General features: G+C 59.6%; 410 protein-coding genes, 5 tRNA genes, 1 other RNA gene and 60 pseudogenes (2 of these 476 only partly in view). 167 read left to right on the top strand and 309 right to left on the bottom strand.

Translation table 11 applies throughout. The features are described 5' to 3' along the window. Positions 1 to 53: the end of a DUF2207 family protein gene (locus tag G7066_RS07805; RefSeq protein WP_166330232.1), read on the top strand. 751 nt of this gene lie to the left of the window's left edge; the window shows 53 of its 804 coding nt (coding positions 752-804); its start codon lies off the left edge, out of view; its stop codon occupies positions 51 to 53. On the opposite strand, the gene G7066_RS07810 is transcribed toward G7066_RS07805, so the two are convergent. From G7066_RS07810 to lepA, 12 genes and pseudogenes are all read right to left on the bottom strand, one after another. Continuing rightward, a complete protein-coding gene (locus G7066_RS07810) occupies positions 50 to 424 on the bottom strand; it encodes a DUF5684 domain-containing protein (protein WP_166330234.1) in 375 nt (124 codons plus the stop codon). The genes G7066_RS07805 and G7066_RS07810 overlap by 4 nt on opposite strands. Positions 425 to 484: 60 nt before the next feature. After that, positions 485 to 1396 carry a GTPase Era gene (gene era, locus G7066_RS07815; RefSeq protein ID WP_166330236.1) on the bottom strand — a complete coding sequence of 304 codons (912 nt, stop codon included), beginning with the start codon at positions 1394 to 1396 and terminating at the stop codon, positions 485 to 487. Next, on the bottom strand, positions 1393 to 2730 hold the full coding sequence (locus tag G7066_RS07820) for a hemolysin family protein (protein ID WP_244302817.1): 1338 nt from the start codon (positions 2728 to 2730) through the stop codon (positions 1393 to 1395). Before G7066_RS07820 ends, era begins: the two co-directional genes overlap by 4 nt. Further along, the gene (gene ybeY / locus G7066_RS07825) at positions 2727 to 3188 is read right to left on the bottom strand and encodes an rRNA maturation RNase YbeY (protein WP_166330238.1); all 462 of its coding nucleotides are present in this window, start codon (positions 3186 to 3188) and stop codon (positions 2727 to 2729) included. Before ybeY ends, G7066_RS07820 begins: the two co-directional genes overlap by 4 nt. Continuing rightward, a complete protein-coding gene (locus tag G7066_RS07830) occupies positions 3185 to 4210 on the bottom strand; it encodes a PhoH family protein (RefSeq protein WP_166330240.1) in 1026 nt (341 codons plus the stop codon). The genes ybeY and G7066_RS07830 overlap by 4 nt, the downstream gene beginning before the upstream one ends. After that, positions 4191 to 4541: an HIT domain-containing protein gene (locus tag G7066_RS07835; protein ID WP_166330242.1), complete on the bottom strand. Its 351-nt coding sequence runs from the start codon at positions 4539 to 4541 to the stop codon at positions 4191 to 4193. Before G7066_RS07835 ends, G7066_RS07830 begins: the two co-directional genes overlap by 20 nt. A gap of 46 nt (positions 4542 to 4587) precedes the next feature. After that, entirely contained in the window at positions 4588 to 5337 is a 750-nt protein-coding gene (locus G7066_RS07840; protein WP_166330244.1) for a 16S rRNA (uracil(1498)-N(3))-methyltransferase, read from the bottom strand. Positions 5338 to 5343: 6 nt separating this feature from the next. Continuing rightward, complete coding sequence (dnaJ, locus tag G7066_RS07845; protein ID WP_166330247.1) at positions 5344 to 6444, bottom strand: molecular chaperone DnaJ; 1101 nt, start codon at positions 6442 to 6444, stop codon at positions 5344 to 5346. Positions 6445 to 6503: 59 nt separating this feature from the next. Then, positions 6504 to 7540, bottom strand: a pseudogene (gene hrcA, locus G7066_RS07850) (heat-inducible transcriptional repressor HrcA). Positions 7541 to 7644: 104 nt separating this feature from the next. Next, positions 7645 to 8866, bottom strand: a pseudogene (gene hemW / locus G7066_RS07855) (radical SAM family heme chaperone HemW). Positions 8867 to 8944: 78 nt separating this feature from the next. Next, a complete protein-coding gene (locus tag G7066_RS07860; protein ID WP_166330249.1) occupies positions 8945 to 9514 on the bottom strand; it encodes a DUF1990 family protein in 570 nt (189 codons plus the stop codon). Further along, a pseudogene (gene lepA, locus G7066_RS07865) lies at positions 9511 to 11363 on the bottom strand (translation elongation factor 4). The gene G7066_RS07860 and the pseudogene lepA overlap by 4 nt, the downstream one beginning before the upstream one ends. A gap of 375 nt (positions 11364 to 11738) precedes the next feature. On the opposite strand from lepA, the gene rpsT reads away from it, so the two are divergent. Next, the gene (gene rpsT, locus G7066_RS07870; RefSeq protein WP_166288121.1) at positions 11739 to 11999 is read left to right on the top strand and encodes a 30S ribosomal protein S20; all 261 of its coding nucleotides are present in this window, start codon (positions 11739 to 11741) and stop codon (positions 11997 to 11999) included. Positions 12000 to 12077: 78 nt separating this feature from the next. On the opposite strand, the gene holA is transcribed toward rpsT, so the two are convergent. The 5 genes and pseudogenes from holA to G7066_RS07900 all read right to left on the bottom strand — a co-directional run bounded on the left by holA (position 12078) and on the right by G7066_RS07900 (position 20651). Next, entirely contained in the window at positions 12078 to 13085 is a 1008-nt protein-coding gene (holA, locus tag G7066_RS07875; protein ID WP_166330251.1) for a DNA polymerase III subunit delta, read from the bottom strand. A 9-nt stretch (positions 13086 to 13094) separates the two neighbouring features. Beyond that, positions 13095 to 15332: a ComEC/Rec2 family competence protein gene (locus G7066_RS07880; protein ID WP_244302818.1), complete on the bottom strand. Its 2238-nt coding sequence runs from the start codon at positions 15330 to 15332 to the stop codon at positions 13095 to 13097. Between the two features lie 239 nt (positions 15333 to 15571). Then, positions 15572 to 16474: a ComEA family DNA-binding protein gene (locus G7066_RS07885; protein WP_166330253.1), complete on the bottom strand. Its 903-nt coding sequence runs from the start codon at positions 16472 to 16474 to the stop codon at positions 15572 to 15574. A 103-nt stretch (positions 16475 to 16577) separates the two neighbouring features. Continuing rightward, positions 16578 to 19100, bottom strand: a complete 2523-nt coding sequence (leuS, locus tag G7066_RS07890; protein WP_166330255.1) for a leucine--tRNA ligase — start codon at positions 19098 to 19100, stop codon at positions 16578 to 16580. 85 nt (positions 19101 to 19185) lie between these two features. Continuing rightward, positions 19186 to 20651 (bottom strand): annotated as a pseudogene (locus tag G7066_RS07900) (anthranilate synthase component I family protein). Here G7066_RS07900 and G7066_RS07905 point away from each other — a divergent pair. Together G7066_RS07905 and G7066_RS07910 are read left to right on the top strand one after the other, a co-directional pair. Further along, entirely contained in the window at positions 20635 to 21267 is a 633-nt protein-coding gene (locus G7066_RS07905; protein WP_166330261.1) for a maleylpyruvate isomerase N-terminal domain-containing protein, read from the top strand. The pseudogene G7066_RS07900 and the gene G7066_RS07905 sit on opposite strands and share 17 nt — an antisense overlap. Beyond that, positions 21264 to 22001 (top strand): aminotransferase class IV, encoded by a 738-nt coding sequence (locus G7066_RS07910; RefSeq protein ID WP_166330263.1) that lies wholly within the window; start codon positions 21264 to 21266, stop codon positions 21999 to 22001. Before G7066_RS07905 ends, G7066_RS07910 begins: the two co-directional genes overlap by 4 nt. Here the strand turns inward: G7066_RS07910 and cydC are convergent. From cydC to G7066_RS07930, 4 genes are all read right to left on the bottom strand, one after another. Continuing rightward, a complete protein-coding gene (cydC, locus tag G7066_RS07915; protein WP_166330265.1) occupies positions 21967 to 23670 on the bottom strand; it encodes a thiol reductant ABC exporter subunit CydC in 1704 nt (567 codons plus the stop codon). The genes G7066_RS07910 and cydC overlap by 35 nt on opposite strands. Further along, positions 23667 to 25307 (bottom strand): thiol reductant ABC exporter subunit CydD, encoded by a 1641-nt coding sequence (cydD, locus tag G7066_RS07920; protein ID WP_166330267.1) that lies wholly within the window; start codon positions 25305 to 25307, stop codon positions 23667 to 23669. Before cydD ends, cydC begins: the two co-directional genes overlap by 4 nt. 78 nt (positions 25308 to 25385) lie before the next feature. Next, positions 25386 to 26414, bottom strand: coding sequence for a cytochrome d ubiquinol oxidase subunit II (gene cydB / locus G7066_RS07925; RefSeq protein WP_166330269.1), 1029 nt, complete (start codon positions 26412 to 26414; stop codon positions 25386 to 25388). Between the two features lie 12 nt (positions 26415 to 26426). Beyond that, positions 26427 to 27887: a cytochrome ubiquinol oxidase subunit I gene (locus G7066_RS07930; protein ID WP_166330271.1), complete on the bottom strand. Its 1461-nt coding sequence runs from the start codon at positions 27885 to 27887 to the stop codon at positions 26427 to 26429. 244 nt (positions 27888 to 28131) lie between these two features. On the opposite strand from G7066_RS07930, the gene G7066_RS07935 reads away from it, so the two are divergent. Together G7066_RS07935 and G7066_RS07940 are read left to right on the top strand one after the other, a co-directional pair. Next, positions 28132 to 29181, top strand: coding sequence for an App1 family protein (locus G7066_RS07935; RefSeq protein WP_166330274.1), 1050 nt, complete (start codon positions 28132 to 28134; stop codon positions 29179 to 29181). Then, positions 29178 to 30245, top strand: coding sequence for an FUSC family protein (locus G7066_RS07940; RefSeq protein WP_166330276.1), 1068 nt, complete (start codon positions 29178 to 29180; stop codon positions 30243 to 30245). Before G7066_RS07935 ends, G7066_RS07940 begins: the two co-directional genes overlap by 4 nt. 13 nt (positions 30246 to 30258) lie before the next feature. On the opposite strand, the gene G7066_RS07945 is transcribed toward G7066_RS07940, so the two are convergent. The 18 genes and pseudogenes from G7066_RS07945 to G7066_RS08030 all read right to left on the bottom strand — a co-directional run bounded on the left by G7066_RS07945 (position 30259) and on the right by G7066_RS08030 (position 45176). Beyond that, positions 30259 to 30816 (bottom strand): YceI family protein, encoded by a 558-nt coding sequence (locus G7066_RS07945; protein ID WP_166330278.1) that lies wholly within the window; start codon positions 30814 to 30816, stop codon positions 30259 to 30261. Between the two features lie 769 nt (positions 30817 to 31585). Next, a complete protein-coding gene (locus G7066_RS07950; RefSeq protein WP_166330280.1) occupies positions 31586 to 31795 on the bottom strand; it encodes a hypothetical protein in 210 nt (69 codons plus the stop codon). A 55-nt stretch (positions 31796 to 31850) separates the two neighbouring features. Then, positions 31851 to 32489, bottom strand: a complete 639-nt coding sequence (locus G7066_RS07955) for a hypothetical protein (protein ID WP_166330282.1) — start codon at positions 32487 to 32489, stop codon at positions 31851 to 31853. A 176-nt stretch (positions 32490 to 32665) separates the two neighbouring features. Continuing rightward, positions 32666 to 33181 (bottom strand): hypothetical protein, encoded by a 516-nt coding sequence (locus tag G7066_RS07960; protein ID WP_166330284.1) that lies wholly within the window; start codon positions 33179 to 33181, stop codon positions 32666 to 32668. 370 nt (positions 33182 to 33551) lie between these two features. Then, positions 33552 to 34712 carry an S-layer homology domain-containing protein gene (locus tag G7066_RS07965; RefSeq protein ID WP_244303386.1) on the bottom strand — a complete coding sequence of 387 codons (1161 nt, stop codon included), beginning with the start codon at positions 34710 to 34712 and terminating at the stop codon, positions 33552 to 33554. Beyond that, positions 34661 to 35497 carry a hypothetical protein gene (locus tag G7066_RS07970; protein ID WP_166330288.1) on the bottom strand — a complete coding sequence of 279 codons (837 nt, stop codon included), beginning with the start codon at positions 35495 to 35497 and terminating at the stop codon, positions 34661 to 34663. The genes G7066_RS07965 and G7066_RS07970 overlap by 52 nt, the downstream gene beginning before the upstream one ends. 140 nt (positions 35498 to 35637) lie before the next feature. After that, positions 35638 to 36314 (bottom strand): annotated as a pseudogene (locus G7066_RS17845) (type 1 glutamine amidotransferase). A 44-nt stretch (positions 36315 to 36358) separates the two neighbouring features. Further along, entirely contained in the window at positions 36359 to 37690 is a 1332-nt protein-coding gene (locus G7066_RS07980) for a Mur ligase family protein (RefSeq protein WP_166330290.1), read from the bottom strand. A 38-nt stretch (positions 37691 to 37728) separates the two neighbouring features. Next, positions 37729 to 38471, bottom strand: a pseudogene (trmD, locus tag G7066_RS07985) (tRNA (guanosine(37)-N1)-methyltransferase TrmD). Further along, entirely contained in the window at positions 38468 to 39052 is a 585-nt protein-coding gene (rimM, locus tag G7066_RS07990; RefSeq protein ID WP_166330292.1) for a ribosome maturation factor RimM, read from the bottom strand. Before rimM ends, trmD begins: the two are co-directional and overlap by 4 nt. Next, entirely contained in the window at positions 39052 to 39327 is a 276-nt protein-coding gene (locus G7066_RS07995; protein ID WP_166330294.1) for an RNA-binding protein, read from the bottom strand. Before G7066_RS07995 ends, rimM begins: the two co-directional genes overlap by 1 nt. 5 nt (positions 39328 to 39332) lie before the next feature. Beyond that, entirely contained in the window at positions 39333 to 39776 is a 444-nt protein-coding gene (rpsP, locus tag G7066_RS08000; protein WP_166330296.1) for a 30S ribosomal protein S16, read from the bottom strand. A gap of 327 nt (positions 39777 to 40103) precedes the next feature. Further along, complete coding sequence (ffh, locus tag G7066_RS08005; protein ID WP_166330298.1) at positions 40104 to 41660, bottom strand: signal recognition particle protein; 1557 nt, start codon at positions 41658 to 41660, stop codon at positions 40104 to 40106. A 21-nt stretch (positions 41661 to 41681) separates the two neighbouring features. Continuing rightward, on the bottom strand, positions 41682 to 42557 hold the full coding sequence (ftsY, locus tag G7066_RS08010; protein ID WP_166330300.1) for a signal recognition particle-docking protein FtsY: 876 nt from the start codon (positions 42555 to 42557) through the stop codon (positions 41682 to 41684). A 9-nt stretch (positions 42558 to 42566) separates the two neighbouring features. After that, a complete protein-coding gene (locus G7066_RS08015; protein ID WP_205881401.1) occupies positions 42567 to 43082 on the bottom strand; it encodes a hypothetical protein in 516 nt (171 codons plus the stop codon). Positions 43083 to 43420: 338 nt separating this feature from the next. Beyond that, the gene (locus tag G7066_RS08020; RefSeq protein WP_166330304.1) at positions 43421 to 44554 is read right to left on the bottom strand and encodes a hypothetical protein; all 1134 of its coding nucleotides are present in this window, start codon (positions 44552 to 44554) and stop codon (positions 43421 to 43423) included. Next, positions 44551 to 44847, bottom strand: coding sequence for a hypothetical protein (locus tag G7066_RS08025; RefSeq protein WP_166330306.1), 297 nt, complete (start codon positions 44845 to 44847; stop codon positions 44551 to 44553). Before G7066_RS08025 ends, G7066_RS08020 begins: the two co-directional genes overlap by 4 nt. Next, positions 44844 to 45176, bottom strand: a complete 333-nt coding sequence (locus G7066_RS08030; RefSeq protein ID WP_244302819.1) for an SAV_915 family protein — start codon at positions 45174 to 45176, stop codon at positions 44844 to 44846. The genes G7066_RS08025 and G7066_RS08030 overlap by 4 nt, the downstream gene beginning before the upstream one ends. A 366-nt stretch (positions 45177 to 45542) precedes the next feature. On the opposite strand from G7066_RS08030, the gene G7066_RS08035 reads away from it, so the two are divergent. The 5 genes and pseudogenes from G7066_RS08035 (at position 45543) to G7066_RS08050 (ending at position 49634) form a co-directional block, all read left to right on the top strand. Continuing rightward, entirely contained in the window at positions 45543 to 46754 is a 1212-nt protein-coding gene (locus G7066_RS08035; protein ID WP_244302820.1) for a branched-chain amino acid ABC transporter permease, read from the top strand. Beyond that, a complete protein-coding gene (locus tag G7066_RS15990) occupies positions 46751 to 46891 on the top strand; it encodes a hypothetical protein (RefSeq protein WP_244302821.1) in 141 nt (46 codons plus the stop codon). The genes G7066_RS08035 and G7066_RS15990 overlap by 4 nt, the downstream gene beginning before the upstream one ends. An 8-nt stretch (positions 46892 to 46899) precedes the next feature. Then, the gene (locus tag G7066_RS08040) at positions 46900 to 47895 is read left to right on the top strand and encodes a branched-chain amino acid ABC transporter permease (RefSeq protein ID WP_166330308.1); all 996 of its coding nucleotides are present in this window, start codon (positions 46900 to 46902) and stop codon (positions 47893 to 47895) included. Further along, positions 47888 to 48882, top strand: a pseudogene (locus tag G7066_RS08045) (ABC transporter ATP-binding protein). The gene G7066_RS08040 and the pseudogene G7066_RS08045 overlap by 8 nt, the downstream one beginning before the upstream one ends. Further along, positions 48879 to 49634 carry an ABC transporter ATP-binding protein gene (locus tag G7066_RS08050; protein ID WP_166330310.1) on the top strand — a complete coding sequence of 252 codons (756 nt, stop codon included), beginning with the start codon at positions 48879 to 48881 and terminating at the stop codon, positions 49632 to 49634. Before G7066_RS08045 ends, G7066_RS08050 begins: the two are co-directional and overlap by 4 nt. Here G7066_RS08050 and G7066_RS08055 read toward each other — a convergent pair. From G7066_RS08055 to smc, 9 genes are all read right to left on the bottom strand, one after another. After that, the gene (locus tag G7066_RS08055) at positions 49631 to 50386 is read right to left on the bottom strand and encodes a TSUP family transporter (RefSeq protein WP_166331981.1); all 756 of its coding nucleotides are present in this window, start codon (positions 50384 to 50386) and stop codon (positions 49631 to 49633) included. The genes G7066_RS08050 and G7066_RS08055 overlap by 4 nt on opposite strands. A gap of 113 nt (positions 50387 to 50499) precedes the next feature. Continuing rightward, a complete protein-coding gene (locus G7066_RS08060; RefSeq protein ID WP_341873780.1) occupies positions 50500 to 51378 on the bottom strand; it encodes an amino acid ABC transporter permease in 879 nt (292 codons plus the stop codon). Positions 51379 to 51418: 40 nt separating this feature from the next. Further along, on the bottom strand, positions 51419 to 52075 hold the full coding sequence (locus G7066_RS08065) for an amino acid ABC transporter permease (protein ID WP_166330312.1): 657 nt from the start codon (positions 52073 to 52075) through the stop codon (positions 51419 to 51421). Positions 52076 to 52135: 60 nt separating this feature from the next. Continuing rightward, positions 52136 to 53041: a glutamate ABC transporter substrate-binding protein gene (locus tag G7066_RS08070; RefSeq protein ID WP_166330314.1), complete on the bottom strand. Its 906-nt coding sequence runs from the start codon at positions 53039 to 53041 to the stop codon at positions 52136 to 52138. 53 nt (positions 53042 to 53094) lie between these two features. Then, positions 53095 to 53841 (bottom strand): amino acid ABC transporter ATP-binding protein, encoded by a 747-nt coding sequence (locus G7066_RS08075; RefSeq protein ID WP_166330316.1) that lies wholly within the window; start codon positions 53839 to 53841, stop codon positions 53095 to 53097. A gap of 210 nt (positions 53842 to 54051) precedes the next feature. Further along, positions 54052 to 56445 carry a TAXI family TRAP transporter solute-binding subunit gene (locus G7066_RS15995; protein WP_244302823.1) on the bottom strand — a complete coding sequence of 798 codons (2394 nt, stop codon included), beginning with the start codon at positions 56443 to 56445 and terminating at the stop codon, positions 54052 to 54054. 2 nt (positions 56446 to 56447) lie between these two features. Next, positions 56448 to 57119: a response regulator transcription factor gene (locus G7066_RS08090; RefSeq protein ID WP_166330318.1), complete on the bottom strand. Its 672-nt coding sequence runs from the start codon at positions 57117 to 57119 to the stop codon at positions 56448 to 56450. A 98-nt stretch (positions 57120 to 57217) separates the two neighbouring features. Continuing rightward, entirely contained in the window at positions 57218 to 58483 is a 1266-nt protein-coding gene (locus G7066_RS08095) for an ABC transporter substrate-binding protein (RefSeq protein ID WP_166330320.1), read from the bottom strand. A 158-nt stretch (positions 58484 to 58641) separates the two neighbouring features. Continuing rightward, positions 58642 to 62169, bottom strand: a complete 3528-nt coding sequence (gene smc, locus G7066_RS08100; RefSeq protein WP_166330322.1) for a chromosome segregation protein SMC — start codon at positions 62167 to 62169, stop codon at positions 58642 to 58644. A gap of 107 nt (positions 62170 to 62276) precedes the next feature. Here smc and G7066_RS08105 point away from each other — a divergent pair, with 107 nt between their 5' ends. From G7066_RS08105 to G7066_RS08115, 3 genes are read left to right on the top strand one after another with little or no spacing between them, the layout of a single operon-like run. Then, positions 62277 to 62792: a GNAT family N-acetyltransferase gene (locus tag G7066_RS08105; RefSeq protein ID WP_166330324.1), complete on the top strand. Its 516-nt coding sequence runs from the start codon at positions 62277 to 62279 to the stop codon at positions 62790 to 62792. Between the two features lie 46 nt (positions 62793 to 62838). Beyond that, positions 62839 to 63135 carry a type II toxin-antitoxin system Phd/YefM family antitoxin gene (locus G7066_RS08110; protein ID WP_205881402.1) on the top strand — a complete coding sequence of 99 codons (297 nt, stop codon included), beginning with the start codon at positions 62839 to 62841 and terminating at the stop codon, positions 63133 to 63135. Then, a complete protein-coding gene (locus G7066_RS08115; protein WP_166330328.1) occupies positions 63119 to 63394 on the top strand; it encodes a type II toxin-antitoxin system RelE family toxin in 276 nt (91 codons plus the stop codon). The genes G7066_RS08110 and G7066_RS08115 overlap by 17 nt, the downstream gene beginning before the upstream one ends. Before the next feature lies 1 nt (position 63395). Here the strand turns inward: G7066_RS08115 and G7066_RS08120 are convergent, their stop codons facing one another. From G7066_RS08120 to G7066_RS08145, 6 genes are all read right to left on the bottom strand, one after another. Further along, positions 63396 to 63791, bottom strand: a complete 396-nt coding sequence (locus G7066_RS08120; RefSeq protein ID WP_166330330.1) for a DUF4260 family protein — start codon at positions 63789 to 63791, stop codon at positions 63396 to 63398. A 46-nt stretch (positions 63792 to 63837) separates the two neighbouring features. Next, positions 63838 to 64287 (bottom strand): MepB family protein, encoded by a 450-nt coding sequence (locus G7066_RS08125; protein WP_166330332.1) that lies wholly within the window; start codon positions 64285 to 64287, stop codon positions 63838 to 63840. 24 nt (positions 64288 to 64311) lie between these two features. Further along, entirely contained in the window at positions 64312 to 64989 is a 678-nt protein-coding gene (locus tag G7066_RS08130) for an ArsR/SmtB family transcription factor (RefSeq protein WP_166330334.1), read from the bottom strand. Beyond that, on the bottom strand, positions 64986 to 65345 hold the full coding sequence (locus G7066_RS08135; RefSeq protein ID WP_166330336.1) for an amino acid-binding ACT domain-containing protein: 360 nt from the start codon (positions 65343 to 65345) through the stop codon (positions 64986 to 64988). The genes G7066_RS08130 and G7066_RS08135 overlap by 4 nt, the downstream gene beginning before the upstream one ends. Beyond that, positions 65342 to 65794, bottom strand: coding sequence for an OsmC family protein (locus tag G7066_RS08140; protein WP_166330338.1), 453 nt, complete (start codon positions 65792 to 65794; stop codon positions 65342 to 65344). The genes G7066_RS08135 and G7066_RS08140 overlap by 4 nt, the downstream gene beginning before the upstream one ends. Positions 65795 to 65909: 115 nt before the next feature. Further along, positions 65910 to 67502, bottom strand: coding sequence for an isocitrate lyase (locus G7066_RS08145; protein ID WP_166330340.1), 1593 nt, complete (start codon positions 67500 to 67502; stop codon positions 65910 to 65912). 194 nt (positions 67503 to 67696) lie between these two features. Here G7066_RS08145 and G7066_RS08150 point away from each other — a divergent pair, with 194 nt between their 5' ends. From G7066_RS08150 to G7066_RS16005, 4 genes and pseudogenes are all read left to right on the top strand, one after another. Next, complete coding sequence (locus G7066_RS08150) at positions 67697 to 69262, top strand: molybdopterin-dependent oxidoreductase (protein ID WP_166330342.1); 1566 nt, start codon at positions 67697 to 67699, stop codon at positions 69260 to 69262. 119 nt (positions 69263 to 69381) lie between these two features. Beyond that, entirely contained in the window at positions 69382 to 69639 is a 258-nt protein-coding gene (locus tag G7066_RS17850) for a DivIVA domain-containing protein (protein ID WP_205881403.1), read from the top strand. A 97-nt stretch (positions 69640 to 69736) separates the two neighbouring features. Beyond that, entirely contained in the window at positions 69737 to 70363 is a 627-nt protein-coding gene (locus G7066_RS08160; protein ID WP_244302824.1) for an AAA family ATPase, read from the top strand. A 308-nt stretch (positions 70364 to 70671) separates the two neighbouring features. After that, positions 70672 to 71046, top strand: a pseudogene (locus tag G7066_RS16005) (GyrI-like domain-containing protein); the annotation flags it as partial. A 34-nt stretch (positions 71047 to 71080) separates the two neighbouring features. Here the strand turns inward: G7066_RS16005 and G7066_RS08165 are convergent. Beyond that, entirely contained in the window at positions 71081 to 71557 is a 477-nt protein-coding gene (locus G7066_RS08165; protein ID WP_166330346.1) for an SRPBCC family protein, read from the bottom strand. 16 nt (positions 71558 to 71573) lie between these two features. On the opposite strand from G7066_RS08165, the gene G7066_RS08170 reads away from it, so the two are divergent. Next, a complete protein-coding gene (locus G7066_RS08170; RefSeq protein ID WP_166330348.1) occupies positions 71574 to 71903 on the top strand; it encodes an ArsR/SmtB family transcription factor in 330 nt (109 codons plus the stop codon). A 25-nt stretch (positions 71904 to 71928) separates the two neighbouring features. On the opposite strand, the pseudogene G7066_RS17855 reads toward G7066_RS08170, so the two are convergent. Next, positions 71929 to 71994 (bottom strand): annotated as a pseudogene (locus G7066_RS17855) (zinc finger domain-containing protein); the annotation flags it as partial. Between the two features lie 192 nt (positions 71995 to 72186). On the opposite strand from G7066_RS17855, the gene G7066_RS08180 reads away from it, so the two are divergent. From G7066_RS08180 to G7066_RS08190, 3 genes are read left to right on the top strand one after another with little or no spacing between them, the layout of a single operon-like run. After that, entirely contained in the window at positions 72187 to 72606 is a 420-nt protein-coding gene (locus tag G7066_RS08180) for an SRPBCC family protein (protein ID WP_166330350.1), read from the top strand. Then, entirely contained in the window at positions 72603 to 73013 is a 411-nt protein-coding gene (locus G7066_RS08185) for an EVE domain-containing protein (RefSeq protein WP_166330352.1), read from the top strand. Before G7066_RS08180 ends, G7066_RS08185 begins: the two co-directional genes overlap by 4 nt. Next, positions 73010 to 73507: a MarR family winged helix-turn-helix transcriptional regulator gene (locus G7066_RS08190; RefSeq protein WP_166330355.1), complete on the top strand. Its 498-nt coding sequence runs from the start codon at positions 73010 to 73012 to the stop codon at positions 73505 to 73507. The genes G7066_RS08185 and G7066_RS08190 overlap by 4 nt, the downstream gene beginning before the upstream one ends. Here G7066_RS08190 and mutM read toward each other — a convergent pair. The 11 genes from mutM to G7066_RS08240 all read right to left on the bottom strand — a co-directional run bounded on the left by mutM (position 73443) and on the right by G7066_RS08240 (position 82702). Next, positions 73443 to 74387 carry a bifunctional DNA-formamidopyrimidine glycosylase/DNA-(apurinic or apyrimidinic site) lyase gene (gene mutM / locus G7066_RS08195; RefSeq protein WP_166330357.1) on the bottom strand — a complete coding sequence of 315 codons (945 nt, stop codon included), beginning with the start codon at positions 74385 to 74387 and terminating at the stop codon, positions 73443 to 73445. The genes G7066_RS08190 and mutM overlap by 65 nt on opposite strands. Positions 74388 to 74393: 6 nt before the next feature. Further along, the gene (gene rnc, locus G7066_RS08200; protein ID WP_166331984.1) at positions 74394 to 75107 is read right to left on the bottom strand and encodes a ribonuclease III; all 714 of its coding nucleotides are present in this window, start codon (positions 75105 to 75107) and stop codon (positions 74394 to 74396) included. Between the two features lie 37 nt (positions 75108 to 75144). After that, positions 75145 to 75348, bottom strand: a complete 204-nt coding sequence (gene rpmF, locus G7066_RS08205) for a 50S ribosomal protein L32 (RefSeq protein ID WP_166288276.1) — start codon at positions 75346 to 75348, stop codon at positions 75145 to 75147. Positions 75349 to 75361: 13 nt separating this feature from the next. After that, positions 75362 to 75931 carry a YceD family protein gene (locus tag G7066_RS08210; protein WP_166330360.1) on the bottom strand — a complete coding sequence of 190 codons (570 nt, stop codon included), beginning with the start codon at positions 75929 to 75931 and terminating at the stop codon, positions 75362 to 75364. Next, positions 75931 to 76425, bottom strand: coding sequence for a pantetheine-phosphate adenylyltransferase (gene coaD / locus G7066_RS08215; RefSeq protein WP_166330362.1), 495 nt, complete (start codon positions 76423 to 76425; stop codon positions 75931 to 75933). Before coaD ends, G7066_RS08210 begins: the two co-directional genes overlap by 1 nt. Before the next feature lie 51 nt (positions 76426 to 76476). Continuing rightward, positions 76477 to 77199 carry a response regulator transcription factor gene (locus G7066_RS08220; RefSeq protein ID WP_166330364.1) on the bottom strand — a complete coding sequence of 241 codons (723 nt, stop codon included), beginning with the start codon at positions 77197 to 77199 and terminating at the stop codon, positions 76477 to 76479. A gap of 12 nt (positions 77200 to 77211) precedes the next feature. Continuing rightward, positions 77212 to 78519 carry a sensor histidine kinase gene (locus G7066_RS08225; protein WP_166330366.1) on the bottom strand — a complete coding sequence of 436 codons (1308 nt, stop codon included), beginning with the start codon at positions 78517 to 78519 and terminating at the stop codon, positions 77212 to 77214. Positions 78520 to 78556: 37 nt separating this feature from the next. Next, positions 78557 to 79312: an ABC transporter permease gene (locus tag G7066_RS08230; RefSeq protein ID WP_341873888.1), complete on the bottom strand. Its 756-nt coding sequence runs from the start codon at positions 79310 to 79312 to the stop codon at positions 78557 to 78559. Continuing rightward, complete coding sequence (locus G7066_RS16985) at positions 79309 to 79443, bottom strand: hypothetical protein (protein WP_280116145.1); 135 nt, start codon at positions 79441 to 79443, stop codon at positions 79309 to 79311. The genes G7066_RS08230 and G7066_RS16985 overlap by 4 nt, the downstream gene beginning before the upstream one ends. A 26-nt stretch (positions 79444 to 79469) precedes the next feature. Continuing rightward, positions 79470 to 80381, bottom strand: a complete 912-nt coding sequence (locus G7066_RS08235; RefSeq protein ID WP_166330368.1) for an ABC transporter ATP-binding protein — start codon at positions 80379 to 80381, stop codon at positions 79470 to 79472. Positions 80382 to 80500: 119 nt separating this feature from the next. Beyond that, complete coding sequence (locus G7066_RS08240) at positions 80501 to 82702, bottom strand: ATP-dependent DNA helicase RecG (RefSeq protein WP_166330370.1); 2202 nt, start codon at positions 82700 to 82702, stop codon at positions 80501 to 80503. Between the two features lie 141 nt (positions 82703 to 82843). Between G7066_RS08240 and rsmD the strand changes: the two are divergent. Further along, positions 82844 to 83433 (top strand): annotated as a pseudogene (rsmD, locus tag G7066_RS08245) (16S rRNA (guanine(966)-N(2))-methyltransferase RsmD). An 18-nt stretch (positions 83434 to 83451) separates the two neighbouring features. Continuing rightward, a complete protein-coding gene (locus G7066_RS08250; RefSeq protein WP_166330372.1) occupies positions 83452 to 84192 on the top strand; it encodes a HEAT repeat domain-containing protein in 741 nt (246 codons plus the stop codon). Between the two features lie 139 nt (positions 84193 to 84331). Here G7066_RS08250 and G7066_RS08255 read toward each other — a convergent pair whose 3' ends face one another. Together G7066_RS08255 and gabT are read right to left on the bottom strand one after the other, a co-directional pair. Continuing rightward, positions 84332 to 85801: an NAD-dependent succinate-semialdehyde dehydrogenase gene (locus G7066_RS08255; protein ID WP_166330374.1), complete on the bottom strand. Its 1470-nt coding sequence runs from the start codon at positions 85799 to 85801 to the stop codon at positions 84332 to 84334. A 30-nt stretch (positions 85802 to 85831) separates the two neighbouring features. Beyond that, a complete protein-coding gene (gene gabT / locus G7066_RS08260) occupies positions 85832 to 87169 on the bottom strand; it encodes a 4-aminobutyrate--2-oxoglutarate transaminase (protein WP_166330377.1) in 1338 nt (445 codons plus the stop codon). A 382-nt stretch (positions 87170 to 87551) separates the two neighbouring features. Here gabT and G7066_RS16010 point away from each other — a divergent pair, with 382 nt between their 5' ends. Beyond that, positions 87552 to 88436, top strand: coding sequence for a PucR family transcriptional regulator ligand-binding domain-containing protein (locus G7066_RS16010; protein WP_166330379.1), 885 nt, complete (start codon positions 87552 to 87554; stop codon positions 88434 to 88436). Between the two features lie 26 nt (positions 88437 to 88462). Further along, positions 88463 to 88948: a PucR family transcriptional regulator gene (locus G7066_RS16015; protein WP_244302825.1), complete on the top strand. Its 486-nt coding sequence runs from the start codon at positions 88463 to 88465 to the stop codon at positions 88946 to 88948. 30 nt (positions 88949 to 88978) lie between these two features. Here the strand turns inward: G7066_RS16015 and G7066_RS08275 are convergent, their stop codons facing one another. The 3 genes from G7066_RS08275 to thiL form a co-directional block, all read right to left on the bottom strand. Beyond that, positions 88979 to 89902: a hypothetical protein gene (locus tag G7066_RS08275; RefSeq protein ID WP_166330381.1), complete on the bottom strand. Its 924-nt coding sequence runs from the start codon at positions 89900 to 89902 to the stop codon at positions 88979 to 88981. A gap of 235 nt (positions 89903 to 90137) precedes the next feature. After that, complete coding sequence (locus G7066_RS08280) at positions 90138 to 90731, bottom strand: RNA polymerase sigma factor (RefSeq protein WP_205881404.1); 594 nt, start codon at positions 90729 to 90731, stop codon at positions 90138 to 90140. A 95-nt stretch (positions 90732 to 90826) separates the two neighbouring features. After that, positions 90827 to 91855, bottom strand: a complete 1029-nt coding sequence (gene thiL / locus G7066_RS08285; protein ID WP_166330383.1) for a thiamine-phosphate kinase — start codon at positions 91853 to 91855, stop codon at positions 90827 to 90829. A 94-nt stretch (positions 91856 to 91949) separates the two neighbouring features. Between thiL and G7066_RS08290 the strand changes: the two genes are divergently transcribed. After that, positions 91950 to 92450, top strand: a complete 501-nt coding sequence (locus G7066_RS08290) for a DUF3515 family protein (RefSeq protein WP_244302826.1) — start codon at positions 91950 to 91952, stop codon at positions 92448 to 92450. A 40-nt stretch (positions 92451 to 92490) separates the two neighbouring features. Here the strand turns inward: G7066_RS08290 and G7066_RS08295 are convergent, their stop codons facing one another. The 7 genes and pseudogenes from G7066_RS08295 to G7066_RS08325 form a co-directional block, all read right to left on the bottom strand. Continuing rightward, entirely contained in the window at positions 92491 to 93609 is a 1119-nt protein-coding gene (locus G7066_RS08295) for a D-alanine--D-alanine ligase family protein (RefSeq protein ID WP_166330385.1), read from the bottom strand. 22 nt (positions 93610 to 93631) lie between these two features. Next, a complete protein-coding gene (locus G7066_RS08300) occupies positions 93632 to 94705 on the bottom strand; it encodes an NAD(P)H-dependent glycerol-3-phosphate dehydrogenase (RefSeq protein WP_244302827.1) in 1074 nt (357 codons plus the stop codon). 20 nt (positions 94706 to 94725) lie between these two features. Further along, positions 94726 to 95501 (bottom strand): annotated as a pseudogene (locus G7066_RS08305) (lysophospholipid acyltransferase family protein). Between the two features lie 74 nt (positions 95502 to 95575). Beyond that, a pseudogene (gene murA / locus G7066_RS08310) lies at positions 95576 to 97017 on the bottom strand (UDP-N-acetylglucosamine 1-carboxyvinyltransferase). 44 nt (positions 97018 to 97061) lie between these two features. Continuing rightward, positions 97062 to 97664: a 3-isopropylmalate dehydratase small subunit gene (gene leuD, locus G7066_RS08315; protein WP_166330389.1), complete on the bottom strand. Its 603-nt coding sequence runs from the start codon at positions 97662 to 97664 to the stop codon at positions 97062 to 97064. 2 nt (positions 97665 to 97666) lie between these two features. Beyond that, a pseudogene (leuC, locus tag G7066_RS08320) lies at positions 97667 to 99156 on the bottom strand (3-isopropylmalate dehydratase large subunit). A 228-nt stretch (positions 99157 to 99384) separates the two neighbouring features. Beyond that, positions 99385 to 100407, bottom strand: a complete 1023-nt coding sequence (locus G7066_RS08325) for a TerC/Alx family metal homeostasis membrane protein (RefSeq protein WP_166330392.1) — start codon at positions 100405 to 100407, stop codon at positions 99385 to 99387. A gap of 276 nt (positions 100408 to 100683) precedes the next feature. On the opposite strand from G7066_RS08325, the gene G7066_RS08330 reads away from it, so the two are divergent. The 8 genes and pseudogenes from G7066_RS08330 (at position 100684) to G7066_RS08365 (ending at position 108109) form a co-directional block, all read left to right on the top strand. Next, a complete protein-coding gene (locus G7066_RS08330) occupies positions 100684 to 101466 on the top strand; it encodes a TIGR00645 family protein (protein ID WP_166330394.1) in 783 nt (260 codons plus the stop codon). Positions 101467 to 101507: 41 nt separating this feature from the next. Then, positions 101508 to 101588: transfer RNA gene (locus G7066_RS08335), tRNA-Leu, on the top strand. A gap of 152 nt (positions 101589 to 101740) precedes the next feature. Then, a pseudogene (locus G7066_RS17480) lies at positions 101741 to 102465 on the top strand (siderophore-interacting protein). Positions 102466 to 102501: 36 nt separating this feature from the next. Continuing rightward, positions 102502 to 103500, top strand: coding sequence for an NAD-dependent epimerase/dehydratase family protein (locus G7066_RS08345; protein WP_166330396.1), 999 nt, complete (start codon positions 102502 to 102504; stop codon positions 103498 to 103500). Between the two features lie 24 nt (positions 103501 to 103524). Further along, positions 103525 to 104238 (top strand): DUF6226 family protein, encoded by a 714-nt coding sequence (locus G7066_RS08350; protein WP_166330398.1) that lies wholly within the window; start codon positions 103525 to 103527, stop codon positions 104236 to 104238. A gap of 25 nt (positions 104239 to 104263) precedes the next feature. Next, entirely contained in the window at positions 104264 to 104959 is a 696-nt protein-coding gene (locus tag G7066_RS08355; RefSeq protein WP_166330400.1) for an HNH endonuclease family protein, read from the top strand. Positions 104960 to 105631: 672 nt separating this feature from the next. Further along, positions 105632 to 106828 (top strand): LCP family protein, encoded by a 1197-nt coding sequence (locus G7066_RS08360; protein WP_166330402.1) that lies wholly within the window; start codon positions 105632 to 105634, stop codon positions 106826 to 106828. Between the two features lie 24 nt (positions 106829 to 106852). Further along, positions 106853 to 108109: an FtsW/RodA/SpoVE family cell cycle protein gene (locus G7066_RS08365; RefSeq protein WP_166330404.1), complete on the top strand. Its 1257-nt coding sequence runs from the start codon at positions 106853 to 106855 to the stop codon at positions 108107 to 108109. On the opposite strand, the gene G7066_RS08370 is transcribed toward G7066_RS08365, so the two are convergent. The 4 genes from G7066_RS08370 to G7066_RS16035 form a co-directional block, all read right to left on the bottom strand. Then, positions 108063 to 108554 carry a hypothetical protein gene (locus tag G7066_RS08370; protein WP_166330406.1) on the bottom strand — a complete coding sequence of 164 codons (492 nt, stop codon included), beginning with the start codon at positions 108552 to 108554 and terminating at the stop codon, positions 108063 to 108065. The genes G7066_RS08365 and G7066_RS08370 overlap by 47 nt on opposite strands. 100 nt (positions 108555 to 108654) lie before the next feature. Then, the gene (locus G7066_RS08375) at positions 108655 to 109041 is read right to left on the bottom strand and encodes a hypothetical protein (protein ID WP_166330408.1); all 387 of its coding nucleotides are present in this window, start codon (positions 109039 to 109041) and stop codon (positions 108655 to 108657) included. Then, positions 109038 to 109223, bottom strand: coding sequence for a hypothetical protein (locus G7066_RS16030; protein ID WP_244302830.1), 186 nt, complete (start codon positions 109221 to 109223; stop codon positions 109038 to 109040). Before G7066_RS16030 ends, G7066_RS08375 begins: the two co-directional genes overlap by 4 nt. Beyond that, positions 109199 to 109396, bottom strand: coding sequence for a PadR family transcriptional regulator (locus G7066_RS16035; RefSeq protein WP_244302831.1), 198 nt, complete (start codon positions 109394 to 109396; stop codon positions 109199 to 109201). Before G7066_RS16035 ends, G7066_RS16030 begins: the two co-directional genes overlap by 25 nt. A gap of 86 nt (positions 109397 to 109482) precedes the next feature. On the opposite strand from G7066_RS16035, the gene G7066_RS08385 reads away from it, so the two are divergent. The 5 genes and pseudogenes from G7066_RS08385 (at position 109483) to mgtE (ending at position 114007) form a co-directional block, all read left to right on the top strand. Continuing rightward, positions 109483 to 110022 (top strand): YaeQ family protein, encoded by a 540-nt coding sequence (locus G7066_RS08385; RefSeq protein ID WP_166330410.1) that lies wholly within the window; start codon positions 109483 to 109485, stop codon positions 110020 to 110022. 114 nt (positions 110023 to 110136) lie between these two features. Next, positions 110137 to 110696 (top strand): annotated as a pseudogene (locus tag G7066_RS08390) (PadR family transcriptional regulator). A 233-nt stretch (positions 110697 to 110929) separates the two neighbouring features. Continuing rightward, positions 110930 to 111966 (top strand): annotated as a pseudogene (locus G7066_RS17860) (ABC1 kinase family protein). Further along, positions 111849 to 112400 carry a hypothetical protein gene (locus G7066_RS17865; protein ID WP_425280787.1) on the top strand — a complete coding sequence of 184 codons (552 nt, stop codon included), beginning with the start codon at positions 111849 to 111851 and terminating at the stop codon, positions 112398 to 112400. Before G7066_RS17860 ends, G7066_RS17865 begins: the two are co-directional and overlap by 118 nt. Before the next feature lie 251 nt (positions 112401 to 112651). Continuing rightward, the gene (gene mgtE, locus G7066_RS08400; protein WP_166330412.1) at positions 112652 to 114007 is read left to right on the top strand and encodes a magnesium transporter; all 1356 of its coding nucleotides are present in this window, start codon (positions 112652 to 112654) and stop codon (positions 114005 to 114007) included. Between the two features lie 166 nt (positions 114008 to 114173). On the opposite strand, the gene G7066_RS16990 is transcribed toward mgtE, so the two are convergent. The 12 genes and pseudogenes from G7066_RS16990 to G7066_RS08450 form a co-directional block, all read right to left on the bottom strand. Continuing rightward, positions 114174 to 114836 carry an aminotransferase class III-fold pyridoxal phosphate-dependent enzyme gene (locus G7066_RS16990; protein WP_280116146.1) on the bottom strand — a complete coding sequence of 221 codons (663 nt, stop codon included), beginning with the start codon at positions 114834 to 114836 and terminating at the stop codon, positions 114174 to 114176. 239 nt (positions 114837 to 115075) lie between these two features. Then, positions 115076 to 115933: pseudogene (locus tag G7066_RS17485) on the bottom strand (aminotransferase class III-fold pyridoxal phosphate-dependent enzyme); the annotation flags it as partial. Between the two features lie 200 nt (positions 115934 to 116133). Next, on the bottom strand, positions 116134 to 117150 hold the full coding sequence (locus G7066_RS16045; protein WP_244302832.1) for a phosphotransferase: 1017 nt from the start codon (positions 117148 to 117150) through the stop codon (positions 116134 to 116136). A 135-nt stretch (positions 117151 to 117285) separates the two neighbouring features. Next, complete coding sequence (gene rdgB / locus G7066_RS08410; protein ID WP_166330414.1) at positions 117286 to 117891, bottom strand: RdgB/HAM1 family non-canonical purine NTP pyrophosphatase; 606 nt, start codon at positions 117889 to 117891, stop codon at positions 117286 to 117288. A 2-nt stretch (positions 117892 to 117893) separates the two neighbouring features. Then, positions 117894 to 118646: a ribonuclease PH gene (gene rph, locus G7066_RS08415; RefSeq protein WP_166330416.1), complete on the bottom strand. Its 753-nt coding sequence runs from the start codon at positions 118644 to 118646 to the stop codon at positions 117894 to 117896. Then, entirely contained in the window at positions 118643 to 119497 is an 855-nt protein-coding gene (gene murI / locus G7066_RS08420) for a glutamate racemase (protein ID WP_166330418.1), read from the bottom strand. Before murI ends, rph begins: the two co-directional genes overlap by 4 nt. 9 nt (positions 119498 to 119506) lie before the next feature. Then, positions 119507 to 120175, bottom strand: coding sequence for a ribonuclease HII (locus G7066_RS08425; protein ID WP_244302833.1), 669 nt, complete (start codon positions 120173 to 120175; stop codon positions 119507 to 119509). Continuing rightward, positions 120172 to 120891, bottom strand: coding sequence for a signal peptidase I (lepB, locus tag G7066_RS08430; protein ID WP_166330420.1), 720 nt, complete (start codon positions 120889 to 120891; stop codon positions 120172 to 120174). The genes G7066_RS08425 and lepB overlap by 4 nt, the downstream gene beginning before the upstream one ends. Before the next feature lie 141 nt (positions 120892 to 121032). Further along, positions 121033 to 121380 (bottom strand): 50S ribosomal protein L19, encoded by a 348-nt coding sequence (gene rplS / locus G7066_RS08435; RefSeq protein WP_166330422.1) that lies wholly within the window; start codon positions 121378 to 121380, stop codon positions 121033 to 121035. A gap of 148 nt (positions 121381 to 121528) precedes the next feature. After that, positions 121529 to 122548, bottom strand: a complete 1020-nt coding sequence (locus G7066_RS08440) for an Fpg/Nei family DNA glycosylase (RefSeq protein WP_166331989.1) — start codon at positions 122546 to 122548, stop codon at positions 121529 to 121531. A gap of 10 nt (positions 122549 to 122558) precedes the next feature. Then, positions 122559 to 123049, bottom strand: a pseudogene (locus G7066_RS08445) (ribose-5-phosphate isomerase). Positions 123050 to 123071: 22 nt separating this feature from the next. Then, complete coding sequence (locus G7066_RS08450) at positions 123072 to 123692, bottom strand: mycothiol-dependent nitroreductase Rv2466c family protein (protein ID WP_166330424.1); 621 nt, start codon at positions 123690 to 123692, stop codon at positions 123072 to 123074. Between the two features lie 97 nt (positions 123693 to 123789). Between G7066_RS08450 and pepN the strand changes: the two are divergent. The 6 genes and pseudogenes from pepN (at position 123790) to G7066_RS08475 (ending at position 129305) form a co-directional block, all read left to right on the top strand. Continuing rightward, positions 123790 to 126349: pseudogene (gene pepN, locus G7066_RS08455) on the top strand (aminopeptidase N). After that, positions 126350 to 127267: a mechanosensitive ion channel family protein gene (locus G7066_RS08460; protein WP_244302834.1), complete on the top strand. Its 918-nt coding sequence runs from the start codon at positions 126350 to 126352 to the stop codon at positions 127265 to 127267. Continuing rightward, positions 127264 to 127740: a globin gene (locus G7066_RS08465; RefSeq protein ID WP_341873781.1), complete on the top strand. Its 477-nt coding sequence runs from the start codon at positions 127264 to 127266 to the stop codon at positions 127738 to 127740. Before G7066_RS08460 ends, G7066_RS08465 begins: the two co-directional genes overlap by 4 nt. 92 nt (positions 127741 to 127832) lie before the next feature. Beyond that, positions 127833 to 127905, top strand: a tRNA-Arg gene (locus tag G7066_RS08470). Positions 127906 to 128103: 198 nt separating this feature from the next. Further along, positions 128104 to 128310: a hypothetical protein gene (locus tag G7066_RS16050; RefSeq protein WP_244302835.1), complete on the top strand. Its 207-nt coding sequence runs from the start codon at positions 128104 to 128106 to the stop codon at positions 128308 to 128310. Beyond that, complete coding sequence (locus G7066_RS08475; protein WP_244303388.1) at positions 128247 to 129305, top strand: MFS transporter; 1059 nt, start codon at positions 128247 to 128249, stop codon at positions 129303 to 129305. Before G7066_RS16050 ends, G7066_RS08475 begins: the two co-directional genes overlap by 64 nt. A 4-nt stretch (positions 129306 to 129309) precedes the next feature. On the opposite strand, the gene def is transcribed toward G7066_RS08475, so the two are convergent. Next, positions 129310 to 129873, bottom strand: coding sequence for a peptide deformylase (def, locus tag G7066_RS08480; protein ID WP_166330427.1), 564 nt, complete (start codon positions 129871 to 129873; stop codon positions 129310 to 129312). Positions 129874 to 129984: 111 nt separating this feature from the next. On the opposite strand from def, the gene orn reads away from it, so the two are divergent. Then, positions 129985 to 130626 carry an oligoribonuclease gene (orn, locus tag G7066_RS08485; RefSeq protein WP_244302836.1) on the top strand — a complete coding sequence of 214 codons (642 nt, stop codon included), beginning with the start codon at positions 129985 to 129987 and terminating at the stop codon, positions 130624 to 130626. Between the two features lie 65 nt (positions 130627 to 130691). Here orn and G7066_RS08490 read toward each other — a convergent pair whose 3' ends face one another. Further along, a complete protein-coding gene (locus tag G7066_RS08490; RefSeq protein WP_166330431.1) occupies positions 130692 to 131288 on the bottom strand; it encodes a TetR/AcrR family transcriptional regulator in 597 nt (198 codons plus the stop codon). A 191-nt stretch (positions 131289 to 131479) separates the two neighbouring features. Next, positions 131480 to 131555 (bottom strand) — tRNA-His (locus G7066_RS08495). A 134-nt stretch (positions 131556 to 131689) separates the two neighbouring features. Between G7066_RS08495 and G7066_RS08500 the strand changes: the two genes are divergently transcribed. From G7066_RS08500 to G7066_RS08510, 3 genes are read left to right on the top strand one after another with little or no spacing between them, the layout of a single operon-like run. Next, positions 131690 to 132037 (top strand): metallopeptidase family protein, encoded by a 348-nt coding sequence (locus tag G7066_RS08500; protein WP_166330433.1) that lies wholly within the window; start codon positions 131690 to 131692, stop codon positions 132035 to 132037. Beyond that, positions 132037 to 132336, top strand: a complete 300-nt coding sequence (gene clpS, locus G7066_RS08505) for an ATP-dependent Clp protease adapter ClpS (protein ID WP_166330435.1) — start codon at positions 132037 to 132039, stop codon at positions 132334 to 132336. The genes G7066_RS08500 and clpS overlap by 1 nt, the downstream gene beginning before the upstream one ends. Beyond that, entirely contained in the window at positions 132333 to 132944 is a 612-nt protein-coding gene (locus tag G7066_RS08510; protein ID WP_166330437.1) for a DUF2017 family protein, read from the top strand. Before clpS ends, G7066_RS08510 begins: the two co-directional genes overlap by 4 nt. Here the strand turns inward: G7066_RS08510 and dinB are convergent. Beyond that, positions 132941 to 134158: a DNA polymerase IV gene (dinB, locus tag G7066_RS08515; protein ID WP_166330439.1), complete on the bottom strand. Its 1218-nt coding sequence runs from the start codon at positions 134156 to 134158 to the stop codon at positions 132941 to 132943. The two genes, G7066_RS08510 and dinB, sit on opposite strands and share 4 nt — an antisense overlap. A gap of 140 nt (positions 134159 to 134298) precedes the next feature. Here dinB and G7066_RS08520 point away from each other — a divergent pair. From G7066_RS08520 to G7066_RS08535, 4 genes and pseudogenes are all read left to right on the top strand, one after another. After that, positions 134299 to 136094 (top strand): annotated as a pseudogene (locus tag G7066_RS08520) (glycerol-3-phosphate dehydrogenase/oxidase). Next, positions 136081 to 137636: pseudogene (glpK, locus tag G7066_RS08525) on the top strand (glycerol kinase GlpK). The pseudogenes G7066_RS08520 and glpK overlap by 14 nt, the downstream one beginning before the upstream one ends. A gap of 74 nt (positions 137637 to 137710) precedes the next feature. Continuing rightward, positions 137711 to 138325, top strand: a complete 615-nt coding sequence (locus tag G7066_RS08530) for a TetR/AcrR family transcriptional regulator (protein WP_166330441.1) — start codon at positions 137711 to 137713, stop codon at positions 138323 to 138325. 19 nt (positions 138326 to 138344) lie between these two features. After that, entirely contained in the window at positions 138345 to 140012 is a 1668-nt protein-coding gene (locus G7066_RS08535) for an MDR family MFS transporter (RefSeq protein WP_166330443.1), read from the top strand. A gap of 70 nt (positions 140013 to 140082) precedes the next feature. Here G7066_RS08535 and G7066_RS08540 read toward each other — a convergent pair whose 3' ends face one another. The 13 genes and pseudogenes from G7066_RS08540 to G7066_RS16080 all read right to left on the bottom strand — a co-directional run bounded on the left by G7066_RS08540 (position 140083) and on the right by G7066_RS16080 (position 152583). Continuing rightward, a complete protein-coding gene (locus G7066_RS08540) occupies positions 140083 to 140673 on the bottom strand; it encodes a DUF2165 domain-containing protein (protein WP_166330445.1) in 591 nt (196 codons plus the stop codon). A 59-nt stretch (positions 140674 to 140732) separates the two neighbouring features. After that, complete coding sequence (gene gatB / locus G7066_RS08545; protein ID WP_166330447.1) at positions 140733 to 142247, bottom strand: Asp-tRNA(Asn)/Glu-tRNA(Gln) amidotransferase subunit GatB; 1515 nt, start codon at positions 142245 to 142247, stop codon at positions 140733 to 140735. Beyond that, entirely contained in the window at positions 142247 to 143782 is a 1536-nt protein-coding gene (gene gatA, locus G7066_RS08550) for an Asp-tRNA(Asn)/Glu-tRNA(Gln) amidotransferase subunit GatA (RefSeq protein WP_166330449.1), read from the bottom strand. The genes gatB and gatA overlap by 1 nt, the downstream gene beginning before the upstream one ends. After that, positions 143782 to 144117: an Asp-tRNA(Asn)/Glu-tRNA(Gln) amidotransferase subunit GatC gene (gene gatC, locus G7066_RS08555; RefSeq protein ID WP_166330451.1), complete on the bottom strand. Its 336-nt coding sequence runs from the start codon at positions 144115 to 144117 to the stop codon at positions 143782 to 143784. The genes gatA and gatC overlap by 1 nt, the downstream gene beginning before the upstream one ends. A 51-nt stretch (positions 144118 to 144168) precedes the next feature. Continuing rightward, a pseudogene (locus G7066_RS08560) lies at positions 144169 to 144803 on the bottom strand (DNA-3-methyladenine glycosylase I). A gap of 246 nt (positions 144804 to 145049) precedes the next feature. After that, a pseudogene (gene ligA, locus G7066_RS08565) lies at positions 145050 to 147382 on the bottom strand (NAD-dependent DNA ligase LigA). Positions 147383 to 147387: 5 nt separating this feature from the next. Beyond that, positions 147388 to 148563, bottom strand: a complete 1176-nt coding sequence (mnmA, locus tag G7066_RS08570; protein WP_166330453.1) for a tRNA 2-thiouridine(34) synthase MnmA — start codon at positions 148561 to 148563, stop codon at positions 147388 to 147390. Between the two features lie 10 nt (positions 148564 to 148573). Continuing rightward, positions 148574 to 149296, bottom strand: coding sequence for a cysteine desulfurase family protein (locus tag G7066_RS16055; RefSeq protein ID WP_244302837.1), 723 nt, complete (start codon positions 149294 to 149296; stop codon positions 148574 to 148576). Then, a complete protein-coding gene (locus tag G7066_RS16060; RefSeq protein WP_244302838.1) occupies positions 149289 to 149756 on the bottom strand; it encodes an aminotransferase class V-fold PLP-dependent enzyme in 468 nt (155 codons plus the stop codon). The genes G7066_RS16055 and G7066_RS16060 overlap by 8 nt, the downstream gene beginning before the upstream one ends. 5 nt (positions 149757 to 149761) lie before the next feature. Next, complete coding sequence (locus G7066_RS16065; RefSeq protein WP_244302839.1) at positions 149762 to 150046, bottom strand: tetratricopeptide repeat protein; 285 nt, start codon at positions 150044 to 150046, stop codon at positions 149762 to 149764. Further along, positions 150043 to 150624 (bottom strand): thioredoxin family protein, encoded by a 582-nt coding sequence (locus G7066_RS16070; protein WP_244302840.1) that lies wholly within the window; start codon positions 150622 to 150624, stop codon positions 150043 to 150045. The genes G7066_RS16065 and G7066_RS16070 overlap by 4 nt, the downstream gene beginning before the upstream one ends. Positions 150625 to 150736: 112 nt before the next feature. Beyond that, positions 150737 to 151864, bottom strand: coding sequence for a DUF8094 domain-containing protein (locus tag G7066_RS16075; protein WP_244302841.1), 1128 nt, complete (start codon positions 151862 to 151864; stop codon positions 150737 to 150739). Continuing rightward, positions 151861 to 152583 (bottom strand): hypothetical protein, encoded by a 723-nt coding sequence (locus G7066_RS16080; protein WP_244302842.1) that lies wholly within the window; start codon positions 152581 to 152583, stop codon positions 151861 to 151863. The genes G7066_RS16075 and G7066_RS16080 overlap by 4 nt, the downstream gene beginning before the upstream one ends. A 258-nt stretch (positions 152584 to 152841) precedes the next feature. Between G7066_RS16080 and G7066_RS08590 the strand changes: the two genes are divergently transcribed. Further along, complete coding sequence (locus G7066_RS08590; RefSeq protein ID WP_166330455.1) at positions 152842 to 155631, top strand: hypothetical protein; 2790 nt, start codon at positions 152842 to 152844, stop codon at positions 155629 to 155631. 3 nt (positions 155632 to 155634) lie between these two features. On the opposite strand, the pseudogene G7066_RS08595 reads toward G7066_RS08590, so the two are convergent. Beyond that, a pseudogene (locus G7066_RS08595) lies at positions 155635 to 156362 on the bottom strand (alpha/beta hydrolase). An 89-nt stretch (positions 156363 to 156451) separates the two neighbouring features. Between G7066_RS08595 and G7066_RS08600 the strand changes: the two are divergent. After that, positions 156452 to 156982, top strand: a complete 531-nt coding sequence (locus tag G7066_RS08600) for a ribonuclease H family protein (protein ID WP_166330457.1) — start codon at positions 156452 to 156454, stop codon at positions 156980 to 156982. 357 nt (positions 156983 to 157339) lie between these two features. Here G7066_RS08600 and G7066_RS08605 read toward each other — a convergent pair whose 3' ends face one another. The 7 genes from G7066_RS08605 to rpsB all read right to left on the bottom strand — a co-directional run bounded on the left by G7066_RS08605 (position 157340) and on the right by rpsB (position 162760). Then, complete coding sequence (locus G7066_RS08605; protein ID WP_166330459.1) at positions 157340 to 157945, bottom strand: aggregation-promoting factor C-terminal-like domain-containing protein; 606 nt, start codon at positions 157943 to 157945, stop codon at positions 157340 to 157342. Positions 157946 to 158048: 103 nt separating this feature from the next. Further along, the gene (locus G7066_RS08610) at positions 158049 to 158618 is read right to left on the bottom strand and encodes a DivIVA domain-containing protein (RefSeq protein WP_244302843.1); all 570 of its coding nucleotides are present in this window, start codon (positions 158616 to 158618) and stop codon (positions 158049 to 158051) included. Between the two features lie 32 nt (positions 158619 to 158650). Next, positions 158651 to 159406, bottom strand: a complete 756-nt coding sequence (locus G7066_RS08615) for a phosphatidate cytidylyltransferase (protein ID WP_244302844.1) — start codon at positions 159404 to 159406, stop codon at positions 158651 to 158653. Positions 159407 to 159575: 169 nt separating this feature from the next. Then, positions 159576 to 160130 carry a ribosome recycling factor gene (frr, locus tag G7066_RS08620; RefSeq protein ID WP_166331991.1) on the bottom strand — a complete coding sequence of 185 codons (555 nt, stop codon included), beginning with the start codon at positions 160128 to 160130 and terminating at the stop codon, positions 159576 to 159578. Positions 160131 to 160165: 35 nt separating this feature from the next. Beyond that, on the bottom strand, positions 160166 to 160885 hold the full coding sequence (gene pyrH / locus G7066_RS08625; protein ID WP_166330464.1) for a UMP kinase: 720 nt from the start codon (positions 160883 to 160885) through the stop codon (positions 160166 to 160168). Between the two features lie 128 nt (positions 160886 to 161013). Next, positions 161014 to 161844, bottom strand: coding sequence for a translation elongation factor Ts (gene tsf / locus G7066_RS08630; RefSeq protein ID WP_166330466.1), 831 nt, complete (start codon positions 161842 to 161844; stop codon positions 161014 to 161016). A 46-nt stretch (positions 161845 to 161890) separates the two neighbouring features. Further along, positions 161891 to 162760 carry a 30S ribosomal protein S2 gene (rpsB, locus tag G7066_RS08635; RefSeq protein ID WP_166330468.1) on the bottom strand — a complete coding sequence of 290 codons (870 nt, stop codon included), beginning with the start codon at positions 162758 to 162760 and terminating at the stop codon, positions 161891 to 161893. A 410-nt stretch (positions 162761 to 163170) separates the two neighbouring features. Between rpsB and G7066_RS17870 the strand changes: the two genes are divergently transcribed. Beyond that, positions 163171 to 163713: a M23 family metallopeptidase gene (locus G7066_RS17870; RefSeq protein WP_166330470.1), complete on the top strand. Its 543-nt coding sequence runs from the start codon at positions 163171 to 163173 to the stop codon at positions 163711 to 163713. Positions 163714 to 163732: 19 nt separating this feature from the next. Here G7066_RS17870 and G7066_RS08645 read toward each other — a convergent pair. The 3 genes and pseudogenes from G7066_RS08645 to G7066_RS08655 all read right to left on the bottom strand — a co-directional run bounded on the left by G7066_RS08645 (position 163733) and on the right by G7066_RS08655 (position 166601). Beyond that, a pseudogene (locus G7066_RS08645) lies at positions 163733 to 164877 on the bottom strand (tyrosine recombinase). A 134-nt stretch (positions 164878 to 165011) separates the two neighbouring features. Further along, positions 165012 to 165530 (bottom strand): DNA-processing protein DprA, encoded by a 519-nt coding sequence (locus G7066_RS16085; RefSeq protein WP_244302846.1) that lies wholly within the window; start codon positions 165528 to 165530, stop codon positions 165012 to 165014. Positions 165531 to 165962: 432 nt separating this feature from the next. Next, complete coding sequence (locus G7066_RS08655) at positions 165963 to 166601, bottom strand: ATP-binding protein (protein WP_244302847.1); 639 nt, start codon at positions 166599 to 166601, stop codon at positions 165963 to 165965. Positions 166602 to 167008: 407 nt separating this feature from the next. On the opposite strand from G7066_RS08655, the gene G7066_RS08660 reads away from it, so the two are divergent. Both G7066_RS08660 and G7066_RS08665 read left to right on the top strand, forming a co-directional pair. After that, entirely contained in the window at positions 167009 to 167716 is a 708-nt protein-coding gene (locus tag G7066_RS08660; RefSeq protein ID WP_166330472.1) for a hypothetical protein, read from the top strand. A gap of 83 nt (positions 167717 to 167799) precedes the next feature. Beyond that, on the top strand, positions 167800 to 168576 hold the full coding sequence (locus G7066_RS08665; RefSeq protein ID WP_166330474.1) for a hypothetical protein: 777 nt from the start codon (positions 167800 to 167802) through the stop codon (positions 168574 to 168576). A gap of 118 nt (positions 168577 to 168694) precedes the next feature. Here G7066_RS08665 and G7066_RS08670 read toward each other — a convergent pair whose 3' ends face one another. The 8 genes from G7066_RS08670 to G7066_RS08705 all read right to left on the bottom strand — a co-directional run bounded on the left by G7066_RS08670 (position 168695) and on the right by G7066_RS08705 (position 178690). Beyond that, entirely contained in the window at positions 168695 to 169054 is a 360-nt protein-coding gene (locus G7066_RS08670) for a hypothetical protein (protein WP_166330476.1), read from the bottom strand. Positions 169055 to 169113: 59 nt separating this feature from the next. Further along, positions 169114 to 171357: a DEAD/DEAH box helicase gene (locus tag G7066_RS08675; protein WP_166330478.1), complete on the bottom strand. Its 2244-nt coding sequence runs from the start codon at positions 171355 to 171357 to the stop codon at positions 169114 to 169116. Further along, entirely contained in the window at positions 171354 to 172346 is a 993-nt protein-coding gene (locus tag G7066_RS08680; RefSeq protein ID WP_166330480.1) for a HamA C-terminal domain-containing protein, read from the bottom strand. The genes G7066_RS08675 and G7066_RS08680 overlap by 4 nt, the downstream gene beginning before the upstream one ends. A gap of 745 nt (positions 172347 to 173091) precedes the next feature. Continuing rightward, entirely contained in the window at positions 173092 to 174708 is a 1617-nt protein-coding gene (locus tag G7066_RS08685; protein WP_205881406.1) for a recombinase family protein, read from the bottom strand. A 272-nt stretch (positions 174709 to 174980) separates the two neighbouring features. Further along, positions 174981 to 176155 (bottom strand): IS3 family transposase gene (locus G7066_RS08690; protein WP_166330482.1). Its coding sequence is split into 2 segments (ribosomal slippage): positions 174981 to 175876 and positions 175876 to 176155, totalling 1176 coding nucleotides; the frame shifts between segments, so codons are not numbered across the junction. 135 nt (positions 176156 to 176290) lie between these two features. Further along, entirely contained in the window at positions 176291 to 176797 is a 507-nt protein-coding gene (locus tag G7066_RS08695) for a hypothetical protein (RefSeq protein WP_166330484.1), read from the bottom strand. Positions 176798 to 176808: 11 nt separating this feature from the next. Beyond that, the gene (locus G7066_RS08700; protein ID WP_166330486.1) at positions 176809 to 177837 is read right to left on the bottom strand and encodes a hypothetical protein; all 1029 of its coding nucleotides are present in this window, start codon (positions 177835 to 177837) and stop codon (positions 176809 to 176811) included. 208 nt (positions 177838 to 178045) lie between these two features. Further along, entirely contained in the window at positions 178046 to 178690 is a 645-nt protein-coding gene (locus G7066_RS08705; RefSeq protein ID WP_166330488.1) for a hypothetical protein, read from the bottom strand. 282 nt (positions 178691 to 178972) lie between these two features. Here G7066_RS08705 and G7066_RS08710 point away from each other — a divergent pair, with 282 nt between their 5' ends. From G7066_RS08710 to G7066_RS08730, 5 genes are all read left to right on the top strand, one after another. Continuing rightward, the gene (locus G7066_RS08710; protein WP_166330490.1) at positions 178973 to 179881 is read left to right on the top strand and encodes a hypothetical protein; all 909 of its coding nucleotides are present in this window, start codon (positions 178973 to 178975) and stop codon (positions 179879 to 179881) included. A 705-nt stretch (positions 179882 to 180586) separates the two neighbouring features. Continuing rightward, on the top strand, positions 180587 to 180934 hold the full coding sequence (locus G7066_RS08715) for a DUF6907 domain-containing protein (RefSeq protein WP_166330492.1): 348 nt from the start codon (positions 180587 to 180589) through the stop codon (positions 180932 to 180934). A gap of 232 nt (positions 180935 to 181166) precedes the next feature. Then, positions 181167 to 181499, top strand: a complete 333-nt coding sequence (locus tag G7066_RS08720) for a hypothetical protein (protein ID WP_166330494.1) — start codon at positions 181167 to 181169, stop codon at positions 181497 to 181499. Positions 181500 to 181555: 56 nt separating this feature from the next. Next, the gene (locus G7066_RS08725) at positions 181556 to 182542 is read left to right on the top strand and encodes a DNA-processing protein DprA (RefSeq protein WP_166330496.1); all 987 of its coding nucleotides are present in this window, start codon (positions 181556 to 181558) and stop codon (positions 182540 to 182542) included. 72 nt (positions 182543 to 182614) lie between these two features. Continuing rightward, a complete protein-coding gene (locus G7066_RS08730) occupies positions 182615 to 183349 on the top strand; it encodes a DUF6349 family protein (protein WP_166330498.1) in 735 nt (244 codons plus the stop codon). Positions 183350 to 183374: 25 nt separating this feature from the next. Here G7066_RS08730 and mobF read toward each other — a convergent pair whose 3' ends face one another. Beyond that, a complete protein-coding gene (mobF, locus tag G7066_RS08735) occupies positions 183375 to 186938 on the bottom strand; it encodes a MobF family relaxase (RefSeq protein ID WP_425280767.1) in 3564 nt (1187 codons plus the stop codon). A gap of 200 nt (positions 186939 to 187138) precedes the next feature. On the opposite strand from mobF, the gene G7066_RS08740 reads away from it, so the two are divergent. Then, positions 187139 to 187789: a hypothetical protein gene (locus G7066_RS08740; RefSeq protein ID WP_166330500.1), complete on the top strand. Its 651-nt coding sequence runs from the start codon at positions 187139 to 187141 to the stop codon at positions 187787 to 187789. 687 nt (positions 187790 to 188476) lie between these two features. On the opposite strand, the gene G7066_RS08745 is transcribed toward G7066_RS08740, so the two are convergent. The 4 genes from G7066_RS08745 to G7066_RS08765 all read right to left on the bottom strand — a co-directional run bounded on the left by G7066_RS08745 (position 188477) and on the right by G7066_RS08765 (position 193349). Next, positions 188477 to 188791 (bottom strand): metal-sensitive transcriptional regulator, encoded by a 315-nt coding sequence (locus G7066_RS08745; protein WP_166330502.1) that lies wholly within the window; start codon positions 188789 to 188791, stop codon positions 188477 to 188479. A gap of 1125 nt (positions 188792 to 189916) precedes the next feature. After that, positions 189917 to 192190 (bottom strand): heavy metal translocating P-type ATPase, encoded by a 2274-nt coding sequence (locus G7066_RS08755; protein ID WP_166330506.1) that lies wholly within the window; start codon positions 192188 to 192190, stop codon positions 189917 to 189919. Positions 192191 to 192258: 68 nt separating this feature from the next. After that, a complete protein-coding gene (locus tag G7066_RS08760) occupies positions 192259 to 193140 on the bottom strand; it encodes a heavy-metal-associated domain-containing protein (protein WP_244302848.1) in 882 nt (293 codons plus the stop codon). Beyond that, positions 193137 to 193349 (bottom strand): heavy-metal-associated domain-containing protein, encoded by a 213-nt coding sequence (locus G7066_RS08765; protein WP_166330508.1) that lies wholly within the window; start codon positions 193347 to 193349, stop codon positions 193137 to 193139. Before G7066_RS08765 ends, G7066_RS08760 begins: the two co-directional genes overlap by 4 nt. Positions 193350 to 194023: 674 nt before the next feature. Here G7066_RS08765 and G7066_RS08770 point away from each other — a divergent pair. The 29 genes and pseudogenes from G7066_RS08770 (at position 194024) to G7066_RS08895 (ending at position 221952) form a co-directional block, all read left to right on the top strand. Next, the gene (locus G7066_RS08770; RefSeq protein WP_244302849.1) at positions 194024 to 194389 is read left to right on the top strand and encodes a carboxymuconolactone decarboxylase family protein; all 366 of its coding nucleotides are present in this window, start codon (positions 194024 to 194026) and stop codon (positions 194387 to 194389) included. A 59-nt stretch (positions 194390 to 194448) separates the two neighbouring features. Further along, on the top strand, positions 194449 to 195075 hold the full coding sequence (locus tag G7066_RS16090; RefSeq protein WP_244302850.1) for an MFS transporter: 627 nt from the start codon (positions 194449 to 194451) through the stop codon (positions 195073 to 195075). Then, positions 195039 to 195683, top strand: coding sequence for an MFS transporter (locus tag G7066_RS16095; protein WP_244302851.1), 645 nt, complete (start codon positions 195039 to 195041; stop codon positions 195681 to 195683). Before G7066_RS16090 ends, G7066_RS16095 begins: the two co-directional genes overlap by 37 nt. A 164-nt stretch (positions 195684 to 195847) precedes the next feature. Then, on the top strand, positions 195848 to 197266 hold the full coding sequence (locus G7066_RS08780) for an MFS transporter (RefSeq protein ID WP_166330510.1): 1419 nt from the start codon (positions 195848 to 195850) through the stop codon (positions 197264 to 197266). Positions 197267 to 197595: 329 nt separating this feature from the next. Beyond that, positions 197596 to 197949 (top strand): hypothetical protein, encoded by a 354-nt coding sequence (locus G7066_RS17875; protein ID WP_425280768.1) that lies wholly within the window; start codon positions 197596 to 197598, stop codon positions 197947 to 197949. A gap of 491 nt (positions 197950 to 198440) precedes the next feature. Beyond that, positions 198441 to 199232, top strand: a complete 792-nt coding sequence (locus tag G7066_RS08790) for a M23 family metallopeptidase (RefSeq protein ID WP_244302853.1) — start codon at positions 198441 to 198443, stop codon at positions 199230 to 199232. A gap of 133 nt (positions 199233 to 199365) precedes the next feature. Beyond that, positions 199366 to 199764, top strand: coding sequence for a DUF6153 family protein (locus tag G7066_RS17880; RefSeq protein WP_425280769.1), 399 nt, complete (start codon positions 199366 to 199368; stop codon positions 199762 to 199764). A 397-nt stretch (positions 199765 to 200161) separates the two neighbouring features. Next, positions 200162 to 201656 (top strand): annotated as a pseudogene (locus G7066_RS08795) (multicopper oxidase family protein). 66 nt (positions 201657 to 201722) lie between these two features. After that, on the top strand, positions 201723 to 202352 hold the full coding sequence (locus G7066_RS08800) for a CueP family metal-binding protein (RefSeq protein ID WP_166330514.1): 630 nt from the start codon (positions 201723 to 201725) through the stop codon (positions 202350 to 202352). A gap of 164 nt (positions 202353 to 202516) precedes the next feature. Next, positions 202517 to 203011, top strand: coding sequence for a DUF6153 family protein (locus tag G7066_RS08805; RefSeq protein ID WP_166330517.1), 495 nt, complete (start codon positions 202517 to 202519; stop codon positions 203009 to 203011). A gap of 102 nt (positions 203012 to 203113) precedes the next feature. After that, positions 203114 to 203719 (top strand): DUF305 domain-containing protein, encoded by a 606-nt coding sequence (locus tag G7066_RS08810; protein WP_166330519.1) that lies wholly within the window; start codon positions 203114 to 203116, stop codon positions 203717 to 203719. A 743-nt stretch (positions 203720 to 204462) separates the two neighbouring features. Next, a complete protein-coding gene (locus G7066_RS17890; protein ID WP_425280770.1) occupies positions 204463 to 204840 on the top strand; it encodes a helix-turn-helix transcriptional regulator in 378 nt (125 codons plus the stop codon). 222 nt (positions 204841 to 205062) lie between these two features. Beyond that, positions 205063 to 206013, top strand: coding sequence for a bifunctional DNA primase/polymerase (locus G7066_RS08820; RefSeq protein WP_166330523.1), 951 nt, complete (start codon positions 205063 to 205065; stop codon positions 206011 to 206013). Continuing rightward, the gene (locus tag G7066_RS16100; RefSeq protein WP_341873782.1) at positions 206006 to 206659 is read left to right on the top strand and encodes a DUF2637 domain-containing protein; all 654 of its coding nucleotides are present in this window, start codon (positions 206006 to 206008) and stop codon (positions 206657 to 206659) included. Before G7066_RS08820 ends, G7066_RS16100 begins: the two co-directional genes overlap by 8 nt. Then, positions 206617 to 206745: a helix-turn-helix domain-containing protein gene (locus G7066_RS17895; protein ID WP_425280722.1), complete on the top strand. Its 129-nt coding sequence runs from the start codon at positions 206617 to 206619 to the stop codon at positions 206743 to 206745. Before G7066_RS16100 ends, G7066_RS17895 begins: the two co-directional genes overlap by 43 nt. Next, a complete protein-coding gene (locus tag G7066_RS08830; RefSeq protein ID WP_166330525.1) occupies positions 206742 to 207278 on the top strand; it encodes a hypothetical protein in 537 nt (178 codons plus the stop codon). Before G7066_RS17895 ends, G7066_RS08830 begins: the two co-directional genes overlap by 4 nt. 62 nt (positions 207279 to 207340) lie before the next feature. Continuing rightward, the gene (locus G7066_RS08835; RefSeq protein WP_166330527.1) at positions 207341 to 208180 is read left to right on the top strand and encodes a hypothetical protein; all 840 of its coding nucleotides are present in this window, start codon (positions 207341 to 207343) and stop codon (positions 208178 to 208180) included. After that, the gene (locus G7066_RS08840) at positions 208177 to 209235 is read left to right on the top strand and encodes a ParB N-terminal domain-containing protein (RefSeq protein WP_166330529.1); all 1059 of its coding nucleotides are present in this window, start codon (positions 208177 to 208179) and stop codon (positions 209233 to 209235) included. The genes G7066_RS08835 and G7066_RS08840 overlap by 4 nt, the downstream gene beginning before the upstream one ends. Before the next feature lie 52 nt (positions 209236 to 209287). Then, entirely contained in the window at positions 209288 to 209989 is a 702-nt protein-coding gene (locus G7066_RS08845) for a hypothetical protein (protein ID WP_166330531.1), read from the top strand. A 25-nt stretch (positions 209990 to 210014) separates the two neighbouring features. After that, positions 210015 to 210713, top strand: a complete 699-nt coding sequence (locus G7066_RS08850) for a M23 family metallopeptidase (protein WP_166330533.1) — start codon at positions 210015 to 210017, stop codon at positions 210711 to 210713. Continuing rightward, a complete protein-coding gene (locus tag G7066_RS08855) occupies positions 210710 to 210979 on the top strand; it encodes a DUF6112 family protein (protein WP_166330535.1) in 270 nt (89 codons plus the stop codon). The genes G7066_RS08850 and G7066_RS08855 overlap by 4 nt, the downstream gene beginning before the upstream one ends. A 118-nt stretch (positions 210980 to 211097) precedes the next feature. Further along, a complete protein-coding gene (locus G7066_RS08860) occupies positions 211098 to 211367 on the top strand; it encodes a DUF6112 family protein (protein ID WP_166330537.1) in 270 nt (89 codons plus the stop codon). Between the two features lie 37 nt (positions 211368 to 211404). Continuing rightward, positions 211405 to 212778 carry a conjugal transfer protein TrbL gene (locus tag G7066_RS08865; RefSeq protein WP_166330539.1) on the top strand — a complete coding sequence of 458 codons (1374 nt, stop codon included), beginning with the start codon at positions 211405 to 211407 and terminating at the stop codon, positions 212776 to 212778. A gap of 12 nt (positions 212779 to 212790) precedes the next feature. Beyond that, positions 212791 to 214244: pseudogene (locus G7066_RS08870) on the top strand (SCO6880 family protein). Positions 214245 to 214302: 58 nt separating this feature from the next. Then, complete coding sequence (locus G7066_RS08875) at positions 214303 to 214806, top strand: hypothetical protein (protein ID WP_166330541.1); 504 nt, start codon at positions 214303 to 214305, stop codon at positions 214804 to 214806. Beyond that, positions 214803 to 216283 (top strand): annotated as a pseudogene (locus tag G7066_RS08880) (ATP-binding protein). Before G7066_RS08875 ends, G7066_RS08880 begins: the two are co-directional and overlap by 4 nt. A gap of 573 nt (positions 216284 to 216856) precedes the next feature. Then, positions 216857 to 219448 carry a hypothetical protein gene (locus tag G7066_RS08885; protein ID WP_166330543.1) on the top strand — a complete coding sequence of 864 codons (2592 nt, stop codon included), beginning with the start codon at positions 216857 to 216859 and terminating at the stop codon, positions 219446 to 219448. A 164-nt stretch (positions 219449 to 219612) separates the two neighbouring features. Continuing rightward, a complete protein-coding gene (locus G7066_RS08890; protein ID WP_166330546.1) occupies positions 219613 to 220179 on the top strand; it encodes a hypothetical protein in 567 nt (188 codons plus the stop codon). Further along, positions 220176 to 221952: pseudogene (locus tag G7066_RS08895) on the top strand (type IV secretory system conjugative DNA transfer family protein). Before G7066_RS08890 ends, G7066_RS08895 begins: the two are co-directional and overlap by 4 nt. 15 nt (positions 221953 to 221967) lie before the next feature. Here the strand turns inward: G7066_RS08895 and G7066_RS08900 are convergent. From G7066_RS08900 to G7066_RS08920, 5 genes are all read right to left on the bottom strand, one after another. Further along, positions 221968 to 223142 (bottom strand): IS3 family transposase gene (locus G7066_RS08900; protein WP_166330482.1). Its coding sequence is split into 2 segments (ribosomal slippage): positions 221968 to 222863 and positions 222863 to 223142, totalling 1176 coding nucleotides; the frame shifts between segments, so codons are not numbered across the junction. 57 nt (positions 223143 to 223199) lie between these two features. Next, positions 223200 to 224234 (bottom strand): recombinase family protein, encoded by a 1035-nt coding sequence (locus G7066_RS08905; protein WP_244302854.1) that lies wholly within the window; start codon positions 224232 to 224234, stop codon positions 223200 to 223202. A gap of 14 nt (positions 224235 to 224248) precedes the next feature. Then, the gene (locus G7066_RS08910; protein WP_166330548.1) at positions 224249 to 225229 is read right to left on the bottom strand and encodes an ATP-binding protein; all 981 of its coding nucleotides are present in this window, start codon (positions 225227 to 225229) and stop codon (positions 224249 to 224251) included. Next, entirely contained in the window at positions 225226 to 225612 is a 387-nt protein-coding gene (locus tag G7066_RS08915) for a YraN family protein (protein ID WP_166330550.1), read from the bottom strand. Before G7066_RS08915 ends, G7066_RS08910 begins: the two co-directional genes overlap by 4 nt. A 116-nt stretch (positions 225613 to 225728) precedes the next feature. Next, positions 225729 to 226052 carry a DUF2469 domain-containing protein gene (locus tag G7066_RS08920; RefSeq protein WP_166288524.1) on the bottom strand — a complete coding sequence of 108 codons (324 nt, stop codon included), beginning with the start codon at positions 226050 to 226052 and terminating at the stop codon, positions 225729 to 225731. Positions 226053 to 226448: 396 nt separating this feature from the next. Between G7066_RS08920 and G7066_RS16105 the strand changes: the two genes are divergently transcribed. The 4 genes from G7066_RS16105 to G7066_RS08940 all read left to right on the top strand — a co-directional run bounded on the left by G7066_RS16105 (position 226449) and on the right by G7066_RS08940 (position 233175). Beyond that, entirely contained in the window at positions 226449 to 226778 is a 330-nt protein-coding gene (locus G7066_RS16105) for a hypothetical protein (protein WP_244302855.1), read from the top strand. Further along, positions 226775 to 228184, top strand: a complete 1410-nt coding sequence (locus G7066_RS08930; RefSeq protein ID WP_244302856.1) for a DNA polymerase Y family protein — start codon at positions 226775 to 226777, stop codon at positions 228182 to 228184. The genes G7066_RS16105 and G7066_RS08930 overlap by 4 nt, the downstream gene beginning before the upstream one ends. Positions 228185 to 228358: 174 nt before the next feature. Further along, entirely contained in the window at positions 228359 to 231826 is a 3468-nt protein-coding gene (locus G7066_RS08935; RefSeq protein ID WP_166330552.1) for an error-prone DNA polymerase, read from the top strand. A 14-nt stretch (positions 231827 to 231840) separates the two neighbouring features. Continuing rightward, positions 231841 to 233175 carry a nicotinate phosphoribosyltransferase gene (locus G7066_RS08940; protein WP_205881412.1) on the top strand — a complete coding sequence of 445 codons (1335 nt, stop codon included), beginning with the start codon at positions 231841 to 231843 and terminating at the stop codon, positions 233173 to 233175. Between the two features lie 8 nt (positions 233176 to 233183). Here the strand turns inward: G7066_RS08940 and G7066_RS08945 are convergent, their stop codons facing one another. The 3 genes from G7066_RS08945 to G7066_RS08955 all read right to left on the bottom strand — a co-directional run bounded on the left by G7066_RS08945 (position 233184) and on the right by G7066_RS08955 (position 235909). Beyond that, the gene (locus tag G7066_RS08945; protein ID WP_166330556.1) at positions 233184 to 233468 is read right to left on the bottom strand and encodes a DUF3039 domain-containing protein; all 285 of its coding nucleotides are present in this window, start codon (positions 233466 to 233468) and stop codon (positions 233184 to 233186) included. Between the two features lie 32 nt (positions 233469 to 233500). Continuing rightward, the gene (locus tag G7066_RS08950; RefSeq protein WP_244302857.1) at positions 233501 to 234772 is read right to left on the bottom strand and encodes a hypothetical protein; all 1272 of its coding nucleotides are present in this window, start codon (positions 234770 to 234772) and stop codon (positions 233501 to 233503) included. 138 nt (positions 234773 to 234910) lie between these two features. Continuing rightward, positions 234911 to 235909, bottom strand: a complete 999-nt coding sequence (locus G7066_RS08955; RefSeq protein WP_244302858.1) for an ABC transporter ATP-binding protein — start codon at positions 235907 to 235909, stop codon at positions 234911 to 234913. 246 nt (positions 235910 to 236155) lie between these two features. On the opposite strand from G7066_RS08955, the gene G7066_RS08960 reads away from it, so the two are divergent. Further along, on the top strand, positions 236156 to 236944 hold the full coding sequence (locus G7066_RS08960; protein ID WP_244302859.1) for an ABC transporter permease: 789 nt from the start codon (positions 236156 to 236158) through the stop codon (positions 236942 to 236944). Position 236945: 1 nt separating this feature from the next. After that, entirely contained in the window at positions 236946 to 237683 is a 738-nt protein-coding gene (locus tag G7066_RS08965; RefSeq protein ID WP_166330560.1) for an ABC transporter ATP-binding protein, read from the top strand. Here the strand turns inward: G7066_RS08965 and G7066_RS08970 are convergent. Next, positions 237680 to 238905 (bottom strand): annotated as a pseudogene (locus G7066_RS08970) (hypothetical protein). The gene G7066_RS08965 and the pseudogene G7066_RS08970 overlap by 4 nt on opposite strands. A 38-nt stretch (positions 238906 to 238943) precedes the next feature. Between G7066_RS08970 and G7066_RS08975 the strand changes: the two are divergent. Further along, entirely contained in the window at positions 238944 to 240005 is a 1062-nt protein-coding gene (locus G7066_RS08975) for a glycosyltransferase family 2 protein (protein ID WP_280116147.1), read from the top strand. Positions 240006 to 240007: 2 nt separating this feature from the next. Here the strand turns inward: G7066_RS08975 and G7066_RS17000 are convergent, their stop codons facing one another. From G7066_RS17000 to G7066_RS08995, 7 genes and pseudogenes are all read right to left on the bottom strand, one after another. Further along, on the bottom strand, positions 240008 to 240568 hold the full coding sequence (locus G7066_RS17000; protein WP_341873783.1) for a CDP-glycerol glycerophosphotransferase family protein: 561 nt from the start codon (positions 240566 to 240568) through the stop codon (positions 240008 to 240010). Between the two features lie 128 nt (positions 240569 to 240696). Beyond that, positions 240697 to 241074, bottom strand: a pseudogene (locus G7066_RS17005) (CDP-glycerol glycerophosphotransferase family protein); the annotation flags it as partial. Beyond that, positions 241071 to 241400, bottom strand: a complete 330-nt coding sequence (locus tag G7066_RS17010; protein ID WP_280116149.1) for a CDP-glycerol glycerophosphotransferase family protein — start codon at positions 241398 to 241400, stop codon at positions 241071 to 241073. The pseudogene G7066_RS17005 and the gene G7066_RS17010, both read right to left, overlap by 4 nt. Then, positions 241319 to 242380 (bottom strand): CDP-glycerol glycerophosphotransferase family protein, encoded by a 1062-nt coding sequence (locus G7066_RS16115; protein WP_280116150.1) that lies wholly within the window; start codon positions 242378 to 242380, stop codon positions 241319 to 241321. The genes G7066_RS17010 and G7066_RS16115 overlap by 82 nt, the downstream gene beginning before the upstream one ends. A gap of 92 nt (positions 242381 to 242472) precedes the next feature. Further along, positions 242473 to 244182, bottom strand: coding sequence for a trypsin-like peptidase domain-containing protein (locus G7066_RS08985; RefSeq protein WP_244302860.1), 1710 nt, complete (start codon positions 244180 to 244182; stop codon positions 242473 to 242475). A 211-nt stretch (positions 244183 to 244393) separates the two neighbouring features. Next, positions 244394 to 244786 (bottom strand): LPXTG cell wall anchor domain-containing protein, encoded by a 393-nt coding sequence (locus G7066_RS08990; RefSeq protein ID WP_166330562.1) that lies wholly within the window; start codon positions 244784 to 244786, stop codon positions 244394 to 244396. Then, positions 244753 to 246798: a hypothetical protein gene (locus G7066_RS08995; protein WP_166330564.1), complete on the bottom strand. Its 2046-nt coding sequence runs from the start codon at positions 246796 to 246798 to the stop codon at positions 244753 to 244755. The genes G7066_RS08990 and G7066_RS08995 overlap by 34 nt, the downstream gene beginning before the upstream one ends. 224 nt (positions 246799 to 247022) lie before the next feature. Between G7066_RS08995 and G7066_RS09000 the strand changes: the two genes are divergently transcribed. Next, a tRNA-Met gene (locus G7066_RS09000) sits at positions 247023 to 247096 on the top strand. Between the two features lie 70 nt (positions 247097 to 247166). On the opposite strand, the gene G7066_RS09005 is transcribed toward G7066_RS09000, so the two are convergent. The 8 genes from G7066_RS09005 to G7066_RS09035 all read right to left on the bottom strand — a co-directional run bounded on the left by G7066_RS09005 (position 247167) and on the right by G7066_RS09035 (position 251599). After that, positions 247167 to 247652 (bottom strand): RCC1 domain-containing protein, encoded by a 486-nt coding sequence (locus tag G7066_RS09005; RefSeq protein ID WP_166330566.1) that lies wholly within the window; start codon positions 247650 to 247652, stop codon positions 247167 to 247169. A gap of 232 nt (positions 247653 to 247884) precedes the next feature. Continuing rightward, on the bottom strand, positions 247885 to 248877 hold the full coding sequence (locus G7066_RS09010; protein WP_166330568.1) for an RCC1 domain-containing protein: 993 nt from the start codon (positions 248875 to 248877) through the stop codon (positions 247885 to 247887). Further along, positions 248870 to 249430 carry a hypothetical protein gene (locus tag G7066_RS15305; protein ID WP_205881413.1) on the bottom strand — a complete coding sequence of 187 codons (561 nt, stop codon included), beginning with the start codon at positions 249428 to 249430 and terminating at the stop codon, positions 248870 to 248872. The genes G7066_RS09010 and G7066_RS15305 overlap by 8 nt, the downstream gene beginning before the upstream one ends. 45 nt (positions 249431 to 249475) lie before the next feature. Then, on the bottom strand, positions 249476 to 249652 hold the full coding sequence (locus G7066_RS09015; protein ID WP_166330570.1) for a hypothetical protein: 177 nt from the start codon (positions 249650 to 249652) through the stop codon (positions 249476 to 249478). After that, positions 249645 to 250280 carry a signal peptidase I gene (locus tag G7066_RS09020; RefSeq protein WP_166330572.1) on the bottom strand — a complete coding sequence of 212 codons (636 nt, stop codon included), beginning with the start codon at positions 250278 to 250280 and terminating at the stop codon, positions 249645 to 249647. Before G7066_RS09020 ends, G7066_RS09015 begins: the two co-directional genes overlap by 8 nt. Next, positions 250252 to 250611, bottom strand: coding sequence for a hypothetical protein (locus G7066_RS09025; RefSeq protein ID WP_166330574.1), 360 nt, complete (start codon positions 250609 to 250611; stop codon positions 250252 to 250254). Before G7066_RS09025 ends, G7066_RS09020 begins: the two co-directional genes overlap by 29 nt. A 390-nt stretch (positions 250612 to 251001) precedes the next feature. Further along, entirely contained in the window at positions 251002 to 251184 is a 183-nt protein-coding gene (locus G7066_RS09030) for a hypothetical protein (RefSeq protein ID WP_166330576.1), read from the bottom strand. Positions 251185 to 251350: 166 nt separating this feature from the next. Beyond that, complete coding sequence (locus G7066_RS09035; RefSeq protein WP_166330578.1) at positions 251351 to 251599, bottom strand: alternate-type signal peptide domain-containing protein; 249 nt, start codon at positions 251597 to 251599, stop codon at positions 251351 to 251353. 264 nt (positions 251600 to 251863) lie between these two features. Here G7066_RS09035 and G7066_RS09040 point away from each other — a divergent pair. Then, a pseudogene (locus tag G7066_RS09040) lies at positions 251864 to 253078 on the top strand (IS3 family transposase). On the opposite strand, the gene G7066_RS09045 reads toward G7066_RS09040, so the two are convergent. The 4 genes from G7066_RS09045 to G7066_RS09060 all read right to left on the bottom strand — a co-directional run bounded on the left by G7066_RS09045 (position 253056) and on the right by G7066_RS09060 (position 257856). Continuing rightward, on the bottom strand, positions 253056 to 253469 hold the full coding sequence (locus tag G7066_RS09045; protein WP_166330580.1) for an RNA polymerase sigma factor: 414 nt from the start codon (positions 253467 to 253469) through the stop codon (positions 253056 to 253058). The pseudogene G7066_RS09040 and the gene G7066_RS09045 sit on opposite strands and share 23 nt — an antisense overlap. 204 nt (positions 253470 to 253673) lie before the next feature. After that, positions 253674 to 256676 carry a UPF0182 family membrane protein gene (locus G7066_RS09050; protein ID WP_166330582.1) on the bottom strand — a complete coding sequence of 1001 codons (3003 nt, stop codon included), beginning with the start codon at positions 256674 to 256676 and terminating at the stop codon, positions 253674 to 253676. Positions 256677 to 256774: 98 nt separating this feature from the next. After that, positions 256775 to 256996, bottom strand: a complete 222-nt coding sequence (locus G7066_RS17900) for a S16 family serine protease (protein ID WP_166330584.1) — start codon at positions 256994 to 256996, stop codon at positions 256775 to 256777. Positions 256997 to 257028: 32 nt separating this feature from the next. Then, entirely contained in the window at positions 257029 to 257856 is an 828-nt protein-coding gene (locus G7066_RS09060; RefSeq protein ID WP_166330586.1) for a YlbL family protein, read from the bottom strand. Positions 257857 to 258306: 450 nt separating this feature from the next. On the opposite strand from G7066_RS09060, the gene G7066_RS09065 reads away from it, so the two are divergent. After that, a complete protein-coding gene (locus G7066_RS09065) occupies positions 258307 to 259422 on the top strand; it encodes a zinc-dependent metalloprotease (protein ID WP_244302861.1) in 1116 nt (371 codons plus the stop codon). 107 nt (positions 259423 to 259529) lie between these two features. After that, positions 259530 to 260399: a hypothetical protein gene (locus tag G7066_RS09070; protein ID WP_166330588.1), complete on the top strand. Its 870-nt coding sequence runs from the start codon at positions 259530 to 259532 to the stop codon at positions 260397 to 260399. On the opposite strand, the gene G7066_RS09075 is transcribed toward G7066_RS09070, so the two are convergent. Both G7066_RS09075 and nudC read right to left on the bottom strand, forming a co-directional pair. Beyond that, complete coding sequence (locus G7066_RS09075; RefSeq protein WP_166330590.1) at positions 260374 to 262101, bottom strand: ATP-dependent helicase; 1728 nt, start codon at positions 262099 to 262101, stop codon at positions 260374 to 260376. The genes G7066_RS09070 and G7066_RS09075 overlap by 26 nt on opposite strands. Continuing rightward, entirely contained in the window at positions 262094 to 263038 is a 945-nt protein-coding gene (nudC, locus tag G7066_RS09080) for an NAD(+) diphosphatase (RefSeq protein WP_166330592.1), read from the bottom strand. Before nudC ends, G7066_RS09075 begins: the two co-directional genes overlap by 8 nt. Positions 263039 to 263150: 112 nt before the next feature. Here nudC and G7066_RS09085 point away from each other — a divergent pair, with 112 nt between their 5' ends. Beyond that, positions 263151 to 263999 carry a phosphotransferase gene (locus G7066_RS09085; protein WP_244302862.1) on the top strand — a complete coding sequence of 283 codons (849 nt, stop codon included), beginning with the start codon at positions 263151 to 263153 and terminating at the stop codon, positions 263997 to 263999. 317 nt (positions 264000 to 264316) lie between these two features. On the opposite strand, the gene G7066_RS16120 is transcribed toward G7066_RS09085, so the two are convergent. From G7066_RS16120 to G7066_RS09100, 4 genes are read right to left on the bottom strand one after another with little or no spacing between them, the layout of a single operon-like run. Next, positions 264317 to 266398 carry a 3'-5' exonuclease gene (locus G7066_RS16120; protein ID WP_244303390.1) on the bottom strand — a complete coding sequence of 694 codons (2082 nt, stop codon included), beginning with the start codon at positions 266396 to 266398 and terminating at the stop codon, positions 264317 to 264319. After that, positions 266338 to 267711, bottom strand: coding sequence for a UvrD-helicase domain-containing protein (locus G7066_RS16125; protein ID WP_244302863.1), 1374 nt, complete (start codon positions 267709 to 267711; stop codon positions 266338 to 266340). The genes G7066_RS16120 and G7066_RS16125 overlap by 61 nt, the downstream gene beginning before the upstream one ends. Before the next feature lie 5 nt (positions 267712 to 267716). Beyond that, positions 267717 to 268526, bottom strand: a complete 810-nt coding sequence (locus tag G7066_RS09095; protein ID WP_166330594.1) for a RecB family exonuclease — start codon at positions 268524 to 268526, stop codon at positions 267717 to 267719. Then, complete coding sequence (locus G7066_RS09100) at positions 268496 to 270937, bottom strand: UvrD-helicase domain-containing protein (protein ID WP_166330596.1); 2442 nt, start codon at positions 270935 to 270937, stop codon at positions 268496 to 268498. The genes G7066_RS09095 and G7066_RS09100 overlap by 31 nt, the downstream gene beginning before the upstream one ends. Positions 270938 to 270949: 12 nt before the next feature. Between G7066_RS09100 and G7066_RS16130 the strand changes: the two genes are divergently transcribed. After that, positions 270950 to 271321 (top strand): DUF3107 domain-containing protein, encoded by a 372-nt coding sequence (locus tag G7066_RS16130; RefSeq protein ID WP_244302864.1) that lies wholly within the window; start codon positions 270950 to 270952, stop codon positions 271319 to 271321. Positions 271322 to 271326: 5 nt separating this feature from the next. Here the strand turns inward: G7066_RS16130 and G7066_RS09110 are convergent, their stop codons facing one another. After that, on the bottom strand, positions 271327 to 272622 hold the full coding sequence (locus G7066_RS09110) for a bifunctional phosphopantothenoylcysteine decarboxylase/phosphopantothenate synthase (protein WP_166330600.1): 1296 nt from the start codon (positions 272620 to 272622) through the stop codon (positions 271327 to 271329). Positions 272623 to 272658: 36 nt separating this feature from the next. On the opposite strand from G7066_RS09110, the gene G7066_RS09115 reads away from it, so the two are divergent. Beyond that, positions 272659 to 273384 carry an NRDE family protein gene (locus G7066_RS09115; RefSeq protein WP_166330602.1) on the top strand — a complete coding sequence of 242 codons (726 nt, stop codon included), beginning with the start codon at positions 272659 to 272661 and terminating at the stop codon, positions 273382 to 273384. Here G7066_RS09115 and G7066_RS09120 read toward each other — a convergent pair. Then, positions 273381 to 274538, bottom strand: a complete 1158-nt coding sequence (locus G7066_RS09120) for a methyltransferase domain-containing protein (protein ID WP_166330604.1) — start codon at positions 274536 to 274538, stop codon at positions 273381 to 273383. The two genes, G7066_RS09115 and G7066_RS09120, sit on opposite strands and share 4 nt — an antisense overlap. 9 nt (positions 274539 to 274547) lie before the next feature. Beyond that, a complete protein-coding gene (locus G7066_RS09125; RefSeq protein WP_166330607.1) occupies positions 274548 to 275267 on the bottom strand; it encodes a ferritin-like fold-containing protein in 720 nt (239 codons plus the stop codon). 142 nt (positions 275268 to 275409) lie between these two features. On the opposite strand from G7066_RS09125, the gene G7066_RS09130 reads away from it, so the two are divergent. Then, positions 275410 to 276960 carry a DEAD/DEAH box helicase gene (locus tag G7066_RS09130; protein WP_244302865.1) on the top strand — a complete coding sequence of 517 codons (1551 nt, stop codon included), beginning with the start codon at positions 275410 to 275412 and terminating at the stop codon, positions 276958 to 276960. Between the two features lie 73 nt (positions 276961 to 277033). Here G7066_RS09130 and G7066_RS09135 read toward each other — a convergent pair whose 3' ends face one another. Continuing rightward, the gene (locus G7066_RS09135; protein WP_166330611.1) at positions 277034 to 277882 is read right to left on the bottom strand and encodes a PHP domain-containing protein; all 849 of its coding nucleotides are present in this window, start codon (positions 277880 to 277882) and stop codon (positions 277034 to 277036) included. 20 nt (positions 277883 to 277902) lie between these two features. Then, complete coding sequence (locus tag G7066_RS09140; protein WP_166330613.1) at positions 277903 to 278655, bottom strand: SDR family NAD(P)-dependent oxidoreductase; 753 nt, start codon at positions 278653 to 278655, stop codon at positions 277903 to 277905. A gap of 116 nt (positions 278656 to 278771) precedes the next feature. On the opposite strand from G7066_RS09140, the gene G7066_RS09145 reads away from it, so the two are divergent. Genes G7066_RS09145 through G7066_RS16135 form a run of 4 tightly spaced genes read left to right on the top strand, consistent with a single transcriptional unit; the run spans position 278772 to position 281979 of the window. Continuing rightward, entirely contained in the window at positions 278772 to 280208 is a 1437-nt protein-coding gene (locus G7066_RS09145; protein ID WP_166330615.1) for an aminopeptidase P family protein, read from the top strand. Positions 280209 to 280253: 45 nt separating this feature from the next. Next, a complete protein-coding gene (locus G7066_RS09150; protein WP_166330618.1) occupies positions 280254 to 281180 on the top strand; it encodes an ABC transporter ATP-binding protein in 927 nt (308 codons plus the stop codon). Positions 281181 to 281239: 59 nt separating this feature from the next. Then, the gene (locus G7066_RS09155; protein WP_244302867.1) at positions 281240 to 281794 is read left to right on the top strand and encodes an ABC transporter permease subunit; all 555 of its coding nucleotides are present in this window, start codon (positions 281240 to 281242) and stop codon (positions 281792 to 281794) included. After that, a complete protein-coding gene (locus G7066_RS16135) occupies positions 281788 to 281979 on the top strand; it encodes a hypothetical protein (RefSeq protein ID WP_244302868.1) in 192 nt (63 codons plus the stop codon). Before G7066_RS09155 ends, G7066_RS16135 begins: the two co-directional genes overlap by 7 nt. 11 nt (positions 281980 to 281990) lie before the next feature. Here the strand turns inward: G7066_RS16135 and G7066_RS09160 are convergent, their stop codons facing one another. Next, complete coding sequence (locus tag G7066_RS09160) at positions 281991 to 282299, bottom strand: YchJ family protein (RefSeq protein WP_341873784.1); 309 nt, start codon at positions 282297 to 282299, stop codon at positions 281991 to 281993. Between the two features lie 101 nt (positions 282300 to 282400). Next, positions 282401 to 284113, bottom strand: a pseudogene (locus G7066_RS09165) (DUF885 domain-containing protein). Positions 284114 to 284190: 77 nt separating this feature from the next. Here G7066_RS09165 and G7066_RS09170 point away from each other — a divergent pair. Beyond that, complete coding sequence (locus G7066_RS09170) at positions 284191 to 284406, top strand: hypothetical protein (protein ID WP_166330623.1); 216 nt, start codon at positions 284191 to 284193, stop codon at positions 284404 to 284406. A gap of 77 nt (positions 284407 to 284483) precedes the next feature. On the opposite strand, the gene G7066_RS09175 is transcribed toward G7066_RS09170, so the two are convergent. Continuing rightward, positions 284484 to 286097, bottom strand: coding sequence for an aminotransferase class I/II-fold pyridoxal phosphate-dependent enzyme (locus tag G7066_RS09175; RefSeq protein WP_166330625.1), 1614 nt, complete (start codon positions 286095 to 286097; stop codon positions 284484 to 284486). A gap of 124 nt (positions 286098 to 286221) precedes the next feature. Between G7066_RS09175 and G7066_RS09180 the strand changes: the two genes are divergently transcribed. After that, positions 286222 to 287136: a LysR family transcriptional regulator gene (locus G7066_RS09180; RefSeq protein ID WP_244302869.1), complete on the top strand. Its 915-nt coding sequence runs from the start codon at positions 286222 to 286224 to the stop codon at positions 287134 to 287136. Here G7066_RS09180 and G7066_RS09185 read toward each other — a convergent pair. From G7066_RS09185 to G7066_RS16155, 9 genes and pseudogenes are all read right to left on the bottom strand, one after another. Then, positions 287120 to 288598 carry an MDR family MFS transporter gene (locus G7066_RS09185; RefSeq protein ID WP_166330630.1) on the bottom strand — a complete coding sequence of 493 codons (1479 nt, stop codon included), beginning with the start codon at positions 288596 to 288598 and terminating at the stop codon, positions 287120 to 287122. The two genes, G7066_RS09180 and G7066_RS09185, sit on opposite strands and share 17 nt — an antisense overlap. A 44-nt stretch (positions 288599 to 288642) precedes the next feature. Continuing rightward, positions 288643 to 289407: an amino acid ABC transporter ATP-binding protein gene (locus G7066_RS09190; RefSeq protein ID WP_166330632.1), complete on the bottom strand. Its 765-nt coding sequence runs from the start codon at positions 289405 to 289407 to the stop codon at positions 288643 to 288645. Continuing rightward, a pseudogene (locus G7066_RS09195) lies at positions 289404 to 290263 on the bottom strand (amino acid ABC transporter permease). Before G7066_RS09195 ends, G7066_RS09190 begins: the two are co-directional and overlap by 4 nt. After that, entirely contained in the window at positions 290260 to 291087 is an 828-nt protein-coding gene (locus G7066_RS09200) for an ABC transporter substrate-binding protein (RefSeq protein ID WP_166330634.1), read from the bottom strand. Before G7066_RS09200 ends, G7066_RS09195 begins: the two are co-directional and overlap by 4 nt. Before the next feature lie 119 nt (positions 291088 to 291206). Beyond that, entirely contained in the window at positions 291207 to 292433 is a 1227-nt protein-coding gene (locus G7066_RS09205) for an amidohydrolase family protein (protein WP_244302871.1), read from the bottom strand. Continuing rightward, a complete protein-coding gene (locus G7066_RS16140) occupies positions 292355 to 292777 on the bottom strand; it encodes a hypothetical protein (protein WP_244302872.1) in 423 nt (140 codons plus the stop codon). The genes G7066_RS09205 and G7066_RS16140 overlap by 79 nt, the downstream gene beginning before the upstream one ends. Then, complete coding sequence (locus G7066_RS16145; protein WP_244302873.1) at positions 292752 to 293342, bottom strand: NAD(P)-dependent oxidoreductase; 591 nt, start codon at positions 293340 to 293342, stop codon at positions 292752 to 292754. Before G7066_RS16145 ends, G7066_RS16140 begins: the two co-directional genes overlap by 26 nt. Beyond that, entirely contained in the window at positions 293309 to 294127 is an 819-nt protein-coding gene (locus G7066_RS16150) for a Rossmann-fold NAD(P)-binding domain-containing protein (protein ID WP_244302874.1), read from the bottom strand. The genes G7066_RS16145 and G7066_RS16150 overlap by 34 nt, the downstream gene beginning before the upstream one ends. Then, the gene (locus tag G7066_RS16155; RefSeq protein WP_244302875.1) at positions 294120 to 294695 is read right to left on the bottom strand and encodes a hypothetical protein; all 576 of its coding nucleotides are present in this window, start codon (positions 294693 to 294695) and stop codon (positions 294120 to 294122) included. The genes G7066_RS16150 and G7066_RS16155 overlap by 8 nt, the downstream gene beginning before the upstream one ends. A gap of 56 nt (positions 294696 to 294751) precedes the next feature. On the opposite strand from G7066_RS16155, the gene G7066_RS09215 reads away from it, so the two are divergent. Then, on the top strand, positions 294752 to 295066 hold the full coding sequence (locus tag G7066_RS09215) for a GNAT family N-acetyltransferase (RefSeq protein ID WP_166330636.1): 315 nt from the start codon (positions 294752 to 294754) through the stop codon (positions 295064 to 295066). Between the two features lie 162 nt (positions 295067 to 295228). On the opposite strand, the gene G7066_RS09220 is transcribed toward G7066_RS09215, so the two are convergent. Next, positions 295229 to 295738: an asparagine synthase gene (locus G7066_RS09220; RefSeq protein WP_244302876.1), complete on the bottom strand. Its 510-nt coding sequence runs from the start codon at positions 295736 to 295738 to the stop codon at positions 295229 to 295231. Between the two features lie 152 nt (positions 295739 to 295890). After that, entirely contained in the window at positions 295891 to 296562 is a 672-nt protein-coding gene (locus tag G7066_RS09225) for a metal-dependent transcriptional regulator (RefSeq protein ID WP_205881414.1), read from the bottom strand. Positions 296563 to 296596: 34 nt separating this feature from the next. On the opposite strand from G7066_RS09225, the gene G7066_RS09230 reads away from it, so the two are divergent. Continuing rightward, a complete protein-coding gene (locus tag G7066_RS09230) occupies positions 296597 to 296980 on the top strand; it encodes a DUF488 domain-containing protein (protein ID WP_166330638.1) in 384 nt (127 codons plus the stop codon). Here the strand turns inward: G7066_RS09230 and G7066_RS16160 are convergent. From G7066_RS16160 to G7066_RS09240, 3 genes are read right to left on the bottom strand one after another with little or no spacing between them, the layout of a single operon-like run. After that, on the bottom strand, positions 296952 to 297725 hold the full coding sequence (locus G7066_RS16160; protein ID WP_244302877.1) for an aminotransferase-like domain-containing protein: 774 nt from the start codon (positions 297723 to 297725) through the stop codon (positions 296952 to 296954). The genes G7066_RS09230 and G7066_RS16160 overlap by 29 nt on opposite strands. A gap of 20 nt (positions 297726 to 297745) precedes the next feature. Beyond that, complete coding sequence (locus tag G7066_RS16165) at positions 297746 to 298429, bottom strand: GntR family transcriptional regulator (RefSeq protein WP_244302879.1); 684 nt, start codon at positions 298427 to 298429, stop codon at positions 297746 to 297748. After that, complete coding sequence (locus G7066_RS09240; RefSeq protein WP_166330640.1) at positions 298426 to 299283, bottom strand: DNA-methyltransferase; 858 nt, start codon at positions 299281 to 299283, stop codon at positions 298426 to 298428. The genes G7066_RS16165 and G7066_RS09240 overlap by 4 nt, the downstream gene beginning before the upstream one ends. A gap of 130 nt (positions 299284 to 299413) precedes the next feature. Here G7066_RS09240 and G7066_RS09245 point away from each other — a divergent pair, with 130 nt between their 5' ends. Further along, positions 299414 to 299770 (top strand): VOC family protein, encoded by a 357-nt coding sequence (locus tag G7066_RS09245; RefSeq protein WP_166330642.1) that lies wholly within the window; start codon positions 299414 to 299416, stop codon positions 299768 to 299770. Between the two features lie 16 nt (positions 299771 to 299786). Here G7066_RS09245 and G7066_RS17905 read toward each other — a convergent pair. Together G7066_RS17905 and G7066_RS09255 are read right to left on the bottom strand one after the other, a co-directional pair. Further along, a pseudogene (locus G7066_RS17905) lies at positions 299787 to 300859 on the bottom strand (enoyl-CoA hydratase/isomerase family protein). 15 nt (positions 300860 to 300874) lie between these two features. Beyond that, on the bottom strand, positions 300875 to 302212 hold the full coding sequence (locus G7066_RS09255; protein WP_205881415.1) for an MFS transporter: 1338 nt from the start codon (positions 302210 to 302212) through the stop codon (positions 300875 to 300877). 24 nt (positions 302213 to 302236) lie between these two features. Here G7066_RS09255 and G7066_RS09260 point away from each other — a divergent pair, with 24 nt between their 5' ends. The 7 genes from G7066_RS09260 to G7066_RS09285 all read left to right on the top strand — a co-directional run bounded on the left by G7066_RS09260 (position 302237) and on the right by G7066_RS09285 (position 306470). After that, positions 302237 to 303076 carry a DUF3097 domain-containing protein gene (locus G7066_RS09260; protein ID WP_166330644.1) on the top strand — a complete coding sequence of 280 codons (840 nt, stop codon included), beginning with the start codon at positions 302237 to 302239 and terminating at the stop codon, positions 303074 to 303076. A gap of 62 nt (positions 303077 to 303138) precedes the next feature. Next, positions 303139 to 303609 carry an arginase family protein gene (locus tag G7066_RS17015; RefSeq protein ID WP_280116151.1) on the top strand — a complete coding sequence of 157 codons (471 nt, stop codon included), beginning with the start codon at positions 303139 to 303141 and terminating at the stop codon, positions 303607 to 303609. 11 nt (positions 303610 to 303620) lie between these two features. Beyond that, positions 303621 to 303980 carry an arginase family protein gene (locus G7066_RS17020; RefSeq protein ID WP_280116272.1) on the top strand — a complete coding sequence of 120 codons (360 nt, stop codon included), beginning with the start codon at positions 303621 to 303623 and terminating at the stop codon, positions 303978 to 303980. Next, complete coding sequence (locus G7066_RS09270; protein WP_166330646.1) at positions 303977 to 304327, top strand: Fe-S oxidoreductase; 351 nt, start codon at positions 303977 to 303979, stop codon at positions 304325 to 304327. The genes G7066_RS17020 and G7066_RS09270 overlap by 4 nt, the downstream gene beginning before the upstream one ends. Before the next feature lie 9 nt (positions 304328 to 304336). Beyond that, complete coding sequence (locus G7066_RS09275) at positions 304337 to 305026, top strand: DedA family protein (protein WP_166330648.1); 690 nt, start codon at positions 304337 to 304339, stop codon at positions 305024 to 305026. 9 nt (positions 305027 to 305035) lie between these two features. Beyond that, positions 305036 to 305824: an alpha/beta fold hydrolase gene (locus tag G7066_RS09280; protein WP_244302881.1), complete on the top strand. Its 789-nt coding sequence runs from the start codon at positions 305036 to 305038 to the stop codon at positions 305822 to 305824. 145 nt (positions 305825 to 305969) lie between these two features. After that, positions 305970 to 306470 (top strand): YbaK/EbsC family protein, encoded by a 501-nt coding sequence (locus tag G7066_RS09285; RefSeq protein ID WP_166328074.1) that lies wholly within the window; start codon positions 305970 to 305972, stop codon positions 306468 to 306470. A gap of 14 nt (positions 306471 to 306484) precedes the next feature. Here G7066_RS09285 and G7066_RS09290 read toward each other — a convergent pair whose 3' ends face one another. After that, positions 306485 to 306724: a zf-HC2 domain-containing protein gene (locus G7066_RS09290; RefSeq protein ID WP_166288697.1), complete on the bottom strand. Its 240-nt coding sequence runs from the start codon at positions 306722 to 306724 to the stop codon at positions 306485 to 306487. Continuing rightward, on the bottom strand, positions 306721 to 307335 hold the full coding sequence (locus tag G7066_RS09295; RefSeq protein WP_166330650.1) for a sigma-70 family RNA polymerase sigma factor: 615 nt from the start codon (positions 307333 to 307335) through the stop codon (positions 306721 to 306723). The genes G7066_RS09290 and G7066_RS09295 overlap by 4 nt, the downstream gene beginning before the upstream one ends. 100 nt (positions 307336 to 307435) lie before the next feature. Between G7066_RS09295 and aroA the strand changes: the two are divergent. The 3 pseudogenes from aroA to bcp all read left to right on the top strand — a co-directional run bounded on the left by aroA (position 307436) and on the right by bcp (position 310453). Next, positions 307436 to 308892 (top strand): annotated as a pseudogene (aroA, locus tag G7066_RS09300) (3-phosphoshikimate 1-carboxyvinyltransferase). A 134-nt stretch (positions 308893 to 309026) separates the two neighbouring features. Further along, positions 309027 to 309943 (top strand): annotated as a pseudogene (rsgA, locus tag G7066_RS09305) (ribosome small subunit-dependent GTPase A). Between the two features lie 34 nt (positions 309944 to 309977). Continuing rightward, positions 309978 to 310453 (top strand): annotated as a pseudogene (gene bcp, locus G7066_RS09310) (thioredoxin-dependent thiol peroxidase). A 159-nt stretch (positions 310454 to 310612) separates the two neighbouring features. Here the strand turns inward: bcp and G7066_RS09315 are convergent. Continuing rightward, a complete protein-coding gene (locus tag G7066_RS09315) occupies positions 310613 to 310861 on the bottom strand; it encodes a WhiB family transcriptional regulator (protein WP_166288715.1) in 249 nt (82 codons plus the stop codon). A 193-nt stretch (positions 310862 to 311054) separates the two neighbouring features. On the opposite strand from G7066_RS09315, the gene G7066_RS09320 reads away from it, so the two are divergent. After that, positions 311055 to 311480: a hypothetical protein gene (locus tag G7066_RS09320; RefSeq protein WP_166330652.1), complete on the top strand. Its 426-nt coding sequence runs from the start codon at positions 311055 to 311057 to the stop codon at positions 311478 to 311480. Positions 311481 to 311508: 28 nt separating this feature from the next. On the opposite strand, the gene argG is transcribed toward G7066_RS09320, so the two are convergent. From argG to G7066_RS09335, 3 genes and pseudogenes are all read right to left on the bottom strand, one after another. Then, the gene (gene argG / locus G7066_RS09325; RefSeq protein WP_166330654.1) at positions 311509 to 312930 is read right to left on the bottom strand and encodes an argininosuccinate synthase; all 1422 of its coding nucleotides are present in this window, start codon (positions 312928 to 312930) and stop codon (positions 311509 to 311511) included. A gap of 110 nt (positions 312931 to 313040) precedes the next feature. Further along, a pseudogene (locus G7066_RS09330) lies at positions 313041 to 314023 on the bottom strand (malate dehydrogenase). 40 nt (positions 314024 to 314063) lie between these two features. After that, complete coding sequence (locus tag G7066_RS09335; RefSeq protein ID WP_166330656.1) at positions 314064 to 314900, bottom strand: aldo/keto reductase; 837 nt, start codon at positions 314898 to 314900, stop codon at positions 314064 to 314066. An 87-nt stretch (positions 314901 to 314987) separates the two neighbouring features. Between G7066_RS09335 and hrpA the strand changes: the two genes are divergently transcribed. Next, complete coding sequence (gene hrpA, locus G7066_RS09340; RefSeq protein WP_166330659.1) at positions 314988 to 318875, top strand: ATP-dependent RNA helicase HrpA; 3888 nt, start codon at positions 314988 to 314990, stop codon at positions 318873 to 318875. A 94-nt stretch (positions 318876 to 318969) separates the two neighbouring features. Here hrpA and G7066_RS09345 read toward each other — a convergent pair whose 3' ends face one another. Then, complete coding sequence (locus tag G7066_RS09345; protein WP_166330661.1) at positions 318970 to 319953, bottom strand: type IV toxin-antitoxin system AbiEi family antitoxin domain-containing protein; 984 nt, start codon at positions 319951 to 319953, stop codon at positions 318970 to 318972. Positions 319954 to 320286: 333 nt separating this feature from the next. On the opposite strand from G7066_RS09345, the gene G7066_RS09350 reads away from it, so the two are divergent. Beyond that, positions 320287 to 320916: a Fic family protein gene (locus G7066_RS09350; RefSeq protein WP_205881417.1), complete on the top strand. Its 630-nt coding sequence runs from the start codon at positions 320287 to 320289 to the stop codon at positions 320914 to 320916. Between the two features lie 5 nt (positions 320917 to 320921). On the opposite strand, the gene G7066_RS09355 is transcribed toward G7066_RS09350, so the two are convergent. Both G7066_RS09355 and G7066_RS09360 read right to left on the bottom strand, forming a co-directional pair. Next, positions 320922 to 321413, bottom strand: coding sequence for a YflT domain-containing protein (locus G7066_RS09355; protein WP_244302882.1), 492 nt, complete (start codon positions 321411 to 321413; stop codon positions 320922 to 320924). A 46-nt stretch (positions 321414 to 321459) separates the two neighbouring features. Further along, complete coding sequence (locus tag G7066_RS09360) at positions 321460 to 322629, bottom strand: YncE family protein (protein WP_244302884.1); 1170 nt, start codon at positions 322627 to 322629, stop codon at positions 321460 to 321462. A 91-nt stretch (positions 322630 to 322720) separates the two neighbouring features. Between G7066_RS09360 and G7066_RS09365 the strand changes: the two are divergent. The 3 genes and pseudogenes from G7066_RS09365 to G7066_RS09375 all read left to right on the top strand — a co-directional run bounded on the left by G7066_RS09365 (position 322721) and on the right by G7066_RS09375 (position 325729). Continuing rightward, positions 322721 to 324003, top strand: a pseudogene (locus G7066_RS09365) (magnesium transporter MgtE N-terminal domain-containing protein). Continuing rightward, positions 324000 to 324545 carry a DUF1003 domain-containing protein gene (locus G7066_RS09370; protein WP_166330663.1) on the top strand — a complete coding sequence of 182 codons (546 nt, stop codon included), beginning with the start codon at positions 324000 to 324002 and terminating at the stop codon, positions 324543 to 324545. Before G7066_RS09365 ends, G7066_RS09370 begins: the two are co-directional and overlap by 4 nt. 94 nt (positions 324546 to 324639) lie before the next feature. Beyond that, a pseudogene (locus G7066_RS09375) lies at positions 324640 to 325729 on the top strand (Mrp/NBP35 family ATP-binding protein). A gap of 2 nt (positions 325730 to 325731) precedes the next feature. Here the strand turns inward: G7066_RS09375 and G7066_RS09380 are convergent. Then, a complete protein-coding gene (locus tag G7066_RS09380) occupies positions 325732 to 326091 on the bottom strand; it encodes a twin-arginine translocase TatA/TatE family subunit (RefSeq protein WP_166330666.1) in 360 nt (119 codons plus the stop codon). 153 nt (positions 326092 to 326244) lie between these two features. Between G7066_RS09380 and G7066_RS09385 the strand changes: the two genes are divergently transcribed. Beyond that, entirely contained in the window at positions 326245 to 326877 is a 633-nt protein-coding gene (locus G7066_RS09385; protein ID WP_166330668.1) for an O-methyltransferase, read from the top strand. Between the two features lie 76 nt (positions 326878 to 326953). On the opposite strand, the gene G7066_RS09390 is transcribed toward G7066_RS09385, so the two are convergent. Together G7066_RS09390 and dapE are read right to left on the bottom strand one after the other, a co-directional pair. Beyond that, positions 326954 to 327124 carry a DUF3117 domain-containing protein gene (locus tag G7066_RS09390; protein ID WP_166288908.1) on the bottom strand — a complete coding sequence of 57 codons (171 nt, stop codon included), beginning with the start codon at positions 327122 to 327124 and terminating at the stop codon, positions 326954 to 326956. A gap of 73 nt (positions 327125 to 327197) precedes the next feature. After that, on the bottom strand, positions 327198 to 328304 hold the full coding sequence (gene dapE / locus G7066_RS09395) for a succinyl-diaminopimelate desuccinylase (protein WP_166330670.1): 1107 nt from the start codon (positions 328302 to 328304) through the stop codon (positions 327198 to 327200). A gap of 41 nt (positions 328305 to 328345) precedes the next feature. Here dapE and dapD point away from each other — a divergent pair, with 41 nt between their 5' ends. Beyond that, complete coding sequence (dapD, locus tag G7066_RS09400; RefSeq protein ID WP_166330671.1) at positions 328346 to 329311, top strand: 2,3,4,5-tetrahydropyridine-2,6-dicarboxylate N-succinyltransferase; 966 nt, start codon at positions 328346 to 328348, stop codon at positions 329309 to 329311. A 51-nt stretch (positions 329312 to 329362) separates the two neighbouring features. Here dapD and G7066_RS09405 read toward each other — a convergent pair whose 3' ends face one another. From G7066_RS09405 to G7066_RS09440, 9 genes and pseudogenes are all read right to left on the bottom strand, one after another. Next, on the bottom strand, positions 329363 to 331009 hold the full coding sequence (locus G7066_RS09405; RefSeq protein ID WP_166330673.1) for a transporter: 1647 nt from the start codon (positions 331007 to 331009) through the stop codon (positions 329363 to 329365). After that, positions 330991 to 331767: an ABC transporter ATP-binding protein gene (locus G7066_RS09410; protein WP_244302886.1), complete on the bottom strand. Its 777-nt coding sequence runs from the start codon at positions 331765 to 331767 to the stop codon at positions 330991 to 330993. Before G7066_RS09410 ends, G7066_RS09405 begins: the two co-directional genes overlap by 19 nt. An 11-nt stretch (positions 331768 to 331778) precedes the next feature. Then, positions 331779 to 333077 carry a citrate synthase gene (locus G7066_RS09415; protein WP_166330675.1) on the bottom strand — a complete coding sequence of 433 codons (1299 nt, stop codon included), beginning with the start codon at positions 333075 to 333077 and terminating at the stop codon, positions 331779 to 331781. 149 nt (positions 333078 to 333226) lie between these two features. Beyond that, complete coding sequence (gene dapC / locus G7066_RS09420) at positions 333227 to 334330, bottom strand: succinyldiaminopimelate transaminase (RefSeq protein WP_166330677.1); 1104 nt, start codon at positions 334328 to 334330, stop codon at positions 333227 to 333229. Between the two features lie 3 nt (positions 334331 to 334333). Then, positions 334334 to 334654 (bottom strand): ferredoxin, encoded by a 321-nt coding sequence (gene fdxA / locus G7066_RS09425; RefSeq protein WP_166330679.1) that lies wholly within the window; start codon positions 334652 to 334654, stop codon positions 334334 to 334336. 111 nt (positions 334655 to 334765) lie between these two features. After that, positions 334766 to 336151, bottom strand: coding sequence for a glycosyl hydrolase family 65 domain-containing protein (locus tag G7066_RS17490; protein WP_341873785.1), 1386 nt, complete (start codon positions 336149 to 336151; stop codon positions 334766 to 334768). Next, positions 336043 to 337347, bottom strand: a pseudogene (locus tag G7066_RS17495) (glycoside hydrolase family 65 protein); the annotation flags it as partial. The gene G7066_RS17490 and the pseudogene G7066_RS17495, both read right to left, overlap by 109 nt. Next, a pseudogene (locus G7066_RS09435) lies at positions 337344 to 338070 on the bottom strand (HAD family hydrolase). The pseudogenes G7066_RS17495 and G7066_RS09435, both read right to left, overlap by 4 nt. Positions 338071 to 338139: 69 nt before the next feature. Next, a complete protein-coding gene (locus G7066_RS09440) occupies positions 338140 to 338664 on the bottom strand; it encodes a prepilin peptidase (protein WP_166330682.1) in 525 nt (174 codons plus the stop codon). A gap of 134 nt (positions 338665 to 338798) precedes the next feature. On the opposite strand from G7066_RS09440, the gene G7066_RS09445 reads away from it, so the two are divergent. Further along, entirely contained in the window at positions 338799 to 339518 is a 720-nt protein-coding gene (locus G7066_RS09445; protein ID WP_166330684.1) for an MBL fold metallo-hydrolase, read from the top strand. Between the two features lies 1 nt (position 339519). Here the strand turns inward: G7066_RS09445 and argB are convergent. The 3 genes and pseudogenes from argB to argC form a co-directional block, all read right to left on the bottom strand. Further along, positions 339520 to 340418, bottom strand: a pseudogene (gene argB, locus G7066_RS09450) (acetylglutamate kinase). A gap of 11 nt (positions 340419 to 340429) precedes the next feature. Further along, positions 340430 to 341583: pseudogene (gene argJ / locus G7066_RS09455) on the bottom strand (bifunctional glutamate N-acetyltransferase/amino-acid acetyltransferase ArgJ). Then, the gene (gene argC / locus G7066_RS09460) at positions 341580 to 342653 is read right to left on the bottom strand and encodes an N-acetyl-gamma-glutamyl-phosphate reductase (protein ID WP_166330686.1); all 1074 of its coding nucleotides are present in this window, start codon (positions 342651 to 342653) and stop codon (positions 341580 to 341582) included. Before argC ends, argJ begins: the two are co-directional and overlap by 4 nt. Before the next feature lie 105 nt (positions 342654 to 342758). On the opposite strand from argC, the gene G7066_RS17910 reads away from it, so the two are divergent. Then, positions 342759 to 342923, top strand: a complete 165-nt coding sequence (locus G7066_RS17910) for a FitA-like ribbon-helix-helix domain-containing protein (protein WP_425280723.1) — start codon at positions 342759 to 342761, stop codon at positions 342921 to 342923. Positions 342924 to 343020: 97 nt separating this feature from the next. Next, a complete protein-coding gene (locus tag G7066_RS09465) occupies positions 343021 to 343434 on the top strand; it encodes a PIN domain-containing protein (protein ID WP_205881420.1) in 414 nt (137 codons plus the stop codon). Positions 343435 to 343454: 20 nt separating this feature from the next. Here G7066_RS09465 and G7066_RS09470 read toward each other — a convergent pair. The 8 genes and pseudogenes from G7066_RS09470 to G7066_RS16180 all read right to left on the bottom strand — a co-directional run bounded on the left by G7066_RS09470 (position 343455) and on the right by G7066_RS16180 (position 351531). Then, a pseudogene (locus G7066_RS09470) lies at positions 343455 to 344230 on the bottom strand (enoyl-CoA hydratase). Between the two features lie 44 nt (positions 344231 to 344274). Continuing rightward, a complete protein-coding gene (gene mmsB / locus G7066_RS09475) occupies positions 344275 to 345183 on the bottom strand; it encodes a 3-hydroxyisobutyrate dehydrogenase (protein ID WP_166330690.1) in 909 nt (302 codons plus the stop codon). After that, positions 345180 to 346340 (bottom strand): acyl-CoA dehydrogenase family protein, encoded by a 1161-nt coding sequence (locus G7066_RS09480; RefSeq protein WP_166330692.1) that lies wholly within the window; start codon positions 346338 to 346340, stop codon positions 345180 to 345182. Before G7066_RS09480 ends, mmsB begins: the two co-directional genes overlap by 4 nt. Positions 346341 to 346381: 41 nt before the next feature. Next, positions 346382 to 347513, bottom strand: a pseudogene (locus tag G7066_RS09485) (bifunctional 2-methylcitrate synthase/citrate synthase). Positions 347514 to 347522: 9 nt separating this feature from the next. Further along, positions 347523 to 348434, bottom strand: coding sequence for a methylisocitrate lyase (prpB, locus tag G7066_RS09490; RefSeq protein WP_166330694.1), 912 nt, complete (start codon positions 348432 to 348434; stop codon positions 347523 to 347525). Next, positions 348434 to 349958, bottom strand: a pseudogene (locus tag G7066_RS09495) (MmgE/PrpD family protein). Before G7066_RS09495 ends, prpB begins: the two are co-directional and overlap by 1 nt. Further along, complete coding sequence (locus tag G7066_RS09500; RefSeq protein ID WP_166330696.1) at positions 349955 to 350593, bottom strand: GntR family transcriptional regulator; 639 nt, start codon at positions 350591 to 350593, stop codon at positions 349955 to 349957. Before G7066_RS09500 ends, G7066_RS09495 begins: the two are co-directional and overlap by 4 nt. A 143-nt stretch (positions 350594 to 350736) precedes the next feature. Beyond that, complete coding sequence (locus tag G7066_RS16180; protein ID WP_244302887.1) at positions 350737 to 351531, bottom strand: DUF2510 domain-containing protein; 795 nt, start codon at positions 351529 to 351531, stop codon at positions 350737 to 350739. A 208-nt stretch (positions 351532 to 351739) separates the two neighbouring features. Between G7066_RS16180 and G7066_RS09510 the strand changes: the two genes are divergently transcribed. Continuing rightward, entirely contained in the window at positions 351740 to 352351 is a 612-nt protein-coding gene (locus G7066_RS09510) for a VanZ family protein (RefSeq protein WP_166330698.1), read from the top strand. On the opposite strand, the gene G7066_RS09515 is transcribed toward G7066_RS09510, so the two are convergent. Next, the gene (locus tag G7066_RS09515; RefSeq protein ID WP_244302888.1) at positions 352348 to 353286 is read right to left on the bottom strand and encodes a VOC family protein; all 939 of its coding nucleotides are present in this window, start codon (positions 353284 to 353286) and stop codon (positions 352348 to 352350) included. The two genes, G7066_RS09510 and G7066_RS09515, sit on opposite strands and share 4 nt — an antisense overlap. Before the next feature lie 124 nt (positions 353287 to 353410). Between G7066_RS09515 and G7066_RS09520 the strand changes: the two genes are divergently transcribed. Then, the gene (locus tag G7066_RS09520; RefSeq protein ID WP_166330700.1) at positions 353411 to 353842 is read left to right on the top strand and encodes a VOC family protein; all 432 of its coding nucleotides are present in this window, start codon (positions 353411 to 353413) and stop codon (positions 353840 to 353842) included. 191 nt (positions 353843 to 354033) lie between these two features. Here the strand turns inward: G7066_RS09520 and G7066_RS09525 are convergent, their stop codons facing one another. Beyond that, positions 354034 to 354759: an SDR family oxidoreductase gene (locus tag G7066_RS09525; RefSeq protein WP_166330702.1), complete on the bottom strand. Its 726-nt coding sequence runs from the start codon at positions 354757 to 354759 to the stop codon at positions 354034 to 354036. Continuing rightward, entirely contained in the window at positions 354756 to 355493 is a 738-nt protein-coding gene (locus G7066_RS09530) for a TetR/AcrR family transcriptional regulator (RefSeq protein ID WP_166330704.1), read from the bottom strand. The genes G7066_RS09525 and G7066_RS09530 overlap by 4 nt, the downstream gene beginning before the upstream one ends. A gap of 117 nt (positions 355494 to 355610) precedes the next feature. Between G7066_RS09530 and G7066_RS09535 the strand changes: the two genes are divergently transcribed. Beyond that, entirely contained in the window at positions 355611 to 356552 is a 942-nt protein-coding gene (locus G7066_RS09535; RefSeq protein ID WP_166330706.1) for an NAD-dependent epimerase/dehydratase family protein, read from the top strand. Here the strand turns inward: G7066_RS09535 and pheT are convergent. Further along, a pseudogene (gene pheT / locus G7066_RS09540) lies at positions 356549 to 359126 on the bottom strand (phenylalanine--tRNA ligase subunit beta). The gene G7066_RS09535 and the pseudogene pheT overlap by 4 nt on opposite strands. Further along, positions 359126 to 360181, bottom strand: a complete 1056-nt coding sequence (gene pheS, locus G7066_RS09545; protein ID WP_166332005.1) for a phenylalanine--tRNA ligase subunit alpha — start codon at positions 360179 to 360181, stop codon at positions 359126 to 359128. Before pheS ends, pheT begins: the two are co-directional and overlap by 1 nt. Positions 360182 to 360228: 47 nt before the next feature. On the opposite strand from pheS, the gene G7066_RS09550 reads away from it, so the two are divergent. The 5 genes from G7066_RS09550 (at position 360229) to G7066_RS09570 (ending at position 363686) form a co-directional block, all read left to right on the top strand. Next, positions 360229 to 360831: a hypothetical protein gene (locus tag G7066_RS09550; protein ID WP_166330708.1), complete on the top strand. Its 603-nt coding sequence runs from the start codon at positions 360229 to 360231 to the stop codon at positions 360829 to 360831. Between the two features lie 209 nt (positions 360832 to 361040). Further along, entirely contained in the window at positions 361041 to 361475 is a 435-nt protein-coding gene (locus tag G7066_RS09555) for a copper resistance CopC family protein (protein WP_166330710.1), read from the top strand. Positions 361476 to 361483: 8 nt separating this feature from the next. Further along, entirely contained in the window at positions 361484 to 361636 is a 153-nt protein-coding gene (locus tag G7066_RS09560; RefSeq protein WP_166330712.1) for a hypothetical protein, read from the top strand. Positions 361637 to 361723: 87 nt separating this feature from the next. Continuing rightward, positions 361724 to 362359, top strand: a complete 636-nt coding sequence (locus G7066_RS09565; RefSeq protein ID WP_166330714.1) for a copper chaperone PCu(A)C — start codon at positions 361724 to 361726, stop codon at positions 362357 to 362359. Beyond that, positions 362340 to 363686 carry a Dyp-type peroxidase gene (locus G7066_RS09570; RefSeq protein ID WP_244302889.1) on the top strand — a complete coding sequence of 449 codons (1347 nt, stop codon included), beginning with the start codon at positions 362340 to 362342 and terminating at the stop codon, positions 363684 to 363686. Before G7066_RS09565 ends, G7066_RS09570 begins: the two co-directional genes overlap by 20 nt. A 182-nt stretch (positions 363687 to 363868) precedes the next feature. Here the strand turns inward: G7066_RS09570 and G7066_RS09575 are convergent, their stop codons facing one another. From G7066_RS09575 to G7066_RS09595, 5 genes are all read right to left on the bottom strand, one after another. Further along, the gene (locus G7066_RS09575) at positions 363869 to 364864 is read right to left on the bottom strand and encodes a class C sortase (protein ID WP_166330716.1); all 996 of its coding nucleotides are present in this window, start codon (positions 364862 to 364864) and stop codon (positions 363869 to 363871) included. A 23-nt stretch (positions 364865 to 364887) separates the two neighbouring features. Further along, positions 364888 to 366432 (bottom strand): SpaH/EbpB family LPXTG-anchored major pilin, encoded by a 1545-nt coding sequence (locus tag G7066_RS09580; protein WP_244302890.1) that lies wholly within the window; start codon positions 366430 to 366432, stop codon positions 364888 to 364890. An 80-nt stretch (positions 366433 to 366512) separates the two neighbouring features. Beyond that, a complete protein-coding gene (locus tag G7066_RS09585; protein ID WP_244303393.1) occupies positions 366513 to 367172 on the bottom strand; it encodes a SpaA isopeptide-forming pilin-related protein in 660 nt (219 codons plus the stop codon). Then, a complete protein-coding gene (locus tag G7066_RS09590; RefSeq protein ID WP_166330720.1) occupies positions 367169 to 367978 on the bottom strand; it encodes a DUF11 domain-containing protein in 810 nt (269 codons plus the stop codon). Before G7066_RS09590 ends, G7066_RS09585 begins: the two co-directional genes overlap by 4 nt. A gap of 1217 nt (positions 367979 to 369195) precedes the next feature. After that, a complete protein-coding gene (locus G7066_RS09595; protein WP_341873786.1) occupies positions 369196 to 370032 on the bottom strand; it encodes a transposase in 837 nt (278 codons plus the stop codon). A gap of 576 nt (positions 370033 to 370608) precedes the next feature. On the opposite strand from G7066_RS09595, the pseudogene G7066_RS18105 reads away from it, so the two are divergent. The 3 genes and pseudogenes from G7066_RS18105 to G7066_RS09610 all read left to right on the top strand — a co-directional run. Continuing rightward, a pseudogene (locus tag G7066_RS18105) lies at positions 370609 to 371465 on the top strand (IS110 family RNA-guided transposase); the annotation flags it as partial. 535 nt (positions 371466 to 372000) lie between these two features. Then, positions 372001 to 372669, top strand: a complete 669-nt coding sequence (locus G7066_RS09605) for an IS66 family transposase (protein ID WP_166330722.1) — start codon at positions 372001 to 372003, stop codon at positions 372667 to 372669. Between the two features lie 328 nt (positions 372670 to 372997). After that, positions 372998 to 373174, top strand: coding sequence for a hypothetical protein (locus G7066_RS09610; protein WP_166330724.1), 177 nt, complete (start codon positions 372998 to 373000; stop codon positions 373172 to 373174). A gap of 11 nt (positions 373175 to 373185) precedes the next feature. Here the strand turns inward: G7066_RS09610 and G7066_RS09615 are convergent, their stop codons facing one another. From G7066_RS09615 to infC, 7 genes and pseudogenes are all read right to left on the bottom strand, one after another. Beyond that, positions 373186 to 375828, bottom strand: coding sequence for a helix-turn-helix transcriptional regulator (locus tag G7066_RS09615; RefSeq protein ID WP_166330726.1), 2643 nt, complete (start codon positions 375826 to 375828; stop codon positions 373186 to 373188). 446 nt (positions 375829 to 376274) lie between these two features. Then, positions 376275 to 376551, bottom strand: a pseudogene (locus G7066_RS09620) (transposase); the annotation flags it as partial. 16 nt (positions 376552 to 376567) lie between these two features. Beyond that, positions 376568 to 377716, bottom strand: a pseudogene (locus G7066_RS09625) (IS3 family transposase). Positions 377717 to 378000: 284 nt separating this feature from the next. Next, positions 378001 to 378810 carry a TrmH family RNA methyltransferase gene (locus G7066_RS09630; RefSeq protein WP_244302892.1) on the bottom strand — a complete coding sequence of 270 codons (810 nt, stop codon included), beginning with the start codon at positions 378808 to 378810 and terminating at the stop codon, positions 378001 to 378003. 85 nt (positions 378811 to 378895) lie between these two features. After that, positions 378896 to 379282 carry a 50S ribosomal protein L20 gene (rplT, locus tag G7066_RS09635; RefSeq protein WP_166289069.1) on the bottom strand — a complete coding sequence of 129 codons (387 nt, stop codon included), beginning with the start codon at positions 379280 to 379282 and terminating at the stop codon, positions 378896 to 378898. Positions 379283 to 379326: 44 nt separating this feature from the next. Then, positions 379327 to 379521 (bottom strand): 50S ribosomal protein L35, encoded by a 195-nt coding sequence (gene rpmI / locus G7066_RS09640; protein WP_166330728.1) that lies wholly within the window; start codon positions 379519 to 379521, stop codon positions 379327 to 379329. A 70-nt stretch (positions 379522 to 379591) separates the two neighbouring features. Further along, on the bottom strand, positions 379592 to 380206 hold the full coding sequence (infC, locus tag G7066_RS09645) for a translation initiation factor IF-3 (protein WP_166332009.1): 615 nt from the start codon (positions 380204 to 380206) through the stop codon (positions 379592 to 379594). A gap of 273 nt (positions 380207 to 380479) precedes the next feature. On the opposite strand from infC, the gene G7066_RS09650 reads away from it, so the two are divergent. From G7066_RS09650 to G7066_RS09660, 3 genes are read left to right on the top strand one after another with little or no spacing between them, the layout of a single operon-like run. Continuing rightward, the gene (locus G7066_RS09650; protein ID WP_166332010.1) at positions 380480 to 380818 is read left to right on the top strand and encodes a DUF1844 domain-containing protein; all 339 of its coding nucleotides are present in this window, start codon (positions 380480 to 380482) and stop codon (positions 380816 to 380818) included. Between the two features lie 17 nt (positions 380819 to 380835). Continuing rightward, positions 380836 to 381582, top strand: a complete 747-nt coding sequence (locus G7066_RS09655; protein ID WP_166330730.1) for an AzlC family ABC transporter permease — start codon at positions 380836 to 380838, stop codon at positions 381580 to 381582. After that, on the top strand, positions 381575 to 381901 hold the full coding sequence (locus G7066_RS09660; RefSeq protein WP_166330732.1) for a branched-chain amino acid transporter permease: 327 nt from the start codon (positions 381575 to 381577) through the stop codon (positions 381899 to 381901). The genes G7066_RS09655 and G7066_RS09660 overlap by 8 nt, the downstream gene beginning before the upstream one ends. A gap of 561 nt (positions 381902 to 382462) precedes the next feature. On the opposite strand, the gene G7066_RS09670 is transcribed toward G7066_RS09660, so the two are convergent. The 10 genes and pseudogenes from G7066_RS09670 to G7066_RS09705 form a co-directional block, all read right to left on the bottom strand. Beyond that, positions 382463 to 383101, bottom strand: a complete 639-nt coding sequence (locus G7066_RS09670; protein ID WP_244302893.1) for an SseB family protein — start codon at positions 383099 to 383101, stop codon at positions 382463 to 382465. After that, a complete protein-coding gene (locus G7066_RS16195; protein WP_244302894.1) occupies positions 383032 to 383355 on the bottom strand; it encodes a hypothetical protein in 324 nt (107 codons plus the stop codon). Before G7066_RS16195 ends, G7066_RS09670 begins: the two co-directional genes overlap by 70 nt. Before the next feature lie 4 nt (positions 383356 to 383359). After that, a complete protein-coding gene (gene priA / locus G7066_RS09675; RefSeq protein WP_166330734.1) occupies positions 383360 to 384106 on the bottom strand; it encodes a bifunctional 1-(5-phosphoribosyl)-5-((5-phosphoribosylamino)methylideneamino)imidazole-4-carboxamide isomerase/phosphoribosylanthranilate isomerase PriA in 747 nt (248 codons plus the stop codon). Between the two features lie 62 nt (positions 384107 to 384168). After that, the gene (hisH, locus tag G7066_RS09680) at positions 384169 to 384807 is read right to left on the bottom strand and encodes an imidazole glycerol phosphate synthase subunit HisH (protein ID WP_166330736.1); all 639 of its coding nucleotides are present in this window, start codon (positions 384805 to 384807) and stop codon (positions 384169 to 384171) included. Beyond that, on the bottom strand, positions 384804 to 385412 hold the full coding sequence (gene hisB, locus G7066_RS09685) for an imidazoleglycerol-phosphate dehydratase HisB (protein WP_166330738.1): 609 nt from the start codon (positions 385410 to 385412) through the stop codon (positions 384804 to 384806). The genes hisH and hisB overlap by 4 nt, the downstream gene beginning before the upstream one ends. Before the next feature lie 10 nt (positions 385413 to 385422). Further along, a complete protein-coding gene (locus tag G7066_RS09690) occupies positions 385423 to 386286 on the bottom strand; it encodes a cytochrome c biogenesis CcdA family protein (RefSeq protein ID WP_166330740.1) in 864 nt (287 codons plus the stop codon). Beyond that, entirely contained in the window at positions 386283 to 386483 is a 201-nt protein-coding gene (locus G7066_RS17025) for a DsbA family protein (RefSeq protein WP_280116152.1), read from the bottom strand. The genes G7066_RS09690 and G7066_RS17025 overlap by 4 nt, the downstream gene beginning before the upstream one ends. Beyond that, positions 386435 to 387058 carry a thioredoxin domain-containing protein gene (locus G7066_RS17030; protein ID WP_280116153.1) on the bottom strand — a complete coding sequence of 208 codons (624 nt, stop codon included), beginning with the start codon at positions 387056 to 387058 and terminating at the stop codon, positions 386435 to 386437. The genes G7066_RS17025 and G7066_RS17030 overlap by 49 nt, the downstream gene beginning before the upstream one ends. A 69-nt stretch (positions 387059 to 387127) precedes the next feature. Continuing rightward, positions 387128 to 388211: pseudogene (locus G7066_RS09700) on the bottom strand (histidinol-phosphate transaminase). A gap of 30 nt (positions 388212 to 388241) precedes the next feature. Next, positions 388242 to 388688: a LysM peptidoglycan-binding domain-containing protein gene (locus G7066_RS09705; RefSeq protein WP_244302895.1), complete on the bottom strand. Its 447-nt coding sequence runs from the start codon at positions 388686 to 388688 to the stop codon at positions 388242 to 388244. Positions 388689 to 388983: 295 nt separating this feature from the next. On the opposite strand from G7066_RS09705, the gene lexA reads away from it, so the two are divergent. The 3 genes from lexA to lipA all read left to right on the top strand — a co-directional run bounded on the left by lexA (position 388984) and on the right by lipA (position 391446). Beyond that, the gene (gene lexA / locus G7066_RS09710; protein ID WP_166330742.1) at positions 388984 to 389649 is read left to right on the top strand and encodes a transcriptional repressor LexA; all 666 of its coding nucleotides are present in this window, start codon (positions 388984 to 388986) and stop codon (positions 389647 to 389649) included. 94 nt (positions 389650 to 389743) lie between these two features. Continuing rightward, positions 389744 to 390442 carry a lipoyl(octanoyl) transferase LipB gene (lipB, locus tag G7066_RS09715; protein WP_244302896.1) on the top strand — a complete coding sequence of 233 codons (699 nt, stop codon included), beginning with the start codon at positions 389744 to 389746 and terminating at the stop codon, positions 390440 to 390442. Continuing rightward, positions 390439 to 391446, top strand: a complete 1008-nt coding sequence (gene lipA / locus G7066_RS09720) for a lipoyl synthase (RefSeq protein WP_166330744.1) — start codon at positions 390439 to 390441, stop codon at positions 391444 to 391446. Before lipB ends, lipA begins: the two co-directional genes overlap by 4 nt. 7 nt (positions 391447 to 391453) lie before the next feature. Here lipA and G7066_RS09725 read toward each other — a convergent pair whose 3' ends face one another. From G7066_RS09725 to hflX, 5 genes and pseudogenes are all read right to left on the bottom strand, one after another. Then, positions 391454 to 392359, bottom strand: a complete 906-nt coding sequence (locus tag G7066_RS09725; RefSeq protein ID WP_166330746.1) for a methylenetetrahydrofolate reductase — start codon at positions 392357 to 392359, stop codon at positions 391454 to 391456. Next, positions 392356 to 392658, bottom strand: coding sequence for a hypothetical protein (locus tag G7066_RS16205; protein WP_244302897.1), 303 nt, complete (start codon positions 392656 to 392658; stop codon positions 392356 to 392358). The genes G7066_RS09725 and G7066_RS16205 overlap by 4 nt, the downstream gene beginning before the upstream one ends. Then, a complete protein-coding gene (locus tag G7066_RS09730; RefSeq protein ID WP_244302898.1) occupies positions 392652 to 393563 on the bottom strand; it encodes a uroporphyrinogen decarboxylase/cobalamine-independent methonine synthase family protein in 912 nt (303 codons plus the stop codon). Before G7066_RS09730 ends, G7066_RS16205 begins: the two co-directional genes overlap by 7 nt. Continuing rightward, positions 393564 to 395882, bottom strand: a complete 2319-nt coding sequence (gene metE / locus G7066_RS09735) for a 5-methyltetrahydropteroyltriglutamate--homocysteine S-methyltransferase (RefSeq protein ID WP_166330749.1) — start codon at positions 395880 to 395882, stop codon at positions 393564 to 393566. It abuts the gene before it with no gap. Between the two features lie 204 nt (positions 395883 to 396086). After that, positions 396087 to 397630 (bottom strand): annotated as a pseudogene (gene hflX, locus G7066_RS09740) (GTPase HflX). Between the two features lie 54 nt (positions 397631 to 397684). On the opposite strand from hflX, the gene G7066_RS09745 reads away from it, so the two are divergent. Next, positions 397685 to 398296: a class I SAM-dependent methyltransferase gene (locus G7066_RS09745; RefSeq protein ID WP_166330751.1), complete on the top strand. Its 612-nt coding sequence runs from the start codon at positions 397685 to 397687 to the stop codon at positions 398294 to 398296. Positions 398297 to 398306: 10 nt separating this feature from the next. Here G7066_RS09745 and dapF read toward each other — a convergent pair. The 30 genes and pseudogenes from dapF to G7066_RS09895 all read right to left on the bottom strand — a co-directional run bounded on the left by dapF (position 398307) and on the right by G7066_RS09895 (position 432159). Next, a pseudogene (dapF, locus tag G7066_RS09750) lies at positions 398307 to 399178 on the bottom strand (diaminopimelate epimerase). A 29-nt stretch (positions 399179 to 399207) separates the two neighbouring features. Beyond that, positions 399208 to 399636 (bottom strand): GNAT family acetyltransferase, encoded by a 429-nt coding sequence (locus G7066_RS09755; RefSeq protein WP_166330753.1) that lies wholly within the window; start codon positions 399634 to 399636, stop codon positions 399208 to 399210. Next, positions 399633 to 400538 (bottom strand): tRNA (adenosine(37)-N6)-dimethylallyltransferase MiaA, encoded by a 906-nt coding sequence (miaA, locus tag G7066_RS09760; protein ID WP_166330755.1) that lies wholly within the window; start codon positions 400536 to 400538, stop codon positions 399633 to 399635. Before miaA ends, G7066_RS09755 begins: the two co-directional genes overlap by 4 nt. Further along, positions 400535 to 402069: pseudogene (miaB, locus tag G7066_RS09765) on the bottom strand (tRNA (N6-isopentenyl adenosine(37)-C2)-methylthiotransferase MiaB). Before miaB ends, miaA begins: the two are co-directional and overlap by 4 nt. A gap of 36 nt (positions 402070 to 402105) precedes the next feature. Then, positions 402106 to 402921, bottom strand: a complete 816-nt coding sequence (locus tag G7066_RS09770) for a regulatory protein RecX (protein ID WP_166330757.1) — start codon at positions 402919 to 402921, stop codon at positions 402106 to 402108. A gap of 5 nt (positions 402922 to 402926) precedes the next feature. Continuing rightward, a complete protein-coding gene (recA, locus tag G7066_RS09775; protein ID WP_166330759.1) occupies positions 402927 to 404006 on the bottom strand; it encodes a recombinase RecA in 1080 nt (359 codons plus the stop codon). Positions 404007 to 404248: 242 nt separating this feature from the next. Then, entirely contained in the window at positions 404249 to 404467 is a 219-nt protein-coding gene (locus tag G7066_RS09780; RefSeq protein ID WP_425280724.1) for a DUF3046 domain-containing protein, read from the bottom strand. 97 nt (positions 404468 to 404564) lie between these two features. Next, positions 404565 to 404885, bottom strand: coding sequence for a helix-turn-helix domain-containing protein (locus G7066_RS09785; protein WP_166289147.1), 321 nt, complete (start codon positions 404883 to 404885; stop codon positions 404565 to 404567). Between the two features lie 215 nt (positions 404886 to 405100). Continuing rightward, on the bottom strand, positions 405101 to 405862 hold the full coding sequence (locus G7066_RS09790; RefSeq protein WP_280116154.1) for an amino acid ABC transporter ATP-binding protein: 762 nt from the start codon (positions 405860 to 405862) through the stop codon (positions 405101 to 405103). Next, positions 405859 to 407343, bottom strand: coding sequence for an amino acid ABC transporter substrate-binding protein/permease (locus tag G7066_RS09795; protein WP_244302899.1), 1485 nt, complete (start codon positions 407341 to 407343; stop codon positions 405859 to 405861). The genes G7066_RS09790 and G7066_RS09795 overlap by 4 nt, the downstream gene beginning before the upstream one ends. Positions 407344 to 407437: 94 nt before the next feature. After that, positions 407438 to 407959 carry a CinA family protein gene (locus G7066_RS09800; protein ID WP_166330761.1) on the bottom strand — a complete coding sequence of 174 codons (522 nt, stop codon included), beginning with the start codon at positions 407957 to 407959 and terminating at the stop codon, positions 407438 to 407440. Continuing rightward, positions 407952 to 408551, bottom strand: a complete 600-nt coding sequence (gene pgsA, locus G7066_RS09805) for a CDP-diacylglycerol--glycerol-3-phosphate 3-phosphatidyltransferase (RefSeq protein ID WP_166330763.1) — start codon at positions 408549 to 408551, stop codon at positions 407952 to 407954. Before pgsA ends, G7066_RS09800 begins: the two co-directional genes overlap by 8 nt. After that, positions 408551 to 411481 (bottom strand): DNA translocase FtsK, encoded by a 2931-nt coding sequence (locus tag G7066_RS09810; RefSeq protein ID WP_166330765.1) that lies wholly within the window; start codon positions 411479 to 411481, stop codon positions 408551 to 408553. Before G7066_RS09810 ends, pgsA begins: the two co-directional genes overlap by 1 nt. Before the next feature lie 738 nt (positions 411482 to 412219). Further along, positions 412220 to 413026: a lipid II:glycine glycyltransferase FemX gene (locus G7066_RS09815; protein ID WP_244302900.1), complete on the bottom strand. Its 807-nt coding sequence runs from the start codon at positions 413024 to 413026 to the stop codon at positions 412220 to 412222. Positions 413027 to 413240: 214 nt separating this feature from the next. Further along, positions 413241 to 414857 carry a murein biosynthesis integral membrane protein MurJ gene (gene murJ, locus G7066_RS09820; RefSeq protein ID WP_166330767.1) on the bottom strand — a complete coding sequence of 539 codons (1617 nt, stop codon included), beginning with the start codon at positions 414855 to 414857 and terminating at the stop codon, positions 413241 to 413243. After that, complete coding sequence (locus G7066_RS09825; RefSeq protein WP_166330769.1) at positions 414857 to 415963, bottom strand: lipid II:glycine glycyltransferase FemX; 1107 nt, start codon at positions 415961 to 415963, stop codon at positions 414857 to 414859. The genes murJ and G7066_RS09825 overlap by 1 nt, the downstream gene beginning before the upstream one ends. 3 nt (positions 415964 to 415966) lie before the next feature. Next, positions 415967 to 417643, bottom strand: a complete 1677-nt coding sequence (locus G7066_RS09830) for a ribonuclease J (RefSeq protein WP_166330771.1) — start codon at positions 417641 to 417643, stop codon at positions 415967 to 415969. Positions 417644 to 417657: 14 nt separating this feature from the next. Beyond that, the gene (gene dapA / locus G7066_RS09835) at positions 417658 to 418650 is read right to left on the bottom strand and encodes a 4-hydroxy-tetrahydrodipicolinate synthase (RefSeq protein WP_166330773.1); all 993 of its coding nucleotides are present in this window, start codon (positions 418648 to 418650) and stop codon (positions 417658 to 417660) included. Positions 418651 to 418659: 9 nt separating this feature from the next. After that, positions 418660 to 419223 carry a dihydrofolate reductase gene (locus G7066_RS09840; RefSeq protein WP_166330775.1) on the bottom strand — a complete coding sequence of 188 codons (564 nt, stop codon included), beginning with the start codon at positions 419221 to 419223 and terminating at the stop codon, positions 418660 to 418662. Then, the gene (locus G7066_RS09845) at positions 419220 to 420023 is read right to left on the bottom strand and encodes a thymidylate synthase (protein ID WP_166330777.1); all 804 of its coding nucleotides are present in this window, start codon (positions 420021 to 420023) and stop codon (positions 419220 to 419222) included. The genes G7066_RS09840 and G7066_RS09845 overlap by 4 nt, the downstream gene beginning before the upstream one ends. An 80-nt stretch (positions 420024 to 420103) precedes the next feature. Continuing rightward, on the bottom strand, positions 420104 to 421699 hold the full coding sequence (locus G7066_RS09850) for an APC family permease (protein WP_205881421.1): 1596 nt from the start codon (positions 421697 to 421699) through the stop codon (positions 420104 to 420106). A 141-nt stretch (positions 421700 to 421840) separates the two neighbouring features. Continuing rightward, on the bottom strand, positions 421841 to 422302 hold the full coding sequence (locus G7066_RS09855; protein WP_166330781.1) for a tetratricopeptide repeat protein: 462 nt from the start codon (positions 422300 to 422302) through the stop codon (positions 421841 to 421843). A gap of 2 nt (positions 422303 to 422304) precedes the next feature. Further along, complete coding sequence (gene dapB, locus G7066_RS09860; protein WP_166330783.1) at positions 422305 to 423057, bottom strand: 4-hydroxy-tetrahydrodipicolinate reductase; 753 nt, start codon at positions 423055 to 423057, stop codon at positions 422305 to 422307. A 10-nt stretch (positions 423058 to 423067) separates the two neighbouring features. After that, positions 423068 to 424443: pseudogene (locus G7066_RS09865) on the bottom strand (M16 family metallopeptidase). A gap of 271 nt (positions 424444 to 424714) precedes the next feature. Continuing rightward, positions 424715 to 426967: a polyribonucleotide nucleotidyltransferase gene (locus G7066_RS09870; RefSeq protein ID WP_166330785.1), complete on the bottom strand. Its 2253-nt coding sequence runs from the start codon at positions 426965 to 426967 to the stop codon at positions 424715 to 424717. A 227-nt stretch (positions 426968 to 427194) separates the two neighbouring features. Next, positions 427195 to 429069, bottom strand: a complete 1875-nt coding sequence (locus G7066_RS09875; protein WP_166330787.1) for an S-layer homology domain-containing protein — start codon at positions 429067 to 429069, stop codon at positions 427195 to 427197. A 29-nt stretch (positions 429070 to 429098) separates the two neighbouring features. Further along, on the bottom strand, positions 429099 to 429536 hold the full coding sequence (locus tag G7066_RS09880; protein WP_166330789.1) for a hypothetical protein: 438 nt from the start codon (positions 429534 to 429536) through the stop codon (positions 429099 to 429101). Positions 429537 to 429684: 148 nt separating this feature from the next. Continuing rightward, entirely contained in the window at positions 429685 to 431277 is a 1593-nt protein-coding gene (gene serA / locus G7066_RS09885; protein ID WP_166330791.1) for a phosphoglycerate dehydrogenase, read from the bottom strand. 93 nt (positions 431278 to 431370) lie between these two features. Next, on the bottom strand, positions 431371 to 431691 hold the full coding sequence (locus G7066_RS09890; protein ID WP_166330793.1) for a hypothetical protein: 321 nt from the start codon (positions 431689 to 431691) through the stop codon (positions 431371 to 431373). Positions 431692 to 431694: 3 nt separating this feature from the next. After that, positions 431695 to 432159, bottom strand: a complete 465-nt coding sequence (locus G7066_RS09895; protein ID WP_166330795.1) for a hypothetical protein — start codon at positions 432157 to 432159, stop codon at positions 431695 to 431697. 67 nt (positions 432160 to 432226) lie between these two features. On the opposite strand from G7066_RS09895, the gene G7066_RS17500 reads away from it, so the two are divergent. Both G7066_RS17500 and G7066_RS09900 read left to right on the top strand, forming a co-directional pair. Continuing rightward, positions 432227 to 432898 carry a DEAD/DEAH box helicase gene (locus tag G7066_RS17500; RefSeq protein ID WP_341873787.1) on the top strand — a complete coding sequence of 224 codons (672 nt, stop codon included), beginning with the start codon at positions 432227 to 432229 and terminating at the stop codon, positions 432896 to 432898. Next, the gene (locus G7066_RS09900; protein ID WP_341873788.1) at positions 432895 to 434814 is read left to right on the top strand and encodes an ATP-dependent helicase C-terminal domain-containing protein; all 1920 of its coding nucleotides are present in this window, start codon (positions 432895 to 432897) and stop codon (positions 434812 to 434814) included. The genes G7066_RS17500 and G7066_RS09900 overlap by 4 nt, the downstream gene beginning before the upstream one ends. A gap of 156 nt (positions 434815 to 434970) precedes the next feature. Here the strand turns inward: G7066_RS09900 and ilvC are convergent, their stop codons facing one another. The 5 genes and pseudogenes from ilvC to G7066_RS09925 form a co-directional block, all read right to left on the bottom strand. Then, a complete protein-coding gene (gene ilvC / locus G7066_RS09905) occupies positions 434971 to 435987 on the bottom strand; it encodes a ketol-acid reductoisomerase (protein WP_425280771.1) in 1017 nt (338 codons plus the stop codon). Positions 435988 to 436061: 74 nt separating this feature from the next. Further along, on the bottom strand, positions 436062 to 436571 hold the full coding sequence (ilvN, locus tag G7066_RS09910) for an acetolactate synthase small subunit (RefSeq protein ID WP_166330800.1): 510 nt from the start codon (positions 436569 to 436571) through the stop codon (positions 436062 to 436064). Between the two features lie 2 nt (positions 436572 to 436573). After that, positions 436574 to 438376, bottom strand: coding sequence for an acetolactate synthase large subunit (locus tag G7066_RS09915; protein ID WP_166330802.1), 1803 nt, complete (start codon positions 438374 to 438376; stop codon positions 436574 to 436576). Positions 438377 to 438458: 82 nt separating this feature from the next. After that, positions 438459 to 440151, bottom strand: a pseudogene (gene ilvD, locus G7066_RS09920) (dihydroxy-acid dehydratase). 98 nt (positions 440152 to 440249) lie between these two features. After that, positions 440250 to 440489 carry a hypothetical protein gene (locus G7066_RS09925; protein WP_166330804.1) on the bottom strand — a complete coding sequence of 80 codons (240 nt, stop codon included), beginning with the start codon at positions 440487 to 440489 and terminating at the stop codon, positions 440250 to 440252. Positions 440490 to 440637: 148 nt separating this feature from the next. Here G7066_RS09925 and G7066_RS09930 point away from each other — a divergent pair, with 148 nt between their 5' ends. From G7066_RS09930 to G7066_RS17510, 3 genes and pseudogenes are all read left to right on the top strand, one after another. Then, positions 440638 to 440838: a hypothetical protein gene (locus tag G7066_RS09930; protein WP_166330806.1), complete on the top strand. Its 201-nt coding sequence runs from the start codon at positions 440638 to 440640 to the stop codon at positions 440836 to 440838. A gap of 189 nt (positions 440839 to 441027) precedes the next feature. Next, positions 441028 to 441626, top strand: a pseudogene (locus G7066_RS17505) (Na+/H+ antiporter NhaA). Continuing rightward, positions 441587 to 442132, top strand: a complete 546-nt coding sequence (locus tag G7066_RS17510) for a Na+/H+ antiporter NhaA (protein WP_341873789.1) — start codon at positions 441587 to 441589, stop codon at positions 442130 to 442132. Before G7066_RS17505 ends, G7066_RS17510 begins: the two are co-directional and overlap by 40 nt. Here G7066_RS17510 and G7066_RS09940 read toward each other — a convergent pair whose 3' ends face one another. From G7066_RS09940 to G7066_RS09955, 4 genes are read right to left on the bottom strand one after another with little or no spacing between them, the layout of a single operon-like run. Further along, a complete protein-coding gene (locus G7066_RS09940) occupies positions 442133 to 443398 on the bottom strand; it encodes an ABC transporter permease (RefSeq protein WP_244302901.1) in 1266 nt (421 codons plus the stop codon). Continuing rightward, a complete protein-coding gene (locus G7066_RS09945) occupies positions 443395 to 444258 on the bottom strand; it encodes an ABC transporter ATP-binding protein (protein ID WP_166330808.1) in 864 nt (287 codons plus the stop codon). Before G7066_RS09945 ends, G7066_RS09940 begins: the two co-directional genes overlap by 4 nt. Then, on the bottom strand, positions 444255 to 445814 hold the full coding sequence (locus tag G7066_RS09950) for a hypothetical protein (RefSeq protein ID WP_244302902.1): 1560 nt from the start codon (positions 445812 to 445814) through the stop codon (positions 444255 to 444257). The genes G7066_RS09945 and G7066_RS09950 overlap by 4 nt, the downstream gene beginning before the upstream one ends. A gap of 9 nt (positions 445815 to 445823) precedes the next feature. Continuing rightward, on the bottom strand, positions 445824 to 446876 hold the full coding sequence (locus G7066_RS09955; protein WP_166330810.1) for a hypothetical protein: 1053 nt from the start codon (positions 446874 to 446876) through the stop codon (positions 445824 to 445826). 231 nt (positions 446877 to 447107) lie between these two features. On the opposite strand from G7066_RS09955, the gene G7066_RS09960 reads away from it, so the two are divergent. From G7066_RS09960 to G7066_RS09970, 3 genes are all read left to right on the top strand, one after another. Next, positions 447108 to 447179: transfer RNA gene (locus tag G7066_RS09960), tRNA-Lys, on the top strand. 49 nt (positions 447180 to 447228) lie between these two features. After that, on the top strand, positions 447229 to 448062 hold the full coding sequence (locus tag G7066_RS09965) for an inositol monophosphatase family protein (RefSeq protein ID WP_166332018.1): 834 nt from the start codon (positions 447229 to 447231) through the stop codon (positions 448060 to 448062). Continuing rightward, positions 448059 to 448478, top strand: a complete 420-nt coding sequence (locus G7066_RS09970; RefSeq protein ID WP_244302903.1) for a DUF3054 domain-containing protein — start codon at positions 448059 to 448061, stop codon at positions 448476 to 448478. The genes G7066_RS09965 and G7066_RS09970 overlap by 4 nt, the downstream gene beginning before the upstream one ends. Here the strand turns inward: G7066_RS09970 and G7066_RS09975 are convergent. The 3 genes from G7066_RS09975 to G7066_RS09985 all read right to left on the bottom strand — a co-directional run bounded on the left by G7066_RS09975 (position 448475) and on the right by G7066_RS09985 (position 451159). After that, complete coding sequence (locus G7066_RS09975; RefSeq protein ID WP_341873790.1) at positions 448475 to 449113, bottom strand: TetR/AcrR family transcriptional regulator; 639 nt, start codon at positions 449111 to 449113, stop codon at positions 448475 to 448477. The two genes, G7066_RS09970 and G7066_RS09975, sit on opposite strands and share 4 nt — an antisense overlap. Positions 449114 to 449126: 13 nt before the next feature. After that, positions 449127 to 450125, bottom strand: coding sequence for a type I glyceraldehyde-3-phosphate dehydrogenase (gene gap / locus G7066_RS09980; RefSeq protein ID WP_166330812.1), 999 nt, complete (start codon positions 450123 to 450125; stop codon positions 449127 to 449129). A 92-nt stretch (positions 450126 to 450217) separates the two neighbouring features. Then, positions 450218 to 451159, bottom strand: coding sequence for a GlxA family transcriptional regulator (locus G7066_RS09985; RefSeq protein WP_166330814.1), 942 nt, complete (start codon positions 451157 to 451159; stop codon positions 450218 to 450220). Positions 451160 to 451276: 117 nt separating this feature from the next. Here G7066_RS09985 and G7066_RS09990 point away from each other — a divergent pair, with 117 nt between their 5' ends. Together G7066_RS09990 and G7066_RS09995 are read left to right on the top strand one after the other, a co-directional pair. Further along, entirely contained in the window at positions 451277 to 451939 is a 663-nt protein-coding gene (locus G7066_RS09990; RefSeq protein ID WP_166330816.1) for a heparan-alpha-glucosaminide N-acetyltransferase domain-containing protein, read from the top strand. Continuing rightward, positions 451921 to 452577: a hypothetical protein gene (locus tag G7066_RS09995; protein WP_166330818.1), complete on the top strand. Its 657-nt coding sequence runs from the start codon at positions 451921 to 451923 to the stop codon at positions 452575 to 452577. The genes G7066_RS09990 and G7066_RS09995 overlap by 19 nt, the downstream gene beginning before the upstream one ends. Positions 452578 to 452661: 84 nt before the next feature. On the opposite strand, the gene ssrA is transcribed toward G7066_RS09995, so the two are convergent. The 9 genes and pseudogenes from ssrA to rhaS form a co-directional block, all read right to left on the bottom strand. Then, positions 452662 to 453032, bottom strand: a transfer-messenger RNA (tmRNA) gene (gene ssrA, locus G7066_RS10000). Between the two features lie 371 nt (positions 453033 to 453403). Then, positions 453404 to 454645 (bottom strand): alpha-hydroxy acid oxidase, encoded by a 1242-nt coding sequence (locus tag G7066_RS10005; RefSeq protein ID WP_166330820.1) that lies wholly within the window; start codon positions 454643 to 454645, stop codon positions 453404 to 453406. After that, complete coding sequence (locus tag G7066_RS10010; protein WP_425280725.1) at positions 454600 to 456099, bottom strand: rhamnulokinase; 1500 nt, start codon at positions 456097 to 456099, stop codon at positions 454600 to 454602. The genes G7066_RS10005 and G7066_RS10010 overlap by 46 nt, the downstream gene beginning before the upstream one ends. Positions 456100 to 456104: 5 nt before the next feature. Beyond that, positions 456105 to 458153 (bottom strand): bifunctional aldolase/short-chain dehydrogenase, encoded by a 2049-nt coding sequence (locus G7066_RS10015; protein ID WP_166330822.1) that lies wholly within the window; start codon positions 458151 to 458153, stop codon positions 456105 to 456107. 3 nt (positions 458154 to 458156) lie between these two features. Then, positions 458157 to 459326: pseudogene (gene rhaI / locus G7066_RS10020) on the bottom strand (L-rhamnose isomerase). Positions 459327 to 459331: 5 nt separating this feature from the next. Next, a complete protein-coding gene (locus G7066_RS10025) occupies positions 459332 to 459697 on the bottom strand; it encodes an L-rhamnose mutarotase (protein WP_166330824.1) in 366 nt (121 codons plus the stop codon). A gap of 2 nt (positions 459698 to 459699) precedes the next feature. Then, positions 459700 to 460083 (bottom strand): hypothetical protein, encoded by a 384-nt coding sequence (locus tag G7066_RS16210; RefSeq protein WP_244302904.1) that lies wholly within the window; start codon positions 460081 to 460083, stop codon positions 459700 to 459702. A gap of 16 nt (positions 460084 to 460099) precedes the next feature. Then, the gene (locus G7066_RS10030) at positions 460100 to 461143 is read right to left on the bottom strand and encodes a hypothetical protein (RefSeq protein WP_244302905.1); all 1044 of its coding nucleotides are present in this window, start codon (positions 461141 to 461143) and stop codon (positions 460100 to 460102) included. 77 nt (positions 461144 to 461220) lie between these two features. Then, positions 461221 to 461373 carry the 3' portion of a rhamnose ABC transporter substrate-binding protein gene (gene rhaS / locus G7066_RS10035; RefSeq protein WP_205881422.1) on the bottom strand. It continues 909 nt past the right edge of the window, so 153 of the gene's 1062 nt are visible here — the last part of the coding sequence; the start codon falls outside the window, past its right edge — the gene reads right to left on this strand; the stop codon is at positions 461221 to 461223.

Below are 461373 nucleotides of genomic sequence, written 5' to 3' on the forward strand. Positions count from 1 at the left end.
GTGGTGGCTTCTCCGGAGGTGGCGGTGGCGGTGGCTTCTCAGGCGGTCGCTAGTTGCGCGGCCGGTACTGAGCACTTCCAAAGCCGAGAACCATGTAGCCGATAAACGGCAGCAGCCACAGCAGGAAGAACGCAAAAGCGCCGCCCTTTCCGAAGCGTTGAGCCACACGCACGGCCATGACGATCGAGAAGATGAAGTTGACGATCGGAATGAGATACAGCAGCGTCATCCAAGCTGAGTAACCGGCAACCTTCACCAGAATAAAGGTGTTCACAATCGGAATGATCGCAAGAATGCCCGGGTAACCAGCTTTGGTGAAGACTCGCCACAGCGCAATCGCCATGACGACGTAAACGGCAATCGCAAAGACACCGTAGGTTTGAAACAACGTTGTGAGTTGCGCCTGATCTGTGATGTAGTCCATGCCCAGATTCTAGCCACCTCAGCAAGGTGCTGCACAGGGCTTGACGCGAACAAGACCAGTCTAGAAACCCAGCTTGCCGAGGGCCTTCGAGTCGCGTTGCCATTCCTTGAGCACCTTCACACGGAGCGAAAGGTATACCCGACGCCCAAGTAGCGCCTCGATCTCGTGACGTGCTTTCTCCCCCACATCGCGCAGGCGCGAGCCACCCTTTCCGATCACAATGCCCTTCTGGCTGTCGCGCTCTACGTAGATCGACGCATACAGTTCGAGAAGACCGTCGTCACGCACCTCGCGATCGTCAACCGTTGCCGCCAGTGAGTGCGGCAGTTCTTCGCGCGCGCCTTCAAGAGCTGCCTCGCGGATCAGCTCCGCGATTCGGTCGTCTTCGCTCTCGTCGGTGGTTTGCTCTGCGTCGTAGAGTGGCGGAGAAACCGGCATCAGCCTGAGCAGCACATCTGAGAGAACGTCAAGCTGCTCCTGCGTGACCGCAGAGATCGGCACGACCGCATCCCACTCGCGCAGCGTGCCGAGTCTCGTGAGTTGGTCAATAATCTCTGATTTTGAGGCCTCATCGACCTTCGTGAGAATCGCGACCTTCTTGGCGCGCGGAAAGTCGTCGAGCCGCTCATTGATAAATCGATCTCCAGGCCCGAGCTTCTCGTTCGCGGGGACGCAGAAACCGATCACGTCGACATCTCCAAGGGTCGCTTCCACGAGAGCATTCAATCGTTCACCGAGCAGAGTGCGAGGGCGATGGATGCCGGGCGTATCAACAATAATCAGCTGCCCGTCAGGTCTGTGCGCGATTCCACGGATAGCACGTCTTGTGGTCTGCGGCTTTGGGCTCGTGATGGCGATCTTTTCACCGACCAGCGCATTCGTGAGTGTCGATTTACCGACGTTGGGGCGCCCGACGAATGATACAAATCCAGCACGGAAGTCATTGTTCCCGGGCTCTGTGTGGTCTGTCATGATTCGTCCTCTTTCTTGCCTAGCGTTTGAGAGTTGTCTTCCTTCTCAACCGCGTCAGTTTTTTCGTTACCGATCCAGCGGGCTCGCGCCGTGAGTAGTCGCTGGCGACGCCGCTCAGTTTCGACAGCGGTGAGCTCAACCCCTGCGACAACCACGGTGTCTTCTGGCTCAGGAAGCCTTCCCAGATGTTTCGCCACCAATCCGCCCACGGTGTCAACCTCGTCGTCATCGAGCTCGATTCCAAAGAGCTCACCGAGCTCTTCAACCCCGAGCCTGGCACTCACGAGGAACGAACCATCACCCTGGGGAGTCACTTCTAACTCTTCACGGTCGTGTTCGTCGTTAATCTCGCCGAGCAACTCTTCAATGAGGTCTTCCAGCGTCACGAGACCCGAGATACCGCCGTACTCGTCAACGACGAGCGCCAGGTGATTCGATTCGCTCTGCATGCGCCGCAACAGCTTGTCTGCTCGCTGTACCTCAGGCACAAAGATTGCCGGTTTCATAATGCGGGTCACACGCGAGCTATCAACCTCGTCTGCGCGCCGCAGCATGAACTTACTCGCGTCGCGCAGGTAAGCGATCCCCGCCACATCATCGATGTCTCCACCAACTACCGGAATGCGGGAGTGCCGCGAAGCAAGCATCTGTTCAAGCGCTTCACGCACACTCGATTCGCTGCTGATAGTAACCATGTCGATGCGAGGCACCATCACTTCTCGCACCAGGGTGTCACCAAACTCAACGAGCGAATGGATGTAGTCGCGGTCGTCGCTCTCGAGTAGTGACTGCTCTGCGGCCTGATCTACCATCGAGAGCAGCTGCTGCTCATCGCGGATGCGGGCACCGCCGCTGCTGCGCCCGGGGGTCACTCGATTGCTGATCCGAATGAGCGAAGTTGCCACGGGGCCGAGGATCAGGCGCAGCGCACGCATAGTGGGCGCTGCAAAGCGAATCACAGCATCAGGGTGGTGGGTTCCTACCGTGCGCGGGCTTGATCCCACCAGAGCGAACGTAATGGCCGTCATGACGAGTGTCGCAATCACGAGTTCAAGCCAGAGTTCGTCGAGGGAATACGCCAGCACGAGCGTGATCAATACGGCGGCAAGGGTCTCGGTAAACACCCTCGCAAAGCTGAGAGCATTGAGGTGCGCGGCCTCGTCTTCCGCGATCGCGCGGATCGCCTTACCGCGGCGAGGGGAATCTTCAGCGAGCCCTAGCAGTTCGGCACGCGAGCGCACCCCAAAGGCGGCGTCCGCAGCGGCCAGAAGGCCCGCTACACCGAGCAGAATGAGCGCTGCCACGAGAAACAGCGCGATGACTACTCCACTCACTGTTTTCGCTCGCGCATGGCAAACGAAAGCAGGAGATCGCGCTGCAACCCAAACATCTCCGCTTCTTCTTCTGGAGTCGCGTGGTCGAAGCCCAGCAGATGCAGCATGCCGTGTGTCAGCAGCACCGACACCTCTTGAGGCAGGTCGTGTCCGGCTGCCTCAGCCTGCACCTCAGCGACCTGCGGGCAGACAACAACGTCTCCGAGTAGACCTGCTGGAGTCTGCGCATCTGCACGTCCTGGCCGCAGCTCATCCATGGGAAAGCTCAGAACATCGGTGGGGCCGGGCTCGTTCATCCATTGCACGTGCAACTGCTCGATCGCAGCCTCATCGACCAGCATGACACCCAGCTCAGTGTCGGGGTGCACGTGCAATGATTCCAGCACAAACGCGGCGAGGCGCTGCAGTCGGCCTTCTTCTACCTCAATGCCCGACTCGTTGTTGATCTCCACACTCACTGCGTTCTCGCTTCTTTTGTTTCATCGTATGCCTGGTATGCGTCCACGATTCGCCCAACAAGGCTGTGGCGGACGATGTCGTCTGAACTCAGCTCAGCAAAATGAATGTCTTCAACGTCTTTCAGGATGCGACGAACCACTCGCAGTCCACTGACGGCTGCTGGCAAATCGACCTGTGTTGCGTCGCCCGTCACGACCATTTTTGAGCCGTAGCCGAGCCTGGTCAAAAACATCTTCATCTGCTCTGGAGTTGTGTTTTGTGCCTCGTCAAGAATGACAAACGCCTCGTTCAGCGTTCGGCCTCGCATGTAAGCCAGCGGGGCAACCTCGATCGTGCCACTCGCGAGGAGTTTCGGCACGAGGTCGGGATCCATCATGGCCCCCACCGCGTCAAAAAGCGGACGTAAGTAAGGATCAATCTTTTCTTCAAGAGTTCCCGGCAGGTAGCCGAGTCGTTCACCTGCTTCGACGGCGGGCCGCGTCAGAATGATCTTCGAGACCTCACGACGCTGCAAAGCCTGGACAGCCTTCGCCATTGCAAGATATGTCTTGCCTGTGCCTGCAGGGCCGACACCAAATACGATGGTGTTTGCGTCAATCGCGTTGATGTACGCCCTTTGCCCGGCAGTCTGTGGGCGAACTGCGCGGCCACGAACGGTGAGAATCGGTTCACTCAGCACCTGCGCGGCGGTGGGCCCATTGCCCTCGTGAACCATGCGGGTCACCTCGCTCACATCGCGCCTCGAGACAGTGCCGCTGCGCCTTGCGAGCTCAAGGATCTCGCGCACTACCTCCTCGGCGGCACGAACTTCGAGGGCGGGGCCGCGCAGCGTGAGCACCTCGTCGCGCGAGTGAAAGACTACGCCGGGGTGCTGCGACTCGAGATCAGCAATGAGCTGATCTCGATGCCCCAGCAGGGAGGCGAGATCAACACCGGCAAGAAGCACAGTGCGTTGCAGTTCGGTGTCTTCTGCGACTCCCGACTGCGGAGTGGGTGTTGGTTCAGCTTCCAACGAGTGCATTCTCCTTGAGATCACCGGCGAGTACGTGCGCATGCACGTGGAAAACGGTCTGCCCTACGCCCGCGCCGGAATTAAAGATGAGTCGGAACTCGCCGTCGGCAAGCTCGTCTGCGAGGCTCTGGGCAACAGCCACCATGTCTGCGAGTGTCTCTGGATCGCCAGCTGCGAGTTCAGCAACGTTGCGATACTGAGTCGCCTTCGGGATCACTAGTACATGCACCGGTGCCTGCGGGTTGATGTCGGGGAACGCAATCACACGGTCGGTCTCCGCGAGGATCTCAACTGGGATCTCACCCGACACAATTTTGCCGAAAACCGTCTCTTCTGCCATGCAGGCAAGTCTAGCGCTGCCTTCCGACAAGCTGGCCAAGATTCCGTTACCAGCGACCGAGCGAGACGTTGAGCACAGCGAGAGCCGCTGGGCCCGCTGAAGAGGTGCGCAGCACCGTGTCTCCCAACACCAGGATCTCGGCTCCCGCTGCTTCGAGCGTATCGAGCTCGGCGTCCGATAAACCGCCTTCGGGACCAACAACAAGATAGATCGTGCCAGCGGTTGCCGGGGGCCTCCAGTCACTCAATGCTCGTGACCCCCGCGGGTGCAGTACAACGACGTGCGCGGCGTCGCTCGCGGCAAGTGTGCGCAGCCCGTCAAGAGCGAGCGGCTCCTGGACCACCGGGATCCTCGACCGCAACGACTGCTTCGACGCCTCACGAGCAATTCTCGCCCACTTAGCGACGCCTTTAGCTAACTTTTCGGGGCTGCTCCAGCGCGAAACAGAGCGCTCAGCCTGCCAGGGCACGAACCCGTCAACACCAAACTCGGTAGCTTGTTCGACGGCCCGCTCATCACGATCCCCCTTGGCGAGTGCCTGCACGAGAACAATTTGAGTCATGGGCTCAGGATCGTGCAGCACGCCTTCGAGTCGCACCACAAATGAGTCCTTGGCAACACTCTCCACCGTGCCTTCGCCAATCACTCCGACACCGTCACCGACCAGAATCTGCTCGCCCACACGCAAACGGCTCACACGCACCGCGTGTCGTGCCTCGTCTCCGATGATGGTCACGAGGGTGCCCTGATTCCAGTTCTCGGAACCGGTTCGCTCGGCGAAGTAGAGATTGGCCACGAGAGCCTAACCCTGACGGAAGAAGCGGTCGCGAATCTTGCCGAAGAAGCTCTGCTGAAACTCGCCCAGGTGTGGTGCCTCGTCTTTGCGAAGTGCAGCGAGTTGGCGAACCAGATCTTTCTCACGGTTCGACAGCTTCTCAGGCGTTGCGACTTGCACGGCAATCTTGAGGTCACCGCGATTTGTCGAGCGAAGCCCCTGAATTCCGCGCCCACGAATCGTAATGATGTCACCCGACTGGACTCCGGCCTCGACCTCGACCTTAACATCGCCGTCAAGCCCAGAAACTGTTGACTCCACACCCAGAATTGCGTCGGTCATTGAAACCTGCATGGTGCACAACAGGTCGTTGCCGTCGCGACTGAAGATGTCGTGGTGAGTGACCCTGAACTCGATGAACAGGTCGCCGTTGGGGCCACCACCGGGGCCGACCTCGCCGCCACCTCGCATCTGCATGCGCGTGCCTGTGTCGATACCGGAGGGAATATCTACCGGAAGTGTGCGGCGTTCACGCACACGCCCCTTCCCAGCGCACTCCACACACGGGTGCTCAATGACGGTGCCGTAGCCATGGCAGCTGCCGCAGGGGTGCATGGTCACAACATTGCCGAACAGCGAACGCACCTGACGCTGCACCTGCCCTTGACCGTTGCAGACGTCGCAGGTAACGGGCTGCGTGCCGGGCTGGCAGCAGCTTCCCTGACAGGCCCCACAGAGCACGGCGGTGTTAATCGACACCTCACGCTGCACACCAAAGATGACCTCTTCGAGACTGACATCAACACGGATCATGGCGTCGTCACCGCGCTCGGCGCGCGAGCGAGGACCGCGCTGGCCACCACCAAACCCGCCACCGCCAAAGAAGGTCTCAAAGATGTCGCCAAAGCCGCCCATGTCGGACTGGCCGCCACCCATGTCGTAGCGCTGGCGCTGCTCGGGATCGCTCAGCACATCGTACGCGTGGGTTACGCCTTTAAAACGTTCCGAGGCCTCTTCACTTGGGTTGACATCGGGGTGCAGCTCACGCGCTAAACGGCGATAGGCCTTCTTGATCTCTTCGGGTGTCGCCTCACGGGTCACGCCGAGGGTCTCGTAGTGGTCGGCCACTGGTTAGCTCCTCACAGGGTGGATGATTGGGTTGAGAAAGTGTGTTGGTGGCAAAGGATCTACTGATCCTCACCGAGTAAATGATTCAGGTATCTCGCAACCGCTCGCACGGTTGCGATGTTGCTCGCATAATCCATACGGACTGGACCCAGAACACCGAGGCGCGAAACGGAGGTTCCCTCTGCTTCGTAGCTAGAAGCAATCACCGATGTTGTTGCCAGGCCGTAGGGCTCGTTTTCGCGTCCAATTGAAGCAGAAACATCGCGCCCGTCTTGCACAAGCTCGTCAAAGAGCCGCAGTAGCGTGACTTGCTCTTCGATGGCTTCAAGCACGGAGCCAAGGGATCCCTCAAATTCTCCAAAACGCGAGAGGTTTGCGGCCCCGGCAATCGCAATACGATCACTGCGGTTCGCCTGCAACTGCGCGCTCACTACGGCAAGGACCTGGCTCACGAGCTCGGTTTCGCCTGGCTGAGCCCAAGCGTCGATGCTGCCCAGCAATTCTGCGATTCCAGCGGCAGCTGTATCAACATCTTGACCGACCGTTGCGCCGGCAATTCTGTCACGCAGCCCGCGGGCCCAGGCCTCAGTTACTCTCGCGGCTGGAAGCTGAGCAAGCTGCTGCTCAACGACTCCACTACCAAGAATAAGAACGCACAAAATTCGATCTTCAGCGACGGCGACCAGCTCAATGTGTCTCACCACCGTGCGCCGAAGCGACGGATACTGGGCGACGGCCACCTGGTTCGTGAGCTGGGAAAGTAGGCGAACAGTGCGCGACATGACGTCGTCGAGATCGGCCGATTCCCCAAGGAAACGTTCTATAGCTGCGCGTTGCGCCGAAGTGAGAGGACGAATTTTCGCGAGTGTGTCGACGTACAGGCGATAACCCTTGTCGGTCGGCACCCGCCCGAAGAAGTGTGGGGCTGCGCAATGAGCTCGTCTTCTTCAAGCAGAGCCATGTCGTTGCGGATCGTCGCGGCAGACACGCCAAAACTGTGCCGATCTACGATGGCTTTCGAACCAACTGGCTCATTCGATGAAACATAGTCACTCACGATTGCGTGGAGCACCGCGAGGCTTCGCTCAGAAACCACAGCAACTCCTTCCAACCCTTGCGAGCCACTTGGCACTCGACACTACTGAGTGCCAAGTCTAGCGCAGGGCGCACGCCTATTCTCTGCATATTCACTCAGTGGTTTCACCCAAGCAGTCGATGCACCACGGTGTCGGCGAGGAGGCGCCCGCGAAGCGTTGGCACGATCCTGCCGCGAATGGCAGCACGGCCATCAATCAATTCCTCAGCAATCAATTCCGGGATCGCGCGTCGCTCGTCGGTGGTGAGCACCTCTGCGGGAAGACCGTCAGCAATGCGGGTTTCTAAGAGCACTCGCTCGGCGCGTTTCGCCTCAGGCTGAAGCACTTCTCGCGCGTGGGCGGGTGAGATGCCCCGAGCAATACGCTCAGCATAAGCACGCGGGTGCTTGACGTTCCACCAGCGGACTCCCCGATATGGCTGTGTGCACCGGGTCCGGCAGCCCACCAGTCTTCGCCAGTCCAGTAGGCAAGGTTGTGTCGAGAACGCGCCTCGGGTGTACGCGACCAGTTGCTGATTTCGTACCAGTTCAACCCAGCGGCCTTGAACCGTGCGTCAGCGAGTTCGTACATCTCTGCGTGCAGATCTTCATCGGGCTCGCGCACCTGGCCGCGTCGAATCTGGGCAGCCAATTTGGTGCCCTGTTCCACGATCAGCGCGTAGGCAGAAATATGGTCCGGCTCGGTTGCGAGTGCGGCGTCGATCGAACGCTCCCAATCGGCGAGGCTCTCCCCGGTGTGCCATAGATCAGATCCACGCTCACTTGCAGCCCCGCTTTGCGAGCCCAGCGAGTTACGAGTGGAATACGTTCGGGTGAGTGTGTGCGATCGAGCGTACGCAGCACGTGCGGCACGGCAGACTGCATACCGAAACTCACTCGAGTAAATCCGGCCTCGGCAATAGAGTTTAAATAGTCCTCGTCAACCGAGTCGGGGTTAGCCTCGGTGGTCACCTCCGCACCGTCTACGAGACCCCATTCGCCATGAATATGATCGAGCATTACCGTTAGGTCGCGCGCTGGCAGCAACGTTGGTGTGCCCCCACCAAAAAACACCGTGGACACGGGCCGCTTGGGCAGTCCGGCATTACGAAGCACCCCGGCCCCAAAACTGAGTTCCCGCTGCACCTGCCCCGCATAGTCAGCCTGACGCGTTTCTCCGAGCTCACTCGCGGTGTAGGTGTTGAAATCGCAGTACCCGCAGCGTACCCGACAATAGGGCACGTGCACATACACACAGAAGCGGCGATCCTCGGCCCCCTCAAGCGCACTCAAGGGAAGCGCACCGTCTTCGGGCGCCGGGTCTCCCTCAGGAAGAACGCTGGGCACGATCCGCCGCTCCCGGAGCCAAAGCCCCAAGCTGAACCTTGGCTAGTTCTACCGCTTCGCGAACCAGCGCCTTCCCTTTCAGCCCAAGTAACCCGCTCCTCGGGAAGCAAGAAAGCCGCGCGCAACAGCCCACACCGTTTGATCCTCGCGAATCTCAACGGTGAATCGCTGCTCGCCCACGACCCCATCTTCGTCGCAAGTTCCCCAGGCAAAGCCCACGATCTGATCCTCTTCAACAGTGTAAACAACAAGCACGCTGCGTGGCGCCTGTCCGGCAACACTAAACACAGCCGAAGTACCTGGAACGATATAGGGCTCCCCGTCGGGGCCAAACTGTTCCTCGCGAACTCGGAGTCCCTGCGCGTGACCACTCTCATCAAATTCAGGCCCAACGTACGCCTCTTCAGATCCTCGAGCAATCTCACTCACCTCGATGCCAGCGCCGCGCTGAGCACCCCAGGTCATCAACAGGCTCGAAGCTGCAACAAACCGCTCTTGACCACTGCCAAGCTGCAGGGCCTCCGAGTACGACTCGGTACCCTCAGGAGGAAACCGCACGACATCGGCAAGCTTGGAGGCACCGACGGCAGCGTAAGTCACCGGCATTTCAACGTGACTGCTGCGCCGGTTGTTTTCGGTCGAACTCACTTCTTGGACGCGTCCTTACCCTCAACATCCCCGGAGAGGGCAGCGATGAAGGCTTCCTGAGGCACTTCGACCCGGCCAACCATCTTCATTCGCTTCTTGCCCTCTTTCTGCTTCTCGAGCAGCTTACGCTTACGACTAATGTCACCGCCATAGCACTTGGCAAGAACGTCTTTACGGATCGCGCGAATGCTCTCACGCGCGATGATTCTGGAACCGATCGCAGCCTGAATCGGCACCTCGAACTGCTGGCGCGGAATCAGCTTGCGCAAGCGCTCAGTCATCATAGTGCCGTAAGAATAGGCGTTGTCGCGGTGCACGATGGCACTGAAGGCATCGACTTGCTCTCCCTGCAGCAAGATGTCGACTTTTACGAGATCGGCCTCCTGCTCACCCATCGGCTCGTAATCGAGGCTCGCGTAGCCCTGAGTGCGGCTCTTAAGGTGATCGAAGAAGTCAAACACAATCTCGCCGAGTGGCATGCTGTAGCGCAACTCGACACGCTCGCCCAAGTACTCCATTCCCATGAGACTGCCGCGCCGGGACTGGCACAGCTCCATGATGGTGCCGACGTAGTCCTTCGGGGCGAGGATCGCGACGCGCACCACTGGCTCACGCACACTGGCGATCTTGCCGGTCGGATACTCTGACGGGTTAGTCACAGTGATCTCTTTTTTGTCTTCTGTCGTCACCTGGTAGATAACGCTCGGCGCAGTGGCAATGAGGTCGAGATCAAACTCCCGACGCAGACGCTCGGAGATAATCTCAAGGTGCAGCAATCCCAGGAAGCCGCAGCGGAAGCCAAAGCCGAGCGCCACCGAAGTCTCGGGTTCGTACTGCAGCGCCGCGTCAGAGAGCTTGAGCTTGTCAAGCGCCTCACGCAGCACGGGGTAGTCGGAGCCGTCAATCGGGTAGAGTCCCGAAAACACCATGGGTTTTGGATCCGTGTAGCCCGGAAGCGCCTCGGTCGCCGGCTTCATTTTGGTTGTGACGGTGTCGCCCACTTTTGACTGACGAACATCTTTCACGCCGGTGATGAGGTAGCCCACCTCACCAACAGCAAGACCCTTGGTTGGCTTTGGTTCCGGTGAGGAAACACCGATCTCAAGCGCCTCGTGCTCGGTACCCGTCGACATCATGAGAATACGCTCGCGCGGGCTGAGTTTGCCGTCGATCATACGAACGTAGGTGACAACACCGCGGTAGGAATCATAGACCGAGTCAAAGATCATGGCCCGAGCTGGCGCGTTTGCGTCGCCCTTCGGGCTGGCACTCGAGCAACAACACTGTCGAGCAGCTCTTCGACGCCCATACCAGTTTTACCCGAGACCTTCAAGATATCTTCGGGGTTACCGCCGATCAGATCGGCGATCTCACGAGAGACCCGCTCAGGGTCGGCCGCGGGCAGGTCAATCTTGTTGAGCACCGGGATGATCTCAAGATCATTTTCCATCGCGAGATACAGGTTCGCGAGCGTCTGAGCTTCGATCCCCTGCGCAGCATCAACGAGCAGGATCGCTCCCTCACACGCGGCGAGGGAGCGCGACACCTCGTAGCTGAAGTCGACGTGGCCCGGCGTATCGATCATGTTGAGGGCGTACGACTTGCCGTCGTGATCCCACCCCATGCGCACAGCCTGCGACTTAATGGTGATACCGCGCTCACGCTCGATGTCCATACGGTCGAGGTACTGGGCGCGCATTTCGCGATCAGGTACCGAACCGGTGATTTGCAACATGCGGTCGGCAAGGGTCGACTTACCATGATCGATGTGCGCGATGATGCAGAAGTTGCGGATCCTCTCGGGGTCAGTTGACGCCGGGATCTGTGGGTTTACGCTGCGTGGAGACATTGCCTGCCATTATCTCACTACTTCGCTGACCAGCCCATTCAGGCGCTCCGCGGTATCGATTTTGACACCCGAATTCAGAGAGTCAGGCCGAGAATATCGCGGGCCGCAGGTCTTTTGCAGCCGTCGCGTTGGCCCATGAATTCCTCACTAGCTCCGCCCCCAACAGGCCGTTCTCCCCCACCGAGTATGTCGCGGGACCGCGCGGTTTTGGCGACAGGTAATCTTTGAGGCCACTTCGCACCCGCACGATGCAAGAATCTGCTAAAGTTGATTCTTGGCTTGCGTGTGGATCACTCCACACACCCCGCAAGGTGCCCTCTACCCGCCGCGCGGAACATCCCGTTAAATACGTACACTTTAAGGACACAACCCAACGTGGCAAATATTAAGTCGCAGATCAAGCGCATTAAGACCAACGAAAAGGCAACCGAGCGCAACCGTGCTTACAAGAGCGAACTGCGCACCGTTATCCGCGCAGTACGCGAGGCCATCACCGCTGGCGACAAGGCAACTGCCGAGGCCAAGCTGAAGGTTGCAACGCGCAAGCTCGACAAGGCTGTTTCTAAGGGTGTCATTCACAAGAATCAGGCTGCAAACCGCAAGTCGAAGATTGCCGCGAAGGTCGCCGCCCTCTAGACTTTTGTCTTTAGCTTCACAGCCCCCGCTCATAAGGAGCGGGGGCTGTTTTGTTGGGTCTCTACTCACGCCCGAAAGCTACCGCTCCCGCCCCCTCCTGGCGATAAATAGCAGGTACTTCTCAAGTGCGTATTCAGGATCGCGGCTGCCACCCTTGAGTAACCACTCCGTTTCGGCGGCCATTTCGATGCAACGGGCAAGATCTTCTTCGCGCCATGCCCGTGCGTCTTTCACCGCGCGATCTGCCTGCCAGGGAGCCATACCAAGCTCTTTCGCGAGCTGGCCGCCGCTGCTCGTTGCACCGTAGGCACGGGCGATCCCCCGCATCTTAAAGTTGAGGGCTGCAAGCATTGGGATCGGATCGGTTCCGGTGGAAAACGCCTGACGCAACAGCACTAGTGCATCTGCACCTCGACCAGCGGTTGCGGCGTCTGCCACTTTGAAAGCGCTTGTTTCGACCCGCCCCTCGGTAGCGCGGTTCACATCGTCTTCATCGATTCTCGTGCCGATGTCTGACACCAGCTGTTCGCAAGCACCGGCGAGTTCGCCTAGACCGCCGGAGTACGCCGCCACGAGCATACGAACAGCGTTGGGGCTGATCTGAGCGCCGAGCCTGCGAAACTCCCCCTGCGCGAATGCCAGGCGATCCTGATCCTTCTTGACTTCAGCACAGACAAACTCAACACCATTTCCGCCACGAATCAGATCGAGCAGCGCTTTGCCGCGCACGCCACCACCGTGTCGCAACACAAGGGTCGTATCTTCGGCGGGCTGCGTGACGTACTTTTTTGCGTCTTCCAAGAATGCATCGGAGCACTTTTCAACACCATCCACGCGAATGAGTCTCGGTTCTGCAAAAAGTGATGGACTCGCAAAGGTGAACAGTTCACCTGCTGTGTATGAAGCGGCATCGATATCGTGCACCTCAAGATCGGCCTGCTGATGTCTGAGGGCTTCGCGAATTGACTGGCTCGCACGGTCAGCAAGAAATCCCTCTGGTCCCGAAATCAGGACCACGGGCGCAGGGTGCGCCTCGGTCCAGCTCAGTTGAGGGATCTTGGTCTTGGTGCTTCGTGCAGTTGCCACGCATTAACCCTACTGCTCACCTCCGACATCGGCGGGTGCCCGCACGCTCCAGGCCCGGATGTCTCCGTTCTTTTTGCTGAGCGCAATCGAACCCAGTTGGTCTGTGCGCAGTGCGGTGGTGCCCGCGTTTCGTAGGGCATCGAGAGCAGAGTCAGTTGGGTGTCCATAACGGTTCTCCTCACCCACCGATATGAGACCGATCTTCGCGTTGATCGCTGCGACCAATTGGGAATGCTGATCACGAGACCCGTGGTGTGCCACTTTAATGACGTCTGCCTCAAGACCAACACCGCTCGTGAGAAGCCTGCGGTGTTCTTGCTCACCGGTATCTCCAAGCAGTAGCGCCGAGATACCTCCCACCTCCACACGCATCACAATGCTCGCCGCGTTGGTGCTCAGGGGAACCTGATTCTGCTGCGGATAGAGCACTGTCCATTCGGCACCCCCGAGACTTCCTGAGAGTCCCTCGACCGCTACACGATAAGGAATGCCTTCGCGTTCCAGGTCTTGCAGGAGCCGCCGACTGTTGCGACCCGTGGCATCTTGATCTTCGTCACCATTGCCTACACTGGGCGGTGACACAATCGCGGCTTCGACGCGGTCGGCAATTGCGCTCAAGGCGCCAACATGGTCTGCGTCATCATGCGTAAGCACCAGGAGACTGATACGTTTTACGCTAAACCGGGTGAGGCACTCTTGAACGAGTTCTGGATCGTCGCCCGTGTCAACAAGAATTGTACTGTCGCGGCTCTCTGGGTCTCGCAGCAAAATTGCGTCACCCTGGCCCACATCACAGGCGACAATTGCCCAACCTCTCGGCGTGCTTGCGTGCTCAGCCGACGGCGTAATAAGAGTGGGGCCAAGAAAGACTCCGCTCGCCCCGCACATTAAAACTGCCACTGCGAGGCGCACCCCTCTCGGCGCACTTGGGCTCTGCTGCCAAGGACTCCTTGGTTTGGCGCGAACTGCCATTGGCGTTTTGAGTCGCCCCGTGTACAGTGCCCAAGCCAACACGGGAGCCGCCTGCACTGCAGTCAATAGGAGCGCCCCACCCCACCCCTCGGGCCAGGCCCACCGTGACAGCGGCAAATTTGCACAGATTTCGGCAGTAGCGGCAACCCACCGCGCCGATACGGCGCCGATTTGCATCAGCGTCATCCCAAGTGGCTCCGAAACCGGAAGCACCAGCATTGCCAGGAGCCCAAACCCCGTGCCCAGTGGTGCCGCTGGCGCAGCGATGACATTGGCCAGCACGCCCGCCATGGGAAGCCCCGGCTGCAAAAGCAAGAGCAACGGACCACACACAATTTGTGCGGCCAAGACCACGGCCAATGGAAGCGCGAGAAAGCGAGGTATTTTTAGTGTTCTGTTCAAACCTCTATGCAAGGTCGGCGCCGCCACCAAAATGCCACCCGTTGCAACGACCGAGAGCGCAAAGCCAGGCTGCAACGCCTGCCAAGGATCAATCGAGAGAAGCAGCAATACCGCCGCCCCTAAACTCGGCAGAGCATGAGCCTGTTTTCCGCCGTATCCAGAAATCAACACCACGGCGGCCATGATGGCCGCACGCTGCACACTCGGGTCCGGCCCGACTAAAAACACAAACCCGGTAAGTGCGAGGACCGCCAACACACTCCGAACACGCCTTCCTGCTCCCAGCATTGAGCTGACCCAGAGGACCGAACTTGTCGCAAGCGCGCAGTTCGAACCGGATACGGCTGTCAGGTGTGTAAGTGAACTCTCTAGCATTTGGTCTCGTAGTTCTTCGCTAACGAGTGATGTATCGCCGACGGCAAACCCAGGCAGAAGTTCAGCCCCTCGAAATTGTCGTGTTGCGTCGCGAAGCCTCAAGCGAAGTTCACTCGCTGCTTCTCCTGCGCGCTCCGCAATCGAACGTCTCTCGGGTTTAAGTGGGTTTGCGCCTGCAGCGTCACCAACTGTGATTCCAAATGCCGCTGAAGATCCCGCCTCCAGTAGCTCTGCCTGGCCGGCGATCTGAAGCGTCGCACCCGGAACCCAGCGCTGATCTGGCTTCCCATCGAGCCACAGCAAAACTGGAATGTCGCCGCGCCCTGCATGCAATCTCGCGCGTACCCAAAAGCGTTCGCCGAACCCTTTTGATGTGTCCGCCGTAAACCTGACAACGGTCACACACATCTGAAGTTGCTTGTTTTGCGCTGCTGAGGCCACAATGACAGGATCGGCTCTGCGCCACTCACCAACATCGATCTGAACGCCAAGCGTCACCAATGTGGCGCAGGAAATTGCAACCAAACCCCATGGCGCGCTCCATCTACTATGCCGTGATCGATGTGTCCCTCGAACCCGCAAGCCCCTCAGTGCTGCGAGGACCACCACGACTCCCATCACCGCAAATACGATCCACACCCATCGACCGGTTCCCGGAATCGTCACGGCCCAAGCAGTCACTGCCCACCCCAGTAGGGCCGGCGCAAGTAGCCGCCAGTTCCCAGGAGGTGACGAATTCACACCGTAACCCGTTCACGAAGGCCTTCAAAGGTCTTTGTACCGACGCCTGACACCTCCATGAGCTCATCGACACTGGTGAAGGACCCGTTTGCCTGGCGCCAATCGAGAATTCGCTGGGCAAGCGCCGGGCCAATTCTCGGCAGCGTTTCGAGAAGTGCGGCATCAGCCGTGTTGATGTTGACAAGAGGGCTCACAGAGCCGTGGGATTCACCTACCGATCCGGATATCTCGAGGGGCTGGGAAGCCGACAACCCCGCTGCTGCCTGCTCAGCATTCGGCACCAACAGTTGCTCACCGTCGGTCACACTTCTTGCGAGGTTTACCGCTTCCAACGAAGCTAAGGAGGTCGCGCCACCCGCTGCTTTGATTGCCTCAGCAACCCGAGTGCCTGCTGTAAGTTCAACCACACCCGGGTTCGCCACTTCTCCGACGATGTGCACGAAGATCTTGTCGTTAGGCGTTTGTGCGTTATTTGTCCCTTCCGACGGTGCCCCATCATCGCCGCCGTCCCTCGAAGGTCCATGAGATTGCGCAGGGTTCCCAGTTCTTTGCTCGCCTTCACTCACTGCCAACGCTGCCGGAGTATCGATAGCAGCGCCACTCTGAAGCATGGTCATAATGATTGCAATGATGACAGCCACAACAAACACCGCGGCACCAGCAAAAGCCGGCACTGATACTGCCTTCATTATTCGCTTGCGCAGAGTAACCTCTGGATGCCATTCAAGCGCTTCCGCTCGTGCAGCCCCGTCACCCACGGTTCTGGCGGCCAAACGCCCCTGCCATGCTCCCCTGTTGAGCACAGATTCTGAGGTCAGCGAAGCCTTCGGGGGCGACTCCGAAATGAGCGATTCAAAGTCAGGGTCAGCAGGGGCCTGGTCATCTGTAATGGAGAACATGCACATACGCTAGACCGCGTACGCAGGCCCTCATTCACAAACCTGATGAATGTGGATGAGTCAGGCCAATCTCAGCAAAGTTGGATCGTTGTGAGCGAACCCTCTACGCAGGTTTGGTCGCGATGCTGACGATCTTCGGAAGCCTGACGATCACGTTGACGACTTGACGATCACCAATCGAGCGCTGCACCGCCTGCGACGCGCGCGCTGCAGCTTCGGCTTCTGCATCAGTTACTGAGGCAGAAAGCGTCAGCCGATCCCGAACCTTACCGTCGACCTGCACAACCATGGTGATCTCGTCCTCGACAAGCAACGAGGGATCGGCCACGGGCCACTCGACCAAAGCAACAGTCGCCTCGTGGCCGAGCTTTGCCCACATATCCTCAGCAGCATATGGAGCGAACAACGACAGAATCACAGCAATCGCCTCGGCAGATTCACGCACGGCAGGATCTGCTGCCCCGGCACCAGAATCGATTGTCTTGCGAGTGAAGTTCACCTGATCCATTAGGCGAGCAACCACCACATTGAACTTATAGGACTCGATAAGACCCGGTGCATCCGCCAGCAGGTGGTGTGTGTGCTTACGCAGCGCCTTGTCGCCATCGGCGAACGAAACACCAACTGCAGCACCAGAAGTTTCCACATCGTCGGCGATTCGCCATGCCCTCGCCAAGAACTTCGCCGAACCCTGCACCGAAACATCAGCCCAGTCAATGTCGTCTTCGGGAGGACCAGCGAACGCAAGCGTCACGCGGAGGGCGTCAGCGCCGTGCGCTTCAAGTTCCGAAGCAAACTCAACGAGATTGCCCTTCGATTTCGACATCTTGGCACCGTCGAGCAGCACCATGCCCTGGTTCAGCATCTCCATGAACGGCTCTTCGAAATCAATGTACCCGAGGTCGTGCATCACCTTCGTGATGAACCGCGAGTAAAGCAGGTGCAGGATCGCGTGCTCAACACCCCCCACGTACTGATCAACCGGTGCCCACTTTTTGGCGGCCGCCGGGTCAAACGCCTGCGCGTCGTCGTTCGCGGAAAGGAACCGGAAGAAGTACCACGAGCTATCGACGAAGGTGTCCATGGTGTCGGGATCGCGCCGCAGCTCAGCACCGGTTGCGGGGTCAATGACGGTCGACCACTCCTCAGCACCGCCCAGCGGCGAAGTACCCTTTGGCTTGAGATCGAGCCCCTCGGTCGACGGCAGTACAACCGGCAGTGCAGCTTCAGGCACCGGCTGCATCGAACCGTCCTGGGCGTGCAAGATCGGAATCGGAGTTCCCCAGTATCGCTGGCGCGAGATCAGCCAGTCGCGTAGGCGGTAGGTTGTCGCTGCACGGCCCGTACCGCGGGACTCTAGCACCTCAACAGCGCGGGCGATCGCGGCGTCCTTGGCGAGGCCGTCAAGCTCACCCGAGTTCACGAGCGTGCCATCACCCGTCGTAGCAACACCGCTCGAAGCAGGATCGGGCAGCGAAACGCCGTTCTCATCGAGCACGTCAACAACAACCCGCACCGCGAGGCCGAACTTCAGTGCGAAGTCAAGGTCGCGCTGGTCGTGCGCGGGTACCGCCATGATTGCGCCGTGGCCATAATCAGCCAACACATAGTCGGATGCCCAAACGGGAATACGCTCGCCGTTCACGGGGTTCACGGCAAAGTGATCGAGAAAGACACCCGTCTTCTCGCGGTCAGCGTTCTGCCGCTCAATCTCAGTCTGCTTCTGCGTCTGCTCTAAGTATGCTTGGAACTGCATGCGCACATCGGATGACGCACCAGCGGCCAATTCAGCCGCCAGATCAGAGTCTGGGGCAACAACCATAAACGTCGCACCGTGCAGCGTGTCAGGCCGCGTGGTAAACACGGGCACCTTTTCGTCGCGCCCCTCGATCTCAAACTCAACCTCGGCACCGCGCGATCGTCCGATCCAGTTGCGCTGCATGTTCAGCACCTTGGTCGGCCACTTGCCCTCAAGCTGATCGAGATCGTCAAGCAGGCGATCCGCGTAGTCCGTGATGCGGAAGTACCACTGCGTCAGTTTCTTCTTGACGACCACCGCACCTGAGCGCTCGGAGGTGCCGTCAGAAAGCACCTGCTCGTTTGCGAGCACGGTCTGGTCTACCGGATCCCAGTTGACCCAGCTGGCCTTGCGATACGCGAGGCCCTTCTCGTACATCTTCAAGAAGATCCACTGGTTCCACTTGTAGTACTCGGGGTCACTCGTGTGCAGCACACGGCTCCAGTCGAAGGACGGAGCGTACAGGCGAAACGACGCCTTCTGCTGCGCGATATTCGCGTAGGTCCACTCACGCGGGTCAACGCCACGCTTAATAGCCGCGTTCTCAGCGGGTAACCCGAATGAGTCCCAACCGATCGGGTGCAGCACGTCGTAACCGCGACCGCGCCAGTAGCGTGCAAGCACGTCTCCGAAGCAGAACGCCTCGGCATGCCCCATGTGCAGATCGCCCGAGGGGTAAGGGAACATGTCGAGCACATACTTCGTAGGCTTCGCAGTTTCCTGTTCGGAGACCTCAAAAGGCTTCAGCTGATCCCACACGGGAAGCCAGCGATCCTGAATCGCCTGAAAGTCGTAGCCCTCGGACTCGCGCCCCTGCTGCTCAGTCACACACACCTCATTTTGGTTCGGGATCGCGCCGCTCTAGCGGGCACGCACACATCCCTTAAGAATACCGTGCTCGGCTACCTAACGCTTACGCGCCAGGCCGTGCAGACGAACCTGCGAGCGAAGCGAACAGCGAGGCCGCCTTCAGATGTTTCTCCAGCAACTCGGCCTTAGGAATCGAATCCACGGTGATCCCTCCACCTGCCCCGATCCGGGCTTCTCGAAAGCGATGCGTCGCAGCCTCGCAGTGTCGCGTCTCAACCTCACGCAGCTCGATTCCACGAATCGTCATAGCGAGTTCCGTATTACCACCACCGATCCACCCAAAACACCCGGAATAGAGCCCACGCGGCCCACTTTCTAGCTCAGCAAGAATCTGGACCGCGCGTCGTTTGGGTGTACCCGTCATAGATCCCCGGGGAAGCACGCCAGGATCACGTCGCAGGCGGAAAGGCCTGCCTGCAATTCTCCCGAGACGGTGCTCACAAGTTGGTGGACATGCGGGTGGGTTTCAACACGCCGAAAGTCATCAACTCGCACGCTCTTGGGCATGCACACCCGGCTGAGGTCATTGCGCATAAGATCCACAATCATCAGATTTTCGGCGAGTTCTTTGGGGTCATTAGCGAGCTCGTCTGCGTAGTCACGGTCACTGGCAGGATCACTACCGCGTGGTCGCGTCCCCTTAATCGGATGGGTCGCGACCGTACCGCCTTGCACGCTCAGAAAGCGCTCGGGACTGGCAGAAACGAGGGCGCGATCCCCCGTGACAATTACACCACCGCGAATGGCTGCACCGTGCTCGCGCAGCCGGAGGTAGAGTTCAAGTGGGTCGAACTCACCGCGCAAGGTTGCGGTGTCGGTGAGGCAAAGCACATAGGCATCACCCTCGGCGATCGCCAGTTTGGCCCGCTCGATCTGCGCACGGTAGACAGTGTCTGTATGTCTCCAGCCGTCGTCATGCTGCAGGAACTTGCGGCTCGTAACATCTCCCTCGTATGTGTCGGGTTCAGTTCTTTTCACCGGACGAGATTCATATGCCCCTGCCCCAAGCACACCCACGAACCGCAACAGCCAGGCGTCAAGTGCTGCTTCGCTCGGCCCGCGTAGTTCGGCGCGGCCCTCGGCCTCATTAACCGCCAAAACCGTGTCGATGCGTAACGCAAAACCAGGCGCGGCCTCGTCTGGTTCAGGTTCAAGACCTAGAAGCGCCACCCCAAACTCGTAGCCGAGAGAAAGAACCCAACCGCCGAAAAAGCCGTTCCCTTTCGGCTCGTTCTCCGTGTATAAAGAGCTCAAAAATTCCCGTTCGTGGCCTCGTTCCGCAACGCGCACCTCCGAGGCAGCACCCAAATAGCTCCAGCCACCGTCAGCTTCACCGTCAAGCCAGCACCAGCCTTCCGAGGCACCGCAGACGACAGCAAGCTTCTGCACCATTGCGGAGGTGTTAAAGGTAAACGGAATCTGCCGTACGACGGCCTGTCTTTTATCCTCCACGCTCACTCTGCCAGCGTAGTCGCGGTGATACGCTCGCGGCATGGAGAACCGCACCATCACCGAGACCTTTTCGCAAACAGCTGAGTGGTGCGCCGATACTGTTTCACAGGTGCCAAGCTCCGCGTGGAGCGCACACGGCCTTGGTGAGTGGGATCTGCGGGCTCTCGTTGGCCACACAAGTCGTGCGCTCTCGACCGTAACACGAGCGATTACGACACCCGCCGCTACAATCGAGCTCGAGTCAGCCGAGGCCTACTTTCAAACGGCGTCATTGATTTCTGGGACCGATCCAAACGCGGTTCGGGATCGCGGAATCGCTGCGGGCGACGAGCTGGGTGATGATCCCGCTACTCAGTTCCGAACAGTACTCGAGGCCGCCCTGGCATCGATACGGTCGGTCGACAACCCGATTGTCACCTCAGTCGCGGGAGCAATGACTCTCAGCCAGTATTTACGCACACGTGTGTTTGAACTCGTTGTGCACGGCCTCGACATTCAGACAGCACTTACACCGACCTCACTCGACGCAATAACCCCGCCTCCAGAAGCAGCCCTCCGCGAAGCACTGACGATCACCCAAAATTTAGCGATACTTCGAGGCGATGGCCAGCAACTACTATTTACCCTGACCGGTCGAAAATCACTCCCAGCAAACTACTCGGTGCTTGCGTGAGCGAGCAACAGTCCTCGCTGCTCGTCGCCGACTCCTTTCGGGTGCGGATGAACCAAATCACGGGCCAGGCGGAGGTGCGTGGCTGGCACAAGCATCTGAATCGTTTTCGAAAGGGAGTGCATGATGCCTGCCCGGAGTTGGATCAGTCCGTTGTGGAGGCGTTCCTCGCCGAAGCCGCGCGTGCGATCCAAGATTACGGAGAGGGGTTTCCACGCCTTGAGCTCTGGCAGGAGACGAACCAGACCCCGTGGTTGTCCTTCAGCCTGCGTCCACTGCCGGTGCTCACGACAGAACTTGAGTTGCGCACCGCCGCTGGAGTTGTGCTCGAAAACCCCACTCGCAAGGGACCAAATATCGCCTGCCTCACAGCCCTCAATCACAGACTCGGCGCGGAAGCACTTCTGGCAGATCCGTCCGGCTGCGTTATAGAGGGCGCAACAACAAGCCTCATCTGGTGGGACACCGTGAGCCAACGCGGTCACGTTGTGCAGAGCACGAATAATCGTGTCGCTTCAGTCACCGAGCAGCTCCTTGCGAACGAGGTGGCGCTCACACCGAGCCGCATTCCGCCAGGAAGCCTCACTGGACACGAGGTTTGGGCACTAAATGCGCTCCATGGCATCCGTGTGGTTACGGCGATCGACAGCATACCCACGCAGAAGCCCAACACCAGACGCCTCGAAATCTACACGGATGCGCTCAACCGTTACTGGCAACCGGTGTTGGCAGCATAAGCCGGGAACTGTCTATGCCAGCCGGAATCTCCGTGTGAGTGATGAGCACAACCGCACGGTCCGCGGGGACCGCACCCAGCAGATCCGTGAGCAGTTTGTCGGCGAGTTCCCGGTCGACTCCCGCGGTTGGCTCGTCAAGTACGACCAGTGGAAAATCAGCGATCAGTGCTCGTGCCAGCGCGATCCGCTGAGCCTGTCCGCCCGAAACGAGCGCACCGTGCTCGCCTACACGCGCATCAAGGCCACCACGCTCTCGAGTCCAATCACCCAAGCCGACACGATCTAACACGGCCATGAGGTCTGCATCACTCGCCGTGTCACACGCAAACTTCAAGTTCTGACGCAGATCCGCATCGAACAGGTGCGGCGTCTGTTCACAGAGGCCAACGACCTCGCGCAGTGCTCGACCAGAAAGAGAGCGGGCTTCGACCCCCCGCAATCGATAGCTGCCGCGGTACTCCAGGAAACGCGCGAGGACCAGGGCGAGTGTGCTCTTTCCAGCACCACTCTCCCCTGTCACGATAAGGACCTCCCCCTGCCTTAGCTCGAAGCTGACGTCTGAAAAGGCGTCGTGTGCGGCGCCAGGGTGCCGGGCAGAAAGCCCACTCACCGCAAGCAGCGGAGCTGCGGAATCGAACGACGCGTCCGCAGCAGAGTCGCTAAGCCCCGGGACATCGATGGGGATCTCCGCGGGGATCGTTTCTTCGGTAAGAGACGCGACACGATCAGCACTCGCTCGAACAGTGCGCCGTGCCGCCATCGCTGCTGGAAACTGCGCAAACACTTCAAACACTGCGGCGGGAACAACCACGATGGCTCCAAATAGCGCAGTGGTCATTGAGTCGCCGAGTCTGGGCAACAACACCATCAGCACCAACAAGGAAGCTGATCCCGAGGCCAGAGCCAGGATCGCCCCAGTCAAGCCTGCAGCACGGCTGCGGTGTGTCTGCACTCGCGCGAGCCGATCCTCACACGCTGCGATGCGTGCCCGCTGCACGTCAAGCGCGCCAAATGCCGCCAACACCTCAGAGGCAGCAAAGCGTTCAAGCAGCGCGTCAACGAGTGACGCTCGAGCATCACTCAATTCTCGGTCGCTGGCACCCGCGATCCTGTTGGCAAGCCACACAGATAACAGTCCGCCCAAGCCTACAAAAGCTGCGAGCACCAGCGCAGCAGGGATGGACGCGAGCCCAACCAAGATCAAGCTCAGACCAACAACAACCGCGCTCACAATAATCGGCTGTCTGACCCTCAACGGCTCATCTTGCAGCTGATCAACGTCATCAACAAACGCTGCGAGCACCTCACCGCGACGCCGACTTTCAATTGCGCCGGGAACCCGAGGCACAAGCGCTTCGAACGTTGCGGCCCGAAGCTTCGCAAGTTGCCCAAGCGCGGCATCGTGGCTCAGTAGACGTTCGGTGTAGCGAAGGGAGGCGCGACCAATCGCAAGCGCACGCACCCCGACGATTGCAAAGGTGAGATGCAGAATCGGTGGCTGATCCCCCGCTCGCACAATGAGCCACATGCTGAGCGCAAGCAGTCCAACGACACATGCGTCTGCGAGCACACCAAGACTCAGCCCAGGAAACCTGCGACGAGCACTCGGCACCGCGCGTTGTAAGACAGCTTGCCGGGCGCTTTCTTTATCCTTCAGGTTTACGCTCATGATGCCACCCACGACTTTGCGGCGGCGACTCTCACAACTCGATCGGCAGCCTCGAGCACTCCAGGCCGGTGACTCACTACCAGCACAGCACGGCCCGCAGCAGCCTCAGCCCGCAGTGTTTCGCAAACCACGGCCTCACTTGCGGCGTCGAGTGCGGATGTTGGCTCGTCAAGAAGCAAACCACCCACGTCATGACGCCAGGCACGATATAGACAGCGCGCGATACTTACTCGCTGCGCCTGGCCTCCCGAGAGCCCAGCGCCAGATGCTCCAAGAACGGTTGCTGGGTCAAATGCTGGCAGTGCCGCTGCTGAAAGCGCACGAGAGATCAGCTCGGGATCGGGCTCAGGATCGCCAAGCGCCACATTGCTCGCCACCGTTCCCTGCAGAAGCCCAGCCTGCTGCCCTACCCAGGCGACCTCAGCAGGACGAGAAACATGACCTGCGCTCTGTGCCACGAATCCAAGCAGCGTCGAGAGCAGCGTTGACTTACCTGAGCCAGAAGGACCGGCCAGCGCAACAACCTCTCCTGGAACAACTTCGAAACTCACCGGCTCAACGATAGAGCGGTCACCTCGCTTGATCTCCACTCGGTCAAAGTGGATGCCGCGAGAAGTGCTGAGTTCCGAAGAGAGCGCGGGCGCGGGATCCCGCTCAATAAGCGCGAACACCTCGGCAGACGCGGAGAGTCCCTCGGTCGAGGCATGGAAAGCAGCACCCACCTGCCGGATTGGAATAAATATCTCTGGCAGCAGCAACAGCACAAACAGTCCGAGAGCAAGCGGAAACTCTCCGTTCACGAGCCGCGTGCCGACGGTCACTGCAACAAGCGCAATCGAGAATGTTCCCGCGAGATCGAGCACAAAGCCCGAGAGGAACGTCACTCGCAAAACCTTCATGGTGCGCGAGCGATACCCCTCCGTCTCGCGAGCAATACGCTCGGTTTGACGCTGTTCACGCCCGAAAATCTTGAGGGTCGTGAGCCCCGATACAACGTCTAAGAACGACGCCGACAGGTGCTGCAACTGCGACCACTGACGATCCTGCACGGCTTGCGTGGCGAGCCCGATAAGAATCATGAAGAGCGGAATCACGGGGAAGACAATGAGCACCGTGACCGCGCTAACCGGGTCCGCGAGAAACACAGCGATAATCAGCAACGGTGTAGCGATGACGGTCAAGATCAACTGCGGCACGTACCCCGAAAAGTATCCGTCGAGGGCATCGAGTCCACGCCCCAGTGAGGTCGCGAGCTCTGCATCAGATTTGCCATCGCCGCGCTCAGGGGATCCAGCATCGAACTTGCTCAGTGCAGCGTCACGCAGCTGAGCCTTGACTCGCACGGCCCCACGCGCAGCGACAACGTCCATGCCCCAAGCCGAGAATGAGCGCAGGATCAGCGCGCCAGTAGCAACGAGCGCCAGCCACGGCAGATCCGCGGTTGCAAAGCCACCCTCGCTCACAGGGCCCGTAGGATTCCCGATGACCGGCAGCACGGCTGCCGTGATCATTTGGGCAAGACTCCACGACCACGCCACAATGGCAACGGTTCGCAGCAAGCCCAATAGCGCTCCAAGAGCAAAGACTCCGCGGGCCGCCCTCGCATAGCGCAGCAGCCTCGGATCGAGCGGCTTCATTCGGATCCCCTTTTATGGACGAAAAAACCTGGGCCCGTCCCGAAACGGAAGGGGCCCAGGTTCTAATCTATCGCAGCACTAGTGTGCGGCAGCCGGGATCATCTCGCGCGACAGGCGCTTACGGAAGATCCAGTACGTCCAGGCCTGGTAGGCCAGAACAAGCGGCAGGGTGAAGACTGCAACCCAGGTCATGAGTTCAAGTGTCTTCTGCGAGCTTGCGGCTCCCTCGATCGACATCGAGTAAGCGGGGTCAAGGCTCGAGTGCATCAGGTTCGGGAAGAGCGCCATGAAAATCGCCAGCAGAGCGAAGGCAATCGCCACCGCATTACCCGCAAAGGCCCATCCCTCGCGACGAACCGCGTTCGCAATCCACGCACCAATCAGTGCCACGGCGGCGACTGCGGCACAAATCACGATGAGCCACAGGCTCTCGCTCTCAAGGTGCATGATGATCGTCCACACCAGGAACGCAGCGCCCACCGCAATGGTCGCAATGCCGACCTTCTTGGCGAGGGCCTGCGCGCGGTCACGAATGTCACCGACAGTCTTCAGCGAGACAAACACAAGGCCGTGGTTGAAGACGAGCAGCAGCATGCAGATACCACCGAGCAGTCCGTAGGGGTTCAACAGCGTGAGCAGTGTTCCCTCGTAGATCCAGCCACCGCTATCCATCGGTCGAATCGGCACCCCTTGCACGAGATTGGCAAACGCGACACCCCAGAGCACTGGAGGAAGCACCGAGCCCCAGAAGATGAACTGGTCGAACCAGCGCGTCCACTTTTGTCCCTTGTTCTGGTGGCGGTACTCGAACGAAACTCCACGGAAGATCAGGGCGACGAGAATCAGCAATAGAGCGAGGTAGAAGCCCGAGAACATCGTGGCGTACCACTCAGGGAATGCCGCAAAGAGCGACGCACCAGCAACGATTAGCCAGGTCTCATTGAGATCCCAAACAGGACCAATCGTATTGATGAGCACTCGACGATCGGTATCGTCCTTTCCGAGGAAGGGGAGCGAGATACCGACACCAAAGTCAAAGCCGTCGAGAACGAAGTAGCCAATAAGCAGCACTCCGACGATCAAGAACCAGACAGTTGTTAAATCCATGATCAAGTCCTCCTAGTAGACCGTCGCCAGCTTTTGCGGGTCCGGCTCTCCGGTGCCATCGCCACCCTCACCAGGGAGGTGCTCGATCTCAGGCAGGCCGGCCTTTGCGGCCTTGAAAATCAGCTTGAACTCGACCACGGCAAGGCCGCCGTACACCAGGGTGAACACGATGAGCGATGTGAGTACCGCCCAGCCTGGCACTCCCGGCGAGACCCCTTGTTCGGTAGTCATCACCCCAAACACGATCCAGGGCTGACGGCCCATCTCGGTGAAGATCCAGCCAACGAGCGAAGCAAGCATCGGGATCGGCGCGGTCCAGATCGCGACCTTCCACACCCAGTTCGGCAGTTCCTTATCTTTGCGAGTGATCCACAGACCCACCGCAGATACAAGCGCGGCGAGGAAGCCCAGGCCGATCATCCAGCGGAATGACCAGTAGGTGATCCAAATAATCGGTGCAAACTGGCCGTCAGAAGGGCAGGTCAGAAGTGTATCTGGCCCGCTGCAGTACAGCTCGGTGTAGTCAGCCTGCAGGTTGCGAATGCCCTCGACCGACCCGTCAAAGGTGCCGGTTGAAAGGAAGGAAAGCAGGTACGGGATTCGCACCGAGAAGATCTCGTGAGCACCGTCAGGTGTTCCCAAACTGAAAAGCGAGAACGAGGCATCCGCACCCGAGGCGTTGTTGTAGAGAGCCTCAGCTGCCGCCATCTTCATTGGCTGCGCCTCAGTCATCGTCATACCCAGCGTGTGCCCGGTGAGACCAACTCCAAGGAACGCAACGATGTTGGCCCACGCGCCGAAACGAAGTGCCGTGCGCATCTCGTCAACGTATTGGTTGCGCTTCAGGTGCCAGGCAGCAACCGCCACCATAACCGTGCCGCCAAACATGATCGCGGCGAAGATGGTGTGCGGAAACTGGCTCAGCGCAATGGGGTTGGTCAACACTGCACCGATGTCGAGAAGTTCTGCACGTCCCTTCTCTGCGTTGATCTCGAAGCCCTGCGGGTTCTGCATGAACGCGTTTGCAGCGAGAATGAAGTAAGCAGAGACTGTCGTGCCAATCCAGGTGAACCAGATGGTCATCAGGTGCAGGCCCTTTGGCAGTTTGTCCCAGCCGAAGATCCACAAGCCAATGAAGGTCGCTTCGAAGAAGAAGGCGATCAGACCCTCCATCGCGAGCGGCGCTCCGAAGATGTCACCCACAAAACGCGAATAGTTTGACCAGTTCATGCCGAACTGGAACTCCTGCACAATTCCCGTGACGATGCCCATCGCGAAGTTAATCAGGAAGATTTTTCCAAACAGCTTCGTGAGCTTGAGGTACTTCACCTTGCCGGTGCGCACCCAAACCGTTTGCAAGATCGCGACGAGCAAGCTCAATCCGATCGTGAGCGGCACGAAAATGAAGTGGTAGAGCGTGGTCAACCCGAATTGCCATCGGGCGAGGACCAACGGGTCCAGAATTTCGTTCATGTGTTGCTCCTGAACGAAGAACGCCGCTCCTCACTAAGAGGGGCGACACTCCCTTAGTGAGCTCCGTCGCGAATTGAAGTTTTCGCAGAAGCTACCGATCGGCGATCGGTTGGCTCAATTCTACGCTTTCTGAGAAAAGCCTGCGAATCCATCTTGACGTGAAGCTAGTTTTGTGTTTTTTCCAGACGGTCCTTCGTTGCAAGATCAAGAGTTATTCCTCGCTTTACACCTCTAGACTGGCTGAGTGACCTCGCTTGACCTTCCCGACACCCGCCCTCGGCTCGCCGCCCGACTCGAGGACTGGTTCCATGGACGCCGCGCAAGGCGTGCGGTCTCTCGCGGCAAAGCTCCCGCGGTCATTCCATACATCGGCTACGGCACAACTGAGTGGGTCAGGGTACTCGGAAGAGTGCTTTACCTCAAGCCCGAGACCCGTGAACACACCCGCTTTCGCCCCGATGTTGCAGAGGTATCACGCGTGCGCGGCTGGCGCACCTTCACGAGCCTGCCTGTACCCCATCAGCCGGTTCGCGTGCTTATTGACGGCAAACCCGTAACGGAGGTGGTCGCGGATCGCGGCGGCGTTATCGACGCCATCGTTCCCGTGCACCTCTCTCCCGGCTGGCACACAGTGACACTTCAAGCGGGCGACAGTGAAGCGGCCGATGCGCCCGTAAAGATTCTTGACCCGAACGCCACCATCGGAGTCATCTCCGACGTCGACGACACGATCCTTACAACAGCTCTACCCCAGCCTTTTGTGGCTGCTTGGAACAGCTTTGTGCTCGATGAGCACGCTCGATCCGCAACCCCAGGCATGGCGGTTATGCTCGACCACCTTGTTTCAAAGCATCCTGGGTCTCCAGTTATCTACCTGTCGACCGGCGCCTGGAACGCGGCCCCCGCTCTCAGCCGCTTTCTCGCGCGCAACCTGTACCCGATGGGGCCTTTGCTGCTGACTGACTGGGGCCCTACACACGATCGCTGGTTCCGAAGCGGTCGTGAACACAAGCAGCGCGAACTCAAGCGTCTGGTCAACGAGTTCCCCAATATTCGCTGGGTACTTTTTGGTGACGACGGCCAGCACGACGAAGATTTGTACCACGAGTTTGCGACCGCACACCCCAACAACGTGGCGGCAGTGGCAATCCGCCAGCTCTCGGTTGGTGAGGCGGTACTCGCGGGTGGCCGTTCAAAGGCACGCCTCCACCGCAGCACCAGCGGAGTCCCGTGGGTGTACGGGCCCGACGGCGCGACCCTGCGAGAGGAACTCCGAAAACTGGATTTGCTGTGAGTACCCCTCAGACTAGACCGTGGCGTCGCGTCGAGCGACGGCTCACAGGCAGGTTTACGGTGTCGATGCGGCCATCTTTGCTGCAATTACTCAAGGCCGCAGCCTCAGCTATTCTGACCTGGTTTGTCTGCTTCGCGATTTTCCCGCAGCAACTGCCAATCTTTGGCGCCATTGCCGCACTCATCGTCATTCAAGACAATGTTGATCAGTCACTCACTCGCGGAATCGAGCGTGTGGTCGGGGTATTGATTGGTGTGGCGGTCGCGCTGGGCGCCGGGGCTGTCTTCGGCCCACAGCCCTGGTTGTTCATCGCCGCAATCATCGTGTCTATGGCCGTGGGTTGGGTGCTGCGTATGACCCCGACCTCGACCAACCAGGTCGCGATTAGTGCACTGCTAATGATCGCGCTCGGTGGGCTGCAACTGAATTACGGCTTTGAGCGACTGATCGAGACGGCTATCGGCGCGGGGATTGGCTTTGGCATCAACGCTCTGGTGGTCGCGCCCGTGCGCACATCGGCGGTTCGCGCTGCCATCACCGAACTCGCAGAGCAATCAGCCGAGGTGCTGCGACAGCTTGCCGACAGCCTTGCTGAGCCTCGCGATACCGGGTGGCTCACTGAGATGCATGCGAACGCGCGAGCACTGCAGGCTGAACGCACCCGAGTGCACGGGCTTCTGCGTCAAGCACGGGAGAGCCTGCGACTCAATCCCCGCAGCAATCGACACCGGCAGGGTCTTGCTGAAGACGATGCGCTGTTTCAGCGATTGCAACCGATTGTCACACAAGTCATCGGAATGTCGCGCGCGATTTTTGATCTGTATCAGGCAGATCTCACAACCGATCCCGCCGTCATTGGCATGGTTGAAGAGATGCGGCGCGCAGCTCACGATCTCGAATTGCTGGTGCGCCCCGGTTCCGCGGACGACACGTCCGCGGAACCGGCGGCACTCACCACCCCTTACACCATCCTTCGCCCTCACCCGGATCACTGGGTGCTGATCGGCTCCCTCATGGAGGATCTGCGCCGTGTACGCGGCAGGATCACGGGCGAACTGGAGTAGGCTGCTGGGCTCGTTACTGCTGAAGTGCAGCCTGCACGTCAAGGTTGATCGTCACGTCGGAGCCAAGAAGAACGCCGCCCTTTTCGAGGGGCGCGTTCCAGGTGAGACCGAAGTCCTCACGCTTGACGACGGTTGATGCCGTGAATCCTGCTTTGTAATTGCCGTAAGGATCCTCACCAAACCCACCGAACTCGAGCTTGAAGGTGACAGGCTTTGTCACACCGCGCATCGTCAGGTCGCCGTCCACGAGGAAGTCGCCGCCATCTGAGCGTGCTCCCGTGGAAACAAAGCTGAGTTCGGGGTGCTCTTCCGCCGCGAAGAAGTCACCGGTGCGAAGGTGTGCGTCCCGATCCTTCTGGTTGGTAGTCACAGAAGCAACCTCAGCTTTGGCAGTCACTGACGAGTCGAGCGGGTTCTCGGCGGTCACAAACGTTGCGTCGAAGTTCTCGAATTTTCCCTTAACCTTGCTGATTGCGAGGTGACGGACGGAGAAGCCAACCTCGGAGTGGGTTGGGTCGATGGTCCAGGTGCCTGCGCGGTAGCCGGGAATCTGCTCAGCGGTGATAGTCATGTTGTGCCTTTCATACGAGTGGTTACTTGCAATAGGACACAACTAATACATGCGCACGAATATTCCCGCGACTTTGAAAAAAGTTTTCGACAACCCTCCACCGGGGGCCACCCGACGACACCATTGGCAACACCATGCTGCTTATGCTGCCTAAGTGTGTCCGATTCAAACCGAGTAACGGTTTCTCGCGCATCGTGCACGAGTAACAAGCCCCACGCCTAACACGCCCACAGCAACCGCACTCCACAACAGCAGCGATGAAGCCCCGTTACCGGTCTCTGCAAGCACCAGCAATTCACCCGGATCGTCCCCCTCATGGGGACCTTCAGTGGGCAACACTGCATCAGTTAAGACAGTGAATGTACCCAATGGATTCCCCGTCCAGGTTTGATCCTCCAAAATGCAGGCCGGGCCCCAACACGATAAGCACCGGGCGCTATATCAACGGGTAACGTAAAAAACTGGTCAAAAGTTCCGTCAGCTTTCACAGCAGCACGACCCAAGAAAAACGACTTCGCAAATTCTGGATCTTGGGGCTCATCTATCCAGTCAAAACCAAGACCAACAGGGTCTCCGGGTGTGGTGTCCATCAAACACTTCCCGCTAAACCTGACCTGACCACCAGGTTTCACGGACATCGGAGACAACGCAAACTCAGCGACCAGAACCGGAAACAAGGCCGGTTCTCCGTCCAGCGCTTCTTCTCCAGGCCCCTCAGCCTGCACCAGCTGCGCACCCACCGTCCCCGCCTCATCACCACCATCAACAGTCAGGGCAACTCACCACCGGAAACAAGATCACCCATGCGGGCAGCTACTCCCGGTGTTTCGCCCTGAGTTACTTCATCTGGAAGCGCCTCATGCCCCTCCACAGATAACTTTTCACTGAACCAAGGCTCATCCGCCACCGGCACCACCTGATCCGGCACTGCCTGGTCAGGTGCCTCCTCAGCCCACACCGGACCAACACCAACCCCCACAAAAGCGCCACAGCAACCGCTACAGCACCACACCTACGGGCTTGCTTACGCATCATCACCAGAGATCACTATTCAAGCGCTTTCCCGCGTACCGTGCACGAGCAACAAACCCCACGCCCAACACGCCCACAGCAACCGCACTCCACAACAGCAGCGATGAAGCCCCGTTACCGGTCTCTGCAAGCACCGGAACCACCGGGCTTTCACCCCCCGAGCCACCACCAGGCGTACCGTCAGACAACACAGTGAACATGCCAATTTCTGCTGAATCCCAAGATTGATCCTCTAACCAACAACTTGTCGTGGGGACTCTATAAGTTCCAGGAACAGCGTCCTCCGCTATCGTGAAGATCTGGTCAAAGGTCCCATCATCTTTAAACTCAACGACATCAAACCAGAATGAATTTGCAATCTCTGCTTCTAGAGGCCCCGCTGTCCAATAAAAGTTGATTGATGCTTTATCGCCAGGTGTGGTGTCCTTCAAACACTTCCCGCTAAACCTGACCTGCTCACCAGGCTTCGCGAACATCGGAGACAACGCTGCTTCAGCCACCAGAACCGGAAACAACGCCGAATCCTCATCCGGCGCTTCCTCTCCAGGCTCCTCAGCCTGAAGAAGCGCACCCTTTGCCCCTACACCCGCAATACCACCTTCAGTCAGCAGGGACCCGACATCTGGAACAACATCACCCATAGGAGTATCCGCTGGCGGCAGTTCACCTTCAACAGACGGTTCGCTACCAGTTTCAGCCTCTAGCGACGGCACCACCAGGTCCGTTGGCTCTTCAGCCCACGACGTACCACCCCACACACCCAACAACAGCAAACCCGTCAACACGCCAGCAACACTCAGACACCGTCTACACATCATCACCAGCGGTCACCATTCAAGCGCTTTCCTGTGTACCGTGCACGAGCAACAAGCCCCACGCCCAACACGCCCACAGCAACCGCACTCCACAACAGCAGCGATGAAGCCCCGTTACCGGTCTCTGCAAGCACCGGAACCACCGGAGCATCAGCACTAGAGCTGCCGGTACTAGGCGTATCACTCGCCAAAACAGTAAAAATACCGATCTCTGCAGAATCCCAGGCCTGATCTTCCAAGTAACAAGTCAGGTCGGGAACACGGTATACACCGGGAACCGTGTTCTTGGGTATTGTCAGGAGCTGATCAAACGTCCCATCATCATTTATCTCATCAATATCCAACCAAAAAGAATTTGCAATCTCTGCTTCCAGAGGCCCTGCGGTCCAATAAACCGCAGCCGAAGCTTTATCGCCAGGTGTAGTGTCCATCAGGCATTTCCCACTGAACCGCACCTGGCCGCCAGGCTTCGCGGACATCGGAGACAACGCTGCTTCAGCCACCAGAACCGGGAACAACGGCGGATCCTCATCCGGCGCTTCCTCTCCAGGCCCCCCGCCTGCACCAGCTGCACACCCAACAGCCCCGCCCCACCAACACCATCAACAGTCAGGGGCAACTCACCACCGGAAACAACATCACCCGTGCCGGTATCTGCTCCCGGCACCTCACCCTGAGTTCCTTCATCGGGAAGCACCTCATGCCCCCCCACAGATAACGCGTCACTGAACCAAGGCTCATCCGCCACCGGCACCACCTGATCCAGCACTGCCTGATCAGGTACTTCCTCAGCAGCCCACACCGGACCAACACCAACCCCCACAAAAGCGCCACAGCAACCGCTACAGCACCACGCCTACGGGCTTGCTTACGCATCATCACCAGCGGTCACTTCCCAAACTTCACGTTATACCGATACAAAAACACCGACATATCCGCACGCGACGTCGACACCTTCGGAGCAAACGTCCCATCAGCGTTCCCCGTCGTAATCCCGGTACTCCGCAACCACATAATCTCTTTATAGAACTTATGCGACGTCGGCACATCTGAAAACACCGCTTTTGCAGGAGCCGTAAACGCAGGTTTCCCCTTCAACCGATACAAGAACGCAGACATCGCCTCGCGCGACACCGGGTCCTTCGGTTTAAACGTGCCATCGGCATACCCCGTCGTAATCCCCTTACTCGCCAGCCACGTCACTTGCTTGTAGAACTGGCTCGTCGTCGGCACATCCTTAAACGGTGACGTCTTCGGCGGCGTGTACGCAGGACTCCCCGAGTACCGGTACAAGAACGCTGCCGTTGCTTCACGCGACACCGGCTCAGCAGGCCTAAACGTGCCATCGGCATACCCGGTCGCGTACTTGTTATCGAGCATCCACTTAATCTCGGTATAGAACTTATGGTTCGGCGGCACATCAGGAGCCAACGCCCGACCCCGATAATTCGACGTATACGGCGCAAGTGTAGAAATACTCCGCGCATTATCCTTCTGCGCCGCATTCCCCGACGGCACACCAGGAGCATTCAAAAACGCAACCGCAGGGTTCGAGAACTGCAACTGCACGGGGCAATCAAAGTTACACAACCGCTCATACCCCATCATAGTGCGCGCCACCCCAGGGACCGTGTTCCCGTGACTGTACGCAAACGGAGTGTTCGGATACTTCGCATCCTCCGGGTTATGCCCGGCTCCAAGGTTATGGCCCAGCTCGTGCGCAAACGTGTAGTTAGAAGTACACCCATTCCGCGCAGACACACTAAACCCAGAGTTCTTGGTCCCCTTCGGAGCCGTCAGCTTCCCGATGCCGCAGGTGCCCGGTGAGTAGTTCGGCAAGATCAACGCCACCAAATCAGCACCCAACGCATCACGCCGCTGATGCAACTGCGACAACCCAAAAGCACCATCAGCTAAGTTATCTAGGTCTTGTCCGAGGCCTTCTGGGCTTTGGTTGTACTCGACGTACCGAGACTCGAGCACGTTCACACGAACCTTCATCCGCGAATTCCTGAACGCAGTATTCGTCTGCTCAGCCCAGGAATGAATCTCAGCCTGCGTGGTCGCCCGAGATACCCCATACCGGGCCCATACCCCACCAACACATCAATGACGTAGTTCCCACCAATGACCTGTGGCTCAGCCGGAGGCACCGCAGCCTCACTCGCTGCTAGCGGCGCATCATTCCCATCAGCAGGCTCAATGGCTTTGGCTTTCATCTCACTCAGCGCATACGTGTTCCCTGATACCTGCTGCAACGTCACATCCGGCAACGCAGGCTCATCCACACTCCCCGCCATCACGTACTTCCCGCTCGCCTCGGGAACAAACGAAAACGTCGCTGTTGTGGTCGTCCCATCAGGCAACACCGTTGATCCCAGCATCTGCACACCAGGTTTCCCAGCAACACCGTCATAGGGCTGGGTGACCGCGACCTCATCGACCTTGATATCGAGCACCCGGTCATCCATCGTCGCGATCTGAATCGACGGGACCGAAGACTTCACCTCAACACGCTCGCCCTCACGGGCCTGCCCCAACGCAGCAGGCGACACCAACGAAGCCACCGCAACATTCGCATCAAATGACGCCTGCCGCACCCGCAACACATCAGGCGCAGGAGCAGCCTCCGTACCACTCGAAACCACATTGTCAAACCACGCATTACTCCCCACCGCCTGCGCTTCAACAGCAGGAGCAACCAACGCGCTCGATGCCACCAGCACCGCAGCCGACCATGCCAAAGGAGCAGCACCAACACGCCGCGAAACCGTCCCAGCATTACTCCTCTCACGTGGTGTTTGCTTCGACAAACCAGGAAAGGAAAGCTTCATTGATAATCCTTCACGCAAACAAAGCAAAGCCTTGCAACAAACAGGGGAATATCAGTAATCAAACCACACGCCACGAATTACCACAAGCAGTACATGGCTTTTCAAATAGTAGCCATTCAATTCACCATTCGTAAACCAAGCTACCGTGGCCGCTTTTTTGCGCTCTCCCGTGCCCTCAGAACAGTCTCGTCTGCGCCAGCAATCGGAGTGAAAGCCCCATAGCGGCGCGTCGCCGCCTCACCGATCAAGAAATCACTGAGCGCGGGATTCTTCGGCAGCAAAGACCCGTGCAGATAGGTGCCGATCACGTTTGCGGTTCGGGCACCCTCTACCCCGTCACGCGGGTTATTGCCCGCGCCCTGTTTAACGATGCCAAGCGGCCGCGATCCTGAACCCAGCGTCGTGTCGCCACTGTGATTCTCGTAGCCAATAATCTCACCGAAGGCATCGGAGTCGAGCACGATGTTACCGATCATGCGCTCAGCCCCCCTCGAGTTTCTACGTCGAGCACACCGATCCCCACAAGCTCGTCGCCAGTGTGGGTAATGAAGCGGTGCCCGAAAAGCTGGTACAGCCCACACACCATCAGCATTGGCGTGCCGTCTGTCGCAAGATCCCGGATTGTTTCAGCACGCTGAGCCAGATCCTTCGCAACACGGTTCTGGCCCGAGTCCTGTCCACCACCGCCAATCACAATGTCGAGTTGCTCGGGCAGCGGATCCCCCGGATTCACGTCGACAACTCGGGGCTCGAAACCCTGCGCACGCACCCGTCGGGATAGCGAGAGCACGTTGCCGCGGTCACCATAGATGTTCATGTCGCGCGGATACAGCGAGGCAATCAGAAGTTCGGGGATGTCACTCACCAGATGTTCTCCACTTCGGTCAGCTCAGCTAGTTCTTTGCGAAGCGCGAGCATAGCGGTGTAGGTGCAATAGATACGGCGCGGCTGACCTGGACTCGCCGCACGGAACGCACTCAGTGCTTCGCTCAGGCCTTCATGAACGGCACCAACCGCAACGTCATCGTGCTCAAGCCGTAGCGCCATATCCCAGGCACGAGTGCCGCTCACGGCGGCAACCCCCTCGTCCGAAAGAGACGTAAAGTCAACGTCCCACAGCCACGACATGTCGCGACCATCCGCATACTGGTCGTTAATCGCGATCATCACAGCGACCCCGTCGGGGTCAAAGGATGCCAAACCCAGGCGGAAGCCCGCCGGATTCTTGACGAGCACCAAGTCAAGCGGTTGTCCGTCGAGCACAAGTTGTTCTCCGCGACCAAATGCCGGCCGCACCTGCGCAAGCGCCTGCACCAACTCCTCATTGGTGGTCTCCGTAGTGTACTTCGAGGGGTGACCGGGAAGAACTTGAGCCTGCATTAGCATCCGCACGGTTGAGAGTGCCGCCGCCGCGTTGAATATGTTGTAGAGACCCTCGAGCTTCAGATCAGTGCGGAGATCCTCACCGTCGATGCGGAAGACCGCTTCGTGGTCCCCCAACTCGATGAGCGTGACATCCGCGTCAGGCCGCTCCGAGTTGTCTACGGTCTCCGCTGCACCAGCGTGGAAGTCATCGTCGCTCGGGAACGTCGAGAGCAGCGCATTTGAGAGCCCGAATTCAACAACCCGCGGGGCGGATCCGGCACGCACTCTTGTTCGTTCACCAATCTCAGCGACGAGCCGATCCTCGCGATTTATCACAAGCCCTTCGGTGGTCGCATCGGCGATGCGCTGCAGTAGCTTGGCTGTGGTGTCGATCTCGCCAAAACGGTCAAGCTGATCACGCAACACGTTCAGCAGCAAGGTGAACCGCGGCTTTACCCGCTCGATGAAGTACATAGCATGTGCCTCGTCAAGCTCCAGCACCGCAACATCCGCGTCGAGCTTGCCAGAAATACTGCACTCCTGCACCGCAGCCGCAATAACTCCGCGAGAAAAATTGGATCCGGTGCGGTTCGTGAACACACGCAACCCACTTGCCTCAAGCATCTCAACAATCATCTTGGTGGTTGTTGTTTTGCCGTTGGTGCCGCTGACCGCGACAACACCGTAGGGCAGGCGACCGAGCACCCTGGCAAGAAACCCGGGGTCAAGGCGCTCGACCACAAGACCGGGAAGCGCGGATCCTCCCCCGCGCAATCGGGCTACCTGCCGCACGGTCTTACCGGTCACGGCAGAGAGAAAATCACGCATGCGACAAGCCTAGCGGCGCGTGGGCAGAGCCGTTGTGGCTAAGGCGCGGCGTGGCGTCCACGGGGTGCATCATCAAGCTCGCGGGGCAGCAGTTCAGGACGCACTCGTTTGGTGCGTTCGATGCTCTGCTCACGGCGCCACTTCGCAATGGCGGCGTGGTTGCCGCTGAGCAGGATCGGCGGAACTTCTCTGTCACGCCAGTTCGCGGGCTTGGTGTAGCTCGGGTATTCGAGCAGCCCGTCTTCTTCGTGCGATTCTTCGACCAGGCTCTCGGGGTTACCCACAACGCCGGGAAGCAGGCGAGCGATGGCCTCGATCATTGCTATCGAGGCGACTTCTCCCCCGTTCAAAACATAGTCACCGATGCTCACGAGCTTGACGCGGGCTCGAGCGGAGTACTCATCAAAAACGCGTTGGTCGATCCCCTCGTAACGGCCGCACCCGAACACGAGATGCTGCTCTTCGGCCAGTTCGCGCGCCATGTGCTGGGTGAAAACCTCACCCGCGGGCGACGGGAAGATGATGAGCGGCTCGGATCCCGAAGCCAAATCGGCATCCTCGAGAATACCGTCGAGAGCCACGCCCCAGGGCTCGGGCTTCATGACCATTCCCGCTCCGCCACCGGCGGGGTATCGTCAACGGTGCGGTGCTTGTCGTGCGCAGACTCGCGAAGATCGTGCACGCGAACGTCGATCAATCCCCGGGACTTCGCCTTGCCGAGCAGGGACAGCTCAAGCGCATCGAAGTACCCAGGAAAGATCGTGACGACGTCAATTCTCACTCGTCGGACTCAATCTCTTCAAAGAGACCGGCCGGCGGGGTGATCTGCACAACACCCGCTTCAATGTCAACGCTCGGCACAATCGCCTCCACAAACGGGACAAGCACTGTGCCGTTTGGCGTTAATACCGAGAGCAGATCTTGAGCAGGAAAATGCTGAATCTCAGCAACCGTACCGACCTTTACGCCGTCACGCACGACATCGAGACCAACAAGTTGGTGATGGTACCAAGCATTGTCTTCTTCGCCCTCGGCCACAGCGTCTTCGTCGATCCAGAGAATTGCACGCACGATGCTCTCGGCGGCGGTTCTGTCAGTGAGTTCTTTAAAGAACCCCACGGGCGAGGCGTTGAACCAGCGCAGCTCAATGAGGGTGAGAGTTCGCCCAAACCACTGCGAGTCCTTCGGCACCTGCAGGTGAAAGACAGCACCGGGTGCAAAACGCAGTTCAGGGTTGTCGGTGAACATCTCAAGCTTCATGCCACCTTTAAGACCGTGCGGCTTAGTGAGACGGCCAACACGCAAGCTCCCCGCCCCGCTAGCGGGACGGGGAGCCTCTACACGCTTTGGAGCGTCGGCCATCAGCCCTGCACCTCTGCGCCGCTGTCGTCCTCATCCGTATCAACAACATCAACACGAACGCGGTCACCCAGAGCGAGAGAGGATACGAGCGTGCGCAGGGACTGAGCCGTGCGCCCACCGCGGCCGATCACGCGACCAAGGTCGCTCGGGTGCACACGCACCTCAAGCACCTCACCACGTCCGGTCTCGCGAGCGTCAACTCGAACCTGATCCTGGTGCTCGACAATCCCCTGAACGAGATGCTCGAGTGCTTCCACAAGCGACTGCTCAGCCAAGGCTATTAGCTCTCGGTGGTCTCGGCAGCGGCCTCAGCCGATACCTCTTCAGCGGGAGCTTCAGCAGCATCCTCTGCCTTGGGCTCCTCAGCCTTCTTCTCTGCCTTGGGGCGCAGAACAGGCTTCTTGGCCGCGTCTGCTTCGAAAGCAACTTTTGCCTCGGGCTGGAGAACGCGCGACTCAGTCTCACCCTCACCCTTAAACTTGCCCCAGTCGCCAGTGAGCTTTAGGATCGCAGCTACCTGCTCGGTGGGCTGTGCGCCAACCTTGAGCCAGTACTGTGCACGTTCGGACTCAACCTGGATGAGTGAAGGGTTGCGGGTGGGGTCATAGTGACCGATCTCTTCGATCACACGACCGTCGCGCTTGGTGCGCGAGTCAGCAACGACGATGCGGTAGTAAGGGGCGCGGATCTTGCCAAAGCGCTTGAGACGGATCTTGACAGCCATGAGTGACTCCTCAGTGATTGGAAATGTGACGTTACGCCATTCCAAACGAGTGACGCATAAGCCTAGACGCGCGGTTCGCGCGAACTCATCAAGTTTGCCACAGAATTGCGGAGAAAACAATTCTTGTTGGGATCAGGGGTTTTACTTGCCAAACAGCGTGCGTTCCAGACGCTTCTGCGACCCAAGGGTTGTTGCATCAATAACCAGGGCAGCGGCCCGATTGCCGAGCTATGAGCCGGCACTGAACGCTCAGCCGATAGAAAACGTCTGATTTTGACCTGATGAAGGTCCGCCACCGGTTAAGCAGCCAAATCTCAGACAGAGCCCCTAGCGCAGACCCTTACCAAGCATCTGCTGCAGCTTCGCCATTTCCTCTTCGCTCGGCGCAGTGCCAGCACCAGCGCCGAGCCCAAACCCGGATCCACCTGCAGAGGGAGCCGGAGCCTGGGTTAGCTCAGCGGCACGCTTTGCTGGGTTACCGGATCTCTTTGCGCCCTTACCCTTCGCCTGCTGCTTCTTTTTGCCGCCGTGGCCGCCCATGCCGGGCATCGGACCCATACCGGGAACCTGCGGGACTCCCCCACGCGCAACAGTCTTCATCATCTTCGCAGCCTGCTCGAAGCGCTGCACCAGACTATTAACGTCGGTGACGGTCATGCCGGAACCCTTGGCGATACGCAGGCGACGCGAGCCGTTCAGGATCTTCGGGTTCTGGCGCTCCTCCTTGGTCATCGACTGAATGATCGCCTCGGTGCGCACAATCTCGCGCTCGTCAAAATTGTCGAGCTGTTCCTTCATCTTGCCCATGCCGGGCAGCATGCCCATCATCTTCTTGATGGAGCCGGCACCGCGCAGCTGCTGCATCTGGCCGAGGAAATCGTCGAGGGTGAACTGATCCTTCGCGATCTTCTCGGCGACCTTGCGCGCTTCTTCTTCGTCAAAGCTCTGCTGCGCGTGCTCGATCAGGGTGAGAATATCCCCGAGGTCGAGGATCCGGCTCGCCATGCGGTCAGGGTGGAACGGCTCGAAATCGCCGAGTCCCTCACCGGTGGAGGCGAACAAAATGGGCCGACCGGTCAGGCTCCGGATCGACAACGCTGCACCACCGCGCGCATCACCATCAAGCTTGGTGAGCACGACTCCGGTGAAGTCAACACCCTCTTGGAAGGCCTGAGCAGTTGTGACGGCGTCCTGACCGATCATGGCGTCGATCACGAACAACACCTCATCGGGATCAATTGCCTTACGGATGTTCGCGGCCTGGCGCATCAACTCTTCGTCAACACCGAGGCGGCCTGCAGTATCGACGATCACAAAGTCGTAGAGCTTGTTCTTGGCCTCTGCCACGCCATTCTTTGCGACCTTGACCGGATCGCCAACGCCGTTGCCAGGCTCGGGCGCGAACACAGCGACGCCAGCCTGATCCGCGACAACGCTCAACTGCGTGACGGCGTTCGGTCGCTGTAGGTCACACGCGACAAGCAGCGGCGTGTGGCCCTGATCTTTCAACCACTTCGCGAGCTTACCCGCGAGCGTTGTTTTGCCGGCACCTTGCAGACCCGCAAGCATGATGATGGTCGGCGGTTTCTTCGCGAACTCCAAACGACGCTGCTCACCACCGAGAATCGCAACGAGTTCTTCGTTAACAATCTGTACGACCTGCTGCGCGGGATTGAGGGCCTTGTTGACCTCGTCACCGAGCGCACGATCGCGCACCGTCGCGGTGAACTGCTTCACAACGTCGAGTGCAACGTCAGCCTCGAGCAGGGCGCGGCGAATCTCGCGCACGGTGCTGTCGACGTCAGACGCCGAGAGCTTACCCTTCGCACGAAGGTTCTTGAAAGTGTCTGTGAGCCGCGAAGACAGCGTTCCGAAAGTAGCCATAGCGGGATCAGTCTACCCGGCTCATCCTACGAGCTGCTGCGCAAAGACGTGCGGGGTAAATCCAGTGAGGTCGCCGATCCCCTCACCCTGCCCGACAAGCTTGATCGGCAGGCCGGTCTTCTCCTGCACCGACAGCACAAATCCGCCCTTTGCAGAACCGTCAAGCTTCGTGAGCACGAGCCCGGTTACCCCGGCGTGTTCAATGAACGCCTCGGCCTGCGCAAGTCCATTTTGACCGGTGGTCGCGTCGAGCACCAGAAGCACCTCAGACACCGGAGCCTGCTTTTCGATCACCCGTCGGATCTTGCCGAGCTCGTCCATGAGCCCACCCTTTGTCTGCAGCCGCCCTGCCGTGTCAATGATGGCGATGTCGTAGTTCTCCTCGACCGCTTTCTGTACGGTTTGGAATGAAACGGACGCGGGATCCTGCCCCTGCTGCTGCGGCTTCACGATGTCTACGCCGGCGCGCTCCGACCAGGTTGCGAGCTGTTCAACGGCGGCGGCACGGAAGGTATCGGCGGCGCCGACAAGAATCCGCTTGTCGAACGACTTTAGGTAGTTCGCGAACTTGCCGATCGTGGTGGTCTTGCCAACTCCGTTCACCCCGACCACAAGAATGACTGCGGGGCGCTCCGAGAGCTTCAGCGTCGGGTCATACGCGGCGAGGCGCTCCTCAATGGCGTCGCGCAGCATGCGCCGCATCTCCTTCACCTCAGTCACCCGGTGACGCGTCACGTCGGCGCGCAGCTGATCCAGAATCGACTCCGCGACATCCGGCCCAAAATCGGCCGTGATCAGCGCGGTCTCAAGGTCGTCCCAGGTCTCGTCGGTGATTTGCTCCGAGCCGCTAAAAATACCTCGGAACACATTTGAGAAGGACCATGATCGCTCAGCCATGCATCGATACTACCGGCGCGATTCCCTCCCGTCTGCCGACTGCGGTGCGGGATCGAAATCAACCACAAGTGAGAGCGCCGCAAACGGATCATTCAAAAGCTCACGATCACCCGGGTGCCGCCGAAAATACTCGATAGTTTCGGCGATGACGATGGGGTCTGATCCCATCGTCATGGGGATGATAGTGCTCACTCCTTCATCGGCGGAATAAAGCTTTATAGCTTTGACTCGACCCTTCCTACCAAGTTCCACTTCCTCAAGGGACGCCCAGGACACAAACCATGGACGCCCGAGGAAAGTCCGACAAACAATGCCCGCTTCATCAAGGGTGACACCAAACGGGTAGAAGATTCCAAAAATTGCGTGCGCAACCCCTGCAAGCCCGCCTACCACGGTAACAAACCAGAAAACCGATCTCATTCCAGGCGTCTGCGCGATCGTCGATTCACCGGTCATTAAGATTTCAAGCAAAGGCATGAAGCTGGCTATGAAAAGCAAGAAAACAGCGACGTAAAAGACAGGCATCAGCCGACTGGGCAAGAAGCGAAGCCGCGTCTCTGACCTCACTCGGATCACCTTCATGAGAGCAGGCCGAGTGGCCAAAAATCCACCAGAGAATAGTAAGAATGTGCCCGTAAACACAAGAATTATATTGAGACTAAAAAAAAACTTATCCCAAGATACTACAAGAACAACCAACACAAAAATGGGGAGAAATAAAAGAACGAAGAGCACTGTCGGGAAACTGGCGTCCCTATAACTATCTGAAATACTCAACTTTGGTGAACGCACGACACCTTCTGGATACCCTTGTCTCATAATCCAGGTCCCCTCAATGCGGATTTCATGTTAAATAACCCAGGCTAGAAGACATAATTCCAGTCACCAGCATCAATTGCTTCGCGTATATCCAAAGGCACCGAGTTCTCGTAGGCCCCCCTTGCAGTTTCACTAAGCAAGAATGCAATGCCACCGATAATTAGGGCGACACCACCACCACTAAGGCCAACGGCCGTTGCACCGACACCAAGTACCACACTCGACCCGACACCCGCTCCAATTCCAACCGCATTCGAAGAGATCGACCCCCCATTGGTTACGTCGATTCCAGCAGCAGCAACATCCACCGCAAAACCAACAACAGGTAGCGTGCGCGATCCAATCCTCAGCTTTCTCACTTCTCCGTCAAACATGTCACGGGTGGCTTTGAGGTCCCCGCTCGATTCTTTGAGCGCCGGCTTGCGGATTTCGGGATCCCCTGAATTACGGCGATGGGTATGGGTATCTGCGGCCTCGCGAGCCTTTGCAGCAGCTGCTTCAAATTCCTTTAAGTTCTCTGCCCACTTCGCGGACACAAGCCCAACTGCGGTGTTCCGCGCAAGGTCGTTTCCCTCACCAAGCGTCTTGAGCACCCATGCAAGCTCGTCGAAATCCGTAACACGAGAAATAAGAGGCACCAGGTGCTCATCGATCCATTTCTCAAGATCAGTCCACCAATTTCCGACGTCTTCCGCGATGCCTTTGAAGAGTTCTTGAGCCTTTTGGTACTCGCCGGGCTGCCAAACCTGAACGCAGGCACCATTACTCATGGATGAAACGGGTGCGGATTTGCCAGCAGGATATGCCCCAGGCGGTGGAGGCGGCAAAGGCATCGTAATCCAGTCTCCGTCGACAACTAACCGCCCTTCCTTCGCAGAATCCGCATAGTCCTGAAACTTCTCTCTGCCTCGGGTAATGCGATTTGCAAATGCCCGAAACGCCGAGGCCGCGTCCTTCGAATACCCATGAACCGGCTCGACACCTTTTGCGGTAGCCCCTACGGTTTGGCGAAACGCCGTTCCGGTCTCGCCTAGCCAAGAGTGGATCGAATGGTTTTTCAGCTTCATTAGACTCAAATGCAACTCCTCGCTCAACTTCGAGGGGTTGTTTTCAAGCCAGTCTGCAAGGTCGTGAAGGGAAGCCGGATCACCGGTTATTTTGAGATAAATTCCGCTCATTTGCTGAACACCTTGTTCGTAAAGTTATCGAGCGATTCTTTGATCTCATCATCCGTCAGATGCTGATCATCGATTGCACGGTGCGATATCTCACAAATCCCGCTAACGGCATTCGAAGCCAACTGTGCACTCTCAAGCGCAATCCGCACGATCAAAGCAATCTTGTCACTCGCTACACCACCGTCAGCGGAGGATGAAAAACCAGCTAGAGCAGTGTTGAGGTCTGCTTCGGCCCTCTCTGGTCTCTTAAGCCATTCGGTCATTTCATATCGGTCAACCCGAATGAGGCTCATACAAGCCTCCCATTGCGAATGAGATGTTCAGAGAACTGCGGATCGAAATTCACTACGTCAAACGGTTGCTCGTCTTTGATGGACCCCAGCTCATCAGTCTGTATAAGGATCCACGGTTGAGCAGGTCCGCAATTTTCAGCGAGTCTATCAAGCGCCGTATAGGCAATCAGCGCCTTTCGCGCGTCGGGCAACTCGCGCACTTCTGCGGCGTGTTGGCCTTCTGCAACCTCACGGATTGGAAGATAGAGCACGGGAGGAATAATTCTCGGCCCGGCAACTGGAGCGGTAGATGCCACCACCGGAGCCTGGTGCCTGCTGATATCTCGCATAAGCTTATCGTAATCAAGGTCATCGTCATGCATGCAAAAAACCAATCTTTAAATAATACATAGACAATGCTACAGCAAATCCCCCAATTCAAAATGACTCGCTCAAGAATGTGCAACACACCCCACCACCGCGTTTCATTTTGGTGTCAGTTCGTCAGATTCCGTCAGTTGTGCACTGAGATCGCTCGAGGCTCCGCTATATTCTCTGAGCATATGTGTTTCTTCTGGAGGCACGAGCATTTGTTGACGAAGAGATTTCGAATAGTTCGAAATGACCGATGGAGGTCTAGTGATTCGCACCGTGTTAGAGAGTCAGGCACCCCTGAGGCGCCTTGTGCTCTTACTTCTCGCCGGGTTACTCGCGGTATGGGGGCTTTCCTCGCTTGCTTGCTCGCCTGCACAGGCGACAAGCTGCACCCCGGCCCAACGACCGCCTGCCTGCAAGGTGTCATCAAAACGAGCGCGGGCGAACCAGCGGTTGGCGTCAAGCTTGAACTTAAGGGCACCGAGGCACCAGGGACACAGCAGACAACAACCGATGCGACCGGCAGCTGGATCTTTTCGATCGACGAGGCTGGCGAATACGTTGTGACGGTGGACCCGAAAACCCTTCCGGAGGGTCAGTTTTTGAAGGGACAGGGATCCCGAACGATCTCCATCGAACTCTTCAACACGGGCAGCGCGCTTTTTCCGCTAACCGATGATGCCTCAGCAGCCGCACCAAGCGATGATGGCGGTGCTGACAAGCGCGACGAAAACGCAACAACCACCCAAACTCCAGCGAATCCGAATCAGACTGAAACCACCTCCGCAGCCACCTCCGCTTCAGGCGAGTTCTCGTGGTCCCGGCTGTGGCAGCAGGCTGCCTCCGGTATTCGCATGGGTCTCCTGCTCTCACTTGCGGCAGTAGGACTCTCCCTCGTTTATGGCACGACGGGCCTCAGCAACTTTGCTCACGCCGAGATGATCTCGATGGGTGGCATCCTCGCCTTCCTGTTTATGTCGATCACCGGCAACATTTGGCTGGCAGGCGGCATTGCTGTTCTAATCATGGCCGGATTCGGTTGGCTGCAAGACGCAGTGCTCTGGAAGCCGCTACGGCGAAAACGGCTGAGCCTCATGCAACTCATGATCGTTTCGATTGGCCTCTCGATCGTGCTGCAGAACCTCTTCCAGTTCTTCTTTGGCGCCAATGTGTTGCGCATCGACCCGAGCACCCCAAAGACCGTACAGCTCTTTGGAGTCACCCTCACCGTGCAGTCCTACATTGCAATGGGCATCGCACTTGTTGCGATTATCGGTGTTGGCCTCGCCCTAAAATACTCGCGTTTCGGCCGCGCAACTCGCGCTGTGTCTGACAATCCGGCACTCGCCGAGGCCTCAGGCATCGACGTGAACCGCGTGGTGCGAGTGGTGTGGATCGCCAGCTCCGCTCTCGCGGGCCTCGCCGGCGTGCTGCTCGGCCTCGTGCTCAACGGCATTTCGTGGAACACCGGCTGGCAATTCTTGCTGCTCCTCTTCGCTGCGGTGGTGCTCGGCGGGATCGGCACGGCATTCGGCGCGGTTGTGGGGCCATGATCATCGGCCTCATCGTTGAGATGGCGAACATCTGGCTGCCGGGCGACCTGAAACACGCCGCGGCTCTCTTCATCCTCATCATCGTCTTGCTGGTTCGACCGCAGGGCATCTTCGGTCGTAAAGAGCGGATCGGTTAAGGACAATCATGAGCTATCCACTTGAACTCCTGCAGGCGATTCTGCAGACCGCCCTCTCCCCCGTCACGGCCGCGTTTGTGCTCGCCGCCATCGGCCTCAATATCCACTTCGGGTTCACCGGCCTCATGAACATGGGCCAGGCCGGCTTCATGCTGATTGGTGGCTACGGCTTCGTGATCTCAGTCATGGCCGGGATTGGGTTCTTCCCCGCGATTCTCATCTCAATCATCGCGTCAATGCTGTTTGCTTTGCTGCTCGGGATCCCAACCCTGAAACTGCGCGGCGATTACCTGGCGATCGTCACCATCGGTGCTGCCGAGATCGTGCGTATGGTCGCACGACTCGCGAACCTTTCGACTATCACGGGCGGCCCGAGCGGCATTCAAAGCCCGAAATTCCGCGTCGAGTTCAACGCCCTTTCTCCCCTGCCTGAAGGACGCACAGACCTGTTTGGGCTTGGGATCCTCGACTACAACAACACCGGGGTCGACGACTGGTGGTCTCGCATTGTGGCTTGGTCGCTCGTTGCCCTCTTTTTGCTAGTGACCTGGCTGCTCATGCGCAGCCCCTGGGGTCGTGTACTCAAGGGCATCCGCGAAGACGAGGACGCCGTGCGCAGCCTCGGCAAGAGCACCTTCTCGTACAAGATGCAGGCGCTCATGATCGGTGGTGTGATGGGCGGTTTTGGCGGCATCATCATGGCCATGCCCGCGGCGATCAACCCGGACGGCATGGGACGCGCGACAACGTTTAACCTCTGGATGATCATGCTGCTCGGCGGCGCGGCCACCATTTTCGGACCGCTGCTCGGCTCGATCCTCTTTTTTGTCGTGCGTCTCGTCATATCCAGTCTTGCAACAGAGTACGTGCCCTCGACCATTTTGAGCGCACAGCAGACCGAGATCGTCTCGTGGATCCTCATTGGTCTCATGCTGATGCTGCTCGTCATATTTAGACCGCAAGGCATACTCGGGAACAAAAAGGAGCTGTCGTTCAATGTCTAGCATTTCGGAATCAGCACAGCAGACCATTCCCGGCTACCCTTATGACCGCGAGGCACTGCGTGATACGCTGCGCACGCTCGATCAGACACCGGGCGTATCAAAACCCGATCCGATCCTCACCGTCGATAACATCGAACGCAAGTTCGGTGGCATGACGGCCGTTGACGTGAAGCACCTCGAGGTGCAGCGCGGCGCCATCACCGCGCTTATCGGCCCAAATGGCGCGGGCAAAACGACGTTCTTCAACCTGCTAACGGGGTTTGATAAGCCGTCGAAAACAAAAGGTGCTCCTCTCGCGCAGTGGTCTTTTGAAGGAGTAAGCCTCGGTCGCACCAACGCAACGAAGGTTGCGCGCGCTGGCATGATCCGAACCTTCCAGCTCACCAAGGCGCTGAGTCGCATGACGGTGCTTGAGAACATGCTCGTCGGAGCTCGGGATCAGCCGGGTGAGAACCTGTTTGTCGGACTCATTAAACCGCTCTGGATCAAACGCGAGCGCGAAAATATCGAGCGCGCTGAAGACCTGCTGCGCCGCTTTAAACTCGACGCAAAGCGTGATGACATGGCGGGCAGCCTCTCGGGCGGCCAGAAGAAGCTGCTCGAGATGGCACGCGCACTCATGGCGAATCCATCGATGATCATGCTTGATGAGCCCATGGCCGGTGTGAACCCCGCGCTCACGCAGAGTCTGCTCGACCACATTCAAATGCTGCGCGATGAGGGAACCACCGTGCTTTTTGTGGAGCACGACATGCACATGGTGCGACATATCTCCGACTGGGTTGTGGTGATGGCCCAGGGCCAGCTAATCGCGGAGGGACTACCCGAGGACGTGATGGGCAGCGAGGCTGTTGTTGACGCCTATCTGGGGCTCACCACGATCGGGATCTGGGTGACGACGACATGCTCACAACCGGGCTTATGCGGGCGATCGAGACGGAGATCGCTGAAGAAGAGGCGCAGGACGATGCGGAGGAAGCGCGATGACCGAGACGACCGACATTGTGATGCGCGCGGATCACCTCGACGCGGGGTATCTGCCGGGCATCAATATTCTCAACGATTGCTCGCTCGAAGCGCGCCGTGGTGAACTCGTTGGCATTATCGGCCCCAACGGCGCCGGCAAGTCGACACTCTTGAAGGCGCTTTTTGGCCTCGTCAACATTCGCAGTGGTCGAGTGTTGCTTGAGGATCGCGACGTCACCGGCCTCAAGACAAACGAGTTCGTGCGCGCTGGTGTGGGCTTCGTGCCGCAGACCAACAACGTGTTCCCCTCACTGACCATCGAAGAGAATCTGCAGATGGGACTCTTTCTGAAGCCTAAGGAATTTGCAGAACGCGCGGCCGAGATGTGGGATCTGTTTCCCATGCTCGCGGATCGCCGTAGGCAGCTCGCCGGATCACTCTCGGGCGGTGAACGTCAATCGGTAGCCATGGCGCGCGCCCTCATGATGAAGCCGAGTGTGCTGCTGCTCGACGAGCCAAGCGCCGGCCTCTCCCCCGTGCGACAGGACGAGACCTTTATTCGTACGCGCCAGATCAACAAGACGGGTGTCACGATCATCATGGTCGAGCAGAACGCTCGCCGCTGCCTGCAAATATGTGATCGCGCCTACGTGCTTGACCAAGGCACCAACGCGTACGAGGGTCCGGGACGTGAACTCGCGAACGACCCCAGGGTCATTGAGCTCTACCTTGGCACCCTCGCACAAGACGTAGAGGCAAAAGCGAAGGATTAGTTAGGCTCCGCAAAGAACTCAAAACCAAGCTTCACGATGAGGGCCGCAACGATAATGAGGAACAGCACTCGCACAAACCCTGCGCCCTTCTTGATCGCCATTCGGGATCCGAGATAGCTACCCGCAATGTTTGCGGCCCCCATCACGAGCCCGAGTGGCCACAGAACGGCACCGAGTGGGATAAACAGCAGGAGGGCACCAAGGTTCGTTGCGAAGTTCACGATCTTTGCCTGCGCACTCGCCATCAGAAAGTCGTAGCCAAGTACCCCGACTAGCGTGATAATCAAGAAGGTACCGGTACCCGGGCCTATGAGTCCGTCATAGAAGCCGATGGCTGCACCCGCCACACCGGCGATCGCCACGTGTTTTACGCCGTGGTACTTCAGTTTGGTGACGGCTCCCAGTGAGGGTTTACAGATCGTCACAAGCGCAACACCAACCAGCGCGATCAAGATGATCGGTTTGAACACCACAGGCGGCAAAAAAGCCGCAAGTGATGCGCCGCTAGTGGCCGCGACCAAGGCGATTCCAGCCATTGGAAGTACCGTTCTCAGGCTAGGACGCACACTCCGGTAATAGCTCAAGCTGCTCGTTGCTGTTCCAAACACAGAGGCAAGCTTGTTCGTCGCGAGCGCCTGCAGCGGTGTAATCCCGGGCACCAGCAGCAGCGCGGGCAGTTGCAACATACCGCCTCCACCCACGACGGCATCGATCCAACCGGCAGCGAAGGCCGCGAGCACTATGAGGGCGATGCCCTGCCAGTCAAGACCTTCGGGGCAAACTGAAACGAAGCGAAATACGAACTCAAACGGAGTGACTTTCGGTGGGAGCAGCGAGGCTAGGGAATCAGGCCTAGGTTACCCCGCTACTCCCGGTCTTGCACCGAGATAACCTCGGTAATCGTTCCTTCTGCGTGCAGGCGAGGATCTCCAGGTTCGACCGGCGCGGGGTCCGCGTGAGAGCCGCGCGTGCCGAGCGCCCGGTTACTCCGGCGGAGCCTCAGTTCAAGCATGCGAGCGATGCCCGACAGAATCAGGCACATTACAACGTAGATGCCGCCAATAACAAACGCCGACTGCAGCAGAGGTTGCTGGAACTGGGCGTTGCTGCTCAGCTGCTTTGCTAAGTACAACAGTTCGGGGTAGGTAATGATGAACCCAAGCGCGGTGTCTTTCATGGTGACCACAAGCTGCGCCACGATCACGGGCAACATGACTCGCACCGCCTGTGGAAGAAGAATCAGCCTCATGACACCACTCTTGCGCAAGCCAATCGCGTAGCCGGCCTCCTTTTGGCCACGCGGCAGAGACTCGATACCTGCCCGAAGGGTTTCCGCGAGCACCGAGCCGTTGTACAAAACGAGCGCAATAACGACAGCCCAGTACGGGTCCATCTTTACCCCCACCGAGGGCAAGCCGTAGTAAAGAAGCATCATCATGACGAGAACCGGCACCGCACGGAAGAGTTCAGTCACCGTGGTAATCGGCGCACGAACCCAGCGGTGCTCCGAAAGTCGTCCGATCGCCAGCGCAAACCCAACTACCAGACTCAGAATGGCCGCAAGACCAAACGCAGCAAGCGTCTTGCCGAGCGCCACGAGGATCTGGTTCCACACCGCGGAGTAGGTGAAGATGCCCCACTTCGCGGCAGAAAATTGGCCTGAGAGGGCGAAGCGATACACAATAAAACCGATAACCGCGGCAACCACAATGACCGTGGCGACCGCAATGAGGCGGTTTCGCACGATTGCCCGGGGCCGGGCACGTCATACAGAACTGAGGTGCTCATCGCACGATCCTCCACTTCTTTTCAAGACTGTGCTGCACAGCGCTGAGCAGCAGCACCAGCACAACAAAGACCACGGCAACCAGCAGAAGCACTTCCATCGGGTTGCCGGGACGGCCACCCGAGTCGTTGACGGTTGCGCGCAACGCGGCAAGCTCCGATACGGAGAAACCGGCAGCGATCGTCGTGTTTTTGAGCAGTGCAATAAATACGCTCATCATGGGTGGCACCACTGAGCGGAAGGCCTGCGGAAGCACGATCAGGGTCATGACCTGACCGAATGGTAGACCAATCGCTCGGGCGGCCTCGGCCTGCCCCACTGGCACGGTGTTGATGCCGGCACGCAGCACCTCCGCCACGTAGGTAGCAGTGTAGATGCCAATGGCGATGATTCCGAGCACCATTGGGCTCAGCCGAGGCAGCCCGAGTGCGGGGTAACCAAGCACAAAAAAGAAGAAGACGAGAGTGAGCGGGGTGTTGCGAATGATGTTCACGTACACCGTGCCGACACCTCGGGCGATCGGCACGGGCGAAACCCGCATTGCGCCAATAATCATCCCCAAAATGAGCGCAAATACACCGCCGCCCACAAAGACGATCAGGGTGTTCTGAATCGCGGTTCCCCAGAGATCCAGGTTTCCGAAGATGACGTCCATTCGTCTGCCTTCTGTGCTGTGGGAGTTCGGGGCGGCCATGCCACCCCGAACTCTAGGGAATTAGTAAGCGTTGACCTTCGGCTGGTCAACCGTGATGCCGGAGCCGCCAAGGTTCTTGTCGAAAATCTTGGTCCAGATGTCGCCGCCGTCAGTCAGGAGTTCGTTGATGTGAGCGCGAAGTGCATCGTCGCCCTTCGGCAGGCCGATGCCGTACTCTTCCTTTGTAAGGAGTGGTCCGGTCGTCACCATCAGGTTGTCAGGATCCTGCGCCGCGTATCCGATCAGAATTGCCTGGTCGGTCGTCACCGCATCAACCTGGCCATTCTTGAGGTTCTCAACACAGGCAGAGTAAAGGTCGAACTCCTGAGTCTTGATCTCGGGGAAGTTCTCCTTGATGTTCTGAATGGGCGTCGAGCCGGTCGCAGAACACACCGTCTTACCTTTGAGCTCCTCAAGCGACTGGTAGTCAGGGCTACCCTTCTTCACGAGGAGGCCCTGTCCGGTGACGAAGTACGGGCCAGCAAAGTCGACGTCTTTCTTGCGCTTGTCGTTAATGGAGTACGTGCCGACGTAGTAGTCGATGTCACCATTCACAATCGCCTGCTCACGGTTTGCGGAGGCAATCGCCTTGTACTCGATCTTGTCCTCGTCGAATCCGAGCGAGGCAGCAACCCAGCGAGCAATGTCAACATCGAAGCCGCTTCGCTCCTGCGTGACGTTGTCAAAGTACCCAAGGTTGGGCTGGTCTTCCTTGACACCAATGATCACTTTGTCGCGCTTCTTCATCGCGTCAAAAGTCGGGCTGCCCTCAAGGGTTACGCTCTCGGCTACCGTCCACGGGTTCTTGCTGTCGGCGGATGAACCGCCGTCAGCGGAATCTGACGGGCTGCCGCTTGTGCAGCCGGTCAGGGCAAGAGCGGCGGCGCTCACGAGGCCAATGGTTGCAAAAACTTTCTTGAAGCGCATAAGCGATTCCCTTCGGTTGGGTTCGGGTGCCCAAACGGGCACCCGCGGGCTAGCTAGTGGGTGATGAGTTTGGAGAGGAAGTCGCGAGCACGGTCCGTCTGTGGGTTGGTGAAGAAGTCCTCCGGAGCGCCCGTCTCGAGAATCTTCCCATCGGCCATAAACACGACTCGATCTGCAGCCTTACGAGCGAAGCCCATCTCGTGTGTCACGACAACCATGGTCATACCTTCTTTTGCCAGGCCAACCATTACGTCAAGCACCTCGTTGATCATCTCGGGGTCGAGTGCGCTCGTCGGCTCGTCAAACAGCATTACCTTAGGCTGCATGGCGAGGGCGCGAGCAATCGCAACACGCTGCTGTTGCCCACCGGACAACTGGGCGGGAAGCTTGTCCGCTTGCTTCTCAATGCCAACACGCGCGAGGATCTGCAGGGCTTCCCTCTTTGCATCGGCCTTCGAGTAACCCAGCACCTTGATCGGTCCGAGCGTCACATTCTCAAGAATCGTGAGGTGTGCAAAGAGGTTGAAGGACTGGAACACCATTCCAACCTCAGCTCGCAAATGCGCCAGTTTCTTACCCTCGGACGGCAGTTCAGTGCCGTCGATGCGGATCGAGCCGCTCGTAATGGTCTCTAGCCTGTTGATGGAGCGACACAGCGTTGATTTGCCTGATCCCGAAGGACCAATGACAACAACCACCTCGCCCCGTTCGACCGAAAGATTGATATCGGTCAGTGCCTGAAACTCGCCGTAGTGCTTCTGCACGTTTTCAACGACAACCAGTGGATCGCTCGCACTCATCCCTGTTCCACCTTTGGATCACGACCTCGAACGAGCGCGAACTGCGCTGCCTCGGCACACCATTTAACTCACTGGGCTACTCAGGCAAGTTTGCTCACCGTCGAACCCTTCTGCTTCACGGTATCGAGGTGACCCATTGGAACGCACGGGCGTTGAGGATATCTTGAGATTGACCTTGAGTAAATCTTGAGGTTCGGCGCTATTGCCGGTTCAAGAACCGTCCCTGCTTCGCACGTAGTATTTCTGGGCACCCGGATGCAGCGGAACAGGGGAAGTAAAAATGGCTTGTCTTCGGTCGAGCAACGCAACGGCCGGGACCGTGTTCGAAACCCGAGCACTCGATTCAAAGAGCACTTTCGTAGCCTCGTACACCAGCTCTTTCGGCACCTTCGATGAGGTCACTAGGTAGTTCGGCACCATCATTGTTTCCACGCTGCCTGAGGTGTTGTAAGCACCAAGAGGCAGGTCAGAAACCCGGTAGACGCTGGATCGCCCAAGGTCCATGCGCTCGACGGTTTCGGGTCCGATCGGAATCATGCGAAGTGGAGTTGTTTGTGAGAGTACTTCGATTCCGGGAGTGGGCACACCACCGACCCAGAAGAACGCATCTATTTGTCCCTGCTCAAGCGCGGCAACGGAGCCGTGCAAGCCGAACTCCCGGCGCTCGTAACTATCCTCTGCAACCCCGGCGGCCGAGAGTACCCGGTCAGCGATCACCATTACACCGGAGTTAGTTTCTCCCACTGAGACACGAAGCCCAACTAGGTCAGAGACTTGGGTCGCCTTCGACGTGGCAGGAACAACCAGCTGAACGTACTCGTCATACACGCGCGCCACCGCGTTGATGGGCAGGGGGTTCTTAAACGCACCGACACCCGCAACGGCATCAGCTGCAGTATCTGCCTGAGCAAAACCGAGCATCGCTTCTCCGCGTCCGACTCGCAACAGGTTGTCGACGGATCCCCCGGTCTCTTCAGCCACAATGTCGAAGCCTGCGGCGCGCATCTGCTCGGCGAGACCAGAGCTGTAGGCGTAATAGATTCCCGTGGAGGCCCCTCCCGCAATCACCTGGGGGCCAGCGCTCTGGGCAACGCTGCCGCAGCCACCAAGCGCGAAACCTGCAAGGAGCACTATCCAGAGGCTTGCCACAGCTCGCGCGCGCAGTCTAGCCCGCAGGCCTTGAAATCGCTGAGGACTACGCACCCGACACCCCCGAAGTATCAACTGCCGCACCTCGGTGAGGGTTTTCCATGGGCAAGCAGAGCGACACCTTGAGCCCGCCACCCTCGGGCGATTCGAGCACGATTCTCCCCCGAGCGAATCCATCAGGTCGGATGCAATCGCGAGTCCGAGACCCGAGCCCACCAAGTTTTGGTCGAGTGAGCTGCGCCAAAAACGGTCTGTCGCATGCTCGAGCTGTTCTGCGCTGAGGCCGCGCCCTCGATCACGAACCGTGACGAGCTGTTCGCCGTCATGTTCAGTGACGAATATTTCAACAGCAGTGCCCGCGGGCGCAAACTTGAGGGCGTTGTCGATAATCGCGTCAAGTGCGCTCTCTACTCCGGTGCGGTCAGTAACGCTCAGCCTCACTGGCCCTTCGGTGGCGCGCACCACGACACCTTGTTCCTCCCCACGATCCTGCCATGCCGCCGCGCGCTCGACCACCATCTCTTGCAGGTCTACCGCGGCAAAAGTGGAGTCCGTCTTGCCCACCCGGGCGACGTTCAGCAGTGTGTCCAAGATGCGCGACATGCGCTTACCCTCTTCGCGAGTGCGTTCAACGTCTTCGTCCCAGCCTTCTTCAAGGCCGGTCGCGAGGTACTCCACTCGCAGCAGCAGCGCACCGAGGGGGTTGCGTAGTTCATGGGACGCATTCAGCACAAACTCCTGCTGCCGGGTCATGACTCGCTCGATCTCTTCGGCCATCTGATTAAACATACGAACCATGCGTTGCACCTCGGGAGGGCCGGTATCGCCCACAATCCTCGCTCCCATCTCGCCACTCTCGATGGCCGCCATAGCTGTGTCCACCCGACGCAGGGGCTTGAGCACCCAACTCGCGAGTCGATACACGGCCCAGATAAGCAGCGCGACACAAAGCGCTCCCCCGAGCAAGAGTGCGGCCCACTGCGTAAAAATAGCCCGTTGAGAGGCTTCGACCCCGGAGGAGATCCTCACGGCACCGATGACACTGTTGTCATCGAACACTGGCTCAACGATCACGGTTTCACTGATGTTCCAGGGCAACACTGCTTCCACAGGATCACCCCGCCGCCCCGAAAGCGCAAGCCGAACCTGTTCTGCGTCTTCATCGTGACCGTCGACTTCACCGGTGCTCACCCAGGGCGTACCCGAGCGATCATAAATAACGATCTGCGTGTCGTAGAGTGAGCCAAATCTGCGCAGTTCGCTCTCAATGAGGTTCGGGTCCTCTGCCCGAAGTGCCTGCCTTGCACCCGGCACAAAATAGCTGAGATCGCCGAGCAACTGCGCGGTCGTGTGCTGTTGTACGCTCCTCGCAGCGCTCCAGCCGTATGCGCCGCAGAGTACGAGCAGAATGAGTATCGCGGGCAGAAGGAAGACCACAACGAGGCGTCGACGCACCGCTAGGCACCCATCAGTCGGTATCCGACACCACGCACAGTCACAATGAGATCGGGGCGGTTGAGCTTACGCCGAATAGAGGCGACGTGCACCTCGAGTGAGCGGCTAAAACCCGACCAGTCGGTCTCCCACACCTCACGAATAATGCGATCGCGCGGGGTCGTGACCCCCGGGTAACGCGAGAGCACGGCAAGAATGTCAAACTCCTTCGGAGTGAGCTCAACCGGCAGTCCGTCGGCGTGAATCAAACGGGCCGTGAGATCAATAGAAACACCGTCAATCTCGACAGCGGTTTGTTCGACCAGCGTGATTGGAGCGGTGCGCGTTCGCCTCGTCACCGCTTCGATGCGGGCGATCAGTTCGCGCACATCGTATGGCTTCACCACAAAATCGTCGGCTCCGGCTTGCAGGCCCTTGATACGAGCTTCGACGTTGCTGCGGGCAGTGGCGATGAGGATCGGCACCCCGCTGATGCCGCGAATGCGCCGACACACGTCGAGCCCATCCATATCTGGAAGGCCGAGGTCGAGGATCACGGCCTCAGTATCTGGACCAACCGCTGCGACAGCGGATACACCATCACCAACCTGGCGAGTGGTATAGCCCTCACGGCGAAGGTACGCACTCAGGGCATCGGCCATCCGAGCGTCATCCTCAACAATCAAAATCTGCATTACCACTCACCTCCTTGACGCTTCGAATTCATTCAGTAAACACAATAGCGAGCCGCAGGACCTATCTTGAATCCCGCGGCTCGCCAGTATCGAGTGGATTAACCCTCGATCTCACCAACCGCGACCGGGTTGTTCTTGTTGTCGTACTTGTACAGGCCAATGAGCGCGGTCGAAGGCTCGTTGTCCTTGTTCAGGGGTCCACCACCGGCCTGACCCTTGTAGTGGATCTTCTTGCCGTCCTTAATCAACGCGGCGCAAGCCTTGAAGGTGTCGCACTCGTCGCCACCCTCACTTCCCGAAACCGAGTGCAGGTTCGCAACGATGGTCTCGGTGTCGGTGGCGCCACCCTGCTCAGCAGCGAGGGCCACCAGCACAACAGCGTCATAGGCTTCAGGAGCAAAGTTCAGGCTCTTGCTCACGTCGGGCGAGGCCTTCTCAAGTGCCGCCTTAAACTCCTTGTCGGCGATACGACCTGGGGTCGTTGCCTGTGCACCCTCAAGCAGACCTGCATCAAACTCGGGGTACGGCACCGCGTTGCCATCAACGAGGTAGAGCTTCGACAGATCGAAACCCTGCGCTGCGAGCTCGGGGATCGCCTGCTTTGCCTCGACGTAGCTCACCATGGCGACAGCGTCGGGCTTTGTAGCGAGAGCAGCGGTGACCTCAGACGCAAACGCGGTCTGTGCCTCGGGGAACTCTTCGCCTTTACCCTTGGCACCGTAGGTAACTTCTGCCCCGCCATCTTCGAGCGTGGTCTGCAGGTTGTCGCGCAGGCCCTTGCCGTAGTCATTGTTCTGAGTGAGCACGGCGACCTTGGCGTTGCCGTCTTTAAGAATGAGGTTGCCGAGGGCACGACCCTGAATGATGTCTGAAGCGATGGTGCGGAAGTAGAGCTTGTTGATTCCCGCGAGGGCGATGCCGGTGTTCGAGGGTGATCCCATCAGAATCCCAGCCTCAGTCAGCTTCGGCATGGCCGCATTGGTGTTGCCGGTTCCCATGGCACCCAGCACAAAGGCTGGTTTGGCCTTGATGATCTCGTCAACACTCTTTGCCATGATGGTGGGGTCGGTGGGGTCATGCTCGTTTGCCTCGACAACGACCTCAACGTCTTTGCCCAGCACGCCCCCGGCATCGTTGATCTCTGACAACGCCAGCTTCACAGCCGCCTGAGGTCCGTAGATCAGGTGCTCAAGTGAGCCCGTCTGTGGAAGCAGCGTGCCGATGCGAAGTGCCTCGCTGCTGCCCTCGGACTTTGTGTCTTTTGAATCACCGGAATCGGAGGTGCTACTGCAGCCCGACAGCACAAGCGCTGCGCTCGCGAGGAGCGCAAGTGCGCCAACTGCTTTTTTGGAGGTGGCCTTCATTGGCAACTGCCTTTCGTCATCGAAACGCCCAACTTTTGGGACTTGAAGAAGAGCCTAACGTTCTCGGTAGGTATCACCACATTCCACAGAGCGCTGAGATGAATTCGTTAGCTTTCAGCAGCACAACGAGTTACGAAGCCATACAAGAAGGAGGCAGACTACTCCTCGCGCCCTATTCGCTGACCCACAACAGCTGAGATGCCATCCTGCCGCATGGAGACCCCGTAGAGCGCATCGGCGATCTCCATCGTGCGCTTCTGATGGGTAATCATGATGAGCTGCGAATTCTCGCGCAGGCGCTCAAAAACCTGCAGCAGGCGACCCAGGTTTGCGTCGTCAAGCGCCGCCTCGACCTCGTCGACAATGTAAAACGGGCTGGGCCTCGCTTGGAAGATCGCCATCAGCCAAGCGACGGCCGCGAGCGAGCGCTCACCGCCCGAGAGCAACGACATACGCTCAACCTTTTTGCCCGCGGGTTTCACGACCATCTCGATACCGGTGTTGAGCAGGTCATCAGGGTTACTCAGCATGATCTCGCCGGATCCTCCCGGAAACAGGATCGGAAAGACCTCAGCGAAAGCGACCCTCGTGTCTTCGAACGCTGCCCCAAAAATACCCTGCATCTTCTCGTCGAGCTCTTCGATGATCGACATGAGGTCGGTGCGGGTTTTGCTGAGATCTTTCAGCTGATCAGAGAGAAAGAGGTGTCGCTGCTCAAGCGCTGAGAACTCCTCGAGAGCAAGCGGGTTAATGCGTCCGAGCTCGGTAAGTCGCTTCTCTGCGCGCGCAAGGCGACGTTCTTGCTCGGCGCGCACAAAAGGTGTGGCCTCGGGCTCTGCGTCACTAGAATCTGCCTCTTCGGTGCGAGGCACCGGGATCGGTTGATCAGGACCAAACTCCGCGATGAGTACGTCTTCGACGAGGCCGAGCTCATTGCCGGATCGCTCCAGCAGTGCAGACAACTGCAACTTGCGCTCGTAGCTCTTCAACTCCGCACCGTGCACACGCTCGGTGAGTGATCCTAATTTCTGCCGTAGCTCAGACTCTTCGGAGCGCAGCAGTGTCAGCTCCTGGCTGTGCCTGGCACGCTCTTGTTCGGCGCGCTGTTGCTGCAGCCGGGCTTCTGTGAGCGAACGGTCGCAAGCATCAAGGATCGCGGGTAGCAAATCGGCAACGCGCTCCGCCTGCGCAACCTGCCGCGCACGAAGCACCGCCCTACGCGCGGCTTCCTCAGCTGCTTGTTGGTCCGCCTCGTATTGCTCAGCGAGTGTCTCGCAGCGGGCCTGCGCAGCGCGGGCCCGCTCACGGGCGGTTTCGAGGGAGAGACGCAGTTCGACCTCGGTGGCACGAGCCTTTTCAAGTTCTTCAAAGACCCCCTCGCGGGAACCAGCGTCGAGTATCGGTCGCGGCGAAGCTTCGGCCTCAGCGTATGCCTGCGCCGCCGCTTCAGCCTCGCGAGTTGCCTCGCCCGCCGACTCAGCTACCGATTGCAGAGCCTGACGCACACGATCCGCTTCGGCACGCGCAGCCTCGGCACGGGCCGTCAACCGATGGCGCTCTTTAGCAATCTCTGCGAGTTGCGCATCGGCCGCCCGCAGGTCAGCGTAGGCGCGTTGCCCAGCTTCCTTCGCCTGAGCGGCAGCGACGCGCAACTCGGCGAGTGTTGCTTCCGTCTCAATGATCTTCTCCGCGACAACATCGCGGCGATCCCGCGCTTGCTCTAGTTCAGCATTGAGTTCGATGCGTGAGGGAGCAAGGGTTGATCCCCCACTCAACGTGTGCGGGGTGAGCACATCGCCACTGCTCGTAACCACAGTAAAGTCGATGCTCGTCTCACGCAGCTCCCCAGCAGCATCGAGCGCCGCCGCGAGGTCTTTGGCAATATATGCGCTCGCAAGAAGCCCGCGCACCCCATCGGGGGCATCCTCGATGACGTCGCCGGCCCGGACCGCATGGGTAATCTTGGGTGTGTCAATTGTGGATCCGGCCGCGGCCACGACAGCTCGCAGTCTGCCGAGGTCCTGCTCTCGTGCTGCCTCCACCGCAGCCTCAGCGTCCTGCGCCGTGTCGGCGAGCAGGGCATCCGCGAACGCGCCTAACGCTGCACCAACCGCAGCTTCATAGCCCTCTACCACCCGCACTCGGTCGGAAACCCGCCCACTAATGCCACTGGGGGTGTTGGCAAGAAGCGCCGCCGACGCATCCCGCTGATCGAGCGAACGAGTGAGGGCGCTAACGCGAGCCTCAAGTCCGGCGCGCTCCTGCTCAAGCTCATGCAGTTGCTCTCGAGCTTCGTCGCGCTGTTGCTCAGCAGCCGCCTGGGTTTCTTGCGCGGCACGGTAGTTGTCGTCGAGCCCGGCTTCGGGCAAAGTCTCAACCTCTGCCTGCTCAGTAAAATCTGCCAGTTCTTCGTCGGCTTCTTCAGCGCGCTGAGTTGCTTGAGCGACCGCTTGCTCACGACGAGAGATCTCTTGAGCGACCGTGTCGCGCTTCTGCACCGCGGTCTCCCTGCGACCACGCAACTGCGAAAGCCGCAGGTCATGCTTTGAGACAAGGGCGCTTTGCGCCGCGATATGTTCGTCGATCGCGTCGAGCGACTGCTGCGCCCTGCGGGTCACATCACCCGCCTGTTGCCAGCGCGTCTCGACCTCGGGAATAAGCGCCTCGAGTCGTTTCGCCTCGACTTTGGCCTCGTCGACCGTGGCGTGACTCGTGCGGTTTGTGTGTTCGGGTGCCTCTGCCTGAGTTGCAAGGAAGGTGAGTCGCTGCTGCGTCTGGGAGTAGAGACCGCGAAGTTTCGCCTGCGCGGATTCAAGGCCGATGGTCACGCGACGCGCGGCATCGAGCTCGTCACTCTGCTGATCCTGTTCGAGTCGTTGGATGCGCAGCTGCTTCTGCTCAACCTGCTCCTGCAGCACGATGCGCTCTGAGTGCCGTTCTGATTCGTCGCGTGCGAGCTCATCGAGTTCGGCCCTTAACCGCGCCACGTCGTCTGCGAGCAGGCGGGCCTTCGCATCACGCACCTCGGCAGCAATACCTTGCGCGGCGCGGGCAACCTCGGCCTGGCGACCAAGCGGCTTGAGCTGGCGCCTGATCTCGCCCGCAAGGTCGTTGAGGCGCGTGAGGTTGGTCTCCATCGCTTCGAGCTTGCGAAGTGTGCGCTCTTTACGACGACGGTGTTTGAGAATGCCGGCTGCCTCTTCAATGAAGCCCCGTCGATCCTCCGGGGTCGCACGCAGCACTCTGTCGAGCTGCCCCTGGCCAACGATCACGTGCATCTCGCGGCCAAGGCCGGAGTCACTGAGCAGTTCTTGGACGTCGAGCAGACGGCTGTTCTCACCGTTGATGGCGTACTCACTCGAACCGTTACGGAAGAGTGTGCGGCTGATCGTCACCTCGGCGTACTCAATTGGCAGGGCGCCGTCACTGTTGTCGATCGTGAGCTTCACCTCGGCGCGACCCAGCGGACCACGGGTTGACGTGCCCGCAAAAATAACGTCTTCCATCTTGCCGCCGCGCAGAGTTTTGGCCCCCTGCTCCCCCATCACCCAGGCGAGTGCGTCGACAACATTAGATTTGCCAGAGCCGTTGGGTCCGACAATCGCGGTAACACCCGGTTCAAACTGAAAAGTTGTCGGCTGTGCGAAAGACTTGAAGCCCTTGAGCGTGAGGCTCTTGAGGTGCACGCCGCCTCCTTCTTTTCTTCACGGTCTGCAGGATGAATGCCCCTCGCAAGATTACCGGATTGCGGGCAATGTCACGCCTAAGCGCGGAGGATTGACAGAATGGGTGAATGCCCGTTGAAACTCCACGCCTGATCCTGCGCGAAATGACCCAGCATGATCGCCCCCAGCTCAGTGCGATTCTGCAAGACGAAGAAACCATGGCCGCGTACGAGGGGGCGTTCGACGACACAATGGTCGACGTTTGGCTCGAGCGCATGCTCACGCGCTATCAGGAGGATGGGTTTGGGCTCTGGGCCGTCGTTCTTCGGGAGACCGGCGAAATGATCGGCCAGTGTGGACTCACCAGACAGCACATCATGAATGAGGACGTGATCGAGGTGGGCTACCTATTCAATCGATCATTCTGGCATCAGGGATTTGCCATTGAAGCAGCATCCGCTTGTCGCGACTACGCCTTTGAATCGCTAACAATCGACCGACTCTACGCTCAGATCCGCGACACCAACATTGCCTCAATGAACGTCGCAATTCGACTGGGCATGACTGTTCGTGGTCGGTTTGTGAAGCACTACCGAGGTGTAGACATGCCTCACCTCGCGTTTGCCCTCGATCGGTTTGCGTGAAAATCTGCCATACCCACACGTAATCATTTGCGCTAGAATTATGTACATGACCGTACTGTCGCTAGCCGATGCGCGCGCCAGCCTCTCGCGCATAGTTAAGTCCGCCTCGACCACCCATGAGCGTTTCGAAGTAACGCGCAACGGGCGTCGGGTAGCCGTATTGCTTGGTGCCGATGACTACGACGCCCTCTTAGAAACAATCGACATCTTGAGCAATCCTCGTGAGATCGAACTCATTTATGAAGGGATCACTGACTTCAACACGGACAACGTTTCCTCCCCGAGGAAGTTCGTGAGGCTCTCGCTGCTCGAGTGCGACTTTCTGCATGAATCAAACCCATGAAGTAGTTTTTTCTCGGACCGCTCGCCGGGCCCTTGAAATCGAGTTGCCCGAGAAAGTGGCCACTGCCGCTTTCGAATTCACCATGGGAGCGCTTCGAGAGAACCCCCGCAGACTCGGTAAGCCGCTTCGCGAACCACTGGCACCCTTGTACTCGGCCAGGCGCGGCGAGTACCGCGTGATCTATCGAATTATTGATCACCGTCTAGTCATTGAAGTGGTGTCAATCGCGCACCGCAAAATCGCCTATCAGCGGAAGTAAATTACAGGGTGTAGCCCACCGGAATCATGCTGCCGTCGGGCGCGCGCAGGCCAAACCCGAGGGCACGATCGGCGGCGACGTGCACAAACCAAGCGAGCCCCGCAAGTGCGAGCTGCCACAGACCGTCACTGAAGCCACCGGTGAGAAAAAACAGCAGGATCCCGAGCCCAAGCAAAACGACCGGCATGGTCATGTTGTGCAGGGAATTGTAGAGCCGCACGTAGTTGGGCTTCATGCGCCCCTTTTCGGCGAACGCGCCGATCAGTGAGAGATCGGGCGCGAGCAGAAACACAACGGCGACGATCGCCGCGGGCCAGCCCCACGAAATACAGCTGAGCAGAAGAACGCCCGCCCAAACGAAGGCGCTCATGCCCCAGGTGACCCGCAAAATATTCATGCACTCAGCCTATTGGCTGAGCGCTATCAATTCAGACCTGCAGAAGCTACGCGAGCACCGCAAAGGCACGGGACTGTGCTGCTTGGGTGCGAGAAGCCTGAGGGTTCAGCCCGGTACACCAGCTCGGATACACCCGAAAACCACGTTTGCCGGGCTTCGTCGCGGAGCTCGTGATTCCGAGTTCCTCAAGATGGGCGGCGCTGAAGCGGAAAACACCGAACTGGTCGCCGTCTTCGACAAACAGCAGCAGCCCCGCTTCTGCTTCCTCTCGAGCAAACGGGCGGGTCTCTCCATTTTCATCTCGCTTCCACACCGCCACAAACGCACCCGGCTTTGTGGGTGTTACCCGGGCCGTGCGAATGCGCCACTGCTCGCCGTTCATTGCCACAAGACCAGATTCGTATTCACCCCGCTGTTCCTCAGGCCACGGCCCCTCGTAACTCGAGATGTGTTCGGTAGCGAGCTTCAGATAGCGAGCAAAAGCGGTGAACGGCATCGGATCAGCTTAGAGCTTGATAGCTCAGCAGTCGATTCCGAGTGTTGCGAAGTGTTCTTTGCCGAGGGTCGTGACTTTCAAAGACCGGTCCCCGCTTCGACGTTGCAGCCAACCCACTTGCAGCATTGCAGTGAGCAGCCCCGCCCCCAGTTTTCCGGCGAGGTGTGGCCTGCGCTCCGTCCAGTCCATGCATCCCCTTACTTCGGGTCGCTTGCCTGCAGCAAGGTGGAGTGCGATCCCCAGCCCTGCTTCAAGATGATCCAATGCAATCAACTGTAAGGATCCGTCGCGCTCGATCACCCACTCTCGTTCGCGCGCAAGATCCGCGATCGCAATGCCCAAACGCCCCGCGAGGTGGTCGTAACAGGTGCGTGCCTCGCGCAGCGCAGCCCTCTGCGTGTGTTTGGTGAGAGAGGTGACCGCGGGTTGTGCAGAGAGCCTGAGCAGTCCTTCGACCACCTCTGCCACCTCGGGTGTTGCGATCGTCACGAGGCGGGTTCTTCCGCGCGACAACACCGACACCAGTCTGGCGTCGAGCAGTCGTGCCACGTGTGAGCTCACGGTTGATGGCGAGAGACCGAGCCGTGCGGCGAGAGCACCCGCCGGAAGAGGTGTGCCTTCGAGAAGCTCCTGCAATATGCGAAGCCTTGTCGGTTCGGCGAGAGCCGCGCCAACCTCGCTCAAACTCGGTCGCTCTGTCACGCGAGTGCCGCCTCTGCGGCAGGCACGTCTGCAACCAGCAGAATCTTTCGATTGTCGTGATCACTGTACTGGCCCTCGAGTTGCACACCCGCGTCGGCGAGTTTTGTCATCATCCACCCCAGAGCACCAGGCACGTCTGCATCGAGTTCGGCGATCACCACGTCCCGCTGAAGAGCGCCCCCGATCCCGGCTGCGGTGAGCGCGCTCAGAGCCGCGTCCCCATCTTCAACCAGGTAGTGGGCGACACCAGACCACATTCCGCCGCCCTCCAACCCAACGCCCGCTTCACCGAGCACTCGGGCGAGTCTCGCCAGCGAATGCGCGCCATTCGGCGCGGGGACCGCGATGTCTTTCATACGATCACCGCCACAGTCGTGTGTATGTTCACGGTGGCCTTGAGTGTGTTGGCGATAAAACACTGCTCGTGGGCACTCTCCATAAGCCTCAGAACCTCTTGCTCGTCTGCGCTCTTCACAGTGACCTTAATGTTCAAGTCAATCTCGGTGATCTGCGTTGACACTCCGGTTTCGGGCATCACAGCCCGAGCGTTGTCTTCGTAGTGCACGACGTCTAGTTTGGCGAGTGCGGCAAGTGCCAGGAATGACAGCATCTGGCACGAGCTGGCTGCGGCGAGCAGCAGTTGTTCGGGGTTTGGAAGGGCAGGGTCGCCGAGGAACGCCGGATCCGCGCTGGCCCTGAGTGTGTTCCCAGCAACCACCAGTTCGTGGTTGCGGTCGTAGCCACGGTAACCGCTGCCCGTGCTGCCGCTCCAGCGCAGCTGAGTTTCGTAGTTGTGTTGTTTCATGGCCCCAGCCTACGAGTTTGTTGTTTCGATGGGGGTCGAAATATGGATACCTCTGCCCGCATACGAAAGCGGGGATCAGCCGCAGCCAATCCCCGCTTCACACCAGCAAAACTCGTTAGAACTGGTTCATCGTGTTGTCTTTGCCACCGGCCTTGAGCGCGGCGTCACCAGCGAAGTATTCCTTGTGGTTGTCTCCGATGTCGCTGCCTGCCATGTTCTGGTGCTTGACGGTCGCGATCCCCTCGCGAATCTCGCGGCGCTGCACGTCGCGAACGTAGGCGAGCATGCCCTCATCACCGAAGTAGCCCTTGGCAAGGTTGTCGGTTGACAGCGCGGCCGTGTGGTACGTCGGCAGTGTGATGAGGTGGTGGAAGATCCCGGCGCGTGCCGATCCATCAGCTTGAAAGGTGCGGATCATTTCGTCGGCGATCTGTGCCAGCTCGGTGGTGTCGTAGTCCACACTCATCAGCTTGTCGCGGTCGTAGGCCGAAACGTCTTTGCCCTGCTCTGCGAGCTTGTCGTAGGCCTGCTGGCGGAAGTTGAGGGTCCAGTTGAACGACGGGCTGTTGTTGTACACAAGCTTTGCGTTCGGGACGACCTCACGAATGCGATCCACCATGCCCGCAATCTGAGCAACGTGCGGCTTCTCGGTTTCGATCCACAGCAGATCGGCGCCGTTCTGCAGCGACGTGATGCAGTCGAGCACGCAGCGATCCTCACCGGTGCCTGAGCGGAACTGGAACAGGTTGCTCGCAAGACGCTTCGGCCGCAGCAGCTTGCCGTCGCGCTTGATCACGACGTCGCCATTGCCGAGTTCAGCCTCAGAGATCTCCTCGACGTCAAGGAAGGAGTTGTACTGATCCCCCAGGTCTCCGGGTGTCTGGCTCACGGCGATCTTCTGGGTCAGGCCTGCCCCGAGTGAGTCCGTGCGGGCGACAATTATGCCGTTGTCGATGCCGAGTTCAAGGAACGCGTAGCGCACGGCGGCGATCTTCGCGAGGAAGTCCTCGTGCGGCACGGTTACCTTGCCGTCCTGGTGTCCGCACTGCTTCTCGTCTGAAACCTGATTTTCGATCTGGATGGCGCACGCACCGGCCTCGATCATCTTCTTCGCGAGCAGGTAGGTTGCCTCGGGGTTGCCGAAGCCAGCATCGATATCGGCGATGATCGGCACGATGTGGGTCTCGAAGTTGTCGATCTGCGACTGCACAAACTCAACCGCGGTCTCGTCGCCCGCGCGGCGGGCCTCGTCGAGCTGTGTGAAGAGCAGGTCGAGTTCGCGCGCGTCTGCCTGACGAAGAAAGGTGTAGAGCTCCTCGATGAGCGCGGGCACCGAGGTCTTCTCGTGCATGGACTGATCGGGCAGCGGGCCGAACTCTGAGCGGAGCGCCGCAACCATCCAACCCGAGAGGTAGAGGTAGCGCTTGTTAGTGGACTTCAGGTGCTTCTTGATCGAGATCAGCTTCTGCTGCCCGATGAAGCCGTGCCAAACCCCGAGTGACTGCGTGTAGACCGAGGAATCGTTGTCGTACTCTTCCATGTCACGGCGCATGATATCGGCGGTGTACTGAGCAATCTCGAGCCCGGTCTTGAAGCGGTTCTGCGTGCGCATACGGGCGACATGCTCGGGGTTGATGCGAGCCCAGCTCGAGCCGTACTCGGCCTTGACTGCTTCGACAGCTTCGATGTCATCCTGATATGCGGTCATGGTGTCCCTCTTTCGTAGTAGCGATTCGGCCACGTTCGTTGTGACCAATCGGTGGCTACTTCTCACTCTGCACCCGATTCAACCCCCATACCTGCGATTTCAGGCGTGAAATATTTGTGTTTTTCTACTAGTCAGAAATACCCCAACACTCAAACTCGGGGCAAAAGTTGCACTTCAACAACTAGAGTGGGGCCATGCGAGCAAGACTCTGGGCGGGAGCTCTCGGCGTCACCGCGGCCGCCGCGGTGCTCGCCACCGCCGAACTCTGCGCTGTCTTCGTCAGCCCTCAGTCGTCTCCCGTGTTTGCGATGGGGTCTCTCGCAATCGATCTCGCACCACTCTGGGTGAAAGAGACGATGATCTCGCTGTTTGGCACCGGAGACAAGGCGGCCCTCTTTGTCATACTCGGAATCGTGCTGCTCGCCGTGGCCACAGTCGCGGGCATTGTCGAGATGAAACGGCGCCACTCCGGCGTCATAGTAACCGTTGTCGTATCGCTGCTCGCCCTACTGGCGGTTCTCACACGAGCGGAGGCCACTGCGATGTGGGCACTCCCAACGTTGCTTGGCATGGCACTCGGGATCTTCGTGATGCTTCGTGGGCGGCGACTGTTAGCGGACTGGATCGAGGCAGCCGGATCCCGAACCGCAGCGATCGATCCTGGCGATGCCGCACCTTCGATCGCCACATCCCCTTCGCGCCGTAGCTTCGTTAAGTTCGTTGCGCTCACGTCCGCGGCCGCGGTGGTGGTTGGGATCGGATCACGACTCATGAACGCGGGCTCGGCGGCCGTGTCTGCCGCCCGTTCGGCGATCAAACTACCAAAACCGGCGCTCGCCGCACCACCCGTTCCCGCGGGAGCCGAACTCAATGTGCCGGGCATCACTCCCCTGTTCACGCCCAACGACGAGTTCTACCGCATAGATATCGCCCTCCAGGTGCCCCGCATCGACCCTGCGGACTGGGAGCTCAGGATCACGGGCCTGGTTGATCACCCATTCTCGATCACCTACGACGAGTTGCTTGCGTTGCCCCTCGAAGAGCACGTAACCACCATCGCCTGCGTTTCAAACGAGGTTGGTGGAGACCTGATTGGCAACGCAACCTGGTTGGGTTATCCGATTCGAGATCTGCTCGCCAAGGCGGGTCCGGCGGCAGACGCAGACATGGTGTTGTCTTCGGGGCCCGATGGGTTCACCGCGGGCACCCCACTTGAGACGCTGACCGATCCGAAGCGCGCCGCGATCCTCGCCGTTGGCATGAACGGTGAGCCACTGCCAACCGAGCACGGCTTCCCCGCACGCATGATCGTGCCAGGGCTGTTTGGGTACGTGTCTGCGACCAAGTGGATAACCACAATGGAGGTGACCCGGTTTGCTGATGCGGAGGGGTACTGGACACCCCGCGGTTGGTCTGCACTTGGCCCGGTAAAGACCGCGGCGCGGATCGACACACCCCGTCCTTCGCAGCGCGTAGGGTCCGGTACCGCAACCATCGCGGGTGTCGCCTGGGCTCAGCACACCGGCATCAAGCGGGTTGAGGTGCAGATTGACGAGGGTGAATGGCAGGAGGCGACCCTTGCGACCGCCCTCTCCGACGACACCTGGGTGCAGTGGAGTTTGCCTTGGAACACAGAACCAGGATCACACACCGCCCGCGTACGAGCCACCGACAAGTCGGGTAAGACTCAGACGGAGACGCAGGCTCCTCCAGCACCCGATGGTGCTACTGGTTGGCATACTGTGTCGTTTACGGTGTAGCGGGCGCGTTGACTCCCGAAGATACGCTACACATAGTTGAGCTTGAGCACCATGCCACGAACGAAAGGGACACGTTGACCTTCTCAATCCAAGAACGTAATAATCTCGCGGAGAGCGTTGTGTCCGCACGCTTCGCCATCACAAAGTTTAGGACCGGTTACGATCTAAACGAGGTCGACGACTTTCTCGACACCGTAGTCCGACAGTTGAGGGAGGAGCCTCATGTCGACGCCATCGTAAATACCATCTCAGCCGCGACATTTAGGCAAACTAAATGGCGTGACGGTTACACCATTGAGCAGGTTGACGGATTTCTAGCTGAACTGGCCGGGACCCTGCGGGCTCGGCAAGATCCTGACCCCGGGTATTCGATCTGAGCCGTAAAGAATGTTGTCGGCGAACTTCAACCTCCCCATTCGCAGAATCGAGGAGCATGTTCTCTCCTCAGCACCAAGGAACGAATGGCCCGCGACGATGCCTGCCGTTCGCGAGATCCTCACCAACGGTTTGGATTTCTCGCCGCTTACAGTGTTTGTGGGAGAAAACGGTTCGGGCAAGTCGACCATCGTCGAAGCGATTGCAGGTGCTTTTGGACTCAACGTTGAGGGCGGAACACACAACGCAATGCACCGCACCCAGCAAACGGAGTCGGGGCTCGAGGATCATCTTCAGTTGATTCGCGGTGCCGGTGCATCAAAGAAGGGGGTGTTCCTGAGGGCAGAAACCATGCACGGGCATTTTGCGTACCAGTCTGAAGTTAACGCAGGGCGTCACAACTTTCAGAGCCACGGAGAGTCCTTCATCGAGTTCTTTACAGCACGTGCAGGCATTCGAGGGCTCTGGATTTTTGATGAGGCCGAGTCAGCTCTCTCGTTCAACGGGTGCCTCACACTCCTCACGCAGATCAAGGACCTCCTCGAGAGCGGATCGCAGGTCATCATGTCGACGCACTCGCCGATCCTCGCTTCCCTGCCGCAGGCCACAATCTTCGAACTCAGCGCTGTGGGGATTCAGCACAGAAACTACGACGAGCTCGACCTGGTTCAGAACTGGAAGTTATTTCTCGATGCGCCCGAGCGGTTCCTTCGGCACCTTGGGTAGCGAGACTAACCAACTCAAAGGGATCGGGCGATATCGAACAGCCGCGATGCGACATGGTGAAATCGCTCAGCAGAGTCATCTTTCCACTTCCATGAGCGCCAGAGGTTGTTACGTGCAACATGACCTCCTAGACAAACGGACTATTGCTCATAGCAGTGGCGAACCTCCTGCTAGTGCAGACACCGAGGAATGACTCAACCCACGATCCAATCGGACCGAAATAGTAGGGTGCAAGTCGGAGCGCACCTGGATAGTAGGAGAAGGAATCTCTTGAGTGTCGCGGTCCTTTACGGGTATGGATCGACCGAGGCGTTTACTCGAGCGCTCCGCTTATCCTTCAAGGCCCCAATCCGCACGTCCAGGCTCACATCGCTTCCCTCCCCGTCTCCGAGCACACTCGGTCGAAAAAGAAGAGCAACAGCGAGCCGACGGGCCTGCTGCAGGTCAGTGCCGGAGGATCTCAATGTCGTCGAGGTGCCCGCGGGTGAGTGGGTGGTGTCCCGTGTCGAGGGCGACTATCCCGCAACTCTCCAAGAGGCCTGGGCGGCCACTGCAGCGGATTGGTTCCCCTCGACCCCCCCTGGCGATTGCGACCCGGTCCGTCAATTGTTGAGATGCTGGATCGTGCCGTTGATTTCAGCACGGCCAGCTGCGACCTGCGGCTTCCGGTGGAACGAGACTGAAAGCCGAATCTTTAGGACCAGCACCGTTAGGCCCTCATTTGTAAAAGCCCTCGCGCAGATTAATGCCGTGTTCCAGCCAGGCCTTGAGTGCGGTAAGCATGCCGGTCCACCCCTCGCAGTTGCCGAACGCGGCTTTAGCGCCCTCGGGAGTCAACTGCCAAGAGGATTCGGTGATCGTGACCAGCGTCCGAGAGTCACCGTCAATGGGCGCAAACTCGAAAACAACCCTGGTCACACCCTTCTCGCTGGTCGTGGCTGCGTTATCCCACTCGATGACAATCCTGTGCGGCGGTTCGTCCTCAATCACGGTGACGGGAAACGCACCGGGAAAATCAGCGAAGTCCCACTGAACTTGCTCCCCAGCTTGCAGTCGTCCGCGAGCCCCGCCGGTGGTGAAGTACCGCGAAAGCTGTTCCGGGTCCGCTACGGCTTCATACACTTCGGCGCGCGGCCGAGCGATACGACCAGAAACGGTGAACGAGAGATCAGGGAGTTCAGGTATTGGATTCATGTTGTAATATTACAACATGAATGGCGACAATGACAATGACTTTGATGATGACAAGGTATTCAAGGCACTCGCTTCACCGGCTCGCCGCCAAATGCTCGACGAACTAAAGATGTCCCCGCACACCACCGGATCACTCTGTGCGCGTTTACCAGAACTGGATCGCACCACCGTACTGCAGCACCTGCGGGTACTTGAACGCGCGGAGCTTGTCACGGGTCGCAAAATAGGGCGGGAACGCCACCTCTCACTCGCGCCGCTACCAATCAAGCGCATCTACGACCGGTGGATCAGCGAGTACATGAACGCCGCCGTTGAACTACTGGATGCCCTAAACGCCGCACAATAAGCAGGGCCGGGCGGCACTATCCACTTCACTGACACTGCGGACAGAAGCGCGAGGATCGCCCGCCAAATTGGATACGTTTGATCAGTTCGCCACACCGCGAGCTTGGCTCCCCCGTACGGCCGTAGGCATTGAGCGAGTGCGCGAAGCACCCCGCATTCTAGAGCTTTGTGCATCACCGCAGGAGATGTCCGAACATGACCCCATCGCACAGAACGCCTAGGCCCCTTTCGCAAAAGGAGTATTGGATTTGCGGAACATATCATAAGCGCGCATACTATTTAGCATGAAGCTAATCGAATCACACTCAACCCTCACCGCGCATAGTCCGCAGTCCGTGTTCTCCCACTGGGCAGATCCAACCGGGTGGCCCGAGTGGGATGCGGAGGTGCGGGAGGTCAACTTCGAGGGACCCGCTGAGCTGGGGGCGAGCGGCAGGATGCACCCAGCGTCCGGCCCCGCTGCGACTTTCTCCATCACAGCCTTTGAGCAAGATCGGATATTCACGAACGCTTCCGCACTGCCTGGGGCGACACTGATTTTTGAGCACAGAGTCGCCCCGACAAACGATGGTGCCGAGATACGGGTTTCTGTCGGCGTCGATGGGTTTCTCGCTCCACTCTGGCGGCGCATACTCCGCAAGAGCATGAGGAATGCGGCCCGCTCGAGCGTGAACGGGCTGCTCGATCACCTGGACGCCGCATGACTCGCGGCTGGCTCGGAGTCGTCTCGGCTGCCCATGTGCGCCGAGGGATCGAGCTCGGTGTCGCCCAGATCAACCACGGCAAACGCGCCCCACTCGCACGTATGCGCGCTGGCGACACGCTCATCTATTATTCACCGACAGAGCAGCGTGGCGATCACACCCCCTACCGACATTTCACCGCGATCGGTTCGTTTCCCGATGACGACATCTGGCAGTCCGACGAGGGAAGCTTCAGACCCTTTCGTCGCCGCATCGACTATCTTCCCGGAACTCCGGCGCCACTGGATGAGCTACGCGCTCGGCTCCATCTGACGCAAGAACCGAATTGGGGATACCAGCTCCGCTACGGATTGCTGCCGCTCGACACACACGATGTGCAGACCATCACGGAGGCGATGGGCGTATGACCGGCACACTCAATACCTCCTATCCCGACCCGAATATGAGCACCGGCCTGATGCTGTGGCGGGTCACGAATTCATGGCAGCGTGAGATCCGTGCCACGCTCGCACCCTTTGGCCTCACCCACGTACAGTTCGTGCTCCTAGCAGCCCTCACCGCGATGGACAGCGAGACACCCGTCACACAGCGCGACCTCGCCGAGCAGGCGGTGACCGATCCGATGATGACATCGCAAGTGCTCCGAGCACTGGAGGAGAAAGACCTTGTCGAACGACATCCGCATCCGACAGACCGTAGAGCCCGTACTCTCGCGGTAACCCCCGCGGGAGTTGCGCTTGCTAACCGCGCCAACGCCGCCGTTGAACAGGCGGATCACGCCTACTTCTTTGCCCTAGGAAGAAAACGGCAGGACTTCACAGACTGCCTCGCAACGCTCAGTGCAGCCGCTGACATCTCGGGCAAAAATGGCTCGACCTCCCACCGAACGGAATCCGCTTGATGACAGCTCGGCAACGATGGCATTGCTCACCTTCGCGGCCATAAACGTGAAGGGATCGAGAGAAGTACCCAGCCTGCCCGTTCACGTTGACGTACTGTTCGTCGAAGCTCGTGCCACCCTCAGCGAGTGCCTTCGTAAAGACCGCCCGCAGTTCGGCCAACAAACCAAGAGCATTACGCTCACTGAGCGCAGAACCTGCCGTCTCCGGATGTATCCGCGCCGCCCACAGCGCCTCATCGGCATAGATGTTGCCGACGCCACTCAGAAGGCGCTGGTCAAGCAGGGCTCGCTTCACGGCTGTGCTGCGGCGAAGCAAAGACTCCACAAACAAAGCATCGTCAAACAACGGGTCCAGCGGATCCCGCGCGATATGGCTCGCCTGAGCGGGCAAAGAGGCGGGCTCTCCCCCGTCAACAATCAGGTCGTCAAGCGCGAGGGATCCAAACAGTCGCTGGTCGGCAAAGTCAAGACGCAGCTCACCGTGTTCGGGGTGCTCGATCCACAGCCGGATCCGCACGAAACGGTCATCGGGAGCGTCGAGCGCACGTAGCAGCATCTGGCCGCTCATGCCGAGGTGCGCAAGCAATGCCCGGGGTTCAGAGCGGTCATCACCATCAACAGGCACCCATAAAAATTTGCCACGCCTACGCGGAGCAAGCAAACGAAGCCCCGTTACTCGCCGCTCAAAGTCAGCAGCGCGACGCACACCCTCCGCGGCATCGAGTGTCACGCCGTGGCCCCCATCGCTGGCAGACCCACCAACGGGCACGTGCCGTTTCAGGGCGCGCGGATCCAGAACCTCCACACCGGTAACAGTGGCGCCGGTCAGCGCGGGCGCAAGCCCCGCGCGAACGACTTCTACTTCGGGCAGCTCAGGCACGGCGACTCAACGAGAAGCGCCGCCGCGCAACTGCCGCATGGCATCGCGGGCCGCAGCCAACTCGGCCGCCTTTTTGCTGGTGCCACGACCAAGACCCGTCACAACGTCCAACCCATGAGCGGCCTCCAGAGTCACCTTCGAAGTAAAGCGGCGCGCGTGGTCTGGTCCGGTACCACTCGTCTCATACGGCGGATGCGGCAGACCACGAGCGGCTGCCGCCTCTTGCAGTGAGGTCTTGGGGTCGAGTGAAGCAGTAAACCGTTCAGGATCGGCCAGCAGTGGCGCAATCAGGGCACGCACGAATGCGGCGGCGGTATCGGGATCCGTCGACAGGTACACCGCACCAATAACGGCCTCAACCGTGTCGGCGAGAATCGAGTCCTTCTCGCGCCCGCCGGTGAGTTCTTCACCCTTACCAAGCCGCAAGAAGGCTCCCAGCCCCAGCCCATGCGCCACCTCAGCCAGTGCCACGGTCGACACGAGCGCAGCACGACGCGTCGCCAGCTCACCCTCGGTCAACTCGGGGTAATCGCGGTACAGCTTGACCGTGACAGCCTGGCCGAGAATCGAGTCGCCCAAAAACTCAAGGCGCTCATTGTGAGGCGCGGCACCGTTTTCGTAAGCCCAAGACCGGTGGGTCAGGGCAAGCGAAAGCAACTCGGGATCAACCGAGACCCCGAAGGACGAAAGAAAACCGTCGGGCCCGCCCTGAGTATCCAGTGACGTGCCCGACGGTTCAGTAGCGCGTTGCGCCAACTTACGCGTCAGCGACCTTGCGGCCCTTGTACTCGAGGAACAGGGGGGTGCCCTGCGAATCCTCGACCACACGAGCGCGGTGCGGGAGGCTGTAGACAGTCTTCCCGTTTTCTACGGTCTTAACCAGCTTAGGGGCCTCGGCGATCCATGCCGAACGGCGGTGACGGGTGTTCGAGCGCGACATCTTCCGCTTGGGAACAGCCATGATGTTCTCTTTCCTAGTTGCGTGTCGACTCGGGCGCTACACCCGAATCAGGTTCATCTTCAGCTTCAAAGCCTGCCAGCGCTGCCCACCGCGGATCAATCTCCACACTGGGCACCACTACAGCCTCGGCCTCGCGCAGCTCACCGGACTCGGGATCGAGCCCCGGGCAGTCCGGGCGACACACAGGCTGGAACGGCAGTGCAAGCACTACCGCGTCTCGGAGCGGGGGTTCAAGATCCACGTGATCACCGTGAACCCCATACTCTTCGGCCTCCGTAGGAGTATACGCGAAAAGCTCCTGAAACTCGACTTGAAACGGCGTGGTGAAATTATTCAGGCAGCGACCGCACTCAGCGGCCATAGTAGTCCGCACTTTCGTCGACGCCAGGATGCCCTCGTGCACCGACTCGAGACGCACATCGAGCGTCATCTCCGCGCCCTCGGAAATCTCAGCGAGCGCCTCCCCCAGCTTCTCTGGGACGGCGAAGGTGCGGGATCGCTCGCGCATCTCACCGGGGCGATTCTGAATGTCCCGGATGCTCTCTTCATACACGCGCGCTAAAGCGCTCTTGCCCTCGGCCATTATGCGGGCCTCACCTTCGCGAGAAAACGCGCCACGGGCGCAGGAACGTATGGGCTCACATCGCCACCGAGCGCCGCAACCTGCCGCACGAGGGTGCTCGATACGTGGGCGTGCTCGGGATTCGGCAGCATGAACACCGTCTCTACATTTGCGAGACTTCGGTTCATCAGCACCATTGGGGTCTCGTAGGCGACGTCGATCTGGGATCGGATGCCCTTCACGAGCACGGAAGCACCCACCTCGGTGCAGTAATCCACAAGAAGTCCGACGGACCATGAAGCGACAATAATGTTGCTGGGCATATCGGGGTCTTCCGCGATCGACTTCTGAATCAGATTCAGGCGCTCTGAAATCGGCAGCATCGCGTCTTTACCGGGGTTGTGAACCACCAGCACGTGCACCTCGTCAAAGATGCTTGCCGCGCGACGAACCACGTCTAGGTGTCCAAGGGTGACCGGGTCAAATGAACCGGGCACTACCGCTATCTTGCTCATGCGTCCAGCCTATTGGGTGAAGGGTTCAGATCCCCGTCAATTCCCCCTGAGCTACATCCCATTTTGCTTGGCAAAAATGACGGCGTGCACACGATCTCGAAGTTGCAGCTTCGAAAGTACACGGCCCACATGAGTTTTGACCGTCGATTCAGAGAGAAAGAGAGTCCCGCCAATTTCGGCATTGTTCATTCCCTCCGCAATAAGGCGAAGCACTTCTTGCTCGCGCTCAGTTAGGACAGCGAATGCTTCGGAGGAGGGACCAGCGTGCTGCTCCCCCGCGGCCCCTGTAGTCGAGGCCGTGAACGTGTCTGCGGATCCTCCGTCTCGAATCTGCTCAAGCAGCCGCTTGGTAACACTCGGCGCCATTGCGGCATCACCCGCAGCGACACGGCGGATCGCGTCTACGAGTTCGGTGGGCCGAGCATCCTTCAACAGAAAGCCACTGGCACCCGCTTGGATCGCTCCTGCGGCATACTCATCGAGGTCAAAAGTGGTCAGCACAATCACTCGCACGTCAGGGTGATGGGAAACGATCTGTTCGGTCGCTGCAATTCCATTCATGCCGGGCATGCGAACGTCCATGAGTACGATGTCACACCCGGGTCCATTTTCATCTTCCACCCGCAAGCGCGTCAGCTCGTCAAGTGCATGCTGGCCGTCACTTGCTTCAGATACCACCGTGATGCCCGGTTCCGAAAGCAAAACCAGTCGAAAGCCAGTGCGGATCAGCTCCTGATCATCGACCAGCATGACTCTGATTTGGGGTTCACCCATGAATTGGACTCCTCAATATTGTTCGTCAAAATTGATCTGACTCAGCGGGAAGGTAGCGCGAACGCACCATCCCGGTGCGTCCTGTAAGGGACCAGAATCAAAGCTGCCGCCGAAGACGCGGACACGTTCGGCGAGTCCGGCAAGACCCCTGCCTGAGCCAAGCCCTGTGACAGGCAAGGCAATCCCGGGAGCCGGACCAGAGTCACGCACCTCCACAACGCTGCCCGCCGCATCACTGCGCATTGTGACTACGACGTTTGTTCCAACACCGGCATAACGCAGCACGTTGGTGAGTGCTTCTTGAATGATGCGGTACACGGCAAGTTCTTTGCCCTGGTCTCCGCCGATTTGGCCGTCAATCTCAAGGCCAACATTGAGACCAACATCTCGAAACCCCTGCACCAGGTCGGGTATCTCTGAGGCTCCGGGCTGCGGGGCAAACTCCGCCTGAGGTTCACCGGGTTCCTGCAGAGCACCCAAGAGTCTACGCATCTCGGCAAGGGCAGTTCGCCCAGTTTCTGCGCTGCGCTGCATTGCATCTGCGGCGGCCTCCGGAGCAACTTCCATGGTGCGCGACGCCCCCTCCGAAAGCGCGATCATCACGGAAACCGAATGAGCCACAATATCGTGCATCTCGCGGGCAATGCGGCTACGCTCCTCAGCGACGGCAAGCTGGGCAAGCTGGTCTCGTTCGCGCGCAAGCTGATGAGCCCTGTCGATAATCGCTTCGACGTAGCGGCGGCGGTTTCCAAGATTGATGCCGAGCATCAAGACTGCAAGAAGCCAGAGTGCATTCATGACGGCGAGAGAAATCTGCGCAGCGAAGTCCATCGGCGACGCGACCAAGACGCTCGGGGCACCTACCGCAAGATTCGGCAGCACCACCGTCGCGAATATCGTCGATGCCAGAGCGATGCCGAACGCAAGCCAGCCTGCCGTGACATTGCGGTACACCGGAACTGCATACAGCAAGAAATACAGCGCGATCGAGGTCGCCACCATCTGCGCACCGTGATCGCCAAACTGAGCGAGTGAAATAACAATGAGCCCCGCTAGTGGAAACCTTCGCCGAAAGAACAACGCCGCTCCAACGACTAGAACCCGCAGCACACTCAGGATGGCCACGGGACCAGCAAGATAACCGAACCCGTTCCCGTCGTAGTTCGACGCGGCATCGAGCAACGTCATTACAGTAGCCCCAAAGAAGTACGTCACCACGATAGTGATGTCGACCACCTTGGGGTGCGCGGCAAACGCCCGCCGGATAACCCCCGGCGGGCGTGGCAAGTGCGCCTCTGCGGCGTCCTGCGGTGTTGCCATGGATTCAGTCACCATGTCAGCCTAACTTCACACGGTGTTAGCGAGCATCTCGCCGCGCAAAGATCATCGCGGCGGGGATCAACGTGACCGCTGCCAAGATCACCATCGCAACGAGTGAACCCCAGTACCCGGGACCAGATCCTGCTTCAACGGCACCCTGTGCCAGGGTGTTGCCAAGCATAACGGGGAGGTAGTCGATTGCGGTCGTTACCCATTCCCAGCCGGTCATCGTCAGCATTTGGAACGCGACGGGCAGCACAAATGCGACGCCAGTAACAAAAGCAATAGCACCCGCAGCAGAACGAAGAATGCCGGCGACACCCATTGCAAACAGAGTGAACAGCACAAGGTAGGCCACGGTTCCAAGTGCTCCCGAAATCACAACTGAAGATCCGAGCTGCACGAGAGCGTCTGGGGCAAACGCGACCCCAGCCAGCAACCCCGCTGCTACAACGATGAGCGCAGTGACGGTGGCAATAACCACGAGCACAATGCTCTTCGCGCCAGCGACTCGCATGCGCTTCGGAACCGCGGTGAGTGTAGAGAGAATCATGCCGCTGGAGTACTCACTCGACACGGCAAAAACACCGAGCACACCAAACACCAAAACGAGGAAAGAGGCTGCTGCCGTGGACACCATCAGGAGGTAGTGCTGTAGCGCTGCATCGCCACTCGCGCTCGTGACCTCGGTGTTTCCGGTCCACTGGGCTGCGATCAGTGTGCTGAGGCCCAGACCCGCAAGTATCGAAATGAGAATTGTCAGGCGGACTCCGCGAAGCGAAGTGAGTTTCAGTCGTTCTGAGCGAACGACTCCCCGAACGTGAGTTTGGGACGGGGTTCGCTCGAGCGGCGCGGCACGGCTGTTTGCGGAGTCTGTCCCGTCGTGGGCACCGTACTCGCGTCGATAACAATTGTTGAAGTCATGGTCTTGATCCTTTTTGATCCGAAAATTAAGCGCTTGTGTATTCGAGGTGATCGCGCGTCAATGCAAGGTAAGCGTCTTCGAGACTTGCGGTGACCGGGCTGAGCTCGTGGAGTTCAATGCCGTTTCGGGCCGCTATACCCCCGACGGTGGCTGCCGCGAGACCAACGGTGACAAATCCACCATCACCGAGCGGTTCGAGCTGCACCTCGGGGTTGTTGTTGGCCAGCAGCAGGGCAGCGAACTTTGCCGCATCCGGGGTGCGCACCGTGATTCGTTCGCTGCGCCCGTTTGATACAAACTCGGCAATGGGAGCGTCTGCAACAACCTTTCCCTTGCCCAGCACAATCACGTGGTCGGCGGTCTGCGCCATTTCACTCATCAGGTGGCTCGAGAGGAGCACAGTGCGCCCCTCGGCAGCGAGTCCGCGCAGCAGGTGCCGCACCCAGAGCACACCATCAGGATCAAGCCCGTTCACTGGCTCATCGAGAATCAGCACACGGGGGTCACCGAGCAGGGCGGCGGCAATGCCGAGCCGCTGCCCCATGCCTAGTGAGAACCCACCGACTCGCTTACCAGCGACCTCGGTGAGGCCGGTCTGGCCCAGCACCTCATCGACTCGCTTGTCGGAGATGCCGTGTGTCGCCGCAAGCGAACGCAGGTGGCTGCGGGCGCTTCGACCCGGATGCACCCCCTTTGCGTCGAGCAGCGCGCCAACCTCACCCATGGGAGCGGCCAGGTCACGATAGGACTCGCCATGAACCGTCACCGTTCCCTCTGACGGTCGATCCAGGCCGAGCATCAGTCGCATGCTCGTGGACTTACCGGCACCGTTTGGTCCGAGAAACCCGGTGACTTTGCCTGGGGCGATAGAAAAACTGACATTGTCGACAGCACGTTTGCTGCCGTAGTGCTTGCTGAGACCGCGTGCCTCGATCATGGTGTGTCTCCCTTTCGTAGTTCGCCGATTGGGGCGATGGTTCCACGCTAGGGGTCGGCAGGGGGTCGCCGCGTCAACCCGGAGTGCCGCGGAGGGGGTACCTGGGTACCACGTTGCGGTTAAGACTTCGCCAGGTTGTCGAGCAGGCGAGCTTCCTGCTCGCGGGCGAGCATCTGGGCGAGGCCCGGAGCGTTGGTGAGCTCGGGATCTCGATCGAGCAGCGCAGCGGCGACCTCACGTGTGTGAGCAATAAGCTCACCGTGCTCAGCGACACGAAGCAGTCGCAGAGTTGAGCGGCCACCAGACTGAGCCGTACCCAGGATGTCACCCTCGCGCCGCAGCGAGAGGTCGACCTCGGCGAGTACAAACCCGTCGGAGGTATCGGCCACGGCGTCGATGCGCTCGCGGGCGACGGTACCCTGAGCGGCCGTCGTCATGAGTAGGCACAGACCTGCGTGCGATCCACGGCCCACTCGTCCTCTGAGCTGATGCAGCTGCGAGATGCCAAAACGATCGGCGTCGCGCACAATCATGATCGTCGCGTTGGGCACGTTTACCCCAACCTCGATGACGGTGGTCGCGACGAGCACCTGGATCTTACCGTCAGCAAAGTCGCGCATCACGCGGTCCTTGTCGGCGGAGGCCATGCTACCGGTGAGCGCTTCGATCGTTACCCCCGCAAACTCCGGCCGCGCACGCAGCTCTGCCACTGTGTCGGTGACGTTGGCAAGGGGCCGCTTGGGGCCGCTGCCCTCTTCATCAGAGCCCTCGAGTTCGATGTCCTCCTCAGACCCTGGCTCTTTTTCGCTTGCGGAAATCGCCGGACACACCACATAGATCTGCCTGCCAGCGGCCACGTCTTCGGCGGATCGTGCCCACACTCGCGCGGCACGGTTGGGCATCTCGAGCTCGGGAACGGTGAAGGTCTCAATGCCGAGACGCCCGGGCGGCAGCTCTCGAATCGTGCTCACTTCGAGGTCGCCAAACGCGGTCAGTGCGACGGTGCGCGGAATCGGCGTGGCCGTCATGGCGAGCACGTGCGGCTGGGCTCCCTTTCGCCTGAGCGCTTCACGCTGCTCGACTCCAAAGCGGTGCTGTTCGTCGACGACGATCAGCCCGAGGTCGTAGAACGACACCCCCTCACTGAGAAGCGCGTGTGTGCCAACCGCGATCCCTGCGTTACCCGAGGCGAGCGAGAGCAGCGCGCGCTTACGCTCGGCAGCAGGCATGCGCCCGGTGAGCAGCACCGGGGCGATTTCGGCCGTCATATCGGGGCCAAGCGCCTCGATAATTGAGCGGAAGTGCTGCGCGGCGAGGACTTCGGTGGGGGCGAGCAGCGCACTCTGACCACCACTCTCGGCGACCTGCAGCATGGCGCGCAGTGCTACGAGAGTCTTGCCTGATCCCACCTCGCCCTGTAGCAGGCGATGCATGGGGTGCGGTGCAGCGAGTTCCGCCGCGATGATTTGCCCGGCAGTGGCCTGGTCCCCAGTCAGTTCAAAGGGCAGGGTGGCGTCAAAGCGTTCAAGCTGGCCACCGGCTTTGCCGAGCGGCCGCGGGGTGCTCGTTTGCTGCGCGGTGCGACGGCGGCGGTCCAGCAATGCCAGCTGCAACTCAAACGCCTCGCGAAAACGCAAACTATCGCGGGCCCGCTTCCAGTCATCGTCGGTCTGAGGGCGATGCACAAGCTCAAACGCCGGGCCGAGCGCAATCACTTCTTCGGCATGACGAATCTCGGCGGGCATCGGATCTTCTATCGGCCCGAGTGCATCGAGCGCGAGACCCACCGCACGCTGAATGATCCAGCTGGTCAGCTGCGCCGTCGCCGGATAGATCGGTACCGGGGTCTCCGCCCAGGCAAGTGCGGCGGCCTTGTCAAGCTGTTCGCCGTCGGGCGCATCGTCGCGGTTTTCAAATAGCTCGTAGTCGGGGTGCTGCAGCTGCAATTGGCTGCGATAGGCGCTCACCTTGCCCGCAAAGATGCCGCGCCGGCCCGCCCGCAGATCCTTCGCCCGCCAGCCCTGGTTAAAGAAGGTGAGCGTCAGCGATCCTGTGCCGTCGGTGATGCGCACCTCAAGAATGCTGCCGCGGCGGCGCTGCATCGTGCGTTCGCGCACGTCGAGCACCTGGGCGACCACAGTCACGTGCTCGCCGATTGGCAACCCCGTGAGGGGCGTCAATTCTCCGCGGCGTGAGTAACGCCGCGGCACGTGCATCAGCAGATCGCGAATCGTCTCGGCACCAAAGGCCTTCGCGAGTGGTTTGGCTGTGCGCGCGCCGACCACACCTTCCAGGCGAGTGTCGAGGGTTGCCGTGCTCATAAACCAAGGTTATCGGTGACCACCGACACGCTACAGCATCGCACGAAAGCCCAGTTTTACATGATTCTCCGCGAGCAAAACCTGCAAAACTGAGCTTTCGAGCACGATCTGTGATCGACCCAGAGTTGGTAGGCTCTGCAAGTGACCAGAATCATCGCCGGGGCCGCCGGTTCACTGCGCTTAGAGGTGCCAAAGTCGGGCACCCGTCCTACAAGCGATCGTGTGCGCGAGGCAATCTTTTCAACGCTGGACTCTTGGGGATTCACCGACGGAACGCGCGTACTCGACCTCTATGCAGGGTCTGGCGCACTCGGACTCGAAGCACTCAGTCGCGGCGCCGCTGAGGTTGCGTTGGTAGAGAAACATCCGCAGGCATCGCAGATCGTGAGTCGCAACACAAAGAAGGTGCTTGCCGCAGTCGCTGGTTCAGGATCACGAGCGCCACGAGCCGAGGTGCTTCGACAGTCTGTGCAGGCGTTTTTAGAGGCGGCTTCGGCCGAGGTGCTCTGGGACGTCGCGTTGCTCGATCCCCCTACGATCTCGGCGAGGCAGAACTCGCGGCAAACCTCACGGCGCTGGCGCCGATCCTGACCCCGGATGCTGCTGTGCTCGTTGAACGCGACTCACGCTCCCCCGAACCCACCTGGCCCACGGGCCTCACCCTCGTACGCAAAAAGGCGTATGGCGACACGGTGCTGTGGTGGGCAGAGCGGTCCTCCCCTGAAACGTAGAGTCCTTAGAGTGGGATCATGAGCAAGGCCACCGCGTACGCCGAACATCTCGCTCCGCTGAACGCCTCAGCGCGCACAGACTTTTTGAACACCCACTCTGGGCTTCCCGGGCCACGCGGCAATCTTGAGTTGCTCTGGGGGTTCGCTCGAGTTGCAGAGCACGACCATGTGCAGCAACTCATACCTGCACAGGACGAATACCTGCGAAGTGCGGCGGCACTGGGGCTCGGTCGTTTAGCGCTTGAGACAAGCTCCAGCGACTACCTGGAGCAGCTCACCGCGCTTGCCGCTGACCACTCCTGGCGGGTGCGCGAAGCGGTAGCAATGGCGGCGCAGCTGATCGGCGACAGCGACGGCGAGCAGTTTCGCGCGCTGGTGTCGAGATGGGCTGAGTCGCCTGATCCCCTCGTGCAGCGTGCAGCTGTGGCGGGGGTCTGCGAACCAAGGCTTCTCAAAGATCCCGCTAGCGCAAGACTCGCGGTCAGCTGTGCTCTAGAGTCACCTCGGCTTATGCGCAGCACAGCCGAGAAGAGCGACGTGACGACACGCAGCGTGCACTCCGTAAGGGTCTCGGTTATTGCTGGAGCGTGGCTATCGCGGCGCTTCCCGCAGAGGGGTTCGCGCTCTTTGACAAACTCGACACAAGCGACCCGGATATCGCCTGGATCGTCAAACACAACCTCTCGAAGAAGCGACTGCTGGGGCTTCGCTAGCCACAGGCCCCGCCACGGGATTCCGAGGCACTGGCGTACCCCTTAGCTGGCAATGTATCTCTTATTTTCACTCGGAAAATCCCTGTTTTGGGGTTCGCCACCAGCTAAGGGGTACACCGGCGGCTACGCAAGACAAATGGGCTCGGGATCCGCAGATCCCGAGCCCATTAATACAGCTACACAGACTAGGTGCGCGGCATCAGGGTGTACTTGGTTGAGAGGAACTCGTGGATCCCCTCGAAGCCACCCTCACGGCCGATACCCGACTGCTTGAGCCCACCGAAGGGAGCCGCAGCGTTCGACACGAGGCCCGTGTTGAGGCCCATCATGCCGCTCTCGAGCTTCTCGATCATGCGCTGGCCACGGTGGATGTTCTCGGTGAACACGTAGCTCACGAGACCGTACTCGGTGTTGTTGGCGATCTCGACAGCTTCGTCCTCGGTGGAGAAACGAATGATGCCGAGCACGGGTCCGAAGATCTCCTCGCGCATGATGGCGGACTGCGGGCTGAGCTTGTCAATGACGGTCGGCTGGAAGAAATTGCCGGGTCCGTCAATCGTCTCACCACCGGTGACGATGGTTGCGCCGGTCTCGATGGCATCAGCCACGAGGCGAGCGGTGTTCGAGACTGCCTTGCCATCAACGAGAGCGCCGACGTCGTTGCCCTCTTCAGCGCCACGACCGATGGTCATTGCGGCAACCTTTTCGCCCACGCGACGCGCGAACTCATCAGCAACCGACTCGTGCACGATGATGCGGTTTGCCGCGGTGCACGCCTGGCCAATGTTGCGGAACTTCGCGAGCATCGCACCCTCGACCGCGCGGTCGAGATCCGCGTCTTCAAAGACAACAAACGGCGCGTTGCCACCGAGTTCCATCGAGGTGCGCAGCACGTTCTGTGCAGCAGCCTCAAGCAGCTTCACGCCAACCGGGGTTGAGCCGGTGAACGAGAGCTTACGCAGGCGCGAGTCCGAGAGCAGTGCGCTCGATTGAGCGCTCGACTTCGAGGTTGCAACAACGTTCACAACACCAGCCGGCACACCGGCCTCTTCGAGCAGCTGCGCAAAGAAGATGGTGGTGAGCGGGGTGAGCGCTGCGGGCTTGATGACCACGGTGCAACCTGCAGCAAGCGCCGGAGCGATCTTGCGGGTTGCCATCGCGAGCGGGAAGTTCCACGGCGTGATGAAGTAGCAGGGGCCAACCGGAATGTGCGAGACCACCATGTTGCCGGTGCCCTCGGGGTTCTCGCGGTAGTCGCCGCGCACGCGCACGGCTTCCTCCGAGAACCAGCGCAGGAACTCGCCACCGTAATTGACCTCGCCACGAGCCTCAGCGATGGGCTTGCCCATCTCCATCGACATCAGCAGCGCAAAGTCTTCCTTGCGCTCCATGAGCAGGTCGAAAGCACGACGCAGAATGTTCGAGCGCTCGCGCGTCGGGGTCTTTGCCCAGGAATCCTGAGCCGCAACCGCGGCGTCGAGGGCGCGTACGGCGTCTTCAACGGTCGCGTCTGCAATCGACTTGATGGTCTCGCCGGTTGCGGGATCCTGCACGTCGAGCGTTGCACCCGAGGTGGAGGCCTCCCACTTGCCGCCGATACCGAGGCCGGACTGCACGCTGTCGAGCAGCGCCTGTTCGTTGGGCTTCAAAGCCATAATCAATGTCCTTTCAGGAACAGTACGAAACTAGTTGGCAGCCAGGGCATCCGCGACGACCTGCAGGCCCTCGCGGAGCAGCTCGTCAGAAATGGAGAGCGGCGGCAGGAATCGCACAACGTTGCCATAGGTGCCGCAGGTCAGAAGGATAACACCTTGCTCGCCGGCCTGCTTAGCGATCGCGCCGGTCACGGCAGCGTTCGGCTCCTTCGAGCCCGACACAACAAACTCAACGGCCTTCATCGCGCCACGGCCGCGGATCTCGCCGATACGGTCATCGTTCTTTGCGAGCTCGCCGAAGAACTCATCGATGATCGCGCCGATCTCGCGGGCGCGCTCGGTGAGGTTTTCCTTCTCGTAGGTGTCGATTGTGGCGAGTGCTGCTGCACAGGCGATCGGGCTGCCGGCGTAGGTGCCGCCGAGGCCACCAGCGTGCGCGGAATCCATGATGTCGGCGCGACCAGTCACGGCCGACAGCGGCAGGCCGCCTGCGATGCCCTTAGCGGTGGTGACCATGTCGGGCACAACACCCTCGTGGTTCGCAGCGAACAGGTCGCCGGTGCGAGCAAAGCCGGTCTGTACCTCGTCGAGGATGAAGACAACGTTGTTCTCGGTAGCCCAGGCCTGCAGTGCGGGCAGGAAGCCCTCAGCGGGAGCGATGAAACCACCCTCACCCTGGATGGGCTCAATGATGATCGCTGCGAGGTTACCCGCGCCGACCTGCTTCTCGATCTGCGTCAGCGCAACCTTGGCCGCCTCTGCACCGGAGAGTCCGTCACGGAAGGGGTACGAGGTGGGAACGCGGTAGACCTCGGGAGCGAAGGGGCCAAAGCCATCCTTGTAAGGGATATTCTTAGCGGTCATTCCCATGGTGAGGTTCGTGCGGCCGTGGTAGGCGTGGTCGAACACAACGACGCCGTTCTTCTTAGTGAAGTGGCGGGCGATCTTGATGGCGTTCTCAACGGCCTCAGCACCCGAGTTGAACAGTGCCGAGCGCTTCTCGTGATCGCCGGGGATCAGCTCGTTGAGCTTTTCAGCAACCTTGACGTAGCCGTCGTAGGGAGTGACAGTGAAGCAGGTGTGCGTGAACTGCTGCACCTGATTCACAACAGCCTCAACAACGGCAGGAGCCGAGTTGCCCACACCTGTCACGGCGATGCCGGAGCCGAGGTCGATCAGCGAGTTGCCGTCAGCGTCAACCATGACGCCGCCGCCAGCTGCAACGATCGAAACGGGGAGAGCCACACCAACGCCAGCAGCAACGGCGGCGTTCTTGCGGGCCATCATCTCCTGCGACTTTGGGCCGGGGATCGAGGTAACGAGCTTGCGCTCCTGCGGAAGCGAGGGGCCGCCGACGAGTTCAGTCATGGAGTTCTCCTTGTAAGTGAGGGGTGAGCACCGAGCCGTCAACGCGACCCGATGCGGTACCGGATCAGCCTAGCCTTAGGCACCGACAACAAGTCATGCCACAATGGAGTCATTCAAATAAGAGTTTCACCACTCTGGCACGGCGTGTTTCGCGACACTCGAGGGGAACTATGAGTCAGGCTTCACCACGCCCGGAGGCGACCCACCTTACTGGGCTGAGCGGATCCTCGTACCCAACAATCGAGCTGGGAGAGCTGCTCCACCAGTACACGCTCAGCCTCGTGATTATCGCGGGGGCGAGCGATGACACTGAGGCTCGACCCGTGCGCTGGGTGCACAGCAGCGAACTCGAAGACCCCACCCCTTTTCTCCCCCGCGCACCGTGCTTCTCACAACCGGTGCCCGCTTCTCAGATATCGCTGACCAGCACGCAGCAGACGCTTACGTGCAGCGCCTCATCGACGCAGACACCACCGCTCTCGGTATCGCCGTCGGCCTACATTGGGATCGCGTGCCTGCGACCTTCGTGAGTGCGTGCGACAGGCTCGGGCTCCCCCTGTTTCGTGTACCCTACGACACCTCATTTATCGCGGTGGTACAAGCTGCGGCGCGCTTGCTCGACACTCGCCTGCGCGAACGCGACATCTGGGCCCTCGATTCTCAGCGGGCCGTCACCAATGCCTCGATGCACCGCAACGGACTCGGTGCCGCAATCCGCGAGGCCGCCTCACGGCTTGGCAGGTGGGTCGGGATCACGGATCGCTCCGGCCGCCTCGTCGAGTTTGCCCCGCAATCCGCGAGAAAACGGATCCAGCCGGAGTGGATTCGCAGAGAGACCCGCCGCCTCATCGAGCGCGGAGCGAGCGCGGGACGCATCGGTACGGCACCCAACACGGAAGGCAATGACGGCCCAGGTATGCAAATGCAGGCCCTCGGCCGGGAAGGCCGTGTGCTCGGTGTACTCGTAGTTGAGGATCACGGCGCCCCCGATCACGCCGAGCGCGCTTTGCTCGGGCTTGTGACGGCGCTCGCAACGATTCAGCTAGAACACCGCGCCGGGCTCGACAGCGCGGCCGCCACACTTCGCACGGCGATCGTGCAGGCCCTTATCGCGCAAGATCTGCCGCTCGCCGAGAAACTCGCCTCAGGAGTGCTGGCGCGCGTTCCACGGGAGCCGGTCGTTGCCCTGCGTTTGTCTCCCCCGACAGGTATCGCTTCATCGTTTGTGCAGGATCTCGAGTCTCTCGACGCGGGTAGCCCGGGCTGATTCGCGCCACTCTCGAAGACGGACCCGTGATCCTCGCGGAAACACGCCACTTACCCGCGCTACGGCGCCTGTTGCTTGCCTACCGCGTACCGAGTGGCGTGTCAGATCGCGGCCCCCTGAGCGAACTGCCGCGTTTGCTCGGTGAGGCCAATCGTGCCCTCGAGCACTCACTGGCGAACGACGCGGATGCCCCGGTCGACTACGTGCCCGCCCTGCACGACGGCGTACTGCACCTGCTCGGAGACCACCCAGAAGCCTTGCAGCGGGCCACCGGGTTGCTGGCCCCGATCCGTAATCACGACCATCGCCATGGCGACAGCATCGAAGCCAGCCTGCGCACCTGGCTCAGCCACCACGGTCAGACGAGCCCCGCAGCGGCCGAACTCGGAGTGCATCGCCACACGCTGCGAACAAGAGTGCAGACCGCCGCGAACCTGCTGCAGAGCGACCTCGACTCCCCCGACACGCGCGCCGAGCTGTGGGCGGCGCTGCGGCTGCTTGACGCAGGGTAGCGCCGCCCGATAAGTGCCGTCAGGCGCCAGCTACCATGTTTCTCCGGATCGCTCCGGAACACTAGCTACGACCGTCGCTTTGATCTCAGAGAGGTAGCTCGTTTCACCCTCCGGATTGGTAACACGATAACCGAGGAAAAGCCCCGTCTTCTTCTCGAACACAAAATAGTGCGATTCCGCACCCTCACCGCCGCTACAGTTCAGTTTTACGGCCACTCGGCTATCATCATCAACCGCAACGGGGTCAGTGACCAATTCCGAACAATCCAAGTTAGCAAGGAGTTCTAAACCCGCAGCACGTAACCCTGCGGGTTGTGCCAAGTTAGTGATCACCGGAGTCAGCCATCTGACTATGTCACCTTCAGGCACCTCCACCGGATTTCCGCCATCATCAGTGTATGCAACCATTGAGGCGTTGATTTCTTCAATGTACTTACGTAAACTCACGGGATCGTGCGGAGCTTTTTCATAGATTTCTTTCTCAGCCTCCCTACTCGCAACCACATCGGGCATCTCAAGCTCGTCCGGTGTCAGCGGCGGTTTCCCGCCGGGCAGCACCTCATCGGCACCACTTCCGCGGGTCAAGAAGCTACCATTCTCAACAGCAGTTCTTGCGATCTGCTCAGCACGTGCATCATTGAGCGGCCGAACCACACCCAGGAATTTCGGATCACCGCTCCGTCGAATCCAGTCACCATTGGTGTCTGCAGGCACATAGGTGATATTCGTCATACCTACCCGGTAGTGGACCCCCTGATCGATGTAAGCGCTTTCATCTGTGCGACTCTCGTCAAAGTACGCAGGATCAGAATAGTCAGCGTTGAGATGCTCAGAAGTCTCGACCAACCGCAAATATTGACCAGGTTGTAACGCAGCGTCTGAAACTTCGATATTGTGTGCTGCCTTCTTCAGCATCGCGGCTGCGGGTGTCGCGGCTGCGGGTGTCTGAGTCATCTGAGGTCCTGGCAAAACTAGCGACACGACCATCGAAGCGACAGCAATGCCCGCAAATGCTGTGATCGGCACCCAGCGTCGACGAAGTGTTCGCCGCGCTCGCCCTGCTCTCAAATTGGCGCTGCTACGAGCGATAATTTCGCGTTCGAACCTCGCACGACCGACGGACAGATTCTCGCTGTCCATCTCAAGATTATCGCCGCGTGCCTCCCGCAACATCCGCAGTTCACCCGTATCAAACTCGTTCATGTTGTACCTCCGTTTCACGCGCGAGACCCGCATTACCGCGAACCTTGCCCGCTTCAAGATGTGTGCGTAGTGTTTTGCGGACGCGATGCAGTCGTGACCGCACGGTGCCCTCTGGTATGCCGAGCGCCTCGGCAATGCCCACGGAATCAAGCTCCGACCAGGCACAAAGCGTGAGAACGTCGCGATCCCGCTTCGGAAGCTTCGCGACGGCAAGTGCGATTGAGCTCATTGCCAGACCCGCATCGATCCGATCATCGGCTTCGCCGCTGGGGTCGTAGACAGCGTGCACTGTGCCGTCTCCGCCAAGCCCCTGCGATGCCGCAGTTGCACGCCACGATGCAATCTCGTCACGTCTTCGACGGCGGATCAGCCGGGTCGCGATCCCGAGCAACCACGGCAGCGCGGTCTGCACCGCCGTGTCGTAGCGATCCCGCAGCTCGAACGCGACCAGAAATGTGTCACTTGTCAGATCGTCGGCATGCTCCCGACCGAGCCGTGAAGCCGAATACCGAAACACCGCTCGGGCGTGCCTGTCATAGAGCTTCGCAAACACATCTGGAGCATCGCGCGAGCGAGCCACGATGTTCGCGTCGGTGTCATCAGCACCGAGGGGTTTATGTTGTCCATACTGAGTATTGCCAGGAGGACCACCGTACGTTCACAATTGCTTTCGGGTCACCCGGCAACAAGGCCAGGTAATTGGATCGTGTACGGATCCCACCCTCGCGATTCGTAGGGCTGCTCGTCGAGATGCAACAACACATCTCCCACCGCTTGCTCGATTACGTATCCAATCGGGTGAAACCCCTCTGGCAGCGTTGCGCCGTCCGGGAACGTGGCCAGCAATCCGTGATCCTCGCCTCCGGCAAGCATTGCTGCGATCGGCACGGACACAGCCTCCTGCATTCCAAACGCATCGGCAAGCAATCTTGAATCGAGGCGGATCGCAACCCCACTCGCCTGGGCCAGGCGTTCCGCATCAACCGAGAGCGAGTCAGAGACGTCCATCATGGCGGTTGCGGATCCCCCGGCGATCACCCCGAGCGGAATCGGCGGGGTGGGGGCGAGCTGTGCTGCCAGCACTTCGGGGTGCCGCTCCCAGAGGGCTGCGAGCGAACGACCGTGGGCCGATCCGTCCTCTTCAATTGCATGAGCGAACAACAGAGACAGTCCCAACCCCGCAAGTCCGAGGTCCCCCGCGTAGGCAAGCTGGTCACCGGGCTGTGCGCCGGACCTCGTCACGGGGCTGTGGCCCTCCATATCGCCGAGAGCCGTTACCGCGGCCGTGATCACCGGAGCGGTGCCAAGATCCCCACCAACAACACCGCAGCCGGGAGCCATCGCCTCGCACGCCGCTGTCAGCCCGGCGGCGATGTCTTCAAGAAGCGTCACTGGGGTGTCCCGCGGAACGGCAAGCGATACCGTCAGTCCAATCGGACGCGCACCCATCGCGGCGACGTCCGAGAGATTTGTGGCGGCGAGCTTCCACCCCAGTTCAAAGCCGCTGTGCCAGGCACGCCGAAAGTCAGGGCCCTCAACCATGGTGTCACTCGTCACAACCAGTTCACCCTGCAGCCGCATAACTGCGCAGTCGTCTCCCGGTCCGAGCGTCGCGGCCATAGCTGGCCGCAATTGAGCAAGCACCCGCTGCAGCACTCCGCTCTCCCCGAGCTCACCCACGGTCGATCCTTGGTCTCTTGGCATGCCCTCAACGCTATCGCTTTGGGGGTTGAGAACGCCCCGAGATTTGAGCTAAGACTGACGTTCTACACAACCTGCCAGCGGTAGGGTAAAGGTTGTGAGTTTCCATCAGGCCAGGCCCCGTCGCATGATCTTCTCCGCCGCTGCAATGATCGCCGCGATATCGCTCGCGTCGTTTCTCACCGGCTGTGCCGGTGAGGTACCGATGGAGCCTGCAAAAGACGCGAACAACCCGGCATGTGCCGACGTTACGGTTCGGCTGCCCAAGACCGTGGCTGGTCTTGATAAGCGCAGTACAAACGCGCAGGCCACGGGAGCCTGGGGCGATCCTCCCGCTATACAGCTGAAGTGCGGGATCGAGCCCAGCGGCCCCACAACTGATCTCTGTGCAACTGTGAACGGAGTCGACTGGATCATTGACGAGTCAGCTGCACCAATTTATCGATTCGAGGCCTATGGTCGCTCCCCTGGGCTCGAAGTTTTTGTCGACTCCGAGAAAGTCAGCGGCACCGACGTCGTTACTGATTTGAACGCCGCGGCAAAACAACTCCCGCAGAAGCGCAAGTGCACAAACCCGAACGATAACCTCGGCCTCTAGCCTGTACGGACGCTCAAGGCTCGACACTCGAAACAACACCCTAGTACGCAGCGGGCCGCTCAATCGCAAGTTCGATCAGCTCCGTGATTAGATCGGTGTATTCCACCCCTGAGGCCTCCCACAGTCGCGGGTACATCGAGATTGGCGTGAACCCGGGCAGCGTGTTGATCTCATTGAGCACCGGCCCATCTTCGGTCAAGAAGAAGTCGATGCGCGAGAGACCTGCGCACTGCGCAACTTCAAAGGCCAGCACGGCGGCATCGCGGATCGCAGCGAACTCAGCGTCTGTCACCTTTGCTGGCAGTTCGAGGTCGACACCGGCAGCGCCCAGGTACTTCGCCTCGAAGTCGTAGAACTCGCGCCCTGAGAATACAATCTCACCAATCACGCTGCTGGTGCGCGGAGCACTCTCGCCACGCCCCTCAAGCACTGCGATCTCGACCTCGCGTCCGGTCACCCCGGACTCAATCAGCACGGTGCGGTCTTCGGCAAAAGCCACTTCAAGCGCTGCGGGAATACCCGAGGCATCCGCGACTTTTGTCACCCCGACGCTCGAACCGGCCCTGGCTGGCTTCACAAACAGAGGGTACTGCAGATCCTTGTCGAGTGAATCAACGAGCGAGGGATCCCGCGCGATCTGGTCCCGAGTCACGGTCTTCCAGGGGGCAACAGCGATCCCGGCATCGGCCAGCACTGTCTTCACAACGTGCTTATCCATGCAGAGCGCCGAGCCGAGCACTCCACTACCCACATACGGCAGATCAACAAGGTCAAGCATGCCCTGAACGGTGCCATCTTCGCCATATGGACCGTGCAGCATCGGCAGCACGGCGTCAACGTGCCCGAGCGTGTGCAGATCTCCGGTCTGCTCGATGACGGTGAGGGTGCGAGTGTTTGTTGACGCGGGCCAGAGCACCCGCGTGCCGTTGTCATGCACCTCGGGCAAGGCCCCAGCCTCGAGCCGGTAGCTTTCGAGATCGCTCTCCTGCATCAGCACGGTCGCGCCCTGCTTCGTGAGGCCCACGAGGATCACGTCAAACAGTGAGCGATCAATGGCCCGCAACACTCCCGCGGCGGTCACACAGCTAATGCCGTGCTCGCTTGAACGCCCACCGAAGAGCAGAACAACGGTCTTTTTGGTCGAGGCTACATCGGTCATGCGGACTTCCCCTTCATCAGATTCATAAAGCGCTCCCAACGCCCGGCTGCGGCACACCGAGTCTCAGCTCGGGCCGCGGCACGTCGTCTTCGGTCGCAAGGTGCGGTCCAAGGTTCTTCGGCGCCATCGTGCCGCTGAGTACCATCTGCACCTGCTCAACGATCGGCATCACGATACCGCGCTCATGTGCGAGTTCCAGAACGGGCGGCACCGAGGTGATGCCCTCGGCCGTCTGCTGCATCTGCTCGCGGGTCTCCTCTTGTGAATATCCCTGCCCAATCAAGCGACCAGCCGTATTATTCCGTGAGAGCGGCGACTGGCAGGTAGCGATCAAGTCGCCAAGGCCAGCAAGCCCCGAAAGGGTGACAGGATCTGCGCCCGAAGCCACGGCGAATTCAGTCATCTCAGCGAGTCCACGCGTGATGATGGCGGCCTTAGTGTTCTCTCCGTAGCCCACACCATCGACGATGCCAATGGCCAGGGCGATCAGGTTTTTCAGCACACCACCGAGTTCGGTACCAACAACGTCAGTGTTGACGTAGGTGCGAAAGTAGGGGGCAGAACAAGAGGTGGCAATCTCCTGCGCAACCTGCAGATCCACGCACGAGGCAACGGCCCCGGTCGGCTGCTCCTTCGCGATCTCGAGCGCGATGTTTGGCCCTGAGATCACACCCACACGCTCCGGACCAATATCCAGAGTGTCAATGATCACCTCAGACATACGCATGGTTGTCGTCTGTTCGACGCCCTTCACCAGGCTCACAAGCACACTGCGCCGATCAAGAAACGGCTCAAGATCAAGCAAGTTCTGCCTCAGCGTCTGGCTCGGCACAGCAAGAAACACGAGCCGTGCACCCTTCAGCGCCGTCGCCAAATCGTCGGTCGCTTTGAGGGTCTTCGGCAAATTGATGCCGGGCAGGTACTGGCTGTTGCGTTTTGCGACCTGAATCTCGCTTGCGATCTCTGGCCTGCGGGCCCACACGGTCACCTCGCACCCAGCGTCGCTCAGCACCTTCGCGAAGGTGGTGCCCCAGCTACCCGAGCCGATCACAGCCACTTTGCGCCCGCGATTGCGGGTCCCGTTATTAGAAGTCACGACCGGAATCGACTTGGTGCTCAAAATCGTCCTGTCTCACTCTGCTGGTGTTTGCTTGGATCCCAGCGCTCCGCAGGGGGTGTTTCACCTCGTAAGTCAGCGAGCAAGGCAGTGATCGCGTCCATCAACATACTCGTCGCTTCGTTGATCGTCTTTTGGTCAAGCGGGCGGTCCCTAAACTTACTGAGGTCGATCGGCTCACCAATCGATACCTCAATAGTTTTGCGCGGGAACGGCTTGATCCGCTTCGCATAACGCGGCATGAGCTTTTCCGTGCCCCAGTGGGCGGCAGGGATCAAGGGCACACCCGACTCCAGCGCCAAACGAACCGCACCACTTTTTCCGCGCATGGGCCAGAGGTCAGGATCGCGCGTCAGTGTTCCTTCGGGTACACGACAACAGCGGCTTCCTGCTCAATCAGCTGTGAAGCAGCCCCCATTGGATTTTTCTGACCATCACGACTCGGCGCTGTTCCCGCGCGCTCAACCGGCACCTGACCTGTCGCCCGCATCAATCCGCCCAGCACAGGAACCTTAAAAAGGCTCGCTTTGGCCATAAAACGTGGCGCTCGCCCCAGGTGCCACACAGCTGCACCCATGGCAATCGGGTCGACCTCGCTGAAGTGGTTCGGCGCGATAATAAATGGCCCGGACTGCGGCAAACGAGATGAGGGAGTGAAGCGGTAACGCACCATCATCGACCACACCGGAAGGATTAATGCGGCCAGCACCCAGAAGAGGCTGGGGCGTCGTTTCTCCGCGGAGTTCAGGCTCCGCAGCTTCACCGTTTCAGTCATAACTCAATTATCTCGAAGCATGCGTTCCGCAGCTGCATAACAAGTCGGAACTCACAGAATCGCTCGACCGCGCCCTAGCTCTCGAACACAAAATCAGCGCCGAGAAGCCGCAGCTTCTCGATAAAGTTTTCATACCCGCGCGAGATAATGCCGAGGTTGGTGACCTTCGATTGCCCCTCTGCCGTCAGAGCAGCAATCAGGTGGCTGAAACCGCCTCGCAAATCAGGCACCTCGATGTCGGCTCCCGTGAGTGGCGTTGGTCCGGTAATAACAGCTGCTTGCTCGAACTCTCGACGCATCACCCTTCGAGAGTCGTCACTCAGGCCGTCTTTATAGACGGTAATCTCAGCGCCCATCTTGTTGAGGGCGTCGGTGAAACCGAACCGATTCTCGTAGACGGTCTCATGAATGGTCGACACTCCCTCAGCCTGGGTTAGTGCGACCACAAGCGGCTGCTGCCAGTCGGTCATAAAGCCGGGGTGTACATCGGTCTCGATGGTCACGGGCTTGAGTGTGCCACCCGGGTGCCAGAAACGGATACCGTCGTCGTGCACATCGAAGTCACCACCAACCTTGCGGAAGACGTTGAGGAAAGTCATCATCTCTTCCTGCTTCACTCCTCCGACAAACACATCACCCTTAGTGGCAAGTGCTGCGGCCGCCCAGCTTGCCGCCTCGTTGCGGTCAAAGATTGCGCGGTGATCGTATCCACGAAGCTCGGGTACACCCTCAATGAAGATGACGCGGTTCGGCTCGACCGTAATGATCGCACCCATCTTCTGCAGAATACAGATGAGGTCGATAATCTCGGGCTCAATTGCCGCGTTGCGAAGCTCGGTCTGGCCCTCGGCAAGCACCGCTGTTAGCAACACTTGCTCGGTAGCTCCGACAGACGGGTACGGCAACTCAATGTTTGCACCTTTGAGTCCGTTGGGTGCGGTCAAGCTAATGCCACTCGGCAGCTTCTCGATGACCGCACCAAAGTTGCGCAGCGCATCAAGATGGAAGTCGATCGGGCGATCACCGATCCTGCACCCACCAAGGTCAGGAATGAAGGCCTCACCGAGCCGGTGAAGCAGCGGGCCGCAGAAGAGGATCGGGATCCGCGAGGATCCGGCGTGTGCGTCGATGTCTGCCTGGTGCGCAACTTCAACGTTTGAGGGTCAAGACGCCACTCAGTCTGATCTTCGTTGCGGGTGATGAGCACACCGTGCAGTGCCAGCAGCCCCGCGACAACACGCACATCCGAAATGTTGGGCACGTTGCGCAGCACGCTAGGGGTCTTGCCCAGCAGAGCGGCAACCATCGCTTTGGTCGCGAGGTTCTTCGCGCCGCGAACCTCAATGCGTCCCTTGAGGGGGCGGCCACCATTGATGATGATCTCATCGGAGGTGAGACCGACGCGCGCGCCTGCCTTCTGCGCATCAAGTTTACGTCCGGCAGCCTCAAGGTCTTCGGGTGATCGCTTCAGTAGCTCTGTTTCACTCTCAAACACATCGTTCTCCGAAACGCTCATGCTCTGCAGCTCCTGCTCATCAACCTCAAGGGTGTTCTGATTACTCACTCGGCTCCCACCGCTGTTGTTGTTGGCATCCAGCTCGGACGGCGCGACTCAAACTCGGTAATTTTGTCTTCACTTCGAAGTGTCAACGAAATATCGTCAAGTCCCTCCGTCAGACGCCAACGTGTGTAGTCGTCGATCTGGAAGGGCACTGTCAAGTCCCCAATCGAAACCGTGCGGTCATCCAGACTGACAGTTAGCTTAGCGCCTGGAGCTGTGTCCATCGCGGCCCAGAGGCGCTCAACATCTACCTCTTCGACCTGTGCAGCGAGGAGCCCCTGTTTGCCGGAGTTACCGCGAAAAATATCGGCGAAACGCGCCGAGATCACAACACGGAAGCCATAGTCACGCAGAGCCCACACGGCGTGCTCACGTGAGGAACCTGTGCCGAAGTCGGGACCAGCCACGAGGATCTCAGCGCCCTCGTACGCCGGCTGATTCAGCACGAATTCAGGATCCTGCCGCCAGTGGTAAAACAGCGCATCATCAAACCCTGTCTTAGTGACTCGCTTCAGAAACACCGCGGGGATGATCTGATCGGTGTCAACGTTTGAGCGCTTCAGCGGTGCTGCAATGCCTGTAAAGGTGGTGAACTTTTCCATGGTTAGGCCTCGACCTTCTCTGCAGACACGGCGTCGTGCGTAATTCCATTTGCGGCGTCTGTTTGAAGGTCCCATGGACTCGACAGCGTGCCTCGAATCGCCGTCGCCGCGGCGACGAGAGGCGAAACCAGGTGCGTGCGACCGCCCTTGCCCTGGCGACCCTCAAAGTTGCGGTTTGACGTAGAGGCGCAGCGCTCACCGGGCTCCAGCTGATCCGGGTTCATGCCCAAACACATCGAGCAGCCCGCGAAGCGCCACTCGCCGCCGAACTCCTCGACGATCTTGTCGATGCCTTCTGCCTCGGCTTCAAGACGCACTCGAGCAGAGCCGGGAACCACCATTAGGCGGACGCCCTCGGCTTTCTGCTTGCCCTTGATGATGCCAGCGAAGGTGCGCAGGTCATCAAGACGACTGTTGGTGCATGATCCCATGAACACAGCGTCTACCGGAATCTGTTTCATTGGTGTGCCCGCTGCGAGGTCCATGTATTCGAGCGCGCGCTCTGCGGCAGCACGCTGGTTTGGATCCTGAATGTCTGCCGGGTTCGGTACGGTTTCACTGAGAGCGACACCCTGCCCTGGGTTAGTGCCCCAGGTTACAAACGGCTCCAATTCGCTGGCATCGATGAACACCTCGGCGTCGAACACTGCTCCTTCGTCGGTGGGCAGCGTTTTCCAGTAGGCAACTGCCTCGTCCCAATCGGCACCCTTGGGGGCGTGCTCCCGACCTTTGACATAATCAAATGTTGTCTCGTCGGGAGCAATGATGCCAGCGCGAGCACCGGCCTCGATCGACATGTTGCAGATCGTCATGCGGCCGTCCATGGACAGTGCACGAATCGCGGCTCCGCGGTATTCCAGCACGTAGCCCTGGCCACCACCGGTTCCGATCTTCGCGATCACGGCGAGGATGATGTCTTTGGCGGTAACGCCCGGGCGCAGTTCACCCTCAACGTTGATGGCCATCGTTTTGAAGGGCTTCAGCGGCAGCGTCTGGGTCGCCATGACGTGCTCAACTTCGCTCGTGCCGATCCCGAAGGCAATGGAGCCAAAGGCGCCGTGGGTTGAGGTGTGGCTGTCGCCGCAAACGACGGTCATACCCGGCATGGTCAGGCCGAGCTGCGGGCCAACCACGTGAACGATGCCCTGCTCTTTGTCGCCGAGCGGGTGCGAGCGCACACCGAACTCTTCGACGTTGTGACGGAGGGTCTCGATCTGCAGGCGACTCGTGGGATCTTCGATCTGCCGAGTGATGTTGAGCGTTGGAGTGTTGTGATCCTCCGTCGCAATCATCAGGTCGACCCGGCGCAGGGGCGGTTTGCCACTCGCAAGCCGTCAAACGCCTGCGGGCTCGTGACCTCGTGAATCAGGTGGAGATCAATGTAAATGAGGTCTGGCTCGCCGTTCTTGCCCTTAACGACGACGTGGTCGTCCCAGAGCTTTTCCGCCAGGGTGCGCGGCGCAGAAGCTTCAGCTGCGTTCTGATCACTCATGTGGTTCTCTTCTCAAGTTTTGACGCTCTCGTGTTGTTCAACATCGATCGCACGGTGTTAATTCCACGCAGCTTTAGAGGGTTGTTGCTGCGGTGGACGGCCACGTGAAGACTCCGCGACGGGTGGCCTAGAGCTAATCCCCGTCGCGGCTCTGAAGAAGTAGCTGCCACTGACGCATGCGAAGGAGTCTACCACCGCACCACCGACAACTGCTGTGTTGGTAGAGCTCTATTCCCGGTGCGCCTTCTCGTTTGCACCGAGGTGTATCCTGTCCCCTGCCTTTGCAGCATCACGACGCATCTTGATAACACTGGCGATCGTGGCGACGACCATCGCCAGCACGATGAATCCGAGTGACATCATGGTGCTGACGTCGGGCACGTTCACGTGCTCACCACCGTTAATAAAGGGCAGCTCGTTCTCGTGCAGGGCGTGCAAGATCAGCTTCACACCGATGAACGCGAGGATCGCTGCGATGCCGTACTTAAGGTATTCCAGCCGCTCGAGCAATCCGCCCAGCAGGAAGTAGAGCTGACGCAGGCCCATGAGCGCAAACACGTTTGCCGTGAAGACAATGAACGGGCTCTGCGTGATGCCGAAGATCGCGGGGATGGAGTCAAGCGCAAACAGCAAGTCGGTCGCGCCGAGCGAAATCAACACAAGCAAGAACGGGGTAAACATACGCTTACCATCGACGACCGTGCGCAGCTTGCCTCCGTCAAAGTCATCGCTGAAGGGCAACACCTGCTTCACTTTGCGGATCAGCCAGCTGTCGCCCTGATCCTCGTGACCGCCCGGCTTCACCTGCTGCCAAGCCGTCCATACAAGCCAGGCACCAAAGATGAAGAAGATCCAGATGAAGCGCTCGATCAAGGCCGCACCGGCGAGAATAAAGATGCCGCGGAAGACGAGTGCGAGCACGATTCCAATCATGAGTGCGCGCTGCTGGTAGGCGCTCGGCACCTTAAATGCACCGAGAATCAATACAAACACAAACAGGTTGTCGATCGACAAGCTGTATTCGGTGAGCCAGCCAGCCAAGAACTCGGTGCCGTGCTGCACATCCCCAAGTAAGAAAATAATGCCCGCGAAAACCAAAGCGAGCAATACGTAAAATCCCACCCAGAGGCTCGCCTCGCGCATGGTTGGCACGTGAGGCCGACGAATAATAAGGGCAAGGTCGAGGATCAGAATCGCGACCAACACGACCATCGATCCAATTTCAAACGCGAGCGGGAGAACTGAACTCAACTGCGGCAACTCTTTCGGCTAGGCACTTTCGGGTGCGGGGATTACCGAAGGTCTCTTCCCGGTGCGATCTTGATCCTCACAGAACCTTCACAACACCGGCCAGCACCGGCGCCGCCACTGAGCGACGCGTACTGACGATGCTGACGAAAGCAGGAATACTCCCCCTCGTTCGCATTCAGTGTACTGTGCTGCGCTTGGTTCTGCTGCCGAATCCAGTTTTCTGTTTCATTCGCTGCGCTAACATTGGCTGGACCGTGACCACCACGAGAGGTACCCGTGAGCAATCAATCCAGCAACTCCATTCAGCGCAGCGCCGAACGCGGCCCGGGTTTCGCTTCGCGCACCCTTGCCGGGTTTATCTTTGCGAGCCGCTGGTTGCAGGCGCCGCTGTATCTCGGCCTGATTATTGCGCAGGCCGTGTATGTGGTGCTCTTCTTTGTGGAATTATGGCACCTCATCGAGAAGTCTGTGATCTCGGGCAAGTTCTCCGAGACCGAAGTTATGCTCAGTGTGCTTGCCCTGATCGACATCGTGATGATCGCGAATCTATTGATCATGGTGATCATCGGCGGGTACGAGACCTTTGTATCGAAGATTCGCGTGGACGGTCACCACGACGAGCCAGACTGGCTCTCGCACGTCAACGCGAACCTACTGAAGGTGAAACTAGCGATTTCGATCATCTCGATCTCGTCAATCCACCTGCTGAAGACCTTCATCGAGGTTGGGCGGATGGACAAAGGCATCGTGCTCGACGGTGACGGTAAGGTGATCTACTCTTACGACGGTGTGTTCTGGGAAGTCATGATCCACCTCGCGTTTATCGTGTCGGCGCTTGCTCTTGCCTGGATCGATCACCTGAGCAAAAAACACCCCGGAGAGAAGCACGAGCAGGTTACAGCTGGCAGGATCGAGGCCGAGTTGATGCATCCGCGCGAGGCTGACGTTACTGTTGCAGCAGCTCCGGTCGCTCACACTGACGGTTTTGTCACCGTTCGTTTGCCCGCCGGAACACAGCTACCCGACGGAGCCGAGGTCGTGGAGCACCACCCACGCTAGTTTTGACGCTATGCTAGACCGGTGCCTCCGGGCACGCTCACGCGCGAGTGGCGGAATTGGCAGACGCGCTGGATTTAGGTTCCAGTGTCTTCGGACGTGGGGGTTCAAGTCCCCCTCGCGCACGTAATAGTGGTTGGGCCTCGGCCTAATACCACCTCACCCTTTACTAAATAATCGAGCTTCTTTCTAGCTGCGCACAGTCAGGAACCATCGATACCGTGAGGCCATGAGTCAGACTCCCCGTGCCCCGCACCCATCGACCGAGCTTGAAGTAATGGGAACTGAGCACCTGAGTCCTCACCTGGTACGTGTGCGGCTCGGCGGCGAAGGCTTCGCCCGGTTTGAGGATCGGCCCGAAACCGACAAGTACGTCAAGCTCAAGTTCGTGACTCCCGCCCCGGAATCGCACCCCGTCACCCGCACATATACGGTTCGTCGGGTCGATGCTGAGAGTCGCACGCTCGATATCGACTTTGTTGTGCACGGCGAGGAGGGCCTCGCTGGTCGCTGGGCTGCGTCAGCCCGAGTTGGAGACCGCATCACCCTGGTTGGCCCTGGAGGCGGCTACCTGCCCGATCCCAACGCAGCTTGGTATCTGTTCGCGGGAGACCTGTCCGCGGTTCCAGCGATCGCGGCGGCGTTAGAGGCGCTCCCCACAACGCCCGTGGCGTCGCGTTCATTGAGGTCGAGAACGAGGACGCGATACTCAACCTCGTAGCCCCCATGGGTGTCAAGGTACAGTGGCTCGTCAGCTCGACCCCAGAGCACGAACTACTTGTAGAACACGTGCGCGGCTACGAATGGCCTGACGGATCCGTGCAGGTGTTTGCCCACGGCGAGCGAGAATCGATGAAGGCGCTGCGCCGTTTGCTGGTCGCGGAGAAGGATGTTCCTCGCACCCAGATGTCACTTTCTGGATACTGGGCCCGCGGTCGTTCGGAGGACCGCTTCCAAGCGGAAAAGCGCGAACCCGTAGGGCAAATTTTTCTCGAGGACTGAGCCGCCTGCCCGGGCAAAATCTGAGAGGCTGGACACATGAGGATCTTGCTGCTCGGTGGCACAGCCTGGCTTGGGCACACCATCGCCGAGGCTGCCGTCACCTCGGGTCACGAGGTCACCTGCTTGGCGCGGGGCACTGACGTGCCGAAGGGCGTGAACCTGGTGCGGGCAGACCGTGACGAGGATCACGGACTATCGCCGGTCACACACGACACTTGGGACGCCGTGATTGATGTTGCCAGTCAACCCGGTTACGTGCGGCGGTCCGTTCGTGATCTTGCCGCGTTCGCGGACCAATACGTGTACATCTCATCCTGCAACGCCTACGCATCGCTTGCGGAAGACGGAATCGCCGAGACCGCACCGCTGAATACTCCCCTAGTTGCAGGCGTGATGGCCTCGACGGAAGAGTACGGCGAGGCAAAGGTTGCCTGCGAAGACGCGGTGCTCGCTGCATTTGGCCCCAAACGCACAATCATCATTCGACCCGGGCTGATTGGTGGGCCCGGAGATCCAACCGGACGCACCAGCTACTGGCCCCTACGCCTTGCGAACCCTTCCACCCCCGACGGGCGAGTTCTTGTTCCCGAAGCAAGTGACCAGCTCACCTCGGTCATCGATGTGCGAGATCTCGCGGCGTGGATCATTCACCTGCTCGAACATTCCATACGAGGCATCTTCAATGCCGCTGGAGATCCGGTCTTACTCAATCACCACCTCGACATCGCTCGAACGATCACACACCATCAGGGCAAGCTCGTTCCTGCCTCGTCCGACTGGCTCATCGCCAACGGAGTTGCCCAGTGGTCGGGGCCACGTTCGCTTCCGCTCTGGGTCACTGACGCGGAAGCGCGAGGGATCGGCGCGCTCTCCAACTCCAGTGCAAAGAACGCAGGCCTGCGGTTAAGGCCGCTCGCGAAAACCCTCGCAGACACACTTGCCTGGGCCACCGCTCACAACATTGTGACGGTGAATGGCGCGGGGCTGAGCGACGAGGAAGAGACCTCACTCGTGAGTAGGCTGGACGCCCAGTAGCCCAAAGATTGGAGCACAGAAGCAGTGCGAGATTTCACACGACCCGTTATTGCTCCGCAGACATTCACCGACGCCGCCGGAAACACCATCGAGTTCGGAAACCGCTGGGCGCAATTCGACAACACCCCGCCCGAAGACAGTTACTCCGTCGAGAGTCACCTCGAACGATTCGCTCCCCTGCACGCCGTTGCCGAGGCTCTCATTGAGCACCTCACCACAAACTACGAGGTAACAGTCGAAGAAGACACCGCAGTGTTAGACGATCTCGTTTACTCGCCTGACCTGAGCGAGGTAATGCGAACCGTGCGTCTCACCCCGCAGCCAACTGCGTCCCCGCTCACCTTCGTGTTCACCAGGTTCCCGAGTGTGTTCGTTCACGCCGGCGCAGCGCTCGACCTCAGGTATCCGTCCTGCGGCTGCGATGCGTGCGACGAAACGTGGCAGAGCGCCGCGGAGGATCTCGAGTGGCAGACACTCGCGATTGTGGCAGGCGGTCTCACCGAACACCTAGAAAAGGTTCGCCACTGGCGGCGGGGGCTTCAACGCGGCATGGGACTCGTGCGCGATTTGAAGCAGCCTGCAAGCTACGGACTCAGAGCAGCGGACGGTAGCCAGAGCATGGGTGGCAGCTCGGAGGCCGCAGACCTGCCCCAGCACGCCCAAGGGAAACTGCAGCGGCTGTCAACGCTGCTCACGGATGGCCGATGGCAGCCCTGGACCCCCAGGGCAGCCGAGTAACCCAAGGCGTTCCCGCCCAGCCATAATGGACTCCGTGGCGAAACCAAAAACGAGCAAACTCCTCTACGTGCTCATTGCGTGTGTCGTGGCAGGATCGGGCATTCTGGCGCTTGTCAACGAGACATTCAACGCTGATCCTGACCCCGCAGCCACCGCACCCACAGCCGCGAGCAGCGACGCCGCCCGAACTCTCGACACGCTTGAGGTGAAGGGCCGATCCCCAAAGACCGGCTACGATCGCACAGTACAGTTCGGTGCCGCCTGGACCGATGTCGACCGTAACGGCTGCGACACGCGCAACGACATCTTGGCTCGGGATCTGAAAAACGTCACACTGTCCGGCGACTGCAAAGTCATGTCGGGCACACTTGAGGATCCCTTCACCGGCACCACCGTCGACTTCGTGCGGGGCCAACAGAGTTCTTCGGTGGTGCAAATAGACCACATCGTGCCGCTCTCAGACGCCTGGCAGAAGGGGGCGCAGCAGCTTTCTCAGGATCAACGCGTCGCCTTTGCAAACGATCCGCTCAATCTGCAGGCCGTGCTTGGAAAAGCGAACGCACAAAAGGGCGACAGCGACGCGGCAACGTGGCTGCCAGATAATCGGGCGTTCCGCTGCGAGTACGTGTCTCGCCAAGTCACGGTCAAAGCCAACTACAAACTCTGGGTCACGCAGGCAGAAAAGGACGCGATGGTGCGTGTGCTCAGAACCTGCGCATAATCCGATCTCAGCAAGCCTCCTGTTTCACCAATTGCCTGCCTGTTAGGCTCGATCCTCGTTAGCCGTTTTCATAGGTTTCAGGAGGTCGCATGCGAACACGCAGTGGCTTCCTCCCGCTTGCGCTCACAGTGACTTTCGCGTTGTTTCTGCCGTCTTTTTGGATGATCGACGTTTTTCAATCACAAACGCCCACAGCAATGGTGGTTTCCGCCGCTCAGGCCTCGTCCTCCGAATCAACATCAGACGCACTCCCCTGGAGTGTTGCAGACGAGGGCACTGACGACATGGATCCGTTCACCCCACTGGTTCCGCCACACGTTCCCCTTAGTGCGACGGCGGCCTCGGTGAGCTCCGTGATCCTCCCTCCCCTCTGCACCCTGCTCAGGTCGAATTTAGCCCACAGAGCAGACTTCCCCCTCAATCAGCCAAGAAGTTCCAACCACCCCACCGTTACCCCAAGCGTGAACGCACGGCGCGTAAGCGCCACTCTCCCGCCCGTATCAGAGGGCACGACTGTACGTTTACGAATTTGGAGCACACATGTCTTCACAACTGACCCCTTTGTCGAACCCACCAGCTTTTCGCCACAGAAAGCGCATCTCTCGTCGCAGGCGACTTCTGACAACGATCTCACTCACCTTGGCGGTCGTCCTAGCTTCGACCGTAGCTGTTGTGGCAATCACGCTGAATCAGTTTGAACGCAGCATCGTGCGCTCCGATTTCACCCTGCCCCAGGTCGACACAGAATCCCTTGACCCCGGTGAACAGAACATTCTGATCATGGGCATGGACAGCCGTCTCGATCAGAACGGCAACGCTCTGCCGGACTGGATGTACGACGCACTCCAGGCGGGCGACGCTGACGACGGCGGATACAACGCAAACGTGCTCATTCTGCTTCACATTCCGGCGGATCGCTCCCGCGCGGTCGGGATCGCGATTCCGCGCGATGACTACGTTGACATGGTTGGCGTCCCGGGCGGGGCCTCCCAAGCCAAGATCAAAGAGGCTTACGGTCGCGCGATGAACGCGCGCCTCAACGAGCTCAGTGGAGAGGAAGGACTGTCAGAAAAGGACGCCTATCAGCAGGCACGAGCGGCGGGTCGCCAGGCCCAGATCGAAACAGTGTCGCACTTTCTCGGCGATATTCGCATCGACCACTTTGTTGAGATGACAATGGGCGGCTTCTATAGCGTTGCAGAAGCTTTTGCCCCTATTCAGGTGTGTCTCAATCATGCCACTTCAGACACATACTCGGGCGCAAACTTCGCCGCGGGCATTCAGGATCTTGATGCGCGGCAGGCCATTAGTTTCGTGCGGCAGAGGCGCGATACCGGCGACGGGCCAGACCTGACCGACCTTGATAGGTCCCGCCGTCAGCAAGCTTTTTTGGTGAGTCTCGCGGACAAGATTAAACAGCGCAGCACCCTCACCAACCCAAAGACAATCGTCTCGCTCATGGATGTCACGAAGAACTACGTTGCCGTCGATACCCGCTTTGACGCAATCGGGTTCTTGAGCATCGCGCGTGAGGCGGCAGAGAACGGCGTGCAGTTCGTGACCCTGCCGGTTGAGAACTTCGACACGATCGACGGTTCTTCAGTAAACATCGTCGACGTCGAGAGGGTGCAGGGGGTCGTCGCGGCGGTGCTAGACGGAAGCTACTTCAACCAGGCACCCGCAACGGAGGATCCCGAGGCGAGCACCGGGGAAACCGACCCGGCCGCGGATCCCGAGGCCGTTACCCCGGACCCGATCCCAACCCCCACCGAGTCGACCCCCACCACCCGAAGAAGAAGGGCGCACCGGAGGTCACCACCTACGAGTCTTCCGACGATCCCATTCAGGCGGGCACGATGCCCTGCGTGAACTGATCCGAGGGATTGAGTTCAGATGTCTACGCCTACCAAGGCGACGTTTGTGCTGCCCGCAGGTCGGCCCGCCCGATTCCGCCTCGTTCCGGCCGAGCCCGGACCGTTACGTCGTCTCACCATTATTCTGCTGACCTTGGTCGCACTTCTCGTGGGGCTGGGGGTGATCATGGTGCAGTCCGCAGGCCAGGTCGTCGCTATCGCCAACGGCGGGAGTCCCCTGAGCGGTCTCGCACGGCAGGGCGGTTTCGCCCTGATCGGTGTCTGCTTACTGCTCCTGCTCAGTCAGGTTTCAACGGAACACCTCAGACGTTATTCGTGGGTTGCGCTGCTGTTCGGCATCACGCTGCAGCTTCTGGTCTATACGCCACTTGGGTACGAGGCCGGAGGCAACCGCAACTGGCTGCGTCTCGGACCACTCTCGATGCAGCCGGCAGAGTTTATGAAGGTGGTGCTGCTCGTGTGGGTTTCGGCTGTGATCGCCACCAAACAACCGCTACTTTCACGCTGGCAACACGTGGCGATCCCGATTCTGCCCGTCGTGGCACTATCGATGGCCATCAACGTGCTCGGCGGCGATCTCGGCACACTCATGATCATTGCTGCCCTGGTGTTTGGGTGCCTGTATTTTGCCCAGGTGCGCTGGCGAATCTTGGGAGGGATCGCTCTGCTCGCGGCGCTCGGCGTCGCGGTTATGACGGCGATCAAACCGAACCGCGTCTTCCGCGTAATCCAGTTTCTTGAGATCGACTGCCTTACTGACCCCGAGCACGCACACGGCATGTGCTGGCAGTCGCTCAACGGATTCTGGGCCCTGTCAAACGGTGGCCTGTTTGGTGCGGGGGTCGGCAATTCGAAAGCGAAGTGGTCGTGGCTGCCCGAGTCTGAGACCGACTTCATTTTCGCGATCATCGGAGAAGAACTGGGGTTTGTTGGTGCGTTCGCGATGATCCTGATCCTTGTGGGCATCGTCGTTGTGCTGGTGGCCCTGCTCGCGCACTGCAGGACACCGTTTGCGACCTCGGTGATCGGGGGTTTCCTCGTCTGGATCGGTGCGCAGGCCAGCGTCAACATCTCAGTGGTGCTCGGATTCATTCCTGTACTGGGTGTGCCTCTACCCTTTGTGTCGGCTGGCGGCACCTCCCTGATTTCGGGTCTGATGGCGGTCGGGGTGGTGCTTTCTTGCGTGCGGGAGGAGGCGGTGGGTTCCCCGTCGGGAACCCACCTGTCGGCTACTGATCGGTCGCGCGGATCACGCGATGATCCACATAGCGGCTGAGCGTCAAGATCACTGCGGATGCAAGGATCAAAATCGCCGCCATAATCGTGAACTCGGCCCGCGACAGATTCAAGTTGAAACAGACAAAACCAGCAAGCATCGAAATTGCCCAGGGAGCCGCGTAATAGGTGCCCACGGTCGCGAATCCGGTTCGCCCAAGAGCTGAGGCAGTGACCAGCACCAAAAACAGGGCCACAAGGCCGAGAAGCAGAAAAGAGGCCAGGGACTCCCAAAAGGCCGGAGCAAAGTAAAACGGGGAGCCATCAATGAGTACCTTGAGGAGCATGAAGACTCCAAGCACAGCTCCGACTACCGCCGCGGTTTTCCAGACCAGTTTTGCTCGCACACGTGCGACCAGCGCCAGCATTGCCCAGGCGCCGAAAATCAACGGCACCAACACTGATTCAATGAGCAGGTCCTTTGGCCCCAGGCGAATCACGCACACCCGATGCACGCGAATAGAACAGAGCCGGAGAGCCAACGCGCCAGCCCCGGTCGGCGCACGGCCACGGCAATCGCGGCGGCGATCCACAGGCACACGATAGTTACGTTTGAAATTGAAAACCACATGAAAGGGAAATAGTCGGGGCATATTCTACCTCCGAGAAATATCTGAGCATTTGAATCACCGGAAGCACCTCAAACGAGATCAGGTGGAACAGCGCGATCATAAAACCAGTGCCTAGAGCGAGCGAAGCAACTGTCTCAGCAAGGTCTGGTCGAATCACCCGGCGCAACCACAGGCTCATTGCGTGCCCCTGAACGCTCAACTTGTCGCCGGCCGACGGTTGCGTCCGCCCCGCTGCCTCTGCGACGTCCATCAGAACGGACGCAGCAACGGCCTCGTTCTCGTCACGCCAGGCGTGCGGATGGAAGCGAAACACGCGCCGAAACACCTGCTCATCTGATGTCATAGCAACTTCGCTGTTCATGCCGCACCTCCCCATGCTGCCCCGGCAAGTCCGGGGTGCGACTTCTGCAGTCTCGCCTTTGCCTCGGCGGCAATTTGCGCCGACCGATTTGCCGCCTCGGCGAGGTTCGATGCTCCCGCTTCCGTCAGTTCGTAGTAGCGCCTCAGCCGACCGTCGATCACCTCGTCGCCCGCCGCGGCCACAAGCCCTCGTCAGAGAGCCGGTCCAGCGCGGCGTAGAGGGTGCCGACCTTGAGTTGCACGCGGTTGCCCGAAAGCTCCGCCGCCTCGGCAATCAACGCGTAGCCGTGTTTTCGGCCGCTCGCCAGTGCCGTCAGAATCAAAAACGTGGGTTCACGCATTTCTTTAATGCTCATGTTTTAAGCATATTCAACTCAATTGACTATTACAAACCCTTCACCCCTAAACAAACCGCAACCCCACGCGAAGTAAGCTCGACAGCATGGCAATCGGCTCAATGATGCACACATTCACGGTTCAACTGGCAGACGTGGATCGCGGGGTGTACGAAGACTTCAGCGTTCGCGCGGCCCGCCACCCCTCCGAGACGGACGCCTACATGGTTACGCGTCTGCTCGCGTACTGCCTTGAGCACGAAGAGGGCATCGAGTTCGGTGGTGGGGTTTCGACCACCGACGAACCCGCGGTGCTGGTGCGAGACCTCACGGGCAAGATCACGGCCTGGATCGAGGTCGGCGCCCCGGACGCCGCGCGATTGCACTACGGCAACAAGCTAGCGGATCGCACCGCTGTATACACACACCGCGATCCCGCCAAGCTTCTCTCGAACTGGGAGGGCAAGACCATCTACAACTCCAAATCGATCCGCCTGCGCAGCTTTGAACCATCCTTCATCTCCGAAGCGGTAACCGCGCTCGAGCGTCGAAACACCCTGAGCCTTTCGGTCACCGAGGGTCAGATGTATTTCGAGCTGAACGATACATCGCTGAGCTCTCCGCTTCACGAGCATCAACTTCCGTAACAATGGTGCATTAAATGCTGCAAGCTTGCTGTTAATCCACAGGAGCGACTATCTCTCACCCCATTCAACGATATATCGTTAAATATCGTTGAAGCGATAGAAATGGAGAGCATCATGAGCAGTTCTTTCCCAAGCGCCCCCTTCTCAGGCGGCCCATTCGGCAACGGCATGCACCCGGAGAACATGTGGCAGGCCTTCGACCACCTCCGCTCAAAGTTTGAAAAACGCGCGGGATCCCGAATGGGCCGCGGCGATGTGCGCACGGCGGTGCTCGCGCTTCTGCTGGAGAACCCCATGCACGGCTATCAAATCATCCGCGAGATCGAGGAGCGCAGCGGTGGCAGCTGGAAGCCGAGCGCGGGCTCGGTCTACCCCACGCTTCAGTTGCTCGCAGATGAGGGTTTGATCTCCGCGGAGGAATCCAACGGACGCAAAACCTACATGCTCACCGAGGAGGGTCGTGAGGTAGCCGAAGAAGAAGCGGGCAATGCCCCTGGGAGTCGGCTCCGGCGAGCAATGACCCTCGTTTTGGCGCCCTGCCAAAGGCTGGCTTCGAGTTTGCGCAGGCGGCTACGCAGATCGGCCGCTCGGGAACAACGGAACAGATACAGCAGGCCGTTGAGGTGATTGACGAGGCCCGCAAGCGACTCTACGCAATCCTCGCGCAGGACTAGCGCGCGTGTCGTCAGCTGCAGGGTCAGCCTCGGCATCACGTCGCTACCGTCGCATTCTGCACTTTGCGGCCTGGAACCTCGTGGTGACGTGGTGGTTCGAGCTTTTTCTGCCGAGGATCGGCCTGCGGAGCATCGCCGAACGCACCCGAACAAGTCGCATGCAGAAGATCGCTCGTCGATTCCACGGGCTCGCGATCGAACTGGGCGGCCTTATGATCAAGGTCGGCCAGTTCATGTCGTCACGACTCGATGTGCTGCCACCCGAGATCACTAAGGAACTCGAGGGGCTGCAAGACGAGGTGCCTCCCGAGCCGTTTGCGGCGATCCGCGCTCGCGCCGAAGCTGAACTCGGGATGCCTCTGGACCGCGCGTTTGCCGCGTTCGAGGAACAACCCATTGCGGCAGCCTCGCTCGGGCAGGTGCATCGCGCCAGGCTCACCCCCAGCGACGCCGCAGATACCGGACTTGAGGCCGTCGTCGTCAAGGTGCAACGACCAGACATTGACGTGATCGTCGATGTGGATCTCGCCGCACTCCGCAAGGTTGGCGGGTGGCTGAGCCGGGTCAGGATCATTGCCAAGCGTGTCGACGTGCCAGAGCTTCTTGAGGAGTTCGCGCAGACCAGCCACGAAGAGATCGATTACCTACACGAGGCGGCGAGTTCAGAGCGCTTTGGCGAGGAGTTTGCGAACAACAATCGCGTGAGTGTGCCCTCAGTCGTGTGGGAGCGCTCCACGCGCAGCGTTCTGACGCTCGAAGACGTCACCGCCATCAAGATCACCGACGTTACTGCCCTGCGAGCCGCCGGAATCGATCCCAATAAGGTCGCGCTCGCATTTGCCGATGTCATGTTCGACCAGTTGTTCGCAAACGGCTTCTTTCATGCGGACCCCCACCCGGGCAACATCTTTGTGACACCGGTAGCACCCGTGGCAGGCTCCCCGCGTGGAAGCTCACCTTCATCGATTTTGGCATGATGGGCGAGGTCCCTCCGACCATTCGCAGCGGACTCCGCAAGCTACTCATCGCGATTGCGTCCCGCGACGGCAAGGCTCTCGTGGCGGCCATCCGCGATATTGGCATCCTCATGCCAACCGCCGACACGAGCGAGCTTGAACGCGCAATGACCCAGCTGTTTTCACGGTTCGGGGTATGGGCTTCGCCGAACTGCGCAACGTGGATCCGCGCGAGTTTCACGACTTCGCCATTGAGTTTGGTGAGGTCGTTCGATCGCTTCCGTTCCAGCTGCCCGAGAACTTCCTGCTTGTAGTGCGCGCGATCTCGCTCACCTCAGGAGTGTGCAGTGCGCTCAATCCAGACTTCAATCTCTGGGAGTCCGTCGAACCCTATGCCGCCCAGCTACTCAAGGACGAGGGTGGCAATGTCGTTCAGGATTTCGCGATCGAGGCCGTGCAGATCGCCTCACTCGCGTGGCGGCTGCCCAAGCGCGTAGATGCCCTCATTGACCGGGTTGAAGACGGTTCGGTGGCCGTGTCAACACCGCGGCTCGAACGCAAGATATCGCGGCTTGAGCGCACCGCACGACGACTCATCTCGGCGCTGCTTTTTGGGGCGCTCCTTATCGCCGGAGCAGTGGTGCGCGCCGACGACACCCCCTTCGGCACGGTACTGCTATCTCTGTCAGTTCTGCCACTGCTGCACGCACTTTTCGCGGGAAGAATGGGTCACCGTCCACCGCGGTAAACTTGGGCGACTTGGCTTCTCGCAGGTAGGCCTGCTAAGTTCGGTGTGCGCGTGACAAGGTTCACTGCGTTTATGAAAGCGAGGTGAGTGTCCGAAATGTCTAGTGACAGTAACAGTCCGCAGCCGGTCACCACGGTCGCTCCACACTCCTTCTGAGTCGTTTGCTCTTCAGCTCGTCTGTAGCTTGAGTGTTGTTCCGTGGCTGCCGGCTACCATGCCCCACCGCGAGTACCAACTGAAAGAGCAATGCTATGACTCTGCAGACGACCGATCTCAACGAACTTATCGAGACCATTGATGGGCTCCTTGCGCGCAAGGATCTCGTCGCGCTCACCGAGCAACTCACCCCACTTTCCACATCTGACATCGTCGACGTGCTTGAGCGACTCAACCTGCGCGACCGTGCCATTATTCATCGATTGCTCTCAAAAGACCGCGCCCTCGAGGTCTTTGAAATGTTGCCCCCTGCCCTGCAGAGTGATCTACTGACGGGTCTGCAAGACGCAGACGTATCGAGTCTGTTTGCTGAGCTCGATCCCGATGATCGTCTCTGGCTGCTCGACGAGGTACCCGCGGTCCTTGCGGCGCGTTTGCTGCGCGGGCTTCCCGAGAAAGAACGACTCCTCACAGCGGGTTTACTCGGCTACAAGCAGGGCAGCGTTGGCCGCCGTATGACACCGGAGTTTGTCACGACGCACATCGGCATGACCGCGGCAGAATCGATTGATCGTGTGCGTGCGCGGCTGAAAGACGCAGAGACGGTGTACACGATTCCAGTACTCGACGACTCCCGCCACGTGGCGGGAGTCGTGAGCCTGCGTGATTTACTCGGTGAGGATCCGGACACCCTCGTCGAAACATTCATGCAGCCCGTGTACACGGCCGAAGCAACTGACGAGGCAGAAAAGGTCGCCCGCATGTGCACCGACCTGCGTCTGCTCGCAGTGCCAATCGTCGACAGCGAGTCGCGCCTGCTCGGTATGCTAACTATTGACGACGCGGTGCGCATCCTGGAGCACGAGGAGAGCGAAGACGCGGCTCGCCAGGGCGGATCCGAACCGCTCAACCGCCCCTACCTGTCAACACCCGTTTTCACGCTGGTACGCTCACGTGTCGTGTGGCTGTTGGTGCTCGCGGTCGGCGCGACACTTACAGTACAGGTGCTGTCCGCGTTCGAGGCAACACTCGCCGAGGTCACGGTGCTGGCGCTCTTCGTACCGCTCCTCATTGGTACGGGTGGAAACACCGGCAACCAGGCAGCAACCACGGTTACACGTTCCCTCGCTCTCGGCGATGTGAGGCCGCGCGACATACTCCGCGTTCTGTCACGTGAAATTCGCACCGGTGCTCTGCTTGGCTTACTGCTCGGTTTGATTGGGTTCGGGATCGCGAGCGTAGTATTTCGCCCCGAGATCGGACTCGTGATCGGCCTCACACTGCTCGCCATCTGCACGGTGGCAGCCGCGGTGGGAGGCGCGATGCCGCTGGTGGCCCGTTCCATTCACGTCGACCCCGCAGTGTTCTCAAACCCGTTCATCACCACGTTCGTTGACGCGACCGGCCTGATCATCTACTTTTTGATTGCCCAGGCGATCCTGCATCTGTAGCAAGAACTCCGGTCGCCCTGTACCCCCTGCGAGAGTGCAAGTTTGCATGTTTTCGTCCGCACAAATCATGCAATTTTGCACTCTCGCGGGGTAGAGGGGCAGGGATGGATTGGGGACGGGGACCGACGAACCAGGCCAGGCCAGGGTCCCCACCCCAAGGCCCGAGCTACCAGCCCTCGGTCAAAACCCTGTCGAGCGCGGCCACCACGTAGTCCGCGCTCTCCGGGGTGAGACAGAGCGGGGGCTTCACCTTCAACACGTTTGAGCGCTCCGACGTGGTCAGCACGACAACCCCGAGTTCTTTCAGACGCTCACAGATCGCGGCCGCCTCAGTCTTCGCCGGTTCAAGTGTCTCGCGATCCCGAACCAACTCGACCCCGAGATACAAGCCCTCGCCGTGTACCGGCCCGACGAGTTCGTGGCGCTCAGCGAGCTCGCGGAAGCCGTTTGCAAGGCGTTCACCGACAACTCGGGCGTTCTCTTGCAGGCCTTCTTCTTCCATCGCGTCAAGCACAGCGAGGCCCACCCGACAGCTCAGCGGATTGCCACCGGCAGACGAGAAGAACTGCCCTTGCGAAGCGAGCGCGTCAGCGATCTTCTTGGAGGTAATGACACCGCCGATCGGGAAGCCGTTACCCATGGGCTTCGCGATGGTGATGATGTCGGGCACAACACCGGACTGTTCAAAGCCCCAGAAGCTCGATCCCATACGGCCAAAGCCAACCTGCACCTCGTCAGCGATGCAGAGTCCACCAGCAGCGCGCACTCGGGCATAAGCATCAGCCAGATAGCCCTCGGGTAGCACCACACCACCGGCATTGCCGAGCACCGACTCGCAGATGAAGCCCGCAACCTCGCGACCTTCAGCCGCGAGCTTCTCGAGATCGCCCCCAGGTCGGCCGCGTACGCAGCCCCGGCATTCTCACCGCGGTACGTACCGCGGAACTGGTTTGGTACGTCGGCAACGTGCACCCAGTCGGGGCGGTTTTCGAGTGCGTAGGGGTTGTCGTAGGCCGAGGTTGTGACCGCATCGGAGGCCATCGTCCAGCCGTGGTAAGCCTCGCGCAGCGACACGACAGTCTTGCGGCCGGTGGCCGCCTGCGCGAGTCGCAGGGCAAGATCGACCGCCTCTGAGCCACTGTTCACAAGCAGCACGGTATCGAGTCCGGAGTCCGCAGGCAGCAGCGCGAGCAACCGCTCACTGTATTCGGCGAGCTCACGGTACAAGAACCGTGAGTTGGTGTTGAGGATCCGAATCTGTCGGTTGACCGCATCGGCAACGCCGGGGTGGCCGTGTCCGAGACCCGTCACGTTGTTCACCATGTCGATGTAACTGCGCCCGGTGGTGTCCACGAGGTGGTGCCGCCAGCCCCGCTCGATCTGCATCGGGCGGTCGTAGTAGCGCTCCTGCGCAGACGCGAAGATCTGTTCGCGCCGGGAAAGCTCCTCAGCGGCTTCGTCGCGCTCGGCTAGCTGCGGCAGGCCGAGGATCGAAGCCGGATCGTGGGTGAAGCGCGACCAAGCCGGCACGCGCTCTGGTGTGACAAGCTGCGCCCGACCAGCCGCAGCCGGTTCGACCGAAAAAATTGGGCTATCGGTGCCAACAAGTGCGTCTTCGCGGATCAACATGGCGGAAACTGGTCGGGCAGCTGCGCTCTCGGCAAGCGTAGCGAGTTCCGTTCCCACGGTGACCCGATCTCCAACTACCAGTTCAGATGAGGCACCGTCAAGGGTAAACAGGCAGGTGCCGTCGAGTTGAATAAGCAGCCCTCTTTCCGTCACCATCACAATCTCACCGGCAACCGGGGACAAGACGGTTCGAGCTTCACCCGGTGCAACCCAGATCTCGCTCGCAATGGGCCAGGTTGCCGCGGCATCGGCGGTGTCCACTGCGGTGCGGGTCATACGGTAAACACCATAGGGCATAACAACGGCATCTGCCCCACTAGAGAATGCGTCTGCGATGAGTCGTTCTTCAGCACTGTCTTCAAGCCATCGACCTGCGTCGAGGTACTCGCTTTCGACACCCGGGTCCAGCACAACGATCTCGCCAGACAGACCTGGCAAGAACGTTGCGAGCGGATCCCCCGCGGCTGCCTGTGGTGCGAAGTGAGCGCTCTCAAACCTCAGCAGCGCGAGCACCTGCTCGGTCGCCTCGACGAGCGGCAGAGAAGTAGCCGCATCAAAGATGGCCTGCTCCCCTCGATGCGCTCGCGTGCGTAATCGTTGTCGCCGTCGATCTCGAGCTGGCGCCAGCCACTCGCCACGAGCAGCGTCGAACGCAGCACGATGAGCGGCCACACGGCCCGAGCCTCGGATTCAGAAAGGGGCGCCTCACGGTGGAAGGCAGCGATCGCGTCGAGCAGGCGCAGCGGTCGCTCGGCGTCGTGGTGCAGCAGCGAGGACGCCGTCACAGCGAGTTCAGCGACGCGCCACCCCATGCTGAGGTCGCCGAGGTCGAGCACGGTGTGCGGGTGCAGGCGAGCGTCGTCACCCATACGGGCCATCACGTTGTCGTCGGTAAGGTCACCGTGAATCGCCTGCACCGGCAGGTCAGCGCTCACGAGCGAAAGTGCCGCGTGAGCGCCCGCAGCCCAGCCGAGCACCTGCTCACGCAGTTCGGTATCGGTGATTGCGGGCGCGAGCTGCAGGGTCTGTTCGTAGGCGACCCGCATATCCCACATCTGCTCGCGCTCGAGACCCTCGTGACGCAGGCCTGCAAGAGCATTTACGGACGCAGCGGCCAGCACACCAAACTCCTCGACTACCACAGGCGCGAAGTAGCCACTGTCGACCATCGGCTCACCCTCTGCAAACTCACTGCGACGAACAGCAAAGCCACCCCAGCGCTGCACGAGCGCACCGTCGAGCCCTGGCAATACACTCGGCACGGCAACACCCGCCGCACGGTACGCCTCGAGAGCGGCGTGCTGCGCGTCGCGGGCGGCATCGTCAAAGACTGGGTTGTCGACGCGCAGCACACTACGCCGACCGTCTGCCTCAAGAAGCACGAAGTTGCGATCCTGATTGCTGCCGAGTTCGTGAGCCGAAGCTTCGATCCCGTAGCACTCCCGCGCGATCGTTGCCGCATCGGTCTCAGATACTTCAGGGCGCACCAAACCGCCCGCTTGTTGTTCCGTCATGGGGTCTATCTCCGTGATGTGAAATTGAAATCAAGCGTGTGTTGGGTGCCGGGTTCGCAATTGCGAATGCACACAGGCCCGGGCGGTGTCGCCCACAAGCCAAAACTCGGCCCGAAAAACTCAGACCGATGAAACCTATGCTACTCGGTCCCGGATCTCTGGCGCGAGTGCGCCAAAAGCCCGGGTGCGGTGCGAGAGCTGATCCTTCTCTTCCGAGCTCAGTTCAGCGGCGGAACGGGTCTCGCCCTCCGGAATGAAAATGGGATCGTAGCCGAAGCCGTGTTCGCCACGTGGTTCGCGCGCGATCTTGCCGGGCCACACACCAACGCGGCATACCTCGTTGTCGTCTACATCAGGCAGCACTAGAGCCGCAGCACACACAAACCCCGCTGCTCGGTGATCATCGTTCACATCGGTGAGCTGCCACAGCAGCAGGTCGACATTGGCGCGGTCGCTGCGAGCGGGTCCGCCCCAGCGAGCCGAGAAGATACCGGGCATGCCACCCAGCACGTCCACAGAAACTCCCGAATCGTCGGCAATCGCCGGCAAACCCGTGTGGGCCGCCGCAGCGCGGGCTTTCAACAGCGCGTTGTCTGCAAAACTCAGGCCATTCTCAACTGGCTCAGGGCCGTCGTAACCGATGAGTTCGATTCCGGGAATGAGGGGACCGAGTATACGCCGCAACTCTTCAAGCTTGTGGGCGTTGTGAGAAGCGAGCACGAGTGTGCGAGTGACGGCCATGACTATCGTTCCTCGGTCAGCGCCTGCGCAAGGGTCGAACCCTGAAGCATCGTCAGTTCGCGCGCGCTGACGAGCGCTAGGTCAAGCAACGAGTCGAGTTCGTCCCGCTTAAATGGGGCTCCTTCGGCGGTTCCCTGCACCTCGATGAAGTCGCCGGATCCGGTGACCACAACGTTCATGTCGGTCTCAGCGCGCGAATCCTCGACATACGCGAGATCACTCATCGGAACGCCGTCGACGATCCCAACAGACACCGCTGCAACGCTGTCTTTCAGCGGCGCGGCCTTCTTCGCGATGAAGCCCGAAGTGCGGCCCCACTCGATGGCGTCGGCGAGGGCAACGTAGGCTCCCGTGATCGAGGCGGTACGTGTGCCGCCGTCAGCCTGCAGCACGTCACAGTCAACAACGATGGTGTTCTCGCCGAGCACCTTTGTGTCGATCACGGCGCGCAGGCTGCGGCCAATCAGGCGAGAAATCTCGTGGGTGCGACCACCAATCTTGCCGCGCACGGACTCGCGCTGCATACGCTCATTTGTGGATCGCGGCAGCATCGAGTACTCGGCTGTGACCCAGCCGGTTCCCTGCCCTTTCAGCCAGCGCGGCACACCGGGCGTAAACGAAGCCGTGCAGAGCACCTTTGTATTGCCGAAGGAAATGAGCGCGCTCCCCTCGGCCTGCGAACTCCAGCCTCGCTCGATCGTCACGGGGCGCATCTGGCCATTGCTGCGCCCATCGGCGCGGACGAAATTGGTCATTTAGATCCTCCAGGATTGATGGGCAGTCGGATCGCCCCGGTTGAAAGTAGGTCTACGGTCTCGATCCCGATGCCGAGCATGCGCTGGGCAAGGTCGACAAATTCAGCGGTGTCAGCGCCTGTGGCCTCGTAGCGCAGCACGGGATCGCCCACTTCAGTGCGCAGCAGGTTGAGATCGGTGAGCGTGCGATACACCTCGTTGGCGGTTTCGATGTCACTCGATACGAGCGCGACTCCCCTGCCCATCACCTGGCCAATGGCGCCGCGCAGGAACGGGTAGTGCGTGCAGCCGAGCACGAGCGTGTCGACCCCGCGTTCGACCAGCGGGGCGAGGTATTGCTCCGCAACGGCGAGCACCTCTGGTCCGCTAGTTTCGCCGGCCTCTACAAGCTCCACGAAGCGCGGGCAGGCGACGGAACTGAGCGTAATCTCGGGCCGCACGGCGAACAGATCATCGTAGGCGCGAGATTGGATCGTACCGGTCGTGCCGATGAGGCCCACCTTGCCGTTTCGAGTGATCGAGGCGGCGCTACGCACCGTCGGGGCAATGACCTCGATAACGGGAACGTCATAGCGCTCTCGCGCATCGCGCAAGACGGCGGCAGAGGCAGTGTTGCAGGCGATGACGAGCATTTTGACGCCCTGGCTCACAAGATCATCAAGGATTTCAAGTGCGAAACGTCGCACCTCAGCGATGGGCCGAGGTCCGTAGGGTGTGCGGGCGGTATCGCCGACGTAAATCATCGATTCACCAGGAAGTTGATCCCGAATCGCACGAGCGACAGTTAGGCCACCAACACCAGAATCAAATACACCTATCGGCGCATCCGGTGAAAGCTCGCGTGTACGCACTAGACAAGCCTACCGCGAGGTTTTGATCCAGGTGTGACGGTGCAGCTCTGTGAGGCCGTGGGCCTCGATCCCTTCGTAGTGTGCTTTTGCCCCGTACCCCTTATTTGAGCCCCACGCGTATTCTGGATGGGCCTCGTGCGCTTCGCGCATGAGCGAATCTCGCGCCACCTTCGCGCGCACCGAAGCTGCTGCGACACTCGCGCAGGCACGGTCGGCTCCCACCCGGGTACGCACGTCGAGTGGCTTACGCAGGCAGGGAGTAAGCCAATCCTGATTGCCGTCGAGCAGGATCACCGCGGTGTCCACACTTACTCCCGAACGGTGGAGTTCGAGTAGTGCCCTGCGCGCCGCCTCTCCAAGCATGGCCGTGATGCCGTGGGCATCTATTTCTTCGGCGCTTGCATAACCAACCGCACCCGTTCCCCAATCGGCAACGAGGGGTGCCAACGCGTCACGGCGCTTCTCGCTCAGCAGCTTAGAGTCGCGCAGACCCTCAGGAAACGAATCAGTACCTGTAAGGATTACGTGCGCTCCAACGGCCACCGGGCCGGCGATCGCCCCTCGACCGACCTCGTCCATACCGATGACAAGCTGGGCGCCCTCGGCGAAGAGCTCCGCTTCGACGTCGAGCGTGGGATCCTTCGAGATGACCTCCGCGTCAGCCCGCTCGAGCGTCACTTCTTTTTGGCCTCGTCAACGCCGGTGAAGGTACCCTCGGGCACACCGAGCCACTTGAAGTGATTGAGCGGCCAGTTCAATACAAAAGCACGACCAACGATCTCACTCTTTGGCACAAACCCCTTGCCTGGTTGATCCTGGTTGTAACGGGAGTCTTTGCTCGCATAGCGGTTGTCACCCATCACCCAAAAGGAGTCCTTGGGGACCGTGACATCAAAGTCAATCGCGGAAGCATTCTTCTCACCCGGCGGAATCACGATGTAAGGTTCGTTGATCGCAACACCGTTGACCTGCACGCGCCCCTGTGTATCGCAGCACGAGACACGGTCACCACCAACACCGATGACCCGCTTCACGACGTATTCTTCGCTCGTGTCGGCGGCGAGGCCGATCGCCTGCAAAAACTTCTCAAACCCCTGCGGGGGCAACGTGCCTCGTGGCGCCAACCAGCCGCCCGGATCTTTAAAGACCACGATGTCACCACGCTGAACATCAACAACGTCGGGTACGAGCTGGTTGACCAGGATGCGGTCATCGATCTGCAGCGTGTTTTCCATCGAACCCGAAGGAATGAAGAAGCTACGCACCAAAAACGTCTTCAGCAGGAAGGAGACGAGAAACGCGACCACCAAGATAATGAGGAGGTCACGTAGGAAACCGATAAGGCCACCACGACGCTGACGTCGGCGACGCTCAGGAACTACGGCTTCGCTCATTTTTACTCCTGTGTTCTGCAAGGTGCGATGAAGTGCGTGCCGCATACTTGCGACAGAGACATCTCAGGCTCCCATCTTTGTCAGAGGGGAGCCTGAGAGTGTCACAGATTTCTACTTGAAATCCGCTAAAAACTGCGCGGTCTAGCGGTCGCGCTTCTCCTTGATCTTGGCTTTCTTGCCGGTGAGACCGCGGAGGTAGTACAGCTTCGCGCGGCGAACGTCACCGCGGGTGACAACCTCGATCTTGTCGATGGTGGGCGCGTGAAGAGGGAACTTACGCTCAACTCCGACCTGGAAGCTGATCTTGCGAACGGTGAAGGTCTCACGGATTCCCTCACCGTGGCGAGCGATTACGACACCCTGGAACACCTGAACACGCGAGCGGTTACCCTCAACGATGTTTACGTGCACCTTGACGTTGTCGCCTGCGCGGAATTCAGGAATGTCACTGCGGAGCGACGGGGCATCGACGTGGTCGAGCTTCTGCATGATGTTCTCTCTCTGCGCCCGCCGCGAGTCGGAACACTGATTTCAAAAGTTCAAATGGTTTGGCTCACGGTCTGTGCGGACCCTCGCGGCAGTATCGCACCGTGGCACAAGGATCCATTATGGCACACTTCTTGCCAGTTCCGTGCGCTTAGGCCTGACACCCCGGGCACCAGTACAGCTTGCGGGCACCGAACTCTTCCAGCACAATGTTCGTGCCGCAGCGCTTGCACGGTGTGCCCTCAAGTTTGTACACCCAGTGTCTCTCGTCGCGCTCTTGCAGTGCCCTCACGTAGTCGTCGCCGGTAAGACCGTCGATCGTGATCATCTGACCAACCGTGATCCCTATTTCGAGCAGGTGCGCCCAGTCGTCCCAGAGGTCTTCGAGCACCGTTTTACTGAGTTGATTAGCCGACGTGTGCGGGTTGAGTTCAGCACGAAACAGCATTTCGGCGCGATACACGTTGCCGATCCCGGCCACCACCGACTGGTCCATGAGCACCAGCCCGATCGGGGTCTTCTTTTTGTGGGCCCGCTCAACAAAACGCTGCCTCTCGGCTTCGGTGTTTGCATTCGCGGGATCGGGGCCGAGCCGCTGAAACACCGCGTCTACCTCGGCGGGCGTCAACACCTCGCAGGCTGTTGGACCGCGCAGATCGGCACACACGGCGTCGTTCAGTAGGCGCACCCTCACCTGACCGACAGGTTCCGGGGGAAACGTCTCGCTGACCTCGGTCTCGCGATCCTGCTCCGCCATGCGCACGCGCGTGCGACGTGGGGCGCCAATCGAGGTCACCGAGTCTTCGGCCTCGCGATCGAGAGGGCGCGCGGATCCTGACCTCGCACCGTCCGGGCGCGAGTACTCACCTGTCTGGCCCAGCTTCGAGTGTCCAGGAGTCTGCCCGTGAATTTGAATCGAGGAGTTGACTCGCACGTCGCCCGAAAAATCCCAAGCACCGTAAATGCCGAGGTGCACCCGCAGCCAGTGCTCACCCTCGAACTCGAGGAACATCTGCTTGCCGACGGCACGAGCATCAAGCATCTCGCGGCGGTTCAGGATCGCGGCCCCCTGGGCAAAGCGCCCCTGGGGGCTGGTTACCTCAGGTGCGGTCCCAACAAAGTTGGTAGCAAACTGCCGCGCGATGCGGTGTACGGAGTGTCCCTCGGGCATGCATTCCTTACTACAGCGAGTCGACCTGTTTGCCGGCGATGGCACCGGTGCGCTCGTACTCCCGAGCTGGTTGATGCGGCGCACGTGGCGGTCGTCACCCGAGAAGGGGGTGTCGATAAAGAGGTCAATGAAGCGAATCGCGTCTTCAACAGGGTGCTGCCGCGCACCAATCGAGATGACGTTGGCATTGTTGTGCTCACGAGCAAGCTCGGCCGTCGAATCGTTCCACACGAGTGCTGCCCGGATCCCCGCTACCTTGTTTGCTGCCATCTGCTCGCCGTTACCGGAGCCGCCGAACACAATGCCCAGGGCGGGCAGGCCCTCCCGCTCGTCGCGCGCAACACCGAGCGCCGCGTTGATGCAGAAAGACGGGTAGTCGTCGAGCGCGTCGTACTCGGCGGGCCCGTGGTCGATCACCTCGAAGCCGCGGTCGCGCAGGTGCTGTTGCAGCTGCTGGCTGAAATCGAGTCCGGCGTGGTCCGTGGCAACGTGAAGGCGCATGGCTACAGATCTTACCGCGTCTCTAGAACTGCGGACCCGAGGTGCGGCCGCGCTTCAGTTCGTAGAAGCCGGGCACACCCGCCGCCATCACGATCCCGTCCCACAGCTGCAGCGCCTGCTCGCCCTTCGGTGCCGGAGTGACAACCGGGCCAAAGAACGCGTTTCCGTTGACCGAGATGATCGGCACACCGACGTCGGGGCCTGCGATCGCCATCGCGTGATCGGTGTTGCTGCGCAGCTGGGTGTCGAGCGACTCGTCGTCGGCTGAGTCACGCAGGCTTGCGGCAAGGCCAAGCTCTTCGAGCGACTCGCTTACGATAGCCTCGAAGTCTTCTTGGCCGCCGGGGTGAATCTTGGTACCGAAGGCCGTGTATAGCTTGCCCACCATATCTTCTCCGTGCGCGCGCCTCGCGGCCTCCACAATGCGACCGAGTCGCAGCCCCATGCGGTGTCCCTCGGCGTGGTCGCCCACGTCATTGCCCTCGTTCAGGATCGCGAGACTGATCGGATGCCATGCAATTTCGAAGCCTCGCACCTGTGCGACCTCGCTCGCCCAGCGGCTCGTCATCCAGCACCACGGGCAGATCGGGTCGAACCAGAATTCGACAGTGGGAGTGGCATCGGAAGCAGTCGCGGAAGTCATTTCTTCAGTCTAGCCCTGAGATTCGGCACTATGTCAGTGGCGAGCAATAGGGTGGTCTCATTAGCCCATCAGCTCACTCACCAGACCAGGAGCACCAGTGCCAGGAACAAATCTCACCCGCGCCGAAGCCCAAGAGCGCGCCAGCATCGTTCGCACCGAAAGCTACGAGGTCGCGCTTGATGTAACGACCGGCGCAGAGACATTCAAAGCTGTGACCACGGTTCGCTTCGGTGCCACCGCGGGCGCGTCGACGTTCATCGATCTCATCGCTGACTCAGTCGAAACTATCGAGCTCAACGGTGTGGTGCTGGATCCGGCGATCCACTTTGCTGACTCGCGCGTGCAGTTGCCGGGTCTTGCCACAGAAAATACCCTGCGTATTGCTTCCACTCAGCGCTACACGAACACTGGTGAGGGCATGCACCGCTTTGTGGATCCCGCTGACGGCGAGGTCTACCTCTATACCCAGTTTGAGGTGCCTGACTCACGTCGTGTCTTCCCCGTGTTCGAGCAACCCGATCTCAAGGCCACTTTCCAGTTCACTGTCACCGCCCCGGGCGCTGGAAACTGTCGAGCAATCAGCCAACACCGGAACCGAAACCCGCAGGCAATGCGAACGGCGAGGCTATCGCAACCTGGGCGTTCGAGCCCACACCGATCATCTCTAGCTACATCACCGCACTCGTTGCTGGCCCCTACCACGAGGTACGCGCTGAACTGACAAGTCATGACGGTCGCACGATCCCGCTCGGTGTGTTCTGCCGTGAGTCACTCGCGGAGTATCTTGATGCCGAGTACATCTTCGAGAAGACCCGTCAGGGCTTTGCGTTCTTCGAGCAGCAGTTCGACTACCCCTACCCCTTCGACAAGTACGATCAACTCTTTGTGCCCGAGTTCAACGCTGGGGCGATGGAGAACGCAGGAGCCGTCACCTTTACCGAGGCCTACGTCTTCCGCAGCCAGGTCACGGATGCGATGCGCGAACGTCGAGTCATCACGATCCTGCACGAACTTGCCCACATGTGGTTTGGCGATTTGGTTACGATGCGCTGGTGGAACGACCTGTGGTTGAACGAGTCGTTCGCCGAGTACATGTCGACGCTCGCAACGGCAGACGCCACCGAGTGGAACGAGTGCTGGACTACCTTCGTCGCCTCCGAGAAGTCGTGGGCTTACCGCCAAGACCAGCTGCCGTCAACGCACCCGATCGTAGCCGAAATTCATGATCTTGAAGACGTGCTCGTCAACTTCGACGGCATCACATACGCGAAGGGCGCATCCGTACTCAAGCAGCTGGTGGCGTGGGTCGGGCAGGATTCGTTTATGAAGGGTGTACACGAGTATTTCGTGAAGCATCACCACAGCAACACCGAGCTGCCAGATCTGCTTGGCGAGTTGGAGACCCAGAGCGGACGAGATCTCGCCGAGTGGTCACAGAAGTGGCTAGAGACAGCGGGTGTCAACACCCTACGTCCGAAGTTCACGCTCGACAAAGACGGTAACTACGCGAGCTTCTCGATTGAACAGACAGCCGCGTCTGACTACCCGACCCTGCGACCCCACCGCATCGCCATCGGCCTATACGAAGACCGGGCAGGCTCACTTGAACGAGTGCGGCGCCTCGAAATCGATATTGACGGGGCTGAGACACAGGTACCAAAACTGGTGGGCACCCAGCGCCCCGCACTGCTGCTACTTAATGACGACGACCTTACCTACGCCAAGATTCGTCTCGACGAGCACTCTCTCGAAACCGTGTCGCAGCGTCTCGGCGACATCGCCGACTCGCTCCCCCGCGCGATCATCTGGGGCACACTCTGGGATGCGACCCGCGACGCAGAGTTCCCGCGAGCCGATTCATCGACATCGCACTTGCCCACATCAGCAAAGAAACCGGTTCCACGACGCTGCGCACCCTCCTGCAGCAGCTTGTACTTTCAGCCTCCAGCTATGTTTCGCCGCTGCGCCGCGATGCTGCTCTGCGTCTCCTCGGCGACGCAATGTGGGACCTCGCCCGCACCGCCGAACCAGGCTCAGATCGCCAGTTCCAGTTCTTGAAGACCTTCTCAGGGCTCGCTCACACCGAGGAGCATCTCGATACCGTCTTGCGTCTTCTCGGCGGCGAAACCGAACTTGAGGGCCTCGACATCGACACCGACCTCGGCTGGGAGCTACTCATCGCCCTCGCTGCCGGAGGACGCACCACCGACGCCGAGATTGAAGAAGCCCTCGCTGACGACCGCACGGCAAGCGGCGAGCAGTCAGCCGCGCACGCACGCGCGGCACTTCCGACGGCCGCAGACAAGAACACCGCATGGGCCTCCGTATTCGATGCAGCGGGTCCCTCGAACCTCACGGTTCGCGCGACCGGCCTCGGTTTTCTGCGCACGGCAGATCGTGCGGTTCTCGAACCGTTCGTTTCACGGTTCTTCGACTCGCTTCTCACGGTCTGGGAGACCCGCAGCTATGCCATCGCTGAGGAGATGATCGACGGCTTCTATCCGTCCCCGCTCGCGAACGAGATGCTCGCCGAGGCGACCCGCAGCTGGCTCGCTGCAAACGCAGACGCTCCCGCAGCACTGCGTCGCCTCATTACTGAGCACCTCGCAGGAGTTACCCGGGCAATCGCGGCGCAGCAAGCAGATCAGGTGGTCTAGTTGAACGAGGAAGACGGCGGCGTATCGGAGGTCGTGCAACACACGATCGGGTCCTTCTACGAGACATGGTCGCACCCGATAAATATCGTCGCGATTATTCTTGGGGCGATCCTAGTCAACTGGATCCTGCGACGTATGCTCACGCGCACCGTCACTCAGATCGTGCGCGGTGTGAAGAAGTCACAAGACGTCGACACGACCTCCGAAATGCAGGCTGCACCCTACGTAAATGCTCGTGCGGTGCAGCGCACCCGCACGCTCGGCACCGTGGGCCGTCACATCATCACATGGACCGTCGTGGTGATTGCGTTCATCATGATCCTCGGCAATTTGGGTGTGAACCTCGCGGCTCTACTCACCTCGGCAGGTATCGTGGCGGCAGGCCTTGCCTTCGGCGCTCAGAACATTGTGAAAGATATCCTCAACGGAATTTTCATGGTGTTTGAGGATCAACTGGGCGTGGGCGATGTTGTGACGATTGGAACGGTCAGTGGCACGGTTGAAGACGTCGGGATTCGCGTAACCCAGGTGCGTGCACTCGACGGCACACTCTGGTTCATTCGCAACGGCGAGATCCTCACCCTCGGCAACTCATCTCAGGGCTGGGGCCGCGCCCTCATCGACGTCACAGTTGATGCCCACCAAGATCTTGCGCACGTGTCCGACGTCATACTCGATGCGGCCCGCGCCCTGCTCAAATCAGACCGCTACGCGCGCAAGGTAACCGGCGAACCAGAAATCATGGGGCTCGAGAGTGTCTTTGGGGATCGGGCGACGCTTCGCCTCGCGGTGCGCACCAGACCCGAGGCGCAATGGGAAGTTCAGCGCGGCATACGCGCCGAGCTTCGTCGCAAATTCCGCGAGCACGACATCAAACTTGCCGACGAGTTTCCGAAGGGGCCAGGAATCCAGAAATGAACGATCAGCAGCCACTATCACCAAGACTGACGCTGCGCGCGGGCGAGTCTGGCGACGCGGTTACCGAGACACTCTGGTCGCAGGTGGGAGGTACCGCGACCTTCGAAAAGATTGCCCGCAGCTTTTATCGTGGGGTACGCGAAGATCCTATTCTCGCCCCGATGTACCCCGACGACGATTGGGAAGGCGCCGAGTGGCGACTGCGCACGTTCCTCGAGCAGTACTGGGGCGGGCCGACCACCTATTCCGAGCAGCGCGGCCACCCACGGCTACGTATGCGACATCAGCCATTCCACGTGAATCCGGCGGCACGGGATCGCTGGCTGTTCCACATGAATGCGGCACTCGACCAGGCGGCCCTCTCCCCATGCACGACGCGGCGTTCCGTGATTACGTCGACCGCGCGGCTCAGGCGATGGTCAATCGTTTGGATTGACTCAGCCTCTAGCACGTGGGCTGGCGCGTACCGCTGAGCGCCAACACGGCACCGAGCGCGAACAACTTTTCAAGCGACACCATGTAAGGATTCCAGGTCAAGCGAAACACAGTGTACGCTCGAATGGTCGCCTCCGTAGCTCAGGGGATAGAGCAAGAGCCTTCTAATCTCTTGGTCGCAGGTTCGAATCCTGCCGGGGGCACTCAAATTTCGACGTTCAAGCTTTGCGGATCTTCGGTGAGTGTTGAACGTCGCAACAGCCCCCGATCCCTCTGACTCGCTGAACACCCCGTGTACCCCTCATCAAACTTGAATCCTGACTTGAAGATCGCGTAGCGCCGCAGGCAGTAATGAGTACGGCCTGGCGAGCTGTGTCACTTTGACTCGATAGGCTTGACCGATGCCCGCCACCCAGAAGCCCAAGCTTCCCTTTGAGGTTTGGGCTTTGGTGGCCGGAGGTTTTGCTGTTGCTCTCGGCTACGGCATCGTCGCACCAGCGATCCCTCAATTTGCACTTGAGTTTGGGGTGAGTAGTTTCGCAGCATCCGCGATTGTGAGTGCTTTTGCTCTGATGCGGTTGCTCTCAGCCCCCTCGCAGGCTGGGTAGTCGGGCGTTTTGGGGAGCGTCGAAGTTACACAACCGGCATCCTGATCGTCGCGGCCTCAACCGGTGCCGCCGCGTTTGCCGCCGACTACACGCAATTTGTTGTGCTGCGCGGGTTGGGTGGCATCGGCTCAACGATGTTCACGGTCGCGGCCACTGCGCTTCTCATCAAGGTGAGCCCTCCGTCAGCCCGTGGTAGAGTCGCGAGCCTCAACTCTGCTGGCTTTCTGTTGGGCGGCTTACTCGGTCCAGTCTTCGGCGGGCTCGTTGCAAGTTTTGGGCTGCGCGCCCCGTTCGTGTTCTATTTCTTCACGCTTGTGGTCGCCGCTTCGGTTGTCGCAATTGCACTGCGCAATTCCACATTTGCGGGATCTACTTCGGCACTCCCCACGCACACAGAATCTGTTGGTTTTGTGCAGGCTCTTCGAGTGTCGCAGTATCGAGCGCTTCTCACCTCAGTGTTTACGTTCGGCTGGGCCTCGTTTGGCGTGCGCGTCTCGGTCATCCCAATCTTTGTGAAGGTTGCACTTGATGGTGACGCCGCAGTGGCAGCTTGGGTGCTCGCAGCCTATGCGGCCGGCAATGCGATCCTCATTTTCCCGTCGGGGCGCTGGAACGACACCATCGGGCGCAAGCCAATGATTATCGTCGGTTTGACAGTTCTCACGATCACCTACGCGGTGTTCCCAGCATCCTCTTCACTGTGGCTCGCCCTGCTCATCATGTTTGTGGCGGGGGCAGGATCAGCACTCGTGAACCCAGGCCAGCAGGCAACGCTCGCAGACGTTGTTGGACTCCGCAACGGCGGCAGTGTTGTCGCGGGTTATTCAATGACAAGTGACCTAGGTGGTGTTCTCGGGCCGCTCGTCGCGGGTGCGATCGTTGACTTCGCCGGATTCGGCTGGGCATTCGGGGTCACGGCAGCTATCCTTGCGACCGCCGCCATCATCTGGAGCTTTGTGCCCGATTCACGCCGTCTGCAAAAGCAGCACCTCTAGTTGGCTAACCTTCGAGGTTATCGACTCCGGGCATCCAAGCAAGACCTGGTTTGCCCCAACCGTTACGTCGCTCCGCTTTCTGAGCAGCGCGGTTCTCGGGGTGCACTAGCCGATCCACATAGAGCAGCCCACTGAGGTGATCAAACTCGTGCTGCAGGATGCGCGCGAACCACCCACTCGCCTGAACTTCAAAGGGATTGCCATCGATGTCTTGAGCGCGCAGCAGCGCGCGCTCCGAGCGTCGCAGCGCGAAGCGCTCGCCGGGGAACGACAGACAGCCTTCCTCTTCGCTCTCATCGGGCAGGCCAGGATCCGGTGGGCTGATCCACAGCTCAGGGTTAATCGCGACGCCCTGCGGTGGTGCCTCGTCTTGATCCTCATACATCCAGACAAAAATACGTTTTCCCACTCCGACCTGTGGTGCCGCGAGACCTACGCCCGGCGCCGCAACCGTCGTCTCGAACATGTCGTCAACAAGTTGCCGAAGGCTTGCATCGAACTCAGTAACGGTTGCTGCGGGACGGTGCAACACGGGCTCGCCGCAGATAGTAATGGGGAGAACAGACATGGGTTCAAGCTTAGTGCGGGTATGTTAAGTTGATGCGGCAGAGATAGACTCTCAGTTGGAGCGATGCCGCCTGGCAATCTCGCTTATCCGCGTCTTGTTGAGGAGATCACCGTGTCGAGCACACCGGCCGAGCAAATTGTCTGGATCGACTGCGAGATGACAGGCCTCGATATCGACCGCGATGGGCTGTGCGAAATCGCCGTTATCGTGACCGATTTTGACCTTACTCCCCTTGATCCGGGTTTTGAGATTGTCATCAACCCTGGCGGAGATGCGCTCGGTCACATGAACGACTTCGTGCGTGACATGCATACGAAGTCAGGCCTGATCACCCGCATCGAGGCTGGTGAGTCTGTAGAAGAGGCCGAGAAACAGGTAATCGAGTATCTGAGCAAACTAGTCACCCCTGGCCGACGTCCCATCGTCGCCGGAAACACTATTGGCATGGATCGCCGATTCATCACAAAGTACATGCCCAAGCTCGACGAAACCCTGCACTACCGCAGCATCGATGTTTCAACGATCAAGGAGCTCAGCCGCCGCTGGTACCCCGCGAGCTACTTCGGGGCTCCTGCCAAGCGCGGTGGCCACCGAGCACTCGCAGACATTGCCGAGTCGATTCAGGAACTGGCCTACTTCCGCGACACTGTTATGGTGGTGGCGCCGGGATCTGGCAAAGATGAGGTAGCCGCTGCGGCCGCAGCCGCGAGCAAACGCTACGCCGCATTTATCGACGGACCTGCGGCTTCCTAACGAGCGCAAAAAGGATTCCACTAGCGAACAGTCTTATTGTGGGCAGGCTCGTGTATCCCCACCAACTACGAAGTCAGCAGCAGATCGTACAGAGGCTTAGCGCGCTGGATGCGCTTCGGGAACGATGCCCAGCCGTCTTTCACACCCGAGATCGTCTGAGCACCCGCAAACAGCTCGTTGAGTAGTTCACAGAGATCTTCTGTCGACCACGAAGAGGTGATTGATCCGTCTGCAACACCCTCTTTGATGAGCGAAAGGCAAAGCTGCTCCCACTCACTATGGAAACCCTGCCCCCAGCTCTTCAACTCGTCTGGAAGCGAAGACACCAGCAGAATACCGGCCTGCACAATCGTGTCGACAGAGATAACCTCGGCATAGCCCTCAAAAAGCTGAAAGAGACGCACTCTGCCGGTGCCGTTACCCTCTACGGCTTCAAGAGCGATCCCAGATAACCGATCCCGCTGCGTTTGCAGCACCGCCTCGGCAATATCGTCTTTGTTACCAAAATGGAAGTACAGGGAGCCAAGGCTGATGCCGGCCTCGTCAGAAATATCTTTCAGTTTTGCTTTGTCGTAGGTCATACGAGAAAAGACTCTTCCGGCAGCCTCGAGCAACGCCATCTTGGTGGCGATACCTCGCGCCTGCTTCCCGGTATCTTTCATGGTGATCCCCCGCACCTTCTCTGGAGTAATACTGGTTTCCAGATTGTCGCACAGCAACAACGTTGAAGTTGGCCCTTGCGAACCAGCCTGGAAAACCAGATTATTTGTAAACAACTGTAGAAAATACGAAGCGCTGACGGTCCTAACGGCAACCTTCGCGACAATAAGCGCATCTACCTGTATTGAAAAACTGGGGTGGCTAACGGGACTTGAACCCGCGACCACCGGCACCACAAGCCGGTGCTCTACCAACTGAGCTATAGCCACCATGCAACCGCGAACACCCTAGGGCGAACGAGGCAACCCTACGATCATAGCCCATCTTGAAGCATAGTTTTGACACCTCTGCCCAACATGGCTCCCCCTCCCCATTTTTGAGGCCAGCCGGGTAGGGTGAAAGCATGCTTGAGGTGTCACAGGAAGAGTTTGAGTCGCTGGTTGCAGACGGCCTCGATTCACTTCACGACGAAATGCTCTCCAAGCTCGACAACGTGATTTTCTTGATTGAAGATCGTCCCGCCGATAACAGCCCCACGCTCGGCGTCTACGAGGGCTTCTCTCTCGCGGAGCGCGATATCTACGGGTACGGTGAAGAACCAGATCGAATCATCCTGTTCAGAGAGAATCTGCTTGAGCACTGCGCCGATATGGAAGAATTGATCGCAGAAATCCGGATCACACTGATACACGAGATAGCCCACTTCTACGGCATCTCAGAAGAGCGTATTCATGAACTTGGGTGGGGCTAATGCTCGCGACAAAGGTAGAACCTGATGCAACCCGGGTGGAAGCGGAACAGCCGGTGCTGGAACCCACCTGGCAAACCGTAGTGTGGGACGACCCCGTGAATCTCATGTCGTACGTCTCTTATGTCTTTCAGATGCACTTTGGTTTCGAAGCGGATCAAGCAGAGCAACTCATGCTGCAGGTACACCACCGCGGCAAGGCTGTCGTAGCCGAAGGGTCACGCGAAACAATGGAAATGCACGTCGAAGCGATGCACAGCTACGGCCTATGGGCAACCGTGCAACAGGCTGGTGGATCATGAAACTCCAACCGCTACCCAATAGTGGCTTGCGACTTCTGCTCAATTATGACGAGGCTGCAATGCTCGATCAGCTGATCACACAGCTCATGCAACTCCTACAGAGTCACAGCGGCACCGCCCTTGACCCCGATCCGTTATTCGCCAGCCTTGAGATCGGCGGATCAGAAGAGATCCCCGAAGATCCGGCACTGGCGCGCTTGTTTCCTAATGCTTACGAAGAAGACAAGCAATCCTCACAATTTCGGCGTGTCACTGAACAGGGACTTCTTAACCGCAAACTGCAAGATGCGGCACTGGTCTCGTCCGCGCTAGGCCTGGGTGGGGGCTTGCCCGACAAAGATACACAGTTTGAGGTCGACATTCTCGCGTCGACTCTGCCGGCCTGGGTGAAAACGATCACCGCACTACGACTCGCTATCGCGGCAAGGATCGGGCTAGACACGGCCGAAGACCACGATCGTCTCCTCAAAGATGAGGAGACCCGTGGCACAGTGTTGGTGTTCGACTGGCTCGCGGCGATCCTTGAATCAGCGCTCATGATGCGACTGTCGCAAGGCGACGACGGTGACGACGGCTTCGATAACAGCATCGAGGACGTGCCCGTCTAGCTCGGATCCTGCAGCGACCTCGGATCTACCACAGGCCCCCTTTCTGTGAGCAAGCTTGCCGGGGTAACTCCCCTCTTCCCAAACCGGCTCCGCACCTCGTCAACGGCTTGGTCAACCGCGCGCCAGTCTTCATCTTCACTCCACAGCGCCGCAGAGTTGCTCCCCGCTGCGACCAGCTGCTCGGCTCGCACTCCGATCAGTCTGACGGATTTTCCCACCGCATTCAGGGCTTCGAAGAGGTCGTTAGCGGTCTGATAAATGCGCCGTGTTGCGTTTGTTGCCTCTTGAAGAGTTTTGGATCGGTTCAGCGTTTCAAAGTTCGCCCACCGCACCTTGATTGCCACCGTACGCGCCTCAACACTCGCGGCACGCAAACGTTCGGCAGTGCGGGTTGAAAGCCTCAGTAACTCACGGCGCAGCACCTCTGGGTTCGGCTCATCAAACGCAAAGGTTTCTTCGTGACCGATACTCTTTTCGATCCGTGTTGTTTCCACTCCACGAGAGTCGAACCCGTTGGCGAGCAGGTGCAGCTTTTGTGCACTCACCTCCCCCACCACCTGCCGCAGTGACGCGAGCGGTTCACGAGCAAGATCTCCCACGGTGTGGATGGCCCGTGAGCTCAGGGCCCGCTCCGTCGCCTGTCCCACCCCCCACATTGCCGAGATGGGAAGCGGGTGCAGAAACTCAAGCGTGCGTTTGGGCGGGATCTCAAGGATGCCGTCGGGTTTAGCCCGCTGCGAAGCCAGTTTGGCTATGAACTTGGTACCGGCGAGACCAACAGAGGCGGGAAGGCCCGTTTGTTCCCGGATCCGTTCGCGCAGCTGTCTGGCGATCTCAAACGGTGATCCGAAGAGACGCACGGATCCTGCCACATCTAAAAAGGCCTCGTCTATGCTGAGCGGCTCGACCAACGGTGTGAATTCTTCGAAAATGCGCATGACGGCGTGCGAGGCCTTGCGGTATTTCTCGTACGTCGGTGGGATCAGAATGAGCTGTGGGCAGAGCTGTTTGGCGCGTGCGATCGGCATCGCTGATCGCACACCAAAACGACGCGCCTCATAGCTTGCGCTCGACACCACGGAGCGACCAGTGTCATGAGCCGCGGCTACCGGGAGTCCCCGCAATTCCGGTCGATCTAGCAGCTCAACAGACACAAAAAACGAGTCCATGTCAACGTGCAGCATTGACGCAATCTCGCGCTTCAGTCCTTCCATGACTCCATTGCATCACACGCCACCGACATTCATCGCCGCAGCAAGCAATCATCCTCATGTTCCGTCGCAATGTCGGTGGTCTCTTGTAGCGTTATGGTGACGGAACCTTCACGCCAGATTCTTCTGAAAGCGGGAACAAGATGAGCAAACTGCGTCGCACAGTTCAGCAACTGCGAGACCACCCGACTGCCGACGTGCTGATTATTGGTGGTGGAATCAACGGCATCGCCACTTTTCGTGAGCTCGCACTCCAGGGAGTTGACGTCACGCTGGTCGAAAGAAACGATTTTGTTTCGGGGGCCTCCGCGGCCTCGAGTCACATGGTTCACGGTGGGGTGCGATATCTCGAAAACGGTGAGCTCCGCCTCGTAAAAGAGGCCGTGCAAGAGAGAAACCGGCTGATTCGAAATGCGCCGCACTACGTCGCACCGTTGCTCACAACGATCCCAATCTTCAAAACATTTTCCGGGGTACTCACCGCCCCATTCCGCCTGCTTGTCTCACATGGCCGAGGAAAGCCCGCGAGCGCGGTGCCCTGCTCATCAAAATCGGTTTGATGATCTACGACACGTTCTCGAGGGGTGGCGGGCGAGTTCCCCGCCACCGGTTCCACGGCCGGGAGCGCTCGCTCCGTGATCTTCCTCGCTTGAACCCGGCGATCAAATACACCGCGAGCTACTATGACGCCTCGATGCACGAGCCCGAGCGCCTCGCACTCGACGTGTTGTACGACGGAATCACAGCGGGTGCAGCCTCCGATGACGGCGGCACCAGCACCGCCAGGGCGGCGAACTACGTCTCCGTGATCGGGCTCGCAGAGAATTCGCAGAGCGAAGGACCCGTCTCGAAAGAGAAGAGTTCGGTTCTACTGCGCGACGAGGTTAGCGGCGAGGAGTTCTCGTTGTCAGCACGGCTTATTATCAATACGAGCGGCCCTTGGACAGACCTCACCAACGCTGCGCTCGGCCGAGCCACGAACTATATGGGCGGCACTAAGGGCTCGCACATCGTGTTAGACAATCCTGAGCTTTTGGCCGCGACTGCCGAGCGCGAGATCTTTTTTGAGCATTCGGACGGCCGCGTTGTGCTTATATATCCGCTGAAGGGTCGTGTCTTGGTCGGCACCACCGATATCAACGCCGACCCGAGTGAGCAGCCGGTTTGCACAGACGATGAGGTCGATTATTTCTTTGATCTCATCGGGCACGTGTTTCCAAGCATCTCGGTTGATCGGTCACAAATTGTCTACACGTTCTCCGGTATTCGCCCACTGCCGAGGCACGACGACACTGTTCCTGGCTTCGTCTCACGCGATTACCGTATTGAGCACGGAGACGTCGGGGGTATTCCTCTCCTCAGTCTCGTCGGCGGCAAATGGACCACCTTCCGCGCCCTCGCGGAACACCTCGGCGATACAGCACTGCAGATCATTCGAGTGCAACGCATCTCTCACACCCGCAACACCGCCATCGGCGGCGGTGCCGGCTTTCCAAAAGAAAAATCGGCTCGAAAGATCTGGATCTCACGCAACGCCAATGGACACAGCCGCGAACTCGTAGAGCTCATGCTTAAGCGTTACGGCACTCGGGCCTCTGAGTTGCTAGCGCAGCTTCCGTCCACTCCACAAGAACTCAGCGGCGCTCCCGGGCACTTCCGTGAAGAACTGGAGCATGTCGCCAGAAACGAAGACGTTGTGCACCTTGACGACATGATCCTGAGGCGAACCTCACTCGCGTTCACCGGCGGACTCACTCACGAAGCACTCAGCGAAATTGCTGCGGCAATTGCTCCCGCATTTGGGTGGAGCGCTGCGGCGCAGAAGCGCGAGGTACATCGCACTGCACAGATCCTGCGCGAGGTTCACCGCGTCGAACTCAACGTTCCGGGCATCGCCCCGACTCAAACAACAGACGGAGCACATCATGTCAACGCCTAACACCCCGCAGTATGTGATTTCGATTGACCAGGGCACCACCTCAACCCGCGCGATCGTCTTTGATCACGATGGCGGTATTGTCTCGGTCGGTCAGAAAGAACACGATCAGATCATGCCTCAGGCGGGTCTCGTCGAACACGATGCCGTTCAGATCTGGCAAAACGTGCAAGAGGTCATAGGCACTGCGCTCGGCAGAGGCGACGTGACAGACCGCAATATTGCGGCAATTGGCATCACGAATCAGCGAGAGACCACCGTGGTGTGGGATCGGCACACCGGAGTTCCCGTCTACAACGCGATCGTGTGGCAAGACACCCGGACGCAGGCGATGGTCGACCGGCTCGCCGAAGATGGCGGAGCTGACCGATTCAAAACGATCACCGGCCTGCCGCTCACGAGCTACTTTTCTGCGTCTAAGATTGCCTGGATTCTCGACAACGTGAAGGGCACACGCACGCGCGCAGAAGCGGGTGATCTGTTGTTTGGCACAATCGACTGCTGGGTGCTGTGGAACCTCACCGGAGGCGTTGACGGGGGCGTGCACCTCACCGATGTCACAAACGCATCTCGCACGCTGCTCATGGATCTCACAACTCTCACCTGGCGCGACGATCTCCTCGCGGTCTTCAATATTCCGCGCACCATGATGCCCGAGATACGTTCTTCCTCAGAGGTGTATGGCGAGGCCGAATACTCCTCACTACTGCGTGGAACCCCTATCGCTGGCATTCTTGGTGATCAACAGGCGGCCACATTTGGTCAGGCAGCGTTTAGGCCTGGGAATCAAAAAACACCTATGGCACGGGCTGCTTTCTCATGTTCCAGACCGGCGAAGAAATTGTGCACTCAACAAACGGTCTCATCACAACCGTCGGCTATAAACTCGGCGAGGGATCCACCCATTACGCCCTTGAGGGGTCAATCGCCGTCGCCGGCTCGCTTATCCAGTGGCTGCGGGATCAGCTGGGTCTCATCAACTCTGCCGCCGAGGTTGAAAAACTCGCTCGCTCCGTGCCTGACAACGGTGGCGCATATGTGGTGCCCGCATTCTCTGGCCTGTTTGCACCCTACTGGCGCCCGGATGCTCGCGGTGCGATCGTCGGACTCACCCGATATTCCAATCGCGGGCACATTGCACGTGCAGCCCTGGAGGCCGTCGCATTCCAAACGCGGGACGTGCTCGACGCCGTGAATGCCGACGTTTTGACCGCGGGAGGAGTGCCCCTCACCGAACTGCGAGTCGACGGAGGCATGGTCGCAAACGAGACACTCATGCAGTTTCAGGCCGATGTACTGGGAGTACCGGTCGTGCGCCCCGTTGTCGCCGAAACAACCGCTCTCGGGGCCGCATATGCCGCGGGCCTCGCGGTAGGTTTCTGGTCAGGGCTTGAAGAACTGCGCACAAATTGGCGCGAGAATCATCGTTGGTCACCGTCACTCGATATCGACGAGCGGGATCGCCAGCTCCGGCTGTGGCGTAAAGCCGTCGCAAGGTCGATGGACTGGATCGACGAAGACACCGAGCCCGCAACGGAGGCCTGACCTCACATATAGGCTCACGACACGCACCACACCAAACTTTGCACTTTCAGGTCAATAGTGCATAATTGCACTTTGTGCCCGAAAGTGCAAAAACAACAGGAGTCGAGCTGCGCAAGCGGCAAACTCGCCGCGCGCTCACCAGACACGCACGTCGATTGACGATTGAACACGGGCTGAGCGGATTCACGGTTGAGCAGGTTTGCGAGTTGGCGGGAGTCAGCCGTCGCACCTTTTTCAACTACTTCCCCAGCAAAGAAGATGCCGTCGTGGGCAGCGCAGAAGAGATCGATCCCACGATCGTGAAAACGTTTATGCAAGCGAGACCCAAGGGTATCACTGGCATTTCACCGGCCCTCGCAGACGATCTCATTACCCTCGCGATCGAGGCCATCGGCGAGTTCGGAGATTTCGATGAGTTTGACGACCCCCGTCTCGTCATCGCGCGTGAACCGCAACTGCTTGATCGCTTCATTGGTGCGGGAGAGGAAGCCGAGCGCGAGCTCGCGACACTCATTCAAACCCGTGAGGGCCTAGCCGCGGATAATCCTGCCGTTGCCATCATGGTGGGACTCTTCACCACGCTCGTTTGGCGCACTGCATACCGTTTCTTCCAACCCGATAATAAAACCCCACTCGCTGAGCTACTCGCAGAGTCCCTCGAGACCGCACGCACGCTGTTTACGAAATAAACCCAAAGGAATACCCAGAATGACCTCCCTCACCGCAAATCCGGTGTTGCTCACTCAGCGACGCATCTGGATTATCTTTTCCGCGCTCATTGCCGGAATGCTACTGTCGAGCCTCGACCAGACCATCGTCTCCACAGCAATGCCGACAATTGTCGGGCAGCTTGGCGGCGTAGAACACCAGGCGTGGATCACCACGGCTTACCTGCTGGCAACCACTATCGTGATGCCAATCTACGGCAAGTTCGGTGACGTGCTCGGTCGCAGAAATCTCTTTCTGATCGCGATTGCGCTCTTTACGCTCGCCTCAGTTGGCTGCGCGTTCGCGGATAACTTCTGGATGTTTGTGGTCTTCCGCGCTATCCAGGGTCTTGGCGGGGGCGGTCTGATGATCCTCTCACAGGCGATCATCGCCGATATTGTTCCGGCATCCGAGCGCGGCAAGTACATGGGTCCGCTCGGTGGCATCTTTGGCCTCTCGGCTGTTGCAGGCCCGCTTCTCGGCGGCTACTTCGTCGATCACATGACCTGGCAGTGGGCGTTCTACATCAACATTCCGGTCGGCATTGCAGCATTTGCTATCGCCTGGTTCACCCTCACGATTCCCACACACAAAGCAGCCAAGCCTATTGATATTGCCGGGGTTGTGCTGCTGTCGATCGCCACCACTTGCCTCATCTTCTTCACTGATTTTGGTGGCAATAAAGATCACGGCTGGAGCGCACTGGAAACCTGGTCTTGGGGTGCCGGTCTGCTGGTTGCAGCTGTAGCCTTCGTCTGGGTCGAATCGCGCGCGGAGGATCCGATCATTCCTCTGTCACTCTTCCGCAACCCGATCTTCCTTAACACCACCGCAATCGGCTTTACGCTCGGTCTGGGTATGTTCGCCGCGATTGCCTTTGTACCAACGTTCCTGCAGATGGCCTCCGGCACGTCGGCAGCAGTCTCTGGCCTACTGATGATCCCAATGATGGTTGGCATGCTGGGCACTTCAATCAGCTCCGGCATCATTGTGTCAAAAACCGGGCGTTATAAGATGTTCCCGATTATCGGCACACTCGTGACTGCGGGTTCAATGCTCGCCATGACAACGCTGACCGCTACAACCCCGATCTGGCTGATCTGCGTGTACCTCTTCTTCTTTGGGGCTGGTCTTGGCCTCATCATGCAGATTATGGTGCTCGTTGTTCAGAACGCCGTGCCACCTACCGAGGTTGGCACAGCCACCAGCACAAACAATTACTTCCGTGAGGTTGGTGCGTCACTCGGTGTTGCAATCTTCGGCGTCATGTTTACGACCAGACTTTCCGATAACTTGCTGGGGGTCTTTACCCAGGCTGGCGCTAATCCAGGCCAGGCAGAACAGTCAACAAAAACGCTGGATCCCTCGGTCCTCGCCGACCTGCCTGACACCGTGCGCGATGGCATTGTGAACGCCTACGCAGATTCTCTCGCGCCGGTATTCTGGTACCTCATCCCGTTCTTGTTGATCGCGTTTGTGCTCTCGCTCTTCCTCAAGGAGATTCCACTCTCACACGAGTCAGGCATGGTTGCTCGTGGTGAGGCCATTGACGGCGAGGAAGCTCTTGAAGCCGAGCGCGCGTTGCTCGCAGAGAAGCGCGGTGAGAAGTCATCTGACCCGCATAGCGAGAAGGTGGGCACCTCGACGGGCGCGACGCCACTCCCCTAAATGCGCGAAACTCACGCTCTGCCGCCGAGCCTGTGTCTCCCCACTGAGCCTGCGTCTCTCGACTGCAAGTTCAGTGTTGAGATGCAGGCTCGGCGCTTTTCCCTTTGTCCCAGGCCGGACTCGGCAGGTGGAGCAGCACCAAACCGATACCCGCGAGCATGGCGTTGCGAATCGCGGGATCGAGTCCGTTCCATTCTGTGGAGCGCCACATCTGGAACCACTCACCACCCACGGCGATAAAACCGCCCGCGAAGAGCAGCACAATCAGCACAAGCCCCAGGCTCGCCCATCGTCGAGCTCGAGCAAAACCTGCTGCCCCAAAGAGGGCGCGCATAAAGTCAACGAACGCAATGATGAGCACGATCGCAGCAATCGATTCGATAAGGATCACGCCGATGTAACCGAGATTCCAAAGCACTGGATTGTCGATTGCGCGCCACATGACGTCGGGATCAAGGCCCTTTCCCGCGGGCTGACCGAAGTTGGTGGTGTCCATCGAGAGTACGTGCTGCACAAACGCGAAGTTCGTGCCGTAGTCGGTAATGTTTCCGAGCGCCACTAAAAAGATGTACAGCGCATTGACGAAGACAAAGACGGCCGCAGCAAATGGAAGCGTGCCCAACTGCTTCCACCCCTGCTCCCCAGCAGTGTGAGTGTTCATGCGTTCAGATTAACTCGCACCGCTGGGGAACAGCAAGGGGAATGGGGCTCAGATGTCTGCTATTGCGCTGCTCGTTCAAGCACCAGTTCGCGCACGCGCGCTGCGTCTGCCTGACCACGCATCGCCTTCATCACAGCGCCAATCACGGCACCGGCAGCTTGCACTTTGCCGTCGCGAATCTTTTCGAGCACGTCAGGTTGCTGGGCAAGCGCGGCGTCGATTGCCTCGATGAGAGGGCCGTCGTCAGAAACAATCGCGAGACCTCGGGCAGCCACGATCTGCTCGGCTGTTCCTTCGCCATCGATGATTCCCTGGATAACCTGGCGGGCGAGCTTATCGTTGAGAGTACCCGCGTCAACGAGCGCGACGAGCTCAACAAGTTGCTCCGGCGTAATGAGGTCGGCGGCTGCGACGGAGCGTTCATTTGCGATGCGCGCGATCTCCCCAGTCCACCACTTACGTGCGGTCTGCGGTGGCACACCCGCAGCAACGGTTGCTTCGATAGTGCCGACGAGCCCGGCGTTCACGACGTCTTGGAACTCCAGTGCCGAGAATGCCCACTCGTCGCGAAGGCGACGACGACGAAGGGTCGGGTGTTCGGGCAACCCGGCACGCAACTCCTCTACGAGCTCACGCGATGGAGTGAGCGGGGCGAGGTCGGGCTCAGGGAAGTAACGATAGTCATCAGCATCAGACTTCGGGCGACCGGGTGAAGTCTCACCGGTGTCCTCGTGCCAGTGGCGGGTCTCCTGTGTGATCGACCCGCCGTCGGCGAGGATCTGTGCCTGCCGCTGGATCTCGAAACGCACCGCCCGCTCAATGGAACGTAGGGAGTTTACGTTCTTCGTTTCAGTGCGAGTGCCCAGCACCGACATGCCAGCATCTTCGTTGCCGCGCGGCCGCAGGGAAACGTTCGCATCGCAGCGCAGGTTGCCACGCTCCATACGAGCGTCTGAAATGCCAAGAGCGATCACCATTTCGCGAATTGTCGCGACGTACGCCGCAGCGATCTCTGGGGTGTCGGCCTCGCCACCAAAAACGGGCCGGGTCACTATCTCAACGAGTGGCACGCCCGCCCTGTTGTAGTCGACGAGCGAGTACTCGGCACCCTGAATCCGACCGGTGCTGCCACCCACGTGGTTCAGCTTGCCCGCGTCTTCTTCCATGTGAGCACGTTCGATGGGTACGTGCACAACACGCCCCGAAGCGAGCTCAACTTCAACTGAACCATCGTGCGCAATTGGATCGTCGAACTGCGAAATCTGGTAGTTCTTCGCCATATCGGGGTAGAAGTAGTTCTTCCGCGCGAAGCCCGAAACCTCTGCGATCTCACAGCCGAGCGCGAGTCCAAGACGGATTGAGCAACGAACCGCCTGATCGTTCACAACCGGCAAAGCTCCCGGCAGGCCGAGGCACACGGGGGTCAGATTGGTGTTCGGCTCGGACCCGAATAGGTTGGGTGCCGAGGAGAACATCTTGGTTTTAGTGTTGAGCTCAACGTGAACTTCAAGCCCAATAACCGGCTCGAAGAGTTCCAGCGCACGCTCGAAATCCATCAGTTTGACCTTCGCCATTAGCGGGCCGCCTTTCCGGTCGTTGCGTTTGCAAGGGACGGAGCCTGTGCCCAAAAGGGCTTACCATCACGCTCTTCGATCAAACGTTCAATTGCGGCACCCGCGCGGTACAGTCGCGCGTCTTCAAAGGCAGGCGCCATGAGCTGCAGGCCAACCGGCAGACCATCTTCAGGGGCAATGCCCATGGGTAGACTGAGGCCCGGAATCCCTGCGAGGTTCGCAGGGATAGTTGTTGCATCGTTGAGATAATCCTGCATTGGGTCGGCTCCGTGCTCCCCCAGCTTCCACGCGGTTGTTGGCGTGGTTGGCGATGCGATCACATCAACCTGTTCAAAGGCACTCGCAAAGTCGCGCTGTATTAGCGTGCGAACTTTCTGCGCGCTGCCGTAGTAGGCGTCGTAGTATCCAGCCGAAAGCGCGTAGGTGCCCAGAATGATGCGGCGTTTTACCTCGGCTCCAAAACCCGCGGCGCGCGTCGCACTCATCACGTTCTCGACGGTGCCACCACCCTGTGGGGTCACACGCATGCCGAAACGAACCGAGTCGTACTTCGCAAGGTTGCTGGAGGCTTCCGCGGGAAGAATCAGGTAGTAGGCCGCAACGGCATATTCGAAGTGTGGAGCATCGATCTCAACGATCTCAGCTCCTTGCGCCGCAAGTAGGGCCAGCGCTTCTTCGAAACGAGCTTTTACTCCGGGCTGCACACCGTCAAGCATCAGCTGCTTCACAACGCCCACACGAAGGCCACGCAAGGAATCTCCAGCGGTACCTTCTCGAGCGGCTGCAGCCATCGAGGGCCAGGCGAAGTCAAGTGAAGTTGAGTCGTGGTGATCGTGGCCCGCGATAACATCGTGCAGCAGAGCAGTGTCAAGCACCGTGCGGGCGCACGGTCCGACCTGGTCAAGCGAGGAAGCCAGGGCGATAGCCCCATAACGACTCACTCCGCCGTAGGTGGGCTTAGCGCCGACCGTACCGGTAAGGGCAGCGGGTTGACGGATTGAGCCGCCGGTGTCGGAGCCGAGCGCGAGCGGAGCTTCAAATGCGCCGACGGCAGCTGCAGAACCGCCGCCGGATCCGCCCGGCACACGGTCAAGCTGCCAGGGGTTGTTGGTGGGCCCATACGCCGAGTTCTCAGTGGAGGATCCCATCGCGAACTCATCCATGTTCGTTTTGCCGATAGAGATGAGCCCAGCGGCGCGGGCCTTTGCAACCGGTGTTGCGTCGAAGGGTGACATGTAGCCCTCAAGTATCCGAGACCCGGATGTTGATGGCATGTCGGTGGTGACGAGCACGTCTTTTACGGCAAGCGGTACACCCGCCAATTCTCCAAGTTCTTCACCAGCGGCGCGGCGCGAGTCGATGTCACGCGCAGCAGCGACTGAAGCTTCGGCATTCGTCGCGAGGAACGCACCGATTGAAGCGTCTACCTCAGCAATACGGTCGAGATGAGCACGTACCGCTTCTTCTGAGGACACCTCGCGTGCGGTGAGCTTCGCAGCAAGATCTGCCGCGGTCATCCTTGTGAGCTCTGACATTACTGTTCCTCCCCCAGAATCGAAGAAACCCGAAACATGCCGTCGGTGGACTCTGGCGCGTTTGAGAGAGCCTGCTCACGAGTCAACACGTCAGCGATCTCGTCTTTACGTGTCACGTTGCTGAGCGGGTTCGGGTGGCTTGTTGCGGGTACGTCGGCCCCTGCAACTTCACTCACCTTTGCAATGTTGGTGAGAATTGACCCGAGGTCGTTTGTCAATGAGACAACCTCGGCTTCGGTGAGTGCGATGCGGGAGAGACCGGCAAGGTGCTGTACGACTTCTGCCGTGATCTCGCCGTTCGACGCGGTGCGATTTGCCGCACTGGTTTCAGACATGCTGCTCCATCGATTAAGTCGGGAGTGGGTGGTTCGGTGAACCACCCCATCCTATCTCTGAGCCAACTGGCTCACATCTGAGTCAGTGCGAGTGCCGTCAATATTCCAGAGTCCCGAGCACCCACGGCGATGGCTCGTGACCAAGTGAGCGTCGACGATCCCTATGGCGGTCATCAAGGCATACACCGTTGTCGGCCCCACAAAACTGAAACCGCGACGCTTCAACTCGCGAGCAAGCTCGGTTGACTCCTTCGATGTGGCGGGCACCTCTTCGTCAGAAACCGGACACGGAGATGTCTGCGGTTGAAAAGACCACACCAGACTTGCAAGGTCAGCATCTTGCTCGCGCATTTTCTGAGTTGCGCGCGCATTGGAGACAGCTGCCTCAATCTTGCGCCGGTTTCGAATAATGCCACTATCCCCATGAGTGCTTCAACCCTCGCATCGTCAAAGTCGGCAACTTTGTCGACGTCGAATCCCGCAAACGCGCTGCGGAATCCTTCTCTACGAAGCAGGATGGTTCGCCACGATAGACCGGATTGAAAAGCCTCGAGTGTGAGCCGCTCGAACACGCCCTGTTCATCAAATACGGGCATTCCCCACTCGGTGTCGTAGTACTCCTGCATAAGGGGGTCAGTCTTCGCCCAGGATGCGCGAACAAGGAATGGGGATGCATCTTCGGGCATAATCAATTACCTTTCTGTTCCAGGTGCGAGCTGGAAGACACCTCGGTCGGCTTTGGGGGGCTTCAATGTGAACTACTCACTACTCTAAGTAGAAAGAACTCTGTCGTGGGTGGGCACCGTAAATCTGTGGATAACTTGGCCTACCTTGCTCCTGTTAGCGAAACACGGAGTTTTGACGTGGGTGGTCCTGCGACTCACAACCTCGCGCCGGATGGCTGGGAGCGGCAACCCCGCGGACCGCGATTGCTAAAGCCCGAGCGCGGCGGGACCTTCCGTCACCAGCACGGCAAACTGCTCAGCGTCCAGCACTGGAATCCCGAGCTCTTCCGCCTTTGTAAGCTTTGACCCGGCTCCGGGTCCGGCAGCAACGTAGTTGGTCTTTTTCGACACGCTCGAGGCTGCTTTACCGCCCGCCTGAATGATCGCTTCCTTCGCGCCATCGCGCGTAAATCCGTCGAGGGCACCCGTCGCCACGATCGTCAAGCCCGAGAGCACCCCACCTTCAGCAACCGCAGCCCCGGGTCCAGGGTGCCCCGGCGTCGCCCATTGCACCCCGGCAGCAGTCCAACGGTCCACGATTTCCATGTGCCAGTCAACCTCAAACCACTCTTTGAGCGACTCAGCAATAATGCCGCCGACACCTTCAACAGCCGATAGTTCTTCGACAGAGGCAGCACGGATAGCATCGAGCGATCCAAACCACTCCGCAAGCGCACGGGCTGCGACGGGGCCGACGTGTCGAACGTTCAACGACACAAGCAGTCGCCACAGCGGCTTTGTCCGAGCTTTTTCAAGCTCCGCAAGAAAAGTCTCCGCATCTTTCGACGGCGTAACGACGCGGTAATCCTTTTTGAACCCGGCTGCTCGTCGCTCAGCAGCCGTCATTCCCTCTGCGTCAGGCGGGTACTCGAGTGATACCCTCTGGAACGGCGCCCGCCGCACGAACTCACCGGTTGCCTCGTCTACCCGACGCTCACCGGTCTCACTATCGCGCACGATCACCTCGATCGGTACCAGCTGCTCAAGCGTCAGTTCAAACAGCCCAGCTTCAGTTTCGAGCGGCGGCGTTGAAGGCACCTCGGGCTGAGTGAGCGCAGCGGCGGTAATCTCGCCAAGCACCTCGACGTCGAGGGCTCCACGTGACCCAATGTGTTCCACTCGCCCGCGCACCTGCGCTGGGCAATCTCGCGCATTCGGGCAACGCAGGTCAATGTCGCCCTCTTTCATCGCCCGCAGCGGAGTGCCGCACTCAGGGCAGTCGGCGGGCATTCGCCATTCGACTTCTGACCCGTCACGGCGTTCAAGAACGGCACCAAGCACCTCGGGAATCACGTCACCTGCTTTACGCAGCACAACCGTGTCACCGATCAAAACACCCTTGGCCTTCACTACCTCTTGGTTGTGTAAGGTCGCTTGGCGCACGGTGGATCCCGCAACTTTCACGGGCTCCATCACCGCGTAGGGGGTGGCACGCCCGGTGCGGCCCACGCCGATCCGAATATCAATAAGCTTCGTGTGTACTTCTTCAGGTGGATACTTGTATGCGATTGCCCATCGTGGCGCGCGACTGGTCTCTCCCAGCTCAGCGTGCAGCTCAAGTTCGTCGACCTTCACGACGATGCCATCAATTTCGTGCTCTACGTCGTGTCTGCGCTCCCACGCTCAGCGATAAAGTCAACCACATCATCGACGGTATCGAGCACCCTCGAATATGGCGAGACAGGAAGCCCCCAAGAGGCAAGCAGACGGTAGGCATCAGATTGGCTGCCGGATACGCCAGACCAAGCTCCGATCCCGTGAACATAGAGCGAAAGTCTCCCTAGGCGGTCACGCATCAGTTCAAGCTCGGACACAGACTTCTTGTCGGCCCGCTGCCGCAGGCTCCCCGCTGCTGTGTTACGAGCGTTCGCGAACTCTGGGTACCGTACCGGAATGGAATCTTCTTCACGGCCCTTTGCAAGCTGCTCGGCGACAAACGAGGTCTGAAGCTGGTGCTGTCGTACATTCAGCGATTCGAAGTCATCACGACGCAGAAATACCTCACCGCGCGCCTCAAAGAACTCGGGGATATCGTCGCCGTGCAACTCTCGCGGAATCACCGGAATAAATCGGACGTTCTCAGTGATGTCTTCTCCCACTCGCCCATCACCACGGGTGGTCGCCGTCTCAAGCCGCCCGTTTCGATATGCGAGGCTAATCGCGAGACCGTCAATCTTAAGTTCCGTCAGCCAGCGCACATCACGCCCAGCAACGGCGCGGGTTTTCTCTGCCCACTCACGAAACTCCTCGATCGAGAAGACGTTGTCGAGACTCAGCATGCGTTCCGCGTGCTCGTGCTCGGGGAAGCCAGCAGAGACAACGGCGGCTCCCACCTCTTGCGTGGGACTATCTTGCCCGGCTAGCTGTGGAAACGCACGCTCCAGCTCTTCAAGTCGGTGAAACAGCACGTCGTACTGAGCGTCAGAAACAAGGCTCGTAGCCTCCGAATAGTAGGCGGTTCGCAACCGCTCAATTTCTGTGGTGAGACGCTCGACCTCGACGCGCGCGTCTTCAAAGCTCAGATCTGAGAAATCACCCATTGCACTCACGCGCCAACCTCCAAGACAGCGGCGGCTGGGGCCGCAATTGCACGATCAATAGTGAACTGACCAAGCACCCGAGTTCCTACATAGAGCACCGCTGTCTGTCCCGGGGCGACACCGAGCAGAGGCTCGGCACGATCAAGATCGACATCAACAACAACCTCGTGACTCGCATCAGCGCGGTGAAGTTCAGTCCGTTCCTCTGGCAGGATCGGCCGCAGGCTTGCGCGGGCAGGCACTGGGTCGGCGTGGGCGCGAATCTGCACCTCGCATTCAAAGGTATCGCTGAGATCGCGGCCCGGATCCCCGGCCCAACTGAAGCGGCCACCGGCGATTCGCCCGATACCAAGATGATCTTTGGGACCAACGACGACCTGGTTTGAGACAGGGCGAATCGACAGCACGTAGCGTGGCTGTCCGTCAAGCGCTGGTCGCCCAAGCTGTAACCCGCGTCGCTGCCCAACTGTGTAGCCAAGCGCGCCGTCATGGGTTCCCACAACTTCACCAGACTCGTCGAGAATCTCTCCCGGCTCACGTTCCAGGTGGTCCGAGAGCCATCCGCGGGTATCACCATCAGGGATAAAGCAGATGTCGTGGCTGTCTGGCTTCTTGGCGACCTGCAGGCCGCGATCCTCAGCCTCGGCCCGAATGAGGGCCTTCGAAGGGGTATCACCGAGCGGAAAGTAGCAGCGGGCGAGCTGCTGGTCAGTCAGCACACCGAGCACGTACGACTGATCTTTCGCCCACGCGCTCGCGCGATGCAATTCACGCCCATTGGGTCCATCAACAAGTGTTGCGTAGTGTCCCGTGGCGACCGCGTCAAAACCGAGCGCGATGGCCTTATCGAGCAGCGCGGCGAACTTGATCTTTTCGTTGCAGCGCATGCAGGGGTTGGGCGTCCGCCCAGCCGCGTATTCAGCAATGAAATCATCGACCACGTCTTCTTTGAAACGCTCGCTCAGATCCCAAACGTAGAATGGAATACCCAGCAGATTCGATACGCGACGCGCATCCATCGCATCTTCAATCGTGCAGCAGCCGCGTGATCCGGTGCGCAACGTGCCTGGCATACGACTCAGGGCGAGATGGACCCCAACCACCTCGTGACCCGCATCAACCGCGCGCGCCGCAGCGACAGCGGAATCAACCCCACCACTCATTGCCGCAAGAACTCTCATCCGAGCAAGTTTAGTTCAGTCCGGCTGATCGTGCCCGATCTATTGCTGCTGGTAGCGCCGCGAGCAAACTGTCCACCTCTGTCTCCCGTGTATCGGGACCGAGCGTAAAACGCAGTGCCCCAGCGGCCTCCGCTTCGGAAAGCCCCATGGCCATCAGCACGTGCGAGATTTCCGCGACACCCGCCTGGCACGCGGAGCCAACCGATACAGACACTCCAGCTGCGTCAAGCAAAAACACGAGTGAATCGCCCTGACACCCCGGAAAGGTAAAGTGCGCATTGCCTGGCACCCGGGCATGTTCGTCACTGCTGCCGCGCAACACCGCTGAGGGGTCAATGTCGCGAACGCCGGCAATCAGGCGATCACGTAGTCGCGCGAGCCGTGAAATTCGTTCGGGATCGGGCGCGCGACCCTCACCGAGGGCCAGATCGAGCGCTGCCGCAAACGCTACAGCGCCCGCGACGTTTTGTGATCCTGATCGTGCACGCTGCTGAGAACCACCGTGTAGCAGCGAATCGGCAATGGTGTGACGCCCCAGCACCAGCGCACCGACCCCGACCGGTCCCCCAATTTTGTGCGCCGACACGCTCAGGGCTGAGGCACGCGTGGCCGCGAAATTGATCGGGACCTGACCAAGCGCCGCCACAGCGTCAACATGGCTCGGAATTCCGGATCCCTCCGCGATCCCGCACAGTTCAGCAACGGGCAGGATTGACCCCACCTCGTTATTCACCCACAAAAATGAAATCAAGGCAACGTTCTCGGGTCCAGCCTGTTCGATCGCTTTCGAAAGGATCGAGGGTGCAGCACACCGTCGGTGTCAATCGGCAGCCACACCACTTCGGCACCCTGGCTGTCACGCAGCCACTCGGCCGCCTCCATCGTCGCATGGTGCTCCCCTGGGCAACCAGCACAACAGGTCCGGATCCCGCGCGTCGACGAGCCCAATACATTCCTTTGAGCGCAAGATTGACTGCTTCCGTGCCGCCAGCAGTGAGGGTCACTTCGGCGGCGTCGCAACCGAGCCCTCTAGCGATGCGCTCACGCGCCGATTCCAGCAACTCGCTTGCCTGCTGGCCGTGCGCGTGCGTTGACGCGGGGTTACCGACGCTTCGCAGCGCCCCGGTGTATGCCTGAAGCACGGCTTCCGGCATCGGCGAGGTTGCCGCGTGGTCGAGGTATGCGCGGGCCATTGGAGTTAGTAGAGAAGGTTCGCGAGACGACCCCGCGCTGCGATCACACGCGGATCAGCGGGCCCAACCACTTCAAACAGCTCAAGAAGCCGCTCGCGAATAACGGTGCGCTGATCGGTGTCACTCACGGCAAACAGCTCAAGAAGCCGCAAAAAAGCATCCTCGACATGCCCTCCCGAGAGGTCGAGGTCGGCCACTCTCAGTTGCGCCTGCAGATCTTCCGGCTGCGCTGCCGCTTCAGCACGCACCTGCTCAAGCGTCAGACCTTCAAGTCGCTGCAAGAGTTTCATCTGCACCAGCGCTGATCGAGCCTCAGCGTCGGCGGGGCCTTACGCAGCACGTCTTCCCACTCGGCTACCGCCGCTGCGTAGTCGCCGCGCTCGGCAGCTTCAACCGCCGCGAGGTGTGCGGGTGGGGTTTGGGGTTCGGCTGGTTCGGCCTGGGCTTCAGATCCGTCTTCACCATCGCCAGCCGGTGCGTTGACGCGCCCAACGACACCCTGCTGCTCTCCGAGCTGCAGCAGTTGTGCAAAAAGTTCGCGCAGCTGTTCAACGGGGATTTCTCCCTGAAACAGCGGCACGGGACGACCGCCAACGAGCGCCACGACAGTAGGAATGGACTGCGCCTGGAATGCCTGGGCGAGCCCTGGGTTCGCATCAGCGTCAACCCTCGCGAGCAGCACTCGACCGGCGAACTCCCGTGTCACTTGCTCCACCATCGGGCTTAGCGCCTTACTCGGCTCAGACCAACCGGCCCAGAGGAGCACCACGACGGGCACCACTGACGAGAGCTGAGCGACCTGCTCGAATCCTGCGTCAGTCACATCAATCGCCAGCGAAGGAACGTCGACGACTTGTGGTGCTCCCACGGCTGGTCCCGGCACTGCTGCCGCGGGGCCGCACCCTGCGATCTCGTCGCTGCGAGGTGGCTGAGGTCGATCCCACCGCCCGGGATCCGTTCTGGCATCTGCTGTGGTGTCATTATGAGTTCCTCGCTCCCACGAGCTCACTCGTTACTCCGAGCAGCTCGATCTTTTTATGCTCAGACTTGTTCGGTACAAAAAAGAGCATCTGATGCGCTACCTCTTGCACGAGCTTGTCTTGTTCACCGGTGAGCCCAGAGAGCGCTGCTGCCGCCTCCGGGACCTGAGGCTTGAACCGACCGCCTGCCGCTTCAACGATCTGTTCCTCGATCACAGTTGTCGCAACGAGCGCCCCTCCGACTCCGGTCGACAGCGCAACGGGCTCCAGGTCTCCCTGGTGTGCCTGTACCGAGAACTTCATCGTCTGCCCCTTAGCGTCAGATTTTTGCTGCTCAGTCTGGGTACGCGCAAGTCCGTAGTGGTCAAGAAGTGTGTCGGAGGTGAGATCGAACGAGTCTGCTTCAGGTGAGTCCTTACCGTTTTGCAGCAGGCTGGCGTACGCGGCACCCACTTCTCCCGGCGGTAACTCGAGCGTCTCCAGATCGTTCGAAAGAAGTGCAGTTCCATCTTCAGCGGGCGCGGCCTGGGGCATTGAAATGCCACCTCGTAACGCGATGACACGCGAAACCAGGTAGTTTTCCTGCGGCGTCTGCTGCGTCAGGATCAGAGCGAGTGACGGCGACGCCCCTTCTTTACTCTCGTCTTGGTCTTGAGCGTTCGCATCATCTTTGGTCTCAGACGCGACCGTCATAAACATCGTTCGTGGCCAGGAGTCCGTACTCTGTACCAGCTCGTAATCGAGTCGGTCCTTTGTAATGCGAGGCGGTACAACTTCATACTGAGGAACCGCTTTACGAATGGTGTAGTTCGCCGTGCGCTGGGCGAGGGCGTCTCCGTTAAAGCGAGGTTCCAGTGAAGCCGCATCGAGCGAGTCATCACCGATACCTGCGACCTCAGAAACCTGCTCGACGATACGATCCATCTGCCCTTCAGTGACCGGCACCGGTGGCAGAGCAGTCTGGGGATCCTTTGCCTGCGTTGTTTTTGTGGGCTGCGGAGAGAAGTCTGGCCAGTAACTTGCGGAGCATCCACTCAGACCTAACGCAACCACAAGTCCGAGCGCAGGAATCGCACTGTGGCGCAGCGCCCGTCGCTGCACAACCGGGGGTTCGATGTTCGTCTTCACCTGACCCACTTTCTTGCTTCGTTTGCGGAACAGGTTGCGAATGCCCTGGAAGGGTCCGCGACGGCCACGGCGTGGGCCGAGACCTCGGCGATCGTGGTCGACAGCAAACAGGTAGAGCAGGCCTCCGACGACAGCGAACAGGCCCCCGCAGCCAGAAACGGCCCAGCCCAGGGGGTCGTGCGATCCTGAACCCACACAAGCGACACATCTTGGGGAACGGGATTCACTCCGTTAGAAGCGATCAATACTGACTGGTCAGACGCGAGGGCCACAGGCACACGCAGCGTTTCTTTTTCAGTGCCGCTGCCCTGGTTTTTGATCGACCGCGCCTCGAGCCAGAGATCACTTCCGCGAGGATCAATGGGCTTCATGTCTTCACCGTCCTCGGCAGCGCTCGACGCCGCTACCAATGCGCTCAGCACTTTTCCTTTGTCTGGATCGACAGAGAGCTCAGCGTGTGGAAACGGAGCAAGCCACCCCTGCACGTCTCGGGTTGTTCCGGTGGACACAAATGCTTCAGAGCCGCGCACAACGACGTTTGCCTGGCCCGGCACATTCGCGAATTCCTTGCCATCGATAACGGCGTAACCCGTCTCTGATTTGGTGTCGACGGGATAACTGATCTCCGCGGGTCCGGCAAGAAAAGTACGTTGCCCAATACCCAGCAACAGCAACACACCGGAAATTACGAGTGCCGCAATCGCAAGCACATATCGCACGGGGGCTCCTCACTACATGGAGCCTGAGCCGCGCTTTCCTAACGAGAGCCCGACACAGACAAAGATTTCAACGTTTAACGCTACCGGAGCTTTCCGAGGAAGACATGAACATCTTGCAGCGCGGCGCGCAACCACACCCTTCGATCCGCTCTGTAACTCGCATGCACTGATGATTAATTAGTCTATTATGTGTATTTGTATGCCCTCGCGCGGATTTCGCTGCGGTGGAGCTGAGTTTTCGTCTTATCCGGAGGCCTCGTGTCTGAACCAGCCCAGCAATTTTCCCAAGCCTTCCGCGGCTATAACCGTGAAGAGGTTGATGAGCGCGTTTCAGCTCTCACGGGGCACATCAGTACGCTACAGACTCACCTTGAGGCTTTGCAGCTTGCGCACCAGCAGGCCACCCAGGTGGGTCAAGAGCAGCGCCAGCTCGTCGCCGATCTGCAGGAGCAGGTCGCTGAGCTCGGTGCCAGCGGATACTCCGGCCTCGGGCTCAGGGTAGAAAAGAGCCTGCAGATCGCTGAGGATCACGCCCAGCGCCTCATGGCTCAGGCTGATCTCGATGCAGAAAAACTGCGCAAATCCTCAGAAGAGGAAAGCACCCGGGTTCTGACTCAGGCTCAGCGACGCGCAGATGAAATGCTCGCCTCGGCACACGAACAGGCCGAAATTCTCATCACGGGCGTACGCACCGACGTCGCACAGCAATCCGCCGATGCGAATGCAGAACGCGAACGGCTCCTCGAAGAAGCACGACGCTCGGCAGAACTCGCGCGAAACTCAGCGGAGCGCGAGGCCGCCACTGAACGCGAAACCGCGGAACGAGATGCGCGTGCGAAGCTTGCCCAGGCAACCGCAGAAGCAGAGCGCATCACCTCGGAAGCGCAGGCTGCGGCGAACGAACTGCGCGAGCAGACCGAAAAGCAGGCAGAAGCATTCGAGCGCCAGCGAGCAGAAGACAACCGCGAGGCTGAACTTGAGCGCGCCCGTCTTACGCAAGAGGGTGAGCGCGCTCGCGCTGAGTTCGAGGCCAAGCGTCAGCGCGAAGAATCTGAGCTCGAGGAGCGTTATACGGAGCGCGAGCGCGAGCTAGAGGCCGGCATTGCGGCTCAGCGCCGTTCACTTGATACGGAGATGCAAAACCTCCGCGGTCAAATCGCACAGGAGCGAGCCGAGCACAACGAAGCCCTCGCTAGAGAGCGCGAACTGCACGAGCAGAAGATCGCCACAGAGTTGCAGATCCACACTGATCGCATCACGCAGGAACGGTTCCAGCACGAGGCAACCATTTCTCGGGAACTCGAAGCACAGAAGAGCGAGCTTGCGACTCTTGCCGATCAGGCAGCACGCGAGCGTGCACGCGCCAACGAGCAGGCAGCAGCAGAACGAGCGGATCTGCGGGCTGCCGTTGAAGAGCAGCTGGCCGCAGCGCAGACCGCGCAGCAGCAGCAGCTCGCCACCGAACTTGCCGCGCACCAGGAGCGCATCGAAGAGGAGCGCAGCCAACACGACTTCGAGCTTTCAGCGGAGCGTCGCAACCACGATGAGACCCTGCGTTCAGAAGCTCTAGAACAAAGCGTGCGTCTGCGCAACACCGAAGAGGCACAGCAGGCCAAACTCGCCGACGAGCTCAACGCTCACAACGCACGCCTGTCACAGGAGACGGAAGCTCACAACGCTTCAATCGCCGAAGAGCGCGCAGCACACGAGGCCGCCCTGCAGTCAGAACGCGCGAGCCACGAAGCCACCATCCATGCTGAGCGCACCAATCACGAGGCTGCTCTCCACTCAGAACGCGCTGCGCACGAGGCCCAAATTCAGGCTGAGCTTGAAGCGCACGGTGAGCGCATTCGTTCGGAGCGAGAAGCTCACGAGGCTCGCATTGGTGGCGAGCTTGCCGCTCACCAGGATCGCCTCATCGCGGAGTGGAACGAGCAGAGAGAAAAGATCGCTGCCGAACTCGCAACTCACGAGCAGAATGTCGCGAACGCTCGCCACCAGCTGGAGCGTGAGTTGGCAGCAGAGCGCAGCGCCCACGAGGGTCGTCTCTCTGACGAGACCACAGTGCACGAGGAACGCATCGCGGCCCAGCTGCGAGAGCATCAGCAGCGCCTCGACGACGAACGCACTGCCGCTGAAACCCAGGCGCGTATTGAACGCGAAGAGGCCGCTGCGGCTCTCGGCCTGCAGCGCGAAGAACTTGAGTTGCAGATCGAACGCGAGCGCAGCAAGCTTGCAGCAGATATCGCCCGCGAGAAAGAAGAACAGGATCGCACTCTCGCAGCGGAGTCTGAGCAGCACCGAGCGAATCTCGCACGACAGCAGGAGGAGGCAACGGCAGCGGTTGACCGTGAGGTCGCTGCAAAGCGCGCCGCGGTCACCGAAGAGACCGACCTGTTGCGCGCAAACACTGTCGAAGAACTCGCCGAGTACCGCGCCTCTGAAGAGGCACGCCTTGCCGCTTTGCGCGCCGAGACCGAGGATGCCGTTCGCCAACTGCGCGAGCGCATCGAGCGCGACACACTCGAGTTCAACACCTCATCGAGCCAGCAGCGCGAACAGCTTGAGCAAGATCTGGCCGCGCGACAGCACGAGGCTGCAGAAGCATCACGTCGAGAAATCGAAGCTACGACAAACGAGCTTGCCGAGCTTCGCTCACAGCTCGATGCAGCCCGTGAAGAATACGAAACCATTTCACAGGAGGCGAAGCAGGTTGCACATAACCTGCGTGCAGAGGCAGAACAGCAGGCTGCTGCAACGATCCTTGAGGCAGAGCGACGCGCGCAGACCACGTTTGCGGCGGCCGAAGATCGCGCCACAAAGGTGCTCGCTGCGGCCGAAGATCGCATGACCCAATTGAAGGTCGAACGAGGAGCCGTTGCCCGCTACTTCGAGAGCCTGGGTGAGGTCATCACAAACGCTCAGAAGATGAGCACCGTCGCTGGTCGGTTGGTCGAGCGTCCGGTTGCTGAAGCGGCTGACGGCGAAATCGCTGAAGAAGACACGGACGTTACCCTGCAGATTCCCCAGGCAGATACCGACCGCTAAGCGTTACGCCAGTTGCGCGTCGCTCACTTCTACAGGGAGCGGCGTCGCGGCTGTGCCAATCGTTGCAACAATCTCATTCAATACTCGACGAGTCTGGGTCTCCCCACCCAGAGGTGTTTGCCGTCTTCGACAGCCACAAGACGCGCATTCGGGGCCACTGCAAAGCGCGCTTTAGCTTCTTCCGGGCGAAGATAGTCATCAAACTCTGGAATCAGTGCCACCAATTGCGGCTCAGCGGTGGCCCAGGCAGCAACGTCATCTTCCGTGGCTCGGTGCAATGGCGGCGAGAGCAGGATTGCACCCTCGATATCGTGCTCCAAGCCATACTTCAACGTGAGTTCCGTTCCAAAGGACCAACCGAGCAACCAGGGGTTCGGTAGCCCTCGATCCCGAACAAACGCCATTGCCGCCGCAACGTCTGCTCGCTCAGTGATCCCCTCTCCAAACTCCCCTTCGCTGCTTCCTCGCGGCGAAGTCGTGCCGCGGGTATTGAACCGCAATACGGCAGCGTCGGCGAGTTCAGGCAATCTATTCGCCGCCTTACGCAAGATGTGAGAATCCATGAAGCCACCATGTGTGGGCAGTGGGTGGAGACAAACGAGCGTAGCTTTAGGATCCCGGTCCCGCGGAAGCGCGAGTTCACCCACGAGAGTCAGTCCGTCCGACGTGTGCAATTCGATGTCCTCGCGCCTCGCACGCAGCACCGTGTTGCTCCTGATCGTCGTCTTCACACCGTCTCCTTCGTCGCTTACACGGCCCAGTTATGTTCTCGCGCTTCAGCCTACCTAACCTAAGTTGCACACTCTGGCAAGATAGACGCATGACAATCACGGCTGCGGCAGACGGATCAGCACTCGGCAACCCGGGCCCGGCTGGCTGGGCCTGGGTGATCGACGAGCAGCACTGGCGTGCCGGCGGCTGGCCGCGGGCAACCAATAACCAGGGCGAGCTCATGGCAGTGTTGGATCTGCTGCACGCAACCGCAGATCGCGCTGCAGAACCTCTGCATGTGCTGTGCGACAGCCAGTACGTCATTAACTCGGTCACCCAGTGGATGCCGGGCTGGAAGCGCCGTGGCTGGCGCAAGGCCGACGGAAAACCGGTGCTGAATCGCGATCTGCTTGAACAGCTGGATGCGGCTCTCACAGGGCGCCAGGTGCGGTTTGAGTGGGTGAAGGGGCACGCGGGTCACCCGTTGAACGAAGCTGCTGACGATCGCGCGAGGGCCGCAGCTACGGCGTTTCAGGCTGGTCTTGCGCCGGATCAGGGGCCGGGGTTTGCGGGAACAACTTCCTTACCGATTCCCGAGGTGTCGCTCGAGCAGCCCGCTGCTCCGCCAACGCTGTTCTAAGGGTTCGCGGGCTTCTGTAGCGCTCCGTCCTCAGCGCGCCCAGCCTTGTTTAGGCGAGCCTCCAACAGTGTGAGTGGTAGTGGCGGCGCTCCCGCACCGCTGCCTCGTCGCCAAAAAAGTGCTCGGCGCTCCAGGCAACCAGGTGAGCTTGGCCCACGGGTATCTCAGTACCGCACTCCGGGCACCGATACGCTTTTTCTGCACGGTGGGCAGGAATCTCACGCACGAACCATTCGACGCCGCGCCTGAATTCTTTCCGTGCTCCCCATAGGCGAGCCGAGTCACGTCGCGGGGTGGCTCCTGAGCCAGGCGCTGATACTTACTGGGTCGACGATTACGCGCCATGTTATTGACGGCTTACCACCAGTGGTTTGAAATCCAGAAGTCGTAGGCAGCGGCCCAGCTTCCGTAGCGATCAACCGCATAGCCGGTCGCCCACCTCAGGTTATCAACCGGGTCATAACCGCTTCCAGGAACCTTGCTGCAGGGCAGGGCCTGGATCAACCCGCAAGCCCCCGAACTCGCATTGGTCGCGTTGGGGTTCCAGCCGCTCTCACGCGAGGCGATGTAGTCGACGTAGCCCCAGTCGGACTCCGCAATGCCAGCGGCAGCCATCCACTCGGCTGGCGATCCACCACCCGAGTATTTCGGAGGCGCACTCGAAGAAGACTGATTTGAGGTTGCAGCGGCAGCTTCTGCCGCCTTTGCAGCTTTCTCGGCTTCTTGCTTACGCTTTACCTCTGCGGGATCAGGCAGTTGAACCGCCACCACATCGGTGTACACCAGGTCGGCATCGGCAGTCTCGTTTGGCACGAACTCCTGATGGATGCGAGCCTTAAACGCCATCGTCTCCGCCTCAGCCGGAGCAACCGGCATGGCAAACGGAGCGACAACAGCAGCTCCAAGGAATCCGGCGACGGCAACCACCGCAAGGGGCGCGCGAAAGCGGGACCAGAAGGTCATTGAAGAAGGTCTCGAAGAAGCCACAATATTACGATTCTATATCAGGCAGCCGCGTCTCTCAACGCCACTGCACTTAAATCACAGTTTTGACCCAGGCGACGACCTAGCGTGTTGCAAGAATCAGCTCAACCACTCCGTCAAGGAGCGCATCAACCTGGTCCTCATCGTAGCCTCGCCACTGCGAATGGAATACAACATCGCGAACCTCAGCCGGGCTAAGACTCAGTTCCCGGTTCTCGAACATTCCAGCAACACGATCCAAGAATGCATCAACCTGAGCTCGACGGTAACCCGTCGCAAAGATTCCGCGCCTGCGAAATCGCTTACCGCGGGGTCGTTGCAACCTGCCACGCACCTCAGAGAGGAGCGCGCGAGTGTCATCCCACCAGGCGTCCTCGCCCTGGGCACGCACCTGCGCACGCCGCTCACGCTCAAAAAAGACTTCCTCAAGGCGATCCATAGCGGCGTCAACGTAACGCGCAGAATATCCCCCACTCTTCACCGCAAATGCCATGCGGCGCACCTCATCGGCAGTCATCGGAGCGTCGCTCGCAACACCACCCTCGTAGGTCGCGCGGGCCCTGTCCAGAAAGCTATCGACCTGCTCTTGGTTGTATCCGAGTTGACGTTTTGTTGCGATGGGAAAAGCTGAGTGCACCACTCCATTCTGCACAGCGGATTTCTCCTTCCGCTGAGAATACCTGGTCACGAGACTACCCCGAGAGTCAAAGCGACACCGTACACGCCAACCGCAGAGGGAAGGATCGAATCAAGGCGATCGAGAAATCCACCGTGTCCAGGGATCCAACTACTCATATCTTTAACCCCCAGGTTTCGCTTAATGAGTGATTCAGTGAGGTCACCACCTGTAGCGGTGAGCAGCACAACAACGCCGAGCACGATCCCGACCCACCACGGCTGGTCAAGGGCGAAGATAGACACCACAACACCAACAGCGACAGCGGCAGCGGCAGCGCCCGCAAACCCCTCCCAGGTTTTGTTCGGGCTGATCCGGGGAGTCATTTTGTGCTTACCGAGCGTCACACCTGCGGCATAGGCACCAACGTCAACCGACACAACAATCGCGACGAGCGCAAGAACCCACCACTGCCCGTTATCTTTTGCGACCAACAGCACTGTAAACGAAGCAAGAAAGGCAACGTAGACAAGACTAAAGAGGCCAGAGAACACATCCCGCACAAGCGTGCGAGGTGGCATCTCCCAGCGTGGAATCAGCCCCTCAATGAGTCGCCAAGCCGTGAGAATGGCAGATCCCACGAACAACCCAATGAGCATGCCCTCCGCCCGCCAGAAATAGGCCCCGGCGACGACCACAAGCCCACCCAACACGACCCCAATGCGCGGAACACGCCTTCCAGCAACTCTGAACGCAGACGCCAGCTCAACCAGGGCGATCGAAACAATGATCGCGACCAACAGCACAAAGACTTGCTTGATCAAAAACAGGCTGGCGAGAAAGACCGCCCCAAAAATGAGCCCTGAAGCAATCGCGAAAAAAAGATTCCGCCCGCCCGGGCCTCAATTTTGGCGTTGGTCGCCTCCAGTTGTGCGCGGGTCGATTCCAGGTGAGCCCTGATCTCGTCCCGCCGATCCGCGCCCGACATCGTGGCTAGACCTCCAGCAGTTCAGCCTCTTTGCGCTTCAGCGCATCGTCGATCTGCTCGACGTACTGTTTCGTCATCGCTTCGAGCTCTTTTTCAGCGCGACCAATCTCGTCTTCGCCAACCTCGCCCTTCAGCGCATCAAACTCGCCCATGCCGTGACGGCGAACGTTACGGATCGCAACACGCGCGTCTTCGGCTTTGCCCTTAACGATCTTCACGAACTCCTTGCGGCGTTCCTCCGTGAGATCAGGAAGCGTGACGCGAATAACGGTACCGTCATTCGAGGGGTTTGCGCCCAGGTTCGGCATGTCACGGATTGCCTGCTCGATATCTTTCATCGCTCCCTTGTCGTAGGGTGTAATGAGAAGACTGCGCGCATCCTGGTTCTGCACAGAGGCAAGCTGCGGCAGGGGCGTCGGCGTGCCGTAGTAGTCGACCATCAGGTTCTGCAGCAGTGCGGGGTTTGCCCGACCGGTGCGCACCGTAGCGAAGCTCTCTTTCGCGGATTCGACCGCCTTAGTCATGCGGTCAGTTACGTCTGCGAAGACCTCATCGATCACGGTGTTCTCCTTCTGAAGTGGTTCGTCAATCAAGTTTAGCGGTGTACGAGCGTGCCGAGCTTCTCGCCACGGATCGCGGCGGTGACATTTCCGGCCGGCTCCATACCAAAAACGCGCATCGGCATACCGTTGTCCATGCAGAGGCTAAACGAGGTCGAATCAACGACCTTGAGGCCGCGCACGAGCGCATCGTTGTAGGTGATCTGCTCGATGAGTGTGGCGTTCGGATCTTTGTGAGGATCTGCGGTGTAGACACCGTCGACGCCGTTTTTAGCAACGAGAACCTCATCAGCGTGGATCTCAAGTGCACGCTGTGCCGCGACAGTATCTGTTGAGAAATACGGAAGCCCAGCACCCGCCCCGAAAATGACAACACGTCCCTTTTCAAGGTGGCGGATTGCACGCAACGGAATATAAGTTTCAGCGACCTGAGTCATGGTGATTGCCGACTGTACGCGACTATCAACACCGGCCTGCTCAAGAAAGTCCTGCAGCGCGAGAGCATTCATAACCGTGCCAAGCATGCCCATGTAGTCAGCGCGCGCACGATCCATGCCGCGCTGCGAGAGTTCGGCACCACGGAAGAAGTTACCACCGCCCACCACCACCGCGACCTCGGAGGTTTCAACGGCAGCCGCAATCTCGCGGGCAATCTGGCTCACCACGTCAGGGTTCACACCGAGAGTGCCACCTCCAAACGCCTCCCCTGAAAGCTTGAGCATGACTCGGCGCTTGCGATCGACAGTCTGGGGCATGGGTGTTTCTCCTTCTCGAGCTGGCCTCAGAACAGACTACTGGGCCTACCGGTGATCATGCTGCGCGCCCGGCGGAACACACAGCAAAGAGGCCCGAGCAAATGCTCGGGCCTCTCAGCGTTTAAACGTTACGCGCCAACCTTGCTGCGGGCGAAGCTCTTGACGGTGATGCCGGCTGCGTCGGCAACCTTCTTCACGTCACGCTTCTCCTCGTCAAGTGCGTGCACCTGCTCGTTCAGAACGACCTGCTTGAAGAATGCGTTGAGACGACCCTCAACAATCTTCGGCAGAGCAGCCTCAGGCTTGCCCTCGTTCTTCGAGATCTCGGTGACGATGTCGCGCTCTTTGTCGACGTCGGCCGCGGGAACCTCTTCACGGGTGACGTAAAGGGGATCAGCGAACGAGATGTGCTGAGCGATGCTCAGAGCAGCCTTTGCGTCATCACCCTCGTAACCCACGACCACGCCGATCTGCGGCGGCAGATCCTTCGAGGTGCGGTGAAGGTACACAGCGGTTGCCGGAGCTTCGACGCGCGAGACACGGCGGAGCACGATCTTCTCACCGATAATGGCGGACTCGTCAGTGATGATGTCGTTGACGGTCTTGCCCTCCGCGGGAGCAGCAAGTGCTTCCTCGGCGTTCGCTGCACCAGCGGCCGCGATTGCGTCGAGCACACGCTCAGAGAGCGCGATGAACTTCTCATTCTTCGCAACAAAGTCGGTCTCGCAGACGAGCTCGATCATCGTGGCAGCGCCGTCAGTCTGCTTTACAGCAACCAAGCCCTCGCTTGCCTCACGGTCGCCGCGCTTGGCAACGCCCTTCAGCCCCTTAAGACGCAGGATCTCGATGGCCTTCTCGATGTCACCATCTGCCTCGGTCAGTGCGTTTTTGCTGTCGAGCATGCCGGCGCCGAGGCGCTCGCGCAGCTCTTTAATAGCGGCCATGGATACTGCAGCCATGTGTCACTCCTTAAAAAGTTATTCAGATAAAAGCGGTGGGGCGAAACTACTTCGCGGCTGCTTCTTCGGCGGGAGCCTCAGTTGCAGCGGGTGCTTCTTCAGCCGCGGGTGCCTCAGCGGCAGGAGCCTCTGCTGCCTCTTCGGCGGGCTTTGCATCTGCGTTCAGCAGTTCAACTTCCCATTCAGCGAGCGGCTCAGCAGGAGCCTCTGCACCCTCGGCAGGCTTCTGGTGACGTTCCATCAGGCCCTCAGCAGCAGCGTCTGCAATCACTCGGGTGAGCAACGCAACCGAACGAATGGCGTCATCGTTACCCGGGATCGGGTAGGTGACCTCGTCGGGATCGCAGTTGGTGTCGAGGATTGCGATAACCGGGATACCCAGCTTCTTCGCCTCGTCAATTGCGAGGTGCTCCTTCTTGGTGTCAACGATCCAGATCGCTGACGGAGTCTTGGTCATGTGGCGGATACCACCGAGCGATTTCTGCAGCTTGTCGAGCTCGCGCTTCTTGAGGAGGAGTTCCTTCTTGGTGAAGCCGCTCGTGGTGCCCTCGTAGTCGAGCTGCTCGAGCTCCTTCATGCGCTCAAGGCGGCCCGTGACGGTCTGGAAGTTAGTCAGCAGACCACCCAGCCAACGCTGGTTCACATAGGGCTGGTTGACACGGGTTGCCTGCTCAGCGATTGCTTCCTGAGCCTGCTTCTTGGTGCCAACAAAAAGAATGTTGCCGCCGCGAGCGACGGTGTTCTTGACGAACTCATAGGCGTCATCGATGTACCCGAGCGACTGCTGCAGGTCGATGATGTAAATGCCCGAGCGCTCGGTGAAGATGAAGCGCTTCATCTTCGGGTTCCAGCGGCGGGTCTGGTGCCCGAAGTGGACGCCGCTGTCAAGCAGCTGGCGCATAGTTACAACAGCCATTGCTGTTCTCCTGTTTCTGCGGGCTCAGTGAGCACGCGTTTTCGGTTGAGTATCGACTGCGGTTGCAGCCAGATCCTGGTGCCCGCGGGATCAGCCGCTCCGTTCTTACAAACAGAGACCGTTGGCATCCTCCGGCGAGTGGGCACGCGAAGTCACCTCTTTCAAGGCGCAGCGATAAGTGTATCACCGCTTGCGGTGTGCGCGAGACTGATCTAGGCCTCTGGTGTGGCCGCGCGCCGACTCCTGCAGATGTGTCCGCCGCTTAATGAAACTAGCCTTCCATCTAGTCGAGAGGTGTGCACGGCTGGTGGGTTCGCTCACACCCCTGTCTAACTGTCCTTATCCAAGAAACTTATCCACATTCGCCTTCACACGTCTAGGCCACTTCTCCACTGTGCCAGCCTTGTTCCATGGAAGCTCCCATCCACCGAACCAGGCGCACCCGCAGTGCCCTCGCGGCCGCCGCACTCTGCACCGCACTCTTGTATATTGGTACAACGGCGAGCGCTTCTCCGTTGCCCACAGAGACAACTTCAGTCTCCCCGGCATCATTCGAGCTATGGGTGCCTCCCATCGGAAGCCATCTCACTGTTTTAGGGCCATATTTAGAACCACCCACCCCTTACACTTCAGGGCATCGAGGAATTGACCTTCCGGCTGGGCCCGGACTCTCGGTGCGAGCTCCTGCATCTGGAACAGTGACATTTGTGGGCAGCGTGGTTGATCGCGGAGTATTGTCAGTGAGGGTCGATGAGCACACCGTACTGTCGTTTGAACCGATCAGAAGTGATCTCAGGGAGGGTGATGCTGTGTCAGCTGGGCAGCTTCTTGGCACAGTGTCAAGCGGAGGCCACTGCTTTGACGAGTGCTTGCACCTTGGGGTTCGTGTTGAAGGAGACTACGTGAATCCCCTGCGTTACTTTCGGGGGCGCCCGAAGTTGCGCCCCTGGTAACCCAAGGCAGACACTCGCGTCAGGCGCGCGGGTGGGCCTGACGGTAGCTTTCGGCGAGACGCTCCGTCGACACGTGAGTGTACACCTGCGTACTGGCAAGGCTGGAGTGACCAAGCACTTCTTGTACGACGCGCAGATCGGCTCCCCCGTTCAGAAGGTGAGTGGCTGTTGTGTGGCGCAGTGTATGTGGTCCTCGTGGACCACCCCCCGGTTCCTGATCAAGTTCGCGAGCCACAAGTCGGTAGACCGCGTTACTGCTGAGTTCTCCCCTCGTTTTCCAAGAAACAGCGTCTGTGGTGAACTTGTGCTCCGTTGAGCAAGCATTGGGCGCCCTTCTTCGAGGTAGCGCTCCACTGCTTTGGCAGCAGGCCCTCCAACAGGTACCACACGCTCCTTGTTACCTTTTCCGAGCACCCGCACCAGTCGTTCACGTCGGTCGAAGCCCGTGACCAGCAACCCACACAACTCCGACACCCGCAGCGCAGAAGAATAAAGCAACTCCAGTACCGCGTGGTCCCGCAGGCACTCGGGGTCTCCCCCCGCCGCACGACCGGCGGCACGGTCCAGGATTCGAGTGATCTGAGCATCGCTCAGCACTCGCGGCAGCGTGCGAGGAGCCCGCGGAGCTCGCAGTCGCGACGCGGGGTTTCCAGGCACAAGCCGCTTGCGTTCAAGCCAGACACCAAACGACTTCAGTGTTGCAACGTTACGCGCGATCGTTGTGGAGGCAAGCTGTTTTTGCTGCCGTTCCCATAGCCAACCGCGCATGAGTTCAATATCGCAGTTGCCAACCTCACTGACCCCCCGTTCCTCCGCATATTCACTGAAATTTTGCAGGTCTCTCCGATAAGCCCGCACTGTGTGTGCAGAGTAGCCATACTCCACTTGAACAGCCGCAAGAAACTGCTCTATCACTTCGCCTAGGCTCATACCCTCATTCTCCACGCTTCTGAGACCATTGCACCTCACCCCTTGCGGTGTTTCGTGACGCACGACATACCCCAGAAGCTCGAGTTCGGCAAGCGCTGCACGTACATCATCTACGGCACCACCGGCTGTTCGAGCCGTCTCGGTCGCCGTGCGTCTTCCACGCAGAGGGAGAGCATCGATCACTCGTCGATGCATTGCTGGTTCCCGCGACTGGCTCACACCACTCGAGCCCATGCCGGCTGCCGCTGCACCCTCAATGGCTTGAAGGTCGTCGAGTCCAAGCAGTTCATGCAAGTCGGCACCGCTTGAGATGAGTGTCGCCCCATACTCCCGAATCAGTCGATGGCAACCCAGTGAAGCAGGACTGGTTATGGGGCCGGGAACCGCTCCGAGGGGCGGCCGATCTCTGCACTATGGCCGGCAGTGTTGAGCGAACCGGAGCGCAAGCCCGCCTCGGTAACCAGCGTCGCCCTGGCTAGAGCAGCGATAATTCTATTTCGTTGCAAAAATCGCCAACGAGTCGGTGCTGTGCCCGGAACAACCTCTGAGCAGACAGCTCCAGTCAAGGCAATCTTCTCGAGCAACGACCCATGGGCACTTGGATAGGGTCGGTCTACCCCACCTGCCAGTACGGCAATTGTTGGGGCTTCTGCTGCGAGCGCAGCACGATGAGCTACGGCATCAATTCCATAGGCGGCTCCCGAAACAATTGTGATGCCAGAAGCGCAAACGCCACCCACGAGATCAGCAGTGACATACGTTCCATAGCTTGTGCAGGCCCGCGCACCGACAACAGCGAGAGATGTTTGTTTGAGGAGTGAAGTGTCTCCACGCCCCAGAGCATCACCGGGGCATGCGGACCAAGGTCGTTCAAATGGTTGGGCCACTCTGCCGACTCGGGCAAGACAACGTGAGCCTTCGCCCTGGCAGCGAGTGAAATGTCGTTTAGGACCGCTGCTCTATCTAGACGCGGCAACCACCGCTTTATCCCCGCAGAAACCTGCCGAAGAGACAGCGGCAAATCATTATCCGTGCATCCCAGCGCAGATCTCATCGCGACACCGATGCCTTTAGGGTGCGTCTCGGAGGCTACCAGGTCAAGCGCAGGCGCTGCCCCAATACATCAATAAGAACCGCCGCGACTGCATCTCCAGGCTCTACCATGTGCGACCACACCACCCTCGCTAACATCATGTCGGCGACCTCTTGCGACAGCTCAGCCCCACTCGCACGTGTACTGTCATTCGCACAACCTGATTGGAGGGAAGCCAATCCTTTTCGAAGCTCGCGGTCAGCGCGAATATGAACCAAAGACTTGCTCACAGCAGTTCGCCACCTCGCAAGACGAGGGCTCTAGAGATCTCGCTCCTGCCCGGGCGGTCAAGTCCGATAAGATCCGCAATTGTCCATGCCATTCGCAGAACTCGGTCATACCCCCGAAGGGTGATGGCTCCTCGCGCTAGCGCCTGATCTAGCACCGTCGTATCTTTGCGTGGCAATCTCAGTCGAGCTGCACGCAGCCACGGCCCTTTCACGTCCCCGTTAGTCGTCCACGGCGTACCGTGTAGCCGAGCCGCGGCAGCAGCTCTGGCCAGCGTCACTCGCTCACGCAATTCGCCACTCGTAGGTGATGGAGTACCGATACCGTTCAGCGTCACGCTTGGAACCCGACGAACATCAAGCCGCAGGTCTATGCGGTCTCCCAGTGGGCCAGAAATACGTTGCAAATATCGAATCCGAACATTTGGGGTACATCTACACTGAGCCACCGTATCTGGAGACCCGGCGTATCCACACGGGCAGGGGTTTGCCGCAAGCACCAACTGCACACGAGCGGGAAGCGAAGTACGTATTCGGGAGCGGTGAATCTCAATGCGTCCGGATTCAAGAGGCTGTCGCAGCGCGTCAAGAACTGAGCTCGGAAACTCAGGGGCTTCAGCAACCAATGGAAAGTACACCCCAATTGGGTATTGCCATCATAACCGCCAGGCAGCCCGGTGCAGTGGCGACCTGCAGGGAACTCTCAATCAGGCAGGGTCAGATTGATGACCTTACGCAAATCACGAGCCCCGTTGTGACGGACCACTTTCGAGCAGTTGATACCCTCGGGTGCCATTCGGCCTTGAGTAAGTACTTAACTGATGACACCATTCACTAACGGATGATCGTGAATCACTGTTGTATCGTCGGTCTCACTTTCGTATCCACGGCCCCTTGCCTCTCGAATACGAGTACGTATAAACAGGAACAGGCACCTAGTTGTATTGATCTATCGAATAAGCTATCCCCTCTCATCACGAGGACCTTTCCATATCTGCGACCATACGGAAGAGCGATCCTTGGAAAGCTTCGATACGGTACCTATATGAATGCACCAGTGAACGATCGGCAGGTTGAAGTCTTGCGGTGGATCGCTGACGGCTGCCCCTCAGGCCAATGGGCCGAAGGAGAGAATGCGCCCAAGATCAGCGCCGCTGCGCTGAAGTCCCGTGGTCTCGCAACTGTCACGGGTCACGGCAAAACATGGACCGCAACGATTACCGACACAGGCAAATATTACTTGGAACACGGTGCCTACCCGCCAGGCGCTGAATTGGCCGCCACGATAGTCCCTGCTAACCGCGTACGGCGATCCACGATGCCCGGGCTAGACCTTAGCGAGGGCGCGTCAGCGACACTCGCTGAAGCAAAAGTCTTGATCAAGCGGCTCCAAAGTGAGGGTCCGGTCATTTTCGCCGACCCCGACGAGTCTATTCGGGCCCGCTATCGGCGAATACTGCACGCCTGCAGGACTCACCAACTGGTGCCTGCAGGACAGGAATTGCGGTTCACCGGTCGCAGCTCCGGCGACATTGTCATCATGCTCAGCACAGGGTCTCCTGCCGATGCGACTAAGTGGGATCGCATCCGTACGACTACCCGCAAGGTCACAACGAACCTCGTAGAGCTCCGCAGCGCATTGGAGTCTACGTCGATTCTCCAGGCCGTCACCGAGGGCGTACGTCCTCGCGCAATCGAGGTAGTGCTCGGTCTCGTCGAAGAGCTACAACCTCATGGGCTGAGGCTCGGGTGAATATCAAGCTCAAGACTCCAAAGCTTTTTATTCAAGTCGATACTCGTCGTCGCAACCTTGAATTGTCAGAAATCCTGGATGACGTGCCCCACGTTCCGACCGAGGCCGAACAACGAGCACTACGTCGATCACCATGGAAGCAGGTTCCGAAGTTCGACAGCGTACCTTCCGGTCGATTGCAACTCAAGATCGAACGTGACGGTTCCCATACGGTGGATCTTGGCCGCCAAAGCTATCGATACGAACGCAACAGTGATAGCTGGTCCGACGAGAAGAAGAAACCCCTCGAGAGGCGTCTCCGTGTTATCGCACGCGCCATCAAGGAGGGCGTGGTCGACGATGCTGATGCGCTTGAGCGGGAGAAGCAACGTCGTACGGAGGAATATGAAGCCTACGAGCGGGAGAGGGCCGCAGAGCGACGCGCTTGGGAGGTGGTACGAGAACGTGCTCGTGCGAAGGCGCTCCTCATACAGCGGGAGATGATCTTTGCACGCACCTTTGAAAGCTGGCAAGGAGCTCAAGAGTTGCGCGACTTCGCCAGGCAGCTTGAGGCGGAAGCGACGGCGAAAGGGTTGATCGAAGCACGTCCGAGGTTGCAGGAGTGGCTGGAGTGGGCGCGCACGCGTGCGGACGAGATCGATCCGATCGTGACTCTCCAGCACCTCGACGACGGAGTATTCGATGCAGAACCCTCTGCAGACGACTTACGGCCACACATGGAGGGATGGGATCCCTCCGAACCACACAAGGACTACAGCATCGGTCGTGGCGGCCCACACGGGGAACAGACTCGCCAATCAACTCAACCACGTGCCTGGCACCCGGGGATGCGCGATCAACCCAGCTGGTGGCGTCGTTAAGTCAGGTCGTCTCGAATCGTGCTGCGTCGGCGTGCCCGATAGGCAGAAGTCGGTATGCGATCGAGGCGAAAAAAGAGGTAGCTCACCGTACTCAGATCACGATAGAAGTCACTTATCTCTACCTTTCAGCAGCATTCACTGTGTGGGGAGGGAGCTTGAGAACATTCTCAAGCTCTTCTCGAACATCATCATTCAGGTCATGGGTGGAGAGCAAAGCCTCGCTGTCGATAGCCTGCAGATCTCCCTCGGGAGTGAACCTCAGGTGGCTCTCATGTTCTTTCATTAGTTCCAGTGCGACAGCTCGAGAGAATCCGACTTCCTGAAGGTTAATGACTTTCGGGTCGCTGGAGCCATACTCAACCAGCTTTGCAACATTGAGTCCTGCATTTTCAGCGCCAAGCGCCTGAACGCTGAGGTCATAATAGTTCTCAAGATAGCTGATGATCTTGAATCGTAGGCCCGTTTCAAGATCGCGCATCGTGTTCTCGATGATGATGTTGATGTGCTTCGCACTGCTTGGATCAAAAGGCTCTTCGATTAGGTACTTTGACTTTTTGAAGTCTCGATACTTAATCGTGCCTTCCTTGGTGTAATAGGCGATTGTGCGCTTGATGACGAGAACGAGAGGGTCCCCTTAACCCAGTAGGACATCAGTGTCGCCCAGTAACGAATACGCCCCGAGTAGCCTTCGTCATTCGAAGGAACGAGTGGTTCTTTGCCACCTGACTCTGTAACAATCCAGTTATACAGCACACCTAACTGAGTGAGCACTTGCTTGAAGAGATCATAGTTAAGTTCTTCGGTGCCATTAGGGATCAACGGCCCGTTAACTCCTAAGACAAGACCGTCCCATACAGCGTTCTGGTACTTTGGCAGGATTCCAGGCGAGCGGCGCAGAATCTCAGTCGAACCCGTGAACTCAGCTACCGCCTTATCCAGGATCTTCGATCCCTCGGGAACTTTCTCTACGAATAGGGTCCGCAATGGTGTTTGCTGTTTTCCGAGGCGGTGCAGAAGCAGGATCGAGGAGTATTGCTCCACCGCACGCCTGGCGTCATTCGAGGTTTTTTTCGCAAGAGGTTTACCTTGAAGGACTTTACCAATGTCAGTGAACTCTTTTGTTTTTCTGCCTGGGTTGACGAGGAAACTTTCTGCTGCGATCGGTGTTCCTCGAGGTATCAGGTCCCGTGTCGTCTGACTCCAAGAGCCTGATTCGTGGCGGACACAGATCACATTTCCCGAGAAGTCATAGGTAAGTCGGCCTGCTCGTCCAGCAAGGTTCTCAAAATCAATCTTGCCAAAGCCAGATGGGCCATGAGTGTCGTTCAATACAAAAATGTTCTTCGCAGGAAGATTTACCCCTTCTAGCAAAGTTGAAGTGCAAACGACGTATTTCAGCTTTGAATTAGGCTCGGAGAAAAGTGCCTCGACCTTCTCACGTACTTCCTGAGGCATCTTTCCATGGTGAAAGGCAACTCCGTGTTTGAGCGTCGTCACTAGGTAGTAGTCCTTGTGAATGTGTTCCTTGACAAACTTAATCAGCTTGTCAATCTCCTCGTCATGGACCTTAGGTAGCGTCGCAGAGAGTCCCATAGCAAAATCGGCAGACTTAGCCGAGCTATTGATATAGATGATGGACTTACGAGTTCCACTAAGCGAAGTCACGAGGTCGATTGGTGTCCTCACTAGAGGGGGCTGATCTATCTCGATTTGCTCCGACGCCGAGCCAGATAAGTAATACTGCTTACGGTCGATAAGATCAACAAAATATCGTTGCTGCGCGACAGTTCGCTCCTGAACCGCCAAGGCTCCTTCGGTGGCCTTCTGGAATAGCTCCAGGAAGAGTTCCGGGTTTTGAATGCTTGGTGATGCGAAGATCAGCTTCGTTGCGAACCTGCGAGTGACTTCGAGTATCGCGTGGTAGTAAATCGAAGAACGTGCATCCTTTTTCGAAATTACTTTTTGAGCTTCGTCAACGATCAAGTAGTCAATGTCTCGTTTCGGTGCGGCCAAGTATCGAAGTAGCCGCTCCGGGGTGAATACGAATATTGTTCGTGGGTATGTACGTCGAAGAAATAAAGGGAGGGAAGGGAAGGTCGCCACATTTACTTCAGGAACGTCCTTAAGTAGAACCCTAATGTCAGCTGCCGTTTGTCCTATGAGCGCTTTGGTGGGTACGAGCACAACGACGCAATGCTGATCGAGGTCAGGTTGTTGAACGATGTCGTAGATGACGTCCTTCAGGATAAATGATTTGCCAAGTGAAGTTGGCCCCGAGAAGCTGAAGTAGTCTTCGCCTTTCATTCTTTCGGTGATCTGGTATTGCGTATCGGTAAGTGTTTGATTGCCATGCTTCGTCGCCTGCACTATCTCTTTGGCAGCTCGAAGAATGCCTCGGGACTCAGGTAGCGTGAACTCAACTTCCGAACCATTCGTAAGAGTCCGTAATCCAGGAAAGTTGCCTAGTTCGACCAATACTGCAGTGGCCACAGCGGTAAGACGTTTTGCAGAGCTGCTAGATAGGTCGCCTAAATCCTGGCACTCTCGCAGTAATGCAATCAGTGTGTACGACGATTCACGATATTGCTCACTCGTCGAATGCGACAATATATCGGCATAACGAAGAAGTCGATCAACCAACTCTTCCCTCAACGATACAGATGCTGCCCCGGTTAGGAACGCGTGCGAAACGTGAGTTTCAAGGGCTGCAATATCTTGTTTATAGCTGTCACTTACGACGATCATGTCGCCAAGTACGTCGGCTGCAATCCGTCCAGTCATTTTTTCAACACCCTGTAATTCCCAAGCTGAGCAGCAAGATCAAAACGCACTTTCTCAATTCCCGAAGCATCGTCACCAGTTCCACGCTTAGCGAACGGGACGGCGTAGATATGGATCGGATAGATGCCGAGCCCTCGATTCGATATCTCGCTCCGAATAAGGTCATGCTCGGCTTCGAGAGCCTCAGTCGCACGTTGTATTAGCTCAGCCTCAATGTCATCTAGCTGCATTTCCTCCACTTTGAGGTCAGTGACATCTATTTCGTACCCCACGAAGATGCCAAAGGCGTTGTGCTTTTTGATGCCATTCGCTCCTCCAGAGGAGGGCAGCAGAATTGCTGCCAATGCCTCAAGTCTGGTCTCATTGAGCTGTTCCTTGAGCAGTTCCGACTGCACCAGCCAGGTATCAAAGTCGAAGCCCTCACTGTGCACGTCACCGATCGACTCAAAAGCTGCCTTAATGCCGCGCTTCACGCTCGAGCCAGTTGTACCGGCGTCTCCATACATCTTCGATTCGCCAAAGATCAACTGGTAATTATTATCGTCAACACGCAATAAATGCACACCATCAGAACCGTGAACATAATGTTGGCTGCTCGTTTTGAGTTCCATTTTCGAGAGCACTTTGGGAGCGCCAAGGGATCCTTCGAGTAAGGAATAAAGGATGACCTCACCGCCTTCGCCAGAGTTCTTCTCTGGCTTACGAAACTGCGATTGCACTTTGCTTGCAACCTCCATCATCAGGCTGGGATCGTCAAGAACCTTTTGGTAGTTGAGGCGCGATAATACGTACGCAACGCTATTGCCTTTAAGCTCTCGATATAGGCCGGGAAGGTCAAAGTCACCGTTCTGCACTTGGAGGATATGTAGATGCAGATTGGTCTTCGCCTGAAGAGCAGCACTCAAAGGCTCACAGAAAAGAGCGTTGAATCTGCCAAGATTTGCTTCAAGTAGTGAAGGCGTCAGCAGTGGCTCTGGAGATTCAGTCATTTCTGCCAACCTCCACCACGTGAACGACATCCAGCAATTAGCTTCGTGTTTGTGGATACGACATACTTCCGTGCAGTAGCTTTTTGGTAATCACGTAGCTTCTCGACACCTCCCCAAAACGTCGACTCAATCCGTTTCATTGGCTTCAGCTTCATTGCGGGTTTTGCCATGGGGTCTCCATCTACACCATGAGGCGTATTGCTTTACGTTTAACCTTGTACCCACTGTAGCGGTGCTACTGATACAAGGCAGTCAATTTGATGCTGGGAGCAAAACAGAACACTTCGACCAAACACAACGATCTTGATCTGATTGCCTCATGTCGTCGCAGCCACTTCAGAACAGGGCCGATCAGCGTGCAAGTTCTGACCTAGTACGGTCAGATTAAACTATGAACACGATCCCACCGTTGACGTCGTCCGCCATAGAGCAGCTGCGGACCCTCATCGAATCCGCCACCGCCGTCAAAGCACCCACCAGGGAGTGGGATATATCGCTCGCGTGTGGTCACGCGATCCTCTACCAACAACATGCAAGCCTCCACGCCCCCGACTCTCCGACATGGCGTTGCAACGACTGCGGAGTCCGCCGCAGAGTGATCGGTTCGGCTCCTGTAGACGATGCTCGAAAGCAGGCTTGGCACTTCCGGGAGACTCAGGTGGAGTTTCGGCGTGCGCTCAACGAGGTAACGAGATTGAGACGTCAACTTGCCCGCGCGGAGCGACGCGCTGCCGCCGCGCGGAGATCACTCTATGGCGTGCAGGACGATATCGAGCCGTTCGGCAGGGCCTCGGCGGCCCGGAGCGAGATCGATTTGATGGATGAGCTGACGCAGCAGAGTCCGGCGTGACTCGCTGTTGAGCGTCGGCCACGCCGCGACGAGTTGCTCATGAGTGAGCAGTTCAGGGCACTCAGCCGTGAGTGCGGCACGTTCATCGTTCAGTTTCGCGACACTGTTCTGCACACGGGTCATCATCGCGGTGACGATCTGGTGAAACTCGCTACCGACGGTCAGCGGAGACGCATTGCTGCGGAGGGATTCGAGTTCTTCACGTGCTACCGCCAGCTCTGCGTCGACGCGAGTAACCGCCGCGACGTTCGCGCTCGCTACCTTTCTGTTGTGGGCGTTGAGACGGTCGCTGGAGAAGAACTCGAACAGCCAGTCGATAACATACTGCTCCGCGACAGGGGCGGTGATCGACGCGCCACCGGTGCAGGTGCCAACCCCGTAGCGGCGATTCGCTTTGCAGCGGTACACATACCGGACCGCCCGGTGTCCGCCTGCGTCAGGTTTCTGCGGCTGAACGACACCGGACAGTGGCCTTCCGCAGGGGCACCGCAGCAACCCTGTGAGCAGCCACGCACGGGCACCCCACCCATTCCTCTGGCCTGTACTGCGTGACCGGAGCGCTGATTGAACGCGATGCCATGTGTCTAGGTCACAGACGGGTTCCTGGCTGATAACTGGCTCCCCGTTAGGGGTTCGGGCGATGTAGTCGAGCGAATCGACATGCACGCCCCTTTGATGCGGCGGCAACTGGTACTGTCGGTAGCCGACCATCCGGGGAGAGATCAATGCAGCGCGGACCTTGTGCTCGCTCACAAGCCCGCCGTCAAGACCAGTGATCCCGAACTTTGCCTGCCAGTGCACAGCAACCTCACGGAGGCCTGCGCCGGCGAGCACGAGGGCGACAGCGTCTTTCAACGCCTGGTGCTCGACCGGATGTGGCTCCAACCGACGCCCGGTGCGCCCAGCACTATCGCTGACGCGGGGTCCAGGGTGCCAGCCGAAGGGGCGGCGTCCACCGTTGATGAACCCGGCCTGCGCAGCGTGGCGTTTCGCGGCACGCTGCCGCTCACTCATCGTGTCGGTCTCCGCCTCCGCTAACAATGCTTTCACCCCGGTGGAGAGTTTCGCCGCGGCGGTGACGCTGTTCAGTTCCTCGGTGGAGTCCTGATGCGACAACAACGTCACACCCTGCTGCTGGCACGAGGTCACCCATTCCAGGCAGCGCGACGCGATCCGCAAAGTCCGGTCGAGTTTCCAGAATGCCACCGCACGCACCCTCCCCGACGCGATTCCCGCATTCAGCGCACGCCACCCCGCACGCTCCCTACGGGCATACGCGCTGGCGGAATCACGGTCCACGTATTCACCCATCACCGTCCACCCGCCCTCCGTCGCGAGCTTGCGCATCAGGTCAAGGCGTTGCCGCTCGATCGCATCCCGACCATCACCGTGCGCACGAGAGAGCCGCAGATACAAAAACACCGGCCGAGTACCGGGCAACGGCGCTTCGGGACCCGTCCACCGAAACGGCGGCAACGTCACCGGCACCTGCGAAAGGACAACTGCTGTCATGGTTGCCTAGGTCGGGAACGGTGGCTCGTCACCCCACGCACCCGTCCCTCCACGATTCGCCCTCCCGAAACCAGCACTTGCCCGCGGCGCGAACGGACTACCAACCGAGCCAGAGTGTGAGCTACGGTAGATCACCCGGTCACCAACAACGGTTCCCACGTACCGGCCCGTGGAGTCAAAGACCTTTTCGCGACGGATGCGACCGACGTGGGTGCCAGAGGAGGTGAACAAGTCACCGGGGTCTGCTGAAGCTTTGATTGACTCGGGTTTCTTTACGCCGCGAGTGCGACGCTGCCTATATTAACAACCTCAAACTCGACCGGGGTCAACTTCCCTAACCCACGCTGGCGACGCTTGCGATGATACTTCCCCTCAATCCACGCCACGATCGCGAGACGGAGCTCGAGTCGTGTTTCCCACACTTTCCGGTCGAGCACGTTTTTCTGCAGCAACGAGAAAAAACTCTCCATCGCCGCGTTGTCTCCGGCCGCCCCTACACGCCCCATCGACCCCTGCAGCTGATGATTGGTGAGCGCGTGTTGGAAGCTCTGCGAACGAAATTGACCGCCCCTGTCCGAATGCACAATCGTCCCCTGGGGATACCCGCGCTGCTCGACCGCATTCTCTAACGCTGTCACGGCAAGGGTCGCCCGCATTCGGTCACCGATCGAGTAGCCCACGATCCGGTTCGACCACACGTCTTTCACCGCGCAGAGATAGAGTCGACCTTCCTTCGTCCAGTGCTCCGTAATGTCCGTAAGCCATAACAGGTTGGGCTGTTCGGCTGTGAACTCACGCTCGACCAGATCATCGCCCACCGGCGCGCCAGCTTGGGCGTTACGGCGCTTACGTTTCGTGATTACCGACCGGATTCCTGCGACATGACACAGCCGCCACACGCGCCGTTCTGACAATTCATAGCCACGATCCTGGAGCTCGTCAGCGAGGAAACGGTACCCGTACTCGGGGTCCTCCGCATGAATCTCGCGCAACACCTCGATGAGATGCGCCTCTTCGAGCTCACGGTTCGACTGGGGCCGTTTCACCCATTGGTAGTACGCCTGCTTCGTAAACCCCAGCACCCTACACGCCACCGCAACAGGCACCCTCACCGGGGTGCCTGCCGCAGCCATTTCACGGACGAGCGGGAACACTATTTTGGGGGCGTGATGTGAATCTGCGACAGATACGCGGCCGCCCGACGCAGCACCTCGTTCTCTTGTTCGAGGAGGCGGTTACGTTTGATGAGTTCTCGAATCTGGGCGTCTTCTTCTCGTGTCACTTCGGTTGCGAGGGGCAGGCCGCGCTCGGTCCGGTCTGCGTCGGTCACCCATTTCGAGAGCGCTGATTTCGAGATGCCGAGGTCTTTGCAGATCTGCGACTGGGTAGCGCCTTGCCTGACGAGCGCAACGGCGTCGTTTCTGAACTCTTCCGAGTATTTAGCCATGGTTGATATCCTCCCAGCCAGTCCCTCGGAACTGGCGGACGAGAGTCAACCAAAGCTTCAGCAGACCCGGGGCTCGTTCTCGTGAGTCAGCAACTCAACCGCGGCGCGACCCGTCGAGGTCTGGATCGACCTTGTTCATTTGCAGGTAGGCACTGTAGAGGGCGGAAACCGCAGACACGAAGAGCACCAGCGAGAGCGATGAGCCAGCCCAGGTCGCCGCCGCGAACCCTCCCCTACTTCGCCTTCAGCGTTCACGGCGACGCTCGTTCCAACGACAAGCACCGCCGCCGTAGCCGCGCTGACTAGGGTCGCACCCAAAAGACGAGTCACAGCAATGTCGATGAGATCCCGCTCAGGCCGCTCAGCAGCGCCCTGTTCCGCATGTCGGTCATTGAGCGTCTGACGGACTGTTGACAGATGGGTGAACGCAGCAAGGAATCCACCCGCGAAGATCGATATCCCAGCAATGAGGCCGTCAGACGACACGATCATCCAGTCGAATCGCAAGCTACAGAAGACGAGCACCGCGAGCCCCAGCCCGAGGGTAATGGTCTTTGCCCAGAACCAAAATGACGAGCGCGACCGAAAGCGGGCTACCTTGAACTGGCCGCGGATAAGCGCTGTGAGACTGATAAGACCCATACGAAATCGCCCTAGAGATTCAACGGGATCCTCAAGCTCGCCTCAAGCTTGCGTATCCTGGATTCGGCTTCTGATCGGAGTTTCGTGTCCGTCGGACGTTCGCCGATTGACACAGGGTAGATGAAGACGTCACCGACGTTGTTCGGACGGATGGTCTGCTGCCTTCCCTGAGCGTCTTCGTACGAAAGGCTACCGTCATCGAACAGAGAGGGTTCGATTTCGAAACCTACAAGACTCGCCAGCTGCTCCACGGGACTGCCGGACGGAGCGGCGTCATAGTTGTCGGGGACATTGAGCTTAGCCCACCCAAGAACCATCGCTTTCACGGAACTCAGCTTCCCCGCCGGAAGACCGTTCCGGCGAAGGATCACTTTGTCAGAGCTCCTAGGCTTTCCTTTGGCCGCATTGTGGCGTTCCAACTGGAACGCCACACCATTGCCCTGCGTCAACACCTCCCCAAGGCGCTCAGCATCGCCAACAGGGTTGCACACAAGTCGCCACCAAGAGCCGTTATCATCGTGCCCGTTCTTGAAGGCGTTCTCGTAGGAGACCACGCCGAGCAGCTTGGTCAGCTGGTAGCCAGCCGACATCCGCGATCGCACTTCGGAAACAAGAACCGCCTCGCTGCCCGTCGTCGGCAAGTATAGCGAGACGAGAAACGGGTTCGTCGAGGCGAGGTCCTCAAGCACAACGTCCTGCTCGACACTCGCTCCAATCGCCAAGTCATGACTGCCTCGCCGACCAATCCGGACGGTGAAATCGATTCGAGACTGTGTGATATCCATGCTTTCAACACGGATCGTCGGACGGGAATCGGCAGGGTCCAGGCGATCCTGCTCAGAACCAAACGGCTCATATTTGAGGTTGCCAATGCGGGTTACACCGACGAGGTGGTCACGCATCGACTCGAGCGAATTGAGGAGGGTCTCACCGTCGTCGCCATTGAGCTTGGCCTGCCTGAAGTCCTGTCCCTGCCTGGTCATACCGTGGCGAAGCGTCACCTTGTCCAGCCTGAATCCGAACATCGTCTTACTTGCCATCCGATTCCTCCAATTCGCCATCGAGCCGCTGGAATAACCCTATCGGCATCCAGCGACTTAATGATGATGCAGGCTTTTCATGAGTGACTAAGCAACCAATGGAAAGTACACCCCGGGTTAAAAGTCCAGTTTACCTCGGACCCGCGCCGAAGACAGCACCCATCAGCTTGACAATCGGTCGCGCGGATAAGACCAAGACGTGCGCGCCTCATCGAGGAGTTCTAGTCACTCTCCCCGCCGCCCGCTCACGAATCATCGCTTGCAGCATCCCGGAGTCAATATCGAGCGGCACCATCGACACACTTGCATCATCGTCACTGGTGACTGTGCCGCCTTCAAACTCTGCGACGACGCGCACTACTCGAAGCTTTCCCAGCAGATAACCTTCGGCAGTCACGAATTCTCGCCCTACATGCTGCTCACCAAGCGACCCCAGTCGGGTAGAGGGAATGTGTCGTGGACGCTTTTTCTCTCGCTGTGCAAGCATCGGTTGACAAGTACCACAAGCTCGATACTCCGAAAGCCGCTCCACTTCCTCACGTCTAAAGAAGCTCGGCATCTTGCCCGGAACCTCATTCATAAAGTGGGGCACGAAGTGCTCTTTCGCGAGTTCAATCTCGATCTCCTCGCGCACCCAACGCCAAGCCGATGCCCGGTCAAGCTGTCGGGCGATTGCAGTGCACGTCACTTCATGCACAATGAGTGTCTTCTCACCATCGTTCACGATGAGGTTGCACCCGTCGGCGATCTTCTCATCAATGTATGTCAGCTCAGCCTGAATCCTCGTAGGTATGGCCGCCAGTTCAGACCGCAGCTCAGCCCGTGCCTCGATATGGGACTCGCTCTTACTCATGTCTTCAGCGTACCGTCGACTCAAGAGCCGAGGAGGCAGCAGGTTTGTCGTGAACAGGAGCGAGGAGAACAACAATTATCCCAAAACGGTATCTCTGCTCTTGGGAGGACAAAGGCCAAACGCAACGATAGCGACGGGCTCAAAACCGTTCCTGCCGTCAAAAGGGACGTTTCCAGTACCGACAACTTGCGTGCACCGATGCGGCGATCTCGGCTCGTACCTACAGAAATAGGACTGCCCAGGGCATGACGCTTTGTCGGTGCCCCTCGTTATGGTAAAAACATGACCGTTAAATACCAGTCGGCCAGGCTCCGCCACATTGATTCGAACGGCATCGAGTCTTGGCAAAGCATCATGCCTCACAAAATTCAGGAACGGCCGGAACGTGGCGACCTCATTTGCATCGGATGCCAAACCTGGATGACCTGGCAGCGGTCCTTCACCAACCAGCACGGTACAGAGGTACCCGCCATCCTGCGGCTATGGAAGGGGCATCAACACGAAGTCGACTGCAAGCTCAACCTCGACACGTTGCAGGCTGACCTCTACAAGGCCCACCCAGAGGTCATCAGCCTTGAAAACAAGGTGCTCTACCTACATCTTCCCAACGAGGAGCAGCAGAAAGCACGCCAACCAGCAACGACGGGTGGGCATCATCGAAACAACGCTGAGCTCTGGACCCAGACCATGCACTCTGCCACAGCAATCGCAAGGTTCCTTCGAAACTTTGACGATCCAGACGACCTATTGAAGCGGCTCATGATCCGATACCGCGATCCAAACAATGACATCAAGACGATGTTCTGGGCCGATTTCTGTTTCCATGCGGACTCGCCACAGGCCGGACAATACCTCCACCGTCTTCGAGGGAAGCACCCACAAACCAAAGCAGCTCCGGTCGCCGTCATCTTTCCCGTCAAGCAAGACCCTAAGCTAAACCACAAAGGCACGCAGAGGTTCTTCCGGATCAAGACAGGTCAGCACGTCCACATTGATAATGAGCAGCAGACCCTTATGCTCAGCCTTGCCGAATATTTGACTGTGACTCGTTCCAGGCTCGAACGCTACAAACCAGGCTCGACTGTCATCGTTCTTGGCCACGGCCACGAATTCGGATGGCCAGCCACCGCAGATCCCATACGCGAGATTCGCATCCAAATCCGAGAGTCTTGGCAGATTGCCGAATTGTGAATGGCGTTGCCGATCAGGCTTCAAGGAAAACTTTGCTTCCCGGGTCAGACCAACGTTATCTACCGAATTCACCGGAGTGCTTGGTTTTCATCGAAATGGCAGCAGCCGACACTTGGTAGCGCTTTGGTTCCCATCAGCAACCAATGGAAAGTACACCCAGATATTGAGTTCAATGATAGCGTCAAAAACAACTTTTGTCGTTAGGTCAGATGGGGTTCTCCCCGGCTCGCCCTGGCACCTCGCAGTCCAGTGGCTCCCTTCAATCTATGTAGCTGACTAAACTTTGAAGGTATGGATTTCGATGAAGATGATTCCTATCGAATCTGCTCGGATTGTGGGAGAGATACCGTGCCTGAACCTTTTGACGCGGACGGTCATATTCGTCTTGCTTTTGTCTGCAAGCAACACGGCATCCACTCCGTTGTCAGCCCATTCGATGATCAACGCCAAAGAGATTCGCTTTAGCTTAAAACAGGAGAATAGTGCGACTTCGAGATAACGGCCATGATCAGCATCGAGTGAAGGAGTCGTCCTCGGGAAGGGTGCATTTCAACCCGCAGTTCTCGGACTTGTTGCAATCCATTAAGACCTACAATGGCATTAGGCGATTTTCTTACTTGCCCCGTCGTGGGCCTGACTGACCGGCATACCACCGTGAAGTCCTTCACTCAACTCACATCGCCGCGAGTGAAAGGACTTCCCAACATGACGAACGCCAATCCATTTTTAGAACTTGGCCCCTGCCCTATCTGGTGCAGCGACGACCACACCGGACAGGAACACCCCGACGACCAAAAACACACACTTGACCTTTCGCCCATCCCCACAGTTATTCGCAATGGACCGGGCCTACGACGCGATGGCTATCCAGCCCGCGCCGCTGACCTGAGCCTAGTTGCGTTTCAGAGGCTTGAAGATCGCGAGATTTGGGTGTCGCTCGTCAGCGACGAGGAAGGGATCACGGTCAGTTTCGAAAGCGCGGTTCGAATCCACACTGAGCTCACACGGCTCCTTGACACCATCACAAAAAGCGCCTACCCACACCGACAATAACGACACAAACAACGAAACCCATCCGAACTGACAAATCTGATCACAGGAAATCTGACTCCCTTCGGCACAATTGGCAGACGCAATTTGGAATTGTCCTTCACCTACTTCTGCATTTACTGCTTACAATAGAGGTAGACGAACTTCTTACTTGCCCCGTCGTGGGCCTGACAGACCGGTGTCCCACCGTGAAGTCCTTAATCAACTCCCATAGTCGCGAGTGAAAGGACTTCCCATGCTGCTCAACATCGTCGCAGCCCTCAGCATCGGCACATTCAACCTGCTCAAGAAATATGCGCCCTCGAACCGCCTACTCCGAGACCTCTGCCAACGGGCTGACCGTTTCTGGAGCCTCCGCGTCTCGCTCTACGCACTCCCCTACTTGTTCGGTGCATGGCTGATCCGAATCGTGATTGAGACCGGCGGGCCGGAGTGGGCGCATATCTTGTTCGCGATCTTGTTTTGGAACACGATGAAGTTTCTCCCCTATTGGCCGGTCGATATGGTGCGTCGGCTGGTGGCCCGCATCCGGCGAGCGGGAGGCAAAACGGCTGGCATCACTCGCTAACCCTGGTTTTGGGTTCGTCTCCGCACCTGTGTTCCACACGCGATTGGAGCAGCCCGATGGAGAACCGCCAATTCTACGAACGCATCACGACGGAGCGTATGGCGCGCGCTGTTATCGCTTCCGTCGTACCACCCGCAGATAACACAACCGGGATTGCGCTGCAGCACGCAGGGAGCGCGCTCAACCTGCTCCAACTCGCAATCAGCAACGACCAGATTCCCCGAGTCAGTCCGCCGGACGCTCATCTGTGGCGTCGCCGCTTCGACATCGCCGACATCACTAGCATCCGTACCAATCTCGAACTGGGGGAAGCCGAAGGGCAGATACTCCTGATTCCAGGAGACCCAGACTGGCCCACTTCGCTCTCTCCCCTCGGATATTCAGCGCCGCTCGCGCTTTGGGCGCAGGGCAACACCTATCTCTTGACCGGACCACCGTCACATCGTGTTGCGTTGGTCGGAGGCTCAGAATGTTCACCCTATGGTTTCGAGGTTGCGTCTGATCTGTCCGAATGGGTGGGGAACAACGGTCGCACCGTGGTGGCGCTTCATGACACCGGCATCGCCCAAGCCTCCACGCTCGGAGGGCTGCGGGGAACAAACGATGTCATCACCGTTCTGCCACACGGGCTAGATCAAGAGAAAGACGGCTTCGACTACCTGCGCAAAAAGGTCGCCCGGCTCGGGCTGCTCGTCACTGACCGCCCACCCGGTGCCGCAGTATCAACACGAAGCAATCGGATTCTTGCAGCACTCGCAGGCGTAACAACGGTCATTGAAGCACAAGCACTATCGGATTCGATACTGATCGCGTCGATGGCCCACGCTTGTGGGCGACGGGTCGGTGCGGTACCGGGCAGAGTCACAGACGCAGCGAGTGCCGGAACCAACGATCTTCTTCGGCACGGCGCTACACACCTGATCTCGAACGGCTCCGACATTATCGACCTCCTCGATACTGCATCTCCTCGGTTAGATCTCCACACGCTCATGCAGGGAGCACCGACCCACACGGCAGCGCGGGCTCCTGGGTTGAGTCGATGAGAGAGCTTGGCAACGATTCCCCAATGCGGTGGGAAGCGCAGTCGCACACCATCAAGCTGGAAACAGCCTGTCATGCCCGATAGTTTCCAACTTGCGTTCGACTTCGATGAGTTCGAACGCGAAGACGCACGCAACAACCTCGCGTCATGGCAGGGCGCACCACTTAGATTCACAACCGACTACTACAGCCCAGACGAGCTGGATACCGCGTTCGCCCATTGGCGCTTTCTCAACGGCGGTTTTGGTTCGATCCCGCTCAGCCATATGTGGCACGAAGCACCAGCTTCCGGAAGCAACATCAGCTTTGGAGAACATTCCATCGTTGTGCTCACTGCGGATCTAAGGCCAGAACCCGGCGTGATTGGTCCCGGGGAACTGCTGTATCAGGCAATCTGTGAACCGTGCGACTGGCACCAAATCAGCCATCCCGAGAACAGCGTCGTGGAAGCGTGGCATGACCACGCGGTACCTGGCTGGAGGGAACTACCTGTCATTCCTGCGCAAATTCGTGTGCGCACGGAAACTGGTCTTACGAAGCTTGCGCAGGCGTGGATCGCTGAGCACTACCCGAAACATATGCAGATAGAGGGCGCTCCGATCATCACCGAGCGCACCCAATTCGGAACCCGCCACGTCCCCGGATACTCACCTTGGAACGGGTACGACCTTTCTTCTACTGCGCTCGATACAACTGTGCCTCCTCGCGCAGAGACAATCGTCACTCTCAATCGCAGGCCTATGCAAAATGAGGCCTTGGAGCTACGTCCGGCAAGTACGCTTCGAACGCCTGATGCGTTAAACAGATAACCAGTTGCATCAGAACGTTTGGTTGTCATCTTGTCGGCCCACGCTGATGACGGCTTGGCGTCGACCTTGTTACCGTAGGCTGCGGTGTCACGGCTTCTGCTGCAATCTGCTTGGCCCTCGCGAGTGCTGCGTGTGCTCGTTGGTAGTCGATCTTTTGCGCGATCTGGTCAGGCTCCGCCCCGAGCGGATCAGGAGTGTCGATGTTGTAGCGATCACGGTACGCAGCGACAGTAACCAGGAGTTCCTGCCAGGCGGAGAGCGTCTCTGCATGTGACGGTGGGGTACCAATAGTTGCCGCCCAGCTTCCCGTTGCAGCCAAAGCAGTCTCAACAAGCACGTTCGCGCGGGCCTCAATGAGGTGCCGCCGTTCCAGCAACGCGGCACGCATCTCAGGATCGGTCACCCCTGTAGCTTCAGGAATCAGCCCAACGATCAACCGAGGCCGAGCAGTCTGTCCTGCACCTCGGCCGGTGACGGCTCGTTCGAGGCGGAAGTGCAGTACTGAGGCGATGTCGTCGGCATCAGAAAGTCCTCGGGCTTGCACTAGTCTCGGCAGGAGCCGGTCGACCAGGTGCCCGTCTGCTTCGGCCCGGCGAAGCTCCGCCGCCAACGCTCCGAAGGTTTCCCCGCCAACTGTGTTGGCAATTTGTTCAGGTGTGAGTCCAGAGGCAGCAAGCAGTTTTGCCCACCGGTCTTGTTGCGCGGCTGCGGCAATCGTCTCGTATTCTGCGACGAGTTGCCAGATCCCACCCCACCGATCCTGCTCAACCGTGATCGACTCGTGAGCGGAACGTTCAGCGCCGATGTGTTGCAGTACACCGTGGAGCACTGTGCGGGCGGTTGCGTCGGAGTTTTCGCCAGGCTGCTCGACCGTGTGTGCTGGGTCGAACTTGTCGGTCGCAACATACGCAATATTCGAGGACCGACCCCGCGTCATTGACACGTACAGCACTTCACGGGTGCTCGTTGCTTCCACCAACGTATGCGCGGTATCAACCGTGACTCCCTGTGCTCGGTGCGCGGTCACCGCATAACCCAGGTCGATGTGCTCGGTGACGTAGGCAGCGGGAAGCAGGATGCCACCGCCACGCCGCATCGCTGCCGGGCGAATGAAAACTGAACCGTCGTCTCGTACCCCGGTGACGAGCCAGCGTTCTCCGTTACGAACCCAACCATGTCGGGAGCGCAGAGTGCGGTCGTTCTTGCGAGTGATGATCGTATCTCCGACTCCCGCCCGGGTACCATCACGCAGTTGCACTTCACGCTCAGCATCCACACGACCAGCGGCGATCAAATCTCGGCGTGCTCGTTCATTCAAATCAGTGACGTTCTCGTTGGTGTCCGCAATCAGGATCGCACTCCGCCCAGCCTGCCGGTCACGCCACCACGCCCGGTAGGCGGTTTCGGCCATCTCGTCGGTGGTACCGCCTCTCACCCGACCTTGCGTCATGTAGGAGTCGATTACGTCGGTACGGCCGTGACGTAGTTCAAGGGATGCCCGCTTCTCCCAATCGTTTACGAACCGCCATACCTCGCTGAGTTCAGGAACCTCAGTCGCGCGGTCATTGACCAGCAGAGAGAAGGCTCCCCCAACATCCACCGATTGCAGCTGGTGGGTGTCGCCGACGAGTAGCAGCTTCGCTCCCGCGAGCTCAGCTTGCCGGGTGATGATGTCAAGTGAGTGCGTACCCGCAAGCGACGCTTCATCGAGAATCACGAGTTGCCCGCGTGTGAAACCGCGCCCGGTACGGTCGAACATTTCTCGCCATTTCGCGGTGTTCTCAGTCTGGATGCCGATTTCTTCGCTCAATACGTTCGCGGCGACCGCCGAGGGTGCGAGGCCGATCACTGATCCTGCACCGTGTTTCCATTCCCATGCAGAACGCAACGCCCCCAGAGCTGTCGTTTTACCGGTGCCGGCCGGCCCCATCAGCACGTCAAGAACCCGGCCAGAGACCGCGATTCGGGCGAGCGCGTCCACTTGGTCAGCGCTGAGCGTTCGCCCGTTCGCATCGGGCAGAGTAGTGAACCCTTCGATAGTGGTGAGGGCGAGCCTGGGGCCTGCCGTATTGTGTGCCCGCGAGAGCAGTCGATCCTCTGCCGCAAGCAATGTTGTTGAGGAGAACAGTGTTCCGTGTTTGGGTCGGAATCTGGTTGAACCGTCGTCGCGTTGAAACTCTGTTGGTGTGGGGGCCAGTTCGGGTGGGGTGAGGCGTAGCGAGTCTCGTTCGGCAGCGTCGGCGATCATGCTGATGACGGTTTCTCGATCTCGTGCGGTCATAAAGCGTAGCGGCATGGTCTGCCTCGCAGCCTCAGCCATAAGGTTCCAGCGCCGCCACGTCGAACGCTTCTCCCCCACCGTCTGCACCACACTCGCGCCGAACTCTGCAACAAGAGTCAACGGAACATCATCCGCCCGCAACAAGCCCCGACGGGCCGCAACATCTGCGTGTTGCCACGCAACTCGTGAAGCCCACGCTGTTGCGTCCTCGCCAAGAATCGTGGTTGCGCGGTCGCGCCATTCACTCGTGAGGTCATCCAGTGAGCGCACTGTCTTCTCGGGCCGGGTGGAGAGTGTGGCGCTCTGCAACATCTTGATCACCTGCGCGGCAGACGGGCGATGCCCGTACCGCTCCACAAACTCCGCAATCAACCGTTCCTTCTCAACCTCGATATGTCGTGCGCGGTTCGAGAACTCCTTAATCAGCGGCTCAGGTACATCACGCAGCGCCCAGGAAGAGTTACGGCCTGCGCCCTGTTCCCGTTCCTCCCACGTCACTCCGAGCAGACGAGTAAGCGTGTCAGCGAAGACGGCCTCGTGGAGTTCACTCATCGCAACAGTTGCCGCGTGTAGGGGTCTGCCGTCGAGAGCGAGCCAGCGCCCATCCTGCGCGTGCTGTACCTTGTTCGAAATGACTACGTGCGTGTGCAAGTACGGGTCGTGTAGGCGACTGTCGTAATGGTCGTACCCAGTTGCGATAAACCCTGTGACATCAAGTTGCAGTGTTGCACCGTCAGGGCCGAGCGCACCGCCTCGTGTTGCCGCAACTTCACGTTCCATAAACTGCAACACATCAGCAACAGCCGCGTGATGCGCCTCCCAGATCAACTGTTGCGTGCCGGCATCCGCAACCGCCCACAACACAGACGCGCTCTTCGGAATCGAAAACGTAAAGTCATACCCGGCAACAGCTTTTCGTTGCTTCTTCCCGGCTTCTTCAGCCTCGATATGTGAGACGGCAGCAGCCCGAGCTGCGGGAGTCAGCGCAGAATCGAGCGAGCTGATTCGTGCGCCAACTCGTTCATCTACAGACTTGAACTGACTGTAGGGTCGCCCGAGCGACTCTCCCGTGAGGGGGTCACGCCCCATGCCGATAAGCAGTTGAAGTTGGGTTTCGGTGACCTGATCGCCTGACACGATTTTGCCCTCGGCAAGACCCTGGAGACCTGAGCCGAGCCACCTGCCGGGCGGGGTCCCTGCTTCGACGTAATAACGTGTGAGCGGGGTCGTCATTGCGCGGTCTCCATCGCTATACACGACAGATTTGAGCAGGTATTTATACCCGTCTCCCGCTGTCATGCGGCGCATCGAAACTGTCACCAGAACCACCTCCCTCAACGGGAAGGTGGCTCATCAATGCCTCAGCGTACGTCACTAGACCGTTTAGCTTGAAAGAGGCATACTGCTGCGGGAATCAGTACCTGATGCTGGCACGCAGGGGTTCAATAACGTCCGGAGCGACTAAAAGACTGTAACGATCAATGAGCGATCGACGATAACCTAAGCTGATGGCAAAGTTGATCGCAGTGACGACTCCAAGGTTTTGGTGGCGGACGACACCCTCACAAGTTCGACACTGGGTCCCCAAAGACCCCGACGTTGAAGATCGCAAACAACGCCATCTAGACCGAGATGATCAGCGTTGGGCCCGGATTGCCTCAGCAGTAGCGCAGGTAGGCGAAAAGCTAGCGACCGGCGATTGGCAAGTCGAATCAGAGCACCCAACCCATGGTTTCGTTGCGCTCGACGAATATCCAGGCGAACTCACGCAAACAGAACAAGACATTGTCTCATCTTGGTTCACCACGGCAGAGGCAGTGCGGTTCGACCCATGGTTTGAGCCGCTGACCAACGGACGCCATCGATTGTGGCAAACAATGCCACACTTCGGCACGGGGTCAATACCAATTCTCGGCGACACACTCGGCTACGCCAACCCCGTAGACACTAAAGCGCTTGGCGATGTATGGCCAAAAATGTACGCGCAAAACCTCGAAGAACTTGACTCTTTAGATTGGTTCGACGCCAAAGACCCGTTGAATATCGCTTTCCGGAACTCTCTGGCCACAGCGACTTCAGGTGAGATTCCCTCAGCTACCACGGCGATTCCTTCCCCAGCCCCAATCCGACGCTTACGCTGGCAATTCTGGACCAGGTAACTAATCCAGTCACTGAGCGGTGCATACGTTCAACAGGCTAGTTTTCAAGTTCAGATTCTACGTTCACTCGCGACACATCAGCCACGTTTGCAAGATATGTGGTACCGAAAGCGAAGTGGCTGAAGCAAAAGAGCCGATAGAAGCTGTTGAAGCCGCAAGACGGCGATAGCTTCAGCGAAGAAATCGCTGACAGATAAAGATGAATAGGGTTTGAAGCCAAAAATTGTGGCCGAAATTGTTGTAATTGCGTCCTGCCGACGCGCACGCCATTGCCCTTTGTAGTCAAGTTGAACGCTACCGGCAGATCAACAACGACGAACTCCTCACGAACAGAACGAAGGTTACAGCCCAAGCGTGGTGAGGCTCAATACTCTTGCGTCTCACCGTGCACCCTATCGAACTGACACACGCAATCTCAGCGCTTGCAGACAATTCAGCCTAAGGTAAAGTTAACACAAGCAAAACAAGTTCACAGCCAAACCCTGATCAAACCTTCAAAAACCCAAGAAACCCATACAACAAACGAGCGGATGATTGGAATCACCGGTTGCCCGAACCGCTTCATCGATTTAAAACGAACAACAGGAACAGCTGGACACCCTCTGCGTTTCCTACTCATCATGGAACGAGGAAATCTATCGAAACTTTAGACAGATAAAACTTTCCGAGTCGCAACGAATCAGGTAGTCAAGAACGAACAAGTCGGTTTATTGCGTCAGTGGCCTCTTTAATCATCGCTGCAGCTGCTGCATTGTCGTCCTGTTTGGCCGCGTCAAGCACGCAGTGCTTGAGGTGATCATCAAGTAGACCTGTCGCTACCCCTTGTAGCGCTTTCGTAATGGCCGAGATCTGCGTCAAAATATCAATGCAGTACTTCTCTTCGTCGATCATTTTGGTGATGCCTCGGGCTTGACCCTCGATACGGGCCATACGCTGGTGATACTTCTCTTTATCTGTTATATATCCGTGGTGATGTGAGGTTTCCTCTTTGGGCACAGCCATATTCGACTCCTTATTGGTATCGTCAATTTCGGTATTGCAGACCGGATAGTTCTACGGCGCACTATTCTCCAATTCTCTCAGACTCCCACACGATTGATGGGAGCAACAGGACATTGGGGTTGGATTCAGTAGATACCCGGACCCGATTGATAAACCGTGCCGACCGAGTTGATGCTGCTCACGCCAACAAGCATTCCGTTTCGTTCATAACGCACAATCATTGAGTCTCTGTCGTCATGTTCAAGGTAGGGGTATTCAGTAAACCCGACACTAAAAATCATATGTCCGTATATCGTTGCAGCATGTGGGCTGCGTGGCAGATATGCACCCGAATCGTCCCCCAGTCTCAGATCCCAAAGAGCGGCTTGTGCAGCATGAGCGCCCTGGGCAGCTGCCTCATTCCAACGGTCGATTGGTCAAGTTCCAAAAGCGTCATATGGCCAAGCCCGCCGGAATATTGATTACTGAAATCACCGTCCGACCGAAATAAGTGGAACTTTTTGAGAGGTGAAAGGCAGCGATTTTTTCTGCGATAGGTCTCCCGAATGCAGAGACTCCTGGCATAGAACTCCGACTGATGATTGCGACAGAGTAGTGTGTCGAATCCAACTCGGGTACCAGACGCCAGGTGCACTTCGTTTGTATCCGGAGTGATTTACTCTGCCGTATCTGCGATGATGTTGCACCCCGGCAGGGAAGCCTCATATCCTCTACCGGGGTCGAACCGAATGCGATGCTTTTACACCAGAAGGTTCGAAATTCACTGGTAACAATCTTTCGATAGAGGACGATAGATTTTGCCGAGCTAGATCATATTTGCCGCGTATTTCGCCGGGTCAGAATCGAATGTTGGACCGCAACCTGCGCAGCAAAAGTAGTACCGTTGATCTTCATAATCTCGAAAGAGACCCCTCGATACGGCTGCCGCTTTGCTGACAGGGGAACCGACCATCACTGGGCAGCTCGTCGTATCGTCGTTCGTGCCGGTGAGCAAGTTTTCTCGGCCTTGGCTTGCATCAACAGGATCTGCTGAGTTTGTGTTGCAACAGCTTGATGTCACCTGATCGCTAGTAGTCATGTTTATGAGTTTCCTTTCGTTGCTGATAGTGAATGTGATTCGAGAAGCTACTTTTTAATAACGCTCTTGAAACCTCGCAAGCGAAGGCTGTTGCCGACAACGAAGACGCTTGAGAACGCCATCGCCGCTCCCGCCAGCATCGGGTTGAGCAGTCCGAGCGCTGCAATGGGGATCGCCGCTACGTTATAAGCAAATGCCCAGAACAGGTTTCCTTTGATCGTGGCGAGAGTTTTTCTTGAGAGTCTTATCGCATCAACCGCCGCGAGAAGGTCACCTCGAACAAGGGTGATGTCGGATGCTTCGATTGCAACGTCAGTTCCGGTACCCATCGCGAGCCCGAGGTCAGCTTGCGCAAGCGCAGGAGCATCATTCACACCGTCACCGACCATCGCGACGATTTTGCCCTCGTTCTGTAACCGCGTGACCACATCAACCTTCTCTTGAGGCAACACCTCGGCGATGACCTGGTCAATGCCAACTTCAGCGGCTATTCGCCGCGCGACGGCTTCGTTGTCTCCGGTCAGTAATACCGGGGTCAGCCCTAAAGCCCGGAAACCCTCAATTGCCGCAGCACTTGTTGCTTTGACCGTGTCAGCGACAACAAGAATGCCGCGCGCAGCACCATCCCAACCAACTGCTACGACCGTTTTTCCATCGTTTTCGAGTGCAGCTTTCGCTGCGGATACCTCAGAACTCAGGTGTTGTGACCAGTCAGCAAGCAACGACTCACGGCCCACCAACACCGCGCGTCCGTCGACAATACCTTGGACTCCCTTGCCTTCAATGTTCTGGAATCCCTCGGGAATCGCTAACGTTCCGACTTCCTGAGTGGCTCCCTTAGCGATTGCCTGCGCAATCGGATGCTCGGAGGCATCCTCTAAAGCACCAGCAAGTGCGAGAACTTCCGCACGGTCAACCCCCGGCTCGGTAATCACGTCAACAAGAGTCATCTTGCCGCTCGTAACGGTTCCCGTCTTGTCGAGAACTACAGTATCGACCTTGCGGGTCGATTCAAGGACTTCGGGGCCCTTGATCAAGATCCCGAGCTGTGCTCCTCTGCCGGTGCCGACGAGCAACGCGGTTGGAGTCGCGAGGCCGAGCGCACATGGACAAGCGATCACGAGCACTGCGACTGTGGCGGTAAACGCGGCAGAGACGGGGAACCCAGCGCCTAACCAGGCCCCAAGCACGATGACCGCGAAAACGATCACAATTGGCACAAATACTCCCGAAATACGATCTGCGAGCCGTTGTACTTCAGCCTTGCCGGTCTGTGCGTCTTCAACGAGCCGCGCCATTTGTGCGAGTTGTGTATCTGAGCCGATACGGATGGCACGTACCACGAGTCTTCCGCCAGCGTTTACGGTAGCACCGGTCACGGGGTCACCCACGCCCACTTCAACGGGTACCGATTCACCGGTAAGCATCGACGCATCAACGGCAGACGACCCTGAAACAACAGTGCCATCGGTGGCGATTTTTTCGCCAGGGCGCACAACAAATTCATCCCCAACTTTCAGCTCGTCGATGCCAATTTTCACCTCCGCCCCGTCACGAAGCACAGACACCTCTTTGGCACCCATCTCAAGCAAAGCGCGTAGTGCAGCCCCGGCTTGCCGCTTCGATTTCTTCTCAAAGTAGCGTCCTGCAAGAATAAACATTGTGACCCCGGCCGCGACCTCGAGGTAAATATTTGCGGCACCGTCTGAGGGTGCGAGGGTGAGCTCGAAGGGATGCACCATGCCGGGAGTGCCCGCGCTGCCAAAGAACAATGCATACAGTGACCACAGAAAAGCTGCGGTGGTACCCATCGAGATGAGGGTATCCATCGTTGCGGTACCGTGTTTCAGGTTAGCCCAGGCGGCCCGGTGAAATGGCCATGCAGCCCACACGATCACGGGAGAGGCAAGCGCAAGTGAGGCCCATTGCCAGTAGGTGAACTGAAGCGCGGGGATCATTGCGAGCAGGATCACGGGCACCGTGAGAATAATCGAGCCGATAAGGCGGTGCCGTAGCGTCGTAAATTCATGATCGGGGCCACTGTCATTCGAGTCGGCAGCACTATTCTTGATGGCCGTACTCAGCGACGGGGGAAGCACGGCACTGTAGCCCGTTTTTTCCACCTCCGCGATTAGGAGAGTGGGATCATAGCCTTCGGGAATCGTGATCTTCGCCTTCTCGGTCGCGTAGTTCACTGTTGCTTCCACATTGTCAAGCTTGTTGAGCTTACGCTCAATACGATTCGCGCACGATGCGCACGTCATACCTCCGATAACTAGTTCAATGCCAGTATTCGCAGAGGAGTTCGCAGATGCACTCATTTTTCTTCCTTTGAATTCATCAGATTGCGTAGTTTATTCATCGTGATTACCGGAACGCTCTGCCTCTACTACGAACAAGGCGGTGTGCACTTTTCCATCAACTTGAAAGTCAAGGAAAAGTTGATAAAGACCGGCGGTAGGCGCTTCGGCCATGAACTGAATCGAGGGCCACCGGTGTCATCCGCCTCAGGAGTCTCACCTTCAGGGTGCACATGCAAGAACGCGAGATCGCCCTGACGTAAAGCAACAAGATGCCCAAATGCGCCAAGGTATGGCTGTAACACAGTTACGGCTTTTCCCGACTCTTCCACTGTAAGCGTCAGTTTGTTTGAGGCCCCGATGGTGAGATCGCCGTCAAGCTTGACGGCGAAGCCTCCAGCCTCAGAGGTACGAACTGGGACTGGCTCGACCGGGACAAAATCGCCTGCCACCTGTACTGTGCTGGTGAGAGTGACCGCAGATGCCCCTGTTGGCGCAAAATCGGCGTACAGTCGGAATGTGCCTGCCTCTATCCAAGACCATGGAACCGCCCAGGTACCAGTACTCTTGTCGAGCTTCGGATGAACGTGGCGAAAGTCGCTGCCATCGGAGCGGACCACGATGAGATGCATACCTTTTTCGTGCGTGGTCGTGTATTCGATGGATGAGCCATCGTGAGTGCTCTCAATACGGAACCGAAGCTCGCCAGGCTCGCCGACAGCTTTTGGCGCTTCGACGTTAGAGAGCATTAAGCCGTTGGCACTGAGAGACAAACCACTGAGGTGAGGCTCCGTTGTAGACGAATTCGTGTTTTGAGTTTCGTGACTGCTGTGGTCTTCCAAGGGTTCGTTCCTTTCTGTCCAGGCGACAGAAGCATCGTCTGGAATGATGATATTTGTGAGCCCGAAGGCGCTAACAAACGCGATGACGAGCCCTACGCCGTAGATAGTGAGGCGTGAGCCTGCGTTCATGAAATCTGCACCGCCGAATAGCCTGCCTCAGCAACCGCTGCGAGCACTTTCGCGTCGATATTTTCCGCATCAGAAGAAACGACAAGTTTGCCGGTCTCGGCGCTCACCTGAATGTCAGTAACGCCAGCGATTTCGCTGACTTCTTCTCGGATTGACATTTCGCAGTGGCTGCAGGTCATACCAGTGACCTGGTAATTACTCGATGACATGTACTTACCCCTTCTTCAATATACCCCTACTAGGTATCCGTATTTGAGAATATACACTCCCCTCCAGACTTTCGCAAGAGATGAGGGAGTTTTCGCCGAGCACCGAGAATTGCGGTCATATTTCACTCAGCACAGTGCGCCAACCCCCACCTCGGCAACCCAGCCCCGGGAATCCTGCAACATCGGAATAAACGATGCCCCAGATGCTCAGGTGACTCAGATGACTCAGGTGACTCAGGTGACTCAGGTGACTCAGGTGCAACAAAGAATTAACCAACTCTTGCCATAAATACCCTACGGGGGTATAGTTCCATGAATGGAAGCGGATTCAGTGTCGAGATTTTTTGCGAACACCAAGTTCACCTGACATGCAGACTCCAGCTCTACACAAAGCTTCGCTGAACACGGAACCACCGAGTTACTTCCACAGACGCCACATACACGCACAGCCGCAACTAGTAACCAGAAAGACAGAACATGAACCCCGAACAGAACGCGCAATCTACCAAACGAAACAACCCCAGATTCACCCGGCTGACTCCAGATACCGCAGTCGGTACATCACGAGAGCTGCTGGCGGATCTGGTATCCCGTCACGGACAGGTCGGCGACATGGTCTCAACAATGTCGCATTCCCCGCTGTCACGAGTGGCTACCTGCAATTGAGCCAAGCCATGAAACGCGCAAAACTGAACCGAGGGATAAGTGAACGCATTTCAATCGCAATCCAAACCGTCCAAGGCTGTGAACTCTGTCTGAACGCTCACACGAACGCAGCTCGTGCAGCAGGGATTAGTCCCGAAGAAATCGACCTCTCACGCACAGGCACCTCAGAAGATCCGAGAATTGCGGCGATCGTTGCAGTCGCCCTCAAGGTCTATCGCGAACCCAGCACAATCACGGATGCAGAAATCGCCGAGTTGCAGATGCTCGGCTACTCCACACGCGAAATTATCGATGTGGTCGGCATCGTCTCGCTGAACATACTCACTGGCGCATTCAATTTACTCGCAGACTTAACCCCCAACCATCATTCGTAGCCGCTACACAACTGTTCTTTATGAGAACGGGGCCAAACGCGCGGATGAGAAAGGCAATCATGAATCTATTCGCAATCCGCGACTATCGCCACCTCCTCGGCGCGCAAATTATCGCGTTGTTCGGCACAGGCCTCACTACCGTCGCCATCGGTCTCTTCGCTTACGAACTTGCTGGACCACAGGCCGGAGTAGTCCTCAGCACCGCTCTTGCAATCAAGATGGTGATGTATGTAATTATCGCTCCAATTGCGGCGGCCTACGCGGGTCGGCTACCTCGACGAACCTTCCTCGTGCTTCTAGATATCGTTCGCGCTGTTGTTGTTCTCGCCCTGCCATTTGTGACCGAGATCTGGCAGATCTACCTGTTGATCGGGCTACTCCAGTCCGCATCTGCGGCCTTCACCCCAACATTCCAAGCGGTTATTCCCGACATCGTGACGAACAAAGACGACTACACCCGGGCGTTATCCGCTTCGCAGGTTGCTTACACCACGGAGAGTCTACTCAGCCCTGTTTTAGCGGCTGTCGCCTTAACCTTCATGACGTTCAACTGGCTATTTGTCGGAACATCAATCGGCTTTGTAATCTCCGCACTCCTAGTGCTGTCGACTCGCATCCCCAACACGCAACCAGACCTCACTATTAGCGTGTGGGAACGAGCATCAGGGGCGTTAAGAGGTTTGTAAAACTGCCACAATTACGTGGCGTTATTGCTTTGAATCTTGTAGTCGCATCAGCAGGTTCAATTGTCATAGTAAATACGGTCAGCTACGTAAGAGACAGGCTCGGAGGCTCGCAAGCCGATGTCGCATGGACGTTAGCCGCATCGGGCGGTGGAACCCTCTTCGCTTCTCTTATCCTCCCTTATCTTCTTCGGAAGTTCAGCGAGCGCTCAGTAATGAGGGCAGGAGCCCTAGTGCTCATTTTCGGCGCATCGGCAGCAGCTGCGTTCTCAGTTTTGACACCCACCACGATAGCCTGGACGGCCGTCGTCTGGGCAGTGATTGGTGGCGGCATGGCATTAGTTGTCACGCCAACAGGTCAGATCCTTCGAGGGGCTGTCGAACCAAAACATATTCCTGAAATCTTCGCCGCCCAATTTTCACTGTCGCATCTTGCTTGGCTGGTCACCTACCCCCTCGCCGGGTTACTTGGAGCAGCCACAGGCTTTACCGTAACGTGGTCCACCCTTGCTTTCCTCGCCGTTTTTGGCACTGTCGCAGCAACACTATTGTGGCCGCGCAACAGTTCACGTGAACCAATAGACACGCCGGTGAAACTACTCGCGCGTTAAAAGGCCACATTCAATAGCCGGAGAACTGGGAGGCCTACAACGCCGCTCATAGCTATAGCACTTCAACGAAAGGCAAGAATATTTGGTCCAAATTCCTATCCCGCTTGTACAACAAAACCGATCACTTAATCGTTCTTTGAACATTTACTCGAATGGAGCACATCATGACATCGTCAAACGCCAGAAACGCTAGTCGGTGGTGGGGTCTTACCCTCATCGCCCTCGCGCAGTTCATGGTCATTATGGACGCATCGATAATCGGAGTTGCACTACCGCAAATGCAATCCGATCTCGGCTTCACACCAAACACTCTTTCTTGGGTATTCAATGCCTATGTAATTACTCTCGGTGGCTTATTGCTACTCGGCGGCCGCTTATCCGATCTTTACGGGCCGAGAAAAATGTTCGCAACCGGTTGGGTGATTCTGGGAATTGGTTCAATCGTCGCTGGTTTCGCCGGGAACGTAACTGTCGAACTCTTGGGCCGTGTATTACAGGGTGCCGGCTCAGCACTGATAGCTCCGGCGGCACTCACGCTACTGATGATGCTATTTGGCTCGAAGCCGAAAGAACTTACGAAGGCCATGGCCTTTTACGGGGCGGCTGCTCCGGCAGGAGGAACTGCCGGAGTATTTCTTGGAGGCATTATCACTGAGTTTGCTTCGTGGCCATGGGTGTTCCTCATTAACGTGCCGATTGCAGTGGTCGTTCTTCTCGTCATGTGGAAGGCTCTGCCCGGCGGCAAGCTCGGCGCACGCGGATCTGTGGATGTGATCGGCGCACTCACAGTGACACTTGGCCTCGCTGCACTCGTGTATGGCATTGTTCGCGCCGAAGTTGTTGGTTGGATCGCCGCAGAAACTTGGATCGCGATCGGTTCCGGCGTTGTCCTGCTCATACTCTTCGTGATTATTCAGCGGATGAAAAGCGAACCGCTCATGCGTCTATCTATCTTCCGCTCGCCGAACCTCGGTGCTGCAAACCTCGCACAAGTGATGCTCGGAGCCGCATGGGTGCCAATGTGGTTTTTCTTAAACCTATACCTCCAGCAGGTACTCGGATTCACGGCATTCCCGGCAGGTGCAGCCTTACTGCCAATGACCATTTTGATCATGATCGGTATGATTGCGTTGGCACCTCGAATCATCGCGAAGTTTGGCCCCAAGATGCCAATTGTGCTGGGACTAACGATTCTGGCTGCCGGACTCGGATGGATGACCTTTATCAGAGCGGATGGAAACTACTGGGTAGATGCCTTTGCACCTTCTCTCGTGGTTGCGTTTGGGCAGGCGCTCGCATTCATTCCATCACTGCAGACTGCAATTTCGTCTGCCCCGCCAGAGGAGGGCGGACTTGCCTCGGGTATTGTAAACACAAGTTACCAAGTTGGTTCAGCAATAGGCCTCGCCATCGTTTCTGCTGTAGCAGCAGGATTCGGTGCAAGCCAGCTTGACGACCATACAGCACTCACCGAGGGATACTCAGCGGCTTTCTTTGGCGCAGGAATTATAGCTTTACTCGGCGCAGTGCTCACTTTGTTCCTCTTCCGAACGAAACCAGCCGAAGCATTGCTGACTCGGTAACGGCGTAGGTATGGGGCAGACACTCTTCTACATTGGGCTCTTTGCAACGCAAATCCGGAGAGTTTGACTCATCACAGTACCCTTCCAGTGACTCGTCCGGACATAAGGTCCGGACGAGTTGGGAAGACCAACCGCACGTTGCCCAACGGTTTCGCGGTACCCCTCTCCCCTTCCAGTGCTTTCACTAACGGACGTGATACAGTAACGAAATGATAACGAGAGGGGACACTGTGCGAGACAAGCTTCGCATTGTCAACAAGACGCTCCCCCTTCGTGGCACCGCAATTTTATTCGCCTTCGTTGTGACGATAATCCTTGGCCTCATCGGCATGCATTCACTTTCAGGAACTTTATCCTCGACCGAATCAGCAGTGAGAACAGTCGCGCAGGCATCTGATTCGCATGCGGTTGCCTCAAGTTCTGCACATGCACAGAACGAGTTTTCTGTCGGATGCACGTCTGATTGCACGCATGACACAGCTCCTGGATCTAGTCATTTAGGAATGGCTGCGTTGTGCGCGCTAGCGATCTTGACTGGGATCGCGATGATACTTCTTCGCCCAGTGCTGTTGAAATTTTTGCGCAGCGCCGCGAAACCCTCCCGCGTTCCCCCTTTGAACGTTCTGAAAACGTTGATCGCACACCCACCATCTTTATGGGCGTTATCAATCTGTCGAACCTGATTCTTCACCGCTAGGAACCCCCGCAGCAGGCTAGGAATCGTTGCATTTTCCACGCCCCCAGTGGTTTCGCAGCGCGGTGTACCAACAAACCTCTCGTTACGCAGAAGAGTACATCATCTTGCATCTGGAGGTTCTGAACCGTCTGATATTTCCGCGACATCAGCTTTCGGTCATTACCGGAACAGTCACGATAGCATCAGCATTCCCTGAGGATTGCTTGCGGACGTATGGTCATCACCGCCACAGTCCAGGGCTTTCAAACTGCCCTTCCCGCGACGACAGCATAGAATTCTCTATCATTTTCGTCGCCACATAACGTTTGCAACTCCTGTAATGCCTCGCTTGGGGTTTCAAGAACAGGACAATAGAAATGAAAGCATGAGCAAGAAAAAGAATCCGCTCAAGAATCCTTTTATCTTCATACCGAGCATTCTCACACTGAGCATCATCGTAGCAATTACGAACTACCACTTCATCGAAGGGATCCATGCGTGACATCTCCTAAAACGTACTCCACACCGCTACCGCCCTTCACCTTCCTGTCACAAGACCCAGTTAGTAGTGGCACAACCAATAACGACGCTGATACGACCGCGACAAGCAGACCGAGACGAAACTCTATTGCCAGCGGCATTGCTGTATTGAGTGTCGTTGGGCTGATCGGAACTTTTGCGCTTCCATCACCTTTCGCTGCGACACCTGGGTCGGCGGCTACTTCAATTCCAGGTCAGGCTTTGGTGGTGGAGACAGATACTTCTATAGGCGTTGATGCACTCAGCTCCATTGGAGTGGTCGAGATTCAGGCTGCCCCCATCCTTCCATCAAAAGTGAACACCGAGCAAGGTACCGTTGACATTAGCCAGCTAGCGGAAACGAAGCTGCGATACCCCTTCGACCAGACGATGTCGCTTACCGATGGCTTTGGTTATCGCACCGAACCAGTCGCACAATTTCACGACGCTCAAGACATTGCCGCAGCAAACGGAACGCCGGTTCGAACTATCGGCGATGGCGTTGTAACCGAAGCAGGCTGGGCTAGCGACGGTTGTGGTTTTGGTCTGAAGGTACAGCACAAGGTGAATGGACAAGGCCTCACCAGTCGCTACTGCCATATGGAGTTAGACTCACACAACTACCGGGTAGGCGACCTCATCAATAGTGGTGACCAGGCAGGACGTGTTGGCAACACAGGCATGTCATTCGGATCTCATCTGCATCTAGCCCTTAGATTAGACGGTGAACCTATAGATCCGCTCCCCTATATTAATTCCAACGCGCAGTAGCGCTAAGCACCGAATGCTCGTATAGGCAATAGCTCACGAGCTTAGATTTGTATCGAATGAGGTGAACGCAAACATGAACCCTGGCTTCATGCAAAGGTTAAGCCCCTCACTGGTGGGTGTCATCCAGTTCATGATGCTCGCGTTAGCGATTCTCGGCTTGTTGGGAATGCATAGCATTAGCAATGCGCCCGATGGTGAAGAGTCACATGCGCAGGATTCGGTGATGCTCACATTCCCAGCACCTGACGGAGAATATTTCGTTACTGACCCACTCGGATCTGATTTAGCAGTGGTTGAGTCCGCTCATTGTGCAAATCCTGGTTGTGGCTCATCGTCGCATGGGCAAACTGGAATGCTGATGATCTGTGTGCTCGCACTCCTATCGGTTGCGATCTTTTTGTCAATTCCTCGGCTACTACCTTGGCTCCAAGGGCTACTCGCGTTGGCCCCAACTCTTTCTGCTTCTTGGGCCACAAAGCTCCCCCCTCCACGACCACCCTCACTCATCTTTCTGTCGATCAGCCGCACTTGATGCGGTATGTTGTCGTCACAAATTTGGTCACGTCTCACGAGTAGCTGGGTAGTTCATAACGTCTCACACGCTCAAATTGACTACTGAGTTTGACCAGAACCAGAGTTCAATCGCACTCGCAGCGTGTGCTCAATCTCAGCACATTTGCTAGGTTCTGCAGGTTGTTTTGTCCCTTTTAGGCGCGCTAAAAACCATGTCGAGCTATTCAAGTTGGTAAGGCAAGGGCAAATTGTATTGACCGCCTATGGCTCAAAGCCCTCTGCGGTGCGCACGAACACGGGTGTCACTGCAGCCTGAACAGCAGAACGACCACCAGACAAACACACTTTGAAGATTATTTAGTCATGGAAAGAAACTCGCTATGAACGCACAGAATCGTTTTGAAATATCAGATTTTATGGGAAAGGGTCTGTCTCGACGACGGCTCTTGGGGCTCGGCGTAGGCGCGCTGGCAACAGTTGCTCTTGCCTCATGTTCAACTGGCCCACGTTGGGTCGAAGCCGCAGGGGCACAGGTCACCGAATCTGAGCGAAACAGAGGAGGTACGGGGAAGGTCACTTCTGTGGATCTCAGGGCAGGAGCGACGACGGTAGATCTCGCTGGAGTCACCGCAACAACCTGGGCATTTGGATCAGTACCTGCACCTGTGATTCGTCTCTCGGCAGGAGACACGCTTCGTGCCAATTTACACAATGGACTACCAGAAGAAACAACTATTCACTGGCACGGGCTCGCACTCAGGAACGATATGGATGGAGTGCCGCCGATCACTCAGCAGGCTGTTAAATCTGGCGAAAGTTTTATGTACGAGTTTGTGACACCAGATCCTGGCACATACTGGTTCCATCCTCATGTGGGCGCCCAGCTTGATCGTGGACTGTATGGTGCCCTCATCGTTGAAGATCCCGCTGAACCAGGAATGTATGACGACGAATGGGTGATTGTTCTCGACGATTGGCTAGACGGTGTCACGGCTACGCCGGATGAAGTATTGTCTGAACTCTCCCGAGGCATGGGAGATATGGACGGCATGGGCGATATGTTCATGCGAATGGGAAACACTCTCATGGGCGCGAACTCGGACCTTCTCGGCGGTGACGCAGGCGACGTGTACTATCCGCATTACCTCATTAATGGCAAGCCTGCCGCTGATCCAGCAGCGTTTGCTGGAAAGCCTGGGCAGCGGATTCGCCTGCGGATCATCAATGCGGGTGGTGATACCGCGTTCCAGTTTGCGATTGGCGGGCACTCTCTCATGGTTACGCACAGTGACGGCTTCCCAGTAGAGCCTGTAGAAGTTGACAGCATCCTGCTCGGTATGGGGGAACGATACGATGCGACAGTGACGCTGCACGACGGAGTGTTCCCCTTATCGCCGAGGCGGTAGGGAAACGAGAACGAGCGTTCGCTGTTGTCCGTACTTCCCAAGGTGCTGCACCATCACCAGATCAAAAGATCACTGAGCTCGCGTCATCTCGCTTAGGCACCGCATCACTTCTCACAGCCACCCCAATGTGAGACTCAAGCAGAGAACACCGGACCGAGAAATAGCCCTGAAGCTCACTGGAAGCATGGAAAAATATGACTGGGGCATTAACGGGAAACAGTTTGATATGGCTGAACCATTACGGGATGCAGAACCGCTGCGCAGTGGAGAACGCGTGCGAGTTAAAGTTTCAAACGCTACCGACATGTGGCATCCGTTTCACCTGCATGGCCACACCTATCAACACGCGCAAGGCGGCCCACGCAAAGATACCTCGATAGTTCTGCCCGGCGAAACCCTTGTCTTTGACTTCGATGCCAACAATCCAGGTCTCTGGGCCGCGCACTGTCACAATATTTATCACGCCGAATCCGGAATGATGATGGCCTTTGGCTACAAGGCATAGACACACCACTTTGCTACAACAGAATTTTTCTCTTACGAACTAGAAACCAAAGGAGCACCTTCTCTTATGAAACACAACAATACTGCGAGGCGTATTTTACAGACAACGCTTCCAACGTTCCTTATTACCGGGACGTTGCTGCTCGCAGGATGTGCGGCCACACCCGCTTCGGAACCCGCCGCGAACTCACGCACAGAAGTAGCCCCCTTAAACAATGAGCTGAGTTCTTTCGGGTTTGCCGATATGAGTTCACGCGACATCATTGAAGAGCTCGAAACGATGGCGGTGAACGATCGAAGCAAAGATCTCAGCGCGTCAATTCAACCCACAGAACTCATTCTGAGCAAGAACGAACAGACCCTTTCACTCCCTCTCCCCGCAGACCAGTTCTATCTCTCCGTTGCTCCCTACGTCACGCAAACTCACGACTGCACATTCCACGTTCCTACCGGGTGCCAGGGAGAACTAGGGAACACTGAGGTATATGTGACCATTACGGATACCGAAAGCGGGAAGACCTACTATTCCGAAGAAACAACCACCTACGACAACGGTTTTATCGGCTACTGGCTTCCACAAGGTGTGAAAGTCAATGTCACTATCGAAGCCAACGGGAAGACCGGCTCTGTGCTCGTTGGCACGGGCGCAGAGAACTCGCCAACCTGCATTACCACGCTACAGCTGAAGCCAGTTTAGCCACCGGTAAAAGCGCGGTCGAGCTCACCCCTCATCGTGAGTTCGACCGACTTCAGGCGACCGACATCTGGGCAGAGAATGCTCATCAAGCACACCCACCCAACTACATCCGCTCCAACAAGATTCAGCTGAACAGTTATTCTTAACGTATGAAGGGAGGACCCATGGAGATGATTCGGCTACCCGCGCAGGCGCATTCGTCGTGGCGTCGAGGCATCGTGCTCTTCGTGATGCTGTCCGCCCTCATTTTCGGGCTGCTCGGGATGCATATTCTCAGCATGTCCCCCTCCCACAACGAACATGAGGCCGCAACATCCGCCACTGTGGTCAAAGAACACCACCGGAGCCCAATCCCAACTGGCCCCGGTTCCTCCCCTGATGTTCTCATGCTGGCCGACGCTGCGACACCGTCAGCGGCCTTTGCCACCGAGGCCTTCTGCGGAGACAACTGCGATACTCCAGCCCCTCACCATTCGACAATCATGGTGGGATGCGTGCTGGCACTACTCGCTGGCGTTCTCATCATCCTCGTTCCGCTTCTGCTGGAGTTTTCTTGGAGCACACTCGTACTGGCGGTCCGTTCCCTGCCACGAATCGGTTCAGTGCTCCTTCGCCCGCATCCTCCGTCTCTTTTTGTTCTTTCGATCAGTCGAACGTGATTCAGAAGTAACTCGGCACTCAACGCCGACACTCAACCGTGCCCTGCTGAGGGCACACGAATCTTGACACCAATTTTGATTGATACGAAAGGACGCATTCTCATGCGTACACGCACACTTGTACTGACTTCGGCCACACTGATAACAACCCTTCTGCTCACGGGATGCGCGCAGAACGATAATTCCGATGGGATGGCGGGCATGGATCACGGCTCCAGTTCCACGTCCTCCCCCACCAACAGCGCGCAGTTCAACGCTACCGACGAGATGTTTGTGACGATGATGATCCCGCATCACGAACAAGCCATCGAAATGGCCGATATGATCCTCGGGAAAGACGGCATCGACAAGCGGGTCGTGGATCTCGCGCAGCAAATCAAGGATGCCCAAGACCCCGAGATCGCCACGATGCAGGGCTGGCTGCAGGACTGGGGTATCTCCGCTGACGACTCGTCAATGGGCGGCATGGATCACGGCGGCGGCATGATGTCGGACGAAAGCATGACTGCATTGGAGTCCGCTACCGGTGTTGAAGCGACACGACTGTTCTTGGAAGGCATGATCGAGCACCACAACGGTGCAATCGACATGGCGCAGCCCGTGATCAAAGGCGGCAAGAACGCTGACGTCATCGAACTCGCACAGCAAGTCATCGACGGACAGAGTGCTGAGATCACCACGATGAACGGTATCCTGGCCAGCCTGTAGCCGGGAGTGCTGTTCTGGGGAGCCTGCGACGCACAAGCAGGCTCCCTGCCGTCTCTTGTTTTTCAAGGTTTTGCAGAGCTGCTGCCTTACGAACTTCCCGTGGAGTCGGCGAAGCCATTTTTCGCTCTGAACGGTGTCTATACTTTTGGATTCGTCTGTCTTCAGAACAGGTTGTGGGGGCAAGCTCCTTCTGCTGCACTAGTAGATGAGTGTTGAGGTGGGTGATGGAACTTTATACCCCGCTACGTGCACGCACACAGACGAGACAACGCGCTTTCGGCCCGGTCGTTTACAACTGTGTGAATGTAGTGTTTGTGCGTGATGGGTCGGCTGTCTTGTTTGGTGATTTCGGCCGCAAATTAGTAACGTCAGGTAGTACAGTACTGCTCGGTCCGAACGTACTGATTGAGGTTGCACCTAAGGATTCAGTGACCTACTCAGTTGTGACTCTCGACATAGATTACTTCGTTGACCAAGTCTTTTGGCGATACTCTGCCCGCGTAAGCGACCGCCTTGACGCTGCGGAGCTCGCGACCAAGCTTTACCCGCAGTTATTCCAGGTGATCCGTATCAACCATGAATCGCTAAAACAAGTACTTCCAGAACTAGATGAGCTTGTCGATCTGAGCATTTCTGGCAAGTTTACGGAGCGATTCAATCGCATGCAATCATTGTGGTTTGGTATTGCCGATTTGCTCGCTCCTTACGTGGCGACTACTCAAGTTGAAGCACACAATTCTGACATGAGGCATGTGAGAATAGCATCCACCGCTATACGTCGGTTTGCTCCGCTTCGAGCTGATGTCCAAGCAGCCGCGTATCTTTTGCGGAGTGCTCCCGCAAAAGCTTGGACTCTGCAAGATCTGGCAGAGTCAGTTCATCTATCGAGGTCTCAACTACAGGTAGTGTTCTTCGCGTCTATGGGGAAGACTCCGTTCGAGTATCTAAAGATGGTTCGGGTGGAGTTGATGGCGAAATACCTTCGGGAGAGTCAACTCTCGGTCGAGGCAATTGTTCGACTGGTAGGCTGGCGCAGTCGTTCTCACGCAGCCAGTTCGTTTCGTCAACTCATGGGCATGAGTCCGAGTGAATATCGGCGGTTCAGAGCGCACCTGTTGTGATCGTATAAAGCCGGTCGTGATCTGTATCTCACGGAAAATAACGACCGCCGTTCCTCAAATCGGCACAAGTGGGTCACGCTTGATATAAGCAGGTACGTCGTTGTCCCTCATAACCGCCCTAACAGCACGAGACTGATCGTCCGTTTATGGGGTTCTTGACCTACCTATCGCTCGCATAGGTCGTTCGCATAGTGCGTTGACCCGTCGAACGGAGGTCGAGTCGTGAGTGCACACGATGATTCGAGGCTGCGCCATTATGCTCTGCTTGATTTGCTCGGTCGTGAAAACAGACTGCCTGATGCCGCTGCGTTGTTGGCTCGTCATGGCGTACCCGTATTTCCATGCTTGCCGGGCACGAAGAAACCGGCGGTGAAGCATGGTTTTCTCGCTGCAACCACCGACGTTGAGCAAGTTCAAGAATGGTGGGGTCGGTGGCCCAATGCGAATCTGGCGGTTCCGACCGGTGATGCGTCCGGTATTGATGTGGTTGATGTTGATCGGAACTCAAACAACGACGGGATGCTGGCTTTTTCGAGGGCTCGACGCACTGGGCTTCTTGCTGGGTGGGCAGCGCTGGTAAGAACACCGTCAGATGGGCTGCATGTGTACTTTGTGACTGATCCTGATCGTCCGCAGCGCTCGTGGCAAGCTGCTCCAGCGCACATCGATTTTCGAGGGAACGGCGGATATGTAGTAATTCCGCCTTCCAGGGTGAACTACTCAGACGGCAGTTCCGGGCAATACGTGTTACGGGCCCAGAGCCAGGCACCGACATTGCCAGTTGACGGGACAGCGCTTCGGAAGTTTCTGGTGCCGGAACGACAAAAGCGCGCTGGCTTCAACAATCAGCAACGAAGGCACTCATCAAATAATTTCGCGGGGCTTGTCGCGCAGCTGGCCGTGCAGCCGGAGGGAAACCGTAACGGGTTTCTTTTCTTTGCTGCGTGCCGGATGGTTGAGGCGGGTGAACCCCGGCAGGAAGTGTACTCATTGCTTGGTCCCGCCGCTGAACAGGCTGGGCTTGAATATCAAGAAATCGGCGCAACTATCGAATCTGCCTATCGCCATACACAACCTCAGCATTCTGAACGTCGTCATCGGGCGAAACCACCGCCGGTTACGGAAAGCCGTCTCTACCGGCCCCAGTCTGAACGGGGGCAGGTGATTGCATGAGCGCTCTACAGGTATCTGCTCGGGGATACGGGCCGCCGTGTGTGCTGCCGAGGTCGGCACGGTCCTACTTGCTGCTGCCGCCTTTGTGTTGAGCTTTACGACGCTGCGTGACCTCGCACAGCGTGCCGGCGTTGAGACGGGCCTGGCTTGGTTATGGCCGTTGATCGTTGACGGCATCATTGTGGTTTCAACTGTGAGTGTGTTTGCGCTTGCTGGCACCAGAGTGGTGTGGTATCCGTGGCTTCTTCTTGTTGCCGGTTCCTCGGTGTCCGTTACGGCAAACGCGATTCATGCGGTGGTTGCAGCGGAACCTGGCGTACCGCCGCTGCTTGCAGAAGCTGTGGCGGCAGTGCCACCTATTGTGTTGGTCGCCTCAACTCATCTCACCGCGATCCTCATCAGGCACAGCCGAACCGTCTACACCGCAGCTTCCCACAACCACCTCCCCGAAAACGAGGAACCTGCCCCTGCACCACAAACATCTGATCCGCAGCCGCCGGTTTCACACCAAATCCCCAACCTATCTCTCATCCGCCCCTCGAAGAAACAGCGCCCACTGGTACTTCCCCGTCTCTGCCGGAATCGTCAACGGCTGACCCAGCGGTGCGGCGCGAAATCGCCACTCAGTTGCGTCTCGAAGGTTTGAATAATGCTCAGATCGCCAGGCTGCTGGGTGTGAACCGCAGCACAGTCGGACGCTGGGAACTCACCGAACAGGAACACATACTATGACGCACACCAAAACCTCACCCAATCTGCCACACTCGGATGCACTCGAGCCGTGGCACTTAAACTCATACCAACTCCCGCCACACCTTGAACTTGTCGACACCGAAGTAGTTGAGGGCGAGTTCATCTATGACGTTGAACCGCGCACTATCGGTAGGCGTACGGAATGGTTCATCTACGCGACCCTGGTCGAGGACGCTCCCGCGCAAAACGTCAGAGAGCTTGAGTCAAGCGTGGAGATCAGCGATGAAACGCCGCTACCTCTTGAGGATGCGTCGGTACCAGAATCAGAGCGCCCGGTTGGGGTGCGGGTGCAGTGGAAGCGTCCGACCGAACTCTTTGCAGAGTTCGGTGCCTACGCGGCAGGCAAAGGTATGGACTTCACAGCAGCGCTGTCAGAACGCCTCGTCAAACGAGCGTCCACCCCAAACAAGCAATCTGCACCCACCCAGCCGACCTTTGAACGTTTGAACCCATACGCGAATCACGATTACCGAGCACATACACCCGCGTCGCCAGAGACAATCCACCTGTAGTTCGGCCGGTGGCCGGTTTTTGGGTCGGGTTTCGCACATTACTGCCAGGAGGTGCAGTCATTATGAATCCGAAATCTACTGTTCCAGCGTTTGAAACGCCCGAGGGGTTGCGGGCGTTGCTGATCCGTCTGCATGAGACCGGGCGGGGCTCGTGGCAGCACGATGCCGAAGCGCACGACCTCGCGCATTACACAGCCCACCGGTATGCCAGGCTTGCGAAAAAGCATGGCCTTGATCCTTGGGAAGCGGCAATTATCGCGTTTGAAGCGATGCTGCAGGAATCAACACGAACCGCCAATAACCCGTGGGCGGCCGTCACAAAAGTTGTGAAGCTGAAGTGTTACTACGAGGAACGCGCGCAGGGGTTGTTGTGCTCGGTTGATACTGCCAGCGATAACGCTTCGACGCTGCATGATGCTGAACGGTTCGCCGACCGCGACCAAGCCCTCCTCGAATACCACACAGCACTTCATACACCGCATTCATTCTTCGACACCGAAGTTGATACTGATCAGATGCCTGGCCCGGTCACTGAGGCAATGACGAACGCGACAACAGTGTTTGTGTTGCTCGGTTGGCCGCTTGCGCAGGCACAAGAAACTATCGAGTACATTTGTCTGACGCTTGCTCGAATGGGGAACCGGTTATCGGCGATTGAGTCGTTGCGGCGTGATACTCGGGCACGAGCCATGCTCGATATCAGCCGCAAATCTTGGAACGCCGCAATCCGAATAATGTTGGGAACCCCGAATGCCGCGTATAGCGCGACGAATCAAGGTCGAGGCCTGCTCATGCGACTCGTGCTCAGTGAACCACTCGAATCGGTGTTCGCTGATGACGATCTCGTACGTAGATTATCGATTGCTGCACCAGCCTCGCTCATAGTGAGTGGTTTGCCATGAGTGAGGACTACGGCATTCAGCTTGACCGGGCACTCGACTCACTCCGCATTCCTGACCGGTATCGCACCGATCTTGGTGATCTGGAACTCTTGGCCGAGTCGATGCGTGACCGTGGTCTCTTACAGCCGCCAACGGTCACTCCGGAAGGAATTGTGCTGATCGGTGCTCGCCGAGTTGCCGCCGCACGTCTGTTGGGTTGGAAAGTGATTGGTGTGTGGGTGCGCTCCGGCCTCTCAGACCGTGTCGGTTTCTTGATCGCCGAGCACGCCGATCATTCCACCCATAAACCCCTCAATCCGATTGAAGCGGCGGGTCTCTACCGAGAACTGAAAGCGGTCTTTGCGGAAGCCGCAGCACTTCGCGAACAAGCCACTTGGTTTGGACACAATGACAGTGCTGAGGGGTTCGGGGTGGGTGATTCACCCACCCCGAACCCCTCAGCCGTTCTTGCCGGTCGTCCGCGAGAGCAAGCTGCACGTCTGGTGACTGGACGTGATTCGTCGCAGATGCTTGAACGGGTGTGCCGCATTGAAGATCTCGCCGCCGACGATGATGCTTCCGAACAGGTGCGAGCGCAGGCACAGGCTGAGCTTGAGCTCATTCGCAATGGTGCGGGCGTGCATCTCTCGCATCTGCGGATGAGCACCGCGCTCACTCTCGAACAACTCGATCTGATTGCTGCGAACGACACCGAGCCTGAAGCGGTACGAGGACAAGCGCGAAAGGAGGCGGTGTCGGTGCGGCAGTCTGATGCGAAGGCCGTCGAGATGGAGCGTCTCGCAAAACTTGCCCTACAGCGAGTGAAGGTCAACAAACGCCAAAAACCTGCTGCCGAGTGTCCGCGTCCAGTATCGGCGGCGCCCACACAGTTCTATAGTGCACGCTCATTTCTTGCTGTGTGGGGTGACCTTGCGGATTGGTGGCTGCGCTATGACCTGGAGCAGATTGCGCGGGAGCTCAGCGACGAAGACATCGATCAGTTCTTGCGCGTCGTCGAGGGGAGTCGTCATTTTGCTGACCAGCTCCAAGCGGCCCGGAGCGCACTCGCAGCATAAGCTCGCGCTACCCGCATGACGGTTTTGGGGAGGTCTCACGCACCTTCCCAGCATGAGACGCCCAACCGATCCGCTGTCACCGCGAACACTCCCCCGCTGGAAGCTCACCGCCTTCGTGGGCGGGGCTGTGCTCGGCCTGGTTTTCGCGGCAACCGCGACCATTGGTCTTCTCATCGGCCCACCCGACACCACGATTTCCCCAGCCGTTGAAAACACCCGCTCTCCGGCCACAATCTCACCAGGTGCACGGCAATCGGCAACTCCGGCGATGCTCTCGCCCGTTGTGTCAACGGCGGATGCGGAGCAGTTCGCCAGGTCGGCAGCAGAAACCTTATTCGAGTGGGACACCTTGCAAGGCTTTCAACCCCGTGACTATGCGCAGATAATTGTTGATGCAGGCGACGCGGACAGCGGAGAGCTCAACGGGCTCGCCGAAGATACGAGCAACTACCTCCCGTCGCAGGCGGCGTGGGTCGAATTGCAGAAGTACGAGACGACACAGTCCTTACGCATTGACCGGTTATGGGTGCCTGAGCGGTGGCAAGACGTGCTCGATCAGGCCCGCGACGGTGCGATTCTTCCGGGCACTGTCGCATACACCGTCGAAGGCATGAGACTGCGCACCGGACTCTGGGACGGCGACGTTGTTGAAACCGCGCATCCGGTGTCGTTCACCCTCTTTGTGGTGTGCAAGCCAAGCTACACAACGTGTCGCCTGCTGAGGCTGTCAGCGCTCGATACGCCGCTCCAGTAGCGCTCATAAGAATGAGGGGTACGGAATGAAAGTTGCAGCATGGTTTGCAGCAGTGGTGCTGGCTATCGGGCCAGGGGTGGGTCTGCTTGGTATCGCCAGCATTGCCACCCCACCCGGCACAGTCGCTTGCGCAGGCCAACCGACTACTTCTAACGGTGACACCACGGTTGCCACAGAGAAACCGTCAGAGTCGGCATCGGTTGTGTTCCCGCTCCCAGCAGGAACGTGGGTGCGTACCGACGGGTTTGGTCCACGAGATTTTGCGGCGAACCAGTTCCACACCGGCACGGACTTTGCCGCAGCCGATGGCACCCCGATTTTGGCCGCTGCGGACGGGATTGTCACTGTTGCTGAGTTCTCCGCCATGTGGGGTGGCCTGATGGTGATTGAACATACGATCAACGGGCAAACGCTCGCGACAGCGTATGCGCATATGTGGCAGAACGGCATCTTTGTGTCTCCCGGTCAGAAAGTGCAGGCTGGGCAGCACATTGGTGCAGTCGGAAGTTCAGGGCTGAGCACCGGCGCACATCTACATTTCGAGGTGCGACCGGGAGGCTCCTTCCAGCCCGCCGTCGATGCCGAGCCGTGGCTCGCCTCTCTCGGAGCTATCGACCTCGGTTCCCCCGGAGGCAAGCCCGAGGCCGACTGCACACCCGCTGCTACAGAATCACCAACGAGAACAGCCAGCGCTGTCGGTATTTCGTCGGAGGGTTTGTTGTGAATGTATTTCCTGATTTCGGGAGTATCACAGGGCTTCACTCACTGCGTGAGGTGGTGGGTGCCGCGCTGATGTTCGTACTTGTGGTGAGCGTGCTCATGCTCGTAATTTCGGCTGTCGCCTGGGGTATTGGAACGTGGTCTGGTAGCCCGCAGGTCTCGACCAAGGGCCGTGTCGGGGTGCTTGTTTCGCTCGGCGGTGCCCTCATGGCGGGTGCGGCGATGACGATAGTGAACGTGCTGATCAACTACGGCAACACTCTGAGCTGACTACTCGCCGTCGCACACCTGTTTCCCCGGTCATCCGGTTGGGCTGTGGCGGTTTGGGCGCTGGGAGTGCACCTCTTTAGTGTCCACCCACCGTTGCCATTGACAGGAGCTTTACGCTGTGATCGATATTGACCCCAACTCAACAGGCCTCCCCGGCGTTGAAGCACTCAAGTTGATTGTCGGGGCCGTGATGACCTTCGGTCTGATTCTCTCTGCCCTTGGCATCATCATCTCGGCCGTTGTGTGGGGTATCGGCGCGAACTCCTCCAATCCGAGCTTGTCAGGCAAAGGAAAAATTGGGGTGTTGATCTGCTGTGGCGCGGCAGTGCTCTGCGGTGGCGCAGTCACGCTCATCAACTTCTTCTGGGACGTCGGGCAGTCAATCTGATGACGCTCATGATCTGTTTCAAATCAAGGATTCGCTCATGAGTTTGTGTGATCAGCCGATTCTCTCGGCCATCTGTGACGCAGCGGACGAAACCGCTGCGATGGTGGCCGCCGCCCCCATCCAGTGGATCGCGAACGCTGTCGGGGAAACCGCCGCCTGGTTTATCGAATCACTCTGGTCCGTGTTTGAAGCGACCACCCTGGTCGATGTCACCAGCGGAGAATACATCGCCGTCTATAACCTCATTTTTGGTATTGGAATCACCATTTCCCTGCTGCTGTTCTGCTTCCAGCTCATCACCGCCGTCGTCAAACGCGAAGCCGGAGGCCTCACCCGCGCGGGCCTGGGACTTGGCAAAAGCGTCCTCGGATCATTCGTCGTCATCAGCCTCACCGCACTGGGCCTTTCCATCGTTGATCAGTTGTGCGTCGGCATCGTGCAGGCCACCGGGAACTCAGTGGCCACCATGGGTGACAAGATCCTCATCCTCACCACCGCCCTCACCACGCTCAACGTCTCATCTCCTGGCGTGGGCGCAATCGTGACGTTGTTCCTGGGCGGACTCACCATCGCGGCGGGCGCAATCGTCTGGTTTTCACTCCTGGTACGCAAAAGCCTGCTGCTGCTCGCGATAGCGCTCGCCCCGCTCGCCCTCGCCGGGTCTTCCTGGGATGCCACGAAAACGTGGGCGTCGAAGTGGCTGATGTTTGTGATCGCATTGATCGCATCAAAGCTCGTGCTGACGGTCATTCTCTTGGTCGCCGTATCGCAGTTGTCAGTGCCTATCGCGCTCGATATTCAAGCACTCACGGACCCACTCGCAGGGATTGTGCTGCTTGCGATTGCCGCGTTTGCGCCCTACATGACATATAAAGCAATCTCGTGGCTTGGCGTCGATTATTACCATGCAATGTCTACCGAGTCCGAAGCGAAGCAGGCGCTCAACCGTCCTGTTCCTGTGCCAAACCGGCTGCCCGGTAACCTCGGCAGTCTCGGTAAACCTCTCGGTGACAACGGAAGCAGCGGGAGCGGTGGTGGCTCGGCTGCGAAACCACCCACACCCGGCCCTGCTACCGGTGGCGGCGCAGGGAGCGGAGCTGCCGGTGGGGCAGGAGCCGGTACAGCGGGTAGCGGCGCTGGGGCCGGTGCTGCAGGTGCCGGGGCAGCAGCTGGACCTATCGGGATCGCTGCCGTTGTCGCCGTTGGCGCGGCCACGGCAGGCCCGAAACTTGGCAACGCACTCGCTGGGCAAGCAGAAGGCCACCAGGATGCCGCATCCGGCCCCAGCGAAAACACACCACCACAGGCTCCGCCGTCGGCTCCTGGGCGTATGCCACCTCCACGCGCACTTCCACCCAGTTCCGACTCAGGGAACACCCCACCGGCTCCCCCAGCCACACCGACAACGTAAGGAACGTCTGTCATGTCGTCGTCTCACGATTTCTCGCTCGCACCCGTGCAATTCTCCCGCCTCACCCGACGCGGCATCATGCTCGGCCTCTCCCTCTCACAACTCATCGTCCTCGGCACTGGTCTCTTCGTTGCGGTAGCCGCGCTCTACACAGCAGGCGGGGCCGGCCTGCTCTGGACATCCCCCATCTGGGGATTGTGTGTGGCTGTCGCTACGGTGCCGATCAGTGGGCGGCGGGCAACCGAGTGGGCACCAATCGTCTTCAGGTGGCTGCAACGAAGGGCTACAGGGCAGACCGAGTACCGACGTAATCTCATGCGCCCACGCCCCGCAGGCACCCTCGCGCTCCCCGGAGACGCGGCGGCGCTTCGGGAATGGGTTGATCAGGAGACCGGGGCTGCAATGATTCATGATCCTCACCAGCAGTTCCTCACCGCAGTGCTTGCCGTGTCGCACCCCGCGTTCGTACTGCTCGACCCAGGAGACCAGCAACGCCGCGTGAACGGGTGGGGCCGGGTGCTCGCCTCCGCGTGCCGGTCCGGCAGAATCGGCAAAATCCAAGTGAGTGAGCGCACCGTTCCTGACTCCGGCTCAGGACTCGCACAGTGGTGGCACGACCACGGCACCCACGACGGCTCCTGGGCCGCAACCACCTATGCCGACCTCATCGACCGTGCCGGACCCGCCGGAGAACGACACCAAACACTCGTATCGCTCTCGCTCGACATGAAAGCCGCGGCTCGCGCAATCCGCACCTCCGGCGGTGGCATTCGCGGAACCGCAGAGGTACTCCGACAAGAAATGACAACGTTCATCACCGCAATCCGTTCCGCTGACCTCACAATCGGTGGATGGCTCACCCCAGGCGAGATCGCCCTCGTCCTCCGAGCCGCCTACGATCCCTCAACCGCTGCTGCGCTCGAGAGGCACGGCGAGGTCGGGCGTGAACTGGCGACCGCCGGCCCAGTCGCGGTCAGCGAACGATGGGACCAACTGCGTTCAGACTCAGCCTGCCACACGGTGTTGTGGATTAGTGAATGGCCGCGCAGCCAGGTCTATCCTGGGTTCCTCTCCTCACTGATCCTGTCCACGGGGATTTTGCGGACGATCTCGTTGCATTATCTGCCCGTGCAGGCAGAGCGCGCGGCGCGTGATATTCGCCGAAAACGCACTGAACTCATCTCCGACAAAGCGCAACGGCAGAAAATGGGGCAGATTGAGGATGCCGCGGTCGCCGCCGAATATACCGACATCCTGCAGCAAGAAGCTGACCTCTCGGCAGGTCACGGACTTGTCCGTGTCACCGGCCTCATCTCGATCACCGCCCCACACCAGAAGAGCTTGAAGCGGCTGTCGCCGCTGTCGAGCAGATGGCGATCCAGGCATCCTGCGAAACCCGCAGACTCGTCGGCCAACAAGCCAGAGCATTTGCTGCATGTGCGCTCCCACTCGCCCGCCCCATCTAACCGACCTCATCGACAGCCACCCCCTTCACTAACCGAGTAGAACCGTTCAGGAGCTTTAATGTCTGATTCAGCCCCACAACATCACGCAGCTTCAGTCGCTTACGAAGCGTTGAAAGACCTGGCACATACTGTTCGCGAAGCCCCTCCAGCCGAGCTATATTCGCTCACCGGCGAACTTCTTGGGATCACCCGGGTGCTACCCGATGTGCTCCGAAAGGTAGGGGTGCTCGTGTTGGCGAGAAGCGAGGACGCAACGCTCGACTCGATCTCGTCTGGGCACTCTGCCCGCACTGAAATTGAAGCTGCTGCGCGACATCTCATTGCGGCATCGGAGTTCATCGACGCGGCACAATCTCGTCTCGATCACGCCGCGCAACACCTTTCAGAACTGGCATGGCCTCCCCAGCCCACACACGCCCGGCAAACCGCACAACGTGGTCTCGCCGCAACCGCGCAACGTTCCGACCTCGCAGCCGCCCAAACAGTTCGGCTTTCTGACCTGGCTGCACCAAGCGAACGCTACACCCCTCCGGCGCAACACGGCACAGGTCTCACCCGATGAAAGAAGAACGGCTGCACACGAGCGTGCTCGTCACGCCCGATGCAGAGCGGCGACGTTTACGGAAAGAACGAAAACGAGCCGCCGAACAACTCACGCACCAGGCCCGCACCCGTGCTTTCACCGAAAAGAAAACCCGATTCGAAGCCGAACGTGAAGAGCAACGAAACACGATCTATCTCCCCGCAGCGGGAGAACCCGGCCCACAGATGCTGCGCACGCCGGGCAAGTTTCGTCTCCCGAAGCATCAAGATACATCTGCCGTGATAGCCGGGCACTACCCGTTTCTCGCAGAGGCCGGTTTAGGGGCAGACGGTTCGTTTATCGGGCAAGACCTCTACTCTGGAGCAAGCTTTGTGTATGACCCGTGGGTACTGTACGCGCAAGGCGTGATTACCGCCCCAACATCGTTGTTGCAGGCATCGTCGGCTCCGGAAAATCAGCCCTCGTAAAATCCCTCTACACCCGAGCACTCCCCTTCGGCAGGCGCGTCTACATTCCAGGCGATCCCAAAGGCGAACACTCACACATCGCAGAACTCGTCGGCGGCAAAGCAATCGTCCTCGGGCGTGGCCTCCCCCAACGACTCAACCCCCTGGACGAGGGATACCGTGCGTCGGGCCTCAGCGACCAAGACTGGGCCACCCAGGTGAACGGGCGCAGGCGTGAACTCATCGGCAGCCTCGCCGAAACCATGCTCACACGCCCCCTCTCACCACTCGAACACACCAGCATCGACCACGCCCTCAACACAGTCATGCTCACCCACACAACCCCGGTACTCCCCCACATCGTCGATCACATCCTCAACCCCACCATCGACCCAGCGCTACCAGATGACGAACGACTCAAAGAAGACGGCAGGCAACTCGGTCACGCCCTCAGACGCCTCGTATCAGGCGATCTCCAAGGCGTATTCGACGGCCCGAGCACCGTGACGTTTGATCCCAGCCTGCCAATGGTCAGTCTCGATCTCTCACGCATGGTCGATAACGCGGCTCTCACCTCAGTGTTGATGACCTGCTCGTCAGCGTGGATGGAATCAGCCTTACTCGATCCCCATGGCGGGCAACGATACGTGGTGTACGACGAAGCATGGCGACTCATGGCCTACCCAAGCCTGCTACGACGTATGGATCAACAATGGCGACTCGCCAGGCACTACGGCATCGCCAACGTCCTCGTCTTCCACAAACTCACCGACCTCGACAACGTTGGTGACCAAGGGTCAGCCATGCGCGCAATCGCATCCTCACTCCTCTCAAACGCCGAAACACGAGTGATCTACCGACAAGAATCCGATCAGCTCGGAGCCACCGCGCAAGCACTCGGACTCACCGGAACCGAACAGTCGCTGCTCCCGAGCCTCGGCATCGGACAGGGACTCTGGAAGATCGCCGGACGATCATTCTTAACGCAACATCAGCTACATCCGGCAGAGTTCGAAGCCTTCGATACTCGCTCGAAGATGCTCAACTGAGCAAGTTCGTAAGCACCTTGTCCAGCAATTTGTCCTCCACATATGTGAATTGCTCGTTATCCGCGCTAGTCCGTACTTTTACGGCCCCGTTGCCTTTCTGGGTCACTGTGACCGTTACCGTTGCGGCCCACCCTTCACGAGGCTCGTACACTTTTGACGCAGATACGTTCCAAGTCTTGCTACGTCTCAACAACCCCTCGGTGGTATCTGGCTCGCGCAATGTACCGCTCTCAATAGCCAACTTCACTCTTTGCGAGAATTTATCAGCCGGGGTCATCATTTGTCTCCATGCGTTGTCAAATTGGTACAGCTACGCTGATTTTGGCATGATTCTATCTCCGCCATTCTTCAGCTCAACAAGTCATTGTGAAATTCGCTCCGCACCTGCTCTTTAGGCCGTCGCCAGTCCGGCGGTGGCCCTTCTTCTTTACGGAATTCAGGAGCGCAATAATGTCCTTTACCTTCACTCGTCCACCGGATGATCTACCAAGTGCAGACTTGCAGAATCGCAAATTGTGCAGCCAGTTCGTCACTGGGCTCCTGGCGTTAATCCTGCTCGTATCAGGTTTGATCATGCTGCCAAGCCCTCCCGCTCAGGCCGCAACACTTGGAGTGGGTTACGGGAACGAGCAACTGTGGCTCGGTAGCTTCTCATCGAACGGGAGGCAAGCGTACTGCATGGATATTGATGCGCTGCCACCGTTCGGAAACACTCAGCATCCAGAGCTACAAACCACACTCGATAACCTGACATCTGTTCAGCTTGCGCAACTCAACTACACGATGGGGCGTTGGGGCGAAAGCCTCGATCCAGCGATTACTGCTGCAGTGCAGTTGTTCGTGTGGGATGTCGCAGATCACGAAACCTATGTGAGTCGAGGTGGTGACGGGAACTACATCACTTGGGCTCCCGCTGAAGGACGAAGCACAGTGTTAGCGAATTTGGCGGTGATGCGGAGCGAAGCTGCGGCCAATGCGGTTATGAACCCGTCTGCTTCAGCGAGTATCGAGATGAGTGATCAGTACAACGGGCAACTCACGATCGCTACCCTGCCTGCTTCGTTACAGGGGACGGCGACGCTCACGAATGCCACGTTTGAGAACGGGGCAACGACGGCGACACTCGGTGCTGGCACACACCGCATCCTCGGTACTCCATCGGAGGGTGCGCCTGAGTATCGCATTGGTGCATCGTTCTCTGCCCAGGCCGCTGGTCTCGGGGCTGGCGTGGATTTGTTTTACACTCCTGGCGAGCAGCGCATTCTCGGGACGGCATCGTTTGAACCGGTAACCGCAACCGCTCAGACCCCGATGATTCCGCTTGATTTTCAGCCAGAGATCACCACACAGGTCAGCGCAAAGTTCGTGGCTCAGGGTGACCCGTTTGTAGACGGCGTGACGGTACGGGTGACCAAACATAGCTGGATCGCGGTAAATGGCAGCCCGATCGCTATCGAAGCGGTCGGCAAACTGTACGGCCCGTTTGATGAGCAACCCGCCGAAGCCAACGCACCCCCTGCCGGAGCACCGCTTGCAGGTACTGAGCAACTGACCCTCACCGGTCCGGGCACCTATACCTCGCCTGGCACGATTATCGCGCCCGAAAGTGGGTTCTATACCTGGGTGTGGTCCATCAGTAAAGAGGCGCAGGGCGCGAACTCGAAATATCTCACCGCGTCGTTCACGGACAAGTTTGGTCTGGTCCCTGAGACAAGCGTCACACCGTTTCGGCCTGAAGCCGTATCCAAAGCGAATCAGAAGCTCGTAAAGCCAGGAGACGCGGTCACTGACACAATTACGGTGTCATCTACGAACGGGCGCTGGCTCAAACATGACGGTGTGTTCATTCCGGTCACATTTGAAGGCACTGCCTATCAGGTGCCTGGCACGTTGCCGCCGTCACAGAACGCCGCGATCCCGGCGGATGCTCAGGCCGTTGCGTCTGCCACGGTAACGGCAACCGGCCCAGGCGTGTATACGAGTTCTGAGGTGGTGGTGCCTGCTGGTGGGTTTGTGACCTGGGTGTGGGAAATGAAGAAACAGTCACAACCGGTGTGGATACAGCCGTATCTCGCTGCGGACTGGGCCGATGACTACGGCATCACAGTCGAGACACATTCGGTGCGCTGGCCGATCCAGATCGTGTCAGAAATCAAAGAATACAACGTGCATCTCAAAGGAGGCCGGGCCTTCGACCGCATTGAGATGACCGGATTCCCGGACAACCACGGCACTTTCACCGGCGACGGCTATTGGAACGCCGACGTTGACGAGGTGACACACACTGTCTACGGACCATTCACAACCGAGGATGAACTCACGGACTCACTTGATCTTGCGACGGCTCCGACCCTCACGTCGATCACGACACCGGCACGTAATGGCACTTACCAGTTGGGATACACGGCGGAGGATGCGATCAAGCCGGTGAAGCCTGGCTATTACGTCATCGTCAGTGTGTTTGTGGGTGATGATCGGGTGCAACCGTTTATGAGTTCACCGGCGGATATTCGGGAACGGTTCTTTGTGCCGGGTGATCGCCAACCGGTCACGGTGATTACGCAGGCCACACCCGAGGTGCGCGTCGACGAGCCGTTTGAAGATCTCGCCCTGGTGCAGGGCACCGACATCCCCGAGGGCGCGTATCTCCAGTTCCGCGCCTACGGCCCGCAGGCTCCAGGCGAAACACCGGTCTGTGACACACCGTTTTTCACCAGCGACAAGATAGCGGTCACGCAGGCAGGGATCTACCACTCCGGCACAACAACAACCAACACTGCGGGCAATGTCTACTGGGTCGAAACGCTCTATAGCGCCACGGGCAAGGTGATCGCAGAAGGCACATGTGGCGCACCCGGCGAAACCACCGTGGTGTTAGGACAGGCAGAGGCCGTCACGGTGGTGACGAACGAGGTCGTACCTGGCGCTATCGTTGCACCGAAACTCGCGGACACCGGCAGTAACAGCCTCCTGCTGCCGTTCCTTCTCACGGTGAGTGTTGCGTGCGTTGCAGCCGCGATCATGTTGTTCTCCCGGCGACGGACATCACAACTCGGCACCGACAGCGATGACAGTGGTGACGACGACGATTCGGATGACACCGAGAGCGATCTTCCCCACGATGTTAGAGAGGACGGTGATGTGATCGACACGCTCCTGAAGTAACCCCCACTATTCCGCCACTGGGAGGTGGGAGAGCACCGTTGTGGTTCTCTCCCACCTCCCTTTATGTTTTCAAGACTTTCGGGGGTGTTTCTACACCTCACAGGCATGATCATTACTAATCCGCTCGTGCCAGTGATTCTGTTTCTCCTTCTGGTGGTGTGCGTATGAAGCCGCGCCAAGCCCCGACGGTTCAGCGGGAGACCACACCGAAGGTCCCGGTGCAATTTCCGCTCGTGGAGATGCGCGTGAATGACGACGGCACGATGAGCGTGCGCCTTGACGGTGCGCTATATACCCCGCCGCCCCACGCTCCAAGCTTTCGGCGCGAGTCGTTCTCGGGAGTACTCGACGCGATCACTGCGCGTCTGGCCTCACCCGTGAAGGTCGTCGTATCGGAGTGCGACGGCACCACGTTCACCGACATCGTTATCCCCCGCCAACGACCAGTCGCTTCCGCCAATACAGTAGCCGAGCCTTCTCCACCACCCTCAGATTTCTCTGCACCGCCTTCGGGGGCTGTCTCGCCGGTCGTGCCACCGGTTCCGGTCACGGGGTCTGGGTTTCTTGCTGGCGAGGACGTTGCTATTGCGGTGATCGTCTCACACTGCGGCGTGTCCCCCAACGGGCAGGTCACCGCGTTGATCCCGCCGGAGTTTTTTCCGCACCTCCAGAACCTGCTACTCATCGGTCGCATCTCTGGCACAATCCAACAACCGAAAGCTGCATCATGAGTGCGGGTCGGCAGGTCGGCGGCTACGGAAACGAACTCACCAACATCGCAATGGTCGGACTTGCCGCACTGTTTCTCCTCACGGGCGTGCTCCGTCTTGCTGGAACTCTGACAGCTTGGGTGACCGCTACGCCACAACCTGCGTCGGGGCTGTCTGCTGGTGTGGCGGTGTTGTTCTCACCGGGCACACCAGGGACCGCGCTGAACGCTCCGAACCTCAACCCGGTCATCTACTGGTGCATCGCTGTCCTCCTGCTCGCAAGCATCGTGGCGCTCGGGGTCTGGGTCTGGCTACTGATACGCAAGTTACAGGAGCATCAGGCGAACAACCCGCACAAGATCGTCGGCATCGCCACTCGCAGCGAGATCACGGCGCAAGCCTCAGACAAAGCATTACTGCAGCGCGCACAGCACCTCAGAGCATCCCTGTCTGAACCGCAAGCCACCGATGTCGGGTTCCACCTGGGAGCATCACAGGGGAAACCCGTCTGGGCATCAGTGGAGGACTCGATCTTGGCGTTGGGGAGTCCGCGCTCCGGGAAGGGGCTGCATATCGCGATCAATCTCATTCTGGATGCCCCCGGCGCGGTACTCACTACCTCAACCCGGCCAGATAATGTTGCCGCAACCATCCATGCCCGCAAGCGAGATGGCCGCCCGGTGGCGGTGTTTGATCCGCAACGCCTCGCCGCTGGAATATCAGCAGGGCTGCGTTGGAGTCCTATCAGGGGCTGCACCGATCCACTGACGGCGATGATTCGTGCCGCAGGTCTTGCGTCAGCGACCGGCCTCAGCGCCGGGGGTGTGGAGTCGGGTGGGTTTTGGGAGGCGAAAACCCGCGTCGCACTTCAGGCGTTACTGCACGCCGCCGCCCTTGATGAACGTACCCCGTCGGAGTTGTTTCGGTGGACGCTTGATCCCACCGCTGCGGCAGAGGCCGTCGCCATCCTGAACAGCCACCCGGACGCAGCAGCAGGGTGGGGCGAAGCATTGGGCGGGGTGATCGATGCTGATCCGCGCACCCGTGACAGCATCTGGCAGGGAGTCGCCTTAAGTCTCGCCGCCCTCGCAGACCCTCGTGTGCTTGATGCGGTATCGCCTGGCCCCGGTGAGATGTTTGACCCGGCGACGTTTCTTGCTCAGCGCGGCACACTGTATTTGCTCGCAACCGGGTCAGGAGCCGGCGCGTCAGCATCCCTCGTAGCAGCCCTGGTGGAGGATATCGTTGAGGTCGCCCGCCGCCAGGCCGCGCTTTCCGCGGGGGCGAGGCTCGATCCCCGCTCGCGTTGGTGCTGGATGAGATCGCGAATATTTCTCCGTTGCCGTCCCTTCCGACCCTTATGGCGGAGGGTGGCGGTACTGGGATTACGACGGTGCCGATCCTGCAATCGCTCGCGCAAGCACGCGAGAAATGGGGAGATGACTCGGCCGGAGCGATCTGGGATGCGTCAATTGTGAAGATCATTCTCGGCGGCGGTTCAAACACCCGCGACCTCCAAGACCTTTCGGCACTGCTCGGTGAGCGTGACGAGTTCACTGATTCGGTGACGATGGGGGCCTACGGTGACCGGTCGAGCCAGCGCTCAATCCGGCGCGTCCCAATCTTGCCGCCCGAGAAAATCCGCACCCTCCCTTTCGGGACCGGCATTATCCTGCTCCGTTCAGCCCACCAATCATGACCACGCTGAGGCCGTGGACGAAACGTACCGACGCACCCCAACTGAGGACTGATCGCGCACTCGTCGAAACACAGTTGGGTCTGCTGAAGCTTTGATTGACTCGGGTTTCTTTACGCCGCGAGTGCGACGCTGCCTATATTAACAACCTCAAACTCGACCGGGGTCAACTTCCCTAACCCACGCTGGCGACGCTTGCGATGATACTTCCCCTCAATCCACGCCACGATCGCGAGACGGAGCTCGAGTCGTGTTTCCCACACTTTCCGGTCGAGCACGTTTTTCTGCAGCAACGAGAAAAAACTCTCCATCGCCGCGTTGTCTCCGGCCGCCCCTACACGCCCCATCGACCCCTGCAGCTGATGATTGGTGAGCGCGTGTTGGAAGCTCTGCGAACGAAATTGACCGCCCCTGTCCGAATGCACAATCGTCCCCTGGGGATACCCGCGCTGCTCGACCGCATTCTCTAACGCTGTCACGGCAAGGGTCGCCCGCATTCGGTCACCGATCGAGTAGCCCACGATCCGGTTCGACCACACGTCTTTCACCGCGCAGAGATAGAGTCGACCTTCCTTCGTCCAGTGCTCCGTAATGTCCGTAAGCCATAACAGGTTGGGCTGTTCGGCTGTGAACTCACGCTCGACCAGATCATCGCCCACCGGCGCGCCAGCTTGGGCGTTACGGCGCTTACGTTTCGTGATTACCGACCGGATTCCTGCGACATGACACAGCCGCCACACGCGCCGTTCTGACAATTCATAGCCACGATCCTGGAGCTCGTCAGCGAGGAAACGGTACCCGTACTCGGGGTCCTCCGCATGAATCTCGCGCAACACCTCGATGAGATGCGCCTCTTCGAGCTCACGGTTCGACTGGGGCCGTTTCACCCATTGGTAGTACGCCTGCTTCGTAAACCCCAGCACCCTACACGCCACCGCAACAGGCACCCTCACCGGGGTGCCTGCCGCAGCCATTTCACGGACGAGCGGGAACACTATTTTGGGGGCGTGATGTGAATCTGCGACAGATACGCGGCCGCCCGACGCAGCACCTCGTTCTCTTGTTCGAGGAGGCGGTTACGTTTGATGAGTTCTCGAATCTGGGCGTCTTCTTCTCGTGTCACTTCGGTTGCGAGGGGCAGGCCGCGCTCGGTCCGGTCTGCGTCGGTCACCCATTTCGAGAGCGCTGATTTCGAGATGCCGAGGTCTTTGCAGATCTGCGACTGGGTAGCGCCTTGCCTGACGAGCGCAACGGCGTCGTTTCTGAACTCTTCCGAGTATTTAGCCATGGTTGATATCCTCCCAGCCAGTCCCTCGGAACTGGCGGACGAGAGTCAACCAAAGCTTCAGCAGACCCCCCAGGGTTTTCGGGTTTTGGATGTCTTAGCTTGTTCCAGTATCCGACAAACACGCAACCAGGTCGCCCGATCGCACACCGGCTCTTGTGAAATGACTGGTTCCCCACTGGCATCTCGAGCTACGTAGTCAAGAAGATCTATCTTCACACCTCGTTGATGGTCAGGAACCTGCCGCATCCGATACCCGATCATCCGGGGAGAAACCAACGAACGGTAGATTGTCGCTTCGTACACGTATGCGCCCGAAGCCGTCGTAAGACCGTACTGGTCTTTCCAGTATCGCGCTATTTGTACCAAACTCTTTCCAGCCAGCACCATGTCAACTGCGTCTTTGAGAGCTTGATGCTCCACTGGGTGAGGAATCAATCGAATCCCTGTGCGTCCGAACTCATCTGTCACCCGAGGCCCAGCCGTCCAACCCAATGGCAATTTCCCACCATGATAAAAACCAGCCTCAGCAAGATGCCGTTTCGATGCCAACTGGCGTTCGCTCATTGAATCTGTCTCAACTTCGGCCAATAGCGCTTTAATCCCCGTCACTAGCTTCGCTCCTGCCGTCGCCGTGTTCAGTTCATCGGCACTATCTTGATGAGATCGAAGTATGACGTTGGCGCTCTGACAATCAGCGATCCATTCAATGCACTGTGCGGCGATTCGATTGGTTCGGTCGAGCTTCCAGAATGCAATTGCTTTCACCTTCTCCGCACCTATGTCAGATTTAAGTTGACGCCAACCTTTTCGGACGGTGACTGCAGACTTACTCGCCGAGTCGTTATCGATGTATTCTCCCATCACGGTCCAACCTCCCTCGACAGCCAACATCCGTGTGAGATCAATCCTCTGACGCTCAATCGCGTCTGCTTTGTCCTTGTGATACTTAGAAAGCCGTAGGTATAGATAGATCGGTTTCGTCCCTTCTACCGGCGTCTGAGGGCCGGTGTGAGCGAACGCAGAGTAGATTACGGTTCTAGTCGTGCGACCGGGTCTGGCGTTTGGGCCAGGACGGTGTTGTGTTGTTTTCATGTGCTCCTCCTTGGTCAGAAGGTGTACTTTCCATTCCTCGACTCGTCTAAAAACAACACACCGTGACAAGCCCTGGTGATAGCTCCTGGGCGCACTTCACTGCTTGACCCACCGCCGATCAGGGCGGTCTTTGAAGCGGTGTGGTGGGGGCTCTCAAACGGCGGTCGCTGAACCAGACCAGTGAGCGGAGACCCTTCCATTGATGCGATGCTGCTCGCCTCGATCGCTTCGTCGGAGGATAGGTCAGGCAGAATAGTGGGTAATCGGTTCGCCAGCATTGTTTTACCTGCTCCAGGAGGGCCAAGTAACGATATGTGGTGCCTGCCTGCGGCCGCGATGGTTAACGCTTCGATCGCGTCCGGTTGCCCAACAATATCGGCTATGTCGCCCGTGTCAGAGAGCATGTCACCACTGGCAGGAGCGGAGCTGCCCTGTTCCCCCGCACCCACATGAGGAAGCACGCACCACCCTTCTGATTCACCACGGTGCCAGGCAACAGCCCCGGCAAGATCTCGAACAGCAATAACCTCGATGTCTGAAACAAGGGCAGCTTCCGCACCGCCGCGTTCGGGCACCATCACCCGCTGAAACCCCAACTCTCGCGCCGCTACAGTTGCGGTGAGAAGCCCCGCGGGCCTACGCAGTTCACCGTCGAGCCCAAGCTCACCCAAATGAGCAATGGAAGATAACCGCTCTCGCGGGAGACGTTGCGACGCGGCGAGCGCTGACAGTGCGATAGCCAAGTCGAACCCGGAGCCCTGTTTTGGTAGAGCCGCCGGGCTCAGATTCACGGTGATGAAGCGGTCAGCAAGAGGCATTCCGGCCTGCGCCGTAGCCGTGCGAACACGCAACTTCGCCTCAGCAAGTGCAGTGTCAGGCAAACCGATAATTGCCATACCGGGTAACTGTTGAGAAACCGCTGCCTCAACAGTCACGACCGTTCCCTCGACCCCCGTCAGCGCGATCGAAGCCGCTCTACACACTTCACCATTCACGAGATACCTCGCAGGTGATCGATCCTGGGTCTGTCGTCACCGTGAAGCGTTACGCCGACGGCATCCACTCGAAGCCCTACGCCACGCTCTCCCGCAGCTCGCACCCAGTCGAGCAGAAGCCGCCTGAGTCGCGCCATTTTTTGCGTGGTAATCGCTTCTAGAGGATTTCCGTACCCGGTTCCACTGCGGGTTTTTACCTCGACCGCAACGAGAGTGTCTCCGTCTCGGGCGATGAGATCTAGCTCCCCGCTGCGGTTGCGCCAGTTGCGTTCCAGGATCCGAAATCCCAGTCCCTCCAAGTACCCCGCTGCGATGGCTTCTCCCCTGGCACCCAACTGCTGGTTGTGGGAATTTTTGGGTGAGTGTATTGCTGTGCGATTCATGGTGCACCTCCTGCACCCATCGTCGGGTGAAAAGGTGACTCACGGGGCTAAATACCCGGAATGTGGATAAGTAGTGAACGCACTCTCCAAATGCGGATTCTGTGAGCGAAGGTCGCTTACTCGTCGAGCGCGAGCTCTTGCGGCAGCGAGAATTCGCGTGCCGACAGCTCTTCAACGTTCACATCTTTAAACGTGAGCACACGAACTGATTTCACAAACCGATCAGCACGGTAGACATCCCATACCCAGACATCGGTCATGGAAAGCTCGAAATAGAAATCGCTACCCGCGTCTTGGCGCTGAAGCTCAACCTCATTGGCCAAATAAAACCGGCGCTCTGTCTCTACGACATACCGAAACTGGCTGGCAATGTCGCGATATTCGCGAAACAGTGTCAGCTCGGCTTCACGCTCGTAATCGTCTAGCTCTTCCTCGTTCATCCTAACCATCCTATCCCCGTCACCGGGTAATCGATCCGGGATTGACTTATTCGAACATATGTTCGAATATTGCTTCATGCATTCTTCATCGACCGTCCGTACGCTCCAGCAGCGCATCACCCAGATGCAACCGCTGAGGCTCGATGACAGCGCTCTCCCAACGGCCCCGGGACTGCGCCAGCTCTTCCCAGGTGGGGCACTGCGAAAGGGCGCGAGTTACTCAGTCCAGGGTTCAAAGCAGCTCGCTCTCTCTATGCTCGCCGCCTCATCGGCATCCGGCGCCTGGTGCGGCATCATCGGTTACCCGACGCTAGGTGCCGAAACAGCTGCGGCACTCGGGATTGCACTCGAGCGTTGCGTTTTAATCCCCAACCCTGGGGCCGATGCATTCGGACTGTGCGGGGCATTGAGCGAGATCCTCACCGTATTGTTACTGTTGCCCACAAGCTCCCCAGACAGGGCGATGTAGCTCGCATCGCCGCAAGGTTACGTGAGCACGGTGCCGCTCTAGTGGTCACGCACGAGTGGCCACAATCCGAGAGCACATTTCGCGTAACGGCGTCTCGCTGGAGCGGTTTGGGTGACGGTTTCGGTGCGCTTGAAGATCGTGAGGTCACTGTACAGGCTCAGGATCGGCGCGGCGTCACCTCACACACCGTGCATTTCGCGCACGGTAGCCTCGTCGATCCAGGTCTGGCCAAGCTCCACCGGCTGGTGCCGCAATGACCGCCGCGGAGCGTACACTGGTGTTCTGGGTGCCGGATTGGCCGATCCAGGCGTTCCTGCGGGATCAAGAAGAGGCGCCCGACCCCGCTATCGCACTTATCGCCCAGCACCGTGTGGTGGCATGTTCCCCTGCTGCACGCGTCGAGGGTGTGCGAATCGGCCTCCGCGAACGCGAGGCCCAGTCCAGGTGCCCCAGCCTCGTCGTGCACACGCACGATCCAGAACTTGACCTGCGTCGTTTTGCCCCAGTCGCTGCCGAGCTCGAACGGCTCGTGCCGGGAGTCGAGGTGCGGCGCCCTGGCCTGTGCGCTATGCGGGCACGCGGGCCAGCCCGTTACTACGGAAGCGAAGAACAAGCAGCAAACGCACTCATCTCCCTCGCCATAGAACTTGGATTACCCGATGCAGGGGTGGGAATCGCTGATGGTTTGTTTGCGGCAGAACAGGCTGTTCGGGAAACAACGAACTCCGCTCTGGTTGCTTCGCCGAGCGAGCGGGTCAGGATCGTGCCTCCTGGCAACTCTGCAGCCTTTCTCAGCCCCTTACCGGTAAGTCGAGTCACGAGCGAGAGTTTCGCCACACTGCTCGTTGGGCTCGGCATTCGGACGCTGGGAGCGCTCGCCGCTCTTCCGGAAGAGGCCGTGCAGCAGCGTTTTGGAACTGAGGGAGTCGCAGCGCATCGCCGCGCTCGCGCCGCAGACCCTAGCAACAGCGATAAGGCACAACCGCGCGTTCCTGCGCGTGAATTCAGTGCAGAGATCGCGTTCGAACCACCCGTCGATACCGCTGAGCAGCTCGGTTTTGCCTGTTCGGCGCTCGCGGAACAGTTTGTTGCAGGGTTTATAGCTGAGCATTTAGTTTGCACCGCGCTTCGTGTTGAACTCACCGACGACATCGGCGCACACCACGAACGCGAGTGGCTCCATCCTCGCCACTTCACCGCGGCTGATACTGTCGGCCGCATCCGTTGGCAGGCCGCAGCCATAGCCAGAGCGTCCGAACGCACCGGGGCTGGCATCACACACGTGCGCGTTACCCCTACACACACCGACCACGCCGCTGCCCACGAGCCCGGTCTCTGGAACAACGAGCCAGACGCTCGCGTACATCATCACCTGAGCCGCGTTCAAAGCAGACTCGGCCACACTGGCGTCGGCACAATAGAGCTTGCTGGAGGACGGCTACTCGCCGAGCGCCAACGTTTTGTTCCCTGGGGCACAACACGAGCTCAGAAACCAAGCCATCGAACATCAGCCGCTGCGCCCTGGCCTGGTGCAATCATTGGCCCCACCCCAGCCAGGTTTTTCCTGAGCCCCTCTCCGCAGAGCTTCTTGATGGTTCGGGGGACCCTGTGCACGTCGACTCCGAAGATCTCCTCTCCACTTCTCCTTGCAGACTGCGGATAAAGCAATACGCCGTGGATGCGCCCGTGGTTCACTGGTCGACACCGTGGGTGATTCGGGAACGGTGGTGGCAAAGCACCACCCCAGATTTAGGCTTCAAGTCCAACTTGCCGGAGATGACGCCTGGCTACTGTTTCAAGAGGGCCAGCGTTGGTTCGCAGAGGGACACTACGACTGATGGGCTGGCGCAACGATCCCCTTCCGTGGAGCGAGTTCGAACGAAGGCTATCCGCGCACACCTCGCAGCCCGCGAGAGACTCCGGAGCGCCCCGTTCTACCCGCTCAAACGTCACCGCCCCCACACAGACAACGCACTCGCAGGGCCCACAGAAGTACGCAAAAAGTCCAGTTGTGCCCTACGCGGAACTCCATACACACTCGCACTTCAGCTTCCTTGATGGCGCTTCCGCTCCTGAACAACTCATACAAGAGGCAGCAAGGCTACAGCTCCACGGCATTGCCCTCACCGACCACGACGGGTTCTACGGAGCAGTCGCCTTCGCCGAAGCCGCTGAAGCTGCAGACCGGGCCGCAGCAACAACCGGACTCACGGCTCCCCTGACAGTGTACGGCGCGGAACTATCGCTAGGGCTGGATACACCTCAGTTGGGAGTCACCGATCCACGAGGAACACACTTGCTGCTCTTGGCCCGGGGCACTGAGGGGTATCACAAGCTTGCCTCAGTGATCACCGAGGCACAGCTGAGCGGCGGAGAAAAGGGTCGACCACAGTACAACCTCGAAGAACTCGCGTCCACGGGCCGGGGCGCTTGGGCGGTTCTCACAGGCTGCCGTAAAGGGTCAGTGCGCCGCGCGCTTGAAGCTACCAGCACCCGAGAAACAGGCGATTCACTCGCGCTCACGGAGCTCGACCGTCTCACCGATCTCTTTGGTAAAGACAGTGTCTACGTCGAGCTCACACACCACGGGCACCCCGGCGACGATCCCAGAAACGCCAGGCTCGCTTCACTCGCCGCGGAACGAGGCCTGCCAACCCTCGCCACAGGCAACGTGCACTACGCGGTTCCGGCGCACGCGCAGCTCTCTGAAGCCATGGCTGCGGTGCGGGCACGCCGCAGCCTCGACGAACTCGACGAACATCTGCCAGCAACCGGCGCCGCGCACCTCCGCAGCGGGGCTGCCATGCTGCGACGTTTTACCCGCTACCCCGACGCGGTAACCCGCACGGCACAACTCGCCAGTGAGTTAGCCTTTCCGCTGCGCGCCGCTCGCCCACGACTTCCCAAGCTCCCGCTGCCTGTGGGGCGCACCCAGATGGAATACCTGCGACACCTTGTATGGGAAGGTGCCGCACGGCGCTACGGTACTCACCTCAGCAGTCACCGCAGGGACCGGCTCGAGAGTGAACTGAACGTCATCGAGCGCAAAGACTTCCCCGGATACTTTCTTATTGTGCACGATCTCGTGTGGGAGGCCCGTCGCCGCAAGATCCTCTGCCAGGGAAGAGGATCGGCCGCGGCCTCTGCAGTCTGCTACGTATTGGGCATCACCGAGGTCGACGCGATCTTCCATAATCTTCCCTTCGAGCGTTTTCTATCGAGTATGCGCGACGAAGAACCCGACATCGACGTCGATTTCGACTCTGAGCGCCGCGAAGAAATCATCCAATACGTCTATGACAAATATGGCCGCCGTAACTCGGCCCAGGTCGCAAACGTCATCACTTACCGGCCGAAGGCAGCGATTCGAGATGCAGCAAAAGCGCTCGGTTACAGTGCCGGTCAGCAACGCGCATGGACCAAAGGGCTCGAACGATGGAACAATCTGGAGGTAGACACAGCCAGTTCGATCCCGGTTCCCGTGCAAGAACTCGCCATGCAGTTTATGCACGCGCCGCGCCACCTCGGTATCCATTCGGGCGGCATGGTACTCACCGAACGTCCCGTGGGCGAGGTCTGTCCCATCGAGCACGCCCGCATGGATCGCCGCACCGTGCTGCAGTGGGACAAGGATTCCTGTGAGTCGATGGGACTCGTGAAATTCGATCTACTTGGACTCGGCATGCTCAGTGCACTGCAGAAAACGATGGATATCGTGGCCGCGCACACGCACAAACATTGGACCCTTGACACCATTCCCAAAGAAGAACCGGGCGTCTACGACATGCTGTGCCGAGCCGACGCAATCGGTGTGTTCCAGTTGGAGAGCCGAGCTCAGCTCAACACCCTACCGCGCCTTCTTCCCCGCAGTTTCTACGATCTGGTCATCGAGATTGCACTCATCAGGCCGGGGCCAATTCAGGGTGGCGCCGTTCATCCATACCTGCGCCGCAGGAACAAGACTGAAGACGTGAGCTACCCACACGATAAGCTGCGACCTGTACTCGAACGCACGCTAGGTGTGCCGCTCTTCCAAGAGCAGCTCATGCAAATGGCGGTAGCGGTAGCGGACTGCACGGCAGAAGATGCAGACTTGCTGAGACGGGCCATGGGGTCCAAACGTGGCCAGGAGCGCATCGAGTCACTCAAAGAAAAGCTGTTTGCAGGCATGGCCAAAAACGGCATTGAAGGAGATGTGGCAACCCACCTCTATGAGCAGATCGAGGCGTTCGCAAACTTTGGTTTCGCGGAGAGCCACTCGATCAGCTTTGCGCTACTTGTTTACGTGAGTTCCTGGTTCAAACTGCATTATCCGGCGGCCTTTCTCGCTGGATTGCTGCGTTCACAGCCCATGGGCTTTTACTCGCCCCGCACACTTGTAGAAGACGCGCGCCGACACGGCGTAGAGGTTCGCCCAGCAGATGTGCAGCACTCCGCCGCACTCGCCGATCTCGAGCGTGTGGGCAGTCGGGGACCAGACGCTCAACGCCGCAGCTCAGCGGGCTGCACCGCCCACCTGCCTCGCCAAGAGAATCCGCCGCCCGTGCATGCATTTGTGCCCGGCAGCCCTGACACCGGCGCACTGCACCGCTTGGACGGTGAGTTCGCCGTTCGTCTCGGCCTCGCTGAGATTCGCAGTATCGAGCAGAGCACCGCAACGCGTATCGTACTGGCCCGAAAGCACGGGCCCTTCATCGACCTCGCAGATCTCGCCCGCCGTGCAGATCTCGACCGCTCTCAGCTCGAAGCCCTGGCGGCGGCAGGGGCTTGCAAAACCCTCGGCCTCGACCGCCGCGAGGCTCTCTGGGCTGCATCCCCCGCTGCCGACAACCGCGAGCGTTTTCTGCCAGGCATCGCTGTGCACGTGCAACCTCCCCTTCTTCCGGTGTTAAACCCGGCCGAGCAAACCGCCCTCGATCTATGGACAACAGGGATCGCTCTCGACGCACACCCACTCGCGCTGCTGCGGGACGAACTCGACACGCAGGGGGTTATTCGTTCCGACCGCACCCGCCATGTTCCGCCGGGCACCGTGGTGAAGATCGCCGGCCTGGTTACTCATAGGCAACGCCCAGGCACCGCCAGCGGCATTACGTTCCTGACCATTGAAGACGAGTTGGGAACCGTCAATGTGGTGACCTGGGCGAACGTCTGGGCTCGCAATCGTCTCGTGGCCCGATCCTCCCCCGCACTTATCATCAGCGGAATGCTTGAACGCTCTCCAGAGGGGGTGATCAATGTCATCGCCAACAAGTTCGAACCACTCGCCGCGCCCGCCGGAGTATCGTCCCGTGACTTCCATTAGTTATGCTGGCACTCGTGCATCTCTCAACTGCGCTCCTCACGGACCACTACGAGCTAACCATGGTCGATGCCGCGCGCCGCGCGGGAACAGCAGACCGCGGCAGTGTCTTCGAACTCTTCACCCGGCGACTCTCAGGGGCCCGCCGCTACGGCGTTGTCGCGGGAACAGGCCGACTACTCGAGGCCATTGACCGTTTCCGTTTCACGGACACCGAACTCGACTTTCTCAAGTCACGCGGAGTTGTGAGCGACGGAACCCTCGACTGGCTCGCCAACTTTCGCTTCAGCGGCAATATCTGGGGGTACCCCGAGGGTGAGGTGTTCTTCCCTGGGTCGCCACTCATCAATGTCGAGGCAAGTTTCGCTGAGGGGGTGCTGTTCGAGACGCTCGCGCTCAGCGTGCTGAACTACGACTCGGCGGTCGCCACAGCGGCCTCACGTATGAGCCACGCAGCCAAGGGCAAACCTCTCGCTGAGATGGGCTCACGTCGCACCAGCGAATACAGTGCCGTCGCCGCCGCACGCGCGGCATACATCGCCGGATTCAGTGCAACTTCGAACCTTGAGGCGGGTCGCAGCTACGGCATCCCGACCATGGGGACGGCTGCACACAGTTTCATGTTGCTACACGACAGCGAACGCGCGGCATTCGAGGCGCAAATCGCGACGCTCGGAACCGACACAACCCTGCTCGTCGACACCTACGACATTGAGCAGGGCGTGCGCACCGCCATCGAAGTTGCAGGCACCGGTCTCGGAGCTGTACGCATCGATTCGGGTGATCTGCCGGTTGTGGTCGCCCGGGTACGCCAACTTCTTGACGAACTGGGGGCAACGCAAACCCGCATCACCGTTACCAACGACCTCGACGAACACACGGTTGCCGTGCTCGCGGCTTCACCGGTCGACAGCTTTGGCGTCGGCACCTCAGTTGTCGTCGGCTCAGGATCACCAACCATGGGTATGGTGTACAAACTTGTCGCGCACGAGGACGAGCAGGGCAACTGGGTCTCCGTTGCTAAAAAGTCTGCCGACAAAGTATCGGTTGGCGGACGTAAACGTGTGTACCGTCGTTTGAATTCACGCGGGATCGCGGTAGCTGAGTCCATCGTCGTCAACGATGGTTCACACAGTAGCGTTTCTCAGAGCAAGCAACCAAGCACCAAAACCGCCGAAGGACGCGAGATCCTTGTTCCGCTCGTCACCAACGGCGAGGTTCTACTGGATCATACCGGCACAGCCGGTATCGCAGCCGCGCGCGAACGCCACCGGCAACGAGTTGCGGAACTTCCAGCTGTTGCAATGAGCCTTACCCGCGGAGATCCCGCGATCCCCACAGAATACGTGTAGCGCGAGCGCTACTTCTTCATGCGCTCGTAGACGCGCTTGCAATCAGGGCACACAGGAAACTTCTCGGGATCCCGTGAGGGTGTCCACTTTTTACCGCACAGTGCACGCACTGCTTTACCGGTTACAGCCGACTCTAGGATTTTATCCTTCGGCACGTAGTGCGAAAAGCGCTCGTGGTCACCGTCTTCAATCTGCGCGTCTTCAAGAATTTTCTCAAGTTCACGATCAAGAACATCGGTTCCACCAGCTGAACCGCCGCCCACCGAATCTGCATCACGCGAAAAGATACCCATGCCGTAATTGTACCCCGAAACAGGGGCAACAATCAGTCGAAGACCTGAGTCACAGCAATCAGTTCGGGTCCGCTGCGATCGAAGATGCGGCCGCCGATCAAGATCCCAAGCCACAGAATCAATGCCCCGTAACCGATTCCGAACGCAAGCGCCCCGATGTTCTGCATGAACTCAACGTCAATGAACGCCAGCACCGCCACCCACACAGCCGGGGCAGAAAGCAGCAACGCAAGCAGCATAGAGGTTGTCTGTGCAAGACCGGAACCCGTTCCCGACCACTGCGGTTGAGCAAAGGGGCTGTCACCTGGCCTGGTCGCGGGGTAGGGCGTCATGACCGAAAACACACTCGCCACACCACTCGACACCAGCAGCACCGCGGCATTCATGCCAATTACGGCGGGCAACACACGCCAGTCACCGATCACAGTCACCGTGATGCTTGATCCGATCAGAACGAGCGGAACACCAAGCATCAGCACGGGAGCGAGACGCCCGGCGCGATCAGCACGACCACGGGTGCCACTCGCAACGTGAGCCCAGATGGCCGTTGAGTCCATCGCCACATCGTTGTGCTGCGACCAACCGAGCAGCAGCAAAATGATGGGAAGTGGCAGCAGCGCAAGCGAGGTAAGGTCTGCGCCCGCGATCCAGAAGGCGAGCAGCATGAAGATAGGCGCGATTGGGATCGCAAATAGTGCGACTCGGTAGCGCGGGTCTCGGGCCCAGTAGGTGAGCTGACGAGCCGCAATGACCTGAGCGGGTCGCGCGCTAAAACGTTCAAACCAGCCGAGACCGCTGTGAGCCATGCTCTGACCAACCGGGCGGTCAATTCTCTGGTTAGAAACCCACACAATGGGAACCCAAACAGCAACCAGGAACAGGATCGCTGCACCCAGAACGCCCAAGTGCATCAATGCAATATTCTGGTCACCGTTGGCGGCGGCCGCCAGGGCAGCGAATGGAGCCCCAAAGGGCGTCCATCCCATTGTGTCAGCGGTGTCTGCAATCATCGTGCTGTCTTCAGCACCGAACGCGGTTGCCCCCGCGTAGACAGCCACCGGCAAAAAAGCCACGATCAGCAAGGCACCAATAGTACGAAGCACTCCGGCAAACCGTGGCCCCGCGATCAGCTTTGAGAGCGCGGACATCACACGAACGCTGCACACCGCCAGCACCGCAGCAAGCGCGAGGGCGACTGGTGCGATCCATGCGGGATTGTTCCACTCGGGACGGACAACAGCAAGTGTCACCAGCCATACAACGAGCAGAAAGAACGGCCAGCTCACGATCGAGGTGATCAGCATTGCAAAACCTACTGATCCCGGACCCGCGGGAAAACTGCCGAACTGTCGCGGTTCAAGATTACGCCGGTTCTCAAAGAACGGAATCACAAACACCGCGATGAGCAGGAATGCCCCGCAACCGTGTCGACGGCGGCTCGGTCAGCAGGGTCGTCGATCCCCCATGCTGGCAGAATAGCCAACGTCGCAGCAATCACCGCGAGTAACACAATCAACAGTGTGGTACGCAGGCCCTTCGTAAACGACCCCTGAAACCCGCTGCCGAGCAGCGCTACTCGGAGTCGGAAGAGCCGTGCAACCATTCCAGCCCCTCTTCGTGTCGCTGGTGCCGGTGAGCGCGGTGAAGCGCTCTTCAAGGCTGAGACCGTCACGCACCGCGTCAACGGTGCCGTTTGCAATAACGCGACCGTCAACGATGATCGATACGTGGTCGCAGACCCGCTGAATCAAATCGAGGCTGTGACTCGACATCACAACGCTGCCTCCGCTGGCGACGTATTTCTCAAGGATCTCCGTCACATTCGACACCGAAACTGGGTCAATCGCTTCGAAAGGCTCGTCAAGTACAAGCACTTCAGGCGCGTGAATCATTGAACACGCGAGCGCAATTTTCTTCTGCATGCCGGCGGAGTAGTCAGACACGAGACGTCCCAGCGCAGATTCAAGGCCAAAGACTTCAGCCAGCTCTGCAGATCGTTGCGTCAGCGCGCTCCCCTCGACCCCGTGGAGCACACCGGAGTAATAGAGCAACTGCGCACCCGTGAGGCGGTCGAAGAGACGCAGACGGTCTGGGAGAGTGCCGATCAAACGCTTCGCAACGGGCCCATCTGACCATACATCTACACCGTTGACCGTAACCCGACCCGACGTTGGCCGGAGCAGCCCGGCAAGCATGGAGAGTGTTGTGGTCTTACCCGCACCGTTCGGCCCAACAACACCGGTGAACGATCCAGCGTGCACCGCAAGCGACACCTCATTCGCAGCAATCACTGATCCGTAACGCTTGGTAAGCATCTCAGCATTGAGCACAACAGGATTCTGTGCAGCAATACGACCGCGCTCGCGCGCCCGCACCACAGACGGAACCGGAACCTGAATACGCCCCGTTCGAGTAGAGGGCTCAGCCGGAGGCTGGTCCACAGCAACGTCCTCCACTGGAACAGGCACAGCCTCTGGAACCACGGGTTCGACGGTGGTACGACTGGGGCGAACACGCGGCGCACCGGGAACATTCCCAGAAACAGGTTCGGTTGATGTCGACCCCGCTAGCGATTCGGAAGCGGGCACAGTTGAGGAGGTTTCGGGCGGCACCCATCTAATTTAGCAAATTTAAGAGAAACCAGTATGTGTGCCCCGGCGCGCTCGGAAACCGGCAGAATAGACAGTGTGAATTTTTCATCTGAGCGCCGACCTTTGCGCGCGAGTGCCTGGTCTTCGCTGTGGCTGCTCACGCGACGCGATCTGAAGGTCCGCTACTCGACCTCAATGTTGGGATACCTGTGGTCGATCCTTGATCCGCTGCTCATGAGCCTCATCTACTGGTTCGTTTTTACGCAGGTTTTTCATCGCACAGTCGGCGAAACGCCCTACATCATCTTCCTACTGACCGCGTTGCTCCCCTGGGTGTGGGTGAACGGTGCGATCTCCGATTCCACGCGTGCGTTCTTGCGTGACGTGCGACTTGTGAGATCCATCGCGATGCCACGGTGGATCTGGGTTGGCCGCATTATCTGCTCAAAGGGCATCGAGTTTCTCCTCAGCTTGCCGGTGCTGATTGTGTTCGCGATCTTTTCAGGCGCTCACATCGGCTGGGGCGTGTTACTTTTTCCCGTCGCAGTGATCCTGCTCGCAATTTTGACGCTGGGCACAGGGCTTCTTATTTCCCCCCTCGTGGTGTTCTTCCGAGATCTGGAGCGCGCATCTAAGCTACTGCTACGTGTGCTTTTTTACGCTTCGCCGATCATTTATGGCGCTTCGGATCTGCCGCCGTTTGCTCAACCACTCGCATGGCTTAACCCGCTCTCAGGAATCTTTGCAATGTTCCGTGCCGGCTTCTTCCCGGATCAAATCAACTGGTATCTCATGGCTGTCTCGGCCATTGAGTGTGTAGTTATCCTCATCATTGGCGCTCTGGTGTTCCGTCGCTCCATCGCTGGCGTCCTCAAGGAGCTGTGACATGACCGACAAGATCATTACCGCAAGCGGCCTCGGAGTGCGGTTCCGCAGGAATCGTGGATCAAGGCGCAGCTTCAAAGACCTCTTCGCCGGAGGGGCACGACGCGCTCGTCCGGGAGAGTTCTGGGCACTACGCGATGTTTCCTTTGACGTGCGACGCGGCGAGGCCATTGGGGTTGTCGGCCGTAACGGACAGGGCAAATCGACACTACTGAAGATTGTTGCCGGAGTGCTGTTTCCCGACGAGGGCACCGTCAACGTTCACGGCGGGGTAGCTCCCCTCATTGAGATCACCGGTGGGTTTGTCGGAGATCTCACGGTGCGCGATAACGTACAGCTCACGGCAGGCCTTCATGGGCTGAGCAAAAAACAGATTGCCGCCCGTTTTGACTCCATCATCGATTTTGCTGGGGCAGCCGACGTCATCGATACCCCGTTTAAACATCTCTCGAGCGGCATGAAAGTGCGTGTCGCCTTCGCCGTTGTGTCACAGCTGGACGAGCCCGTCTTGTTGGTCGATGAGGTACTAGCAGTGGGCGATAAGGCGTTTCGTGCAAAGTGTTACGACCGCATCGAAGAGCTCCTCAAAGAAGAAAAAACCCTCTTTCTCGTTTCCCATAATGAGCGCGATCTGCGCAGATTCTGCACACGCGGACTCTATCTCAACGCCGGTAAGCTGGTGTTAGACGGCCCAATCGATGAGGTACTTAAGCGCTACGACGCCGATCACGGAGGCTAGGCCTTGATTCTGCGCTGCTCCTCTGCACGGGTCATCAGCGTTTCGATCGCAGCGTGGAAGCGCTTTGTTGGCGCCCCCGGAGTCGTGTCACCGAAGTAGTGCTGGGACCAAGTTACGAGGCGCTCACGCGCATCATCGTCACCGATCACACGGTCCAGCACTTTCTCAGCATCTGCGCTGTCAGCCGCGTCCAGCCACTCGCACACACTGAGGTAGCCGTTCTCGTCGACTGAGGCTTCAGGGCCACAGGCCGTGTCACCATGAGCGGTTTTCCGGTGGCAAGCCGGTCGTAGACCATCGCCGAAATGTCGCAGATTGCGACGTCGGGCAAGCTGAGCTGCCATCCCAGAGTCGGTGACTGGTCGTAGACGTGGTGGGCCTGAGGATCACGCTCGTTAGCCTCGGTGATCATTTCAATAATGCGTTTGTTCGCCGCACCAAACTCCGGGTTAACCACACCGCTACGAGGATGTGGACGGTACACCACTCGGTGCCGCCCCGTAGCAAGAAGCCCTCGCACCAGCGTTTCACCGTGTGTAGCCACGGATCCGTAACACGCGGCTGGGCGATCCCCCTCCCAGGTCGGCGCGTAGAACACCACGGTGCGCGCATCGGGCGCAAACGGTGGTTGACCGCTCAGGTGGTCCGTCTGCGGTCTTCCGATGGGAATCGTACGCCGTTCGACGTCGTAATCCCAAAGCGCGTTTGAGAGCCGCACTCGGGCCGCATCACCCGCGACTAAGGCCATGTCGTAGCACTTGTGCTGATTGCTGGTCATGTACATCTTGTCACTCTCACCGTGATTGATAAAGACGTGCCAGCAACTGCCATAGCGCATCATCTGAAAGTTTCTGGTGTTCTGATTTACGTACAGCACAACATCAAGGCATTGCTCTTCCAGTATTCGTTCAAGACTGGTCACCTTTGGCGCAAACGCAACATCGAGCCCGCTTTCACGAATGAGCTGGCGCGCACCGGCCGCATTTCGGGCAAGCACCAGCACGGGCCAGCGTTTAGACAGTTCTTGCAACGGCGCGTACCACTGCCGCATCTGATAAATATTGACGTCGCTGTCGGCAAAATACACCCCCACGCGGAAATGTTGTTCAGGGAGCGGACCCCGGTGCTCCAACAAACCACGCAATTCAAAGAACGCACGCCGTCCCTTCAGTACTCGCTTTGCGAGCCGGACCGCACGTTTTCCATCTTTCACCAGTTGCACCTTCTCAGCTTACTGGCGGCCTGCCGCTTGGATGCCGTGTGCTCGCGTGGGAAGATGCTGAGGTGATCCTCTCCAAGCTCCCCGAACTCCCCGCCGTCAGTTATGTGATGCCGGTGCTTAACGAAGAGGGATTTCTCGAAGCTGCCGTTCGCACGATCCTCGCCCAAGACTACGAGGGTGAAAAGGAGATCGTTCTGGCACTAGGCCCCTCCCGTGATCGCAGTAACGACATTGCAGCCGATCTGGCAGAACAAGACGCGCGAGTAAGGCTCGTTGAGAACCCGGCGCGCGACATACCCGCTGGCCTCAATGCGGCGATTGCAGCGAGCAAATATCCGGTGGTGGTGCGTGTTGATGCTCACTCTGAACTGACACCCGACTACACGCGCCTCGGCGTCGCTGCACTGCAGCGCGAGGAAGCCACCAACGTTGGTGGGATCATGCGTGCAGCCGGACGTTCACCCGTGCAACGCGCAATTGCCCGCGGGTACAACAGCCCCTATGGTCTCGGCGGCGGCGCCTACCATGGCGACGGAACGCCAGGCATCGCCGAGTCCGCGTATCTCGGGATCTTCCGACGAGAGGCAATCGAGGCCGTCGGTGGCTACGATCCCAGTATTCTTCGAGGCGAGGACTGGGAGCTCAATCTGAGGATCCGCCGTGCCAGTGGCATCATCTGGTTTGAACCAGCACTCAAGGTGACGTATTGGCCTCGCGCGAGTTTTCGTGATCTCGCAAAACAGTTCTTTGCCACCGGCACGTGGCGGGCGGTGCTGGTTCGCCGTTACGGCCGCGCAAACCCGTGGCGTTTTTTTGCGCCGGGAGCGCTTGTCATCTCACTCACGGTGAGTGTGGTGAGCCTGGTGTTGTTTTTGTTTGGGGCACTGTCCTGGGCATCCTGGTGGCTTCTGCTGCTCCCACTCGCCGGGTATGTAGCGGGGGTGTTGTTTGCGACGCTGCGCATTCCTGAACAGCAGGGGGTGCAGGATCGCCTTCTTACGGCAGCGACTCTCGTGACAATGCACCTGAGCTGGGGAACCGGATTTTTGCGTGGCATACTGCTCGGTGGAGGCCGAGTCGTTGACCGGTCACGAGCCTAACCTCAGATCGAAAGTGCACCACGTTCGATCAACGCATCAACGACCCGTTTAGCAGCTTCTCCGTCATCATTCGGAGCGAATCGCTTGCGCCACTCCTCGCGCGCCTGAGCATACTCACGTACCCAGCTGGCATCGTGACCGAGTTCGCCCAGGGCCTGCGCATGGGCGAGCACTTCGTCACGCTGTTGCAACAGGGGTCCCGGTGCCTCGCGCTCGAAGTCGAAAGTAAAGCCTCGTTCGCGATCACGGTATGCAGCGAGATCTGGCACAAAAAAGAGCTGTGGAACTCGAGCAACTGCGGCATCAAACATGATCGACGAGTAGTCAGTGACCAGCACATCAGCGGCGAGGATCACGTCATTCACATCGTCGTGCTGGGACGCATCAATGACGGCACCCTCAGCACTTCCCGGGTATCGCCCAAACGTGTGAGTGCGTGAGTGACCGCGCGCAACCACAACCCAATTTTCACCGAGTTCTTGTGCGAGGCGCTGCACGTCGAGGTCATCGACGAGGGTGACACCACCGTCGCGCCAGGTCGGGGCGTAGCTGAGCACTGACACCCCGCTGGAATACCCAGGGCGGCACGCGCAGCGAGCACATCGATGGGATTGCGACCCCCACCAATGACCGCATGTGCAAGACGATCGTCACGCGGATAGCCCATTTCAAGAATGTCACCACGAAACGCGTAACTTGATCTAAAAATATTTGTTGAGTGCTGGTTCTGAGAGAGCATGATGCTCCAGCGGCGGCTCTCGCGGTGGATTGCGAGCTTCGTGCGCAGACTCACGTTGGGACGCCCCAGTGCGAGATGCTTCAGCATCGTGCCGTGCCAGGTTTGGAGAACCGTCTGTCCACGCTTCCTTCGGAACGAATTGCGCAACCAGTCATTGACTACAACGAGCTTCGCCGTGCGACGCGCGGCAAACCACTCGCGACCGCCAACCAAAACTGGAACCGCACCCTCGGGCACTTTCTGTGTCTCGCTCGTAACGCTCCAGTAACGAGCGACCTCAGGGAAGCGCTGAGCAATCTCGCGGTCGATGGCGTGAGGGTTGCAGCTCACCTGGCGTCCGTAAAAACTCTCGAAAAAGACACCCCCGTGGGCACTAGTTCTTTGTCACGTAAACGCAAACGCCGAATTTCCGCGAGCACTCTTGACGCAGCGTCACCCTCTGGGTGGCTGTGGAATCGACGCGCAAACGCACGCGTATCCGCCTCGGCTGCCCGCCAGGCCGAGCTGCCGCGCTGCAACTGCTCAAGCCGTTCGATAACGTCGCTCCAGGTCCGCTCTATGCGGCCCGCACTCGTCACTGCAAGCGGCTCGTAGAGCCCCCGAGTGCTTTCATAGTGGTCGAGGTCAGGGGCAAACCAGACGATTGGTCGTCCCATGAGGGCGAAGTCGACGGCAATCGAAGAGTAGTCGGTGATGATCGCGTCGATGCCCCCAGCAGAGGAGTGATCTCACGCAAGAAATCGGCGCCGAGCAGATGAACTCGTTCCCCCAGCACTCCTTCGTAAGCTCCTGCACCGAGTGGGTGAGAGCGAATCAGCAGATGGGCGCCATGCTGATTCAGTAATTTACGAAGGCGAGTGACTTCCTTTTTTGTTGGCGCAGCCGGGTCCGCATCACCATCGCGCCAGGTCGGCGCATAGAGGATCAGCATATCTTGCGCAGAAACGCTCGATCCTGCGGCCGCTAATAGTTCTTGCAGCTGTTGTTTACTTCGTTCGGCTTTGGCGGGGTCTGCCGCCTGAGACGCGAGTGTGTCGTCTCGGGGGTCTCCTAGCACTCGCACTTTTCCGGGCGCAACACGGAAGGCCGAACGGAGCCGTTCGGCGGCGAGAGGTGACCCCGCAACGTAGAGGGAGACTTGCCGCGATCCAGCGAGATACATGCGGCGCAGCATCACCCGCAGCGGAGCCGGTCCGCTTATGGCCGTTGTGACCTGAGAGTCCAGGTGAAGTCGCTTAATGGGCGCGCCGTGCCAGAGTTGCACGATACAGCCACCCATGATGCCAAATCTGTTGACATCACCGAGTCCATGAGTAACGACGATTCGGCCCGCCCGCAGTGTCGCCCAATAGCCGGAGGCGCTCTCTCGAGCTACGGGCACAAACCCCTCGTTGCGAGCGGCCTCAGCCTCCTCTTCGTTCGCGACAAGCCAGCTAATCGAAGCATCTGGTTCTTCCAGTCGAAGCTGACGAGCAACCACGAGCGCGCCCTCGGCCACCCCGATTCCACTGCCGAACACCCACTTTGTATCGGATCGAGGCACAAACCACGAGACGATCACAGAAAGCAAGTACTTCGGGAGCGCAAGCAGTTTACTTAGGTTGCCCTGGGCGAAGTTAAATCCACCGGTACTCATTACAACTACTGTAGGGCACTCAACGCAACGGTGCCGCAGCGAAGCTCAATTCTTGAGCTTCGCTGCGGCACCGTGAAAGGGAATCTAGAAAGTTACCACTCGAGCGTGCCGAGTGTTGCCTCGGTTTGAGCGGCCTTCCCGTTGCGCATGTAGTCGATGGTGACCTTGCTACCACCGCCATTCATACGGATAAGGGCAGACACCGAAGTGCCATCAACCGCTGGTACTCCACCGACCTTTGTAATAACGTCGCCAGCTTTGAGCCCAGCTTTTTCAGCCGCACCCTGAGAAGCAACATCGACAATGAGTCCGCCAGCGAAGTTCTGATCAGCGTCGGTGTCTTGGCTTGAATCCACCACGGAAGCGCCAAGCAAACCGTGCGATGGCTGCTTTCCGTCAATGAGCGCGTCTGCAACCCGCACCGCAAGGTTTGAAGGGATCGCGAACCCGAGACCAACGCTGCCCGCTGTACCGCCGCTGCTTGACGTGGAAGCAATCGCAACGTTGATGCCGATGAGTTCACCGTCCGCGTTCAGCAGCGCACCACCAGAGTTACCCGGATTAATCGATGCATCAGTCTGAATCACGGGCAGCGTCACCGTGCCCGCAGTGGGCTGCTGTTGCTGCTGCGATTTGTCAGACTGACCATTATCGGGAAACTGGAAGTCCCAGGGGAACGTGCCCTGGTCACCCTGATCATTCGGCTGCTGCTGTTGCTGATCTGAACCGTCCTGAGGAATCAGCGGGCTGCCAACCGAGATACCTCGGTTGATAGCACTCACAACACCACTTGTGACGGTGCTTGAGAGGTTGAGCGGTGCACCAATTGCCACCGTCGTGTCACCAACGTTGAGTTTAGTCGAGTCCGCGACCTTAATTGCGGGAAGGTTGTCAGCATCGACTTTCACAACAGCAAGGTCAGCATAGGGGTCGACCCCCACTAGCTTTCCAGTGAGGATACGTCCGTCACTGAGCTTGACGCGAATCTTCGCGTTGTCCCCTGCTGCACCGTCAAGTGTGACAACGTGGGCATTCGTGATGATGTATCCGTCTTCACGGTAGATCACACCAGAACCCGAGCCGCTTGAGCTGCCGCCGCTAACCTCAAGCGTCACGACGCTCGGGGTTGCAACAGCGGCGACCCCGGAGACCGTGGAGGCCGAGTCAGGGTTGTTGAGCGTGAGTGTTCCGCTCGCCTGCGAACCGGAGTAGTTCGAGGTATTTGAAGACACAACCGCCGCGACGCCACCGCCCACGATGCCACCCAGGAGGGCACCAATCGCGAGACCCGCGAGCAGCACCCCGGTTCGATTCTTCGAGGATGCGGCGGCAACCGGAGCTTCTGTCGCTGTAGCTTGCTGGAACGCCGGGTGCTCAACCGTCGGCTGAGTCGCCTGGGCCGACGGCACTGGGTAGTCTCCTCCCATGGGCTGCTGCCCGGTGTAGTCGGAGAACCCTGGCTGTGGCACGTGAGTTGGAGCAGCGTACTGCTGAGCTGGCTGCACCGGTGCGTGAGCTGGTGCAGCCGACTGCGGCACAGGCTGCGCCTGAGCGGCAGGGGGAACCGGCGCGAATTGAGTTGTCGGGTGCGCTGCCGGAGCAGTTGCCTCCTCCAGGAAGGAAGGAACCGCGGGAGCTGCGGGTGTCGCCGGCTCTTCGGGGCTCACCGAGGCTGCTGAAGCCGCTGGCACAACCGGGAGCGCAGGAGCGATCGGGGCGGCCGGAGCCGCTGGTGCAGCAGGGATCGTTTGAGCTGGTGCAACCGGCGGAGCAAGAGGCGCACTCGGGATAGGATCAGGCACAGTCGGGTTCGATGCTGCCTGATCCCCTGAGCCTCGCCGCTCTGAAGGTTCTCAGCGTTCAGGTTTTCAGGATTCTGGTCTGGGGTGGTGGTCATGGAGACTCCCTTCGTGTTGTACCAGCATGTCGTGCGAACCTATGAAAACCATTTGGTTGTGCTGCATAACCTCTGCGGGTCCCGGTTTTTAGCCTGCGTTTCAAACCCAAAGGCACCTAATCGGCAGCTCCGACGCTCTTGGAGCGGCGACGAAGTACCAATCCCAGGCAAACAACAGCAGCGATGATTGCGTTTGACACTGTGATCACGATACTCCTCGCAACTCCCGTCTGAGGCAACCGCTCATGGGCTTCTGAATCCCTCACAGTTGTTGTCTCCTCAACAAGCCCGCAGATCCCCCTGTGTAGCTCAAGCGGGTCTCCGAATTTCTCATGTTCAATAGCGAGATCTTCCACCCAGTGAATGGTTCCCTCCGAGCGTGCCGTCACCGCGGGAGAAGTGATTCTTCCAGAGGCAACGATCGCTACTCTTGCGGTCTTCGCGACCGGTTGCAGCTCGCACAGCGCTTTCTCGCCTAAGCCGGCAAGGTCGTCTTCGGTCCAGCGCACCGGCTCTCCCCCTCAGAGAGCACGGGCCGCCAATGCTCATCGAACCGCTGTGCACCAACTTCAGCCTTGAGATAAGCGGTGAAACCCAGTGTCGCCCCCTCAGGAACGGGCCCCTTCACATTTGCGGTATCAACAATTCGGCCTCCCACCTGCCCTGTCTCTTGCGCAACCGTCGCAACCTGAGGTGACACAACACGAGCCGATTCTTCAGGGATACCCCAGTCATCACAGCTTTCCTCGATCAGTTCCCTTATGCCCTCTTCCTGGTCTTCAGCAACGACACAGGCCTGAACGGTCAATCCGAGCGAGCCGTCAACCAGCCTCCCCGGCTCTTCGGGAAACGGCGCGACAACCTCGATCTCGCTTGGAGCTTCGGAAGACGTCACCGTAACCTTCTCTGTTGCCAGCAAACGCGCATCCTGGGGAGGTTCTACCGCCCGCTCAGGGTTCCCATCCGTTTCGTACACCGACGCTCTCACAATGATCGGCACAGGTTTACCATCTCGCTCAAGCCATGTCCCATTGCTCGCCAGAGTAATTCGATCGATCGTTTTCCCGCCCGGGGCAAGCTCCGCGTCCTCGAGTCGTGTTGTGATGTTAAATTCCATTGGGCTGAACTGAGTCTCCTTCGGGATCCCAAACCGATCGTGGAATGAGTACCGAGAATCGAGATGCCACTCCTCTTTCGCCCCCACTTGAATTTCTGGCCCCTGACTCTGAGCATCAATTTCCCATACCCACGTGAAATAGCCGGAAACGTTTGCCGCCGGATCCCTGGAAATTTCAACCTCATAGGTTGCTGGACCGTCTACTGCAATCACTTCGGCTGTCGCCGCAACGGGAGGCACAGGATCAATCGGCGCTTCGTCGCTCTCTTCTGGACGCGATGCGAAGGGGCCGTACAGTGTTCCCGTGGCTCGCACGGGTCGGTACTTTTGAACGCCATTTTCCAAATACACGGGCCAGGGGTCGGAATGCTCAGCGATTCCAAACGTCACTCGGTCCGCGTAGGGTGCGCCCTTCTCCAACCGCGTTGCGGGCACCTCGGTCCTCACAACCGGGGCAAAACGGCTCTCTTCGCTTGTTGCCGACGTCTTACGCCAAGTGCCCGATTGTGAAAAGTCCTCAGAGCCGCCCCCGTAGAGCAAAAGTTGATCCGCGTCATCCGCAGCGGGCTGATACCCCCAGATGCGAGCAGGCCATCTCTTTCCAGTTTTGGTCCAGTTTGCCGAAAACTTCACTTCCTGCAGCCTTGATGAGCCAAGGTCGGGGGTCGTTTCAAATCTGAGCGAAACCGCCCGCGTGCTATCAAGAGTGGCCGTTTGAGCCGCCGAGTCGAATGTCACACCTGTGGGTGCTGCACCTGTCAAACGGCCACCCGCCTCAATCCGAAGTTGCTGGTACCCAGCGGGCACATCAACCACACCGGTCGCTGAGGTCTTCCAGACCACAGCTGGATCAGCCGGGGCCTTGAGCACGGGAGGCACAATCGCCGCAGCAGATTCTGCAAGGATCGAATCGACCTGGTCCTGCACGTGCCCGGGCGCAGCGGCTCGAATATTTGCGACCCAGAACGCGACCTCCGCGTCTTCTGCACCTCGGATCGTCCAGATGGCAAGCGCTACCGCAGCGGCCTGATCGTCGTGCCAACCTGGCCCGAGAGCGAGACCACCGTGCATTGAAGTGATGTAGTTCATCTGCATCAGGCCTCGCTCGTTTGAGTAAGGCGCGACCCAGTGACCGGTGGATTGCATACGGTACCCACGCAAACTCGACATCACTTTCGGCGGCACCTCAGATGTGGGATTGTCACCGTCGGGCTCAACACAGTACGCATTCGACTGAGTGGACGATGTGATGAAGGCACCAACAAACACACCCTTGTAGAGGTGTCCGGCACCCTGGGTAGCTGCGTGCGCAGCGGGAAGCATACTGCTTAGGGGAAACCCATTCATGAGTAGCAATCCGGCAAGAATGCCGAGCAGAACGATGAACGCTTTCCCACGAATCATGTTTCTTCGCCCTAATGCGAGATAGTTTGACGCCGCTTTGCCCATGTTTGCTCCGATCAGTTTCGCAGCAGCACACCCCAACCAGGGCGTGTTGCTCAGGAGGATTTTCCGTCCATGCACCAATGCTGGCGAGCGCGCAAGTTTCACGAAAAAGTTATCCACAGACACGGCTTGCACCTCGATTTGCATTGTGGCGAAGTCCGGACTAGTGTTATCTCTTGTGCCGCGGGGTGGAGCAGTTCGGTAGCTCGCCGGGCTCATAACCCGGAGGTCGTAGGTTCAAATCCTGCCCCCGCAACGAAAGTCGCTACTGCGGCACAAAAAATCCCGGTCTCGAGAGAGATCGGGATTTTTGTTTTGGGCCATTTTCACTTGGTCGAGACTGCCACAACTTCAGACAACGGGCTCTTCCAGTTACCCAGGGTGTAGAACATTCGGTAGTAGTACGTTGTTGCCGGTTTGAGCGAGCACGAGCCATCGGCAAGCGGAAGTGTTCCGCCAACGCACAACACAGGCACCGGAGTTGCCATTGTGCCGATATTCGTATTGTTATCGGTGACACGCCCGCCTGGTCCCTCACCGAGTCGGTTGACTACCCCACCGAGGCCAGCGCACCCGCTACTTCCGTCGGTAAACAACCAGCAGCGAGTTTCGCTCTGACCCACGATTTCCTTCACCGTTTTACCGGCGGGCAGAACGGTGGTCGCAATGGGGTTACCACCGGTGAGGGTACCGTTTGCGAACTGCCCCTTCGCGTTTGACCCCCAGCAGTAGCTCCTACCCGAAATGACTACGCACGAGCCAAGAAACCCCGTGGAAAGGTTCGTCACGGTACCTGCGGGCAATCCCGACACCCTCACAGGGTAGGCAGAGTCAGCCGAGATTGCCGAGTTGCCAAACGAACCGTTGGCAAACGCCCCCAGCAGTAAACGGCACCGCCAGCAACGGCACACGATGCACGCTGCCCTACCGCAGCATTTTGCGCAGACAGTGAGATGTCAGTGAACGTTGTACCAGCGGGAATGGCGCTGGACCCACCCCGCACCACTGCCTTGGGCGCGTTAGCGTTGATGGTTGTACCAATACCTAAACCGCGATAGAGGTTACTCCCCAGCAGTACGCAACTCCCGAAGTAATAACACAACCCATGTCGTTCCCAGCGCGAATCATTTGCAGGGTTGTACCTGCGGGAATGTCTGATCCTGCAGCGGCAGACAAAACCTTCCGGGGCGCAAAGGGGCCTGCACTGACCGCAATTCCAGCCCCCAGTTGGCCAACTGAGTTGCTGCCCCAGCAGTAGGCGCCGAACCCGTCAAATGGAGCACAGGCACTGCTATTACCGACGGTGATTGAGCTCACATTGCCTCGCGGGGTTGCCGCAACCTTGGTGGGAAAGGGTTTCATGTCGGTCGAGTTGCCCGTCGCAGCACCACTTTCATTGCGACCCCAGCAATACACGTCCTGCGTGGAGGTGGTGACGCAGAACGTGCGCAGGCCTGCGGCAATATCAAGAATCGCAACGTCGGCGGGCAGATCTGACTGGACGTCGTCTGCGTGCGACTTCACCTGCAGCGGCGTACCAGAGTTGCCCTCCAGGGTGCCCTGTCCGAGCTGTCCACTCGTGTTGTTGCCCCAACACATCACTTTCCCCGCGGTGATTCCACAGCCAGCGTCGGTGCCCATCACAATCTTCGTGAACGTACTGCTGGTGGCCACTGCAGCGAGATGGCCGTTGTCAGTAAACGTCGAGCTGTCTGCGGTGCCGACGGCTACCGGGTTAGAAAAATCAGAGGTAACTGAGCGTTCAAGCGAGTACCGCGGAGAGAGCGTGTCGCTCTTCACTCCGTCGCCCGCCTGAAGTGAAATCTGGGTGGCGGTTGTGGCCGTGGCAACGGGCTTATCCAGCGCGCGCAGAGTATCTGCCCTGGCCGAGGCAATAATACTGGCACTGTCAATACTCCACAGGGCTACCGCCGTGCCCCCACCGAGTACGGTTGTAAGGCCCACCACCAGCATCACGGTTGCGCCAATACTCAGGGCACGAAGCCGCTTACCAAGTCGCTGTCGAAGCTTATTCATTTATCGCCCCCTTTCGCTGTGTCCTTAGAAGAATGCCGCCCGCTGTCATTGCGGCTACTAGCAGAAGCCAGCCACCCACAGACGTTCCGGTCGCAGCAAGTCCTCCTTGCGAGCCCGCTTGTTCCTGACCTACCTGCGATTGCGGTTTCTGCGGTGTCACGGGATTTTTGCCCGGAGGCACGGTCTGCGGAGTATCCGGCATCGACCCGCCATCGGCAAGGCACTGACCAGGGGCTGGGTCAAAATCTGCGTCGTGAAGAGTTGTTCGGACATTCAGATCCGCTCGTTGCCCCCGCAGCTCCAGAGGAGCATCAATGCTGAGGGCTACTGAAGCACCCAGCTGAACAATAGCTCCGCTTGCAATGGGAAGTCCCTGCACCACCGTCGCGCACCCATCGTCGTTCAGGGAAACGGAAGCAAACTCGCGGCCATCCACTCTCGCTGCGAGGGATACAAAATCGTTCGTTCCCTCTGTCAGACCCGTTGCCAAAAGCTGTACCGTTAAAAAAGCGGCCTCCCCTGAGTTGTTGCGCAGCCAGTAATCGCCGAGCACGCTATCACCGGGAACAAGGCGACTTGAGCCAGCAAAAACAGGCTGCTACAACGCCGTGCTCCACTGTCGTCCATCGTTGCTCAGCAGCAATGGCCGAGTTTCCTCAGCCGCTCCCCCGGGAATCGCCGCAGCAGTCGAGACCACCCCGGCACCACAAACAACGATCGCAACCCCGAGCACACCACCCAGCAGTCGTGAAGCGCGAGCAACTTGTTTACGCATGCGGCTCACCGCTAACCCTGCGAGAGCGTGAACTTTTCTGAGAAGCACCAGTTCTCGAGAAATGTGAAATAACATAGCTGCCCCCAACGACAAGCAGCAAGATTCCCCCGGCAACGGGAGCCCACAGTCCTACGTTCCCCGAGACCTGGTTCAGCACCATCCCGACAAAAGGCACCGAGTAGATCAGTACGCCCTTCACCTGCCGCTCAATCACAGGGTGGGGATCATTGATCGAATTATTGTCTCCCCGTGTGGTGAAGGCAATGTCGCCTTGAGTGTCACTGCGAATGCCCACGACTCGATGCGTCACAACTTCAGGTTTGCCTGACGCGAGCTGATAAGTGATGACGTCACCGACGACGATGTTCGCTACCGGTCGAGGTTGCGTCACAATGACGGTGCCCGGCGGAAATCCCGGCTCCATTGAACTGGTCAAAATCGTGTAGCTCTCTGAGCCGGTAACTCGTGGAATCACGACGAGTGCTGCCACCAGAACGACAACAAAAGACGCCACAATCGAGAGCAGCGCGCTACGCACAATCGACAGCGTTTGAGCCCCCGTGTCATCTCGCTTGTTTCCCCCAGATACTTTGCCGTGGTCATGCTGCCCGGCGATACTGGTCGGCACGAACCTTGATCAAGAACGTTGCTTTCTGCCCCTGAGCCTCAGGCGGAACATCTGCGCTCAAGGCAACCGCCATGCAAAGAAAGCGACTGTCTCCAGGAGCTAACGGATCCTCACCAGAAATCACGTCGAAGGGAGCTTCAGAACCGACGGCCTGCAACTTCACCAGGTTGGCAAGTTCAAAATCGGTCTTTTGGCAGCTCTCGCTCTCTCGCGCGAGGGCACCCATACGCAAGGCTCCTGAGAAGGCTTCCTCAGCGGAAGTTCCTGCTGAAGAACTAACCCCGGTGTATGAAAGTGTGAGAGGCGTGGATCCCGTGTTAGTAATCAGCATCTGCGCGACGCCAATACTGCCGGGAGCAACGCATCTAAGTTACCACTCAGCTGTTCGAAGACATACTCCGGAGGGTTCTGGCTCGCGGGACTGCTGGGTGAAGCGCCCCCACCCGAAGCGTCGCTCAGCTGGAACGAGAACGATCCAACAGAGAATGCGCCTGTCCCAGTCTTTGATACTTTCCAAGCGGCCAACGATTGGCCTACCCCCAGTGCAAGCGCGACAACCGCAAACAACGAGACAGTTGCGATTGCTGCCGCCCATTTTCTTGTTAGTCTGATTGTGGATCTGGCGTCTCCCACTCACTCCCCCTTACATATGTTGTCGGCGAATTGAACCCTCAACTCGCGGACAACATGAGGCCGCCGAGACGACCATTACTTCGTTTGCCTATGCCGCTGGATTGTCGAACTTCTGCTCGAGAACGAAGTTGGTCTCAGCGAGATCAATCGTCGCGAGAGCACCGACGCGGTCAGTGACCTCTGAAGAGAAGCTGAACGTGATCTGTTGAGTGAAGCGCGCCGTACCGTTTGTCAGCTCAGAATCAAACTCCCAGGTGTTGCTAGTTCCCACCTGGGTGGGCAACGCCTCGCCCTCGGGGCGTCGGCAAAGGCCGACGAGACCGTCAGAAACTCGCCCGGCAAGCTCCCCCCTGCAACTGCTTTGATCGCCTGCGAGGTGTCGACCGTGAGCTCAGCGGCCATCTTGTCACCAACGAGGGTCACATCGAGCGGCTGAGTCAAGCGCACGGTTTCCCCGGAACAATCGTGTAGTCACTGATATTACTAATGGGAGTCCACGTTCCCTCGGCGTCCACCGTTTCCCAGACCTGGTCCTCAGTCGGAATGCTCAGGTTCAGGTCACCGGTCACGATCTGACCGGCTTCACTGCTTGCACTGACGTTCCAGAGCGCGAGTGATCCACCTGTGCCCAGCAGAAGTAACACGCCCAGACCAGAAACGATAAGACCCTTAGATAGCTTGTTCATGAATGTTTTTGTCCTTAATTCGCTAGATTCCAGGCATCATTGAGACACCCCCTATGAGCGGAGCCTGATCAGACAAGCAGAAAAGACCCGTTCATCTACATAGAGACAACGGAGGCAAAACCTTTACAAGAAAAGACCGACTTTTCTTGAGAAAGTTTTCCGGATCAAGAAGTTCACGAACCGTTAGCGCTCAGACGGGCCTTTACCCCGAAGTGTGGACACGCTGATGCCGGGTTTTCCGGCAGAAAGCGAGACCATAGAACCATGCCCAAACAATTCTCCGAGGACTTCAAACGGCAAGCCGTTGACCTCTACGAAACCACCGAAGGAGCGACCCTCGACTCGATCGCGAGTGATCTCGGCATCGGCAAGTCAACACTGTCGCTGTGGCTGCAGAAGTACCGCACCACGCCGCCCCCAAACCGTGACAGCCGCGCTGCTACCGACTTAGTAGAGACGGGTGAGGTGGCTGCGCTCCTTGCCGAGAACCGCGCCCTGAAAAACGAGAAAGCCAAGCTTGAGACCGAGCGCGATATTCTCCGCCAGGCAGCCAAATATTTCGCGGGAGAGATGAACTGGTGAGCCGCTTCCAGTTCATTGACGACCACCGTGACACCATCCCGGTGAAGTGGCTATGCCGAGTCCTCGACGTTGCTCGCTCCTCGTATTATGCGTGGGTGGAAGCTGCCCCGAAACGGGCCGCCCGCACGCAAGCCGACGAAGCGCTTGCTGCGCGAGTGAGACGTGCGCAAGACCGTGAGGCTGGCGGGGATCCCGCCTACGGGGTACCCCGGGTGACCGCGGACTTAAACGACGGGGCACCCGAGAACGAACGGGTGAATCACAAGCGCGTCGCGCGAGTGATGCGCGAGCACGGGCTTTCAGGGATCAGGCTCTTGCGTCGGGTGAAGACCACGGTCCCTGACCCCAATGATCAGAAGGTCGCTGATCTGGTGCAGCGTGACTTCACCGCTGACACGCCAGGCACCCGCTATGTCGGCGATATCACGTACCTGCCCATCGTGGGTGGGAAGAACTGGTACCTCGCGACGGTGATCGATCTGTGTTCGAGAAAGCTGGCCGGGTGGGCGCTTGCCGACCACATGCGTACCGAACTCGTCAGTGATGCACTGACCGCAGCCAGAGCCGCGCGTGGCTCACTTGACGGAACCATTTTTCACTCAGATCACGGCAGCGTCTATACCTCGAAAGCGTACGCGCAGTTGTGTACAGAGCTGGGGGGTGACGCAGTCAATGGGGGCTGTCGGTTCCTCAGCGGATAACGCGCTCGCTGAGTCGTTCAACGCGGCGCTCAAGCGTGAAGTCCTGCACGGACGGGCAGCGTTTCGGGACGAGCATGAATGTCGCCGTGAGGTGTTCAGGTGGGTGAACCGGTACAACACGAAGCGCCGCCACTCCTACCTCGGGCAAGTCGCGCCTGACGCGTTTGAATCAGCTATGCTTGCTGCTGCAGCGTAGCCATAACCCCGTGTCCACTATCCGGGGTAAAGGTCCCCAGTCCCGCATAGAAAGTATCGATGCCACCGTCCTGCCGCGCATCAACCACCGCCTCCAGGTCTTCAAAAGTGTCTTCTTTAGACTTAGCTGCCACCCGAGAAACGATATTGCGGACAGTACCCAAAAGGTAGGGGCGGAAATCAGTTGTCGGGCCGTGACCGCGGTTTATGGTCTCGAGAATGTTGACATAGGCCTCAGAGACTAGATCGTCTGGGGTGATCGTGCGAGAAAACGAGTTCGCTACTTTCAGTGCGGCCGTGGCGTGTCGTTCCCAGAGTGCCGCATAGGCAGCCATGTCACTCTTACGAGTCAACTCGATGAGCTTCGCGTCATCCATCTCAGAATATTTCATGCGCGAAACCCCCGTTCTTTGGCATCAATTCTAGAACCTACGTTGCTGGGGGCAAACGTCGCTTAAGACAGTGCTCCGGCCAACGCAGCAGCCATAGAACAAGGAAGTCCCGGTCCATACAGAACCGGGACTTCCTCTACCGCAAACTCACAGCTCCAAGGACCGGAGCTTGTGAGCGAAGGTGGGAGATTCCCACCTCGATCACTATTCTGCGTTCAGCGCCGCGTCGAGAGCCTCTTCAAGACGCTTGTCCGCCGCGCCATAAGCGGCCCAGTCGCCATCTTTCATGGCCTGGTCACGATCTTTCAAGGCGCTCTGCATTTGTTTCAGGGCGTCCTTCAGAGTCGAATTGGTATTCGTCGCTTTACCGGAGTCCTTGCTTTTCGTCTCGGTATTGCCCTCGTCATTTTGCTTTGCGGTATTGCCGTCACCAGCACTCGCTCCTGAGCTGCCACCAAACAGTGCGTCTAAGGCCCCGTCGAGGGTGTCTTCGAATGCTATGTCATCGCCAAATGAGACCAGCAGTTTCTGCAACCGTGGAATTCGTGTGCCCTCGGCAGCCTCAATGTACACAGGCTGAACGTAGAGCAATCCACCACCAACTGGCAACGTCAGCAAGTTGCCACTGATCACACGTGTATCTCCGGTTTTCAGAAGGTTCAACTCCGTGGATACCTTCGGGTCAGACCTAAAGCTATTCTGCACCTGACCGGGGGCTGGGATCGTGTCGCCCTTCGGCAGCACGAGCAGTTTGAGTACTCCGTAGTCTTTCGATACCTTACCCGCTTCAGAACCCGCGTTGGAGTTCGCAGCGAGGTATCCCGTAAGAATGTCACGGGTTGTCGCACCGCTGGCATCGGGAATATACGTCGAGTAGATCGAGTAGTTTGGCTCGACCTTATTGCCCGCGGAAAGCGTCAAGTAGTAAGGCGGTTGAGCGGGCGGGGTCACACCTTCGGCAACGGTCTTCACCGGGTCGTTAGGTGTACGCCACGCGTCTTCCTTGGAATAGAACGCCCCGGGATCAGTGACGTGGTACTTGCCCAGGATTTCACGCTGAACTTTGAAGAGGTCCGTTGGGTAACGTACGTGACTGAGCAGTTCACCACTCATGTCGCTTGCCTTCTTGAGAGTGCCCGGGAATACCTTTCCCCATGCTTTCAGAAGCGGATCTTCTGCATCCCACGCATAGAGCGTCACCTTGCCATCGTACGCATCAACCGTTGCCTTCACAGAGTTGCGAATATAGTTGATTGGTTTCGTCATGAGGCTTGTGCGCGGGTTCTCCGCATCAACAAGGGACTCGTTGAGGTCTTTCTGCTCCGAGTAAGGGTAGTCCGCGGAGGTTGTGTATCCGTCAATGATCCATACGATACGGCCGTCGACGACAGAAGCGTAGGGGGACTCATCGAGAGTCAGGTAGGGCGCAACTTTCTGCACGCGCTCGAGCGGATTGCGGTCGTAAAGAATTTGCGATCCGTCAACGACTGCTCCCGATAGCAGCACCTCCATGTCTTGGAATTTCAGCGCATAAATGAGCTTTGTGAAAATGTTGTTGAGCTCCGGGCCGCCGTTACCTTTGAACGTGGTGAGATTCTGGCGTTCAGAACTCGTCTCGGTCTGAGCGTTCTTTTTTGTGTCTTTGGAGTCCGCACTGGCTTCGGCGGGCTTTGCCGCCGAGTCTTTCTTCGCTTCATCTTCCGCGGTAATCTCTGCGCTACTCTCGGCATCGGTCGGGTAATCGACCTCGATCGCTTTGTCGCGCTTTCCACCCACGATGGAGTATTTTGGTGAGTCCATTCCGAAGTAGACCCTCGGCTCAAACTCACCGAGGCGACCCGTTGTTGGGATTCCACCCTCAAGGAAAACTGGCTCACCACTTGGTGAACGCTGATTGCCGTAGGCGGCAACAAGCCCGTAGCCGTGGGTATACACAAGGCTACGGTTGTACCAACCATCCTGAGCGGAAATATCAATGTCGCGAACAGCCGAGACGGTGTCTTCAACCTTGCCGTCGATTTCGTAGCGATCAACGTTGAGTGATTTCGGGAACTGGTAGTACTGTTTGCTCTGCTCAAGCTGCGCAAAGGTGCGAGAAATCACTTCGGGATCCATGATGCGAATGTTTGAGGTTGCAACGGCGTCATCTCGCAAAGCACCCTTTTCAGCAGTGGTGACCGCGTCATAGCGTTCGACCTGTACGTTATTCACCCCGTATGCTTCGCGAGTCGCATCGATGTTGCGAGAGATGTACTCAGCCTCGAGACTCTTCTCATCTGGCTTTACCTGGAACTGCTGCACAGCCCAGGGGTAGCCGACACCAATAACAATGCTCGAGACAAGGAAAAGAGCCGTCCCGACAACCGGCAACCGCCATTTTCCGGTAAACGCCGTAACCAAAAACAGCACTGCGACGATGAGCGCGATTCCAGCAAGGATCTGCTTACCCGGAATAACGGCGTTCACGTCTTGGAACATCGGCCCAGTGTGCAAACCACTTGGGTCGTTCAGTTTGCTGTACTGATCGAGCCACAGGCTCACTGCCTGCAGCAGCAAATACACCGTCGCCAGAATTGCTGCTTGGATTCGAGTCGACTTTGAGACGCGAATATCTCGCCCTGAGAACGAAATCCCGCCGTAAAGGTAACTGGTTGCGACTCCAGCGATCAACGAAATAAGAGTCACGGCCGACGCGAACCCGACAACCCCCTGCAAGATTGGCAAGCTGAAAAGGTAGAAGGAAATGTCAATGCCGAACTGGGCATCAGTCTTGCCGGTGGGGCCGCTGTTCATCCACAAAAGAACCTGCTGCCACTGGGAGGCTGCGCTCACACCTCCGAACAAGCCAATAACCGCGGGAAGCGCCCACTTAACGAGCCGACGCAGCGGTTCAAAAAGCTCTTGGTAGCGGTCAAGCTGAGCGGTGAGCCGCGCATACACCGGTCGCTTACGATACGCAATTTCAATTGCAAGGAACACGGGAACGGCCATGGCAAAGAAGCCGATCACAAACATGACGGCCGCCGCGATCCACTGCGTCATGAGCACCGGCAGGTATCCGACCTGCCGGAACCACAGCACCTCTGTAAGAACCGAGGCAACTGCCAAAAAGCCAAGAATCAGAAGGACCACAATCACAACGGTGATTGCGAGTGGCGAAACTCGGCGCTTAGGGGCGTCCGGCGCACCTACGGTCTGGTCGGTCACGTCGTATTACTTCCTGTCCAAAATGCACAGTGCTGTGCTCATAGGGTTTTGAACTACTGTATCGCTCGCCCCTGACAACGACACCGAGAAATGAAAATCTAGGGAGTCTCACACCGTTCTATCCCGGCAGGTTTCCCTCCCGCGGTGACCGTTTCAATTGCGTCGATAGCTTCATCAAGGTTATTCACCGGCGCAACGGTCATATCTGACGGGATCTGCGACGGTAGCTCCTGGCAGTTTTCCATCGGCATAATAAACAGATCACTCTTGGCTCGAGCAGCCGCCCACATCTTTTGAGTCAACCCGCCAATTGCGCCCACCTCACCGGAGTCGGTAATCGTTCCCGTGCCGCTTACGGTGAGGCCGTCAAGCAGCGGTTCGGGGTGAGCTGGTCGTAAATCCCCAGTGCAAAGATCATTCCTGCACTTGGGCCGCCAATCTGAGACAGACTGATATCTACTTTGGCCGGCAGGGTGTAACTGGTTGAGAGCACAGCCCCGATCATGGGCTCATCTCCCCCGTCCGGTATCCGCGGTGTCACCGAAACCGTCTGCTTTTCTCCGTCGCGTTCAATGACAATGCTCAGGGGGTTATCTGCTCCGGCAGAAACGATTGATTGACGCAGATCCACAAAATCAGCGATGCGCTTGCCGTTCACTTCAACAAGACGGTCACCTTTGCGGAGTATCCCCTCAGCAGGTCCGTTCTCAGAGACTCCGGCAACATCGAGATGCACAGATACCGGTTGCTTCAATTGCCGGAAGGCCGCTGCTGCCGCCTGCATCTGCGAGCTGTCCATAAGCACCGTGTTTGCGGCCTCACGGTCTTTTTCGCTCTCCCCTTCAGGGAAAAACTCGGATCGCGGCGCGACTCTCTGAGATGGATCGACCAGCGCCGGTATTAACGAAAGCCAACTCGCCGGATGCTCAGGCCCACCAACAATGGTTACCGTGAGCAGGTTGAGTTCACCAGATGTCGGGTAAGTCTTCGCATCCGAAATGCTGATAACCGGCATCGTTTCGTCTTTGATTTTGACATCACCGAGAGTGTCAACAACGGGCCCGGGCCGCTCAATGGCATACGGCGAGGGAATCACCGCAGCAAGAACGGTTAATGAGGCTAGTGTCGCGATCCCGAGCAACACCCGCATCTTGCGCCGTTCATGCCGCTCGTCGTACATGCCGTTCCTCTTTTCATGCGGGTTTGGATCGTGTTCGCAGTCGGCGCAACAGTTTTGCTGCCGCCCGGGTCAATCTAGCAGGCGGATTCGAGTGTGTTGCCGTAGCGTTGATACTGAGCATTTTGAGGAGAGCTGAATGAGCGCGAACGATCAGAACGACGCCAGCGACCAGAACGAAAACAACGACTTCGAGGATCTGCAGAAGATTCTGCGCGACATGCTCTCCGGCAATGGAGAGCCGAACGAATCGTTTAGCCCCGAGCAGTTCGCGAAGGCAGCTGGAATTCCGGCAGATCCCGCCACCATGCAGGGGTTATTCAACACTCTGCGCGGAGCCATGCAGCAGCCGACCGACGGCATCGACTGGTCAGCAGCGCGACGCACAGCAATAGAGGTTGCAAGCGACGGAAGCGCCGCCGGCGATCCTGCCCTGCGTTACGGGCCTTTCCCGTGGCCACACTCTGGCTCGACGAGGTCACCGAAATCGGTGCAACTCCCGATGCACCACGGGCCCTCTCGCGCATTGAGTGGGTGCAGCAGTCAGTTGACACCTGGATCAGTCTGGCGGAGCCCGTCGCAGAATCAGTAACCCAGGCACTCATGGAAGCACTTCAATCGCAAATGCCTGAAGAGCTCAGCTCAGCATTGCAGGGGGCCGCTCCAATGCTTCGAAGTGTTGGTGGGGCACTGTTTGCTGTGCAACTCGGAACCATTATTGGCAAGCTCTCAGGTGAGGTTGTTTCGGCGGGAGACATCGGAATTCCGCTCCTCTCCGGCCCAGGCAGAGAGGGCGGAGCTCTCCTCCCAAGTGGTGTTGCAGCCTTTGCAGAGGGACTTGATCAAGACACGGAGGCGGTCACCCTATATCTCGCGGTGCGTGAACTTGCGCACGCTCGCCTATTCCGTCACTCCAAGTGGCTACGGCTTCATCTACTTTCTGCGATTACGGATTACGCCCGTGGCATCAGCATCGACACCGATCGCATCGAAGAGGTCGCACGCGAGATAGATCCCTCTCAGCCCGATCAGCTTCAGGAGCTGCTCTCAAACGGCGCTCTCATTCCGCCCAAGAGTCCCGCGCAAGAGGCGGCCCACGCCAGACTCGAAACGATGCTCGCGCTGATCGAAGGATGGGTCGACGTGGTCACTGCAAACGCCGCGATGCGAATCCCCGGGGCCGATGCGATCGCAGAGATGGTGCGGCGACGTCGCGCAACCGGTGGTCCGGCAGAGCATGCGTTTAGCGCCCTTATTGGCCTTGAACTTCGACCGCGACGTCTACGTGATGCCGCCGCTCTGTGGCGGCTTGTCGGAGAGCGTGGGACGCCCGAGATACGTGACGGCCTGTGGGCTCATCCCGATCTCCTACCAACGATGGAAGAGCTCGATCACCCGGCACGATTGTTGGAGCGATTGGGTCTTGCAGGTGCGTCACCAGACAGCGAAGCCGACGACTTCGACGCCGCACTTGCCCAGTTGCTTGACGGCACACTTCCCCCTCATGACAAGGAGGCGGATAACGGGGACTCAAGTGACGGCGAGGATCAGTCCGACTCTGAGAAGTAGGGATTTGACTCCTCCACAGCAATCATTTTGGGCGTCATTCAATGGAACTCGTCACTTCACTGTGGAAAACCGCCAAGGGGCACTCTGACGGGGCCAGACTTCAAGGTATGACTTCCGCATTCGCCAAAATTGATACTGACTTCCCGATGGCGTGGGAAGACCTTGACACCCTTCGCTTCGGCTTCGAACGTGCCGAAGCGCGAGTCCATCATCCATCAGCGGGTCAGCAGAGATTTATTGCTTCATTGATGCGGGGCGTCGATACAAACAAAGTTGTTGCCGAAGCAAGAAGGGCCGGCGTAACCCCGCGCGAGGCGCATACTCTAGTCGCTGACTTGGCACCGGTACTGCGTTCTACTAACACGCCGATCACTACATCCTCCAGGGGAACAACCCTGCGAACGCTTCTATCTGATGACGGCCGGGAGGTTATCGGGTTTCGCGATGCGCTGCTCGCAACAAAGCTCTGCACACTCGAGAGCAAAAGCCCAGCAGAGAGTGATGCTTCGATTCGAGGCAACACCGTAAGGTCAACAGACCTCGTTGTTCTGGTGGAGCGATTCTTAGAACCGCTTGAAAGAGCCCAAAAATGGCTCATTGAGGAGTGCCCCCACCTTCCCGTACGGTTCAGCGATCGGGGCATCGTTGTTGGCCCCCTCATTCGCGCCGGGGGCAATCCATGTCACACCTGTGTCACGCTCACCCTGATTGATGCAGATCCGTCACTTCCGATGCTTGCCGCACAGTTGTACGGGAAAGCACCGGCCAGCGAGACGGAAGCGGGCGCGCACATGGCGGCGGCCTGGGCCGCGGTGCTCATTCGAGGCTGGAGAGATCAAGACGTTACCGTGCATTTCACACAGATTGACATTCCGATTACTGCCGGTGTGGTATCCGGTGCCGCTCGCATCCGTCGAGTAAATCCTCACCCTGAGTGCGCGTGCAACGCGCTCAACCCGTTATCCCAGCCTCCGTAATAAACCGTGATGGAGTGCGGCTTGCCCGTGTTGTCCCCGCCACTCCCGAGAGCCGGAGCACGTCACGGGCTCGGGTGAAGGCAACGTAACACAGGCGACGCTCTTCAGAGATGCCTGCCTCATCAACTGCGTGTGCAATAGGAAGCACTCCTTCGCTCATGCCAGCGACATGCACCATCGACCATTCCAACCCCTTGGCAGCGTGAATGGCGCTCAGTGTCACGGCTTCAAGGGTGGGTTCATGCTGTGCCCGCTGCCGCGCCAAGAGTTCCTCACTAAACTCGCGCATTCCGGTGCCTGGAGGCATCTCGTCAACAAGTGAGAGCAGTGCGTTGAGCGCCTCCCAGCTTTCGCGCTGCGCTGCGCTCTCGGGCGGCTTCGAATTCCAACCACTCGAACGGAGAACATCGCTCACAATTTGAAAAAGCGGCCTAGAGTCGTTCACCTTAGCTTCGCCGCGAACGAGCATGACTGCCTTTCGCACATCAGCCCGGTCAAAAAACCGCTGCGCGCCGTGGACGCGAACACTTATGCAACGCTGCCGCAGCGCCTCTTCAAACTGGGCAGACTGGGCGTTCGTGCGGTACAGCACGGCAATTTCGGACGCGGGAGTTCCCGAGGCAATCGCAGCTGCCACGGATCCGGCGACCGCGATCGCCTCGTCATGCTCACTCGCAAACCACTCAAAGGTCGGAAAAACTGTCTCGCCCACAGCGGGTTCGGAACTGTTGATCAGGGGCACACTGCTTGTGAGGTTCGGGCGAGAGGCACGCAGCGTCAGAGCGCCCGGGCGGTCACGCATCAGCTTGTTTGCGACACGCACAATCGGTTCGGTCGAGCGGTAGTTTCGCTCAAGCCGAATCTCCCGAGCATTAGGAAACTCAACGCCAAAACGAAGCAGGTAAGAGCTAGATGCACCAGCGAATGAATAAATCGTCTGGCTCGCGTCTCCCACAACACACACGTCATCGCGGGTTCCCAGCCACAGTTTCAGAAGCGCGTGCTGCAGTGGAGACACGTCTTGAAACTCGTCAACGGTAAAAAAACGATACTGCTCACGCACCTGATAGGCAACTCGCGGCTCGGTTTCGAGCATGCCAGCGAGCAACACCAACACATCCTCAAAATCAATCTGTCGACGCTGCTCGAGAAGCGTCGCGTATCCGCGTTGCACATCGAGCACCTGCTCAGCGGTAAATCCTTGCGGAATCGGTCGGTCTTCAATCACCGATTCGTAACCGTCAATACTCATCATCGAGGTTTTACGCCACTCAATCTCCGAAGCAATATCTCTCAGAGCTTCTCCGCTCGCGTGTTTACCCAGAGACTCAACCACCTGGGAAACGGCAGAGACCTTTCCAGAAAGAATCTGAGGAGCCGGCCCACCGACTTGTTCGGGCCAGAAGTGACTCAGTTGTGCTAGCGCCGCCCCGTGAAAGGTTTGCGCGCGCACGCCCTCCGCACCCAACGCTCGCAGACGCCCCTGCAGTTCCCCGGCGGCCTTACGCGTAAATGTTACGGCGAGCACTCGCGCAGGATCATACACCCCGCTTCGCACCCCATAGGCAATCCGGTGTGTAATTGCACGGGTCTTGCCGGTTCCAGCACCTGCGAGCACCGACACGGGACCTCGAAGGGCCTCCGCAATCTCACGCTGCTCCGGATCCAGTGCACTCAGTATCTCTTCGAGACCGTCAGACACCCTCGATCTCCTCATCGATCCAACGATCAATCATCCAGCGAGCGATCGACATCGGCATCGGGAGCCGAATCCCGGGAGCAGGGTGCCTCAGTTCCTCGCGACTGAACCAGCGCAGTTCAGAGATCTCTTCAGCGTCCGGTCGCAAGTCCTCCGGATCAGATCCCGCCTTGAGTTGCGCGCGAAACCCTACCATCAGCGACCGCGGAAACGGCCACGGTTGAGACGCAACAAAGGTGACGTTCTCAAGACGAACACCTGCCTCCTCGTATACCTCACGCAAGACTGTCTGCTCGAGTGATTCTCCTGCTTCCACAAACCCCGCGAGCAACGAAAAACGGCCGGATTCCCAGAGCGCATTCGATCCAAGGAGCACTTTGCCCTCGTGTTCAATCAACACGATGACGGCTGGATCGGTGCGGGGAAAGAGTTCTCCCCCTCGTGCCTCGCGGCGGGCCCACCCACCCAACTCGGGGGTAGTAGCTACTCCGTCACGCGGCGAAAACTCCTCCGCCTCATGCCAGTGCAGAAGCGCCGAGGCAACTGCGATCGCTTCGCACTCGACTTCAGCGAGTTCACTGCCAATTTCGAACGGGTGCCGCCAGGTTTCGCTAGCCCGACATTCGTCCCCTTCGACGCCATTGAGAGTCTCCCAAGTCTGCTCAGCCACGGCGAACACGGGAGCCGCATCGATCCTTCCGAGAAAGACAGCCCCAACACTTCGCTCAGAAATCGCGGTTGTAAAGGTGCCACGAGAGCGAACCCAAGCGAGCCGCAATTGTTCGTCGGAGTCACGCACAATCGGGACTTCGTTTCCCCGCAATCGCAGCACCATGGCCTCGGGATCTGCCCATGCGTCTTGCAGCTGTTCCGGGGTCGTTCGTGTAGCGGCATCCCGGTCAAGCAAACCCGTTGCAAACGGCGGCTGCGTCAGCCCCATAATTTCTCCCTCGGTGTTACTTCGTACTCTGGCCGTGTGAAAACGCTGCAGAGTGTGCATTGCTGCGCGTGGCGCACCTGCCGTCGTCATGCCTGTGCCTACGCTGATCTACATGGCCAGCATTCCTTTTACTCTAGCCGCGCTCGCGACCTCTGCGGTCCCCGACCTGGTGGTACTCGGAGTGAGTTTGGATGAGCAGGGTGAGGCATTCCGTTCTGCCGTAATCACCAATGGTATTGACGAGTTTCTAGTGAGGGTGCCACGTACCGAACTTGCTGAGGTGAGGCAGTCAGCCGAGTTATTAGGACTCGCCTCGCTGAACGAAGGATCGCGGGCGGTTCTTCCGTTTGAAGTCCCTGAAACGCTCGGAATGACCAGGGCCGGCGACACACGCGCTGTTGTCACCACCTTTATCGGCGGCGATCAGTTTGAGGTAGACCACTTGAAAGAGGATTCCTTGCTGCTCCAGCCGATCGCGGAGATGCTCGCCGCGATCCACGGCCTGCCCTTGAACGTAGCTCAGCAGGGCGGACTGCCGGTTCGATCAGCGCAGGATCTCAGGCTGCAGGCGACACGCGTCATTGACAGGGCTGAAGCCACTCGGTTGCTGCCTCAGACCGTGTTGGACCGTTGGAAACACGTCGTTGAGACCAGCGAGCTGTGGGACTTTGCTCCGACCATGGTGCACGGTTCTCTTGACGCGGATCACCTACGAATTTCTTCCGACCAGATTACCGGGGTTGTCGGCTGGTCTGAGCTTTCTGTCGGGGACCCCGCGAGCGACATGGCATGGCTATTGAACGCAGGATCCGAGGTGCTTGACGGAGTTCTCGCCCGCTACGCGAAGCTGCACACCTCAAGCTCAATCCCCATATTCGCGTTCGGGCGGCCCTGTATGCCGAATTGGAAATCGCGCGCTGGTTGTTCCACGGCATCGACACCCACGACGACACGATCGTGAACGACGCAGTAGGGATGCTCGACAGGCTCGTGGACACCATCGGAGTATTCGGCGAAAGACTCGGACCCGCTCACGAGCAGGCACCCCTCAGCGAGGACGATGTCACGAACCTCCTCGACGAAACCCCCGAGGTAAACGATCTACTCTCAGACACCGCAGCATACGAGGCCCTCGATGAGGATCGCATGTTCGGCATGGACACTGATTTCATCGAGCCGCTGCAAGAGTCACCCGCTGATCAGCCGGAATCCCCGCAGATGGCGATGAGCAACTTACTGAGCCAATTGACGACGATCTACCCGAGCCGCCCAGCTCTACTAGCCGCTGAGTTTATCTGCCGCCTGCAACCAGATTTGTTCAAGCTCTTCGAGGCTGCGCGGTTCGTCTCCGCGAAGTTCCACCCCTTCGGCAACGTAAAACAGCGACACGTCGATCAGTGCGGGATCAACTTCGGCCCACTGAGCATATGCGTGTCGATAGAGGTCAAGTTGAAAGAACCGGCTTCGCCGCTCATCGTCGTTGCGAGGTGATTTGCCCGATTTCCAGTCGACAATCTCGTAGCGGCGTTCCGCTGCCTTGGCCGAACCTTCACCATCCAGCAAGTACACTGCGTCAAGCTTGCACACCAGGCTACGACCGGCGAATGGGAGGGTGACCTCTTGCTCAACGGCAATCGGTCGTAGTTGTGCCCAACGAGAACGCTCGAATTGCTCGATCAGGGGTTGCAGTTCACCCTCGGTATCGAGCTCCGCAAAGTCCGCCTCTTCGAAACAGGCAAGTGGGAGTGCTGTACCAAGCGCGGTTGTGGCTCGGCGTTCGACCCACTCGTGAAAGCGGTTGCCGATTCGTGTGCGTCGATAGGGGCGCTGCGGAACGGGGCGCAGACGTTTGCGCTCAGCAACAGCGGGATCTTCCACAAACTCGTGGAAGGTGGAAGCGGTGATGCGGTCGGGGAGCCTCACCGATGCTGGGAGACCGGCAGCTTCTTGCAGGGCAAATCGACGTTCTGCAAGCAAGAGCCGCACGACGTCATCGACCTCATCGTCGTCGCTGGAACCGCTGCTCCGGTTCGCGAGAGCTTCACGCACGGCTTCTGCGGCCCGCAACACAGCACCGGCTCGGGCTCCCAACGGATCCAGTGGCCACTGCAGCGTCATCTCGGCGAGGTCACTCGGGTCACTCTCGTGGTCACTCTCGCCCGGAAGCTGTGCCCCGAGTAGGCCTTCTCCGAGCAGCCCCGCCTCATTGAGTTCAGTCAAAAACTGAGACGGTGGTCTGGCTTTTGTCTGCCCACCCCAGAACGAGCCGCTGAGCAGCAGCCGATCGGCTGAGCGGGTCACTGCGACGTAGGCAAGGCGACGCTCTTCCTCAGCATGACGATCCTTCAATGCCTCACGGTACTCCGCGATCCTGTCGCGAAGTTCCTGCTGAGTCTCAGAAATTCGCCAGTTCAGCGCGGGCCTCGCAGCAGCGTCCCCACGAAGCTCATCGGGAATTTCGCCCGTTCGCAACCACCCGGCACCAGCGCGCGCCTGCCCCGGAAACTCTCCTGCCACCAGGCGCGGCACAGCCACAAGATCCCACTCGAGCCCTTTGGACCCGTGTGCCGTAATCAAGTGAACCGTGCCTGGTGCCGGAGCGGCAACGTGTTCCGCAGTCTCGTCAGCGCTTGTTGCACGCTCAATCCATTCGAGCAGAGAGGCCAGTGTGCCGCGGGTGTCGATCGCCAGGTATCCGTCTACGAGGTCGGTGAACACGTCAAGGTTGGCGTAGGCGTCGGCGTCGGCAGCGTACTGTCGAGCTTCGTTCGCCGCGAGTTCGATATCGAGGCGCAACGCCTGCACGGTCGCATTGATGAGCTCACTGATGCTGCCACCGACGCCCTGCCGAAGCGCCGCCAGCATTCGCCCGGCCTCGCGCATTCGCTCGCGTCCTACTGGGCTGATGTGTTTCAACGCAACATGGCTGAGATCCCGCATCGTGGCGAGTTGGTCGAGAGCATCGACCAGGGTGAATTCGCGGTCAGGATCGGGCAGCACGCTATCAGCCGCTAGCGTTTCGGGGCTCAGCGGCTGCTGAGCCACATCCCTGGAGGCAAACCAACGCGCTGTTTTGCCGAGGCCAGCAATGTCGGCCGCGCCAATTCGAAACCGCGGGCCTGAAAGTACCCGTATGAGCTCGGCGTTTGCGTCTGCGTACCAGAGGCAACGCAGCACACTGACAACGTCAGTCACTTCGGGGGTCGAGAGCAGGCCCCCCAATCCAACAATTCTGTTTGGTACGCCAAGTTGCGTCAGTGCGGCAGCAAACCCAGCCATGGCGCTGCGTTTCCGAAAAATCACGGCTGCACTCGGCAGTTCGCCGTGGCGCGCGAGGTGCGCTTCCCTGGCATCACGCATCCAGGTTGCCACGGCGTATCGTTCTTCATGCACGGTCTCGGGGAATACCCATTCGACGCTGCCCTGCTCCGCGCCCGGCCGGGGTGCGAGCTTTGGCACAGCCACGGCCGCCTCGTCCGCGAGGGGGCCGCAATAACGTTCGCGACGTCGAGCACCCTGCCAGGGTTTCTCCAGCTGGTCGAGAGCGTAAGCGTGGCGGGAGGTGTCGCTGTTTCTCCCCGCCCCCGAAAATCGGCGTGGAAAGACTGCAGCCCCTCGGCCGATGCACCTCGCCACCCATAGATTGACTGGTGTGGATCGCCGACCGCCATGACTGAGCGGCCCGCGAATATGCGCGAAAGGAAGCGCGTCTGCCCGACCGAGGTGTCTTGCACCTCGTCGAGCAAGATCACGCGGTGACGCTGCCGCAGAATGGAGATCGCGTCACGCGACCTTTCAATCGCACGAGTAGCTAATGCCAGCTGATCAGAGAACTCAAGCACGCCGCGGCGCTGTTTCTCTTCAGCGAACTCGCGTGCGAGGCGCGTGATGAGCGGAGTTTCTTTCAGCGCCGCAACCGCGTCTCGCACGGGCGCGTAGACCTTGCCGCTGCGCTCCCCCGTCAGTTCTTTTTCGGAGTAGGGCAGTTCAAGCACCCTCGCGAACTCGGAGACGATCTGGTCGACGCGGTCAAACGATGTGAGGTTGTCGGCAACTGCGTGATCGAGGTTTAGCACGTGATTCACAATCTGCGGCAAACGCAGTTCGCTCTGCACAAGTGCACTGTCGGTGCTCTGCAGAGCGGTTTCGCGGGCGATGCGCCAGGCCGTCGCCTCGTCGATAATCACGGCTCCGGGCGCCACGCCCGCCGCGATCCCAAACTCCTGCAGCACCCCAGCTGCAAACGCGTTGTAAGTGCTGACCTCGGGCAGTTCAAGCCCGTCTGCGAGCAACTCGGTCAGCCGCGCCGCGTGCGCCGCTTCGATCTCACTCAATTGTTCGCGCTCCGCTTGATCCTGCAGCCGCGATACAAAAAGTGCGAGGCGTAAGGAAATACGTTCGCGCAGCTCGCCCGCGGCCTTCCTCGTGAAGGTGAGCCCAAGCACCTGATCTGGCGAGACCAGACCATTTGCGACGAGCCACACGACACGGTTGGCCATGGTCTCAGTTTTTCCGCTACCAGCGCCGGCAACCACGAGAGCGCTACCGCCAAGCGGATGTTCGATGACCGTGCGCTGCTCAGCAGTTGGTGTCAGTGGTACGGCCGGAGGTACCGCAAGGATCTCGGCTATCCGAGTCGCTGAGAACACTGGGGATTGAGGTTCTAGAGTCATACCGTTCACGCGTGGCTCACCGCCTGAACAATGTGGAGCCTGCAGTTTCCTGGTTTGTGTGGATCCGAACAGTGATGCTCAACCCTCGCAGTGAATTCCCCGGCAGCCATAACTCGCGAGACCTTTACCACACGCTCAGATAGTTCTTGAGCTGCCTCGTCAGACAGCGGGCCCTGCGCGCGTTCAACAAAACCGCCGCCACGGGTTGCATCGGGGTGCACATAGAGCAGTCTCGCACCTCCGCTGTGTGTACCCTCTGGCAGTTCTTCACCCGCCGCCAGCCGAAACGCCCCCAGCACCACGCCGAGTTGGTAGGCCTGTAGCTGTGCGTGAGTCTCGGTGTCGGCCTTGCTGGGTGGGTTGCGTCCAGTCTTGAGATCAACCACTGTCACTTCGGCAGATCCGTCAGCCTGGCTTCGCCGTTCAAGCCGGTCAGCCATGCCGCGCAACACGGCACGGTCAATCGGGATCTCAAACAGTGTCTCGCGGCCAACGAGTTCACGATCTGACGCAGCGAACTCGCTCAGATAGTCGGCAAGCCCCGCTGTCATCGCGGCAGCCAAACGCCGGCCACGCTCTGATTCCCACTCCGCGTCAAAGGGTAACTTGTGCCATTCTTTCTCCACAGCAGCAAATAAAGCCTCGGGATCCGGACCCTGCGCCGTCTCAAGCGCGTGATGCACAAGCGTCCCCAGGCTTGCCTGCACGCTCCCGGCTGCACCACCAAGACTCGAAATCACCCAGTCAAGTGGGCATTCCTCAGCTCGCTCAAGCTGAGACGGGCTTACCGGCACACGCAGTTCGGGGTCGGCCACGAGGTCATACAGTGGTGCGGTGGTGCTCTCAGGCAATACCCCATACCAGTCGTCGGGGCGGCACCCGGAACCCCTTCTGCAGCCAGCGCAACAAGTGAGCGAAGCGAAGATTCATCTCCCGGATCCGCAGTCACCCCTCGCCGCAGTTGGGCCGTCGCGCCCCTCAAAGTGAGCCGGGCGCTCGGCAGCTCAGTGACGAGGCATCGCTCTCCGAAGCGAAAGAATGCGCTCGGGTGATGATTCTCATCCGCGATTGCGCACACCAGCAGTTCACCGCGTGTGCGCGAGCAGCTGTGCACGAGCAGGCGCAATTCATCGTGGATGGTTTCTTTACGCGACGGTGCGACGGCTTCTTCGCCGCGCAGCCACCGCTCAAGTGTCGCTGCGCCGAGCAACGACCCGCGTGCGCGCAGATTCGGCCAAGAACCGTCTTGGGTACCGATGACAACGACTATCTGAAATTCCCGCCCAATCGCTCCCTGAGGCGTCGTGACGGTTATGGCCTCTCGCTCGGCGCGCTGGGCGAGGGAGTCCTCAGGAATCGCGCTATCGAGCAACTCTTTCAGAAGAAGCTGGATCGGCCGCTCGCTGTCTTGTTCCTCGTGACGCTGCAGAGCGAAGAAGAGTCCCATGACCGCGTCAAGTGATTTATGAGCCTCTTCAGAACGGACCCCACGCCCTTCAAGCGCGTCATCTTGCCAGCGCTCAGCCAGTCCCGTTTTTTCCCAAAGCGCCCACAGCACCTCGCGTGCGGTTCCTCCGCTCTCTCGCACTCTAACGCCCGCCGCAGCGGTGCGTCCAAGCTTGCGCAGAACGCGCCCTCCAGCGCTGTCAACGATCGGGTGCTCACCCGGGTGTGTAAACGCCTCGGCAACAAAGCCTTCGACGAGCGGCTCGTTGCCTTCACTGGCGTGGACGCCCTGCCGTCCGAGGAGCAATAGTGATCCACGAAGGCGTCGCACTGCAACGGGGTCTAGTCCACCGATGACGCCACCAGCAAGCTGCAATACCTCATGGGGGTCAAGGGGGCTGATATCGAGGGCATGCTGCAGCAATCTGATGAGTTCACGCACAATCTGGTGCTCACGAAGAATCACCCCACCCGCTGCGACTCCTGTGGGCACCTGGTGGCTCGCAAGTGTACGCGCAACCCTGCCTGCCTCGCCTCGAGTGCGGCAGATGACCGCCATCTCGGCCCAAGAGACCGGTTCATCCCTGCCCAGCCCGAGTTTTCGGGCTCGCAATCGGTGCGCAATGATGCCGATTTGCTCCGCGGGTGAAGAGGCTACAACAAACTGGACGGCGTCAGGATCAGAATCTGGCGAAACGCTCTCGGCGGCAATCGCATTGCGTTGTTCGCCGGCACCAACAGCACCCACGCGCGCTGCAAGCTCACCCACAAAGCCTCGCAGCTCGGAATTGTGTCGATACACCGTGCTGAGAACCCCACACTGTTCGGGTTGTGCTGGCGAAGCGAACGCACCCCGACGTTCCAGTTCGGCGTTGAGCCTCGCGAGTACACGCGTACGTTCGCCTTGGAACGTGCCGGTCGCCAGATCTGGATCACCAAACACCCACACCGCGCTGCCAGCACGTACGCACCCCGCGAGCAGCGCCAATTCACCTTCCCCGAGTTCTTGAGCATCGTCGACCAAAATGAGCTTGGGAATTCGCAGCCGACCCGAGTCTTTTGCCCCTGCACCCTGGGCCACGGCGATTCCGTGCAGAGCCGCCGTCGCTTCACGTAACAACGCACTTGAACTCAACTCTGTTGGTCGTTCCACCGCCAAACGGTCTGCCACCGAGGCAATGATGCTCAGTGTCTCCAGCCAACGGTTGGCAAGCTCGACGTCTGGTGCTCGCGTGTGAGCTTCGCGCCGCGACACTTGCTGAACTTCCTTGAGTTCAGTCATTAGCTGTTGCGGTGTCAACCCAAAGTCATCAAGCACTCTCCATAGTTCACGAAGCTCGGCCCGATACGTAGGGCTCTGCACAATCTCGGGTACAAGTTCCGCGGTTGAAAATTCGCCAGCAGCCAACCGCCCGTCTACCACCGCCGCAATGGTCTCATCTTGCACGGTACCCGTGAGGAGACGAGGCGCGGTTTTGCCCTCTATGGCCGCAGCCCTGTTGAGAAGAGCGAAGGCAAAAGAGGTCGCGGTGCGTACCGGGGTACCGCCGAACGCGCGACCAACCGAGCGTTCGAGCAGAGGCCGAAGCTGTGAGGCCACTAATCGATTGGGCGCGAGCGCCAATACATCGAGTTCATCCCACCCCGGCAGATGCAGCACCCGCCGAAATGTTTCGACCAGAACCTCAGTTTTTCCGGTGCCTGGAGCACCCAGAATACGGGCGTGGCGCTCGGGATCAAGCGCCAGCACCCGCATTTGAGAAGGGTCAAAATGGGTCATGCAATTAGCCTAGTGATCACCTCCGACATTGAGAGACTCCGCTACACACTGCGCTCACGGCGAACGGAGCCACAATTCCAGCGCCGGATCGCCGCCACCGCCATAGACTCGAAGCAGAATCAGCAGTGGCACCCTGCCACCATTTTCAAGGAGGCACCCGTGGAAGTTCGTATCGGCATCAAGCACTCACCCCGCGAACTGTCGTTCGAGACCGATTCAACCGCAGATGAGCTTCGCGCGCTCATCCAAGACGCCGCTGCGCAAGATGGCGGGCTCGTTGCACTCACCGACACCAAGGGCAAGCAGTACCTGGTCGATGCTGGGTCGATCACCTATGTCGAATTCGGCGGCGACGCCGGTCGCAAGGTCGGCTTCATTAGCTAATTCAGTCACTCAAGAGCCGCGGCCACCGCATCGAGCAGTGCGTCCGCGGTTTCTTGTTTTGTGCCAGACACACGCTCCACAACCGCCCCAGAGCCGTCAAGAATATGCAGTGTGTTCTCTCTCGATTCGAATCCCTCGTTCCAGCCGACTGAGTTCACAGCGAGCAGGTCGACACCCTTTCGCACGAGTTTACGGCGGCCACGCTCAATCAACTCGACTTCATCTGCAGCGGTCTCCGCGGCAAAACCGACGAGCAACTGGCCAGGACGGCGATCCCGCACCAAACCGACCAGTATGTCGGAATTCTCTACAAGCGTGAGCGTCGGCGGCCCGTCACTGTCCTCTTTGCGAATCTTCTCTTCCGAGACACCCGCAACGCGGTAATCAGAAACCGCCGCAGCCATAATCACAACCTCGGCGCCCGCCGATCCCGCCTGCGCCGCCGATTCAAGCTCGGCAGCAGTGCCAACCGGGATGACACGCACCGCTGGGTTGTCGAGGACCGCTGCGAGCACCGACTCCTCGATGTTCGCGGCGAGCAACACAACCTTTGCGCCGCGCTCTGCGGCAGCCGCGGCGACAGCAACGCCCTGCCGACCGCTTGAACGATTGCCAATGTAGCGCACCGGATCGATCGGTTCGCGTGTGCCGCCAGCACTCACCAGAATGCGCAGGCCCGAGAGCGAGCCTGTCGAATGAGCGGTCGGCGCTGCCACTGTCGGCGCTGCAAGGGGCGCAGGGTCCTGCGCGTCCAGATCCTGAGCCAACGAATCAGGCTCAGCCAGCATTTCCGCCACCCGGGCAAAAATCTGCTCGGGTTCACTCATGCGCCCGGGGCCACTATCGTTTCCGGTGAGACGGCCACTCTCTGGCCCGATGAACTGCACACCTCGCCTGCGCAGAATCGCCACGTTGTCTTGGGTCGCCGCGTGCTGCCACATTTCGGTGTGCATCGCCGGCGCAACAAGTACCGGGGCCCGTGTGGCCAACAGCGTGGTGCCGAGCAGATCGTCGGCGAGACCCGCAGTCATACGCGCGAGTGTGTTGGCGGTGGCTGGAGCAATCACTATGAGGTCAGCCCGCTGTCCGAGGGCAACGTGACGCACTTCGGGAACATCCTCGTGCACCGAGGTGGTTACCGGGTGACGGCTAATCGCTTCCCACGTCGGCTTGCCAACAAACCTGAGCGCGTCGTCGGTCGGCACCACCTGTACGTCGTGCCCCGCCTCAACCAGCAGACGCGCGAGCGCCACAGACTTATACGCGGCAATACCGCCGGTCACTCCGAGTACGATGTTCACACGTCTATCCTCGCACTTTTCGTTGAAAGGAAGAGCATGTGTACCGTCGTCGTTGAGGTTCGGCCCGGCGAATCTACTCGTGTGCTCGCCGTGCGAGACGAAGATCCTGAGCGGCCCTGGGACGGCCCTGGCGAGTGGTGGCCCACGTCTCGCCCAGAGGTTATTGGGGTTCGAGATCGCCGCGCGAACGGAGCCTGGCTTGCTCTCGCGCAGGATCCAGGGCGTCTCGGCGTGATCCTCAATCGCGCCCCTGCCACCGGCGCCTTTGCTGGCGCAGCCCCGACTGAATCACGCGGTGGGCTTGTGCTTGATGCGGTAAGCGGGCGTGTGGTCCCGGACCAACCTCGCACGGGGCCATTTAACCTCGTTGAGGTGTCAGCTGAAGCCACCCACGTGACGAGTTGGGATGGCCTGACCCTCCGCCGAGAGACGCTTTCCCCAGGTGTCCACATGATCGCGCACCACCTCGTTGACGACACACACACCGCCCGGATCGAGCGCTGGCTGCCAGAGTTCACCGCTGCGGCCGAGCTCAGTTCAGACGGCGACTGGCAAAGCCGTTGGCTTGCCGTGCTTGAACGCAGCGCTCAGCTCGGCCCTGAGGACGATCGTGCGATTATTCGCGACAACACCGTTCACGGCTATCCGACACTCTCACTGCTCGTATGCCTCGCGGAGGTGCGGGAGAACGGTGTGGGGCTCACATCCGCCAACCTCACTGAGCCAGGACGCTGGAACACCCCCGTGTTTTCTCCCGCCTAGCGGGAGTCAACGCGTCGCAGCAACACCGCGACCTCGAGGTGCGTCGTGTGCGGAAACATGTCGAATACACGGGCCTCGCACACTTCAAACGACGGCATCGCGGCGAGATCACGCGCGAGGCTCTCGGGGTTACAGCTTGAGTACACAACGTTGGCAATTCCCGCACTGTTTTCTAGCCAGTCGGCGAGATCTGCGCCAATCCCTCGCCGCGGTGGGTTCACAATGACAAGATTCGGGATCGCGTCTTCCTTGGCACCGAGCGCAAACTTAGTCGCGTCGGCCGTTTCGAAGCGGGCCTCGATGCCAGCCTCGTTTGCGCTGCGACGCGCAGATCGCACGGCCGCTTCGCTCAGTTCTACGCCGAGCACCTCGCGCTGGGTGTCACCAGCGGTCGACGCGCAGTGCAGTGCAAACCCTCCGACGCCACAGTAGAGATCCCACAGTGAATCGGGATTGACCCCATCCACCCACTCCGACACCTGTGCATAGAGCGCCCGCGCCACAGTAGTGTTCGTTTGGAAGAAACTCTGCGGCTGCAGGTGGAGTGCGAGATCGTCGAGTTGCATCGAGAGCGACGAGCCGAGCAGTAGCTCTTCGCGATCCCCCTCCAGCACGGCCTTGTGCTCTGGCAGCAAGTTCACGGAAATCACAGCGGCGCCGGGCACTGCCTCACGCAGTTGTGCTAGCGCACGCCGCAGCCGATCCAGCCCGTGTTCACTGCGCACCACAAAACGAAGCATGAATTCGCCACCCGGCGCCTCGGTCACGTGGACATATTTCAGTTCGCCCTTGCGCCGCGGCACATCGTAGGGTTCGAGCTCCGTGACCTCGAGAAACGCGGCAAGCTTCGGAATCACTTGCCGAATGCCGGGCGACTGAATCAGGCAGTCTCGCAGATCCACACCCCGCCCGTCGGGCCCCAAAATACCGAGGGTCACGGCACCAGCTACTCCCCCAACAACCAACTTGGCTTTGTTGCGAAATTCGTGGTCTTCACTGCGGAAGGGAGACAGCCAGACACCATCGGGAATCGACGGGAGCGTCTCACGACACCGCAACTGTTTGTCGCGCAGCTGAGCTTCGTAGGGGGTTTCGATCAGGGCGCAGGATCGGCAGCGCCCGGCCTCAAAATACTTGCAGTGCGGCAGGCTCATGTGCGTGGCCTAGGCCGTAAGGCCCAACCCGTCCATGCGGCGAATGTGGTCAGCGATGAGTTCGGTAAACACTGGCTCCACCTCGCTCGCAACAAAAGGACGGTTCTCGCTCAGCGAGAGCACGGCTCGCGACACCAACAGGGTGTCTCCGACAAGCCTGCGACCCCAGAGCGCGAGCCAGCTCGACAGTCCTTCGTCGTTAGCGATGGCTTGTTCAAGAAGTTCTTTCACTTCACCGCGGCCGGTGTCGTCGCTCAGGATCGCGATGGCTTCGCTGCGGTAGTTGTCTTTGAGGCCTGACGCGATTGTCGCGAAGAAGTCGTCGAAGAGACCGCCCACTAGAAAGAGCGAAAGTACGTACTGGTGCCAGTCTGGAGTGTCGATCCGCTCCACGTACTCATCAATGACCTGGGTGAACGGAGCCATGACCGTGTGCGGTTCGTGGCCTCGTTTGCGAATTTCGGCGGTGAGTCGCTGGTGTTTCGAGAGCGTTTGCCCGGCTACGCGAGCAAGCACGTCTTTGGCTTCCAGCGTCGGAGCACCGGAGACCGCGCGGGTCGCAGCCTCATACAGTTCTAGTTGCAGATAGGCAGTTAGCCCCAAAAACGGCAGAATTGCTGGGGCAAACTCGGCGAGTTCCACCCGCTCGGTATCGGCATCGTCGCCGCGCGATCGTACCTTACGCACGGGCGCTCTATTTTTGCGCAGCCCCTTGATCCACTCGAACACTCTGTCAGCTTACCGTCGGTTGCGACGATGGTCGGCATAGACTGAACGCCGTAAGTATTCATCGTCGGCGCCACTGGAGCGTCGACCGCTGCGCTTGTGAGTAATGTGTGCGCAGCAATCAACATTTCGAACAGGACGCAACGTGACGACTTTCCTTGAACTCGGCGTCGACCAAGACATGGTCGACGCGCTCGCAGAGCGCGGCATTACAGAGGCTTTCCCGATCCAGGAGCAGACCATTCCGCTCGCGATCTCTGGGCAGGACATCATCGGCCAGGCCAAGACTGGCACCGGCAAGACGTTTGGCTTTGGACTGCCCGTACTGCAGCGCATTGGCAAAAATCCCGAGCCCGGTGTGCAGGCACTGATTGTTGTGCCAACCCGCGAGCTCTGTGTGCAGGTCTACGAAGACCTGGAGCTCGCCACCAAAAATCGCAACGCGACCGTTGTGCCCATTTATGGCGGTAAGGCCTACGAGGGTCAGATCGATCAGCTAAAAGCTGGTGCGCAGGTGATCGTTGGTACCCCGGGTCGTCTGCTCGACCTCGCGAACCAGCGCCTCCTCGACCTCAAGAATGTGCGCGAGATGGTGCTCGATGAGGCCGACAAGATGCTCGATTTGGGCTTCCTCGCCGATATCGAAAAGCTCTTCTCAATGACGCCCGCGGTGCGCCACACACTGCTATTCTCGGCAACCATGCCCGGCACTATCGTGGCACTCGCGCGCCGCTTCATGTCGAACCCGATCCACATTCGCGCGACCGATCCCGACGAGGGTGCGGCTCAGGCAAACATCGAACACATCATTTACCGGGCTCACTCGCTCGACAAAGACGAGATCATCGGACGCATCCTGCAGTCAGAGGGCCGCGGCAAGACCGTCATCTTCATGCGCACCAAGCGCGCCGCAGCGAAATTACAGGAAGAACTGTCGGATCGCGGGTTCCCCGCTGCGGCCGTGCACGGTGATCTCAATCAGGATCAGCGCGAGCGCGCAATGGCCGCGTTTAAGTCAGGCAAAAAAGACATCCTGGTTGCGACCGAGGTCGCTGCGCGTGGAATCGACGTTGATGACGTCACCCACGTCATCAACCACACGGTCCCCGACGATGACAAGACCTACCTGCACCGCGTTGGTCGCACCGGCCGCGCGGGTCGCACCGGCATCGCGGTCACCTTTGTTGACTGGGACGACATGCACAAGTGGGCGCTCATCAACAACGCACTTGAGTTCGGCATCGCCGAGCCTGTCGAGACTTATTCGTCTTCGCCGCACCTCTTCACTGATCTCAACATTCCCGAGGGCACAAAGGGCCGGCTGAAGGCCACCCCCGTGAAAGATGGCCCGCCGCGCGGCGGGCGCAGCGGTTCCGATCGCCGCGGTGGATCCTCACAGGGATCCGGTGCAGGTTCCGGCTCCGGCGAGGGCGAAAAGCGCGAGGGCTCAACCCGCACGCGTCGCCGCACCCGCAGCGCGAATCCTCGCGGCAGCGGCCGCCACGAAACCCACGGCCACGAACAACACGGTCACGATCTTGAGGGTGGCAGCGAGCCGGGCGCTTCGCTCGATCCCGCGCCCTCTGCCGATGGCGCGACCGCACCTCGCCGCAGGCGTCGTCGCCGTCGCACGAGTGGAGCGAGTGGAGCTGACAGCTCAGACGCTCAGTCAACCCAGGCCACAGAGTCGGAGTAATTCGCGATTATGAGTTGCACGGGTGGGCATCCTCGCCCGCCCGTAATACCAAGACCAGTGGCTCAACACCTCACTAGCGTGGAGTCGCCACCCGATCGCGAATCTCTGCGACCAGCTCTGTACCCGTGCGCTGCTCACCGAGGCGGTTCGGTTTGCCAGCGCCGTGGTAGTCGCTCGCACCTGTGACAACCAGACCAAGATCCACGGCAGCCGCGCGCAGTGAAACAACCCAATCAGCCCGATTCTCGGGATGCTCCAGTTCGACACCCCACAGGCCAGCAGAAGCGAGCTCTCCCAGCTCCGCGGCAGAAAAAGGCGCGCGCATTCGGTGTGCCGCGGGGTGCGCAAGCACCGGCAGCCCACCCGCAGCACGCACGAGTTTGACGGCCTCGACAGTTTCGAGCGCGTAGATCGGCATGTAGTACGGCCCCCGTGGGCTCAGGATGGTCTCGAAGGCGGCGCTCCGATCCGCCGCAAACCCGGCAGCCACAAGCGCGTCGGCAAGGTGCGGCCGCCCGACGCTGCGTCCCGCCGCCAGCAGTACCGCATCCCAGTCGACCTCAAAATCTACCGCGAGCAAGTCTGCCATGGCACGCGCACGAGAAACCCGAGAGTCTCGCAGCAGCGCCATCTTGGCACCCAATTCAAGGTCAAGAGGATCGGGGCCGTAGGCGAGCAGGTGCGCCGACCGGACCCCCGTGTGCGTTGTGAGTTCGATTCCCGGCAAAAACTCGACCCCGGCAGAGGCAGCCGCGATCCTCGCCTCGTCCCACCCCGCGACCGTGTCGTGGTCGGTCAGCGCAAACCCGTCAAGCCCGATTGCCGCAGCTTCCTGGGCAATAGCGGAGGGAGTTGTGGTGCCGTCGGAGCGCACCGAGTGCGTGTGGAGGTCAAACCCTCCCTGCATCTGCGCGGCAACCATCCCTCCATAGTATTGGCCCGCTACTGTGCTGTGTAACCACCGTCAACGAGGTGGTAGCTGCCGGTGACAAATGATGCGGCGTCACTCGCGAGGAAAGTGACGAGATTTGCAACCTCGTCTGCACGGCCCAACCGTCCGATCGGGTGCTTTTCCACGAGTCCCTCTTTCACAGATGCGTCAGCCCCCGCGAGAAGTGGGGTATCGATGTACCCCGGCCCAACGGAGTTGACGCGCACACCAGCAGCAGCGTACTCAAGCGCAGCGGCCTTGGTGAGGCCAACGACCGCATGCTTCGTCGCGACATAGGCGGGTGAATACGCGGTGCCAACACTGCCAAGGATCGAGGCGATGTTGACGACCGCTCCTCCACCGTGCTTCGACATGGTCGCAACCTGGGCGCGCGTGCCACGGAACACAGCGTTGAGATTGATGCTGACCACCTTCTCCCAGTCAGCGTCGCTGTAATTGCCGGTTGGTCCGACAGAGCCGCCGATCCCCGCGTTATTGACCCCTATACCGAGAGGGGCAAGCGCTTCTGCAGCACGAATCGTCTCTTCAACGACCTCGGTCGAAGCAGCGTCACCCGTAACCGCAACGGCGACCCCGCCGGCGGCCTCGATCTCAGCGACAACAGCGTTTGCGTGTTCCGCGTTCAGGTCTTGCACCACCACCTTCGCACCATTTGCTGCGAGCAGTTTTGCGACCGCTCGCCCAATCCCTGAGCCAGCGCCGGTGACCACCGCTGAACGATCTGCGACATCGTACGTTGCCATTACACAAACCCTTTCGCCTTGAGAGAGCGGGGACGCTCCCTCTGCCTCCACAAGCTACGCCCGCTTGCTGACCTGACAGACAGCCTGAAAGCAAAAGAAAGTGAGAGGATGGGGAGATGACCGCACTAGACAACCTGGACTCGGCCGCCGATCTGAGCAGCACCGGCACGCAGGCACCCGATACCCACGACGTAAAAATAGACAACAGCAATCGGAGCACCACCCCTCAGTCCGATCGTTTCCTCGATTACATTTCAAACCACTGGGCTGATCGCCCCGAAGAGTTGCCGTCAGCGCTGCCGGTCACGGCCCACACCAGCGGCCGCCGCGCCGCGCTCGCCGCGCTATTCCCGGGTAAGCGCCTCGTCATTCACGCGGGTGCGATGAAGCAGCGCTCCAACGACACGTTCTACCAGTACCGCCCCCACAGCGCTTTTGCGCACCTCACGGGCTGGGGTTCCGAGAGCGAACCCGGTGCGATCCTGGTGCTTGATCCCACCCCCAACGGGCATGAAGCGACCCTATACTTCCGCGAGCGCGCGGGACGTGACAGCGACGAGTTCTTTGCAAACCCCGAGATCGGTGAGTTCTGGATCGGCCCACGCCCATCCCTCGCACAGGTTGCAGCGGCGCTCGATGTGCCGACTGCCCCGCTCGAGGCATTCGAGTCTGCCGAGGGCGAGTTGACACTTGAGAACGAAGAACTCATTCAGGCAGCCTCTGAGCTGCGTCTTGTGAAAGACACCTACGAAATCGCCGAGATGCAGGCCGCGGTCGACGCAACCGCAAAGGGCTTCGAAGATGTGCTCGCGGCACTGCCCAAGGCCAGCGCGCACAAGCGCGGAGAGCGCATTGTTGAGGGTGTCTTCAACCAGCGCGCCAGGCTCGACGGCAACACCGTAGGTTATGAGACGATTGCGGCTGCAGGATCACACGCCTGCACCCTGCACTGGATTCGTAACGATGGCGAGGTGCGCGAGGGTGACTTGCTCCTGCTCGATGCCGGTGTTGAACTCGACAGCCTCTACACCGCCGACATCACCCGTACCGTACCCATTTCGGGCACGTTCAGCCCGGTACAGCGTCGCGTGTACGAGGCCGTACTTGAGGCCGCCGACGCAGCTCGCGCGATCGTCAAGCCTGGCGTCCGCTTCGGCGACGTGCACGAAGAGGCCATGAAGGTCATCGAGCGTCATACCCGCGAGTGGGGCTTGCTTCCCAGCGCTGAGAACGATCCAACCGCCTACTACCGCCGTTACATGGTGCACGGCACCAGCCACCACCTCGGCATGGACGTGCACGACTGCGCCCAGGCGCGGCGTGAACTCTACCTCGACGGTGTGCTCCGCGCTGGCATGGTGTTCACCATCGAGCCGGGTCTCTATTTCCAACCCGATGACCTCACGGTGCCCGAGGAGTTCCGCGGCATTGGTGTGCGCATTGAAGACGACATCGTTGTCACCGAAGACGGCTGCGTCAATCTCTCAGCCGGGATCCCGCGCACCGCGTCAGACGTCGAGGCATGGATCGCGAAGGCCCAGCAAGGCGCCTAAATACCCCACTTGCCTGGCGACTGTCAACAGGTCTACATTGAAGCTATGACAACGGCAGTAGCTTTCGAGGCCGTCACGAAGCGCTTCGGCTCGACCGAGGCGCTTCGTGGGGTCACGCTAGAGATCCCGAGCGGTTCTGTGTTCGGGATCATTGGCCCAAACGGTGCGGGCAAAACCACGGCGATGCGGATCCTGCTGGACCTGATGCGCCCCAGTTCAGGCAGCGTGAAGGTACTCGGTTTCGGTCCGCGCGAGGGTGGCGTCGCACTTCGACGCAACATCGGCTATCTGCCCGGCGAGCTGATCCTTGAGGGCCGGGTTACAGGTGCTGCGCTTCTCGCACATTACACGAGGCTGAGCGGCCATGTGAGGCGCGGACGCATCACCGAGCTTGCGGATCGGCTTGGGGTCGATCTGCATCGCCAGGTTCGCACCCTCTCCAAGGGCAACAAGCAAAAACTCGGTATCATTCAGGCCCTCATGCACGAACCTGAACTGCTGATACTTGATGAGCCCACAAGTGGCATCGACCCGCTGGTGCAGCAAACGTTTCACGCGCTGGTTCACGAGGCTCAGGATCGCGGGGCAACGGTATTGCTCTCTTCGCACGTGCTCAGCGAGGTTGAACAGGTCGCCGAGCAAGTCGCGATCCTAAAACAGGGTGAAATCGTTACCACGAGCACGGTTTTGGCACTCCGCGAAACAGCCAAACGCCGGATCAGCGCAGTCCTGTCTGGGGCGGATGCGTCCGAAGTCCGGGCTAGTCTGGCGTCGATCCCGAATCTCGGTGAGGTTCGGGTCGTTGAACAAGAGAACGCCCTGACACTTCGCCTTACCGGCGTTCTCGGGGGCAATCCGGACCCCCTGGTGAAAGCCCTCGCCGCGTTCTCGGTTGCGGATGTCAGCATAGAGGCTCCCAACCTTGAGGACGCGGTTCTCGATCTCTATGGCCAGAACGGTGGTGCATCATGACTGGGCTCTCAAAGCTGCCCGTTCTACGGCACAGTCTCCGGGCTTCTTGGCGGCCCTTCATGGGATGGTCCATAGGCATCATCGCGGCACTCAGCCTGTACCTTCCGCTATTCCCCTCGCTGGGCGGCGACTCCGGCATGAAGGAACTCATTCAGCAGTTACCCCCACAGCTCACGTCTGCACTGGGGTACCAGAGCATTACGACGGGAGCAGGGTACGCGCAGAGCACCTTTTTCGGTCTGATCGGGTATCTGCTGTTCAGCAGCGCCGCGATTTCATGGGGCTCACGGGCCATCGGTGCTGACGAAGAGCGCGGCACGCTTGAGCTCACTCTCGCTCACGGCGTTGGTCGCACCCAGTTGTTACTCGAACGCTGGGCGGCGCTCGCAATTCGGTTGCTGAGTCTCGGGGCCGTTGTGTTTTTGGTGGTGCTCTTTTTGAACGGCCCGAGTGAGCTGGACCTGAAGGCTGGCGGGATCGCCGCTGGTTCCCTGGCGCTCTGCACGGCCGCGCTACTCTCAGGCACGGCCGCCATCGCGGGTGGTGCCCTCTTCGGAAGACGAAACGCCGCCTTGCTCGGGGTGCTGGCATTGCCGTGCTGGGCTACGTGCTGAACGCGGTGGGCAACCAGGGCGATGCCTTGAAGAGCCTGCTCGACTACTCCCCGATCCACTGGGCGTATGGAAACGAACCGCTGCTTCACGGACTGGGTGCTGGCATGTGGCTGTTGCTCGCCTGCATCGTGGCGCTACTCGTCGCTGGTGTGCTGCGCTTCCGGGCTCGCGACATCGGCCGCTAGGCACCCTTCAGCTAAAGCTCCACCCCGTCAATGTAGCTCCAGCGCCCCTGCTCGTCTCGGACAAACCGACTGCGCTCGCGCTGCTCCAGCCGACCGTCTGGTGTGCGCGCCACAGCAGTAAAGGTCACCTCACCGTCACTGTCGAACGGACCACCAGCTGTTGTCTGCTCGATCACGAGACGACGCCACTCGACCTGATGGTCAAGCTGCAGAGATCGTGGGCGCGTTGACGAGTGCCAGCTTCGCAGCAGGTAGGAGTCAAGTCCAAGCACAAATGCGCTGTAGCGGGATCGCATGAGCCGCTCGGCAGTGGGAGCCACGTTCCCAGAGTGCAGCGATCCACAGCAATTCGCGTACGGCTCGCCCCTGCCACACGGGCAAGATCCACTTGTGGAAGGGGTGAGATCGCGCTCAGTCATTGTTAGCGACCATCAAATTCTCCGCGCAGTGCGCGCTCAAGTGTGTCGAGGCGCACGCCGCCGAGCGCGAGCGCGCTGCGATGGAAGTCACGCACGTCGAAGGTTTCGCCGAGCGAGGCCGCACGCTGCGCCGCTTCATCACGCAGCTGTTCCCAAATACGTTGACCAATTTTGTAGGACGGCGCCTGGCCCGCCCAACCGAGATAGCGATTCACCTCAAAGCGCACAAAACTGTCGTTCATGTTGACGTTGTCGCGCATGAACTCCAGGGCGTAGTCGCCGTCCCAAACGCCACCACCATCAGGACGCTGTTTGCCAAGGTGCACACCGATGTCGAGCACCACGCGCGCCGCACGCATCCGTTGTCCGTCGAGCATGCCGAGACGATCGGCTGGGTCGTCGAGGTAGCCCAGCTGTTCCATCAGGCGCTCAGCGTACAGTGCCCACCCCTCTGCGTGACCCGAGGTACCAGCGAGTTGACGCCGCCACTCGTTGAGCAGACCACGATTCACCACAGCCTGACCGATCTGCAGGTGGTGGCCTGGAACACCCTCGTGGAACACCGTCGTCAGCTCACGCCAGGTATCAAACTCAGTCACACCCTCGGGCACCGACCACCACATGCGGCCCGGGCGCGAAAAATCATCGGCGGGGCCGGTATAGTAAATGCCGCCCTCTTGGGTCGGGGCGATCATGCACTCGAGCGTGCGAATTTCGGCAGGAATGTCGAACTGGGTCTCAGCCAGCTCTGCAACCGCGCGGTCGCTGGTCTCCTGCATCCAGCGCTGCAGTGCATCGGTGCCGTGCAGCTTGCGAGCAGGATCATTCTCCAGCAGGGAAATTGCCTCGGCGATGATCCCCGGCCCTGGTTTACCACCCGGCACGATTTCGGCGGCAATTCGCTGCTGCTCGTCAACCATGCGCGCGAGCTCCTCGATTCCCCACTCGTAGGTTTCGTCGAGATCAACTCGCTTACCGAGGAAACCCTCTGATGCTCGCTCGTAACGCTCTCACCCAAAAGCGTCCGCCTCGGGTGCGTGCGGCGCAATCTCTCGCTCCAAGAACTCTGCAAGCTCGGCGTAGGCGCGCTCAGCTCCCTGCGCCGCTTCCACGAGATCCCGAGCCAAAGACTCAGGCATGCCCACAGCCCCCTCGGCCATAGCAGAGAACGTTCCCCCTTCCACTGCGCCTGCTATGCCGGCGGTGCGCCGCGACTGCTCGGACACCTCACGCACCTGCCGAATCGATGGCACGAGACCACGAGCAACTCCCTGCGAGAGCGAGGTCCGGTACCCGGCAAGCGAGTCTGGAACCGCAGTCAGCCGCTCAGCAATCACACTCCAGTCCTGCTCTGATTCCGTGGGCATGAGGTCGAAGATGTCACGAACCTGCTGAGGCGGCGACTCCAGCACGTTGAGGTCACGCAGATGCTCACCAGCCTCGTAGCTTTCGATCCCGTGCCGGAGTTCAGCGGAGAGATCGGCCTGTGTCACCGCATCAATCGCGTCAACAACCGGAGCCACCAGCAGCGAATTGAGGGTCGAGCGCTCAGTCTCGACGACCGCCTCAGCGCCCTCTGGTGAGTAGTCAGGAAGCCGATTGTTGACCTCACTACGACCAATGTAGGTCCCAAGGTTAGGCGCGAGTGTAACGAGGGTATCAACCCAGCTCTCAGCGGTGGCATCGATAGCGGTGGGTATGCGTGGTGCGGTCATGCCTCTACCCTATTAGGGATAAGATGATAGGGATCGGCGCTCGGCGCCAACATCATCAGGTACCGCGAGGAGACAACGTGAAGATCCGCACCCGCATCGCAACTGCAGTGACCGTAGCTCTCGCTTCGGTGTTCGTAGCAGCACCCGCTTTCGCTACCACTGGCGAGGTTCAGTTTTCTTACGCGGGAGACCCGCTTGACGTCGTTGCGATCTCGATCGTGGGTGTCATCTTGCTCGCGATTGTACTGATCGGCTCAACTCTCATCGGCAACCTCTTCGAGAAGAAGAAGTAACCCCAAGCATTTCAAAAGGGTGGTGCTAATCCTTCGGGATCAGCACCACCCTTTTATTTCAAGCAGTCGGGCAGAAACTACCGCGCTACTCGGAACCCAGCAACCCCTGCATCCACTGCACCACGAACGTAACCGGTCGGTGACGCAGCGACTGCCCTTAAGAATGCAACTGTTTCGGCCGTGATCTCCTCACCAGGAATCAAGTTCGGGATCCCCGGAGGGTACGCCGCGAGGGTGTCGGCGGACACGCGTCCGACCGCCTGTTCAAACGAGACAACTTCACTCTCACCAAAGTAGGCCTCGCGGGGCAGCACTCGAAGCATTCCCGGTGCTGGGAGCGCCGGGAACACTTCAAGAGAAGCCTCTTCTCCCGAAGACTCTCGCAGCGCTTCTGCCTCAGCGACAACAGCCATGAGCGCGTCCATAAACCGATCGAGATTGGGAGCATTGAGTGCGCCAATCACAGCAACAACCGACGTCGCGGTCGACATCTCCAGGTACACACCGTGCTGCTCGATCATGCGTTTGCGCACCCAGTGACCGCTCTGACTGAGGCCCGAGACGTCGATCGGCACGCGCAGCACGTCAGTGTGAACGATATCGGGGAACCGCTCGAAGTCGTCGCTGATGATCGTGAATCGCGAGTCAGCCCGCAGTCGCGCGCGCATTTCGGCGGCAATCTTCACGGCTTCCCCGATGCGATCCTGCCCAGTGACGAGCGCTTGCCTGGCCACATCAAGCGACCCCATCAGCACGGCACTCGCCGAGGTGGAAGAGGTCATTGAGTAGGCACGCTCGACCAGCGGTTCGAGTCGCTCAGCAAAGGGGCCTTCTCCGAGGTGCAGCATCGCGGACTGCGTCAGCGATCCTGCGAGCTTGTGGGTACTCGAGATCACAAGGTCAGCACCGAGACGAGCGGGAGATTCAGGTAGCTCAGGATGGAACCCGAAGTGCGCACCCCAGGCACCGTCAACGATCAACGCTGCGCCGTGTGCGTGAGCAACCGCGGCAAGACCGGCCACGTCGGCGACCGACCCGAAGTAGCTCGGAGACACTGTGTAGACACTCGAAACCGCGCGACCGGCTTCGGCCTCAGCGGCAAGCGCCTCATCCAACGCGTCCGGAGTCAGGCCGTGGGCGATGCCGTGTTGCAGGTCGACCGTTGGCGATACGAACGCCGGGTTCAACCCAGAGAGCAGCACACCGTCAGTGAAGCTGGAGTGCGAACTGCGCTGAACGAGCACTCGCTCCCCCAGGCCACGAACGGCGATCGCAGCGGTGCGATTGCCCTGCGAGGCACCGTTGGTCAAGAACCAGGTGCGCTTCGCTCCCCACGCTTCAGCCGCGAGCGCCTGAGCTTCTCGGAGCGGTGAGTCGTCACCCAGGTCAATACCTTCGAGCATGAGCGGAGCATCAAGTTCAGCAACACGGGCACCAAACAAGTCAACAATGTGCTGCGAACCGTGCTGGGGGTCGTTGCCGTGACCGGGCACCATAAATGACAGCGGCGATGAGTTGCCAAAACGCCTCAGAGCGTCTGCGTAGGGCGCGCGCTGTTGGGCAGCCGAAACAGGGCGTAACAGCGAACTAGAAGTCGTTCCCACGGTTATCGCGGCCATTGCGGAGCCTTGATTACCCACGGAACCCTGGTCACCCGCAAGTTCAGGCGCACTGGTGTCTTGATGAAGCATGAAGTAAGGATGCACCTGTTGGAGGCGGATGAGAACCCCTTATTGCACTTTCGGGAACCATACACAGTATTGAGCAAGTATGGTGGATACACCATCTCTGTTCCATACCACGTTAGGTTCGCTCGTGATCGATCTTCGCCAGTTACAAGCACTCAGCGCCGTTGCTGCAGAAGGGTCCGTGGCTCGCGCAGCAACGCGCCTGGGGTGGAGCCAACCCACAGTCGACTATCACCTGCGCAATCTCGATCGCCTCGTCGGTGCCGATCTGACAACCCGCAGCACACGAGGCAGCAAACTCACAACGGCGGGCGCTCTCATGCTTGAGCGCGGTGAAGAGATCCTGGGGCTCGCGGATCGCGCACTCACCGACGTGCGCGATCTCTCTAAGCTGGGCAGGATCCGCCTCCGATTTGGAACCTTCCCAACCGCGGCTGCTCGTCTCCTCCCCGGTATCGCAGCCCGAACCGCCGAACTCGGCATTGAGCTCGACACCATGCTCGAAGAACTCACCCCCCTGGTCACGCGGGTGAACCAGCGCACCCTCGACGCGGCACTCGTCTACGCAGCGGGTGGCTACCAACTCCCCTTCCGTGCCGAAGTACACACTACTCACCTCTTTACTGATCCAATGCTGCTTGCGCTCCCCTCAACTCACCCCGCTGCCAAACATCAGAGATTCAACCGCGAGGCGTTCCTATCGCTCTCCGACGACAACTGGGTGACAGGCTCGACACCGGGCGATACCCTCGACGACCTGGTGCGCGAAGCGTTCCAGGCAGACGGACACAAGGTCAACGTCGCGATCCGAACCGACGACTACTCCGTGGTACTCGGACTCGTTGCCGCAGGCATGGGAGTTGCCCTCGTACCGAGCCTCGCCTCAAACAATCCACCTGAGGGTGTGGTGCTCCGACCGATCGAAGATCCGCGCTTTACTCGAGAGCTTCTCCTCGCTGCGCCAGCGGGGCCGGGCGGCCCCTCGGCGGCCGTGCGTCAGCTCGCCGAGGTGGTACGCCGCTCGATTACAGCTCTTGGGTAACGGTTTCCGAGGGCGCGGAATCCCGCACGAAAAAGGCGATCACCACACCAATTGTGGCCGCGACTCCCCCAATCAGGAATGCTGCACGAGTACCCATTGCAAGGGCGTGTGCATCTACAGCCTCGGGTGATCCAGCGGCACCCGTTGAGACGATCGTCATAACGGTCACAAACAGTGCGGTTCCGGCAGCTCCGGCCACCTGCTGCACTGTAGCAATCGTCGCGCTTCCATACGAAGCAAGCTGCTGAGGCAGCGACCCCAAAGACACCGTAAACAGGGGCGTAAAGACACCCGCGAGCCCCAGACTCAGCAAGAGGTGCGTTGCAAGCACCTGCCAAACCGAGGTGGTGTCGGTGAACAGCCCCATACTCCATAGAGCCATGGCGGTGAGGATCGTTCCAGGGATCAGCACAAAGCGCGCGCCGCGACTATCAACCATACGCCCGACAATGGGCCCCATCAGGCCCATCAGCAGACCACCAGGAAGCAACAACAGTCCGGTTTCAAGTGTGTTGTGTCCGAGCACGTTCTGCACGTAAATGGGGAGCAGGATCAACGAGCCGAACAGTGCCATCGCGCTGAATACAAAGAGCACCACTGAGAGCGCAAACGGCCGCGAGTGGAACGTGCGCAGGTCGAGCAACGCACGATCCTGTTTCTGCAGCAGTAACTGTCGCCAAATGAAAATTCCGAGGGCGATGCATCCCACCACCAGCGGAATCCAGGGCTCAATCATCGCGTCCCCGTTCGCAGCGGAGCCGATCTGGCTGAGGCCGTACACGATTCCGCCGAACCCCAGCGCCGACAGCACTACCGAGAGTGCGTCGATCCTTGCCTTGCGCTGCTCGCCTACGTTCGGCATGCGCAGGATCCCGAGCACCAGCGCCACCAGGGCGATCGGCAGCACCACAATAAAGAGCCAGCGCCAGTCGAGCACCTGCAGAATCAAGCCAGAGAGTGTCGGCCCGAGCGCGGGTGCGACCGAGATGACGATGGAGATTCGTCCCATCAACCGGCCGCGCTGGTTGTCGGGCACCAGAGTCACAACCGTGGTCATCAGAAGCGGCATCATGATGGCCGTGCCACACGCCTGCACAACACGCCCAATGACGAGCACACCAAATCCCGGCGCGGCGGCCGCGATCAGCGTGCCGAGCGAGAACAGTGTCATCGCGGTAATGAACAGCGTGCGTGTAGTCAATCGCTGAATGAGCATGCCCGTGATCGGGATCACCACGCTCATCGTGAGCAGAAACGCGGTCGTCAACCACTGACCTGCCGAAGCAGTGATGTGAAGATCCTCCATCAATCGCGGCAGCGCCACGCCCATGACGGTCTCGTTCAGGATCACCACAAACGCTGAAATGAGCAACAACCAAATGGCAAGCTGTTCGCGCGCACCAAACACTTTTTCGGCGGGTGAACCAGCGGATTGAGAAGAGTCATCGGCAGATTTTGACATAAGATTTCAATCTTAGCCCAGCTGGCCCATCGAGATAACCCGCCCTACTCGAAAGGATCGCGAAGACGACTCAAGAATTCGCGGGTCTCTTCACACTGCGGGTTCTCGAAGATCTGCTCGGGTGTGCCTGACTCGATGATCACGCCGTCCTTGAGGTACACCACACGATCAGCAACCCTTCGCGCGAACGACATCTCGTGCGTGGCCATCATGATGGTTGAACCAGCGGCCTTGAGCTCGCGTACCAGGTCGAGCACCTCACCAACAAGTTGCGGATCAAGCGCGCTCGTAATCTCGTCGAGCAGCAGGAGTTCGGGATCCGTTGCAATCGCTCGCGCGATCGCAACACGCTGCTGCTGACCGCCAGAGAGGCGATCCGGAAACTCCTTGGCCTTGTCCGCCAGGCCAATACGCTCGAGCAGCGCGAGCCCCGTGCGCTCGGCATCGGGGCGAGAAGTGCCGACGACCTTACGAGCCGCGAGCGTCACGTTGTCGATCACATTCATGTGAGGGAACAAATTGTAGTGCTGAAACACGACGCCGATCCTTGCCCGCACTTCGTCGACCTTTACCCGCGGATCGGTAATGTCTTCGCCGGCGAGCAAAATCCTGCCGTCATCAACCTGCTCCAGCAGATTGATGGTCTTTAACAGGGTGGATTTGCCCGATCCCGATGCCCCGATCAGCACAACGACCTCATGGCGATCGACGGTCAGGTCAATTCCGCGCAGCACCGGCTGGTCACCAAAACGCTTGTAGACGTTCTCGAGTTCGAGAACCGGTGCCGTCGTTTGAGTAGCCACGGTCATACCGTTCCTCCGATCTGCTCGCGCTTCTGCGCACGCGCGGTCATCCAGTCTGTGAGGCGAATGAACGGCCACGACAGCAGAATAAACAGCACACCGGCAAGCACATACGGGGTGAAATTGTAGCTCGATGCAACCTCAATCTGCGCCGCGCGCACGGCGTCGACTGCCCCGAGCACCGAGATCAAACCCACATCCTTCTGCATCGATACAAAGTCATTCATCAGCGCGGGCGTTACCTTACGCACCGCCTGCGGTAACACCACGATCCGCAGCGTCTTGCCGTGGCTCAAACCGAGCGAACGAGCCGCGAGCCGCTGTGAGGGGTGCACCGCGTCGATTCCCGCTCGCAGCACCTCAGCGACGTAGGCCGAGTAGCACAGGATCAGCGCGATCGTGCCCCAAAACTGCGCAGGCATGCGGCCGGTCAGTTCGAGACCCGGGATTCCGAAGCCAACGAGGTACAGCACCAGCAACACGGGAATGCCACGGAAGATGTCGGTGTATCCCGCTGCGAGCAGCCGGAGCGGGGTAAAGACAGGACCCTTGAGCGTGCGTGTAATCGCAAGCAGCGTGCCAAGAATCGCAACGCCGATCACCGCGGCAAACAGCACCTGGATGTTAAGCCAGAGGCCCTCTATCACTCGCGGGAATGCCTCAATGGCAACCCGGGGTCGAAAAAGGTCTCGCTAACGCGACTCCAGCCAGGGCTATTGACGAGAATGACCGCGATAACCGCGGCAAAGACCAGCGTGCTGAGCACGCTGACAAGGATCGACCGTTGTTTGCGTGCGCGGCGAAACTCTCGACGTTCAAGCTCGACAGCGCTTACGGGCAAGCTGGTTACAGATTTACTCACTTGAGAACGGGCGCGCCCTGGTCAGCGATCCACTCGGCCTGAAGCTTGTCGAGTGTTCCATTCTCGCGGAGGGTATCGATGGCCTTTGAAACGTCAGCGGTGAGTGTGGAGTCCTTTGGCAGCACAAACGCGAACTCGTCGCCACCCTCCTTAGAGTCAAGCTGGCCAACAATCACGCCGTTTTCAAGCTGCGCATCGCGCACGTAAAATGCGCCGGGCAAATCGGTGACCATCGCGTCGATGGTTCCATTCTGCAACGCCGCAACAGCGTCATCAACCGAGTTGAAGACCTGCAGTTTCTGAGTTGGCGCGATCACGTCTTCAGCGACGGTAAGTGAGGTAGTGCCCGAGGCAACGCCAATCGCGGCGTCCTTCAGATCAGCAATGCTCTTCGCCTTTGCGGCTTTGGTGCCACCAGCGGCAACCACGGCCTGCGTCGTCTCGTAGTACGGTGACGAGAAGTCGACGGCCTTCTCACGCTCAGGGCTCACAGAGAACTGCTGAATGTTCAGGTCGAAGTCCTTCGGACCAGGCGCAATTGCGGCGTCAAATGTGGTGCGTACCCATACGACGTCACTCTTCTTGTAGCCAAGCTCTTCAGCAACCGCGTACGACACAGCAGCCTCAAACCCCTTGCCACTCGCGGGGTCGTTATCGAGCACCCAGGGAGCGTACGCCGGCTCGCCGGTGGCGATCGTCAGCTTGTCCTTCGTGACGTTCGTGGGGCCTTCGCTGCCAGCATCACCGCTGGTGCAACCGGAAAGAGCGAGGATCGCAGCGGCGCCGACAGCGATGACGGCGGCAAAACGAGACGTGCGTGACATGTGTACTCCTTGAAACTGAGGGTAGAGCAGTGCTCGGGCTTCTCCCGAAAAGCCGTTCTCTAGTGTAGCTGTGACTCGGGATCTCGCGTGCCATGGCGTGAGGGTAACGCAACGGGGCGTCACATTGCCCGGTAGCGTTCAACCCCCGCGACGACCGTGCGGGCGGCTCGACCAGCACCGTCTTCAACGAGGTCGGCTAGGGCGACATCGGGATCCTTCGCGGGCACATCGAAGAACGTTAGATCCGCAACCGCGCCTACCCCGAGTTGCCCGATGCGATCCGGGCCCACGTGCAACCCCAGCGCAGCAGCCCCGCCAAGCGTCGCGGCAATGAACAGCCGCTGGTGCAGATCAGCCGCGTGGTATCCCTGATCCCGAGCGACGCGGTACAGCATGCCAACGTCAGCGAGCAGATCGAGCGAGGGAGACGACGAGAGCGAGTCGGTGCCAACTGCGATGGGGTTACCCTCCCGCAGGTAGGCGGCGACGGGCGGCATATCGAGGCCAATGACCTCGTTGGATCGCGGACACAGTGCCACGCTCGTGCCGCGGGCGCGAAGCAGCGCGCGATCCTCGGCGTTCACATACACACCGTGGGCGATGTGGCAGTCGGGCCCGAGCACCCCGAGGTGGTCAACGAACTGCGTTGATGAGACGCCGATACCGTGCGAGCGCAGCGCCCTGAAGCTGTCAGCACCGAGTTCTGGCCAGGACCCGTGACCGGCTGGCCCCGCATACCCGTCAATGCCGTCAAACTCGCGCTCCATGTGAGCCTCGGCAAGGTGAATGTGCAGTCGCAGCCCCTCTTCACGCACGATGTCGGGAATCTCAAGCAGCGGCTGCACCTCAAGTGAGTAGGGGGCGTGCGGCGAGACGCCAGCTCCGGGTGGGGTCGGAATGCTGCGGATCTGCGCGCGCACCTCATTTCGTGCCTCACGACTCCAGTCGGCGTTGCTCTTGCCGTAGACCTCCCAGTACGCGATTCCGTGCATGCCCGCGTCGTGGAGAGCGCTCAGTGCGGCCTGGTCTGTCACCACATCAGCCGCAGCAGTCACACCGGCCGCAAGGCTGAGTCGCGCTCCCTCAGCGGCAGCGGCGGCCCAATCGTGTCCACTTTTTCCGTAGACAACGTCGAAGGCATCACCCCAGTCGTCAAAACCGCTGTAGTTACGCGTGGCGACCTCGGCCATGTGCGTGTACTGCAGGTGCGTGTGGGCGTTCACGAGCCCGGGAGCCAACACGCCGTTCCAGTGTTCCTCTTCAAACTTCACACCACGAGCCGAGAGCGTCTCAGCGACCCACTGCCTGTCGCCGACGTGCAGGATCCGCCCGTCTTGCACAGCCACCGCTCCGTCTGTAATTCGGGGCTCGTCACTGGAAAAACTAGGGCGGCGCTGTAGACAGTGACCTGCGAATCGTTACTCACTCGCACAATTCTAGATGGCACGGTAGCGATGCACTTGCCAGGGTTGGGCAGCCCCGCCAGGCCTGGTTTTTGCGGGGGCAGGATCGGCCGATCCCCACGAAAGTTCAGCGCGGTGCGGGCAACGAGGTCTTCGTCTTCCGTCAGGATGGGATGCACGCCAGGGGCAAGTTGCTCCCCCATGAGCCGGATGAGCGCCGCGAGCTGAGTCGCGAACGAGAGATCCATGACCTCGATCGGATTACCCTCTGATGCGGTGTAGTTCACGCCACCGCCGTCGGCGAGCACTATGACCCGCGATCGGCACCGGGTTTGACCCACTCACGAGAGTGTCCGCTGCGCATAGCTGATTGCCAACCGTCCGCCGCCAGATCGTCGAGGGCGAGTTCGTCATCGATCCCCCTGCTACCGCGACAGCTGTCCCCTCGCGTAGCAATTCAAACCCGGCAGCAGTGACGGTGTGCCAGACGCCTGTTGCGCTCACAACGACATCGGCAACTGGCAGCGCTTGTTCTGTGCTCTGCGCTTCGAATCCATCGTGCAGGGCCGCAAGGGCGCGCACCGGATCCCGCTCAACTACGGTCACCCGAGCTCCGAGAGCGGCCGCGAAGCGAGCGACTCCCACCCCGACAGGGCCGTAGCCGACGACTACCCAGCGTGTACCGAATACTCCCTGGTATCGCTCGCCCACAGCCATGGCGTGCTCTTCCAGCGCGTCCGCTATTGCAAGGACACACGATTGGCCGGTACCGATCAAGTTATCAAAATCTGTCTTCGTGCGTGCATTGTTCACGGAGATCACGGGCAACTCCAATGCCCCCTCAGCGACCATTTCATGCAGAGGTCGCACCCCGCTCGTGGTCTCTTCTGCTGCCCGCGCAGTCGCGCGAGCGCCTCGAGGCGCTCCGTGTGTGCCAAACGGATCAAGTGTGAACCGTCATCAATCAAGTAATCAGGGCCCCAGTCAAGCACAGCTGCCGCGTTCGCAGCATCAATACGTGCATGATTCCGAGGGTCGACGGCATCGACCGTGCTGCTGAGCGGGGCAAACACGGCCACCCGCCCGTCGGCAGCAACCGCACTTGCGACCTCGGGGTCTGTCTCACTCACAGCGCTGAAGAGCGCAACCTCGCACCCCGCATCCGCGAGCGCGAAGGTGAGAGCTGCCGTTTTCGGTTCAAGCACCAGGCTGACGGCAATGCGAGGTGAAGCTGTCTGATCACCGCGCTGAGCTTGCACTTCGCCAAGCATGATCGCGAGGCGTGCGGTCGTGGGCATCCCCTGCTCGGCCCAGGCGATTCGTTGCTCGGCAGTCTCACCACGAGCAGAGCGAACCTCGCCCGACAACGCCACCATCGCAGCGGGGAGCACTCCCGCTTCTCCGCTGAGCCCGTCCGCAGCATCAAGTTCATCAACAAACACAAACTCCGCAAGGGCAGCATTATCATCAAGTCGCACCCCAATGCGAGTGAGCGTCATCTCGCAGGCACGCCGCAGTTCGGGATCAGTCAGACAAATCCAAGCACGCCCACCAGCGAGCAAACGATTACCAGATCGAGCCGCCGCGCGAACCGCGCGCTCAACCTTCAGGGCAGTCGCATCGGGCGTCTTAGTCACTTGATTCCTTCGTTGGTTTGTTGTCCTTTTTCGGTTTCTGCTGTTCCGCCCACTGTCTACACGCCAGTTCAGGATCAGCGGGAAGCCCAAGCGAGACCCGAGCTTCCGAGGCTGAGGCAGCGATGTCATCGCGGCCCTGCCACTCGTAGGCAGCGACCTCCTTGGCAGGCAGTTTGGCGACTTTCAGAGCCTGCTTTTGGTCGGCCAACAGTGTGTCTCTGACGTCAGCAATGTGAGGTTTTACTTCCTCAGGCCATGCCTGATCCTTCGGGGCAAGCTGCCTTGCCGCCGTTGCACTCGCGCCAGAGACGCTCTTCATCGCGGCGGCAAACTCTTTGGTGTTTGTTCCGCCACGACCTAGGGCAAGCCGGAGCCGATCAAGTTCAAGGTCCGCGCTGTCCCAAGCTTCGTTCACCGGGCACACGGCGTCCAGGTACAGACCTCCGGCTTTGCTGGCCGTGAGTACCTCAGGTTTTTGGGGTTTGGGATCGTGCGCAGCACAACCAGGCGTTAGCGCGAGCATCGCGATGACAGCGGCCCAAGATCCACGACGCAACAAATTTCCCACGACTTCGAGGATAGCCTGCTCTAGCCCGTAAGGAACTTCACACCTAGGCTGGAATCATGGCCACATACGCAAACGAAACAGAGGCGGCAGCCGACGGGTTCCGCGTTATACACGAGCCCGAGCGACATCGCTTTGCGCTGTACGGACCCGAGAAGCAGCTCTTTGGCGAGGCGCACTACAGCCTGTTTAGTGATGACGTGATCGATTTTGATCACACACTGGTCGTACCCGAACTGCGCGGCACCGGCCTCTCCGGCATCCTCGCGCAGCGCGCACTCACTGACGACATCATTGGAGAACGCAAGATCACAGCGTCGTGCTCCTATATTCAAGTGTACCTCAGACGACACCCCGAACTGTTGGCGCGTTAGATCCTGCGACTCGCCTCGGGCGGTGGCCCCAGCGCGAAAACGCTCCGCTTTTTCGTATGAGCATTTCGCGCACGCAGGATGAGGGGTACTACTCGTTTTCGCCGCGGCGCAGCTTCTTGAGCAGCGAGGGTTTCTCCGGCTGCGACTTCTTCATCAGCGCGGTCAGGTCCTTTTCGATGAGCAACTGAATGCGATCATCACGAGCATTCTGGTATTCCTCAGACCCCCACCACTGTAATAGGGATGGGTGGCGCGTTCCTTCAGAGAATCGCCGATTTCGTCCCATGCCAGGGCGTGCGCACGCTTTGCGGTGGCCTTCAGGTACTCGGGATCGGCCGCACGATCACGCAGCTCTTTCGCAACACCCTCGTACACCTCTTGACGATGGCGCAGAGTGCGGTTGTCGTCATTACCGTAGTCAGATTCACTCCACGAGCTGCGCCCGGTGTCACGAATCTCGTTACGCATGCGCGAGATGTGCGTCGCGTCGCGTTCGCGCTCGGCTGCAAGATCTTCAGTGGCGCTGCGCACCATCTCCATGATCTGTTCTTCGTTGTAGTCGATCTGCTTCTGCAGCGCGTTCATAATGATCGCGTTCTTAACGGTCATACGCACCGCAACATCGGCGACAAGCAGCCCTTGCTCGACGATTTCTTCAACGGGCGCGAGCACACGCCGAGGCAAGCGGCGTGGGGGGCGCGATCCCCTTTTCTTCCGCTTCTTCGACCAGCCAAACATTGTGCTCCTTCTGAGTGGGCAATGGCCCGGCTTCAATTATCGCGTATCTGGCAGCAAAGACGCACATCGGCTTAGACTCGGGTCTGTCATCCCAGTATTGAGACCCGAACAGCCGCCGCCGCCGCAGGCCCGAGCCTCACTTCGGTATCGCCAATCCTCACCGTCACCGTCTCTGAATAGGGTTCGCCCGGCAGCACCTGCAACTCGGCGTCAACAACAATGCCCCGACTCGCAAAGTACTGCAGCATCTCGTTGTCCGAGTCCGAAATACGTTCGACGCGTGTGTGACAGGGAGCGACAACCTCAGCCAGCAGAACAGCGTCTGGCCGATGCACGAGACCCTCCGCACTCGGGATCGGATCACCGTGCGGATCTCGTGTGGGATACCCGAGCGCGCGATCAACCCGGTCAATGAGCCCGTCAGACACGGCATGCTCGAGCCGATCGGCTTCCTCGTGAACCTCGTCCCACTCGTAACCGAGCATCTGCACAAGGAAAGTCTCGAGCAGTCTATGGCGCCGGATCATCGACACAGCGTGCTCTCGACCGATGTCGGTGAGAGTCACGGTGCCGTAACGAACATGCTCGATAAGTTCTTGGTCTGAGAGTTTGCGCAGCGCGTCCGAAACCGTCGAGAGTCGCACTCCAGCGGCTTCGGCAATTGCGGAGTTCGAAACGGCCTGATCCGACCATTCCTGCAAGCTCCAGATCACCTTGAGATAATTTTGCATACTCGGCGATAGCTGGTCGACACTCACCCCATAAGGATAGGGCAGATGAGAGACTAGAGGGTTGGAAATCGTACTGAAGCGTGTCTACTCGTCGGTCTCCCCCGACGACGGCTGTCGGGTGCTCGTTGACCGGCTCTGGCCACGGGGCATTTCGAAAGAATCGGCCGAGCTACACGCTTGGGCAAAAGCGGCCGCACCGAGCACAGGGCTGAGAAAGCGCTGGCATGCCGACGCAGACAACTTTGACATCTATGCGGCCGAGTACCGTGCTGAGTTAGCGGTCGACCCAGCCTCTTCCGCGCTCAACGAACTCGCGGATCTCGCCAGACACCGTGAGCGAATCACGCTCCTGTTTGGCGCGAAAGATCTAGAACAGAATCACGCGATTGTGCTTCGTGAAGCCCTACTCGAGCGCCTCAGTTCAGTATCTGGCGCAAAGTACTAAGCGCAGCCTCGAACTCCGCACTGTCGGGGCCTCCCATGCCAATGACGAGGCCCGAAACGCCCATGCCCGCACTGCCTCTGCGGTGCCAATAGTTTCCGAGTGCCTCAACACCAAGCTCCTCCGCAGTAGTGCGGGCGATCACCTCGGCTTCTCGTTGCCGCTTCGACGCAGCATCTGTTCCGATGAACTCAAGCACCGCGTGAAGTCCACCGTCCATCGGTCGCACACGCACCCCCGGCACGCCCGCGAGTTGCTCCGACACAGCGTCTCGTCGTTCGGCGTAGCGCCGCAGCATTCGCACGGTGTGGCGTCGCAATTCACCACTCGCCAGGTACTGCGCCAGCGCCTCCTGCACGACCGTTGACACCGGTCCTCCGAGTTCCCGTCGAATGGGTTCAATGAGTGCTCGTAATCCGGCCGGGGCCAACAGATAACCTGCCGACAAGCCAGGAGCGACCGTGCGCGAGAACGTACCAAGCAAGACCACAACGCCCACATCGGCGGCATCGAGGGCGGCGAGGGTTGGTAGCGGACTTCCCGAATAGCGCAGCTCGGAATCGAAGTCATCCTCAACGACAACAACCCCCGTGCGGGTCGCCCAGGCAAGCAACTCACGGCGACGGGTGAGCGGGAGAGAACCACCCAGTGGATACTGATGGCTCGGCGTCACAATGACGACGTCGAGCACTCCCTCAGGCAACTTGCTCGTTTCGAGTCCCTCCGAGTCGGTGGGAAGAGCAACCACTTTGGCGCCGTACCGCGCTGCTACGCCGCGAAGTGATGGAAGGCCCGGATCCTCAACCCCACCACAAGCCCGTGCCCACGAGTGGTGCCCAGGGCGGTAAGCAGCAGCCCCAGACCATCGCGCGTGCCGGCCGTGACGAGCACATCCTGCGCCAAGCGCGCGGTACCTCGCATGCGCCTAAGGTGGTCTGCGATCTCCTCTCGAAGCCTCGGATCACCGAGTTCGGGCGCTTCAAGGTGCGCTCTTCCCGCTGCGGCCCGCCAGGCCGCGCGCCACGCGGGACTGTCTACCGCGTCGGTAATCGGTTTGCCCGGCGCGAGCGGACCTGGGTTTTTGTGTTGCCCCAGCACACTTGCTGTCGGCTCGAACGCATCGCTATCGGCCCCGAGCGGCCTCGTTTGCACCGTGTGTAACGCTTGGACAGCCTCGAGTGCGGGGTTCACGCGGGTCCCCTGCCCGTGTGTGGCCGTGAGATACCCCTCAGCAATCAGCTGCTCATACGCCGTCACCACGACACCACGTGCGACACCGAGCCTGCGCGCAAAGTCACGGGTTGCTGGTACGCCCTCACCCGGGCGAAGAGTGGCGGCATCAATGGCTTCGCGCAGTGCTGCCGCCAGCTGTACCGGCAGCGGCGCATCTGCGGCGCGATCCAGGTAAACGGGGATCGCGTCGGCCCCACCGTGCGGACGCGGCTGCCTCACCGGTACTCCACGGGGTGCTTCGCGAAGCGCTTGCGCATCACGTCGTGAGCCTCAGGGTTTTCGTCGATCAACACAAAACGCCGTTTGAGCTCCGCCGCGACGGCTCCTGTAGTGCCGCTGCCTGCAAAACCATCGAGCACCCAGTCCCCCGGTCGCGAGGACGCCTGCACAATTCTGCGCAGCACTCCAACAGGCTTCTGCGTTGGATAGCCCGTCCGTTCTTTGCCCGTCGGCGACACGATGGTGTGCCACCACGTGTCAGTTGGGAGTTTGCCACGCGCAGCTTTTTCGGCCGTGACGAGGCCGGGAGCCATATAGGGTTCGCGATCCACAGCTTCCGCATCGAAAAACTGGCGCGCGGGATTCTTCGCGTAGACCAAAATATTGTCGTGTTTGGTGGGCCATCGCTTTTTGGTGCGCGAGCCAAAGTCGTAGGCCCAGATTATCTCGTTCACGAAGCAGTCACGCCCGAAAAGCGCGTCGAGTAGCACCTTCGCGTAATGCACCTCGCGGTAGTCGAGGTGCAGGTAAAGGGTGCCATCATCGGCAAGTAGTCTCCAGGCCTCTTCGAGACGTGGCTCCAAGAAATCCCAGTAGTCGCCGAAACGATCGTCGTAGGCGAGGGTCTTTTCGCGCGTAACCGCATACCCCTGGCCACGGAAGCCCAGCCGTCCGCCTCCTCCCGGCTTGGTGGGGACTCCTCGCACACGCTCCGTCTGCTGGGAACGCCCGGTATTAAACGGCGGATCGAAATAAATGAGCGTGAATGCGCCGTCAGGCAGGTTGCGCAGGATCGGCAGATTGTCTCCCAGATACACGAGATCTGGGCCCGCCGGTTCCCATCGCTCACTCATCCGACCAGCGTAGCGCTCGCTGCGTATTGACGTTGCTCGGTGTTGAAATCGGGGCGGGATCACTGCTTTGTCGGTGGGTGGGACTAGCGTGTAAAGCGAGACAGAAACCGCACACACGAAGGGATCTCACATGATTTCGCTGGGCATGATCACACTCGATACCGAAGCTCCTCGTCCGCTCGCCGCCTGGTGGGCAGAGCGTTTAGGCGGAGAGATTGTTATGGATTCCGACGGCTGGTTCTGCGTCGTGAGTGCACCAAACGTTCCCGTGGCGCTCGGCTTTCAGAAGGTCGAAGCCCCGACTCCCGGCAAGAATCGGCTGCACCTCGACCTGAACCGAAGCGCCGACGTTAACCGCGAAGAGCTTGTCACCGAGTGGGTCGCAGCGGGGGCAACGCATCTCGGCCAGCGCGGAGAAGCCGGGTTCTCCTGGGACACCTTCACCGACCCTGGCGGCAATGAGTTCTGCATCGGAGATCCGCACTAGGCCCGGTCATTCCTCGCTACTGCACCAGCCCGAGCTTGGTCTCGTCGGGGCGATGCGGGGCGAGGATCGCCTCGACCTCAGCGGGGTCGAGGTCTTCGATGCGGGAAGGCTGCCACTTTGGCGAGCGGTCTTTGTCGATGACCTGGGCGCGCACACCCTCGGCAAAGTCCGGGCGTTGTCCAATGCGCACGACAACCCGCAGGTCGTCCTCAAGCACGGCGGCGAGGTCGAGCTGCTGAGCACGCGTGCGCGCAATTTGCGCCAGGGTCACCACCACCGAGGTCGGGCACATGCCACGCACGCTCTCGAGGAGTTGCGCGGTCTCCGGCCGCTCATCGGCTTCGAGTACACGAAGCAACCGAATTGTGGCGTCAAGTGCAGACTCGGCACTCACCTCAGCACCGTTGAGCGTACCCTCGGCAATCGGGTCCCACCACGCCCGCGCAGCCAACAGGCCACTCTCGGGTGGCGCCTCGGCAACCTCGGCAATCGCTTCTGCAGGGTTCGCACCCTCGGTGAGTGCCTCGCGAAGCGCGTCCAGTTTGTGTGACAGCACAAAGTGATCAGCGAACCCGAGCGCGATCGCATCACCAGCGGTCAGTTCTCCCGCGGTGATCGCCAGCAGTTCGCCCAGCCGACCCGGCGCCTGCGCCAGCAGCAGGTGTCCCCAACGTCCGGCACGATCCCAATTCGCACCTCGGGCAGCGCGAGTCGGCTGCGCTCGGTCACCACCCGAAAAGCAGCGTGCCCACCAAGGCCGATCCCACCGCCCATCGCGATGCCGTCCATGATCGCGACAACGGGCACCGTAGAGCGTGCGATCGCGTAGTCGAGGCGGTACTCGGTCGAGAGAATCTTGAATGAGTCCCCCGACACAATTTCTTTGACGTCGCCACCACCGCAGAAGCCACGTTCTCCGGTACCGTCAAGCAGAATCGCCGTGGCGTCACCCACGGACCCCGGCGCAATAGCGGCCGTCAGCGCCTCGAACATTTCCAGGTTAAGCGCGTTGATCGCGCGCGGCCGGTTCAGAGTGATGTGACTGATAGCGCCCTCGCGGCGAACCAGCACCAGTGCGTCAGTGCTCATAGCAGCACCGTAGCATCACGGTATCGGGTGCAGTGCGTCGTATCGTTGAAAACCGCGGGCAAAGCGCAGCATCATGAGCATGATCGCAACAATCACTACGCCTCCAATGAGCGCCGGTGCCCACAGCGCGATCGTCGTCGCGAGTACACCGGCAAGCAAGTCACCCACACGTGGCCCACCCGCAACAACCACATAGAACAGACCCTGCATTCTGCCTCGCACGTCGTCGGGTGCCGCCGCCTGCAGAATGGTCGTGCGGAACACAGAACTCACATTGTCAGCTGCTCCCGCACCAGCGAGTGCTAAGCCCGCCAGTACAATCGAGTTTACCAACATGCCGTCGGGTGGGTGATCCCCGACCGTGAGTTTCGTCACGAGCAGCACAACACCGAACAGAGCAGTGCACACGCCAAATGCAGCAATCGCGAGTGTTACTGCGCGCCCCTGCCTACGCACTTGACCAAGCGGTCCCGACACAACACCAGAGAGCAATGCCCCCACCGCAAACGAGGCCGTGAGCACGCCGACCGTAACCGGCCCGCCTCCGAGCACAAGCGCGCCCGCCGCGGGAAACACCACACGGGGGTGGCCAAGAATCATAGCGACAAGATCAAAAATAAAAGTCGCGCGCACGTTCGGTGCGGTTCGCAGAAAACGCATGCTCTCAACCACGGAGGAAAAACCGGGGCTGGCCCGGGTCCCCTCGGGTTTCATTGGAGGCAGGCTCAGAATTCCCATAAACGCGGCAGAGAACAGCACGACGTCGAGCAGGTACGTCCACGGCACGCCGACCGTAGCAACCATCACACCGGCTACCGCGGGCCCAACCGTCACGGCGAGCCCCATCGTGATTCCGCTGAGTGCCGCAGCAGCCGGCAACAACTGGGTTGGCAGCAGCCGCGGCAGAATCGCCCCTCGCGTGGCCCCCAAGATCGTCGCTGAGGCAGCGTTCACAGCGGCGAGCGCATAGTACGGCCAGGTTGCCGTCACTCCGAGAAAGGCAATAACCGTCATGGTGCCGATACTCAGCCAGGCGCAACTCGCTGTGACGAGTGCAACCTTACGACGGTCAAAGGTATCGGCGAGAGCACCACCGATAAACCCGGCAAGGATCATGGGGCCGAGCGCCCACAGCGCTACAAATGAGACCGCGAGCGTTGAGTGGGTGATCTCGTACACGTGCAGTCCCACGGCGACGATGGTCACCTGCGCACCGATCTGAGCGATTGAGGTGCCGGTCCAGAGTTTTGCGAACGCGGGGCTGCTACGCAGTGGCGTCACGTCAACGAGCAGTGCCCTAAGACCGCGTTTCTTATCTCTCTGCTCTTCTTCACGCGCCTCATCACTCTCCACCGCGCCAGACTATAAGCTCAGTGCGTGTTTGATGAAAGATATGACCGCGATGTTCTCGCCGACATGAAGTCTCGGCGCGGCCCGGTGCAGCGCGCTGAGGTTGTGCTCGCGAAAGGACTCGTTGTTGAGCACAGCGAGACCGAGTGGTGTGGCGCGGTGGTGGGGGCCCGCGAGGGGCTCGTGCAGCTGGAGGATTTCTCGGGCAAGGTGCGGGCATTTTCGCTCAGCGACGGCTTCCTCATTGATGGCAAGCCGGTCACCCTGGTCATGCCCAAACGCAAGCCCGCTGGGCCGCAACGCACGGCCTCGGGCTCGTTTGCCGCCCCACAACAGCGTGCCCGTGTTGCGATGCCGAGCCGCATCTTCGTTGAGGGTAAGCACGATGCCGAGCTTGTAGAACAGGTGTGGGGCGACGACCTCCGGGTTGAGGGTGTGGTGGTCGAACTGTTGCAAGGCGCTGACAACCTTGCCGAGGTACTCGCCGAGTTTGGTCCGGGGCCCAAACGGCGCGCAGGGATCCTGCTCGATCACCTCGTTACCGGCAGCAAAGAAACAAAGATCGCGAATGCCATTGCGCGCGGACCTTACGGCGCCAACGTTCTCATCGTTGGCCACCCCTTTGTCGATATCTGGCAGGCCGTAAAGCCAGAGCGGGTGGGTCTCAAAGAATGGCCGACAATTCCGCGCAACATCGAGTGGAAGCGTGGCATCTGTCACGCTCTCGGCTGGCCGGGCGAAGAACCTGCTGACATCGCCGATGCGTGGGCGAGGATCCGCAGTCGCGTTCGCAACTTCCGCGACCTCGAGCCAGAGTTGGTCGGTCGGGTCGAACACCTCATCGATTTTGTTACGCTCTCACCTTAATAGCGATCCCGACGAGTAGCATTAGGAGACAGTGGGTAACTCTCGAAAGCGAGGAGTCGCGAGTGTCAAAGCCAGTCTTCCTTCTCATGCCAGAGTGGCAGGGATCAGCATCCTCACGAGCTATGCAATTGGCTGAGGGCGCCTCGATACTGCGGGATGATCTTCCGCGTTCCGTGCTGCACGAGGTCGCTGTGCCGCTGGAGGCTGGGGATGCCCTCGGCACTCCTGTGGCACGACTGAGCAGCGTGTTACAGGCTCGCAAGTCTGCTCATAAAACACTTGCGACGGCTGACGGAGTTCCCATCATCGTCGGCGGCGACTGCGCCACGTCCTTGCCGGGTTTAGAAGCCGCCGTCCAAAAACACGGTGATGGTCTTGCCGTATTGTGGTTCGACGCCCACCCCGATCTGCAACACCCCAGCACGTCTCCGTCGGGCGCGGCCTCCGGCATGACGCTGCGACATGCCCTCGGGGTGGATCGCCCGAACTCGCCTCGACTGATCCGATCCTGGCAAACAATCTCACGCTTGTAGGCACCCGCGCTATCGACCCCGAAGAACAGTCAGAGATCGAGCAGCTGAAGATTTCTGTGTTGCCTGCCGGCGTGCAAGATCTTGTTGAGGCGATTACGACCCGACTCGGCAAACTCGATGCAAGCCACGTGTACATCCACCTCGATCTCGATGTGCTTGACCCCGCGGAGTTTATGGCGGTGCACGAGCCGGTGCCGTTTGGCCTGAGCGTTGGCCAGGTGACATCGGCAATACGGGCAGCTGTGGCCGTGCGGCCCCTCGCGGGTGCATCCATTTGCGAGTTTGCTCCTGCCGATGCCAGCATGGCGTCAGAGGAGCAGCCGACGGTGCTGCGGCTACTTGCGGCCCTCACCTCCGGGAGCAAGGATTGAACGCTTGGCCTTTTGCTCGCATCGGCTACCTGTATGCAACCGCCGTTGCACTCGCGTGGGGCACACTTCTCAGCACAGGAAAGATTGAACGCTATGAGGGGCTTTGGGTGTTTCGAGGCATGCCGCGCTGGGCGTTTCGCCGCGGCGGCAGTTGCGTAGGATCCTGTTACTTCACCGACAACAACGTGTCCCCCTCGGTCCTTCGCCACGAACTTGTACACCGCTCACAGTGGCAGCGATTCGGTCTCGCCATGCCTTTGTTATATGCGCTGGCCGGTCAAGATCCCCTGAAAAACCGCTTTGAAATTGAGGCGGGACTCTCAGACGGCGGCTATCTCAAGCGTTAGAGTCAAACAGTGAACGACTTCATCTCGTGGGTGCTTGAGACGGTACAGAGTGTCGACCCGACGCTGCGCGTCATTATTGCGGGTATCGCCATCATGCTTGAAACGAGTGTGCTCATCGGCCTCGTCGTGCCAGGAGACACCGTTGTGATGGTCGCTGGCACAGCAGTGACTTCGGTGCCGGAGGGCGTGATTCTTGGTCTTGTGCTGGTCATTGGGGCGCTCATCGGGGAGAGCATCGGGTTTTGGCTAGGGCGCTGGGCCGGGCCGAAGATTCGGCACTCGCGCCTGGGCAGCAAACTGGGTGAGCACAACTGGATCAGGGCGGAGGCTTACCTGCGACGGCGCGGTGGTCCCGCGATTTTCCTGTCGCGGTTTTTGCCGGTACTGCACTCGCTCGTGCCGCTCACCGTCGGCATGAGTGGATTCTCGTACCGCCGCTTTCTCGCGTGGACTGCCCCGGCGTGCGCACTGTGGTCGGCGTTGTATGTTACCGCGACAGCTTCTGCTGCGAACTACTACCGCGACCTCTCGAAGGAGCTGCACTACGCCGGCTACATTTTTGTCGGGATCATCGTGCTGTTTCTGGTCCTTGTGTTTCTGGCGAAGCAGTTGATTCACCGTCGCGAAGCCAAACACTTGAGGCCACTGAGTGAGTCACGCGAAGAAACCGACACCGAGGCGATCTCAGAGAGCCAGTAGGCTGAACGGGTGAGCAACGAGGCAACCGGTTCCACAACCACAGCAGAGTTTCGCTTTCTTGAGGGCGATGCGGTCCGAGTTGGGCGCACAACTCCGCTTCCTACGGTCGAACGAGTCTGGACCGAAGTTGGTAACGCTCAACGGGTCAGCGCGCTTCGTTTCGAGCCGCAGCATCCCCCGCAGCTCGTAACCCTGCATGGTGTCGGTCTGAACGCACACAGCTTCGACCCGATGCTGCTCGCGCTCGACGTCCCCGCGATCTCCATCGACCTCCCCGGTCACGGTCGCAGTGATTGGCGCAGCGACGCAGACTACCGACCTGACCACCTTGCCGTCGATGTGATCACGGCACTCGAAGCGCTCTGCCCGCAACCCGTCACGCTTCTGGGCCATTCTCTCGGCGGACTCACCGCGGCTCTTGTCGCCGCTTCGCTCACAGACCTGGTTTCTCAGCTAATCGTCGTAGACATTACCCCGGGCATCTCGCCCAGCCGTGATGCGAGCAGTGTTACCGAGTTCATTGTTGGTCAGCGCGACTACGGCAGCGTTGAAGAGATCGTCGATCGGGCGATTCAGTTTGGTATCGGATCGAACCGCGCTGCCCTCACACGCGGAGTAACACTCAACACACGGCTACGTGCCGACGGTCGCCTTGAGTGGACTCACCACTTCGCACACCTCGACGGGCCGCTTCCCGCAGCAGCCGACGACGATCCTCAACCGTATGCCCCATCTGGGCCTCGCTTCAGGCGCTCGAGGTTCCAGTGTCACTGGTGCGGGCGGGATCCGGTGTCGTGACAGAAGAGCTCGAAGCAGAATGGCGAGATCAACTCCCCGAGAGCACAATCACCACGATCGAGGGTCCACACAACCTACACGAGGCCGCACCGCGAGAACTCGCGGATGTCGTAGGCCGCGCTCTCACCCACGAAAGGAACACACAGTGACAACCTCGCACGTTCGCAGGCACCTTGAGTCATTCGGCTGGCAAGGCACGATCCTGGAGTTTGAGGAGTCGAGCGCGACCGTCGAGCTTGCGGCGGCTCAGGCCGGCACAGAACCTCGCCGCATCGCAAAAACGCTCGGATTTTACGATCCAGAGAACCCTGCGCAGGCCGTGCTTGTTGTCGCTGCGGGCGACGCGAAGGTCAACGGTGGCAAGTTCAAACGTGAGTTTGGCGGCAAACCTCGCATGCTCACCGGAGACGACGTGCTACCTCTGACCGGTCACCCCGTCGGCGGGGTATGCCCGTTCGCCGTGGCAGACGGTACCAAGATTATGCTCGACGTGTCGCTGCAGCGGTTCAACACGGTATTCCCGGCGGCAGGAACCGCCCGTTCAGCCGTTGAACTCGCGATCCCCGAGCTGGAAGCGTTCAGCGGCGCTGGCGGCTGGGTCGACGTGTGTACCGGTTGGCAAAACGAGGAATCAGCCAGCGAGTAGCTAGCTGAGCGAGCTCAGGCGTTGAGCCCGCGCAGGATCGCGTCGCGCAAATCAGCGGGGGCGCAGTTTTCGCGCTCCTCTTCGCAGGCACGCCGAACAACATCGGTCAGGCTAATGCAGACAGTTTCTTCGTCGCGACAATTCGGGCAACTGTCGAGGTGCTCGCGAATCGGTGCCGACTCTTCAGAGCAGAGTTCACCACGAAGCAGCTCGTAGATGTTGGCCTGTGCTTTGTCACATCCGCAATCACTCACCGTGCTGCTCCTTTCGATTCTTTCTTCACACCTTCATCTAGTCCAACGCCTTGCTCGCGCGCGTATTCCCCCAGCGACTTACGTAATCTTGCGCGACCGCGATGCAGGCGACTCATGACAGTACCAATTGGCACCCCCACAATATCCGCGATCTCCTGGTAGCTAAAGCCTTCGACGTCAGCAAGGTACACAGCGATCCTGAAATCCTCGGGAAGTTCGTTGAGCGCTCCGCTCACCACGGCATCGGGAGTGCGGTCGATTGCCTCGGCCTCGGCTGACTGAGCAGACATCGCCGTTGTGGATTCGGCGCCGCCTAACTGCCAATCCTCAAGCTCTTCAACCGCGCCCAGATAGGGTTCACGCTGACGCTTGCGATAAGTGTTGATGTAGCTGTTGGTCATGATCCGGTACAGCCAGGCTTTGAGGTTCGTGCCCTCTTCGAATGAGGAAAACGCAGAATAGGCCTTAAGAAACGTCTCTTGCACCAGGTCTTGGGCGTCGGGAGGGTTTCGGGTCATCTTCATTGCAGCGCCGTACAGCTGATCAAGCAGGGGCAACGCCTCCTGCTTGAATCGCTCTTCCAGCTTCGCCTGTGTCCCGGTTTCACTCACGCCCACGATACTATCCCGCAGCACCGCAGGGTTCGCTGAGCCGCGCTTCAACATTTGAGTGCAGCTCTCTTGGAAGCAACTCGGGCTAGACTCGGTAGTGATGCTGATCGCGAAGCTTAACAACGGCAAAGACGGTGACGAGACAGGAACCGCCGACGGTGGCGCTGAGGCCGCCGAGCTCTGGCCTGCCCCGCACGCGGATGGAGAGTTGGCCGCCTGTGTTGCGCTCCCGGGTTCGAAATCGCTAACAAACCGCGAGCTGGTGCTTGCGGCTCTCGCCGACGGCCCAGAGATGCTGCGCGCACCACTGCACTCGCGCGACTCTGCGCTCATGATCGAGGCACTGCGCGACTTGGGCACGATCATCGCGGCCGAGGGTGAAGACCTTCACGTCACACCCGCGGAAGAACTCACCGGCTCAACCACCGTTGCCTGCGGCCTCGCCGGCACCGTGATGCGATTCGTGCCGCCCGTCGCCGCCCTAGCGCTCGGTCCCGTCGCATTTGACGGCGATCCTTATGCCCGCAAGCGGCCTATGCGCCCCGTGCTCGACGCACTGCGCGCGCTCGGAGCCGATATCGCAGACGAAGGCCGCGGGGCCCTGCCCTTCACCGTCCACGGCACAGGTTCGCTGCGTGGCGGTCGCGTAGAGATTGATGCTTCGCTTTCAAGCCAGTTTGTATCGGGGCTTTTGCTCGCCGCTCCTCGCTTCGAAGAGGGTGTGCACGTCGTTCACACCGGCAAACGACTGCCAAGCTTGCCCCACATCGAGATGACCCTCGCCGCGCTGCGCGCACGCGGAGTAAAGGTCGACAGCCCCGCCGTTGGTGAATGGCGAGTCTCCCCGGGCCAATTAGCGCAATCGAATCACGGATCGAACCTGACCTTTCAAACGCTGCCCCCTTCCTCGCGGCCGCGATCGTTGCGGGTGGCAGCGTCACGGTACCGAACTGGCCGAGTCACACCACACAGGTTGGTGACAAACTGCGGCAACTGCTGCCAGAGTTTGGCGGGGCAGCAGAACTCTCCGCGGACGGATCGCTGACGATCTCAGGCAACGGAGTTGTTCAGGGCGTGAAACTCCACATTCCAGAGGCGGGTGAGCTCGCACCGACTCTCGTCGGTCTTGCTGCCCTTGCCGATGGCCCCAGCGAGATCACCGGCATCGGGCACATCCGCCATCACGAGACCGACAGAATCGCCGCGCTCGTCACCGAGATCCGCGCTCTTGGCGGCGACATCGAAGAACTTGAAGACGGCATCGCGATTCGCCCGGCCACGCTGCACGGCGGTACCTGGCACAGCTACGCGGATCACCGCATGGCGACCACGGGCGCGCTCCTGGGTCTCCGGGTCGAGGGCGTCGAGGTCGAAGACATCGCGAGCACTGCAAAGACCCTGCCCGAGTTTTCGTCGCTGTGGCGCAACATGCTGGGGCTCGCTCCTGAAGAACAACCGTCCCTCTCCCCACTCGACGCGGTTCAGCCAGGGGTGAGCACTTCAACCCCGATGATTCTCACGCTACCGACAACACACGAGAGCAATTACTTCGGATGAGCTGGCTCACCCTCGACGACGACGACGTTCCGTACGGCGAGTACGCCGATCACACAGTAAGGTCTCGCCCAAACCCGAAGGCGAATCGGCCGCGCACCAAGCGTCGGCCCGAGCACACGGACGCGGTTATCGGCATGGTGACGGGGGTGGATCGCGGTCGCTACAGCGCCCTCATCGCGGCTGGCGCCGATCCCGAGCAGCCCGAGGAGCGCGAGCTCACCGCCGCCCGCGCCCGCGAACTGCGCAACACCTCAATCGTCGTAGGCGACCGCGTGCAGTTGGTTGGCGACACGAGCGGTGGCGAGGGCTCGCTCTCTCGCATTGTTGGAATTGAGGATCGCCGAACACTGCTCCGCCGCAGCGCCGACGACAGCGATCGCGTCGAACGGGTGATGGTCGCAAACGCCGACCAGATGCTGATCGTGATTGCTTCGGCCGACCCCGAACCGCGAGTGCGGCTGGTGGACCGCTACCTCGTGGCGGCCTACGACGCTGGAATCCGCCCGCTGCTGTGCATCACCAAGGTTGATCTGGCCCATCCTGAACCGTTTCTAGAGCACTTTGCGGGGCTTGAGGTGCCGGTGTTTCGCTCGGCGAAGGGTGTCGAGCCACTCGCTGAAATCAGGGAGGCTCTTGCGGGCCAGACCACCGTATTTGTGGGACACTCCGGGTTGGCAAATCGACGCTCATCAACGCACTTGTGCCTGAGGCTGAGCGCGCCACCGGGCACGTCAATGAGGTCACCGGGCGCGGGAGGCACACGTCTTCATCGTCGGTTGCACTGCGGGTCAAGACCCCGAGAGCTACGGGCGGTGAGAGCGGCTGGGTGATCGACACCCCGGGTGTGCGCTCGTTCGGGCTTGGGCACGTGACCAGCGAGGGGATTCTGCGCGGCTTCACCGACCTCGCGGAGCTGATTGACGCCTGCCCGCGCGGCTGCAGCCACCAGGATGATGCACCCGACTGCGAACTCGACGCGGCGATCGCCGACGGACGTCTCGACACCATCGGAGCCCTGCGGGTTGAGTCGCTGCGCCGCCTGTTGAAGTAACCCGCGCTCAGCCACACCTCGATAGGCTTGACACATGACTGAGCGCGTACTTCTTGAGCCTGGACAGACAGCCCCGACTTCTCGCTTCCCGATCAGGACGGCACGACCCGAAAGCTCAGCGATTTTCGCGGTGAGCGCGTGATCCTGTTCTTCTACCCGGAGGCGATGACCCCGGCGTGCACGAAAGAGGCGTGTGAGTTCCAGGAATCAACCGAACCGCTTGCCACTGCGGGCTACCGAGTGCTTGGCGTCTCCCGCGACGCAGTCGAGAAGCTCCGCCGGTTCGCAGACCGAGACGGCCTCGAATACCCGCTCCTGAGCGATCCAGACACCGCCGTACACCGCGCGTACGGAGCGTTTGGCACCAAGAACAGCTACGGCCGCGTTATCGAGGGTGTCATCCGCTCGACGTTTGTCATTGACGCAGACGGCAAAATCGAACACGCTCTCTACAACATCAAGGCCACCGGTCACGTGGCACGCGTGCGCAAAATGCTCGGAGCCGAATAACTCAGCACAACGACGCCGAGAGCTCAGTTTTACAGGTTTTAGTGAATGAGAATCATGTAAAACTGAGCTCTCGACAGGGTTCGCACGACTCAACACAGAAGAAAGGGCCTCGGGATCAGCGAACTGATCCCGAGGCCCTCATTGAAGCTTGTGCGCCCCTTAGGAAGCGCGGCGTGCACGAGCTGCACGGCGCTTGAGCGCACGGCGCTCGTCTTCGCTGAGGCCGCCCCAGACGCCGGAATCCTGGCCGGTGTCCATGGCGTACTGTAGGCACATCTCAGTGACGGTGCAGCGGGCACAGACCGACTTTGCACGCTCAATCTGATCAACAGCAGGGCCAGTGTTTCCTACCGGGAAAAAGAGCTCAGGGTCTACCGTGAGACATGCAGCCTTTTCGCGCCAATCCATTTTGTTTCTCCTCATGTGCTGTTTACGCACGCGAATAGACCGGAGGCCGGATAGCCTAGATCTCGCGCCGCAATTACCTAACGTGGCTGAGAGTGCCCACCTCGGTGTGCGCGAAACTCGACGGAATATATAGTGACACGGATACAGAAGCAAATCAATAGTTAATTTGCAATTGTTCAGAAAGGCTCTTGTTATGGAACCGCAACCCACTGTTCACACACCCGCTCGCGTGGGGTGGGCGGTGCTACGAATTCTGCTCCTCATTGAACTTGTAGGCGGCGCTGTGGTGTTGTGGAACGTCGTACTCGCGTTTGTTTCCGCGAGCAACGAGCCGATCGGTTCGCGGCTAAGCCTGCTGCTCGCAGTTGTTCTTTCTTGGGTGTGGATCGGAATCACGCTGTGGGGTGCGCTTACCCGCCGAGCAAGCTGGGTGCGCGGATCCGCGCTCACTATACACATCTTGATGTTCCCAGCCGCCACTGGAGTCTTGCAGGGCATCCTTGGTGACGCTGCCCCACTCGGTTGGACACTGTTGGCGCTCGCGGTGCTCGGCTTTGTGTCAGCCGTCATCGCGCGCCCCGTTGCCACAAACCAAAACGCGGGTGAGACCCCCAGCTAAGGGCCCCACCCGCGTTTGCTCAGAAGAGTTAGTCTGTACCCGCGTCAAACGCAGCGGCCAGGCCGAGCGCGTCGCCCTCTTCATCGATCCCGCTCACGGCATCCGCGATCTGCGCGGCACCACCGGTCTCAAGCTTGCCGACCAGCTCCGCCGTAGCGCCGCCAACGAGTCCGAGCTGTGCGTACTGCTCAAGACGCTGGCGCGAGTCTGCAATGTCGAGGTTACGCATGGTGAGCTGACCAATGCGATCTTCAGGGCCAAACGCAGCCCCCACCGTGCGCTCCATCGAGAGCTTTTCGGGGTGGTAGCTGAGACTCGGACCGGTCGTGTTGAGGATCGTGTAGTCGTCGCCGCGGCGCAGGCGCAGTGTGACCTCACCGGTAATCGCGGATCCCACCCAGCGCTGCAGCGCCTCGCGCAGCATCAGGGACTCGGGATCAAGCCAGCGTCCCTCGTACATGAGGCGGCCGAGCTTGCGCCCATCGTTGTGGTAGCTCGCGAGCGTGTTCTCGTTGTGGATCGCGTTCACGAGGCGCTCGTAGGTGATGTGCAGCAGAGCCATGCCCGGTGCCTCGTAGATGCCGCGTGACTTTGCCTCGATGATGCGGTTTTCAATCTGGTCGGAGGCGCCAAGTCCGTGGCGTCCACCAATTGCGTTGGCCTCGAGCACCAACGCCACCGGATCAGCGAATTCAACACCGTTAATCGCAACAGGGCGGCCCGCTTCAAAGCGCACCGAGACCTCTTCGGTTGCTACCTCGACGTCTTCGCGCCAGGCGGCAACACCCATGATCGGCTCGACAATGTCGAGTCCCTCGTTCAAGAATTCGAGGGTCTTTGCCTCGTGCGTTGCGCCCCAGATGTTTGCATCGGTGGAGTAGGCCTTTTCAGTTGCATCGCGGTACGGGAAGCCACGCTCTTGCAGCCACTCGCTCATCTCGTGACGCCCACCGAGTTCGGTAACGAACTCTGCGTCAAGCCAAGGCTTGTAAATGCGCAGTGCCGGGTTCGCCATCAAACCATAGCGGTAGAACCGTTCGATGTCGTTTCCCTTGTAGGTGGAACCGTCACCCCAGATATCGACTCCGTCTTCCTTCATCGCACGCACGAGCAGGGTGCCGGTAACGGCCCGACCGAGTGGCGTGGTGTTGAAGTAGGTCTTGCCGCCCGAGCGGACGTTGAACGCGCCGCACTGCAGCGCCGCAAAGCCCTCTTCCACAAGCGGCAGCTTCGCGTCTACGTGGCGCGCGATTTCTGCGCCGTACTCCTTTGCACGATCCGCAACACCGTCGATATCGGGTTCGTCGTACTGCCCGATGTCTGCAGTGTAAGTGCAGGGAATCGCACCTTTTTCACGCATCCATGCAACAGCGCAGGATGTATCGAGGCCGCCGGAAAAAGCGATACCGACGCGCTCACCAACAGGGAGAGAAGAGAGGACCTTAGACATACGCTCTATCCTATGGCGTGATGAGCTCCGCGATTGCCGCAGACCTCAGATGGAAGCAGCCTGGAGAAAGACGCACCTCAAGATCGTCTGCGCGTCGGCACAAATGAGCGCTAGATCAACCCGAGCTCTCGCACCGCATCTCGCTCCGAGACGAGCTCTGCGACCGACGCGTCGATGCGCTCCCTCGAGAAGGCATCGACTTCGAGACCCGCAACGATCTCCCAGTCGCCGCCGTTCGAACGCACGGGGAACGACGAGATGAGTCCCTCGGGCACACCGTACTCGCCGTGAGACACCACGGCGGCACTCGTGCGCCGATCCCCCGTGCCCAGCACCCAGTCACGCACGTGGTCGATCGTGGCGTTGGCGGCGGAAGCCACGGAGGATCCGCCCCGCACCTCGATGATCTCGGCGCCGCGCTTCGCGACGCGGTCGATGTAGGCACCGCGTGCCCAGGCAGCATCAACGGCCTCGAACGCTGGCCGATCCTCAACCGTCGCGTGACTCAGGTCAGGGTACTGCGTTGCCGAGTGGTTACCCCAGATCGTCACACCGTCAATTGCGCTCACCGCGACACGAGCCTCCGTAGCAAGTAACCCAACCGCTCGGTTGTGGTCGAGCCGGGTCAGCGCGGTGAACCGCTCCGCTGGCACATCGGGAGCGTGCTGCTGCGCGATCAGCGCATTGGTGTTTGCGGGATTGCCCACCACAATCACACGCACGTCATCGGCCGCGTGTTCACCGATTGCGCGCCCCTGCGGCCCAAAGATTGCACCGTTTGCGGCCAGCAGATCCCCGCGCTCCATGCCCGCTGTGCGGGGCCGAGAGCCGATGAGAAGCGCAAGGTTCGCACCGTCAAACCCAACCGCGGGGTCATCGCTGATCTCAACACCGTCGAGCAGAGGGAACGCACAGTCTGTCAGTTCGAGCGCCGCCCCCTCTGCACCACGCATGCCCTGCGGAACCTCGAGCAGGCGCAGTCGTACGGGTTGATCCTCCCCAACATCGCCCCCGACGCGATCCGAAACACTGTCGCGTAGCCGATCTGGCCACCCGCTCCGGTGATCGTGACGGTAACTGGGGTGCGTGACATAATCTATTCCGTTCGGGTGGTGGTGCTCAGTGTGGGAGGGCTAGCGCCGGTTGAAAGTGCTCGGATCTGGGCCGAAGTTGTGCTGCTCATCAAGACCATCAATCGCGGTCATTTCGGTGGCCGTCAGTTCGAAGTCAAGAATGTCTGCATTCTCGATCATGCGCTCGCGGCGCGTGGTCTTCGGGAAGATGATGGTGTTGTGCTGCAGGTGCCAGCGCAGGATCACCTGTGCCGGGGTCTTGCCGTGCGCCGCAGCGGCAGAAGCAATCTCGGGACGCTCGAACAGGTCGCTCTTGCCCTGAGCGAGCGGACCCCATGCCTCAATCGAAATGCCGTGCTCACGGCAGAACTCGCGCAGCTCGCGACGCTGGTTCATGGGGTGCAATTCGATCTGATTGATCGCTGGCACAACCCCGGTCTCGTCAACCAACTGCTGCAGGTGGGGAATCTCAAAGTTCGAGACACCGATCGAGGTCGCGCGACCGCTCTCAGCGATCTCAATAAGACCCTTCCAGGCGCCGAGCGCTGTGCCGAACTCGGGTATCGGCCAGTGAATCAGGTACAGGTCGACCCGCTCGAGCCCGAGGCGATCCATGCTCGCGTTGAAGGCACCGTGGGGGTCTTCCTGGTCGGAGTTCCATAGCTTCGTCGTGATAAACAGCTCGTCGCGCGGAATCCCGCTCTTCGCGATCGCCGCGCCGACCTCGGCCTCGTTGTCGTAGATGCGCGCGGTATCAATGTGACGGTAGCCCACCTCAAGCGCGTCGGTCACGATCCGCTCGGTCTCACCGGGTTCAACCAGAAAGACTCCGAGCCCAAGCTGGGGAATCTGCTTCCCGTCATTCAGAGTGATATTCGGGATAGGCAGCGCAGTCATGTTTCCCCTTAGCGTCAGTGATAGAAAAACGGGTTTAGGTCCAGCCTCATTCTATGCCCGCGCGATTGAGAGGATAATGGTCGAGTCATGTCCGAATACACAGCGCCTCGCATCGAGTTCCCCGAAGACCTACCGGTCTCCCAAATGCGAGAGGAGATTGCCGACGCGATTCGGGATCACCAGGTCGTGATTGTCGCGGGCGAGACCGGGTCGGGTAAGACCACCCAACTGCCAAAGATCGCGCTCACCCTCGGCCGCGAGCGCATCGCGCACACGCAGCCGCGCAGGATCGCCGCCCGCACGATCGCCGAGCGCATCGCCGAAGAGCTTGGTTCTGAGATGGGTGGCTTGGTCGGCTACCAGGTTCGTTTTACGGACAAGGTTTCCGCCGACACAAAGATCCGGCTGATGACCGACGGGATCCTACTCAACGCAATCCATCGCGACCGCGATCTGAAAGCCTACGACACGATCATCATCGACGAGGCCCACGAGCGCAGTCTCAACATCGACTTTCTGCTGGGGTATCTGAAGACCTTGCTCCCCCGCAGACCCGACCTCAAGGTGATCATCACCTCTGCGACCATCGATCCCGAGTCGTTTGCGAAGCACTTCACCGATCCGAAAACTGACAACCCCGCGCCGATCATTGAGGTCTCGGGGCGCACATACCCCGTTGAGATTAGATATCGGCCGCTCGTTGAAGAGGTTGAGGTGCCGGACCCCAAGGGCAGTGCTCCCAAGATTCGCAAGATTGAGCGCGACATGTTCGACGGCATCGGTGAGGCAGTCGACGAGCTTGCGCGCGAAGACCCCGGCGACGTACTCGTGTTTCTGTCGGGAGAGGCTGAGATCCGCGATGCTGCCGACGCCTTGAATGGCCGCGTGCGTGCCAAGAGTCGCGGTGCGCGCACAGAGATCCTACCTCTCTATGGTCGTCTCAGCTCGGCAGAGCAGCACCGTGTATTCGAGCGTGGCACCCCCGGAGTCCGCCGCATAGTGCTTGCCACGAACGTCGCAGAAACCTCGCTCACGGTGCCGGGAATCCGCTACGTGATTGATGCCGGCACCGCCCGCATCTCCCGCTACAGCGCGAGAAGTAAGGTGCAGCGGCTGCCGATCGAGGCGATCTCCCAGGCGAGCGCCAACCAGCGCTCGGGCCGCTCGGGCCGCACCAGCGCGGGCATTGCGATCCGACTCTACAGCGAAGATGACTTCGCGAGCCGACCCGAATTCACCGAACCCGAGGTGCGACGCACCGGGCTCGCCTCGGTGATCCTGCAGATGCTTTCACTCGGTCTCGGTGACATTGCGAGGTTCCCGTTTCTCACGCCTCCCGATCAGCGCGGGATCGCCGACGGCCTCGGCCTGCTCGCCGAGCTCGGTGCGGTGCGGACCGTCGATAAACACCACAGCATTACCAAGATCGGGCGCGAACTCTCGCGGCTGCCGATCGAGCCGCGCTTCGCGCGCATGGTTGTTGAGGCGCGCAGGCACGAGGTTGTCGCTCAGGTGCTCGCTATTGTCGCTGGGCTGACCATTCAAGACGTGCGCGAGCGGCCCGAGGCTGTACGTGGCCGCGCCGACGAACTGCACGCGCGATTCGCCGACCCGCAGGGCGACCTGATGACCCTGCTCAATCTCTGGAACTACCTGCAGGAAAAGCAGAAAGAGCTCTCCTCAAGTGCGTTCCGGCGGCTCTGCAAGAGTGAGTTTCTGAACTTCTTGCGCGTGCGCGAGTGGATGGACCTGAACCGGCAGCTCTCGCGCATCGCTGGTGTTCACAAGGGTGACAGTACCGTCGGCGGCTCCTTCGAACTCATCCACCGGTCGGTGCTCGCCGGCTTGCTCTCGCAGCTCGGTGTACGCGATGACCGGCAGGATCGGCGCCCATCGGGTCGAGCAGGGTCGAACGCCCCCGGCGCTGCGAAACGTAAGCCCGCTCAGGAGTATCTCGGATCCCGCGGTACCCGCTTTGTGCTCTACCCAGGGTCGGTTCTTGCGAAAAAACCACCCGAGGTGGTGATGAGTGTTGAGCTCGTGGAAACGAGTCGACTCTTCGCGCGCAACAACGCGGTCGTTGATCCGGCCTGGGCCGAGGAGCTCGCGGGTCCACTCGCGAAGCGGCAGATCAGTGAACCGCACTGGGAGAAGAAGCAGGGTGCGGCCGTGGCCTACGAGCGGATCACTCTGTACGGAGTGGCGATTGTGGATCGCCGCCGCGTGCAGCTCGCCCGCACAGATCCAGCGCAGGCTCGCGAGCTGTTTATACGCCACGCGCTCGTTGAGGGCGAGTGGGAATCTCCGCAGGCCTTTGATCGCGCGAATCGGCAGCTGCGCCGCGAGCTTGAGCAGTTGGAAGAGCGCACGCGCCGCCGCGATATTGTGAGCGACGATGAGGCGATCTACGAGTTTTATGACGCCCGGATCCCGGCAGATGTTTCGTCGACCCGCAGCTTCGAGGGCTGGTGGAAGAAGACCCGGCTCACCCAGCCGAACCTGCTGACGCTGCGCCGCGAGGATTTGCTCGAGGATGAAGCCGAGGTCGTCGACGAGACCGAGTTCCCAAGGCAGTGGCGGCACGGTGATCAGTCTCTGAAACTGCGTTACCGCTTTGATCCGACCGCCGAGGACGACGGGGTGACCGTCAACGTGCCGCTACCGCTGCTTCCCCGACTCGACGGCTCCGACTTCGAGAAGCTCGTGCCGGGTCTGCGTGAAGAACTCGTTACGGCGCTCATCAAGACGCTGCCGAAGGCAATTCGAAAGCACGTGGTGCCCGCGGCGGACTGGGCGCGCAAGCTGCTCGTTGCGGTGGGGCCGCAGCTCGATGACCCTTCAGTTGATACCCCACTGACTGCACTGCTGGCAGCCGAGATTCGCCGCGCCACGAGTGTGCAGGTGACGCCCGTCGATTTCGACACGGATCGGCTGCCCTCGCACCTCACCCCGACGTTCCGCGTGATTGATGGGCGCGGTCGCACGATCGGCACCGGCAAAAACCTCGCCGAGCTGCAGACTGCGCACAAAGCGGAGGCAACGAAGGGAGTCGCGCGGGTCGCGGCCTCCGCGCTTCCGAAGAGCGACCTTGAGCAGAAGGGCGCGACGAGTTGGGTCTTCGGCGATCTGCCGCGCCACGTCGATACGGCGTTTGCGAAGGGCCGCGCGAGCGGCGCTGGCGTCGTGCGCGCCTACCCAGCCATCGTGGATCGCCGCACGAGCGTCGAACTCGCGCTCGTGACCGACGAGGCCGAGCAGGCGCGGGTATCGCGGCGCGGCATCCGGCGGCTCGTGTCGCTTAGTTCGCCATCGCCCGCAAGCTACATTCGGGATCACCTCTCAAACCAGGAGAAGCTGCTGCTCGGGGCTGGCCCCTATCGCAGTCTCGATCTCGCAATTGCAGACGTGTCACTCGCTGTTGCTGACCGCCTGATCCGCAAGCACGCCCCTGACGGGCTCGTGTGGGACGCAGACGTGTTTCAAAGCATCACTGACGACTACGCGCGATCCCTGATCGACGAGATCTACGGGGCCATTGCACTCACCGCCCGTGTGCTTGATACGGCGCGGCTCGCCCGCAAGGCGGTCGACGGTGCGAAGTCTCTGCAGGTGCTTGGGCAGGTTGCCGATGCGGCGAAGCAGATCGACGGGCTCGTGTTCGACGGCTTTGTGTCTCGCACCGGCATCGCCCAACTCGAGCGTCTCCCCGTGTACCTTGAGGCGATCCAGCTCCGCATGAAGGGCCTCACCGAGAATCCGGGTCGAGATCGCGCCTGGCAAAATGAGGTGGATCGGGTGTCTACTTTGTTCGCAGAAGCTGGCGGCACGATCCCCCTGGCTGACCCTTCGCCCGAACACCTGGTGCGCGCTAGATGGCTCATTGAGGAATTAAGGATCAGCCTTTTCGCCCAGCAGCTACGCACCGCCGAGCCGGTGTCGGCGCAGCGGGTGCAGAAGTTGTTGCGGGAGGGCTAGCCGCGAGAAGACATCGTACCGACGAGAAGACATGAATTCTGCGTCGATTTGATGTCGTCTCGTCGGTACGATGTCGTCTCACCGGGTGCTGGGCCTATTTTGGTGGGGGCGGCACCTGGTTGGCACGCAACCAATTAGCGAATGCTAACGGGGTGACTAGCTCCCGATACCCAAGCCTCAGGACTCGTTTCTTCGTTGTTCCCTCGATCCAGTTCGAGCGTCGCTTCTCTTCTAATACCACTTCGTCAGCGGTCTTGCCGTTACGAATACTCGGATCCGTGTACTTCTTTTTGCCGTCGACCTCGCAGAAAATACCCAAACCGAGCAGTTCTAGATCGACGTAATAAAAGGTTCCGTTCGGGGAAGGTACCCTCACCTGCGCGGCAACGTCATATCCAAATTCTGTGAATCTCAGACGGGCGACACTTTCAAGCGGTGAGTCGGCGGTTCCGTCGGCCAGCTGAATCACACGAGCAGCACGTCGCACGCCTCGTGTGCCTCTTACCGCTTCGAGCTGCTCAAGGAGTTTTTGCCGCCAGAGCTTCGCGATGGGCTGGGGATCTTGACCGCGTTCGAGCGGAAACCTCATTCGAATAGCCTCGTCGGCGCACGCTATTGCAAGCTCGGGTGAGTCAAAACGCGAGAGATCCAACACCGTTCGGTCGAGGTTGGTGCAGCGTATTCCGCTGACCGTCACAATTTCATTCTCGCTAAAAACGGCAGACCGTCGTTCCACATTGTGTGTACTTGACGAACCGCTTTGGTGAGACACAAGGATCTGAGGTCTCGCTTCCCTGAACCCGAACAACGGCAGTCTCAAGAGTGCCGCGGCTGAATGAGAGGAAAATGGATTGTCGACACGCCGCGTCTTTGCGACCGCGATTACATAGACAAGATGACGCTCTTCCGGTGTAAGACCACTCAGCGTTTCGGGCCTCGCATACATACCACGACTCAGACGCAGCAGAGTGCCGTTGCGAACGCGGCGCACGATCTCTCGCTCAGAGGATCCCTCGCGCAGCAGCGCCGCCCGAGACCGGACCAGGCCTCTAATCTGTTCAAAGTTTTGAAGCGCCATCTACAAACAATTTCATAGGCCCCGCTCGTACGAGGCGAACCAAGAAATCTGTGGATAAATGCTTAGCAATCCCATTCTGTGAGCGAACCTCACTCCAGACCTAGGTCAAATGAGAAGCCATCACGCCGACGAGAAGCCATCAATTCAGCGCCGATTTGATGTCATCTCGTCGGCACCATGTCATCTCACAAAGTTGACACCAGGCGTGGGCCGAGAACTGTGCGGGAATTGGATTGAGCCATGGACACTCAGGCGCAGCACTTCATCTCGGCACTGCGCGAGCAGCGCGAGATGCAACTCCCGGGCGGGCTGTACCACCTGAACTAGATCCAAATGGCGTACAACACCAACCGGATCGAAGGAAGCCAGCTTTCTGAAGACCAAAGGCGCTACATCTTCGAGACTCAAACCGTAAGTGGTGAGGGGTTGTCAGTCGATGACATCACCGAAACAACGAACCATTTTCGAGCCTTTGACGCGATGATTGATGGCTACCAGGATCGAATCACATCAGACACACTGAAGGAGTATCACCCGCTCCTAAAGTCTGGCACTTCGGACGCTGCAAAGCCCTGGTTGGCTGTCGGTGATTGGAAGACCGTCGCGAATGAGGTCGGTGGTAGCGCGACAAGCGATCCCAAAGCCGTCGACAACGACATCACCGAGCTTCTCGCGGTGACTCCCGAGCGCACGACTTTTGAAGACATTTGCAATTTCCACCACCGCTTCGAGTCCATCCACCCGTTTCAAGACGGTAACGGCAGAGTTGGCCGACTCGTCATGTTTCAACAGTGTATGCAAAACGATGTTCTGCCATTCATCGTCCTAGATGAGCAGAAAGCCTTCTACTACCGCGGGCTCCAGCAGTACGACAACGAGCCCGATTTTCTCCGCGAGACCTTTCGGAGTTTTCAAGACGCGTACTTAGCGAGGTACGCGAAGTTTGTGCCGAACAATTTCTAGCACCCTTACGCAGACGTCAAAATCTGCCTTGCCTGGTGGATCAGCTCTGGTTCTGTAATCAGGTCGTAGCGGGTCGCTACCATCTGCATGACCGACGAGAAGTCGCGGCGGTTGCGATTCATCGCGTACGACAGCACCCCGAAGAGCATGCCGAAGCCCGCACCGATCGCCAACGCCGCAATAAATACACCAAAGATCGCCGAGTTGTCAGGCTGAAAAATAAAGAGCAACAGGCCTAAGAACAAACCGAGATACGCACCAGACAGCGCACCCATCAGCGCCACGCGCCCGTAAGTGAGCCGACCGGTGACTCGCTCCACACTGCGCAGATCGTTGCCAAGAATACTGATCCGCTGCACCGGAAAGCTGGCACGCGCAAGCACGTCAACCGCGTGTTTCGCGTCTTCGTAGCGGTCGTAGGTGGAGATGATCTCACCCCTCGGTAGCTCCGGCATCTGCATCTGGCGGCGGGAGTTGCCCGGGTTCGGTGTGCTCATGTCACGATTCTTCCACAGCCCGCCTATGTTCTGGCTGCTAGACGATTCAGCGCGCGGCGAACGACACGACTACCTGCGGGTAACCAGGCATAGGGATTGAGCGCACAGAAAGGTCCGCGAGAGACACAAGCGTCAGACCGTCCCAACCCTCGTCACGCGTGTTTCCGCCACCGAGGGCGGCAAACTCAGCACCCAAGGCATTGGTCCACACGGCAACCGTCTCGTGCGGCGGGGACAGCGGCACGACCTGTTCGTCACCACTCTCAAGATTCAGTATCGAGAGATTCGGCTCCCCGTTCGCGTTACCGAAGGCACCCGTGCCAACCGTCAGCAATTTTTGCCCTGCGAGCGCAGTACCGTGCGAGTGCGAATCCGCATTACTCTTTACGGTTGTCACTTCGCCCGTGAGCGGATCAAGCCGAGCCACCACCAGCCCCTGGTAAGGCAGCAGGATCGTGCCGTCAGCGTCAACGGCCCCATAGTGCGGCTTCTCCCACGAGGCGAGCCCTCCCTCGGTACCAAAGGGTGCCACCGTGTGCTGTGTCGGTTTTAGCGTCACGGCATCAACCACGGTGACGGTAAACCCATCGTGGTCAACCGTTGCCGCCCACGATCCGTCAGGGGCTACCAGCACGTCAAACGGCCGCATACCGACAGCTACCGACCCGACAAACACACCCTTTGACGTGTCAAACACCTCAAGATTGTCTCTACCTTCACCCGTGGTCACGGCAACATAGACGCGACTCCCGTCCGGCGAAACAGCTAGCCCCAGGCCGCCAGGCCGATACTCGCCCACAGACTGAAACGGCGCAGGATGCTGGTATTGCACGAGCGCGGTCCGTTTGCCAGCGTCGAGGTCAACAACCGCCAGCCCCTCGGCGGTCGCCGCGTACGCCACCCCGCTTTCGGCGTGCACACCGAGGCCCCACGGCGCACCGCCGACCGAAATCGTACGCACCACGGCTTGGGCATCGGGCAAAGCAGGATCGATCACCGCAATATCGGACTGCTTCGCCAACGATGCGAGCAACAGCTCCGGCTTGGTGCCAGGCTGGGGCGAAGCGGAGGGGGCGGTTGTCCGTTTGGGTTCGGGATCGGCAGAGGGCTCGGATCGCGGTGCCTCAGGCGCGCAGGCGGCCAACCCGAGGACCAACCCCACAACCGATGCTCCGAGCGCTGTGCGCCGGGTGATCCCGAATCTCTTCCCGTTCATCAGACAAGTGTCCCTGATGCATTTCAACAATGCCTGTGCAGTCTCAGCCCGCCCGCGCGCGCCATCAAGCTCAGCGCGCTACCTTAGAGGTGTGAGTACTACGAGGGTCTTTGTGGGGCGCCTAGCTGGGCGCGGTGTCTTCGATCCCGCTGGCGACCGCATCGGCAAGGTACGCGATGTGTTGATCGTGTATCGTGCGTCGAGCGCGCCCCGGGTGGTTGGCCTCATTGTTGAGATCCCCGGTAAACGCCGGGTCTTTGTGCCCATCAGTCGAGTGACTTCGATCGGTTCGGGTCAGGTCATTGCAACGGGTCTTATCAATGTGCGCCGCTTCGAACAGCGCGGCGGCGAAACCCGCATGATTGCGGAGTTGGTCGGCCGCGAGGTCCGTCTCACGAGCAGCCAGACAGACGGTTCACCCGTCAAGGCCACGATTGAAGACGCCGCCATCGAACGCACTCGCAGCGGTGAGTGGCTCGTTGCTGATGTGTTTGTAAGGCTGCCAAAGCCTGCCGGCCCTTTCAGCAAGGGTGACGCTCGAATCGTGAAGTGGGCCGATATTCAGCTCCCCAGCACCAACGCCGCGGAGCAGTCTGCAGAGTTGCTGATCCAAACACTTGTTGACCTGAAACCCGCCGACCTTGCCGAGGCACTGCTTGAACTCCCCCAGCAGCGCATGTTGAAAGTGGTTGAGGAGCTTCCAGACGAGCGCGTCGCCGACGCCCTCGAAGAAATGACTGAGCCAGATCAGCTTGCGCTGCTCGCGCAGATCGCCCCCACCGCACAGCCGACGTGCTCGACCGGATGGAGCCCGATGACGCGGCTGACCTCATCGCCGCGCTGCCCGCTGCGAAGGGCGAAGAGCTACTCGAACTCATGGAGCCCGAAGAGGCCGAAGACGTGCGCCGATTACTTGAGTACGACGCCGATACCGCGGGTGGCCTCATGAGCCCTTCACCGATCGTGCTCTCAGGAGAGTCCACCGTTGCGGAAGGCCTCGCAATGATCCGCCGGGCAGAGATCCCACCCGCCATGGCTTCGGCTGTGTACGTCACGCATCCACCCTATGAAACCCCCACGGGTGAGTACCTGGGCATGGTGCATTTCCAGCGCATGCTGCGATTTCCACCGCATGAACGACTCAGTGCCCTGCTCGATGGCGAAATTGAGCCGGTCTCTGCAAGCGCAAGCGCCGCCGAGGTGTCTCGCCGTTTGGCAAGCTATGACTTAGTGGCAATGCCGATTGTTGATGACCAAGATCGTCTTGTCGGTGTGGTTACGGTCGACGACGTGCTTGACCATCTGCTGCCCGATGACTGGCGCCACGCAGACGACGAACACACGTCCACAACACACACGGGGGTCTCACAATGAACCTCTTCAAGCGAGACACCAACCTCGATGCTCCACTTGCATCTGGCACACGTGCCGCTCGCCAAACTCGCAACGACGGCAACGGACGCAACGAACGCTTCGGCCGCTGGACCGAGGGCATTGCTCGCGGTATGGGCACACCCTGGTTCTTGATGATCCTCTCGCTGTTCTGCGCGCTCTGGCTCGCATGGAACTCGTTTGGCCCAGAAGAGTGGCGCTTCGACTCGGCAGCGCTTGGCTTCACCGCGCTCACGTTGATCCTCTCACTGCAGGCCTCTTATGCTGCTCCCATGATCTTGCTCGCTCAGAACCGGCAAGACGACCGTGACCGCGTGCAGATCGAACAAGATCGCCAGCGCGCTGAACGCAACCTCGCCGATACGGAGTATCTCGCCCGAGAGGTTGTGGCTCTGCGCCTCGCGATGAAAGAACTGCCTGACCGTGAATTCGTGCGAGCTGAACTCAGAGCACTGCTTGCCGACCTTGAGATTGAGCGGGGCGATAATTCCAGTCAAGATTCCAAGGGCCATACTGATGAGTGACCAGACAAATAGCGGTTCACGCGGTCGAGATCAAGCATCACCAACCGAACTCGCCGTTTGGGAGCAGCTCGACCGCGTGCAAGACCCAGAGATCATGCGTCCGATCACCGAACTTGGCATGGTGCAGGGTGTCTCGGTTGACGAAGCGGGCCACGCCGAGGTCTCGATCCTGCTCACTATTGCTGGTTGCCCTGCCGCACGCCGCATCGAAGCAGACACGCAGGCAGCAGCCCTCGCTGCAGCGGGAGTCAGCCACGTGTCCGTTGAGGTGGGGGTCATGAGCCCGAGCGAGCGCAAGGCCTTCATTGAGCGGGTACGCGGGGATCGCGGCTCACGCCCGGTACAGTTTGGACCAGACTCGCTGACCCGTGTCATCGCGGTCACGAGCGGTAAGGGTGGAGTTGGCAAATCTTCGCTGACGGCAGGTCTTGCGGTGGCTCTGGCAGCTCAGGGGCTGTCGGTTGGGCTGATCGACGCAGACGTGTTCGGATTCTCGATCCCCAGCATCATGGGCCTCAGCCGCGACGGCCAAACCATACAGCCGACGCAGGTGGGTGACATGATCCTGCCCCAGTTGCGTACGGCGTGAAAGTCATCTCGATCGGCATGTTTTTGGGCGAGGAGGATCCCCGCACCACGGCGGTGTCGTGGCGTGGCCCGATGCTGCACCGCACGATTGAGCAGTTTTTGCGTGACGTCTGGTTCGGCGACCTCGACGTACTGCTGCTTGATCTGCCACCCGGCACTGGAGATGTCGCGATCAGCGTCGGCCAGCTGCTCCCCAGGCCGAGGTGCTTGTGGTGACGACACCGCAGGAGGCCGCTGCAGATGTCGCAGTGCGCAGCGCACTGGTGGCCCGCCAGACGGGCCAGAAGGTGCTCGGGGTGATCGAGAACATGTCGGGACTCACGCAGCCCGATGGCACTGTACTTGATCTGTTTGGCTCGGGGGGTGGCCAGTTGGTCGCGGACCGCCTCAGTGATGATGAACACGGCGTGGCCCCATTACTCGGGAGTGTGCCGCTGAGTCCAGGGTTCAGGATCGCGGGCGACAGTGGCGAACCCGCCGTGCTGAACTTACCCGAAGATCCCGCGGCGGCGGAGGTCCTCAGAATCGCGGCTGCGCTTTCGCGGCAGGGTCGAGGTCTTGCGGGGCGGTCCCTGTCGGTCACGCCTGCTAGCTGAACTTATGTAGCTTCTTCGTCAAACATCAGCCCGGCAGACTTTTCTGCTTCAACGGGCTGAGGTGAACGAGCCGCCCTGCGCTCCTCAACCCTCTTCTCACGCTCGTCTTCAAGGAGCGCGTCGCGAATGATTCTCCGCGGATCGTATTGACGCGGATCAAGTTGACGCCAATCGACCTCGTCGTACTCGGGGCCCATTTCTTCTTTGAGGCGATCCTTTGCGCCCTCAGACATGCGTTTGATGCTACGCACCAGCTCACCGAGCTTCTTGGCGTAGACGGGAAGGCGATCCGGACCCACAACAAACATGGCGATCACGAGGATCACCAGAATCTTGTCAAACGTCAGGCCCACCCTCTCCATCGTAGTGGCCGAAGTTGAAAGTGACGGAACGGCGGCGGCATTTGGTGAGTGTCACGCGTGGGAAACAGGCGTCGACAACGCAAAGCCCTACTCTTGTGAGAGCGGAACACGGTGCATTCAAGACGCGTCGCCGCACACACTACGGAGGAGAACGTGAGTAAGCTCGAACGCAACTGGCAGTACGCCGAGCAGTACCCGAGCGAGACTGACGCACTTGTGCGCGCTCGCAGACTGTCGCTGGAACTCGGCATTGAGCCGGTGAGCCGCTCCGTGGGAGCGTACCTCTCGGGGATCGCCGCTCTCAATAAGGCCGAAGCAATCTTCGAGGTCGGCACCGGAGTGGGTGTGAGTGGGCTCTCGCTACTGCGTCACCTTCCAAACGCAACCCTCACTTCCATCGAGATCGAGCCAGAGCATCTGCGCGAGGCGCGCACAGTTTTCGCTGAGGCAGGAATCCCTGCGGCCCGATTGCGCCTGATCGAGGGCGACGCCCTTCACGTCATGCCACGTCTCAACCTGGGCGCTTACGACCTAGTGTTGCTCAACGCAAACACCACCCAGTTGCTCGACTACTTCGAGCACGCGCTCAGCATCGTTCGCCCAGGAGGCTGCGTGATCGTTCCGAGCGCGTTCACTCATGGCCAGGTTCCGGATCCCGCCGCGCGCGATGAAGCAACGCAAACGATGCGCGACCTGCTCGCACTCGTCTCAGATTCTCCAGCGATCGCTGCGATGCTGTCACCTGCGGGTGACGGGGTGCTCACCATCGTGAGGCTCGACGGTTAACGAAACCAACCACCACGATAAACGAGTAAGGGCCCTACTCTCGCAGGGCCCTTACTCGTCGCAAAACAGGAGTCGACTATTTGTCGAGCACTGACGCGAGCACGTCGCGCAGTTCTCCAGCCTCTTGATCGTTCACAGATACCACCAGGCGTCCGCCGCCCTCAAGCGGCACACGCACGACGATCACCCGGCTTTCACGCACCGCTTCCATGGGTCCATCCCCAGTCCTCGGTTTCATTGCAGCCATGGCGCCTCCTCGCAAGTTTGGTCAATCTCTTCTATTATCTGATAGCTTTCAGCTTCGGCGAAATCGCGTTGCGTCATTTGACACCGTTGAGCCACGATCTGAGCGATTCGGTCCCCGACTCAATCTGCGCAATCGGCACTCGTTCATCGTCGGCGTGTGCAAGCAACGGGTTGCCCGGGCCGAAGTTCACGGCTGGAATCCCGAGTGCCGAGAACCGAGACACATCGGTCCAGCCGAGTTTTGCGGTTGGCACGGTTCCGACTGCCTCCACGAAGCGCTGAGCGAGCGGCGCGTCAAGGCCCGGCCGCGCTCCCGGTGCCTGATCAACGATCTCGACCTCGTCGGCGTCGGCAAAGAACTCCCTCACCACGGCGGCGGCTTCATCGATGCTGCGGCTCGGGGCAAAGCGGTAATTCACCGTGAAGCTGCAGTGATCCGGAATCACGTTTCCGGCAACGCCGCCCTCGATACCAACCGCGTTCAGCCCCTCACGATACTCAAGGCCGTCAACCACGATGCGTTCGGGCTCAAACGCCGCTAGCTTTTCGAGCAGCATCCCAGCGCGATGGATCGCGTTGACCCCCATCCAGCTGCGGGCAGAGTGCGCGCGTTTGCCCCACATCGTGACACGCGCACGCAATGTGCCGTTGCAGCCGCCCTCGATGGTGCCATTGGACGGTTCACCCAGAATTGCGAAGTCTGCCTCAAACAACGCCGGGTGATTGCGCATCGCGCGCCCTAGTCCACTCAGGTCGGCAGACACCTCTTCGTGGTCATACCAAATCCAGGTGAGATCAACCCCGGGCTCCGTCAGTTCGGCAGCGAGCACCAACTGCACAGCGACACCAGCCTTCATGTCGACGGTACCGCGCCCCCAGATCATCGCCTCGCCCGTTTCTGGATCAACGGTGTCGCGCACTGGCAAGTTTTCGTTGATCGGCACCGTGTCGAGGTGTCCGGCGATTGCCACGCGACGCTCTCGACCAAGCTCGGTACGCGCGATCACGGTGTCACCGTCACGCGTCACGCTGAGGTGAGGCGCATGGTCGCGCAGCATCATTTCAACCGCGTCAGCAATGGTGCGCTCGTCACCCGACACCGAGTGAATATTGCACAGTTGCCTTGTGAGCTCGACCGGACCAGCTGTGGGGTCTAGGGGGTACGTCGCTAAAGAAGTCACACAAGCAAGCCTAGAGGCTTGTCGCAGCTACGATGGTTTCCATGACTGATTCACGCTTCGCCTGGTCTGCAGGACTCGCCACCGTTACCGCACAGGGCACCACACTCGATGCTTGGTTCCCCTCCCCTATGCTGGGCAGGCGCCCCGAGGATCGCGACCCGTGGATCGCACCCGCTGAGCTTGCCCGACTGACCGGCTCTGACGAGCGCCGCGGAGTTGAGTTGCGCTTCGTGAACATCGAGATCGATCTGAATAAGGCCCCTGCCAGCACCGAGGACGCCTACCTGCGCCTGCACCTGCTGTCGCACTGCCTCGTCGAGCCAAACACCATCAATCTGGACGGCATCTTTGGCCTGCTGCCCAATATTGCTTGGACAACCTCGGGCCCCATGCTGCCCGAAGACTATGCGGCACGCCTCCCTGAACTTAAACGCGCAGGGATCACTGCCGTCGGCCTCGACAAGTTCCCTCGCTTCACTGACTATGTGGTGCCGCAAGGAGTGCGCATTGCTGACAGCTCGAGGGTGCGCCTCGGCGCCCACTTGGCCCCCGGCACCACCGTCATGCACGAGGGTTTCGTGAATTTTAACGCGGGCACGCTCGGCGCGTCGATGGTTGAGGGTCGTATCTCGCAGGGTGTTGTGGTTGGCGACGGCTCCGATATCGGCGGTGGCGCCTCGATCATGGGAACACTCTCGGGTGGCGGCTCACAGCGCATCACCATTGGTGAGCGCGCGCTGCTCGGCGCAAACTCAGGAATCGGGATCTCAATCGGCAACGACAGCGTTGTCGAGGCGGGTCTCTACGTTACTGCGGGTACAAAAGTGCTGCTCCCGAAAGGAACCGTGGGAGAGTCTGGCTCTGACGGCGAGCCCGTCGAGGTGAAGGCCGTCGAGCTATCGGGCCTGCCGAACCTACTCTTCCGCCGTAACTCTCGCACGGGTGCCGTTGAGGCGATCCCCCGTGCCGGTGCCGGCATCGTGCTTAACGCGGCGCTGCACGCCTAACACACTCGTGCAGGGTGTCTCGCCGCCCGAAGGCTGGTGACGCCCTGCACGCTAGTTCTGAGCGACGACGCGCACGTAAAGCTCTGGAGCTCTACGGTCAAAGATTGCTGCACCCAAGCGCACACCGAGTAGGCACGCCACCGACCCTACGAATAACCCGACCCCGAGGGTCGTCCATGCGAGCCAAGGTTCATCCGTAATCCCGGCCGCTATCGCGAAGCCAATGGCCGGCAGTGAGATCAGGGCGAGTGCGCCGTACGAGCCCGCCATGCCAAGCATGCTCAGCATGGCCGCTCCCGGTTTTGAGACGAAGGGGTTCTCTCCCGATTGCGCAACCGGCATGACCAATAGCGCCGAGCAGACACTCGCCACCCCAAACCCGCCGAGCGTAACCGAGGCGGTGAGCCCGAGAAGGGTGGGTAATTGGTCAAAACGTCCTGCAATCGCCGTGGTTGAAATCGCGACGACGAGGAGAATTGGAACAGCAACGATAGCGTTCGCCCAGATCCTCCCGGCCCTGTCATCAATGCCCCGCACTCCTCGCAGCAGGTGCAAGCTGAACGCTGTACCGTCATACGAGATATCTGTAAAGGTGCCGAGCGAAAGAAAGGTTGCAACCAGCACCGTTGATCCAGGGAGCAAGATGGCGAGCTCGGTATTGCTAGCTAGGACACCAAACACTATCGGCATCACAAACACCACGATCAGACTCTGCAAGTAACGCGGATCACGCAACCAGTAGGTAAGTGCTCGGGCCGCGATCGCGCCGCGAGGGGTACCGGGAAACCGGCCAAACCAGCCCGCACCGGTGCTCCCTCTGGATCGTGATCCCGACACAACCGTGCCGAGACTCGCAAAGTACAACGTGCGCCAGGCGATTGCCAGCAGAAGCGCCGTAGCAATGGCGATCACGAGTTTGACAACTGCCGGTATCCAATGCGCCACAGCAAGGTCAGCGGGCACCGCCCAAACAGCCCCAAAAGGACTCCAGGAGAACACCTCGGCGATCGCGGGAAGGCTTTCAGCAAGGCTCGATATACCTGATCCGACCACCATCATTATCGGGCCGATGAGTACAAGTAGCAGAATGAGGAGGCCACCGATCACCTCTCGGAATCGTCTGCTTGTGGCGGCCCGCGACACCACCGTTGTGACCAGCTGACACCCGAGCACACAAGTAAGGGCGGCTACGGGGGCTAGCAGAATCGCCGCTACTGCCGCAATGGGCGCTTTGAACCACGCCACGGCCGTCAACGCAGACACCAGCAGGGTAACGATGCCTGGAATACCAAACAGGCTCGCTGCCGCGATACCGGCAACCTGCACGGAGGGCGTGATGGGGAGGGTCGCAAACCTGGCAGGATCGAGGGTACGATCCATTCCCGAAAACAGGATCGGGCCCACCATCCAGACGATCACGATGGCGCTGCCCACCAGCACCAGCACGGTTCGAGTGAGGTCGGCGGGCGCAAATGCCAACCCGACGAGCCCAACAACCGCGACCATCAAGATACCCAGGCCGTACAGCGCCCCAAGAATCGCTCCAACAAGCTGCCAGGGGTGACGCTTGAGGGTGTTCCACACCACAACGAACCGGAGAGCAACGAGCACGCGAATTCGCGCGAGGGCGCCCGTGCCCGCGCTCTCCGAAGAGTCAGCTCTAGGCGACCCAACCGATGTCAGGAATGATTCAGCCATGTTGGCCCTTGCACACGTTGACGACCACCAACGAGCTCAACAAATCGTTCTTCGAGCGTGGAGGCACCGCGCACCTCGTCCACTGTTCCAGCGGCGCGCAGCCTGCCCTCCGCCACAACGGCGACGTGGTCACACATCCGCTGCACGAGATCCATCGAGTGACTTGACACCACCACGGTGCCACCGCCGCGCACAAAACCGTCCAGAATGTCGCGAATGTTTGCAGCCGATACGGGATCAACCGATTCAAACGGCTCATCGAGCACGAGCAGTCGCGGTGCGTGCACGAGCGCGCAGGCCAGGGCGATCTTTTTGGTCATGCCGGCAGAGTAATCCACCACGAGGGTACTTCCGGCAGCAGTGAGGTCAAGCAGCGTGAGCAGGTCAGTGCAGCGCTGAGCGGCAACATCAGTTCCGAGACCCGCGAGCAACCCGCTATAAGTGATGAGTTGTTCGCCCGTCAAACGATCAAACAGTTTTGCCCCGTCCGCGAGCACACCCACGAGTGCTTTCGCCTCTGTGGGGTTCTGCCAGACATCGACACCAGCAATGAGTGCATGCCCAGCATCTGGCCGCAGCAATCCTGTCGCCATTGAGAGTGTGGTTGTCTTGCCCGCACCGTTTGGCCCGACGATACCAAAACACGAACCGGTCGGAATAACCAGCGAGATCCCGTCGACGGCCACTTTCTCGCCGAACCGCTTGACAAGGCCGCGAAACTCTAGTGCGGGTGGCGTCTTCCCGATATCGTCACTCACCTGCGCGCGCCCTAACGCTCGATGTGGCGCTCCGGGCTGCCAATGTACAGCTGCTGCGGGCGACCGATCTTAGTTTGAGGATCTTCACGGGCCTCGCGCCACTGCGCTATCCAGCCGGGTAGGCGGCCGATCGCGAACAGCACGGTGAACATGCGCGTCGGGAAGCCCATTGCTTTGTAGATCACGCCGGTGTAAAAATCGACGTTCGGGTAGAGCCTGCGCTCCTTAAAGTAGTCGTCTTCGAGAGCGATCTGCTCAAGCTCCTGCGCAAGCCCAAGCAGCGGGTCATTCACGCCGAGCTCCTGCAGCACCTTGGCGGCGCTATCTTTGACGATACGCGCACGCGGATCGTAGTTCTTATAGACACGGTGTCCGAAGCCCATCAGCTTCACGCCGTCTTCTTTGCGCTTTACCTTCTCAACGAAGGTCTCCACGCTCTGACCGGAATCGCGGATCTGCGCAAGCATGTCGAGCACTGCTTCGTTCGCGCCACCGTGCAAGGGGCCCGAAAGCGCGTTAATGCCGGCCGAAACGGACGAGAACATGTTGGCTCCGGTTGATCCAACCAGTCGCACCGTAGAAGTTGAGGCGTTCTGCTCGTGGTCAGCGTGCAAAATCAGCAACTTATCGAGGGCATCTACGAGCACGGGGTTCATCACGTACTTTTCGGCCTTGTTGCCAAAGTTGAGGCGCAAGAAGTTCTCAACGAAGCTGAGGTTGTTGTCGGGGTATAAAAACGCCTGACCAATCGACTTCTTGTGTGCGTAAGCCGCAAGAATTGGCAGCTTCGCGAGCAAACGAATCGTGTTGACCTCAACAAACTCTGGCACGGCGGTATCGAGCGAGTTCTCGTAGTAGGTCGACATCGTCTGCAGGCCACCCGAAAGCACCGCCATCGGGTGAGCTGTGTGGGGCACACCCTCGAAGTAGTAGCGCATGTCTTCGTGCAGCAGCGTGTGGCGGCGAATCTCGTTGTCGAACTCCGAGAGCTGATCTGGAGTCGGCAGCTCGCCGTAAATGAGCAAGTACGCCACTTCAAGGAATGTCGACTGCTGGGCGAGTTCCTCAATCGGGTACCCGCGGTAACGCAGGATGCCCTGGTCGCCGTCAATGTATGTAATCGCGGACCGTGTAGAAGCAGTGTTAACGAAGCCGTAGTCGAGCGCTGTCAAACCGCTCTGGCGTGTGAGTGAGCTCACATCAATCGCGGAGTTGCCGTCTACCGCCTGCGCGATCGGGAACTCTGCCGATCCACCGGGAAACGTTAGCTTCGCGGCCGCGGCGTCCTGGCCGTGAGTCGATTCAGTCACGTCGTCTCCTTGTGGGTCTCAACTGGCCGTGTGTCGGGTGCGACACCGCCATTCCTACACCATATCGGCTCCCGAGAGAGCGCTAGGCAGCACTGCCGTTCCGACCTGTGCTCTTCCTAGAATATCTTGACGTCGAGCAAAATGTCGATTCAGAGACTCGCCGAGATGCGCGCTGCCGCGGCCGCAACGTGTTCGTCGCTCGCGGTCAGTGCGAGCCTCACGTGCTGCGGAGAATTGTCTCCGTAGAAGTGACCGGGGCCAACCACAATGCCCAGTTTCGCGAAATCGGCGACACTCTCCCAGGCATCAACGCCGCGTGTGACCCAGAGATACAGCCCCGCGTCACTCCCCTCAATGCGGTAACCAGCAGCCGTGAGTGCAGGGGCGAGGATCTCGCGCCGCGCTCGGTATCGGGCAAGCTGCTCCGAGACGTGGGTTTCGTCAGCCAATGCCGCCACCATCGCCGCTTGTACGGGCGCAGGTTGCATGAGTCCAGCATGTTTGCGCACAGTAAGCAGCTTCTCGACCAGCTCGGGATCACCCGCAAGAAACGCCGCACGATATCCCGCAAGGTTGGACTGTTTGCTGAGCGAATACACGCTGAGCACACCGGTGTGATCGTCGCCTACCACGCGCGGATCAAGGATCGACGGGATCCGTTCGGTGTCCCAAGGAGACTCCCACCCGAACTCGGCATAGCACTCATCTCCGGCAATGACAGCACCAAGTTCGCGGGCGCGTTCAACGGCGGCCTGTAAATCGACAACGTCTTTTACACGACCATCAGGGTTCGATGGCGAGTTAATCCACACCAGGCGAGTGTTCTCAGGCCACTCAGCGGGGTCATCCGCCGCAATCGCGTCAGCACCGACGAGCGCAGCTCCCATCGCATAGCTCGGGTAAGCAATACGAGGGAACACGACGGCTTCGCCGCGCTCGATCCCGAGCAAAAATGGAAGTAGAGCCACAAGTTCTTTTGAACCAATTGTGGGAAGCACCGCTTCAGGGGCAACCACGACACCTCGCCTGCGCAGAAACCATTCAGCGATAGCTTCGCGCAGTCTGGGGGTTCCCGCGGTAGCCGGATAGGCGTGCGCGTCGGTTGCGGCGGCGAGGGCCGCACGCACGCTTTCCGGGGTTGGATCAACCGGAGAACCGATGGAGAGATTCAGCGCGCCCTGCGGGTGGAGCGCAGCCTCAGCCAGATACGGTTCCATCGCGTCCCAGGGGTAATCGGGCAGCGGACCCCGCACGGGCTAATCCCCCTGCGGCGGAAGCGCCGCGATGACCGGGTGGTCGAAGTCGTAGACGCCAACCTTGGCCGCACCGCCTGGGGAGCCGATCTCGTCAAAGAACTCGACGTTGGCCTTGTAATAATCAGACCACTCGCTCGGCAGATCGTCTTCGTAGTAGATCGCCTCGACGGGGCAAACGGGCTCGCAGGCACCGCAGTCAACACACTCGTCGGGGTGAATATACAGCGAGCGCTCACCCTCGTAAATGCAGTCCACCGGACACTCATCCACGCACGCGCGATCCTTCACGTCCACGCATGGAAGTGCGATCACATAGGTCACGACGCCCCACCTCTCGTCTCGGGCCCGGCGGCGAGCGCTGGGCGAATGGAACCAGTCTACCCGCGCAGCCGGGTACGGGTTTGGATGCGACACGGTTGCATCAGGGTTGCTTTACTCTTCGGGGACCCGGATCGGGATCGACGTTGTCACAATGGGCACTTCTACGGCCAAGTCTGGCACCACACCGGTATCACCCTCACGCGGCAAGATACCGGCCGAGAGTCCACGAAACACCCCTAGGTCGGGGCCTTGATCTTCAAGCAAGACCTCGCTAAGCGACCCCGCACGAACCTCGACAGTTTGTTCGCGCACCTCTACGAACAGCGGGCCGTCTCCCTCCACAAGTTCAAAGGTGATGCGTTGCTGTTCGAGCGTGACCCGCACGCGTGATCCTCGCCACTCCAGCTTGAACGAGAGCGATCCCCAGTGTGCGGGAAGGCGCGGGTCGAAACGAAGCTGCCTACCCGCGTCTCGCATGCCCGCAAAGCCCTGTACCAGTGCCATCCAGACGCCACCGGTTGACGCAATATGAACGCCGTCCGCGGAGTTCTGGTGCAGGTCATCGAGGTCGACTCGCAGCGAGTGTGAGAAGTAGCGATAGGCAAGCTCGCGGTAGCCAACCTCTGCAGCAATCACGGACTGCACAACGGCCGAAAGTGTCGAGTCCCCCGTAGTAAGCGCGTCGTAGTATTCAAAGTCCCGTCGCTTCTCAGGTCTCGTGAACTCGTCACTCGCGAGCAACAGCGCCAACACCACATCGGTCTGCTTGATCACCTGGAAACGGTAGATCACAAGTGGGTGAAAGTGCAGCAGCAGGGGTTTCTGTTCGGGAGGTGTGGCCTCCAGATCCCACATCTCCCTCTCGAGAAAGTGAGCATCTTGAGGGTGGATCCCTACCTCGTCGGAGTACGGCACACACATCCCGTCAGCTGCGCGCGCCCACTCGTCAGCCTCCGCGGGATCAAAACTGAGGCGCTCAATCATGGCGGCGTAGGTTTCGGGATCTTCCCGCTGCAGCCGGCGCACAGTCTCGACGGCAAAACGCAGGTTGAATCGAGCCATCACATTCGTGAACAGATTGTCGTTCACAACGGCCGTGTACTCGTCCGGGCCAGTAACACCGTGGATGTGAAAACTGCGCGTGCCGTCGATATTGTCGCGCCAAAAGCCAAGGCTGCACCACAGCCGAGCGGTCTCGATGGGAATGTCTCCCACGTCCGAACGCATGAACTCAAGGTCACCCGTTGCTGATACGTAGCGCGCGAGTGCATAGGTGATGTCGGCGTTGATGTGGTAGGCAGCCGTGCCCGCCGCATAGTAGGCGCTGGCCTCTTCCCCGTTGATGGTGCGCCAGGGAAAGAGTGCCCCTCTTCGTTCAGCATGACAGCTCGGCGACGGGCCTGCGGCAGCATGTGTTCGCGCGCCCGAAGTGCGTTCCTGGCCCAGAAAGGTGAGGTGTACGTCAAAAACGGGAGCACGTAGATTTCGGAATCCCAAAAGTAGTGGCCGCCGTATCCCGAGCCCGTCAGCCCCTTCGCCGCGATTCCGCGACCGTCTGCGCGTGCCGATGCCTGGGCAAGCTGGAAGAGATTCCAGCGAATGGCCTGTTGCACCCCCGGTTCGGCGTCGACACGCACATCGCTGCGATCCCAGAAAGCATCAAGAAAGTGACGCTGACGGTCCCAGCGTTCCTCTTCTGGCTCAGCTGCGACCTTATCGAGCGTGTGGACACAGCGGTCAATGAGTTCGGAGAGTACGGCCGTTGCGGAGGAGTGGTACGCGAGCGTCTTCACAAGCCGCACAGTTTGCCCCTGGCGCGCTACACCCTGGAACATGTGTCGCACACGGTCACCCGTCGACTCGACCTGGCGCCGCCAGCTGCCGCCGTCTTCCGACTCGAACAGGTGATCAACACCGATTCCGAGCCCCATGCTGGAGTTGTGTACGCGAAAGCTCAGCACGCTGCGGTTGTCATCTCCGTGCGTTGGACCGGGATCAAGCACACGCTCGTTCGAGGTCTCACTTTTGCGAGGGTCCGCGATTCCGGGAGCGGCAGGTTCTTCGGGTTGCACTCGGCCAACATCTTGTCGGTTGATAATGAGACTGCTCACCGTGAGTTCTGCATCCGCGTCGAGCACAGTGACGCGCAATTCGATCGTCGCCATGTGCCGCGATTCGAACGACACCATGCGGCGGGAATCAACGCGCACCCGTTTGCCCGTCGGGGTGAGCCACAGCAACGAGCGCGTCAGGGTGCCATTTTTCAGGTCGAGTATCCGCTGCACGTCCAGGATGTCGGACGATTGCAGGTTGAGCCGCTCGTCGTCGACATAGATGCGGATGCTCTTCGCGTCCGGGGCATTCACGATGGTTTGCCCCTGTTCGGCAAAGCCGTACGCCATCTCAGCGTGCCGAATTTGCCAGGTCTCGTGCAGCCCGTTTATAAAGGTGCCGTGACTGCCGAGAGGCAAGCCTTCTTCGTGGTTGCCTCGCATACCGAGGTATCCGTTTCCGAGCGCAAAGACGGTTTCATCTTGGCCCGCAAGTGCGGGGTCGATTCCCGAGACAACGAGTCGCCAGGGATCGTCGCCAAAATCGCGATGAAGCTCATTTACCGGCGCGTCTAACACTTCAGGCGCGGGCGTCGGCCATTCTGGCTCAGAAAACTCTGGACCCAGCCACTCAGCACTCATCGTGTCAACTCCTCTAGGTCCTGCACCACGAGGTGCGCTCCAGCTTGAAGAAGCGCGGTTTTCCCTGCGCCACGTTCAACTCCCACAACGAGTCCAAACCCACCCGCGCGCCCAGCCTCCACTCCCGAGATCGCGTCTTCGAACACAATAGTCTTCTCCGGGCCACACCGAGAAGTTCAGCAGCGCGCAAAAAGGTGTCGGGAGCCGGCTTGCCCGGCAGCCGATCCTGAGCAGCCACCACCCCATCAACCACCGCGAGAAACCTTTCTCTCAGCCCAGCCGCCCGCAATACCGGTTCGGCGTTGCGCGAGCTCGACACAATGGCGAGTGGTTTGCCCTGCTCACCCAGTTGGTCAAGCAGGCGCACGCTTCCCGGGTACCCGGTGATTCCGTCTCGCGCCAGCACCTCGGTGAAAACCTGGTTCTTGCGGTTGCCAATGCCCTGGACGCTTTCCTGCCACTCGGTGCCACCGCTCTCGGGCAGTGTGATGCCTCGCTCTGCGAGCAAGGTCGAGACCCCTCGAACCTCGCCCGACCGTCGAGCGATTCGAAGTATTCGGCCTCCCGGTAGGGCGGCCGACCTAGGTGCTCAAAGAGCGCGTCGAAGGTTTGTTGCCACGCCCGGCGATGCACGTCAACGGTCGGGGTGATCACCCCGTCAAGGTCGAAGAGAAACGCATCGAAAGCGTTTGGCTCGAAGAGTTTCAATGCGTCGCTAGTCACCCCTCCAGGCTAACCATCCTCAACGCACCTTGGTACTCGTTCGGCTGAGCGCGAGGTGAGTATTTGAAACTAATAAGCAAGCAGGGCAACCCACGCGCCCCCTATCAGAAACGGCGCAAAGGGCAGATTCGGTGGACCTCGGGAGCCCCCGTGGGCGCGACGGCGCACCAATCTCGAGAGAGGTATCCAGGTTCCCGCGGCGCTCCAAGCCAACACCGTGGCCACCGTCACCGCACCCCACCCGCCGAAGTAACCGAGCACGAGCCCCAAGACAGCCGCGAGCTTCACATCTCCCCCGCCCACACCTCCCAAACAGGCAAGCACCAGGTAGGCAGCAAAGAGCACAAGCGCGCCCTCAATTCCGTGCAGCAGCTTCTGTAACCGCGGCTCAACCTCCGAGGCAGCGAGCTGCAGCAGCGCCGAGACCAGGGGTGCTGTAAAGAGCACGGGCAGCCCAAGAATCGCGGGCAGCACAACCCGGTTCGGGATCCTGCGCCACCCGACATCGCTCACGACGACAGCCAGCGACAATCCCGCAAACCACAGCTGCGCAATCGCCAAGAACATCGTTTCGACCACCGCTGCAAAAGTCATGCCCCAGACTGACACGCGACGCAAATCGACGCTTAAGTTATCCACAGACCCGCAACGATGTCAGAGTCGTGAGAAAGATTCTGGCGAGAGCGAAATTCGTTCCACGCGTATCCCTGCAAAGTTAGCCTGAGTGCATGGTCGATCTTCAGCTCTCACGGCTCACCGCAAACCTCCACCGTTTACTCATTCCTGGAGGACCAGCCCACCTGCTGAATGCTTATATCTGGCTAGAGGACGATGAGGTCACGCTCATCGACACCGGTTGGCCCGGCAGTGCGCCCCTCTTCGAAAGCGCGCTAGCCCAGCTCGGTCGGTCCCGCTCAGACGTAGTGCGCATCGTTTTGACGCACTTTCACGAGGATCACACGGGGTCGGCCGCCGAGATCGCGGGGTGGGGAGACGTTGAGGTCGTTGCGGGTGCTCTCGACGCGCCGTTCGTCGCAGGGACTTCCGCTGGTCCACTCCCTATGCTCACAACGTCGGAACGCACCATTCATGCCGAGTCTGAGGAGCCGCCACACGGTCCTCTGTGTCACGTCGGTCGAGAGGTTCGCAACGGCGACCTGCTCGATTTCGCCGGTGGCACCAGGGTCCTTGAGACACAGGGACACACTCCCGGCAGCATCTCGCTCTTTTTGCCCGCCGCGAACGCAGTACTCACCGGCGATGCCGTTGCTGAATTCAATGGTGAGGTGATCCTCGGTGTATTCAATACCGACAGGAAAGCAGCACAGCAGTCTCTCGAAATCATTGCCGACACGGGGGCTCAGATCGCGGGGTTTGGGCTCGGAAATCCGATCCTCAAGGATGCTCACCGGCTGATCCGAGAAGCACGGGTTCCCTTCGCCGTGTGACCTAGCGCGTCACCTCGGTACCAATTCCACTCTCCGTGAAAATCTCAAGCAGCACCGAGTGTGGCTCGCGACCGTCGATAATCGCGGCTTTGTTGACCCCACCGCGCACGGCATCGAGGCAGGCCCGCATTTTGGGGATCATGCCCGATTCCAAACTCGGCAGCATCGTCTCAAGTTCGCTAGCTGTGAGCGAAGATACGAGCGAGTCACGGTCCGGCCAATTTGCATAGAGTCCCGCGACGTCAGTCAAGATAACCAGTTTCTCGGCGCCAAGGGCAGAGGCAAGAGCGCCAGCAGCCGCATCGGCGTTGATATTCAACGAATCCCCGGGCCGATCCACATCGGGGGCAATCGAAGACACCACCGGAATCAGCCCGGCTTCAAGCAGCGCAAGCACAGGGTCCACCCGCACACCGACCACGTCACCGACGAGACCAAGATCCACCGTCTCACCGTCAACTTCAATTGGGGGGCGCCGCTTTCCGATGAACAGCCCCGCATCTTCGCCGGTCGTGCCAGCAGCCAAGGGGCCGTGCGCGTTGATCTCATCGACCAGTTCGGGGTTTACCTTGCCGGTGAGCACCATACGCACGACATCCATAGTTTCGGGGTCGTCACCCGGTAGCCGCCCTGAAACTTACTCTCGATGCCGAGCCGCGCGAGCATGGCGTTGATCTGGGGGCCACCCCCATGCACGATAACCGGGCGAATCCCCGTGTGCCTCAAATACACAACGTCCTCGGCAAATGCTTTCAGCAACTCCTGATCCACCATGGCGTTGCCACCGAACTTGATCACCATGATCGCGTCGCGAAACTTCTTGAGCCACGGCAGCGACTCGATGAGCACTCCGGCCTTCGCTGCGGCTTGCTCGTGGTCAATTTCTCTAGTCTTTGACAATGTGTTGGCCCCTAGCTCGAGTACGCGCTGTTCTCGTGCACGTAGTCGTGCGTGAGGTCGTTGGTGCGGATGGTGGCGGAGTGCTCACCCACAAACAGCTCGATGCGCACATGAGTCTTGCGCGGAGTGAGGTCGCACTCTTCCACCGCACGATCGGGCGCACCCGCATGGCACAGCCGCACACCATTGAAACTGACGTCTACCTGGTACGGATCAAACACAGCCTCGGTCGTGCCGATCGCCGCGAGCACGCGCCCCCAGTTTGGATCGTTGCCGAAGATCGCCGCCTTGAACAGGTTGTTTCGCGCGACGGATCGGCCGACCTCAATCGCGTCGGCCTCGCTGGCAGCCCCGAGCACCTCGATGTCGATGTCGTGATTGGCGCCCTCGGCGTCGGCCTGCAGCTGTGCAGCGAGGCTATCGCAGACGGCGGCGAGCGCTGCCGCAAACTCAACCTCATCGGGGTGACCCCCGACGCGCCGCTCGCGAGCAGCGTCACCTGGTCGTTGGTCGACATGCAACCGTCGGAGTCGAGTCGGTCGAAGCTGGTGGCGGTCGCTCCCCTCAGCGCCCGGTCGAGCGCTTCGTATCCGAGCAGCGCATCAGTGGTGATAACAACGAGCATCGTGGCGAGCCCGGGCGCGAGCATACCCGCGCCCTTTGCCATCGCCCCGATGGTCCAGCCGTTGCCGCTATGCACCGCCGTCTTCTCAACGGAGTCGGTGGTCAGGATCGCCGCGGGCGCTGTTGTGTCAGCATCGCTGAGGGCCGCGACAAGTGCCGGAACATTGCCGACGATCTTGTCACGAAACACCTGGTCGCCCGTACCAATGAGACCTGTTGAGCACACGAGTATCTCTTCGGAATCAGCGCCGATTTCTGCGGCGACGGCCTCTGCCGTCAATCGAGTCGTTTCGTAGCCAAAGTCGCCCGTGAAGCAGTTTGCTCCCCCGGAGTTCAAGATGATCGCGCGGGCCGGGCCCTCGTGCGCAACCTTTCGGCTCCAGAGAATCGGATTGGCCTGCGCCCTGTTGCTCGTGAAGACGGCAGCGCTCGCCCGCTGCGGTCCGTCGTTGATGACGAGCGCGAGGTCGGGCTTGCCCGTGCTCTTGAGCCCGACAGCAATGCCCGCCGAACGAAAACCTTTGGGGGTTGTGACGGTCACGGTGCTACTCCATTCACGCTGAGTCCGGTGGTTTCGGTGATCCCGAGCGCAATATTGGCCGATTGGATCGCGGCACCCGCGGTGCCCTTAGCAAGATTATCGAGGGCCGCCACGATTACGACGCGACCCGCAGCCTCGTCGATCGCGAGACCCATAAGGCAGGTGTTGGCACCGAGGGTGTCGGCCGTGCGCGGAAACCGCCCCTCTGGCAGCAACTGCACAAACGGCTCTGCCGTGTACGCGTCCTCCCACGCGGATCGTACCTGCGCGGCGGTCACGCCCGGCGCGATTCGAGCAGTTGAGGTAGCGAGGATCCCGCGACTCATCGGGACCAGCACTGGTGTGAAACTGATGCTTGGTTCGCCCTGCGCGCCAGCGCTTCGCAGCGCCTGGCGAATCTCGGGGATGTGGCGGTGCGAGCCGCCCACGGCATAGGGGTTCGCGGATCCCATCAGTTCGGCACCGAGAAGGTGGGTTTTGGCGGCCTTGCCCGCACCCGAGGGACCAACCGCGAGCACCGAGACGATATCTTGCGCCTGGATGACGCCAGCAGCGATGCCGGGCGCGAGTGAGAGCGCAACGGTGGAGGCGTTGCAACCGGGTGCCGCGATCTTCGTGGCTCCCGCGAGGTATTCACGCTGGCGGGTCCAGATCGGGGTGCCGTCTGCCGCTCGCTCGGCGATGATGAGTTCTGGAACCCCGTAGCTCCAGGCCTCGTGGTGATCGCCGCCGTAGAAGGCGGCCCAATCACTAGCGCTGGTGAGGCGATGATCTGCGCCGCAATCGATCGCGAGCCGCACGTTTGTGAGCTGCGCGGTGAGCTCACCGGAGGCACCGTGCGGCAGCGCAAAGAACACGACGTCGTGCCCGTCGAGTACTGCCGGTGTCGTTTCTTGCAGTGTGAGGTGCGCGAGGGATCGCAGGTGTGGTTGTAAATCAACAAGAGGTCTGCCCGCGCTCGAGTGCCCTGTGACAGTGCGGATCTCAAACTCCGGGTGCTGTGCGAGCAGGCGCAGCAGTTCACCGCCCGCGTACCCACTGGCTCCCGCAACCGCAACGCTGTAGCTCATCGACGCTCCCTTATCTAGCCGCAAACCCTTTCTATTCTGGCATCTCCTTGGGTGCCAGAACTTCAAAGCATGCGAGATCATTGATATCAAACAAGGAAGTGCAAGATGGCACAGCTGCTCGTGCGCAATCTTCCCGAGTCGGTGAAAGAAGAGCTTCGGGAGCGTGCCCATACAATGGGAGGTGTCTCGAGGCTGAGGTTCGGAAGATCCTTATCGACCTCGTTTCGGTCGGCCGCGCGGGCCAGTTATCGGGTGGATCGACAACAGTGAGCGTTTCCGCGACGAGCACGGGGGGGTGCGGACCTCCCCTTGCCTGAGCGGCAGGCTCCACGACTGATTGATTTTGAGTAGGAATGCCTCGATCCGCATGATCATTATCGACACAAACGTGTGGTCTGAGGCGTTGCGCACCGAACCAAACCCGACCGTTCTCAATTGGCTTCGCAACCACGCCGTTGAGGCGACACTCACCGCAGTCTCAGTGTTCGAGATGAGGTTGGGTGCCAGTCTTTTGGCGCAGGGATCCCGCCGCACCGACCTTGAGATTCAGATCGAGAGATTGTGTTCAGAGATGTCTTCTCGCACGCTGAGCTACGATTCCACTTCGACCATAGAGCACGCTAAATTCGCTGCGGCAGCCAGAGTCGGTGGTCGTGCACTCAGTTGTGAAGACGGCCAAATCCTGGGAATTGCAGCGGCTCACGGTTGCAAGATTGCCACCCAAAACGTTCGTGATTTCGAAGGATTCGGAATCCATATTGTTGACCCGTGGCGAGGATAGATCGCCGCCTCGCCGTGAAATCACCGGTTCCTGAAGTGGGGTTCACGCTTCTCTGCGAAGGCACGCATACCCTCTTTCTGGTCTTCTGTCGCGAAAGCTGCGGCGAACGCGTGACGCTCGAAACGAAGCCCCTCAGACAGCGGCATCTCCTGGGCTGCCTGCAGCGCGTCTTTCGCCGCGTACACCGCGAGCAGCGACTTTGAGGCGATCATTTCCGCGGTTTTGCGAGCCTCATCGAGCAGATCAGCCACTGGCACCACCCGAGCAACCAGCCCAGAACGCTCAGCCTCTTCAGCGCCGATCATACGCCCGGTCAGCACCATCTCGGCAGCCTTAGCCTTGCCGACCGCGCGCGGCAGGCGCTGCGAGCCGCCAAAGCCCGGGATCACTCCAAGGTTGATCTCGGGTTGTCCGAACTTGGCCGTGTCGGCGGCAAGAATAATGTCGCACATCATCGCAAGCTCACAACCACCGCCGAGAGCAAAACCAGCAACCGCGGCGATCACGGGGTGCGCATGCGCTCGAAGCCCTGCCAGCCGGGGAAGGGACCCCCAAGATACATGTCACTGAATCCGAGCTCGGCCATCTGTTTAATGTCAGCCCCGGCAGCGAAGGCTCGCTCCGAACCGGTGATCACAATCGCACCAATCTCGGTGTCGGCGTCAAACGCCAGCGCTGCTTCAACAAGCTCAGTCAGAAGCGTGGAGTTGAGCGCGTTAAGCGCGTCCGGGCGGTTCAGGGTGATGTACCCGACGCGGTTCTGCACGTCAGTAATGATGCTGGTGTATTCCGACATTGGTGTCCTTTCGCTAAGGTCTCCCCCACGCTACACGGGGTTTGTTAGGCGGCGTCTGCGGCACGAATCGTTTCGATAATGCCGGAGAAGTCACGGTGAGCGCCCTCTCCCGCTGCGTAATCCGCATAGATTTCGCGCGCGAGCAGTCCGAGCCTCGCGTCGACACCTGTCAGCTCGATCGCTTGCTCGGCGAGGCCGAGATCCTTTGCCATGAGGAAGCCCGCGAAGCCGGGCTCGTAGTCATGATTGGCGGGGCTCGTGGGAACCGGACCCGGCACGGGACAGTTTGTGGTCAGCGCCCAGCACTGCCCCGAGGCGTTACTCGCAACATCGAAGAGCGCTTGGTCAGAAAGCCCGAGCCTTTCAGCCAACACAAAGGCCTCCGCCACGGCGATCTGGCTCACCGCGAGGATCATGTTGTTGCACACCTTCGCAGCCTGGCCGAGACCGGTTCCGCCGCAGTGCACGATCCGACGGCCCATCACGTCGAGCACGGGTTTCGCCTCGAGAAAGTCACGATCCGCTCCACCGACCATGAACGCGAGTGTGCCGTTCTCCGCACCGACAACTCCGCCCGACACGGGAGCGTCGAGCGCGCGATGCCCAGCAGAAACCGCCATCTCTGCGGCCGTCCGCGCCTCATCGACGGCGATCGTCGAGCAATCGATAAACAGGGTTCCTGGCGTGGCGGCGTGCAACAGCCCGGGCTCACCGGATGCGGAGTCACCGTAGGCCACAACCACATCACGACCATTCGGCAGCATCGTGATGACGATGCTCGACGCGGCAACTGCTTCAGCGGCGGATGCGACGATTTCGACGCCGGCTGCCTGCGCCGCCTCAAGGGAGGCCGGAACAAGATCAAAACCGAGCACCCGGGTGCCCGCTCGCACGAGGTTGGCCGCCATGGGGCCGCCCATGTGGCCCAGTCCAATGAAAGCAATCGTGATCATCGTGTGCCTCCCTGTTGTGGGTGATCGTGCAGAAGCGTGCGTCCGATGATTGAGCGCATGATCTCGTTGGTGCCCTCCAAGATCTGGTGCACTCGCAGGTCCCTCACCACCCGTTCGATGCCGTACTCGTGCAGGTAGCCGTAACCGCCGTGCAGTTGCAGGGCCTGGTTTGCGACTTTAAACCCCGCATCGGTGGCGAATCGCTTCGCGAGTGCGCACGCAGCAACGGTGTCCGCTGCGCCACTGTCGAGTTTCTGGGCTGCCCGCTGCAGCAAACTCCTCGCGGCTTGCAGATCCGTCTCCATGTCAGCGAGAGCAAACACGACCGACTGGTTTGCCACGAGCGGTGCCCCGAAGGCCTGCCGATCCTGCACGTAGCTGAGTGCACGCTCAAAGGCCCACTGTGCCCCTCCTAGCGAGCAGGCGCCGATATTCACGCGGCCACCGTTCAGTCCCCTCATCGCGATTCTGAATCCGTCGCCCTCATGGCTCAGGCGGTTGGCCACGGGAACTCGCACGTCCTCGAAGTGCACCTGCCGGGTGGGTTGCGCATTCCACCCCATTTTGTGTTCGTTCGGCCCGAAACTCATGCCGGGTGTGTCTTTCGGTACGACCACAGCACTGATTCCGTGCGAACCGGCCTCACCCGTGCGCACCATGACAAGGTAGACAGAAGTCGAGCCAGCACCAGAGATGAACTGTTTTGTGCCGTTCAGCACATAGTGGTCTCCGTCGCGGCGCGCACTCGTTGAGATTGCGGCTGCATCGGACCCAACTTCGGGTTCAGTCAGACAGTAACTTCCGAGATCCTCCATCGAGACCAGACCCGGCAGCCACTTTGCGCGCTGTTCGCTGTTGCCAAAGGCGTCGATCATCCAGGCCACCATGTTGTGGATCGAGATGTACGCGGCGACCGCCGTATCGCCCTTCGCCAGCTCCTCGAAGATGGCAACAGCGTCGGCCCGAGACAGGTCAGAGCCGTATTCCTCGCCCACGTAGATTCCCCCCAGACCGACTTCCCCGGCTAGGCGCAGCGTTTCGATCGGGAAGATCTTCTCCGCGTCTCGCTCTAGCGCGTAGGGGGCGAGTTCTGCCAGGGAAAAATCTCGAACCGCCTGTACAAGTGCGCTTCGCTCTTCTGGTGACGTGCTGTTCATGGCTACCCTGCCTTCTAGCTTGAGTCTATGGGTTACACCACCTAAGCCTCAACGTGCCGTTCTTCGACGCCATTGTAGGCGGAGAGTGGGCGGATCAGCGCGTTCGATGCGGCCTGCTCCATAATGTGCGCCGTCCAGCCGGTCACGCGCGAAGCGATGAAGAGCGGCGTAAACGTCAGCGTGTCAAACCCGATGAGGTTGTAGGCGGGACCGGAGGGTAATCGAGGTTAGGATAGATCCCCTTACGAGCCACAAACTCACTCTCGAGCTTCGCGTAGAGCTCCGCAACATCGGGACGATCGAAGTGGTCAACCAGGGTATCGAGCGCCGCCTTCATAGTCGGCACTCGCGAGTCCCCGTTTTTGTAGACGCGGTGACCGAATCCCATGATCTTTCGCTTCTCGGCGAGCGCTTTGTCGAGCCAGTTCTCAACGTTATCAGCCGAGCCGATCTCGTCCATGATGTGCAGCACGGCCTCGTTTGCTCCGCCGTGCAGCGGCCCCTTGAGCGCACCAATCGCCCCGACAACCCCCGAGTACAAGTCCGAGAGCGTAGAGGTGATCACACGCGCGGCGAAGGTTGAGGCGTTAAATGAGTGCTCCGCATAGAGGATCATTGAGCGGTTGAAGGCGTCTACGACGACAGAATCCGCCTCTTCACCAAAGGTCATCCACAAGAAGTTCGCCGAGTAGTCGAGGTCATCTCGCGGCTCAACCTGGTCGAGCCCGCGCCTGCGACGCTGCCCGTAGGCAACGATTGCTGGCAGCGCTGCGTACAGCAGGATGCTGCGCTGCAGGTTCTGCTCGGGGCTACCCGAAGCGTCGAGCACTGATCCTGAACCACCCATGTCGCACGCGCCGATGACGCTGACGGCGGTGCGCACCTCGTCCATCGGGTGTGCATCGAGCGGCAACAGATCGATAGCCGCACGCACAGTTTCGGTGAGGGCGCGGTGCTGACGCTCCTCCGTGCGTAGTTCGGCAAGCTGCTGCTCCGTCGGCAGTTCACCGTTCCACAGCAGGTACGCGACGGCCTCGAACGGCTGCGACGCGGCGAGTTCTTGCACCGGGTACCCGCGATACAGCAGGCTGTTGCTCTCGGGTTCACCTTTGAGACCGCGGTGTAGTCAACGACGACCCCAGCGAGTCCCTTCTTGATTTCGATTTCAGTCATGTCAATTCCTTACTTGGCAACCTCAAAATTGAAAACGCTTGTATCAAAGTGGTTGTAGCCCTCGTAGTCAATGAGGTCGTAGAGTTCTGCGCGATGCTGCATCTCATTGAGTTTGCCGGTGAGGTGCCCCTCTTCGTTGAGCGTATCGAGCGCCCGACCGGTCGCACCCATCGCAATGCGCAGCATCGAAACCGGCCAGATCACAATGTTTACGCCGACATCAGCCAACTGCTGCGACGAAAACAGCTCGCTCTTGCCGAACTCGGTCATGTTCGCCAGAATCGGTACGTCAAGTGCAGCCCGCATCGCCGCAAACTCTTCAAGAGTCCGCATGGCCTCAGAGAAGATCGCATCTGCCCCCGCGTCGACAAGCGCCTTCGCGCGATTGACAGCGGCGTCAATCCCAGCTTGCCCTTCTTGTGTGGCACGTATGTCAGTGCGGGCCATGATCAGGAAGTTGGGATCGCGGCGCGCATCAACCGCTGCGCGGATGCGTTTCAGCGCCGTGCCCTCGTCAACAACCGCCTTGCCATCAAGATGCCCGCAGCGCTTCGGGTTGATCTGATCCTCGATGTGAGTGCCCGCAAGACCCGCGTCCTCAAGGGTTTGAATCGTGCGCGCAACGTTCATCGGCTCACCAAAACCGGTATCGGCGTCGACAATCGCGGGCAGCTCAGTCATGCGCGCGATCTGCTGTGCGCGCCCGGCGACCTCGGTGAGTGTGGTCAGCCCGATATCTGGCAGCCCGAGGTCGGCCGAGAGCACCGCGCCCGAAATATACACACCGTCGAAGCCCTTGCGCTCGATGAGCCGCGCGGAGAGCGGGTTGAAGGCTCCCGGCAACCGCAGCAGTTCGCCGCTCGCAAGCCGCTCTCGAAACAGTCGGCGTTTGTCTGCTGGAGTGGTGTGTGAGTACAGCATCAGAACAGTCCCTTCGGCGCGGCAACGGAGTCGAGTAGTCCGGGCTTTGCGATGATCGTGAGCTCATTCACCTCGGCGGCGGTCAACTCGGGTAGCCGCTGCACGAGCTCCAAGAAGCGCTCAATTTCGGCGGCCTCAAGAACGGGCTCGGCAAGCAGGCGGAACTTCGCAATATAGTTCGCCCTCGCAAATGGTCGCGCCCCGAGCGGGTGCGCATCGGCAACGGCGATCTCGTCGACGACGGTCGACCCATCGGTCAGCGTGATCTCAACGCGGCCGCCGAATGCCTTTTCGTCGGGGTCAGTCGAGTGGTACCGACGCGTCCACTCGGCGTCCTCTGCCGTGCTGATCTTGTGCCACAGTTCGACGGTATCGGCGCGCCCCGCGCGCTCGGGGCGTACGAGCCGACGTGGTGCCAGCCGCCGTCTTGCAGGGCCACCGCAAAGATATACGGAATCGAGTGATCGAGTGTTTCGCGGGTCGCCTTCGGATCGTACTTCTGCGGGTCGTTCGCCCCGGAGCCGATGACGTAGTGGGTGTGGTGACTCGTGTGCAGCACGATGCTCGCGATGTTCGCGGGATCCCCCAGCTCAGGCCGCTCGTTGTGCAGCTTGCGCGCCAGGTCTATCCAGGCCTGCGCCTGGTACTCCGCCGAGTGCTCCTTTGTGTAGGAGTCAAGAATCGCGCGCTTCGACTCCCCGCGGCAGGCAGCGGAACCTCGTACGAGGCGTCAGGCCCATCAAGCATCCAGGCAATCACGCCGTCCTCGCCCTCGTAAATCGGGCTCGGTGAGGTTTGCCCGCGCATCGCGCGATCTACGGCCTCAACCGCCATCTTCCCGGCGAACGCGGGAGCGTGCGCTTTCCACGTCGAAATTTCACCCTTGCGGCTCTGCCGCGTCGCCGTCGTCGTGTGCAAGCCCTGCCCGACAGCCTGATAAACCGTCTCGACATCGAGGCCCAGCAGCGTGCCGATCCCGGCTGCAGCCGACGGCCCAATGTGGGCGATGTGGTCAATCTTGTGTTTGTGTAGGCAGATCGAACGCACAAGATCCATCTGAATTTCGTACCCGGTCGCGATGCCACGAACTAACGCAGCACCGTCTTTGCCCGCGTGCTGGGCAACGGCGAGGATCGGCGGAATATTGTCACCGGGATGCGAGTATTCGGCAGCCAAAAACGTGTCGTGGTAGTCGAGCTCTCGCACGGCGACACCGTTCGCCCAGGCCGCCCACTCGGGGCTCGTCTTCTCGGAAATCGCGCAGCCGAAAACCGTTGAGCCGGATCCTCCCCTCGAAACGGAATGCGACAGCGCCTGCGCCCGAGCCGACACAATGGGGGCCCGTGTAAGGGACGCCGCTGCAACGGAGGCGTTGTCAATGATGCGGTTGATGATCATGTCGACGACATCAGCGTCGACTGCGACAGGGTCGGCCGCAACCTCGGCGATTTTCCAGGCGAGCTGCCTCTCTCGAGGCAGCGTTTCTTCACTCTTGTACACACGAACGTGATGGTTGACAGTCATTGTGATCCTTCCCGGATTGACTCCAGAATCGAGGTGAGGGCATTGTGAAGATGGACGTGGGTGGCGTGGGCAGCGAGTTCGGCGTCTCCGTCGGCGATCGCCCGTGCAATGAGGTTATGTTCAGCCACTGACATTTGTAGGCGCGCGCTGTTATCTCGCGCCAAACGGCGCGCGCGGGTCAGGTGGGTGCGGATCGCGCGCAAGCCCTGAGTGAGGTAAGCGTTGTCGACGGCGACGTCAACGGCAGCATCAAACTCGGCGATCAGCGCGTAGTATGCGTCGATCGCACCTTCGTCATCGGCAACGGTCTGCTCGAAGGATCGCGCAAGCACACCAAATACGTCGCGGTCCGGCTGCGTCGCGGCGATCCTCGCGGCCGTTTCTTCGAGGGCGCGGCGGGTCACAAAAAGCTTGCGAATATCGTCGGCATCGAAGTCGGTCACGACGGTGACACGAGGCGACTGCTGGGCGATCAGCCCATCAGCAGTAAGTCGCCGCATCGCTTCGCGCATCGGCGTACGGCTCACTCCAAGGCGCTGCGACTGCTCGACCTCACCGAGCACAGTTCCGGGCGGCAGGATCCCGCGCTGAATTTCGTCAAGAAGCGCCGCGTATGCCCGCTCACTCGCCCGCATCCGACCTCCTTTGACTCACCCCAATGTATACACAAAACAGGGATAAGTACAGCATCTCGCACATATCAGCCAATTATGTATACAGAAATTCGAAGCCACCCGGTTTTGGGAGGACTGCCGCCGACCACCAAGTCCGGCAATGACTACCACTTGCCGCCAGTTGCATCCACCGCACTCGACCACTGCGCAGTATCAGCTGGGCACAGATAACTGGTTCCGGTAACGGTGAGATTCATCAACCCGGTCGTCGCAGTTACACGCTGTTCCTCAGTCGCCCCCTGCAGAGTAGCCGCAATGATGGGGCTTGTGGCAGCATGCATTTGAACAGTTGATTCATTGATGTCGTGACCGTTCAGAATGGATGTTTCGCAAGCATTGAGCGCAAGAACCAACACAAGCGACTCGCCTTCCACACCCCATTCTCTTCCGTTCTGCTCAACGTGTGCGCGCGCCTCAGCTACGAGGGCTTTTTGCTCGGGCGTCTTTGCCGACAGCAGGTCATCCCCCACCGGCTGCTGCTGTTCCTTCATGAACTCATCGCGCTCTTCAAAGACGCCGTCAAACTTGTTAGAGTCGCCCTTATCCACATCCTGCTCGTTTGGCTCTGGGATAGGCCGAGGGTCGGGGATCGTTGTCGGAGCAGAGGCCACGCCCTTGCCATCACCCTGTGCCCCGTTCAGAAGCGCCACCGTGAGCGCGGAAGCGCCACCGAGCACAACGACAACTATCGCAGCAATCATCGTTATTGCTACTGCCGGTGATAACTTCCGGCGCGGAACCTGGTTCAAACTACTCTGACCTTCACCTGTGACCGCTTCACCGGCCTGGTAGTGCTCAGTCCACTGCTGGCCGTCCCACCAGCGCTGCCCGCCCACCCCATCCGGGTACCATCCGGCAGGAAAGGTACGACAATCTATTTCGCCCGGAGTTTCACTCATAGATTCAACCTACTGTGTCGCATCAACATTAGCGCGGTGTCGGCGCGGCGTTGCCTGGGGGTTGACCATGGCTTTGTTCACATGAAGATCTTGAGCAACAATGACACCAAAGCACGCCGCCCTGAATTTCACCGAGAAGCATCGCATATCGTCAAGATATCGAAATCTACAAACGCTCGGGCAACACCACGAGCTTCAGACTGAATACGTGTCAGTCATTACTCCCCCAAAACCTGCCCGCACTCACGTCGCGTATGAGCCAAGCACTCTCACGGTTCCGCGAAGCCGCGTCAGATACGCCCTTGCAACACTGTTCGGTGTATACCTCGCGATACTGATCTGGACAGTGCTCTGGGAACTAGAAATTCCCTGGATCGGTCACGCGTCCGAGCGCACACTCAAGCTTTTACCCTACATAGCCACCGGGTCTGCGGGGGCCAACCAGCCCAGTGAGGTCATGCTAAATATCGCACTGTTCATACCCTTCGGCATATATCTGCGGTACCTTGCACCGAACTGGTCAGGGGTCTGGCATCTGAGCATCATCGCGGGAACCAGTTTGTCGTTCGAGGCGATCCAATATCTGCTTGCGATCGGTGCGACAGACACGGCAGACGTGATAAACAACACACTGGGTGGTTTGATAGGTGTCGCGCTTTGTCCCTACATACTCCGCCTATTCCGCAGACAGAATGATGTCCTGCTGCTCAGAATTATGCTCATCGGAACAGTGGTCGTACTCGTCCTTATCACGGTGTATATGTTCGGATCACAACTGCACCAGAGCGGAACCCACATGCCTCTCCCGCTGTCACGCTAGATATCAGAGATGATGATCTTCTTCATCGGCATCAGATGTTGAAACGCGTTTGGTCGCTCCATGAGCTCTCCCATGTTTTTGGGCACGATCTGCCAGTTCATGCCAAAAGCATCGACGAGCCAACCGCACTGCTCCGCCGCTGGAACGGCTGAAAGTGCCTCCCACAGTCGATCAATCTCGGCTTGATCTTCGCAGCGAGCCTCAAGCGACATACCGCAGGTGAATGAAAAGTCTTGTTCAACGCCCGAATCCATGGCCATAAACCACTGTTCTCCAATTCGAAAGTCACTGAACATAACGGCGTCCTCGTTCGCAGGCCCCGTTGGCTGGCCGTACGGCACACGCTGACCCAGTTCCGTATCTTCAAAAACCTCAAGATACCGGTCAACCGCGGCAGCCGCACGATTTTGAACCGGGCCGCCAAACATGAGTGCAGGAATCAGGAAGGGGCGCGGATCCCCCTCTGGATCAGTCAGCATCAACTGCCAACTCACCCCGTAGCGATCCTGCACCCACCCGTACCGCGCACTAAACGGATACTCCTGTAAGGGCATCAGTACCGATCCACCGTCAGCAAAAGCCTCCCAGATCGTGTCAAGTTGTGCGCGAGCGGCAACCGCATCTCCATCAAAATCGAGCGGATCAAAGTTCAGCATCAACGAAACAGAGGGGTTTGGTGCAAACTCATCACCCGCGTTAATAAGAGTGATCCGCTCACCGTCAATGTCGACACCAACCGTGAGCGGTTCTCCAGCAAGACCCTGCTGGAATTCAAGTAACCCCTCAAACGGGTATCGTGATTCGACCCACGATCGAGCATTCGGAAACACCCCCGCATAAAAAGCACCCGCCTCTTCGGCGTTTCTGTTCGACCATATGTTCGTGACGATCTTCTGCATGATGTTTCCTTCCGCACCAAACACACCGTTGCGCATCTCCCACAGTATCGACCCAGCACAACTGCTTCGCAAGACCAAAAGAGGGGCTTGCCGTGAGGATGCTGTACGCGGAGAATAAGACACGTCGCCGAGTTCGGCGCATTCGGCAAAAGGAGCCACCATGTCAATCCATCTGAATCCTTACCTCAGTTTCCGCGGAAACGCCCACGAGGCAATGGAGTTCTATCATTCAGTCTTTGGTGGCAATCTCATCCTGAACCGCTACGACTCGATCCCGGGTGTCATGGGCGACGGAGACGAGGGATCCAAGATCATGCATGGCCAACTTGACACCCCGAACGGCCTCACACTCATGGGAGCAGACATGCCCGACAGCATGGCTGACGCACCCGACGTGAGCGTCGGCGGCAGTTCCGTCTGTATCTGGGGAGACGACGACGAGCAGCTTCGGGCCTACTGGACCGCGCTTTCGGAGGGAGCGGAGATCCATATGCCCTTCGAAAAGGCCCCCTGGGGTGACACGTTCGGCGACCTGCGCGATCGTTTTGGCGTGAACTGGATGCTCAGTCTGTCTGACGGTTCTGCTGAATAGTTCTTGAGCTCGGGATCAGCAGCACCGCCGCTCACGGGCCGCTGCAATTGTGAGGACCCCGTTTTCAACCGGATTTCTGCGCCTAACCAGACGGCTGTACAAGCAACTAGTTGGGCGAAATCACTTAGACACAGAAAATAGGGCGAGATTTAGCGGGGGTGGGTGGACGGCCGGTCCGCTGGAGCACCGCTTCAAGAGCGCAACCACTCCGCGAACGTCTGCGTCGTGAGCTGTGCGTCCGGACCGGGAAGGATCGCACCGTCACGCAGCGCGCGACCGAAGCCTCCAGGCAGTGGGAACTCGACAACCCGACCAGGAGCCCCCGTCTTCTTCCACCATGCGCGCGTCAGTTCGACCATGCGTTCCTCCCGCGGGCCAGCAAGATCCCGAGCATTACCAACAGGTCCACTAGCGACCAACCCCACGAGCCGCGCAGCGACATCCGCGGCGGACACCGGCTGGGAGCGGATCGCAGGAACAACCACCAGCGGTCCCATGCGAGTCGCAACCTGATGCGCAAAGTCGAAGAATTGCGTGGCGCGCAGGATCGTCCACGGAATTTCTCCGGACGAAACGAGCCGCTCCTGCAGCGCTTTCCCCGCGTAGTACCCGTGCGGAACACCAGCAGCACCCACGATCGACAGGGCAATGTGGTGCCCAACCCCGGCTTCTCGCTCTGCCCGAAGCAGGCTCGAAGTGGTGCGCTCGAAGAACTCCCGCGAGCGCTTCGCAGAGGTGGTCGAGGTCCCACAAACATCAACCACGACGTCGACCCCAGCAAGATTAAGACCGACCCCGCTCTCAAGGTCAACGCCGTTCGTCCTCGACAGCACAAGCACCTCGTGCCCCGCATCTGTAGCCACCCGCACGATGTGCTTGCCGACCACACCGGTACCACCAGCAACTGCGATTCTCACGGTGTTCCCCCGTCCGATTCCGCACCACCCCCGAAACCGAGCCTAGCCAGTTCCTCGTCAATAATGAACGCATAAAGATCGCCAGGAGAAGCCACCATCTGATTGAACTGGCCAAACACCTCAAATGAGATCGCCCCGTGCAGTCGCACCCACGACTCGACACCAAGCGCTACAACCGGTTCAGGAATCTCGGGGCAGTAGTCACGCTGCAACTGCGATACGGCACCCCCAGCCTCGCGCAGAGCAGGCGTAACGAGCGGACGAACCCCCGAAGCATACGCGTCACCGAGTATCCCAAACAACACCGTCCCCACCCTCGCGGCGGAAGGAACGGTAATCTGTGGAGCCGCATAACCCGGAACCGGAGAACCATAAATAAGCGCGTACTGATGCGGGTTCTTAAGAGCCCAAGCGCGCATCTCTTGGGCTGTCCTGGCGAACCGCTGTCCAAGATCACCCCGATCAACGAGCCGTTCAGCAGCCTCCGCGTGCACACCCAGGTCGTCGTAGGCCTCGAGGATCAAGACCGTAAGCAGTGCGTCCCTACTTTCGAAGTAGCGATACACCGCCGAAGAGACCAGTCCACACTCCCGCGCAATAGCACGCAACGAGAGCGCCGCGGGCCCCACTTCTCGGAGGTGACGTCGAGCAACGCTCAGCAATTCACGCTTTGTCCGCTCACGTGCGAGTTGACGCGGGGTCATTGCTCCAGCTGCCACCTCGGGTGTGCTCACGGATTCCATTCTGCCTCCACCATAACTCCCTTAATTCGAGAGAGCACCGCTCTTGCAATTCCCACAATCATAACCTACCATTGAGAGAGCACCGCTCTCTCAATACACGAAGGCATCATGACAACCACACCTCACCATCTCATTCTCGGCGCAGGTCAAATTGGCTCCGAACTCACCCGACAGCTCCTCAAGCGAGGCGACACCGTAACGGTCGCGTCACGTCGAGGCACCAACATACCGGGCGCAAAAGCAATCACGCTCGACGCTTCCGACGCCACCGCACTGGCCGCGGCACAGCGGGACACAACAACGACCTTCGTCTGCACCAACCCACCCTACAAAAGCTGGCCCGCCGAGTGGCCGCCCGTATTTACGGCACTCATCGCAGCTTCGCAAGTTTCGGGATCGCGACTCGTACTCATGGGAAATCTTTACGGCTATGGAAAAGCAACGATGCCCATGACCGAGCACACCCCTTTCCGCCCCGCAGACACCAAGGGTGAGGTCAGAGCTGAGGGCTGGCAGCGCCTTCTCCACGCTCACGAACGCGGCAACCTCACCGCGGTGGAAGTGCGCGCGAGCGACTACATTGGCCCCAACGCAAACGAAACCTCGCACGTTGGAAAGCGATTCTTCACACCAATCCTCAACTCGAAATCAGCAAGGGTTATCGGCGATCCTCAGCTCCCCCACTCGTGGAGCTATCTACCCGACATCGCATCGACTCTCATCGCCGCGGCAAGCATTGAGGATCGTGACAGCTGGGGACGCGCCTGGGTCGTTCCGAGCACCACTCGCAGCCGCATCGAAATCGCCGCAGACATCAACGCAGCGTTCCACACAAACGGGCGAGCCACCAGACTTCCGAGCGCATTGCTGAGCCTCGCCGCCGCATTCGACGCAAACCTGCGAGAGGTTAAACGCAGCAGCTACCAGTTCGAGATGCCGTTTGTCATCGACTCCACCGAGACCGAAAAAGCGCTCAAGGTACGGGCGACCGATTGGACGGAAGTCATCCGCACAACCGGCGCCTCTTACCTCGAGACCACAGCGAACTAGTCGCGCAGCTTCGCACCAAACGCGAGCTCGGCCGCCGCAACTCCGGCGAGTCGAGCCTCGCTCGCCTCTTCAGCCTTCAGTGTGCGATCGGGGGCGCGGAAGCGCAGCGCAAACGTCAGCGCTTTCTGCCCCTCCTCAATCCCGGTGCCGCGGTAATCGTCAACGATCCGAGCACCCTCAAGTAGCTCACCAGCACCGGCCTCAACGACCGCGAGTACATCGCCCGCGGGCACGTCAGCGGCGAGAACCAGCGTAAGGTCTTGCGTCGCCGCGGGGTAGGTCGACAGCGGGTGCGTCTCGGGCTCGCGCGCGGCAAGCTCAATGAGGCGATCAAGGTCGAGCTCGAAGGCAGCAACACGACCCGGCAGGTGGTGGTCAGCAACCAGCTCGGGCAGCAGTTCGCCGGCAACGCCGACTACTTCGAGGCCTCCCTCATCAGTATCGACGTCGCTCGCAACCCGCACACACAGCTCAGCGGTGCGGCCCGGGTGGAACGCGCGATGCACACCTTGGCGCACCACAAGCTCAGCGGACACAGCACCGGCAACAATGCGGGCTGCGTCAAGCGCGTCAGCCCAGTCCGCGGTACGCGGGGACTCACCCGGCTGCTTGGCAATCGCATCGCCAAGCAGCAGACCAGCGGCGCGAAGCGGCTGGGCAGGGATCGAAGCTTCGAGCTCTGCAAGCACCCCGTCAGACGGCTTCTCCGCGAGCGGAGGCACCTCTGAGGTGCCGATATCCTCTGCGGAAGCAAACGGCACATACACCGCACCAAACTCAACGAGCGAGAGGTCGGTCAGGCCACGCGACACATTGCGCTGTGCCGCAGCCACGAGGCCGGGCAACAGCGAGCGACGCATAAAGGGAGCCTCGCCGTCGAGCGGGTTCGCGAGCCGGATCGCGGGCAGAGCACCCTCGACAGCCTCAGCCCCAACACCAAACGCATCGAGCTGCGCGCGCCCCACAAACGGGTAGCTCTGCACCTCGTCAAGCCCGGCAGCGGTAATCACGTTTGCGGCACGACGGCGAAGCCGCTGCGCGCGCGACAGGCCGCGGCCAGCGGGGCCACAGGAAGCAGCGACGGGATGCGGTCGTAACCGACGATGCGCGCAACCTCCTCAATCAGATCGACGTCGCGCACCAGATCGGAACGCCAGCTCGGCGGAGTCACGAGCAATTCACCGGCAGCCGACTCTGCAACCGTGCAGCCGATCATCTCGATTGCAGCACGAGACTCCGCATCGGTGTAGTCAGCGCCCATGATCCCGTTGACGCGCGCGAGTGACAACCGAATCTCGGTGGGCTCCCAAGGCGCTACAATTTCGGTGCCGAGCGAATCCGCGGTGCCGCCAGCGAGGGACACGAGCAGATCCACCATGCGCTGAGCGGCCGCGCGTGCAACCAGAGGATCAACGCCGCGCTCAAAGCGCTTCGACGCCTCACTCGGCAACTTATGGCGACGCGAGGTGCGCGCGATCGACACGGGATCAAACGTCGCCGCCTCGATCAAAATATCGGTGGTGGCATCGCTGGTCTTGGTCGACTGACCACCCATCACACCCGCGAGACCGATCACACCCGACTCGTCGGTGATCAGCAGGTCTTCGGGGTCGAGCTTGCGCTCCTGCTCGTCGAGCGTGACGAGGGTCTCGCCGGGCAGCGCGCGACGCACGGTGATGCCGCCCGAGAGTTTCGCGAGATCGTAGGCGTGCAGCGGCGACCCGAGTTCAAGCATCACATAGTTCGAGATATCGACGGGCAGCGAGAGAGCGCGGATCCCCGCTAGCTGCAGGCGCGCAACCATCCAGGCCGGGGTGGGGCGTGTGGCGTCGATCCCGCGCACAACACGAGCGATGAAGCCGCTCGCACCAACTCGGCCGCGAATTGGAGCCTCGTCGTTAATCGTGACGGGGAAACCGATCGCGGACACCGGCGTCACGGCCAGAGCGGGATCGCGGAAGTCTGAACCGGTCGAGTGCGCGTACTCGCGGGCAACGCCGCGGATCGAAAACGCGTAGCCGCGATCCGGAGTCACGTTGATCTCAACGGCGGTCTGATCGAGACCCAGCAGTGCAAGCGCGTCGGTGCCAACCTCAGGCTCGGAATCACCAACAAAACCGAGGCGCGACAGCACGATGATCCCGTCGTGGTCGTCACCGAGCGTCAGCTCGCGCGCCGACGCAATCATGCCGTCGGACACGTGACCGTAGGTCTTGCGCGCGGCGATCCTGAAATCACCGGGCAGCACAGCACCCGGCAGCGTCACCACAACCTTATCGCCGGGGCCGAAATTGTGGGCACCGCACACAATGCCGCGCACGTCTTCGCCACCGTCGGCGGCCTGCGATCCCGCAGGAGCGACCCGCACGGTGCACCAGTTGATGGTCTTGCCGTTTGACTGCGGCTCGGGCTCCTGAGTGAGCACCTCACCCACCACAACGGGGCCGGTCAGGTCAAAGCGCCGAATCGACTCCTCTTCGAAGCCAACGCGCACCAAATCTGCGTGCACCTGCTCGGGGTAATGTCGGCGGGAAGTGAGACGAACTCACCAAGCCAGCTGAGTGGTACGCGCATTAGACCAGGCCTCCGAACTGCGTGTTGAAGCGAACGTCGCCCTCAACCATGTCTCTCATATCGTTAATGTCGTGACGGAACTGCAGTGTGCGTTCGATTCCCATGCCGAACGCAAACCCCTGGTACTCCTCGGGGTCGATCCCGGCCGCCAGCAGCACCTTCGGGTCGGTCATGCCGCAACCACCCCACTCGACCCAGCGCGCGCCGCCCTTTGCGTTGGGCTGCCACACGTCCATTTCGGCCGAGGGTTCGGTGAATGGGAAGAAGTTGGGGCGCAGGCGAATCTTGGCCTCGGCACCGAACATCTGGCGCGCGAAGTGCTCAAGCGTGCCGCGCAGGTGTGCCATCGTGAGGCCGCGGTCAATCGCAATGCCCTCGATCTGGTGGAACACGGGTGTGTGTGTCGCGTCGAGTTCGTCGGTGCGGTACACGCGGCCTGGGGCGACAATGTACACGGGCAGCTCGGTGTTCGTGAGATTTTCACCGAGCAGTGAACGCACCTGCACTGGTGAGGTGTGGGTGCGCAGCAGTAGGTGACGGTCGGCCGGCTCTACAAAGAAGGTGTCCTGCATCGCGCGAGCCGGGTGGTCAGGATCAAAGCCGAGCGCATCGAAGTTGAACCACTCGTGCTCGATCTCGGGGCCGTCAGCGATCTCCCACCCCATACCGATGAAGATATCGGCGGCCTCGTCCTGCAACTGCGCAAGCGGGTGGCGAGATCCCGCGCGGCGACGCACTGGGGCCTCGGTCACATCGACCGTTTCGGCGATGAGGCGCTCTTGGGCCTCTTTTACTGCAAGCTCGTTCTCGCGCCCCTTGTACGCACCTTCAATGCGACCGCGGGCCTGGCCCATCAGTTTGCCGGTCGCAGCTTTTTCGTCCTTGGGGACCTCGCGCATACGGGCATTGAGCTGCGCGATAGCCGAAGCGTCTCCGGCGTGCTCGGTGCGCGCGGCCTTCAGTTCAGCGACGGATCCCGCGGCTGCGAAGGCGGCGAGCGCTGCCTCGACGGCGGCGTCAACAGCGGGTTGGGAGATGGGATTTGCTTCACTCACTGACACGGGGATCAATCCTACCGTGCAATAGCGGTACACTGAGATTTGTGAGCCAGACCACCCCGCAGCTTTCGCGCGCCCATCGGGTTGCGCGCGGCGGCGGCGGTGCTGGAATCGCCACACTACTTGCAGCTGCATCGCACGGACTTGCTGGCGGCAGTATCACCCTTCCCGCGGTGCTGGTCACCGCTTTCGTTGCGCTCCCTGTCTGCACCGTGTTTGCTGGTCGCGTCGGCTCCCTCTGGAGGCTATCTCTCGCGGTTATTGCTTCGCAATTCCTGTATCACTGGTCTTTTGCGGGCATCGCCGCAACGAGCGGCAGCAGCGCTACCTCTTCGGGAGAGGTAGCGCCTGCACACGCAGCACACCTTGCAACGGCGCAGGCGTTTGCGCCCGCCGCCGCAGCGGACTCAGTGATGTGGACCTTCCACGCGGTGGCGGCCCTCATGACGGTCGCAATTGTGCACCGTGGCGAGCGGGCTTTCCTCTCACTCATGGGCATGATCCGCAAAGCGTATACTCGCCCGCGTATCGCGCTCATAGCGATCGCTCATAGGCCAACACTGCTCTGCGAGCGCAGCCACAGCTTCGGTTTTTCCCACCGCCTGTTTAGCGCTGTATCCCATCGCGGGCCCCCGCTCACCGTCTAGCTTGTTCTGCTTGACACGAGAGAGCGAGCAAAACAACATCATTCTTCGTTCTCTAACGCATATCGCGAATACCCCGTCGTAGTTTGGGATCGCGAAATCTGAACCTGGCTGTACGCCGGAGAAAATTGGTGACCTTGTTTCACAACTTTTTTGGCCGAATCCTGGGGGCCACTGCGGCGATATTTATCGGAGGGACTGCTCTCCTTGGCGTGGCTTCTCCGGCACTTGCCCATGACGAACTCGTCGGCACCGATCTCCTAGCGAACGAGAGCGACGGCACTGTTCAGGCCCTCGAGCTCAGTTTCAGCAACAGCATCATTACCGTTGGCACTGAAATCATCGTGACTGGACCGGCTGACGCGAGCGCAAGCGATGGGAAGCCGTCTGTGGCGGGTCCGGTAGTGACGCAGCGACTCTTGCCGGATTTAGCTGAGGGAACATACACGGTTGCCTGGCGCGTGGTGTCAAGTGACGGCCACCCAATTGAGGGCGGGTTCGTGTTCTTCGTTGAGTCGGACGGCAGCGCCGATCCAGATCAAATCGCATCGATTGAGGATGATCCACGATCGGGCGACGATGAGGGCTCTTCGGCATCCGAAGCCACGAGTGACGAGGCCGGATCAAGCGGCATGCCCCTGGGCTGATAGTCGCGGTGTCGATCGGCGGAGCACTCGTGGCGGTTGGCGCTGTAGCCACGATCCTGATAGGGCTGCGACGCCGCGCACAAGCATTTGGCGCGAGTGATGCTGCCACCGATTCAAACGAGCACAACGCAGGAAACACAGATTCAGAGAACGAACGCTGAGGTCGGCACTCCGCGCCGCATGCAGGCATGTCTGCCGCAGCACATCTCACACACATTTTCACTACCCATTTAAAGGAACAATCCACGATGTTCAGCATTTCTTTCAAGTCCAACAACCCCAGCCTGCGCAAGACCACTGCAATCACCGCGGTTGCGGCGCTGAGCCTCGCAGCCCCGCTGCTCCTTGCTGGGTGCAGTTCGCAAGACACAGCCGCTACAAAAGCTGATTCGAACGCGTCGAGCGTAGACAACAGCAAGAAAGCAGATTCCGCGACCGAGGCGAAATCCCTCACCGCCGAAAATGCCTGGGCGAAGGCAAGCAAGGCCGACATGGTCGCGGGCGAAGGCATGACTGGCATGTTCGTGACGCTCACTAACTCAAGCGACAAGGACATCAAGATCACCGGCGGAACCAGCGATGTCGCAAGTATGGTCGAGCTCCACGAGGTGGTCGACGGGAAAATGCAAGAGAAAGACGGCGGCTTCGTCGTGCCTGCAGGCGGCACACTTGAGCTGATGCCCGGCGGGCTGCACATCATGCTGATGGGCATGGAGAAGCCGATCCTCGCTGGCGAAGATGTCCACGTGACTCTTGAGCTTGGCGACGGATCGACACTGGAACTCCACGCACTAGTCAAGGACACTTCCGGTGCAAACGAGGAGTACTCCGGCTCAGATGATGAGCACAGCATGAGTGATGAGCATGACTCACACTCCTCCTAAGTCGAAGAAAACCGGCTCTTCAATGGCGCCCGCTAATGCGGAGTCCCCGGCAGGCAAGTCACCTGCCGGGGACTCCCCCAGCATCGGTCGCCGCTCGCTGCTCACCGGTGGTGCGGTTGGAGTCGGGATCGGCACGCTACTCGGGATCGGCGGCACCCTCGGTCTGCAGGGTTCGCCCGAAAGCGTGAAACCCGTGCCGACACCCGGCGCCACCGATGAAGCCCTCAAAACTTCTCTCGGAACTGCGGGCAAGCGCACTGGTTTCGGGGGCGAGGCGTTGCCCTGCCACGGCTCCCATCAGCCCGGGGTCACGATGGTGCCCGGGGCACACATCAGGTACATTGCCTACACGCTGAAACCAGAGACTGATGCGGCGGCGCTGCAGCGCATGTTCAGGATTCTGACCGGAGACGTTGAGGGCCTCACTTCTGGCGCGGCCCCACTGGCTGATCCCGAACCCGAGTTGGCTGCCCGACCGGCGCGCTTGAGCATCACGATTGGCGTCGGTAGTGAGCTTGTACAACGCATCAACAAGGCCAAAGTGCCCAAGTGGTTGGGCCCACTACCCGCGTTCTCACGGGATCAGTTAGATGGCAGGCACGATGGCGGAGACCTGGTCCTGATATTGCAGGCCGATGATCAGCTTGCGGTAGCCCACGCCGCACGAATGCTCGAGAGGGACCTGCGCAGTTTCGCGGAACTGCACTGGGTACAGCAAGGGTTCCGGCAGGCACGCGGGTCCGAATCTACCGGGACTACTATGCGAAATCTCATGGGCCAGGTAGATGGCACAGTCAACCCCGACCCCAGTGACGATGACTTCGCCGGACTCGTCTGGTGCGATGGTAGTGGTGAGGGTGAGACGTGGTTAAAGAATGGTAGTGCACTTGTGCTGCGACGTACCCGTATGGAACTGGACACCTGGGACATGGTGGATCGTCCTGGTCGCGAGCAGACCATAGGACGCACCCTTTCTGATGGCGCGCCACTCTCAGGGGGCACAGAACACACTCCCTCAGATTTCGACGCCAAGAATGCGCTCGGTCTACCGGTCATTCCCACTTTCTCGCACATTAGGAGAGCGCGCTCAGAAGACCCTAACGAGCGGATCTTTCGCCGAGGAATGAATTACGACGACGGGCAGGAAGCCGGCCTACTGTTTGCCTGCTACCAACGCAACCCGTTGAAGCAGTTCGTGCCGATCCAGCAGCGACTTGATGAGCTTGACCTGTTGAACGAGTGGGTCACTCACACCGGCTCTGCAGTGTTCGCGATCTTGCCTGGGTTCAAACAGGGCGAACAACTCGGGGCCTCCTTGCTGGCCTAACAATACAAAACACGGCAATGCGCCCTCGCGGTTTACAGGAGGGCGCATTGCTGTTCACGGAGGCTGTTGAGCGTTTGGTGCTTCGCGTCGTAGCGATAGATGAACATCGCCATTGCTTCTGGGCTCATCCCGAAACAGCGTGACCACGCTTTGGGTAAAGCCCCTGACTTATCGACGCGAGCTTATAAGGGGGGCTTTAGCGTTTTGCAATTGCGTCTGGACATGAGCCGTCGTAGCAGCCGGTTTGGCACAAAAATAGCGACACCGACGACGGCAAGAACGCCTACAAAAACGAGTATCCACCATGGGAACGGAGATGTGGTCCTAGGGGAGAGGTTTTCAGCAGCGCTCTCTGGAACAGCAATTCTTTCTCCGCGCACCAGGAGTCGGTGCGAGTTGACGTTGATCGGGGTGCATGTGATGAGCGTTAAGTAGTCTTTGCCCGGAACAATCCTCAAAGCCGACAGGTCGTCAGGCTTCACCACAAGAATCTGATCGACTTTGTAGTACAGCTTTCGACCCACCGCGGTGACACTGAAAACATCACCTAAACGGGCCTCAGAGAGCTTTGTGAACATTGCTGCTTCCGGTATCCCGGAGTGTGCTGTAACAACGCTATGCGTTCCAGGCCCACCAACGGGCAGAGACGAGCCGAGAAAGTGTCCGACACCACGATCCAGCGTTCTAGCGCTCGTGCCGTGGTAGATGGGTAGGCTTATTCTCAATGACGGCATATCCAGTTGTGCCATTGAGTCCGTGCCAGGAACATTCAACTGACGAAAGTAGTCTTCTACAGCTGCCGACCCGGCCTCTGGCTGTGACGTCGTGTATGGGTCTTGCAGATCCCCGACGGGAAGCGACTGGTTGTAGTTTTCCGCAGCTGTCAATATTGTGGACTTTTCCTCTTCAGGTAACCCCTGCACCTTGTTAGCGTATGCGGCCAGAACACCACTTTGGGCGTTTGCAGTAAACCAAGATGCCGTCATTGGGTACAGCATCACACCTGCGCCCACAACTGCCGTGATCATCAAGGCAATCTGCTGCTGACGACGCGTCTTTGCCCTGCGTGCAGTTCGCGGTCCGCCTGCATGGTTCATTTTCACCTCCTCTTGAACGACCATGGTGGGAGCCGAGGATATCCTCAGCCCCACCACCGTGTGGACATCAGCACCCTGCATGCCGCAGAGGCGACGACCGTATGTTATGAGCCTTCGACAGATACCTTGCGGCGGCTGCGGATGACCATCAAAACGACACCTAGAAGGATCAAGGCGCCACCGCCGTAGAAGATACTCGTGCTCACGAGCGAGCCGGTGAACGGAAGTGTAAACCCGCCATTAGCCAGTGAGTTCTCGATGGAGTAGTCAACGACCGTATCGGTATTAAGGACTTCCACTTTGTACGGCTTCGCAAGAAGCTCGTAACCAGCCGGGGCCTTGGTCTCCACCAACCAGTAATACTGGTAGTTCGGATCGCCTGGGGCGACGACCGCTCCGTCATGCCAATCCGAATTGTGTAATCCTGAGATGGTAACCGTCCCATCAGCGGCGGTTGTCCAGGTATCGACCGGGGCACCCACCTTGGGAGTCACGGTTATGGGGTTTGTCTTCGCAAGAGCATCAGCCTCGGTGGCGAACACCTGGAACTCGGCTCCCTCCAACGTCTTATCAACCTTCGTCGTAGCGTCCAGACCATGCTTCTTCAATGTGACGTTGCCGTACTTCGTTTCAGCCGGGTTCGTGGGGGTCGGACCGCCAGGCTGTCCGGGCTGAATATCAAAGCTGGCCAGATTCGGGTAAATCTGTGCTGTGTTCACAATGTCACCGGCGATATTGATTTTCGTGTTGATAATTACCTTGACCTGAGCGGCAGCATTGGCAGTCTTAGCGGCCACAAGCTTCGCGAGCCCCGTCGTAGTGAACTGAATTGTGACGTCATTCGTCAACGCAGGAACACTCGGTGCAACAACAAGCGTGTAGTCGCCGCCCTCGGTCAATGTCGTGTCAGGGTTCGTTAGCGACACAGTCGCGCTGGTGTAGTCAAGACGCGTGTCGAGCGGGTCTACAATCTTGTATCCATCGATCGGATCTGCAACTGGAATGTTTCCAAGAATCGTCCACTTGATCGTGTCGCCGACCGCGTACTTCTGACTGTCTTCAACAGTCTTTGTTCCTGCTTTGGTGACAACGTTCTTTGGGTATACATGAACGTCGTAGAGCCAGGTATTCAGTCCACTCGGGTCGGTGATCGGGACTGTCACTAGGAATGGTTCGGCCGGTACGGCATCTGCTGGATATCCGGTCTCTGTCACCAGATACACACCCAACGGCAAGTTAGAGGCCGTCGCAAGACCGCCTCCGGCGGTAGTCACAGTTGTCGCGTTGTCTGAAGGCATTGTAGCTGCAGAGGTCGCGGTAAGGCTCTTCAGCGCAGTCCAACCCTCGTTCGTGGCGAGATCGTACGTTGTCGGGTCAATGCGCTTCAGCGAGAACGTTACACCATCCATCGCGACCAGACCCGCTGTCGCAGATGGAGGCAACTCAGTGCCATCATTGGTGAGGGTGGTCGTTGTGCTCGACCGCTCGAACTTGTGAATCACAATCGACCCCGTGGCACCGGGATCTGGATTCACGAGAGGGTCTGGTGCAGCGAGTGCCAGCGATCCTGAACTGAGCGCGAGAACCGCACCCATCGCCACGGCTACCCCTATTCGCATCATGTGTCGCTTGTTTAGTTGTGAAGACACTATACTCCTTTTGCTACTATCTGTTTCGGTTAGATACTCCTGCGAACCGCAAGAAGTCTTATTTACGAATGGATGGGCACTCACGCCTGGCGGCGTGCCCGGAAGCGCATTATTACAATCAGAGAAGTAACCAACGCCAGGACCAATAGCCCTATAACGACATACGGCAGGGCGGGCGAGCCTCCCGCTTTCGGAAGTACTAGCGCTCGCGCATCAACCACCTTGATCGTCGACCCGCTTACCGCCACCTGCGGGTGGGCCACTGCATCAACAATTTGCACCACACCTGTTGCCGAAAGCGTGAATGCCACCGGCTCCGCCATGAGCGAGTGGTTTGACGGTGCAACCGTCTCTTGCAACCAGTAGGTGCCAGCCTTCAAGCCCGCGAATTCAAACAACCCCACCTGTCCGGCGACCGGGACCATTGTTGATCCTTGCACCTGAACGCCTGGGGTGCCCCCATTATCACTCAGGATTGTGAACTGTGATCCGGGCAGCGCAATTTGGCCACCATTTCCATCACTTCCCATTTTCTGGATGAGGATTCTTCCAGCTGTGGTCGTGGTGGTGGTACAGGTCGGCGCAACAGGCGTGACGTCAGCAGCACACGTTGTGGGCGGAACGTTGCCCGTTCCCGTTACCACGTTCGTCAACGTTGAAGACCAGGCTGCAGAACCAACCGTGACCTTGTAGGTCAACACCGCAGTCTGAGGATCCGTCAACGTAAAGGGTGGCGTCACCAATTTCGCGGGGTGCCCGAGGGGTCAGGCAAGGTAAGCGGCGCCCCTCCAGCGACGGTTAGCTGCGCTGAACCAGGTACAAACGTACCGTTATTGAGCACCATGGAGAGGTCATCAGTTAGCACCGCCTCGGTCACTTGCCCACTCGAAGCGGCCGCTGTCACCGTGTACGTGACCACGTCCCCGGGCTTTACTGTCCCATCGGCCGGGGTGACACCGTTCACCGCCGCGGTCTTTGAGATTGACCAATCGGGTTCCGGCGTACGAGTCACGGTGGGCACCGTCGATGTGTTATTCGACACAACCGGATCAGAATCGACACCAGCCACTGTCGCCGTGTTTGTCACTACTGTCCCCCAGGTCGTGGGTGCTGTGCCAGACAGTTGAATGTTGGCAAAGGAGCTACCTGCATCCAGAATGCTGTCGATCCAATCTGTCTTTGCCGTCCCCGTATTCGCGGTGATATCAGCAATCGTCGCCACAGTCGGGTTAGTCTCACCTGAATAACCGACGGGTACCACCGAACACACAAGGTCCCTCGCAACTAACGCACATCCCTCAGGTGCAGACACCAATACCGGATTCGTCACGTTCGTCGGCACTGCGTCTTTGACAATAAACCCGTGTGAATCAGCCGGTCCCAGATTCGAAACATTCAATGACCAGTCAATAGTTCCACCCGCATCAACCTGCGTCGGAGCCGATTTCACTATCTTCAAATCTGCGGACGCAACGTTGACAGTCGTCGAGACAGCCCCCTCAAAAGAAACGTCTCTGGTCACTGCAGGGTTCGTCTGCTTAACCACGCGGGCTCTCTGTGTGTAGGTGAAGGTGACACTCGATACGAGACCGCTGACAACAACCTTGTTGGCTACCGATTGACCAACGATCGAACAACCTGACGAATTTGCTACGGGATTCCTGGTTGCTTTAGTCCCTGACCAAGTCGAATCGGAATCCATCGCGAGCAACTGCAGTTGTTCAGGTGCAACCGTGACACCATTTACCTCGGTAATCTCGATATCAGGCCACGTGGCAAGACAATAGCTTTCGCCCCCTTCGAGCCACGTTCCAGAGCCGAACCCAACTATAGGGTTGACAATTGGGTGATCAAATTTCACAGTCGCCGTCCCCTCGCCACAGGAAACCGTCTTACCAGCAGCTGGCGTTGGACCCAAACAAGATCTGTCGAAGTTCGCGGAGGTATGATCGCTCACTCCGGTGGCCAATCCCCCGTACATGATGGAAACCACCTCATCGCTGCGAGATTCGAAGCTAACACTGTCACCCAGCCCGGCCATGTTTCCTGGTTGCGCCGCTTGGGCCGAATTAGTGGATGCACCCACCATGCTCCAGGGCGAAACTCTCACATACCCGGTTCCAACAGCAGAATCCGCGACCGCAACTTCGGGGGCGGTAAACCCACCAGCAATCACCAACATAACCAAGAGAATGGATGCCGAAAATCGAACCTTCTTAGCTTGCCAACTTCGAATCTTCAGTGTCGTTGGAAGAACTGCATTCCACTCGAAACGACTCATGCTTCCCCTAAATAATCTGGCTTTATACTTCATTCACTCGTTTTAAAGATAGGTTCGATCCAATTCCGGGGGTTGAGGTGTTGAAGACTGAAGTAAGCACGAATCGGCATTAGAGTAGGCGAACAGGCCTAGGTCGGTAGGCAATCAACTGTAGGCAAGTAGCCAAGTGTATGAGGTCAAGTGACTGGGGCCGGTGGAGATTTGACACAGTTGACAATGCCGGGTGAGGGCCACCCGGCTAACCAAACTGCACCTATTGGTCACCTCTGAAGCGCTCTGGGCGGTCCTATAGATGTCAAGCCGTACCAAGATCGCTTCTGAGGCCGTTGAACACCTCGCGTGCGATGAATCGCTTGAGGCAGCGCAGCACGTCTTTCTTGGAGAGGCCTTCGGTAAGTCGACGCTGCATTTAGTCGATCGTTCGTGCGTCGTACCTGAGCTTCACACCCGCGATCAGGTGGAGTGCGCGATTCGCTTTCCGATCACCGCCTCGGTGGAGCCTCATGCGGTGGCTCTTCCCTGTGGCTCTTCCCTGATGACACCGGCACTGGTGCGACCCCGCAGAGCCTTGCGAACGCCGTCTCGCTGCGGAATCGTACGATGTTCTCATCAGCAGTCACCAACAATTGTGCGGCATGGATCGTTCCGATTCCTACCCGGGATACCAAGGTTGGTGCTGTTGCGTGTACGAGCGTGGCCAGCGCGCTCTCAAGCTCTTTGATCTCCGTGTCGAGGTCAGCGGCCCGGACAGCGAGGGCTCGGAGGGCGAGCTTCACTGCCTGAACGGGATCATTCAGGCGCGCCCGGTCGATGCGGAACTTCCGACAGTGGCGCACCGCTGCCAGCCCACCAGTGGGCGTGTTCTCCCGTACATTGGCAGGTGCGGTGACCAAGATATCTTGCAGTTGCACGATAGCCGCGGTGCGAGCTTTCACCGCAGAATCACGCGCGAGCGAGAGGAACCGTATCGATTCGATGACGCTATCGGTTCGTTTGGGGACGGCCGTTGCAACCCCTGCAAGCACTTTCCGTGCAGCAGCTTCAGCATCGATGGTGTCGTCCTTACCAATTCTCGCCCTGGTATGCGCGTGCGGGGCGTTCACTTCTCGTGCCTCGACGCGGTGACCGGTTAGGAACCTGGCGAGTCCGGCGGCGTAAGAGCCTGTGCAGCCCACACCCACGCGCTCGAGGTGTGTCCGAATGAGCGCAATTATTTCACGAGTTGTTTGCGTCCATGCCGGGTTGTTGGGAAACACTCGGTGTATCACTCGTACCGCGTGTGTGGCGACCCCATTCCCTAAAGGGAGTGAGACCGCCACACCAAGGAGAGGCGACTCGGGGGGAGGGGGAGTCGCCTCCTACGTCATTAACCCGAGGGTCTCAGCTTGGGAAACTTCGACACGGTCGGGGGCCTCTAGCCCATACTTTGCCGTTGATCTGACGCGTTTCCAATCCTGCCATCACTCCTGCTGACAGGGCACCAAATTGCCACAGTGCCGTGGCGATATGGTCAGTTTAGGTAGTGATTGCCCCACCGAGAAGTACCAGCACCACACCAAAAGTGAGTCGGGTCTGCTCCACGTTCAGGTGACAGCTCATAGCTGGCTCTTCACTATGGATCTTGTGGACCGATTGGTCTGACTCTTGGATGGATGTGGCGGTCCCTGCCCAACTGACGCATGATGGTCAGGTGGGCGGGTCTGACTCACGGCTATTCTGACGCCACTGAATGGTGGCTGTCCTACTTGCGACGTGTCGACCGGCTCGGCTCACTGACAAAAGGTGCAGCCCGGCGGGCCGTCATGTCCTGATAGGAGTCTGGCGAGTCCCCGGTAGTGAACTGGCTGACACCCAACCGGGCTGCGCACCCGACAATACGGAAGGGCGCAGTTCCCATGATGAACGACACACAGATCAAAGTCCATGGAGGGATCGATACTCACGCAGACACTCACCACGTCGCAGTAATCGATACGGCAGGCCGACGTCTCACTGATATCCAAGTGCCGACCACGGCGGCCGGCTACCGTGCAGCGGTACAATTTCTGGGCTCGTGGGATGGGCTGGTGAGTGTGGGTATCGAATGCTCCGGCTCATACGGGGCCTCAGTGACACGCGCCATCCGCGATGTGGGCATCGAGGTGGTCGAGGTCAACAAGCCCAACCGGTTCGATCGCAGGCTTCGTGGCAAGACCGATGTCTGTGATGCATATTCAGCCGCCGAGGCGGTGCTTTCTGGTCGCGCTACGGCTGCACCAAAAGGCGGTGACGGCCCGTTGAGTCGCTCCGGGTGCTGCGCACCTCAAGGTCATCAGCGCTGTCGGCAAGGACCGCGACAATCAATCAGATCAAGAGCATACTGGTCTCTGCGTCTGAGCAACTGCGTGCACGTTACCAGGGCTTATCGAACAGCAAACTGATTGCCGCGTTGGCCTCGACACAGCCGACCTCGACTCCAGTGACTGTTGCCGAGGCGACGGCGTACAGCGTCCGTTTGTTGGCCAGGCGTTGGCAAGCCTTGACTGAGCAGATCGAGGACCTGGCCGCGCACATGCAGCGACTGCTCGAAGACCATGCCCCTGCGCTGATGAGCGTGTTCGGTGTCGGGCGCGACACGGCTGCCCAGTTGTTGATCACCGCTGGTGACAACCCCGACAGGCTGCGTTCCGAAGCCGCGTATGCCGCATTGGCCGGTGCCTGCCCGATCCCCGCTTCGTCGGGAAAGACGAACCGTCACCGACTCAACCGAGCTGTTGAGTCGCCTTGACGCGGGCCAATCGTGCGCAGTGTTGTTGGTGTAACACTATGTGCAAGTGTCCCGGCGGGATCCGCGCGGCGAGTCGGGTGAGACAGGCGACCGTTGGGCTTCTTCCCGACGAGTGCCTCCTCACTCACACGACTTGAGACCCTCTTCGGTGTGACGAAAAGACCCACTTGTCGGCGTAGGGGCCCGCTGGTGGAACAGTGAAACGTCAGTCTACGCTTGTCTCTCGAGATGCAACAGTTTTACAGTAACTGTTCAGGGTGTGGGTTCCGGGTTTCCTTGTGTGTCTCGGGGTTTGCGCCGCGTGGGCTGTTAACGTCCGGGTATGACTCTTGATCTCGCGAAGCTCACGCATCGTGAGTTGCGTGACATGGTCCCCAAAGTCTCTCGGGGGGCGAGCAAGAGATCACTGAGCTCGAGCAGGTAGTCGCGGAGCGTACGCGCGAAGAAGCGGTCGCTACGTGAAGCATCGGGGAAGAAACCTGGCGGTCAGCCCGGGCATCCCGGCAGTGGGCTCTCTTTTGTGTCACCAGACGAGGTGACGCAGCATGTTCCGGGTGCGTGTGGTGGGTGCGGTGCTGCTCTTAAGGATGTCACCGGTGAGGTATCGTTTCGGACGCAAGTTACCGATCTTCCTGCTGCGGTGACGGTCATGGTGACTGAGCATCAGGTGATCCAGAAACAGTGCGCGTGTGGGCACGTGTCTGCGGGAGTGCTACCCGCAGGGGTCCCGTGGGTGCAGGCCTCGTATGGGCCAAAGGCGGCGTATCTGCATGCGGTGCAGCATGTCCCGATCGAACGCTGCCAGGAACTGTTCACTGAGTTGTTCGGAGTGAAAGTGTCAACGGGGTTGATTGATAGGGCGGTCACCCGAATCGCTGCCCAGCTCGAGTCGTCGATTGCTCAAGTCAAAGATCACATCATCGGGTGTGATGTCGCACACTTTGATGAGACCCCGGCCCGGGTAAACGGGAAAGACCAGTGGGTGCATGCCGCCACAAGCGAATGTGTCACGCACCTGCATGTAGGTCCTGGACGTGGGAAAGCCGGGATCGATGCCGGCGGTGTGTGGTCACACTATTCGGGGGTCGCGGTGCATGACGAATACGGCCCGTACTTCACGACCGGCATCGCAGCCGGGCACGCGATCTGCAACGCTCACCGCATCAGAGATTTGAACGCTGCTATCTAACGCGGGGATGCGTGGGCGGGAGAGATGAAGCATCTCTTGTACGAGCTGAAAGGCCGTGTTGATCGGGCACACTCGAACAGCAAGACAGTGTTGCCCGCGCGAACGCTGCGATCATTCCAACGAAAGTATGATGCGATCATCACAGCTGGGGAGATCGAGCACCCCTTGAAACTGTGCCCGAGAAAGGGTGGGCGGGCGAAACAAACCGGCCCCCGGAATCTGCTTGTCAGGTTCCGTGACCGGGCAGAAGCAACGCTTTTGTTCGCGCATGATTTTCGGGTGCCATTCACCAATTAACGCTGCGGAGCGCAGTTTTCGGATGTTGAAAGTGAACCAGAAGATCACGGTCGGGCGATGCTCACACCACGGCCTCGAACGGCTTGTCACGATCCGGTCGGTGGTGCAGACAGCGAGGCAGCAGGCACTAAACGTGAAGCAAGTGCTGCTGAACACGCTCACGATCCCGGGTTACGTGATCCCACTCGCGGCTTGCACCACACCCTGAAAAGTTACGTTTTACAGATGCACATCACTTAGGTGATTTCTGAGTGATTGTCGATTCGAAAGATTAAGTTTTCGAAGGATTCGATAGACGTGGCCCTCCACAGTTCGTACGCTTACAACAAGTTGAGTTGCAATTTCTTGGTTCGAAAAGCCGGACGCGACAAAGTGCGCAACCTCTTTTTCGCGATCACTCAGCAAAGCGGCAGACGGGCCAAATCGAGCAACATCAAAGGCACCTCCACCGTGACGCGCCCGAATACTCCCACTAAGGTCTTCAGCAGCTTGACACTGCTTGTCATTTTCGTTCTTGTTTGCAATTTCCTTGGCGGCCTGACTTGCCTTCAAAGCGAGCCCAATGCGACCAGCCGCTTCAAGATCTTTTGCCGAGAGAAGGAGTTCCTCTACGTTTTCAGAACGCAAGGCAAACAGATATCTCAATTGTGCTTGTGGGCCGACAGCTTCTGGGACCTCTTGCAAAATGCGCTTCAGATAGTCCAGTCGCTCATTGTTCGGGTCGAGTTCTGCTGAGACAAGGAACCCCACCAAAGCCGCACCTTTAGCACCTCGGGCCCATAAAGCAGTCGATGAATCCCAAAGCAGTTCTGGAGCGCTTTTGGATTCGCCGTTTACCATGTGGCGCAGTACATGCATCCAAACACGCGATTGACCAAGGAGGGGACCATCTGGCACATTCGTTCGTTCCACCTCTGCAGCAAGGCGCTCACAAGCTGCGACATCTCCTCTGCGAGCAGCCAGCAATGCAGAAACCACATACAATGTGAGTTGAGTGCCAGCAGGGAACGGTGTAGGGTCTCCGACCGCATGCAAGGTCTTTAATAGATGATCCATGTTGGAATAATCCCCCGAATAAATGTGACACAAGGCGGCCGCGACCCCGAAAATTCTGATTCCCTCGAAATCCAAGGCCCCCTTCGCTTCATCGAAGCCTCGAAGAATGTTCTCGAGGGCTTCCCTTTGGTGCCCTTCTCCGAGTAGAGCCAAAGCAAGAAGCACTCGAGCTGTTGGTGTCGGCAAACCTGACCTGGCGAGTTGCCCGAACACCCTTTTGGCCTCTTGGTAACGCGCAGAACTCACCATGATCAGTAACCGTGTCTCCCAGGCGGCACACCTAATCTCAGTTGGAGCGTCGTCTTCAACGTCCAGCCGTTCTTCGAACCCCTCAGGGATACCCTGTGTGGTAACCGCAATTTCAACTTCCGCTACTTCGAGCATCTTTCCGAATACTCCAAGACTACTTGGGTGAATGAGGTGAAGGCTCGAGATGGCTGTAGCAACATCTCGTTTCCCATAGGCAATCCAGCGGGCACGAGATACAGCAAAAATGGCCTTTTCGGCGTCATCGGCAGAGGTTAGATCAGTTTCGGCGAATACTCGATCCACCGTTTCCGAAACGGCGATCGTGTGAGTCTGCACTAGGGTGTTGAAATACCGGATCGCATTCGCTGCTGTAGGCGCAGACTCCCATTCGATGGATGCGACGATTCTCCGAGTACGCAGGTTTTCGTGAAGAAGTCGCACCAGTAGCGCTTCCGGTGAGCGGCCGAGACCTCTCTGGATCGTGCGCTCCGCAAGGATTGCAGATGAGGAAACCGCAGTGCCGAGTCGATCAATAATGAGTTCAGTGAGGCGAATTTGTCGTGCCCCCAGCGGTTCATGTCGGAAGTACTCAACAAGTAGCGGCGGCACAACTGTGACCAACTGTTCAGGATCGCTTGGAATGAATGCAATGAGAGTGAGTTCTTCGAGGAGTTCGAGAGTATCCCAATCAACCAACCTTCGAACGCTACTAATTCCGGCAACACCAACGATGGCTATTATTTCTAATGCGTCACGTGCCGCAGGACTCAAGCCTTCAAGGTACCCCTCGAGGACGGTACGAAGACCAGGACTCCACAGATCGCGTACTGCCACCCATTCCATCCGATCTTCACGAAAGACGAGAGAGCCTTCGCGCGTCGTAGCATCGACCAGGCTCACGGCCAGGCCTATGTTTCCGCCAGACTTTGCAAAAATTCGGCTCATCGTGCTGCCCTCAATTGAGTCTCCAAGGTAGTTCTCAATGGCTTGCTCCATATGATCGAATGTCAGTGGAGACATGTCTATGTCATACGTCGGCTCCATCGTGGCTGCCGCGAGTCCACTGGGTGTGTGGCGGGCACGAAGCCCTTGAAGGCGTGACAGAACCAACGGTACGCCGGTTGTCCGGCGAATAGACTCCGCGATTCCCCATGAGGTTTCATCGAGGTCGTCCCAGTCATCAAGAAACAGCGTTGACTTATCACGGCTAGTGGCCTCTTTGAGCGCTTCTGCTGCCGCATGCAGCGAAGTGCTATTCGGAATGGATGCACCAATTCCTGCAAGGTGTAGCGCTCCCAGGGAGTGTTTCTGGAGTGAAGCAATACCACGTACCTGAATGACGACCCAGCCTTCACTTTCAAGATATTGCCTCAGGGCCAACATGAAAGTGCTTCGTCCACTCCCACGATTACCGACAATGTCAAGGCTAATACCAGCCTGGACGAGTTCAAAAGCTCGGCCTAGCTCAAGTTCTCGTCCGACCAACATTCTCTCTCTCTTCATCGAGAAGCTACGCCTCTTACCCTGACCATAATCCCATTGATCTTGAACACGCAAGGCCTTATTCCGGCTTTCTAGTTACGAGTCTCTTCCGGGCAGAATCGACGCTCCTCATATGAGTCGATGCGCAGAACAATCCGCTGAAGGGACTACTGAAATTTGGTCAATGATGAATGATCCATGGGCGAATGAAGCGAGAATAACCCACTGAACAAACAAATAATTTTGCTATAAATAGCAAAATTTATACTGGTAAATACTACCAACATTCAATCGGTTATGTACTGATAGCTTTTTGTAAATCTCTACCCCCCGAGTAGTAGTGCTTTTAAGGTCCATCGGACCAAACAAAATCTAAAGCTAAAGCTAGTTGACCACCAGATACATCTTGGAAAGATTTTTCGCCTTAGAGTAGTTCCGGGGGAGTCAATAAGTGGCAGAAGATTACTATGCAGTAGAAATGCAGCAGCGTTGGCGTACTTTTGCTGACTCCCTTCTCAGCGTCAAACCGCGATCTGGGTTTCATTGATAACCGAAGTACGCGCTTTCAGCGTGCGAGAGTATTTCTCGCACCAGGTAGCGTTTCACACATCTCAAGGCTTCCATCTCGGAATGCCCTTCGGCGAGTTTCTTGGCCACATAGTCTTGGGGTCTCGGGTCAGTTCGCAGTCGTGCGATCGCGATGATGTTGAGTGCAGAGTTTGCTTGCCGGTCACCACCACGATTGAGTCGGTGGCGATGCGTTTCCCCTGACGACGCCGGTATCGGACTCACCCCGCATGGGCCGCCCCCGTTGTTAGGTCCGTCCAGTATGTGAGTGGGTGTCTTCTAACTGGCGGGTACATGTTCGAGCGCACTCGACCGGCGTAAGATAGCCGAGCGAGGAATGCCGACGCTCATGATTGCATTCACGCTTCCAATCACCGATGACGACCTGAGCGTGGAGCAGTGAATAGAAACTCGTGAGGTTCAGGCAGTCGTCTCGGAGTCTTGAGTTAAACGATTCGACATACCTATTCCGCCACGGCTGACCTGGCGGAATGTAGGACAACCAGACCTTCGTGCCAGCCCAGTCAGCGACCGCATCGGAGATGAACTCCGGACCGTTGTCGCTCCGTAACACCATCGGGGCACCATGCCGGGCAGTGAGTTCTTCAAGATGATCAATCAACCGGTCAGCAGTGATTGACCGTTCGACGAGCCCACCCACACACTCGCGAGTGTGTTCGTCCACGATCGAACAGATCTTGATCGCTTTGCCCCGCTCGCACACATCGAACTGGAAATCGACGGCCCACACCACGCCGGGCGCGACCGCCGCAGGCGCGTTCATGGTTGATGACCCCACACGTTTCCGTCGACGCCTTCTGCGGCACGCGCAGCCCTTCTTCTCGCCACAGGCGTTGGATCTTCTTGTGATTCACAACCCAACCCTCGACACGGGCATCATGGTACGCGCGACGGTACCCCCACCTTGGATGGTTCCTCGCGAATGTGCGCAGCCAGTCACGCAGTGCCCGGTCTGGGTCTGCCAGAGTATCGCCACGGAGCGGTCTCCGCCACACGGAACGGGAATGCCCAGCCAATCGGCATGCCATGCGTTCACTAATCTGTAACGAGCGCATCAGATGTGTGATCGCGGCACGACGTCTACCCGGGCCTAGAAGTTTCCCTCAGCCAGCTCCTTCAGCGCGGCCTTCTCAAGCTCGGCCTCAGCAAGGAGGCGCTTCAGAGTGGCGTTTTGTTTCTCGAGTTCTTTCAACCGTTTTGCATCGTCGGCTTTCATGCCTCCGTACTGGTTCCGCCACCGGTAATAGGTTTGCTCGGTGATCCCAAGTTCACGGCAGACATCAGTGGCAGTATTACCCTCGCCCAGGAGCCGGTCTGCGTGTCCGAGTTTTCTGACGATCTGTTCCGGGGTATGACACTTTCGTTTGTTACTCATGGTGTCATCCATTCTCCCCGCTACAACGAGGGTTCTGGACTCACTTGACAAACGGACCTACAAAACGGGGTCAACCCACCATTCCGAGCACCCCAATTACACCCACAAATACGAAGAGCCGCCAAAGCTCTTCCTCTCGCCAGGTAAGCCTTCAGGCCGGAAACTTGCATCGTTGGGGCTCATTGAGGCTGCCATCGTTGGGATACGATCCGGATCTCATCCTGTCGAATTAATTCAACGCGTCAAACGGTCGGGATCATTTCCGAGTCGCCCTCCTCTCCACATTATTTCCGCTGCGAAAACGCCGTCTCGTACAGCAACACACTCGCCGCGGTCGCGAGGTTCAGCGACTCGGCAGCACCGTAGATCGGCAGTTTGAGTGAGCGATCGGTGAGCGCACGGTCCTCCTCGCTCAGGCCATTCGCTTCGTTCCCAAACACCCAGGCGACAGGACCAGCCAGCACACCCTCAGCCCTGGCATCAAGCAGTTCGGCACCGCGCACGTCTGCCGCAAGTGTCACAAGCCCCGCCTGCCGCGCCGCCAGCGTCGCCTCTTCAAGCGTCGCCGCAACAACAACGGGCAGGTGAAAGAGTGAGCCCGTGGTCGAGCGCACAACCTTAGGGTGAAACGGGTCTATGCTCTCCCCCGCAAACACGACAGCATCGGCACCAGCGGCGTCTGCAGCACGCAGCACCGTACCCGCGTTACCCGGATCCCGAACCTCGTGCAGAATCGCCACGAGCTTCGCACCCTCAAACGCCTCAGAGAGAGGGGTGTCCCAGGTGCGAGCCACCGCGAGCACACCCTGCGGGGTCACGGTCTCAGCCATTGCCGCCAGAACCTCAGGGGTCACCCGCTCAAGCTGCACGCCCGCGTCAGAAGCGAGGCGATCCAGCTCGTGCTGCCACGACTCGGTGCCCATCGTGACGAATACAACCTCTGCGAAACGCGGCCGATAAGCCAACAACTCTCGCACCGCCTGTGGGCCCTCGACCAAAAAGCGCCCGGTCTCGCGCCGTTCCTTCTTGCGAGCGAGTGCCGCCACTCGTCTTACTCGCGGGGACTTCGGATTACTGAGGATCGAATCGTTCACTTGCCAACCCTACCCGACAGGTCCTCAACGCAATAAACCCCCGGGTCGCCGAGGCGAAACCGGGGGTTCATTGAAAGCTCAACTCTTAGGCAGCAGCCTTCGGTGCAGAGGTGTCTGCGGGAAGAGCCTTCTTGGCTACCTCAACGAGTGCGGCGAACGCTGCGGGCTCGTTGGTCGCGAGCTCGGAGAGCATGCGACGGTCAACCTCAACCTCAGCAATGCTGAGACCCTGGATGAAGCGGTTGTAGGTAAGGCCGTTTGCACGGGCACCAGCGTTGATGCGCTGGATCCACAGGCGACGGAAGTCACCCTTCTTCTTGCGACGGTCGTTGTACGAGTAGACGAGCGAGTGAATGACCTGCTCTTTTGCCTTGCGGTACAGGCGTGAACGCTGTCCGCGGTACCCCTCGGCACGCTCGAGGATTACGCGACGCTTCTTGTGGGCATTGACGGCCCGCTTGACTCTTGCCATTTCAGTTTTTCCTTACGAAAAGTCTTGGGTATTGACGGGCCGGATTAGTGACCGAGGAGCTTCATTGCCTGCTTGGCATCGCCCTTGGCGAGAACCTGATCGGCATTGAGGCGACGCTTACGCCTCGAGGACTTGACCTCAAGATTGTGGCGCATGCCAGCCTGCTGCTTCATAAGCTTGCCGGAACCGGTGAGCTTGAAGCGCTTCTTGGCCCCTGAGTGGGTCTTCTGCTTGGGCATCGATTTCTCCTTGTTGTGTGCGCGCCTTGCGGCTGCGTCGTGCGCGGTGCTGCGTGTGCAGCGGCCGCAGTTATTCGCTCGCTTTAGCGGAATCGGCTGCGTCAGCCGACTTATCTGCCTTACGAGTGGCCTTTTCTTCGGCGCGGCGAGCGTTCTGCTCGGCCTTGGCGTCGGACTTGTTCTTGAGCGGGGCGATGACCATCACCATGTTGCGTCCGTCAATGCGAGGGTTCGACTCGACGATGCCATACTCGGCGATATCTTCGGCGAACTGCTGCAGCAGACGGACACCCTGCTCGGGGCGCGACTGCTCGCGTCCACGGAACAGGATCATGGCCTTGACCTTGTCACCCTGAGCCAGGAAGCCAACAGCACGCTTCGTTTTGGTCTCATAGTCGTGCTTGTCGATCTTCAGACGGAAACGCACCTCTTTGAGGATGGTGTTCGCCTGGTTACGACGAGCTTCTTTTGCTTTCTGGGCAGCCTCATACTTGAACTTACCGAAGTCCATGATCTTCGCCACGGGAGGCTTCGAGTTCGGGGCAACCTCTACGAGATCAAGATCCGCATCAGCCGCAAGGCGCAGCGCAGTCTCGATGGGCACCACGCCAACCTGCTCGCCGCTGGCTCCAACCAGACGTACTTCGCTAACGCGGATTTTGTCATTCGTACGGGGATCGCTGATCGCCTGCTCCTCTGATCTCAAGTGTGGGCCGCTCCCTGGGGAACGGCGGACGGAGATCGGGACCACACAGGTGCAGTCCACACCCTTTAGCTGTCGCGTGAGCGACGGGGTGACAACTACCCGGTAACCTTAGAGGCGGTGCCGGGTGGGAGAATCTCCTCTTCCGCATCTCGCCAAATTGACGAGAACCTCATAAACCTTACCACAAGTGATTCACCAGAGACAGGACAGCATGAGCGACAACATCTCCACCCCCGTTTCCGAGACAGTCGGATCCCCGAGGTTGACGCCGCACAAGCAACACGAGACATCGCCGACGTTGCCGCGGTTGAGGTCATCACCACGGCAGCGGTGCACCTGCTGAGTGCGGCCGCCGTGAAGGTAGGACTGGCCGATGACCCCGACTCACAGACCGACCTTGATGAAGCTCGTAAGCTCATTACTGCGCTCGCCGGGTTGATCACCGCCGCTGCCCCCGACATCAGCGACATGCACGCCCGCAGCCTGCGCGACGGCCTGCGCTCCGTGCAGCTCGCGTTCCGCGAGGCGTCGCCAATCCCCGACGCTATCGGTCAGGGACCCGGCGAGAAGTTCACGGGACCCGTGAACTAGGTTCCGTTTCTCCACCAATGACAGAGTCCCTCGCACCAGCGCAGGCTGAAGACCCGCAGAGCTCGCAACTACGGGCAGGCCTCGCCGACTCACTCGGGGTCGGGATCGGCATCTTCCCACTCGGGTTTGCGTTGGGGGTGCTTGTCATTCAGTCCGGGCTACCGTGGTGGCTCGCGCCCGCGCTTTCGATTGGGATCTTCGCCGGTTCGGTTGAACTACTAATGGTAAGCATGCTCGCTGCGGCGACGCCGATCCTCACCATCGCGGTCACCGTGCTTGCAGTCAATTTTCGCCACGTGTTTTACGCGCTGTCGTTTCCGATCCAGCGGGTGCGGCGGGGGTTGCCGCGTGCCTACTCCGTGTACGCGCTGATCGACGAGGCCTACGCGACCTACGTGTTGATGGCACCTGAAAGACTCAGTTCACGCCGCATCGTCACTGGCCAGTTGGCGATGCAGGCCTACTGGGTGTCTGGCGGTCTCGTTGGGGTGTTAGTGGCCCGGACACTTCCCGAGCCAATCGAGGGCTTTGAGTTTGCCCTCGTTGCGCTGTTCGTTGTAATGACACTCGATGCGATCCGGGGGCGGCGCGAGATCCCCTCGGCAGTGCTGGCCGGGCTCTCGATTGGTGTCGCGATCCTGATCGTTCCAGATCAGGCGTTGTTGGCAGCTCTCGCTGTATATGCAGTGTTGCTCACCCTGCGATTTGCCACGGGACGTCACCTGCACAGCGATGAGAGTTCGGGCAAGGTGACCAATGGCTGACCCCGTTTACCTCATCATTGCGGTAGTGATCTCCGGTCTCATCACGTTGGCCCTTCGTACGCTGCCGTTCGCGATTCTGAAGCCGCTGCGAAAATCTCTCTTCGTGAAAGCTCTCGGCCGCTGGATGCCAGCCGGGATCCTGCTCATTCTCGCGGTGGTGGTGCTACGCGGCGAGATCCTGAGCCGCCCGGGAAACCTGTGGGCGATTGCCGCGGCGACAGCGGTCACGATTCTTGTGCACCTGCTCGCAAAGCGCCGCGCTCTGCTGAGCATCTCCGCGGGTACCGCCTGCTATGTGCTGCTGCTCAACGTGTTTTGAGCCACGGACACCTCAGCGAATCTCTACCGTTCACTGAAGCAAAATCTAGCTCGTTTCGCTCCCAGACGATCCCGTCGAGATCTCACTTTTGCAGGTTTTTTCCGCGAAGAAACCTGCATTTTGCACTCTCGCAAGAAATATGGGTCGAGTCGCCTCAACCCGAGGCACAGCCATGAGGTCTGCAGTCGCAAAATCTCTTCGGAGAGCTGCCCTCGAAGATCGTCGTGTTCAGTAGTCAGTCTCAATGCAGAATCACTCCAGTTCTCAGCCGGGTACAACCAGACCGGCTTCCCCACCAGCTCTGGTGGCTCCCAGTCGTATCTCGGCCACACATGAGTGTGCAGAAAAGCGTCAGTGTTTCCCAAAATCTCTATAGATTACGCGACGAATGCCTTCGTGCAACCGAGTGCTTTTGTCAGAGCAAGCGCATACCCCGGCAGCCACTGCACGTCACCTATCACAGCGAAAGCGGCGTCTAGCTCCACAAGCACCGTTGGATTTCGACCTTCCAAAGCGGATTGAACCCGGTCTGATCGCCAGTCGTCCATTTAGAGCTTTCTCTCAGCCCACGGCGCGGGGCACGATCCTCATCGAGTCGACACGGTTCGCGATGACCTCGCTCGCGGCAAGGCGCTGTTGCAGGGACTCAAGCAACTCTCCGAGAGCCTCGCGATCCAGACCCGGCGCGAGCAGCAAATGCACCTCGACCTCGGGCGCGAGCAGTCGCCCCTCAGGGTCACCCGGCATAAGCGCAATCGCTTCAATCCGCAAGTCTCCGCCGAGAGCCTCTGTGAATGCGCCTCGTACTTCAGCGTCAGCCCAAGCGGGCAGAGCGGGGTCACCCAGCGCCACTCCCCGGAGCGCCGTGCGGCGCACTCCGCACTCCAAGTCGGGTGATCCGGCATCGATCACCACAAGATCCGTTTCTTCCTGCGCTGCCGCGACCACAAGCTGCGGCCCGGGCACCGGGATCGGCCTGGCATCAGCGTTCCAACGATGCATTGCCTCGACCGAGCTAAAGGCCGGCATCACGCTGCGCCCGTCGGGCCCAGCCACAGTCACGATCGAAAGCTCTTGCGTTTTCTCGACGGTGCGCCCCTCGGGAGTCACTCCAATGTCTCCCGCCTCCGTCAGCAGCGGAACCAAGAAGCGCGAGGTTGAGATCGCGCGCAGCACTTCTTGCTGTCGATCGGCAAGCACCTCGAGGGCGGCACCCTGACCGCCGGGGCAGCGGCACGAAAGTCAGCCGCAGCAGAACGCAGCGAGGCGACTGCTGAGCTCAGAGCCTCCGGGGTAAGCCCGTCGTCATCAGCAAACGCCGTCTCGTGGTGGTCAAACGTGCGGCCTGCCCACGGGTACCCACCTGAGTCGACCTCACCGCCGGGTACCAGGCTGTCAGGGACCCCAGTCGACCGAGGCACATCACCCGTCGAGGGCAGCCGCTTAATCGCCACGGCGTTACCTGCCAGCGATGTCGAGCGCCGCGGGCAGCGTAAATGCCCCGTCGTAGAGCGCCTTTCCCACAATCGCACCTTCAACACCGAGCGGCACGATCTCACGCAGTGCGACAAGGTCGTCCAGGCTCGATACGCCGCCCGAGGCGACAACGGGACGGTCGGTGCGGGCACATACCTGCTTCAGCAGCTCAATGTTCGGACCACGCAGCGTGCCATCTTTGGTGACGTCGGTGACCACGTAGCGCGGGCAGCCCGCGTCTTCAAGGCGCTCAAGCACGTCCCAGAGGTTGCCACCCTCTTCCGTCCAGCCGCGCGCGGCCAGCGTCTCGCCGCGCACATCAAGCCCAACCGCGATCTGGTCACCGAAACGAGCAATCGCGGCACGAGTCCACTCGGGTTTCTCAAGCGCGGCAGTGCCGAGGTTCACTCGGCGAGCACCCATCTCGAGTGCTGCCTCAAGGCTGGCATCGTCGCGGATCCCACCAGAAAACTCAATATTGACGTGGCCAAACTTCTTCACGATCTTGTGCGCGACCGCGACATTGCTGCCCCGCCCAAACGCAGCATCGAGATCGACCAGGTGGATCCACTCGGCGCCCTGCTCAACCCAGTCTGCGGCGGCATCCACCGGGGTGCCATAGTGAGTCTCAGTGCCGGCCTCGCCCTGCGTGAGGCGAACGGCGGAGCCGTCGACCATGTCAATGGCGGGAAGCAACTGCAGCTTGGGGCCCTCGGTGAGCTCGCTCATGACTGGGTCTCCTTCGAGATAACGGGTTGAAGTGTCTTCTGGCAAAACAGGGTTCAGGATCGCTACAGCGTCGCGATCCAATTTCGCAGCAGTTGGATTCCGGCTTCCCCAGATTTCTCCGGGTGAAACTGAGTCGCCGAGAGCGGTCCATTTTCGACAGCGGCCACAAAGGGCTCACCGTGCTCGCTCCAGGTCACTCGCGGGCGAGTCGCCTCGTTGCGGCCTTCCAGCGACCAATCGGTTGCACCATTGCTGTGCACGAAATAGAACCGTTCATCGGCGATTCCGGCGAACAGGGCTGAGTCTTCGGGTGCACACACAGTATTCCAGCCCATGTGCGGGAGAACGGGAGATTTGAGTTCGCGCACGGTTCCGGGCCACTGCCCGAGCCCCTCTGTTTCGATGCCGCGCTCGATGCCACGCTCAAAGAGCACCTGCAGGCCAACGCAAATGCCGAGAACAGCGCGACCGCCTGCGAGCCTCTTATCGATCAGTTCATCACCTCGAACAGCCTGCAGTTGCTGCATGACCGCGTCAAAGGCACCAACACCCGGCACCAACAAACCATCGGCGCTCGCGACCGCTGCGGGGTCCCGGGACAGCTCAACGTCAGCGCCAGCGCGCGCCAGCGCTTTGACCGCCGAGTGCAGGTTGCCCGAGCCGTAGTCGAGCACCACCACCCGCGCGCGGGATACGCTCACAGGGCACCCTTGGTCGAGGGTACGCCCGTAACGAGTGGATCAAGTGCCTTCGCCTGACGGAAGGCGCGGGCAAACGCTTTAAACTCCGCCTCGGCAATGTGGTGCGGATCCCGACCCTCGACGAGTCGCAGGTGCACGGTGAGCCGGGCGTTTAGCGTGAGGGCTTCAAAGAAGTGACGCACCATCGAGCCAGTAAAGTGACCACCAATCAGGTGGTATTCAAAGCCCTCGGGCTCACCGGAGTGCACCAGATAGGGGCGCCCCGAAATATCAACAACGGCCTGGGCGAGCGCCTCGTCCAATGGAACGAATGCGTCACCATAACGCGAGATACCGCGCTTGTCTCCCAAAGCCTCAAGAAGAGCCTGTCCGAGCAGGATCCCCGTGTCTTCCACGGTATGGTGCACGTCAATGTGAGTGTCACCCTGGGCCCGCACCGTGAGGTCGGTGAGCGAGTGGCGGGCAAACGCCGTCAGCATGTGATCGAAGAACGGCACGCCGGTCTGAATCTCAGACTTCCCCGTGCCATCAAGATCGAGAGTCAAACTGATCTGCGATTCGCTCGTTGAACGCTCAAGCGAGACGGTACGTGTAGCTGCGGTCATGCGCACCATTCTATCCGGCTCTGTGGCTCATATTTTCCGCCCCGGGTTGGGCATCTGCGGCGCGAACCGCGCGTACACGGCGCTGAGTAATAGCGACCACCGCCCACACGGCGGCAAGCGCAAGGAAAATGAGGACAGGGATCCAGTCCGGCACGCCGGCAGTTCCACGCATCACCGCGGCTTCGAGTCTTGCCTGGTCCGTTGCTCCAAGCACCCCGGAAACCGAGGAGGTTCCCTGCGTGAGCAGCAGAATCGCCCCAACCGCGACAGTGAGGGCACCGCCGACAACGTTCGTCCAAGCGTTGCGCCAGCGTCCAATGCGTAGCTCCCTGGGCCGCAAGAGCCGCTTCACCCCCGGCACACGGTTCCAGACGAGCGCGAGCAGCAGCAACGGCAGCGTCATGCCCGCTGCAAACACCAACAGAACGAGTCCACCGAAAAGCGCATTGCCCCCAAAGGCCGCGAACGTCAGTGCAGCACCCAGCAGCGGACCAGCACACACACCCGCAAGCCCATAGACCGTTCCGAGGGCAAACACCGAGGCGATTGATGCACTTTCGGCGCCTCGCTGCTTGACAAGGCCCGGAACACGTAGCCCGAGCAACAACACCAGCCCAAACAGCATCACCAGAACCGAAGCCACCGTAACCAATGCAAAGCGGTGTTGGTTCACCCATGCACCGAGCGAACCCGCGAGCAGACCCAGCGGAACAAGAGCAGTGGCGAGCCCCAGAAAAAAGACTCCCGTGCGCGCGAGCAACACCCCCGGACTGGTGAAAGCGTATGCGAAGAAGGCGGGCAGCAGCATCACAGAGCAGGGGCTGAGCAGCGTCAATACACCGCCCAGAAATGCACCAAGCAGACTCAGGCTCACTGCGCCTCGGCAGACGCCTGCTTCAAAAACTTACGAAACTCCTCGATCGGCTGAGCGCCCGCGATTGCTTGCCCGTTCGAGGCAAACATGGGAACACTCGAGACGCCGTACTGTTGGGCCTTCGCCGTACTCTCATTGACCGCCTGTTTCAAATCCTCGCGGTCCATGTCCTTGGTGAACTTGGCGATGTCGGGCACACCCGCGGTTTTGGCGAATTCGATGAGTTGCGCCGGCGGTAAGTCAGGGTGTCCTGATTCTGGGCCGCGTCGTACACGGCCTTGACGAACTGGAAATAGCACCCCTGCTCCCCTGCGGCACGGGCTGCCACTGCCGCTCGCACCGATTCTTCTCCAAAGAAGGCGACATCATGCATTTCAATGCGAACCTTGCCGGTGTCAACAAACTCGGTGACGATCTGATCGAAGGTATCCCGAGAGTAGACAGCGCAGAAGGGGCAGCGGAAGTCGACCCACTCACTCATCACAACGGGCGCATCAATATCACCAATCGCCATCGGGTCGTTCTCTACGCGACGCTCAAGGCCAACGGTTGCCGCAGAGTCTGTGTCGTTCTCGACACTTGCGCTATCGTCGCCGCTTTCAGCGGTGTTCGAAGTGTTCCCAGCGTTGTCGCTGTTGCCCTGCCCCAGTTGCACAAACCCGAACATAAGTGCGGCCACCGCAGCTACGCCCAATACGACGTTCAGGATGCGGAAACGCCGTAACGACCGCTCAAGTTCATGGCGTGACAAAGCTTCTGGGGGTAAAGACATACCCTCAAGGGTAACGGCTCAGTTACAGGACCGCACCTTATGGGCAACACGTGAAGCAGAAGGGGGTAGCTACCTAGCGCCGCCTGGACCAAGATCGGCAAGGGCATTAATCAGCACAGTCGTTTCAGCCTCGGTGCCTGCGGTCATACGCAGGTGTCCCTCGATGTGTAGATTGCGGATCAAGATACCCCGGGTTCGCAGCGCCTCAAACGTCGCGTCCGGGTTATCGAACCCACCCACAAGCAAGAAGTTCGCGCCAGAGGGGTGCACCCTGTACCCCATTTCAACAAGGGCAACCTCAAGACGATCACGTTGCGTGCGAATATCATCCACCGTCGCGAGCATCGTTGCGGAGTGTCGAATCGCTGCCGTTGCCGCCGCCTGCGTAAGAGCAGAGAGGTGATAGGGCAAGCGCACAAGACGGAGCGCATCAACAACAGCCGAATCAGCTGCCAAATACCCCAAACGCACACCAGCAAACGCAAACGCCTTACTCATAGTGCGAGAGACGAGCAGCCTGGGCCGACCCGGCAGCAGGGAAACTGCACTCTCGCGTTCAGCGTCGAATTCCTGATAGGCCTCGTCAACGATGAGAATGCCGTCAAAAGCATCGTAGGCAGCGAGAATCACTTCAGGCTCAAGAGGGTGCCCGTCGGGTTATTCGGTCCACACAGAATCGCAATGTCCGGGCGGTACTCTTCGAGCGCGGCAACTACCCCCTCTGGAGTAAGCGCATAGTCAGCCGGACGCGCAACGGGAATCCAGGCCGTGTCCGTGCCCGATGCAAGCAGCGGGTACATCGAGTAGGTCGGCGTGAAACTCAGCAGCGAACGGCCAGGGCCACCAAATGCCTGCAAGATCTGCTGCAGCACCTCGTTAGAACCGTTTGCAGCCCAGAGATTGTCGCTCGTCAGCCCCGCCCGAGGTAACCCGCCAGCGACTCGCGCAGCTCCAGAAATTCACGATCCGGATATCGATTGACACTTCGAACCGCCGCTTCGAGTGACTGCACAATGTCTGCGACCACGTCATCTGGGATCGGATGCGTGTTCTCGTTCACATTCAAGCTCACAGGAACCGGATCTTGCGGGGCTCCATAGGGCTCCAGGCCAACAAGATTGCTGCGAAGGGGAAGATCACTCAACTTGGTCACCTGACCAGTCTACGGGCTGAGAACGAGCAGCTAGGCTGCTGAATCAGCCTCAAGTTCATTCGCTGAGATCACATTCTTATTGTCGGAATAACGCAGGGGCACCGCCAAAGCCTGCCCAGCCTCTACATTAGACCCGCGGAGCTGGTTCAACTGGACGATCTCCGCGATAAGATCTCGCGGATCAACCTTCGGATCAAGCTCAGAAGCAAGGCTCCAAAGCGACTCACCCGGTTGGGCAACAACGTAATGAAACTGCTGCTTGTTCGAAGCAGAGTCAGTAGCAAAGGCTTGCGGGGAAAGAAGGGTGGCCGCGAACACCAGAAGCCCCGCCAGCACGAGCGCAATGAGCCCGCCCACAACCACACGCCCCCGGCGAGTCAATCGCAGACGCGCGGTGTCGCGTGCTTCCACAGCGTATGCATCATTCGCGTCATTCATGCGAGTGCCAGCCTGTCCAGCAACCGTTCGTGCGCTCATGGTGTCTTCCTTTCGCTTATGTTCGAACGGGAACCCATGTCGAACATCTGTTTCGAATATATCTTCGATGTTTCGAAATTACAAGCTTTTGTCGAACATATCTTTCGGTGAATTCTCGCGACACTCGAACATATGTTTGCCAGGCTTCAATCGAAGCCGCTAGGGTTTCGAACAACGACTTCACCCAACACCCGACCACTGACATTCACGGATTCGCCGCAACTTTCGAATCCACGACAAGTCAGTTCCCGTGTTACGCGAGGCCAGGTTCTGTAGACAAAGGAAAGGACGAGCGATGAGCACCGCAGCCACGCCCCGCCCAGCAAAATCCCTCACGGAGAAGCAGCAGGCGATTCTCGAGTTCATTGCTCGCTCCGTCGAGAGTCGCGGCTACCCGCCCAGCATGCGCGAAATTGGTGATGCCGTTGGCCTCTCGTCACTATCAAGCGTGACGCACCAGCTGAGCCGCCTCGAACTTGCGGGCTTCATTCGACGTGACCCCAATCGCCCCAGAGCCCTCGAAATCCTGATTGAGCTCGCTGAAACCAGCAGCGCCATCACTGACTCCCCGCAGATGCAGCCCGAAGACACCGCCTACGTGCCACTTGTTGGCCAGATCGCGGCCGGAGTGCCAATCACAGCAGACCAGCAAGTAGAGGAGCTCGTACCCCTACCCAGGCAGCTTGTTGGAGACGGGCAGCTCTTTATGCTCCGGGTTGTGGGCGACTCGATGATTGATGCCGCAATCTGCGACGGTGACTTCGTCGTCATCCGCCAACAACGCGAAGCCGAGAACGGCGACATCGTCGCCGCCATGCTCGACGGAGAAGCAACAGTAAAGGTCTTCCGTCGCCGTGACGGCCACACCTGGCTACTCCCCCGCAATAGCGCATTCGAGCCAATCCTTGGTGATCACGCGGAGGTACTCGGCAAGGTCGTTGCGGTGTTCCGCTCCGTCTAAAGATCCCTGCCACAATGCAGCTCTCCGGACACTCTGGAGAGCTGCATTTTTCCTCGATTTTTATTATTGTACTGAGTCCATTTAAACTCTGACTGTGACCAGTGAACTGACGACCACATCTCCCCTTGGCGCACCACACGTCTCCCGGGCCGCCATCAATCTCATGTGCGCTGGTTTTTCTCCGAGCTTCGTCCCATACGAGCGGGGGCTTGAACTCCAAGAGGGCGCCGTCGCAAAGCTTTCAAGTCCGACACCAGACGGCACACTCATCGTTCTTGAACACGAAGCTGTCTACACGGCGGGCCGTCGATCCCGACCCGAGGAGTTCCCCACCGATGGCACACCCGTGGTGCCCGTGGATCGCGGCGGGAAAGTGACCTGGCACGGCCCGGGGCAGCTTGTGGCATATCCCGTTGTGCGGTTGAGGAATCGTTTTGCGCTCGTGGATTTTGTGCGCGTTCTTGAACAGGTCATCATCGACGTCGCTGGTGGCTTTGGTGTCGAGGGCGTCATCATCGACGGGCGCACGGGGGTGTGGGCTAGGCCCGCGGGTCTCCCCGCTGAGAAGTTTGCGCAGATTGGCATTCGAGTGAGCGAGGGAATCGTCACCCACGGTCTGGCCATAAACTGCAGCAACTCCCTCGCACCGTTCAAGTCGTTTGTGCCCTGCGGCATCACAGACGCCGGCGTCACGACCCTGAGTCGTTTGGCAGGGCGCACAATCGCACCAAACGAGGTAGCGCCAACGCTTGCTGTACGCCTCACAGCCGCCCTTACGGAGGTCACACAGTGAGCGCAAGAAATCTCGGGTCACCATTCGCAGAAGGCCGCAAGCTTCTGCGCATCGAGGTGCGCAATGCTGAGACTCCAATCGAGCGGAAACCCGAGTGGATCAAGACCCGCGCCCGCCTGGGCCCCGAATACCAAAATCTGCAGGCGCTTGTGAAGCGAGAGGGTCTCAACACGGTGTGCCAGGAGGCAGGTTGCCCCAACATCTACGAGTGCTGGGAAGACCGCGAGGCGACCTTTTTGATTGGGGGTTCCATTTGCACGAGGCGGTGCGATTTCTGCCTGATCACTTCGGGCAAGCCACTAGCTCTCGACACAGACGAGCCGCGTCGCGTCGCCGAGTCCGTGCGCACAATGGGCCTTCGCTACGCCACGATTACCGGAGTCACTCGAGATGATTTACCCGACACGGGTGCCTGGCTGTACGCCGAAACGATCCGTCAGATCCACAAGCGCAACCCGGGTTCGGGCGTTGAGGTTCTCGCCGATGACCTTGGCGGACGCCCGGAGGATCTCGCCCAGGTATTTGAAACGGCACCGCAGGTATTCGCGCACAACCTCGAAACGGTCCCGCGTATCTTTAAGCGCATCCGCCCTGGCTTCCGCTACGACCGGTCTCTCAACGTCATTCGACAAGCACGAGACGCGGGCATGATCACCAAGTCAAATCTGATTCTCGGCATGGGCGAGGATCGCCGCGAAATCACTGACGCCATGCAGGAACTGCTTGATTCCGGGTGCGACATTCTGACTCTAACGCAGTATCTGCGTCCGTCGAAGTTGCACCACCCCATAGACAGGTGGGTGCGTCCACAGGAGTTCACCGAGCTGAGACTGGAAGCCGAAGAGATGGGTTTTGCTGCAGTACTCGCAGGCCCACTCGTGCGCTCATCGTACCGAGCGGGCCGACTCTGGGCGCAAGCAATGACGGCGAAGAGGCGTGAGATCCCAGAGTCGCTTCAACATCTCACAGACTCACCTGCCGGATTAGCCGCGCAAGCAATGTGATCTGATGCTAGCCCACCGGGCTCGGTGTCAGCAGGTTGAGCTCTCGCAGCACAGCGAGCACCTGTTCGTGGCGATTGAATGTGTAGAGGTGAATAGACGGCGCTCCACCCTCCAGCAGCTCCCTCGCCAGCGATACGGCATACTCAACACCGAGTTCTGGCGCGAACCCACCCTCGGCTTCCATTTCGTGTTCGAGTTCGGCGGGTGCCGGTTGACCCGCGAGCGAGGCAACCTTCCGCAGCTGTGCACTCGTGGACACCGGCATGAGTCCAGGGAGCACGGGGATGTGCAGTCCCGCAACACGCGCCTCAGCAACAAAGCTGAGGTAGTCGTCGGCTCGAAAGAACAGCTGCGTGATGGCGAACTGGGCACCCGCCTCTTGTTTAGCTATGAGCCAGTCGATGTCTTCAGAGCGAGATCTGGACTGGGGATGTCCGTTCGGGTAGGCAGCCACCACGGTTCTTCCGACGCTCGTGAGTGGCGGTCGGTCGGCCCGCACCTGCGAGATGATCTCTAAAAGCTCAACAGAGCTGGGAGAGCCAATGACACTCGGATCGTTCTCACTTGCACCGCGCGGCGGATCCCCACGCAGCGCGAGGAAGTCATGCACACCTGCATCCATGATTCCGTGGATGGTCTGGCGAAGCGCCCCTCGAGACTCCCCCACCGTAGTGAGGTGCGCAAGCGGGAGCGCAGTCGTGTTATTGCGTAGATACTTCAGCAGGTCTAGCGAGGCGTCACGATTTGATCCGTTTGCGCCGTATGTCACCGAGATAAAGTCGGGATCGGCAGCAGATAAGTGTTGCACCGCGTGACCAAGCGCGAGGGCTGCCGCACCATTACGCGCGGGAAACACCTCGAACGAAAAGCGTGCGCGCGTCGGCGCGCTGCCAGTGAGTAACGTTGCATTCATCGGATTGCCCCGTTCACCAGGGGTGCGCTGGGCGCTCCAACTGCGACGCCAGAAAGTTCTTCGGCAGCCAACTGGGTGCCGCGCACTCTGGCGGCAATTTTTGCGAAAGCTACATGACGCGCAAAGTCTGGCGATCCATGTCGCGGCTTCTCATCGATGAGATACGGCGAGAATCCACAGTCGTCCGTCGATCCAAGCAGCTCTGCCGGAATGAACCGGGCTGCCCGCACGAGATGATCCCGCACCTCTTCAGCCGTTTCAAGCTTCGGGCTCGTCGGATTTGTCACACCGATCAGCACCCGCGGAGCAGCGGCCTCCGCAGACAGAACACGAAGCTGTTTGCCGATGAGTCGCGCAACCCGATCGGGGTCGTGTTCGCTCGCCGACTGAACCAAAAAGTACCCGCCTCGATCTGAAAAAGCTCGGGGATCAGCTCAGCATAATCGACGTCCGCCGAGTGCGCCGAGTCGTTATCATTGCCCGGGCAGGTGTGCACTCCCACGGCCGACCGCTGTTCTGGTGTCAACTGATCAAGCACACGATTGATGAGGTCAATAAATCCACCCAGTGCATCAGGCCCCGCCCAGGGCGCCCGCACATCGCGGCGCAACGCAAGTCGCCCCTCTGTGAAGTCGATGCTCACCCGGGAAGCACCGGCCGAAAAGCATCGCCGTATGTCTTCGGCGCAGCCGCTGACGACGTCGTCAAGAAACTCTGATCGCGTATAGTCGCCGAGCCCGCCAGCAGGCACCATGAGCGACAGCATCGAGGGTGAGATGACAGCCTGCTTGAGCGGCAACGAAGTGAGCTGCCTCGCGACGCGCACATCATCAGCCGCCCACGCCCGAAAGACAAAAGGCCCTTCTGTAAGACTCGGAATCACACGGTGATGGCCGTCGGCAAATACGGCGAACACCGGCCCTTCATCAACTTCTTCTGTACCGAGAGGATAACTCGCAAAGCTCTGCCTGCGTTGTTCTCCGTCGCTCAGCACAGGAGATCCGGTCTCTTCCATGCGCTGCAGCGTGTCTCGCACAGCGAGGGCTTGCTCCGCTTCAAGCTCACTCTGAGGTGCTAGCCCGACTTCCGCGTCAAGCACAGCACGCTGCAGTCGCGCAGGCCTCGGTAGGCTACCCACCGGTTCCGTCGGCAGCGTGTGGCTTGGCCAGGAAGCCGGAGCTAGCGATTCAGCGAGCTGAGTCATTTATGCCTCACGCACCGCTTTGGCAGCCTGCACAAGGTTCGTCAAGCTTGCCACGGTTTCCTCGTACCCACGGGTCTTCAATCCACAGTCTGGATTGATCCAGAGCTGCTTGCCCGGAATTCGTTTCGCGGCGATGCGGATCAATTCAGACTGCTCGTCGATGCTCGGCACACGCGGTGAGTGGATGTCGTAGACACCAGGCCCGATGCCTCGAGAGTACCCGTGGTCACCCAGGGGCTCCACAACGTCCATGCGGCTGCGCGCCGCCTCGATGCTCGTGACATCAGCGTCGAGGCCGTCAACGGCGTCGATGATCTCGCCAAACTCGGAGTAACAGAGGTGTGTGTGGATCTGGACTTCGGGCGCAGCCCCTCCGGTCGCAAGCCGGAAAGATCCAACAGACCAGTCAAGGTAAGTTCCCTGGCGATTTGCATCAAGCGGCAGCAGCTCACGCAGCGCGGGCTCGTCTACCTGCACGATATTGATCCCGGCATCGACCAGATCATCAATCTCATCGCGGAGTGCGAGGGCGACCTGAGCCGCAGTGTCGCCGAGTGGCTGATCATCGCGAACGAACGACCAGGCAAGAATGGTCACGGGGCCTGTCAGCATACCCTTCACAGGCTGCTGCGTCAGCGACTGCGCGTAGGCCGACCACGCGACGGTCATCGGTGCGGGTCGCGAAACATCCCCCCACAGAATCGACGGACGCGTCGCACGGGTACCGTAAGACTGCACCCACCCGTTTTCGGTGACAGCAAACCCGTCGAGCAACTCAGCGAAGTACTGCACCATGTCATTGCGTTCAGCCTCGCCGTGCACCAGCACGTCGAGCCCAATCTCTTCCTGCAGTTTGATCACTCGTGCGATCTCATCGCGCAGGAAGCCGTCGTATGCGTCCTGGTCGATCTCCCCGCGACCAAACGCGGCCCGCGCCTTTCGGATTTCTCCGGTCTGCGGGAAAGAACCAATTGTGGTGGTGGCAAGGTTCGGGATGCTCAGTCCCTCCTGGGCCTCACGACGAGTGGCCTCGTCAGCGCGATTGCGATCCGCATCGGTCACAGCACCAACCCGACCACGCACACCTTCAACACGAACCCCGGGAGCGGCAGCACGATCTGCCAGGGCGGCCTCGGTTGCAGCGAGCTCGGGTTCGATTACGGCGGCCCCTTCGGCGAGTCCGCGCGCGAGCACGGCGACCTGCTCAACCTTCTGATCAGCGAAGGCAAGCCATGATTTCAGGCGCGCATCAAGTTTTGTTTCGTCGTTCACGTCGTGAGGCACGTGCTGCAGGTTGTTGGAGGTTCCCACAACCACGCTGATACCCGCGTCTTTGAGCCCAGCAAGCTGCGAAAATGCGGCCCGCAGGTCGGTGCGCCAAATGTTGCGGCCGTCTACAACACCCGCAACAAACTGCTTCTCACCAAGCGCACGCGCGAGTTCTCCCGTAACGAGCGCCTGCTGCGGCAGCGATCCACGCACGAGGTCTGCCTGCACGGCCTCCACCGGGAGCGCAGCGAGTCGGGTAAGCCCCGCAGAAGAGTCACCGTAGGGGGCTGTCAGCAGAATCTGCGGGCGCGAGGACGCACCACCGAGAGCTGCGTAGGCCTTCTCAACCAGCGCGAGTGCCTCTTCTCGCGACACCGAGAGCGAGTCAGAGACGAGCGCCGGCTCGTCTAGCTGCACCCAGCCTGCCCCGGCTGCGGCGAGCGCGCCCAGCAACTCGACATAAACCGCTACAACCTCGTCGAGGCGGCCAATGGGGCTAAACCCCTCTGCCGCGTCATCTGAAGCTTTTGCGAGCAAAAGATACGTCACCGGGCCTACGAGCACAGGGCGCGATTCGATCCCCTGTGCTGCTGCCTCTGCGACCTGGGCCACGAGAGCCGCTGGGTTTGCCACAAACGACGTGCGCTCGTCGATCTCAGGAACACTGTAGTGGTAGTTCGTGTCGAACCACTTCGTCATCTCAAGCGGCTGGTGATCCTTATCGCCCCGTGCAAGCGCAAAGTACGTGACCAGGTCGCTGCCCTGCACGTCATTGAAGCGGCTCGGGATCGCGCTCAGCGCGAGTGTCGCATCAAGCACCTGATCGTAGAAGCTAAAGCTCTCAGGCACCGCCCCGCCCTTGGCAGGAAGCCCGAGTTCGACCAGGCGGGCACGAGTTGCAGCGCGCAGCTCACGCGCGGTAGCGGTGAGATCTGCCTCGGACGAGTTTCCTTTCCAGAAGGATTCGATAGCTCGCTTCAGCTCGCGTCGTCGCCCCAAACGGGGGTAACCGAGAATCGTGGCGGTGGGCAATGGCGTCTTCGCAGTCATTCGAATCCTTGCGTATCGGGGCTAACGGTTTCGCCACGCGCTCTTTGCCTGGCTTCTCCAAGCTATCCGTCACCTCAGACATTCGACCCGAATATTTCACTGTATGAATTACGAATTATTACAGAGGTCACACAGGCTGCATCTCACAAGCGTTCAAATTCAAGGTTTTCCGCTGCCACACAGAATCAACTTGCCTGCAAGCGTCTAGATGACGTGATCGCCGAGCTTAGCGAGCATCTCCGCCGTAACAAACGCATGCACGCGTGTGCCCTCTTCGATGTAGTCAATAGACAACACACGATTGCGCTCGTGTAACTCAGCGACAAGCTCACCGCGATCGTAGGGCACCACAACTGTGACCTCCCGATCAGGAACGGGTAGTGTCGCGTCAATACGCTGCTTAAGCTCTTCGATCCCGTCGCCCGTTCGTGCCGAGACGAACACGGCGTCGGGAGCGAGCCCGTGCAGCACCAGTCGCTGCGAGTCATCGAGCAGGTCGACCTTGTTGAACACCACCAACTCTGGGATCGCTTGCCCGTCAACCTCGGCGATCACGTCACGCACTGTTCGCAGCTGAGCCGCGGGATCGGGGTGTGAACCATCAACAACGTGCAGGATCACATCGGCATCTGCAACCTCTTCGAATGTCGATCGGAACGCCTCGACAAGTTGGTGCGGCAGATTACGCACAAACCCAACGGTGTCGACGTAGGTAAAGCTACGACCATCATCGGTTTCGGCGTGACGCACCGCCGTGTCGAGCGTCGCGAAGAGCTGGTTCTGCACGAGTTCTTGCGTGCCGGTCAGCCTGTTCAGCAGACTCGATTTTCCTGCGTTGGTGTAGCCCGCAATCGCGACCGAGGGCACCTCGCCCCGCTTGCGATTCGCACGTTTCGCCTCGCGCGCGGGCGCAAATCCTTGAATCTGCTTGCGCAGCTTTGACATGCGGGTGTGAATCTTACGGCGATCCAGCTCCATCTTCGTCTCGCCGGGACCGCGCGACCCCATGCCAGCTCCCCTGAGCCAACCTGGCCACCGGCCTGACGAGACATCGACTCACCCCAGCCACGCAGTCGCGGCAGCAAATACTCGAGCTGGGCGAGCTCAACCTGCGCCTTGCCCTCGCGACTCTTCGCGTGCTGGCTGAAGATGTCGAGGATCACCGCGGTGCGATCAATCACCTTCACGTTGACGACGTCTTCCAGTGCACGACGCTGACTCGGCGCCAACTCTGTGTCGGCAATCACGGTGTCTGCTCCGACAGCGGCGACCAGATCGGCCAGCTCCTGAGCTTTGCCCTTGCCAAGGTAGGTCGCAGGATCAGGGTTCGCTCGGCGCTGCAGTAACCCGTCAAGCACCCGAGCCCCGGCTGTCTCGGCCAGCGCGGCTAGCTCGCGCAGCGAGTTCTCGGCGTCTTCGGTGGATTTCTGCGAGTAGATACCAATCAGCACAACATTCTCGAGTCGCAGTTGTCGGTATTCAACCTCAGTGACGTCTTCAAGTTCGGTGGACAGACCGACCACACGATTCAGCGAAGCGCGATCCTCACGATCCATGCGAATCGCATCAAGATCCCTCCCCAAAAAATCGTGGGATTCGTCACCGAGAGCCTGTGCACCGCTCGTCAGGTCGCGAATGACCGTGGCGGATGCGGCCTTGTCTGCGCGCGCAAGCACTCTATCGAGCGGATCTAAGCTTGCTGCGTGATCTTCGTCGTGGGCTGAGTCTTCTGAGAATTGCTTCGTCATCTGACCTCACAGTCTACGCGCACGAACCCTTCGCTGGGCTGGGATACTAGAACGGTGAACCAGCACTACTTTTCAGAGGCCCCACTTGGCGAATTCAAGCCGCGTGAAATCGATGTGCTGCTCGCGGGTGAAACCCGCTCTGTGGTGACCGCGGGTGGGGTCTTCAGCCCGGAACATCTGGATCGCGGCACCGAGATCCTGCTTCGCACACTCGCATCGGCCGGACAACCAGGATCGGGGCCCGCGCTCGATATTGGATGCGGTTGGGGTCCGATCGCACTGCACACAGCCCTTGAGAGCCCTGAGCGCGAGGTATGGGCGATCGACGTGAACGAGCGGTCACGCGAACTCACGCGCCTGAATGCCGATCGGCTTGGCGCATCGGCGCTGCGGGTCGCAGCGCCCGAAGACGTTCCCTCGGAGCTACTATTCGATGAAATCATTTCGAACCCACCGATCCGAGTTGGCAAAGAAGTGCTTCACGGGATCTTGCACCAGTGGCTCCCCAGGCTTGCACCAAAGGGGGTGGCCCACCTCGTGGTGGCCAAACACCTGGGCGCAGATTCTCTACAGCGTTGGATTGCTGCGGAGTTTACTGATCTCACCGTCGAGCGTGTGGCACGCGACAAGGGATTCAACGTGATTCGCGCGGCGCGGAAGGCTTAGTCAAGGCCAGTTAAATTTCAATCGTGCCGCTGTATACGAGCTCGGCGGGGCCACTCAGCGAAACGTGCTCCCCTTCCTCCGTCGGAAACATCCGAACAGCCAAACGCCCACCGGGCACATCAACCCGCCAATGGTTCGGCATGCCTTCGCCACCCCAGTGCCGAAATGCTAGAGCAGCGGCCGCCACCCCAGTACCGCAGGAGAGCGTCTCGCCGACGCCCCGCTCGTGCACACGCATTTTGATGCGGGCCACTCCGTCTTTCAGGAGGGGTTCATCTGGCACAACAAACTCGACGTTGGCGCCGTCTTCGGGGGCGGGATCAAGCGCGGGCGCTTTGGTGAGATCGAGCCCCATAAGCTCCCCCTCGTGAGCGAGGGCGGTTACGACATGGGGGTTGCCAAGATTGATGCCAAGTCCCGGGCGCGCAACCTCAAGACCGCTCGCCGCAACCAGCGGTTCTCCCCCATTCGCCAACGCCCAAGGTCCACGGTGTATCCACTTACACCCGCAAGCACGTCTTTAACGCCGGACCGAGTGCCGATGGGAAGTGTGTCGCGGCGCTCGGAAGAAACGAGCCCCTCGGTCACGAGGTAGTGCGCGTACACACGCACACCATTGCCGCACATCTCAGCGGGTGTACCGTCGGCGTTCCAGTAGTCCATGAACCATTCCGCTTCAGGCTCCTCTGCAAGGATCGCGGCTCCTTCGGGAATCGCGCGCGACCGAACGGCGCGAATCACACCATCGGCTCCGACACCGAACCGTCTGTCGCAGAGCTGACGAATTTGTTCGGGACTCAGCTCGATCTCACCCTCGGGGTCGGTGAAGAGCACAAAATCGTTACCGGTGCCGTGGCCCTTGGTGAATGAGAGAACCGTCATTCGTCTAGTCTATGGGGCGCCGACGAGTCTCAATCTTCAATGAGGCGTCGCCCCAGCACTCTGACATCAGCGATTTCATAGTTGAGGCGATCATAAAAGCTGAGCGCTTCGACGTTGTCGTTTCGCACCATCAACTGGGACTTGGGGCAGCCGAGCTCCTCCAACATGCCCTCAACCTCGCGCATGAGCGCGGCAGCGATTCCCCGTCCGCGATGGGTTGGTGCCGTAGCAAGGTAGTACGCCCAGCCGCGATGACCGTCGTAGCCCGCCATCACAGATCCGACGGTATCACCCGTCGAGTCGTCAACCGCGACCCGAAACAGTTCGGGCTGCACCCTGAGCTTACGCGCAATGTCTGCCCTCGGGTCATTCCAGGGTCGAGTCAGCCCGCAGGCCTCCCAGAGGGCGACTACGGCTTCGGTATCCGCGGGTTCGAACGCCCGGGTGTTGACACTCACGTAAGGTCCACCTCTTCAATGTTGGGCTCTGAGAGCCAGTCGACACCCGGGTACCGCTTAAACCAGCTCACCTGACGCCTCGCGTAGCGGCGCGTCAAGAGCTGGGTCTCCGCGATCGCGTCAGCCTCACTCATGGTGCCGGAGAGCTGAGCAAGCGCCTGCGCATAACCAATGGCTCGGCTCGCAGTCGGCCCCTGTTCGATGCCGCGCGGGATCAGCTCTCGCACCTCGTCGAGCAGCCCATCGGCCCACATCTGCTTCACGCGAAGATCGAGTCGCTCGACGAGGGTTGCGCGCTCCACCGCGACACCCAAGAGCCGCGTGCCCTCACACCAAAGCTTTGGCGTCTCGGGCAACGTGGCACTGGCGTCACCGCCGAGCTTGGCGACCTCAAGCGCGCGGACCACACGTCGGGGATTACGCGCGTCTACCTCTTCAGCAACTCGCGGGTTCAGCTCGCGCAACTGTTCCAGGAGTGCACCGGTACCCTGTGCGGCGAGTTCGGCTTCGAGCTGCGCCCGCAGTTCGTTGTCTCGTGGCGGAAACTTGAAGTCAAAGACAACGCTCGAGACGTACAGCCCTGAGCCGCCCACGAGGATCGCGTCGGCGCCTTTCTCAAGGGTCTCCGTGATGCGGGCGCGAGCCTCCGGCTGGTACCAGGCGACCGTCGCTTCTTCTGCGGGGTCACACACGTCAAAAAGGTGGTGCGGGATCCCTCGACGCTCATTGTCGGGCAGTTTCGCGGTGCCGATGTCCATGCCCCGGTAGAGCTGCATGGCGTCGGCGTTGACAATTTCAGCACTTCGACCTTTTGCTTTGATGGCCTCAGCGAGGTCAAGCGACAGCGCCGACTTTCCGGTTCCCGTTGCACCGACGATCCCCCATAGCCGGGGCGCGATCATCGGGCGCGAATGGTTGGGAGCCCGAGATTTACCACTCCCGGGGTTACGCCCGGGGTCGGCACACCGCAACTCTCTGCCTGGCGCCGATCGTAGGCGTCACCTGCGCGCGTGCGGCGCACGGCGTACACACCGGGCACCTCGTCTGCGACAACGAAGAAGGATCCAGCAGAAGTTACCTGAACCGTCACGACATCACCCGGGCGCGGCACCTCGGCACCCTCGGGCAACGCAAAGTGTACGAGCCTGTTGTCTTCCGCACGCCCGGAGAGCCGATGGGTGGCCGAGTCTTTGCGCCCCTCACTGACTGATACGAGCACCTTGACTTGCTGGCCAATCTGCGCCTCGTTCTCTTCGAGGGAGAGCCGTTCTTGCAGGGCCATGAGGCGCTCATAGCGTTCCTGCACGACCTTCTTGGGCACCTGGTTATCCATTGTCGCAGCGGGTGTGCCCGGCCTGATCGAATACTGGAAGGTAAACGCACTCGCAAAACGCGAGTTTTCAACGACACGCATGGTGTCTTCGAAATCTTCGTCGGTCTCGCCGGGGAACCCGACGATGATGTCGGTGGTGATAGCCGCGTTCGGAATCAGCTGGCGAACCTCGTCAAGAATGCCAAGGAACTTCTTGGAACGGTAGGAGCGCTTCATCGCCTTCAGGATCGAGTCTGATCCCGATTGAAGCGGCATGTGCAACGAGGGCATCACGTTGGGGTCTCCGCCATCGCCTCAATCACATCGGTGGTGAAGGCGGCGGGGTGCGGACTGGTGAATCGCACACGCTCAAGACCCTCGATTTCACCCATCGCCCGCAGCAGCTTACTAAAAGCATGGCGGTCACCGAACTCCACACCGTAGGTGTTGACGTTCTGCCCAAGCAGCGTGATCTCGATCGCGCCGTCGTCTACGAGAGCTTGCACTTCGGCGAGCACATCACCGGGCCTGCGATCCTTTTCCTTGCCACGCAGCGCGGGGACGATGCAGAACGTGCAGGTGTTGTTGCACCCGACAGAAATCGAGACCCAGCCGCTCGAAGCAGAGTCACGCTTGGTCGGAAGAGTCGACGGAAACACCTCGAGCGATTCAAGAATCTCAACTTGAGCTTCTTGGTTGTGTCGAGCTCGCTCAAGCAGGGCAGGCAGCGACCCCATATTGTGGGTGCCAAAGACCACGTCAACCCAGGGTGCTTTCTCCACGATGACGCCCTGGTCTTTCTGAGCGAGGCAGCCCCCAACGGCGATCTGCATGTCTGTGCGCTCACGTTTGATGCTTGCAAGTTGCCCCAGGTTGCCGTAAAGCTTGTTTGCCGCGTTCTCTCGCACCGCACAGGTGTTGATCACAATCACATCGGCCTGCTCAGCATCATCTGCCGCAATGTAACCGGCCGCTTCCAGCGAACCGGAGAGCCGTTCGGAGTCGTGCACGTTCATCTGGCACCCCAGAGTGCGCACCGTATAGCTACGGGGGCTGCCGTCTGCCCGCAGGGCAGCGGGCGAAGGATCAATCACTGTGGGGTCAGCGGATGCGAGACTCATGAGAACAAGTGTATTGCGCCGCGCGTGGAGATTTGCTCAGCGAAAGCGAACGCCACTGCCGGTCCCTCCCGCACCGTCGAGTGCTTCCCGTACGGCACGGGTCGCGGGCTCCCCTGACCATCCCCGACGCGCGAGAAACCCGAGCAATCGACGCTCTGCCGTCACACGATCAAGATCTTGCATGCGACGCGCTCGCTCCTCGGCGGTGGCACGCAACAGCGCAAACTCTTCATCGTCATCAAGTTCGTCCAGAGTGGCCTCAATAACGTTGTCCGGAAGCCTGCGTGCCTTTAGCTTCACCCGAATTTGCGAGCGACTCGCTCGTTTGGAATCGCGCAGCTTCTCTGTGACGGCCCGCGCAAGACCCGCATCGTCAAGGTACAGGTTCTGCTCGAACTCGCCAATGACAACTTCAACTTCGGCTGTCTCGTACCCAGCACGCAGCAGTTCTTCTTGCAACTCTCCACTCGACTTAGCTTTGCGTGCCAACATTTTGACCGCCTGCTCAGAGATATCTGGAAGAGACTCTTCCGTCGCCGGTTGCGCAACAGACTCGTCATCTTCGCCTGCGGGGTCAGCAACGACTCCAGCCCAGGGTCCAGAGACAAGCACCGATTCATCAATCCGTGCCCGAGTCGGTTCAGGCATCGTTGGAGTGTCAGCTTCGCTACCAGCAGGCTGCTCAGCGTTGTTCCAAGCAACGGGAGAGTCGGCTATGCCATCCGTTGCAGATACCTTCCACTCCCGCTGTCGAAGCAGGGAGCGCAATTCGATCACCTCAGCCAGATTCTTGCGATCCGGCTTCGAAACTGCCGGCTCCTCACTCGGAGCCGGCAGAAACCGCACAGCCATGATTGTTACGCGCTCGCTCGATTATCGTCAGCCGCAGGTAGCGAAGCTGACTTGGTTGCGTTTTGAGCTGCCTCAGGCTCAGCACCACGACCGTTCACACCCAGCTTGGTGAGAATCTTCTCTTCAAGCTCGGTCGCGATATCAGGGTGTTCGATGAGGAAACGTCGGGCATTCTCCATGCCCTGCCCCAGCTGGTCACCGTCGTAGGTAAACCAGGCACCGCTCTTCTTCACGAGGCCCTGCTCCACACCGTAATCGATCAGCGAGCCCTCGCGTGAGATGCCAATACCGTAGAGGATGTCAAACTCCGCCTGCTTGAAGGGCGGTGCCATCTTGTTCTTCACGACCTTGACTCGAGTGCGGTTGCCAACCGCGTCGGTGCCATCTTTAAGGGTTTGAATGCGGCGAATGTCTAGACGTACCGAAGCGTAGAACTTCAGTGCTTTACCACCCGAGGTAGTTTCGGGGCTGCCAAAGAAGACGCCAATCTTTTCGCGCAGTTGGTTAATGAAGATGCAGGTGGTATTGGTGGCGTTCAAGCTGCCCGTGATCTTACGCAGAGCCTGGGACATCAAACGCGCTTGCAGACCAACGTGGCTATCGCCCATCTCGCCGTCGATCTCGGCCTTCGGCACGAGTGCTGCCACGGAGTCGATAACTACCAGGTCAACCGAACCAGAACGAATCAACATGTCAGCGATCTCAAGCGCCTGCTCGCCCGTATCGGGCTGAGCAACCAGCAGTGAGTCGATGTCAACACCCAGCTTTTTTGCGTATTCAGGATCGAGCGCGTGCTCGGCATCGATGAACGCTGCGATACCACCGAGTCGCTGCGCGTTCGCGATGGCGTGCAGCGTGAGTGTCGTTTTACCCGAGGATTCAGGTCCGTAAATCTCAATCACGCGGCCACGGGGCAAACCGCCAATACCGAGCGCAACGTCAAGCGCGACTGAACCAGTCGGAATCACCTCAACAGGAGCACGTTCAGCGCTGCCCATGCGCATAACGGCGCCCTTGCCAAAGTTTTTATCGATCTGAGCGAGTGCGGCTTCGAGCGCCTTTTCGCGATCTTTGGGTGCTGCCATGTTCTTGCTCCTTCAGTGTGCGCGGCGCCGCCGCTGGGTTGCTGCCTACCGACTGTCTTGACCCGGGAGGGCAGACAAGGCGTTGGTGGCCATCTGTTTTTAACCCTAGAAGGAGCCACTGACATTCACGGCCAGGGGCGCAAATCTGTGGAAAAGGCCCAGACAAACTCACCTGTGGACGAAGTTAGCACCATTCGAACACATCTTCGAAAATCGTGCGGCGTGTCGCAGCCAAAACCACTTCAGTCTCGCCGCGGGTCCAGCAATCCGCGCCCATACCGCCGCTCGACAGGCACTTGCAGATCCTCGCAGAGTGCGCGCCACACGTCGCGCGCCTCAACACCCCGAGCGAGCGCCTCCTGCGCCGTTCCACCCAGCACCGCAAGCCAGTGATCCCGAACGAGCACCCGCGAGTAGTCGGTGCCAAACTCCTCAGCACAAGCACGCTGAAACTCACTCATGCGCAAAGCAGGATCCTCCATCCAAGAACAGTGAAGCGCCCGACCCCAAGGGGAGTCGAGCGCTTCAACCGCGCACTACACGTGCACTCCATAAAGTCTATGAGACCAGTTCGGCAGCGTAACCCGACATGAGCTCCGCAGGAACAGTATCGGGAACCCGACCGGGCAAAGGCATCGAGAGCCCCTCAACTACCGCGAGACGCTCACTCACCTCACCCATAATGATCGAGAGCGGCGTATCCAGCGCATCAGCAACGGCTGCGAGAATCTCGCTCGATGCCTCTTTCTGGCCACGCTCAACTTCGCTCAGGTACCCGAGCGCAACACTTGCCTCACCAGCGACCTGTCGCAGCGTACGTCCCTTTTGCAAGCGGAAGTCACGCAGTACATCGCCGATCTCTTGCCGCATCAGCACCATGTGAACCCTCCTTCGCTCGCATGACCCCCAGGCCATGCTTACACACTACCCGCCCACGACCCGTTCGTCGCGGCGATAACACCACCCAGTTTGACTGGTGTCACTGGGAATAACCCAGAGACTATCGTGTCTATTCCTGAAACTTCCCTGAAGTTGAGTCAACTCGGCTCAACTATTACGAAATATTCAGGTTCAGGACCCCAAAAACCGCCGAATCACAACACTTTCGAGAGGAATTCCTGAGTTCGAGTTTGTTGCGGTGAACCGAATACTTGATCAGGGGCACCCTGCTCCACAACAACTCCATCCGCCATGAACACAACACGGTCGCACACCTCGCGCGCAAACCCCATCTCATGCGTAACCAGCACCATGGTCATACCAGAGGCGGCGAGATCACGAATGACCTGCAGCACCTCGCCCACCATCTCGGGATCCAGCGCCGATGTCGCCTCATCAAACAGCATGATCTGCGGCTCCATCGCAAGCGCGCGAGCAATCGCCACGCGCTGCTTTTGCCCACCAGAGAGCGAGGACGGCCTGGCATCGGCCTTCTCAGAGAGTCCAACCCGCTCAAGCAAAGCGAGAGCCGCCGCGCGAGCCTCAGCCTTGGTCTTGCGTCCAAGATCAACCGGCGCGAGCATTACGTTTTCAATCACCGTCATATTCGGAAACAGGTTGAAGTGCTGAAACACCATGCCAACGTGCTGCCGCACCTTATTGATGTCAGTCTTGGGCGAGGTAATCTCAAATCCGCCCACGGTTACATGGCCTGCAGTTGCCTGCTCGAGACCGTTGAGGCACCGCAGGATCGTAGACTTACCCGACCCAGAGGGCCCGATCAGCGAGACCACTTCCCCCTCTGCCACCGCGAGGTCGATCCCGCGCAACACCTCGTTGCTGCCAAAAGACTTGCGCAGCCCCACAACCTCAATGATTGCGCTACCCGACTCACTCTTCACGGTATTCTCGTTCACTTGTTTACCCTCTTATCCACCAGGTTGGCGAGCCAGGTCAGCAGCGTGATGACAACGAAGTACATCAGGCCAACAATGATCAGCATCTCGGTCGTGCGGAAGTTTGCCGCGTAGATCTGCTGAGCCTGGTAGAGCAGCTCAGCAAAGCCGATCGTGAGCAGCAACGAGGAGTCCTTCAGCGTGATCACAAGCTGGTTGATAATCGAGGGCATCGTAATTTTGGTCGCCTGCGGCACCACCACACGCTGCATTGAGCGCCCCCAGCCGAGTCCCAGCGAGCGAGCGGCCTCCATCTGACCAGGATCCACGGCCTGCAGGCCGCCGCGAACGATCTCGGTGAGGTATGCGCCCGCGTTGAGAGACAGCGTTGCAACACCCGCCATAAATACGTCTCCCGGCGATCCGGTCAACTGCGGTAACCCGAAGTAGAACAGGAATGCCCAAACAAGGATCGGCGTACCTCTAAAAATCGCCACGTACACGGTCGCGATGCCGCGCAAGATTCGCGACCCCGATATCTTCATGAACCCAAAGATCAGGCCAAGCACCAAGGCAATGGCAAACGAGACAACAGTGATTGCGAGCGTGTTCCAGAGACCCTTCGACAGCGCGGGCCAACTCTGCTGCAAGAGTTCGAAGATGTTTCCGTTCGAGCTGGCCTGCGTCTCTGGCGCGGCCAGGTAGCGATCCACAATCTTTTGGTAGCCACCGTCGGCTTTGAGGCGAGCCAGTCCGTCGTTGAAGGACGCGAGCAGTTCCGAATTTTTGCCCTTCGCCACCGCAAAGCCGTACTCGCCACCCGGAATCTTCTCGGTCACAACCTTGAGCCCGTTACCCTGGGCGATCCCGTAGGCCAGCACTGGATAGTCGTCAAAAACAGCCACAGCCGACTTGTTCTTCACTGACTCGTACATCGTGGCCGACTGGTCAAGCGCCTTCACCTTGAAGTCGTACTTCGTGGCGAGCTTCTCAGCCTCAAGCAGCCCCTGGGTGCCCGATTTTGCTACGACAGTCTTACCCTTGAGGTCTTCGTAGCCCTTGGTGTCGTTGTCGCTCGCGGCGACCGCCATCTGCACACCGGACTCGAAGTACGGCTCCGAGAAGTCAAAGATCTCTTTGCGCTCGTCGGTGATCGACATTCCGGCGATCACACCATCGGCCTGCCCCGCCTGCACAGCCGACAGAGCAGCCTGGAAACCAAGCGAGCGGATGTCTACTTTGAATCCCTCTTGCTTCGCGATCTCCTGGATCATGTCCATGTCGATACCAACGAGGTCGCCACTCTTTGTGTCACGGAATTCAAAGGGCGCAAAGGTTGTGTCGGTCGCGATGACGTAGGTAGGGTTGTCATCCGCGGTCTTGTGCGGGCCCGCGCTCAGCGGTGTGGCCGTTGCGGCGGCAGCCGTACCCAGCAGCAGCGTCGCAGCAAACGCGGCGGCTAGGCCAACTCGCAGACGGCGCCAGGGGTGTATCTTGGGCACTCGTTCTCCTCAGGAAGTGGGCCTCACCAGAGGCTTCCCCGGCGAGCGTATCTCGAAAAGAATATATGCTGATTGGCGGTGTTGACCAATCGTGTTATGTGAGCCGCCCAAGCACCAACTCAAGTGCGGCTATCACGGTTTCGTTGCGGATCGCAGCGCGATCACCCTTGAGTGAAAGTCGCACGGCCTCTGTGCCACTCGCATCGCTCACGCCCAGCCATACCGTGCCAGCGGATTGCTTTGTTTGCGGGTCAGGATCGGGTCCCGCAACGCCCGTCGTTGCGATTCCGATGTCTGCTGGTTCAAGGTCGTCCTCGCCCGGCACAGAGCACGCAAACCTCACGCCTGCCGCCATCTGCCTCGCGACCTCGCCGTGCACGGGTCCCTGCTCGCGCAGCAGCGTGAAATCGACCCCCAGCAGCGAGTGCTTGAGGTAAGTGTCGTAGGCGACAACTCCCCCTGACACCACTCGCGAGGCACCCGGGATTCCCACGAGCGTGTCGACGAGCAGTCCACCGGTGAGGGACTCGGCGACGGCGATCCTCACCCCGCGTTCTTTGGCGGTCTCAACCAGTTGCTCCGCAAGGTTGGTTCGGGATCGCGCCGTCTTAGCCATCCGTGCGCTCCTGGCACGCCCGTGCGCGAACAAAAGCGACGATGTAGTCGATGCCACTCGCGATGGTCAGCACAACGGCGATTGTCATCGTGATGATGTTGGCCCAGGTCGCGATGGGGGCCGCATCGCCCATGACGCTGGCGAGTGGCAGCAGCGCAAGCGTGATCGCGACTGACTGCGCGACCGTCTTCAACTTGCCCATCCAGGCTGCTGCGACGACCACGTTGTGTGCGACCATCAAGCGGTGAACGGTGATCCCGATCTCTCTCACGAGCACAACGATGGTGATCCACCAGGGAAGCTCGTTGAGGATCGAGAGGCCCACGAGTGCGGCCCCGGTCAAGAACTTATCGGCGATGGGGTCGAGAAGTTTGCCGAGATCGGTAATGAGCCCACGGGAACGGGCGAGATGGCCATCCCAGGCATCTGTCGCGATCGCCAGCACAAAGAAAGCGGCGGCGGCCCAGCGCCAAGGGCCAAGCGCTCCCCCGTCTGCGAGCAGCATCCAGAGGAAAAACGGCGTAGCGACGATCCTCGCGCCGGTGATGATGTTCGGTGCGTTCCAGTTACTCACCCGAGCAGCCTCAGCCATTAGTCGCGACCCGTCAGCTGCCAGGCGTCTTCGTCGTCATCGCCGTCGTCGACCTCTTCGAGTGTGGCCTGGTACTTGGCGACGGGGTCGTCGTAGCGGTCGTCTCCGAAGCCGCTGTCGCTGAGTTCCTTGCCGCTCGCCCGGGCCTCTAGCGGATCCAGCACATCGGTCACGTTCTCGGCGCTCGCGAAGTCCTGTGGCTCGGCAGGAGGGGCCTGCGGAGTTGGCGTGACCGCCGGAGCCGCCGGGACAGCTGGAGCAGCTGGCGCAACGAAGACGGCTGCCTGCGGTGCCGATGCGGCAGAGGGCGCACCCTTGATCTTGCCGAGAACCTCTGCGAGCTGCTCAGGCGAGACGAGCACGTCTCGCGCTTTCGATCCTTCGGAGGGTCCCACGATGTCGCGGGACTCCATCAGATCCATGAGACGCCCGGCCTTTGCGAAGCCGACGCGCAGTTTGCGTTGCAGCATCGAGGTGGAGCCGAACTGCGAGGACACAACAAGCTCGATCGCGGCGAGCAGCACGTCGAGATCATCGCCGATGTCTTCGTCTATCTCCTTCTTCTCAGCGACCTGAGCAACGTCTGCTCGGTATTCGGGTTGCGCCTGAGCTTTGACGTGCGAGACCACCTGGGCGATCTCGGACTCGTTAACCCAGGCACCCTGGACGCGCATCGGAGTGGATTCGCCGTTGAGTAGCATCAACCCGTCACCCTGACCGATCAGGCGTTCGGCACCAACCTCGTCGAGGATCACACGAGAGTCGGTGCCGGAGGCCACAGCAAAGGCGTAGCGGCTCGGCACGTTTGACTTGATGACGCCGGTCACAACGTTGACGGACGGACGCTGGGTGGCCAGCACGAGGTGGATGCCTGCGGCACGAGCGAGCTGCGTGATGCGCTGAATCGAGTCTTCAACATCGCGCGGTGCCACCAGCATGAGGTCGGCGAGCTCATCGACGACCACAAGCAGGTACGGGTAGGGCTTCAGCACACGCTGGCTGCCCGCGGGCAACACAATCGACCCTGAGCGCACGGCGTCGTTGAAGTCGTCAATGTGGCGAAAGCCGAAACTCGCCAGATCGTCGTAGCGCATATCCATCTCTTTAACGACCCACTGGAGCGCTTCCGCTGCTTTCTTGGGGCTCGTGATGATGGGAGTAATGAGGTGCGGCACGCCCTGGTAGACCGTGAGTTCTACGCGCTTCGGGTCGACGAGCACCATTCGCACCTCAGCGGGGGTCGCCCGCATCAGGATGCTCGTGATCATCGAGTTAATGAAGCTCGACTTACCAGAACCAGTGGCACCCGCCACGAGCAGGTGGGGCATCTTGGCGAGGTTCGCGACCACGAACCCACCCTTCACGTCTTTGCCGACACCAATAGTCATGGGGTGTTTGCTGCGCAGGGCACGGTTGGATCGCAGTACGTCGCCAAGTGCAACGTTCTCGCGATCTTTGTTCGGGATCTCAATGCCGATGGCACTCTTGCCCGGAATCGGCGAGAGAATGCGCACCTCGTTTGAGGCGACAGCGTACGAGAGGTTCTTCGACAGTGCCGTGACCTTCTCAACCTTCACACCTGGGCCAAGCTCGACCTCGTACTGCGTGACCGTCGGGCCACGCGAGAAGCCGGTGACTCGAGCGTCAACCTTAAACTCTTCGAACACACGCGCCACCGCGGCCATAATGGTCGTGTTTGCCTCGGTTTGCACCTTCGGAACATCGCCGGACGCAAGGGTCGACTGGTCGGGCAAGTGGTATTCCGCCTGAACCGGCGCGTGCGGCGGCGCGACAGCGAAGGGAGTCGTGGGGGCGGCGTCGACAACGGTGGGTTCGTCTTGCTCGGGCTCACCCCAGGAGTCATCGCTGAGGCCGGATGCGGGCGCCACTGCCGCGGCCTGCACCGCGGTCTCCGCTTGGTCGAGGTCGTCAAACAGGCCAGTAGGAAAGACTGATGTTTCTGGCTCGGCCTCAAGGGCCGAATCAAACGCACCATCGGCTGCCTTGTCGCTACCCTCCAGAAGTTCGTCGAGCACATTAGGGGCTTCAGAGTAGTCAGGGTCTTCCTCGCGGCCCGATGAGTTGCGGCGCCACCATGGCAGCGATCCGCTTTCGCCGTCGCCCTCGACCTCTTCCAGATCGAAAAGTGCATCGTCTTTGCGGGACTTGCGCGCCTTCTTTGTGGGCTGCTGCACCGCCTCGGATTCTTGAGCCTCCGCAGCGGCATCGCTCACACCAAAGAGGAACGCATACGCCTCTCGCAGACGACGCACGATGCGACCGGGAGGTGTCTTTGTGACAATCAGCACAGAAAACAGCAGCAGCAGGAACAGTACCGGTGCCGCAACCCAAATGGTCATCGTGAGCAGTGGTGTGCCGACCATCCAACCGAGCAGGCCGCCCGCCTCTGCGAGCGCGGGCATGCCAGCCTGCGGTTTTGGCTGCCCGCCATAAACGTGAGAGATACCTGCGATGCTAGTGATCACGAGGAAGAGTCCGATTGCGATGCGGCGGTTGTCATTCACGCTCGATGGATGGTTAAACAGCCACATCGCAAACCCAACCATGATGATCGGCAAGCCAAAGGCGACTCGACCAAACAGGCCGCCGAATGTCCAGGCATCGAGTTGCACCGCGATCGGCTGCCCGATCATGAACCACTCGACAATTGCACCGATAACGGCGAGCAGCACAAGCAGCATCGGAATGCCATCGCGGCGGTCTTCAGGTGCGAGCGGCTCGGTTCGGAAAGCGCGGGCTGCGCCTCCCACCGCGTGAGCGAGACCGTTCCAGGAGCGCACTAGCACACCCTCGGTGGGTTCAGCTTCTACTAGCACCTTCGTTTTTGCGGTCGCCCGAGTACCCGAGCTGCGGGAACCCGGAGCTGCGGGCTTCCCCGATTTTCCGCGCGAAGAAGCTTTGGTTGCCATGCGTACAAAGGTACATCCCCCACTGACACTGACACCTCACGCAGGCGGCGCGCCCAATATCGCTGCATCTCGCCCGTGTGCACGCAGATTGTGGTTAAGCGCTCAGTTAGGAACAATCTGCGTGCACACGACGAGAACGGCTTCGTCGACGCCTATGGATCACCTTCGCTCACAGCCACTACAGTTTTGCAATTCTGACCGATCGTGGGGTTTGCTGTGGATAACGCATTCAGGGCGCCCTCTTGAGCGAAACACTCGTAATACATGACCAGAAATCTGACTCCCCTTGCCCCGAACTTACAAGGCTCGGCTTTCACAGTGTCCACGGGGATTCAGCATGGACCTACACCCCAATCTGTGCGGCATCAGCGCTTCATCCGCCCGCACCACGGAGTAAGAACGTTGCGAGTGTAGGTTCCAAAAAACGAGTTCGACCAAGACAGAGCTCAACGCTTGGCAAGCGACTATGCCCCCCCTTCTTCGTGCGGGCGAGGCGTTCAGTCACACCACCGCACTACTCCTGCTGAAAGTACCAGTGCACACGCATGCCGAGGTACACGTCACGGCCCCGGTTCCCTTGGGTCCTGCTCGCGGCAAAAATGTACTGGGTCACAGATCACGCCAGGCGTTCAAGCCGCTTGAGGGCGTCTCAAAGCGGCACTCAAGACGCAGTTCATGCGGCAGGCGTCGCGCGTCACGTCCGCGTGAGGCGCGGGTCACACGCGCCTCACGCGCACGTCAACGACGCCGCAGGCCGCGCACGACCTTCTTCACGAGCGGGAGGCCCTCAGTCCAGACCGAATAGCCGGGGCCCGGGCGGTCCCACGAGCCCGCGAGCAGGTTCTCGTGCGAGGCCCAGCCCTTCTTGAACGTGGTCACGCCGTCGTTGATCAGACCACCAAAGTCGTAGCGCTCGATCCCGAGCTTCTTCATCTCGCAGATCGCGTGCCACTTCAGTGCGTAGTTCGCGCGCAGGCGCTGGCCGGTCTCGTTCATGCCCCCGTAGAGCTCGAACGCGGTACGCGAGGACTTCGCCAGGAACAGGAACGCAACCGGCTTGCCATCGACATAGCTCGCCCACACAGGCGCGTCCTTTCCGAGCATCGAAAACGCGTCATGGTAGTAAGAATCCTCGTGCAGCCCGAAATCGGCGCGCTCGCTGGTCTCGCGATACACATCGAGGCACTCGTCGAGCTGCGCGGCGGTGGTGACGGCGCGGATCTCGAGGCTCTCCTCACGGCCAGACTTGCGCACGTACTGGCGGTGCTTCTTGCTCATGTCGCGAATCAGGTCGTCTTCAGACAGACGCAGGTCGAGGATCAGCGTGCGCGCGGGCAACACGGGCGTTTTTGTCTCACGCCAGCCGGATCCCAGCTCAAACTGGCCGGCATCCTCATCAGGCTCGATTGACACTGCGACGGCCTTACGCGAGCCACGCACATACTCGGCCACTGCGTCGGCGACCTCGGTGGGAGCTGGTGAAGCGGCGGGAAGATCAGGATCCTGGGCCGACCGCGCGAGCACCGGCCCGCGGGGCGCGTACACGAACCCCCAAGCGGCCCGGGCAACGCACGGGTCAGCAGCTGGCACGCACCCACGACCGCACCGGAAGCATCAGTAACAAGCACACGCTCCGCGCTCCAGCGGTGAGCCGACTTCAGGTCACCCCATCCCCAGAGCTGCAGCGGATGCCCGCCAAGCTCTTTGACGGTCGAATCCCAAACGGCACGATCAGTGCACGGGCTTACGGTGAGGGAGCTCAAGAACGATTCCTTCCGAGTTTGCTGGACACGAAATTGGTGAGTTCAGCAAGTTCTGGTGATTTGAGTAGGCGAAGGCCAACTATGTAGACAATGGCAACCAAAGCAGCATCTACCGCCGCAAATACCAATGCAAGAACGATTCCGTAATTAGGCAAAAGCTGCCCGATCAGTACGGTCAACAGGAGGCCCACCACAAGAGCGGGAATCGCCGCGATGACGTATCGAGAAAAGCTCGCAAGTATGCGTGTGGCGTCGATAAAACCGATTTTACGGCGCAACAGCACAACGGCCAGCACGGCCTGCAAAATAATGCTGAACCCAAAAACGACGCCGTATGCAGGGCCGATCAGATCCTTTGGCAGCACCACCAAGCAGAGCGTTAGCGCAACAAGCAAAACGATCTGCACAGTCGTAAAAAAGAAAGGCGTGCGCGTGTCAGAGAGCGCGTAGAAAGAGCGTTGCACAACGAACAAGAAGCTGTACGCGGCAAGCCCCACCATGTAACACTGCAACACGATCGCAAACTGCTCGACAAGCTGCGGACTACTCCCGAGGCTAAACACGTAGCTAATAAAGGGTGCGGCAGAGAAAATGGCGACAGCAGCGAGCACCATGACAAGCGAAATCTGTCGGGCTGATGCGGAGAAGTCGGCACGGAACGCCGCAAGGCGACCGCTCTGGCCGGACTCGGCGAGTCTCGTAAAGTAGGCCGTACCCAATGAGACCGCAATCACCGAGTGCGGCAGCATGAAGATCAGCCAAGCATTTTGCATTGCAGCAGCAGACGCTCCATCACCCGTTGCAAGATTAATGACACGCTGGGTGATCAACCCACCAAGCTGCATAACGGTGATTGTCGCAAGGCTCCACCCTGCAATTTTCCCCGTGTGAGAAAGCCCGGTACCGCGCCATCTGAAGTCAGGCCGAAATCGAATGCCGACCCGGCGCCAGGAGGCAAAGAGCACGACGGCTTGCGCAATTACTCCGAGCGTCGCGCTGCCCGCAAGCACAGCGATCATGATCGGCGTCCAGTCCTCTGGAGTTCGGGTCCCGTCCCTATCCGACCCAAACATGATCACAAACACGACGATGCCCACTATGGCGACCACGTTATTCAATACCGGCGCCCAAGTAAATGGACCAAAGACACTGCGCGCGTTCAGCACCTCACCGAGAACTGTATAGAGCCCATAGAAAACGATCTGTGGAAGACACCAGTACGCGAATGCAATAGCGAGGGCCCGCTGTGGGTCTCCCCAACCAGGTGTGAGTAACTCCATGATCCAAGGAGCCACCGCCATCACAATCGCAGTACCGGCGGCAAGCGCCACTAACACCAGAGTGAGAATCTTATTGATGTAACCGGCACCACCGTCGGCACCTTTGGCCGCTTTCACGATTTGCGGCACCAGCACAGCGTTGATCATGCCGCCGGCCATGATCATATAAAGCGTATTGGGAAGCAAGTTTCCGTTTGCAAACGCATCCGCCGATTTCGACTCGACCATGCCGATCGCAAACACAAGAAGCATTGCCTTGGCAAACCCAAGCACCCGCGACACCATCGTTCCCGATGCCATCACCGCGCTTGAGCGCATCAAACTAGCTGCCATTAGTAGTAGGGATCCTTCCGCACAGCGAGCGACCATCTTCTCATGAGTCGGTCGCCGAGCTTTACCCAGAAACTGTAGGCGCGACGATTGAGAGGCAGCTCAAAGGCGCCAACGTAGTCGGTAATCTCGGGTGCGAAGGAGCGCTTAAACTGCCCCACACCGTGCAAGGGATGCGATTTGTCATCGGCACGATCGGCGGGCGGCGCACCACAAAAGTCGTGCACAACTGCGCCGCGCTCGTTCGCCCAGCGAATCACTTCCCACTGCAGCGCGTGCGAGGCCCCGTAGGCGTTCTTCGCTCGCACCGAGGCGCCATCTTTGTAGGTGGTCTTCGCACCGAGCGCCATCGCAAACGCGCCCGCAACAAGCTCGGGTGAGCCGTCAGCACCGACAGCATGCGCAAAGAACATCTGCCCAGTGCCCTCGCGCTTAAAGGTCTGCCAAAACTCGCGGTAGTACTGCTCACTGCGCAGTACAAAGCGCCCCTCGGCGGTCTCGCGCAGCAGCTTATACAGCGCAGCACAGTTCTCGTCGCTCGCCATGACGCGGGTCACCGCGATACCGTCGCGCCCCGCGCGATTGATTGCGTTGCGGGCCTTCTTGCCAAGACGGGCAAACACCTCGTCTTCGGTACCCGACACGTCCATCAGCACGGTCGAGGGGTTCGGGATCACGCGCACCGTCTCCACGTACCCGTCCTGCTGAATTGCAGCCGCAGCATCAAGCCCGAGCCGGGGCTCGATCTTCAACAGAAACGCACCGCATGATCTCGCAAACGAAGCCACCGCAGCAGAAACCTCAAGCACCGCGGCAGCGTCCTCACCTGCGGGCCCAGCGGGCAGGTGCCACCACTCCCCCAGAAACGGCACCCGCTTCGCGAGCACCGAGACGGCAATCGCTGGGCGATCCGGCCGGGTCACCACCAGCCGATACTGCCGATAGCGCCCTTCCTTCTGCTTGACGTCGAGGTAGCAGCTACCGCCCCAGACCTCGCCACCACCGGGATTGGCAGCGACAAGAGCATCCCAATCGGCGTATTCCCGATCGGTTGCGAGACGCGCAGCGACCTCGCCGCCGCCCGCAGTACGCGCGACGACGCGAGACACGAGCTACACCACCACCACGACTGGAACGATCATCGCCTTGCGACGCAGCTTCGTTCCGACCCAGCGACCGACTGTGCGACGCACGATCTGCTGCAGCTGATGGTGATCCTTCATACCCTCCTTCATGGCCTGCTGCAGCGCATCGGCGATCTGGGGCTTGATCGAGTCGAAGACGTGCTGGTCCTCAGCTACACCCTTGGCGTGAATCTCGGGGCCCGACACGATCTGCGCGAGGCTGGTCTCAACCACGGTGATCACCGAGATGAACCCTTCTTCCGCCAGCGTGCGGCGATCCCGCAGGTCATCGTCGGTCACTCGTCCGACGCTCTTACCGTCGACATAAATGAAGTCGATGTCGATCTGGCCGACCGCGCGCGCGACGCCGTTCGAGAGATCAACCACCGTGCCATTTTCGGCGATGACAGTGCGGTTCTGCGGCACACCCGTCTCAATCGCGAGTGCGGCGTTTGCCACGAGCATGCGGTATTCGCCGTGGATCGGCATCACGTTCTTCGGTTTCACGATGTTGTAGCAGTAGAGCAGTTCGCCCGCGGCGGCGTGACCCGAAACGTGCACCTTGGCATTGCCCTTGTGCACGACGTTGGCACCGAGCTTCATCAGTCCATCGATAATGCGGTAAATCGAGGTCTCGTTACCGGGGATTGAGCTGGAGGCCAGAATGACCGTGTCACCCTCGCCGACCTCAACCTGGTGCTCCTGATTGACCATGCGACTGAGCACAGCCATAGGCTCACCCTGCGAACCGGTGGACATGTAGACGATGCGGTGATCCGGAATGTCACCGCTCTTCTTCAGGTCAACGATCACGCCGTCTGGCACGTTGAGGTAGCCAAGATCGGAAGCGATTTTCATGTTGCGCACCATCGAGCGGCCGAGCAGCACGACACGGCGGCCGTTGGCGTGCGCGGCGTCGAGCACCTGCTGCACGCGGTGCACGTGGCTCGAGAAGCTTGCGACCACAACCTTGCCGCGGGTCTTTGCGATGACCTGTTCGATCACGGGTCCGATGTTCTTCTCGGAGGGCGTGAACCCGGGCACGTCAGCGTTGGTCGAGTCGGTCATGAAGAGGTCAACACCCTCTTCACCGAGGCGGGCGAACGCGCGCAGATCGGTGATGCGGCCGTCGAGCGGCAGCTGATCCATCTTGAAATCACCCGTGCCAATAACAAGGCCGGCCTCGGTGCGGATCGCAACCGCGAGCGCATCGGGAATCGAGTGATTGACCGCCACGAACTCAAGATCGAAGGGCCCGTAATTGACGCGGTCCCCTTCTGCGACCTCACGAGTCTTCGGGGTGATGCGGTGTTCCTTGAGCTTGGCCGAGATGAACGCCAGCGTCAGCTTGGAGCCGACCAACGGGATGTCTTCACGCTTCTTCAGCAGATAGGGGACGCCACCAATGTGATCCTCGTGGCCGTGCGTCAGCACGATCGCGACGATGTCGCCGAGGCGATCCTCGATCTTGGTGATATCGGGCAGGATCAAATCCACACCCGGGTGCTGCACCTCTGGGAAGAGCACACCACAATCGACGATCAGCAGTTTGCCGTCGATTTCGTAAACGGTCATGTTTCGACCGACCTCACCGAGACCACCCAGCGGTGTGATGCGCAGGGTGCCTTTCTCGAGTGCGGGCGGAGCGTAAGGCGGATTGGGCACTGGGCCTCCTGTTGTTAGCGAGTGGTGCCTGCGATTTTGGGCAGGGCACCGCCGGCAGCCGCGTTGCGGTCCGGCCTGAAGTTTGAAAGATCGATGCCGAGTACATCTGCGTTTGGCAGGCTGCTGACGAGCGACAACTCATCTTCAATGAGAGCGGCTTCCCACTCTTCCGGTCCAACCAGCGGCAAACGCACACGCGGGCTGCCAATGCGCCCAAGGCCGTGCAAAATGTACTTCGCAGCAACCGTGCCGGGCACGTGCGTCATGACGGCGCGCACGAGCGGCTCGAGGCTCTGGTGAGCATCGCGTGCGGTATGCAGGTCGCCAGCGTTCACCGCGTCAACAATCACGCGGTACGGAGCCGCAGCGATATTCGCGGTAACGCCAATGAGTCCCGTCGCACCAATTGCGAGATGCGGCAGCACGTTGGCATCGTCACCCGAGAAGTACATGAGGTCAGTCTGGTTCAGCACGCGGCTGACCTCACTGAAGTCACCCTTTGCATCTTTCACCGCGAGAATGTTCGGGTGTTTTGCGAGGCGCAAGATCGTTTCGTACTTGATCGGAACGCCTGTGCGACCCGGGATGTCGTACAGAATGACAGGCAAGTCGGTAGCGTCGGCCACCATGCGGAAGTGCGTGAGCAGACCGGCCTGGGTTGGCTTGTTGTAGTAGGGCGTGACGATCATGACACCGTCTGCCCCGGCCTTTTCACTGGCCTTGTAAAGCTCGATGGCGTGTGCGGTCTCGTTAGATCCGCCACCCGTAATCACCTTCGCGCGCCCACCGGACACCGACTTTGCGACCTCAACGAGCTTGATCTTCTCGGGGTCGGTGAGTGTGCTCGTCTCGCCGGTCGTGCCGGTCACGACGATGCCGTCGGCACCACTCACGATGCAGTTATCGATGTGCTGTTCAACAGCGACCCAGTCGACTTCGCCGTCCGCCTGGAACGGAGTAACGAGCGCAACGAGGACCTGTCCGAAGGGATTTTCTACGTTTGCCACCGTACTAGGCTACCGGACATTACTGCGCTCGCCGCCAGAACCCCGCCGATTGCCCGTGTGTGGATCAGGCGAAGATCGGTCGCGTACCCAGCGCTCGAAGCAATAGCCGAGCCCTGAAGCCGCTGTGAGCGGGGTTCCCGGATCCTGCAACCGCCAGGCCGGGTCACCCTCAAACTCGGGCGCAAACGTGTCGGCATCGGGCACGTCGAGCTCGATCCGCGTCACCACGAGTTCATCGGCAAGCGGCAGGGCCTCGCGGTAAAGCTGTCCCCCACCCATGATCCAGGCGTCTTCACTGGCGTAGTCAATCGCGGCGGCGAGGGAGGCCACCACGGTCGCGCCCTCCGCCACGTAGTCGGGATCACGCGTCACCACAATGTTCACGCGCCCCGGCAGCGGCCGAAACCGCTCGGGCAGCGACTCCCAGGTGCGGCGCCCCATAATCACAGGGGCACCCAGCGTCACACGCTTGAAGTGAGCCAGGTCTTCGGGCAGGTGCCACGGCATCACGCCGTCTCGCCCGATTGCACGGCCACGGGCTTCGGCCCAGATCATGCCGAGGCGATGCGTCATACAGCCACCGGCGCCTTAATTCCGGGGTGGTGCTCGTAGCCAACAACTTCAAAATCGTCGAGAGTGTAATCGAAGATCGAGTCCGCCTTGCGAAGTTTAAGTTGCGGGTACGGGAAGGGATCCCGAGCCAGCTGCCGCTCAACCTGCTCGACGTGGTTGTCGTAGATGTGGCAGTCACCACCGGTCCACACGAATTCCCCCGGCTCAAGCCCGGTCTGCTGCGCGATCATAAGGGTGAGCAGCGCGTAGCTTGCGATGTTGAAGGGCACACCGAGAAACATGTCGGCCGAGCGCTGGTACAACTGGCACGAGAGCTTGCCATCGGCAACGTAGAACTGGAAAAACGCGTGGCACGGCGCGAGCGCCATCTGGTCGAGTTCTGCAACGTTCCAGGCTGAAACAATCAGACGACGCGAATCCGGGTTCACCCGGATCTGCTCGACCACCTGCGAAATCTGGTCAATGCTCTCACCGTTAGGAGTTGGCCAGGATCGCCACTGTACCCCGTATACGGGCCCGAGGTCACCATCGGCGTTCGCCCACTCGTCCCAGATCGTCACGTCGTTCTCACGGAGAAATCCGACGTTGCCCTCGCCGCGCAAGAACCACAGTAGCTCAACCGCGACGGACTTAAAGTGTACGCGCTTTGTCGTGATCAGCGGGAAAGACTCGGCGAGATCAAAACGGATCTGTCGCCCAAACAGGCTACGGGTGCCGGTGCCGGTGCGGTCCGACTTTGGGGTGCCGGTCTCCAGCACTTCGCGCAACAGGTTTTCATAGGGAGTCAGGATCGCAGTCACCCCGCAAGTGTACCTCCGATGCGATCAAAAACGGCCTGGACCCCACCGGGATCCAGGCCGTTCTCTGTCAGCAGACGCGACTAGTTGAGTCCGTCATCAAACACGTCGACGGCGGAGGTATCGTCACTCGCGTCTGCCCGCGAGAGCACACGCCCGTGGAAGAAGTCAGGCTGCGCCTTCGCCTGAACAAACATCAGCACGACGCCAAGCCCGAGCACAACAACACCAATGATGCCTACAAGACCGATGCCTGCGATGTTGCTGCCCGATCCGAAGTCGGGATCCATGCTGTCGATGGTGGTCTGCACGAACACTACAAGCAATAGGATGCCACCAATCGCGGGAAGCACGATCTTCGAGATCATGGAGCTGAGTCCTTCGCGGCGCGCTGTCTTGCGGAAGTACCACGGGCTCGCGAGAGCCGTAATGCCGTAGTAGAAGCACACCATCATGCCGAGCGCGGTGATCGTGTCCCAGAGCACGTCCTCGCTAATGAAGCGCATGACCGCGTAGAAAACTGAAGCAACAATCGAAGACCACAACAGTGCCACGTAGGGCGACTTGTACTTCGGGTGGATGCGCTTGATCGAAGAGGGCAGCGCCTTGTAGTGCGACATCGCGAGCAGCGTGCGTGCGGGAGAGATGGCGGTCGAGTTGATCGAGGCCAGTGCGCTCACAAGAATCGCGAGCGACAGCAGAATCGCAGCCGGCCCCATGACGGGGTGCGCGAGAGCTGCAAACACGTTCTCGGCAATGTCTGGGTTGTTGAGGCCCGTACCGGTATCGCCGAGGCCGGAGTAAGCAACCGTCGCCGCGGCGGTGCCGACGTAGAGCACAACGAGGATCGCGACAAGAATCATCGCGGCTTTACTCTCGGTCGAGAGACGACCCTTCGATGGTTTGGTCTCTTCGCCCATGGTCAGCACGGTGTCCCAGCCCCAGTAAACAAAGATCGATACGGCAATGCCCGCTGCAAAGGCGCTGAAACTATCCACCTCAAGCGGGTTAAACCACGAAAGGTCGGGCATTTGACCGGCAGCATTATTGGGATCAGCCGCACCGATAAACATGGCAGCGATGAACCACACCAGCACGGCCATCTGGAAGACAACGGTGATGTACTGGAACACTTTGGTAGAGGTCATGCCCCGAAACGAAATGAACGTGGCGATCGCCATGAACGCGAGACACACCGCGATGTTGATGAACTTGTTGCCCGCAATCTCAGCGATAGAAGGGTCATCAAACAAGATACCAAGCGATTGGAAGAGAAACTCTACCGCGATGCCGGCGAGGTTTGAGAGCACCAGCACGGTCGCGGCGATGAGGCCCCAGCCCGCCATCCATCCAATCCACGGGCCGAAAGCGCGGGTGGCCCAGGTGAACGACGTACCCGAATCGGGCATGGCCGAATTCAGCGCGCGATATCCCAGCGCTACCAGCAGCATGGGAATGAAGCCCATGAGAAAAATTGCGGGGGTTTGATGCCCGACTTCGCTGGCTGCGGGACCGATCGCGGCAGTCAGGGTGTACGCCGGGGCACAGGTCGAGATCCCGATGACGAGTGCACCAAGCACACCAACAGTTCCGGAGGGAAGCCCTTTCTTACTGATCCCGGTGACTGAATCGAGTGTTCGAGTCTCCGGTGCGGGGGCATTCAGGTCGTATTTGGCCACGTGACATCCGTGCTTTCTGGCGCGTTGAGCGCTCATTGCTCTAAGGAGAAATGATCATTCCACGGGGTCATGGGGCCCCGACGCTTTCTCCCCGCGGACGATTGTAAGCAGAACCTGCGAAAATGCCTAATTTACGTGAGATTACCTTCGGATTTCGTTGCGTTCCAGCGAGATCGCCTGTCGTATGGCCCCTCGAGCCCGTTTTCGGTCGCCACAAGCGTCATACACGATTCCAAGCCGCATCCAAGCCTGCCAAGAGCCGGGATCAGCCTCGGCTTCTGCCTGATATCGCGGAAAAGCCGCGTCGGCTTGTTCCCGGTCGGGTCGCCCGGTCGGCGAAACGTCAACCCGCTCGTCGGGCATGAGCCCCGCTTGCTCGAGGCGATCCGCAAGCCTGGTGGCCTGCCTGCCAAACATGATCTCACGCAGGAGCGCCCAGACCCCAATGATCGGCAGTATGAGCATGGCTACACCCATGACAATCGGGATCGCTTGTCCCGAGGCTAGCAGCGCCATCGCACGGATGCCAACAAACCCGAAGTACAGCACCAGCAACACGCTGATGGTGACGACGCCAAGGATGGCGCGTGATCGTGCTCCCATACTCACAGGCCCCTCTGGTTTGCGAGAATGCCGTCGAGGCCAAGCACACTCTCTAGCCCCACGGTCAGGCCGCTGGCCGCCTGAAGCGCAGCAAGGGCAGCCACAATGCCCGCACGGTAGGCCTCGTCTGAGTGCGTGTCGTGGGAAATCGAGAGCACCTCGCCCGGCCCGCCGAGGCGGACCTCTTGCTTCGCGACAACTCCCGAGAGGCGGAGACTATGCACCGGGATACCCGCGACAAGTTCGCCACGGGCTGGCTGCTCGGCGAACGGGGCCGCGACGGGCTTACCATCGCGTGCCGCAGCCATAAGCTCAGCGGTGCGCACAGCGGTTCCCGACGGGGAGTCAACCTTGGCCGGGTGGTGTGCCTCGATAATCTCGATCGAGTCATAGAGCGGTGCCGCAATCTGCGAGAGCACAGTGCCAAGCACTGAACCAAGCGAAAAGTTTGGCACTACGATAACGGCGGCGTCCAATCCAGCAATGCGTTCACGCAGCGGGCCAAGCTTCGCCTCTGACCAGCCGCTTGTGCCCACCAGCACTCGCTGACCGCGACTCAGGGCTCGCTCTACAATCGCGGGAGAGGCGTCTGGGTGACTCACGTCAACAAGAATCTGGGCTTCTGCGCCCTCTTCGGCATCCGAGCGGCTCGAGAGTTTTGCAACCAGTTCGTAAGCGGGATCGGCTTCGACGATTTCGCAGACGAGGCGGCCCAAGCGTCCGGTCGCACCGGCCACAGCAACTTTGACAGTCATGGAACTCAAACTACTCCGTTGCGCTGAGGGTCGAGCGCGAGGTGTCCCCCACCGCAACGACCGTGGTCGGGGCAGCTGCCAGCTCGGCGGCGATGGAGCGAATGTCTTCCGCCGTCACCGCGCGGAAGCGCTCCAGTGAGGTGTCGAGGTCGAACAGCTCACCGCTGCCGAGTTCGGATCGGGCAAGGCGCCCCATGCGCGTATCGGAATCTTCAAGGGCGAGGGCAGTCGAGCCCGCGATCTGCCCGAGGGCGCGCTCGTGTTCCTCTTCGGTAATGCCGCTGTCAGCGATCTTCTGCAGCTCGATGCGGCTCAGCTCGACCACCTCGGCGGCCTTCTCGGGGGCCGTACCGGCGTACATGCCAAACAATCCAGCATCGGAGTAGCTCGCACCAAAGGAATAGGCGGTGTAGGCGAGCCCACGCTTCTCGCGGATCTCTTGGAAGAGTCGGCTCGACATGCCGCCGCCGAGCACCGCGTTCATGATGCCAAAGGCGAAGCGACGAGGATCACCCGAGCGCAGCCCCGGTGTGCCGATCATGAGGTTGATCTGCTCACTCGGGCGCTCAGTGACAGCTACGCGCGCCGTTTCAGAGGTGCGGCGCGGAATGGTGGTTACATCCGTGCGCTGCTCGCGCCGCACGGGGGCCGCAGCACGGTCAGTGTGCCAGCGCTCCTCAGGCGAGAGGTTGAGAGCTGTGAGCACCTGCTCCAGCAGTTTGTCGTGGTCAACAGCGCCCGCCGCAGTCACAACCAGCGTCGAGGGGTCGTACTGGTCACGGTAGTGCCGATCCACATCGCCGCGCTGCGCCTGGTGAATGGTCTCGGGGTTGCCCCCGATCGGCCGCCCCAGCGGGTGATCCCCATGACCTCTTCAAAGAAGCGCTCGTTTGCGACGTCGGTAAGGTCGTCTGCCGCCATGGCGATCTCCTCAAGGATCACACCCCGCTCGTTCTCAAACTCCTCAGGATCGAGTACCGAGTTCGCCACCATGTCTGCAAGCACCGTCACCGCACCGTCGAGGTCGGCGTCGCGCACCTTCGCGTAGTAGCAGGTGTATTCCTTCGCCGTGAGCGCGTTGTGTTCGGCGCCAATGCGGTCAAAGCTTGTCGCGATCGAGTAGGCGTCGCGAGTCGGCGTGCCTTTGAAGAGCAGGTGCTCGAGAAAGTGTGTTGAGCCTAAACTGCCCGGCGCATCGCCGCGCTCGCTCTGCTCGTCACGCGATCCCACGCCCACCCAGAACCCAATCGCCGTGCTGCGCGCCCCGGGCATGAACTCAGTGAGCACGCGCAAGCCGCTCGGGTGCACCGTGCGGCGAACCAGACCCCCGCTGAGATCAACAGCGAGTTCTGACAGGTCAAGAGGAAGGGCAATAGGTTCAAGCATCCTCTCAGCCTATTCGATCCACGCTGGCATCGCCCCGCTTGCCCAGTCATGCTGCGCGTAGTTGCAGTTCTCGGCAACCCTCTTCTGAAATCGGGTGTAGCCATATTGCTAGTTGAGTGACTCGCAACCAGCAATATGACTACACCCGATTTCGAGGCGAGACCGGGCCGCGAAGGCATCGGGCCGTGGAAGAACCGGTCCACGGAGCTGCCGCGGGCACACTAATGCCCGCCACCCCTTACAGGGTGGCGGGCATTAGTGTGCGCGAAACTTACTCCGCAGCGGCCTCTGCAGGGGCAGCCTCGGCAGCGCCTTCCTCGAGCACGGGCTCGAGTGAGAGCTTGCCACGATCGTCGACCTTCGTGATCTTCACGAGGATCTTCTGACCGATCGAGAGCACATCATCAACACTGTCGATCCGCTTACCGCCGGCGAGCTTGCGCACCTCAGAGATGTGCAGCAGGCCGTCCTTGCCGGGCAGCAGCGAGACGAACGCGCCGAAGGCGGCGTTCTTCACGACGGTACCGAGGTACTGCTCGCCGATCTCGGGGTTCTGCGGGTTCGCGATGGCATTCACCTGCGCTCGGGCGGCCTCGGCCGATGGACCGTCAACCGCACCGATGTACACGGTGCCATCGTCGTCGATCGAGATGTCAGCACCAGTGGTGTCCTGGATACCGTTGATCGTCTTGCCCTTGGGCCCAATCAGCTCGCCGATCTTGTCGACAGGGATCTTCACGCTGATGACGCGAGGCGCGGTGGGTGCCATCTCGTCAGGCGTGTCGATTGCCTGATTGAGCACACCAAGGATCGTGGTGCGAGCTTCCTTCGCCTGCGTCAGAGCGCCCGCAAGCACATCTGACGGGATGCCATCGAGCTTGGTGTCGAGCTGCAGCGCGGTGATGAACTCAGAGGTACCTGCGACCTTGAAGTCCATATCGCCGAGTGCGTCCTCTGCACCGAGGATGTCGGTGAGGGTCGCGTAGCGCGTCTCACCGTCGACCTGATCACTCACGAGACCCATCGCGATACCTGCAACGGCGGCGCGCAGAGGCACACCAGCGTTGAGCAGCGACAGCGTCGAAGCGCAGACGGAACCCATCGAGGTTGAGCCGTTTGAGCTCAGCGCTTCGGAGACCTGACGGATGGCGTAGGGGAACTCCTCGCGGGCCGGCAGAACCGGAACCAGCGCGCGCTCCGCGAGGAAGCCGTGGCCGATCTCGCGGCGCTTCGGGCTGCCAACACGGCCGGTCTCACCGGTCGAGTAGGGCGGGAAGTTGTAGTGGTGCATGTAACGCTTGCTGGTCGTGGGCGACAGCGAGTCGATCTGCTGCTCCATCTTCAGCATGTTCAGCGTGGTGACACCCATGATCTGGGTCTCGCCGCGCTGGAAGATAGCGGAACCGTGCACGCGCGGGATCACCTGAACCTCGGCATCGAGCGCACGAATGTCGCGCAGACCGCGGCCGTCGATGCGGGCGCCCTCTGCGAGAATACGGCCGCGCACGATCTTCTTGGTGACGGACTTGTAGGCACCCGAGACCTGGCCCTCAGCGGAAGCATCGAGTGCCCCAGCTTCGACCTTCGCAGCGATGGCATCCTTGACGCGAGCCTTCAGCGCGTCGTCGGCGTCCTGCCGCTCCTGCTTGTCAGCAATCTGGTAAATGCTAGCAAGCTCAGCCTCGGCGATCTCGGCAACAGCGGCGTACAACTCGTCGGTGTACGGCAGGAAGACCGGGTACTCCTGGATCTCCTTTGCCGACTGCGCGGCGAGCTGCTCCTGAGCCTTCACGAGCTGCGACAGGAACGGCTTTGCAGCCTCGAGGCCCTGAGCCACAACGGCCTCGTCGGGCTTCGTAGCGCCTGCCTTGATGAGGTTCCAGGAATCCTCAGTGGCCTCGGCCTCGACCATCATGATCGCGACGTCTTCCTTGCCATTCTTGTCGACGACAACACGGCCTGCAACCATCAGGTCAAACACGGCGTCAGCGAGCTGCGCCTCATTCGGGAACGCGACCCACTGGTCGCCGATGAGCGCAAGGCGCACGCCAGCGATGGGGCCGGAGAACGGCAGACCCGAGATCTGGGTTGACGCGCTCGCCGCATTGATTGCGAGTGCGTCGTAGAACTCGCCCGGAGCGATCGACAACACGGTCACAACGATCTGCACCTCGTTGCGGAGGCCGTCGACGAACGACGGGCGCAGTGGGCGGTCGATCAGACGGCAGACGAGGATGGCCTCGGTCGAGGGGCGACCCTCACGGCGGAAGAAGGAACCGGGGATCTTACCCGCGGCGTATGAGCGCTCTTCGACATCGACAGTCAGCGGGAAGAAGTCGAAGTGATCCTTCGGGTTCTTCGACGCGCTGGTGGCCGAGAGAAGCATCGTCTCTTCGTCGAGGTACGCGGCAACGGCACCCTGTGCCTGCTGCGCGAGACGGCCGGTTTCAAAACGGATGGTGCGCTTGCCAAACTTGCCGTTGTCGAGCACGGCCTCCGCAAACTTGATTTCAGGACCCTCCACGGGATCTCCTTACGTACGTGAGCGCGTGGCAGACAGCCTAGGACGCTGCGGCAACCGCAGGCGCTGATCAACAGTAGAAGACCACCCTCGCCGTTACCCGTAGGCAGAGAGGGATCCACCACCGAAGACCAGCCCGCCAGCCGACGAGCTCTGTTCTTCGTTGATGCGGGCAGACGCCCGCTTGTTCAGGATAGCACCGCCCTCTACTGGACGGGCGGATCCTCACCTCACAGCTTTGATGAGCGCTGCATAAACGCCGCCATCACCGCGCGACTGGTCATGTTTTTAGGCTGGTACTCGAGGCCTTGACTGGTCGCTGTTCCGGTTGTGATCTTCTTCGAGTACATCCAGGTGATCTGCCTGTAGAACTGCTGCTTCGTTGAGACGTCCTTAAACGGCGACTTCGCGGGCGGAGTGTACTTTGCACCATTCACCCGATAGATAAAGGCTGCCATCGCTTCGCGAGTGAGCGAGTCGCTCGGCAAGAATTTGACCGTGCCGTTGCTCTGCCTCGTGCCGGTCGAGATGCCTCTCTCCCACATCCAGTAGATCTCTTTGTAAAATTGGTGGCTCGTCGGCACGTCTACGAAGGGTAGTTTTCCCTTTGAGCCAGGCTTGTAACCGCTCGGTGCCTCGCTCCTGAACAGGAAGGCCGCAATGGCGCCGCGTGTCACGTTCTCCATGGGCCCGTAGACCGCGGACCCGTTAATCTGCCGAGTTCCAGTTGAAGTTTTGGTGTCGTGCATCCACTGGATCGGACCTGCGAACTTGTGGGTCGCGGGCACATCGGTAAACGAGGTGTAGAAGTCGACACGCACAACTGCGGAGGCACTCGTCTCGGATTCCACCGTGACTCGCGCGCGTCCCCCGTACGGCTGCAGAGATTCGCCTCTGCTAAGAGAATACCCGTCAGCCTTCGAAATCACGATGCTTCCTCGGTCGTACTGCTTGAGTATCCTGACGCCGCGCTGGCTCGGATCCATGTAGTTCGCACCCGAATCTTGACCAGTTCCGCTGCGGTACTCGACATAAAATGGTTCGCTGTTGCCCGACTGCTGCACTTGAATACCGCGGAGCCCCGATCCCGTGCTGAGCGCCTGAATGGTAAAACGCTGCGTTTTTCCAGCAGCCTGCGTAGCCTTCGGGATGGCAGATGGTGAGAGCAACTCAATGTCGGCCTTCTGACTGATCGGCAGCGAAGGCACTGTTGGCCCGAGGTCTGGGCGGTAGTACCCCATGACGCTCCATGAATCACGGTATTCGTCGTCCGTGCAGAGCTGACCCGATGGCCGGTTCTGTGGGTCAAAGAGCCACACGTTTGAAAGCGCCGCATCGTACGCGTTTGCGTCGCACGAGCGCGATCCGCTGTGATCGAGTCCAAAGTTGTGACCAAATTCGTGAGCGACAATACCGACGGCGTCTCTGAACGAGGTGCCTGCATACCGAGCCCCCAGATTGACGTAAATCTCGCCGCCACCGTGCAGTGTGTAGATGTCTCCCCACCCGGCCGCTGCGCCCGGGCCGCAATTCTTGTCAACGAGCACCACCAGATGTCGCGCGTTCTCGTAGTGGTCCACTCCCGGAAACTCGTCTCGCGCTGCCTCCCATGCGGCGTTCGGGTCACATACGTCCATACCAGCGGACGGCAGTTGCTTCACCGCGTTTACGGTAATACCCGTGATGAGCCCCTCCGATTCTTTCTTCCAGTAGTTCGAAGTCAGCGTCATCAGGTTGCGCACCGCTGATTCCTGCGAGACTTTCGCACTCGTAATCAGCACAACGTCGGCCGAGTGCTGCATAGCCCCTGGACCCTTTGATTGCGGCGGGGCCGGCGTAATTTCGGCCTCCTTCGCGTCAAAAGTTTCACCAGCGGCAACTGTCGCTGTTGCCGCGGCCTCAGTGACCACCGCAGGGTCTGGGGCCTCGCGGGCAGTCGCCGAACTATCCGTAACAATCTCTTGCATAGCCTGCTGAGCAGCTTCCCCGAGGCTCACCGTTCCGGTAAACGTTTCACCCCCAGATATCTCTTCTCCCAAAGAGTTCGGATTAAGGGGAAGTATCGTGCCCTTTGTCGTTTCAAGCTTGACCTGATCTGGCAGCATGGCTACAGCACCTCCGGAGGCAGTTACTGCTACCGAGCCTTGAGCAGGCTCACTCGGGGCGACACGCAATACCCCGAGACGGTGAGTGATTCAACTGGCGTTGCAGCCTGCGCATTCGTCGGCTTTGAGGCGGGCTTCTTCGCCTCAGCCTTAGGCTTTGGCTTTGACGTGGGAGGCACCTCCGGTTGCGGGGCTTCAGTCCTTGGGGTCTCGTTTCCCGGTGTTGGGTTTTCTGCCTCTCCCCCGTTGGGAGCTTCGGGATCGACACCCTCACCGGTTTCGTCATCCGTTTCTGAACCAGACTCCGTTTCAACCCCCGGTGCATCGCCGGTCTCGTTCTGGTCTTGCGAATTCGTCGTGGGCGCAGCTGGATCGTCGGTCGCCCCATTGTCAGCAAAGGCGGGTTGCGCACCCGCCAGAACAATCGGAATTGCGATCGCCAACGAAACCATCTTTTTCCACGACATCGTGGTCCCCTTTTACCTACAATTACTCCCCTGGTATTGCTTGGTAGGTAAAAACTACACACGGGGGCTTGCAGAAAAAAGGGGGTAGCGCTGTGAGTACTAAATTTGGTAACCCACTCCAATCGACCACCCTTTTGGGTGAGCGAAGCTACTGAACGTCGATATCGATGGTGCTGATCTTCTCAGCCCCAATCGCAACACGCAAGGCTTCAATCAGCGACTCGTCAACGGGCGAATCGACTGATAACACGGAGAGAGCCGTGCCCTTCTTTTCATCGCGAGCGATCTGCAGACCGGCAATATTCACACCAGCCTCACCCAATAGGTTGCCATAGCTCGCAACGATGCCGGGGCGATCCGTGTAGCTGAACACAATCAAGTGCTCAGGAATCGGCAGCTCAACCTCGTAGCCGTTAACCTCAACGATCTTTTCGACCTGCTTAGGTCCGGTGAGGGTACCCGACACCGAAATGGGGGTGCCATCGGTCAGTGAACCACGCAGTGTGATGACGTTGCGGTAGCTCTCTGAAACCCCGTCGACGCTAAACCGCACCTCAATGTTGCGCTGTTCCGCGAGCAGTGGTGCGTTGACATACGACACAGGGTCGCTGACGATCTTAGAAAACAGCCCCTTAAGCGCCGCAAGACGCAGTGCCTCAACGTTGCGCCCGGCGAGCTCACCGTGCACCTCAATGTCGAGGGAAGCAATGGGACCGTCTGCGAGCCCGGCAAAAACTTGGCCGAGCTTTTCGGTAAGGGGCAGGCCCGGGCGCACATACTCGTCGATGACACCACCGGCGACGTTTACCGCGTCGGGCACCAGGTCGCCGGCAAGCGCAAGGCGCACCGACTTCGCGACCGACACTCCGGCCTTCTCCTGCGCTTCTTCAGTCGAGGCGCCAAGGTGAGGGGTCACGTTGACGTTTGGGAGCCCAGTAAGTGAGGTATCGGTGGGTGGTTCCTGCATAAACACGTCGAGCGCAGCACCAGCAATCTCACCAGCGTTGAGCGCCGCAATGAGTGCTTCCTCGTCGATGAGGCCACCGCGGGCAACGTTCACAACGTACGCCGTCGACTTCATCGCTTTGAGCTGCTCTGCACCAATCATGCCCAGCGTCTCGGGGGTACGAGGCATGTGAATCGTCAAGAAGTCAACGCGCTCAATGAGCTCTTCGAGCGACACGAGTTGCACACCAAGCTGCTGGGCGCGCGCTGCTGTGACGTAAGGATCAAAAGCGATGAGCTCAACGCCGAAGCCGCGCAGGCGCTCAGCAATGAGCGCACCAATGCGTCCGAGTCCGATGATACCGACGGTCTTTTCGTACAGTTCGATACCGGTGAATGAGGAGCGCTTCCACTGCCCTGCTGACAGCGAGGAGTGCGCACGCGGCAAGTGGCGAGCGAGGCCAAGAATGTGGGCAACGGTCAGCTCTGCAGCGCTGATGATGTTGGAGGTCGGCGCGTTCACGACCATTACGCCAGCCTGCGTCGCGGACTTGATGTCAACGTTATCGAGACCGACTCCAGCGCGAGCAACAACTTTGAGCTTCGGCGCCCAACTCAGTGCCTCAGCGTCAATCTGGGTGGCGGATCGCACAAGCACCGCGTCTGCGGTCGCGAGCCCAGAGCGCAGAGCGTCGCGGTCGGTGCCATCTACGTACACCACCTCGAAGTCGGGGCCGAGAGCGGCAATCGTAGCGGGTGAGAGTTGTTCAGCGATCAGCACGATTGGCGCAGGCATCAGGCGGTTCCTTCGGGGATAAACGACAGAAACAATGCGCACCCGGGGCGCGCGGATTTCCAGTCTAGTGGCGCGAGACCGGCCTCCCGAACGCTACGCGAAATATAACGACTCGGGAATGAGGTGCATCACGTCGATCTGCAACACAGCAACGACCGTGATTCCCACCGCGAGCAGCAGGATCCGCATCCCCGCTTTGCGCTTTCTGCCGAGAATCAGCGCAAGCGAGAGAAGCACCACTGGCATAACAATGCCCGCAATCAGCCAGATCCAACCGACAGCACTCAGTCCCGATCCGAGCGCAGTGGCCAGGCCAGACATACCTATCAGGTTGCCAATCGCTGCCGTGGCCGCGTACAGGTACAGCACCGCAAGCAAAACGCCGACCACCCAGGCCGAAACTACCTTCACCATGACCTAGCTCCCCCTCGCAATAAGCATCGGCAACGGCATCAGCACAATCGCTCCAATAAACAAAAACAGCACCAACCGCCTTGTGCGCCCACCTCGACTAAACAGCAGAGAAAGACCAAACCAGAGCACCGGAGCAAGCGGCGCAGCCCAGAAAACGATCTGCTGCAACACTCCGCCAATTGTGCCACTGCCGGCCGCTGCCATGGCGTTCACGGACGCATATGCCTGCGCGATAATGAACCACCCCCAGACGTACAGTAGGTACAACCCACCAAACACACCGAGCGTTACGAGGGCACCGTTACTGAGCCCGGGCGCGGCGGGTTCAGCATCCGAGGCGACCTGAGTCACCTGTCCTTCTGGCGCGACAGTGTCTTCCTCGGCGGAAACTATCGGCTCCTCACCTTCGACCTTCCAACCGCTCGCAAGCGTGCTGTCACGTGCCGCTTGTTCCTTCTTTTTCCGCATTCGTTAACCCTATAGCCGTGGTGCTTTGAGCATCCGGTGAACGGGTGGCCACCCTAGACTTGGCAGAGTGACTACGCCCGTCTTCAACATCAACACCATTGGAGTAGGACTTCCCGTCGCGGAGCATCGGGACGAGCTCGAAACGGCCGCGAAGTTTGGCGTGATGGTCCTGACCGCACCACCGGGAACCGGCAAGACAACCTTTGTGCCTCCACTGGTCGCAAATATGGTTCGTGACCGCGGCACGACGCTCCTTACGCAGCCTCGGCGCGTCGCGGTGCGTGCCGCAGCGAACCGAATCGCGATGCTTGACGGCTTTGCAGTTGGCGACTCCGTCGGCTTCACCGTGCGCGGCGAACGCCACATGTCACGCCGCACTCGACTTGAAGTTCTCACGCCGGGTGTGCTGCTGCGTCGTCTGCTCACTGATCCAAGCTTGGACGGAATCAGCGCTGTCATTCTTGACGAGGTGCACGAGCGCTCGGTCGACAGTGACCTGTTACTTGGCATGATGGCGGAGGTCCGCACTCTGCGCGAAGACCTGCTTGTGGTCGCAATGTCGGCAACACTCAACGCGTCACGGGTTGCAGAAATACTGGGGGGAGACGCTGGAACCGCACCGATCGTCGCCATCCCTCGACGCTGCACCCGCTTCGCGCGGATTTTGCACCCTTCTCAGGAACTCGCCTCGATGATCGTGGTGTCACGCGGGATTACCTCGATCATGTCGCCACCGTGACACTGGAGGCACAGCAGGCCGAATCCAGCGACGCGCTGGTGTTTGTGCCCGGGGCTCGCGAGGTTGATGAGCTTGTGCGGCGACTGAGCACTCGTGCACACGCGTCGCTCGAAGTTCTTCCGCTGCACGGCAGGGTATCTGCTCGGGATCAGGATCGCGCTGTGCGCGGACGTGGTCCGAATGATCCACCAAGGATTGTGGTCAGCACATCACTGGCCGAAAGTTCGCTCACCGTGCCGGGAGTGCGTCTAGTGGTCGATTCCGGACTCTCCCGAGAGCTACGTCGCGACCGAGCGCGCGGCATGACCGGTCTCGTTACCGTCAGTGCGTCACGGGCAAGTGCGGAGCAGCGCGCTGGTCGAGCCGCGCGCCAGGGACCCGGTCGAGTCGTGCGCGCCTATTCAGAGGCTGACTTCGCACGAATGCCCTCCGAGTCTGCGCCAGAGATCGCTTCGGCCGATCTCACAGATACCGCGCTACTCCTCGCTGCCTGGGGAACGCCCGCTGGTGTCGGTCTGGCGTTCCCTTCACCTCCCCCAACTGCGGCCATGTGTGAGGCCGTCGCAGAACTGCGTGCGCTTCAGCTGATCGATAACGCAGGTCGCCCAACAGCTCAGGGAGTCCGAATTGCACAGCTCCCAGTGGGTGTGCGCGACGCACGCGCTCTCCTCTCGGGAACGGTGGAGCTTGGCAACGCTCGAACCGCCGCTGAAGTCGTCGCCGCAATCTCAGATGGTCACCGTGAAGCCAGCGCCGACCTGCCTCGTCTGATGCGGCAGCTGCGTGACGGCCGATCTTCGGATGCCAAACGCTGGCAGCGAGAAAGCCGCCGACTCGAACGGATTGCGCAGAGCGAGATCGTTGCAGCTAGCCTCAATCATGGCGGCTCCGACCCCACAAATTCAAACACCACAACAGGAGACACTGCAAGTGGTATCGTGTCGGCTCTCGGCCGCCCAGAGTGGATCGCACGTCGTGTGAGCGAGAGATCCCGCGCCTACCTTTTGGCGAGCGGCACCCGGGCGGCCGTTCCCGAGGGTAGCGGGCTGCTCCACAGCGAGTGGCTTGCCGTGTGCGAAGTGCAGCGCGCCGAGGGAAAAGTCGCCGATGGCACGGGTGCCGTGATCCGACTGGCCGCACCCCTCACCGAGGCCGACGCCCTACGAATTGGTGACGCGCTTGTGGCTCGCACACGAGCTGCCCGAGTCGAGAACGGTCGGGTGCGGGTCACAGAAGAGCGGTGGGTCGGTAAGATTTTGATCTCGGCCACGCCGGTCGCCTCCACAGATGCCGATACCGGACTAGCACTTGCAACCCACCTGCGAGAGGCCGGGCTGCAGACCCTCAACTGGTCGGAGTCAGCTGTGAGACTGCGGACTCGAATCGCACTACTGCGCCGAGAACTCGGTGACCCTTGGCCACGGATGGACGATGCAGCACTGCTCGACAGCATCGACAGCTGGCTCGGCTCAGACCTCGAGCGTATGGGCGTGGGCTCCTCACTGCACCGAATTGATGTGGCGGCGGCGCTGCGCAGGCTTCTCCCCTGGCCAGAAGCTTCTCACCTCGACGAGCTTGTACCCGAGCGACTTACCGCGCCCTCGGGTTCAACAGTGCGAATCGACTATCCGGATCCGGCTGATCCGACAGCCCCGCCCGTTGTCTCGGTGAAACTTCAAGAATTGTTCGGTCTCGCGCAAACGCCGCGACTCGTCGGTGGTCGCGTGCCGGTGCTGGTGCACCTGCTCTCTCCGGCGCGCCGCCCCCTCGCTGTGACCGATGATCTCGCATCGTTCTGGAACGGCCCTTACCAACAGGTGCGCCGCGAAATGCGTGGCCGCTACCCAAAACACCCCTGGCCCGAGGATCCATGGACGGCTCCAGCGACCGCCCGCACCAAGCGACCCAGCCCATAAGACATCAAGAACCCGCAGGACATCAGTTTCGGGAGAGAACTGCTGGTCTGCGGGTTATTGCTGGCCAACTGGCGACGACTGACCACCTGCGTAGGGCTAGACAGAAAAACGGGGCGCGCGGAATAGCCCGCACGCCCCGCCTTTACAAACTAGCGACTAGCGCGCAGCGCTGCCGTCAACGTAATCGGTGTCGGTCTGCTTCCAAGCGAAAAGCTTACGCAGCTCGCGACCGGTGGTCTCGATCGGGTGCTTCTCTGCCTTGGTACGGAGCTCGATGAACTCCTTGCCACCGTTGTCCTGATCTTCAATGAAGCGCTTCGCGAACGCACCCGACTGGATGTCAGCGAGCACAGCCTTCATGTTCTCCTTGACGGAGGGATCAACAACGCGCGGGCCGGAGACGTAGTCGCCGTACTCAGCGGTGTCGGAAACGGACCAGCGCTGCTTGGCAATGCCACCCTCCCACATCAGGTCAACGATGAGCTTGAGCTCGTGCAGCACCTCGAAGTAGGCGATCTCCGGCTGGTAGCCAGCCTCGGTCAGCGTCTCGAAACCGTACTGCACGAGCTGCGAGGTGCCACCGCAGAGCACAGCCTGCTCACCGAACAGGTCGGTCTCGGTCTCTTCGGTGAAGGTGGTCTTGATGACACCAGCGCGGGTGCCACCGATTGCCTTCGCGTAAGACTTCGCGGTTTCCCAGGCGGTGCCCGAGGCGTCAACCTCAACGGCGATAATGTCGGGGATGCCGCGACCGGCCTCGAACTCGCGGCGCACGGTGTGGCCCGGGGCCTTGGGGGCCACGAGGATCACGTCAACACCCTCGGGCGTCTCGATGTAGCCGAAGCGAATGTTGAAGCCGTGAGCAAACGCGAGCGTCTTGCCCGAGGTGAGGTGCTGCTTGATCGACTCGTTGTAGATAGTGCGCTGGTGCTGATCAGGTGCGAGCACCATGATCAGGTCGGCCCACTCAGCGGCGTCGGCGACTGTCTTCACGGTGAAGCCAGCCTCTTCAGCCTTCTGAATCGACTTCGAGCCTTCCTTGAGGGCAATAACGACCTCAACACCCGAGTCGCGCAGGTTCATTGCGTGCGCGTGCCCCTGCGAGCCATAGCCAACGACGGCTACTTTCTTACCCTGGATGATGGACAGATCTGCGTCTGCGTCGTAGTACATCTCAGCCACTTGTGACTCTCTTTCGTTTCGTGATTTCGGTAAATCTGGTTCGGGATCGGGATCCCGCGAGGCAGTTAGTTCTTGAAGACCCGCTCGGTGATCGACTTGGAACCGCGGCCCATGGCGATCAACCCCGACTGGGCGATCTCCTTGATGCCGTACGGCTCGAGCACCTTCAAGAAGGCATCAATCTTGCCGCTGTCTCCTGTTACCTCGATGGTGAGCGCGTCGGGCACAACATCGACTACACGAGCACGGAAAAGACTCACTGCTTCAAGCACATGCGAGCGAGTCTGGTTGTCAGCGCGCACCTTGATGAGCACGTGCTCACGTTGCACGGAGTTGGACTCCTCCAACTCCACGATCTTGATGACATTCACAAGCTTGTTGAGTTGCTTCGTCACCTGCTCAAGCAGTGTTTCGTCTTCGTCAACCACAACAGTGATGCGTGAGAGACCACGCATCTCGGTGGGGCCCACGGCGAGCGACTCGATATTAAAACCACGTCGAGCAAAAAGCCCGGCGACCCGGGTCAGCAGGCCCGGTTTATCCTCTACGAGGAGGCTGAGTACGTGACGGCTCATTTTTACTCTTCCTCCCACTCGGGTGCATGCTCAAGCGCATACTGAATATCGCTGTTGGAGGTGCCTTGGCGAACCATCGGCCACACCATCGCGTCAGAGCTCACGACGAAGTCAATCACCACGGGGCGGTCATTCGTCTCAAGCGCGAGCCTAATCGCGTCGTCGACCTGATCCTCGCGCTCCACACGAATAGCGAGGCAGCCGTACGCTTCCCCCAGCTTCACAAAGTCGGGGATCCGCTCGCTGCCGTGACCGGTGTTCAGCTCAGTGTTCGAGTAGCGACCGTCGTAAATGAGCGTCTGCCACTGCCGCACCATGCCGAGTGACGAGTTGTTAATGATGGCTACCTTGATGGGGATGTTGTTCACCATGCAGGTTGCCAGCTCTTGATTTGTCATCTGGAAGCAGCCGTCGCCGTCAATGGCCCAGACCGCGCGATCTGGCTCGGCAACCTTGGCCCCCATGGCAGCGGGCACGGAGTAACCCATGGTGCCCGCACCGCCAGAGTTCAACCAGGCGTTTGGGCGCTCGTACTTGATGAACTGCGCCGCCCACATCTGGTGCTGGCCGACACCAGCGACGTACACGCCTTCGGGCCCGGTGATCTCACCGATGCGCTGAATGATGTGCTGCGGTGAAAGCAGACCGTCGGTCGTCTCTTTGTAGCCGAGCGGGAACTTCTCCTGAAGCATTCGCAGGCGCTCCCACCACTCAGAGATGTCAGCGCATTCTCGACTCAGTTTGCAGGTGGAAACAGCCGCAATGAGATCTGAGATGACCTCGGCCGCATCACCAACGATCGGCACATCGGCCGCGCGGATCTTGCCGATTTCAGCGGGATCAATATCCGCGTGGATCACTTTTGCATCGGGGGCAAACTGCGCCGCCTTACCCGTCACACGATCGTCAAAACGAGCACCGAGAGTAATCAGCAGATCGGACTCCTGCAGTGCGAGCACCGCGGGAACCGTGCCGTGCATGCCTGGCATGCCGAGGTGCTGCGGGTGCGAGTCGGGGAAGACGCCACGAGCCATAAGGGTCGTCACGACGGGAGCCCCGACCAGCTCAGCGAGCTGCAACAGTTCAGCCGAGGCACCGGCGCGTCCGACGCCACCGCCAACGTAAAACACGGGTCGTTCGGCCTGCGCGATCAGATCCGCAGCCGCCTGAATCTGCTTGCTGTTGGCCTTAGTAATTGGGCGGTAACCCGCGAGATCGACCCGCGGATCCCACACGAAATCGACAAGGCCCTCCTGAGCATCTTTCGTGATGTCCACGAGCACGGGTCCGGGGCGACCGGTCGAAGCGAGGTGGTATGCCGCGGCAATAGCGCCGGGCACGTCCTCTGGCTTCTTCACGAGGAAAGAGTGTTTCGTGATCGGCATCGTGATGCCAATAATGTCGGCTTCTTGAAACGCGTCGGATCCCATGAGGTGCGAGAACACCTGACCGGTGATCGCGAGCATCGGCACTGAGTCCATGTAGGCATCCGCGATTGCGGTGACAAGGTTGGTCGCGCCGGGGCCGGAGGTCGCGATACACACACCAACCTCTCCCTTGGCCGAGGCGAACCCCTCAGCAGCGTGACCGCCTCCCTGCTCGTGACGAACAAGGATGTGACGCAGTTCAGCGGCGTCCATCAGCGCGTCGTACAGCGGAAGGACTGCTCCACCAGGGAGCCCGAAGACGTCACGCACGCCAAGCGCTTCAAGGCTGCGAACGACGGCCTGCGCTCCGGTCATCCGTTCGCCGCCGGAATAATCCGGGTCTGGTTGATGTGGCACTGCACTCGATTCCGAGGTCATGTCTTGCTTTCTCGATTGAAGGTGTCATGCAATACAAGCGCAGCGCGTCTCAGCTCAGAAGTGGCGGAGTCGCGAACGCGCACTAACCCGTAATTGCGCCTTCAGAGGCGGAATGCACGAGCTTGGTGTACTTCGCAAGTACGCCACGCGTGTATCGCGGGGAAGCGGGGCCCAGTTTTCTCGTCGGGCCTCAAGCTCGGCGGGATCCACCAGCAAGTCGAGCGTTTGTGCGGCGATATCAACCCGAATCAGGTCACCGTCGCGCACCAAAGCAACAGGACCTCCGTCCGATGCCTCCGGTGCAATGTGGCCGATACACAGTCCGGTTGTGCCGCCTGAGAATCGCCCGTCCGTCAATAATAGTACATCTTTTCCGAGACCCGCGCCCTTGATCGCACCGGTTATCGCGAGCATCTCGCGCATGCCGGGGCCACCTTTGGGCCCTTCGTAGCGAATGACGACGATATCGCCCTTGCCAATCTTGCCCTCGGTGAGCGCATCCATCGCTGCGCGCTCACGCTCAAAGACGCGCGCTGGGCCCTCGAATACCTCTGCGTCAAAGCCCGCGGTCTTCACTACTGCCCGTCTGGGGCAAGCGAGCCGTGCAGAATTGTGAGGCCACCCGTCGCGTGGATCGGATCGTCAAGGTTGTGAATCACCTTGCCGTCAACCGGGTCGGGGTTCAGCTCGGCCAGGTTCTCGGCCATCGTCTTACCCGTAACGGTCAGAACGTCGCCGTGCAACAGACCTGCGTCGAGCAGGGCTTTGAGGATCACCGGGACACCGCCATGGCGGTCGATATCGGCCATCACGTACTTACCGAACGGCTTCATGTCGGCGAGGTGCGGCACCTTTGCGCCAATGCGGTTGAAGTCTTCGAGCGTCAGATCGACCTCGGCCTCGCGCGCAATTGCAAGCAGGTGCAGCACCGCATTCGTCGATCCACCGTAGGCCATGAGTAGCGTGATGGCGTTTTCGAACGCTTTTTTAGTGAGGATGTCGCGCGCCGTGATACCAAGGCGCAGCATGTTCACCACGGCCTCACCCGAGCGGTGCGCGAAGTAGTCGCGACGACGGTCAGCGCTGGGCGGAGCCGCAGATCCGGGAAGGCTCATGCCGAGAGCCTCTGCAATCGAGGCCATCGTGTTGGCGGTATACATGCCGCCGCAGGCACCCTCGCCGGGAGCGATCGAGCACTCGATGCGCTTCAGGTCTTCCTCACTCATAGTGCCCGCTTTGCACGCACCAACGGCCTCAAAGGCATCGATGATGGTGACTTCCTTCTCCGTGCCGTCAGTAAGCTTCACCCAGCCCGGAGCGATTGACCCCGCGTAGAGAAACACCGAAGCAAGATCCAGACGCGCAGCCGCCATCAGCATGCCCGGCAGCGACTTGTCGCAACCGGCGAGCAGAATCGAGCCGTCGAGGCGCTCTGCCATCATGACGGTCTCGACAGAGTCAGCAATGACCTCGCGTGAGACGAGCGAGAAATGCATGCCCTCGTGGCCCATCGAGATGCCGTCAGAAACCGAGACCGTGCCAAACTGCAGCGGGTAGCCACCACCCGAGTGCACGCCTTCCTTTGCACCCTGAGCGAGCCGGTCGAGACTCAGGTTGCAGGGGGTGATCTCGTTCCATGAGCTGGCGATGCCAATCTGGGGCTTATCCCAGTCTTCATCTCCCATGCCCACTGCACGAAGCATGCCGCGCGCTGCGGCCTTCTCGATTCCATCGGTGACGTCGCGACTACGCGGCTTGATGTCAGTCTGTGCCATTGTTCTATTCTATGCACAGACGTATTCCGTACACGTGCTGAAACGACAACGGCACCGGCAAGCTGTGCTCACCGGTGCCGAACGCAATGCTTAATTCGCTACTTGCCCGTTGCGGGAAGGATAGCGAACGGGATGATAAATCCCACGATGGTCGCTGCAAGACCACCGCAGAAAGTCCAGAGTTCAGCGGCGCCCAAGCTCGGCTGAATGCCGTAAGCCATCAGGATGAAGCCACCGAGCATGAGCACAACAGACAGCACAAACAGCACACCGGTGATCGCACCAACGGCTCCTTGCGAGCTCTCTTCGAACAGCGTCTCGGTCTTCTGCTTCGCCATGCCGATTCTCCTTTGTAGCTTGTGGGCTCAAAGTACAAGAGCCGCTGCGTTTGTCGCGCTGTGACAAACTCCTTCTGTAATCGTATCGCATGCGTAACGCCCTGACGTTAGGCTTAGCTTTGCACTGTTCAGCCCGCAAGGAGGAGCCATGGCGATCGGCAAGTATGTGACAAACCCCGGAGTTATCGGGGCCGCGTTTGGCGCGCTTAGCACCTCGAAGCGCACCCAGCACATGCCGAAAGATTGGCGCCGCTACGTTGTGTGGGGCGTGTGGGCGGCTGGTCTTGCGCTGGCGATCGCTGGGGTTGCCATGCAGGGCGCTGAAGATGAGGACCTTTCCAGGCGCTAGACGACTACACTGGAACGCGGTGAGTCGGGAAGCCTGGTCGACATCCTTTGAGTCGACCCAATCTGGAGACATTTCATGACTACTCCCGCTACCCCAAGCCGCAGATCAACCCTGTCCCTCTTTAGCAAACGAGAAGCGGCAAGAGTAAGTCGGCTTCTTCGAGCCGATGTTGTCGGCGGCGTGATTGTCATGGTCGCGGCGTTTCTCGGCTTCGTTGCAGCAAACTCCCCCCTTGCAGACAACTATTTCTCACTGCGCGACACAAAGATCGGCCCCGATTCGCTCAGCCTGCACCTCAGTGTTGGGCACTGGGCCTCCGACGGGCTCCTCGCGGTGTTCTTTTTTATGGTTGGCCTTGAACTCAAGCGCGAGTTTGTTTCGGGAGCACTCAAGAAGTTCTCAACCGCAGTTGTGCCGGTCGCAGCAGCCTTTGGTGGTGTTGCGGTGCCAGCGCTCTTCTATGTGGCGTTCACCGCTGGTTCTCCTGGGGCAGACGGTTGGGCAATTCCGACTGCTACCGATATAGCCTTCGCCGTTGCTGTCCTCGCGCTCGTGGCTCCGAGAATCCCCCTGCCCTGCGCATGTTCTTATTGACGCTCGCAGTGGTCGACGACCTCATCGCCATCATTATCATCGCGATCTTTTACACCGATACGGTGCACCTTTCGCCCCTCGCGATCGCGATTGTGCCACTCGCCCTCTACGGTTTTATTTCGCATCGCTTTTCTGCGCAATTGGCCGCTTCGAAGTGGGCCGCCTGGGTCGTACTGCTCCCCTCGGAATCGTAGCGTGGGCACTATTTCATGCGTCAGGGATCCACGCAACCATCGCCGGTGTTGTTCTCGCGTTTCTCGTGCCGGTTTCCGGTCGCGGAGGCACACAACTTGCTGAGACCTTCGAACACAGATTTCGGCCCCTCTCAACAGGCATTGCCGTGCCCGTCTTTGCGTTTTTTGCGGCCGGAGTCGCCATCAGCGGAGACTCAAGGTTTCCCTTTGACCCTATTGCTTTCGGTATCATTGCGGGACTCGTGATCGGCAAGCCAGTTGGTATTGCTCTGACAACCTGGCTGCTCACACGCTGGACTCGCGCTGAACTGGACCCTGCCGTACGTTGGCGAGAGCTTATCGGTGTCGGCGCACTCGCGGGCATCGGTTTTACTGTGTCACTGCTCGTCACTGACCTCAGCTTCGATCATCCCAGCGACACAGACACCGCGAGACTCGCTGTTATGGTGGCTTCGCTTCTCGCGGTAGCCGTAGCGTCGGCTTTTCTCGTAAGACGCCGACGATAGCTAGTCGCGCAAAGCGTCTACCGGCTCGATTCTGGCGGCCTTTATCGCCGGGTATGTTCCGGCTGCGAGCCCGACCAGTGCACCCACAATCACTCCAACTGGAGCGGCCCATGGGGCAAGCATCGGGGTCCACTGCTGCGTGAGACACACTGCTAGTAACCCGAACAGTCCCACGGCGACACCGATCAGCCCACCGAGCACACCCGTCGTCACCGACTCAAGCATGAACTGCCTCGAGATATCGCGAGTGCGCGCGCCGAGAGCGCGACGCAGCCCGATCTCACCACGCCGCTCCGATACGGAGAGGAGGGTGACGTTTGCGATCCCGATTCCACCGCCAATGAGCGCAACAATGCCGATCGCAATGAACAGCACATTGACATCGGCTTCGACACTCTTTTGAAGCTCGTTCACTCCGCCGGGAGCCGCCACTTTAAATGAGTCAGGGGCATTCGGGTTGAGCGCAATCGGAGCCTGCTTGCCAACCACCGGCCCGGCACCGATGTCAATGCGAATGTCGAGAGCATCGGGCGCGGCAAGGTCGAGCTCGGAGCGAGCAGTCTCTACGGGAACGATCACAGAATCGAGCAGCCCGTCCCGCGTTCCAACCTTGTCGAGAATCCCAATGACCGTGTAGGCACGGTCGTTGACGAAGATTGCGGGTTGCCCGCTCACTCTGTTGATACCGAGCTTTTTCGCGGCGTTCTTGCCGAGCACAACAACACGGTCACGACGCTCATCGTGACCGCTATCGTAGAACCGGCCGGTCTGCATACGCCCCTGCACCGCTTGCAGGATCTCTGGCGACGCGGCAATGACAGGTGGTGGCACGGTTGCGACCTGTGATGGATCCTGCACCTGAACGGTGTCGACCTTGGGAGAGTTTGGCACTTTGGCATACAGCGCCGCATGCTTCACGCCAACCAGATCTTCTGTACGCTGCACAGCGTCCCAGGGAATCTTGGCGGTCACACGATCTTTGTTTCCTGCGGCCTTCGTTTTACCAGGCTCGACCGTAACCCGCGTCGCAGCGAGCGCATCGAACTGCTGAGAAATCTGCCCAGCAGCGGTCTGGGCAAAACCAATGGTGGCGACAAGTGAGGCAATGCCGAGCACAGTGCCGAGCAGGGTAATAACGAGTCGAGATGGGCGGGCACCCACCCCTTCGAGCGCTTCCCGAGTCAGGTCTCGAATGGGCAACCCGGGAACCTTAGTGGCACGCTTGCGTCGCTTCAGGCGCAACATCTGCGGCCAGCGCACGCTCACGCGATCACCGACAGTTCACCGTCTTGCATGCGAACTCGACGTTTGGCCGATGCAGCTACAGTTTCGTCGTGGGTAATCATAACAATGGTGAGCCCCTCTTCGCCGAGTTCTTCGAAGAGGCGCATAACGATCTCTGAATTTTGTCTGTCGAGATTACCCGTTGGTTCGTCAGCGAGCAACAGTCTGGGCGACGTACACACAGCACGTGCAATTGCCACGCGCTGCCGCTCACCGCCAGAAAGCCTGTTGGGAAAAAACTCGACCCTGTGATCCAGCCCCACTTTGGTAAGTGATTCGCGCGCGAGGGCTTCACGCTCTGTCTTTGGCACCCCGGCGTAGGCCGTCGCGAGCATTACATTTTCAAGCACAGTGCGTGTTGGAAGCAGATGAAAGGACTGAAACACAAAACCAATCGCGTTGCCACGTAGGGCCGCCCGCTCGTCGTCGCTGAGTTCCGCCGTATCAATGCCCTCGAAGAGAAACTTGCCGGTACTCGGGCGATCGAGCAGCCCAAGCGCATTCAGCATGGTTGATTTGCCCGATCCTGATGGCCCAACAATCGCGAGGTAATCACCCCGTTCGATCGTCAAGTCAATGCCCCGCAGCGCAAACACCTTGGGCGGCCCCGGAAAAAAGCGGGTGACGTCATCAAGGTGCACAATGGGTCCCGAATAGTCTTGGTCTCCGGCAGCACGCTGTTCGGCAAGTCGCGCGCTGGCGGCAGCCTCCCGAGATTCGGCTCGAGTTTGCTTCCGCACTTGTCTGCGTTGCTTACGACCAGCCGACCTCGAAAGCTCAGTGACTTCGTCTTCCGCAGACGAATCGTCGAGTTCGTCAATGAGCTCCGCGATCCCACTCATCTACCAACCACGACCTTGGCACCCTTTTTTACGCGCGCATCGTCAGAAGAAATCTCAACAAAGCCGTCGGCAGCCAGGCCAACTTTCACAACGATGTTCTCAGTGACAGCGTCGGGGCCATTCTTCGGATCGACCATCAATTCAATACGATCTTCTCCGCCTGACCCGGCAGAGAGTGCCGCGATCGGCACCGCGAGTACGTCGCCCTCGGTTGAAGCGACGGGAATTTTGATACGCACGTTTGTGTCACGCAGTGCTTCAATGTTATCTGAGGTCAGTTTGCTCGGCGTCATCGCCACGGTGTAGCGACTAGATTCTTGGCTGTTACCACCAGAATCACCACCGCCCGAATCTCCGGTATTGCCACCACCACTACCACCAGACCCCTCCGTTTTTCCTCCCGACTTGGGAGCGCGAATCTTCTTGATCGTAGCGGTGAGTTCGTCGCCGTTTGGTGCGGCAAAGAACGCTTTAGCACCCTCAGTCAGCAACTGCGCGTCCTGTTTTGAAACAGTGCCCGTAATGGTGAGTGTTGCGCCCGAGACGCTCATGGGAGAGCCTTGGAGTTCATCACCTCGGGCCACGGAAACCTCGTCCACTCGGCGCGGAAGACCAGTGAGGAAGAGCACTTCGTTGGAGGGCAGAGTTGGCAGCACAGCTACCTGCGCCTCCCCAAGCTTCTCCTGCGAGTCACTCAGGGTATCGTTCGCCTCGTTGAGCGCTGCCTGCTCTGCATTTGTATTGGGCTGCGCGGTTGCAATCGCCTCGTCGAGCGCCGACTGCGCCCCCGCAAGACCGAGCTGCGCGTCACGCACGCCACGCTCCGCCTCACGAAGGGCCTGCTGAGCCTCGTCTCCGCCAGTCGAAGCTGTGTACCCGATCTGCTCGTACAATGCCCCCACGGCAACTGCCGTATCTGCGTCATAGGTGTCTGAGTCGATGTTGCCGACCCCGAAGCCCATTGCCGCGAGCGCCTGTTTGAGCTGCGTCACGTCGGGCCCACGCATACCAAACGCCAGTGAACGGTATGCGGGCAGTTCGCCAGGTAACACAACAACGGGACGCCCGGCAATCTCGAGAGCGATGTTTCCGGTGTCAAGGATCGCTCCGACCTCAGGCACACGACCTGTGATGACCGCACGGCCTCCACCGCCCGCGGCGTCAATCGATACGGCCACCGAGTCGGCATAGCTCACCTCACCGCGAATCACCACGGTGTTCTCAATCTGTCGTTTCTCGACCGGTGCCGTGACGGGACCGGGATCTGGAGCCTTGGTTCGTGCAGCCACTTCCGCAGGCGAAACAATAAACTGCATCACTCCCACACCAAGGAGCAACGACACAATTGCAACACCGGCAATGAGGCCAACGAGGCGTGCCCCAGCCCAGCCGTGTTTCTTCTTGGGCGTTGCAGTTTCGTCGGCAGCCTCGGCATCGGCAGCATTGACGGAGCCAGCCGTAGAGTTCGAGGGCAGTTCGTCGGCAGCGAGCTGACTGTCCTCCTGAGGCTCTACCTCTTGCGGAGATTCCCGATGTTTCCGATTCCGTCGCAGCACAGCCACCGGTTACTTGTCTTTCTTCTTCGAGCCATATTTGGCAAGCATCGCGTCAAGTTCCGACTTGTGCTCGTCGACAAACTTCTGCTCGGCAGCATTCACAATATCCTGCTGCTTTTCGATGTATCCGACCTTGTCCTGGCATTTACGATCGGCCACAGCGGCCTTGATTTCTTTTTCTTGGAACTTCTTCTTCTCAGCCTTGCTCGGGCCAGTAGGCTCCTTATCGCTATCTGAACCCTCTGCATACCCGGCTTCCTGGACCTTGTTCCAGTCTTCCATCATCGCTGTCCAAGCCTCGTCTGGGTTTGCGAAGTCGTACCCAGCATTGACGATGCACTCGGACCACTCTCGGTTAATCTTCGCGACGTCCTCATTAGGGGAGGCGTTTTCGCCGTCGCCATAGACGTCGGTCCACACGTTCTGCATCTTGTCGAAGAGGTCTTTAAACTCGGGATCTTCGGCCGCTTCCATCGCTTCACCCTGCACCTCGTGCTGAGCGGCACCGTAACAACCAGCAGACTTCCAGTCGTACTCCTGTATAGTCTCGTCTTCGTCGCCTTCGCCAGTCATTTCTGTCGGCGTTCCCCACAGCGTCTCATCGTAGGCTGCTCGTTCCGAGTCGGAGAGGCTGTCGAGGTACTCCTGGTTCGGATCGACATACTCTTTCTCGTTGCCGTCTCCACCTGTTGCTTCTTCCTCGTAGGGAGAAGTTACAAATCCATAACCGTAGGTTTCCGCAAACTTCATCGAGTTAGGATCCGGCATATCACTGTCTTCATCATCACTAAAGACAACCGTGCCACCATTTTCGGTATTCGGAATGTACTCGAATGCTTCCTTCGCCATGCAGTCGGCGACCAGCTCTTCGATTTTCACCTGCTGCTTGTCGTAATACTCCTGGTTGTACTCCTCGTCGCCCCACATAGCACTCATGTACTTAGAGAGGGGCCCCTCCTCCACTTTCTTCTTTTCGGGATCGCCGCTGCAACCGGTGAGCGCAAGGGCAGCAATGACAAGCACAGCGGGAACAGAAAATCGGTAGGAAAGTTTAGTCTTCATCGGGGCCTCATTACCGTGGGGGCGGGGTCGGAGTAGGGGTAGCTCAATGACCATCAAGTTTGACGGAAACATCTATGCGTAACACCATTGCGAGACGCATAATGGGCAGCATACGATACGAAATCTGCAATTAGGTGTGAAGAAGCTGTCCCGAAATGCCCGAATATCCGCTTGAGTTTGTGGCTCTCCCGCGGGCGTGCTAACGTATCTATGTTGCTCACGGAGCAGCGAGCACCTCTAGCTCAATGGCAGAGCAATTGACTCTTAATCAATGGGTTCCGGGTTCGAGTCCCGGGGGGTGTACGACTCAGGCTCTTCTTCCAAATGACGCGGAAGAAGAGCCTTTTCGTTTCTGGCTAGGAGGCCACATGTCACAGCCCCCGCTCCATCGGCCGATCTTGCCTTTGCCCTAAGGCTCGCTGATCTCGCCGACACTATTTCGCTCCCCCGTTTTCGCTCGGCCGACCTCACGATAGAAACGAAACCTGATCGCACCTTTGTTACCGACGCTGACAAAGCCGTCGAGTCGGCATTGCGCGAGCTCATAGAGACAGAACGTCCGGGCGACAGTTTCTTCGGCGAAGAATCCGGCAGAGCAGAACGTGGTGAGCGGAGGTGGATCATCGATCCCATCGACGGCACCTCCAACTTCTTGCGGGGTGTACCCAACTGGGCCACGCTAATTGCACTTGAGGTTGCAGGCGAGCCCTCGTTGGGAGTTGTGTCGGCGCCGGGCTTCGGCGGCCGCTGGTGGGCCGAAACTGGGTCCGGGGCGTGGGGACAGCAAGCGGGCACTGATCCTCGTCCCCTGCGCGTCTCTGGCGTGAATGATCTCGAGCACGCCTCACTCAGCTTCCAAAGCATCGAGCAGTGGGACCACGCCGGTTACCTACAACCGCTCATTGCGCTCAGCCGAACCGTGTGGCGGGACCGCGCGTACGGTGACATGTGGTCGTATATGTTACTTGCCGAAGGGCTCGTTGACATCGTCGCGGAGTTCGACGTGAAGCCCTACGATCTGGCGGCGCTCGTGCCGATCGTGCGCGAGGCTGGAGGCAAGTTCACCGACATCAACGGCGCAGAGAGCGCGTGGAACGGCAGCTCGCTCGCCACAAACGGCGCGCTACACGACGCGGTGATTGCGGTCATTACGGGCACAGGATCGGGGTCAGAGGTGTCAGCGTGAGCGAGTCACAGATGCCTTCCCCCACCGCAAAGCATGTGCAGCCAGGGTGGAAGACGGTTTTGCTCGCACTGGGCATCGACACTGTGCTTGTTGTGCTGTTCGCCGCGCTCGGTCGAAGCAGCCACTCGCGCGAGGCGACACTCTTCGGCCTGTGGGACACAGCGTGGCCGTTTCTCGCGGGGCTTACGATCATGTGGGTGTCGGCTCGCATCTCGAAACATCCGCTGTCCCCAGTAAAGTCAGGCATTCCCCTGTGGATCGGCACCGTCGCGCTCGGCATGATCCTACGTGCGCTCACTGGTTCGGGCACGGCTTTGCCATTCGTCATCGTAGCCACTGTTTCAATCGCGGTGTTTTTGATCGGCTGGCGCATGATTGCACAGTTACTCGGCAAGCTCGTTGTGCGACAGGGTTAGCTCCAAGAACGGGCATCTAGCCCAAGCGTCCACTCGCACACGTCCCCAACGAAGCGGGTGTAGGCGGCGACCTCAAACTCGTCGGCGGAATTGACATATACCGAGTAGCCGTCGATCGCGATGAAAATGCGTACGCACGCCGCAAAAGGGTCATCGGCATGAAACTCCCCGACTTCAACACCGTCCTTAATGAGGTTCAGCATGTGGTCGCGATCCTTCGCCTCCTGCACGGCAATCGCTCTAGCCAACACATCACTAAACCGCCCCAGATGACGCGCATTCAGCCAGAGTCGGGCGAGGTCATTGGCCTCACCACTCGTCACGCGGTGCACGAGCGCAGCGAGACGCGAAGTGGGAGAGCCCTTCCCCGCAAACATTTGTTCCCGTTCTCCGGTCACAGCGAGTTCAAACGCCGCGGCCACCAGGTCTTCGACCGCCGGAAAATAGTGACTAATCAGACCGGGCCTCACACCAAGCTGATCGGCAACCGCCCGAAGCGTAACGCGTTCAAGCCCATCAGCGAGCGCGATTGACGAGGCATGAGCGAGAATCTCGGCGCGACGCTCCTCCGGTGGCTTGCGCGATCGGGTCGCCGTTTGCTGCACCACCATGTTCAACATGATAGCGCCGGGCACGGCATCTCACTGCTTAGTCAGCGAGTCGAGACAGCGTCTCAGCGACTCGATTCGAGAACCCCCACTCGTTGTCGTACCAGGAGGACACCTTGATGTGTCGACCCACCACACGAACGAGTTCTGAGTCGAAGATGGACGACGCTGGGTTGCCGACGATATCTGACGACACCAACGGATCCTCTGAGTACTCAAGAATGCCCCGCAGGCGCCCCTCGGCGGCCTCACGGTACGCGGCTCGCACCTCATCCTCGGTCACGTCACGCTCAACCATCGCCGTGAGCTCAACAATCGAACCTACAGGCACAGGTACGCGGATCGCATCGCCACTCAGTTTACCCTCGAGCTCTGGCAGTACTTTACCGATCGCTCGCGCTGCTCCAGTTGAAGACGGCACGATATTGAGGGCCGCAGCGCGGGCGCGACGGGGATCGGAGTGCGGACTGTCAACCAGATTCTGATCCTGCGTGTACGCGTGCACAGTCATCATGAACCCCTGCTCGATCCCAGCGAGCTGATGCAGCACCTGCGCGAGCGGAGCGAGCGCGTTTGTCGTGCACGAGGCATTTGAGATCACAAAGTGCTCGGCGGGATCGTACGCGTCTTCGTTCACACCGCGAACGAGCGTCACGTCGGAGCCCGAAGAGGGGGCGCTCACGAGCACTCGCTTTGCACCGGCGTCAAGGTGCAAGTGTGCATCCTTTGCTTTTGTGAAGCGACCGGTCGACTCTAAGACCACGTCGATACTCAGTTCACCCCATGGCAGCAGCGCAGGGTCGCGCTGAGCGAGAAGCCTAATGCGCCGATCCCCCACGACTAGTTCATTGCCCTCAGCCCGCATGGGTGTCGTCGCGCGGCCGTAGACAGAGTCAAAGTTGTATAGCTGCGCAATCGTCTTTGCGTCGGTGAGATCATTGATTGCGACCAGCTCCAGATCGCTCGACTGTTCCAGTAACGCACGCAGCACCCCCCTTCCGATTCGCCCGAAACCGTTGATTGCAATACGACCAGTCATGGCTGTCCTTTCTTGTACAGCTAAGGATCTCGCGCTTCGCGGTCTCGCGACCAGTGGCATCAATGCCACCTACAGAAAGAATCTCGCCAATGTCACTCACCCCGGGTGAAGGTACGGCGATACTCTGAAGGGGTCGTGCCGAGCACCCGTCGAAAGTGCAGCCGCAGATTGACTGCGGTCCCCAAGCCAACCTGCGTTGCGATGGTATCGACACTCAGGTCCGTGCTTTCAAGCAGCTCACGCGCGAGATCAAGACGAGCGCGCATCACCCACCGCATCGGGGTGTAACCGGTCTCTTCTGTGAAGCGCCTCGAGAGAGTACGCTCCGACACTCGGGCATGGGTTGCTAGCGTTTGGATTGTGAGGGGTTCGTGTAGTCGATGCAGCGCCCACTCGCGCGTGCTGGCAAGTCGTTCACCGTAGGTTTCGGGCACGGACCGACGCACAAACTGACCCTGTCCACCGCTGCGATACGGGGCTGCAACAAGCCGTCTGGCCGCGTGGTTCGCAGCAGCCATGCCGAGATCCGCGCGCAAGATGTGCAGGCAAAGGTCGATGCCCGACGCGGCACCCGCAGACGTCAACACAGAACCCTCATCGACAAACAACACACTCTCGTCTACCTGCACTTGCGGAAACTGGGCCGCGAAGATTTGTGCGTAGTGCCAGTGTGTGGTCGCTCGCTTTTGGTCCAGTAGCCCGGTTGCAGCGAGCGCAAACGCTCCCGTTGAAATGGCGGCGAGGCGAACGCCGCGTTCGTGGGCCTTCACGAGGGCATCGAGCAGCTTCTCGGGCGGAGGTTCCCGATCCGGATGTCTCGTACCCGGCAAAAATACCAGGTCGGCGTCGTCGAGAGCTTCGAGCCCCGTATCCACGGAGTACGAGAGGCCGTCGCCACCAGGAATCAGCCCCGGCTCGATTCCGCACACATGCACTTCATAGGGCATGCTGGCGCGGGTTGTAAACACTTGGGCTGGAATGCCCACGTCGAGCGGCTTCGCGCCTTCTCGCACAACGACGGCAACCTTTTTCACAGCTTCAAGCTTATTCGTCTGAATGAGCTTGCCGACGCCCAAGAATCAGACCGCGGTGCCACACGCCGGTACCATTGGGGGATTTCAGCCGAGCCGTCACGAAGCACACTTGAAGGTATGCAACCGACTCCCCCAACCGTTTCACCCTCACTCCATAACCGCGCAGCGAGCAGCGGCACTGACACTAGCACCGCCCGATTTGTGGGCGTAGACATCGCACGTTTTCTCGCGATTATCGGCATGATGGCAACACACCTGCTCGCAGTCAACGCAATGAATCCTGGCGCAAGTGAGCTGGATCAGACGATCGGAACATTCGCCGAAACATTCACCTCGGGCATCGCTGCGCCACTCTTTGCGCTGCTTGGCGGCTTAAGCATGGTGTTCGCAACTCGTCGACTGCTTCGAGAGAAACGGGTCGGCGGCGCTATCGCGGCGATCGCGTTGCGAGGTGCCATTCTTGTTCTCATTGGCATGCTGCTCGGACTCATCGAGAGCCCCATTGTTGTGGTTCTCGCCTACTACGGGGTCGCGATGTTGCTCTTGGCCCCACTGATAGCGGCCCGCAGCTGGATACTCGCCAGCTTGGCCACCGTGCTCGCAGTTGCGGGCGGCGCACTGAATGCAGCGGTCAGAACCGAACTTGGTGTCGTCGGTGAGGGAGGATCCGTCACGTTCGAGGCATTCTTCAATGCCCCCTCGAAAACCTCAGGGCGTTGCTGCTCACGGGGCAATATCCTGCAGTCACGTGGGTCGTATACATGCTCGTTGGTGTTCTGATCGGGCGCGCGTTCGTCGCGGCATCAACCAGGGGCTCACTCACTCGAATAGCCATTGCACTTGGCAGTATCGGTACGGTCATCGCGATCGCAGCGCAGCTCATTTCAGCCTTTGTCATCGCACACCTCGGAAGCTTCGGCTTCGAGGCTGTCCCCGGTGTTGAGCCTGAGCTGTTTACGACGCTTCTGACGACTCCTTCGTTTGGCGCTCCCATGAGTCCTCTTCCGTGGGCTCAACTCGTTGCGACACCACACTCTGGCTCACCGATGGACCTTCTTCGCACCATTGGGATCGGGCTCGCCGTAGTCAGCGTGCTCGTGTTGATCTTTGACGTCGCTCGGGGCAACCGAAAACCTTCTCGGGTCACCGACATTGTGCGGTCTGCGGGAGCCGCCTCGCTCACCATTTACACGCTTCACGTCGCTGCGAGCGGCATGCTATTCTCTGCGGTGCTCGCGGATGCAGAATCGACCATAGCAGCGAACGGAATGATGCCCTGGTGGGCTGCTGGCCCTTGGTCGTTTCTTATTCAGTTTGCGGGAGTTCTTGTAATTGGAGCGATCTTGTCGTTCACACGTCGCCGTGGCCCACTTGAAGCACTCGTTTCTGGTGTCGTAAAAACGGCGGTTCGGAGCTAGTCAGCGGCTCAACATCCTTTGACAGCAGCAGAGGCCACCCTTCCGGGTGGCCTCTGCTGCTGATAAGACTGTGTGCGATGTGCCCGGTGGAGCCGCGGGGAATTGAACCCCGGTCCACTTCGATGATTCCATGCCTTCTACGGGTGTAGTTCGTGCAAGCGTTCTACTCGGCCCCGCCCTTTGTCACGAACACCTAGTGCGACAGGCCCAGTTTCAGTAAAAGTCCCGATGCGCCCTGAAACACGACGAACCAGCAAGCCTCCTAAATGACGCCAGGAACCGGGGCGGAGGCACACCCGGCCTGACGGACTCGGTCTCGTGCTTAGGCAGCGAGAGCGAAGTCGGTGCGCTTAGCGTTGGCACCTATAGTTTGCGAAGGGCGTTTACGAGATAACTCCGCGTCCTCGACCCGCTTCTCACAGTCTCAAATCGACGTGTCGAAACCGATCGGCCCCGGGTATTACGGGGCGTTCACATTGCACACTGTTGAATTATCAAACCGGGAGTTAAACCCCGGCCTTACAGATTACCACGCCGCGGCACGAGCCGCGCGTCCACCCAGGGTCCTCCTAGAGCCCCGCCACAGGATTCAGTGCACCCCGCAAACCTCGTGAGAGCGCAGTTTTGCATGTTTTTTCTGCGGCAAAACCTGCAAAACTGCGCTCTCACGAGGGTTCTTGCTGCAGCGCTGCAGCCTTAAAGAGACCCGGGTTGTCACCCCGGAAGGAGATGACACTTCAAGAGGAGGAATCCGCGCAAAATCGTCCTACTAGATTGCCTTCTCCTTCAGGGGTGACGCAGCGCACACACGCCAAACGCCGCGCAGCTAGTTCGAGACAGCGCGCGGCACCAAGCGCTCCAGCTGGGTCACGTGCTCAGGGGTCAACTCTTCGAGCGAGGCAACTTCCAGCAGCTTCATCGTGCGCACAACCTGATCCGACAGGATCTCGATCGCCCGATCCACCCCGGCCCGCCCACCGGCCATCAGCCCGTACAGGTACGCCCGCCCGATCAGCGTGAACTTCGCGCCCAGAGCGATCGACGCCACGATATCGGCCCCGTTCATAATGCCGGTGTCGATCACAACCTCGGTGTCTTTGCCGACCTCGCGCACCACCTGAGGCAGCAGGTGGAATGGGATCGGCGCGCGGTCGAGCTGACGCCCACCGTGATTCGAGAGGATGATGCCGTCGACGCCCAGATCCACAAGCCGCTTTGAGTCCTCGACGTTCTGCACACCCTTCACAACCAACTTGCCCGGCCACATGCCGCGAATGATATCGAGGTCTTCGAACGAGATCGACGGATCCATCGCCGAGTCGAGCAGTTCCCCCACGGTGCCGCCGGTTGCCGACAGCGAGGCGAACTCGAGTTTAGGTGTGGTGAGAAAGTCCCACCACCACCAGGGCCTGGGGATGGCATTTGCGATCGTGCCAAGACTCAGCTGCGGCGGGATCGAAAACCCGTTGCGCTTGTCACGCAAGCGAGCCCCAGCGACAGGGGTATCAACCGTAAACATGAGCGTGTCAAAGCCCGCGGCCGCGGCCCGCTCAACGAGCGCGTAACTGATCTCGCGCTGCCGCATCACATACAGCTGAAACCAGTTGCGACCGTTAGGGTTCGCGGCCTTCACATCCTCGATCGAGGTAGTGCCCAGCGTCGACAGCGTGAACGGAATGCCCGCGGCCCCGGCAGCCCCGGCCCCCGCAATCTCACCCTCTGTCTGCATCAGCCGCGTAAACCCGGTCGGCGCGATCCCAAACGGCATTGCCGAGGTATCGCCAAACACGGTCGCGGTGGTGTCAACGGTCGACACATCACGCAGAATCGACGGGTGAAACTCGACGTCTTCGAACGCCTGGCGTGCACGGGCGAGCGATAGTTCTCCCTCCGCCGACCCGTCAGTGTAGTCGAAAGCGGCGGCGGGGGTGCGTCGCTTCGCGATGCTCCGCAGATCGTAAATGGTGAGCGCACTGTCGAGGCGGCGCTTTTTGCCATTGAACTGCGGCTTCTTAAACTGCATCAAGTCGAGCAGCTCCGCTGGCTTGGGAACCTGACGTTTGACCATACTGACAACCTATCTTGGCAAGTACTCGGTGAGGGGTGAGGATCGGACAACAACCTCGCGAAGGTCTTCGAGTTCACGGCCAACCTGGCCGAGTGCGCGGGCCTGCACCAGCATGTTACCCATCGCGGTAGCCTCGGTGGGGCCTGCGACCACACGCAATCCTGAACGATCGGCGGTGGCCTGACACAGCAGGGCATTCTGCGAGCCACCCCCACGATGTGAAGCACCGACACATCGTGGTCCGCAAGCCGCGTGGCCTCGTGCACCGCAGCGGCAAAGGCCTGCGCGAGGCTCTCGATGATGCAGCGAACAATCTCTGCCCGAGACTCGGGGGCGCGCTCACCGCGTGTGCCGTACCAGTTGCGGATGCGCACGGGAACATCACCGGCAGGCAGGAACACGGGGTCGTTGACGTCAAAGACGGGCACACCCGAGGGCACCCGCGCCGCATCACTGAGTAGTTCCTCCAGCAGGCTGGAGCGCTGGGCATCAGTAGCCGCTGGCTCCCAGAATCGCAACGACTCCGAGAGCAGCCACAGGCCCATCACGTTGTGCAGAAACCGCGTGCGCCCGTCGACACCGCCCTCGTTCGTAAAGTTTGCAAGCCGCGCCTCCTCGCTCAGCACTGGCGCGTCGATCTCAAGCCCCACGAGCCCCCAGGTGCCGCAGGAGACGTAGGCAAAGTCGCGGCCAGGGTTCGGGATCGCGGCCACCGCCGAGGCCGTGTCGTGCGAGCCGACCGCAACCACATTGAGGGCTCGACCGACACGGGCCGCGACATCAAGCGAGAGCTTACCGACGGCCGCACCCGCGTCGATGAGCGGGGGCAGGATCGCGCGCGGAATACCAAGGCTCGCTGCGAGGTCGAGATCCCACTCCCCGGTTTTCGCACCGAGCAGTCCCGTCGTTGAAGCGTTGCTGCGCTCGGAGTAGGCCTTGCCAGTGAGCCAGAAGTTCAGCAGATCAGGGATCAGTAGCATACGATCCGCGAGCGACAGCAGCTCACCCGCCGCCTGCTGCTCAACCACCAGTTGGTACACGGTATTGAAGTTGAGGTGCTGCAAGCCGTTGCGAGCGAACAGCTCTTCGGGGCTGATCCGCGCGTGCACCGCTGTAACTCCGGCGTCGTTTCGCACGTCGCGGTAGTGGAAGGGCACGCCGAGCAGGCGATCCCCACGAAACAGCCCGTAGTCGACACCCCACGAGTCAATTCCCACGCTCACGATCTCACCGGGCACCTCTCGCTCGGCCGCTGCAAGACCGAGCAGCACCTCGCGGTACAGCTCCAGGAGGTTCCAGTGCATGCCATCGCGGGTGTGCACCGGGTTGTTCGCGAAGCGGGCAATGTGCCGCATCTGCAACACACCGCGGTCAATACGGCCCAGGATCACGCGGCCACTCGTCGCCCCGAGGTCAACGGCGGCAACAACTCCGGGCTCTGCTGGACCCCCCACGGCTGTCATCGCAAGAACGCCGCTGCCACACCCGAGTCAACGGGAATGTGCAGCCCGGTCGTGCGCGAGAGTTCAGGACCCGTGAGCACGTACACCGCATCGGCGATGTTCTCGGGGACCACCTCCCGCTTCAAGATCGTGCGGTTCGCGTAGAACTGGCCGAGATCCTCCTCGTTCACCCCGTAGGTCGCGGCACGGTTCGCGCCCCAGCCCGAGGCAAAGATGCCGGATCCCCGCACCACCCCGTCGGGGTTGATGCCGTTGACGCGGACGCCGTGCTCCCCCAGCTCAACTGCCAACAGTCGCACCTGGTGGGCCTGGTCAGCCTTCGTAGCCGAGTAGGCGATGTTACTGGGGCCAGCGAACACACTGTTCTTTGAGGAGATATAGATGATGTCGCCGCCCATGCCCTGCTCGATGAGCGCCTTAGCCGCGGCCTTTGACACGAGGAAGGAACCCTTGGCCATGACGTCGTGCTGCAGATCCCAGTCTTTCTCGGTGGTTTCGAGGAGGGGCTTCGACAGCGACAGACCCGCGTTGTTCACGACGAGGTCGATGCCTCCGAAAGCAAGCACGGCCGCGTCCATCGCGGCCCGCACGGCGGCGGCATCGGCGACGTTTGCGGCGAGCCCAACCGCGACGTCGCTCGAGCCCAGATCGGCAGCGGCTTCCTGTGCCTTCTCAAGGTCGAGGTCGGCCACCACCACACACGCGCCCTCGGCCGCGAGCCGGGTCGCGATCGCTTTACCGATGCCCGAGGCGGCGCCCGTCACAAACGCGATGCGCCCCTGGTGCGACTTCGGCTTCGGCAGTCGCTGCAGCTTTGCCTCTTCGAGCGCCCAGTATTCAATACGAAACTTCTCGGCGTCACTAATGGGGGCGTAGGTTGACAGCGCCTCGGCACCGCGCATCACGTTGATCGCGTTGACGTAGAACTCCCCCGCGACCCGCGCGGTCTGCTTGTTGGCGCCGTAGCTGAACATGCCGACACCCGGGATCAGCACAATGAGCGGATCAGCACCGCGCATTGCGGGGCTGTCGGCGTCGGCATGGGCCTCGTAGTAGTCCCGGTAGTCCTTACGGTACATCTCATGAAGCTCGTGCAGGCGCGCGATTTGCTCTTCAACGGTGGCCGTCGCGGGCAGGTCGAGCACTAGCGGTTTCACCTTCGTGCGCAGGAAGTGGTCTGGGCAGCTGGTGCCGAGCGTGGCGAGGGATGCCAGCTTCTCTCGGGAAAGAAAGTCGAGAACTTCCGCGCTGTCGATGAAGTGCCCCACCATCGGTTTGTCGTGTGAGGCGAGTCCACGAACCGTGGGGGCAAGGGCAGCGGCTCTCGCCCGGCGCTCGGTTTCCGGCAGAGCCTCGAAACCGTCAACGCGGGCACCGAACGGCTCAGCAGATCCGTGCTCGTCGATGTACGCGGCGGCCGTGTCGATGATCCAGAGCGAGTTGCGCTCGCACTCCTCGCTCGTCTCACCCCAGGCGGTAATGCCGTGGCCGCCGAGAATGCAACCGACGGCCTCGGGGTTGGCCTGCTGAATCGCGGCGATGTCGAGACCGAGCTGGAACCCCGGCCTGCGCCACGGCACCCACACGACCCTGCCTCCGAAGATCTTGCCGGTGAGCGCCTCGCCGTCTGCGGCGGTCGCGATCGCAATGCCCGAGTCGGGGTGGAGATGATCGACGTGGGCCTTGTGCACGAGGCCGTGCATGGCCGTGTCGATTGACGGAGCCGCGCCACCCTTGCCGTGCAGGCAGTAATCGAGGGCCGCAACCATCTCGTCTTCGCGGTCGAGACCGGGATACACGTCGACGAGCGCGCGCATGCGGTCGACACGCAGCCTCGAGAGCCCGGCCTCCTTGAGCGTGCCGAGGTCACCACCAGACCCCTTCACCCACATGAGTTCAACCGGCTCACCGGTCACGGGATCCTGAGCCTCGCCTTTCGCCGAGGTGTTACCACCCGCAAAGTTCGTGTTCTTTTTGTCGGCACCGAGGCGGTTCGAGCGCGCAATGAGCTCCGCCGCGGTGTTGTGTGCTGCTTCGTTCGCCATGAGTTACGCTCCCCAGCTTGCCTGTGTGCCGCCGACGCGCTCAGCGGAGATTTTCTCGAAGTACCCTGAGGCCCCGTACGCTGCCATTGGATCCGCGGGCAGGCCGCGCGACTCGCGCCACTCGGCAAGCGCCGGTCGCACGTCCGTGTAGAACGCGTCCATAAAGACACCGTTCGCGCCGAGCACGTCGCCCGACTTTTGCGCGGCGGCGAGCGCCTCGCGATCCACCAAAAGTGCCCGCGCCGTCATTTCTTGCACGTTCAGCACGGAGCGAATCTGGCCCGGAATCTTGTCTTCGATGTTGTGGCACTGGTCAAGCATGAAGGCGACGGGGCTGTCGGTGTCGAGCCCACCCCGCGCAGCACCTCAAACAGGATACGGAAGAGCTGGAACGGATCGGCGGCTCCCACGATCAGGTCGTCATCGGCGTAGAAGCGTGAGTTGAAGTCGAAGGAGCCGAGTTTGCCGAGGCGCAGCAGCTGCATCACGATGAACTCAATGTTTGTGCCGGGCGCGTGGTGGCCGGTGTCGAGGCACACCATCGCGCGCTCCCCAGCGCCGCCACCTGCACGTACGAGGTACCCCAGTCGGGCACGTCGGTGTGGTAAAAAGACGGTTCGAAGAACTTGTACTCAAGCACAAGGCGCTGCTCCCCGACAGCCTTGCGTAGATTTGCTGCAGAGATTCGTGCAGTCGATCCTGCCTGCCTCGCATGTCAGCCTGGCCCGGGTAGTTGGAGCCCTCGGCGAGCCAGATCTTCAGGTCGCGGGATCCGGTCTGGTCCATCACGTCGATGCAGGCGAGGTGATGGTCGATTGCCTTTTGCCGAATGGCGGCGTCCTCGTGGGCAAGCGCACCAAACTTGTAGTCGTCATCTTGGAACGTGTTTGAGTTGATAGTGCCGAGCGAGACGCCCTGGTCGGCGGCGAAGCGCCCGAGGGCGGCGTAGTCGTCGACGTGGTCCCACGGAATGTGGAGAGCTACGATCGGCGCGAGCCCGGTCACCCTGTTCACCTGTGCAGCATCCGCGATCTTCTCGAAGGGATCACGCGGCGTGCCGGGCGTCGAGAACACTTTGAAGCGTGTGCCCGAATTACCGTAGGCCCAAGACGGAACCTCTATTGCCTGCCGCTCAAGCACAGCGAGCATGTCGGGAGTCAGTGTGTTGCTCATGATGGTCACTTTCTAGCGTTGTCGTGCTGAGTCAGCTGGTCTTCGAGGTGGAATACCTCGGTCAGTTCGAAAAATCCGGTGTCGGGAGTACCGCCGTGGGCGCCCTGAAGGTCTGCGAAGAACGGGGCCATCTCTGCCTGCCATCTTGCGTTCACCTCAGTGGCGGCCATCGCAGCCTGCAGCTCAGCGAGCGGTTGTTCGGCCTCGAGGTAGCCGATCAGCAGGCCGTCCTCGCCCACAAACAGTGAATAGTTGCGCCAGCCGGTGTCGGCGAGCGCCCTCAGCATCTCGGGGCACACCGCGGCGTGACGCTCGCGATACTCGGCCATGCGCTCCGATCGCAGTTGGAGTTGAAAGCAGTAGCGTCGCACGGTCACACCTCCCGGTAATCAATGCCGAGCAGCGAGGCTGCGGCGCGGTAAGTCTCGGCGCGGCGTCCTGTCGACAAGCTCCAGTGATGTCCGACACCGGTCCCTGACCAATCGTCAACCCACTCACCGGGGTCTCGCTCAAAGTCGACGCGAGTTGTGGTGTTGCCGATCGCCAGAAGAGGTCCGGGCACAGCGGTCCCCTCCGAAGCGATGAACGAGAGCGAGCCATCAGCGTCTTGCCCAAGACCGAGCAGTGTCACCGGCCCCTGCTGCACATCAAACTCGACGGAAACACCCCAACCGCGCTTGCCGTGGTACACGCCAAGCCCGCGCAGCAGCGGGTCCCGAGCGGACACCGAGAGGTGTGCGGGGCCGTCGTGCCCCATCTCTACCACGTTGTCTTCAAAGTTCAGGGCTTGGATCTCGCAGAACGATCCCCTGCCCGATCACCTGAGAGGCGAGCTGAGCCACGGTCGTGCGCAATTCGAATTCCCCGGTGGCAGGAATTCCGCGCGCGGTCAGCAGCGAGGCGCCAAGAATCATGCCCGCACCAATGCGCTCGTGCAGTTCGCCATCGAGTCCGCGGTGGTAGTAGGCGAGCGAGTCAAGGTCGAAGTCGTCGATGAGGCGATCGAGCGCCACCGACACCCTGGCACCCCAGGCAAAGTCTTCCTCTTTCACGGACGCGTCGACGGTGAAGATCTCGCGCGCAAGCACCATCCGTTCCTCGGTCTCTGACTCCGTCACTGCGTCGACCCGCACCCGCAGGTCGTCAAACTCCAGCACCTCAACGTGCGAGCCGAAGGTCGCGGGCAGCATCGTCAAATCGGTCGAAACGTCGAGCATGCCCGGGTAGAGATGCCCCATGAGGCCATGCCTCGCTTGTCGCAGCGCCGCGCGCACGTGCGCCGCCGCGATCCACTGTTCGATACGGTGCCAGGCGCTCTCCTGTCGCAGCCAGCCGGAAACCGAGCGGAACGGGATCCCGGCCCGGCGAAACACGTTGCCGACCTCGGGCACCGGGCACTGACCGCAGTACGCCAGCCATTCCCCCGTGCTGAAGTTCGCGTGATCCATCTTCTCGGTGGGCTGCAGATCAATGACCAGCACGGGTGCGCCAGCGCGCTGTGCGATTGGCAGCACCATCGAGGCGGTGAGGTAGGTGGTCAAAAACAGCACGATCAGGTCGCAGTCGGCGCGGCGCAGCTTTTCGGCGGCGACCGCCCCCTCCTGCGCGTCCGAGATGAAACCGACATCGGTCACCTCAGCGTCCATCGCAGAGAAGCGCTCCGACACGTACCGCGACGATTCCTGCAGCTGCGGCAGCAGCGCCGGAAACTGCTGCCAGTAGGTGCCGAGGCCACCCGCCACCAGCCCGATACGGGGTTTGCGGCGAGACGTCATGGGGAGCAGATCGGCGATGTTCCTATCGGGTGCGGGGTTCATGGTGTGACCGTTCCTGGGTAAAGAAATGCTTGGGGTGTGCGGGGCCGGCACACCGGCCCCGCGAAACAAACCGCGACCTAGAAGTCGTAGTCGTCGATGTTGTCCTTGTTGAAAACCGTCGGCGGCCCAACAATCACCAGGCCATCGGCACCAACCTTGCGCTCGCCCAGATCTCCGGCCTCGAACTTGTCGCCTTCCTTTCCGGTGATCGTGCCTGCGTCAAGGGCCAT

The organism is Leucobacter coleopterorum, assembly GCF_011382985.1.
Taxonomy (GTDB): domain Bacteria; phylum Actinomycetota; class Actinomycetes; order Actinomycetales; family Microbacteriaceae; genus Leucobacter; species Leucobacter coleopterorum.

Excerpts from the sequence above, each read along its gene's own strand:
- G7066_RS09140 (WP_166330613.1), bottom strand. The coding sequence starts at position 278,655 with ATGGCAACGTACGATGTCGCAGATCGTTCAGCGGTGGTCACCGGCGCT.
- rpmI (WP_166330728.1), bottom strand. The coding sequence starts at position 379,521 with ATGCCCAAGCAGAAGACCCACTCAGGGGCCAAGAAGCGCTTCAAGCTC.
- G7066_RS09120 (WP_166330604.1), bottom strand. The coding sequence starts at position 274,538 with ATGAGCCTGCCGCACTGCAAGTATTTTGAGGCCGGGCGCTGCCGATCC.
- G7066_RS09955 (WP_166330810.1), bottom strand. The coding sequence starts at position 446,876 with ATGAAGACTAAACTTTCCTACCGATTTTCTGTTCCCGCTGTGCTTGTC.
- G7066_RS09015 (WP_166330570.1), bottom strand. The coding sequence starts at position 249,652 with ATGCGTAAACAAGTTGCTCGCGCTTCACGACTGCTGGGTGGTGTGCTC.
- G7066_RS08600 (WP_166330457.1), top strand. The coding sequence starts at position 156,452 with ATGACAATCACGGCTGCGGCAGACGGATCAGCACTCGGCAACCCGGGC.
- G7066_RS08660 (WP_166330472.1), top strand. The coding sequence starts at position 167,009 with ATGAATGCACCAGTGAACGATCGGCAGGTTGAAGTCTTGCGGTGGATC.
- gap (WP_166330812.1), bottom strand. The coding sequence starts at position 450,125 with ATGACTGGTCGTATTGCAATCAACGGTTTCGGGCGAATCGGAAGGGGG.
- G7066_RS08115 (WP_166330328.1), top strand. The coding sequence starts at position 63,119 with ATGAATCAAACCCATGAAGTAGTTTTTTCTCGGACCGCTCGCCGGGCC.
- cydC (WP_166330265.1), bottom strand. The coding sequence starts at position 23,670 with ATGAGCGTAAACCTGAAGGATAAAGAAAGCGCCCGGCAAGCTGTCTTA.
- G7066_RS09660 (WP_166330732.1), top strand. The coding sequence starts at position 381,575 with ATGGCTGACCCCGTTTACCTCATCATTGCGGTAGTGATCTCCGGTCTC.
- G7066_RS08075 (WP_166330316.1), bottom strand. The coding sequence starts at position 53,841 with ATGAGTGCGAGCGATCCACTGGTTGTCGTTGAAAACGTGCAGAAGCAC.
- G7066_RS09360 (WP_244302884.1), bottom strand. The coding sequence starts at position 322,629 with ATGAACGGGAAGAGATTCGGGATCACCCGGCGCACAGCGCTCGGAGCA.
- G7066_RS09800 (WP_166330761.1), bottom strand. The coding sequence starts at position 407,959 with ATGGCTAAGACGGCGCGATCCCGAACCAACCTTGCGGAGCAACTGGTT.
- G7066_RS08440 (WP_166331989.1), bottom strand. The coding sequence starts at position 122,548 with ATGCCCGAGGGACACTCCGTACACCGCATCGCGCGGCAGTTTGCTACC.
- def (WP_166330427.1), bottom strand. The coding sequence starts at position 129,873 with ATGTCTGTTCTCCCCATTACTATCTGCGGCGAGCCCGTGTTGCACCGT.
- G7066_RS17010 (WP_280116149.1), bottom strand. The coding sequence starts at position 241,400 with ATGGGACGACCAATCGTCTGGTTTGCCCCTGACCTCGACCACTATGAA.
- G7066_RS09500 (WP_166330696.1), bottom strand. The coding sequence starts at position 350,593 with ATGCGGGCGAGTGAGCGGGCATACGCGGCGCTTCTTGACGAAATTCAG.
- G7066_RS08730 (WP_166330498.1), top strand. The coding sequence starts at position 182,615 with ATGCCCGATAGTTTCCAACTTGCGTTCGACTTCGATGAGTTCGAACGC.
- G7066_RS08845 (WP_166330531.1), top strand. The coding sequence starts at position 209,288 with ATGAGACGCCCAACCGATCCGCTGTCACCGCGAACACTCCCCCGCTGG.
- G7066_RS08185 (WP_166330352.1), top strand. The coding sequence starts at position 72,603 with ATGACTCGCGGCTGGCTCGGAGTCGTCTCGGCTGCCCATGTGCGCCGA.
- G7066_RS10015 (WP_166330822.1), bottom strand. The coding sequence starts at position 458,153 with ATGGCGAACGAAGCAGCACACAACACCGCGGCGGAGCTCATTGCGCGC.
- miaA (WP_166330755.1), bottom strand. The coding sequence starts at position 400,538 with ATGATCGCGCCCCGGCTATGGGGGATCGTCGGTGCAACGGGAACCGGA.
- G7066_RS08755 (WP_166330506.1), bottom strand. The coding sequence starts at position 192,190 with ATGAGTGCATCTGCGAACTCCTCTGCGAATACTGGCATTGAACTAGTT.
- G7066_RS09145 (WP_166330615.1), top strand. The coding sequence starts at position 278,772 with ATGACCGCACTAGACAACCTGGACTCGGCCGCCGATCTGAGCAGCACC.
- G7066_RS08275 (WP_166330381.1), bottom strand. The coding sequence starts at position 89,902 with ATGACTCAGACACCCGCAGCCGCGACACCCGCAGCCGCGATGCTGAAG.
- G7066_RS08235 (WP_166330368.1), bottom strand. The coding sequence starts at position 80,381 with ATGATCGAGGCACGCGGTCTCAGCAAGCACTACGGCAGCAAACGTGCT.
- G7066_RS16035 (WP_244302831.1), bottom strand. The coding sequence starts at position 109,396 with ATGAGCATTAAAGAAATGCGTGAACCCACGTTTTTGATTCTGACGGCA.
- G7066_RS08250 (WP_166330372.1), top strand. The coding sequence starts at position 83,452 with ATGAGCAAGGCCACCGCGTACGCCGAACATCTCGCTCCGCTGAACGCC.
- G7066_RS08015 (WP_205881401.1), bottom strand. The coding sequence starts at position 43,082 with ATGCCTGTCTTTTACGTCGCTGTTTTCTTGCTTTTCATAGCCAGCTTC.
- G7066_RS09810 (WP_166330765.1), bottom strand. The coding sequence starts at position 411,481 with ATGGCAACCAAAGCTTCTTCGCGCGGAAAATCGGGGAAGCCCGCAGCT.
- G7066_RS08345 (WP_166330396.1), top strand. The coding sequence starts at position 102,502 with ATGAGGATCTTGCTGCTCGGTGGCACAGCCTGGCTTGGGCACACCATC.
- G7066_RS08930 (WP_244302856.1), top strand. The coding sequence starts at position 226,775 with ATGACCGCCGCGGAGCGTACACTGGTGTTCTGGGTGCCGGATTGGCCG.
- G7066_RS08375 (WP_166330408.1), bottom strand. The coding sequence starts at position 109,041 with ATGAACAGCGAAGTTGCTATGACATCAGATGAGCAGGTGTTTCGGCGC.
- G7066_RS08865 (WP_166330539.1), top strand. The coding sequence starts at position 211,405 with ATGAGTTTGTGTGATCAGCCGATTCTCTCGGCCATCTGTGACGCAGCG.
- G7066_RS08190 (WP_166330355.1), top strand. The coding sequence starts at position 73,010 with ATGACCGGCACACTCAATACCTCCTATCCCGACCCGAATATGAGCACC.
- G7066_RS08770 (WP_244302849.1), top strand. The coding sequence starts at position 194,024 with ATGAAACGCGCAAAACTGAACCGAGGGATAAGTGAACGCATTTCAATC.
- G7066_RS08890 (WP_166330546.1), top strand. The coding sequence starts at position 219,613 with ATGAAGCCGCGCCAAGCCCCGACGGTTCAGCGGGAGACCACACCGAAG.
- G7066_RS07885 (WP_166330253.1), bottom strand. The coding sequence starts at position 16,474 with ATGTTCTCCATTACAGATGACCAGGCCCCTGCTGACCCTGACTTTGAA.
- G7066_RS16060 (WP_244302838.1), bottom strand. The coding sequence starts at position 149,756 with ATGGCCCGCGCATACCTCGACCACGCGGCAACCTCGCCGATGCCGGAA.
- ffh (WP_166330298.1), bottom strand. The coding sequence starts at position 41,660 with ATGGCTACTTTCGGAACGCTGTCTTCGCGGCTCACAGACACTTTCAAG.
- G7066_RS08885 (WP_166330543.1), top strand. The coding sequence starts at position 216,857 with ATGCTGCCAAGCCCTCCCGCTCAGGCCGCAACACTTGGAGTGGGTTAC.
- hrpA (WP_166330659.1), top strand. The coding sequence starts at position 314,988 with ATGTCCGAATACACAGCGCCTCGCATCGAGTTCCCCGAAGACCTACCG.
- G7066_RS08020 (WP_166330304.1), bottom strand. The coding sequence starts at position 44,554 with ATGAGCGGAATTTATCTCAAAATAACCGGTGATCCGGCTTCCCTTCAC.
- G7066_RS08915 (WP_166330550.1), bottom strand. The coding sequence starts at position 225,612 with ATGAATCGCACAGCAATACACTCACCCAAAAATTCCCACAACCAGCAG.
- G7066_RS09320 (WP_166330652.1), top strand. The coding sequence starts at position 311,055 with ATGGAACCGCAACCCACTGTTCACACACCCGCTCGCGTGGGGTGGGCG.
- ilvN (WP_166330800.1), bottom strand. The coding sequence starts at position 436,571 with ATGAGCCGTCACGTACTCAGCCTCCTCGTAGAGGATAAACCGGGCCTG.
- rpsP (WP_166330296.1), bottom strand. The coding sequence starts at position 39,776 with ATGGCTGTCAAGATCCGTCTCAAGCGCTTTGGCAAGATCCGCGCCCCT.
- G7066_RS08165 (WP_166330346.1), bottom strand. The coding sequence starts at position 71,557 with ATGAATCCAATACCTGAACTCCCTGATCTCTCGTTCACCGTTTCTGGT.
- G7066_RS09175 (WP_166330625.1), bottom strand. The coding sequence starts at position 286,097 with ATGCTTCATCAAGACACCAGTGCGCCTGAACTTGCGGGTGACCAGGGT.
- G7066_RS09085 (WP_244302862.1), top strand. The coding sequence starts at position 263,151 with ATGGCCAGCATTCCTTTTACTCTAGCCGCGCTCGCGACCTCTGCGGTC.
- G7066_RS09855 (WP_166330781.1), bottom strand. The coding sequence starts at position 422,302 with ATGGGAGCACGATCACGCGCCATCCTTGGCGTCGTCACCATCAGCGTG.
- G7066_RS08240 (WP_166330370.1), bottom strand. The coding sequence starts at position 82,702 with ATGAGCACGGCAACCCTCGACACTCGCCTGGAAGGTGTGGTCGGCGCG.
- G7066_RS08695 (WP_166330484.1), bottom strand. The coding sequence starts at position 176,797 with ATGGGTCTTATCAGTCTCACAGCGCTTATCCGCGGCCAGTTCAAGGTA.
- G7066_RS17870 (WP_166330470.1), top strand. The coding sequence starts at position 163,171 with ATGGAAGCTCCCATCCACCGAACCAGGCGCACCCGCAGTGCCCTCGCG.
- G7066_RS08780 (WP_166330510.1), top strand. The coding sequence starts at position 195,848 with ATGACATCGTCAAACGCCAGAAACGCTAGTCGGTGGTGGGGTCTTACC.
- G7066_RS08450 (WP_166330424.1), bottom strand. The coding sequence starts at position 123,692 with ATGACTTCCGCGACTGCTTCCGATGCCACTCCCACTGTCGAATTCTGG.
- G7066_RS08715 (WP_166330492.1), top strand. The coding sequence starts at position 180,587 with ATGACGAACGCCAATCCATTTTTAGAACTTGGCCCCTGCCCTATCTGG.
- ftsY (WP_166330300.1), bottom strand. The coding sequence starts at position 42,557 with ATGGCTGAGCGATCATGGTCCTTCTCAAATGTGTTCCGAGGTATTTTT.
- G7066_RS09370 (WP_166330663.1), top strand. The coding sequence starts at position 324,000 with ATGAACCTCTTCAAGCGAGACACCAACCTCGATGCTCCACTTGCATCT.
- G7066_RS08110 (WP_205881402.1), top strand. The coding sequence starts at position 62,839 with ATGACCGTACTGTCGCTAGCCGATGCGCGCGCCAGCCTCTCGCGCATA.
- rpsB (WP_166330468.1), bottom strand. The coding sequence starts at position 162,760 with ATGGCTGTTGTAACTATGCGCCAGCTGCTTGACAGCGGCGTCCACTTC.
- G7066_RS08705 (WP_166330488.1), bottom strand. The coding sequence starts at position 178,690 with ATGAGTAAGAGCGAGTCCCATATCGAGGCACGGGCTGAGCTGCGGTCT.
- G7066_RS09240 (WP_166330640.1), bottom strand. The coding sequence starts at position 299,283 with ATGAGTGAGCGATGGGAACCGGCGGGCCCAGATCTCGTGTATCTGGGA.
- argG (WP_166330654.1), bottom strand. The coding sequence starts at position 312,930 with ATGTCTAAGGTCCTCTCTTCTCTCCCTGTTGGTGAGCGCGTCGGTATC.
- G7066_RS07945 (WP_166330278.1), bottom strand. The coding sequence starts at position 30,816 with ATGACTATCACCGCTGAGCAGATTCCCGGCTACCGCGCAGGCACCTGG.
- G7066_RS09515 (WP_244302888.1), bottom strand. The coding sequence starts at position 353,286 with ATGCGCAACGGTGTGTTTGGTGCGGAAGGAAACATCATGCAGAAGATC.
- G7066_RS09060 (WP_166330586.1), bottom strand. The coding sequence starts at position 257,856 with ATGTACGACGAGCGGCATGAACGGCGCAAGATGCGGGTGTTGCTCGGG.
- G7066_RS09995 (WP_166330818.1), top strand. The coding sequence starts at position 451,921 with ATGCTCGTTGGTGTTCTGATCGGGCGCGCGTTCGTCGCGGCATCAACC.
- G7066_RS08605 (WP_166330459.1), bottom strand. The coding sequence starts at position 157,945 with ATGACCTTCTGGTCCCGCTTTCGCGCGCCCCTTGCGGTGGTTGCCGTC.
- G7066_RS08745 (WP_166330502.1), bottom strand. The coding sequence starts at position 188,791 with ATGGCTGTGCCCAAAGAGGAAACCTCACATCACCACGGATATATAACA.
- leuD (WP_166330389.1), bottom strand. The coding sequence starts at position 97,664 with ATGGAAAAGTTCACCACCTTTACAGGCATTGCAGCACCGCTGAAGCGC.
- G7066_RS07905 (WP_166330261.1), top strand. The coding sequence starts at position 20,635 with ATGGAGAACCGCACCATCACCGAGACCTTTTCGCAAACAGCTGAGTGG.
- G7066_RS08365 (WP_166330404.1), top strand. The coding sequence starts at position 106,853 with ATGTCTACGCCTACCAAGGCGACGTTTGTGCTGCCCGCAGGTCGGCCC.
- G7066_RS10030 (WP_244302905.1), bottom strand. The coding sequence starts at position 461,143 with ATGAACCCCGCACCCGATAGGAACATCGCCGATCTGCTCCCCATGACG.
- lexA (WP_166330742.1), top strand. The coding sequence starts at position 388,984 with ATGAGCACCGCAGCCACGCCCCGCCCAGCAAAATCCCTCACGGAGAAG.
- G7066_RS09570 (WP_244302889.1), top strand. The coding sequence starts at position 362,340 with ATGACTCACACTCCTCCTAAGTCGAAGAAAACCGGCTCTTCAATGGCG.
- G7066_RS17875 (WP_425280768.1), top strand. The coding sequence starts at position 197,596 with ATGCATTCACTTTCAGGAACTTTATCCTCGACCGAATCAGCAGTGAGA.
- pgsA (WP_166330763.1), bottom strand. The coding sequence starts at position 408,551 with ATGGCTGAGGCTGCTCGGGTGAGTAACTGGAACGCACCGAACATCATC.
- gatA (WP_166330449.1), bottom strand. The coding sequence starts at position 143,782 with ATGTCAGAGCTCACAAGGATGACCGCGGCAGATCTTGCTGCGAAGCTC.
- G7066_RS08035 (WP_244302820.1), top strand. The coding sequence starts at position 45,543 with ATGGGGGCTTTCCTCGCTTGCTTGCTCGCCTGCACAGGCGACAAGCTG.
- G7066_RS08465 (WP_341873781.1), top strand. The coding sequence starts at position 127,264 with ATGAACGATCAGCAGCCACTATCACCAAGACTGACGCTGCGCGCGGGC.
- G7066_RS08210 (WP_166330360.1), bottom strand. The coding sequence starts at position 75,931 with ATGGCCGAGGGCAAGAGCGCTTTAGCGCGCGTGTATGAAGAGAGCATC.
- G7066_RS09840 (WP_166330775.1), bottom strand. The coding sequence starts at position 419,223 with ATGACGCATCGCCTCGGCATGATCTGGGCCGAAGCCCGTGGCCGTGCA.
- G7066_RS17890 (WP_425280770.1), top strand. The coding sequence starts at position 204,463 with ATGAGGCATGTGAGAATAGCATCCACCGCTATACGTCGGTTTGCTCCG.
- G7066_RS07970 (WP_166330288.1), bottom strand. The coding sequence starts at position 35,497 with ATGAAGCTTTCCTTTCCTGGTTTGTCGAAGCAAACACCACGTGAGAGG.
- G7066_RS09930 (WP_166330806.1), top strand. The coding sequence starts at position 440,638 with ATGGCGATCGGCAAGTATGTGACAAACCCCGGAGTTATCGGGGCCGCG.
- G7066_RS08905 (WP_244302854.1), bottom strand. The coding sequence starts at position 224,234 with ATGAAAACAACACAACACCGTCCTGGCCCAAACGCCAGACCCGGTCGC.
- G7066_RS08920 (WP_166288524.1), bottom strand. The coding sequence starts at position 226,052 with ATGAACGAGGAAGAGCTAGACGATTACGAGCGTGAAGCCGAGCTGACA.
- G7066_RS17030 (WP_280116153.1), bottom strand. The coding sequence starts at position 387,058 with ATGTCTTTACCCCCAGAAGCTTTGTCACGCCATGAACTTGAGCGGTCG.
- G7066_RS08950 (WP_244302857.1), bottom strand. The coding sequence starts at position 234,772 with ATGCTGATCACCTCGATCGTGAGCTGGCCGTTCTTTCTGCTCGTTGTA.
- G7066_RS17880 (WP_425280769.1), top strand. The coding sequence starts at position 199,366 with ATGCTCGCGTTAGCGATTCTCGGCTTGTTGGGAATGCATAGCATTAGC.
- G7066_RS09315 (WP_166288715.1), bottom strand. The coding sequence starts at position 310,861 with ATGGATTGGCGCGAAAAGGCTGCATGTCTCACGGTAGACCCTGAGCTC.
- G7066_RS09405 (WP_166330673.1), bottom strand. The coding sequence starts at position 331,009 with ATGGCTGAATCATTCCTGACATCGGTTGGGTCGCCTAGAGCTGACTCT.
- G7066_RS08670 (WP_166330476.1), bottom strand. The coding sequence starts at position 169,054 with ATGCGCGATCTTGAAACGGGCCTACGATTCAAGATCATCAGCTATCTT.
- G7066_RS08145 (WP_166330340.1), bottom strand. The coding sequence starts at position 67,502 with ATGACCGCATATCAGGATGACATCGAAGCTGTCGAAGCAGTCAAGGCC.
- G7066_RS08095 (WP_166330320.1), bottom strand. The coding sequence starts at position 58,483 with ATGAAGGCCACCTCCAAAAAAGCAGTTGGCGCACTTGCGCTCCTCGCG.
- G7066_RS08140 (WP_166330338.1), bottom strand. The coding sequence starts at position 65,794 with ATGAAACAACACAACTACGAAACTCAGCTGCGCTGGAGCGGCAGCACG.
- G7066_RS09785 (WP_166289147.1), bottom strand. The coding sequence starts at position 404,885 with ATGGTGCTGATGCGGCAAGAGATCGGCGATGTACTGCGTGACTTCCGC.
- G7066_RS09780 (WP_425280724.1), bottom strand. The coding sequence starts at position 404,467 with ATGAGTGAGTTTCAGCGTGCTTGTGCTGAGGAGTTTGGCACCGACTAC.
- G7066_RS08090 (WP_166330318.1), bottom strand. The coding sequence starts at position 57,119 with ATGCAGATTTTGATTGTTGAGGATGACGCTCGGATGGCCGATGCCCTG.
- mobF (WP_425280767.1), bottom strand. The coding sequence starts at position 186,938 with ATGCGCCGCATGACAGCGGGAGACGGGTATAAATACCTGCTCAAATCT.
- G7066_RS08105 (WP_166330324.1), top strand. The coding sequence starts at position 62,277 with ATGCCCGTTGAAACTCCACGCCTGATCCTGCGCGAAATGACCCAGCAT.
- G7066_RS09565 (WP_166330714.1), top strand. The coding sequence starts at position 361,724 with ATGTTCAGCATTTCTTTCAAGTCCAACAACCCCAGCCTGCGCAAGACC.
- G7066_RS09010 (WP_166330568.1), bottom strand. The coding sequence starts at position 248,877 with ATGAATAAGCTTCGACAGCGACTTGGTAAGCGGCTTCGTGCCCTGAGT.
- G7066_RS16045 (WP_244302832.1), bottom strand. The coding sequence starts at position 117,150 with ATGACGGAACAACAAGCGGGCGGTTTGGTGCGCCCTGAAGTATCTGAG.
- dapB (WP_166330783.1), bottom strand. The coding sequence starts at position 423,057 with ATGACTGTCAAAGTTGCTGTGGCCGGTGCGACCGGACGCTTGGGCCGC.
- G7066_RS08805 (WP_166330517.1), top strand. The coding sequence starts at position 202,517 with ATGGAGATGATTCGGCTACCCGCGCAGGCGCATTCGTCGTGGCGTCGA.
- gabT (WP_166330377.1), bottom strand. The coding sequence starts at position 87,169 with ATGACTGAACTCGTCGGCGGCCCCTCGCTTCCGCAGGAGCGCAAGCTC.
- thiL (WP_166330383.1), bottom strand. The coding sequence starts at position 91,855 with ATGCCAAGAGACCAAGGATCGACCGTGGGTGAGCTCGGGGAGAGCGGA.
- era (WP_166330236.1), bottom strand. The coding sequence starts at position 1,396 with ATGACAGACCACACAGAGCCCGGGAACAATGACTTCCGTGCTGGATTT.
- G7066_RS17910 (WP_425280723.1), top strand. The coding sequence starts at position 342,759 with ATGGCACAGCTGCTCGTGCGCAATCTTCCCGAGTCGGTGAAAGAAGAG.
- G7066_RS08675 (WP_166330478.1), bottom strand. The coding sequence starts at position 171,357 with ATGACTGGACGGATTGCAGCCGACGTACTTGGCGACATGATCGTCGTA.
- G7066_RS09190 (WP_166330632.1), bottom strand. The coding sequence starts at position 289,407 with ATGACCGTGGCTACTCAAACGACGGCACCGGTTCTCGAACTCGAGAAC.
- G7066_RS16180 (WP_244302887.1), bottom strand. The coding sequence starts at position 351,531 with ATGAGTGAAACTCCGGGCGAAATAGATTGTCGTACCTTTCCTGCCGGA.
- G7066_RS08725 (WP_166330496.1), top strand. The coding sequence starts at position 181,556 with ATGGAGAACCGCCAATTCTACGAACGCATCACGACGGAGCGTATGGCG.
- priA (WP_166330734.1), bottom strand. The coding sequence starts at position 384,106 with ATGAGCGAGCTCACCGAGGGCCCCAAGCTGCAGTTGCTTCCCGCCATT.
- G7066_RS08850 (WP_166330533.1), top strand. The coding sequence starts at position 210,015 with ATGAAAGTTGCAGCATGGTTTGCAGCAGTGGTGCTGGCTATCGGGCCA.
- G7066_RS09890 (WP_166330793.1), bottom strand. The coding sequence starts at position 431,691 with ATGGTGAAGGTAGTTTCGGCCTGGGTGGTCGGCGTTTTGCTTGCGGTG.
- G7066_RS09185 (WP_166330630.1), bottom strand. The coding sequence starts at position 288,598 with ATGTCAAAATCTGCCGATGACTCTTCTCAATCCGCTGGTTCACCCGCC.
- rplS (WP_166330422.1), bottom strand. The coding sequence starts at position 121,380 with ATGCAGAAGCTCGACCACGTCGATGCCCCGTCGCTCCGCAGTGACATT.
- G7066_RS16065 (WP_244302839.1), bottom strand. The coding sequence starts at position 150,046 with ATGAAACTCTTGCAGCGACTTGAAGGTCTGACGCTTGAGCAGGTGCGT.
- G7066_RS08945 (WP_166330556.1), bottom strand. The coding sequence starts at position 233,468 with ATGGGTATCTTTTCGCGTGATGCAGATTCGGTGGGCGGCGGTTCAGCT.
- G7066_RS09150 (WP_166330618.1), top strand. The coding sequence starts at position 280,254 with ATGACAACGGCAGTAGCTTTCGAGGCCGTCACGAAGCGCTTCGGCTCG.
- G7066_RS08295 (WP_166330385.1), bottom strand. The coding sequence starts at position 93,609 with ATGACCGATGTAGCCTCGACCAAAAAGACCGTTGTTCTGCTCTTCGGT.
- G7066_RS09655 (WP_166330730.1), top strand. The coding sequence starts at position 380,836 with ATGACAGAGTCCCTCGCACCAGCGCAGGCTGAAGACCCGCAGAGCTCG.
- G7066_RS09100 (WP_166330596.1), bottom strand. The coding sequence starts at position 270,937 with ATGACCCATTTTGACCCTTCTCAAATGCGGGTGCTGGCGCTTGATCCC.
- G7066_RS09880 (WP_166330789.1), bottom strand. The coding sequence starts at position 429,536 with ATGTCGTGGAAAAAGATGGTTTCGTTGGCGATCGCAATTCCGATTGTT.
- dinB (WP_166330439.1), bottom strand. The coding sequence starts at position 134,158 with ATGGAAGGACTGAAGCGCGAGATTGCGTCAATGCTGCACGTTGACATG.
- G7066_RS08150 (WP_166330342.1), top strand. The coding sequence starts at position 67,697 with ATGCGAGCAAGACTCTGGGCGGGAGCTCTCGGCGTCACCGCGGCCGCC.
- G7066_RS08965 (WP_166330560.1), top strand. The coding sequence starts at position 236,946 with ATGACCGACAAGATCATTACCGCAAGCGGCCTCGGAGTGCGGTTCCGC.
- G7066_RS09520 (WP_166330700.1), top strand. The coding sequence starts at position 353,411 with ATGTCAATCCATCTGAATCCTTACCTCAGTTTCCGCGGAAACGCCCAC.
- rimM (WP_166330292.1), bottom strand. The coding sequence starts at position 39,052 with ATGGCCGACGCTCCAAAGCGTGTAGAGGCTCCCCGTCCCGCTAGCGGG.
- G7066_RS08680 (WP_166330480.1), bottom strand. The coding sequence starts at position 172,346 with ATGACTGAATCTCCAGAGCCACTGCTGACGCCTTCACTACTTGAAGCA.
- G7066_RS08935 (WP_166330552.1), top strand. The coding sequence starts at position 228,359 with ATGGGCTGGCGCAACGATCCCCTTCCGTGGAGCGAGTTCGAACGAAGG.
- mnmA (WP_166330453.1), bottom strand. The coding sequence starts at position 148,563 with ATGAGAGTTCTTGCGGCAATGAGTGGTGGGGTTGATTCCGCTGTCGCT.
- murJ (WP_166330767.1), bottom strand. The coding sequence starts at position 414,857 with ATGGCAGCTAGTTTGATGCGCTCAAGCGCGGTGATGGCATCGGGAACG.
- clpS (WP_166330435.1), top strand. The coding sequence starts at position 132,037 with ATGCTCGCGACAAAGGTAGAACCTGATGCAACCCGGGTGGAAGCGGAA.
- G7066_RS09135 (WP_166330611.1), bottom strand. The coding sequence starts at position 277,882 with ATGGTTGCCGCGCAGATGCAGGGAGGGTTTGACCTCCACACGCACTCG.
- G7066_RS08225 (WP_166330366.1), bottom strand. The coding sequence starts at position 78,519 with ATGGCAACACCGCAGGACGCCGCAGAGGCGCACTTGCCACGCCCGCCG.
- G7066_RS08765 (WP_166330508.1), bottom strand. The coding sequence starts at position 193,349 with ATGTCATCGAGTAATTACCAGGTCACTGGTATGACCTGCAGCCACTGC.
- rdgB (WP_166330414.1), bottom strand. The coding sequence starts at position 117,891 with ATGGCCGTCACTCGCACACTCGTGCTCGCTTCTCACAACGCCCACAAG.
- G7066_RS08125 (WP_166330332.1), bottom strand. The coding sequence starts at position 64,287 with ATGCCGTTCACCGCTTTTGCTCGCTATCTGAAGCTCGCTACCGAACAC.
- G7066_RS07955 (WP_166330282.1), bottom strand. The coding sequence starts at position 32,489 with ATGGGTGATGTTGTTCCAGATGTCGGGTCCCTGCTGACTGAAGGTGGT.
- coaD (WP_166330362.1), bottom strand. The coding sequence starts at position 76,425 with ATGAGCAAGATAGCGGTAGTGCCCGGTTCATTTGACCCGGTCACCCTT.
- G7066_RS09445 (WP_166330684.1), top strand. The coding sequence starts at position 338,799 with ATGGTCGATCTTCAGCTCTCACGGCTCACCGCAAACCTCCACCGTTTA.
- G7066_RS16125 (WP_244302863.1), bottom strand. The coding sequence starts at position 267,711 with ATGACTCTAGAACCTCAATCCCCAGTGTTCTCAGCGACTCGGATAGCC.
- G7066_RS09335 (WP_166330656.1), bottom strand. The coding sequence starts at position 314,900 with ATGACTGCGCTGCCTATCCCGAATATCACTCTGAATGACGGGAAGCAG.
- G7066_RS08500 (WP_166330433.1), top strand. The coding sequence starts at position 131,690 with ATGCTTGAGGTGTCACAGGAAGAGTTTGAGTCGCTGGTTGCAGACGGC.
- G7066_RS16985 (WP_280116145.1), bottom strand. The coding sequence starts at position 79,443 with ATGACTTCAACAATTGTTATCGACGCGAGTACGGTGCCCACGACGGGA.
- G7066_RS08710 (WP_166330490.1), top strand. The coding sequence starts at position 178,973 with ATGACCGTTAAATACCAGTCGGCCAGGCTCCGCCACATTGATTCGAAC.
- G7066_RS07980 (WP_166330290.1), bottom strand. The coding sequence starts at position 37,690 with ATGCGTGATTTTCTCTCTGCCGTGACCGGTAAGACCGTGCGGCAGGTA.
- G7066_RS08685 (WP_205881406.1), bottom strand. The coding sequence starts at position 174,708 with ATGACAGCAGTTGTCCTTTCGCAGGTGCCGGTGACGTTGCCGCCGTTT.
- G7066_RS08875 (WP_166330541.1), top strand. The coding sequence starts at position 214,303 with ATGTCTGATTCAGCCCCACAACATCACGCAGCTTCAGTCGCTTACGAA.
- lepB (WP_166330420.1), bottom strand. The coding sequence starts at position 120,891 with ATGAGCGAAGCCGTAGTTCCTGAGCGTCGCCGACGTCAGCGTCGTGGT.
- G7066_RS08050 (WP_166330310.1), top strand. The coding sequence starts at position 48,879 with ATGACCGAGACGACCGACATTGTGATGCGCGCGGATCACCTCGACGCG.
- G7066_RS09200 (WP_166330634.1), bottom strand. The coding sequence starts at position 291,087 with ATGTCACGCACGTCTCGTTTTGCCGCCGTCATCGCTGTCGGCGCCGCT.
- mmsB (WP_166330690.1), bottom strand. The coding sequence starts at position 345,183 with ATGATCACGATTGCTTTCATTGGACTGGGCCACATGGGCGGCCCCATG.
- G7066_RS09465 (WP_205881420.1), top strand. The coding sequence starts at position 343,021 with ATGATCATTATCGACACAAACGTGTGGTCTGAGGCGTTGCGCACCGAA.
- G7066_RS16050 (WP_244302835.1), top strand. The coding sequence starts at position 128,104 with ATGCCCGCCACCCAGAAGCCCAAGCTTCCCTTTGAGGTTTGGGCTTTG.
- G7066_RS09155 (WP_244302867.1), top strand. The coding sequence starts at position 281,240 with ATGGGATGGTCCATAGGCATCATCGCGGCACTCAGCCTGTACCTTCCG.
- G7066_RS09575 (WP_166330716.1), bottom strand. The coding sequence starts at position 364,864 with ATGCAGGGTGCTGATGTCCACACGGTGGTGGGGCTGAGGATATCCTCG.
- gatC (WP_166330451.1), bottom strand. The coding sequence starts at position 144,117 with ATGTCTGAAACCAGTGCGGCAAATCGCACCGCGTCGAACGGCGAGATC.
- G7066_RS09390 (WP_166288908.1), bottom strand. The coding sequence starts at position 327,124 with ATGGCTGCAATGAAACCGAGGACTGGGGATGGACCCATGGAAGCGGTG.
- G7066_RS09770 (WP_166330757.1), bottom strand. The coding sequence starts at position 402,921 with ATGGCTGTGCGGTTTCTGCCGGCTCCGAGTGAGGAGCCGGCAGTTTCG.
- pyrH (WP_166330464.1), bottom strand. The coding sequence starts at position 160,885 with ATGCCCCAGACTGTCGATCGCAAGCGCCGAGTCATGCTCAAGCTTTCA.
- G7066_RS08740 (WP_166330500.1), top strand. The coding sequence starts at position 187,139 with ATGGCAAAGTTGATCGCAGTGACGACTCCAAGGTTTTGGTGGCGGACG.
- recA (WP_166330759.1), bottom strand. The coding sequence starts at position 404,006 with ATGGCAGCACCCAAAGATCGCGAAAAGGCGCTCGAAGCCGCACTCGCT.
- argC (WP_166330686.1), bottom strand. The coding sequence starts at position 342,653 with ATGAGCTACAGCGTTGCGGTTGCGGGAGCCAGTGGGTACGCGGGCGGT.
- G7066_RS09350 (WP_205881417.1), top strand. The coding sequence starts at position 320,287 with ATGGCGTACAACACCAACCGGATCGAAGGAAGCCAGCTTTCTGAAGAC.
- G7066_RS09875 (WP_166330787.1), bottom strand. The coding sequence starts at position 429,069 with ATGCTGCCAGATCAGGTCAAGCTTGAAACGACAAAGGGCACGATACTT.
- metE (WP_166330749.1), bottom strand. The coding sequence starts at position 395,882 with ATGACTGCGAAGACGCCATTGCCCACCGCCACGATTCTCGGTTACCCC.
- G7066_RS09915 (WP_166330802.1), bottom strand. The coding sequence starts at position 438,376 with ATGACCTCGGAATCGAGTGCAGTGCCACATCAACCAGACCCGGATTAT.
- G7066_RS08760 (WP_244302848.1), bottom strand. The coding sequence starts at position 193,140 with ATGAACGCAGGCTCACGCCTCACTATCTACGGCGTAGGGCTCGTCATC.
- G7066_RS08070 (WP_166330314.1), bottom strand. The coding sequence starts at position 53,041 with ATGCGCTTCAAGAAAGTTTTTGCAACCATTGGCCTCGTGAGCGCCGCC.
- G7066_RS17865 (WP_425280787.1), top strand. The coding sequence starts at position 111,849 with ATGGGCTTCGCCGAACTGCGCAACGTGGATCCGCGCGAGTTTCACGAC.
- G7066_RS16120 (WP_244303390.1), bottom strand. The coding sequence starts at position 266,398 with ATGCGTGATGCCAGGGAAGCGCACCTCGCGCGCCACGGCGAACTGCCG.
- G7066_RS09895 (WP_166330795.1), bottom strand. The coding sequence starts at position 432,159 with ATGCGGAAAAAGAAGGAACAAGCGGCACGTGACAGCACGCTTGCGAGC.
- gatB (WP_166330447.1), bottom strand. The coding sequence starts at position 142,247 with ATGGCGAAGGTCAAACTGATGGATTTCGAGCGTGCGCTGGAACTCTTC.
- G7066_RS16145 (WP_244302873.1), bottom strand. The coding sequence starts at position 293,342 with ATGGTCGCTGAGGGGGCATTGGAGTTGCCCGTGATCTCCGTGAACAAT.
- G7066_RS09725 (WP_166330746.1), bottom strand. The coding sequence starts at position 392,359 with ATGAATGCAACGTTACTCACTGGCAGCGCGCCGACGCGCGCACGCTTT.
- G7066_RS08025 (WP_166330306.1), bottom strand. The coding sequence starts at position 44,847 with ATGAGCCTCATTCGGGTTGACCGATATGAAATGACCGAATGGCTTAAG.
- G7066_RS09440 (WP_166330682.1), bottom strand. The coding sequence starts at position 338,664 with ATGACTTTTGCAGCGGTGGTCGAAACGATGTTCTTGGCGATTGCGCAG.
- G7066_RS08490 (WP_166330431.1), bottom strand. The coding sequence starts at position 131,288 with ATGAAAGATACCGGGAAGCAGGCGCGAGGTATCGCCACCAAGATGGCG.
- G7066_RS08160 (WP_244302824.1), top strand. The coding sequence starts at position 69,737 with ATGCCTGCCGTTCGCGAGATCCTCACCAACGGTTTGGATTTCTCGCCG.
- G7066_RS08835 (WP_166330527.1), top strand. The coding sequence starts at position 207,341 with ATGAATCCGAAATCTACTGTTCCAGCGTTTGAAACGCCCGAGGGGTTG.
- G7066_RS08355 (WP_166330400.1), top strand. The coding sequence starts at position 104,264 with ATGGACTCCGTGGCGAAACCAAAAACGAGCAAACTCCTCTACGTGCTC.
- G7066_RS08180 (WP_166330350.1), top strand. The coding sequence starts at position 72,187 with ATGAAGCTAATCGAATCACACTCAACCCTCACCGCGCATAGTCCGCAG.
- G7066_RS08810 (WP_166330519.1), top strand. The coding sequence starts at position 203,114 with ATGCGTACACGCACACTTGTACTGACTTCGGCCACACTGATAACAACC.
- ilvC (WP_425280771.1), bottom strand. The coding sequence starts at position 435,987 with ATGTACTACGACGCAGACGCAGATCTGTCCATCATCCAGGGTAAGAAA.
- G7066_RS09535 (WP_166330706.1), top strand. The coding sequence starts at position 355,611 with ATGACAACCACACCTCACCATCTCATTCTCGGCGCAGGTCAAATTGGC.
- tsf (WP_166330466.1), bottom strand. The coding sequence starts at position 161,844 with ATGGCTGCAGTATCCATGGCCGCTATTAAAGAGCTGCGCGAGCGCCTC.
- cydD (WP_166330267.1), bottom strand. The coding sequence starts at position 25,307 with ATGAAGCCGCTCGATCCGAGGCTGCTGCGCTATGCGAGGGCGGCCCGC.
- G7066_RS09990 (WP_166330816.1), top strand. The coding sequence starts at position 451,277 with ATGCAACCGACTCCCCCAACCGTTTCACCCTCACTCCATAACCGCGCA.
- G7066_RS09035 (WP_166330578.1), bottom strand. The coding sequence starts at position 251,599 with ATGAACAAGCTATCTAAGGGTCTTATCGTTTCTGGTCTGGGCGTGTTA.
- hisB (WP_166330738.1), bottom strand. The coding sequence starts at position 385,412 with ATGACCGCAGCTACACGTACCGTCTCGCTTGAGCGTTCAACGAGCGAA.
- G7066_RS08995 (WP_166330564.1), bottom strand. The coding sequence starts at position 246,798 with ATGATTCGTGGGAAAGCGTTCATCGTTCTGCTCGGCATTCTTGCCGGA.
- G7066_RS08030 (WP_244302819.1), bottom strand. The coding sequence starts at position 45,176 with ATGCGAGATATCAGCAGGCACCAGGCTCCGGTGGTGGCATCTACCGCT.
- G7066_RS08540 (WP_166330445.1), bottom strand. The coding sequence starts at position 140,673 with ATGAACACTCACACTGCTGGGGAGCAGGGGTGGAAGCAGTTGGGCACG.
- G7066_RS15990 (WP_244302821.1), top strand. The coding sequence starts at position 46,751 with ATGATCATCGGCCTCATCGTTGAGATGGCGAACATCTGGCTGCCGGGC.
- rpmF (WP_166288276.1), bottom strand. The coding sequence starts at position 75,348 with ATGGCTGTTCCCAAGCGGAAGATGTCGCGCTCGAACACCCGTCACCGC.
- G7066_RS09705 (WP_244302895.1), bottom strand. The coding sequence starts at position 388,688 with ATGAGCGCACGAACGGTTGCTGGACAGGCTGGCACTCGCATGAATGAC.
- G7066_RS08700 (WP_166330486.1), bottom strand. The coding sequence starts at position 177,837 with ATGGCAAGTAAGACGATGTTCGGATTCAGGCTGGACAAGGTGACGCTT.
- G7066_RS16090 (WP_244302850.1), top strand. The coding sequence starts at position 194,449 with ATGAATCTATTCGCAATCCGCGACTATCGCCACCTCCTCGGCGCGCAA.
- G7066_RS07830 (WP_166330240.1), bottom strand. The coding sequence starts at position 4,210 with ATGCACTCGTTGGAAGCTGAACCAACACCCACTCCGCAGTCGGGAGTC.
- serA (WP_166330791.1), bottom strand. The coding sequence starts at position 431,277 with ATGCCTGCGCCAATCGTGCTGATCGCTGAACAACTCTCACCCGCTACG.
- G7066_RS08510 (WP_166330437.1), top strand. The coding sequence starts at position 132,333 with ATGAAACTCCAACCGCTACCCAATAGTGGCTTGCGACTTCTGCTCAAT.
- nudC (WP_166330592.1), bottom strand. The coding sequence starts at position 263,038 with ATGGGGCTGACGCAGCCGCCGTTTGCAACGGGTTTGCTTGACCGGGAT.
- G7066_RS09345 (WP_166330661.1), bottom strand. The coding sequence starts at position 319,953 with ATGGCGCTTCAAAACTTTGAACAGATTAGAGGCCTGGTCCGGTCTCGG.
- G7066_RS08840 (WP_166330529.1), top strand. The coding sequence starts at position 208,177 with ATGAGTGAGGACTACGGCATTCAGCTTGACCGGGCACTCGACTCACTC.
- G7066_RS10005 (WP_166330820.1), bottom strand. The coding sequence starts at position 454,645 with ATGGTCAAACGTCAGGTTCCCAAGCCAGCGGAGCTGCTCGACTTGATG.
- G7066_RS07835 (WP_166330242.1), bottom strand. The coding sequence starts at position 4,541 with ATGGCAGAAGAGACGGTTTTCGGCAAAATTGTGTCGGGTGAGATCCCA.
- G7066_RS09355 (WP_244302882.1), bottom strand. The coding sequence starts at position 321,413 with ATGAGCACACCGAACCCGGGCAACTCCCGCCGCCAGATGCAGATGCCG.
- G7066_RS08255 (WP_166330374.1), bottom strand. The coding sequence starts at position 85,801 with ATGGCTTTGAAGCCCAACGAACAGGCGCTGCTCGACAGCGTGCAGTCC.
- G7066_RS08535 (WP_166330443.1), top strand. The coding sequence starts at position 138,345 with ATGACCTCCCTCACCGCAAATCCGGTGTTGCTCACTCAGCGACGCATC.
- G7066_RS09070 (WP_166330588.1), top strand. The coding sequence starts at position 259,530 with ATGACTTCCGCATTCGCCAAAATTGATACTGACTTCCCGATGGCGTGG.
- G7066_RS16210 (WP_244302904.1), bottom strand. The coding sequence starts at position 460,083 with ATGGGGCACGACGGCCCCGCACACCTCTCGGTGTCCGCTCGGGACCCG.
- G7066_RS09025 (WP_166330574.1), bottom strand. The coding sequence starts at position 250,611 with ATGCTGATTACTAACACGGGATCCACGCCTCTCACACTTTCATACACC.
- prpB (WP_166330694.1), bottom strand. The coding sequence starts at position 348,434 with ATGCTGTACTCACACACCACTCCAGCAGACAAACGCCGACTGTTTCGA.
- G7066_RS09730 (WP_244302898.1), bottom strand. The coding sequence starts at position 393,563 with ATGACTCAGCTCGCTGAATCGCTAGCTCCGGCTTCCTGGCCAAGCCAC.
- G7066_RS08170 (WP_166330348.1), top strand. The coding sequence starts at position 71,574 with ATGAATGGCGACAATGACAATGACTTTGATGATGACAAGGTATTCAAG.
- G7066_RS09115 (WP_166330602.1), top strand. The coding sequence starts at position 272,659 with ATGTGTACCGTCGTCGTTGAGGTTCGGCCCGGCGAATCTACTCGTGTG.
- G7066_RS08830 (WP_166330525.1), top strand. The coding sequence starts at position 206,742 with ATGACGCACACCAAAACCTCACCCAATCTGCCACACTCGGATGCACTC.
- G7066_RS09045 (WP_166330580.1), bottom strand. The coding sequence starts at position 253,469 with ATGAAATATTCTGAGATGGATGACGCGAAGCTCATCGAGTTGACTCGT.
- G7066_RS08385 (WP_166330410.1), top strand. The coding sequence starts at position 109,483 with ATGGCAATCGGCTCAATGATGCACACATTCACGGTTCAACTGGCAGAC.
- G7066_RS08040 (WP_166330308.1), top strand. The coding sequence starts at position 46,900 with ATGAGCTATCCACTTGAACTCCTGCAGGCGATTCTGCAGACCGCCCTC.
- G7066_RS07810 (WP_166330234.1), bottom strand. The coding sequence starts at position 424 with ATGGACTACATCACAGATCAGGCGCAACTCACAACGTTGTTTCAAACC.
- dapD (WP_166330671.1), top strand. The coding sequence starts at position 328,346 with ATGACTGATTCACGCTTCGCCTGGTCTGCAGGACTCGCCACCGTTACC.
- G7066_RS09380 (WP_166330666.1), bottom strand. The coding sequence starts at position 326,091 with ATGGAGAGGGTGGGCCTGACGTTTGACAAGATTCTGGTGATCCTCGTG.
- G7066_RS08065 (WP_166330312.1), bottom strand. The coding sequence starts at position 52,075 with ATGGACGTCATCTTCGGAAACCTGGATCTCTGGGGAACCGCGATTCAG.
- G7066_RS08720 (WP_166330494.1), top strand. The coding sequence starts at position 181,167 with ATGCTGCTCAACATCGTCGCAGCCCTCAGCATCGGCACATTCAACCTG.
- G7066_RS08220 (WP_166330364.1), bottom strand. The coding sequence starts at position 77,199 with ATGGGTGAACCCCAAATCAGAGTCATGCTGGTCGATGATCAGGAGCTG.
- G7066_RS08135 (WP_166330336.1), bottom strand. The coding sequence starts at position 65,345 with ATGAAAGACATCGCGGTCCCCGCGCCGAATGGCGCGCATTCGCTGGCG.
- G7066_RS09925 (WP_166330804.1), bottom strand. The coding sequence starts at position 440,489 with ATGGCGAAGCAGAAGACCGAGACGCTGTTCGAAGAGAGCTCGCAAGGA.
- G7066_RS09245 (WP_166330642.1), top strand. The coding sequence starts at position 299,414 with ATGATTTCGCTGGGCATGATCACACTCGATACCGAAGCTCCTCGTCCG.
- G7066_RS09215 (WP_166330636.1), top strand. The coding sequence starts at position 294,752 with ATGGCCACATACGCAAACGAAACAGAGGCGGCAGCCGACGGGTTCCGC.
- G7066_RS16115 (WP_280116150.1), bottom strand. The coding sequence starts at position 242,380 with ATGAGTACCGGTGGATTTAACTTCGCCCAGGGCAACCTAAGTAAACTG.
- G7066_RS09945 (WP_166330808.1), bottom strand. The coding sequence starts at position 444,258 with ATGAGTGGGATCGCGGAGCTCATTGACGAACTCGACGATTCGTCTGCG.
- rplT (WP_166289069.1), bottom strand. The coding sequence starts at position 379,282 with ATGGCAAGAGTCAAGCGGGCCGTCAATGCCCACAAGAAGCGTCGCGTA.
- G7066_RS07930 (WP_166330271.1), bottom strand. The coding sequence starts at position 27,887 with ATGAACGAAATTCTGGACCCGTTGGTCCTCGCCCGATGGCAATTCGGG.
- G7066_RS08120 (WP_166330330.1), bottom strand. The coding sequence starts at position 63,791 with ATGAATATTTTGCGGGTCACCTGGGGCATGAGCGCCTTCGTTTGGGCG.
- rph (WP_166330416.1), bottom strand. The coding sequence starts at position 118,646 with ATGACCAATTTCGTCCGCGCCGATGGGCGCAGCAATGGCCAGATGCGC.
- mgtE (WP_166330412.1), top strand. The coding sequence starts at position 112,652 with ATGACTCTGCAGACGACCGATCTCAACGAACTTATCGAGACCATTGAT.
- G7066_RS09480 (WP_166330692.1), bottom strand. The coding sequence starts at position 346,340 with ATGAACAGCACGTCACCAGAAGAGCGAAGCGCACTTGTACAGGCGGTT.
- cydB (WP_166330269.1), bottom strand. The coding sequence starts at position 26,414 with ATGGATTTAACAACTGTCTGGTTCTTGATCGTCGGAGTGCTGCTTATT.
- G7066_RS08800 (WP_166330514.1), top strand. The coding sequence starts at position 201,723 with ATGAAACACAACAATACTGCGAGGCGTATTTTACAGACAACGCTTCCA.